The following is a 461373-nucleotide window of genomic DNA, read 5'->3' as shown; positions in this document are numbered from 1 at the left end:
CTGTTGCACGCCCGGGCTCTCGACGGCGCGCCGCCGACAGCCACGGCGTGGCTCGACCGTGCCGGACAGCCGCTGAGCGGGCGGGAGTTGGCCGAGCGGTCCGGCCGGCTCGCGAGGCGTCTGGTCGACGCGGGAGCCGGACCCGGCACTCGGGTCGCGCTGTTCCTGGAGCGCGGGGCCGACATGGCGGTCGCCGTACTCGGTGTCCTGCGCGCGGGTGCGGCGTTCGTACCGCTCGGCCTGCAGGAACCGGCTCCGCGGCTGGCGCGGATCCTCACGGACTGCGCACCGGCCGCGGTGCTGGTGCACGACGCGACCGCGGCCCGGTTCGGGCACAGCAGCCTCCGCACGCTCGGCGTGAACGACGACCAGGACCAGGACCGGCACCGGCACCGGCACGAGAACGGGGCACGGGAGGTCGGACCGACGACCGTCGCCGCCCCGGGCGACCCCGCCTACGTCCTCTACACCTCCGGGTCGTCCGGCGCTCCCAAAGGTGTGGTGGTCGAGCACCGCAACCTCGCCCCGCACCTGCGATGGCTCGCCGAGCAGTTGCCGCTCGGAGTCGGCGACCGGGTGCTGCAGGTGACGCCCTACACCTTCGACGCCTCGCTCACCGACTTCTTCTGGCCGCTCGCCGCGGGCGCCACGGTGGTCTCGCTCGGCGAGGGCGATCATCAGGACCCGCCGGCCATCGCCACCGCGCTCGTCGAGCACCGGATCACCGCGGTCCGGCTCCCCCCGGCGATGCTGTCGTTGCTGCTCGACGAACCGGAGTTCCGGAAGGCCACCGGCCTGCGGTACCTGATCAGCGGCGGGGACCGGCTGCCGACCCCGGTGGCCCGCCGGATCGTCGAACTGCTGCCCGGGGTGCGGCTGTTCAACCGCTACGGTCCTACCGAGGCGGCCGTGGCGGTCAGTTACCACGAGTTCGACGCCGAGGCCGACACCGGGCCGGACGTGCCGATCGGCCGGGGAGTCACCGGGGCGGAGCTGCACGTGTCGCCGGACGGGGAGCTGCTGATCGGCGGTGCCTGTGTGGCGCGCGGCTACCTCGGCGATGCCGCGCTCACGGAGCGGCGTTTCGTCCGGCTGCCGGGCCTCGGGCGGGTCTTCCGGTCCGGTGACCGGGTCCGGACGGTGCCCACGGGCGCGCTGGAGTTCCTCGGCCGGAACGACGACCAGGTCCAGGTCAACGGACACCGGGTCGAGATCGGGGAGGTGGTGTCCGCCCTGCGCGCGCATCCCGACGTCCGGGACTGCGCGGTCCTGCCCGAGGGTCACGCGCTCGCCGGGTTCGTGGTGGCCGCGCCGGACCGGCGCTCGGCGGACGGGATCCACGCGCACCTGCGGGGTCGGCTGCCGGGCCACATGGTCCCGAACGCGATCGTGTTCGTGGACCGGCTGCCGGTGACCGAGCGGGGGAAGGTCGATCTCGCGGCCCTGCGCGCCCTGCGCGCCGCGCACGTCACGAAGACGGTGGACGGCACGAACGGCACCGCACGCGGCACCGACGGCACCGCACGCGACACGGACAGCACCGCACGCGGCACGGACAGCCCGGCACCCTCCGGGGACGGCGACCCCGTGCGGGAGGTGGTCCGCCGCGTGTGGTCCCAACTCCTCGGCGGGATCGAACTGCGGGAGGAGGACGACTTCTTCGAACGCGGCGGGCATTCGCTGCTCGCGGTCCAGGCGGTCGGCCGGATCCGCAAGGAGCTCGGTCACCGCGTACCCCCGCGGATCATGTTCGAGCGGACCACCCTGGGTGAGTTCACCGCGGAGGTCACGCGGATCGTCGCCGCCGGGGGCCGGTGAGCAGGCGCGGTCGGAGGCCGCACCGTCAGACCTGGAGCACCGTAAGGTCGGCCGGCCCGCCGCCTTCCTCGGAACGACGAGCACCCCGTCCCGGCGCCCGCCCGGGAATGAGGCGGAGATGCTCCGGGCGCACCAGGTCGAACTTCAGCGCCAGCGTCACCACCGTGTCCCGCTTCCACGCCCGGGTCATCCCGCGCGGGGGCGCGCTCCCGAGCTTCTTCACCAGGTAGTCGATGTGGTAGTTGACCGCCGAGCGCCCGAGCGGCACGCCGGCGGCGGACAGCCGGGCCGAGACCTGCGCCGGTGTCGGCACCGCCGCCGCGCCGCAGTCCCGCAGCCGCGGTTCGCACAGGCAGACCAGTACCTGGAAGTACCGGCTCTGCTCGTCGAGCAGCAACGGAAGCGCGCCGCCGTCCGGCTGGACGGTGGCCCCGTGCTCCGGGGCGAAGACGGTGAAGCTGTTGCTCCCGGCCCCCACGGTCAGCGTCACCCGGCTCAGCTCGAAGGGGATCGGCACCCGGGCCCGGCCGGCCCGCACCTTCACGTACTCCCCCGCCCCCTCCAGGTTCTCCACGCAATAGGTGCCCGCCGCGCCGCAGTTCGACATCAGCCAGTAGTCGCCGAACGCGTCGATCCGGCCCGCGGTCAGCGCCCGGTCGGTGCCGACGGTGATCTCCCCGGCCCGCCACCCGAACCGCACGCTGTCCCCCTCGGGCAGTTCCAGCGCCGGTGACCGCCCGTCGAGGCTGATCAGCACCGAGCGGGCGGCGGGCTCAGCCCGCGACACGGCCGGTGTCCGTGAAGGACGCGCCGAGCGCGTCGGCGATCGCGGTCGCGTCGGCGCCGGGCACGATCAGGGGGTCGTGGTCGACGCGCAGGGACAGTCCGGTCCCTTCGTGGACGGCGGTGACGATCACCGGGTCCTCCGTCCGGCGGCCCGGCGGGTACCTGAACCGGCCGGGCGCGCCGTCCAGTACCGGTGCCGGGCGGCGGGTGAGGTCGATCAGGGTCAGCACGAGGTCGAGGTGGCCGGTCCACGGCGCGCGGCTCGCCCTGGCGGCGCGAACGACCTCGTCGAACGGGGTGTCGACGAATTCGAGGTCCTCCCACCAGCTCTCCCGGACGTCCTCGCCCTGCGGGTTGGCCAGCACCGTGTTGATGAAACAGCCGACCACTCCCGCCCCCTCGGGGCTCCCCCAGGTGTAGGCGACCGGCGCGGTGCCCGGTGTCCGGGCCAACGCGGTGTGGCAGGCGGCCAGCAGTGCGGGGAACGGCCGGTCGGTGGCCGGTCCCGGCAGTGCGAAGCGTCGCCAGGCCGTGGCCTGCCCGCCGCGTTCGCCCGGCCCCGTGCCCCACCGGCCGGGCCCGGCGTCGCTCAGCCGGGCGGTCCAGTGCGCCAGCGCCTCCGGCCCGCTGGCCTCGTGCTCGCGCTCCAACTGCCTTTCCACCGCCTCCCGGTAGCGGGAGAGCTCGGCGTCCACCGCGGACTCCGGCACCTCCTCCCCGCTCCGGTAGGCGGACATCAGCCCGTCCAGCACCAGGCCGGTGGACTCGCCGTCGCAGACCAGGTGGTCGAACCCGATCGCGAGCAGGTCCCTCCGCTCGTCCCTGGCCAGGACCACCCGGATCGGTCCGTGCCCGGCGGTCCGGTCGTCCAGCGCCGCCCACGCGGCGGTGTCGGCGTCCGGGGCCGCGGTCTCCCGCACGAGCGGCCCCTCGGGGACCGGACCGATCCGCAGCACCGGCACTCCGTCGAGCGTGTCCACCGCCCCGCGCAGGGCCGGATGCCGCCGCAGGACCGACCGGACGGCCCGCTCCAGTCGGGCGGCCTCCAGCAGGCCGGGCGGGAACTCCAGGAAGACCGGCAGGATCCTGACCCGCTCGTGCGGATCGGCGGACCTGGTGTGGTGGAACCTCCGCTGCGCGCCGGTCAGCGGCATCAGCCCGGCGGCTCGCCGGTGGACGTTCGCGTAGTGCTTGAGGTAGGTCCTGGTGATGCTCCGGTGCACAGCTCTGCCTCCATGGTGTCGTCGTCCCGCAGCCGAGTCCCTGTCGACCAGCCGCGCGGGGCCGTGCCGGCGGGCGGCAGCCCCCGCCGGCACGGCCCCGCCGCTCTCACCTGCTCGTACCGCGCTCGGCCCGGATCAGGTCGGCACGCACCGTGTCGCCGAGCAGCCGGCCGAGCCCGTCGAGGTCGTCCCGGGTGTGGAAGTGGCCTCCCGGCCGCTCGTGCGCGGCGAAGGCCCCGTCGGTGAGGTCCCGCCAGCCGGCCGTCCACTCCGCTCCCTCCGACTCCCCCGCACCGGCCAGGGCGGTGACGGGGCACCGCAGCCGGGGGCCGGGCACGTGCTCGTAGGTCTCCAGCACCTGGAGGTCCGCGCGGTAGCAGGCCAGCGCGGCGGCCAGCAGGTCCCGGTCGGCTCCAGTGCCGGCCGGCAGCGGTCCCCAGCGCCGTTCGATCTCGGCGTGCAGCCCGGGATCGTCCAGCCGGTGCAGCGGCGGGTCCGACACGGACAGCGGCGGCGGCGGACAGGAGGAGACGAACAGCCGGGTCGGCCCGGTGCCCAGGGCCCTGGCCACCTCGAACGCGACGAGCGCGCCGAGGCTGTGGCCGAACAGGGCGAACGGCGGGGTGAACCGCACCTTGGCGAGGACCTCCCGGACGAGCTCCGGCATCGCGGTGAACGCCAGTGCGCCGAGGTTGTGCGCCCGGCCCGGCGGCTGGACGGCCACCAGGCGCAGGCCGGGCGTGTACGCCGCCCAGCGCGCGTACTCCCCCGCCGCGCCGCCCGCGTGCGGGAAGCAGTACAGGGTGGCGACGGCGGTGGCCGGCGCGGGGCGTTCGATCACCCGGATCTCAGTCACCGCGCACCGCCGCGCCGCGCAGCTGCTCCTCGACCAGGGCGGTGAACTCCCGCACCGACGGCGCGTCGTACATCGCCCGCGCCTCCAGCCGTACCGGCAGCAGCAGTTCGAGCCTTCCCACCAGCTCGTTCGCCACCAGCGAGTCCCCGCCGAGGTCGAAGAAACTGTCCTCCGGGTCGACCTCCGGCAGGCCGAGCATCTCGGTGAACAGCATCGACACCGTCCGCTCGGTGTTCGGCCCGGCCTCGGGAACGGACGGGGACGGCTGACCGGTGGGCTCCGCCTCCAGCAGGTAGGGCTGCCGCTGGAACGGGTAGCCGGGCAGGGGCACCCGCCGCACCGGCCCCGTGCGGGCCGCGGCCCAGTCGACGGGCAGCCCGGCGAGCCACAGCTCACCGAGCGCCGCCAGCGGGTCGGTGACCGTGACGACGAGGTGGTCCGGCGTCCACCGCGGGTGCTCCCGCAGCCGTGCGGCCGCGCCCGGGACGCCGAGGTCCAGGAACACCCGGCCCGGGGTGTCCAGCGCGGACCCGATCGCGGCATCGTCCGTGTCCGGCCCCAGCGTGAGGTCCGGGTGGAGACCGAGGGCCTGCCAGTGCCGCACCGCCTCGGCATCGGCCTGCCGCGGCACCAGCAGCGCCACGGCCCGCCCGTCCCTGGCGTGTTCACCGCCGACCAGGCGTTCCGGGGCGCCCCCGAGGAGCACCCGCAGGGCGTCCTGCCGGTCGCGCACCACGGCGAACCGGCGGTACCCGTGCAGCCGTCTGCCGACCTGCAAGGTCCAGGCCACGTCCCGCAGTTCGAGGTCCGGGCGGTCGGCCAGCCGGCCGGCGAGCCGGGCCGTCAGCTCGTCCAGGGCGGCCGGGGTGTGCGCGGACAGCACCAGCACCTGGTGGTCCCCGGTCTTCGCGCGCGGCGGTGGTGCGGGCGGCTGCTCCAGCACGATGTGCGCGTTGTTGCCGCCGAGACCGCGGGCCGTGAGACCGGCCCGCCGCGGCTGCCCGGCGGGCGCCCACGGGGTGGGCTCGGTGGCCACGACGAACGGGCCCGCCGCGAAGTCGATGTCCGGATTGGGCACGGAGTAGTGCAGGCTGGGCGGGACCGTCCCGCGTTCCACGGCGAGCACCGTCTTGACGAACCCGGCGATACCGGCGGCGGCGTCGAGGTGCCCGATGTTGCCCTTCACCGAGCCGAGCAGGCACGGCTCCTCGCGGGGCTGCCCGTCGTCGAACGCCTGGTTCAGCCCGGCGACCTCGATCGGGTCCCCGACCCGGGTGCCGGTGCCGTGCGCCTCGACGTAGGTGACGGACGAGGGGGTGACGCCCGCGGCCCGCTGGGCCGCCCGGACCACCTCGACCTGACCCCGGACTCCCGGCGCGGTGAACCCCGCACGGTCCCTGCCGTCGTTGTTCACCGCGGAACCACGCAGCACGGCATGGATGTGGTCGCCGTCGGCGACGGCCTCGGCCAGCCGCTTCAGCACGGTGATGCCGCACCCCTGACCGCCGACCACCCCGTCCGCGGCGGTGTCGAACGGGCTGCAGACGCCGGACGGCGAGGTGATCCCGCCGACCCGGTAGTTGTCCAGCTCGGCCGGCAGCCGCACCGAACTGCCGCCCGCCAGCGCGAGATCGCACTCCCCGGCGAGCAGGGCACGCGCGGCGAAATGCACCGCGTACAGCGAAGTGGCGCACGCCGCCTGAACGTTGGCGGTCGGCCCGCGCAGCCCCAGCTTGTAGGCGATGCGACTGGCCAGGTAGTCGCCGGTGGTGCCCATCAGAATGTCCCAGGTGGTGATCGACCGGTCCTCCCGCTGTGCGGCCCGCAGGGTCTCCGTGTAGGAGGAGAGGCTGCACCCGGCGTAGACGCCGATCAGGCCCGGGAACCGGTCCGGGTCGTAGCCGGCGCCCTCGATCGCCTCGACCGCGCACTCCAGCAGGACCCGGTGCTGGGGATCGGTGAGCAGGGCCTCGCGCGGGGTGTAGCCGAAGTAGCCGGCGTCGAACCATTCCGGCTCCCGCAGCAGGCCACGTGCGGGCACGTACTCGCGCTTGCCTCCGCCGGGGCCGGGGATGCTCTTCGGGGGGAAGCGGCTGATGCTGTCCACGCCGGACACGAGGTTGTCCCAGAACCGGTCGACGTCGACCGCGTCCGGGAAGCGGCAGGCGAGCCCGATGACGGCGATGTCCGTGTCGCGGACCGCCTCCCGGGCCGTGTCGCGGTCCGAACTGCCATCGGTTGACGGGCCGTTGTCCCACCGATCGGTCGTACCGGCGGTGGCCGCACCGCCCTTCCCCGCACCGTCCTTCGCCGAGCTGCCCGCGGCCGATCCCTCCGCAGGCGATCCGTCGAGGAAGGCGGCGCACGACCGGATCGTGGAGTGGATGAACAGTTCGGGCAAGGTCGGCCGGACACCCGTGCGTTCCGCGATCTGCGCCCGCACCAGTTGCATGAGCATCGAGTACCCGCCGACCTCGAAGAAGTTGTCGAGCACACCGACCTCGTCGAGTTCGAGCACCTCGCACCAGATCTCGGCGAGTATCCGCTCGGTCCGGGTGACCGGCGGTTCGTGGATGCTCATCGCCCCACTCCCCGCCCGCGCCCGTTTTCATGATCAGTGAATATCGCCCAGCGCGAAGAAGTCATCACACCACCCGGTCCGATAAATCCCGTAAACCCTGGAAGCTTTCCCGACGCACTCCGTGGTGATCCACCATATCCGCAAGTCTAAGCACGCCGGCTCCGGCCGGAACAAGCTCCGTCACCGTTTGTCCGCCGTCCCATCACGCATTTGACAATGTCTCATGTGGCATCTCCGGAGCATGAACTCGACGGCGGACCGGAGCAACGGCGGGGCCCATTCGACCGGCCGCTCCGCATTCCCCGCCGGGCGGTGGGCGGCGGAGGACCGGGCACCACGTGAGACACGGTCCTCCGGACGCGTACCTCCCGAACGGAAGGAGCGGGCCGCGCGAAGGCCGGGTCGGACGGCACGGGGGGCGGTTCGTCGACACTCCACCGAGCGGCGGCCCGGGCCAACGCACCGACGAGAGCCGAGGTTTGCGGGGGGCCGGGTGTTGGGTAGCCCGAGTGCCGGTGGCGCCGGACCGGCAGTCCGTTCGGCGAACCCCCCGACCGGTGCCACGGACCGACAGCCGCCGTCGACCATCGGCCACCCGCACCGACGGATCGTGGTCGGTGGAGCCGTCCGTGGGTTACGCTGCCGAGCGGCACCGGGACTTGGTTATCAGGAAACTTCGTGCATGACGAAGAAGGATGAGGCCCCATGAGTGCACAATCGACGGTTCTCGCCTGCCTGCCTTTCGCGGGCAGTGGCGCCGGTTTCTTCCGGGAATGGGAAAAGCTCGAAATACCGGGTGTCAGGCTGCTTCCGGTCCAGCTGCCGGGGCGCGAGGAACGATTCCTGGACGACCCGTTCGCCAAGGTCGCCGACGCCGTCGCCGAGCTGACACCGAGGATCCTGGCCGACGCCGGCGAGGGGGCGGAGCTCGCGCTGTTCGGCCACAGCCTCGGCGCGGTGCTCGCCTACGAGATCGCCGGGGAACTCGAGCGGATCGGTCACCCCGGGCTGCGCCACCTGTTCGTCAGTGGATCGCCGGGGCCGCAGGACGGGCGGACCGAGCGGGCCACCGGCCTGGCCGACGAGGAGTTCATCGCCGGGGTGCAGCGCTTCGCCGGCTACCGGCACGCGGCCTTCGACGACCCCGAACTCGTCGAGGTCCTGCTCCCGATCCTCCGCGCCGACGTCGAGCTGCACGAGAACTACCGGCCCACCCGCACCGATCCGCTCTCCGTGCCGGTCACCGCCCTGCGCGGCGAGCAGGACGGGCTCGTCTCCCGGGCGCAGGCGGAACAGTGGGCCGGGACCACGACCGGTCCGTTCTCCTACCGTGAACTCCCGGGCGGTCACATGTACTTGGTGGACGATCCGGAACGGCTGCTGCGCCTGACGGCCGCGAGCACGAGGTGAGGCTGACCGGCAGGACGGTGATCGTCACCGGTGCGGCCCGCGGCCTCGGCCGCGCCTGCGCGGTCAGGTTCGCCGAGGAGGGGGCCGACCTGTTGCTGCTGGACATCACCCGGGATCTCCCCGACGTGCCCTATCCGCTGGGATCGACCGGCCAGTTGGAGCACACGGCCGCCCTGTGCGAGCGCGCGGGCGCCGCGACCGTGACGGCCGCCGTCGACGTACGGGACGCCCGGCAGTGCGCACTGGCGGTCGACCGGGCACTCGACCGGTTCGGCACCGTGGACGTACTGGTCAACAACGCCGGGATCGCCTCGCCGTCCGGGAAGATCGCCCACGACATCACCGAGCGCGAGTGGTCGCTCATGCTCGACGTCGACCTCTCCGGCGCCTGGCGGATGATGAAGGCGGTCGCACCGGTGATGGTCGACCGCCGGGCCGGCAGCATCATCAACATCTCCTCGACCGCCGGCACGGTCGGGTACCGGCACTTCGCGAGCTACGTCGCGGCCAAGCACGGGCTGATCGGGCTGACCAGGGCCGCGGCCCTCGACTACGCCCCGATGCGGGTCCGGGTGAACGCGCTCTGCCCCGGGTCGGTCCGGGACGACCCGGTGCTGGAGGGCCGGATGCTCGCCGAGATCGCCCGTTCCCTGGAGGTCCCGGTCGCCGAGCACGAGCAGATCTTCGTCCGGGACCAGCCGATGAACGCGCTGATCGAGCCGTCCGACATCGCGGGCGCAGCCCTGTGGCTCGCCGCGGACGATTCCCGCCAGGTCACCGGCAGCGTGCTGACCGTCGACGGCGGCTTCACGTCCCGATGACCGCTGCCTTCCCGACGACCACTGCTTCCCCGACGACCCCCGACTGCTCCCGACGACCCCCGACGACTCCCGGTGACCAGGAGGCCCCCGTGACGACATCGACGATCGACGAACCCGCCGCCGGGTGTCACAGCCTGGTGCTGCGGCTCCCCACCGGCGCGGACCCGCAGCACCTGCTGTCCGGAGCGGTGCCCGGTCCGTTCCGGATCTGGCAGACCCCGGTACCCAGCGACGCGGACGAGCCGACGGCGGAGCACCGCAGACGCGCCGAGTCCTCGCGGCCGATCCACCGGGAGGGCCCTCCACTGCGGGCGGTGGCCCTGCGGTACACCGACGGGACGGCCGACCTGGTCCTGGTGGCCGTCCGCGCGGTGGTCCCGCCGGCCGCGCTCCGGCGGATCGCCCGGCGGGTGCTGGGCCGGGCCGCCGAGGAGGGCGGCGTCCTTCCCGGTGTGCCGCCCGCCGCCCCGCCCCGGCCCGGCGGCGCGGAACGGCCGGACCCCGCACAACGCCGCGGGCTCGAATGGGGCTCGGGCGAACCGGAGTTGCGAGGATTCGTCGGCAGCGCACGGATCGATCTCGGCGGCCTCGGCGAACCGGCCGAACGGCTCCTGCTGCCCGCGATCGCCCTGGCCCTGAGCCGGTACGCCGGTGGGGACCGCACCGAGTTCGGTGTGTTGGACCTCGATGGCGGGCCCGGCACCGGCGTCGACACCCACGACGACGACAGCGGCAGCGGTGAAGTCGTCCGTGTGCACGCGCTGGAGGAGCACCCGGACTGCTCCGCCGCGGAGTTCCTCCGCCGGTTCGAGCAGGACCCGGCCGTCACGCCGACCGCACCGCAGGACCCGGCCGTCACGCCGACCGCACCGCAGGACCCGCCCGCGGTCGGGGTCGTTCTGGGCCCCGCCTTCGAGGAGGGCGACTACACCGCCGCCCTCGTCCCGCCCTTCCCCCTCACCGTCCAACTGGACCGGGGCGCCTCCCACGCGACCTGCCGGTTCGACCGGGGCAGCGTGGACGCCTCCGTCGCGCAGCAGTTCTGCGCACATGCGGCGCATCTGGCCCGCCAGTTGGCGCACGCGCCCGCAACGCTGCCGATCGCCGAACTGGAGCTGGTGCCGCCCACCGAACGCGACGCGATCCTGCGGGCGGGCGGAGCGGCCGACACGGTTCCCGTCCCGGGGCGGATCGACCGCGCCTTCGAACAGGTGGCCACCGCCCGGCCGGACGCCGTGGCCCTGGTGGCCGACGGCGACCGGCTGACCTACCGGCAGCTGAACGACCGGGCGGACGCGGTGGCGGCCGGCCTGTCCGCACTGGACGTCGCGCCGGGCAGCCCGATCGGCGTCTGCCTGGAACGGGACGCCGATCTGGTCGTCACCCTGCTCGGCGTGCTCAAGGCGGGCTGTGCGTACGTGCCGATGGATCCCCGCTACCCGGCGCAGCGACTGCGCTTCACCACGCAGAACGCGGAGGTGCCCGTCGTGGTCACCGCCGCCGCGGACTTCCCGTCGGTTCCCGGGGTGCGGCTGCTGTCCCCGGCGGCGCTGACGGAGCTCGGGGCGGACCGGGCGACGACCGGCGGAAACCCTGCCGACCCGAGCGGCGATCGGGGTGACGGTCCCGCCTACGTGATCTACACCTCCGGCTCCACCGGCACGCCCAAGGGTGTGGTGGTGCCGCACCGCAACGTGCTGGCGCTGCTGCGTGCGACCGCCGAGGACTTCGCGCTCGGCCCGGACGACACCTGGACGCTGTTCCACTCCAGTGCCTTCGACTTCTCCGTCTGGGAGATCTGGGGTTGCCTGCTCACCGGCGGACGCCTCGTCGTGGTGCCCTACTGGACCACCCGCGACACCGAGGAGTTCTACGAGCTGCTGGCCGAGCAGGGCGTCACGGTGCTGAACCAGACACCGTCGGCGTTCGCGCAGCTCGTCCGCACCGATCAACGCCTCCGGCGGGAACTGGCCCTGCGGCTGGTCGTCTTCGGCGGCGAACCGCTCGACGTGCGCATGCTGGCGCCCTGGTTCGCCCGGCACCCGGCCTCCGACTGCCGGGTGGTCAACATGTTCGGCATCACCGAGACCACCGTGCACGTGACCGCCCAGACGGTGACCCCGCAGGAGGTCGCGGCGGGATCGCGGTCGGTCGGCCGTCCGCTGCCGGGCTGGTCGGTGTCCGTCCGGGACGAGCGGGGACGGGTGCTGCCGCCCGGCGCCCCGGGTGAGATCTGGGTCGGCGGCGCGGGTGTGGCCGACCGGTACCTCGGCCTGCCGGAGCTGACCGGGCAGCGGTTCGCCCTCGACGGGGCGACCGGTGAACGCGTCTACCGCAGCGGCGACAAGGGACGGCTGCGCCCGGACGGCCGCCTCGACCACCTCGGCCGGCTGGACAACCAGGTCAAGCTGCGCGGGCACCGCATCGAACTGGACGAGATCCGGACCGTGCTGCTGGGCGCTCCCCGGGTGACGGCGGCGGCCGTCGTGGTCGACCGGGACGATCCGGACGACCCGGCGAGCAGCCGGATCGACGCCTACGTGGTCCTGGACGCGGCGCCGGACCGGACCACTGCCCCGGGCCGGACCGCTGGTCCCGACCGACCCGCTGACCCGGCGGAGGTCCTCGCGCACGCCAGGGCGAAACTTCCCGACTACATGATGCCCACCACGATCACGGTGGTCGCCGCGATCCCGCTCACGATCAACGGGAAGCCGGACGTCTCCGGCCTGCCCGATCCGCGCCAGGGCTCCGCCGACACCCCGGCCGGCGCCCGAAGGCGCCCCGACACCCAGGGAGGACCGCCCGCCTCCGACCGGATCACCGACGACGTCCTGAGCATCTGGAGCAAGTTCCTGAACACCCAGGTGGGCCCGCAGGACAACTTCTTCACCCTGGGCGGGAACTCACTGCTGGTCGTCCGGGTCCTCGCCGAGATGCGGGAACGGGACCTGCCGAGGGTGTCACCGAAGCAGCTCTACGAGCACTCGACGGCGGCGGGCTTCGTCGCGTACGTCCGACAACTCGTCGAGGCCGGGCGGTGACCCCACCGGCCGCCCCGACCTGACCCGCAGCGCGGGACCCGCACCGACATCGACCGACCCCGCCGGTACCGCCCCGGAACCGGCGGGGTCAGTCGATCCGCGCCACCCGGGCCGCCGCCACGGCCACCAGCATGCCCAGGCCGACACAGGCCGCGCAGACGAGGAACATCGTCCGGTACCCGGCTGCCCCGGCGACCAGTCCGAGGGAGCCGCTGCCGGCCGCGAGGCCCACCGTGAAGCAGGCGCCGAAGGTCGACAGTGCCGTGGCGCGCCGGCGTTCGCTGACCGAGCGCACCACGAACAGGCCCAGCATCGGGTAGATCTGCCACATGCCCACCCCGATGAGCACGCCGCCGACCACGCCCAGGCCGAGGCCGTCCGCCGTCCCGAGGAGCGCGACCCCCAGGGCCTCGACGAGGAACAGGCCCGCGAGCTCCACCGGCCGGGTGGCCTCCCAGCGGATCCAGCTGCCCGCCACCCGCAGCAGTACCACGGTCAGGGAGTAGGCGGTGACCACGACCGCGCCCCCGGCGACGCCGAGCGCGTCGAACTTCGCGACCGCGAAGCTGGAGACCGCCGCGAAGCCGAACGCGGTGAAGACCAGCGCGACGCTGGGCAGCACGACGCCGAGCAGCGCGGCCCGGCCCTGCTCGGCACCGGCCCGTTCGGAGGTCGAGGAGAGTCTCACCTCGGGCACGTACAGCGCGATGGGGACGACGAGCAGGGCGACCAGTCCCGCGATCACGAAGGTGGTCGCCGTGCCCACCAGGTGCTCGATCAGGGATCCCAGCGGCGCGCCCAGCCCGATGGCCACGTAGTTCACCGTGCCGCCCAGACCCAGCGCCCAGCCCTGCCGGTCCTCGGCGACGAGCTGCACCGGCCATACCCCGACCGCGGCCAGCATCACACCCATGCCGACGCCCAGCAGCATGCGCAGGCCGATGAGTTCGGTGATCGAGCCGGCGAGCGGGTAGCAGACCGTGGCGAGCGCGGTCAGCACCGTTCCGCCGATCGTCAGGGCCCGGGTGCCGAGGCGGTTCATCAGCACGCCCGACACCGGGCGGGCGAGCAGCGCGGTCAGCGCGTAGCCGCTGATGACCGCGCCGACCTCGGCCGGGCCGCCGTGCAGCCGGCCGGTGACGTGGCCGGGCAGGATCGGGATGGTCAGGGCGAAGGGCAGATAGCCGATCCCGTTCGCCAGCGCTATCAGCAGCGCGTGCCGGACGGCTCGCCTGTCGGTGGTCCCGGTCTCGGGTGCTAACTCGGTTCGCACGGATTCACTCCCTCGTGTCCGGGAATGAGCCTAGGCGGAAAAACGTGCACGGAGCTTGTGATCGCTCCAAGTGGCTCTCGGTCTCCACAACTTGGCCGGTCGTGGTCGAAGGACGGCCCCGGGCGGGGTGCGGGGCCGATGGCGCGGCGGCCCGGGCGGCGCTTCCGCGGGGCCGGGCCGAAGGGCCGAACTCCGCTGCGGCACCCGGGTGGTGGTGTCCGGCCGCGGGCCGGGACGGTCGTAGGCTGGACCGCAGTCGACCCCGAGGAGGACATCGGTGTTTCCGGAACAGCGGCCGCGACGGCTTCGGCGAACCCCCGCCCTGCGACGACTGGTCGCCGAGACCACTCTGGAGCCGCGCCACATGGTGCTGCCCCTGTTCGTCAATGAGGGCGCCACCGAACCGGTTCCGATCGGCTCGATGCCCGGTGTCGTCCAGCACACGCGCGATTCCCTGCGCAAGGCGGTGGTCGAGGCCGTGGAGGCCGGAGTCGGCGGAGTGATCCTCTTCGGGATCCCGCTGGAGTACGACGCGGACGGCTCGCGCGGCCTCGATCCGGACGGCGTGCTCAACACGGCGCTGCGCGACGTGCGGTCCGAGGTGGGCGACGGGACGGTGATCATCGGCGACGTCTGCATCGACGAGTTCACCGAGCACGGCCACTGCGGGGTGCTCGACGAGCACGGCGCGGTGGACAACGACCGCACGCTGCGGATCTACGCCGAGATGGCCGTGGCGCAGGTCGAGGCCGGGGCGCACGTCGTCGCGCCGAGCGGCATGATGGACGGCCAGGTGGCCGCGATCCGGGCCGCGCTGGACCGGGCGGGCCGCGCCGAGGCGGCGGTGCTCGCCTACGCGGTGAAGTACGCGTCCGCCTTCTACGGGCCGTTCCGGGAGGCGGTCGACTCGCAGCTCGTCGGCGACCGCAGGACCTACCAGCAGGATCCGGCCAATGCGCGGGAGGGCCTGCGGGAGGCCCGGCTGGACCTGGCCGAGGGCGCCGACATGATCATGGTGAAGCCGGCCACGGCGTACCTGGACGTCCTCCGGGCGGTGAAGGACCTCTCCGACGTGCCGGTGGCCGCCTACCAGGTGTCCGGCGAGTACGCGATGCTCGAGGCGGCGGCGGCGAACGGCTGGATCGACCGGGAGCGCGCGGTACTGGAGTCGCTCACCGGGATCCGCCGCGCGGGCGCCGACATCGTGCTCACCTACTGGGCGACGGAGGCGGCCGGCTGGCTGGACCGGCGCTGAGCCGGCCCAGGAGCGGCACCGGCCCGGGAGCGGCACCGGACCCGGGCCCGGGCCCGACCGGCACCGAACGGGGACGCCGACACGGCCAATACTCGTAACGTTCATGACAATAATGACGTGGGATCGGGGTGCTCCGCGGGCATCATGACTCCGTGGGCGCTGATCTGTCGCTGCGACTGGTCCCCGACGGCCTGTGGGACCAGGTCGCGCCGTTGTTGCCGTCGTTCGCGACGCGTCGCCAGGGCGGTGGCACCGCGCCGCTGGACGAGCGGGCCGTGTTCGCCGCCGTGGTCTACGTCCTGACCAGCGGATGCCCGTGGCGGCAGCTGCCACCGACCTTCGGGGTCTCACCGGCCACCGCGCACCGGCGCTTCTCCGCCTGGACCAGGGCCGGGCTGTGGTGCCGCCTGCACCGGGCCGCTCCGGACAGGCCGGGTGCCTGTGGTGAACCGGACTGGACGTCGGCGATCGTCGACGCCGCCTCGGTACGGGTGCGCCGGGCCGGCACCGACCGGCCCGGACCGGGCCCGGCATGCGGTCGACCGTAGCGCACTGCCGTGCGCGCACGGATCCACGCCGGGACCCACGGACCGCTCCGCGTGCCCCGGCGTGGCCGATGCCGTCTCAGGACGACAGCGTGGTGCTCGCCAGTACCCTTCCCTCGGCGTCGTACGCGGCCAGCCGGACACCTCCGAGCGGGTAGCCGCCCGGACCGCTGGAGTCCTTGAGCGCGGGCCCCCAGTAGATGCCGCTGGCGAAACCCGGGTCGCCGGGGAGCGAGGCGACGGTCGCCCAGTGCCCCTGACCCTCCAGCTCGACCGCCATCGAGGCCACCCGCCCGGGCCCCCGGTACACGAGGTTGTACAGGCCCTCCTGGTAGTCCGGGCCCGTCCCGAGGTACTGCATGGTGATCTCGGTCGCGCTTCCCGCCCAGGAGAACCCGCCGCACTCCTGGCTGTTCTTGTAGGCGACGGGGTCGTGAATGCAGATCTCCTTGTCCTTCAGCTGCATCCACCAGTCCTCACGGCCCAGCGGCACCTGCTGGCCCGGCTCCACGACCACGGCCTCGGGTGCCGGCCCGGACGGTGCCGGCAGGGGGTGCGCCGCCGGCGCCACCCCCCGGGCCCCGTCCCCCGCCGACAGGACCACACCTGTACCGCCCACCACCAGCGCGGCCGCCACGGCGGACACACCCAGCGCCAAACGGCGGCCCCGCCGCTGCCGGCGCACGTGGACCTGCACGGCCGCGGCCGACCAGGCCCCCACGGTGAGCCCGTCGGCCTCCCCCCGGAGCGCGCCCCGCACCATGTCCTCGGTGTCCATCACCTGTTGTCTCCGCTCGTGCCCTCGATCGTCGAACCGGTCCCCACCGCGTACGGGGCCAGCGCCGGATGCCCGCGCAGCTTCGCCAGGCCCCGGCTGGCCTGGCTCTTCACATTGCCCGCCGAGCAGCCGAGCACCTCGGCGACCTGCTGCTCGCTCATGTCCTCCCAGTAGCGCAGGACGACGACGGCCCGCTGGCGCGGCGGCAGTTCCGCCAGCGCCTGGAGCAGCACCGAGCGCTCCTCGACGTCCCGATGGCCGGCGCCCGCGCTGTGCGCCCGCTCGGGCAGGACGGGCACGAGCAGCTGCCTGACCCGGCGCCGCCGGTGGCGGGTCAGGTTGTTGTTCACCAGGGCCCGGTGCACATAGGCGTCCGGCTCGTCCAGCCGGCTGATCCGGGACCAGCTCCGGAACACCTTCGCCAGCGTGGCCTGCACCACGTCCTCGGCCTCGTGGTGGTCCCCCGTCAGCAGGTAGGCGGTACGCACCAGCCGCCGCCAGCGCGTGGCGGCGAACCCCTCGAAGCCGAGCTCCCGCACACCGGAGCCCTCCCCGGCAGCCGCCCGGGAAGGCGGTCCGGCGGTCGGTCCGGCGACCGACCGGGACCGGTCCTCCACCGGTACGGGTACTGCACTCGCGGTCATACCGCTCCTCTCCGCGATCCGCGCGGCGGCCCCACCGGACCGCCGCTCCGCCCTACTCACCCCCGTACGGCCGCAAAGGTTGCACGTCGGCGCCGATCCGACCGCGATGCCGCCGGACGCCCGGTCGACGGCGGGAACGGCGGCACGGCAGCACGGCAGCACGGCGGACGACGGCACAGCGAGCAGCGAGCGGGCAGGGACCGGGCAGGGAGCGGCAGCCGCCCCGGCTCCGGTCGGAGCGTGTCGGAGCCGGGCGGGCGCGTCGGCGTCACGGTGCGGGGACGGCGAGGGCCAGCTTTCCCGTGACCCGGCCGTCGAGGAGGCGGCGGACGGCGGCGGCGGTCTCGGCCAGGGGGTGGACGCCGGCGAGGACGGGGGTGACGGCACCCGTCCCGATCAGGGCGGTCAGGTCGCGCAGGCCGTCCGCGTGTTCCGAGGCGATGAAGGTGCCCAGGTGCTGGCCGACGAACGGGGACAGCAGCTGCGCGCGCAGCTGACGGTCGGTACCGCCGAGCCAGCGGCCGTTCGTCTCGCCGCCGGTGATGACGAGCCTGCCCCGGGGCGTGAGGGCCCGGCGCAGATCGCGCAGGGTCCGGTTGCCCGCGATGTCCACGACGGCGTCGTAGCGCCGCGGGCCGGCCAGGAAGTCGTCACGGGTGTAGTCGAGCACGTGCTCGGCGCCCAGGGCCCGTACCGCGTCGAGCTTGGCGGTGCTCGCGACAGCCGTGACCCGGGCGCCGAGGGAGCGGGCGATCTGGACGGCGAAGGTCCCGACGCCGCCGGCCGCCCCGGTGATCAGGACCTCCTGGCCCGGCCGGACCTCCGCCCGGTCACGGACCGCCTGGAGCGCGGTGAGCGCGCTCACGGGGACCGTCGCCGCCTGCTCGAAGCCCAGTCCGCCCGGCTTGGGCGCGATCCGGTCGGGGCGGGTGACGGCGTACTCGGCGAAGGCCGCGACGGCCGTGCCGTAGACCTCGTCGCCGGGCGCGAACCCGGCCGCCTCACGGCCGACCTCCTCGACCACACCGGCGAGGGCGCGGCCGGGGTTGGGCAGCTTCGGCCCGCGCAGCCCGCTCACGGGCCGGACGGCGTACGGCAGCCCGGCCATCATGTGCCAGGTCCCCCGGTCCACGCTGGAGGCCAGCACCCGCACCAGCACCTCGCCCGGTCCGACGGACGGCCGGGGGATCCGCGCCGTGCGGAACACGGCCTCGGGATCGGTGCCGTAGCCCTCCTGCACGACGGCCGTCATCGTCCCGGTCCCGTCGGTCGTCCTCATGGTCACCGCTCCTGCCTCCTCGCTTCGCCCACTTACGCTGTAAGCAGGCGACTTACGCCGTAAGTACAGCACTTACGGCGTAAGCTCGTCAACGCCGTCGACGGCACCAGGCGCATCACCAGAAAGTGACCACGGACAGTGACCCCGCACCCTCCCCCGTCCTCGCCGCAGCCACCGCGCCGGACGCTCACCCGTCATCGGGTGCTGCTGGCCGCCGTCGAACTCGCCGACACCCGCGGCCTGGAGACGCTCAGCATGCGCAGGCTCGGCGAGGCCCTCGGGGTCGAGGCGATGTCCCTGTACAACCACGTCGCCAACAAGGAGGCCCTGCTCGACGGCATGGTCGACCTGGTCTTCGCCGAGGTGGACCTGCCCGCCCCGGGTGACGACTGGCACCGGGCGATGCGGCAGCGGGCCCTCTCCATGCGCCTCGCGCTGTCCCGCCACCGCTGGGCGATCGGACTGATGGAGTCCCGCTCCACCCCGGGACCGGCCACGCTGCGCCACCACGACGCCGTCCTCGGCTGCCTGCGCCGGAGCGGTTTCTCCCTCCCGCTGACCGCCCACGCCGTCTCGGTCCTGGACAGCTACGTCTACGGATTCGCGCTGCAGGAGAAGACGCTGCCCTTCGACTCCCCCGAGGAGACCGCCGAACTCGCGCACAGCATCCTCGACGGCCTCGGCGACGACGAGTACCCGTACCTCACGGAGATAGCGACCGCCCATGTCATGCGGCCCGGTTACAGCTACGGCGACGAGTTCGAGTTCGGCCTCGACCTCGTCCTCGACGGCCTCCGCCGGGCGGCCGGCTGAGCCGGCGGGAACGGGGCCCCGCCACCACCGCGGCGCTTACCCGCGAGGGGACGCGGTGCACCGGAATAGGGGCAGCGGCCCCGTCGTTCCCAACAGTCGATCAGAGGCACGGCGGCCGCCCGCTGTCGGACCCGTGCCGCACACTGAGGCCGAACACCCGGCAGACCGAAGGACGATTCCCATGACCGACCGGCCCCTGACGCTGATGGCCGTGCACGCCCACCCCGACGACGAAGCCACCGGTACCGGCGGCGTGCTCGCCCGCTACGCGGCCGAGGGCATCCGGACGGTACTCGTCACCTGTACCGACGGCGCCTGCGGAGACGGCCCGGGAGGTGTCAAGCCCGGGGAGGCGGGCCACGACCCGGCCGCCGTCGCCGCGATGCGCCGTCAGGAGCTCGAGGCGAGCTGCGAGGTCCTCAAGGTCGACCACCTCGAAATGCTCGACTACGCGGACTCCGGGATGATGGGCTGGGCCGCCAACGACGCGCCCGGCTCGTTCTGGACGACGCCGGTGGACGAGGCCGCCGCCCGCCTCGCCGAGCTGATCCGGACGTACCGGCCCGACGTGGTCGTGACCTACGACGAGAACGGCTTCTACGGCCACCCCGACCACATCCAGGCCAACCGCATCACGTCGCGGGCGCTGGAGCTGGCCGGCGCGACGCCGAAGCTCTACTGGACGACGGCACCGCGCTCGATGATGGCGCGCTTCGGCGAGGTCATGCGCGAGCTCGGCGGCGACTGGGAGGAGCCCGGCGCCGAGGAGCCGGAAATGCCCGAGATCGGCCTCCCCGACGAGGAGATCACCACCTGGGTGGACACCACCGGGTTCGGCGGCCAGAAGTTCGACGCGCTCGCCGCGCACGCCAGCCAGGGCGAGAACATCTTCTTCCTGAAGATGGGCAAGGAGAAGTTCACCGAGCTGATGGGCGTGGAGACCTTCGTCCGGGTCCAGGACACCACCGGCGCCGCCCTTCCCGAGGACGACCTCTTCGCCGGCCTGCGCTGAGCGGTCGGCCTCCCCGCCACTCAGGCGGTACGGGCGCGGCCGAGAGGCAGCGCCATGACCGGCTGGGTGGTGGGGCGGTCGGATCCTCCGGCCGGCTCCTCGGTGACACCGACGGCGCGGGCCCCGTCGAGGGGTGCGGTGAGGAGGAGCGCGCCGTCGCCGTCCGCCAGCAGGCCGGCCGGCGCGAAGGTCCCCTGACGGTCGAGCCAGAGCTCGTAGACGCGCCCCGGCGCCGGGGCGGGAAGCCCGGCGGCGAGGAAACCGGCCTGGTTGCGGCCGGCCGACCACACGACGGTGCCGGTCCCGTGGCCGCCGGGCCCGGCGGTGGTGCTCACCCGGGCGTCGGGCGCGGTCAGCAGTTCACCGAAGGCCGCCTGCCGGACGCGCAGTTGCTCCGCGGTGGCGCGCTCCCGCTGCACCTGGTCGTGCTGCTCCACGGCGAGGGCGCCGAGCGTGGTGGCCGCGGTGAGGGAGGCGGCCAGGGCGAGGCGGGGCCACCGGCGCGAGGGGGTCCGACGGCGGGCCGGCCCCGGCGGGGCAGCCGCCCGCGGCGACGGCGGCACGGGAGGAGCGGGCGGCTCCTGGCGCTCGTACGGAAGGCGGGCCAGGACCCGGGCGCGCAGTTCGGGCGGGGGCGGGACGCTCCGGTCGGCACCGAGGAGGGCGAGCGCCTCACCGAAGCCCGCCGTCTCCTCCTCGCAGGCGGCACAGCCGGTCAGGTGGGCCTCGAAGGCCGCTCGTTCGTCCGCGTCGTCGACGGCTCCCAGTGCGTAGGCGCCGGTGAGGAGGTGGAGGTTGTCGTCGGCGGGGCTCGTCATGATCCGACTCCCAGACAGTCGCGCAGCCGGATCAGGGCGTCCCGCATGCGGGTCTTCACGGTGCCCAACGGGGTGTGCAGCCGTTCCGCGACCTCCCGGTAGCTGAGGCCCCGGTAGTAGGCCAACAGGACGGACTCGCGCTGCAGGTCGGTCAGACCGCGCAGGCAGCGCCGCACCTGCTGGTGGTCGAGGTGGGTCTCGGCGCGCTCGGCCACGTCGTCGAAGGGTGTCTCCTGTGCGCCGGCGACCGCGGCGCGGTCACGCTCGGCGGCCGCGCGGCAGTACCGGACCCGGTCCACGGCACGGCGGTGGGCGATGGTCATCACCCACGGCATCACGTCCCCGCGGGCGGGGTCGTAGTGGGCCGCGCCGCGCCACACCTGGAGCATCACGTCCTGCATCACTTCCTCCGACTGGGCCTCGTCGCGCAGGACCCGTCGCACCAGGCCGAAGACCGGCCCGGCGACCGCGTTGTACAGATCCGCGAACGCCTGGTGGTCGCCCTTCGAGACGCGCGCCATCACCGACCTGAGGTCGGGCGGCGGCTCCGGCCTGCCGTGCAGGAACACCACGGAACTCACTGCCGCCGCCTCCGGTGCCCGCAGCACCTGCGGACGGGCGGACGGACGTGCCGCGGGCACGCGCCGGCCGGACGGGCGGATGCGGCCCGCATGTCGGCCTCCCGGGTACTCGTGGGAACCGTGTCGGTTCCGGACTTCACCGGTGTCCCTCTTCCGGTGTCCTTCTTCGCTCGCACGTTATTCGCGTCCGGCGGCCCGGCGGATTGCCCTCAGCGGGATCCGGGCGACTCTGCCACTCGATCGGGTGAACCCGGACGGCTCACCCATCCGACCCGGCCGGTCCGCCGAATGCAGCACGTGACCAACGATGCGACCACTCCCCGTCACCGGCCCCGGACGCCGGACGCAGCGCTGCCCGTCAGGATGGCGTGCGGGATCGCCGCCGTCTGCGCGGGCCTCGCCGCGGGCGAGGTCGCCGCGGCGTTCGTCCACCCGCAGGCGGCCCCGGTGGTCGCGATCGGCTCGGCCGCGATCGACCTGGCGCCCACCGCGGTCAAGGAATGGGCGGTGCGCTCCTTCGGCACCTGGGACAAGACGGTCCTGATCGCCGGGATCCACACCACCATGGGCGTGACCGCCGCCGTCCTGGGCCCGGTGGCCGCCGCGCGCCGTGCCACCGGGGTCCTGTTCTGCGCCGCGTTCGGCGGCCTCGGAGTGTGGGCGGCGCTGGCCCGTCCGGACGCCGGGCCCTGGGACGCCCTGCCCCCGTTCGCGGCGGCCCTGGTCTGTGCCGCCGTGCTGCCCCTCCTCACGGCACGGCGGACGGCCCCGTCGGGCGCGCGGCCCGCAGGGCCCGGCCCCCGACAGCACGCACCCGCCGCCGACAACGCGGCGGCCACCGACGACCCGGCCGCGGCCGCCGACGGCCCGCCTCCCGTCCCCGCCGCTCGGCCCGGGCGTCGCGAGGCGCTGACCGCGGGCGCCGTCGTCGTCCTGTCCGCCGGCCTCGGCGCCGCCGGGCGCCGGCTGGCCGACCGGCGCAACGACGTCTCCGCCGTCCGCGCCTCGCTCACGCTCCCGCCGCCGGCCCGGCCGCTTCCGCCGCCACCACCCCGGGAAGGCCCGGCGATCCCCGGTCTCCCCCCGTTCCGGACCCCCGTCGACGACTTCTACCGGGTCGACACCGCGCTCACCCTGCCCCGCATCGACCCGCGCGACTGGACGCTGCGCGTCCACGGCATGGTCGACCACCCCGTGGAGCTGTCCTTCGCCGACCTGCTCGCCCAACCGCTGGAGGAACTGGACCACACCCTGTCCTGCGTCTCCGGCGAGGTCGGCGGGCCCTACGCGGGCACCACCCGCTGGCTGGGCGCACCACTGCCCGCGCTGCTGCGCCGCGCCGGGGTCCGCGCGGGCGCCGACCAGTTGCTCGGCCGCTCCGAGGACGGGATGACGATCGGCACACCGCTGGAATGCGTCCTCGACGGTCGTGCCGCGCTGCTCGCGGTGGCCATGGACGGTGCGCCGCTGCCCGTCGCACACGGCTTCCCCTGCCGCAGCGTGGTCCCCGGCCTCTACGGCTACACCTCCGCCACCAAGTGGCTGGTCGACCTGGAGGTGACCACCTTCGCCGCGCACGACCCCTACTGGGTGCGGCGCGGCTGGGACCGGACCGGCGAGGTGCGCACCGCCTCCCGGATCGACGTACCGGCCGCCTTCGCCCGCGTCCGGGCCGGGGAGGTCACCGTCGCGGGCACGGCCTGGGCCACCCACCGCGGCATCGCCGCCGTCGAGGTCCGCGTCGACGGCGGGCCCTGGCAGGAAGCCCGGCTCACGGCCGACACGGGCCCCGACGTGTGGCGCCAGTGGCACCACACCTGGACGGCGGCCGCTCCCGGCACCCACCGCTTGGAGGTCCGCGCCACCGACGGCACCGGGGCCGTGCAGGAGGAGACCCGCAGACCGCCTTTCCCCTCCGGGGCGACCGGCTGGCACAGCACCGTCGTCACGGTCCTCTGAACCACCCCGACAACCCGTTCCGAAGCGCGGCGGACCCTCCGCCGCGTGCGACCAGACACCACCGTCCGAGAAGAGAAGAATCCCATGACCGCCATCCAGCACCGCACGCCTCTCGCCGCCCTGCTCGTCGCGGGCGTGCTCGCCGCCTCCCTCACCGCCTGCGGCGGGGACGACGCGGGCAAGGCGTCGGACACCGCCGGCGGTGCGTCCGCCAAGGCCGCGGCCACCGCCCCGGCGAGCCCCGCGGCGGACCCCATGGCGGACCCCGCGGCCGACAAGGCGTCGGCCGGGCAGCCGTTCGGTGCCGCCTGTGCCGCCGTGCCCAAGGACGGCGCCGGTTCCTTCGCCGGCATGGCCGCCGACCCGGTCGCCACGGCGGCCTCCCACAACCCGCTGCTGTCCACCCTCGTCAGCGCCGTCACCAAGGCCGGACTCGTGGACACCCTCAACTCGGCGAAGGACATCACCGTCTTCGCCCCCACCGACGACGCCTTCGCCAAGCTGCCGAAGAAGGACCTCGACGCGGTCCTCGCCGACAAGGACAAGCTCACCCGGATCCTCACCTACCACGTCGTGCCCCAGCGCCTCTCCCCCAGCACGCTGACCGGCGCTCACAAGACCCTGGAGACGCACGAGGTCACCGCCACCGGCAGCGCTCCCGACTTCACGGTCAACGGCGCCGCCAAGGTCCTGTGCGGGAACGTGCAGACCGCCAACGCCACCGTCTACATCGTCGACACGGTGCTGATGCCCGCCTCCTGATCTCCCCCGTACCGCTGTCCCCGGTCCTCCCCGTGGCCGGGGACAGCACCATGTCCGCCCTCTCCCGCGCCTGCCCAGCGCCCCGACGGCCTTCCCGCGGCCGGGCCCGAGGCCCGGGCCCCGTCCGACGACCGGCACTGGGGCCGGCGCAGGCGCGCAGGCACAGGTACCGGATCCGGAACCGGGCAATCCGCCCCGGCCGCCGCGGCGAATCAGGGGCAGGAAGGTTTCCCGGCCCCGGAAGTCCCCGCAGGCCGGCCCCCGCACCTCGCAACCACGTCTCAGGAAGGAGGTGTACAACCATGCCCGCAACGCGAATCCGGCGCCCGCTGGCCGTCGCCATGGCCGGCGCCCTGCTGGCCGGCGGCGCCGCCCTGACCACCGCCACCTCGGCCTCCGCGGCCCCGGCGGTCGCCACGTCGACCGTCCAGACGCATCAGCACGGCCATGGCACGTGCACCTGGCACCCCGGCTGGTGGGAGAACAAGCTCGTCCCCGGGCACTGGTCGAAGGCCTGGCACTCCGGCTGGTGGCAGAACCAGTGGCAGCCCGGTTGGTGGGACGGCCACCACCAGTGGCACCACGGCTACTGGCACCAGGTCTGGCACGAGGCCGGCTGGAAGAACCTCTGGCAGCCCGCCCACTGGGAGAAGGTCTGGCACGACGGCTACTGGAACTGCCGGCACTGACACCCCGTCGCCGGCCGGGTCGGCAGTCCCGCCCCGGCCGGCCCGGCCCCACCGGCCCCCGATCGCGACGCCGCCTTCGGGGGCCGCGACCCGCACGACACCACCGCCGCCCGCCCCGACCGACGGACGGGACACGAAGGACCCGCCGACCATGAACACCGCGACCGAGACCCCGACGATCCGCCCGGACCGGACCCGCCGCCCCGCCCCGGACAGCGTCTGCCTGTCCTTCCCCAACGACGCCCGGTGCGCGGCACTGCTCCGCTCGACCACCCGCGCCTTCCTGCGCCGCACCCACCCGGGCGACCGCGCCCTGCTCGCCGACGCGCTGCTCGTCGTCACCGAGCTCGCCGCGAACGTCGTCCAGCACACCGACGGCCCCGGGCGCCTCACCCTGACCTCCCACCGGCACGGCATCGGCATCGACGTCAGCGACACCAGCCGGACCGCGCCGACGGTCCTTCCGCTGTCCTCGGAGAACGTGCACGGCCGAGGACTCCTCCTGGTCGCCGCCCTCACCGACAGCCTCACCCTGACGCTCGACGCAGGCAGCGGCAAGACCGTCCACACCCTCCTTCCCGACCGGTCCGCGGCGGCCGGACGGACAGCGGCCCCGCGCCCCTCGGCGCGGCCGTGCCGCACCTGGTGACGGCCCGCCCCGGCCGGGCCACCGGGAGGTCGCGGTACGAACGGACCTTCAGGACCGGGGGCGGTGGCGGGCGCCGTCGGAGCGCTCGTCATAATTGCTCCGCCCGCGATCCACGCCGGCCGTTCCGTCCCGACCGGGCCCGTGCCCGACGGGTCGGGCTCCCGTCTCCCTCACGGAGGACCGCACCGTGCGCCCCAATCGTGCCAAGGGCCTGCTCGCCGCAGGCATCGTCACCGTGCTCGGCGGCCTGCCCGCCGCCACGGCCTCCGCCGCCACCGCCGGTCCGGCCGGACCGACGGGCGAGGCGCCCGGCGTGCTGCGGGTCGACGGCTGGGACCCGGCGTGCTCGGACGCCGCGACGGGCACGGCCGCGAAGCCGTTCTGCTCCGTCACCGCGGCCGCCGCCGCGGCGCTTCCGGGGCAGACCGTCGAGGTCGCCCGGTCCTCGTTCGACTCCGGGACGGTGGTCACGAAGTCCGGCGAGCCCGGCCGGCCCATCACCATCAAGGGCGCGGCGGGCGGCACCGCCGCGACGGGCGGCGATGTGCGGCTGTCCGGCGTGCACGACGTCGTCGTCGAGTCGATGCACGCGCGGGAGATCCAGGTCACCGGTTCCGACCGGGTCACCGTGGTCCGCACCAATGCCTTTGGGATCAAGGTCACCGACTCCCCCGGGACGACCCTGACCAACAACACGGTCGCCGACGGCTGCACGGCCGGCATCGAGCTGGCCGGCGGCTCCTCCGGCTCCAACCTGTTCAACAACCTGGTGCGCAACCACTTCTCGCCCACCGCGCCGTACAACTGCCCGAACCCGGCGGGCGCGGAGATCGTGGTCTCCGCACTGTCGGCGAAGGACACCCGGGCCGGCTCCAACACCGTCGCGCCGTACTGGACGAGCTTCAGCAACGGCACCCCGTACCTCTGGGCCGGCACCGCGCACGCCACGCCCGAGTCCCTCGCCGCCGCGACGGACGGCCGGGCCGGTACCCGCGACCACGTACTGCCGCGCTGGCAGGACGGCAACGCCGCGAACAGCGAGGTCGTCGACTCCGCCGACGAGAACGCGCCGGGCTTCGTACCGGCCGCGCACCCGGCCGACGACCCGGACCGGCCGAACCTCGGCACCGGCCTGGGCTACCACGACCGCGGCGCGAGCGAGCGCCAGGAGCCGATCACCACCGCCCAGCTGACGACCGACCACCAGCGGGCGCCCTACGGCACCGAGATCACGCTGACCGCGACCACCGGCATGGAGGCCTACCACTGGCCGACCTCGGTGATGAGCTACCGCTACGACTTCGGCGACGGCACCCCCGCGGTCACCTCCGGCTCCCGTTCCGTCAAGCACACCTACACCAGGGCGGGCACCTTCGAGGCCAACGTCACCGTGGACACCGGCGGCGGGCAGCCGTTCACCGGCCGGTACGGGGTGCAGGTGCAGAGCACCGTCCCCGGGCCGCTGACCGCCCGCGCCACCGTCCAGCAGGTCGTGCCGGACCAGTTCGACACCTCCGACGCCCCGCCGCTGGGCGTGCGCGTCGACCCCTCGTCGACCTCCTCGCCGTGGCAGGTGGCCAAGGTCGTACTGGACTACGGCGACGGAACCCCCGCCGTCACCCGGAACACCCTGGACCCGGTCGTCCACGGCTACGCCTCCCCGGGCGACTACACCGTCACCGTGACGGTCACCGACACCGCCGGCCGCACCAGCACCGCCGCCCACCCCTTCCGGGCCGCCTACGCCCCGACCGGGTTCCTGCGCACCCAGCCGTACCGCCTCGCCGACACCCGGGAGGACGCGAACCTCGACCTCACGGGCGGCCGCGAGGTGCCCTTCACGCTGCCGACCGGTAGCGCGCCCGGGGCGAACGGCGTGCCGGGCAACGTCTCCACGGTCGTCCTGAACGTGACCGTCACCGAGGCCACCGAGGACACCCACCTCACCGTCTGGCCGACCGGCCAGACGCGCCCGACCACGTCGAACGTGAACGTCGCCGCCGGCCGCACCTCGTCCAACCTCGTCACCGTGCCGATCGGCGACGCCAAGCGGATCAGCACCGTGCTCAACGCCGGTCGCGCCGAGGTGATCGTCGACGTCGTCGGCTTCTACCGCCCCAACGGCGGCGACCTGTTCACCCCGCTGTCGCCGAACCGGCTGGTGGACACCCGCGACAGCGCCGCACTCGGCCCGGCCGAGACCCGCGCGGTGAAGGTCGCGGGCGTCGGCGGTGTCCCGGCCGACGCCACCTCCGTGGTGCTCAACCTCACCAGCACCGGGACCACCGTCGACACCCACCTCAAGGTGTACCCGGGCGGCGGGACCAAGCCCGTCAGCTCCAACCTGAACCCGGAGCCCGGCAAGGACAAGTCCAACCAGGTCGTCGTCCCGGTCGGTCCGGACGGCACCGTCGACGTGTACAACAACGCCGGTTCGACCCACGTCGTCCTCGACGTCTTCGGGTACTACGCCCCGAACGGCCGGGCCAGGTTCACGCCGACCGTGCCCGTGCGTCTGACCGACACCCGCGACACGCCGTTCGCCAAGCCCGGCCCGGACAGCACCACCGTCGTCGGCGGCATCCCGGCCGGCGCCCGGGCGGCCGTCCTGAACGTGACGTCCACCAACACCACCGAGGACAGCTACCTCACCGTGCACGCGCACGGCGCGCCGCGCCCCGGCACCAGCAACCTCAACCTGCTGGCCGGCCGGACCGTGCCCAACCACGTCACCACCCCGGTCGGCGCGGACGGCAAGGTCGACGTCTACAACCACGTCGGCAGCACGGACATCGTCGCCGACCTGTTCGGCTGGTTCACGGACGCCCGGCCCCAGGGCTGACGGCACACCTCCCGTTCGCGGCGGGGGCGGCCCTCCACCGGCCGCCCCCGCCCGCGCGGCCGGAGGCACGCACGGCTCAGGCTCCGCCCTCGCGACCGCTCGGCGGGGACTTCTCCCGGTCCGACGCGGCGACCTCGGCCTGCACACCCCGGCGGAGGCCGACGATCGCCACCAGCGCGGCCACCGCCATGATGGCCGACATCCAGTGGAAGACCGTCTGGGTGGCGTGGGCGAAGTCGTCCCGGAAGAACTGCGGGATGTCCGCCGCTCCACCGCTGCCACCGCTCTGCGTCTGGACCTGGGAGAGGTGGGCGGCCGTGGCTTCCGCCTGCTCCCGCGGCAACCCCTGGGCCACCAGGGAATCGGTCAGCCGGGTCCGCAGGTCGGTGACCAGGACGGTGCCCAGTACCGCCAGCCCCAGGGCGGCGGCGTAGTTGCGGACCGTCTGGGTGATCCCGGTCGCCTCGCCGTAGGACAGCCGCGAAGCCCGGTTGACCGCGTCCGTGCTGGCGGGCGAGAGCATGAAGCCCATGCCCGCGCCCGCCAGCACGACGTCCCACTGCTGCTCGCCGAAGCTCAGCGAGGTCACGTCGCCCGCCCACAGGTGGAACCCGATCGCGGCCAGGACGCACCCGATCACCACCGGGCGTTTGGCGCCGCCCCGGTCGAGCATCCGGCCGCCGATCTGCGAGGCGATCACGAAGCCGATGAAGAACCAGAGCAGGAAGACGCCGGCCTCCGAGGCGGAGTCGCCCAGCGCGATCTGCGCGTACTCGCTGGAGAAGAAGAACACCGGGACGAAGACCAGCATCGAGATGCCGAGCACCAGGTTCTGCACCGAGAACGCGCGGATGCGGAAGATGTCCACCTGGATCAGCGGCGACGCGGTGCGCTTCTCGACGAGCACGAAGACGACCAGCAGCGCGACCCCGGCCGCGATGCAGATCCCGATCGCGGGGTCGGACCAGCCCCAGACCTGGGACTGCTGGAACCCGAAGACGCTGAGCGCGACACCGCCGGCGATCAGGGCCAGGCCCCGGTAGTCCATCGGCGCCGGACGGCTCTCCGTCACCGGCTTGGAGATCGCGACCAGCACCAGGGCGACGGCCGCCACCGGCAGGTTCACCCAGAAGATGGCACGCCAGGTCCACTCGGTCAGATAGCCGCCGAGGACCGGTCCGATCGCGGTCAGACCGCCCGCGATCCCGAAGAACAGGGCCAGCGCGCGCCCCCGCTCGCGCAGTTCGAAGTTCTGCACCACGATCGCCAGCGCCGCCGGGAACATGATCGCCCCGCCGAAGCCCTGGACGGCCCGGAAGGCGATCAGCCAGGCCTCGGCCAGGCTCCCGGTGGGCGTGAGGCCGCAGCAGGCCGAGGCACCCGCGAAGACCAGCACACCGAGCACCACCATCCTGCGGTGGCCGACGGTGTCCGCGAGCCGGCCGCCGAAGGCGAAGAACGCCGCCAGGGTGAGCAGATAGGCGTTGACCGCCCACTGGACGCCCGTACTGGTCAGCTTCAGCTCGTACTGGATGTTCGGCACGGCGATCGACACGATGGTCTGGTCGATGAAGGTCATCGCGACGGCGAAGATCATCGCCGCCAGCACCAGGTAGCGCGAGGATCCGCCGGCGGGAGCAGCGGCCATCACTGTGCCTCCGGGGTGCGTCCGCCCGTCGGGTGCCGACGGACCACCTGTGGGGCGGGCCGTTCGCAGTCGGACGGGCCCGGATTCCTGCCGTTGGTTCGGCGAGTCCCATGCTAACCACCGGCCCGGGGCGACGCCTGCCGGGCACCGGCACCCGCTCTCGCGCTCGGGGTTCCGCCCCGGCGGCCCGGTGCGGTCAGCGCTCCGGAAGCGCGCCCGTGACGCTCAGCCGGCGGTGGTCGCGCGGCGTCAGCCCGTACGTCTCACGGAACGCCCGGCCGAACGCGGACGCGTTCGCGAAGCCCCACCGGGCGGCGAGGTCCCGCACCGACTGGTGGGCCAGCTCCGGCCGGGCGAGGTCGGCCCGGCAGCGTTCGAGGCGGCGACGGCGGATCAGTCTGCTGACGCTCTCCTCCTCGTCCTGGAAGAGCAGGTGCAGCGAGCGCAGGGACATGTGGTGGCGTTCGGCGATCGTGCCGGGCGCGAGAGCGGGGTCGTCGAGGTTGTGCTCGATGAACGCCTTGACCCGCTCGAGCATGGCCCGCGCCCGTGCCCCGGCCTCGACCTCCCGGGAGGCGTCGGCGTGCTCGGCCAGACACACGGCCGCGAGGTCCCGGGCGATCGCGCCCAGCCGCCCCAGTTCCTCCGGCCCGCACTCGGCGGCGTGCTCGCCCAGGGAGGTGAGGAAGCGGACCAGGATCGCCCCCGTCCCGCGCTGGGCGGGGATCCGCCGGGCGAGCAGACGGTCGGCCTTGTCGGGGTTGATCGGGAACTCCTTCCGGGGGATGTGCAGGACGAGGCAGCGGCTGGTCCCGTGCTCGTCGCGCGTCCCGGCCTCGAACGGCCGCGAGGTGTCCCAGAGCACCAGGTCGCCACCGGCCGGCCCGGAGTCGGTGCCGCGCTGGGAGATCCACATCGGGTTCTCACCGGAGACCAGGGCCAGCTGGTACTGCTCGGGATCGCTGCGCCGGGTCAGGGCCGCCGGCCGGCGCGAACGCAGCGCCGGGTGGGTGTGGATCGACACGTCGACCGGGCCGAGGCCCAGGAAGGCCGCCTCCGCCTCGAAGTCGCCGGCCTGCGGGCTGCTGACCGTCACCGGGACCACGCCGCGGGAGACCGTGTCGGTGAACCACTCGAACCGCTCCGCCGCCGGCATCCCCGCGTTGGACATCGTCGACCACACCGGCTGACCCCCCGTCACTCCCGGCCCCACGGCGGCCGCGCCCTCGGCCAGTGTAGTTTCCGCACGTCACCGGCCTGTTCGCGACCCGTCGTCCGGCTGCGGCGCCCGGGAGCGCCGGGTGCCGACGCCCCGTTGGGGATCGTCGCGCCCACCGCCGCGGCGATGCGCTCCTCGGCCGTCACCCGTGCCGGGACGGCAGCTTCTGCCGCGCTCACGACCCCTCCCCCGTCGAACCGTCGAACCGACGCTGATGCACTGATCAAATTGATGTGCGAATGTCACGCTACCTTCCGCACAATGATCCGGTGAAAGACATTTCCGCCGCGCCCGGACCCGTCGTCCTCGGTGTGGACGACCTGCGGCCGCTCCCCCAAGCGACCCGGATCGCCCGCACCAGCCGGGAGGGCGTCCGGCTCCTGGAGGAGCATCGTGACCGCTACGTGGACGAGCTCTGGCTCGACCACGATCTCGGCGGCGACGACACCGTCATGCCGGTGGTGACCCTGCTGGAGCAGGCCGCCTTCGACGGGCGGCCGTTCCGGATCGGCGAGGTGCTCGTCCACAGCGCCAACCCCGTCGGCGCCGCGGCCGTGGTCCGGTCGCTCACGCGCTGGGGCTACCGCGTCCGCCGGGCGTCGGCCGAGGGCCGATCCGGCGGGGCCTGACGGTCCGTACGCCGCGGTGTCAGCAGCTCGCGGCGGGCTCGCGGTCCTCCACGACCACGGGCCGCACCTTGGCCAGCATCAGCTCGAGGAAGCGGTCGGGGCGACGGAAGGAGGCGAAGTGCGCGGCGTCCTCGATCAGGGCGAACTCCTTGTGCGGAGCCCGCACGTCGTCGAAGAAGCGCTTGGCACGGTCGGCGGGGGTGAGCACGTCCCGGTCCCCTTGGAAGACGAAGAACGGGAGGTCGAAGGCGGTGCCGTCGGCCCAGTCGTCGAAGCCGGCGGTGGCGGGCAGGATCCGCGCGGAGAGCTTCATGCCCCTGCCCAGGTCGCCGAGGTCGCCGAGTGAGTGCAGCGGGGAGAGCCAGAGCGACTTCATGACCACGGACTTCATGGTGGCGAGGGTCAGCGGGTCGCTGCTCGCGGCGATCTTCGCGTAGGCCCCGTACTGCTCGGCGGTCCACGTCCGGGTGTCGGTGCCGAGCGCCTCGATCACGGCGAGTTCTTTGTGCTTGCCGGCGCCGCGCAGCCGGGCGAGCAGTGCGCGGTGGGTGGTGTCGTCGCGCCCGGCGTCGTGGATGTTCTGGTCGGTGCCGACGTAGGCGGAGTAGAGCTCGGGGTGCCGGCGGGCCAGGCGCAGCCCGAAGACACTGCCGAAGGAGTTGCCGAGCAGGACGACGCGGTCGACCCCGAGCTCGGCCCGGAGGTGACGGGTGACCTCGACGGCGTCCTGGAACATCCGGTCGAAGCCGATCTCGCCCTGGCCCGCGGCGCCGGAGCGGCCGAGGGTCTTGCCGGTGCCGCGCATGTCCCAGCGGACGACGGTGAAGTGCTTCTCCCAGGCGCGGGTGCGCGGGCCGTGGATCGCATTGGAGGCGCCCGGGCCGCCGTGGATCTCCAGCACGACCGGGTTGCCCCGGTCCTCGCCGCGGACCGAGATCCACTGCTCGATCCCGCCGATCCGGACGAAGCCCTGCTCGTCGATGCCGCGGGGGCTGTCGATCCGCATCAGGCGGGCGCCGGCGGCCTGCTTGAGCCGACGGTGACCGAGGGCGCCCGCGACGGGCGTGGCGAGGGCGGCGGCGGAGGCGAGGAGAACGGTGGCGAGCATGAGCGACCCCTTGAACTGTGTATCGAGTAAGCAATTGAGTTTATGTTATACACAGTTCTGAAAGAGCGTCAACGCCGACGTCGACGCAACGTCGAAGGCACCGGATCCGGCGAGGAGCAAGCACACATGGCGGCGAGCAGGGAGAAGAAGCGCGACCCCCGGGCGAGCCTGGCGCTACTCTGGGGGGAACAGGATCAGCCCCGGCGCGGCCCGAAGCCCTCACTGACCGCGGAGCGCATCGTCGTCGACGCGATCCGGATCGCCGACACCGAGGGCCTGGACACCGTCTCGATGCAGCGCGTCGCGGCCGAGCTGGGCGTCACCACCATGGCCCTGTACCGGTACTTCCCCGGCAAGGCCGAACTGGTCGACCTGATGGTCGACTCCGCCCTGGGCACGCCTCCCGCGAGCGTCCGCGACCCGGCCGGCTGGCGCGAGCAGCTGACCGAGTGGGCCCGCCAGTGCTGGGCGCTGTACCGCCGGCATCCGTGGATCCTCACCGCCACCGCCGTGCGGCGCCAGCTGATGGGCCCCAACCAGCTCGCCTGGCTCGACGCCGCCCTGGCCGCCCTCGCCCCGACCGGACTGACCCCGGCCCAGCAGCACGACACCTTCCTCCTGGTGATCGGCCACATCCGCAGTCTCGCCCAGCAGCTCGTGCACGCGGACGAGGAGGGCGAGGCGGAGTGGAACCGGCTCGCCGCCGAGGTGCTGGAGCGCCACGGACACCGGTTCCCGGCCCTCGCCGCGGCCATCGACGCCGGTGCGTTCCACCCCCAGGGCGACGACCCGCTCGACTTCGGACTGGAACGCATCCTGGACGGCGTCGCGCGCCTGATCGAACGGTCCTGATCGAACGGTCCTGAGCGTCCGCCGGGCCCGGGTGTCCGCCGGTCCCGAGCGTCCGCCGGGCCGCCGGACCCGCCGGGCTTCACCCCGCGCCCCGATCGGCCGATGCAGTACCCGGGGCAAACCGCCGAACGGGTGCGGTGCGGTCCCGGGGACGAGGAGGAACGCGTGGCGGAGCAGAGGTTCGTGGTCGGGACGGCCCCCGGAGCGGTGCCGGGAGCCGGCCACGCCTGGCAGATGATGCGCAGCCCGGTCCGGTTCATGACCTCGCTGGCCGCCCACGGCGACCTGGTGCGGATCAGGATCGGCCCGTCCACGGCGTACGTGCCGTGCCATCCGGAACTGCTGCGCCGGGTGCTGACCGGCGACCAGGTCTACGACAAGGGCGGGGTCTTCTACGACCGGGCCCGCGACGTCGCCGGCAACGGCCTGGTCACCTGCCCGTACCGGGACCACCGCCGGCAGCGGCGGCTGATGCAGAGCGCCTTCACCCGCCCGCAGCTGCAGCACTACGCCGGGGCGATGCACGCCGAGATCGAGGCCACCACGGCACGCTGGCAGGACGGCCAGGTGATCGAGGCGTTCCCCGAGCTGTACGGGCTGGCGCTGCGGGTGGTGGCCCGCACGCTCTGGTCGACCGCGCTCGACGAGGAACTGACCCGGGGCGTGGAGCGGGCCTTCGACACGGTGCTGAACGGGCTGTTCCGGCAGATGTTCCTGCCCAGGTCGCTGCGCCGTCTGCCGACGCCGGCCAACCGGCGCTACCGGGCGGCGCTGCGGCAGCTGCACGAGGTCACCCAGCGGCTGATCGCCGGGTACGAGGGAGCCCCCGGGTCGGCGGCCGGGGCGACCCCGGACCTGCTCGGCGCGTTGCTCGCGGCCCGGGACGAGGACGGCGGCCGGTTGAGCGACGCCGAGGTGCACGACCAGGTGATCACCGTGATGGCGGCGGGCACCGAGACCGTGGCCGCGACGCTGGTGTGGGCCTTCCACCGGCTGTCCCGGCACCCCGAGGTCGCCGAGGAGCTGTACCGGGAGATCGACACCGTCCTCGGCGGACGCCCGGTGGGCTGGGAGGACCTCCCCGCCCTCCCCCTGACCGGCCGGGTGGTCACCGAGACCCTCCGGCTCCACCCGCCCGGCTGGCTCTTCACGCGTCTGACCACCACCGGCACCGAGCTGGCCGGCGTCCCGCTGCCGGTCGGCTCCACCCTCGTCTTCAGTCCCGCCGCCGTCGCCCGCGATCCGGAGGCGTTCCCGCGGCCGGACGAGTTCCGCCCCGACCGCTGGCTGCCCGAGGAGGAGTCGCCGCTCGCCCGCCAGGCGTTCACCGCGTTCGGCGCCGGGGCCCGCAAGTGCCTGGGCGACCTGTACGCGCGGACCGAGGCGGCCCTCGTCCTCGCCACCGTGCTCTCCCGCTGGCGGCTGGACCCGGAGCCGGACGCCGATGTCCGCGCCGTCCCGCTCGCCACCGTCTACCGGCCGCGGCGGCTGCGCCTGCGGCTGTCGGAGCGGGAGCCGGTGCCGAGCCCGCGCGCGGACCGCACGGGTGTGCCGACCTGACGGGCAGGGGTGCGACGGCGCCCCCGGTCCGCGGCGCCCGGGCGGGCGGTCAGGCGGCGGACGGGTGGTTCGCCCGGTGGCGGCGGACGGCGTCGCGGTTGGCACAGCGCTGCGAGCAGTAGCGGCGCCGGCCGGTGCGGGTGGTGTCGGCGAAGATCGTGTCGCACTCCGCGACGGCGCACCGGCCGAGCCGGTGCATGCCGCGGCCCACCAGGTGCAGCGCGGTGCCGACGCCGATCAGTGAGAACAGCAGGGCACCGAGCGGCAGGTCGTCGTCCCGGTAGTGCAGGTGCCAGCCGTCGCCGGTGTGGTCGGTGAGCCGGGGGTGGGCCGTGCCGGCGGCGAGCATCAGGTTCAGTCCGGCGGCCCGCTCGCGCTCGTCGGTGGCGTCGACGACGGCCTCCCAGGCGTCCAGCACCGCGTGCACGTGTGTCAGGTCGTCGGCCGCGAACGGTCCCTCGACCACCAGTCCGGCCGCACGGCAGCGGTCCACCAGTTCGTCGACGCTCCTCGGCCGCTCGTTCGCCAACTCGGCGGCCAGGTTGACGGCGTCCTCGCCGTAAGGGTTGAGATGCATAAGACCATTACAGCAGTCTGATCGGCATGAGTCATCACGCCGACGTCCGGGGCGGGCCGTCCCCGCTGCCGTACCGCTGGACGGTCCTCGGGGTCGCCACCTTCACCCAGGCCGCCTGCTGCTTCTTCGTCCAGGGAATCGGGGCGATGGCGGTACCCCTGCAGAATGCGCTCGACCTCAGTACGACGCGGCTGGGGCTACTGCTCTCGGCCTCCCAACTGGTGCCACTGATAGGTCTGTTGGTGGCGGGCGAGCTGCTGGACCGGTACGGCGAACGGTGGGTGGTCGGCATCGGCGCCGGGGTCGTCGCCGTCGGCCTGCTGGCGGGGAGCCTGGCCCAGGGGTACGCGTCACTGCTCGTGGTGCTGCTGGTCGTCGGAGCGGGGTACAGCACGATCCAGCCCGGCGGCAGCAAGTCGGTGGCGGCCTGGTTCGAGCCCTCGCGGCTCGGGTTCGCGATGGGTGTGCGGCAGGCCGGGCTGCCGCTGGGCGGGGCGGTCGCGGTGGCCGTGCTGCCGCTGGTCGCCGCCGCGGCCGGGTGGCGGGTCGCCGTGCTGGTGGGCGGGCTGGTCGCACTGGCGGGGGCGGTGGCGTTCACCGTGCTCTACCGCCGCCCGCCCGGGACGGTCGCGGGGCGCCCGGCGAAGCCGGTGCCGGCCGCGCCGGCGACGGCACCGCTCGGCGACCGGCTGCGGCTGTTGCGCGAGCCCGCGACGGTGAAGGCGCTGCTGTCGGGTACGGCCATGGTCTCGGTGCACAGCGGCATCGGCGTGCTCGGCGCGCTGTACCTGCACGACGTGACCGACCTCGGGGCTGGTGCGGCGGGTGCCGTCCTGGTGGCGGCGCAGATGGCGGGCACGGTCGGGCGGATCGGGCTCGCGGCGTGGAGCGACCGCAGTCGCGCGGGCCGCTACCGGCCGGTCCTGGCGAGCATGCTCGCGGCGGCGGCCGCGCTGGTGGCCCTGGCGACCCCGCTCGGTGGGCATCCGCTCGCGGCCGCCGTGCTCTTCGCCTGGCTGGGCTTCTTCGGGATCGGCTGGTACGGCCCCTGGGTCGCGCACCTGGCCGAGGCCGCCCCGCCCGGCCGGACCGGCTTCGCGCTCGGGCTCGTGATGGCCGTCAACCAGGTGGCCGTGATCCTCGCCCCGCCCGCCCTCGGCCTGCTGCGGGACACCACCGGCGGCTACAGCGCCGCCTGGATCGCGCTGGCGGCGACGGCGACCGGGACGGCGGCGGCCACGGCCCGACGGGGACGCGGGCCCGGCGCCGCCGCATCCACTGCGCCACCCCGGGGCACCGAGGCCGCCCGCACCGATGCCGCTCCGGCGCCCGGTGCGAGCCTCGCGGGCGGGACAGCGTCCCGGCCGACGGCCTGAGGCAGCGGACCGCGCGGGCCGACCGGGCCGGCCCCCGACCTCTCCTCGGCCCGGCCCCGACCTCTCCCCGGCGCGGCGGCGGACGGACCGAGGAGGGGTCGGGAGCCGGGGGCGGGTCAGTACCGCAGGTCGGCGGCGATCCGGCCGGCGTCCGAGAGGGTGCCGTCGGGGACGAAGGAGACCTGGGCGCCGGTGTCCAGGGCGCGCTCGATCACCTCGTCGACGATGTCCTCACGCGCGCCCGGCTGCTCGGCCTCGGCGGGCACCAGGTGGTCGCCCTCGTCGCGGACGGTGAGCCGGAAGTTCTCCTCCACCACCAGCTGGGCGACCCGCCCCTCGGCGACGCTCTGCCAGACCTCGTCCAGCCCGGCCGCGAAGGCCTGGCGGCCGCGGGCCTTGTCGAGGCGGGCGAGGGCGTCGGAGACCCCGGCGTCCGCGTGCGCGCGGACGGCGGGCTCGACCACCTTGCGGACCGTCTCGGCGTCCGCCTGGGCGAGGCCGCCGTGCGGGATCTGCGCGGTCGCGCCGCGGACGATCGGCCCGGCGCCGTCCAGCAGGGCGAGGGCCGCCGCCTCGCCGACCACGTACAGCGGGCGCGGGTCGGCGGCCAGCACCTTGCCGAGCTCGGTCTCCGCCTGCCGCAGGAAGATCTTGGTCTCCTCGTCCTGGAAGGTGCTGGGCTTGTCGCCGATCCGCTCCTGCCGCTCCGGGTCGGGGTTCTCGTACTGGCGCACCAGCGGGAAGCCGTGCCGGGTGTCCTCCGCCACCCGCTCGCTGTTGCCGCCCCACAGCAGCACCCGGTCCGCGGCGAGCGCGAGCACCCAGTGCGGCCGCTCGGCCGCCTGGGCGGCCACCAGGTTGCGGGTCAGGAAGGTGTCGGACAGCACCACCCGGGCGGGCGCGGTCCGGCCCAGCGACCAGACGTGGTGCTCGCCCGGCGCGACCAGGATCGCCAGGCCCTCCTCGGCGTGCACCAGGTCGACCTCGGCGAGCGCCCGGTCGAGCTGCTCCAGGACATCGATCCGGACGGCGCGGGAAACCTCCGGATCCTCCTCGATCCGCTTCCTCGCCGCGGCCGCGAGGGTGCGCAGCCGGACCGGGTCCTGCGCGTTGTCGGGCTCCCGGCGGTGCGTGGGCATCAGGACCGACACGGCCGGGTACGGCCTCGGGCGGCGCAGCTCGGCGAGGACGGCGGGGGTGAGAGCGGGGTACATGGGGGCCCTTTCCGAAGGCGGTCAGGCCTTCTGCGGGTGGACGCACACATCATGGATTTTGTCCCAATCATCACCAATTTACCCATTGGCGGGATGCGTTGTGGGACCTCGCGCGTCCGTGCCGCCGCGGGCCGTCCTCCGCCAGGTGGCCGGCCCGGGAAAATCCGTGGACGGACCGACGGACGATCACGTACGGTGGCGCCACGCCGCGAGACGAACGGAAGGAGGCGAGTGCCGTGCAGTCCATACCTTTCCAGCGCTCCCTCTCCCGCTGTCCCGGCGTACTTCGTCAGTCCTGACCGGGAGCGCTCACGCAGCCTGCATCCCGGAGGAATTCATGACCGGTACGGTCATCCGCACGCTTTCCGCGAGCGACACCCACCTGTTCGACGCACACCCCGACCCCCTGGGCGCCCGCGAGGGCCACCGACGCACCACGTTCCGCCCCGACTGGAAGCGTGTCGCCCTGCGCGGCGGCGAGGTCGTCGCCCGCGGCGCCTGGTGGGGCGGCCCGGAGGACGCGGAGCCCGTCAACATCAACTGGTTCGACGTCGCCGAGGGTCACGAGGAGGCCGGGGCCGAACTCCTGCGCTCCGCCCCCTGGCAGGTCGAACTCGAGATCAACCTGCCCGGCGACTGGCGGGAGCGGGCCGAGCCGCGCTCCGCCGCCGAGGCACGCTTCAGCGCCGCCCGGGCCGCCGGGTACGAACTCCTGGTCGAGCGCTTCCTGTACCGCTGGACCCCGGAGTGCGGCCTGCCCGAGCGCCCGGGACGCCTGCGCTTCGAGGCCGAACCCGACGACGGTGTCTTCTTCGAGGCCCTGCGCCGCATCCACTCCGCCACCCTGGACGCGCACGCACTGAAGGCGATCGCGGAGGGCGGCCTCGACCGGGCCGCCCAGGAGGAGCTGGACTTCTTCCACTGGTGCCCCTCCCCGCGGGAGTGGTGGCAGACGGCGCGGACCCCCGACGGCGAACTCGCCGGCATCCACGTCCCCGCCCACAACCCCTCCGGCCCGACCATCGGCTTCATCGGCGTCCTCCCCGGGCACCGGGGCCGCGGCTACGCCTACGACCTGCTCGCCGAGTGCACCCGCACCCTGGTCGAGCACGGCGCCGAATCCATCACCGGAGCCACCGACCGAACCAACCACCCCATGGCCGCGAACTTCACCAGGGCCGGCTTCCCCGTCGTCAGCGAACGCGTCAACTTCCGTCCGCCGGGCCGAACGGCCTGACGCGCGGCAGCACGCGGCGTGCGGTCCGGGCACCGGGGTCCGGCCCGGACCGCACGCCTGGGCACCGGAGTGCCGAGGTACTGAGGTGCCGAGGCGCCGCCGGAACGGATCAGGCGGATCCGGATCGGGGGCCGCGCCCGGTGGCGGCGGTCACGGTTCGGTGACCGCCGGTCGGATCCGTTCCGGCGGTACGGCCGGGGCGGGATCCTGGGGTGCATGCGGGAGAGCCGGTGGGTGGCGCAGATCGTGGACGGTGACCTCGTCCGGGCGGCGTCGTACTGCGGCCTGACGCCGGTGCTCGATGTGTGGCTGCGCTCGCACACCGGGTTCGCCGGACGCGCTGCGGCCGTGCTCGGCGCGCCGGTGTCGGCCGGCGCGCTGGTCGGCCTCCTCCTGCATGCGGACCGCACCGTCCGGTACCCCGGCGGGGTCCACTCGCGCACCCGCGCCCCCGTCCGGGCCCGGACGGGGGCGCGGGAACACCACTCACAGCACGCCGGCCCGCAGAGAACAGGATCATGATGCCGCTGATCGAACCCGCTCCTCCCGGCAAGGGGGCCCCTGTGGGGCTCGCGGTCGCCGCGACGCTGCTCACGCTGATCGGCCTCTACGTGTGGCCGTGGTGGCCCTCCGGCTTCTCGGACCCGACCTTCCTGGAGTTCCGCCGGGAGTTCACGGACGGCCCCCCGGCCGTGACCTGGTGGGACACCGTGTACTTCAGCTGGTTCCAGTACGGGTACCTGGTGCAGACCGTGTCCGTGCTGGTACTGCCGTTCACCGTGGCGCGGGACGACCGCCTGCACTGGTTGTCACTGGCGGCCGTGCTCACCTGCGGCTGGCAGCTGGCCGGTGTGCTCGGCAGCACCGTCTTCCACACCACGCCCGCGCCCTTCCTGGGCCCGCTCGCCGGAATCCTCGCCCTGATCGGCTGGCTGCTCGGCCGCCGGAAGGCGCCCCGCGTCGGGTAGCCCGGCAGAGCACGGGCGGGGTTCAGCGGCCGGTGGTGCCGGCGGCGGCCCGGGCGGCCTCGGCGAGCAGGGAGATCTCGGCCGCGACGGCCGCCGGGTCGGCGGGGACGGTCGTCCCGGCGACGGTGTCCAGGCCGGGGTGGGATCCGACGCGCACGGCCCGTTCGGCGTTGCGCAGCAGGTCGAAGTCGTTGATGTCGTTGCCGAAGGCGGCGTAGTCGGTGATCCCCATCGACGTCAGGGCCTCCCACTTCGTCGTCGAGCCCGGCGCGAAGTCGATGATGGCCTCGTCGAGGTGGTGGTTGACGGTCAGTCCCAGACGGCGACCGGCGTCGGCGAGGGCCGCCAGGTCGGAGGCGCCGACCACGAGGAACTTCACCACCTCGGGGAGCTCGTCGAGGTCGACCCGCCGGGCCAGCCGGCCCTGGTCGACCCGACCGCGGATCGGGTGGTCCTCGGGCCCGGTGTAGGCGTAGTCCCACGGACCGTCCGCGAGGTAGCTCGCCCCGTAGTGCCCGACCGCCTCCATCAGCGCGCCGAACGCGCCGGCCTCGAAGGCGGCCCGCGCCCTGACCCGGCCGCCGACCGAGACCAGACTGCCGTTCCCGCCGATCAGGGTGGCGGCCGGGAAGGCGCCGTCGAGCACGGGAAGGACGTCACGGACGGGCCGTGCGGAGGCGAACACCAGCCGGTGACCGGCGCGTTCGCAGGCGTCGATCGCCGTGAGGATCCGCTGATCGATCGTCCGGCCGTCGAAGCAGAGCGTGCCGTCGATGTCGAAGACCACCGTACGGGCGTCAAGATTGATCATGGTCGGATCATATCCGGACGAACCGGATGGACCCGACGAACCGGGCGGCCCGGCACCGCCGGAGCTCAGGCGAAGCTCAGGCGAGGTCGAGGAGTTGCTCGTAGAAGCCGCCGAAACCGCGCCGCTCGTCGACGAGGTGGACCTCCAGGATCCAGTGGCAGCGCCAGCCGGCCCGGTCGGTGCGGCGCAGCGGGTGCTCGTTGTCCGGGGTGATGTAGGACTCGGCCTTGGCGCCGTCGACGCTCTCGTGCGGGAACTCCCCCACCAGGTGGCCCGCGTGCCAGCCGCCCAGGGCCCAGCCCCGTTCGGCCGCGAGCCGCTCGACGTGCGCGTACAGTTGACGGCCAGTCACGTCGGGATCGGCGTGGAAGGCCGCACGGCCGCCGTCGAACACCGCGGCCAGGTCGTCCCGCAGGCGGTGCTTGTGCGGGTCCTCGCCGAGGACGAAGGTGCGGCCGAAGTCCGCCTCGTACTCCTCGAAGATCGGGCCGAAGTCGGCGAACGCGATGTCGTCCTCGCCGATGAGCCGGTCCGGCGGGTTCTCCTGGTAGGGGAACAGCGTGTGCGGGCCGGAGCGGACGATGCGCTTGTGCCAGTGCTTGGTGGTGCCGAACATGTCGTTGGCGAGGTCGCGGACCAGGTCGCTGACCTCGCGTTCGCCGCGGCCGGGGGCCACCAGGCGGCGCGTCTCGACCTCGGCGAAGAGGCGTTCGGCCTTGGCCTGCGCCTGGACGAGCCCCAGGGCGCGCAGCTGCTCGTCCATCCGGTCGGGTTCTCCCACGGTGCCGTTCCTGTTCCTGAGATCGGGTGTCACGGGGTCGGGTTCGGGGTCCGGGTCGCGCTCACGGGGTCGCGCGCACGAGGACGAGCGACCCTTCGTAGGCGGCCCGGGTGCGCAGGTGGCCGAAGCGGCGTTCCCACTCGCCGGACTCGAGATCCCGGCGGAGCCCGCGGTCGAAGCGTTCGCGCACGCCGTCGTCGACGAAGCTCCAGGCCGAGCAGGCCTGCCGGGCGGCGGGGTCGAGCAGCATCTCCGGGCGGCCGTAGTACGCCTCGTTGAAGCCGTCGGTGCAGTCGAGCGGGATCGGGACCGGCCGGACGGTGACGCTGCCGCCCAGGGCGGCGGCCAGTGCCTCGATCGGGGGGTAGCGGCGGGCCTCGGTGTCCAGCACCTCGGGCGCGTACTCGTGGAGCCAGAAGTCGCGCACCAGCCGCGGGTCGCAGGTCAGCACGACGACCGGGCCCTTGGTGACGCGCCGCATCTCGCGCAGGCCCGCCGCGACGTCCTCCCACTGGTGGACGCTGAACAGCGTCATCGCGGCGTCGAACACCCCGTCCTCGAACGGCAGGTCCCCGGCGACGGCGTCGACGGCCGGGGCGAGGTGGGCGGGGCGGCCGGCCCGCATGGACGCCGACGGCTCGACCGGCGTCACGACCCGGGCGGCACTCTCGTAGGAACCGGTACCGGCGCCGACGTTGAGCACGGTCAGCGCGCCGCCGAGGGCCTCGGCGATGACCTGCGCCACCCGGCTGTCGGGCCGGCGGTAGGAGGAGTAGCCGGACCCGATGGCGCCGTAGTCGACGTCTCCGGCGCTGCCGTCCCGGGTGCGTGCGTTCATGACTCCAGGCCTCCTTCGGTCCCGACCGGGTGCCGCGAGGGCCCGGGGCCGTTCTCCCCGGCTCCGCCAGCCCCGTGGGAGAATCTTGCATCCGCGAGGGCCGATAAGTAAAACACCTGGCAGATGCTTGTCATTTCTTCCAAATGACCAGCAGATGCGATGCCGGTGAATCGTGTTCCCCTCCGAATCGACCGGGGCGGACCCCGCCGCCGGTGGCGGCGGGAGGAAGGCTCTAGGATCGAGGCCCCGCCTGCACGACCCGGAGGTCGCGAACCCATGTCCGGAACGGCAACCCAGCGTCTCTTCTCCTACGGCACGCTGCAGTTGGAGCAGGTGCAGCTCAGCAGTTTCGGCCGGCTGCTGGAGGGACGGGCCGACGCCCTGCCCGGTTTCCGGCTGACCACGATCGAGATCACCGACCCCGCGGTGATCGCCGCCAGCGGCACCGACCGGCACCCCCTGGTACTCCCGTCGACGGAGGCGGGGGACGCGGTCGGGGGCACGGTCTTCGCGATCACCGACGAGGAGCTCGCCGCCGCGGACGAGTACGAGGTCGACGACTACGCCCGCCACGAGGTGCTGCTCGCCTCCGGTACCACGGCCTGGGTGTACCTCTCCGCCGGGTACGCCCCCGCCACGTACGACCCCGCCGGGAGCTGACCCCGGCGGGCGCTCACCCCGGCGGGAACCGACGCGCCGCACCGCGCAGCGCGACCCCGGCTCAGGCCCGGTCCGGCACCGGCGCCCCGGCCGGCCCCCGTGGCGTGTCGGGGTACGGCTCCGCGCCGCCGAGCGGGAGAACGGTGTCGGCGTGCGCGGAGACCAGCGGAAGGTCGTGGCTGACCAGGACGATCGCCAGGCCCCGCTCGTCCCGCAGCCCGCGCAGCAGCGCCATGATCCCCTCGGCCGTACCGGCGTCGAGGGCCGAGGTGATCTCGTCGCAGAGCAGGACGTCCGGTTCGGCGGCCAGGGCGCGCGCGACGGAGACCCGCTGGCGCTGCCCGCCGGACAGTTCGTGCGGACGACGGTGCGCGTGGTCGGGGGTGAGGCCGACCGCGGTCAGCAGCTCCGCGACGCGCTCCTCGCACCGGTCCGCGGCCGTGGCGAAGTGGAGCTTCAGCGGCCGGGCGAGCGTGGCACCGACGGTGCGGGCGGGATTGAGGGCACCGAGGGGGTTCTGCGGCACCAGCTGCACGCGCCGTCGCTGCTCGCGGCTGCGACGCCGGTAGGTGGGGGCGAGCGCTTCGCCGCCGAGCAGCACCCCACCGGCCTCGGGGCGGTGCAGACCGGCGAGGCAGCGCAGCAGGGTGGTCTTGCCGCAGCCCGACGGGCCGGTGACCCCGGTCAGGGTGCCGGGGGCCAGCCCGAGGTCGAGGGCGGTGAGGACCTCCCGGGCGGCGCGGCCGGTCCCCACCCGGGCGGTGAGCGCGGCCACCTCCAGCACCGGCCCGGTGACGCGCTTCACCACGGGTCCGGCGGCCGCCGCCGGGGCCGCCCTCCGTGCGGCGGGCACCGGGAGGTGCGAGGGCCGCAGGGCGAGGACCTCGTCGGCGCAGCGCGCCACGAAGTCGGGGTCGTGGCTGGTGAGCACGACGGCGAGACGGTCGCGGTCGGCGAGGTCGCGAAGCAGGTCGGCGATGTCGTCGCGCAGGTCGGCGTCGAGGCCGGCGGTGGGTTCGTCGAGGAGCAGGATCGCGGGCCTTCGGGCCAGGGCCCGGGCGAGGGCGACCCGCCGCTGCTGGCCGCCGGAGAGCGAACCGGGGCGGCGGTTCTCGAGCCCTTCGCCGACCGGCAGGCGGACCGCCCGGAGCAGTTCCGGCACGGAGGCGGCGCGGCGGTCGGCGGCGGTCTCGGTGATGATCCGTCCGACCCGCATCCGGGGGTTGAGGCCGGAGCCGGGGTCCTGGCCGACCAGGGCGAGCCGGTGGCGGCGCAGTCGGCGCAGTTCCGCCGGGGGGAGGGCGAGGATGTCGTGGCCAAGGACGGTGAGGTCCCCCGCGGCGACCCGCGCGTCCAGGGGCAGGGCGCCGACGAGGGCGTGCAGCAGGGTGGTCTTGCCCGCGCCGGAGGGGCCGGTGACGGCGGTGACCCGGCCCGGGACGAGGGCGAGGGTGGCGTCGGTGAGCAGCGCGGTGCCGTGCAGCGTGACGGTCAGTCCGGTGGCGCGGGCGGCGGTGGTGGTGACGCTCACAGCGGGGTCTCCGGGGTGGGGCGGGCGGGGGCGAGGGCCTCGGCGGCGAGGTTGACGCTGACGGCGAGCAGGCCGATGGCGAGGCAGGGTGCGCCGACGGCCCAGACGTTGAGGGTGAGTCCGGCGGCGTTCTCGCGGATCATCAGTGCCCAGTCGGCTTCCGGCGGCTGGGGTCCGAGCTGGAGGAAGGCGGCGACGGAGACGATGTAGACGCCTTCGACGAAGCGCAGGCCGAACAGTGCCAGCACGGTGGAGCGCAGGTTGGGCAGGACCTCGCGGACGGTCAGGTGCCAGAGGTTCTCGCCGCCCGCCGCCGCGGCCTCGACGTAACCGGCGGTGGCGAGGGGCGCCGCGGCGGCGGCGACGATCCGGACGGCGTAGGGGATGCCGAGCACGGTCGCCGCGGTCGCGACGGCGAGGCGTCCGCCGCCGGGCCAGGCCAGCGCGACGAGCATGATGGCGAGGACGGAGGGCAGCAGGATCGTCAGGTCGGCGGCGCGTTCGATCCACCGGCCCAGGGCGGGGCGCAGCACCGCGGCGATGCCGAGGGCGGTGGCGACGGCCGTCACGACGAGCGCGACGGCCAGGGCGGTGGCGATCAGGGGTGCGCCGCCGGTGAGGAGGCGGCTGAGGACGTCCCGGCCCAGCTGGTCGCCGCCGAGCGGGGCGTCGCCCCCGGGCGGGGCGTAGGGGAAGGCGACGGGGGTGTCGATCGGGTGCGGGGCGAGGAGCGGCCCGGCGAGGGCGAGGGCGACGAGCAGGAGTGCGGGCACGGCGCGCAGGAGGACCCGGCGGCCGCGTGCTCGGGCGGGGGCGGGGGCGGGGGCGCCGGTCGGACCGGGGCGGACGGAGGTCATCGGTGCTGCTCCCCGAGGGCGGTGGTGCGGACGAGGTCGGCGAGCAGCAGGAGGAGGCTGATGGTGGCGCCGGCCGCGGCGACGACCCCGGCGACGAGCGGGGTGTCGCGGTCGGTGATCGCCCCGGCCAGGACGGCTCCGATGCCCGGGTAGTTGAAGAGGGTCTCGACGACGACGGTGCCGCCCAGCAGCATGCCGGTGGAGGTGGCGATGCCGACGGCGACGGCCGGCAGGGCTCCGGGGAGCATGTGGTGGACCAGGATCCGGCGGCGGGGCAGGCCGTCCAGGACCGCGGCCCGCACGTGCGGCAGCGCGGCCTGGTCGGCGAGCGCGCCGCGCACGATCCGGGTGTTCCAGCCGATCTGGGGCAGGGTCAGGGAGAGCAGCGGCAGCACGATCATCGTCCAGGACTCGGGCCTGCCGTCGGCTCCGGTGAGGGTGACGGCGGGCAGCCACCCGGTCCACTGGGACAGCAGGAGCAGCAGGCCGACGGAGACGACGAACTCCGGCAGGGCGAAGGCCGCGGTGGACAGGGTGTCGACGGCCCGGTCGGTGCGTCCGCCCGGGCGGAGCGCGGCCCAGCCGCCGAGGGCGAGGGCGCCCGCGGTGCTGAGGGCGAGGGCGAGCACGCCGAGCAGGAGGGTGTTGGGGAAGGGGCCGGCCAGGACGTCGGTGACGTGCTGGCCGCGGGCGGTGGTGCCGAGGTCCCCGGTGGGCAGGCCGGTCATCCAGTCCCGGAACCGCTCCGCCACCGGCCGGTCCAGGCCCATGGCGTTGCGGCGGGCGGTGAGGTCGGCGGCGGTGACGCCCCGGTCGGCGGTGGCACCGGCGGCGTCGCCCGGCAGGATCTCGACGGCGGCGAAGACGGTGGCGAGCAGGACGAGGAGCATCAGCAGCCGCCGGGCGGCCTGCCGGGCGACCCGGCCCGCGCCGGGGAGGACGCGGGCCGGGACGCTGCGCGGCGGGTGGACGCCGGCCGGGCGGAGCGCTGTCAACGCGCCAGCCAGGTCTTCTCGAGCTGGACGCGCCCGTACCCGGGGAGGCGGGGCAGGTCGCGAACGGCCGCGCCGGCGAGGTCGATGCCGTCGGCCATGCCCCACAGCAGGTAGCCGGAGCCGGCGAACTCGATCTCCTGGAGGCGGTGCAGCAGCTTGCCGCGCTCGGTGGCGTCGACGGTTCCCATCGCCCGGCGGTAGGTCTCGTCGAAGGAGGGCTCGTTCCAGCCGCTCTCGTTCTGGCCGGCGTCCGAGAGCATCGTCTTGGAGGCGAAGAACACGACGGAGTCGTTGGTGCCCCAGTACGTGGTGTAGAGCGGCGCCTTGAGCCAGGTGGCGTCCCAGAAGATCTTGGAGTCCTGCTTCACCACGTTGATCTTCACCCCGGCCTCGCGGGCCTGGGTGGCGAACAGGGTCGCCGACTCGGCGAGTCCGGCGATGTCCTCCGTGGTGATCAGGTCGTAGGTCTTCGCGGTGTCGAACCCGGCGTCGGCGAGCAGCTGCTTGGCCCTGGCGAGGTCACGGGTGCGCTGCGGCAGGTCCTTGGCGAGGGCCGGGTCGCCGGTGCCGAGGATGTCGTTGCCGACGGTGCCGTAGCCGGAGAGCACCTGCTTGACCATGGCGTCGCGGTCGACGGCGAGCTTGAGGGCCTCGCGCACGCGGGGGTCGGCGAACGGGCCGTCGGCGGTGCGCATCACGATCGGCATCGCCATGTCGTTGGGACGGCGGACGATCTGCACGTCCTTGCGGGCCTCGGCCGTGCGGGCGGCGACGGCGCCGACGTTGGAGGCGACGTCGATCTGTCCGGCGAGCAGGGCGTTGGCCATCGCCTGGGGGCTCTCGAAGAGCCGGACCTCGACGGCGTCCAGGAGGGCCTTGCCGCCGTACCAGTTGTCGTTGCGCACCAGGCGGGCGTTGCCGTCGCGGTACCAGTCGAGCTTGAACGGGCCGGTGCCGGGGGCGTCGGCGATCGCGTCGTCCTTGGTGTCCTTCTTCAGGACGAAGGTGGTCAGCCGGGTGAGCAGCGGCAGCTCGGCGTTGGGGTAGTCGGAGACCAGGACGACGGTCTTCGCGTCCTCGGCGGTGATGTTCTCCGGCTGGATGCCGGGCAGGCGGCTCTTGCCGGAGGGGGTGTTGCGCAGGCGCTTGAGCGACCAGACGACGTCCTCGGCGGTGACCGGGGTGCCGTCGTGGAAGGTCGCGCCGTCGGCGAGGGTGAAGCGCCAGGTCCGGAGGTCGTCGGAGGGCTTCCAGGACGCGGCCAGGCGCGGGGCGGTGTTGGTCGACACCCCGGGTGCGGCGAGGGTGTCGAAGACCAGGCTGAGAATGAGGTAGTCGCTCTCGTTGGCCTGGGTGCCGTGGGGGTCGCGGGTGACGGCGGAGGCCTTGCCGAGCGCGCCGATCTTCAGCGTGCCGCCCGGGCGGGGCTGCTGGGAGCCGGCGCCGGAGGGCGCGGCGTCCGTGGATCCGCTCTTTCCGCTGCTGCAGGCAGCGAGCGCACCGGCCGCCCCCGCACCGGCACCGGCCCACAGCAGCTGTCGTCTGGTGATGCCCACGTTCGTTCCTCGTTTCCGGTCGTGCTCAACTTGCTTAGGCTTACCTAACCTAAGTTCAGGACGGCGTGCAAGCCGCCCGACGGGGCGCACCACCCCCCGCACCGTGCCCCCTGGGCGCATCAACAGGCTTTCTGAGCAGGCCAGTTGGGCACGTGTGCCGGCCGCGCCGGGGCCGAAAACTGAGTCTACGTAAATGTAGACAAGAAGCCGGGTAAGGCTTGCCTTACCTCGAAGTCGTTGTTACGTTTCCTGTCGTCCGGCCGTTCCAGCCGCCCCCGGACCCACCCCCTCACGTCATGTGCAGCTCCCGCCGCCGCCCCACGCCGGCGCGGTGATGCCACATGCCCGCGCCACTTCTCTCTCCCGTCCCCGGAAGGTCCGCCGTGCCCACCTGCCCTGCCCCGGTACGCCGTCTCGACCCCGTCACCGCCGCGGAACTCACCTCCGCCGCCGCGAAGCTGCTGGCCCGCCACGGCTCCGCCACCAGCCCCGCCCTGCTCGCCGACCTGCCCGCCGAGTGCGCCCGGCTGAGCGCGCCGCTGCGCCACCTGCTGCGTCCGGTCGACACCGCCGACGGCCTGTTCGTCCTGCGCGGCCTGGACCTCGACGACACCGAACTCGGACCGACCCCGGGACACTGGTCCACCGTCGCCGACGCCGGCGCCCGCTGGGACGTCGCCCTGCTGCTCGTCTCCACCCTGATGGGCACCCCCATCGCCTGGGACGGCCAGCAGGAAGGGCGGTTCGTGCACAACATCGTGCCCTCGCCGGGACACGAGAGCGAGCAGACCGGCGCGTCCAGCTCCGTGCTGCTCACCCCGCACACCGAGGACGCCTTCCACCCCGGCCGCGCCCACCTGCTGCTGCTGTGCTGCATGCGCAACCACGACGGCATCGCCACCACCGCCGCGAGCGTGCGCCTGACCGGGCTCGACCCGGCCGACCTGGACCTGCTGAAGCGGCCCGTCGCGCCGATCCTGCCCGACGACGCCTACGAGCAGGCCCAGCGGTTCGGCGGCCGCCCCGCCCCGGTGCCCACCCTCTTCGACAGCCCCGAGGGCCTGACCATGCGCTACGACCCCGCCTACACCCCGCTGGAGGAGACCGACCCGGTGTGGCAGGAGGCCTACGAGCGCCTCGGCCGGGAGCTGGCCCGGGTCTCGGTCGCGGTCAGCCTGGAGCCCGGCGACATCCTGGTCGTCGACAACGACACCGTCGTCCACGGCCGGGTCCCCTTCCGGGCCCGCTACGACGGTACCGACCGCTGGCTCAAGCGTGCCTCGGTCCGGGTCGAGGACCGCCCCACCCGCCCGCTCGCCGAGCACGACGAACACGGCTACGGCCAGGCCGCCCTCACCGCCTGGGCCTCCTGAACCGCCGGCGCGACGCCTCCGCCCTTCCGCCTCCGCCTCCGCCCTCCGCCCTCCGCCCTCCGCCCTCCGCCCTCCGAAAGGCCACACCCATGGACCGCGACGACACCACCCTGCGCGTACTGTCCACCAGTGACCTCGCCGGCCTGGACATCACCCTCGCCGACGTCGTCGACACCGTCGAACAGGCCTACCGCACCCTCGCCGCCGGGCAGTCCGACAACCCCCGCAAACTGACCGTCAAACCCGCCGACGGCCACTCCGTCTCCTACGCCATGCTCGGACGCGACGGCGTCCGCAACGTCGTCGCGGTCAAGACCTCGTACAAGCACGGCCTGCACGAGAGCCGCGAGAACCAGCACTACTACACGACGCTGACCATCTACGACGACGTCACCGGCCTGCCGGTCGCCATGATGGACTGCTCGCGGATCGGCTCCCTGCGCACCCCGGCCGTCTCCGCCCTGCTGGCCCGCGAGTGCGCCGCGCCCGGCGCCTCCACCGCGCTGGTGATCGGCACCGGCACCCAGGGCCGGCTGGCACTGCCGTTCCTGCTCACCACCCTCCCCGGGCTGGAGCGCCTCCTGCTGTCCGGCACCCACCCCGACGGCATCGCCGCCGTCCGCGCCGAACTCGACCGGCACTTCCCCGGCCGCGAGATCGAGCTGGTCACCGACCTCGCGGCGGCCGCCCGCGACGCCGACCTCGTCGTCGCCACCGCCGGTGGCCACACCACCGCCGCCGTCGAGGCCGAGCAGCTCAAGCCCGGCGCGACGGCGATCCTGGTCGGCCACGGTCTCGCCCCCTCCACCCTGCACCGAGCGGACCGGGTGATCGCCACCAGCGAGGCCCAGATGCGCGTCACCGGCACCGACATGGCCGACGCAGACGGGAAGTTCCCGGCCGTCGACCTGGAACTCCCCGCCGCGATCTCCGGGGCCGCCACCGCCCGCACCGCGCCCGACCAGCGGATCTTCGCCTACAACAGCGGACTCGTCGTCACCGACATCGCGCTGGGCCACCGCTTCGCCCAGCTCGCGACCGCCCAGGGGCTCGGGACCGAGGTGGCCCTGTGGCGCTGACCCTGCCCGCCCGCCAAGACCCGCTCACCCTGCCCGCCCACCCCGACCCGCTGGCCGACGGCCTGCACGCGAGCGGCCTGCTCCACGAACTCGCCCACGGCCTCGACGGCCCGTTCCACTACCTGCTGCCCGAACGCTTCGACGCCAACCTCGCCGCGTTCCGCGCCGCCCTGGCCGACACCGGTGTGGACGGCCACGTGTACTACGCGAAGAAGGCCAACAAGGCCTCCGTGTTCGTCGAACGCTGCGCCGAGGCCGGCGCCGGCGTGGACGTCGCCTCCCTCGGCGAACTGCGCGACGCCCTCGGCCACGGCGTGCGCGGCGAGGACCTCGTCGTGACCGGCCCCGCCAAGTCCGGGCACCTGCTGCGCGTCGCCGTCCGGCAGGGATCGCTGATCGCCGTCGACGCCCCCGACGAACTCCGGCGGCTGCTCGACCTCGGCGCCGGCCGCCCGGCCCGGGTCCTGCTGCGCCGCCACCCGCCGAACCAGCCCCGCAGCCGCTTCGGCCTCGACGAGGCACAGCTCGACCGGGCGCTGCGGGACTGCGCCGACGCGGGCGACCTGGTCCGGATGGAGGGCTTCAGCTTCCACCTGTCCGGCTACGACACCCGGCCGCGCACCGACCTCGCCGGGGAGCTGGTCGAACTGTGCCTGAAGGCCCGGACCCTGGGCCTGCCGGCGGACCGGATCAGCATCGGCGGCGGCTTCGCCGTCGACTACGTCGACGCCGCCGCCTGGGAGAGCTTCCTCGCCGAGCAGCGCCCCGGGCACTACCACGCCGACAAGGCCTTCGGCACCGGCGACTTCTACCCCTACCACTCCCCCGTCGCCGGCGCCGACGCGCTGCGCGCCGTGCTCGCCGGGAGCCCCGGTGGCACCGGGCCCGCCCTCGCCGAACGGCTGCGGCAGGCCGGGGTGACGCTGCTGCTGGAACCCGGCCGCGCCCTGCTCGACCGGGCCGGCTCCTCGGTCTTCCGGGTCCAGGGCGTCAAGGACCGCGCCGGGTACGGCATCGTCACCGTCGACGGCACCAGCCTCAGCCTGTCCGAGCAGTGGTTCAACAGCGAGTACCTGCCCGAACCGCGGTTGCTGCCCGCCCCCGGCGCCGGGACGGCGGAGGGGCCGTACCCCGCCTGCGTCGGCGGGGCCAGCTGCCTCGACTCCGACCTGCTGACCTGGCGCAAGGTTCCGTTCCCGGCCCGGCCCCGGGTCGGCGACCTGCTCGTCTACCCCAACACCGCGGGCTACCAGATGGACTCCAACGAGTCCCCGTTCCACGAACTGCCGCTGCCGCCGAAGGTCGTCGTCGACCGCCCCGGAGACGGCTCCCGGTACCGCTGGCGCCTGGACCGCTGAGGCGGTCCCGGGCCACCCGCACCACCCGCCGCACCACCCGTACTGTCCGCACCGCCCCACGGAGCCACGCCATGACCGACGCCCTGCACCGCCCCCCGGTGGTCAGCCGGATCTCCGACCTCATCGGCCGCACCCCGCTGTTCGAGCTCGCCCGGGCCGACAACGGCGCCCGCCTGCTGCTCAAACTGGAGATGTTCAACCCCACCGGCAGCGCCAAGATCCGGATGGCCCGTCAGATGGTCCTCGACGCCGAGGAACGCGGCGAGCTGCGCGAGGGCGGCCACATCGTCGAGTCCACCTCCGGCAACACCGGTCTCGGGCTCGCCGTGGTCGCCGCCGAACGCGGCTACCGCTTCACCGCCGTCGTCGACAACCACGCCGCCGTCGACAAGCTGCGCGGCATGAAGGCCATGGGCACCGAGCTGGTGTACGTCGACGCCGACACCGACGGCGAGGAGCTCCACACCGCCGCACGCGAGGAGCTCGCCGAGGAGATGGCCCGCGGCAAGGACAACACCTTCTTCACCGAGCAGCACAACAACCCGAGCAACGCGGTCGGCTACTACGCCGTCGGCCGCGAGATCGCCCAGGCCCTCGACCACCGGGTCGACGTGCTGATCGGCGCGGTCGGCACCGGCGGCGGCCTCTGCGGCACCGCCAGGGAGCTGCGCCGGAGCGTCCCGGACGTCACCGTCGTCGGCGTCGAACCCAAGGGCTCCATCGCCTTCGGCCCGCCCGCCCACGACTACTACCAGTCCGGCACCGGCACCCCCGAGGGCGCCAGTATCGGACTGCTCGTCGACTACGACCTCATCGACGAGGGCGTCAAGGTCGGCGACATCGAGGCCTTCGCCACCGCCCGGGTCGTCGCCCGCCGCACCGGGCTGCTCATCGGCGGCTCCGCCGGCGGCGTCGTCCACGAAGCCCTGCACCGACTGGGCCGGCAGGCGCCCGACACCGTTATGGTCGCCTTCGTCAACGACGGCGGCGAGAAGTACATGGACACCGTCTTCAACGACGACTGGATGACCGCCCGCGACCTGCTCGACCCGGCCGCCGAAGCCGCGATCGACGAGACGCTGACCAAACTCCGCACGAACTGGGACCGACCGTGAAGCAGACAGCAGTCCTCGCCCGCGACAGCCGCGCACTCGCCGCGCTCGCCGTCCCGCTCGCCCTCACCCAGCTCGCCCAGGTGGCCCTGACCACCACCGACACCGTCATGATGGGCGTGCTCGGCACCGAGGCCCTGGCGGCCGGTGGCCTCGCCCTGGTCGTCTTCAACCAACTGCGGACCATGGGCGTCGGCCTGGTCACCTCCGTCGGCAACCAGGTCGCGGCCGCCGCCGCGCGGGCCGAACGCGGCGAACGCACCGGCCCCGCCGCCCCGACCGGCCCCGCCGCCGCCGGGGCGGACGACGGCCACGAGGTCCGCGCCCTGGTCCGGGCCGCGATGGCCGTGGCGACACTCGCCGGGATCGCCGGCGCCGTCCTCATGGTCCTCGTCGGCCAGGCCGCCACCTGGCTGGGCCAGGACGCGGCCGTCGCCGAACGCGCCCAGAGCATGCTCGCCGCACTGGCCCCGGGCCTGCTGCCCTGCCTCTGGTTCCAGGCCGTCCGCCAGTTCACCGTCGGCATGCGCCGCCCGCAGGCCCTGCTGCGCATCACCGTCGCCGCGGTCGCCGTCAACGCCGGACTCGACTGGGTGTTCATCCACGGGACCTGGGGCCTGCCCGAACTCGGCCTCACCGGGGTCGGCGTCGCCACCAGCAGCGTCCACCTGCTCTCCTTCCTCGCCCTCCGGTCCTCCGCGCGGCGCGACCCCGGACTCGCGCCGCTGCTCACCCTGGACTTCTGGCGCGCCGACGCCGCCACCGTGCGCCGCCTGCTCCGCCTCGGCACCCCGATCGCCGCCACCTACGGCTCGGAGGCCGGCTTCTTCTCCGTCACGGCGCTGCTCGCCGGCAGCTTCGGCGCCGCCGCGCTCGCCGCCCACACCGCCGTCAACCAGCTGATCTACATCGTCTTCCAGGTCGCCGTCGGCCTCTCCCACGCCGCGTCCATCAACGTCAGCCGGGAACTCGCGCTCGGCGACCGCGCCGCCGCCCGCCGGATCAAGAACACCGCGCTGGCCTGCGGAGCCGCCGTCAGCACCCTCGTCGGCATCGTCTACCTCACCGCCCCCCGGCTCGTCCTGCGGCCCTTCTTCGACCCCGGAACCGCCGCCGACCAGCAGGGCCTGCGGATCGCGACCGGACTCCTGGCCGTCGTCGCCGTGCTGCAGTTCTTCGACTGCGCCCAGAACATCGGCGTCGGACTGCTGCGCGGGCTCGACGACACCGGCAGCGGCTTCCGCATCACCCTGATCGGCTACTGGGCCGTCGGCCTGCCCGCCGCCTGGCTGCTCGCCTACCCGCTCGGGGGCGAGACCCGCGGACTCTGGCTCGGGCTGCTGGTCGGCCTCGCCACCACCGCCGTCCTGCTGCTGCGCCGCTACACCCGCGCCCTCGACGCCGGGGCCGCCGTCGCCACCGCAGCCACGCCCGCACCTGATCCTTCACCCGCACCCGCGGAGCCGGAGCGGACAACCCCGGTCCCGTAGCCGACGACGGCCCGGCCGCCCCCCGGTGCGGGGCGGCCGGGCCGTCGGAGCGCCGGACCTACTGCGGGGTGACGTAGGCGCCGGAGATGCCGCCGTCCACGAGGAAGGTGTTGGCGGTCATGAAGGAGGAGTCGTCGGAGGCCAGGAAGGCCACCGCGGCGGCGATCTCCTCGGGCTCGGCGAAGCGGCCGAGCGGGATGTGCACCAGACGGCGGGCGGCGCGCTCCGGGTCCTTGGCGAACAGCTCCTGCAGCAGCGGGGTGTTCACCGGGCCGGGGCACAGCGCGTTGACCCGGATCCCCTCGCGGGCGAACTGCACGCCCAGCTCGCGGGACATCGCCAGCACCCCGCCCTTGGAGGCGCTGTAGGAGATCTGCGAGGTGGCCGCGCCCATCACCGCGACGAAGGAGGCGGTGTTGATGATCGAGCCCTTGCCCTGCCGCTGCATGTGCGGGATCGCGTACTTGCAGCACAGGTAGACGCTGGTGAGGTTGACCTCCTGGACCCGCTTCCAGGCGTCCAGGCCGGTGGTCAGGATGGAGTCGTCGTCCGGCGGGGAGATGCCCGCGTTGTTGAAGGCGATGTCGAGCCGGCCGTACTCGTCCACGGCCCGCTGGAAGAGGTCGCGGACGGCGTCCTCGTCGGTGACGTCGACCTGGACGAACAGGCCGCCGACCTCGTTGGCCGCCTTGGCGCCGGTCTCCGGGTCGAGGTCCGCGCAGACCACCTTGGCCCCCTCGGCGGCGAGCCGGCGGGCGGTCGCGAGGCCGATGCCGCTGCCGGCGCCGGTGATGACGGCCACCCGGCCGTCGAGTCGCTGGGTCATGCTGATCACTCCTCCGTGGAGATGAAGACGTTCTTGGTCTGGGTGAAGGCGTCGAGGGCGTCCGGGCCGAGCTCGCGGCCGAGCCCGGACTGCTTGAAACCGCCGAACGGCGTGGTGTAGCGCACCGAGGAGTGCGAGTTGACGGAGAGGTTGCCGGCCTCGACGCCGCGGGCGACCCGCAGCGCGCGTCCGACGTCCCTGGTCCAGACGGAGCCGGACAGCCCGTACTCGGTGGCGTTGGCGATGCGCAGGGCGTCCTGCTCGTCGCGGAAGGGCACCACCGCGACCACCGGGCCGAAGATCTCCTCGGTGAAGGCGCGGTCGTCGTGCCGCACCGGGGCGAGAACGGTCGGCGGGTACCAGAAGCCGGGCCCGTCGGGGGCGGCGCCGCGGAACGCCACGGCCGCGTCGTCCGGCACGTAGGAGGCGACCCGCGCCCGGTGGGCGGCGGAGATCAGCGGGCCCATCTCGGTCTTCTCGTCGGCCGGGTCACCCACCCGCACACCGCGGACGGCCGGTTCCAGCAGCGCCATGAAGTCCTCGAACACCGAGGCCTCGACCAGGATCCTGGACCGGGCGCAGCAGTCCTGGCCGGCGTTGTCGAAGACGGCGTAGGGCGCGGTCGCGGCGGCCTTGGCGAGGTCTGCGTCGGCGAACACGATGTTGGCGCTCTTGCCGCCGAGTTCGAGGGTGACCGGCTTCACCTGGGCGGCGCAGCCCGCCATGATCTCCTTGCCGACCCGGGTCGAGCCGGTGAACACGACCTTGCGCACGTCCGGGTGGGTGACGAAGCGCTGTCCGACGACCGGGCCCCGGCCGGGCAGGACCTGCAGCACGCCGTCCGGGATCCCGGCCGCGAGGGCGAGTTCGCCGAGGCGCAGCGCGGTGAGCGGCGTGAGCTCGGCGGGTTTGAGGACGACGGTGTTGCCGGCGGCGAGGGCCGGGGCCAGGGCCCAGGCGGCGATCGGCATCGGGAAGTTCCACGGCACGATGACGCCGACCACGCCGATCGGTTCCTGGAAGGTGAGGTCGACGCCGCCGGCGACGGGGATCTGCCGGCCGAACAGCCGTTCCGGGGCGGCGGCGTAGTAGTCGATGACGTCGCGGGCGTTGCCGGCCTCCCAGCGCGCGTTGCCGATGGTGTGGCCGGCGTTGGCGACCTCCAGGGCGGCGAGGTGTTCGCGGTCGGCGTCGACGGCGGCGGCGAAGGCCCGCAGCAGCCGGGCCCGGTCGGCGGGGGCCACCCGGCGCCAGGTGTCGAAGGCGGCCCGGGCGCGGGCCACGGCGGCGTCGGTCTCGGCGAGGCCGGCCAGTTCGACGGTGGTGATCACCTCCTCGGTGGCGGGGTTGACGACCTCGAAGAGGTCCGGTTCGGTCATGGGCTCGTCTCCCGGTGGCTGGCGGTGGTGAGGGCCTGGGCGGTCAGGGCTCGGAACAGGCGCGGGTCGTCGGGGTCGGTCTCCGGGTGCCACTGGACGCCGAGCGCGAAGCGGTGGCCGTCGAGTTCGAGTGCCTCGACGGTGCCGTCGGCGCCGTGGGCGGTGGGCCGCAGGCCGGTTCCCAGCCGGTCGACGGCCTGGTGGTGGTAGCAGGAGACCTCGGCGTCCGGCCCCAGGACGGTGGCGAGCCGGCTGCCGTCGGCCACCTCGACCCGGTGCCGGACGAACTGCGCGGGGACCTTCTGGTGGCTCCCATCGGGCAGGTGCTGGCGCAGGGTGCCGCCGAGTTCGACGTTGAGCAGCTGCATGCCGCGGCAGACGCCGAGCAGCGGGAGGCCGCGGTCCAGCGCGGAGCGCAGCAGGGTGCTCTCCCAGTCGTCGCGGGCGTGGTGGGGCGGGCCGGTGCGCGGGTCGGCCACGGCTCCGTACCTGGCCGGGTCGAGGTCCGGTCCGCCGGCGAGGACGAGGCCGTCCAGGGCGTCGAGGAGGTGTCCGGCCCCGCCGGGCTGGGGCGGCAGCAGGACCGGGGTGCCGCCCGCGCGGACGACGGCGTCGACGTAGGTCTGGGGCACCAGGGCGGCGCGCTGGTGCCAGACGGACCAGGACGCGTCGTCCTGGTAGGTGGTGATGCCGATCAGTGGCCGGCGCGGGTCGGCGCCGGTCACAGCCGCTCGAATCCGCGGCGCCGCTCCCAGTCGGTCACCGCGCGTTCGTAGGCGGCGAGTTCGGTGCGTCCGGCGTGGGTGTAGTGCCGGACGACGTCCTTGCCGAAGGCTTCGGTGGCGACGGCGCTGCGCTCGAAGGCGTCGACCGCGTCCCGCAGGTTGGCGGGCACCCTGGGGGCGTCGGAGGCGTAGGCGTTGCCGGTGAACTCCGGTTCGAGTTCGAGCTGCCGGTCGATGCCGTGCAGTCCGGCCGCGATCAGCGCGGCGACCGCGAGGTAGGGGTTGACGTCGCCGCCGGGGACGCGGTTCTCGAACCGCAGCGACGGCCCGTGGCCCACCACCCGCAGGGCGCAGGTGCGGTTGTCGCGGCCCCAGGCGACGGCGGTGGGTGCGAAGCTGCCGGGCACGTAGCGCTTGTAGGAGTTGACGGTGGGGGCGAGCAGCAGGGCGAAGTCGGCGAGGCAGGCGAGCTGCCCGGCGAGGAAGTGCTCCATCGTCCGGGAGAAGCCGTGCGGCCGGTCACCGGCGAACACGGGTGCGCCCCGCTCGTCGCGCAGGCTGAGGTGGATGTGGCAGGAGTTGCCCTCGCGTTCGTCGTACTTCGCCATGAAGGTGAGGCTGCAGCCCTCCTGGGCGGCGATCTCCTTGGCTCCGGTCTTGTAGACGGCGTGGTTGTCGCAGGTGGTGAGGGCGTCGGCGTACTTGAAGGCGATCTCGTGCTGGCCGAGGTTGCACTCGCCCTTGGCGGACTCGACGGACAGGCCCGCGCCGGCCATCTCGTTGCGGATCCGGCGCAGCAGGGGTTCGATCCGGCCGGTGCCGAGCACGGAGTAGTCCACGTTGTACTGGTTGGCCGGGGTGAGCCGGGCGTAGTCCTTGTCCCAGGCCTGTTCGTAGCTGTCCCGGAAGACGATGAACTCCAGCTCGGTGGCGGCCTGGGCGTGCCAGCCGTGGCCGGCCAGGCGGTCCAGCTGGCGTTGCAGGATCTGCCGCGGGGAGACGGCGACCGGGGTGCCGTCGTGGTGGAGGACGTCGCACTGGACCATGACGGTGGCGGGGTGCCAGGGCACGGTCCGCAGGGTGGCGAGGTCGGGGCGCAGTGTCAGGTCGCCGTAGCCGTTCTCCCAGGAGGAGATCTCGTAGCCGTCGACGGTGTTCATGTCGATGTCGACGGCGAGCAGGTAGCCGCAGCCCTCGGCGGCGCCTGGCACCACGTCGGCGAGGAAGTGCTCGGCGGCCAGGCGCTTGCCCTGGAGCCGGCCCTGCATGTCGGTCATGGCGAGCACGACGGTGTCGACGGTCCCGTCGGCGACGCGGGTGCGCAGCTCGTCGAGGGTGAGCCGGGGGCTGGTCATCGGACCTCCAGTTCGGTGTCGTGCGCGTCGGGTCCGGTCGGCAGGGCGTGGACGTGGGGTCCGGTGAACCAGTGCCGGGCCGAGGCCAGCCACCACACCCCGGCGAAGCCGACCACGACGGCCACGGCGACGGGGGTGTAGTTGAAGCTCTCGGCGGTGATCGGGGAGGCGGTGGGGAGCATGAACAGCACGGTGATCACCGCCGTCCAGCCGACCGCGAGGATGCCGATCGGCCGGCTCCACCGTCCCAGGTTCCAGGGGCCGGGGGTGAAGTCCTCGCCCTGGCGCAGCCTCAGGTACACCGGAATGACGTAGGAGATGTACAGGCCGATGACGGAGATGGAGGTCACGGCGGTGTAGGCGGTGGTGTTCCAGAGCGCGGGCAGGCCGAGCAGCAGGGCGCCGCCGGTCGCCAGCCAGACCGCGTTGGTCGGGGTCTGGGTGCGCGGGTCGATGCGGTGCCACAGCCGGGAGCCGGGCAGCGCGCCGTCCCGGGAGAAGGCGTAGATCATGCGGGAGTTGGCGGTGACGGAGGCCATTCCGCAGAAGAACTGGGCGCCGATCACGACCAGCAGCAGGAACTGGGCGCCGCCGGAGCCGATCGCGTCGATGAAGATCTGGGCGGGCGGGACGCCGGTGTCGCTGTCGAGCGCGCCGTCGTAGTCGCGGATCGCGAAGGTGATGCCGAGCAGCAGGACCCAGCCCGCCGCCAGGGAGACGGTGATGGCGTTGACGATGCCGCGGGGGCCGGAGCGGGCGGCGTCGCGGGTCTCCTCGGTCATGTGCGCGGAGGCGTCGTACCCGGTGAGGGTGTACTGCGCCATCAGCAGGCCGATCATCGCCACGTAGAACTGGTTCCGGAAGCCGGTGCCGTTGACGAACTCGGTGAGGACGAAGGACGCCGGGGCGTGCTGGTCGGGGAGTACCGCGAGGGCGCCGACGATGACCGCGACGCCCACCAGGTGCCACCACACGGACACGCTGTTGAGGAGGGCGACGAGGCGCACGCCGCGGGTGTTGAGCAGGCCGTGCAGCAGCAGGATGACGGCGAAGATCTCGATGGTGTGCACGGGGCTGGCCTCGATGCCGAAGCGCAGTGTGAGGAAGGCGTTGGTGAAGAACGCGGCGCCGAAGTCGACGCCGGCGGTGACCGCGACCTGGCCGAGGAAGTTGAACCAGCCGGTGAACCAGCTCCAGGCGGCGCCCCGGCTGCGGCTCAGCTTGGCGGCCCAGTAGTAGAGCCCGCCGGCCGTGGGGTAGCTGGAGCAGATCTCGGCCATGGCGAGCCCGACGCAGAGGGTGAACAGGCCGACCACCGGCCAGCCCCAGACGATCAGGGCCGGGCCTCCGGTCCTCATGCCCGTGCCGTAGAGGGTCAGGCAGCCGGAGAGGACCGAGACGATGGAGAAGGAGACGGCGAAGTTGGAGAAGCCGGACATCGAGCGGGCCAGTTCCTGGGTGTAGCCCAGCTCGCGGAGGCGTTGTTCGTCGTCGGAAACGGGGGTGGTGCTTTCCGGAAACACGGTGGGGGAATGCTGGTCGGTCGAGTGGGTACCGGTCGGTCGTGCGTCGGGTGAGCGTGCGTCGGTCATGGGCACCCCAGGGGGTTGAGGGTGTGCCGGGGCGGGCAGGGCCACGACGGCGTGGCCCACCCGGCCGGGCGGGTTCGACGGTCGGACGGCTCTTCAATGGTCTGGAACCAGACCATTGGGTGGGTGAGCAGCATCGTTCCGGCTGAGCCGGGGCCGCGTCAAGGGCCGACACCGAGAACGGGACGCAACGAGGTCCGACGACCGCCCGTAGGTACGATTCCGGGCGTGGACCTGGACCAAGCACGTGAGCAGGCACGGCTCGACTGGCAGGCCGGTGCGATCTTCCGCCCGGTCCGCACCGGCAACGCCTTCGAGGAGACCGTCGAACGGCTGCTCCAGGCGATCAAGCTCGGTGTCTTCGGCCACGGCGACCGGCTGCCCGCCGAACGGGACCTCGCCGCACGACTGGGCGTCAGCAGGGAGACCCTGCGCGAGGCGCTGCGCACCCTCCAGCAGGCCGGCTGCGTCGAGCCCCGCCGCGGCCGCTACGGCGGCACCTTCGTCACCTACCGGATGCCCGCGCCCGACGTCGCCGACCTCCGCCGGGCCGCCCGCGACCTCGGCGGCGCGCTGGAGGACGCGCTGACCTACCGCCAGGTCCTGGAGACCGGCGCCGCCGAGGCCGCCGCCCGCCGCACCCTCACCACCGACCAGCGGGCCCGGCTGGAGAGCCGGCTCGACGAGCTGGAGCACGCCCCGCCGGACCAGTACCGCCAGCTCGACTCGCGCTTCCACCTCGCCATCGGCGAACTCACCGGCTCCCCCACCCTGGCCGCGGCCATCGCCGAGGCCAGAATGCGCCTCAACGACCTCCTCAACGCCATCCCCATGCTGGAGCGGAACATCGAGCACGCCGCCGAACAGCACCGCGCCATGGTCCGGGCCATCCTCACCGGAGACGGCGACGCCGCCCGCCGCGCCACCGAGGAACACCTCGCCGCGACGGCCGCGCTGCTGCGGGGCTTCCTGGCCTGAGGCTCCCGCCCCGGGCCGAACCCGGACCGAAACCGGGCCGGACCCGGACCGAAACCGGGCCGGACCCGGACCGAAACCGGGCCGGACCCGGACTGGACCCGCCCCGGGCCGGACCCGGGCCGGCCGCGACCCGGGGGTCCCGGCCGGCCCGGGCACTACGCCCCGGTCAGGACGCGCACTCCCGGCAGATCGGCCGGCCGTTCTTGTCCTCGCCCGCGAGCTGCGCGCGGTGGTGGACCAGGAAGCAGGTCATACAGGTGAACTCGTCCGCCTGGAGCGGCACGACCCGCACGGTGAGCTCCTCGCCCGACAGGTCGGCACCCGGCAGCTCGAGCCCCTCAACGGCCTCGGGCTCCACGTCCACCGAGGAGCTCTGCTTGTCGTCCCGCTTGTTCTTCAGAGCCTCGATACTGTCGTCGCGTCCCTCGTCGCCGGTGTCGCGCGGGGCGTCGTAGTCGGTTGCCATGGTGCTGTCTTCTCCTTGAGCGTCGCTTCCGGCATCGCATCGTGCCACCTGCCGGCCCACGGAGCATCCACCGCACACAAAAGCGCGGCCGATCCCACCCGTGGCGCCCCACCATCTCATCCGCCGCACCGCCGGACGCGCGAAGCCCCACCCATGATCCACCCATCGGCGGACCCGACGGCGTCCCGGGCGTCGGATCCGGGCCCGGCACGGGCGAGCTGACGCCCAGCCGGACGCCGGGCACTCCCGGACCGGTCCGCCCGGATCGGCCGGTAACAAAGGTTGTCGTTTGAGATTTCGGTAACTAGAGTTGTCGCATGACGTCGATCGAGATCACCCCCGAAGAGCGGGCCGAACTGGTCAAGGCCCTCACCGGCGCCCTCGACCCGCTCGCGACGGCCGTTCGCTCCCGCCGGTCGGGGCTGTCCACCGCCCGGATGTGGGACGCCGACCCGGTCGAGGTGACGCTGTCCGTCCTCGCCGCCTGGAAGGTGGTCGACGGGGAGGTCAGGCGGCTGACGGCGCTCGCGGCGGCGGCGGCCGGCTCCTACGGCGCGAACTACGAGCAGCTGGGCGCGGCCTGGGGCATGACCCGCCAGGGCGCGCGCAAGAAGTGGCCGGAGGCGGTCCCCCGCCCCACTGCGGCGCGGACCGGCCCTTCGCTCGAACTGTTCGGCGGACACGCCGAATTGACGCAGGATCAACGATCGGGCGGCTGGTCCTGGACGGCCGAGGGCGCGGACGGGACGCTCGGCGCCGCCGGGGACGGCACCCGGTACGCGACGAAGGAGGAGGCCGCCGCCCACGCCGGGGCCTTCCTCCGGGAGCATGTCGTCACGCTCCCGTAGGGCACCGGCGCCCCGGCCTGCCGGGCCGGGCCGGCAGGCCGGAGTGGGCGGGCACGGGTCGGCCGTCCCGGGCCGACGATCCGGGGTCGGCGCGGACGGAGGGTCAGCGGCCCGGGGTCAGCGGCCGGCGCTCCTGAGGACGGCGAACGGGGCCCCGAACGGATCGAGGAACATCGCCAGCCGGCCCACGCCCGGGGCGTCCATGGCGGGAATGATGACGGTGGCGCCCAGCTCCCGGGCCCGGGCCAGGGCGGCGTCGCAGTCCTCGACCTCGAAGTAGGGGTGCCACTCGGACGTCGATCCCGCGTCCAGGTGCATCTGCTGCAGCTGCAGGATGCCACCGTGCGCGGTCCCCCCGCCGCCGGTCCCCCCGCCGCCGGCCGGCCCGACGACGGTGTAGACGATGCCCCCGCCCATCGGCCGGTCCGTGCCCTCCCAGGCCAGGACGCTGCCGTAGAACCTCCTCGCCGCCGCACCGTCGGTGGTGTAGAGCTCGACCCAGCTCACGCTGCCGGGCTCGTCGACGAGGTCCAGGCCGTCCCTGTCGCCCGGTTCCCACACGGCGAACTCGGCGCCGGTCGGATCCGTGAAGCCGGCCGTCCGTCCGGCCGTGAACACCTGCGCCGGCGGGAAGCGGACGACGCCGCCCGCCGCCTCGACGGCCCTGGTGGTGGCATCGGCGTCCGTCGTGCGGAAGTACACCGTCCACGCGGACCCCGCGCCCTCCTCGGTCAGCGGCCCGACGGCGGCCACCGTCCGGCCGTCCTTCCGCAGGAAGCCGTACCCCCCGGCCTCCGGCCCGGCGGAGACGAACTCCCAGCCGAACAGGCCGCGGTAGAAGGCCGCGGCCGCGGCGACGTCGGGCGTCCCCAGGTCGAGCCAGTTCAGCCCGCCCGGGAGCCGGGTGGAAGTCAGCATCTGGTGCTCCTGTCGTCCGTGGTCTCCTCCCGGGCCCGCCGGGCCCGGGAGCCTGCGACGAGCCTGGCCGCGGCACCGCCGCACCCGGCGCACCGGCCCCCCGGGGTCAGCCGTTCGGCCGTGCCACCGCACGCGGGCGGCGGGCGACGGCGAGCAGGTGGAGGCTGAGGACCAGCAGTTCCGGCCGGGTGTCGGCGAACCGGGCGGCGGCGAGGGCGGATTCGAGTGCCCGCCCGCCGAGGTCCGTCGTCCCGGTACGGCGCTCCTCCGCCCGCAGCCCCTCGAACGCCGGTCCGTGCAGCCCGTGGAGCGACACGACCTCCAGGCCCGCCCGGTGGGCTTCGGCGGGGAGCTCGGACGGGTCGTGGTAGTAGGTGGTCGGGCCGTCCCGGCGGACACGGAGGCCGGTGGCCGCGATGTCCGGCGCCACCTCCGAGTGCGGGTCGAGGAGCTTGGCATAGCGGTTGAGCACGGCCGCGGCGACCGGGCCGCCGGGTCGGACGACGCGTGCGGCCTCCTGCCAGGCGCGGTCGCGGTCGGCGGCCTCCGGCAGGTGGTAGAGCGGGCCGAGCAGCAGTACCGCGTCGAACGAGCGGTCCGCCCGGTCGAGGGAGCGCGCGTCGCCCACCTCGGCCGCCAACCCCAGGGCGCGGGCCTGCCGGACGTGCCGCTCCACCGGGTCGATCACGAGCACCCGGTAACCGCGGTCGGCGAGCAGACGGGCATGGACACCGGGCCCTCCGCCGACGTCCAGGACGGAGGCGGGCGGGGGCGGCAGGTGGACGCGCAGGATCTCCTGGGTCCGCATCAGTTCGATCGTGCCCACGGTGCGCCCGGAGGTGAGGCGGCCGGCCTCGTCGCCGCCGTCGTAGTAGGCGGTGATGTCGGGCAGGAGTGCCACGTCGACCTCCGGTGGGGGGGAACGGGAGAGCCCGGGAGCGGGAGAGCAGGTGGCCGTGTCCGGCCATTCACCGTATAAGTTGCGGCCAGCTGCGATGTACACAGTTGACTGTTCTTTAGCAATGAATTGCTCGGCCATGAGTCAATTCGATCAACTCCTCTGTCATGTTCTAGCCAGCGTTCCAGATCCCGGAACGCGATGGCCCCTAGCCGGCCCCCACAGCCGGCCGGAGGAGGATCCCTTGCGCCCCCGTACCCTCGCGCTCGCCGCGGCGATAGCCGTGCTGCCGCTCACCGCCGTCTCGCTCGGCGTCTCCACCGCACAGGCCGCAGCCCCCCACGCCGCCCCGCGCGTCACCCTTCCGAACACCGTCAACCCGGCGGTGGCCCAGTCGGAGAAGAAGGGCGACGTCCCCGCGGAGCAGCAGATATCCGTGTCCGTCAGCCTCAAGCTGCGCGACGCCGACGCGCTCGAGCGCTTCCTGACCGCGGTCGGCACCCCCGGTGCGCCGGAGTTCGGCCGGTACCTGACGCCGGAGCAGTTCACCGACCGGTTCGGACCGGCCCCGGCCGCCGTCGACCAGGTCAGGGCCTACCTGACCGCACAGGGCCTGACGGTCACCGAGGTCAGTGCCAACCGCCAGGTGGTCAACGCCCGCGGCACCGCCGCCCAGGTCTCGCAGGCCTTCGGCACCCACGAGAGCGCTTACGTCGACCCGCGGACCCAGCGGTCCTTCTTCGCCAACGACGCGGCCGCCTCCGTCCCGTCCGACCTGGCCGCTGCCGTCCAGGGCGTCAGCGGTCTGGACAACCACCCGGTCCGCAGGACCCACCTGGTCCAGCCGGGCTCGCCCGCCTCCGACGCCGCCCCCGGGACCGCCCCCGGAGCCGCTCCCGGCGCCGTCGCCGCGAGCCCGGGCGGACTGTCCCCCGCCCAGTACACCGGTGCCTACAACCTCAACCGGACCGGCGCCGACGGCACCGGCGTCACCGTGGCCCTGTGGGAGTTCGACGGCTACAGCAAGTCCAACCTGAGCACCTACGACTCGCAGTACGGCCTCTCCGGTCCGGCCGTGTCCACCGTGTCGGTCGACGGCGCGAACTACGACTCGCGGCCGGGCGAGGGCCAGGGCGAGGTCGAGCTGGACAGCGAGATCGTCCGCGGCGCCGCGCCCAAGGCCACCCAGCTGATCTACGAGGCGCCCAACAGCGACCAGGGCGAGATCGACATGGCCAACAGGATCGTGGCCGACAACCGGGCCTCGGTCATCTCCATCTCGTGGGGCTCCTGCGAGCCGGACACCACCCCGGCCTCGATGACCGCCGTCGACAACGCCTTCAAGCAGGCCGCCGCCCAGGGCATCTCGGTCTTCTCCGCCTCCGGCGACGACGGCTCCCGCGACTGCACCCGCTCCACCAGCGGATCCACCGTCAAGGCGGTCGACTTCCCGGCCTCCAGCCCGCACCAGACCGGTGTCGGCGGCACCAACCTCAAGGTCTCCGGCGGCAACGCCTACTCCTCGGAGAGCGCCTGGAGCACCGCAGGCGGCGGCGTCTCCACCGTGTTCGCCAAGCCGGGCTGGCAGACCGGCACCGGGATCAACGGCACCATGCGCACCGTCCCGGACGTGTCCTCCAACGCCGACCCGCAGAGCGGCTTCGCCGTCTACACGGCCGGCGGCTGGCAGGTCTACGGCGGCACCAGCGCGGCCGCCCCGCTGTGGTCCGGCTACGCCGCCCAGTTCAACCAGAAGGCCAAGGCCGCCGGGCAGCCGGTCCTCGGCGAGGCGAGTCCGCGGCTGTACGCGCTCGCCAACAGCGCCGGCTACGCCTCCGCCTTCCACGACGTCACCACCGGTGCCAACCAGGACTTCTCCACCCGGACCGGCTACGACCAGGTCACCGGCTGGGGCAGCCCGGTCGCCGACGCCCTGACCACCGCCCTGCTCGGCGGCGGCACCACCACCCCGCCGACCGGCGGCTGCACCGCCGCCCAGCTGATCGGCAACGGCGGCTTCGAGACCGGCTCGGCCGCCCCGTGGACCGCCTCCAGCGGCGTGGTCGACAACAGCGCCTCCGAGGCGGCCCACTCGGGCAGCTGGAAGTCCTGGATGAACGGCTACGGCTCGGCGCACACCGACTCGATGTCGCAGACCGTCTCCGTCCCGGCCGGCTGCAAGTCCGTCTCGCTCACCTTCTGGCTGCACATCGACACCGCGGAGACCGGCTCCACCGCCTACGACAAGCTGACCGTCCAGGCCAACAGCACCACACTGAAGACGTACTCCAACGCGGACGCGGCGGCCGGCTACACCCAGCGGACGCTGGACCTCACCTCCTTCGCCGGGCAGACGGTGACGATCAAGTTCACCGGCACCGAGGACTCCTCGCTCCAGACCGGCTTCGTGGTCGACGACGTCGCGCTGAACGTCGGCTGAGCCCGAGCCGGTCGAAGCGGACCGGCCGGCCGCGCCGCCCCTCCATCCCCTCCGTCCCTTCCACCCCATCCCCCATCCCCCGCCGGGGCGGCGCCGTCAGGGCCCGCCCCGGCGGTGTCGTCTGCGGGGCGGGCCCGAGCAGGGGCGGGCACGAATCACATGCTCCCGTGAGGACTCCCGAGGACGCGCGGGGACGCGCGGGGACTCCCGAGGACGCCCGGGCGACGCCCCGGTGGTGCACCGGGAGCGTTCCCGCCGCGTGAACGGGTGTACACGGAGGGGCGTTCGGGCCGCGGACCGGCGCACGGGGCGAAACGGTGTCGATCATCGGGCCCGGAGGTGGATATCGTGTCGGGCGATGCCGTGTCGCCGACTTCCCGGCGCGCGGTCTTACGCCATTGTCAGGAGAGATCTGGGTGAAGTCCCGTATCACAGCGCTCCGCAGCGCCGCAGCCGTCGCGGTGGCCGTCCTCATGACGGCGCCCGGTGTCGGCTCGGCGGGAGCCGCGCCTGCCGGGGGGCCGGACACCAAGGCGGTGACGTACCAGGGCCACGTCTTCCAAGTGCCCTCGAGCTGGGCGGTGGTGGACCTCGCGGTCGACCCGCAGGCCTGTGTCCGTTTCGACCAGCACGCCGTCTACCTCGGCCACCCGGGCGACCAGCAGGTCTGCCCGCCACGACTGATCGGCCGCACCGAGGCGCTGCTGGTCGAGCCCGCCGCCGCCGCGGCGCCGGACCGGGAGGGTTCCAACCCGGTCGCCCACACGGTCCGGGCCAACGACGGCGTGGTCGCGGTGACCGGCACGTACGACACGGACCAGGCGCTGGTGCGGCGGATCATCACCGGCGCCGGCCTCGTCCCCGCGCCGCAGCACCAGCCCGCGCCGACGCCGGCGCCCGCCGGGCCGGGGTCGCGGACGCCGGTCGCGCCGCGCTCCTCGGCCGCCCAGGCCGCACCGGCCGACTCCGCGCGGGCCGCGGCTCCGGCCGCCGCACCCGCTGCAGCACCCGCTGCCGCCGCCGCGATACCCGCGTCGGCGACCAACTACACCGGCAAGGGCTTCGACGCCTGCACGGCACCCTCCGGTGCCGCGATGAACGCCTGGATGACGGCCTCCCCGTACCGGGCGGTCGGCATCTACATCGGCGGGTCCAAGCGGGCCTGCGCCCAGCCGAACCTCACGGCCTCCTGGGTCCAGCAGCAGGCGTCCGCCGGCTGGGCCTTCATGCCGCTGTACGTCGGCGTGCAGGCTTCGAAGATCGTCGCCCCCGCCGCCGAGGGCGCCAACGCCGCCGCCGACGCGGCGGCCCAGGCGCAGAGCCTCGGCTTCTCCCCCGGCGCGGTCCTCTACTACGACATGGAGGCCTACAACACGCCGCAGTACACCGCCCCGGTGCTGGCCTTCCTCACCGCCTGGACCAACGAGCTGCACGCCTGGGGTTACAACTCCGGCGTCTACAGCAGCAGCTCGTCCGGCATCAAGGACCTCGTCGCCAACGCCGGCAACAGCGCCTACACCATGCCCGACGCCGTCTTCAGCGCCAACTGGAACGGCCGGGAGGACACCGAGGACCCGTGGATCCCGGCGGGCTACTGGTCCAACCACCAGCGCGCCCACCAGTACGCCTCGCCGACGGCCGCGGAGACCTGGGGCGGCTTCTCGATCGGGATCGACCAGGACTACCTCGACATCCAGTTGAACGGCGCCCCGCCGTCGCAGTCCTCGGGGCTGTTCCTCGGCGTGCGCCAGAGCTCGGGCAACTGGCCCGGCTTCAATCCGCTGACCGGCGGGGCGGGCGTCTTCCGCGGCTCCGAGGTGGCGATCGCCGGGCTGCCCAACGGCTCCTCGCAGGAGCTCGGCATCGGTCTCGACGGCCTGCTCTACCACGGGACCCGCGCCGCGAACGGCAACTGGTCCGGCTTCGCCCAGCTCCCCGGTAACGGCACGCCCACCATGGCGGCGTACCGGGCCGCCGTCGCGGGCCTGCCGAACGGCTCGTCCCAGGTACTGGCCGTCGGCAACGACGGCAACGTCTACCACGAGACCCGCTTCGCCGACGGCAACTGGTCCGGCTGGGCCGCACTGCCCGGGATCGGCACCCCCACCATGTCGGCCGGGGCCGTCGCCATCGCCGGACTGCCCGACGGCTCGTCCCAGGTACTGGCCATCGGCAACGACGGCAACGTCTACCACGAGACCCGCTTCGCCGACGGCAACTGGTCCGGCTGGGCCGCACTGCCCGGCGTCGGCACCCCCACCATGTCGGCCGGGGCCGTCGCCATCGCCGGACTGCCCGACGGCTCGTCCCAGGTACTGGCCATCGGCAACGACGGCAACGTCTACCACGAGACCCGCTTCGCCGACGGCAACTGGTCCGGCTGGGCCGCACTGCCCGGCAACGGTACCCCCACCATGGCCGCGCGGACGGTCGGCATCGCCGGACTGCCCGACGGCTCCTCGCAGGTGGCGGTCGTCGGCGGTGACGGCAACGCCTACCACAAGACCCGCTTCGCCAACGGCAACTGGTCCGGCTTCGGCGCTGTCCAGGGGCCGTACGGCGGGAGCGTCTTCCCCGCCCAGCGCGCCGCGATCGCCGGCCTGCCGGACGGTTCCAGCCAGCTCGTGATCACCCGCGGCTGAACCCCGCGACACGCTCCACCCGGCGCCCCGTCCCCGGCCTGTCCGGGGGCGGGGCGCCGGGCTTCGGCGGCCCGGCGCCGGGCTTCGCCGGCCGGACTCCGTCCGGCCCCTGGGCAAAGCGCGACGGGTTCCCGACAATGGGCACGTTCCGTCGTTCCTCCCGTTCCGTCCCCACCCACCCGACGGGGGTACCGCGCCGTGTCCTTGACCATGCGTACGACGATCAGCCGCCGGTCCTTCGCCCGCGGGGCCGTGCTCGGGGCGCTCGCCGCCGGCGGCCTGGCGGTCGGCTCACCCGGCGCCCGGGCGGCCGACCTGCCGGGCGGCTCCGACTGGCTGGCGGCCGTCGACCCGCGAGTGCCGCTCGCCCGGCTCACCCTGCCCGGCACCCACGACACCTGCTCGTTGTACGGCGGGCCGCTGACCCAGACGCAGACCCTGGCGCTGCCCGCTCAGCTGGCGGCCGGGGTGCGGTTCCTCGACATCCGCTGCCGGGCGATCGACGGAGTGCTCGCGATCCACCACGGGCCGGTGTTCCAGCAGGTCTTCTTCGGCGACGTGCTCAACCAGTGCCAGGCCTTTCTCGCCGCCCACCCCGGCGAGGCCCTGGTGATGCGGGTCAAGCAGGAGTACTCCACCGTGTCCGACACCGAGTTCGGCGCCCTCTTCGCCGACTACCAGCGCCGCTGGCCGGGCCTGTTCCGGACCGAGGACCGGATTCCCGCGATCGGCGAGGTCCGCGGCCGGGTCGTCCTCCTCGCCGACAACGCCGGCCTGCCGGGCGTCCGCTGGGGCGGCGGGCGCACCGACATCGAGGACGACTACGACATCGGCACCATCTTCGACCTCTATTCGCGCAAGTGGCCCGAGGTCTCGGCCCACCTGACCGCCGCCCGCACCGCCACCGACCCGCAGCGGCTCTTCCTCACCTTCACGTCCAGCTCCGGCTGGGGGCTCTGGCCCCGCCAGGCCGCCGACGCGATCACCCCCAAGCTGCGGTCCTACCTCGGCGGCCTGGACCGCTCCACCCGCCCGGTGCTCGGCACCGTCCCGGCCGACTTCGTCACCGCCGACCTGGCGCGCTCGCTCTACGCGCTGAACTTCGGCGTCTGAGACAGCGGCGGCCCGCGACCCGGGCCGCCGTGTCAGCCCCCCGTGCGGGAGGCCAGACAGACGGCGATGTCCTCCAGACGGTCCTCCGCCCGGCCCGCGCCGAGCGCCGGGAGCACCTGCCGCGGGATCACCCGCTCGGCGAGAAGGTAGCAGCACGAGGGTGCCGTCCCCCCGGGCACGCTGCTGGCCACCACCGCTGCCGTGGGATGGGGCCAGGCACGGGGATCGTCCGCGCCCTGCGGAGTGACGATGATGATGGCCCACCAGGTGCCGGTTCCGTCGGGGACGTAGCGTTCGAGGCTTCCCAGCGGGAAGACGTCGTCGGGGGACAGTTGGGCGTCGGGCTCCCAGCCGGCAGCCAGCGCGGGGCGGGCACGGTAGAGCGCGTCGCGGTCCGGGAAGAGCGCCGGCGGGGCGCCGATGTGGCTGAGCGCCCCGTCGAGCCACGCGCGGTACAGCGGATCGGTCAGCGTCCTCCACCAGGTGAAGGCCTCCACGCCCGCCATCGACCGGAAGACCGTGCACGCCTGATCGGCTACGCGCAGGAACGCGGCCGCCGCCGCGCCCGTCTCCGTGGCCCGCTCCTCGCAGATCGCCCACTCGGCCCGCATGCTGCAGGTCGCGTGGACCCACGCCTCCCAGTCGATCCGGCTCTCCTGCGGCTGTGGCCGGTCGCTCGGCGCGGTCCGGGAAACGGCCTCCCGGACCGCGCCGGCGAGCACGGCGGCGGCGTGCTTGGCGCCCCGCCCGCACAGCTCGGCCTCCGCCCCGCCCGGCCCGGGCCCGCGGTGCTGCCGGCCGAGTCGTTCGGCCTCCCCGCAGAGCAGCTCGATCCGGTGCAGCCAGTAGAGCGCGTCGGGGAGTCCGGGCCCACCGTCCCCGGTGCCTCCCGTCCGGGTCCGAAGATCCAGCGGAAGCCGGCGGAGGACTTCGTCGTCCGGGCTCCGGCCCGGTCCCGGTTGCACACCGGCGTACATACCGCATTCCTCCTCTCAGTGTGCGCGCCGGGGTCCTCCGCCCACCGGCGTCGCCCGCCCGCCGCCGTACGGGGTGGCGCACGGCGGACGACCACGGGCGAACGGCTGACGGCTGACGGCTGACGGCTCAGCCGACGACTCTCAGGGCGAGCGCGGGGCAGCGCCGTACGGCCCGCACCGCGTTCGCCCGCTCCTTCTCCTTGAGCGGCATGTCCGCCGACGACGGGTAGCCGTCGGGTCCCAGCTGGACGACTCCCGGCAGCACGTCCGCGCAGAGCCCGTGCGCCCGGCACAGCGTCCAGTCGACCAGCAGTCGTTGCGTCACCTTGCCGACGTCCTTGCCGTCGACCGGGAGCACCCCCAGGACCGGCCGCCCGCAGCCGCCCTCGTAGACGTGTCGGCCGACGTCCTCCGGGAAGGCCTTGAGCGCCGAGGACACGAACCGGGAGGTACCGTCGGGGTGCGAGCACGCCCCGCGCCCGAGCACGCCCCGGACGTGGGAGAAGACGGCGTCGTAGGCCGCCTGTCCCCCGTAGGTCGTCAGCGCCTCCAGCTCGTCGGCCAGCCTGGCCAGGCCCCAGACGCACGGGCCGCACTGCTGTGCCGACTCCCCCGCCATGTAGCGGGCGACGCGGGCCGTCTCCCCCAACGGGCAGGTCTCCTCGGGCAGTGGCAGGACGGCGCCCGCGCCGAGCGTCGCACCCAGTGCCTTCAGGGCTTCCCGGGAGACCAGGGCGAGTTCGCCGGCCGCGGGGCTCAGCCACATCCCGTGGTATCCGCCCACCAGCAGCCCTTGGCCGACCGACATGCCGCACATCTGCAGCAGGTAGGTCAGGGGCGCTCCGGTGGGAGCCTCGACAACGGCCTCGCCGGCCACGGTGAGCATGGCCGTCCCCGGCTCGTCGGGAAGGCCGACCTCGGCGTAGCCCTGTGCGCCCAGCCTTGCCGCGACAGCCAGTTGGGCGAACGTCTCGGTGTTGGAGAGCAGTGTCGGCCGGCCGTTCAGTCCCCGCTCGCTGGTCCGTACCTTCCGGCCGGAGGGCAGGGCCGGGTTGTTGTTGAGCCCGTTGGTGAGGGCCGACCCCTCACCGGTGACGAACCGCTCCGGGAGTTGCTCGACGCGCATCCGCACCGAGAGCGATCGCCGTTCGTCCATGGCTTGTTGCACCGAGGCCAGCACGTCCGCCCGCGCGACGCCGACGGCGACCTCGTCGGCACGCAGGGCGACCGCGGCGATCTCCGCGCCGTCCAGCACCAGGTGCGGGGCGTTGAGCAACAGTGCGGTGTCCTTGAGACAACTGGGTTCACCCTCGGCACCGTTGACGACGACAGCCGGGTCCCCCTGGGTGTTCCGCAACGCGTCCACGACGGCCTGGAACTTGCGGGCGAAGGGGAAGCCCGCGCCGCCGCGGCCGCGCAGGTCGACGGTGCGTGTGAGAGTGACCACCTCCTCGGAACTGAGGACCGGCACCGGGCCGTGGACGGCGAGGTGCCGCGCGCGGTCGAGGCGTCCGGCGTCGGTTCCGGCCAGCAACCGGGCCGGGCCGAAGGAACTGACGGTGGGCCGGATCTCGTTCACGGGCCGTCGCCCGGACGGACGGTGGTCGCGGCGGGCGGCCTGGGCCCGCCATCGGGGCGGGGCGCTGTCGTCGCGGGCCGGCCCGGCAGGGTCGTCCCCGGCCCGGCGGTGGGGGGCCTGCCGTTGTTCGAGCGCAGCTTGAGGACGAGCACCAGGGCGACGGCCACCAAGCAGCACACGTAGGAGACCGTGACCCAGTCCTTCCCCTCCCGACCGGCTCTCAGGCCGTGCACCAGGGCGGCCCCCCAGGCGAGGTAGGAGGTCATGTGCAGGAGCCGCCAGACCAACGCGCCGCGTTGGGAGGCGAAGCGGCTGCGGGCGGCACCGGTCACCGCCACGCCGACGAACCCGTAGCCGGCGAGCGTGCCGAGACCGACGAGCACGGGTTGCGCGGCGTCACCGAACGGCAGGGCCGCGGCCACACCCGTCGTGTGCCGTTCGGCGACCTTGATCCAGATGTGCAGGGCGAGGAACGCGAGCCCGGCAACGGCGAGAACCCGGTGAACGCTCTGGGAAACCAGCCTGTGGTCGGAGTAGAGGAGGAAACGGTCGGTGGAGAGCAGGCCCCACAGGACGGCCGAGCTCAGGCACACCAGCGCGAGTACGCCCGCGCCGAAGTCGAGGAACTGCCGGACTCCGGTGGAGAGCCGGACCGCTCCCAGGTAGACCGCCACGAAGCCGACGGCACCTGTCACCGGGGCGAGCGTGCGGACCAGCCGCCGGCGCAGTTCCCGCGACGGCGCCGGGGCCGGCCCCGGCGCGGCGCCGGCAGGGCGGGCGGCGCGCTTGGTACGCGCCCTGATCCGCCGATTGGAGGAGGACATACATGTGCCTTTCGTTGTCGATTCTTCGCACGACCGCCTCGCTCAGCCGCCGTGCGCGTGCCGGTCGTCCGTCCCGTCGGCCGTGCCGTGCGGAGCTCCCGTCCTCAGGGCGCCGCCCAGCCGGTCCCGGAGCGGCGCCAGGCACTCGGTCGGCCAGGCGGCCAGCACCCAGTTGCGGCCGGTGAGGTAGGTACCGCCGTAGTCGGTCGCCAGGTCGAGCCACTGCCGACGGCCGTCGTCGGCCGCGAAGGTGACGATGCGGTACTGAACGCTCCCGACGGTGCACGCGGCCTCGGTCATCTCCACGCTCTCGGTGGAGGCTTCGGCCGTGCAACCGAGGCGACGGGCCAGGGCGTCGCGTTCGGCGCGCGGGCCGGACGCCGCCGGAGTCAACGTCTCCCAGGCCTGCGCGGCTGCGGTCACCGCGCAGAACACGGTGACCGCGGCGAACGCGCGACGGGCGACCGCCAGGCCGACCGGGGAAGCGGGGCGCGACCGGACCATCAGCTCGCCGCCACGGAGCGGACGGGTTCGCCCTTGGGAGAAATCGGCCACCAGCAACCGTCCCTGCCGTTGCCCTTGGCATCGGTGACCGCGCTGTCGGCCGAGAAGGTGAACACCCGGTGCCCGTTGACGGCGAGCTGCCGTGACCCGTCCTCCACCAGGATCTCCCTGACGAGGAGCCGGTCGATTCCCTGGGCGACCCGCTCGAGGTCGACGACCGGAGCCTGTACCCAGTCCCGCAGGCAGGATCCGACGCAGCGCCGGCCGGTTCCCACCGCCAGCCGGTCGCCGTTGACGTAGAGAACGCGCCCGCCGAGGGTCAGGACCTCGTGGCCGACGGCCGGGACGAAGACGACCGTCAGGCGCACGTCGGCCCGCTCCGACTCCCGGCGGTCGTCGCGCCGGCTCGTCTCCCGGTCGGCGGGCCGGTCGGGAGCGCGGGTGCCCCGGTCCCCCTCCGGCTCCTTCGTCCGCTGTGCGGTCTCCTTGCCCTGCGGACTCTCCTTGCCCTGCCCGGACCCCTTCCCCGCCTTCGTTCCGTCGGGTGCCGCCAGACTCCAGTTCGCCACGGACTTCCCGTTGGTGTCACCCGGCGTCGTGTCCTTGACGAACCGGTACACGGGGTGGCCGCCGACGGTCAGCTGTGAGCTCCTGTCCTCGCGTACGAGCGTGCCGACCTGTCCCGTGACGCCGGGCCACTGCACGGTGTTGTCCACCGGGGGGAACGGGATCCAGGTCGCGGTGCAGGCCGAGTCGCAGGCGGACTTGGGGGGGCTGGTGGAGTCCTTGTCGAACACGTAGAGCGCGTTGCCCAGGGCGTCCGTCAGGAAGGACCCGAGCGCCCCGTCCTGCTTGACCACCAGCCCGCCCGGTCCGGGGGTTCCGCCCGGGGTCTCCATACCCGGCATGCCGTCCTGCGGGAGCACCCCCGGCCCGTCGGCGCTGTTGGCCCTGGAAGTCCCGCCCTGGCTCCCGCACCCGGCGGAGACCATGACGGCAAGGACCGTCGTGCCCGTCAGCACGGACCGGGCGAATCGTACGTTCATCTGCGAGTTCCTCCTGTTTGCCGTCACTTGCTCTGTTCCTCGCCCTTCCACAGTCCGGTGCGCTCCAGGACGTCCATGTGGTCGCGGACGGTCCGGTCGGCCTCGTCGGCCAGCTTGCGGACCTGGGTGTTCTGCGTGGTGGCCCGGGTGAGCGCGAGAACCTGGAACACCTTTCCGTGGGCGGCCCGGGTGAGCCGGACGAAGGTCTCGTCGAAGTCCTTCGGGGACGCTCCGTTGATCTCGTCCAGCCAGCCACGCTGTTCGGGGCTGGGCTCGCGCGGCATGTCGGCGATCTTGAGCACCTGCGCCGCTGCCAGGTCGACCGCGTCCAGGGTGCGGTGCCCGGTCACCATGTGGTCCCCGGCGGTCCTGACCGCGGCGCTCGTCCCCGCCGTGCGGGCCCGGTCGCCGGCCGGACCCTCCCAGAGGCCGGCCAGCCGCACGCGCCGGACGAAGTCCCGGTCGACTGCGGTCAGCGGGCCGAACGGTGTGTCCTGGACTCCCAGACTGTCGTCGGAGAACCCCGGCGGCAGCGCACCCACCCGGTCGGTCGCCACGATCCGCCGGGCCTCGCCGAACAGCTCGACCGGGATCAGCAGGGCGGTGACGGTGGCCGCCAGTCCGAGGACGATGCCCCCGGTCACGACGCCCTTGGAGACCTGGAGGTTGCCGATCAGCCCCATCCCCCGGAACCGCGATCCGGACGGGGAACGGCCTGTTCCCTGTGTGTAGGCCATGAGTCCTTTCCTGCCTTTCGTCGGCGGCAGCCCGAGCGGCTGCCGCGGTGGGTCGGGAGGGGGCCGGCGCACCCGACCCGGCGGTCCGTGGGGTCCGGCCCGAGCCCTATCGGGTGGGAAGCGTTCCGCCGAGGAACTGGAACGCGCGCAGCGCCTCGGTACCCAGTGCCGGTCCGGCCAGCCACTGGGCCGGGGTGGGACCGATCGAGGTGTTGCTCACGAGGATCCGGCCGCGGCCCGGCAGATCGGTGACCCACCCGCCGCCGCTGGAGCCGCCGGTCATGGTGCAGCCGACGGCGAGCATGGTGGGGCGGGACACGTCGAACGACAGCCGGGTCGCGCGGAGCGGGGATCGGCAGACCTGCAGCCTGGTCCCGTCGAACGGCGCCCCCGCCGGATAGCCGAACACGCTCGGTGCGGGGATCCGGTCCCTCGGCACGTTGAAGCCCACGTCGAGCGCGGCTCCGACCGTCTCCTCCAGGGAGGATGCCCCGGCCGGCGGTACGACCCGAAGGACGCCGAAGTCGAACTGGCTGACAGGGCCGCCGCGTTGGGCGCCCTCCGCGACCCACTGGGGCGAGACGACGGACCGGGCCGCGGGCCACGTCCCGAGTGGGTGCATCGCCGTCTCGGTGGCCGCGTTTCCGTCGAAGGCCGGTACGAAGACCACGTCCCGCATCGGGCGACCGCCCTTCCCCTCGTGGAGGCAGTGTGCGGCGGTCCACACCAGGTTGCTCCGGCCCGGGCGGGCGGGGTCCTTGACGACCGTCCCGGAGCAGACCAGTGCGCCGGAGGAACTGCGCATGAAGATCTTTCCGAAGGCCGCGAGGTCCGGGTCGGGCGATCCGACGGTGGTGCGCGCCGCGACGGCCGCCGGTACGGGATCGCTCCGGGCGTTCCCGACGGTGCCGGGGGTACGGAAGGCGGCACCGGCCTGGCGCATGTCGCCCGTGGTCCAGCGCCCCGCGGGCATGTCGGTCGCCATGCCCTGTCGTTCGGACCAGCGTTTCCAGTCGGCGCCGGTCCAGTTGCCGGCGTCCCGCGGATCGGACGCCGTGTCCGGGTCGGCCACGGGGCCGCCCAGTACCGAACACGAGGCGGTGAGCAGTGCCGCGGTGACCGCCAGAACGGCACGAGAGTGTCGCCGTGGGCTGCGTGCCCCCGACGGGAGGGCGGTCCGGGGCAGTGGGAGGACCGTAGTGGATGGGGTGTCGGCCACGTGCGCTCCTGATCAGCAGTTCGTCCCGTTGTTGATGCAGTTCACTGCCTTCTGCATGAGGGACTTCGGCATGACATTGATGTAGTCCGCGTGGTCGGTGACCGGCTTGTGAAGCTGCTCCGGAAAGGAGTCCACGGCGTAGAGCGCTCCCTGCGGGACGCGGTACGAGACCGTCATGACCAGCTGGGGGATCCGTTCGAACCCCTTCGGACACTGACCGTCCGCGGCGAAGGCCGTGTGCGTCCGGTGGTTCGCGCTGTTGGCCTGTCCGTTCGAGCAGTTGGGGAAGGCGAAGGTCCGCACCACGTTCGACCCGGCGGGGCAGAGCGGGTACTTGTCGCGCAGCTGCACGGTGTCGAACCCGGTGCAGCTCCAGGACGCCTTGGCCTTGTCGGGCCCGTTGGTGAAGGCCTTGGCATCGCCGACCACGGCCACCATGCCGTCGGGAGCCGGGCCGACCTTTCCGGACGGGTTCCCCTTGAAGGTGATACCGAACTCCTCCGGTGTGAGGATGGTCCCCTGATTGCGGTCGAGTCCTCCGCCCCGCTGGTCGGCGTCGTCCGCCCGCTTTCCGTCGAGGAGCCGCACCACCGGCGCGTAGTACGTCGACAGGTCTCCGTTGTCGCAGGTCGTGCCTGCCTTCCGGAGGCTGTCGACGGTGGATCGGAAGTCCGTACTGCGGTTCCCCACATAGTCGTGCTGGTGGTGGGCGGCGGCGCGCTCGCCGGGCGAGATGACCACGTTGTCCGGGTTGATATGGCGTTCGGTCCCGTTGTTGCCGCACCTGGAGGTGAAGCTGCCGGTGGCGGCCTGCCGGCCGTTCGGCTGCTGTTTGCCGGCGTTGGGCGCGACCTGCGTGATGTCGACGTAGTCCCGTCGGGTCAGTCCGCTGCCCTGCCGCCGGTCGCCCTCCCGCCCCTTGAGGATTCCGATCTCCTCGCCCGCCCGCTCGTGCTTGACGGTGCACTCGGCCATGGCGAGCATCGTGGCCTTCTGCTGTGCGGACGCGGCGGTCCGGTCGGCGAGCTCCGTGATGGTCCGACGGCGTGCTTCGGCGACCTTGGCGAGTATCTCGGCCTCGCTTCCCGGTGTTCCTACGGAGGGGGCCGACAAGGCGTCGTAGGCGTCCGACACCTGCTGGTCGAGCAGGCCGAGCCCGGCCTGCGTCCGCGGATCGTCCGGGGAACCGCCGGAGAGACTGGTGGCGACGTCCGGGCAACTGATGGTCCGGATCTCCGCCTCTGCCTGTGGGGCCTCGGCATCGTCCGCCGTACAGGCCGTCGTTCCCAGACTTCCACCGGCGAGCAGGACGACGAGACCGACCGCGTGGCCGGCGCGACTCCCGCGTCCGTGGCGCCGTCCACGGCGTATCGCCTTCATGTGCCTTTCCTTTCTGTCCGTGGTGTCGTTCCTCGGTGTCCGCCGGTCGACGGCCGCGGTCCCCGTCCCCTCGGGTCGCGGCGGTCGGACACGGTCCAGCCGTGCCCGACCGCCGCGACCGGGGTTGCTCACGGCGACGGCCGGGACCGACCCGTCAACGGGTGACGCCGATGAGGGACCGCACCCAGGTGAAGGTCTCGTTCTCCCGGTACCGCCGGTACTCCATCGTCCGGTGCCGCTCGGCGTCCGGGTCCGGGTCGCTGAAGATCAGGTGGTCGTCCCAGTAGCCGTGGACGACGAGGGCGTGCGCGCCGCCGGCCGCCAGGTTCACCCTGGTCAGCACCGGTCGCCCGGCGTCGATCTCCTCCTTGACCAGGTCCAGGTCGAGGGGGCCTTCGACGATGAGACCGGGCTCGAGACCGAGCCCGCGAAGCCCGGCCTGCACGACCTCCATCGTCGCGCTCGTGTCGGGGCAGGTCGCCCAGTTGTACTCCGGTCCGGCGGCCAGCGCACAGTAGTCCGCCTGCGTCACGTCCGTTCCGGCGCCGAAGTACTGGGCGATACTCAGGCCCGCGGCCGCCCAGCACCAGTTCCGCCTCTCCTGCACCAGCTGAGCGAACGCGAGCTCCTTCGCGTCCTCGACCGCCTCCTCGGCCTCCGGCGCCTCCTCGCACTCGATCGCCATCGTGTCCTCGGACTCGTTCGGCATGGTTCCCCTTCCCTTCGCTCGCGGTTCCGTGGGGTTCTGCTGTGTGTTCCGATCGTCCGGGCGTCCGGAGTCCCGCCCCAGCAGATGTGGTGAAATGCCATATTTCTGACGTTGTCGTACGTCGACGGCGCACCGACGGGCGTGCGTCCGACGAGGGGTCTCAGGACACCGTCTGTGGGTTGTTGAGCCGGCGCTCGACGGCGACGATCGGCCCGGGCTGTCCGGCCTTGCGCAGGACGTCGACCAGGTCGGCGCCCAATTGCCTCCCCTGGGGCCAGCTCAGGTCGAGCTGGAACCAGCTGGCCTGGGCGTTTCGCAGGGCCAGCTGGAGCGGTTCGGCGGACGGCCGGCACCAGGTGGTGCGGTTCCGAGCGGTGCTGATCCACAGTTGGGCGGCACGGGCCACGTCGCCGCTCTCCATCGCGATCGAGGCCTGGGCCTCCAGGACGTCACCCATGGGCATGGAGTGCGAACCGTGGCTCCGGATGATCTGGTGTTCCCAGAGCGAGGCCAGCCTCGACGCCTCGGTCCGCCGACCGTCCCGCATGGCCTGCGCGAGAGCCGAGCGGTAGTCGTCCACCACGGTGGCGGGGCCGGAGGCCCGGGAGCCGGGAAGTCGCGGTGACACCGCCGCCGGGTCGGGCAGGAGACGGTCCAGCTGCCGGCCGGGCGTCGCGGGAACATCCGGCGCGGCGGCGGGCAGGGTGCCACCGAACACCACGGTGCCGGGGCCGGGACCGGACTCCGCCAGGGCCCGGGTGTGCAGTTGCCCCAGCGTTTCGGTTCCGGGCGCCGAGGCCAGTCTGGTCAGGGCCTTGGTGTAGGCGGGGACCGTCCAGGCGCTTCGGCGGTCGGGCCTGGCGACGGTCCCCCAGCGGTCGACATGGGCCGGGAGCTGCAGGTCGTTGGGGTGGAGGTTCCCGCAGGACGGATGACCGAGCAGGTCCACCACCACCCGGGTGGTGCCGGGCCTGCGGCCGGCGAGTTCCAGGTCGATCCACTGCCAGGGCAGCGCGGTGGTCCGCGTGTTGCCCTCCGTGGTCTTGGCCAGCCGCAGGTGGATCTGCCGATGCTTGCGCTCCCGGGCGATCTGGCCGCAGATGTAGATCAGGAGCGGTCCTTCGGTGATGGCTGCGGCGTGGACACGGGCCAGCACCGACTGGGGCTCCCCGGGGTTGACGACCTGGGTGACGTCGACGGGGCCGGGACAGTCGGGGAGCAGCCGTGCGATCGGGACCGAGGCCATCGCGGCGACTCCGAGCTCGGGGTCGAACCGTTGGTGGCGCTCGTTCGCAGCGGTCGCGAGGAGGAGGATGTGACCCCTGCTTTCGCGGTACGCGGCGGTCACCACGGACACCCGCCGGTCCCGCGTACGGCAGTCGACCGGGAACCGTGAGCCACCGGTCGCCGGGGCGACCGGGGGACGGGCCCCGAGGCGCGACTCGACCAACGAGTCGCGTGAGTAATGGACATGACGGTACGTCGTCCTTCCGTGAGGAATCGGGAAGAGCCCCGGCCGCCGCTCCGCGTCCGGTCGGAGCGACAGGCTCAGGTCGAGCCGGCCGGAACCGGCCGCGGAGCAGGGCCGGGGCTGGTGAGTTCGAACCAGACCCGCTTGCCCGACCCCCGGGGCTCCACGCCCCAGCCGTCGGCCAGCGCCTCGACCAGCATCAGCCCGCGCCCGGAGGAGGCCTGCTCCCCCGGTGTGCGGCGGGTCGGCCAGAGGTCCGACTCGTCCTCGACCTCGACCCGCAGCCGGGCCCGGCCGCCGTCCGCGGCCGGCTCCCGGTAGAGCCGGGCGGTGAACATCGCGTCCCGGTCGGTGTGCCGGATCGCATTGGTGACCAGCTCCGAGGAGAGCAGCTCCGCGGTGTCGATCAGCTCGGCGACACCCCACCGGCGCAGCGCGTCCCGCAGCTCCGCCCGGACCTCCGCGATCCGCGCCAGATCGCCTCGTCCGATCCGGCCGCGCAGTACGGCCCCGGCCGGTCCGGCCCCGGGCACGGCGACGGGTCCGTCCGCCGCGGAGCCGGGTCCGCGGGTGGACGGGCACCGGGACTTCCCACTGACGGCGGCGCTGCCCGCGGCCGCCGTTCCGAGCGGGTCGGACCGGTACTCGAGGCCCGTGCGGTGGTCGTTCGGGCGGCCGGCCGGCAGGCCCTCGAGCCGGTCGGTGTCCTGCATGAGCCTGGTGATGAGTACAAGATCGAGAGAACATCCGAGCACGATTTCCACGAACCCGGGCGTCAAGCCAGTCACGGTGTCTCCAGGTGGGGTACTTGGGAACCTCTACGACGTTGCAAGGCGTTGCGTCTTCGACCGGGTGGTGGTCCCCGAGGGGGACGACAGACCACTCCGGGTGCACGGTGGGCGCGTCGTACGGCCGCCCGGTCCCGCCGGCTCACTGCCGGGCGAGGCCGCTCCTCCGCAGGGCAGGGGCCAGCCGGTGGATGCGCAGGGCGATCTCCAGATCGAGCCTCGTCCGCGGGTCGTACAGCGCCGGACCGAACAGCTTCTCCAGTTTGCGGACCCGGTACCGGACGGTCTGCGGGTGGACACCGAGCGCCTTCGCGGTGGCGGAGGGCCCTCCTGCCGCGAGCCAGGCGGTGAGGGTCTCGCCCAGCTGGGTGCGCTGGTGGTAGGTCAGCCCCTCCAACGGTTTGAGGAGCCTTTCGCGGGCGTATCCGGCGAGGGCCTCGTCCTGGAGGAGCAGCAGGGTGGAGAGGTGGTCCTCGACGTACACGGCGCCGGCCCCGGACGGTTGGTGGGTCCGGCGGTAGCCGAAGAGCCGCCGGGCCCAGCGGAGCGAGGATCCCGCGTCGCCGAGGGCCACCACGGGGCTGACGACGGCCAGGCGGCCGTCGAGGACGTGCTGGAGGACCGAGGCCCCCCGGTGGGCGGGTTCGGGGACCAGGATGTTGAGCTCGCCGGGGGCGGCGGGGACCACCAGGGCCTCCGGAGGAACCACTCGAGGCAGACCTCGGCCCTCCGCCATGGCGACCAGCTGCACCTCCTTCGGGAGACCGGGCCAGCCGATCACGGTGGCGAGGGAGCGGACGGCATCCGTCGAAACGGCGATCCGACCGGTCAGGGCGTCGAACAGGAAGCGGCGGGCCTGTGGCTGGCCGACGGTGTTCTGGTCCAAGGGCGGAAGGAGCGGCGGGCGCGGATCCGCTCCGCCCGCGCCGGCTAACTCGTCCGCGGTCCCCGCCACTCCGCCTTCCGGCCAGCCGTTCTCCAAGGAGGTGACGAGTGCCTGCCGGACCGCCTCCCAGCGCTCCTCCGTCGCGGGGCGCAGTTCAGCCGGTTCCTCCCGGCTCTGGTGTTCCACGATCTCCATCAGGCTTCTGACAAAGGACTCGATGGCGCCCTGGAGAGACCGGTCGATTCCCCGGGGCGGACAGTGGAGTTGGGTAGTCAATTCGTTCATGGTGCGACCTCTTCATGATGGTGTTGCGTTGTCCGCGGGCCGTTCCGACCGGTCCACGGCGAAATCCGGTGCGGCTGCGATCTGGCGTTCGATCGCGCGGGCCAGTTCCCGCGGCAGCCGGGTCCCCTGTACACGGAGCCGGATCAGTTCGCGCCGTTGTGCAGCCGTAGTACCGCCGACGACCCCGTTCTGCTCGGAGATTCCGTGTGCGATCTGACGTTCCAGGCACACCTCACGGACCCTTGGACCGCATCGGGCGCAGAACGCCAGGGCACGGCGTTCTTCCGCTCCCGGCCGCAGGACATTGCGGCTCTCGTGGTGGGGGAAGAAGGTATGCAGGGGGATACCGGCGCACGGCTTTCCTTCCGAATTCGGCGCCACTCCGCTGGCCACAGGCATTCCTCGCCTTCAACTCGGGACCCGTCGGGCCGGCCGCACGGTTCCATGGAATTCGACCGGGCGTGGCGCCCGGATTATTCCGTACCGGCCGGGACGAAGGTCGCGGTCCTGCTCCGATGTCGATCAAAGCAATAGCTGAATTCGCATTCGTGGCCGACCTGTCCGAATCAGGGACCGGAGGGCGCGGAGGAGCCTCTACCGTTTCCGGCTCCGGGCACGATTTTTCGCACGCCACTGCGGAGGTGATTTCATTTCGGGTACTCGGCCCACCTAAGAGTAGGTCGGCGGCTTCGTCCCCGGTGAGCGTTCATCCGATTTGTACAAGGCGAAAACGGCGAGGCATTTCGTCATGACAACGGCTGAGGCGGACAGCCGGTGTCCCGGTCACGCCGCGCGGCGTGCGCCGCCCGCCGCAGCACCCGGGCGTCCGAGGCACGCCCGGTCCGCTCGTGCAGTCGCGCGAGGCCCGCCAGCCCGGCCCCGACGACCGACGGCACGCCCGCGGCCGCTGCGGCACGCACCGCCAGCAGGTACTGATCCTCCTCCGCGGCGGGCTGCCCCAGAGTTTCGTGAATCCGCGCGCCGAGCACTGCCACCCGCGAAACGAGCAGCAGGAGCCGGTCGGCGACCCGGCCACCGCCGTCGCGGCCGGCCAGGACGGCGGCGAGGAGACGGAGCTCCGCCGCCACGACGGGGCGCAGCGCATCGGCGCCCGTCCCGTCGAGCATGCCCTCGAGCACCTCGACCCTCCTCCCCAGGGCGGCCACCACGCCCGGCATCGGCGGATGCTCCCGGCCGGTCTCGACGGGCACCACGAGGGCGCCCAGGGCTCGGGCGACGAAGGAGACGAGCTCCGGGCCCGTCACCACGGGCGAGCGACTGTGCTCCGCCGGGAAGCGGGCCGACCGCGAGTCCCCCTCCAGGCTCCGGAGGAGTTCGACCATGCCCGGCCGGGTCCAGGGCAACGTGTACATCGCCGCACGCCGGGCGGCGGGGTGGAGCCAGTACGGCCACCCGACACGGTCCACCTCGCGCGGCGACACCCGATGGATCCGGGCAATGGCGAGCTGACTGGAACGATCGGGGTCGACCCGGCCGTTCTCCCAGCGGGAGACCTTCTCCGGCCGTGCCGCGAGGTGGCCGTATCCCAGGGCCGCGTGCGTCCGCGCCACCAGTTCGGCGTATTCGGTCTGTGTCAGACCGAGGCTCATGCGGAGGATCAGCAGCGGGTGGCGCGTTCCCGCGGGAGCGCGGGAACGTTCCCGCCGGGGTCCCGCCGGCCCGGTGCCGCCCTCGAACGCCGGCACCGGGCCGGCGCCGCGGCTCTCGTGCCCGTACGGCACGGACCCGCCCCCCGTCGTCCCGGGAGCTCTGTCGCGGGGGCTCACCGGGCCGGGACTGCCGCGCCGAGAGCGTGTTCCGCCGACGCTCGCCAGGGGGCACCCCTGGGGCGGCGGCGGGCCGGTGGTCGGTCGAGCACGACCTCCCCGGGTCTGTGTCGCGGCGGAACCGCGGAAGCACGGAACAGCGTCGGAAGGTGCCGCGTCATACAGGTGTCACCCTTCTTCAGGACAGCTCATCGTCCTTACCCCCCAAGGATGTTAGGGATTTCAGATCAGCCGTTGCATGACAATCCCTGGTCGAGGCACGCCGGAGGCAACCTTCTCCCGCCGGTTCGCGGACGGCTTCGGGTGCCGAGCCGTCCGAGCCGCCCCGGGGAGGTCCGCCAGATGCTCCAGCACCCGCCTGACAGCGGGCTCCCGCACATAGGGGGCGAGCCGCCGACGGTACTGGAGGGCGAGCCCGGGCGGCAGCACTCCCGTGACATCGACGGCACGCCGGACGGCACGGGCGGCGAGGTCGGTCTCGCCGAGCGCGAGGTACGCGGCGACGGCATCCAGCAACCAGACGGCGGTCCGGGGCGACGGGGCGGCAACCTGGGGCACCGTCAACGAATCCGCCAGGGTCTCGAAATACGGTCGTGCCCCGTGCGGCGCGCCGAGGAGCAGGGCGGCCCGGCCACGAGCAACCGTCACCGCCTGCTCGTGCACGACGATTCCGGGCCACGCGTCCGGAGTCGGCGTTGCGGCAAGACGCGCCGCGGCATGACTCGCGGCCGCCCGACCCAGGGCCTCCGTCGCGCCGACGGCGCTGCCCTGCCGGGCCAGGGCAAGTGCCTCGGCCATCGACAGGACGGTCTCGGTACCCGGAGCCGGCGCCCGGTCGGCAGTCCGCGCCGCGCGGATCAACGCCAACGCGTCGGCCGGGTCCCCGGCGACAAGATGACTGTGGGCGATCCTGGCGAAAGCAACCGCGACGACCACGGGCTCACCCGCCGCGGCAGCCGCCCTGACGGCCGCGAGGCCGTGCCGCTCGGCGCGGGTCTCCTCACCCAGGGCGCTGCTCAACCAGGAACAGAGCAGCGCGGTGCGGGCTGCGAGACCGAGAAGCCGGCGGAACTCCGGCGAGTCCGGTCCGCGGACGCCGAGCAACTGAACGACGAGGCGGTGTTCGGCGTGAGCCGCCTTGTAGAGCTCCGCCACCGGGAAGAGGGTGCCGCTCTCCTGTCGCTCGAGCGAAGCGACCCTGGCCTCGCACCAGTGCACCCGCTCGGCGGCGGGAGATCCGACATCGTCGAAGGGGGCGTGGTCGGGCGTCGCGAACTGCTGCAGGGCCGAGCGGACTTGGAGATCGAGAGCGGATCCGCGCAGCAGGAGCGCCGGGGCGCACGGCCCTGTCGGCAGGTGGAGCGAACCCCGCAGGGCGAGTTCCGCACCTGCTTCGCTGTAGAGCTGGCCCAGGAGCACGGCGTCGCCCACGGCCAGGTCCAGCCAGTGCGGCCAGCCGAGCCGGCGCACTTCGTCCGACGCGATCCCGTGGATGTGGGCCATCGCGAGCTGCGCGGTGCGCTCCGGGACGGTCCGCCCGGACTCCCAACGGGAGACCTTCTCCCTGCGGGCAGCCATCTGACCAAGGCCCAGCTCGGCGTGGGTCCGGGCGACGAGGCCGGCATAGGCGGGGTGGGAGAGCCCCTTCGCGGTGCGAAGCAGGGTGAGTGGGTGTGGCATGGATTCAGTCTCGGAATGTCTAGGGCTGGCGCGGGAAGCGTGAATTCGCATCGGGAGCGGATATTAGAAGGGTCCATGCATAAATCGCCATGCGACGAGGCACCCCCGGAGGCATGGGCCGCAGTGGGCACCAGCAGGGCGGCCGACTCCGCACCCTCCCGGAAGAGAACTCCACTGTCGGTGCGTACCTCAACGAAGCCTTCGGCAGAAGGTCGCGGGAGGTGCTTCCGGGGTGCCTCGGCCTGTAGCACCGCCTGGACCGGCCGCGTACGATTCGACCCCGTTCCCCCACGATCACCCACTTGTGTCACGTCTCGACCGGTAAGGTGCGATAGATTGCCCCACCCTCTTGCCCAGCTGCGGACCGCACTCGGACTGGCGCAGCACGAGTACGCCGACCTCGTCGCGCGAACCCACCACGACCTCGGCCTCGGCCGAACAGCCGCCCGCCGGGAGAAGGTCTCCCGTTGGGAGTCGGGCCGCATCGTCCCCGAGTTCACCGCACAACTGGCGATAGCCCACATCCACGGCGTCCCGGCCCGTGAGATCCACCTGCGGGACTGGCCGCACTGGCTCCGCCTGGCAGCCGGCACCGGCGCGGTGCTCGACCGGCGGACCGTTTACGGCGGCGGCCCGCCCGGACACCGGACCGACACACCGGAACCAGCCGTCCGCTTCCTCACCGGGCCGGCACTCCACGCCCGGCTGCGCGCCGCACTCACCGCCGCCTCCGAGTGCCGCTCCGAAACGGCCGTCGAGTACGACACCGACGACGAGGACGAACGGCTCGCCTGGATCGAAGCCAGAACCTCGGCGCTCGAGCAGCAACTCAACGGCACCCTGATCCCGGCCACGCACCTGTACGCCACCGCCCGCGCCGAACACAGGCTGGCACTCCACCTCCACCGCCGTGCCCCCTCTCCCAGCACCTCGATCCTGGTCGCCCGAACCGCGTTGATCTGTGGGCGGCTCGGTCACGCCCTCTGCGCCGAGGCCGCCGCCGAGCGGTACGCGCTGACGGCGATCCGCGCCGCCGCGGCGGCGCAGGACACCACGCTGCTCGCCGGCGCCCTGGAGCAGTTGGGAGCCCGCCACACCCATCTGGGAGACCCGGAGGAAGCCCTGCTGATCGTCAGTGCCGGCCACAACGCGGCTCGGGACTGTCCGCCGCCCACAGCCGCCTTTCTGCACTGCGTCGGGGCCATGGCCCTCGCCCGTCAGGGCCGGGCCGTCGAGGCCGTCCGCTCCTTGGACCTGGCGACCTCCGTCCTGGCGGACGCCTACCATCGGGTCAGCCCCGGGGACCGTCTCGATCCCGTCGTCGGGAGACGCGCACTCACCGCCGCCCACGGCAAGACCTGGCTCTACCTCGGCCGCCCTGCCCGGGCCGCACAGTACTTCGACGCACTGGCCCAGCCGACGGAAGCGGCACCGGAGAAGGGACCGTTGCCCACCATCGGCCGGTGGTTGCTGCCCGGTGTGACGGCCCAGCTCGCGCTCGGAGCACTCGACCAGGCCGCGCAGATGGTCCACTTCACCGTTGACGTCATGGGCGACATGGGACCGGACCTGAGCCTCCGCTACCGCCGGCTGCTCGCCCCGCACCGTCGCGAACCACTCATCGGAGCCGCCCTCGACCACCTGCGCGACACCGGTCCCACCTGATGGGGCGCGCGGCCGACGGCCTCGGCTTCAGGCGCCGAGATCCGCCCACAGGCCCCGGACGATCCGCTCCCGACGGTGCCCGGCGAACTGCGCCTTGACCTGACGGGTGAGCGGCTCGGGAAGCCACCCGAAGAGGTCCAGGGCCCTGCGGACCTGCCACACCGCCACATCCAGGTCGCCGACCTGGATGTGCGCCCGGACCAACGGCTGCAGGAGCCAGACCGGAACCCGGAACGGCGAGGCCGGGATGTCGCGCACCAGGACGTCGTCGAACTCCCGAACAGCGAGGCGCGGTTCCTCCAACTGGAGCCACGTCAGTGCCTTGTTGACGCCCAGCCAATTCCTGTCGACGTCACGGATGACGGCGAGGGTCGGCCGTCGGTCCGCGGACTGCTCCGCGAGCGCCGCGTCGGCCCGTTCCATGGAGCGGATCGCGGCCGAGCGTTCACCGAGCTGGGCCCACATCCGCGCTTCGCGCGATCCGGTCACGATCCGCAGCGGACCGGGCTCCGGCCAGACCGAACGCGAGGCCCGCAGGAGCAGCCGGGCATCCTGCGTGGCACCGGCTCGCAGGCGACCGCCGGCGAGATGGGACAACTGGATCGCCAGGAACTCGGCCGCCCCCAGTGGGGCCGTCGACCGCGTTGCTTCGAACAGGTACGCCTCGGCGCGGCCACGGTCGTCGACGGCCGCGGCGAGCCGCCCGCACAGGTCCGCCGTCCGCGCGTGGACCGCGGCGACTCCCGGCCGGTCGGCCGCCGATCGGTCGAGACGGGAAAGAAGCGTCCGGACCAGAGCGAGATCCCCCTCCACCGCGGACAGCAGCACCGTCGGTCCGACGTCGAGGCGCAGCGCCTCGGCGGCCACGACCCGGGCATGGATCTGCGCGGCGAGCCCCTCGGGAACCGCCGGCATCGGCGCGGGCGTCACCCTCGCCACGAGCCGGCGCAGGTAGGCGGCCAACGAGGCGCCGGAGAGCGTGGCGCTACCGCAGCGGGTGGACCGGTGGTTCGCGGCCCCGTCGGCAGTCCGGCCAGGTAACCAACGGGGCCAGCCCAGGCGCAGGACCTCCGCGAACGGGACGGCGTGGAGCTCCGCCATCGCCCGTTGCGTGGCGAGGTCGGGCACGACTCTTCCCGACTCCCAACGGGCGACCTTCTCCCGTCGGGCGGCCATCCGCCCGTTGCCCTGCACCGCCCTTCTGTCACTGACCAGTTGGGCATAGGTCGATTGGGAGAGGCCGAGGCCGGAGCGCAGCGCTGCAAGTGGATGCCGTGTCATGGGGGGTGGTCACCAGTCTCGTCCGGGGGCGGCAGGGCAGAGGTCCTGCCGGTGACAGAACGGAATCGTAGGGAGCACCCGCGAAGCACGGCCCCCGACGAACCACCGGAGGCACATCCGAGGCACTGCACCCCCTTCGCGGTGCCTCCACCGTGCCGCTCTCATCACCGTCGTACGTGAAGAGGCCCACGAGAACTCCGAGTTCACCCAAGTAGTGGATCCCGCACCCACCGTGGCCCAGGCTCCCGATCAGTGGACCCACCAGTGGACCCACCGCCCGTACCGCCGGGCGGAGCCTTCCCGAGTCGACGGAGTGAGAACATGCCGAATGTCGTGCCCCTGCGGGAGTTCGTCCTCGACCAGCCCCGAAGCGCGGCTGGGACCGGATGCGACTCCCGCGGCAGTCCTCGGCGACACCGTGAACCTCGTGCTGATCCGCCGACGGCGCCCGGTCGGGCGGGCGGTCAGGGTTTGACGGCCACCCCGGCGTAGGCGGACGCCTCGGCGTCGGTGGCCCCGGGTCCGGGGTCGGTGGGCTCCGGGCGCCAGCGCCGAGTGGCCACCAGGCCGGGCGGAAGGAACTCCCAGCCGTCGAAGAAGCGCGCGATCTCCTCCCGGGTGCGCATGCGGACCGGAGTGCCGTTGGCACCGTAGATCCGGGCCACCCGCTCCGCCTCCGCAGGCGCGAACTCGGGGGTTCCGTGGCTGATGACGAGCGCGCTGCCCGGGGCGAGGGCGGCCTTCAGCTGCTCGACGACGCTCCGCGCCTCCCGGTCGTCCGGCACGAAGTGCAACAGCGCCACCAGACTGAGCACGACGGGCCGGGCCAGGTCGAGAATGTCGTGGAGTTCGTCGGACTCCAGCACTGCCTTCGGGTCGAGCACATCACCCTCGAGGTAGGCGGTGCGCCCGGCGGGGTCGGAGTGCAGCAACGCCTGGGCGTGGGCGAGAACGATCGGGTCGTTGTCGGTGTACAGCACTCGGGCGCCGGGGTTCACACCCTGGGCGATCTCGTGGAGGTTGGGACTGGTGGGGATGCCGGTGCCGATGTCCAGGAACTGCCCGAATCCCCGGCCCGCGAGCAGCCGGATGGAACGATGCATGAACGCCCGGTTGATCCGCGCCGCCAGCGCCGCCCAGGGGAAGACCGCCAGCGCCTGGCCGGCCGCCTCGCGGTCGGGCGCGAAGTTCGTGGTGCCGCCCAGGTAGTAGTCGTACATCCGGGCCGAGTGTGCCCGGTGCAGTTGCAGATCGACCTGGACACCGTCGTCGCGTTCGCCGTCTGTTGCCATCCCGCCCCCTGGTCGGTCTGCCGGAACGCCGTGCCGACCACCCACGCCGACCACTCACGCCGTCCGCTGTGCGCCCGGGCGTGCCACAGGCACGCCGCCCCTCCGCCCACAGCCTGCCCTCGCCCGTGGCCGGGCAACCGGGGAACGCCCGAAAGCGCCTCCGGCGTTCGGGACCGCACCGGCCGCGTTCGACAGTGGAAACCGGTCACAGTCGTAGTCGTACTATTACTCTGGGTCAGTATTGTTGCCGGCTCCTTTGCACGCAGGGGCCCCGGCTGCGCTTGCATGTCCCACGGGGACTCGCAGTTCCCGTTCCCCACGCCCGGCGGCCCGGCCGCCGTGACCACGGGGAGGACGACATGACGATCGACCGGCCGACACCGCGCCTCGCGGGCGGATCCAGGGGAGAACAGGCCATGAACGACAGCAGCGCACCGGACGGTGCCCGTTTGCGACTCACCTACGAAGCGTTCTGCAGGACACACGAACGCGCCTGGCGGGGCTTCGCCCGCACCCAGGTAGGCGCGCACCAGGACGCGGCCGAGCTCGTCGTCGCCGACATGAAGCGCCACCTCCACCGCAACTGGGAGCTGGCGCTCCGCCAGGAGATCCCCGCGGCCTACGCCTGGCGCCTTCTCAAGGAGCACATCGGGTCCTGGCTGGACACCCAGGCCCAGCCCACCGCCGTCCAGACCGCCGCCCTCGACGCCGTGATATCCGGCTTCTGCCGACGGGCGCAGTGGAGCCTGGAGAATCTGCCCGAGCAACTCGGCCTGCTGAGCGCCATCCTCGCCCTCCCCGAACGCCAACGGGACATCGTGGTCCTCACCTACTGCCTCGACCTCGACGACGACGAGGCCGCGGCGTACCTCAGCACGCCCGCCACGACCCTGCGGTCCAACCGCCGTCACGCGCGCCGCAGGCTCGCCACCGCGATCGGCCGGCCCGACCTCGCCGAGAAGGAGGTGGAGGCGTGAAGCACCGCCCCGACGGTGGCGGCCTCGCCGCCTGGCTCGGCCATCCGCTTCCCGACACCGCGTCGGGCCGACGAACGGAACGGCCACTCGGTAACGGCACAGGCACCGGGCCGACCACCGGCCCCGCGGAGGTGTTCACCGGCACCGCGGCGGTGCCGCCCGCCCGGCCGCCCGAGATCACCGCCGCGCCGCGGCCGTTCCCCTCCGCCCACGAGCAGGCGGCCCACGAGCTCGGGCTGGCCACCGCACTGGTTCTCAACGACCCGCGGGCAGGTTCCTCACTGGAGCTGCTGGTCAACGACCCTCACGTCCACCCCGAGGGTGCGCTCGTCCTGGGCTGTCTGCTCTCCGTCACCGACCGGATCCAGGCCGCGCAGTTCTGGTGGCAGTTCGCGGCCGGATCGGGCAGCACGACCGCCGCGTACCTCCTGCACCTCTACCACCAGCGACTCGGGGAGACCCGCGACGCCGCCTACTGGCGGTCCCAGGCCGAGGACCTCGCGAACACTCGTGGCGGCGGGGCCCGCCCCGACCCCGCCATGACCCCGCTGCTGCCGGAGCGGGTCCGGCACGACCTCCTGGTCCGCTGTCACCACGGCCTCCGGCCGCGGCTGCCCCCGCGACTCGAAGCGGTGATCAACGGACTCGCCGTCGACAGCGACGACGAGGACTTCGGCGAGGTCCCCCAGCCCTCCCGGGCACTCGTCGGCAACCTCGCGGCCGGCCGGCGGACTTGACCCGCCTCCGCGGCGGAAACCGGCCGGCGGCCGGGCAGGTCAGTCGAGACAGAACTCGTTGCCCTCGACGTCCTGCATCACGAGGCAGGACTCGTTGAAGCCGTCGGCGCGCAGCAGGCGGAGGCGGGTACCGCCAAGGGCCTCCAGGCGGGCGCACTCGGCCTCGAGGGCGGCGACGCGCTCCTCGCCGACGAGGCCGGTGCCGACGCGGACGTCGAGGTGCAGCCGGTTCTTGACGACCTTGCCCTCGGGAACGCGCTGGAAGTAGAGGCGCGGGCCCACGCGCTCGGGGTCCTGCGCGACGAAGCCGGCGCCCTGGCGCTCGGTCGGCAGGGTGCGGTCGTGATCGGCCCAGGAGGCGAATCCCTCCGGCGGTGGCGGGACCACGTAGCCCAGCACCTCGCACCAGAACCGCGCGACCCGTTCGGGTTCCGCGCAGTCGAAGGTGATCTGGACCTGCTTGACCGATGCCATCCGTCCTCCGTCGCACTCGCCGTCCGCCGGGGACCGTCCCGGCGGGTTGTTCACGGCGCGTGAGCATGCCACAGGGGCGGGATCGACTCAAAGGGTTTTCGGACGGTCCGTCAGCGGACCAGGACCAGGGGGAGGAAGACCGTGTCCACGATCTCCTCGAGGGCCTCGTCGGGGACGGGGGCGTAGGTCGTCAGGATGTCGTGGCGCAGCAGGTCGAAGGGGAGCGACTTGAGGCGAGGGGTGAGGCGTTCGGGCCGGACCTCGCCGCGGGCGGCGGCGCGGGCGAAGAGTTCGTCGAGGGCTTCGGCGCGGCCGGTCACCAGGGGGTCGCGCAGGTCGGCCGGGTTGGTGCCGGTCTCGCGGTGGAAGTCGGCCAGGCGCAGGTTCATCACCGTGACGAGGCGGACCCGGGCCGGGGAGTTGAGTTCGCGCAGCAGGGCGAGCACGTCGCCGCGCAGGGTTCCGGTGTCGGCGTGGAGGAGCGGGACCACCTTGAGCGTGTGGGCGACGGCGGCGCGGACGAGCTCCTCGCGATTGGCCCAGCGGCGGTAGAGCACGGGCGGGCTGGTGCCCGCGCGCTTGACGACGGCGTCCATGGTGAAGCGCGCGTAGCCGTGGTCCGCGAGTTCTTCCCAGGCGGCGTCGAGGAGTGCCTTCTCCAGTGCCGGTCCGCGGCGTCGTTCGGCCATGCGCTGCTCCTTTGGAAAGACTTGCCTTTCTTATCCTAGCGGCCTAGCCTGACGACCGTAAGATAGAGCGATGTATCTTAAGGCGGTTGTCACTCATGCACACTCCCGACCGGGCCGAAGCCGCCCGCACGGACCCCGGCCGCACGGAGCCCGGCCGCGCGGGCCCCGGCACAGCGGACGTCAGTACAGCGGACCCCGGCACAGCACGCGCCGGCACGGCGGACCCCGCCCGGATGGACCCCGCCGTGTGGCGGACGGCGATCACCCTGATCGTGGGCGCACTCGCCGTCGTCCTGGACACCACGATCGTCAGCGTCGCCCTCGACGACCTCACCAAGGACCTCGCCGCCCCGCTCTCCACCGTCCAGTGGGTGGGCACCGGCTACCTGCTCGCCGTGTTCGTCACCGTCCCGGTGGCCGGCTGGGCCCAGGCGCGGTTCGGCGGGCGGCGGCTGTGGGTCGCGGCCCTCGGTGGATTCCTGCTCGGCTCGCTGCTGAGCGCGCTGGCCTGGGACGCGCCCAGCCTGATCGCCTTCCGCGTCCTCCAGGGCGCCGCCGCCGGCGTCATGATGCCGCTGATGGCCACACTGCTCGTACAGGCCGCCGGGGGCCGCAACATCGGCAAGGTCATGGCGATCATCACCGTCCCCACCGCCCTCGGCCCGATCCTCGGTCCGGTACTCGGCGGCCTGATCCTGCACCTCGCCGACTGGCGCTGGCTGTTCCTCGTCAACCTCCCCTTCTGCGCCGTCGGCGCCCGGCTCGCCCTGCGCAACCTGCCCGACGACCGGCCCGGCCCCGGCCGCCCCGGCGCGCCGCTGGACGCGGTCGGCCTGCTCCTGCTCTCCCCCGGCTGCGCCGTACTCGTGTACGGCCTGTCCCGGGTCGAGGGCAGCGCGGGCCTCACCGCCGCCGGGGTCCTCGCCCCGCTCGCCGTCGGGCTCGCGCTGGTCGGCGGCTTCGTCGCCCGGGCCCTGACCCGTACCGGCGGCGGCGCCGTCGTCGACGTGCGGCTGTTCCGCCACCGCGCGGTGGCCTCCTCCGCGACCCTGCTGTTCCTCGGCGGCATCTCGCTGTACGGCTCGATGATGCTGCTGCCGCTCTACCTCCAGCAGGTCCGGGGCGAGGACGCGCTCGGGGCCGGGCTGCTGCTGGTCCCGCAGGGCCTCGGTGCGCTGCTGGCCCGCGGCCTGGCGGGGCGGTACACCGACCGTCTCGGTGCGCGCCGGGTCGCCGTCGCCGCGTTCGCGCTCGTCGCCGCGACGACCGTGCCGTTCGCCTTCGTCACCGCCCGGACCGGCGAGGAACTGCTCCTGGTGGCGCTGTTCGTCCGCGGTCTCGCCCTGGGTGCCGCCATGATCGCGCCGATGGGCGCCGCCTACGTCGGGCTGGAGCGCGGCGAGATCCCCGACGCCAGCATGATCACCCGCCTCGCGCAGCAGCTCGGCGGCTCGGTGGGCATCGCCCTGATCGCCGTCGTCCTCCAGCACGCCACCGCCGGTGCCCACTCCCCCGACGCCCTGGCCGAGGGCTTCGGCACCGCCTTCCGGTGGGCGACGGCCCTCACCGCCGTGGCCGTGCCGCTCTGCCTGCTGCTGCCCGGCCGCCCCGGGCCGGCGGCCGGCAAGGCACCCTCCCCCGCGGACGGAACGGCTCCCGCCAACGGAACGGCCGGAACGGGGGCGGCCTCCGGGGTCTGAACCGCGCGTTTTCCGGAAACCCTCCCGGCGAGCAGCCGCCGCCCCCTCCCTACTCGAGGAGAAATGATGACAATCACCCTTCGCCCGGGCAGCACCGTGATGTTCACCGGGGACTCGATCACCGACGGCGCGCGCCTCGCGAGCGAGGACGGCCTCGGGTTCGGCTATCCGCCACGCATCGCGGGCGAATGGGGACTCCGGCACCCCGACCGGCCCGTCACCTGGCTGAACACCGGGATCGCGGGCTCCCGGGTGAGCGACCTGGAGGCCCGCTGGCAGGCCGACGTGCTCGACGCGCGGGCGGACGTGGTGTCGGTCCTCGTCGGCGTCAACGACACGGGGTGGCAGACGACGGCACCGGACGGCCGTCCGATCCCCGCCGCCGAGTTCGCGGCCGGCTACGACCGGCTGCTCGCCCCACTGGCTGCGGCGGGCACGGAGCTGATCCTCGTCGAACCGTTCCTCCTCCCGGTCGGCAGCACCGTCCGGTCCGGGCACGTCGTCATCGACGACGGGGTGCGGAAGCTGTGGCGGGCCGATCTGGACCCGAAGATCGAGGCCGTGCGCGAGCTCGCCCGTGCCTACGGTGCGCGGCTGCTGCCCGCCGACACGATGTTCGCCGAGCTCTCGGCGCGAACCGACCCCGAGCACTGGTCGGCCGACGGCGTGCACCCGACGGCGGCCGGCCATGCCGCCCTCGCCGCGGCCTGGCTGCGCCTGGTCGGGTGAACCGGTTCCGACGAGCCCCGGCTCCGTCGCGGTGGGTGTCGGAACGGTTACCGGTGGGCAGCATCCGGGGCGAACGGTCGAACACGGACGGAACGACCGGGTATCCACCGAAGGAGGACGGCATGCAGCAGAGCGACGGCCGGGCGAACGGCGAGCGGGCCGGATCAACAGCGGAGGCGGCGGCAGCCGGAGGAGGCGACGGGCAGGAGGAGGCACTCCGGACCTCCGCCGCCTTCCTCGTCGACGAGGCGCTCGGCTTCCTGTTCCCGGCCGCGCTCCGGGCCGCCGCCGAGGTCGGGGTCGCCGACCACCTCGCGGCCGGTCCCGCCCACCCGGCCGACCTCGCCGCCGCGACCGGGACGGACGCCCGCAATCTGCACCGGGTGCTGCGGCTGCTCGCCACCCGGGGCATCGTGGCCGAGGACGAACAGGGCCGCTTCGCCCTGACCGGGAGCGGGCAGGCCCTGCGGAGCGATGTGCCGCACTCCGCGCGGACGGCGATCCGGATGCTGACCGACGGCACCATGTGGGGGCCCGCCGGAGAGCTGACGCACTGTCTGACCGAGGGCGCCACCGCGTTCGAGAAGCTCTTCGGCATGCCGTTCTTCGACCACTTCGCCAAGGACGAGCGCACCGCCGCCGTCTTCCACGTGGGCATGGCGGCGATGTCCGATCCCGAGAACGCCCCGATCGCGGCCGCCTACGACTTCCCCGCGAGCGGGACCGTCGTGGACATCGGCGGCGGCCACGGCGGACTGCTGCTGGAGGTGCTGCGCCGCAACCCCGGCCTGGAGGGCGTGCTCTACGACCGCTCGCACGTCCTCGCGGGGAACCGGCTGGACGCGCACGGCGAGCTCGCGGGCCGCTGGACGCCGCAGGACGGCGACTTCTTCGCCTCCGTGCCGTCGGGCGACGTCCATCTGCTCAAGCGGATCACCCACGACTGGGACGACGACAGCTGCGTGACCCTGCTCGGCCACTGCCGGCGCGCCCTGCGGCCGGGCGGCCGGGTCCTCGTTCTGGACGCCGTGGTGCCGCCGGGCAACGGGCCCCACCAGTCGAAGACGCTGGACCTGATGATGATGGCCTCGCTCACCGGGCGCGAGCGGACCGAGGCCGACTTCGCGGAGCTCTTCGGGCGGGCGGGCCTGCGGCTGTCCCGGGTGATCCCGACCTCGACGGTGCTCTCGGTGGTCGAGGGCGTCGCGGCCTGACCCGACCCGGCGGGCGACCAGGCACACATACGGATGTCCGGACGTACGGACGCACGGACATCCGGACGGGAGCGGGCCGGTGCCGGTCCGCTCCCGTCCGGCGCGACGCCGGGACGGCTCAGCCGGCGGGCTGCCACAGCTCGATCCGGTTGCCCTCCGGGTCGGTGACCCAGCCGAACCGCCCGACGCCCGCCATCTCCTGCACGTCCTCCGCGACGTCGGCGCCCCCGGCCCGGAGCTGGGCGAGCATCGCGTCGAGGTCGCGGACGCGGAAGTTGAGCATGCTCTGCTGACTGCGGGTGCCGAAGTAGTCGGTGTCGGCCTCGAAGGTCGCGACGACCGTCGGCCCCCGGTCCTGCTGCCACAGGCCGTGCTCGTCGGTGTCCAGGCCCAGGCTCTCGCGGTACCAGGTCATCAGGGCGGCCGGGTCGGCGGCTCGCAGGAAGTATCCGCCGATGCCGAGGACGCGTTCCATGGTGCGGTTCCTGTTCTGTCGGGGTGGGGGCGGTGGCGGCCCATCCTCGCACCGGCGGAGCGGCCGGAGGCCGATGGCCGGCGCCGACGGCGCGTTCCCCCGGCGCCGGAACGGTGAATTCCGCTTCTGGGACCACCGGGAATTCCGCCGCCCGGGAGACCTGAGAATACGTCAGAAGTACTCCTGCAGCGGACCACTCGCGGCGAATGCGGACAGCGGGGAGCATTCGAACGAATCGCCCGCGATCCGGATTGACGGCGTCTCACAATTGGTCCAGACCATTTCTCAAACCCCAGCTCAGCGGCTCGCGGCCGGGTGAGACGTCTCAAAGCCCGCTTCCCCCCTCCATCCGGCCCGGTCGTTCCGGCACAGTCGTTCCTCGTCGGGCGGTGCACAGCCCGGAACCGATCCGGGAAATCCACCGGCGCCCCAATGGCGAAGGCGCGCGGGAATTCCCGAACCACCGATGGAGAGGCATGAACATGAAGAAGAAGATCGCTGCCGGCGTACTCGCCGCGGCCACCCTGGGCTCGGTGCTGCTCGGCGCGTCCGCGCCGGCCTTCGCCAGCAGCGGCGGCTGCGTCAGCGGTGACGCGTGCCTCTACTACAGCCCGAACCTCGCGGGCGCCAAGTTCGGCAAGGGCGAGTTCGGCAACTACGACGGCAACTTCGGTGGTGGCGGCGCCGGCAACGGCCAGCCGGTCCTGAACAACGCCGCCTCGGTGTGGAACATGGACCACTACCACAACCTCCGCGTCCACTACCGCGAGTTCAGCATCCGCGACAGCGGCCCGAGCCAGTTCGTCGCGCACGACCAGTGGGCGAACCTGGGCAATGTGTCCTGGAACGGCGGCTCGATCAACATGCGCAACAACAACCACTCGCAGAGCTGGGAAACCCTCTAGTCAGGGACCGACCCGGGTGCCGGGCTCCGAAGCACCGGAGCCCGGCACCCGGGTCGCACCCGAACCTCCGATCCACCGAACCGGACCGAACCACCCGCCGAACCGCTCGCCCAACCGCCCGCAGCACCGCGCGGGCGGGTGCCCGAGGAGCCTCGCATGACACCCCCGCGCCGCGGCCGCCCGCTGTCGGTCCTGCTGCTGACCGCCGCCCTGACCTCCGCCCTGGCCCTCACCGCCGGCTGCGCCTCCGGTCCCACCGGAACCACCGCCGCGACGCCGCCTCCCGCCACCCTCGCGCCGATGGAGCCGCCGCCGATCGGGGACGTCCCCCGGCTGAGCCGGGTGGACGACCGGACCCTGCCCGTCGAGGCCTACCTGCTGAGCGGGGAGCAGTTCCGGCAGCTCGACGCGGCCCAGGGCGTCCTGGTCACCCGGTGCGTACGGGGCTTCGGCCTGGACTACTCCGCACCGGCGCCGACCGCGTCCGGCACGACCCAGACCACCCACCGGTACGACCCGGTCGAGCTCGCCGACGTCTCCGCGAACGGCTACCACTCGCCGGACCCGGACCGCGGCAAGAAGCCCGGCACGGCACCGCCCCTCGGCCCCGACGTCACCACCGTGCTCGGTGCCGGCCTCGGTCCGGACGGCAGGCCCGCCCCCGGCACCGCCGTCGACTACCGCGGCAAGCAACTGCCGTCCGGCGGGTGCATCGCGGACGCGCAGCGGCAGCTGGCCGCGCGCGGCGGCACCGGGCGGGACGCCGACGTCGCGGTGGGGGTCAACTACGAGGGCTTCGAGCGCTCGCGGCAGGACCCGCGGGTCCTGGCCGTCTTCCGGGACTGGTCGCGCTGCATGGCCGAGCGCGGGTACTCCTACGGCACACCCGCGGACGCCCTGAAGGACCCGCGCTGGGGCGCCACCACGACCCCGTCGGCCGAGGAGGTCGCCACCGCCACGGCGGACGTCGAGTGCAAGGAGCGGGTCAACGTGGTGGGCGTCTGGTTCACGGTCGAGTCCGCGTACGAGCAGGAGCTGATCCGGCTGAGGCAGCCGGAGCTCACGGCGGCGAAGGCGGGCAACGACGCGATGCTGGAGCTCGCGAAGTCCGTGACGACCGCGGGCGTCTGAGCCGCAGGCGCACGAGCAACGGGAGCCCGACCGACGCGTGCGCGAACGTCGTGCGCACGAGCAACGGGAACCGCCGGCCCGGACGCGTCGGGCGACGACGCGTCCGGGCCGGCGGCACGTGCCGTCAGTTGACGTGGACCACCGGGGAGCCCGCCCGGCTGGAGTCGGCCAACGGGCCGTAGGTCGCCGAGAAGTAGCCCTCGCCGGGACAGAGGCCCGAGCCGCCGCTCTTGACGAAGTGCTCGTTGCGGAAGGCCAGAGTGTGGGTGGCGTTGTCGGAGGTGCCGGTGAAGGCGCCGCTGAGCTGGTAGGTGCAGGTGAGGGTGCCGAACCAGCTGTTCAGCACCGCCGTGGCCTGGATCGGGCCGGCCGCGCCGCCGGCCAGCACGACGGGCCCGCCGCCGAGCGAGAGGGTGTAGGCGAGGTTGCCGACCGTGAGGCTCTTCACCGAGGTGACGCCGGTGACATTGGCCGTGCAGGAGCCGAAGCTCATGCCGGTCAGGGAGGCGGTCGCCGTCCCGGGCGCGTCGGGGTTGGTCAGGGCCCGGGCGGTGAACGGCGAAACGCCGCAGGTCACGCCGGTGGCTCCGGTGGTGGCCGAGTAGAAGGTGGCCTTGGTCCCGGCCGCGAGCGACGCGACCAGGGTGTCGCCCGCGGTCACGGCCGCGCCGGCGGCGTCGCCGGTGGTCAGCACCGCGACGGCGGAGGGGGCGGCGGACGCCGGGACGGCGCCGACGGCCAGGGTCGTGGCGGCCGCGGCCAGGGCAAGGCAGGTGCGGATACGCATGGGGGCCTCGATCTCGGTGGGCTCGGTGGGCTCGGTGGGCCGGGTGGGCTCGGCGAGCTCGGTGGGGGACGACGAGCGGGCATGCTTCCGGGGCCCGGGCAGGGGGCCGAGGTGGGGGATTCCGGGAGCTGACTACGTTGTAGAGCGGTGTCCATGCACCGTCAAGGAGCCGGGCGGGACTTGTTGACGAATCGTCAGCAAGGCGCCGCCGAGGTCTTGCCAGGGCGGCCGGACCCTCCCTACCGTCGAGTAGCGCCCCGGTACCGGCGAACACCCGGGTACCGACCGAGCACCGCTTCTCCAAGGAGCCCTCGATGCCCCTCCCCCACCCCCGGCGCCCCCACCGCCTGCGGACCCTCCTCGGCATCGCGGCCGCGCTCGCCCTCGCCCTGCCGGCCGCCACCGCCACCGCCGGCGCGGCGGACCGGACCGCGGCGGACGCGTCCCCGGCCGACCGGACCGGGTCGCCCCCTCCCGCCACCGCCCTGCGCGAGGTGATGTTCGTGGGCAACAACTGGGACGGCACCGCCGACGTCATCACCTCGCGCGGCGACCTGGCCCGGATCGCCCGGATCGACGTCGTCCCCGACAAGGACCGCCGCCTCGCCGAGATCTACCTCGACCCGATCAAGCTGGGCTACTTCCTCGGGATCAGGCTGGGCCCCGGCGAGGGCCACGACCAGTTCGTCGACGACATGTACTCCACCCCGGACGGCACGACCGTCGTCGTCTCCCGGCCGAGCTTCGCCGACGTGGTGTCGATCGATCTCGCCAGCGGACGGATCAACTGGCGCTTCCCGGTCGCGGGTTACCGGTCCGACCACATGGCGCTCTCGCCCGACGGCACCCGGGTCGTGGTCTCCGCCTCCACCGCCAACACCGTGCACGTCCTCGACATCGCCACCGGCCGCCAACTCGGCTCGTTCCGGACCGGCGACAAGCCGCACGAGAACCTCTTCACGGACGGCGGCCGGTCCATCTGGAACATGTCGATCGGCGACGTCACCACCGCCCTCGACGCCCCTTGGCTGGACTGGACCAAGGGCGACCGCCGGATCACCGTGGCCGACGCGACGACCTTCCGCACCGTCCGGGTGATCGACATGCGGGAGCGGCTGGACGCCTTCGGCCGCCCCGACCTCTCCGACGCCGTCCGGCCCGCCGCGTTCAGCCCGGACGGCTCGACGCTGTACTTCCAGGTCTCCTTCTTCAACGGCCTGGTGGAGTACGACGTCGCCGCCGACCGGATCACCCGGATCAGCACCCTCCCCACCAACCCCGCGACCGACGAGGACCGCACCACCTGGGTCAACGACTCCCGCCACCACGGCCTGGCGATGAGCCCCGCCGGGGACCGGCTCTGCGTCGCGGGCACCGTGGACGACTACGCCACCGTCGTCGACCGGGCGACCCTCCGGGAAGGGCCGCTGGTGCCCGCCGTCAAGCCCTACTGGGCGACCGTCAACGGCGACGGGACGTCCTGCGTCGTCTCCGAGGCCGGGGCCGACCGGGTCAGCGCCATCGACTTCGCCACCGGGCTGCGCACCTCCTCGGTCGACGTCGGCGACCACCCGCAACGCGTCCGGCTCGGCCACGTACCCGTCGGCTGGAGCGGCCCGGCGGCGCACTGACCGCCGGGCCCGCCCGCGAGCCGTCAGGCGCCCGCGGCCACCGGCCGGCGCGCGAGCGCGAGCCGCGCGTACGCGCGCACGTCCGCGTCGGAGTCCGCGAGCCGCTCGCGCAGCGCCGCCGCCACCACCGGCTCGCCCGACCGGGAGGCGAGGGCGCGCACCGCGGCCTTCCGCACATCGGCCTCCCGGTCGTCCAGCAGGGCCAGCAGCGGCGGCAGTTCGCCCGCGACCGCGAGCGCGGCGGCCGCCGCCCGGCGGATCCGCCAGGACCCGGCCGCGGTCGCGCCGACGGCGACGGCGGCCAGCTCCGGCGGGCAGCCGATCCCAGCGGCCCCGGTGAGGGCGGCCGCCCGCACCAGCGGATCCGGGTCGGCGGCGAGCGCCACCAGGGCGGGGCCGCCCGAGGGGTCGCCGACGGTGCCGATCCCCTCCGCCACCGCCACCCGGACCTCCCGGGCCGGGTCCCCGGCGGCGCCCGCCAGCGCGGCGGCGTCGTCCAGCGCGACCAGGCCGCGCACGGCCTGGAGCCGCACCGGCACGGCGGCGTCGGCCAGGGCCCCGGCGAACCGCCGGGCGGTGCCGGTCCGCAGCACCCGGGCGAGTTCCAGCGCCCCGGCCCGGACCACCGGGTCGGGCGAGTCCGCGCCGAGGTCGAGGGCGGGGCCGAGCTCAGGCCCGTCCAGCACCTCGGCGAGTTCGCGCAGTCCGGCGACGGCGGCCGCCCGGACCGGACCGTCGGTGTCCGTCAGGGCCCGGGCGAGGGCGGGGCCGGTGCCGGGCGGGGCGTGCTCGGTCAGCACGGTGAGCGCGGTGCGGCGCACCTCGGCCGCCGGGTCGGCCAGGAAGCCGGCCAGCCGGTCGACGGTCGGCCGCCCCTCGGCGACCCGCAGCAGTTCGAGCAGCCGGGGCGAGGCCGGTGACGTGGCGACGGCGGGGGCGGCCCCGGCGGCCCGGACCGGGGCGGCGGTGCCGGGGGCGCGGCCGACCGGCTCCGGGTGGACCTCGCCCAGCAGGGTCACCGGGAGCGCCGGCGGTTCCAGGCCCTCCACGGGGACGAGGTAGGGGTGGACGGGGCGGGTGAGGAACTCCATCGCGCCGTCGGCGTTCCGGCGCAGGTTGAGGTGGCTGAACCAGCGTTCGTCGTCCCGTCCGGGGTGGTCGGTGCGCTGGTGGTACAGGCCCCAGCGGCTCTCGGTGCGGGCGAGCGAGGAGCGGGCGGCCATCTCGGCGCAGTCCCGGATGAAGTCGACCTCGACGGCGCGCATCAGCTCGTGCGGGGTCCGGGCGCCCATCGCCGCGATCTCCCCGCGCATCCGGTCGAGGTGGTCGAGCACCAGGGAGAGCCGCGCGCCGGTCTTCGGCGGGGCGATGTAGTCGTTGACGAAGCGCCGGAGCTTGTACTCGACCTGGGCCTGCGGCGGCCCGTCGGGGTTGCGCAGCGGCCGGTACACCAGGGCGTGGGCGGCCTCGATCTGGTCCTGCGGCAGGTCGACGTGCTCGGCCGGCAGGTGGGTCGCGGCGTGGGTGCCCGCGAGGTCCCCGAAGACGAACGCGCCGATCATGTAGTTGTGCGGGACGCAGGCGAGGTCCCCGGCGGCGTAGAGCCCGGGGACGGTGGTGGCGGCGTTCTCGTCGACCTGGACGCCGGAGGCGGAGTGTCCGCCGCACAGGCCGATCTCGGAGATGTGCATCTCGATGTCGTGGGTCCGGTAGTCGTGGCCGCGCCCGGCGTGGAAGGTGCCGCGGGTGGGGCGCTCGGTGGTGTGCAGGATGGATTCGAGCGCCTGCACGGTCTCCTCCGGCAGGTGGGTGGTGCGCAGGAACACCGGGCCCCGGTCGGAGGCGACCTCGGCGGCGAACTCCGCCATCATCCGGCCGGACCAGTAGTCGGAGTCGACGAACCGCTCCCCGTGCCGGTTCACCTGGTAGCCGCCGAAGGGGTTGGCCACGTAGGCGCACGCGGGGCCGTTGTAGTCCTTGATCAGCGGGTTGATCTGGAAGCACTCGATGCCGCTCAGCTCCGCGCCAGCGTGGTAGGCCATGGCGTAGCCGTCGCCGGCGTTGGTGGGGTTCTCGTAGGTGCCGTAGAGGTAGCCGCTGGCGGGCAGGCCGAGGCGGCCGCACGGCCCGGTGGCGAGGACGACGGCTCCGGCGGAGACGGTGACGAACCCGCCGGTCCGGGTGTCGAACCCGGCGGCGCCCACCGCCCGCCCGTCGGCGGTGAGCACCCGCACGGGCATCACCCGGTTCTCGATGGTGATCCGCTCGCGCAGCCGGCGTTCCCGCAGCACCCGGTAGAGCACCTTCTTGACGTCCTTGCCCTCCGGCATGGGCAGCACGTAGCTGCCGGAGCGGTGGACCTGGCGCACCAGGTACTCGCCGTGCTCGTCCTTCTCGAACTTCACCCCGTAGCCCTCCAGGCGCCGGACCATGGCGAAGCCCCGGGTGGCGGTCTGCCGGACGGTGCGCTGGTCGACGATGCCGTCGTTGGCGCGGGTGATCTCGGCAACGTAGTCGTCCGGGTCGGCGCGACCGGGGACGACGGCGTTGTTGACGCCGTCCATGCCCATGGCGAGGGCGCCGGAGTGGCGGACGTGGGCCTTCTCCAGCAGCAGGACGCGCGCCCCGGCCTCGGCCGCGCTGATCGCGGCCATCGAGCCGGCGGTGCCGCCGCCGACCACCAGGACGTCGCAGCTCAGCTGCCGGGTGTCGGCGAGGTCGGGGATCCTCATCGGGGGCCTTTCTCGGGCGGGGTCGGGGCGGGACCGGCGAGTTGTTCCGGCGCTTGCCCGGGCGGGGTCGGGGCGGGACCGGCGGGCTTTTCCGGCGCTTGCCCGGGCAGGGTCGCGGCGGCGCCCGCGAGTTGTTCCAGCAAGAGGCCGCGCAGCGCGCGGACGGCCGGGGCGGTGCGGGCCGCCGGGTCGGTGCGGGCGGCGGGCCCACGGGGGTGGGGGACGTCGTGGACGGCGGCGAGGGTTCCCCCGCCGAGGACGGCGACCCGGTCGCCGAGCAGCAGGGCCTCGTCGACGTCGTGGGTGACGAGGACGACGGTGCAGCCCTCGCGCTCGCGGACGGTCAGCAGCAGTCGCTGCATCCCGGCTCGGGTCCCGGCGTCGAGGGCGCCGAACGGTTCGTCCATCAGGACGGCGCGGGGCGCTCCGACCAGGGCGCGGGCGAGTTGGACGCGCTGGCGCTGGCCGCCGGACAGCTCGCGCGGCAAGCGGCGTTCGAGCCCGTCCAGGCCGACCAGCCGGATCCACTCGGCGACCGGGGCGCGCCGTCGGGCCCTCGGCGTGCGCCGGACGGCCAGCGGGAGTTCGACGTTGCGCCGCACCGTGCGCCAGGGCAGCAGGCCGTCCTCCTGGAAGACCAGCGTTCGTTCGGCGTCCGGTCCGCGCAGCGGCCGTCCGTCGGCGAGGAGTTCGCCGCCGGCCGGCGGCAGCAGGCCGGCCAGGGCGCGCAGCAGGGTGGACTTGCCACCGCCGGACGGGCCGAGCACGGTGAGGAGTTCGCCCGGGGCCACGTCGAGGTCGACGCCGTCGAGCACGGGGTGTCCGGGGTGGCCGAGCCGCAGGCCCCTGGCGGTCAGTCGCAGGCTCATGTCCGCACCTCCGTGGGGCCGGGTCCCGGGGCGACGGCCGCGGGGGCGGTGGGCCCGGTCGGGGGCAGCCAGGCGGTGAGCCGGCGGCCGAGGAGTTCGACGGCGCCGGAGGTGACCCGGCCCAGCAGCCCGATCGTCACCATGCCGACGAACACGCCCGGGTAGTCGAGCACGGTGTAGGCGGACCAGGTCCGGTAGCCGACGCCGAACTGGCCGGAGACCATCTCGGCGGAGATGACGCAGATCCAGGCGACGCCGAGCCCGACCGACAGGCCGCCGGCGACTCCGGGCAGGGCACCCGGCAGGACGACGCTCCACAGCACCCGGGCCCGGCCCGCGCCCATGGTGCGCACGGCCTCCTCCCACAGCGGGGGGACGGCCCGGACGGCGTGCCGGGTGGCGACCAGGACGGGGAAGAAGGCCGCGGTGCCGGTGATGAAGACGATGCCCTGCTCGTTCTCGGGGAAGAGCATGATCGCGACCGGGACCAGTGCGATGGCCGGGATCGGGCGGACCAGTTCGAGCACCGGGCCGAGCAGGTCGGCCGCCCAGCGGGAACGGGCGGTCAGCACCCCGGCGGCGACCCCGAGCAGGGCGGCCAGCAGGAATCCGCAGCCGATCCGCCGCAGGCTGTCGGCGAGGTCGTGCCAGTACTCGGCGGTGCCGATGCGGAGGACCAGCGCCCGGCCGACCTCGACGGCGGTCGGCAGTTGGTCGAAGCGCAGCCAGAACCGGACGTTCCGGACGGTCAGCAGTTGCCAGAGCGCGGCGAAGGCGAGCAGGGCGAGCCCCTGCCGGGTCCGCCGGGCGGCCCGGCCGGACCGGGCACCGCCCCCGGACGGGCGGGCGGTGGGAACGGCGGGGGGCCCGTCCGGAGTGCCGGCGGGCCCGGCGGACGGCGCGGCGGCCGCCCGGGGGCCTGCGGTGGCGCGGTCACGCGGCCTCCAGGGCTTCCCGGTAGGAGATCCGCCGCGCGTCCGGGTGCGCCGCCAGGTATCCGGCGGCGCCGTCCTCGGTGGTGAAGGGCAGCAGCGCGTCGCCGTCGCACACCCACTGGTCCTTGTCGGCGAACCAGCGGGTCCCGGTGGCGGCGTCGGGCACGTAGGCGGCGCGGGCCTTGCGGCCGGGCGCCTTCAGGGCGCGCAGCAGGCAGCGGGGGTCGGCGGCCGGGTGGGTGGTGTCCTCGCCCTCGTACCAGATCTCACCGGCCAGCCGGGGGTCCGTGACGGGGCGGGCGCAGACCTCGTCGGTCCCGGTGATCCGGGCCGGCGGGACGGCGGGGAGCGCGGCCCGCTCCTGGTAGGACGGATCGACGAAGCGCTCGACGTCGAGGGCCTTGAGCACGCCCACCGAGCGCAGGAAGGGCACGTCCGCGCGCAGGGCGTCCAGCAGTTCCCGGTCCAGCGGGGTGGCGAAGGTGGCGATGCCGTTGGGGCCGTTGTAGAGGTGCACGACCTCGGGCGGCAGGCCGGTGGCGTCGGCGACCTTGCGGCTCGCGTCCAGGGGGTGTTCGTTCAGGTACCGGGTCGCGTCGGCCTGGGCCTGGAGGAAGGCCCGGACGACGGCGGGGTGTTCGGTGCCGTAGGCCTGGCGGATCACCACGCCGTGCAGGGTGGGGCGGCCGAGCGCGGCGCCGTCGTAGAGCAGCCGGCCCTCGCCGGCGAAGACCACGGCGCCGGGCCACGCGACGAACTGGGCCAGTGCGTCGACGCTGCCGGCCTTGAGCGCGGAGGCGCCGACGGCGGGCTGCTGGTTCTGCTTCTGGATCTCGCCCTCCGCCACGCCCGCCCGGGCGAGCGCCTGGACCAGGGTGCCGTCGGCGGCGGAACCGACCGAGGTCGACACCTTGCGGCCCTTGAGGTCGGCCAGCGTGTGCGCGGGCGAACCGGTGGGCACCACGACGGAGTTGAGCGCGCCGAGCAGGTTGTAGCCGGTGACGGAGACCAGCCGGGTGCCGGGTCCGCCGGCGTCCTGGGCGCGGGAGCCGTTGATGAGCAGCGGGTAGTCGCCCATCGAGCCGATGTCGATCTTGCCGGCGAGCATCTGGGCGGTGATCGGCGCCCCGGAGTCGTAGTCCTGCCAGCTGACCCGGTACGTGCGGCCGTCGGCGCGGCCCTGTTCGGCGAGGCGCTGTTCGAGGTAGCCCTGGACCCGCAGCAGGGTGCCGGCGGTCACGGTGTTGATGGTCTTCGACTGGTAGCCGACGACCACCGCGACCGTCCCGGCGTCGGCGGAGGCGGCGGAGCAGGCGGTCGCGGCCGTCAGCGAGGCTGCGGCGAGCAGCGCCGCCGCGACCCGCCGCGGCCGGGCGGCGGTTCCGGCGGCGGTGCTGACCTCGGCTCTGGTGTTGGAAGGCATCCGGCAGCACCTCAGCGAATCAGATAGGGCATGTTGACGGTGACCGCGCCGGTGGGGCAGCGGGCGGCGCAGGGGCCGCAGTACCAGCACTCGTCCACGTGCATGTAGGCCTTGCCGCTCTCCGGGTCGATGGCCAGGGAGTCCAGCGGGCACATCTCCACGCAGAGGGTGCAGCCGTCGATGCACAGGGAGGCGTCGACGGTCACGGGCACGTCGGTACGGTGGTCGGCGAGTGCCATGGGCTTCCTCGGGGTCGGGGTCGGGGCGCGCCCGAGGGCGCGCCGACGGGGTGTCGCGCGGTGGAACGGGCGGTGGGCGGGCGACAGGGCGGTCGGTGGGGCGGGCGGTGGGACGGGCGGGGCAGCGCTCAGGGGAGGTCGCGCAGCAGGCTGCCCTGCATGGTGATGCGGTCGCCGCGGAAGCGGACGTACTCCAGGTCGACGGGGCGCCCGTCGGCCAGCGAGGTGAGGCGTTCCAGCATCAGCAGCGCCGATCCGCGCGGTACTTCGAGCACCGCGGCGGAGTGCGCGTCGGCGTTGATCGCCTCCAGGGTGATGTCCGCGCGGCCCAGCGACCGCCCGGTGACCTGCTCGATCAGGCCGAAGATGTCCTGGTCCACCAGGGCCTCGGCGGTCAGTTCGGCGCCGATGTCCGGGGCCAGATAGGTCAGGTCGAGCGAGAGCGGCAGCCCGTTCAGCCGCCGGAGCCGCTCGACGTAGACCACGTCGGCGCCCTCCGGCAGTCCGAGGCGGCGGGCCACCGGGCCGGGTGCGCGGACCGGGCCGAAGGAGCGGACCTCGTTCACCACCTCGCCGTGCTCGTGCAGGGTCTCGGCGAGGCCCTGGAGTCGGTTCAGCCCGTGCGGGACCTTCTCCGCCACGACGAGCGTGCCGGAGCCGGGCACCCGGCGCACCAGCCCCTCGCCGCGCAGCAGGTCCAGCGCCTCCCGGACGGTGTTGCGGGAGGCACCGAACTCCTCCGCGAGTTCGTCCTCGCGGGGCAGCGCGCCGTCCGCGAACGCCTCGCCGAGCACCTGCCGGCGCAGCACGTCGGCCACCTGCCGGGCACGGTCGGCGCGCAGCCGGCGGGAGCCGGTGCGGGTCGGGTTCTCGCTGGTCATCGGTGCTGCTCCGGGGCCGGGGACGGGTTCGGCGAGAACCATAGAGCGGCGGCGGCCGGTTTTTCGTTGCCGCCGCATTACGCCACCTGACGCACCGTGGAGGCCCCGCTCCACCTGCGCGAACGCCCGCCCGGGCGGGCGAACTGCCACCCGGGCGGGGGCCGGTCACCCGGGCGGGGGCCGGTCAGCCGTCGTACCGCCGGTAGCCGGCCGTGCCGTGCAGCACCGCTCCGGCGGCCCGGGCCGTCTCCAGGCTGCGGGTCAGCAGTTCGGCGCCGGCCGCCGGGTCCAGGTCCATCAGGCCGGGCGGCCAGGTGCCGGGCGGGACGACGAGCACCACGACGGCACGCCGTCCGGCGGCGGCGGTCAGCCAGCCGGGCGAGGCCAGGACCTCGGAAGCCGGTTCCCAGGCCTGCCGCCCGCCCACCATGACCAGCCGGACCAGGGCACTGCCCGCCAGCTCCACCACGGCGGTGGTGGCGGGCGGCTCCCCCGCGGCCAGCACGAACCCGCTGTCCACCGCGTTGTCGACGAAGGCCGCGAACAGGGCGGGGCCGATCTCCACGATCAGTTCGGCGAAGGGCGGTCCGAGCTCGACCGCCCGCACCGCCAGCGCCCACACCATCGGCACCGAGCCACCGTCGCCCGGGCCGTCCGTCTCGTCCGCGTCGTCCGCCATGCCCGGTCCAACGAGCCGGCCGCCGATCCGACGCGGCCCCGCCCGGGTGGTCGGACGGGGCCGGACGGGCGGGGCGGAACGGTCGGGCCTGGTGGAACAGCGCGGACCGGGCGGAACATCGCGGACGGACGGACGGGCGGGGCGGAACGGTCAGGGCGCGTCCCCCCGTGGTACGGCCGCGCGCAGCCGGCTCTCGAGGGCGACGACCTCCGCGAGCGAGGACGCGTAGAGGGCCGGGATCTCGGCCGCGAGGACGCGCATCAGCGCGACCGCCTCCGTCGCCGCGGCCAGGCCGCCGGCCAGGTCGAGGCCGGCCTCGACCCGCACCCGGGCGTGGAACGCCAGTGCTACGGCCAGGTCGCCCCGCCGCGCCACCGGGTTGAGCGCGGCCTGCTCGCGCATCATCGCGACCGCCCTGGTGGTGACCTCGGCGGCCTCCCGGAACCGCCCCAGGTCGGCGAGCGCCGCCGCGTGCAGGGACAGCGAGTCGGCGAACAGCCCGCCGTGGACCCCGGGTTCGGTCCGCTCCAGCTCCTCCAGGATGGCGACCGCCTCCGCCACGGCGGCCAGCGACTCGGCCCGGCCGTTGTGCATCCGGGCCGCGTTGCCCAGCGCCATCGCGAGGTCACGGCGGTGGACCGCCGGATTGGCCGCGGCCAGCCGGCGGTAGAGCGCCACCGCCTCCTGGATGCTCCTGAGCGCCCGGCGGTGCTGGTTGCGCGCCGACTGACGACGGGCCAGGTTGTTGACCGCCTGGGCGAGTCCGTGGGTGTGGTCGGCCTGGTCCGCCGCGACCAGTCGGCGGTAGAGGGACACCGACTCCTTGGTGACGTCCAGGGCCTCGGCGTGCCGGCCCAGCCGGGACAGCACCACGCCGAGCTGGCTGAGCGCGTTGGCGAGCTGCGGCCGGAAGGAGTGGTCCGCCCGGGCGAGCTGCCGGTGCAGGTCGACGGACTCCCGGGTCACGGCGACCGCCTCCTGCGGGCGGCCGAGGCCCCACAGCGCGGTGCCGAGGCCGAGCAGGGTGGCGCCGAGCGGCGCGGTGAACGGCGCCGTCACGGCCTGCCCGCGCCCCAGGTCGACCGCCTCGGAGGCGGTGCTCAGGCACTCGTCCCAGCGGCCCAGTTTGGACAGCGCCTCGCAGCGGAGCACCAGGACGTAGGCGAGTGCGGCCGCCGTCTCCCGGTCCGCGGGGCGGCTGCCGCCGGTGCGCCCCCGCAGGAGTACGGCCGTCTCCTCGGTCTCCGTCAGGGCTTCCTCGTAGCGGCCGGCGAGCACCAGCCGGGCGCACCGTTCGAAGGCGGCCGGTACGGTGCCGGACGGCGCGGCGTGATCGGACGGCACGGCGTGATCGGACGGCGCGGTGGCGTCGGACGGTACGTCCTGCGGTGCTGGCTGCTCGGTGCCCGGTATCTCCTCGGACATGGCCCTCCCTGGCTCCGGGAGCGGCCGCCGGGTGGCCGAACCGCCGCTCACTGAAGGGAACTGACGGTTCGTCGCGTCACCGCCGGGCAGGCCCGGCGGTCCCCTCAGTATGCCCGGCCGGGCCGCCCCCGTACCGCCGAACGGCCGACTCCGACGATCGGCGCGCACCGGTGCGGGGCGGCGCCGGAGAAGGTCACGCCGACGCCCCGGCAACGGCGCCGGGGCGGGTCACGCGGTCACCTTGGCGAGGAAGGCGGCGAGGTTGGCGACCGTGCGCCCGATCTTCTCCTCCAGCGTGAGCGACTCGTGCAGCTTGGTGCCGACCTCCTTCTTGCCGCGCACGTACAGCGAGCAGGCGAGGTCGGAGCACATGTACGCCCCGACCGAGTTGCCCTGCTTGCCGGCCTTCCCGGCGCGGGCCGCCACCAGCAGCGAGACGCCCCCGGTGTGCGTGGTGACGCACAGCGAGCAGAGGCTGCGGCGGGCCTGCCAGGAGGCGGCGCCGGAGGAGCGCAGCGCGACCGCCACCGTGCGGCCGTCGATCACGGCGGCGAGGTAGGCCCGGTCGGGGGCCTGCGGGTCGCGCCAGCCGAGGAAGTCCAGGTCCTCCCAGGGCTGCTCGGCCAGGTCGCGGGGGACGTTCAGACGCGAGGCCTCACCCTTGGTGCAGTTGACGAAGGCGGCGCGGATCTCGGGTTCGGTCAATGGCTTCATAGGAAGCAACGTAAATTACCTAGGCTTCCTAGGCAAATGTATTATGGCCCCAGGTGAGCGAGAGGACGGGCATGGCACGCGTGGGACTGAACACCGAGCGGCTGACGGTGGCGGGGGCGGAACTCGCCGACGAGGTCGGCTTCGACAAGGTGACCGTCTCCGCGCTCGCGCGGCGCTTCGGCGTCAAGGACGCGAGCCTCTACTCCCACGTCAAGAACTCCCAGGACCTCAAGACCAGGATCGCCCTGCTGGCCCTGGAGGAACTCGCCGACCGTGCCGCCGCCGCCCTGGCCGGCCGGGCCGGCAAGGACGCCCTGACGGCCTTCGCCGACGCCTACCGGGGCTACGCCCACGAGCACCCCGGCCGCTACGCCGCCGCGCAGCTGGACCTCGACCCGGAGACCGCCCGCGCCAGTGCGGCCGTCCGCCACTCGCAGATGACCCGGGCCATCCTGCGCGGCTACCACCTCGCCGAGCCCGACGAGACCGACGCCGTCCGCCTGCTCGGCAGCACCTTCCACGGCTATGTCGCCCTCGAACGCTCCGGCGGGTTCCAGTACACCCCCCGCACCGCCGAGGACAGCTGGACCCGGATCCTGGACGCCCTCGACGCCCTGCTGCGGGCCTGGCCCACCGGCTGATCCGTCCGGCGGCCGGCGGCCGGTCGCGCCGTCGTCGGACGCGCCGCCGCCGGTCAGACCGGTCAGACCGGTCAGACCGGTCAGGCCGGTCAGGCCGGCGCCGGCGGCACACGGCGGCGGCGGACGACCGCCACCGCGGACGCCACCGCGCCGACGGCCAGCAGGGCCGAGGCCGTCAGGGTCGCGCCGTCGGGACGGACGAGCGACTGGCCGCGCAGCGCCTGCCAGGTCAGTATCGCCAGCACGCCCGCGAAGGTCCCGCCCGCCACCAGGACCAGGCGCAGGCGCGTCCGCTCGTCGGCCAGCCACGGGAACCGGCGGGACAGGGCGGCCAGCAGCCAGGCGAAGAGCGGGACGGCCTGCAGCGCGTGCATGCCGACGAAGTGGGGGACCCGCAGGTCGCCGCCGGTACTGCTCCAGCCGGTGACGGCGATGCCGGGCGAGCCGTCGGCGACACCGACACCGTGCGCCCCCACCACGCCCACGGCGGCCCCGCCGCGCATCGCTTCGAGCTGGGCGGGCGTCGGACCGGTCATGAGGAAGCCGAGCGCCATGCCCACCACCGCGAGCAGCAGGCCGAGCCGGACGGACCAGGTCGCCGCACGGTCCCCGGTCCGCTCGCGGAACGACCTGGCCGCGATGCCCAGGTTCGCCAGCCACAGCGTGACGATCGAGGCGGCCATCACGAACCAGAGGCCGGCGTCCAGCGGCGTGGCGACGTTGAAGTGGCTCCGCCTGCCGCGGAGCACCTGGCCGACGATCACCAGCGTCTCGATCGCGTTCGCGGCGACGATCACCGTCCCGAGCCACCGGACCCAGCGGGGGGGTGGTGCGCGCCAGGGACAGCATCCACGCGAGGGTCGCCGAATAGACCGCGATGGAGAGCGAGAACTTGAAGGGCTTCAGCCAGATCGGTTCGCCGACCAGGATCCGGTCGTCGACCGCGAGCCCGACGGCGGACACCAGGGCGAGGGCCGCCGTCGCGGCGGCGAGCAGGACCAGCGGGCGGTGCCAGTGGCGGATCGTCATCAGTTCCTCGGCAGGCGGGCAGTGGGCGGGCAGTGGGCGGGCAGTGGGCGGACGGCACAGCGTCGCGCTGCGCCACGCTGTGCTCGGAGTCGATGCGGCGAACGCGGCGTCGGCCTTCTCCCGACCTCGCCGCAGGATCTGCACGGCCCGACGGCCCGACGGCCGGAGCCGGGCAGCCGGCGCTACCGGCCCAGCCGTGCGCGCCACCACTCGACGGTCGCGCCCAGCGCCTCGTCGACCGGGGTCGGCGCCTCGCCGAAGGTCGCGGTGTACGCCCGGGAGTCGACCACGAACGGCCGGTCGAACTGGTACCGCACCTCCCGCAGTTCCCCGAGCATCGGGTTGACCAGACCAGCCAGGTGGAGCGGCCACCAGGGGATCCGGCCGACCTCGGCCGGCGGCAGATCCGCCAGCCGGCACAGCCGCCCGACCGCCTCCCGGATCGGCAGCGGCGGCGCGGTGGGAACGTGCCAGGCGCGCCCCCAGGCCCGCTCGTCGGCACCGAGCCGTACGAGCGCGCGGGCGATGTCGGGCACATAGGTGAAGCTGTGCGGCGCGTCCGGGTCGCCCATCACCCTGACCGCGCGCCCGGCCAGGAGCGCGGGCATCATCCGCTGGGCGAGGTGGCCGTTACCGGTGACGCCGGGCCCGAAGAAGTCCGAGGCCCGCGCCTCCGCGACACGGATCCGGCCCGCCCGGTGCCGGGCCAGCGCGTCGCGCCACATGCCGACGCGGACCCGGGCCTTGGGGCCGGCGCCCGCGAGCGGCAGGTCCTCCGTCATGGGGACGTCGACGGGACCGTAGCCGTACAGGTTGCCCGTCGTCACCAGTACCGAGCCGGCGGACTCCGCCGCGTCGAGGAGCGCGTTCGCGATCGGCGGCCAGTCGGTGGGCCACCGGTGGTACAGCGGGCTCGCGCAGTTGTAGATCACCTCGGCGCCCCTGACGGCCCGCCCGAGCGCCGCCGTGTCGGTGACGTCGAGCGCCGTGCTCCCGTCGCCGCCGGAACGGCTCACGAGGACGACCTCGTGCCCCTGTTCCTCGAGCAGTCGTGCCGTGGTGGCGCCGACCGGGCCCTTGCCGATGACGATGTGCCGTGCCATGGAGGTCCTCCTGGAGAGTTGAGAGAGCAGTGCTCTCTCTTCGGTGAGGAGTGTTCTCGAAGCGGCCGGGAGAAGTCAAGATCAGTGCTCTCGATTGTGCGCACTGCTCTTGAATGAGAGACTGCACGGCATGACGGCATCGCAGACCGCGCGGCAACTGGCCCGCGCCGAGCTCACTCGCGCGATCAAGGAAGCCGCCACCCGCCAGCTCGCCGAGACCGGGGCGGCCGCGCTGTCGCTCCGCGCGGTGGCGCGTGACCTGGGCCTGGCCTCCTCCGCGCTGTACCGCTACTTCCCCAGCCGGGACGCGCTGCTCACCGCGCTGATCATCGACGCGTTCAACGCGATCGGCGAGGCCGCGGAGTCAGGGGCGGCCGCCGCCGCCGCTCCCGCCGGTCCGGGCGGCCGGTGGCTCGCCGCGTGCCGCGCGGTCCGCGAGTGGGCCCTGCTCCACCCGCACGAGTTCGCCCTGGTCTACGGCTCGCCCGTCCCCGGCTACCAGGCCCCCACCGACACGGTCGACCCCGCCACCCGGGTCACCCGTCTGATGGCCGCTCTTGTCGTCGAGGCGCACGCCTCGGGCCTCCTGCGACCCCCCGCGCGGCCGCTCCCCGGGCCGGGACTCGTCGCCCAGCAGGTGCTCGACAGCGCGGGCGGCGCACCGGCCGCGCCCTACGCGGACCTGGTGGAACGGTCGCTGACCCTGTGGGTCTCACTGATCGGCACGATCAGCTTCGAGCTGTTCGGCCATCTGAACAAGGTGATCACGGACTGCCCGGCGTACTTCGACGCCGCCATGACCGTCGCGGCCGAGGCGATCGGGCTCGATCTCCTGCCGCCTCCCCCCGACGGGCCCCCGTCCTGACCAGGGAGGCGGCCGGGCGGTACGGAGCCGGCGACGCGGACGAGGGCGGGCTCCACCCGGCGCAGGCCGGTGGAGCCCGCCCTCGTCCGCGGACCCTCGGGTTCCCGGCCGGGGCGCGGGCGTGGGGGAATCCCGCGCCCCGGCCGGGGGTCTGTCAGCCGGTGACCTCGACGACCGAGGTGCGACCGGCCGGGACGGTCACCGTGGCGTAGGTGTACACCGTTCCGTCGACCGTGACGGTGCGGGCGGTCTGCGCGGCGCCGTCGACGGTGATGCCGCTGTGGACGCCGGTGAACCGGGCGGTCCAGGTCAGACTGCCGGCGGCGGAGGTGTTGGTCAGCGTCGACCGGGTACCGCCGTCGTGGCGCAGGGTCACCGTGCCGGTGCCGACGGGGACGGAACTCAGCTGCAGCCACCCCATGCCGGCGGGCAGGCCGGAGGCGGTGGTGAGCGCCCGGCCGGCGGCGTCGGGCTGGACGCCCAGCAGACCCTGGACGGTCTGGCCGAGCAGGGTGAAGGCGATCTCCGGGTAGTCGCCGTTCAGGAAGCGCCCGGTGCTGTGCAGAGCGCCGGCCCGGTCGTAGACGTAACGCATCCACTTCCAGCCGTTGTCGGGCTGGTTGTGGGCGAAGAAGACGTCGGGCAGGTAGGTCGCGGCCTCCAGGTTCTCCGGCGCGCCGCTGCCGGAGGCCTGGGCGTCGATCCAGGCCAGGTAGTCGTTCTGCCGGGCACCCGGGTCCATGATCCCCTTGAGCGGGACGAACCAGGAGTTCTCCTTGCCCCAGTCGCTGTACGCGGTGCCGTTGACGTCGTAGGCGCGCACCACCCGGCCGGGGTTCGCCGGGTCCACGCTCCAGGTGGAGTTGAAGTAGGACTTCAGGGTGGCCGCCTTGGTGGTCAGCCCGGCGGCCGTGGCGGTGTCGCCCTTGGCGGTGGCCAGCGCGGCGGCGGACAGGTAGGCGCGGTACTGGGAGGCGATGGCGTCGCCGGACTCGGCGAGCGTGGCACCGTTCTCGTTGTAGCTGGCGACGCCCTGGAAGATGTCGCCGCTGGTGGCCTGGGCGACGGGGACGGAGCCGTTGTCGATCGGACCGGTGTGGCCGGTGATGTACGGACCCACGGTGCTCGCGACGAAGCCGGACATCGCCGGATCGTTCAGGTAGTCGGTGTCACCGGTCCAGCGGTACGCCTCGTCGATCTTCTGCGCCAGCTCGAACGCGGCGGGGAGCTCGCGGACGAACGAGGTCGGGCTGTGGTAGTCGATCGAGAGCGGGGTCTTCGCGTCGAAGTTGACCGCCCAGTACGGCATGTGGTCCGGGGCGCCGGCCGCCGAGGAGGCGAAGGAGCGGAGCATCGTCTTGGTGGCCCCGTCGAGGCCGAGCAGGTGGGCGCCGACCACCTGGTGGGCGAAGTCCCGCGAGTAGAAGGCGGAGCGGTACGGGTAGCCGGCCCAGTAGGAGGCGGCCTGGACGCCCTGCCCGCTGCCGCCGGTGTTGCCCTCGTCCGCGTTGAGCGGACCGGTGGCGCCTGGCTGCGAGCTGAACGCGTTCGCCTTGGCCCGGGCCCACTCGAACATCGCCGTGACGGTGGCGTCGGAGGAGGTGATCCGCGGCGCGTTGGGGGCGGCGGGGGCCACGGTGACGTCGTCGACGTTGACCCAGCCGCCGGGCGCCGAGTCGACGGCCACGGTGACGGTGTCGCCCGCCGCCACCCGCACGCCGGACACCGTGTACTGGGCGTAGACGCGCTGCGAGGGGATCGTCACCGTGCCCGCGGTGGCGCCGTTGACCTGCACGGTCAGGGTGCCGCCGGCCGCGCCGGAGGCGATCCAGGCGCCGATGTCGTAACCACCGGCCTGCGGCGCGGTGGTGCTCCGGCTGATCCGGTAGCCGGTGCCGGCGTCCAGGTAGGCCGCCCGCGAGCCGCGGTGCGCGTTGTTCCCGGCGGTGCCGGTGTGGGGGCCGAACGTCCAGCCGCTGCCGTTCTGTTCGAAGCCCGGGTCGCCGAACACCAGCGGGTCGGCCCGGGTCAGCAGCCACTGCTGATTGACGCCGCCGTGGCAGGTGTACTGCTGGATCCGCGCGTTCGGCGTGGGGGTGCCGTTCGGCAGGTCGAGGCAGAGCGCGCTGTTGGCGGGGTGGACCAGGAAGGCGCCGTTCGCCGCGCTCTCCAGGGTGAACTGCTCGTTGGCCGAGTCGTCGCAGGCGTACTCGATCAGCGCCGCGCCGGGGGCGGTGGAGGCGCCCTCGACGTTGAGGCAGGACTGCGGGGCGGAGCGGTCGGCTATCCGGTAGCCGCCGCGGCCGTTGGGGGTGAACTGCCAGCGCTGGCCGAGGAGGCCCTGGCAGGGCTGCTGCACGACCGGGGTGCGGCCGGTGCCGGCGGCCCACAGGCCGCCCAGGCACTGGCCGCCGGCAACGGACGCGACGGTGTAGGCGGCTCCGGCGGCCACCGGCTCACCGGCGGCACGGGCCGCGCCGGCGGGGAGCAGGGTCAGGGCACTCGCGGCGAGCGAGACCAGGCCCAGGTGGGCGTGGACGCGGGGCGCGCTGCGACGGGGAACGGGGTGGGGCAACGTATCCTCCGACATCGTTGTGGAAGGGGCGCCCCCGGCGGCCTCAGGCAGGCGGCCGTCGGGGGTGGTGGGGGGCGGTCGTGCCGCGCACGACCACCTCCGGCTGGAACATCAGTTCGCCGACCGGGACCTGGTGGCCCGACAGCAGGCCGACCAGGGCCCGGGCGACCTCGGCGGCCAGCCGGTCGACGGGCTGGCGCACCGTGGTCAGTGGGGGATCGGTGAACTCCATCAGGGGGCCGTCGTCGTAGCCGATCACGGAGACGTCCTCGGGGACGGACAGGCCCTGCCGGCGGATCGCCCGGATCGCGCCGAGCGCCATCTGGTCGCTGGCGGCGACGATCCCGGTGACGCCTCGGGCGAGCAGCTGCTCGGCGGCGAACTGGCCGCCCTCGACCGAGTAGGTCTGGTGCACCACGAGCTGCTCGTCCTCGCCGAGGCCGAGCGCCGTCATCGCGGCCCGGTAGCCGGCCACCCTCCGGTCGGTGGGGCGGTTGCCGACCGGTCCGGCCGCCATCGCGATCCGGCGGTGGCCGAGCCCGTGCAGGTGGCGCACCGACAGCTCGGCCGCGTAGGCGTCGTCGGTGGAGAAGGCGACGGAGGGGCTGTCCTCGAACCGGCCGTTGATGCAGACATAGGGGACGGGACGGTGTTCCAGCAGCTGGAGGACCTCGGGGTCGAAGTTCTCCAGGGTGTTGCTGGCGGAGCAGAACACTATTCCGCTGGCGCCGAGGTCCAGCAGGGACTTCAGGAAGTCCCGCTCCTGGACGCCGCCCGGAAGCGCCGGGCAGACCACGGCCCGCAGGCCGTGCGGGGCCAGCGCGAGGCCGATCCGCTCCGCCATCGCGCCGAAGATCGGGATCGACAGCCCCGGGGTGATCACCCCGACGATGCCGCCGGAGGCGGTGCCGCGCTCGTAGCCGACCTCCTCCATGGCGCGCTCGACCAGCTGACGGGTCTTCTGCGAGACGCCGGCCTTGCGGTTGAGCACCCGACTGACGGTGGCCACGCTGACACCGGCGTGCTGCGCGACTTCGGTGATCCCGATTTTCTCGTGCTCCACTTCCCTGCCCCCAATGCGTTGATCGTTTGGCCGGTCGGCCGTAACTATGTCATCCCGTGGCCTCGGTGACGTCGCACAGACCGCCGGCCGGGACGGCGACCGAGTGCAGGCCCGGCGCGAGGTCCAGCAGCAGTGCGGGACCGGGGCGGCCGGCCGCGTCGTGGGGCTGGATCCGGACCCGGCGGGCGGGCCCCCCGACCTCCAGCAGCAGCCGGCCGGCGGTCGAGGCGTTCACCAGGGTGAGGGCCCGCCAGGGGCCGGTGGGCAGGGTGACCGGTCGCTCGTCGTAGGCGGTGACCACCCACTGCTCCCCGTGCCGGGCGGTGACCTGCGGGTACAGCTCGTCCGGACGGCCGGGCTCGTAGTGGCCGCCGGTCAGGGCGGGTGCGAGCCGGCGCCAGGTGGCCAGCCAGAACGCCAGCGCCTCTCGGTGCGCGGCGGGGAGTCCGGTGAGCCGGGCGGAGATCTGCGGCACCGAGTGGAGCGCGCCGTGGACCTGCCGGGCGAGCACCTCGGGCGGGCCCTGCGGGTCCCACATCAGCATGTCGGAGTGGACGGCGCCGCCGGGGGCGAGCATGGCGATGTCCAGGGTGCGGACCCGGTTGGCGACCGCGTCGGCCGGGCAGTCGATCGCGCGCAGCAGATTGCCGTAGGCGGTCATGGCCGGGCCGGTGTAGCGCTGGCGCAGCTCGATCACGAACTCGTCGCCCCGCAGCTCCCGGAGCTCCTCGCGCAGCAGGCCGAGCAGCAGGGCCATCGCCTCGCCGACGTCGGCGACGAAGCCCGGGCCGGCGTCCTCGGGCACGGGGGCCGCGCCGTAGGCCACGGCCTCGTCCAGGAAGTCGATCTTCAGCCCGTCCAGGCCGTAGTCGGCGACGGCGTCGCGGCAGACCCGGACGACGTGCTCGCGGACCTCGGCGTGGCGCGGGTCGAGGATCCGGCAGTCCAGCCGGTGCACGTAGTGCGGGGCGTACCGGGCCCAGTCGCGGTGGGCCTCGGCCCGCGCCCCGAGCAGCAGCGGGGCGATCCAGGCGGTGTAGCGCAGGCCGGCCGCCCGGACGGTCTCGACGTGGGCGCGCAGGTCGGGGAACTTGACCGGGTCGGCGGTCCAGTCGCCGCAGCCCGCGTAGCCCCGGCCGTCGCCGTGCCGCTGCCAGCCGTCGTCCAGGAAGAGCTGCCCGCAGCCGAGTTCGGCCGCGAGCACGGCCTCCCGCTCGACGCCGGCGGCGGTCACGTCCTGGGCGAAGGCGTACCAGGTGGAGTACACCGGGGTGCGGCCGAAGTCGGGCGTGGGCATCGGGGCGCCGCCGGGCAGGGCGGCGAACCACTCCCGCAGGTCGCGCAGGGCGGCGGCCAGGGTCGCGCCGGGCGCGGCGAGCCGCAGCCGGAAGCTCTCCCCCGCGGCCAGCGGGAAGCGCAGCCAGACGCCGAAGCGCTTGTGCTCCTCGCTGACGCCGAACCGGACGGCGGTCTGGCGGACGGTGCGGTCGGCCGCGAAGGCGAGCAGGGTGCGCCCGGCGGTGTCGTACAGGCAGCCCACCGGGGCGGAGTCCACCAGGGAGACCGGGCGCCAGGGCGACCAGTCGGCGGGCAGGGTGCGCTCCCAGCCGGCGTTGGGGTGCCAGAAGCCGGCCGCGTCGCCGAGCGGGACGTCCAGGCGGACGGTCACCTCGGTGTCGGCGGTGGCGGTGATCCCGGCGCTGTTCCAGGCGGTGTCGTCGGCGCCGTGGGCCGTGGTGTCCGCGGCGTCGGCCCCGTGGGCCGTCTCGACGGTGCCGGGCGTGGCCTGGACGGTGATCCGGGCGCCCTGCAACAGCAGTTCGTGCGCACCGCCCTCCCACTGGTCCGGGGTGAAGGTGGGCAGCGCGGCGAGGTCGATGGAGCCGGTCTGCACGGCGGGCCTCTCTCGGGTCGGGGTCGGGGCGGGGACGGGAGTACCACCGGGGGTGCCGGTGCCGGGCGCTGCGGTGGTCGTCACTGCTTGACGGCCCCGGCGAGCATCCCGGAGACGAAGTGCTTCTGCAGGAACAGGAAGAGCACGGCCATCGGGACCGCCGCGACGGCGGTGCCGGTGAGCAGCTGGCCGTAGTCGACGTCGGAGCTGCCGGTGAGCGCCGCCAGGGCGACCGGGATGGTGTACGAGGCGGGGTCGCGCAGCGCGATCAGCGGCCACAGGAAGTCGTTCCACTGGAACAGGAACAGGAACATGGCGAGCGCCGCGAGCGCCGGACGCATGGTCGGCAGGGCGATCCGCAGGAAGAGCCGCAGCTCGCCGCAGCCGTCGATCCGGCCGGCCTGGAGCAGTTCGTCCGGCAGCGAGCCCATCGACTGGCGCATCAGGAAGATGCCGAACGGCAGCGCCAGGTTGGGCAGCAGCACGGCCTGGTAGGTGTTGAGCCAGTCCAGGTTCACCATCATCTTGAACAGCGGGACGATGGTGAGCTGGGTCGGCACCACCAGGGCGAGCAGCAGCACGGAGAACATCAGGCCCTGGCCGCGGAAGCGGAACTTGGCGAAGCCGTAGCCGGCCAGGGTGCAGACGATCCCGCCGAGCACGGTGTAGGTGACCGACAGCAGCAGGGAGTTGAGCACCACCCGGCCGAAGCCGACGGACTCCTCCAGGTGGCCGAGGTTGGTGCCCAGCTCGCCGCCCGGCAGCAGCTGCGGCGGTCGGCCGAAGATGTCGTGCGAGGTGTGGGTGGAGGCGATCGCGAGCCAGTACAGCGGGGCGACCGTGAACGCGAGCAGCGCGAGCATCCCGGCGGTGAGCAGCACCTGGCCGCGTCGGGACGCGCGGAACGCGGGGCTGGTGGTGGCCGGCATCAGTCCTCCTCCTTGGCGAGCTTGACCTGGACGAGGCCGAACAACGAGATGATCAGGACCAGCGCGTAGCCGATGGCGGACGCGTAGCCGAAGTCGAAGTACCGGAAGCCGGTCTGGTACAGGTACACGCCGATGGTGGTGGTGGCGTTGTCGGGGCCGCCGCCGGTCATGATGAACGGCTCGTCGAACAGCTGCAGGGTGCCGATGGTGGACAGCACCACGGTCAGCAGCAGGGCGGGGCGCAGGCCGGGCAGGGTCACGTGCCAGAACCGGCGCAGCGGGCCGGCGCCGTCGACGGCGGCGGCCTCGTGGTGCTCGGCCGGGATCGACTGGAGCCGGGCGAGGTAGATGACCGCGTTGTAGCCGGTGTAGTGCCAGGTCAGCGCGAGCATGATGGACACCCGGGCCCAGAACGGGTCGTTGAGCCAGTGCACCTCGGGCAGACCGACCAGCTGGAGCAGCCAGTTGACGGCGCCGGAGTCCTGGTTGAGCAGGGCGCCCATCATCAGGCCGTAGGTGACCAGGCCGGTCACCACCGGCAGGAAGAACCCCAGCCGGAACAGCGGCTTCCAGCGCAGCAGCGCCGAGTTGAGCGCCACGGCCAGGCCCAGTGCGAGCGCGAGCATGACCGGGACCTGGACCACCAGGATCAGCGCGGTGTTGCCGAGGGCCTTCCAGAACAGCGGGTCGTGCAGCAGCCGTTCGTAGTTGCCGAGGCCGGTCCAGGTCTGGGTGGTGCCCTCGGTCCGGTACAGGCTGAGGACGAAGGACCACACCACCGGGTAGAGCCGGAAGGCGGCGAAGAGCGCGAGGGCGGGGAGGACGAAGAGGTACGGCGCCAGGCGGGCGCCGCCGCCCCGGCCCGCCCGCCGGCGGGCCGGGGCGGCGGCGGGTCCGGGGTGGGGTCCGGCTCCCGCCCTCGCCGGTGCGGCGGTCGTCATGCCTGGGCCCTCAGGGTCTGCTGGACGAGCTGGTCGGCGGCGGCGCGCAGCACGGTCGCCGGGTCGGCGCCCTGGAGCAGGACCTTGGTCTGGGCGTCGCAGACGACCTTCAGCGCCCGGGCGTAGTCGGCGGTGTAGTTGGTCGGCACGGACGGCTTGGAGAGCTCCTCCAGGAGCACCTCGGCGTACTTCTGGCCACCGAAGAAGGCGCTCTCGGTGTGGAAGGCCGGGTCGTCGTAGGCCTTGAGCAGGGCCGGGAAGATGCCCTTGTTCTGGTAGATCGGGACCTGGGACTCGGGGCGGGTGAGGGCGAACTCGGCGAAGGCGAACGCCGCCCGCTGGTTCTTGCTGGATCCGGCGACGGCCAGGTGGGTTGAGTTGACGATCGCGGAGCGCGAGCCGCCGGGGGTGACGGCCGGCGGGAGCATCAGGCGCCAGTTGCCGCTCTGGTCGGCAGCGAGGGACTCCATGTAGCCGCCGTACCAGGCGGGGTTGGGGCAGACGGCGACCTTGCCGGCCTTGACCGCGGAGTCGTAGCCCGGCGCGCCGGGCGAGCCCTGGACGTCGAGCAGCAGCCCGGCGTCGTTCATCTCCTTGATCAGGGTGAGCGCCCGGACGGCCTCCGGCGAGTTGATGGTGATCTTGCCGTCGATGTTGAAGTAGAAGGTGCCCTGGAGCTGGAGCAGCAGCTGGAACAGGTTGGCCGAGTCGGCCTGCGAGGCCGAGCGGTCCACGGCCAGCAGCGCGGTGCCGGTGGCCTCCTTGACCTTCTTGCCCGCGGCGACGACGTCGTCCCAGGTGGCGAGCGAGGCGGCGTCGACGCCGGCCTTCTGGAAGAGGTCGGAGCGGTAGAAGAAGCCGCTCGCGTTGGCCTCCCACGGCAGGGCGTAGACCTTGGACTGGCGGGAGACGGTCTGCCACAGGCCCGGCGCGAAGGCGGTGGAGTACTTGTCGGCGCCCAGTGCGCCGAGGTCCGCGAGGCCGCCGGGGAACTTCTCGATGTAGCCGGGCAGGTAGTCGACGCCGATGTGCAGGACGTCGGCGAGGCCCTGGCCGCCTGCGGCCATGGCGATGGTGATCTTGTCCCAGATCGCCGGGTTGCCGATGTCCTGGACGGTCACCTTGACCTTGGGGTGGACGGCGTTGAAGGCCGGGACCAGGGCCTTGAGCTCGGCCGCCGGGTTCTTCCAGCTCCACACGGTGACCGAGCCGGACAGCTCGCCGGAACCGCCGGAGTCTCCCCCGCCGGAGTCCGAACCGCCGCACGCGGCCAGGACCGAACCCCCGCCGGCGGCCACCGCGGCCGCGCCGATCCCCTTGAGGAATCCGCGCCGGCTCGGCCCGCCCACGATTCTGCCACTCATGTCCGGAGCTCCTTCGCTCTGCTCGGGACCGCGCCGCACACGGCGGTCCCGACCGACTGCGACGCACCACCGATCGGTGCCGCCGCCGTTCCGCTGATCGCGGGAACGGGAGTGAATCTAGCCAGCCCATGGAGGGTTAACAACAGTTTTCGAAAGTTTTTCGTCGTGCAGAGCGAAAACGTTACAACGTGACGACGGAGCCCGGTCCGGACATGCCGAAGCCCGTGCCGCCGGTGGCCGGCGGCACGGGCTTCGCAGGTCAGCGCGGTGGGAGCCGGGTGGTGCCGAAGCGTCGGCGGTAGTCGGACGGGGTGGTGCCGAGGTGGTGGGCGAAGGCCCGGCGCAGGCTCTCGTCACTGCCCAGACCGCTGCGCCGGGCGGCCGCGGTGACACCGAGACCGTCCAGCAGCAGCTGCTGGGCGCGCTCCAGTCGCACCCGCTCGACCCAGCGGGCCGGGGTGGTACCCAGCTCGGCCCGGAACAGCCGGGTCAGGTGACGGGTGCTGACCGCCGCGGCGGCGGCCATCGCGGGCAGGCCGTGGTCGGCCGCCGGGTCGGCCAGGACGGCATCGGTGACGGCACGCAGCGGCTCGCCCCGGACCGGCGGGCCCGCCGCGGCGGTGGCGAACTGGGACTGGCCGCCGGGGCGCCGCATGAACATCACGAGTTCGCGGGCGACACCCCGGGCGGCGTCGGCGCCGTGGTCGTCCTCGACCAGGGCGAGGGCGAGGTCGATGCCCGCGGTGATGCCCGCGCTGGTGTGGAAGCGGCCGTCGCGCAGGTGCAGCGCGTCGGGCTCCACGCGCACCTCGGGGTGGCGCCGGGCCAGCGCGGCGGCGTGCCGCCAGTGGGTGGTGGCGCGGCGGCCGTCCAGCTGTCCCAGCGCGGCCGGGACGAAGGCGCCGCTGCAGACCGTGGCGACCCGGCGGGCCCGCGCGGTGAGCTCCCCGGCCGCGGCGAGGAGTTCCCGGCCGGGCCCCCGGGTGGCGAGGTGCTCGGCCCCGGCGATCACCAGGGTGTCCAGCGGGCCCGCGTCGGCCGGGGCGACGGTCCCGGCCAGGGCGACACCGTTGGCGGCGGTGACGGTGCCGCCCAGGGGCGAGACCAGGACGGTCGGGTAGGGGTGGCCGAGCGCACCGGCCTGGTGGAAGACCTCCAGCGGACCGCTGAGGTCGAGCAGGGTCAGCTCGTCGAACACGAGGAACGCGACCCGGCCGGCCGGGCCCCGCCCCGTCATGTCCGGATCCGTGGTGCAGAGGGCAGAAAGGACATGGCACCAGGCTACGCCGCCGCGCGACAGTGGAGGAGTCCACCGAGGGACCTTCGAAGCACCGAAGGTCCGGAAGTTCCCGAACTTCCGGACGTAGCAAGGGAATGGGGAAGTCGAGATGATCGAGACCATCGCCGGAGTCCGGGTCCCGGACAGCGCCCTGGCCCGGGAGGCGACCGAGCTGGTGCGGGACGCCGCCTCGCCGCTGCTGTTCGACCACTCCCGCCGGGTGTTCCTGTTCGGGGCGCTGCGCGGCGCCGAGCAGCGGCTGGACTTCGACCCCGAGCTGCTCTACGTCGGGGCGATGTTCCACGACCTCGGGCTGACCGCGCGGTTCGCCCGGACCGACCGGCGGTTCGAGATCGACGGCGCCGAGGAGGCGCGGCGGTTCCTGCACGCCCACGGCATCACCGGCGAGCCGGCCGACCGGGTGTGGACGGCGATCGCCCTGCACACCACCCCGGAGGTCCCGTTGCACATGGCACCCGAGATCGCACTGGTCACCCGGGGTGTGGAGCTGGACGTCCTCGGCATCGGCTACCACGCCGTGAGCGACGAGCAGCGCGCCGCCGTCACGGCCGCGCACCCCCGGCCGGACTTCAAGAACCGGATCCTCGCCGCGTTCACCGAGGGCATCAGGGACCGCCCGGCCACCACCTTCGGCAACGTCAAGACCGATGTCCTGGCGCACTTCGTCCCGGGCTTCGAACGGGGCGACTTCGTCGAGGTGATCCTCGGCTCGGACTGGCCCGAGTGAGGCCGGCGCCCGCGGGGTGAGCCGGGCGGAGCCCCGGGGCGCCCGCGCCGGTCCCCGCCTCACCCGCCCCGGGTGGTGCGCGCCCGGGCGGCGGGCGTCACCGTGGGCCACGGGGGGTCGGACCCCGGTGCCCGGTGGCCCGGTCGGCTCGCACTCCGGAGGCAGGCGATGGACGACTACCCACTGCTGAACATCTTCCTCACGACCATGTGGATCTTCCTGTGGATCCTCTGGTTCATGCTCCTGTTCCGGGTGTTCGGGGACCTCTTCCGGGACGACTCGGTCGGCGGCTGGGGCAAGGCCGGCTGGTGCGTACTGCTGATCCTGCTGCCGTTCCTGGGCGTGTTCGTCTACCTGATCGCCCGGGGCAAGGGCATGGGGATGCGGGAGGCGGCCCGGGTGAAGCAGGCGGACGCCGAGTTCCGGGACTACGTGCGGGACGCGGCCGGGTCCGAGGCCAAGAAGCCCAGCGCCGCCGGGGAACTGGCCCGGCTGGCCGAGCTGCGGCGGGACGGCTCCATCACGGAGGACGAGTACCAGCGGGCCAAGGCGCTCGTGCTGGAGTGACCGGGGACGGGCCCGGAGTCCGGCGCCCGGTCCGTCAGGGGCCCTGGGCCGTCACGGTCGGGGGACCCGGCGGTGCGGGCGGCACCGGCGGGGTCGGCGGCCCCGGGGGCGGCCCGGGGGCGGGCGGCGGCTCGGCCGGAGCGGCGGTCCGGTAGGCGGGGGCGAGGAACTCCCGGACCGCGAACGCCGCCAGCACGACCACGGCGAACCAGAACACCACCATCGCCGTCGGGTGGTCCCAGAACGCGAACAGCACGGCGGCGACGACCAGGATCGCCACACCCGTCCAGCGCTTGTAGCGGCGGACGAAGCGCTCCGCCGGACCGGCCCGGAAACCCGCCGAGTCGGCCGCCGAACGCAGCGCCGCCACCCCGTGCCCGGCCACCGAACGCACGGTGACGGCGGCCCGCGAGGGGCCGACGAGGAACGCTCCGAGCGCCACCACCAGGGCCAGGAAGCCGACCACCCGCACCGAGGTGCGCAGATAGGTCACCAGCGCGTCGTAGACGGCGCCGGCCGCGGCGGGCGAGGCGTCGGTGGGCAGGTGGTCCAGGAAGTAGGAGCGGAACACCGTCAGGGCGAGGCCGAGCAGCAGCATCGCCGCCGCGATGCCGAGAGCGGCGCCGGCCAGCGCGCGGCGGCGGTTGACGGCCGTGAACACCGCGCCCGCCGCGACCAGGACCGTGATCACCGGCATCCACCAGCCGAGGATCTCCAGCAGCCGGAAGCCGCCGCGGATCTTGGCGAGGTCGGGCGAGGAGAACACCACGAACTCGGTGTGCACCTCCGGGATCTTGGCGGCGGGCGCGAACCCGGCCTGGACCAGGGCGGTCTTCACCCGGTCCACCATCGGCCCGATGTCGATCACGACCTCGTCGTTCTTCAGCACCACCGCGCCGCCGCCCTCGCCCGTCAGGGCCTTGACCATGGTGGCGTGCCCGGCCCGGACCGCCCCCTCCCAGACGGTGGCGAAGGCGTCGCTGGTGACCACCCGCTCGGCGGCAGCGTGCACCAGGTTCGTCAGCGCCCCCTCCAGCGGGCCGGTCAGACCGCCCAGCAGCTGGGCCAGCCGGGGCGGCACACCCTGCTCGGCGGCGGCCTGGGACAGGTCGTTCACCAGGGACTTGACGTCGACCTGCTCGGTCGCGGCGTCGGTGATCCGGTTGGCCAGGGCGTTCTGCACGTCGGGGTTGTGGGCCAGCGGCGCCATGGTGGCGACGAACCGGTCGGTGTCGGTGATCTCGTCGTGGGCCCAGACCGCGACGACCGCGAGCAGCGACAGCACCGACGCGACCACCACCAGGACCACCGAGCCGGTGGTGCGCAGCCGGTGGTGCTCCGTCCTGGTCCGGGCGTCCGCCTCCAGCTCGGCGACCCGGCGGTGCAGCGCGTCCAGTTCGACGCTGTCCGGGCGGCCGGGCTGCACGGGGCCGGGCTGCACGGGGCCGGGCTCGGTCGGTGGCATGGGCGGGACTCCTCGTCCTGGGCGGCCCGGGGTCGGGGGGCGCCCCGGGCGGACCGGTGGCGCCGGGAGGCGCGAACACCGGTGCACCCAGCCAAGGGCCCGGCGCGGCGCTCGGCGAGCAGGGCTGACCCAGCGGGGTGACCCGGAGCGGTACCGGAGCCCCGCAACTCCGTCACTCCGGCACCCCGGCACCCCGCTTCTCCGTCACCCCGAACAGGTGAGCCGGTGGCCCGGGACGGCGGGTTAGCGTCGCTCCGGGTCGGTGTCCGGGCGGCGCCCGGACCGGCCCCCGACCGGCGCCCCCGACCGGCCGGACCGCACCCGCACGCCAGGAGGAGCCGACGTGAGCAACGCACCCGATGCGCCCGGTGGGGCGGACGAATCCGAACCGGTGGACCTCGGCCCCATCGACTACCTGGTGATCGCGTTCCCCGGCAGCCACCTCAGCGGCGAGGGCCTGCCGCTGCTCGTCGACCTGGTCGATCGCGACATCGTCCGGATCCTCGACCTGATCTTCGTCCGCAAGGACGAGGACGGCACGGTCACCGCCGTCGAACTGGCCGACGTGGACGGCGACGGGGTCCTCGACCTGACGGTCTTCGAGGGCGCCTCCTCCGGTCTGCTCGGGGACGCCGACGTCACCGAGGCCGGCCTGCTCCTGGAGCCCGGCGACTCCGCCGTGGTGCTCCTCTACGAGAACCGGTGGGCGGCCCCGCTGGCCGCCGCCCTGCGGCGGGCGGACGCGCGCATGGTCGCCAGTGGCCGCGTCCCGGTCCAGGACCTCCTGGAGGTGCTGGACGCGCTGGAGGAGCTCGACGCCACCGGCTGACCCCGCCCGGCCCCGGCCCCACCCCCGGCCCCACTCCACCCCCGATCTCCCTCACCCCAGGCAGGAAGCCATGCCCGGACTGCTACGTGGCGTCGCCCGCACCGCGGTCGTCGCCGGAACGGCCACCGCCGTCTCCAACCGAGTCTCCCGTCGCCAGGCCGGCCGCTGGGCGAGGCAGGAGTCCTACGCCGAACCCGCCCCCGCCGCCCAGGCCGCGCCCCCGCCGGTCGCCGCGGCGCCCGCCCCGGCGACCATGGAGGAGAAGCTGGACCAGCTCAAGGACCTCGCGACGCTCAAGGAGCAGGGGGTCCTCACCGAGGAGGAGTTCGCTGCGCAGAAGGCCCGGATCCTCGGCAGCTGACCATGGCGAACCGCTGGAAGCCCCTCGTCGTCCTCGGCACCGCCCAGTTCCTGATGGTGCTGGACGCCTCGGTGATGAACGTCTCGATCAGCCAGCTGGTCGAGGACTTCGACACCGAGGTGACCGCCATCCAGGCCGTCATCACCCTGTACACCCTGGTGATGGCGGCCTTCATGCTGACCGGCGGCAAGATCGGCGACATGTACGGGCGCCGCCGGGTCTTCGTGATCGGCCTGGCCGTGTACGCGGTCGGCTCGGGGCTGACCGCGGTGGCGCCCACGGTCGGAGTGCTCGCCCTCGGCTGGTCGGTCATCGAGGGCCTGGGGGCGGCCCTGGTGCTGCCCGCGCTCGCCGCCCTGGTGGCCGGCTCCTACTCCGGCCGCGACCGGGCCGTCGCCTACGGCGTGATCGGCGGCCTGGCGGGCGCGGGCATCGCGGTGGGCCCGCTTCTCGGCGGCTGGGTGACCACCTATCTGACCTGGCGGCTGGTGTTCGCCGGCGAAGTGGTGCTGGTCGTGACGATCCTGCTGCTGATGCGCTGGATACCGGCGCAGCCCCGGCCGACCGACCCGCCCCGGCTGGACCTGCTCGGCGTCGTGCTGTCCGCGACCGGCCTGGCCCTGATGGTGCTGGCCGTACTGCAGAGCGGCACCTGGGGCTGGGTCCAGCCGCGCAACCCGCCGTTCACCGTGCTCGGCTTCGCGCCGACCCTGTTCCTCGTCGCCCTCGGCGCCGCTCTCACCTATGCGTTCTGCGTCCACGAACGCCGGCGCGAGAGCCGGGGCCGCACGCCCCTGGTCTCGCTCGACCTGTTCGGCAACCGGACGCTGCGTTCGGGGCTGATCACCCTGTTCAACCAGAACACCGTCCTGCTGGGCCTGTTCTTCGTCATCCCGCTCTACCTCCAGGTCGTGCAGGGCCTGAACGCCTTCGAGACCGGCCTCCGGCTGCTGCCGGTGTCCGTGACGATGCTCGGCGCCTCGATGTCGGGCACCCTGCTGCTGCGCTTCGCCTCGCCCCGCACCATCGCCAGGGCGGGTCTGCTGGTCCTGCTCGCCGCCACGCTGTGGCTGATCACGGCCATCGGACCGGACCTGCACGGCGCCTCCTTCGCCGGGGCGATGGCCCTGCTCGGCGTCGGGATGGGGATGCTCGCCTCGCAGCTCGGAAACACGGTGCAGTCCAGCGTGTTGCCGGAGGAGCGCAGCGAGGCCGGCGGACTGCAGTACACCTCGCAGAACCTCGGTTCCTCGCTCGGCACGGCGCTGATCGGGGCGATCCTGATCGGCGCCCTCGCGACCTCCGTGACCAGCCAGATCGAGAGCGACCCCCGGGTCTCGGGGGCCGTCGCGCAGCAGACCGCCGTGCACGTGGAGGCCGGCCTGTCCTTCGTCCCGGCCGACCAGGTGGCCGCCGCGCTGGCGGCGCGTCCGGACGTGCCGCCGGCGGAGGCGGCGGCCGTGGTGGAGAGCTACCAGGACGCGCAGATCGACGGTCTCAAGGCCGCCGTGCTCGCCTGCTCCTGCATCACGGCCGGCGCGCTGCTGTTCACCGGCCGCCTGCCCGGCACCCGCCCGGGCCCGCGAACGGGCACGTGAGCGAGCGGCTGAACGGGCGCGGGAACGCAGGTGCGGACGAGCGCCCGGCCGTCCCGCCGAACGGGTGACGGGACCGCCCTGCCCCGGTGGCGCCGGTCAGTGGCCGACGACGACCTTGGCCGCGACGATGACCAGTCCCAGGACCAGGCTGACGGCGCCCTCGGCGACGACCTGGCGCGGTCGGGCGCCGGCCCGGTGGGCGCCCAGGGCGGCCCAGGCCACCTGCTGGGAGACCGCGACCGCCAGCGCGAGCCAGGCGTTCTCCCCCGCGCCCAGCCACGGGCTGACCAGGACCGCCAGCGCCGGCAGCGCCGCCGCCTCGACGATCGGCCACTCGTGCCGGCCCACCCGGCGCACCTGGCGGAACGTCACGTCCTTCCCCGCCTCCCGCTGGCCGGCGACGTGCGCGTAGACATGGGCGGCCCAGAAGACCAGCCCGGTGATGACCAGCAGCAGGACGAGCGACAGCCTCGGGTGCGACTCCTGCGCGCTGGACGCGGCGATCACCGAGGCCGCCAGCATCGAGCCGTAGACCGCGCCCGCGTAGTCGGTCCGCTTCTCCGGTGCGGCCGCGCCCGGTCCCGGCGGGCCGGGGGCGCGGCGACGGGGTGCCGGTCCGGGGTCGCTCACGGCGGCCTCCTGGGGGCTGTGCTCGGCCGGCTCACCGAGTCCTTGCCGCGATCCTCGCCGCTCCCCGCCCGCCCGGCCACCTCCGGCCGGCCGGCGGGCGGGGCACCGGTGCCGACCTGCCCGGCCCGGGTCGGCACGCGGCTCGGCCCGGGTCGGCACGCGGCTCGGATGGCACCCGGCCTCGGGGCCGTACTACGGTCGAAGGGACGTTCCCCCCGGCGGTCCGGCGGCGCCCGTCGCCGGGGGACCGCGTCCCGCATCACGCCCGGACGTGCCCTTCCGGGGGCGGAACCACCAGGCGGTGGCCCCATGCCGTACACCCGCGCAGCACCCGAACCGCTCTCCCGGACCGGGCACGCCTCCCCACCGGTACTCGCCCTCGCGCCCGCCGCCCCCGTCCCCTCGGCGGACCCCGTCCCCTCGGCGGACGCCCTCCCGGAGGTCGCGGCCCCGCCCGCCCCGGCCCGGCTGCCCAACGGCGACCCGATGCTCGCCACCCGGGTCCGGCCGCCCCACCCGCCCGCCGCCGCCTTCCTGCACCGCGACCGCCTGCTCGGCCGCCTCGACGCGGCCGCGCTCCGCCCGGTGACCCTGGTCAACGGCCCGGCCGGGGCCGGCAAAACGCTGCTGGTCGCCGACTGGCTGGCCCGCGGCCGCCTCCCCGGCCCGGTGGGCTGGCTCACCCTGGAGCCGAGCGACAACCAGCCCGGCACCTTCTGGGCCTATGTCCGCGAGGCCCTGCAGACCGGGGTCGGCGGACTGCCGGCGGAGGTGGGCGCCCCCGCCCGGGCCGAGCACGTCGAGCCGTCCCTGCTGCTGCGGCTCGCCGCCTGGATCAACGGCCTCCCCCGGCCGCTGGTGCTGGTCCTGGACGAGTGCGAGCACCTCGACAACCTGCGGCTCGCCGAACAGCTGCACGACCTGGTCCGGCACACCGCCGGCCGGCTGCGGCTCGTCCTGGTCGGCCGCAGCGAACCGCTGCTGCCCCTGCACCGCTACCGGGCCGCGGGCGAGCTGGCCGAGATCCGGGCCGGCGAGCTCGCGCTGGACCGCGGCGAGACGGCCGCCGTGCTGGAACGGCACGGGCTGCGCGTCGGCCCGGCCGTCGTCGGGGCCGTGCACCGCGCGCTGTCCGGCTGGACCGCCGGCGTCCGGCTGCTCGCCCTCGCCGCGCAGGACGCCGACGACCCCGAGGACTACCTCGGACGGATCGACGCCGGTCCCGCCGCGCTGGCGGACTTCCTGCTCGCCGAAGTGCTGCGGACCCAGCCCGCGCCGACCCAGGACCTGCTGCTGCGCTGCAGCATCCTGGGCCGGGTCCACCCCGACCTCGCCGACGCGCTCACCGGCCGCCGCGACGGGCGGCGGATCCTGGAGCGGCTGCACCACGACAACGCCTTCACCGACGCCCTGCCCGACGGCTGGTACCGGCTGCACCCGATGTTCGCCGGGATCCTGCGCCTGCACCTGCGCGCCGCCGCCCCGGAACGGGTCGACGAGCTCCGGGTGCAGGCCGCGCACTGGCTCGCCGGCCACGGGCAGTACCGGGCGGCGCTCGACCACGCGGCCGAGGCCGGGGACTGGGCGCTGGCCGCGCGGCTGCTGGTCGACGAGTACGCCGTCGGCGAGCTGCTGGCCGGGCGCGACGCGACCCGGCTGCGCGCGCTGTTCACCCGGATGCCGCCGACCGAGCACAGCCCGGCCGCCGAGCTGGTCCGGGCGGCCGTCCACCTCACCCGCGACGAGGCCGCCGGCGCGCTGCGGATCCTGGAGCACGTCGAACCGCTGCTGCCTGCCGAGCGGACCCCGCTCCAGCTGGCCGCCGTCCTGGTGCGCACCGGCGCCGCGCGGCTGCTCGGCTCGGCCGCGCTCGCCGACCGGGCCGCCCGCCGGGCCGAGGAGCTCGGCCACCTGGTGCCCGCCGAGCTGCTGGCGCGCCACCCCGAGCTGCTCACCCTGGTGGCCGCCGACCTCGGCTCCACATTGCTCTGGCACGGGCGCCTGGACGAGGCCCGCCAGGCACTCGAACGCGCCGCGCGGGCGCCGCTCTCGCCCACCACCGCCCGGCTGCGCCACGACGCGCTGTGCCGGCTGGCGCTCATCGAACACCTGCGCGGCAGCCCGGGGCGGGCGGAGCGCCGGGTGCGCGAGGCGGACGAGGAGGCAGACCGGGCCAGTCTGCCGCCGGACAGCCGCACCGAGGTCCGGGACCTCGTACTGGCCGCCGTCGCCCTGGAGCGCGACGAGCCCGCCGAGGCCCGGACGGCGCTGAACCGGGCGACCGGCGCTCGCACACCGGGCCGGGACCCGGTGGTCGCGCTCGGCAACGCCGTGGTCCGGGCCGGGCTCCAGCTGGCCCGGGGCCGGCCCGACAGCGCGCTGCGGCTGCTGGAGGAGACCCGGCGGCACGGGCTCGGGGAGCGCGCCTCCGACTGGAGCCGCGAACGCCTCGCCGTCACGGCCTGCGCAGCGCACCTGGCCGCCGGACGGCCGGAGGAGGCCGTCGCGGCCCTGGACGACGTGCCGGTCCGGACGCCCGGGTCCCTGGTGGTGGCCGCCCGGGCCCGGCTCGCGGCCGGCCTCGACGTGTCGGACACCCTGGCCGGGCTGCGGGCCCTGCGCGAGGACCCGGCCGTGGGCGGCGCGACCCGTGCCCGGGCCCTGCTGCTGCTGGCGCAGGCCGAGCCGGACGGTCCGGACAGCGCCCGGCTGCTGACCGAGGCCCTCGCCGCCGCCGAGCCCGAGCGGCTGTGCCGCCCGTTCCGCGAGTCGGCGCCCTGGGTGCGCCGACGGCTGCGCGGACTCCCCCGGGTGGCGGCCGCCCACGGCTGGCTGCCGGCCGATCTGCGGCCGCCCGCCCGCGACCCGGCTCCGGAGCGGAAGGCGGACGCCGGGCCGGCGCCGGTCGCGGGAGGGCCGGTCGCGGGAGCGCCGGTCGAGCCGCTGACCGGCCGGGAGCGGGAGATCCTGCTCTGCGCCGCGCGGCTGCTGTCGACCCAGGAGATCGCCGAGGAGCTGTACGTGTCGCCGAACACCGTCAAGACGCACCTCAAGAGCGTCAACCGCAAGCTCCGGACGGCCAGCCGCCGGGACGCGGTGCGCACCGCCACCCGGCTGCGGCTGCTGGACGCGCCCTGAGCCGGACCGGGACGCGCCCTGAACCGGACCGGGCCGGGGCGGCTCACTCGGGCAGCCGGCGCAGCTCCGTGACCGTCAGCCCGAGCGCCTGGAACCGGTTCAGCAGCCCGTACAGGTGGGCCTCGTCCACCACCTCGCCGACCAGCACCGTCTGGTCCGGGACGACCGCGCTCGCCAGCTCCGGGAAGCCCTCCCGGCGGGTCGTCTCCTGCAGTACGCCGGACACCCGGATCTCGTAGCGCATGGGGCCGGCTCCCTTCGCCTCGGCGGTGGCGTCCAGTCTCGCCGCCTCGCGGCACCCGCCGCATCACCCCGGTGAGGTGAGCGTGCGGGGCCGGGCCGGGTCCGCGTGCGGCGCCGAGCTCGGGTCCGCGTGCGGCGCCGAGCTCGGGTCCGCGTGCGGCGCCGGCTCCACGTCCCGGCCGGTATTGGCACGAGCGGGTTGTGCCACGGCTATTGACGAAAAATCCAACAGTGGCGATTCTCGACCCACCGAGTACGCAGGACATGACAGCCCGCCCGGGCGGCGCGCCGTGCCGCGGGCTGGCGTCGTCCGCGTCGTCCGCCCGCCACCCGGAACTGGGGTGCACATGACGCGACTCCCCCACCCACGTCGTCCCCACGCACAGCGCTTCCCTGTCCGCCGCCGGATCGCCACCCTGATCGCCACGCTGCTCGCCCTGGTCGCCGCGGCCCTCGCCGCGCCGGCGCACGGCGCCACCGGGCCGAACTGGTGGGACCCGGTCGCCCGGCCCGCCCCCGATGCCGCGATCGGCGTCACCGGCGCGCCCTTCACCGGTACCGACGCCCAGGGCAAGGTCCGCGGCTTCGTCGACGCCCACGACCACATCATGGCCGCCGAGGGCTTCGGCGGCCGCCTCATCTGCGGCAAGGCCTTCTCCGAGGCCGGGGTCGAGGACGCCCTCAAGGACTGTCCGGAGCACTACCCCGACGGCTCCCTCGCCATCTTCGACCTCATCACCAAGGGCGGTGACGGCAAGCACGACCCGGTCGGCTGGCCGACCTTCAAGGACTGGCCGGCCCACGACTCGCTGACCCACCAGCAGAACTACTACGCCTGGATCGAGCGCGCCTGGCGCGGCGGCGAGCGGGTGCTGGTCAACGACCTGGTGACCAACGGCGTGATCTGCTCGGTCTACTTCTTCAAGGACCGCAGCTGCGACGAGATGACCGCGATCCGGCTGGAGGCCCAGAAGTCCTGGGACCTCCAGGCGTACGTCGACAAGATGTACGGCGGGCCCGGCAAGGGCTGGTTCCGGATCGTCACCGACAGCGCGCAGGCCCGCGAGGTCGTCAAGCAGGGCAAACTCGCCGTGGTGCTCGGCGTCGAGACCTCCGAGCCGTTCGGCTGCAAGCAGGTCCTGGACATCGCCCAGTGCAGCCGCGCGGACATCGACCGCGGCCTCGACGAGCTGTACGGGCTCGGCGTGCGCAGCATGTTCCTGTGCCACAAGTTCGACAACGCGCTGTGCGGCGTCCGGTTCGACGAGGGCGCGCTCGGCACGGCGATCAACGCCGGGCAGTTCCTGTCGACCGGTACCTTCTGGCAGACCGAGACCTGCCCCGGTCCGCAGCACGACAACCCGATCGGGCTGGCACCCACCCCCGCCTCGATCCAGCAGCAGCTGCCCGCCGGGGTCACCGTCCCCTCGTACGCCGGGGACGCGCAGTGCAACACCAGGGGGCTGACCGAACTCGGCGAGTACGCCCTGCGCGGCATGATGCGGCGCGGCATGATGCTGGAACTCGACCACATGAGCGTCAAGGCCGCCGGCCGGGCCCTGGACATCCTGGAATCGCAGTCCTACCCGGGCGTCGTCTCCTCGCACAGCTGGATGGACCTCGGCTGGATGGAGCGCGTCTACAAGCTCGGCGGTTTCGTCGCCCAGTACATGAACGGCGCGGAGGCGTTCAGCGCCGAGGCGAAGCGCACCGACGCGCTGCGCGACAAGTACGGCGTCGGGTACGGCTACGGCACCGACATGAACGGCGTCGGCGGCTGGCCCGGCCCGCGCGGGGCCGACACCCCGAACCCGGTGCGCTACCCGTTCCGCACCGCCGACGGCGGCTCCCTGGTCGACCGCGCCACCGCGGGCAGCCGCACCTGGGACCTCAACACCGACGGGGCCGCGCACTACGGCCTGGTGCCGGACTGGATCGAGGACATCCGGCAGGTCGGCGGGCAGGGAGTGGTCGACGACCTGTTCCGGGGCGCGGAGTCCTACCTCACCACCCTCGGCGCCGCGGAGCACCACCAGGCGGCCGTCAACCTCGGCGTGGGGGCCACCGCCTCCGCCAGCTCCACCGAGTGGAACCCGTTCGTCAGCTACGCGGCGGACCGGGCGATCGACGGCAGCACGTCCAGCCGCTGGGCCAGCGACTGGAGCGACGACCAGTGGATCCAGCTCGACCTGTCCACCACCACCCTGGTCTCCCGGGTCACCCTGGACTGGGAGCGCGCCTACGCCAGGGCGTACCGGATCGAGGTCTCCACCAACGGCACCGACTGGCGGACCGTCTGGTCCACCACCTCGGGTGACGGCGGGCTGGACACCGCCCGGTTCCCCGGCGTCCCGGCGCGCTACGTCCGGGTGCACGGCGAGCAGCGGGCCACCTCGTGGGGGTACTCGCTGTACGACGTGGGCGTGTACCGGGCCTGACCTGCTCCGGGCCCGGACCGGACCTGCGTCGGGCCCGTCCGGGGAGGGTCGCGCCGACCCGCCCCGGACGGGCCCGCGAGGATTCCGGAAAAATCTTCGGCGACGGTGTCGAGAACCGCCGGCCTGCTCCGTCCCAGGGGTGAGCGCGGCCAGAATGGGCCGCACCACCCCCGAGGAGAGGGTCATCATGGCCAAGTACCTGCTGCTGAAGCACTACCGCGGCGCGCCGGAGCCCGTCAACAACGTGCCGATGGACCGGTGGACGCCGGAGGAGGTGTCGGCCCACATCCAGTACATGAACGACTTCGCCGCCGCACTGGAGAAGACCGGCGAGTTCGTCGACGGCCAGGCGCTCGCCCCCGAGGGCACCTGGGTGCGGTACGACGGCGAGGGCCGCCCGCCGGTCACCGACGGCCCGTTCGCGGAGACCAAGGACCTCATCGCGGGCTGGATGGTGATCGACGTCGACAGCTACGAGCGCGCCGTCGAGCTGGCCGGTGAGCTGTCCGCCGCCCCCGGCGCGGGCGGCCGGCCGATCCACGAGTGGCTGGAGCTGCGTCCCTTCTACGGCGTCGCGCCCACCGTCACCGAGTGACCGTTCCCATGGACGAGGCACTGCTCCGCGGTCTCACCCCGGGTGTGCTCGGCGTCCTCGTCCGCCGCGGAGCCGACTTCGCGGCGGCCGAGGACGCCGTCCAGGACGCGCTGGTCGAGGCGCTGCGGGTCTGGCCCGAGGACCCGCCGCGCGATCCGAAGGGCTGGCTGGTCACGGTCGCCTGGCGGAAGTTCCTGGACGCCTCCCGGGCGGACACGGCCCGGCGCCGGCGCGAGGACCGGGCCGAGGAGGAGCCCGCGCCGGGGCCGGTGGCCGAGGCCGACGACACGCTCCGGCTGTACTTCCTGTGCGCCCACCCCTCGCTGTCGCCCGCCTCGGCGGTCGCGCTCACCCTGCGCGCCGTCGGCGGGCTCACCACCCGGCAGATCGCCCGCGCCTACCTGGTGCCCGAGGCGACCATGGCGCAGCGGATCAGCCGGGCCAAGCGCACCGTGTCCGGGGTGCGGCTGGACCGCCCCGGCGACGTCGCGACCGTGCTGCGGGTGCTCTACCTGGTGTTCAACGAGGGCTACTCGGGGGACGTCGACCTCGCCGCCGAGGCGATCCGGCTCACCCGGCAGCTGGCGGCCGGGGTGGACCATCCGGAGGTGGCGGGGCTGCTGGCGCTGATGCTGCTGCACCATGCCCGGCGGGCGGCCCGGACGACGCCGGACGGCGCGCTGGTGCCGCTCGCCGAGCAGGACCGCTCCCGGTGGGACACCGCGGCGATCGCCGAGGGCGTCGCGGTGCTCCAGGGCGCGCTGGCCCGCTACCGGCTGGGCGAGTTCCAGGCGCAGGCGGCGGTCGCGGCGCTGCACGCGGACGCGCCGACGGCCGGGGAAACGGACTGGGTGCAGATCGTCGAGTGGTACGACGAGCTGCTGGGGCTGACCGGCAGTCCGGTGGTGGCGCTGAACCGCGCGGTCGCCGTCGGCGAGGCGGACGGGCCGCGCGCGGGGCTGGCGGCGCTCGCGGGCGTCGACGCGGCGGTGCCGCGCCGCGCGGCGGCGGCGGCCTACCTGCACGAGCGCGCGGGCGACCGGGCGACGGCGGCGGGCCTGTACGCGGAGGCGGCCCGGGCGGCGTCCAGCCTCGCCGAGCGGGACCATCTGACCCGCCAGGCCGCCCGGCTGAACACGGCGTCGGGCGGGGGCGACCGCCCCTGAAGTGATTGCACTCGCGGACTAACGGCCCTGGCCGGTATTTCCTCCGATGACTTATCCTGGAACGGTCACCCCCGGAAGGAGACCCGGACCATGACCGCGACGGACCCCGCGCTCACCGCCCTGGCCAGCGGCTGGGGCGCGCTCTCCCTCCTGCACAGCCGGATCGAGGGGCACATCGAACGCGCCCTGCAGAGCGGGCACGACCTCAGCGTGCGCGAGTACTCGCTGCTCGACGTGCTCAGCCGCCAGCACGACGGCGAGGGCGGCCACCTGCAGATGAAGCAGGTCGCCGACGCGGTCGTCCTGAGCCAGAGCGCCACCACGCGACTGGTCACCCGACTGGAGGACCGGGGCCTGCTGTCCCGCTACCTGTGCCCCACCGACCGGCGCGGCATCTACACCAATGTGAGCGAGGCCGGGCTGGAGCTGCTGGCACAGGCCCGGCCGACCAACGACGCCGCCCTGCGCGAGGCACTCACCGAGGCGGCCCGCAACCCCGAGCTGGCCTCCCTGGTCGAGGCCGTCGAAGCCATGGACGCCCCGGCCGCCGCCCGGTAGCCCCGCCTTTCGCACCGACTTCCGCCGAGCACCCCGAGGACCGGTTCCAGCACTGCGCTGGGACCGGTCCTGTGCGTTCCGGACCCCGCCCTACGGCTTGCACCAGCCGACATCCAGACCACAGCGACAGCCCGCGTTTGCAGTTAGCGCGCGTCTGCAATTATTGTGAAGACACGCAAGGAGCTCACTCAAGCAATCACAGGAGGGTCGGGCCCAATGCCACTCGCACTGCTCGCTCTGGCCGTCGGCGCCTTCGGCATCGGCACCACCGAATTCGTGATCATGGGCCTGCTGCCCGAGATCGCCGCCGACTACGGCGTCTCCATCCCGACCGCGGGCCTGCTGGTCACCGGCTACGCCCTCGGCGTGGTCCTCGGCGCGCCGCTGCTCACCGTGCTCGGCACCAAGGTCAGCCGCAAGCGGATGCTGATGCTGCTGATGGGCCTGTTCGTGGTCGGCAACGTGCTCTCCGCCGCCGCCCCCTCGTTCGGCACGATGCTCGCCGGCCGGGTGGTCGCCTCGCTCGCCCACGGCGCGTTCTTCGGCATCGGCTCCGTCGTCGCCGCCGAACTGGTGGCCCCGGACAAGAAGGCCGGCGCCATCGCCACCATGTTCACCGGGCTCACCGTCGCCAACATCGTCGGCGTGCCGCTCGGCACGTACATCGGCCAGGCCGTCGGCTGGCGGATCACCTTCGTGATCGTCGCCGCGCTCGGACTGGCCGGCATGGCCGGGATCGCCAGGCTCGTCCCGGAGCAGCCCCGCCCCGAGGGCGCCCGGCTGCGCCGCGAGCTGACGGCCTTCCGCAACCCGCAGGTGCTGCTGGCGATGGCGATGACCGTGCTCGGCTTCGGCGGCGTCTTCGCCGCGATCACCTACATCGCCCCGATGATGACCCAGGTGGCCGGCTACTCGGACGGCGCGGTGACCTGGCTGCTGGTGCTGTTCGGCGTCGGGATGTTCCTCGGCAACCTGCTCGGCGGCCGGTTCGCGGACCGGCGGCTGATGCCACTGCTGTACACCACCCTCGGCGGCCTCGCCCTCGTGCTCGCGCTCTTCACCCTCACCGCCCACAACAAGGCCCTCGCCGCGATCACCGTCGTGCTGGTCGGGGCGCTCGGCTTCGCCACCGTGCCGCCGCTGCAGAAGCGGGTGCTGGACCAGGCGCACGGCGCCCCCACGCTCGCCTCGGCCGTGAACATCGGCGCCTTCAACCTGGGCAACGCGCTCGCCGCCTGGCTGGGCGGCACGGTCATCACCGCCGGCTTCGGCTACACCGCGCCCAACTGGGTGGGCGCGCTGCTCGCCGCCGCGGCGCTGGTCCTCGCCGTCTGGTCCGCCGCGCTGGAGCGCCGCACCGCCAAGGCCCCGACGGCCGCCACCGCGCCGTCACCCACCCCCGTTCCCGTCCACCACTGACCGTCCCCCATGTCTCCAGGGAGCAGCACCACCATGAGCACCACCACCGTCACCCCGCTGACCACCGCCGACGCCGAGGCCCTCGTCACCGCCGCCCGCACCGCCGCCGAGGCGGCGGGGGTCTTGGTCAGCGTCACCGTCCTCGACGCCGGGGGCCACCTGCTCGCCTTCCGTCGCGACGACCGGGCCGTCCTCGTCTCCGGCGAGACCAGCACCCGCAAGGCCTACACCGCGCTCCAGCTGAACGCCCCGACCGCCGACCTGGTCGACCTGGTCAAGCCCGACGGGCCGTTCCACTCGCTGCCGACCGCGCTCGACCGGCCGTTGCTGTTCATCGCCGGCGGCGTCCCCGTCCACCGCGACGGCCGGCTGATCGGCGCCCTCGGCGTCGGCGGCGGCGCTCCCGAGCAGGACCACGGCTTCGCCACCGCCGCCCTCCGGCACCTCGCCGACTGACGCGCGGGCCCGGGCCGGGGCCGTCGGCAGCGCCCCCCGGTCCACCCACCGCTCCCGCCGCCCACGCCTCGCGCGCCTCGCGCTTTGCGAAGCAGAACACTTTGCAAAGTCACCGGCGACTTTGCAAAGTGTTCCGTGACCCGAACCGCACCACGGCCCCGGCCCGCCTCCTCGGCGGGCCGGGGCCGTCCGCGCACGTGCCCCGCCCTCGGGCCCACCTCGGGACACCTCGGGACACCTCGGCCTACCTCGGGGCGACCGGCGCTCCGGCAGCAGCCCGTCAGTAGTCCGGCAGGTCGAAGACCGTGGCCGCGCGGAAGACCTCGTCCATCTCCGGGCCGATCTCCTCGTAGCCGCCCTCGGCGCCCTCCGCCGTCAGCCGGTCGCCGGTGAGTTCGAGGATCGCCTGGTTGGCGGCCACGTGCTCGCGCAGCCGCCGCTCGTACGCGGGGTAGGCGGTGCCGTGGTCGCCGTCGGCCCGGTGCAGCTCCCCCGCCAGCACGTAGGACGCCGTCAGAGCGACGCTGGTGCCCTGGCCGGTCAGCGGCGAGCAGCAGTACCCGGCGTCGCCGAGCAGCACGACCCGGCCGTTCCACCAGCGGTCCATCTTGATCTGGGCGATCACGTCGTAGTGGAACACCTCGGTGTCGTCCAGGGCCGCCAGGAAGCGCGGCACCTCCCAGCGCAGGTCCGCGGCGATTCCCGCGACCAGGCGGCGCTGTTCGGCCGGGTCGCGCGGGAGCATCCGCGCGACCGGCTCGTCGGAGCCGAAGCCGACGAAGACACGCAGCTCGGCGTTGTCCCGGACGGTCATCGCCATGCACAGCCGCCCCGAGGAGTCGCCCGGCCGGTGGATGACCTGCCAGCGGTCCAGGCCCAGGTGGTTGGGCACGCTCCAGCCCGCCACGTAGGTACCGATCGGGTGCAGGTAGTCCTCCTCCGGTCCGAAGACGAGCCGACGGGTGTTGGAGTGCAGGCCGTCGGCGCCCACGACGAGGTCGAAGGATCGCTCCTCGCCGCCCCGGAACCGGACCTGGACCCCCTCCTCGTACTGCACCAGGGTGTCGATCGAGTCGTCGAACCGGTACTCGACGCCGCTGTCCGTCACCCCGGCGAGCAGTTCGGCCAGGTCGTCGCGCAGGATCTCCACGTCCGGCCCGTCGACGGGCCCGCCGCTTGCCGTCCGCTCGGTGGTGCGGCTCAGCTCCCGGCCGTCGCCGTCGACGACGGACATCCCCAGCAGACCGGTCCGCAGCGCCTTCACCTCCTTCAACAGGCCCATCCGGTCGACGACTTCGAGGGCGTTGCCGCGGATGTCCACCGGCTGGCCGCCTCCGCGCAGGGAGGGCGCGCGCTCGACCACGGTGACGCGGAAGCCGTAGCGGTCCAGCCAGTGGGCGAGGGCGGTGCCGGCGATCCCGGCACCGGAGATCAGGACGGTGGTCGGGCGCGAGTGCTGCGGTCGCGTGCTGTTGGGCATGGCGGGCCTCCCCTGGTTCGTGTGCTGCCACGGACCAGGTTCCCCGCGCCCGCTGTCGACGCACCGTCAGGACACCGGCAGGACACCGGTGCCGCTGTCGGCGCACCGACAGACCGCCGGCAGGCCCCCGACAGGCCCCGGAGGGACCGCCGGCAGCCGGCCGGACGGCGGCCGCGCTCGCGGTCAGCCGAGGTGGCGGGCGAGGAACCGCAGGGTGCTGTCGAGTTCGAAGGCCGGGAGCTCGCCGTGCCCGCCGGCATTGGCGTGCAGGGTCTTCTCGGCGGAGCCGAACGCCTCGAAGAGGGCGAGCCCCGCCTCGCGCGGCACCCGCTCGTCGTCCCACTGCAGCAGGAACTCGACCGGAACGGTGATCCGCGCGGCCTCGGCGGCCGAGGCGAGCGCCCCGCCCAGGCCCAGGACCGCCGCACGGACCCGGGGTTCGGCGGCGACGAACGGCACGCCGAGCCCGCAGCCCAGCGAGACGCCCCAGTAGCCCACCGGTCCGGCGCCGACGTGGTCGAGCCGCTGGACGGCGTCCAGGACGGCCCGCCATTCCGGCACCGTCCGCCGCGCCACCAGGGCGTGGAACTCGGCGAGCAGTCGCCCCGGCTCCGCGCCGGCCGCGATCCGCTCCTGATTGGCGGTCGCGAGCCGGTCGTACTCCTCCACGACCGGCCGGTCGCCGTGTCCGGGGACGTCCGGCGCGACCACGGCGAAGCCGCACTCGGTCACGAGCCGGTGGGCCCGGGCCAGGATGCCGGGCTGCTTCTTGTGTTCGCCGCCGCCGTGGCCCAGCAGGACCAGCGGGCGGGCGGCGGCGGATCCGGCCGGCGTCCACAGCGCGGCGGGGACGTCGTCGACGACGAGGAGCTGCTCGCGGATGCCGTCGGAGGAGGTTTCGGAGACGAGGTGCACAGCGTTCGGGCCTTTCGGGATGCCTGGTGCGGGCAGCCCTCAGGCCATGCGAGAGAGGGGTACCCGACGGGTTGCAGCGTTGATCGGTCCCACCTCCTCCGGTAACAGCGGCGCACGGCGGGAGCGAAGCTATCACGACGATCTTGGAGGAAGCACGCAGTTAGAGGGTCTCACGATCGCTCTTGACGCTCACGACCCGAAGGAGTTATAACTTATAACGAACGCAAGAGCATCTGACGAGCGAAGAAGGAGAGCAGGACCATGAGTGACGAGCGTCTGGTCGAGGTCGTACTGCCGGGTGTCGTGGCCCCCGAGGGACTGGAGCTCCGGTACGGGGTCGTGCCGGAGGCCGGGCGGGGCCGGATCGTGATCGGCGTCGAGGCCACCGGCGTCTCCTTCGCCGAGCAGCAGATGCGCCGCGGCCGGTACTACGACCAGCCGCCCTTCCCCTTCGTGCCCGGATACGACCTGGTGGGCCGGGTGCTGGCCACCGGTGAGGGCGTCGACCCGGGGCTGCTCGGGCAGCGGGTCGCCGCCCTGGTGAAGGTCGGCGGCTGGGCCAGCCACGTGGCCGTCGACGCCGCCGACGCCGTGCCGGTGCCGGACGGCCTCACCCCGGCCGAGGCGGAGACCGTGGTGGTCAACGGCATCACCGCCTGGCAGATGCTGCACCGCAGGGCGCGGGTGCGCGCCGGACAGACCGTCCTGGTGCACGGTGCGAGCGGCGGCGTGGGCTCCGTCCTGGTCCAGCTCGCCGGCGCGGCGGGCGTCCGGGTGATCGGCACCGCCTCCGCCCGCCACCACGAGGCCCTGCGCGAACTCGGGGTCGAGCCGGTCGACTACCGTGCCGGCGATGTCGCGGCCCGGGTCCGGGAGCTGGCGCCGGGCGGGGTGGACGCGGTGTTCGACCACGTCGGCGGGCGCAGCGTGATCGACTCCTGGAGCCTGCTCGCCCCCGGCGGCACGCTGATCGCCTACGGCAGCGCCTCGACCCGGGACGACAGCGGCTCCAAGCAGTGGCCCGTGCTCAAGATCCTGGCCCGCACCTGGCTCTGGAACACCCTGCCGAACGGCCGCCGGGCCCACTTCTACAACATCTGGGCGGGCCGGGGGCTGGGCAAGGACCGTTTCCGCGCCCGGCTGCGGGCCGACCTCGGCGAGGTCTTCGGCGCCGTGCGCCGCGGCGAGGTGACGGCCCGGGTCGCCGCCGAACTCCCGCTGTCGCGGGCCGCGGAGGCGCTGCGCCTCGCGGAGTCCGGCACGGTCGGCGGCAAGATCGTGCTGACGCCCTGAGCGGCCCGGGCCGCGCCCGCCCGTCCGGAGCCGCCGGGACCGCCGGAGCTGCCGATTGTCAGTGGTGGGGCCTATGGTGAGGGTGAACGACTTCGGGGCGGACGCTGCTGCCGCCCGGGTCGATGCCGAACGAATCTGGAGGGGATGCCGGATGTCCGTCGACGGTTTCGCGCTGCTGGCCGGGGCGCACGACTACCTGCTGACCGTGGTGCGGGGGGTGCCGGAGGGCGCCTGGGGCGCGCCGACGCCGTGCAGCGAGTGGACGGTGCGTCAGGTGCTGAACCACGCGCGGCTCGACCAGCAGGCGCTGGTCATGCAGATCACCGAGGAGGCCCCGGCGGGGGACCCGTTCGCCCCGGCGGACGCTCCGGCGGGCGGCGGCGACGCGGTCGCCGAGCTGGCGGCGGTGCTGGAGGCGGCGGCGAAGGCCTGGCAGTCGGTCCGGGACGCCGAGAGCGTGCCGACGCCGATGGGCCCGATGCCGGCGGGGGCCGGGGCGGCGGTCGCGGCGCTGGACGCCGCCGTGCACGCCTGGGACATCGCCCGCGCGACCGGTCAGGACCTCCCGCTCACCGACGCCCTGGCGGAGGGGCTGGAGAGCCCGGCCGCCCGGATCGTCGACTTCGTCCGGGACACCTTCGGCAAGTTCGGCCCCGTGGTCGAGGTCCCCGCGGACGCCGGCCGGGCCGCCGTGCTGCTCGGCTTCACCGGCCGCGACCCGCAGTGGGCGCCGCCGACCGCGTAGCGCGGCAGCGGCGGCGGTCAGCAGGTGGCGGCGTCGGCCGGGAGGGCCAGTCCGGCCGCCACCTGGCGCTCGCCGGTCACCTTCACCCGCTGGTGGTACGGCGCGCTGGGCGCAGGGCTCGGGGCGACCAGGTCGAGCCGCTGCGGCAGGTCGGCCTCCTTGACCGGCGCGCCCAGTTGGACCACGGAGAGCACCCCGGAGCAGTGCGAGGTCGCCGGGGGCGCGCTGCCCGGGGCGAGGCCGTTGGCCGGGCCGACCGTCACCTCGGTGGTGTCCAGCGGGCTGTAGGCGTACGAGGGGCGCGTGACGGTGCCCGAACCGGTGTGGGACAGCCGCACGGTGAACCGGGTGATCCGCACGGTCACCGGTCCGCAGGGCCGCTGGTCCCCCGTGGTGTCCAGGTGAAGGCCGTCCAGGTCCATGAAGATCCCCGGATCGATGATCCGCGCTGCGCCCGGGAGCCGGGAGAGGTAGCCGGCCACCGTGGTGTCGCCGACCATGCCGGTGTCGAAGCAGGTCGGGCTCGGCGCCGGTGCGGCGGGTGTCGGGGAGGCGGTCGACGGGGATGCGGTCGCCGCTCCCGTCGAGCCGCTCGACGGGGTGGCCGTCGGAGCGGGTGCCGTGGTGCTCACCGGGCCCGAGGACGACGGCGGTCCCGCCGCCCCGGTGGAGCCGGCGGACGTACAGCCCGCGACCCCCAGCACGGCGGCCACCGCCCCGGCGAGAACCGCCGCCCCCGCACGCCTCGTACCAGTCCTCTGCATCGCCCCGAGGCCCCTCTCCTGCCGCACCTCCCGGAACGGGATCGGTCCGGAACCAGGCCGATGCTTCCAGAACTCGGTTGCAGGGAGGACGCGTTCGCGGAAATCCGGCCCGTTCGGGGGATCCGGACCCCGACGGGCCCGGATCCCCACCGCGGTCAGGCGAGGTTCTTCTCCAACGCGGCGAGGTAGTTGCGCATGAAGTGGTCCCGCATGCCGTCACTGGCCGGCGCGAAGGCGTCGGCGGTCAGGCCCTTCGCCCGGTCCGCCAGCCCGCCGACCAGGCCGACCGAGTCGTGCAGCTTCCCGCCGGAGTCGATGTACCGCAGCGCGTCGACATGGGTGTAGGCGGGCTCGGGCGGCAGCTGGGGAACGATGTCGTTGTTGTTGACGAAACGGAACATCCGTTTCTGGAAGCCCTTGTTGTACGCCGCGGCCAGCAGGCGGTCACAGGTCCGGGGCTGGCCGAAGGTGACCACGCCGTCGGCCGCCAGTCGCGGTTCCTCCAGCAGCAGCCGGGCGCCGGCCAGCATGGCCAGCGCCCCGCCGAGGCTGTGGCCGGTGAGCCAGACGCTCTGGTCCTGGGTGCGGAGCTCGGTGACGGCCTTCCGCACGTCCGGGAACACCGACTCCAGGGCCTCGCCGAAGCCGTAGTGCACGTAACCGGTCCTGGCCGGCCCCGGCCAGGGCGGGGTGGTGGCGTCCGACAGCCAGTCGCGGATCTGCTGCGGCTCGGTGCCCCGGAAGGCGGTCACGACCATGTGCTCACCGGCCATGGTGAAGGCCTGGGTGTCCTGGAGCGGGAAGGGCGGCGCGAACCTGGTCTCGTGGTGCCGCACCTCGGTGAAGCCCCAGTCGCGGGCCTGTCGCTCGATCGTCTCCTCGTCCTTGTAGGCCAGATCGGCGGCCCGGGCCAGCCAGTAGGCGTGGGGCAGGCTGTAGCTCTTCACCCGCTGGTCGAACGTGGTGGGGACGGCCACGCCGGGGACTCCTCTCGTCGGGCCGGCGGCCCCACGGACCACCGGCGCGGTGCGGTCCTGCACTTCCTAACCCTCGATCGCCCACGCACGATCGGCGCCGCACCGCAGGGTCACCCGAACGACGGCCGGACCCGCCACCCTGCCCGGCACCACCGGGTCCGGCACTACTCACTGCCCCGGGAGCTCCGGACCCGCCACCCTGCCCGGCACCACCGGGTCCGGCACTACTCACTGCCCCGGGAGCTCCGGACCCGCCACCCTGCCCGGCACCACCGGGTCCGGCACTACTCACTGCCCCGGGAGCTCCGGACCGGGCGGCGTCCCGGTGTGGCGGGCCAGGGCCTCGCGCAGCCGGGTCAGCCGGGCGATCTCCGCGTCCAGCGCGGCGAGCCGCCGCTCGACCACCGGGGCGAAGGTGTCCGGCCCGAAGTCCCCGTCGGAGGCGCAGCTGCGCGGAGGGTCCTCGGCGAGCAGGTCGAGCCGGTGCGAGCGGCTGACGAGGTCTTCAACGGTCAGGCCGAGGGCCAGCAGGGCGCGGATGACCCGCACTCTGTCCACGGTGCCCGAGCCGTACTCGCGCTGGCCGGAGGCGCTGCGGGCGGGCGGCGGGAGCAGGCCGCGCTGTTCGTAGAAACGCAGCGCCCTGGGCGTGGTGCCGGCGGCTGCCGCCGCGTCGCCGATCCTCATCCGAGCGGCCATCCGTCCTCCGTGTGTCCGTCGGCCGACCGGCCGGGGAGCCGGCCGGTCCGTCAGTCCGTCAGTTCCACGATCAGCGCGCCGAAGAGGTCGCCCTCGATCAGCCTGGACAACGCCCCGGGAGCCTGTTCGATGCCCGTGAGGACGGTCCGGGGGACGGTCAGTTCGCCGGAGCGCAGCCAGTCCGCGAGCCGTTCGCGCCATTCCGGGTCCAGGTCCTGGTAGCGCCGGCCGGAGATGCCGTGGACGGTGGCGTCGAGGAGGAGCAGGCGGAAGCTGTCCACCACGGCGGGCGAGCTGGCACCGCGGCGGGCCGGGTCGAACTGGCCGGCGAGCGCGCCGATCAGCGCGAACCGCGCGCCCGGCCGGGCGGCGTCGACGGCGGCCGTCAGCTGCTCGCCGCCGACCATGTCGAGCAGGACGTCGATGCCTTCCGGGGCCGCCTCGGCGAGCTGGTCCGCGATCGGGCGCTCGCCGCGCACCAGGACGGCGTCGTAGCCGAGTTCCTCCGTCAGCCGCTTGGCCTTCGCGGCCGAGCCGGTGGTGCCGATCACCCGCGCGGCCCCGAGCAGCCGGGCCACCTGTCCGGCGACCGTGCCGACCGCGCCCGCCGCGCCGGTGACGAGGACGATGTCGCCCTCCCGCACCCCGGCCGCCCGGGTCAGCGCGCCGTAGGCGGCCAGGCCGGGCGACAGCAGGGCGAGCGGATCGGGGAAGCCGTCGGCCACCCGGGTGAACACGGCGGCCTCGGCGACGGCGTGCTCGCGCCAGCCCAGCAGGTGGGTCACCAGGTCCCCGGGGCGCAGCGGTCCTTCGGCGGGCGCAGCCAGGACCTCGCCGAGGGCGGGCCCGAAGATCGGGTCCCCCGGTCGGACCGTCGGCAGCGCGGCGGCGGGCAGCTCGCCACCGATCAGGCTGCGCAGCCCGGGGAAGACCACGAAGGCGCGGTTGCGGACGAGTACCCGGTCCGGCCCCGGTGCGGCGAGGGGGGTCTCGACGAGGGCGAAGTCGGCGGGGACGGGAAGCCCGTCCGGAGCGGCGACGAGGCGGACCTCACGGGTGCGGGCGGGGAACGGGGACATGGCGAACTCCAGGGTCCGGTGGTGGTGTTGGTGGCGTCGTGCGGCCGCCTCGGGGCGGCCCGACATCCGGACGCTAACCCCTGCCCCGCGCGTCAGGGGCAAGCCCGCGCCCGGCGCGTGTCCGGCCCGTGCCCGGCTCCCGGCCGACCACGACCGAGGCTTGCGATTGTGGCGCGCATGCAACTATTGTTCCCACAGAGATTGCATCTGCAATCACTCTTGGGCCGTTCTCCTGGAGATCCGACATGAGCACCAGCCTGTTCACCCCCTTCACCCTGCGGTCGCTGACCGTCCCCAACCGGGTGTGGATGCCGCCGATGTGCCAGTACAGCGCCGCGCCGGACGGCGAGGCGGCGGGCGTGCCGACGGACTGGCACTTCACCCACCTCGCGGCGCGCGCCGCCGGCGGGACCGGGCTGATCATCGTCGAGGCCACCGCGGTGAGCCCCGAGGGCCGGATCTCGCCCTACGACCTCGGGCTGTGGAACGACGCCCAGGTCGAGGGGTTCCGGCGGATCACCTCCTTCCTCAAGGAGCAGGGCACCGTGCCGGCGATCCAGATCGCTCACGCCGGGCGGAAGGCGTCGACCGAGCGGACCTGGGTCGACCGGGGCCGGGCCATCGCTCCGGACGAGACGCACGGCTGGCGGCCGGTGGCACCCAGCGCGCTGCCGTTCGCGCCGGACCGGGTCTCGCCCGAGGAGCTCACGGTGGAGCAGATCGGCGCGATCGTGCGGCAGTTCGCCGACGCCGCGCGCCGGGCCCTGGACGCCGGCTTCCAGGTCGCCGAGATCCACGGGGCGCACGGCTACCTCGTGCACGAGTTCCTCTCCCCGCACAGCAACCGGCGCACCGACGGCTACGGCGGCTCCTTCGAGGGCCGGATCCGGTTCGCGCTGGAGGTCGTCGACGCCGTGCGCGAGGTGTGGCCCGAGGAACTCCCGCTCTTCTTCCGGGTCTCGGCGACCGACTGGCTCACCGAGAACCCCGAGGATGGGCGCGAGGGCTGGACCTCGGAGGACACCGTCCGGCTGGCCAAGGAGCTCCAGGCCCACGGCGTCGACCTGCTGGACGTCTCCACCGGCGGCCTCGTCCCGGACGCCCGGATCGAGTCCGTCCCCGACTTCCAGGTCCCGTTCGCCGAGGCGGTGCGCACGGAGACGGACCTGCCGGTGGCGGCGGTCGGCCTGATCACCGACGTCGAGCAGGCCGAGCGGATCCTCGCCGAGGGCCGGGCCGACGCCGTCCTGGTCGGCCGCGAGCTGCTGCGCAACCCGTTCTGGGCCCGCCAGGCCGCCGGTGCGCTCGGCGTCGAGGTCACGGGCCCGATGCCCTACCACCGCGCGTGACAACGGCGACGCGTTCAGCCACCGCGTCCTCCCGGGCCGGCCAGTCGGCGGCGGCCCGCTCGCGCACCGCCCGGTCGGGGTGTGCCGTCAGCCCGGCGTAGGCGGCGAGCAGGTCCCCGTCGCGCTCGGCCTCCGGCACCGCGTCCCGGAAACGCTCCCAGGCCTCCGGGCGGAACCGCGCCACGCCCCGGTAGAGCCAGTCGATCTCCGAGCGTCGGGCGGTGGTCACGGCGGCGATCACCACCTCGGTCACCCGCTCCGGGTACCGCTGGGTGCAGGCCAACGCCAGCGCCGGTCCCCAGGAGGCGCCGTCGACCAGCCACCGCTCGATACCGAGGTGCTCGCGCAGACGCTCGATGTCCTCGATCAGGTGCCGGGTGGTGTTCACGCCCAGGTCCACGGCCGGGTCCGAGGCGTGCGGGGTGCTGCGCCCGCAGTTGCGCCGGTCGAAGCGGACCAGTCGGTGGCGGGACGGGTCCCGGGCCCGCGTGGGACCCCGCGGTCGTACGGTTCGGTCGGAGCGTAGAGGTCCACCATGGCGATCGATCGCACACGGACCCGACGGCGATGGCCGTACCATCTTCCGGGTGAGCCGATCGTCTTATCAGGCAACGGAACTGACGGGCCGACCGGCCGTGGCGTACACCCGTCCCGCGCCGGCCCTCGCGGCCCTGGTCGAGCGGTACTGGTGGTCCGAGGGCGGCGCGGGCGCGCTGCCCCGGCTGCTTCCCGGCACCGGGGCCGAGCTCTGGGTGCACTGGTCGGGCGGGGTGGACCTGCGGCCTGTGGACGGAGGACCGCCGACCCCGCTGCCGGCCGGGCACCTGGTCTGCCTCCGGCGCACGCCCTGGTCCCTGGAGCACCGGGCGGGCGCGGGACGGCCCGGGTTCGTGGCGGTGCGGTTCCGGGCCGGTGCGCTGCGCCACCTGGTGCCGGCCGGCCTCGACGAACTGGCCGACCGGGTGGTGGACACCGAGGAGCTGTGGGGCGCTCCGGGGCGGCGGTTGGTCGAACGGGTCCGGTCGGCCCGCGGTCCGGTCGCGCGAGTGGCGGTGCTGGACCGCTTCCTGACCGGTCTGCTCGAAGCGCACCGGCGGCCGGAGCCGTGGCTGGACGCCGCGGTGGGGCGGATCTACCGCGGGCCCGCCGGACTGCGGATCGACCGGCTGGCGGAGACGGTCGGGGTCGGCCCGCGGCGGTTGCAGCGGATGTTCCCGGCGGCGGTCGGCGCCGGGCCCAAGGAGTTCCAGCGGCTGGCCCGGTTCCAGCGGCTCGCCCGGCTGCTGCTGCGGGAGGAGCCGCCCCACAGCCTCCCGGCGGCGCTGGACGCCGGGTACTACGACCAGAGCCACTTCACCCGCGAGTTCCGCCGGCTCACCGGGGAGCGTCCGGCCGAGCTGCTCGGGCCCGGCCGGTCGCATTTCTACTATCCGTCACTGCCTCCCGACGGCCGGCCTGGAGCCCGGACGACACGGGAGGAGACCTCATGACCATGGTGCTGGCGATCCTGCGGGCCAGGCCGGAGCACGTGGACGAACTGGACGCCGCGCTGCGCGACGTGGCCGGGCGCACGGCCGGCGAACCGGGCGCGCTGGCGTACTCGGTGGCCCGCCAGGACGGCGGGCGGTTCCTGGTGGTGGAGCGGTACGCGGACGGCCCTGCCCGGGACGCGCATTTCGCGGCGCCGTACGTGGCCGGGCTGCTCGACCGGTTCCCGCTGCTGCTGGCGGAGGAACCGGTGGTCGAGTTCGCCGAGGTGGTCACCGGCTTCACCCGCTGACCACCGTGCCGGGGTACTCCCGGGCACCGGCGGGCACCGGGCCCGCCGCTGCCCCGACGACCGGCAGGACCGACACCCCGGGATGAACGCGCCTCCGGCGCCGTCCGCCGACTACGCTCGGCCCGCTGCCGCCGTCCGCCCCGGTCCCGGTGCGGACGCGGCCCCGGACGAGGACGGGGCCGCCGGGCGGAGCCGGGAACAGCGCCCGGAACAGGGCCGGAAACAGGACCGGGACGAACGGACGACGAACGGACAGGGAGCGACCGTGGCCGAGGAGTTCGCACTGCTGGGAGTCCCGTCCTGCGCGGGCACGCACGGCCCCGGCCAGGAGAAGGCCCCGGCGGCCCTGCGCTCCGCCGGCCTGGTGGAACGGCTGCGGACGGCCGGAGTGGCGGTGACCGACCGCGGGGACCTGCCGGTGGTGCCGTTCCGGACCGACCCCGACCACCGGGACCGGCAGAACCTGCCGCTGGTGGTCGAGGTGGTGCGCGCGGTGGCCAAGGCCGTCGGCGGCATCCTCGACGACGGCGCGGTGCCCCTGGTCGTGGGCGGGGACTGCACGATCACGCTGGGCGTGCTCGCCGCGTACGTGGCCCGCCGGCCCGGCACCGGCCTGCTGTACTTCGACGGGGACCTCGACCTGTCGGTGCCGGACACCAGCCGCTCCGGGATCCTGGACACCATGGTGCTGTCGCACCTGCTCGGCGAGGGCGCGCCGGAGCTGCGGGAGGCCGGTCCGCGCATCCCGCTGCTGGGCCCCGAGGGGATCGTGGCGTTCGGCTACGACCCGGTGGAACTCGGCGCGGCGGGGCGGGAGCGGCTGGGCCGCTACCGGCTGCGTGCCCTGCCGTGCACGGAGCTCACCGCCCCCCGGGTGGACCCGGTCGTCGAGGCGCGGGCCGCCTGGCGGGCGCTCGCCGCCGACCACGAGCGGTTCGTGCTGCACTTCGACGTGGACGTGATCGACTCGGTGGACCTCCCGCTGGCGAACTTCCCGCACTTCAACGAGGGGCTGCCGATCGGCGTGGCCTTCGACTGCCTGGCCGAGTTCTGCGCGGCGCCACCGATGGCGGGGCTGGTGGTGACCGAGGTCAACCCGGACCGCGACCCGGACGGGGCGATGGTCGACACGCTGGTCGGCGCCCTGGTCGCGGCGCTCGGTCGACGCGTCGACTGACGTCTGCAGGAGCATCCGGGCGGCGCCGGGCCGGTTGCCGTCCGACCGCCCGTCCAATGCGGCGGCGCGCCTCCGCCGACCCGGGCCGACGCCGGGTCTGGCCGAAGAACGCCCCCGCGCCGTCCGGCCCCGGGACGGTGCGGGTACGGGCCGCTACATTGGACGGAGGGCCGGGGAGGGGGGCGGGCACCGGGTTCGTTCCGGTTCCGCGGCCGTTGGGAGCACCCGTGACCACGACCCGAGTGACCTCACTGACCTCGCCCCGGGCCCCGCACCGGCCCCGGGGCCGCCGCGCCGCCCGCCTCGCCGTCGGCACCCTGCTGGCCGCCGCCACCGCCGTGGTCGCCCTGCCCGCCGCCCCCGCCCAGGCGGCACCGGCCAAGGTCGTCTACCTGACCTTCGACGACGGACCGAGCCCCCGGTACACCCCTCAGGTCCTGGCGCTGCTGGCCCAGTACGGGGCCCGGGCCACGTTCTTCGAGATCGGCCAGAACGTCGCCGCGTACCCCGAGGTCACCAGCCGGGTGCACAACCAGGGCCACAGCGTGCAGAACCACAGCTGGTCCCACCCCGACCTGCGCTCCCTCTCCAAGTCCGCCTTCGACTCCCAGGTGACGTCCACCGACGCACGCATCCGCGCCCGGACCGGGACCACGCCGAGCTGCCTGCGCCCCCCGTACGGCGCGGTCAACACCGCCGTGCGCTCCGGCGCGGCGCGGCTCGGCAAGACCGTCCAGCTGTGGAGCGTCGACCCGCAGGACTGGGCCCGGCCGGGGCGCGCCGCGATCGAGCGCCGGGTGCTGGACCGGGTCACTCCCGGCGCCGTCGTCCTGATGCACGACGGGGGCGGCGACCGCAGCCAGACCGTGGCCGCGCTGCCCGCCATCCTGCGCACCCTCAAGTCCCGGGGCTACACCTTCGCCCTCCTCCCCTGCCGCTGACCGCTCCCTCGGCACCGCCGCTCCCCGGGACCTCGTGCGCCCGGGGAGCGCGCACGACCGCGCCGGGAACGCAGCGGTGCGAGGACCGCGGTGAGGCCGCCCGCCGCCCGGTCGAGCCGGCCGGCGGGGCCGTCCGCCGCCTCGCCGAGGCCCGGGCCGGTCCTCGCTGAAACACGTTGCCGAAGCACGTTGCTGAAACACGTTCGAGCGGTTGCCGTGCGGTGCCTGAAGCACGGGTGAAGCCTGCCGGAAGCCCCCCGCGTCCAAGATCGTGGCCATGCGGAACAGCCGGATGCTGTTCCTCCGTACACACCCGCCCGGCCTCGTGGCCGGCGGCGGACGAACGGGAGTCACACATGCGCACATGGATGGGCCGGAGGACGGCCGCCGTCCTGACGACGGCGGCAGCGGCGATCACCAGCCTGGCCACCGCCTTACCGGCACAGGCCGTCGTCGGGGGTAGCGAGTCCACCGAACCGTACTCGTTCATGGTCTCGGTCCAGTACGACGCTCCCCGCGCGGACGGCCACCGGTGCGGGGGCGTGCTCGTCGCTCCCGATTGGGTGATGACCGCGGGGCACTGCGCCAGCACCCCGACCGGCTCGAAGGCGGGCGTTCCCCGTGACTGGAAGGTCCGCGTCGGGTCGCTGGACGTGACCACCGGCGGCGAGGTCGCCGAGGTCGACCGGTTCTACCGGCGCATCGCCAAGTACGACCCCCCGGGCGAGGACATCGCGTTGCTGCACCTGCGCACCCCGGTGCGGGCCGAGCCCGTACGGCTGGCCGGGACCACGCCCGCCGCGGGGACGCCCGCCCGCCTCCTCGGCTGGGGCCCGTCCTCGACGGGCTGCGACGACTTCGCCGACACCACGTGCTTCTCCAACAAACTGCGCGAGGTCGACACCGAGGTCACGCAGCTCCAGAAGTGCTTGGACGAGGTCGAGGGCATTCCGCCCTTGTGCATCGGCCGTGTCGATCCTGCCGCCGGGCCGGGGACGACGGACTCCGGAGGGCCCGCCCTGGTTCGCGAGGGCAACGAGTGGGTGCTGGCCGGAACGGTCGTCGGTGGCAGCAGCAAGGACTCCGACTTCCCCGGTGTGTACTCCGATGTCGCGAAGAACACCCCCTGGATCAACGGCATCGTGAACGGAACCGATGTGCCGCCGTTCGACCCGATCCCGAACGTCGAGGGCGCGGCCAAGGTGGGCAACTGCGTGGGGTCCGTGGTGCGGCCGCCCACCGCGCGCCCCAAGGACCCGGCACTGGTGCTGACCAACGGCCACTGCGTGCCGAGCGGTCGGCCCGCACCGGGCACGGCCCTGGTGGACCGGCCCGCCGATCTGAAGGACCCGGTCACCATCACCGACTCGGCCGGCTACACCCGGACCAGCGCCCGCGCGACCCGGCTGGTGTACGCGACGATGTCGGGCACCGACATCGCGCTGTACCGGCTGGACAAGACGTACGCACAGCTGGCGGCGGAGGGCGCGAAGGTCTTCCGGTTGTCCACCACCCCGATGCGCAAGGGTGACCGGCTGACCATGGCCTACAACTTCAACCGTCCGTCGTGCACGGTGGACGCCGTGGTGCCGCACCTGCGGGAGGACGGCTACCAGCAGGACCGCTCGGTGCGCTACGCCGGCTGCACCAGCGGGCCCGGCCACTCCGGCAGCGCGCTGCTGGCGTCCGACGGGGAGACCGTCGTGGGCATCAACAACACCCACAACCGCGACGGCGAGCAGTGCACCAACAACAACCCCTGTGAGGTCGGCCGGGACGGATCGGTGACCGCGGTGCAGGGCCGCAGCTACGGCCAGCAGGTCGACCGGATCGCCGGCTGCCTCACCACGGGCTCGCGACTGGACCTGACCCGCCCGGGCTGTGCGCTCACCGGTGCCACCGGAGGACCTCGCCACCCCTAGGCACGACCGGCCCCGCGTTTTCTTACACGTCCTTGCCGTCGCTCTGCCGGGCCCCTGACCGGGGCCCGGCAGTGTCGTCCTCACCACCGGGAAGCACCGGGAAGCACCGGGAAGCACCGGGAAGCACCGGAAGCACCCGGGGACGACAGGACGGAAGGGACACCACCATGACGAGGAACACGGGCATCCTGCGGCGGGCCGGGGCGGTCGCGGGGGCGGCGGCGGTGCTGATGACGGTGCTGCCCGCCGGGGCGGCCGTCGCGTCGCCGCAGGGGGCACGGCCGGGCAACGCCGCCCGGTGCCCCTCGGTGGAGGGCATCCGGGTGGACTGCGGCACCGTCGACCGGCCGGTGGTGAGCGGCAAGCCGTGGCTGGGCAGGGTCTCCGTCGCGTACGCGGTGCTCCGGCACCGGGACGCCGGCCCGGCCCTGGGGACGGTCGCGGTCAACCCCGGCGGACCCGGGGAGACCGCGATCGACCGGGCCGGGGCGTTCGCCGCCGGGCTCGACGGGGTGCTCGGCAGCCACGACGTGCTGCTGGTCGACCCGCGCGGCACCGGGCGCTCCGGGCGGATCCCGTGCGGGGTCACCGACGCCGAGTACCGCTTCGCGGACCGTGCCGGCCAGCGCGACGCCGTCGCCCGCTGCGCGGCCGCGCTGGGTGCCCGCGCCGAGGGCTACACCAGTGCCGCGACCGCCGACGACATCGACGCGGTGCGGGCCCGGATCGGCGCCGAGTCGCTGATCCCCTACGGGCTCTCCTACGGCACCTATCTGATGCCGGTGTACGCGAGCCGCCACCCCGGGCGGGTCGACGCGATGGTGCTGTCCGGGGCCTACCCGCTCGGTGTCGACCCGCTGGCCCGCCCCAGCGCCGACGCGGTGTCGCTGGCCCTGAAGCGGGTCTGCGAGCGCAGCGGCGCCTGCGACGGGGACACCGCCGTCGAGGACCTCCGCACCGTGGCCGGGAGGCTGCGCGAGCGGCCCCTCACGCTGCGGGTCGAGGCCGCCGGTGCGACCCGCACGCTGCGCTTCACCGAGGACAAGCTCGCCAATCTGCTGTACGAGGCGGCCAGCCGCGGCGCCGGGGAGAGCCCGGCCGAGCCCTCGCTGCTCGGCGGGCTGCCGGCCGCGCTGCACGATGCGGCCCGCGGCGACGACCGCGCGCTGCGGTCCCTGGTCGACGCCGACTACCGGCTCGCGACCCGGGAGGACCAGGCGTCCTTCCTGGCCGTGGTCTGCAACGACTACCCGCGGGCCTGGTCCGTGGACTCCTCGCTGCCGGAGCGCCGGCGCGAGTACCGGGCGGCGCTGTCGGCGGCCGACCCGGGCCGGTTCGGGGCGTTCAGCGTCAAGGGCTTCACCGAGGGGCAGACCGACGGCGCCGACGCCTGCATCCGATGGCCGCGCACCGGCACCGCCCGCCCCCAGCCGGTGGACGCCGCGCAGCCGGACGTGCCGGTGCTGCTGTTCGCCGGCGACCTCGACTCCAACACCCCGGAGAGCGCCACCCGTGAGTCGGCGGCCCAGTTCCGGCGCTCGACCGTCGTCACGGTGCCCAACGCCGGACACGTGGCGGAGCTGGAGTCCACGCACTGCACGCTGGGGATCGTCGACTCCTTCGTCCGCACCGGGCAGCCGGGCGACACCTCGTGCACGGCCGCCGTACCGCCGATCACCGTCTCCCCGGTGCGCCGCTGACACCGGACGGGGCGTCCGTCCGCACCCCCACCATCCGCCACGACCAGCGAGAATGACGCCATGACAGATGCCACCGCCACCCACGGCCGCACCGTGCTCGTCGTCGAGGACGACCCCGGTGTCCGCACCACCCTCGACCAGTTGCTGCGTTTCGAGGGCTACTCGGTCCTCACCGCCACCGACGGGCAGGACGCCCTGGAGCTGCTGGAGCGACACCGCCCCGACCTCGCCGTGGTGGACGTGGTGATGCCCCGGCTGGACGGGCTGGCCCTGTGCCGGATGCTGCGCCGCCGCGGCGACCGGCTGCCGGTCCTGGTGCTCACCGCCCGGCACCAGCTCGGCGACCGGGTCGCCGGGCTGGACGCCGGGGCGGACGACTACCTGGCCAAGCCCTTCGCCACCGAGGAACTGCTGGCCCGGATACGCGCCCTGCTCCGGCGCTCCGCCCCGGCCGCCGATCCGGGGGTGCTGGCCTGCCAGGACCTCGCGGTGGACACCGCCGCGCGCCGTGCCCACCGCGGCGGCCGGCTCCTCGACCTCACCAAGACCGAGTTCGACCTGCTGGAACTGCTGCTGCGCAACCAGGGCGCGGTGCTCACCCGCCCGCAGATCTACGAGCGGATCTGGGGCTACGACTTCGACACCGACTCGCGCTCGCTCGACGTCTACATCGGCTATCTGCGCCGCAAGAGCGAGGAGGGCGGCGAACCCCGGCTGATCCACACCGTCCGCAACGTCGGCTACCTCGTGCGGGCCGCGTAGTGCTGCGCACCAGGATCACCCTCGTGGTGGTGGCCGCCACCCTGCTGGCCGTGATCGTCTCCGTGGTCAGCTCCTACCGCGGGGTCACCGCGACGGTCGCCGACCAGTTCGACCGGGCGCTGGTCGACCGGGCGGAAGCCGTCGCCGCCGTCCTCGACGCCGGGCGGGTCCCCGCCGAGCGGCCCGACACCGCCGAGCAGCTGCTCCTCGCGGACGGCACGGTGCGGCCGCTCTCCCCCGGCCGCACCACCCTGCCGGTCCCCCCGGGCGCGCTCGCGGTGGCCCGCTCCGGCGAGGGCCGGCTGCTGGCCGAGAGCACGGTCGGCGACCGCACCTTCGGGGTGCTGGTCCTGGGACGCGGCGAGGGCCACGGCGCCCTGGTCGTCAGTCAGGACTACGCGGACGCCGAGCGGGTGGACCGGGAGTTCCTCGGGCGGATCGGCTGGACGACGGCGGGTTCGGCCGCCGCCTGCGCCGCGCTCAGCTGGCTGCTGATCGGCCGGATCCTCCGTCCGATGCGTCGGCTGGCCCGCGCCGCCGAGCGGATCAGTTCGACCCAGGACCTCGGCACCGCGCTCCCGGCCGCGGGGCGAGACGAGGTGGGTCGGCTGACCCTCGCCTTCGAGGTGATGCTCGACGCGCTGCGCCGCTCCCGGGAGGCGCAGCAGCGGCTGGTGCAGAACGCCAGCCACGAGCTGCGCACCCCGCTCACCTCGGTGCGCGGGAGCGCGGAGCTGTTGCAGCGGGCCCGGGGCCGGCTGGCGCCCGAGGACGAGGAGAAGATCCTCGCCACCCTGGTCGCGGAGAGCGTCGCGCTCGACGAGCTGGTGCGCGAGCTGGTCGAGCTGTCCGTCGACCGGCAGGCCGACGAGGACCCGGAGCCGCTGGACCTGGCGGCGGCGGCCGAGGACTGCGCGGACCGGTTCCGGCGGCGCACCGGGCGTGTCATCACCGTGGGCACGGCGGGCACCGGGCCGGACCGGGACCCGGCCGCGGTCGTGCTCGCCCGGCCGCGCGCGCTGCACCGCTGCATCGACAACCTGCTGGCCAACGCGGTCAAGTTCAGCCCCGGGGACACTCCGGTCACGGTGCTGGTCGGGACGGCACCGGCCGGTGCGGGCCGGAACGACGGCGGGGGCGGTACCGGCAGGGACGGCGCCGCTGGGGGCGGTGCCGGTGCGGGCGGTGCCGGCGGGGTGCCGTGCATGCGGCTGGTGGTGCGCGACCTCGGGCCGGGGATCGGGCCCGAGGAGCGGGACGCCGTCTTCGACCGCTTCTACCGGGGGTCGGGCACCCAGTCGACGCCGGGCTCCGGGCTGGGGCTGGCCATCGTCCACGACCTCGTCACCGCCGACGGCGGCACCGTGTTCGCCGGCACCGGACCGGAGGGCGGCGCGGAGGTCGGTTTCACCCTTCCCCGCGCGTTCCCCCGCGCGCTCCCCCGGGCCGTGCCCGGCGCGCGGGACGGCCGGTAGGGTCGTCAGCCTTCCGCGCCGATGGAGCAGTTGGCGTCGGGGGCGTGGCCGAGCGGCCAGGCGACGGTGTCCAGGACGGCGCCGCGGACGGCCGGGTCGAGGTGGACGATCGGGACGGCCTTGTTGTGCGGGTTGCCGTACTGGTCGAGGCAGATCCAGCCGCTGGCGCCGTCCACCCGGTTGCCGCCGTGCAGCCGGCGCCAGCTCTGGGTGACGTCGTCGAGGGAGGGCATGGACACGGATCCGCCGACGTCCTTGCGGATCCCCGCGACGGCGGTGGTCACCGCGTCGTAGGTGATGATGATCCGGCCGTCGCGGCGGTCGGCGGGCCCGATCCGGTCGGGCTGCTTGGTGGCGTCCGCCAGCAGCAGGGCGGCGAGCTCGGCGGTCGGGCCCTTCGATCCGCCGGGGCCCTCGGTGCTCGACCCGCCCCAGCTGTCGGGGTGGGCGAGCGCCGTGTACCGCACGGTGATGCCCGCGCTCTTGGTGAGCGAGTCCCACTTGCTCTCGAACTTCTGGTCGACCATCAGGGTGGAGGCGTGCGAGCCGGTGATGACCGTGTAGGGCTTGTTGCACTTGCGGTCGCCCAGCGCGACCAGGAACAGCCGCAGCTGCACCGGGCGTCCGGCGAAGAACAGGGTGGACGCGGCGGAGCTGCAGATGTCGGGCACCATCTGGTCGAAGACGTTGCCGAGGTTGCCCTCCTGGGTGAAGTCCTGCGGGGACTCGAAGGTCTCCGGGGCGTTGGGCGCGCCCTTGGTGAGCTCGGCGAAGGTGGCCCGCAGGGTGGAGAGGTAGTTGTCGCCCTCCCGGGTGTCCTCGATCACCAGGGTCTCGGCGGGCTTGATGCCCGCGCCGTAGGCGGCGAGGGCGTCCGCCTGGTCGCTGTTGCTGGGGGCGATCCGGGCCAGGCCCGGGTAGTGGCGCGGGTCGGCGGCGCTGTTGGCGATGTCGTCGGCGGTCATCGGGCCGGCGACGACGGGGATGTGCTTCTCCGCCGTGAGGTAGTGCACGGCGGCCTCGCTGTTGGCGATGCTGATGTTGATGCCCGTGACGGCCCGCAGGTTCACCTTGCCGTCGGTCGCGGACCGGGCCAGCTGGTCGGCGACGTGCCGCCACTGCCCGTACTCCCGGCCGGGGTTGGCGAGGACCAGCCGGACCGGCGGCTGCTTCCCGTCCTCGCGGTTGGCCCGGTACTGGGCCAGGTAGGCGCCCTGGACCTGTTCGACCATCTCGCGCCGCTCGGCCTGCTGGTCGGAGATCAGCGGGATCATCAGGGCGACGGTGACCGGGTTCTTCCCGGCCACGCCGTCGTTCTCCTCCTTGATCCGCGCGGTCACCGGCCCCAGGTCGTCGTTGAAGACGTACGACCCGTCGGTGACGCCGACGCACTCGTTCCCGATCTCGGTCACACCGGCGGCGCAGCTGCGGTCCGTCAGGAGGCCGTAGCCGAAGTAGCCGGCGGTGCCGAGGACGGCGACCGCCAGCAGGATCACCAGCGCGCGGTTCAGGGGCCCTTGGGGCAGGGACGGTTTCACGGTCGGGCGTCTCCTCAGGTCGGGGCAGGGCGGGCCGGGGCGAACGGCGGGGCGGGGCGACCGGGGTCGGACCGGCGGCGGACCGGCGGCGGACCGGCGGCGAATCGGCGTCGGCGGTCGGGGACCGGGTCAGACCGGCAGGTCGGGTGCCTGGTGCCAGCGGCGCAGCCGTCCGGGCCAGGTCTCGTGCGCCTGGAAGAACACCGCCTGGTCGGCCGCCCCGGTGTACTGGGCGAGGGTGAGCAGTTGGAGCCGGATGCTGTCGGTCAGCGCCGGGGCGGGCGCCGAGAGCGGGTGGGACTGCACCCACAGGTTGCGCACCAGGAGGTCGATCGCCCGGTGCACGGCGACGTCGCCGTGCCGGCAGGCCTGGCACTGCTCGTTGGTCGCGGCGGCGGCCGGCAGGGGCCCCGGCGGGTGCGGCGCGGAACAGATCAGGTTGACCGAGGCGAGCCAGTCGGCGGCGCTGCGTTCGGCCAGGCGCTGGTGCAGGGTGCGCACGACGACTCCGGTGTCGTGCACGGCGAGCGCGTGGTACAGGGCCTGGTCCGGCAGCCCGGCGCCGTTCGGCGCGTACCGCGCGCGCACGGTGCCGTGCAGGTGCCGCCAGGTCTGAATGCCGGGCTCCCCGGCCACCTGGACGGCCAGCCGGTGCCCGAGCAGGGCGCGCAGGGTGCGGTCCTGGACGAAGGGCGCGTCGACGGCCTGGTGCGCGGTGACGGCCCAGTGGTTGCGTTCCAGCAGCCTCCTGGCCTCCTGGACGTCCAGCGGGCTGCCGTCGCTCGGCGGGTAGTAGGCGCCGAGCAGGTCGGCGGCCCCGTCGTCGAGGGCCGGGCTGTAGTACGTCAGCCGCTCCAGGTCGCGCTCCCCGGGGACCAGGACCCGCAGCAGCTGCTCGTGGACCGTCCGCGCGGGCGCGTCGTGGGCCGGGAGGTCGAGCAGCCGGCGCGGCTCCGCGCTGTCCCCCTGGCGGATCGCCCTCCGGGCGGCCTCCACCAGGGCGTGGGCGATCCCGGCCCGGCCCGCGCTGAGCCGGTGGATCACCCGGGCGGTGCCGGACGGGGGGTGCTCGGTGCCGAACATCAGGGTCACCTCCTCCAGCCCCAGCCCGGCCAGCGGCAGCGGCACCGTCCAGCCGGCCGCCGTCCCGGGGCGGTCCTGGCGCCAGAACGGGCTCCCGGCGTGGCGCGTCGACGGGACGGTGTCGTCGGGCTCGGGGCCGGAGGGCTGCCCGGCCAGTACGGTGGTGACCACGGCGGGCCGCGTCCCGGGCGGTTCCTCGTGCCAGACCTGGAGCAGGGTGCGCATCACCGGCCGGCCGAGCCGGGTGTGGGCGTTGTCGAGGAGCAGCAGCGGGCGCGGCAGCCGGTTCATCCGGCGCGACCAGGTGTAGTGGCTGTCGATGTCCGCCAGGAAGGCGGCCATCAGGTGGCGTTCCGCGATCTCCCGGTCGTCCGGGTCGCCGCGGAAGCGCCGGGCCAGCTCGTTCAGCTGGACGCGGTCGGTGCCCGGTCCGGCGACCTGTCGGCCGGCCCACCAGCGCAGCCCGTGCCGGTGGGCGGAGGGGCCGAGCAGTTCCGGCGTGACGAGGTCGACCAGGCGGGTGACGAGGGTGTCCGGCCCGGCCCCGGGGGCCGCCGCGGCCGGGCCGGGGGCCGTCTGCCGCATCCACTGGGTGACCCGCGCGCGCCGGGCCGGGCCGGTGGGGACGCTCTCCCCGAGCAGGCTCTCCAGGCGCCCGGCGGCCGCCTCCGGCTCGCCGGCGCCGGCGGCCTGCCAGGAGGTGACCGCCAGCAGGCCCTGGACCAGCCGGGGGAAGGCGATGCTGCCGCCGAAGTCCCCGGGTCGCCGGCCCAGTTCGCGGCGCAGGTGGAACAGCAGGTCCGAGGTGTGCGAGGCGTTGCGCCGGGTCGGGTCCTCGTCGTCGGCGGCCAGTGCGAGGTCGGCCCGGCCCAGGTCTGGGCGGCCGAGGTCGGCCGAGGCCCGGCGCAGGTGTGCCGCGTACCGCGCGTCCAGGCCCGCCAGGAGGGCGGTGCGTCCGGCGAGCCGCCCGCCCGAGCACTCGACCACCGGCGGGGTGCCGTTCGGGACGGGCAGTCGCCGCGTCCTGACGCCCGGTGCCTCACCGGTCACCTCCAGGCCGACGAGCGAAGGCACGACCGTCTCGAACACCGCCGCACGTCCGTGCAGAACCACCGCGACCCCCCAGTCGTCCGGCGAGGCCGTACCTCGCCGTGCGCCTGGAGGATAGGCGACCGCATCCGTCCCGTGCAGGGATACCACCAACTACACGGTCGCGGATCGGCATCGGCCCGACGGGTCGTCAGCCTGCTTTCCGGGTACGTCCCTTGGCGGCCCGGGGCTCCTCCGCCACGGTGGGGGCACGGAGCAGGGCGGCGGGGGCGCAGAGCAGGGCGGTGCGGAGGTCGAGCCGGTCGTCGAGCCGCAGCAGGCTCCGGCCGGTCAGTTCCTCGATCCGCTTGACCCGGTAGTGCACGGTGTTCACGTGGACGTGCAGGGCCTCGGCGGTGCGGGACCAGGAGGCGTTGTGGCGCAGGAAGGCGTCGAGGGTGTCGACCAGGGAGACCGTGTTCTGCCGGTCGTGGTCGACCAGCGGGGCCAGGAGCCGCTGGTGGAAGGCGGCGGTGACCTCGGGCGGGATGCCGCGCAGCAGGTCGGCGAGGGAGGCCGTGCCCGCCCAGCGGCCGACCGCGCCGGGCGGGCGGGCGTCCAGCGCGTAGCGGGCCTGCACCAGGGCGGGGCGCAGGTCGGCGGCGGTGGGCGGGACGGTGGGGCCGACGCCGGCGGCGGGTCGTCCCGGTCCGGTCCGGGCACCGGCCGGCTGCGGCTCCGCGCCGAGCCGGGGCAGGGCGAGGTCCAGGGCGGCGGCGACGGCGTCCTCGGGGAGGGCGACCAGTGCCACGGCGCCGCCGCGGCCGTCCGGGGCGGCGACGAACGGGGCGGCCGTCGGGTGCAGGGCCTCGGCGAGCGCGGCGGCGGCCCAGGCCCCGGACGGGTCGGCGGGACCGGGCGCGGCTGCGGTGCCGGGGACGAAACCGGCGGGGGTTCCAGGGGCGGTACCGGCGGCGGGGCCGAAGCGGGCGGCGACGGGGGTGAGCGGCAGCCGCGGCGGCAGTCCGGCGAGGGACAGCGCGTGGTCGGCCTCCGGGTCGGCGCCGGCGGCGAGGAGTTCCAGCAGCCGGGTACCGGCCTGCCGTTGGGCGGTGGCGGTGGCGCGGGCGCGTTCGGCGAGCGGTGCGAGCAGCTCGGCCAGTCCGTGCAGCATCGTGGCGGCGGCGGGCCCCGGAGCGGTGTGCGGCTGCAGCAGCCAGCCGTCGAAGGGCGTCGTGCCGGGCGGGCCGACCGGGATCGGGGCGGGTGCAGGGGCCGGGACGGCGACCGGGGCACGCGACGGTGCCGGGCGGGCGACCGCGGCGTGCGGAGGGGCCGGGCGGACGTCCGCTGAGGAGGCCAGCAGCCGGCCGGCGCCGGTGACCAGGGAGCAGTCGGGCACGCCCAGGTCGGCGACGGCCCGGCGCAGCAGTCCGTCCAGCGGCGCGTCCGCGCCCAGCATCGAGGTCAGGGTGCGCCGGACGCCGGCCGGCAGCCCGGCCCGGCCTTCGGCGCCGGCCTGGAGGTCGCCCCACAGCCGCAGGTAGATGCGGTCGGTGACGGCCCGGAAGCTGGTGCCGCTGGGTACGGACAGCAGCGGTACGCCGTGGCGGCGGCAGGCCTCGGCCAGTTCCGGGGGGACGGTGCCGTGGGTGCCCTCGCCGGCCAGCAGCGCCGCCGCCTCGGCGCTGCGCAGGGCGTTGGCGAAGCGCAGGGCGGTGGCGAGCCGCGGGGCGGGGCGGGTGTCCTCGGGCCGCCACCAGACCAGGCCGGTGAGCACGACCTCGCCGGGCCGGAGGTAGCGGGCGGGGTCCTGGAGGTCGGTGGAGGTGACCCCGGTGACCTCGCGGCCGAGCAGGTCGGGGGTCGCCCAGGCCACCTCGATGTGCAGTTCGTCCAGCGCCAGGAGGTCCCCGACGATCATGTTGTGCTCCCTGTGCCGTCCGCACGGGCCGCCCTCGCCCATGCGATGTTTCTGTGCGTTCGGGCATGGTAAATGCAAGGGCCATGCGGCTTCTTCCCTCTTGTTCGATCACCCGACGGCGGGGCCCGCGGGTGGTACCGATGTCCAGTGGTCCGGACAGTGGCGCTCCGCTTGGATCGGTGTGCGGGGAACGCGCGGCCGCCCCGACCTCAAGCGGGTCGGCCGCGCGCTTCCGCCGCAGGCCCCGGCCGTGGCGCCCCGGCCCGGCGCGCCGGCTCCCCCGCCGCCGGCCTCCCCACCGGCGACCCGCCCGCCACCGGCTACCCCGCCGACGACCCGCCCGCCGGAGAGACTCCCCCGCCGGCGACTCCCCCGGCGCGGCGGTGCTCGTCGATCGCCTGCCACACCCGGTCGCGCAGGAACGGCGTGCCGGTGAACCGGATGCCGGTGGCGTCGCGCAGCGCGTTGGCGAAGGCCGGCGCCACCGGGTTGAACGGGCTCTCGCTCATCGACTTGGCACCCAGCGGGCCGATCGCGTCCGAGGTCTCGGAGAAGTGCACCTCGGTCCGCGGGACGTCCGCGAAGGCCGGCAGCCGGTAGCGGCGGAACGCGGCCGTCGTCACCTCGCCCCGCTCGTCGACCAGGACCCGTTCGAACAGGGTGGCGCCGAGGGCCTGCGCCACGCCGCCCTCGACCTGGCCCCGGCACTGCAGCGGGTTCATCACCCGGCCGGCGTCGGCCCCGTGGACGCTGCGCAGGATCCGGATCTCCCCGCTGTCGGGATCGACGGCGAGCCGGAACCACTGCGAGTTGAACGCCACCGAGCGCGGCGAACCGCCCCAGTGCCCCTCGCCGGTCAGCGTCACGCCCTGCGCCGCGGCCGCGGCGAACACCTCCTTGAGCGGCACCGGGCGCCCCTCGCACTCCACCGCCTCGGCGCCGAGCGCGATCCGGCTGCGCGGGGTGCGGGCGTACTCGGCGGTGAAGCTGAGGATGCGTTCGGCGAGCGCGTTGGCCGCCTTCATCACGGCCTTGCCCGCGACCACGGTACCGGCCGAGCCGAACGCCCCGGTGTCGTGGCGGACCACGTCGGTGTCGGACTGCCGGACCGTGATCCGGTCGACCGTCGTCCCGAGCGCCCCGGCGGTGATCTGCTTGTGCACGGTGGTGGTGCCGTTGCCGAACTCGGCCGTGCCGACCGCGATGTCGTAACCGCCGTCCTCCAGCAGCGTCACGGCGGCGTCCGCGAAGTGGCCGCCGGGCGGGCCGGTCGCGATCGCCGACATCGCGAAGCCCTGGCCCACCAGCCAGCCCTCGGGGGCGAGTTCGGCGCTGCGGTCGTCGGCGAGGGCGTCCCGCACCACCCGCAGGCACTGGTCCAGGCCGTAGGAGGCGATGTGGAGGTCCTCCTCCTCGCCCGCCGGGCCGACCATGTGCTCGCCCGGGCCGATGATGTTCCGCTCCCGGAACTCCAGCGGGTCCATGCCCAGCCGGCGGGCCAGTTCGTCCATCGCCGACTCCACCGCGAAGGTCACCTGGCCCAGGCCGTAGCCCCGGAACGCCCCGGCGGGCACGCCGTTGGTGTAGACCGAGTAGGCCTCGACCTTCTTGTGCGGCGCCCGGTAGACGCCCATCGACTCGCCGACGCTGTGGAACATCACCGCCGGCCCGTGGTTGCCGTACGCCCCGGTGTTGGCGACCACCCGGAACGCCAGGGCGGTCAGGGTGCCGTCCGCCCTCGCGCCCGCCTTCACCGTGACGGTGAACGGGTGGCGGGTGGTGGCGCCGAGGAACTGCTCGGCCCGGGTGAACTCCAGCTTCACCGGCCGGCGCAGCCGCAGCGCGGCCAGGACGGCGATGTCCTCGGTGAGCATCTCCTGCTTGCCGCCGAACCCGCCGCCGACCCGGCCCGCCACCACCCGGACCCGCTCCGGCGGCAGGTCGTACAGCGCGCACAGGGCGCGCCGGGTGAGGAAGGGCACCTGGGTGGAGGAGCGCACCACGATCCGCTCCTCGCCGGTCTCCTCGTGCTCCTCGAAGTACACCAGGCAGCCGTGCGTCTCCAGGCTGGCGTGCTGGACCCGCTGGGTGCGGAAGGTCTCCTCGTACACGACCGCCGCCTCGGCGAAGCCCTGCTCGACGCTGCCGAGCTCGCCGTGCACCTCGCCGCAGACGTTGTTCTCCGGGCGGGCGATCCGCGACTCGGGGCCCTTGGGGTGCAGCACCGGGGCGCCGGGCAGCATGGCGAGTTCGGGGTCCAGGACGTACGGCAGCACCTCGTACTCCACCGCGACCCGGCGGCAGCCCTCCTCGGCGGCGGCCTCGCTGTCGGCGACCACCGCCGCCACCCGCTGGCCGGCGAAGCGGACCACGTCGTCCAGCAGCCGGGTGTCGTCCGGGTCCTCGGTCGGGTGCTCGTGCCGGGCGGAGGAGTAGAGGCGCTCCGGCGCGTCGTGGTGGGTGAACACCGCCCGCACCCCCGGGACGCGCAGCGCCGCCGAGGTGTCGACGGACACGATCCGGGCGTGCGGGTGCGGGGAGCGGAGCAGCTTCATGTGCAGCAGGCCCTCGACCTCCAGGTCGAAGGTGTAGCGCGCCGTTCCGGTGACCACCTGCGGTCCGGCGGGGGCGCCCGGACTGCGGCCGACCGCCTCCCCGGGGGCCGGTTCCTCGGTGTGCTTCACCCCGCGGAGCGCGTCCTCGATCGCCCGGTAGCCGGTGCAGCGGCAGAGGTTCCCCTTCAGTGCCCTGGGCAGGTCGGTGAGTTGGTCCTGGTCGAGCTTGGCGGCGGTCATCAGGAAACCGGCCGTGCAGAAGCCGCACTGGAAGCCCTGGGCGTCGAGGAAGCGCTGCTGCACCGGGTGCAGGCCGTCCTCGGTGGCGAGGCCCTCGACGGTGGTCACCGCGCGGCCCTCGGCGCGCCGCGCCGGGTAGAGGCAGCTGTGAACCGGCTCCCCGTCGACGTGCACCGTGCAGGCGCCGCAGTCTCCGGCGTCGCAGCCCTTCTTGACGCCGAACCAGCCGCGTTCGCGCAGGTAGGTGCGCAGGCACTGGCCGGGGCGCGGCTCGGTGTCGGAGTCCTCGCCGTTGACTCGGACGGTGAAGCTCATCGGCCGGCCTCCTCGGTGGCGCCGGGGGCCCGGTCCGGCCCGGCCGGTTCTCGCGGCTCGACGGCTCCGACGGCTTCGACGGGTCCGACGGGTCCGACCCCCTCGACCAGCTCGACCAGCTCGCGCCGGACCTCCTCGGCGAACCGCAGGGTCATGTGCCGCCGCCAGGCCGGCAGGCCGTGGATGTCGTCGAAGTACTCGTCCGGCGCGACGGCGTGCTCCACCGCCTCGCGCACCGCCTCGGCGTTCGGCGGCACGGCGAAGCCCAGCCGGACCGGCCGGACCGTGGCCGCGGTGATGTGCAGCGCGAACTCCCCGTCCACCGGGTCCAGGGTGCCGATCACCAGGGCGCCGGAGCGGCCGAGCCCGTAGAGGGAGGCCTGCCGGAACGCCGTCCGGCGGGTCAGCGCCCGGCCGGGCAGGGTGATCGAGCGCAGCAGTTCGCCCGGCCGCAGGTCCTTGACCCCGGCGCCGAGCACGAAGTCCCCGACCGGCAGGACGCGCGTCGCGCCGCTACGGTCGAGGAGGCGGCAGACGCCGTCGAGGGCGGCGGTGAGGGAGATCATCGGCCCGGCGGGCAGGCCGTTGCAGAGGTTGCCCCCGACGGTGGCCACGTTCCAGATCTTCCAGGAGGCGAGGAAGGCCCGGCAGCACTGCTCGAACAGCGGTGCCGCCGTCCAGCCGGCCGGCTTCGGGTGGCGGGAGAGCTGCGCGATCGTACAGGTCGCGGCGATCTCCAGCCCGCCGTCCGGGGTGGGCCGCAGCGGCTCCCAGCCCATCCGGTTGAGGTCGAACAGGCGCCGGATGTGCGGCTGGGGCTCCGAGAACAGGTACGTCCCGCCGCCCAGCCAGGCGTCCCCCGGCCGCCACGTCCCGCGTTCGCGGGCATCCCGCAGTTCCACCACGGTGTTCAGGTCCATGTGCATCCACCGTCCTCGACAGATCGACATGGGTATTGCAGCAACGCGCCGGGCCCGGAACGAGTGGATCCGCGCACCAGCGCACCGCCCCGGAGCTGGACGATCACCCAGGGAGCGCCCGAGTCCGGCGCGGCCGTCCCGTCCCCGGTGGGGGTGCGGGGCGGCACCTCCACCGGGGACGGGGAGCGGCGTGCCCTCAGCGCCCCCGACGAACGTCCGGACCGGTCACCGGTGGGCGGTGACCAGGGCCTCGATCTCCGGGACGAGGGCCGCCGGGGTCGGCAGCGCCTCGTTCTCGGCCCGGAGCCGCGCGGCGCCCTCGCGCAGCGCCGGGTCGGTGACGAGCCGGGTGAGCAGGGCGGTGTCGACCGCGTCGGAGCCGGCGCTCAGCGCGGCCCCGGCGGCGGTCAGGGCATCGGCCACCGCGAAGTTGTCGGCACCCTGGGGCAGCAGCAGCTGGGGCACACCCGCCTGGAGCCCGGTGAGCGTGCTGCCGGACCCCCCGTGGTGCACCACCGCGTCGCAGACCCGCAGCAGCTCCGCGAGCGGCACCCAGGGCAGCGGGCGGACGTTGTCCGGCAGGGTCCCCAGCTTGCCGAGGTCGGCGTCGCCGACGGCGAGCAGGAACTCCGCGTCCACCGCCCCGGCGGACTCGACCAGCCGGGCGATCGCCGCCACGCCGTCGATCCCGGCGATCACGGTGCCCAGGGTGACCGCGACCCTCGGCCGGTGGCCCCGCTCGAGCAGCTCGACCGGGACCACGCCCCCACCGTTGTACGGGAGGTAGCGCATCCGCAGTCCGCCCGGGTCGCCGCCGAGCGAGGCCGGGACGACGTTCAGCGGTGTGGTCGGCGCGGGGGCGGCCACACCGTGCTTCTCGTAGACATCGGTGAAGTGGGCGGCCAGCCGGGCGGCCAGCTCGAGGCCGGAGATGACGCCGAAGTTCTGCAGCGCCGCCGGGATGCCGAGCCGGGCCGCGACCAGCTGGGCGGAGGCCAGGCAGGAGTCGTGCACGAGCAGATCGGCGCCCCAGCGCTCGGCGACCGCGAGCAGGTCCTCGACCGTGGAGCGCGAGGCGTGGGCGAAGGCGGCCGCCGCCATCTCCAGGATCTCGTCCTGGGTCATGCCCGGCTGGGCGTAGCTGACCTGCCCGCCCCAGGTCGCCTCGAAGGAGTCCCGCAGCGGCCGCCCGTCGCCGATCCCGACGATCGGGAAGCCGGCCTGCCGGAGCTGGTCGTACGGGCTCGGACTGGCGAACAGCACGTCGTGCCCGGCGGCCCGCAGGGCCTGGGCGGTCGGCACCATCGGGAAGAGGTGGCTCGGCGCCGCCGGGCCGGTGAAGAGTATGCGCACAGTGATCTCCTGATCGTTCTCGATTGGGTCGTGCCACGGATCGACCACGGACCGATCCGTCCCCCGTCAACGTCAACTGACGAACGGTCAGATCTCTTTCCACGAAGGATCGACAATCGGACGTTCGAGTGTCCGGAGCGGGGAGGGACGGCCGACCGCGTGGTACCGGGATGCCGCCGAGGGCGCGGACCGTGCCCGGGGAGGAGGGGCTAGCCGCCCGTACACGTCCGGGCCGGGGCCTGTCTCTCCTGGAGACGGGCGGCGGCGGGACCGGCTGCGACAGGACGGACCGCTGCGGAACAGACGCTGCCGGAAGGGGGGTCGACGGCGGGGCCGTCGGCGCCCGCGCGGCACGGCCGGCCTGCGGGCGCGGCCTCCGGCGGCCGGGCGGCGAACGTCCTCGGCATGCTGCTTCCCCCCATGGTGGTGCCGCGTCCCGCACGCGACCGCGCGCCGGGAGGAACGCACCGGACACCCTGGGAGGGAATGACTGACTGTCGGCCGGGGCCGGCGGCGCCCGGACTACCGACCGGGCTGTGCTTTCGCGCGTTCCGGCGACGATGCTACGGCGAACCGGCTTTCACCGCACGGAATTCCGACGATGGCCGGATCACGACCCCGGCGCGCGGAGCACCTCGGCGGCGGTCTCCAGGAAGTCGGCCACCGGTCCCGGCCCGTGGCCCTCCGGCGCCGCCAGACAGGTCGCGACCGGCGGGTGGTCGTCGACCGGGAGGTGGACCAGCCCGGGACGGGCGTACGCGCGCATGACGCTCAGCGGCACCAGGGCGACGCCCTGGCCGGAGGCGATCAGCTCGAACTTCTCCTCCAACGAGGCCGTCCGCCGGGTGATGACCGGCTCACCCTCGAGATCCGCCAGCACCAGCGCCTGCCGCCCGGCCAGCGGGTGGCCCGCCGGCAGGCAGGCGACCTTGGTCTCGTGGCCGACCGGGACGGTGTGCAGCCCCGAGTCGTCGAACGGGTGCCGCAGGAAACCGACGTGCGCCCGGCCGTCCCGGAGCGGCGCGTCCCGCTCGACCCAGGGCAGCGGGAGCACGTCGACCACGACGTCCGGGTGGCGCGCGGTGAAGGCCCGGATCGCCTCCGCGACGTGCAGGCCCGCCGAGAAGCCCACCACGAGCCGGCGCTCCGGACTGCCCGCCTCCCGCACCCGGCGCACGGTGCCCGCCACCGCGGCGGTGATCCCGGGCGCCTCCTCGTACAACCGCTGCCCGGCGGCGGTCAGTTCGACGCTGCGGGTGGTCCGGGTGAACAGCGGGCAGCCCACCTCCTGTTCGAACGCCCGGATCTGACGGCTGAGGACGGGCTGGGCGATGAACAGTGCGGCCGCCGCCCGGCCGAAGTGCCGGTGCTCGGCCACCGCGACGAAGTAGCGCAGCTTGCGCAGGTCCAGATCCATGCCCGCACGGTATCAATGCGGCCCAAAGGGTATTGGACGCCCGGCCGGCACTGCTCGGAGACTCGTACCGTGACCGCCCGGCGCCCCTCGGCGCGGGCGCCCCGGGACATCGTCCCGCTCTCCGCACCGGTGCCGTCAGGCCCTCGTCGAATCAGGACCCTCGTGAACAACAGCCCCATGAACGACGCCTTCGTGAACGACACGCACACGACCGGCACCCGCAGGACCGCCCTCGTCGTCGGTGCCTCCCGGACCCTCGGCCTCGGGATCGCCGCCGAGTACCTCCGCCGGGGCTGGGACGTCATCGGCACCGTACGCGGCGACCGGCCCACCGGCCTGCACGAGCTGTTGGACACCGCCGACGGCCGACTGACCGTCGAGTCGCTGGAGATGACCGATCCGGCCTCGATCGCGGCGCTCCGCGACCGGCTGGCCGGACGCACCCTCGACCTGCTCTTCGTCAACGCCGCCATCACCCGGGGCGACCTGCCGATCGGCGAGGTGCCGACGGAGATGTTCACCGAGGTCATGGTCACCAACGCGCTGAGCCCGCTGCGCGTCGTCGACGTCCTCCGCCCGCTGGTCGCGCCGAACGGCACCATCGGCGTCATGTCCTCCGACCAGGGCAGCATCACGCACAACACCCGGGGCGGGCAGGACCTCTACCGGGCCAGCAAGTCCGCACTCAACCAGCTGATGCGCTGCGACGCCGCCCGGCACGCCGACGACGGCCGGACCCTGCTGCTGGTCGACCCGGGCTGGGTTCGCACCGGACTCGGCGGCCCGCACGCCGAGTTGAGCGTTGAGGAGAGCGTGCCGGGAGTGGTGGAGACCGTCGAGGGCCACCGCGGTGCGGGCGGCCTCCACTTCGTCGACCACCTGGGCGAGGTCGTGCCCTGGTAGAGCCGCGGTGACGGTGTCGCGCGCGGGTGACGATGTCGCGGCCGTGTCACCGTTCCGCCCCGGGCCGGGCCCGGGACCGCCCACGGGCTGGGCACACCGGGCAGCAGCACGTGACACTCGTCACGGCGGACGTCCGGGGGGGCGTCCGCCACCACGGGCTCCCGGGGAATCCCGGGGGAAGGGGGCCGGGTTGACCAGCGGGGACGGGGAACGGTGGACGGCGGCGCAGCGGCGGAGCGCCGTGCTGGTACCGGTGATGGCGGCGGGGCTGGTCGCCGCGGCGGCGCCGGTCGTGTGGTGGGAGTCCCAGGACACGCCGGGCGGCCGGACCGGCTGGCTGCTGGCCGCCGGCGCCGCCCTGGTGGCACTCCTCGCCACTGCCCGGACGGTGATCAACGATCTGCCCGACCGCGACTTCGCGGCGGCCTGGGTCGGCCTGCTGGCGGTCCCCGCGTTCGCGCTGGGCACGGTGTTCGCGGCCGCGCAGACCGCCCACGCCGTCGACGCGGCGCGGCACGAACCGCGTAGGGTCGCCGCCACGACGACCGACTGCCGGGTCACCGGGCGCAGCGTCAACGACCAGAACATCGGGCGCGACCTCTACGGCTGCACCTACCGCTGGTTCGTCGACGACCGGGAGTTCCGCGAGGAGCGGCCGACCCGGGAGCTGTACCCGGACGGCCGCGAGACCTCGGTGTGGCTCGACGGGGACCGGATGATCACCGAGCCGCCGAGCGGGATCGCCGTCCCGTTCTGGGGTGCGACCGCGGCGGCCGCCCTCGTGTGCACGGTGACGCTCGCGGTGTTCCTCCGCCGGAAGGCCCGGGTGGCGGGTCTGGTCCGGTGACGGCCGAAACACGGTGACGGCCGAACGGCAGCGCCCGGTCCGCTCCCGCCCACGGCGCCCGGTCGTCTATCCTCTACGTCAGGTGTCGGGCAGGGGGCCCGGGTTGTCCTTGGGGGTACGAAGTGGTCACCGGTCGTGTGGTGCGTTACGACAGTGTGCGGGGTTACGGGTTCATCGCTCCGGACCACGGCGGGGAGGACGTCTTCCTGCACGTCAACGACATGTTGATGCCGGAGTCCGTGGTGCACTCCGGCCTGGTGGTCGAGTTCGAGATGGAGGAGGGCGACCGCGGGCTCAAGGCCTCGTCGGTGCGCCTTCCCAAGGGCGCGCTCGCGCGTCCGGCCGGCGCGGCCGGTACGGTCCCGCTCGTGCCGCGGTCGGCGGCCGACCACGACGACGCGGAGTGCGACGTCCTCACCTCCGCCGAGTTCGTGGCGGAGGTGACCGAACTGCTGCTGGCGCAGGTGCCGTCGCTGACCGGCGAGCAGGTGCTCAAGGTGCGCGAGGCGATGCTGCGGTGCGCCCAGGGCCACGGCTGGACCGAGGGCTGAGCGGCACACCCGCGCAGTCGGACACCCGCGCCCCGGGGCCGTCGGCCACGGGGTGCGGGTGCTGCTACCGATCGGTTCAGAAGAGCACGTCGGTGCAGGAGTAGAAGGCGTTCGACGTGTCCGCGACGTCCCAGACCGCGACGACCACGTGGTGACCGGTGCGGCCCGTGGGGAGGGTCCCGGTGTGGGTGGTCGTGGCGGCGGGCTGACGGCCGTTGTACGGGACCGTCAGGAACGGCGTGAGGTCCAGGTTCGCCCGGGTGATCTTCTGGGTCGGGTCGTAGCCGGGCTTGGTCAGGAAGTACCGGAAGTTGGTGGTCGAGTGCCGGGCCTCGATCTCCCAGGTGAAGGTCTGCTGGGCACCGGCCGTCACCTTGGTGGTCGGCCAGGCGCCGTTGCGCGGGTTGTCGAGCGGGGCCCAACGGGCGTCCGCCCCGGCGCAGATGGTGCCGTCGGCGGGACCGCGGGTCGGGAAGCCCTTCGGGCCCTCGACGCTCTGCGGCTCCCACTGGATGTCGCCGCAGTTCTTGACGACACCCGCGCCGCACAGGGCGGAGCGGCTCGGCGGCAGGTTGATGAATCCGTGCGAACTGGCCGGGACGGCCATCGCGAGCGGGACGGCGACGGCGGCCAGGGCCGCGCCGACGGCAAGGCGTTTGCGCATGATGCTCCTCCGTGGGGGTGGATGGAGAGTGCGCCCGGCCCAGGACACGCGCGTGGGGGTGCGCCGACCAAGGGGATCTTGGCATGACTGCGCCAGGCGAATGCCCATACCGTAGGCAGCGCGCGACCCCTCGTCAATGGTCTGGACCACTTGCCGAGCAACAATCAATCCTCTTGTACAACAGGTGCGTTGAAATTCACCAAGCGGTGCCGCCCGAGCCATCCGGCGATCGCGCGGCCGATCTCCTCCGGCCGGTCCTCGGGGGCATGGTGCCCGGCCGGACCGCAGTGCTCGACGGTGAGCGCGGCGATGTGCTCGCGCGCCCAGGCGATCACGACCTCCCCGACCAGCAGGGTCGGCGAGGAGTCGAAGGTCAGCAGCAGCTTAGACCGTGTCCTATGTGGTGATGGCTCGTTGGTTGTGGCATGGGGCGGGGTACGTGGAGTTGGATTGTTCCGGACGGGTTGTGGGAGTTGGCGAGTCCGCTGATTCCGCCGGAGCGGGTGCGTCCGCAGGGCGGCGGGACGGCGAACACGCCTGATGAGACGCTGTTCGCGGCCATCGTGTACGTGCTGGTCAGCGGCTGTTCCTGGCGCGCTTTGCCGCCGTGTTTCGGGGTCTCCAAGTCCACCGTTCATCGCCGCTTCCTGATCTGGACGCGGGCCGGGGTGTGGGGCCGGCTGCACGAGGTGGTCCTGCAGCGTCTTGACGACGCCGGCCTGCTGGATGTTTCCCGGACCGTGCTCGACTCGGCCCACGTGAGGGCCAAAAAAGGGGCCACCTCACAGGTCCGAGCCCCGTGGACCGGGGCAAGCCGGGTTCCAAGATGCACGTCCTGTCGGACGCGGGTGGACTGCCCCTGGTCGTCGCCGTCACCGCCGGCAACACCCACGACAGCAAAGCCCTGAAGCCGATGGTCGAGGCCCACCTGATGAGACAGCACACTTGGGGCGCCCGCTACCGCAAGCCCGGACGGCTCCACGCAGACAAGGCCTACGACGTGCCCCATCTGCGGAAATGGCTGCGCGGCAAACGGATCGGCGTCCGTATCGCCCGCAAGGGCATCGAGTCCAGCGAACGCCTCGGACGCCGCAGGTGGGTCATCGAACGCACCATGTCATGGCTGACCGGCTACCGCCGACTCAACCACCGCTACGAACGCGACCCCCGCAACTACCTGGCCTTCCTCGGCCTCGCCGCCACCCTCTGCTGCTACAAGCAACTGGCCCGCCACACCACATAGGACACGGTCTTAGGCACCTCCGGACTGTCGGCCAGCCAGCGGCCGTACGCCTCCATCCGCGCGACCACCTCGGCCGGCTCGCCGTCGATCGGCGTCATCCGGGACCAGGCCAGCATCGGACGGCGGCTCTCCGGCGTCGGGAACGGCTCGCGGTAGGGCCGGACCTCGTCCTCGCCCAGCGGGTTGAGCACCCCACCCTTGAAGGCCGTCTCGATGAAGACGTTCTGCTCCAGCACCAGTTGCTCGCCGACGCCGGGCGTACGGAACGCCTCCGCACGGGCGCGGGCCGGCGGCGGCAGCTCCTCGGCGGCCGGCGGCTTGAGGAAGGTCTCCAGCAGGACGACCCCGGCCACCCGGCCCGGATACCGGGCCGCCCGGTCGAGCGCCAGGGCACCGCCCCAGTCGTGGCCCACCAGGACGACCCGGTCGAGGCCGAGCGCCTCGAACCAGGCATCCAGGTAACGGGCCTGGTCGTCGAAGCCGTAGTCGACGGCGGGCTTGCCGGAGGCACCCATGCCGATCAGGTCGGGCGCGAGCACCCGGGAGCGGCCGGCCAGGTGCGGGACGACATTGCGCCACAGGTGGGAGGAGGTGGGGTTGCCGTGCAGCAGCACCACCGGCGGACGGCCGGCATCGACGGCAGGGCGGTCGGCGCCGGTGTCCAGATAGGCCAGATGGGAGTCGATCACAGGGACGGTGAGCATCGGGACGGTTCCTCTCGTAGCGCCGGGCGGGGCCGGGTGCACGACACCACCTCCGCCATATTCGTTAGTCGAACTAACGGCTGACATTCATGACGCTACATCGTTAGTGCGACTAACACAACGGCTAGACTGCGGGGCGTGAAGAACGACGAGACGTCCCGGCACACCCCGGGCGCCATGACCGGCCACACCGCCCCGCCCCGTGTCCGCGGCCTGCCCAGCCGACTGCTGGCCCTCAACGCCCTGCACGCCGACCGCCTGGTGAACGACGGCCTGGCGGCGGAGGGCGCCCGCAAATGGCACTTCGCCGCCCTCACCGCACTCACCGAGGGCGGCCCGGCCAGCCAGTCGGAGCTCAGCCGGCGCACCGGCATCTACCGCAGCGACATGGTCGCGGTCGTCAACGAACTCGCCGAACGGGGCCTGGTCGAGCGCACCCCCGACCCGGCCGACCGCCGGCGCAACGTCATCACAGTGACCACCGAGGGGCGCACCCACCTCCGGCGCCTCGACGCCGTCGTAGACGCCGCCCAGGACGCGCTGCTCGCCCCCCTCGATGCCGGGGAACGCGCCCGCCTGACGGACCTGCTGACCCGCCTCCTGGACCACCACGAGCACACCGCCGCGACGGCCGCCACCTCCGCCCCGGACGCCGCCGACGGGTGACGGCGCCGCCGGGTGACGGCGCGGGGCGGTTCGTGCGACAGAGGGAGATCGGGGACGGAGCGCTCGGGCCGGACCACCGGGCGGGTATGTCCTGGTGCGGCCGATGCGCGGTCGCGTTGATCGGAAGGATCCCTGTGATGCGTCGAGAGTCCCTGTTCGCAGCCGCGGCGGCGGCGGCCGTGTTCACCCTCACCGCCACGACCCCGGCCTCGGCCTCCGTCCCGCCCGCGGGCAGCACCGTGCGGGTGGAGCAGTACATGTCCGACCGTTGCCTGGTGAACGGTGGCGGCGTCTCCGTCTCCACCGCCCGTTGCAGCGTACGGGCGCAGGACCAGCAGTGGACGTGGACCCTGCTGGCACCGGTCGGCCCGGCGACCCTCGCCAACCGGGCGAGCGGGCTGTGTCTGGACAGCGACGCCGACGGCACCGTCCGCACCAGCCCCTGCGTCACCGGCACCCCGTCCCAGCAGTGGACCTACCAGCAGGCGCCCAACGGCGCCTTCCAGCTGCAGGACGTCGGCACCGGCATGTGCCTGATGGGCGATATCGACGGGGAGGCGTTCACCGTCCCCTGCCGGGGCATCGGCACCTGGGTGCTTCCGCGCGCCCACTGACCGGACCGCTCCGCCCCCGCGAACCCCGGCCTGTGCCGTCCGGCCGGGGGTGCGCACGGCCCGCAGGGCGGTCCGCGCGCGGGTGGTCCGTCCCCGGACCGGGGACGGACCACCCGTGGTGTGCGCGCTCAGCCTCGGTAGACCTGCAGCTCGCGGACGCTGTCGTTGAAGGAGCCCAGACTGAAGGCCGGCAGGTCCAGGTCCGGGTTCGACTCCTGGTTTCTCATGTTCCACAGGTGGACCTTGTTGCAGCCGTAGTAGCCGTCCATCGAGGACACGTTCTCCGCGATGTCGATGTAGTTGAAGAGGTGGTAGCCCTCCGCGTCGCAGCCGCCGGCGTCCCCGTACATCGAGTAGATGCTGTCGTAGCGGTCGACGTCCTTGTACTCCTCCAGGAGCAGCGTGCGGACCGGGGTGTTGCGCCGGCCGGCCGTGCGGTTGGGGGCGTCCGCGAGGGCGAGGGCGTCCTCGCGGGACACGGACGAGCATGCCTCGCCGAGGACACGGGAGTGCCCCGCGGGATCCAGGGTCTTGCTCACGACGGTCGCACAGTACTGGGCCGCCGTCCTGGACGGCGCGTCCGGGGCGGGCGGGGCGGCCGCGACGGTTCCGCCCAGGGCCAGGCACACCGCCACGGCGGGACCGACGAGCTTCGGGGACAAACGCATGGAGTACCACCAGATGTGGGAAGGGACAGCGGCCGGAAACACGGCCACCACCTCTCATTTCGGCAGATACCCGGGCACGCGGCCCGGCCGACACGCCGCACCGCCCGTAGGGCCACCCACCTGCGGCGACGGAGCCGAATCCCGCAGGTCCGCGGGCAAACGGTCAGCGGCGGCCCGGCCCGCCGGGCGAGTGCCCCAGCTCGGCGACGGCCATCGCCCGGGCCCGGAAGGCCGGGATCCGGTCGGGCGCGATCCGGTACCGCTCCGGGACCGTGGCGGCGCTCGCGGCGTCGAGCAGATCGGCCAGGCCCAGGTGGGCCCAGTCCCAGTGCAGGGAGTTGTAGGCCACCATGAGCGGGCCGACCTCGGCCCTGATCCCGGCCACCGCCGCCTCGTCGAGCCCGACGCGGGCCAGGGCCGCCGCGGTCGCGGCACGCCGCGCCGGTGTGAACTCCGTGTCGAGGAAGGGTTCGAGAAGGTCGCCCCACACATCGGGCCTGCACACCACCGGGATCCCGTGACGTCGGCAGAACTCCTCGAGCTCGGCCCGCTGCACGGCCGGGACGAAGAGCTTCTCCCCCGTGACGGTCCGGACCTCCGGCGGTGCGGCCGCCGGGTCGGCGTCCCGGACCACCGCCACCGGGACGGCCTCCGCCCGGGCCCGTTCTCCCGGACGGACCTCGGACGGCGGGCGAAGGAGCCGGCCATCCGTCAGAACGCTGATCTCCGTGTCCACCCCGCCAGCCTCACAGGCCGACTGCCCGCCGTCGGCCGCGGGTGGTCAGCGGCGGATCGTCGGGACGGACTCGCCGTAGACGCGCAGGCGTTGCAGGGCGTGGAGCCAGCGCAGCTCGGTGCCGCAGGCACGCAGGGCGGTGCCGAGGGCGTGGCGCATCGCGGCGTCGACCGCCGCGCGGGCGGCGGCGGCGCCGGGTGCCTCCGGGCGGTCGCTGTCGGCCAGGTCGGCGAGTCGGCGGGACGGGTTCCAGCCGATGTCCGCCGCGCCACCCGCGCCCGGCTCCTCGGCCGGCGGGCACGGCGCGAGGGTGATTCCCGTACCGCCGAGGTGCGCCGCGAGCGGCAGACCGGCGAGGGCCGCACTGCGCCGGAGCGTGGCCAGCAGAGCGGCGGGCAGCCCGAGTTCGGCCGGGGTCGGCCCGGTGGGCCGGGCGGCCAGGACCCCGGGCGGGACGCGGAGCCCCACGGCCGGGACGGCCAACGGGCCGACGCGGAGCTCCCCGCCGGAGCCGTCCCGGGTGGTCTCCAGCCCGAACGCGGGCAGGAACTCGGCGAGCGCGTTCAGCATGGCCGTCCCGACCACCTCGCGGGCCGGACCGGCCGACTGCCCCGGCTCGGCCATCGCGGCGGCGCCGGTCAGCCGGGGGGACGGCAGCCAGTCGAGCGCCGCCGCGCCCGCGCACCGGTCGCCGTCACCGGTGGGCCGGGCCGGGCGGATCCGCACACCGGGCCCCTCCTCCCCGAAGGCGACCGGGAGCCCGGAGAGCAGTACCGCGTCGGTCAGACGGTCGGCCAGGTCGGGGTCGACCCGCCCCGGCGGTGGAGGAGTCAACGGTCCTGGCCCTTCGGTCGGTTGATCAGGTGCATTGTCGAACTCCCGTTCCCCGCAGGGCCAGTGCCCAAACGCCCGGCCCCGGAGCACGGGAGGACGCCGGATCCGGCGTCCTCCGGACACGGCGGTGCCCAGGAAGGAAGGTACCGAGCGGAAAAGTGCGTCACCACGGCACGGCCGGCCTCCACCTCGGAACGTGGCCCGGTCTGCTGCGGCCTGATCCGTCGGGCGATGATCGGCGCCATGGCCCGTCGACACCCTGGGTCCGCGTCGAACGGCACCCACCAGGACGGCTTCTGCGAACCGGCTCCCAGTACGGAACGGCGGTGACGATCTTGTCTGTCTCTTCGTCGAACCGTACGGCGAGGACTTCTGGCTGCAACCGGGCGACGACTTCACCGTGATCCCGGGAGCCGGAGCGCGGGATCCCCGGTTCACGGTCGTCGCTGCCGACAAGCACCCGGTCGTGTGGATCTTCGAGCGTGGTGACCCCGAGGACGTCATTGTCGACCACGTGGTCACCGACCGTCATGGGACCGAGCTGGAGTGCGGTCACCAGCATCCTGGTGATCGGACCCCGGGCTGACGTGACTCCTGGCCGACCTGCACGGTCCCGGCGCCGCCGGCGCCTGTCGGGGCGCGGCAGGGGCCGCCCGGGCACGGGCGGTACGTACGACCCCGTACAGCAATAGGTAGTGGCCCCCATTGATCCCCGTACCGTTCCGGGAGTCCGCTGGGTACCGGCCCCGAGGCCGCCCGGGATCCGTCCCGGCCCCGCCCCTCCCCCACCTGCCGCCCGGTGCCGACCTCCCCCGCACGCACAGTGACCAGAGCCAGGTGAACGGCATGCACGACCTCCACCGAGCGGCACGTCCGACGATGCGGCGGGCCGCGGTGTACCTGCGGTGCCGGCCCTACGACGCGCGGGAGGCCGACTACATGCGCACGGCCATGGAGCAGCTGGCCGACCGGCTCGCGCTGCCGATGCCGGACGTGTACACCGACCACGGGCTCAGCACCCGGGAACCGCTGCCGGCGCTGGAGAACCTGTTGGTGGCGGCCGAGCGCCGCTGGGTGGACGTCGTGCTGGTCCCGGGCCCGTTCGTGTTCGCGCTCGACGACCGGGCGGCCGCGGAGACCGTCCGGCGGTTCGCCCGGGCGGGCTGCAAGGTGGTCGAGGCACCGGGGCGGGTGGTCCGGCCCGTCGGGGTGCCGCGGCTGTCGGCCGTCCCCGGTCTCGGCCCGGTCCGCCCGCGTCGTCCGGCTCCCGGCGGGGACCCGGCCGCGTACCAGGCCGTCTGAGACCGGGCCGTCCGAGACCGGGCCGTGGGACGCTGCCCCGTGCGGGCCACCGACCCACCCACCCGGTGCCACCCCGTCGGGCGCGGGCATCATGGGGGTATGCCCGCTCAGACTGGATCCGCCCCGCGCCGGGGTGCCGACGGCCGCGCCGGACGCGGCCGGGCGCGGCGCCGATGAACCGGCCGTCGTCGCCGGCCGCGCCGGAGGGGGGAGCCCCGGGGGCCGCCTTCGTGGGCCGGGCCGGTGAACTCGCCCGGCTGACGGACGCGCTCGCCCGGCCCCCGGCCGTCCTGCTCGTCGAGGGCGAGGCGGGCAGCGGCAAGTCGCGGCTGGTCGCCGAGGCGGTACGGGCGCTGGGCGGGACGTCCGGGGGCGACACCGCCCCCCGTCGGCCGGTGCTGCTCGGCCGGTGCCACCCGCTGCGCGAACCGGAGCCGTTCGGGCCCGTGGTCGACGCGCTGCGGGACGCCGCCGCCCTGCTGCCGCCGCCCGCCGAGCTGCCGCCCAGCACGGGGGCGCTGCGCCTGGTGCTGCCCGACCTCGCCGCCCAGCTGCCGGCCGTGCCGCCGGACGGCGGGACCCTGCTGTCCGCGCGCCGGCTGCTCGCCCAGGGGGTGCGGGCGCTGCTCACCGCGCTCGACGCCCCGGTGCTGGTGGTCGAGGACCTCCAGTGGGCCGACGACGCGACCCTCGACCTGCTGGTGCGGCTGGCCCGTGACCTGCCGCCGCGGCTCGCGCTGGTGCTCACCTACCGTCCCGAGGAGCTGCCGCCCGGTGCCCCGGCGCCCGGCGCGGTCTTCCGTCCGGCGCCGGACCCGACCGGCGGACAGGGGGACGTCCACGCGCCGGTCCGGCTGGAGCGGCTGGAGCCCCTGGACGAGACGGCGGTCGCGGCGCTGGCCCGGTCGGTACTCGGCCCGGCGGCGACGCCCGACCTCGCGCGGGTCCTGCACGAGCGCAGCGAGGGTCTGCCGCTGGCCGTCGAGGAGGACCTGCACACCCTCGCCGAGCACACCACGGCCGAGCGCACCGCGGCCGGCCGCGCGCCCACCGACGCCGCACTCGCCGAGCGCGCCCCGGCCGACCGCGCGGGTGCCTCCGCCGCGCGTACCGCCACCGGCGACCCGGCGGCCGTCCTGGCCGCCGCCGACATCCCGCGCGGACTGCGCGACGCGGTGACCCAGCGGCTCGCCCGCCTGGGCGGCGACGGCACCGCCGTCGTGGCGGCCGCCGCCGTCCTCGGGGCGCCGGCCGACGAGGCGCTGCTGACCGCCGTCGCCGGACTGGACGCCGAGGCCGGGGCCGACGGCCTGACCGAGGCGCTGCACGCGGCCGTCCTGCGGGAGACCGCACCGGACCGCTACGCCTTCCGCTCCCCGGCCGCCCGCCAGGTCGCGCAGGGGCGGATCGCCGGGCCGCGGCGCCGGGTCCTGCACCAGCGGGCCGCGGCCGCGCTGGGGACCAGGGAGCCCCGGCCGCTCGCCCGGATCGCCGAACACACCCTGGCCATGGGCGACCGCCCGGCCTGGCAGGACCTCGCCCAGGCCGCCGCCGACCAGGCCGCCGCCCTCGGCGACCCGGGCGGTGCCCGGCGGATGCTGCGCGGTCTGCTCGACGAGCCCGACCTCGACCCGCGCCGCCGCGGGCGGGCGGCCCTGGCGCTGGCCCGGCTGGCGGCCGACGACGTCGACCCGGCGGCCAGCGTGCAGGTGCTGAGCGGCATGGTCGCCGACCCCCGGCTGCCGGTCGCCGACCGGGGCGAGATCCGGCTCGCGCTCGGGTTCCTGATGGCGGTGCACAGCGGCAACCGCGCGGGCTTCGACCGGATCCGGGAGTCCCTGGAGGAGTTGGAGGAGCGCCCGGTGCGGGCGGCGCGGGCCATGGTGGCGATCGCCATGGACGAGCGCGACGGGGCCGGCCGCCGGGCCGGGGAGTGGCTCGCCCGGGCGGAGGGCCTGCTGGCGGCCAACCCGGACGAGGACGTGTCCGCCGCGGTGCGGGCCACCACGCTCACCTTCCAGGCCCGGGACGCCGATCCGGCGGTCTGGGACCGGCTGGACGAGCTGCCGCGCGACTCCGAGCGCCCCGAGGTGATGCGGCAGACCACCCGGGCGCTGTACAACGCGGGCGAGATCGCGATCGAGCTGGGCTACGACCGGCGGTCCGCGAACCTGCTGGAGGAGAGCCGCCGGCTGGCCCGGCTGACGGGCATTCCGTACCTGGAGTGCTACAGCCGGCTGGCGCTGATCCGGCTCGACATGCTGGCCGGGCGCTGGGACCTGGTGGAGCCCCGGTTCGCCCGGCTGGGAGCGGAGTTCGACGACCTGGCGATGGCCGGTGCCGAGCGCTCGCTGCTGTTCGGACGGCTCGCAGCGGGGCGGGGCCGGCTGGCGTTGGCCCGGGAGGAGCTCGAGATCGCCGCCCGCTTCGGCCAGCGGGAGTCGCAGGTGACGGTGGCGCTGCGGGCGGCCGCCGGGCTCGGCGGCCTCCAGTTGCTGGAGGGCGACACCGCCGGGGCCGCCGGCACGGTGGGGCCGGCGCTGGCCACGGCCCGGCAGGCCGACGCCTGGGCGCGCACCGCCGATCTGCTGCCGGTCGCCGTCGAGGCGCTGCTCGCGACGGGCGGGCGGGCCGAGGCCGCGGGGGTCGTCGAGGAGGCGACGGAGTCCCTCACCGACCGGGACGCGCCGGCCGTGACGGCGGCGCTGCACCTCGCCCGGGGGCTGCTGCTGGACGCGGACGGCGATCCGGGGGCGGCGGAGGCGTTCACCCGGGCCCGGGACCACTGGCAGGACATCGGGCGGCCGTACGAGGCGGCGCGGGCCGACGAGCGGATCGCCGCCGCGCTGGCCGCGCGCGACCGGGCGCGGGCGGCGGAGCGGATGACCGCCGCCGAGCGGGTCTACCTGGAGCTGGGAGCCACCACGGACACCGCCCGCTGCCGGAAGCTGCGCCGGGACCTCGATCTCGGCGGGATCGGCTCGCCGGGCCGCCGGGGTTACGGCAAGCGGCTGTCGCCGCGCGAACGTCAGGTGGCGGAGCTGCTCGCGCAGGGGACGGGAAACCAGGACATCGCCCAGGCCCTCTTCCTGTCACCGCGCACGGTGGAGCACCATGTGGCGAACGTGCTGGCCAAGCTGGGCACCGGACGGGCCGGGACGGCGCAGGCGCTGGCCCGGGCGGACGCCGAGGACCCGGCGGGCGGGGGCGGCGCGTGAGGACGGCGGACGCGGGCGCGTGAGGACGGCGGGCGCGGGCGGGTGAGACGGCCGCCGAGCGGTGCGCGGGGTGGGCCGGGGTCGCCCGCAGCCGGCCCGGCGACCGGTCGACCGGCCCGCGTGGGTGCCGCGCGGCGGGCGCCCCCAGCGTTCCCGCCCGCCGATAGGTAGTCACCCGCATTGATCCGGCCGGGCCGGGCCGGTTCCCTGGTGGTCATTGGCGAGCGAGCGGGGCAGCCGCTCCCCGACCAGGAGGGATCCCGAGTGATGACTGCACGCCACCACGCGTCGAGCGCGACCGCCGGACCGGCGACCGACGGCCCGGCCGAGGCCGGGTCCACGGTCCGACTCTCCCCCTCCCCCCGCAAGGCCGGGCACCACCCGGTCGCCCTGGTCCGGCTGGCCCGGCTGAGCCGGTCCGGCCCCGGAGCCCACTGGGCGCACTGAGCACCGACCGGGACCGTGTGGGCGGCTCCCGGTCGGGAAACGGGGGGAGCGAGCGCCGAACGGCCGGCAACGGCCCGGAACGGCTGACGCACCGAAGGAAGACGGGCCCTGCCTGGCCGACCAGGCAGGGCCCTTCGACGTGCGGACGTCTCTGCGGGGATCAGCAGGACGCCGCGACGGAGAGGGTGACGGCGGCCGGCGGCCACCCCCACTGGGTGGTTTCGAGGGTCGCCTCGGCGGTGGAGCCGCACGGCAGGGCGCCGGAGATCCGGCCCACCGGGGTGGCCGACCAGCTGACGTTGACGGTCTGCGTGACGGTGCCGATCTCCGCGCCGTCGACGATCCTCGCGGTGAGGCGGAACGGCACCGGGCGCGGGGTCCAGCTGACACTGGTCGGCGTGGTCCGGCCGTGGAAGGTCACCTGGTCGCCGCTGACGATGGCGCAGATCTCGTTGACCACCACGCCCCGGTAGCTGGTGGCGCAGGTCCCCGGGACGCTCGGGGAGGCGGCCGCGTCGGCGGCGAGCGCGGTACCGGGGAGCACACCGGCGAGGGTCAGGGCGGCGCTGGTGGCGAGGATGGCAAGGGGCCGATTCATCGGGCTTTTCCCGTTCGTGGGTAGGGACGGCAGAGTGAAGCCATGTGACATTTCATGCTTCACACCTCACATGCTGCCATCGATTCAAGCGGAGGATTACCGTCCAGCCTTATCTTCGAAGCCGCTTGCCGATTTCAGCCTTTCAATGACTGAAATGCATCGCTCCGGCCGGTCGGGCAGCCGCTCGGTCGAGCGGCCGCTCGACCGGCCTTCCGGTCAGCCGTCCGAGCGCGGCTCCATCCGGAGTCCGAAGGCCGCCGTACCGGGGTCCAGCGCGGTCACCCCGCCGTCGACCGTGAGCACCGCGCCGTTCACATAACCCGCGGCCGGGGAGAGCAGCCAGCCGATCGCGGCGGCCACCTCCTCCGGCTCCCCCGGCCGGCCCGCCGGGGTCAGCGCCGTCGCCTCGCGGTAGGCCTGGTCGACACCGCCGGCCAGCCCGGCCTCCTCGGCGAAGCGCGCCATCCTGCGGTCCGCCATCTCGGTGCGCACCCAGCTCGGACAGACGGTGTTGGCCCGCAGGCCGAGCCGGCCGTAGTCGACGGCGAGCGAGCGGCAGAGCTGGAGCAGCGCGGCCTTCGAGGTCGCGTACGCGGCACTGCCGGCGCCGTTGCGCAGCGCGGAGACGGAGGCGACCGCCACCACCGCGCCGCGCGCGACCAGCAGGTGCGGCAGCGCCTCGCGCAGCAGCAGGAAGGGGCCGGTGAGATTGGTCCGCATCACCAGCTCCCAGTCCTCCGGCGTCACGTCGCCCACCGAACCGCCCCGGCCCACACCGGCGTTGAGCACCAGTCCGTCGATCCGGCCGTAGGCGGCGACGGCGGCCGCGACCAGACCGCGGACGCCGTCCGGTTCGGTGGTGTCGGAGACGTGCGCGAGCGCCCCCGTCTCCCGGGCGACCCGCTCCAGCGGCTCGCGCCGACGGCCGGACACCACCACGTGATGGCCCTCGGCCCGCAGCAGCCGCGCGGTGGCCTCGCCGATGCCGCTCCCTCCGCCGGTGACGACGACTACGCGCTGGTCCGACATGGCTGTGACCTCCGGGATCGATGTTTCGTGAACCGTCGATCCTAGAGCGCTGGCCGGACGGCCCGTCAGATCGGGTCCGTGCACCCGCGGGTCCGGTCCCGGCGGTCGGGTCTCCCGGTCCTCCCGCCCCCCCGGGGGGCCGGACCCTGTCGGGGACGCCCGTTCCCCCGCGCCGGGCGTTGTCGGTGGCGGGCCGTAGATTCGGCGCGACCGAGCACCAGTCGAGCGATTCGCGGACAGGACACCGAGCCCGATGAACCCCGTGACCCCGATCCCCCCGGCCTCCGAGCACGGCATCGCGCTCGTCGAGCGCGTGATCACCTCCGTCGAGGCGGACCCGCACCGGCCGATCCTGGACTACAGCGCGTGGGCCGGGCCGTGGCTGACCGGCGAGCCCCGGCCGCTGCCGGCCGGCCCGGCGGCCGGCGCGGTATTCCCCAGCGGCCGACCGCTCCCGCCGAGCCTGCGGCGCTGGCTGGCCTTCGACACCGGGCTGCTGCGCCGGTTCGGCTGGCTCGACGAGGACGACCGCTTCACGCCCCGTCCCCTGGGCGAACTGGCGCGGGACGAACTCGGCGAGCTCTGGGGCTCCTGCTTCGACGGCGTCTCGGACCGCTTCGACGAGTGCTTCCTGCTGCCGGGCGGTTCCGACTCGCGCCGGGTCCTGGTGACCGGCGCGGGCGACGCGCACGGCGAGTACCCGGTGCTCGCGCTCGACGTGGACGACATCCCGTGCGTCGAGCTGATGTACCCGGGGCTGGACGTCTACCTCGCCGCCACCTGCGGGCTGCTGACCGTCGAGGGGGACGGCTACTCCGCGCTGACCCGGAACCCCGTGTACGCCCGCCGGATGCTCACCCACGCGCAGCAGCTGTTCGGCGGGGAGTTCGCCGAGGAGTGCTTCCCCGACCTCTGAGCGGACCGGCACGGGCGGCTGACCGGCACCGCACCGCCCGGCCCGCACGCCCCCTCGCGCGCTCCGCGCCGGTCCCCGCGTCGCGCCGCAGGTCCGTGACAGACTGACCGGCCATGGGTGAGAGCGAGGCCGGCGAGGCCGTTCCGGAGCTGCCGCTGCTCGTGGTGGACGGCGCCAACGTGGTGGGTTCGGTCCCCGACGGCTGGTGGCGGGACCGGCGTGGTGCGGCCGAGCGGCTGCGGGACGCGCTCGCGCCCGTCGCCGACCACGGGGTCCCGGGCGAGCGGGCCGACGTCCCGCCCTGGGCCCGGACCGGCCCGCTGGAGGTGCTGCTCGTCGTCGAGGGCGCGGCCCGGGGAGTGACGGCCGCCCAACCCGGGGTGCGCGTCGAGGCCGCTGCCGGCAGCGGTGACGACCTGATCGTCGAGATCGTCGCGGCAGCCCTCGCCGCCCGCCCCGGACGGCGCTGCCTGGTCGTCACCGCCGACCGGGGCCTGCGTGACCGGGTCACCGCCCTCGGCGCCGGGGTGACCGGCCCCCGCGCCGTCCGCCCCGTCTGACCCCTCGTTCCCTCGCGGCGCACTCGCGGTGCCCTCCAGGCCCCCGCCGTCGGCCCGGCCCGTCCCACCGCCTTCCCCGTCACCCGGACCGGGGCCTCGACGGCTCATCATTTCGGTGGACGCGGACCGGCCCCGGGCTGACGTCCCGGGCGCCGCCCACACCGCCCGGATCCGCGCCCTAGCACGAAGTGGCCCTTGCTCGGGGCAAGTTCACCCGGAGACCGCTCGCATTGGCGAACCGGGGGCGAGCGCCGGTTCGGGGCGCGCGGGGCGCGGTAAACCTGGTGCCATCACCGGCCCGGCAACGGGTCCGGAGGTCCGGCCGGACCGTTCCCTCCGGTGCGCGCGCCCGCCGTCCCCGGGCGCCGCACGGCGGAGACCCGCCCGGCCGCCGCACCACTCGCGCACCACCCGCGCGTGCCCGCCCACCGCTCCGAACCCCCGAGGCCCACCGGCCACCACTGTCCCGTTCCCCCACTCTTCCGATCGTTTGAGGATGCTGAATGCTTGGTGCTGGTTCGTCACCCGGACGCCGGCGCTCCGCCCCCGTGCTCGTCTGGCTCCTGCCCACCGTCGTGACGGCCGCCGTGGCCGCCGCCGCCGTGGCCACGGCCACCCCCGACTCGCGTCCGCGCATCGCCGTCTGCGCGGTGGTGGGCACCCTGGCCGTGGTCCTGGTCGCCGCCGAGGCCGCCCGCCGGGGCCGGGCGACGGAGGAACTGCGCGCGCGGGCCGTCCAGCGCGAGGGTGAACTGATCCGCCGGCTCACCCGGCAGGAGACCGAGTACATCCGGCTGGCCAAGTCGGTCCTGCCCGCCGCCATGGCCCGGCTCACCCACGGCGAGGGCCTGGAGGACGTGGTCAACGCGTACACCCTCCAGGACGTCACGGTCGGCGCGGAGTTCCGGACCGCGCAGCAGACCCTGCTGCGCGCCGTACTGGAGACCGTCGAGAACGAGGAGGCGCTGCGCGAGTCGTCACGGCGCTCCTTCGTCAACATCGCCCGCCGCGTGCAGGCGATCGTCCACCGGCAGGCCGCCGAACTGCGCGTCATGGAGCACCGGCACGGCAACGACCCCGCGGTCTTCGACGACCTGCTGCTGGTCGACCACGGCAACGCCCTGATCGGCCGCCTGGCCGACAGCATCGCCGTCCTCGGCGGCGCGCGGCCGGGCCGTCAGTGGAACCGGGCCGTGCCGCTCTACAGCGTCCTGCGAGGCGGCATGTCGCGGATCCTCGACTTCCAGCGGGTCGAGCTGCACCCGGTCTCCGAGGTGGCGGTGATCGGCCCGGCGGTCGAGCCGCTCATCCACGCCGTCGCCGAACTCCTCGACAACGCCACCCGCTACTCGCCGCCGCACACCGGCGTGCACCTGACCGCCGTCGAGGTGCAGACCGGCATCGCGATCGAGATCGAGGACGGCGGGCTCAGCCTCAGCGAGGAGGGCCGGGCCCGCGCCGAGCGGATGCTGCTGGAGGCGCAGGCCGGCATCGACCTCAACGAGCTGGGCGAGACCCCCCGGCTCGGCCTCGCCGTCGTCGGCCGGCTCTCCCGGGCGTACGGCTTCCAGGTCTCGCTGCGCCCCTCGGCCTACGGCGGGGTGCGGGCGGTGCTGGTCGTGCCGCAGGAGCTGATCACGACCGCGCCCGCCACCGGGCGGGCCCACGGCATCGGTGTGACCGGCTCGTCCGGTCCGGAGCCGGTGGACGACCGCCGCTCGCACACCTCGCCGCCGCCGCGGCGGCCGCTCTCCGGCTCGCTGCCGGGGCCGCTCAGCGGCGGGGAGGACGTGCCGGTGGTCACCGAGCGCACCGCCACCGGGCTGCCCCGCCGGCGTCGGCACGCCGCGCCGACCGCCCGGATCGGGGTCGCCCAGACGACCCGCACCACCACCTCCCGCTCCGGCGGCACGACCGGCCGGGCGGCGGCCAGGGGCGGCGCGGCGGGCGCGAACGGCACCCCGGGCGTGAACGGCGCCCCGGGCGTGAACGGCTCCTCGGTCCCGGGCGGCCCACCGGCCGTGCACGGCTCGGCGGGCCCGACCGGCCGGGGTGACGGGTCCGGCGGCCCACCGGACCGGCCCGGCGCCGATCCTTCGGCCCCGGCGGGGGCGGTGCAGCCCGGTCTCTGGCTGGCCGCCTTCACCGAGGGGGTCAACGGCACCGGGCCGGCGGCCGACCACGACAACGGGGACTCGACGCGGAGGGACGAGCGGTGATTCAGCCACGGACCAACATGGACTGGCTGCTCAAGCAGTTGGCGGACGAGGTTCCGCACGTCCGGAACGTCATCGTGCTCTCCGCGGACGGCCTGCGGATGGCCCAGCACGGCACCGAGACCGACACCGCCGACCGGCTCGCCGCCGCCTGCGCCGGTCTGCAGAGTCTGGCGGCGGCCGTGGGCCACGAGTTCCCGCACGGGGACGGCCGGATGCGGCTGGTGGTGATCGAGATGGGCGGCGGCTTCTTCTACATGATGGCGGCCGGCGCCCGGGCCTTCCTCGCGGTCCTGGCCGACGAGGGCGTGGACGCCGGGCTGATGGGCCAGCGGATGCGCGACCTGGTCGCGCGGATCGGCGAGCACCTCAGTACGCCTCCCCGAAGGGGCGAGCCCGTCGCATGAGCACAGCCGGCCGGGACTGGGGCGAGGACGCCCCGGAACGCTTCTACGTGATCACGCGCGGCCACTCCCAACCGGCCGGACGGGCCGCGTTGGACCTGGTCACCCTGATCGTCTCCCGTGCGGAGCCCACCCCCTCGATGCCGCCCGAGCACGCGGCGATCCTGCGCCTGTGCGGATCGCCGCTCTCGGTGGCCGAGATCTCCGCCTACCTGCGGCTGCCGGTCAGCGCGGTCACCGTGCTGCTGGCCGACCTCGTGGCCGAGGAGCGGGTCGAGGCGCGCGCCTCGGTCCCGGCCGCGCTTCTCCCCGACCGTGCCCTGTTGGAGGCGGTGATGCATGGACTTCAGCGCCTCTGACACGGTGCGCGGGCCGGCCGACGAGGACCTGCTGCCGGACTCGGCCACCGCGGCCGTCAAGGTGGTCGTCGTCGGCGGCTTCGGCGTCGGCAAGACCACCCTGGTCGGCGCGGTGAGCGAGATCCGCCCGCTGACCACCGAGGAGACGATGACCCAGGCCGGGGCCGACGTCGACGACCTGGCCGGGATCGAGCGGAAGTCCGAGACCACGGTCGCGATGGACTTCGGCCGGATCAGCATCAGCGACGAACTGGTGCTGTACCTCTTCGGCACCCCCGGGCAGGAGCGGTTCTGGTTCCTGTGGAACGGCCTGTTCGAGGGGGCCCTGGGCGCGGTGGTGCTGGTCGACACCCGTCGGCTGGAGGTCAGCTTCGACGTGATCGGGCGGCTGGAGGACCGCAGGGTGCCGTTCGTGGTCGCCGCCAACGCCTTCCCCGGCGCGCCCGCCCACCCGGACGAGGAACTGCGGCTCGCCCTGGACCTGCCGCCCGAGGTCCCGATCGTCGCCTGCGACGCCCGGGTCCGCGAGTCCGGCCGGGACGTGCTGCTCGCCCTCATGCACTACCTCTACGACCTGGCGGGGTCGCGGGCCGCGCGGTGAGCGCACCGCCGGCCCCGCCCCACCCCCACCCCCGTCGACGACGACCTCCGGAGACACCGTGACCACCCCGTTCCGCGACGACGCCCCCCTCGCCCCGCCGGCCGGCTGCCCCGCCCACGGGGCCGACGCCCCGGGGGCGGACGCCCCGGGGGCGGACGCCCGGGGGACCGGCATCCCGAGCCCCGCCCGATCGGCGAGCACCGGATCCGCGAGTGCCGGATCCGCGAGTGCCGGATCCGCGAGTGCCGAACCGGGAAGCACCGAGCCGGGGAGCGACCGGCCCGCCCTCGACGAGCTGCCCGTCGCCGAACTCCGCCGCCTCTACGGGCCCGAGGCCGAGGCCGACCCCTCCGGCCTGTACGAGAAGCTGCGCGCCGAGTACGGGGAGGTCGCGCCCGTCCTGCTGCACGGCGACCTGCCGGCCTGGCTGGTCCTCGGCCACTCCGCCAACCTCACCGTGATGCGCACGCCCTCCCGCTTCTCCCGGGACTCGCGCCGCTGGCGGGCGTTCCAGGAGGGGCGCGTCGGGGCCGACTCGCCGCTGATGCCGGTCATCGCCTGGCAGCCGCTCTGCGTCTTCGCCGACGGCGCCGAGCACCGGCGGCTGCGCGGCGCCGTCACCGACGGCCTGAACGGCACCGACCGGCGCGGCGTCCGGCGCTTCGTCACCCGGTACACCGCCGAACTGGTCGAGGAGTTCGGGTCGGCCGGGCGGGCCGAACTGGTGAGCCGCTTCGCCGAGCACCTGCCGATGCTGGTGATGACACAGCTGGTCGGCATGCCCGAGGAGTACGGCCCGCGCCTGGTCGACGCGGCCCGGGACCTCATGAAGGGCACCGAGACCGCCATCGCCAGCAACGACCACGTGGTCGCGGCCCTGCGCCGGCTGGTCGAGCGCAAGCGGACCGACCCCGGCGCCGACCTCTGCACCCGGCTGATGCAGCACGGGGCCGGCCTGACGGACGACGAGGTGCTGGAGCACCTGCGGGTCGTGCTGCTCGCCGCGAACGAGACGACCGTCAACCTGATCGCCGACACCCTGAAGATGATCCTCACCGACGAGCGGTTCCGGGCCCACCTGTCGGGCGGCCACATGACCGTGCCGGACGCGCTCGACCAGGTCCTCTGGGACGCCCCGCCGATGTCGCTGGTCGCCGGCCGCTGGGCCACCGGGGACACCCTGCTCGGCGGGCAGCGGATCCGGGCCGGGGACATGCTGCTGCTCGGCCTCGCCGCCGGGAACGTCGACCCGGTCGTCCGGCCCGACCTGGCGAAGCCGCTGCACGGCAACCGGTCCCACCTGTCCTTCGGCAGCGGACCGCACGAGTGTCCGGGCCAGGACATCGGGCGGGCGATCGCGGAGACCGGGATCGACTGCCTGCTCACCCTGCTGCCCGACCTCCGGCTCGCCGTACCGGAGGAGGAACTGACCTGGACCTCGGCCTGGATCTCGCGCCATCTGGTCGCGCTGCCGGTGGAGTTCACCCCGCGCGAGCGGCAGCCCGCCGAGGCCGCCGCTCCCCCGGCCGCCGCGCCCGCCGCGGCTCCGGGTGCCGCGGCTCCGGGTGCCGCGGCTCCGGGATCCTCCGGCCCGACTCGCTCCGGCCCGCCGTTCGCCGCGCCGACGCCGTTCGCCGGACCGACGCCGGTCGGGCCCTCGCCCGCACTCGTCCCCGGGCCCCGGCGCGGCTGGTGGGCCAGGCTCGCCGGGTGGTTCCGGCGCTGACGGGTCGGCGCTGACGGACAGGCACTGACGGACCGTGGCCGGCAAGGCCGACGCTGACCGGCCGGGGCGGTGCTGACCGGCCGGGGCGGTGCTGACCGGCCGGGGCGGTGCTGACCGGCCGGGCGGCGCGTCCCCGGCCGAACCGGACGGGCCCGCACTAAAGTCGGCGCGAGCCGGACGCGGCCCCTCCGCCGCGCCGAACCCCGCCCGTCGGAAGGTGCCCCGTGTCCCTGGTCCGCGTCCACAACTTCTCGGTCTCGCTCGACGGCTACGGCACGGGCGAGGGACAGAGCCTGGAGGCACCGTTCGGCCACGCCGGCGACCGGCTGCACAGCTGGTTCTTCCACACCCACACCTTCCGGGCCATGCAGGGCGGCGAGGGCGGGGAGACCGGCGTGGACGATGCCATGGCCCGGGCCTGGGGCGACGGGATCGGCGCGGAGATCATGGGGCGCAACAAGTTCGGTCCGCAGCGCGGCCCGTGGCAGGACCACGACTGGAACGGCTGGTGGGGCCCGCACCCGGTGTTCCGCACCCCGGTCTTCGTCCTCACCCACTACCCCAGGCCCACCGTGGAGATGGCGGGCGGCACCACCTTCCACTTCGTCGACGGCACCCCGCACGAGGTCCTCGCCCTCGCCCGGGAGGCCGCCGGCGGCCTGGACGTCCGGATCGGCGGCGGCCCGAGCACCGTCCGCGCCTTCCTCGCCGCCGACCTGGTCGACCATCTGCACGTGGTCGTGGTGCCTGTACTGCTCGGCCGGGGCGAGCGGCTGTGGGACGGGCTGGAAGGGCTGGAGAAGCGCTTCCGGATCGAGTCCGTCACCAGCCCGAGCCGGGTCACCCACCTCACCTTCACCCGGCCCTGACGGTCTTCCGCCCGGTCCCGCCCGCCTCGGCCCGCCCCCGCCCCCGCCCTCGCCCCCGTCCTCGCCCCCGTCCTCGCCCCCGTCCCCGCGTGCCGGTTGCCCGCCCGGTCCGCGCCACCGGAATGCTCCCGTGCGCCGGGTTTGCCGCCCCCGGTGCCGGTGCCATATCCGAGGTTCGGGGGTGCGGACCGGACGCGGTGGCGGGGGTGCCGGCCCGGCCCTCGAAGGGATTTCGAGGAAGTCGACGGAGGGGAAACCGGGATGACGGACATTCGGCGACCGGCGCTGCGGTACACCGCGGACATCACCGTGGAGGACATCGACGGGCTGGCCGGGTTCATCGAGCGGCGGGTCGTGCTGCTGCGGGACGCGGCCCCGGGGCCGCGGGGCGAGGAGGAGCTGGTCGGAGCGGCCCTGACCCAGACGGTCACCGCCCTGACCGGGAGCGCGCGGGAGGTGCTCGGCACGCTCGCCGGGCACGCGGCGGAGGCGGCCGGCCACGCCTCCGGGCCCGCCGGGGAGAGCGGTGGGGACCGGGACGTCGCGGCCTTCGACGAGGAGTTCGAGGAGCTCATGGCTCGGCTCAGCCGGCTCTGGCGGTACCTGCTGACGGCCGCCGAGGCCTGGAGCCACCTGCCCGACTACGACGTGGCACGCTGGCGACTGGACGGCCACCTGGACGCGGAGCACGAGGCCCGGGCCCGCTGGTCGCAGGCCGGGGACACCTGGTGAGCGGCCCGGACCGCTGACCGGGGCGGGCCGCTGACCGGCCGTCCGGGCCGGCCCCCGGCCCCGACGGCGTCCGCCGTACCACGCGGCCGGGCCGCGCGGGCGCGCCGGCGGCCGGTGTCGCCCGGGCGGGTGGTCGTGGCCGCGGGGCGGCACGGCGGGCGGCCGGGCCGGGGGTGGTGCGTGGTCGGATGGTCCGTCGGTGGTGCGGGCGGGCGTCGGCCGCGACGGAGAGGCGGGACGGTGCGGCGACTGAGGGTGGCGGCGGCGGTGGCGGCCGTCGCGGTGCTCGCTACGGCAGCCGTCGGGCCCGGGACACCACCGCGCCCGGGCGGCCCGGCGGCCGGTGACGAACCGGCAGCGGCCGGGGGCTCCGGCCTGCTCGGGGACTCCGGCCTGTTCGGCGGCTTCGACGCGTTCGGGGCCTCCGACGACTTCGGCGGCTACGGAGCCGTCGGCGGGCCGCCCGGCCAGGGCGGTCCCGGCGGGTTCCCCCGGCCCGGCGGGTTCGGTACGGGCCGCCTGCGGACACTGGCCGGGGTCCTGCGGCAGGACCGGCCCGGCAGCGGCTGGTACCTGGTCGGCGGGGCGCACCTGGCGTTGAACCTGGAGGTCGCGTACGCCGACCACCAGCAGATCGTGCTGCGTTTCCCGGCCGCGCGTCGGGTGGTGTCCGTGCTCTGCGGACCCGACGAGACCTACGCACCCCTCGGTTACTCGTGCGGCGCCTCGGTGTCGCTGGACGAGGTGCGGGTCCGGCTGGGCCGGAACGGCCGCCCCGCCGACCCGACCGCCACGGCCGCCGGGCAGTACGCCAACTTCTGGCTGCTGGGGCTGGTCGAGCAGCGCTGAGCCGATTCCGCGGACGGGGCCGGTCACCGGGGCACCGCCGGGCACCGCCGGGCACCGCCGGGGGCCGCCGGGACGGTCCCGCGCGCCGCCGCTCCCCCGGCGCGGCCGTCCTGACGAACGGTGGGCTCCTCCCGGCGGGGAGCGGGAGCGTCCTGCCCGACGGTGCGGCCGTCCTGACGCACCGTCGGACCGTCTTGACGAAATGGTCCACGGAAAGGTCTTCTGTACCACGCGCCCGAGCGCCCCCGGACCACCCGAGCCGCGCGGTGATAGCTCCGGACGGTACCCCCGGGTGACATCTCCCCCGCCGGCGGACGGGGCTCCTACGGTTTCCGGCAATCCCCCACACCGTGACCGCAGGAGACCCCCATGCTCCGACGACCCGCCAGGGCCGCGTGTGCCGTCCTGGCCACCGCCGCCCTGGGTCTGACCGCCCTCCAGGGCACCGCAGGTGCCGCCTCCCCCACGCCCGGACCCGCCGCGGCCGCCCGGGCCGCCGCCTCGGCCGCGCCGGACACCCTCGGTGTCGCCGCCGCCGCGCCCGAGCTGGTCGAGGCGCTGCGGCGCGACCTCGGCCTGACCTCCGCCCAGGCCCGGGCCAGGATCTCCGCCGAGGCCAGGGCGGGTGCCCTGGCCGGCGCGCTCGCCCAGTCGCTCGGCGCCGGCTGGGCCGGCTCCTGGCTGGAGGGCCCGGACGCCGCTCCGGCCGTCGCCACCACCCGCTCCGCCGACCTCGCCGTGATCCGCGCGGCGGGTGCCCGGCCGGTGCTCGTGGACCGCCCGCTCGCCGCCCTGGACGGAGCGCTGGCCGCGCTCGACCGTGCGGCCGGACGCGGCCCCGCCGGCCGGGCGGACGCGCTCGCCGCGCCCGTGCGCTACGTCGACGTGGCCGCCAACACCGTCGTGGTGCAGGCCACCGACCCGGCCGCCGCCGAACGCCTGGTCGCCGGGGCCGGGGTGGACCGGGCGGCGGTGCGGGTGGAAACGGTGGCCGAGGCCCCGCGTCCGCTCTACGACCTCCGCGGCGGCGACGCCTACTACATCGACAACAGCAGCCGCTGCTCGATCGGCTTCCCGATCACCAGGGGGACCACCCAGGGCTTCGTCAGCGCGGGCCACTGCGGCCGGGCCGGGTCCAGCACGACCGGCGCCAACCGGGCCGCCCAGGGCAGCTTCCAGGCCTCGGTCTTCCCGGGCAACGACATGTCCTGGGTGGCCACCAACAGCAGCTGGACCGCGACCCCGTACGTGAACAGCGCGTCCGGTGCGGTGACCGGCTCGGTGCTGCAGCAGGTCGGGGCCTCGGTGTGCCGGTCCGGTTCCACCACCGGCTGGCACTGCGGCACGATCCAGCAGCACAACACCAGCGTCACCTACGCCGAGGGCACCGTCTCGGGCGTCACCCGGACCAATGTGTGCGCGGAGCCGGGCGACTCGGGCGGCTCCTTCATCTCGGGCACGCAGGCACAGGGCGTGACCTCGGGCGGCACCGGGAACTGCTCCCAGGGCGGCACCACGTACTTCCAGCCGGTCAACCCGATCCTGCAGGGCTACGGGCTGACGCTGAAGACCGACGGCCAGGGCCCCGGTCCGGGTCCCGGTCCCGGCCCGGGTCCCGGCAACCCGGGCGGCACCTGGGCCGCGGGCACCGTCTACCAGGCCGGCGCCACCGTCACCTACGGCAGCGCCTCCTACCGCTGCCTCCAGGGCCACCAGGCCCAGGCCGGATGGGAGCCGCCGAACACCCCGGCGCTCTGGCAGGCGGTCTGACCCGTGACCGTCCACAGCCCCGGAGCCCGGGCCGAGCGGCCCGCCGCGCCCTCGATCGGAGCAACCGGCGGTGCCACGGCGGGCCCTCCGTGTGAGACCTTGGACGGGGGGCCAACCCACCAAGGAGGCCCGATGTCGTCGAAGCGTCGCCGCAAGAAGAAGGCCCGTCGCAAGGGTGCCAACCACGGCAAGCGGCCGCAGTGCTGAACCGGCACTGAGGACGGTGCCGGAACCGCCCCGAACCGCCGCCCGGCCCCGGACACCCGTCCGGGGCCGGGCGGCGGTCGTGCGCCGGGGCCGGCCGCCCCGGGAGCGGAGGCCGGATCCACGGCCGGTGGGTCACGCCCCTGCGGACTCCTCCGGCTCCGGGGCGTAGTAGAGGCTCGCCATGGGGGCGCGGAGCGTCCAGCCGAGGGCGCTGTAGAGCGCCTTCCCGTCGGGAGTGCCGACGAGGAGCCCGGTCTCGGCGCCGCTGCGGTGCCCGGCATCCTCCAGCGCCCGCATCACCACGGAGCCGAGGCCCCGGCGGCGGTGCGTGGGCGCGGTCTCGATCTGGTCGGCCACGGCGGCGGACCCGGCGAGCCCGAGCTGGCCGCGCGCGGCGAAGTGGCCGTCCTCGGTGCGGACCAGGACCCGGACCACGCCGCCGCGCTCCCAGGTGGTGAGGGTGTACCCGGCCGGGACGACCGGACGTCCGGCGGCGAGCGGCACGGTCATCAGATAGCCGGGGACGTCGAAGCGCCAGCCCGGCGCGATCCAGGGCCGGACGGTGTCGTCGTCGGCGAACACCTTCAGCCAGGTGCCGGGCGCGGTGGTGGCCGCCACCAGCTTGCGGACGTCGGGTTCCGTCGGCTCGGGAAGGACGTGGCGGGCCACCTGCGCCGACTGGCCGACGTCGATCGTCCAGCCCCAGGGCTCGTCCACCGGATCGGCCGCTCCCCGTGAGACCACCCAGCCCGCGATCCAGTCCCGCACCAGCCCGCTGACGACGGACTCAGCCATCCTCGACCCCCGTAATAGTCACTGATGAAGGTCATAGCTTACCCATAGGTGGCGACAAGCCAACCCCCCCAGCTCCCCGCCGGCGCCCGCCGTCGCGATCCGGGGCAGCGGGCGCCGGACGGCGGGTCGGGACGGCGGCTCGGGACGGCGCGACAGCAGGACGCCGACAGGTCACCGGCGCTCGCACGCCGACCCGAGGGCCTCCCGGTCGAGCGGTCCCCGGTCAGTGCTCCGGCAGGCGCCCCGGCCCCCGGCCCCGGCGCGGAGAGTCCTCCGGGGCCCCCGCCTCCTCGTCGGCCCGCCGCGCCGCGCGACCGACGACCGGCTCGCGCACGACCGGCTCGCGCGCCGCAGGCTCGTCGGAGATCCGGTCGTCGGTGATCCTGCGTTCCATGACCCGGTCCTCCGACCGGGCCCCGGGGCGCTCCCCGGTCCGCTCCTCCGGCCGGACCGCGGCGGGCGCGGCATGGCGGCCGTGTTTCACGGCCCGGGCCCGGCGGAGCGACCGGCCCGCTCCGGCCAGCAACAGGCCCAGGCAGAACAGCAGCGCGAGCGCCAGCCCGGCGAGGAAGACGCCCAGGCTGTTCAGGGTCACCAGATCGTGCCCCAGAACGGTCACCTGGTACTCCGGCCCGCCGTCCAGGTTGTCGGCGATCAGCAGGCCGGTGAAGGCTCCCGCCGCGGCGAACAGGAGGATTCCGAACAACAGCATGGCGGTGTCCTTTCGGTCCGTCCCCCGCGTGTGCCCCCCGGGGCCGAACCGCGCCTACCCGCCGCGGCCCGCCGTACACGGCCCGGCCGCTCCGGCAGGACGGGGAGCGGGTCGGAAAGCGGACGGGGAGCGGGTCGGAAGGCGGACCGGGCCGTGCGGCACCGGCCCAGTCCGGCGGACGCACCGACATCCGTGGCATCCTGCTGTCCACCGACGAGGAGGGAGCCCGTCGAGGACGCCACCGCGGAACGGCGGCAGCCCTCCCCGGCGGATCCCGACGCGCACCGCGACCGGCTGCGCACCGACCACGACGACCGGTCCCACCGGCAGGGCGGGACGGCTGGAGCCACCCTTGCGGGACAGCTTTTCCGACGGTTTCCTCGCCGGGCCGGCCCACGAGGCCCATCCGGTGGACCTGATGTGCCTCTATCTGCTGCACGGATCCGTCGACCGGATCCCCGGTCTTCCGGCCGACCGGGAGGCCCTGTCCTTCGATCACCTGAGCCGGCACGTCCGCCCCGAGCACCGCGCCCGCCACGACGACGCGGAGACCTTCTCACTGCACGTCCGGCGAACGGTCCGCGGGCGCCGGTACGGCCTGGAGTTCAGGCTGCACTTCGTGGCCGGGGAACCGTACGCCGACGCGGTGGTTCCGTTCGGCGCGCCGGTCGACCCGCGGCGCTTCCTGCGGCACCTGCGCGGCCGGTACGGCTCCGCGGGGGCCGCGGGGGACTGGGACTTCGAGGTGTACACCGACGTGTCCGACCTGCGCGAGAGCGTCGTGCGGTTCGGCAACGGGCGCGAGGTCTGGTTCCAGGTCAACCGCGGTCCAGTGGTGGCCGGCCGGTCCCGGCCGCTCCCCGGGGTCCGGGGCCGCCTGGTGACCGGCCGGCTGCACGGCAACCTGTTCGGAGCGGGTGCCCGGCCGCACGCGGGAGGGGTGATGTTCCCCGACCGCCTCGCCGCCGTCGGAACCGGTTCCGCCGGGGCGCGCGCGTACCGCCGGTACGCGGCCGGGCTGGGCGCGCCCCTCCCCCGCCCGGCGGGACGGCCGGGACGCCCCGACTTCGGCGCCGCCACCGCCTCCCGGCCGGGAGGCACCGGCCGCAGGTGACCGCCGGCCCGGCCGGGCCGCTCAGCCGCCGTGGGCACCCCAGGTCTCCTCGAAGACGACGCGCCGGCGGGGGCGGCGGCCCGGGTGGAACCGGGTGCCGGCGGGGTGGCCGACCGCGACCAGCAGGGCGATCGCGAGGTCCTCGCGGTGCTCGATCCCGATCACCTTCTTCACCTCCTCCTCGTCCCAGCCGTTCATCGGCGAGGTCGCCAGCCCCATCCCGGTGGCCGCGAGCATCACGAAGGAGGCGGCGATGACCGCGTCCTTCACCGCGTACTCGCGGAGCAGGCCGCGCTGCTCCAGGCCCTCCTGGAACTCCTGCGCGGCGGCGGAGAACATCTCGACGAACTCCTCGCTCCACGCGCCGTTCTGCCGCGCCTGCCGGTAGACGTCGCTGCGGTCCTCCCGCCATGCCTGCGGTTCGGCGACGAAGACCAGCACCACCGGAGCCTCGCTCGGCTGGGGCTGGCCCCCCGTGGCCCGGGCCAGCCCGGCCCGGCCCTCCTCGCCCGACACCACCACGATCGAACGGTCCTGGAGGTTCCAGCTGGTGGGAGCTTCCACGGCCAGGTCGAGCAGGGTGTCGAGCAGCTCCGGGGAGACCGGGTCGGGCCGGTAGTGGCGGACGGTGCGGCGGGTGCGGATCGCTTCGGGGACGGACATCGTGCCGTTCGCCGTGCGGTCCGTCGCGCGGCCGGTGGTGTCGCTGACGGTGTGGTCGGTCGTGCGGTTCCCGCTGCGGTCGGTCGTGCGGTTCGCGGTGCGGTCGGTCGTCCGGTTCAGGGTGCGGTTCGTCATGCCGACAACTCTCGGAGAGTCACTCTCTTTTAGGAAGAAGGCACCTGAAAGTGCGTTACTCTCCCCGGGTGAAGACCACCGTGGCATCCTCCGGCTTCCCGGCCGACGTCTACTCCGCGAAGTGCCCGACGCGCCAGGTCCTCGACCACATCGCCGGCAAGTGGACCGTCCTGATCGTCGACTGCCTGCTCGACGGCACCCTGCGCTACACCGAGCTGTTCCGGCGGATCGAGGGGGTGTCGCAGAAGATGCTCACCCAGACCCTGCGGCTGCTCGAGACCGACGGCTTCGTCACCCGCACCGTGCACCCGACCGTGCCGCCGCGCGTCGAGTACGGCCTGACCGACCTCGGGCGCAGCCTCGCCGGGCCGATCAGTGCCCTCCGCGAGTGGACGGAGGCCCACATCAACGACATCGAGCGGGCCCGGTCCGCCGGCCCGGCCGACCGGGGGGCCGCCCCCTGACGGCCGGGCGGGCGGCGGCGGTCAGGCCTGCGCCAGCCACTCCTCCAGGGTCGGACCGGCGAGCACGGTGGCGGGACCGGCGACGAACGCGCCGTTCTCCAGGAGTTCGCGGTCCGGGGTCGCCTCCTCGCTGACCTCGACGACGGTGACGTCCTCGCCCCGGGCGGCGTAGACGAGTCCGGCGGCCTTGGCGAGGTTCTCCTCGCGCGGGCCGGCGATCTCGGGGAACGGCGCCGCCGTGGTGCCCGGCTCGGGCGCGGGACCCTCGGCGAGGTCGACGAGCGCCTCGGCCACCGCCGCGGCCGCGACGAGCTGGGTGCGCATCAGCGGGACCCGAACGGTGTCGCCCTGACGGCCCCAGCTGACCAGCGGCTCGACGAACTCGTGGAACTGCGCGGCGCGCAGGATCCGGACCGGCAGCGGGCCGGCCGTCAGGGCCTTCTCGTGGGCGACCTTGGCACGGTAGTAACCGCCGGTCGACGCGTCGATGCCGAGGATGGACACCGAGACGATCAGCTCCACCCCGGTCCGGGCTCCCGCGGCGTGCAGGTTGGCGGCGGCGGCGGTGAAGAACTCCGTCGCCACCGTCTCGTCCGCGGAGGGGGTGCCGGAGGTGTCGACGACGACCTGGACCCCGGTCAGCGCCTTGTCGAGGCCCTCGCCCGTGACGATGTCGACGCCCGCCGAGCGCGAGATCGCCACGACCTCGTGGCCGCGTTCCGCCAGCACGCGGACTACGTGCTCGCCCAGACGGCCGGTCGCGCCGACCACCGCGACGGTCCTGCGGTTCGACATGGTTGTTCTCCTTCGTGGTGCGTGTGTCGTGGGACACCGCCGGGCCCCGCACCACCCCCGTGCGCGCGGCGGCCAGGACGGCTCCGGCCACCGACCCTAGGGCCGGTACGGCGTCGCGGGGTGTGCGAGGCGCGCACGGTCCTTCGTCAATGCGTGCAGGGCGGGGGGCATCGGCACCTGAGGAGCGGCGGCCGCCGGTGCGGCGGGCGTCCGTGACCGCCCGTCGTCCGTCCCGTCATCCGTCGGGCGGCGGTCCCGCGGCGGCCTCCGGCGGCTCGATGCGGACGGCGACCAGGCAGGTGTCGTCGTCGGTGTCGGCCGGGCTCAGCTCCAGCAGCAGGTCCAGGTACCGCTCCAGATCGGGGCCGGGCGGGCCGGCCGCCCGGATCAGCTGGTCCACCGACTCCTCGACCGGGCGGTCCCGGCGCTCGACCAGGCCGTCGGTGTAGAGGAGCAGCACGTCGCCCGGGACGAGCCGGGCGGTGTACTCCTCGTACTCGGCGTCCGCCAGCGCCCCGAGCAGCACGCCGTGCGGCAGCGGCAGCACCTCGGCGCCGCCGGGGGCGAGTCTGATCGGCGGGAGGTGCCCGGCCCGGGCCCAGCGCAGCGAGCCGTCGTCCGGTCCGAGCAGCACGCAGACGGCGGTGGCGGTCACCTGCGCCGGTTCGCGAAGGGCCACGGTGTTGGCCCACTCCAGCAGCCTGCCCGGTCCGGCACCGGTGACGGCCAGACCGCGCAGCGCGTGCCGGAGCGCGACCATGCCGGTGGCCGCGCCGACCCCGTGCCCGGCCACGTCGCCGACGGCCAGCAGCACCCGGCGGTCGGGCAGCACCAGGACGTCGTACCAGTCGCCGCCGACCCGTTCGCGTTTGGCGGCGGGCCGGTAGCGGACGGCGGCGCGCAGTCCGGAGGCTCCGAGGGGCGGGGGTGCCGCGGGCAGGATCGCCTGCTGGAGCCGGAGCGCGAGTTGCTCGCGCTCGGCCGTCTCCTGCTCGCTGTCCGCCAGCCGGGCCCGGGTGGCGCCGAGGGCGATCTCGGTCCAGTGCTGGGCCGACACGTCGTGGTAGGCACCGCGGATCGCGACGAGACGGCCCGCCTCGTCCAGGACCGGTTCGGCGATCACCCGGGTGTAGCGCTGGGAGCCGTCCGGGCGGACCAGCCTGAACACCGAGGAGGCGGTGCGCAGCCGGTGCCGGACGGTGTCCAGCAGCCGGCGGACGGCGGGCCCGTCGTCGGGGTGGACGTGCCGGGCGAGCCGGGCGAGGGGCACGGCGGACTCCGGCGGCAGGCCGAACAGTTCGCTCAGGCCCTCGCTCCAGAGGATCCGGCCGCTGTCCGGCTGTTCCTCGAACCCGGCCACCCGGGCCAGGCGTTGGGCCTGGCGCAGCAGGTCGGTCTGCTCGGGATCGCCGGACCGGTCGGTGTCGCGCTGCCAGCTGAGCAGGAGGCGGGGGCCGAGCGGGGCGACGGCGATCCGCAGGACGGCGGGTACGGCGATCCCGCCGCCCTGGAAGACCAGGCGCAGGCGGTCGTCGGTCCGGGGCTCGCCGGTCTCGTGCGCCCGGAGCAGCGGTTCCAGCAGACCGGTGGCGCAGGCCATCGGGTAGGTCTCCAGGAGGGAGGTGCCGTCCAGGCCGCTGCGGGGGCGGCCGAGCGGGTCACGGAACAGCCGGTTGGTGCGCAGGACGGTGAAGTCCACCACCCGGCCGTCCCGCAGGACGGGTTCGAGCAGGAGGGCCGGGTCGAGCACGCCGTCGAGCAGGTCCGCCTCCCGGTCGGGCGGCACGGGGGGCTCCGGGTGGCCGAGGAGGGTGGCGCAGAGGTCGGCGAGGGCGCGGAGCCGGCGGCGTTGCGGCGGGCCGAGCTCGGGTGCGGGGCCGGGCCAGAGCACTTCGAGGGCCCCGAGGCGGCGGCCGTCGGCGAGCAGCGGGAGGACGGCGCGGGGGGTGGTGGCTCCACCGGCGACGGGTCCGGTCGGCGCAGGCGCGTCGGGCCAGCGGTCCTCGCCGCCGGTGACGGCCTGTCGGGCGGGGGTGTCGACGCCGGGGGGCACCCGGTTCCAGGCCTCGGCCTCGTCCAGGGGCAGTCCGGCCTGGGCGGCGAGGGCGAGGCCGCCGCCGGGCAGCCGTTGCCAGACCAGCACGGCGTGGGCGCCGAGGGGGGCGGCGCCCTGCCGGAGGACGGCCTCGACGGCGCCCGCGAGGTCGGGGACGGCGGCGAGGGCCCGGGCGGGGGCCGGTGGGGCGGGTGCCCCGGCGGACCCCGGCGCACCGCGGCGGTCCGACGGTCCGGGCCCGCCGTCCCGGGCAGGCCCCTCGGCCGTGCGTCCGACGACGTCGGCGGCCAGGGTGGCGACCGGCACTCCGGCCTCCCGGGCGAGCGCGGCCAGCCGGGCGGCGGCCTCGGCGGTCGTCGAGGTCAGCCGCTCGGCGAGCATGCCGGTGGCGAGGTCGACCAGCGCCCGGGTGCCCTCCTCGGCCCGCATCCGCTCCACGGCGTGCTGGAGCCGCCGGACGGCCCCGGCGAGCTGCCGCGCCACGGCGTCCTGGGCCTCCCCCGGTCCCCCGGCGGGCCCGGTCGGTCCGGCGCCGTACGGGGGGACACCCGGCGGACCGCCGGGCCGGGGGCCGTCGGTCATGACACGTCCAGCCAGTGCCGCATCCGCTCCAGCAGCAGCGCGGTGTCCACCGGCTTGCTGATGTGGTCGTCGGCGCCGGCGGCGAGGCTCTTGGCCCGGTCACCGGCCATCGCCTTGGCGGTGACGACGACGACCGGGATCCGGCCGAACCGCTCGTCGGCACGGATGGCGGCGATGGCCGCGTAGCCGTCGAGGCCGGGCATCATCACGTCCATCAGGACCAGGTCCGTCTCCGGGTGGGCGCGCAGCAGGTCGAGGCCGGCACGGCCGTCGGCGGCGTGCAGGACGGTCAGGCCGTGCTGCTCGAGGGCGGCGGCGAGCGCGAAGACGTTGCGGACGTCGTCGTCGACGATCAGCGTGGTGCGTCCGGCGAGCGGTTCGTCGGTGGGGACGGCGTGTTCGCCGGGCCCGGCGTCGGCGGGGTTCCGGCCGCCCAGCAGGCCGATCAGGCGTTCGCACAACTCGTCCAGACCCGCCGGGAGTTCGAGGCCGCCGATCGCCGCCGCGGTGGCGCCGACGCCGCCTTCCCCGCCCTGGTGGCCGAGCACGGGCGTGCCCGCCGGAAGCCCGGTGATCAGCAGGGGGGCGAGTTCGCCGGTGCGGCCGAGGTCGAGCACGGCACACCGGTACGGGCCGGCGGCGAGGGCGGCACGGAGGTCCGCCTCGGTGCCGGCGCTGCGGATCTCCACCGGCGGGCCCTCGCCGTGCGCCTCGGCGGCGGTCCGGGCCAGCAGCGTGAGCAGGGCGGGCGGTTCGGCCTCGACGACCAGGACGCGGGGCCCGGCGTCCGGCAGGACACCCGGGACTTCGGCCGCCCGGTCCCGGCCGGCGAGCGGCAGGTGGAAGCTGAAGCGGCTGCCGCGACCGGCGGCGGAGCGGACGGTGAGGACACCGCCGAGCAGGCGGGCGAGTTCGCGGCTGATGGACAGGCCGAGCCCGGTACCGCCGAAGCGGCGGGCGGTGGTGCCGTCGGCCTGCTGGAAGGCGCCGAAGATGCTGTCGAGGTGGTCGGGGTCGATGCCGATGCCGGTGTCCTCGACGTGGAAGGCCACCGCGGCCCCGGCCCGGCCGAGTTCGGCCGGGAGCGCGTCGGCCTCCACCCGTTCGACGCGCAGCTCGACGTGGCCCGTGTCGGTGAACTTGATCGCGTTGGAGAGCAGGTTCCGCAGGATCTGCCGCAACCTGGCCTGGTCGGTGACGAGTTCGCCGGGCACGTGTGCGCCGACGCCGATCCGGAAGGCGAGGCCGCGCTGGTCGGCCAGGGGCTTGAACGCGCCCTCGACGTAGGCCAACAGCTCCTGGACGGCGAAGGGTTCGGGGCTGAACTCCATCTTCCCCGCCTCGACCTTGGAGAGGTCGAGGATGTCGTTGATGAGCTGGAGCAGGTCGGAGCCGGCCGAGTGGATCACACCCGCGTACTCGACCTGCTTGGGGGTGAGGTTGCCGGCGGCGTTCCGGGCGAGCAGCTGGGCGAGGATGAGCAGGCTGTTGAGCGGGGTGCGCAGTTCGTGGCTCATGTTGGCCAGGAACTCGGACTTGTACATCGAGGTGAGGCTCAACTGCCGCGCCCGTTCCTCGAGTTCCTGTCGGGCCTGCTCGATCTCCAGGTTCTTCGCCTCGATGTCGCGGTTGCGTTCGGCCAGCAGCGCGGCCTTCTCCCCGAGTTCGGCGTTGGAGCGCCGCAGTTCCTCCTGACCTTCCTGCAACTCCTCCGACCGGGACTGGAGCTCGGCGGCGAGCCGCTGGGACTCGCCGAGCAGCTCGTCGGTCCGGGCGTTGGCCAGCAGGGTGCCGATGTTGACTCCGCAGGCCTCGGCCAACTGCTCCAGGAGGTCGCGGTGGACGGCACTGAAGGGGTGCACGGAGGCGAACTCCATCACGCCGAGCAGCCATTCCTCCAGGGCGATCGGCAGGATCAGCACGGACCGGGCGTGGGTGGCGCCGGCGCCGGAGCCGATGGTCGCGTAGTCGGGCGGCAGGTCGTCCACGACGACGGTGCGCCGGGAGCGGGCCGCCTGCCCGACCAGGGACTCGCCGAGCCGGACCCGTGCCGGACCGCCTCGTGCACCGCCGCCCCCGGCGCCGTCTCCGTCTCCGGTCCCACTCCTGCTCCCGCGGCCCTCGCCGGTGGGTGTTTCCGCCGCCGTACCGCCCTGACCGCCGTAGGCGCTGATCCGGGCCAGGACGGTACCCTCCGGACCCTCCTCCGCGAGGTAGAACGCCCCGTACTGGGCGCCGACCAGCGGCGTCAGCCCGTCGGTGATCAGCCCGGCGACGGACCGGATGTCGCGCTGCCCCTGCATGGTGCCGGTGAAGCGGGCGAGGTTGGTCTTGAGCCAGTCCTGCTCCTGGTTGGCGCGGGTGGTCTCGCGCAGCGACTCGACCATGAAGTTGATGTTGTCCTTGAGGTCGGCGACCTCGCCGGAGGCGTCGACGGTGATCGAGCGGGTGAGGTCGCCGGCGGTGACGGCGTTGGTGACCTCGGCGATGGCGCGGACCTGGCGGGTGAGGTTGCCGGCGAGCTCGTTGACGTTCTCGGTCAGGCGCTTCCAGGTGCCGGACACGCCCTCCACCTCGGCCTGGCCGCCGAGCCGCCCCTCGCTGCCGACCTCGCGGGCCACCCGGGTCACCTCGGCGGCGAACGAGCTCAGCTGGTCGACCATGGTGTTGATCGTGGTCTTGAGCTCGAGGATCTCGCCGCGCGCGTCGACGTCGATCTTGCGGGTGAGGTCGCCGTTGGCGACGGCGGTGGTGACCTGGGCGATGTTGCGGACCTGGCTGGTCAGGTTGTGCGCCATGAAGTTGACGTTGTCGGTGAGGTCCTTCCACGTCCCGGCGACGTTCGGGACCCGGGCCTGCCCGCCGAGCGTCCCCTCGGTGCCCACCTCCCGCGCCACCCGGGTGACCTCGTCGGCGAACACCGACAGGGTGTCCACCATCGTGTTGATCGCGTCGGCCAGCGCCGCCATCTCGCCCTTGGCCTCGACGGTGATCTTCCGCGAGAGGTCGCCGCGGGCCACCGCGGTCGCCACGTCCGACATCGACCGGACCTGGCCGGTCAGGTTGGAGGCCATCACGTTGACGTTGTCGGTGAGGTCCTTCCAGGTGCCGGACACGCCCCGGACGGTGGCCTGGCCGCCGAGGTTGCCCTCGGTGCCGACGTCCCGCGCCACCCGGGTCACCTCGTCCGCGAACGCGGACAGCTGGTCGACCATCGTGTTGATGGTCTCCTTCAGCTCCAGGATCTCGCCGCGCGCGTCCACCCGGATCTTCTGCGTCAGATCGCCCTGGGCGACCGCGGTGGTCACCGAGGCGATGGACCGGACCTGCGCGGTCAGGTTGTCGGCCATCACGTTGACGGACTCGGTGAGGTCGCGCCAGGTGCCCGAGACGTCGCGCACGTCGGCCTGTCCGCCGAGCCGCCCCTCGGAACCGACCTCCCGCGCCACCCGGGTGACCTCACCCGCGAACGCCGACAACTGGCCGACCATCGTGTTCACGGTGTTCTTGAGCTCGAGGAGTTCGCCGCGCGCGTCGACCTCGATCTTCTGGGTGAGGTCGCCCCGCGCCACCGCCGTCGTCACCTGGGCGATGTTGCGCAGCTGCCGGGTGAGGTCGCCGGCCATCGCGTTGACCGCGTCCGTGAGGTCGAGCCACGTCCCGGCCGCGCCGGGGACATGCGCCTGACCGCCGAGCCGTCCCTCGGAACCGACCTCGCGGGCGACCCGGGTCACCTCCGAGGTCACCCGGGCGAGCTGTTCGACCATGCCGTTGAAGACGCCGGCGATCTCCCCCGGCACACCCGGCAGGTCCGACCCGAGTCGGATGCGGAAGTCACCGTCCCGGACCGCCGTCAGCCCGGCGAGCAGCTGCCGCAGGACCGGGTCCGCCCGGTCGGGTCCGGCCGGTCGGTCCGTTCGCCCGGCTGCGGGACCAGGCGCGCCCGGTGCTTGCTCCTCGTCCATCCGTCCACCGTCCGGATCGACCGCGCGGCCGGGCCGCTGCGCGGCGGCCCCGGCCGATGGGGGCGGCGGCGCCGTCCCGCTTTCCACTCTGCCACCGTCCCGCCACCCGGGACAGGCGGGGCGGACGGCGTCGGAGCGGCCCCCGGTGCCTGCGCCCGTTTTGCCCCGGCGCCGTCGGGTAGGCGCCACCCGCCGACGTACCGGCCGAGGGAAGGAGCGTCGCCATGCCCCGAGGATCGAGTCCGAAACGGGAACGCCAGTACGAGCACATCAAGGAGAGCGTGCTGGAGCGCGGCGAGAGCGAGGACCGCGCCGAGGAGATCGCCGCGCGGACCGTCAACAAGGAGCGTGCCCGGCACGGCGAGTCCAGGACCGCCAGCCGCAGCTCCACCCACGACATCTCGTCCGGCCGCCGGGGCGGGCAGCGCTCGCACCGGGGCGCCGGCGGGCCCACCTACGACCAGCTGTACAACGAGGCCAGGCAGCGCAACATCGAGGGCCGCTCGAAGATGAACAAGCGCGAGCTGGCCCGGGCACTCGGCCACTGACGCCAACTGTACCGTTCGGGTGAATTCCCGTGTCCGGCCCGGTCAGCGCCCACCGCGGCGCTCCGGTACCGGGCCGGGGAGCCCGAGACGGCCCCGACCCCGGGAAGGAGGCACGGCCGCCATGACCGTCCCGCCACCCGTCCATCCGGACACCGAACCGTTCCCGCACCCGGACCCCGCACCCCGGCCGGTGCCGGACCCGGCGCCACCGCCCGTACCGCCCTTCCCGCCGCCCGACCCCGATCCCGGCCCGCCCGCCGTGCCCGGGCCGGGGCCCGCGACGGAGCCCCGGCCGCTCGGCGACTGAGACCCGGACCCGTCGCCGCTGGACCATCGCACCTCAGGTGCGGTGGTCCAGCGGCGACGACACCTCCAGCCAGACCGACTTGCCCCCGTTCTCGGGCCGCGACCCCCAGGCCCGGGCGAGCCGGTCCACCACCCGCAGGCCGTGGCCGCCCGGCTGCCCCGGGTCGGCGGACGGACGCAGCTCGGGCGGGACCGGGCTCGCGTCGCTGACTTCGACCCGCAGCCGGACGGTGTCCCAGCGAAGCCGCAGCTCGCGCGGCCCGCCGGGGGCGTGCAGGCAGGCGTTGGTGACCAGTTCGGAGACCATCAGCAGGACGTCCTCGAAGACGGCCACCTGCTCCTCGTCGGGCCGGCTCCCCCCGTCCACGGCCAGCCAGTGCCAGTCGAGCAGTGCCTGGCGGCTGAAGTCCCGGCACTGCTGCACCGCACCGGCGCTGCTGCTCAGCGGCAGCCGCCGGGTCTGGTCCCGTTCCGGTGCGGCAGCGGCTCCCGGGTGGCCCATCACGGCCCTCCCTCGGGGGCGGCGGGCCCGGAACGGTCGGGACCGCTCGGGCGGCCGGGGGCCGACGGGCCGTCGTCGACCGCCAGCGCGAGAACGAGGTCGGGGTGGATCCGCAGGACGGTGTCCGCCCCGGTGACCGCGAACAGCCGGACCACGGCGGGGCGGGGCCCGGTGATCTCCAGCCGCACGCCGGCCGCTTCCGCGTCTTGCCGGGCCCGCAGCAGGATGTTCAGGCCGGTCGAGTCGCAGAAGCTCAGCTCGGCGAGGTCCACCAGGATCCGGGCCAGGCCGTCCTCCGGCAGTCCGCCGAGCGCCGAGCGCAAGCCGTCCACCGAGTCGTGGTCGAGTTCGCCCCGGAGCGAGACGATCCGCACCGTTCCGGTCCGCCGCGACTCGACGCGCAGCCCGCCCGACCGGAACGCACCCGCACCGGGCTCCCCCGTGCCCGGCCCTCCCCCCGCACCCCCGTCTTCCCCGTCGCCCCCGGCGGACAGATGCATGGCTGGCTCCCGGTCCGGTCGGAACTGCCTCGTCCCGTCAGCACCATGATGCCGCGCGGCGGGTCGGGCCGCGCGGACGGCGGGCACCCGACGGTCGGCCGCCCGGCAGGACGGCGCCGGCGGTGGCCGGGTCGTGACCTCCATGCCGGGCGTTTGCCCCGGCCCGGTGCGGCTACACGCGAGGCGGACCCACGAGGAGCACGAGCACGGCCGACGGCAACGGAGCGGACGGAGGTGGGCCGGATGCCACCGGGGACCACCGGGCGCAGCGGCGCCGCCTCCGCCCGCACGGGGCGGCGGGAGTCGGCGGACGAGCGCGCCGACCGCCGCTGGAACGACCTGCTCCAGGAGGTCCGGGTCGCCCAGACCGGCTCGCAGATCCTGTTCGGCTTCCTGCTGAGCGTGGTCTTCATGCCGCGTTTCGCCCAGCTGGGCGCCTTCGACCGCGGCCTCTACGTGCTCACCGTGGTCCTCGGCGCCCTGGCCACCGGCGCGCTCACCGCCCCCGTCTCCTACCACCGGCTCTTCGCCGGCCACCAGCTCAAGCCGCAGCTGGTCGAGGCGGCGGCCCGGCTGGTCGCGATCGGTCTGGTGCTGCTGGCGCTCACCATCGGCACCGCGCTGCTGCTCCTGCTCCGGGTCGCCACCGGGAGCGCGGCGGCGGCCTGGATCGCGGGGGCGGTGATGGCCTGGTTCGCGGCCTGCTGGCTGCTCCTGCCGGTGCTCCACCTGCGTCGGCACCACCACGACCCGACCCGCGACCGGGACCGGTCCCCCGGCTGAGGCCCGAGCGCCGCCGCACGACCCGGTGCAGCGGTAGGACCCGGTACCGGCGCACCACCCCGATACTGTGCGGTACGGGCGACACCGGTACCGCGGGCCGCCGCGGGTTTCGGCCTCACCGTCCCGGCAACACGCCCGCCATGACCACTGACCGCCGTACCGCGCCGCACGCCGTCGTCCTCACCGGGGCCGGGGCGGGGCTCGGCCGTGGGCCCGGTTCGCCGCCCGGACCGGACGGTGCCTGCGCCCGCCCGGCGCGGCAACCGGAGCGGGCCCGCCCGGGGATCCGGCCGGACCTCCGGGAGCCCGCCGTGCCCGTGAACGGAGTGCGCCGGACGGTGCCCACGGTAGGGGTGGAGGAGGAGTTCCTGCTCGTGGACCGACGGAGCAGGCTGCCGGTCCCCCGGGCCCCGCAGGTGCTCGCGGCGAGCGCCGCGGCGCTCGGCGGCCAGGTCCAGCCGGAGTTCCTGCAGGCCCAGGTGGAGACGTGCACCCGGCCGGCGCTGCGGCTGAAGGAACTGCGGGACGACCTCGCCCGGCTGCGCGCGGTGCTGGTCGCGGCGGCCGCCGACGCGGGCTGCCTGCTGGTCGCCTCCGGAACACCCGTCCTCACCGGGCCGGGGGCGGCGGTCCTCACCGAGAACCCGCGCTACCGCCGGATGGCCGCGCGCTACCCCGGGGCGGTCGACGGCTGGGGCGGGGCGCTGTGCGGGTGCCACATCCACCTGGGAACCGTCGACCGCGGGCTGGCCCTGGCCCTCGGCAACCGCCTGCGGCCCTGGCTGCCGGTGCTGCAGGCGCTCGCGGTGAACTCGCCGTTCGACGGCGGCCGCGACAGCGGTTTCGCCAGCTGGCGCACGGTACGCCTGGCACGCTGGCCCACCGTCGGGCCGGCCCCGGTGCTGGACGAGCCCGGCTACGAGGCGCTCGCGGACTCCCTCGTCGCTCGCGGCACCCTGCTCGACCGTCGGATGATCTACTGGTACACCCGGCCGTCGGAGCACCTGCCGACGCTGGAGGTCCGGATCACCGACGTCAACGCCGATCTGGACACCGTCCTGCTGCTGGCCGGGCTGCTGCGCGGGCTGGCGAGCGTCCTGCTGGAGGAGGCCCGGGCCGGGGTGCCCGCGCCGGGCGTGCCGCCGGAGCGCTTGACGGCCGCCCACCGGCGGGCGGCCAGGACCGGACCGGACGGCGGCGGCCTGGACCCGTTCACGGGCCGGCCGGTGCCGATGGCCGCGCTGGTCGACCGGTTGCTGGACCGGGCCGCACCGGGCCTGGCCGCCGCCGGGGACCTCCCCGCCGCCGAAGCCGGCCTCGACCGCCTGCGACGGCTGGGTACCGGCGCCGAACGCCAGCGGCGGCACTATCTGCTGCGGCACCGGCCCGCCGACGTCGTCGACGCCCTGGCCCGGCAGACCGCCGCCCTTCCCCCGGCGGACTGAGGCAGGACGAGTGACGCATGGAATGCCCCGACAGGGGCAGACGCGGCTCGGGCGGGCACCGGCCCGTCCATCGATGGGAGGCAGGACCATGGCCACCGACGACAAGATCCGCAACATGGCCGAGAAGGCCCGTGGCAAGGCCAAGGAGGTCGCCGGGCGGGCGACGGGCGACCGGACGATGGAAGCCAAGGGCCGCGGCACCCAGATGAAGAGCGACCTCAAGCAGGCCGCCGAGAAGATCAAGGACGCGGGAAAGGAGTGACCTCGCGGGCCGAGGACCGGAACGGACGACGAACCCCGACCGAGGTGACCGCCATGACCGAACCCGAGCAGCCCGCGCGCGAACCCAGGGACCCGCCCGTGCGGACCGAGACCCCCGGATCACGGATGACCGGCGAGGGCGGTCCACCGCCCGAGCACGACCAGGACGAGAACCCGGCCGACGGGGCCGACCACGCGTCGGGCGGCCGGGACGGCCCCGACGGCGAGGAGGACCGCGACGTGTCCCCGGAGGCTGACGCCCCGCCGGACTGACCCCGCCGGACTGACCCCGCCGGACTGACCCGACCGGACTGATCCGGCCGGCCACCCGACGTCGGCGAAATCGGCCCGCCCCTCGGAGGGGCGGGCCTTCGCCGTGCTGTCGCCGGGGTCCGCCGAACCGCCCGGCGCCCGGCGCAGGTCGCGCCGCCCGGCCCCTGTTCGGCCCCGCCCGCCGGTCGGCGGGCCGCGCACCACGGCCGGTCCGGCCCCAGACTCGAAGAAGGACAGGACGGCGAAGGGATCGGCGCGATGGCGGAGGAGGAAGCCGCGCTGGCCCGGTTCCTGGAGCGGTCGCACACCGCCTCCCCGCGCTTCCTGCCCCGGCTGGTCGACGAGACGGCCCGCCGGATGGGCCTGGCGTCGGCGACCGTCTACCTGACCGACGTGCAGGAGGAGCAGCTGGTACCGCTGCCGGGCCCGGGCGAGGACGAGGGCGAGACGCTGGCGATCGAGGGAACGGTCGCCGGACGGGCGTACCGGACCGTGTCGGTGCAGTTGTCCCACCACGGGCCGATGGCTCTCTGGCTGCCGCTGGTCGACGGCATCGCCCGGATCGGCGTGCTCCACGTCGCCGCCGACCGGATCACGCCCGAGCTGCTGGACGGCGCCACGCAGCTCGCCGCGCTGACCGCGCTGACCGTCGTGTCCAAGAGCGGGTTCAGCGACCTGTTCAGCCGCGTCTCCCGGCAGCGACCGATGACCACCGCGGCGGAGATGGTCTGGGCGTTCCTGCCCCCACGCACCCTGGGCACCGACCGGGTCACCTCCGCCGCCGCACTGGAACCGGCCTACGAGATCGGCGGGGACGCCTTCGACCACGGCCTGGACGACGGACACCTGCACCTGACCGTGGTCGACGCGATGGGCCACGACCTGTCCTCCGGGCTGGCCTCCGCCGTCGCCCTGGCCGGCTGCCGCTCCACCCGCCGCGCGGGCGGCACCCTGAGCGACATCGCCGACCGGATCGACGACGACCTGCACCGCTGGCAGCCCGGCGGGCTGCTCACCGGCGTCTTCGCCCGCCTGGACCTGGAGACCGGGCAGCTCACCTGGATCAACGCCGGCCACCCGCCGCCGCTCCTGATCCGGGCCCACCACGTCGTTCCCGGCGCCCTGGAGGCGCCGGGCGAGCTGCCGCTCGGCCTCGGCCCCGGCTACCCGCGCTCCCGCACCGTGCACAGGGTCCAGCTGGAGCCCGGCGACCGCGTCCTCGTCCACACCGACGGCGTCACCGAAGCCCGCTCGGCCACCGGCCGACAGTTCGGCGAGGACCAGCTCGTCGATTTCGTCACCCGCGCGCTCGCCGCGGGCGAGCCCGCACCGGAGGCCCTGCGCCGTCTCGTCCACGCCGTCCTCGACCGCCACGACGGCCGGCTCCAGGACGACGCCACCATCGTCCTCGCCGAATGGCACCCCCCTGACCCGTCCGGCCGCCATGAGGAGCCGGGCCCGGAAGCCGCCCGGACCGACCCGCTGCCGTCCCGGACCACTGCCCCCGGCGACCGCGCCGACCACGCCGACCACCGGACGGCGTAGTCGGGAGGTGTGCGCCAGGGCCGTGGCGCACACCTCCGACGACGCGAGGCGCCTCCCGGCGGTCGGGAGCCGGTACCGGGGGTCGCGGGCCGGGGCCGGTCAGCCGGCCGGGTCCTCCAGTACCGGCCAGGTGATCACCGAGAAGGCGCCCCCCTGCGGGTCGGCGAGCACGGCCAGCCGGTTGGCGCCCATGTCGAAGGCCGGGGTGAGGACGGCACCGCCGGCGCGGACGACGGCCGCCTGGATCGCGTCCACGTCGTCCACGTTGAAGTACGGCTGCCAGTGCGGCGGGACGCCCGGCGGGAAGGTCGACAGGTCCATCATCCCGCCGACCGCGCGGCCGTCGACCTTGAACTCGATGTACCCCTCGGCGCCGGGCTCCTGCGAGCGGCCGGTGGTGACCGGCAGCACGGCGGAGTAGAAGTCGGCGGCCGCCGCGCGGTCACGGGTGGCGAGCTCGTTCCAGATCAGCGCGCCGTGCTCGTTGACGATGCCCGCACCGTCGAAGGTCCCGGGCTGCCAGAGGCCGACCACGGCCCCGGTCGGGTCCGCGATCACGGCCATCCGCCCGAGGTCCATCACGTCCATCGGCCCCATCACCACCGAACCGCCGGCATCGGTGACGGTCTTGAGCGCGGGATCCAGGGAGTCGGTGGACAGGTACGTGGTCCACACCGTCGGCGGCATCGGGTCGGGAACGGTGCCGTCCGGGTTCGACGCCTTCATGATCCCGGCGACCGGCTTGCCCTTCAGGGTGCAGACCGAGTAGCCGCCCTGCTCGGCGGGCCCGATCTCGCCCTGCCAGCCGAACACCTCCCCGTAGAAGTCGAGCGCCGCCTGCTGGTCGGGCACCATCAGGTCGATCCAGCACGGGGTACCGGGCTTGTAGGGGCCGTTCATGTCGGGCACGGGATGCCTCCGGGAGCGCGTTCGGCGGGGACGGACGGGCGGTTCCGTACCCGCCCCACCGTCCCGGAATCGGACCGCACGGGTGAAAACCGTCGGAAGGGGGCGGTCCGGCCCGCGCGGACCGGTTGGGGCGGACCGATCGGGGCAGACGCCGGGGTTCCAGCAACCACACCCCGCCTGCACGGAGGCACCCATGAACGGGCCGGACGGACTCCTGGGCGAGCTGTGCGTCGAACACCGCGCGCTGGAAGCACTCCTGCGACGGCTGGACCTGGTCCACGCCCGGGGCGAGCACGCCGTGGCCGACGGGGGCCGACTGCTGACCGAGCTGGCCGCCCTCCTCGACGAACACACGGCCGTCGAGGAGGCGTACTTCTATCCGCTGGTCGTCCGCCACCTCCCGGCCGGCGGAGCCCTCGCGGACGCGGCGCGGCACGCCCACGCGGCGGTCCGGCGGCTGCTCGCCCGGGCCGCGGACGAACGGCTGCCCGCCTCCGACCGCACGCGCTGCACCGGCTCGCTATTGGTCCTCCTCCGGACCCATCTGCGCGGGGAGAACGAGCGGCTGTTCCCCCTGGTCCGGGCCGCCGTACCCGCGGCCGAGCTGCGGCGCCAGGGCGAGCGGCTCGCCGAGGCCCGGCCGTGCGGGAGCGGCGCCCCGGTCTGGGGCCTGCCGCCGGGCACCGGGGCGATCGCCGCCGTCCGGGACCGGCTCACCGGCCACAACGGCGCGGACCACCAGAACACCCCGTGACCGACCGCACCCCGTCGACGGCGGGCGACTGCGGTGAGCGGCACGGGCGGGCAGCACGGGCGGACGGCACGGGCGGGCGGGCGGCACGGGCGGGCGGACGGCACGGGCGGGCGGGCGTGGCCGCACGGTGCCGACCGCCGGAACGCGCGCGCTACGCCGCGGCGGCGCGGCGCAGCGCGCTGTCGATGCCCTGGGTGAACGGGCCGAGGTCGTCCGGGTTGCGCGAGGTGACCAGGTGCCAGCCGCCCGTGTCGTCCTCGACCAGCGGCGCGTCCGCCCACTCGGCGCCCGCGTTGGCGAGGTCGGTCCGCAGGGACGGGTACGACGTGAGGCGCTTGCCCCCGACGACGCCCGCCTCGACCAGGAGCCACGGACCGTGGCAGATCGCGGCGATCGGGCGGCCCGTGGCACTGAAGGCACGCACGAGCTCCACCGCCTCGCCCCGCAGGCGCAGGCTGTCGGCGTTGACCGTACCGCCGGGGATCAGCAGCAGGTCGTAGTCCGCGGGGTCGACCTCGCCCAGGGTGTGGGTCGGGGCGACCGTCTCGCCGGGCTTCCTGTCCCGCACCAGGGTGTGGACGACTTCCGCCTCCGCCGCCGCGATGTCGACGTGCACGCCGTCGTCGCGCAGGTGGCGCACGGGGACGAGGAGCTCGTCCTGCTCGACGCCGTAGTTGGTGACGATGGCCAGGGCCTTGGTCTGGTGGGTCATGGTTCTCCTCCGAATCGGCCGGCCCCGTACGGCGGGGCGCCGGGCAGGGCGCGGTGCGCCCCGGATCCCTGCGGGTACCCGGCGGTCCCCGCACCATGCCCCACCCACGCCGGGTTTCCGACGAACACCGGGAGCGCCCGGCACTACGGCCGAGCCGCCACCGACGGTGCACCTCGCCTGTGCGGGCGCCCCCCGTTCGGGTGGAGGCGACCGGCCGTGGCCCCGGCACCGTCGCATGTGGGCACGGGCCTGCCGAGCGGGCGGCGCGCGGGCGTGCGGCAGCGTCCCCGTCCGGGCAGGCACCCCGCTCCGGACGAACGTGCCGCCTTCTTCGCCGCGGATGCGGAGCACGGCCGCCGGGGCACCGGTCGGCGGTCGTGCTCCGCACACGATCGCCGGGCCGACACCAAGATGGAACCTGTCCGGGCCCGTGGGAGGGCCCGTCACCCCCACCGACGGCTCCGCACCCGCGAGCCGTCCCGCTCCGAGGAAACCTGACCGCCATGACCACCACCGCCCAGTCCGCCTCCGCGACCGCCCTCGCGGTGGGCATCCACCGCGACCACCGGCGGCGCCTGCTGCTGCGCCTGCACGACGGGCAGCGCGCCGTCAGTCTCCCGCTGAGCCACCACGACATCGCCCGGATCCCCGAGCCGGAGCCCACCGGTCCGCAGCCGTCCAGCATCGTCCGCTGGCTCTCGCCGCCGCTGGCCGTACGGATCCGGACCGTCCCCGGCGGCCGAGGCGTCCTCTTCACCGGCCTCGCCGCACCGGCCCCCGGCCGCTCGCACCGGCCCGCGGGTGACTCCTGACGCTCTTCCGGCACGACCGACCCGGTGGCCCGGCCCGCGCGTCCGGCCGTCCTTCCCGTGCCCTGCCCCGGTCGTCCGGGTCGGGGCGACGGCGGCGCTCCGGAGGGGGCGCGCCGCCGTGCGACGCGTGGGAGGGGCTCCGCCGGGCAGCGGTCTCAGCGCCGCGGGCCGCCGTTGGGCGGAGCGGCGTACGTACCCACCCCGAGCGACCGTTCCAGCTCGTCGATGCGTTCGCGGCAAACGGCATGGCGTTGCGCCGCCGCCGCTGCCTCCCGGCCCTGCTCCCGGGCGAACAGCACTCGGCGCCCCACCGTCCGGACCGCGAGCGCGGGCAAGGAGAGCGGCCAGATCAGGCCGGTGATGAGCGAGAGGCATTCGGCCTGCGGTCGTTCACTCAGTTCGAACACGGCTGCCGCAGCCTGCTCGCTCGGAGCGGAACCGGCACCTGGTCCAGGACCGGGCGCAGGAGCACGACCCGCCAGGAGGTAGCGATTGCGCAGAACGGTGAAAGCCACCTTCGTGGTGACGGCAGCTCCGGTGCAGTGGACCGCGACGGCAAGGACGATGAGCCACATCCGCGTGCACGCCTCCTCGGTGAGCCGGCCTCGGGCACCGCCCGTCTGCCCGGTCGTCCCCGGATCGAAACAGGCGTGCGACGCCGGCCGTAAGCACCGCCGCGGCGGGCCCGGGGCCGGGCGGCGCTCGCCGTTCGACGGCGGCCCGGTTCACGGGGCGCCCGGGTCCGCAGGACCGTCCAGTTCGTCCCCCACGCCGTCCAGGTCGCCGTAGCGGGCGCGCCACTCCTGGGCCCGGGCGTTGTGCCAGTCGACGCCCTGCTGGGCCTGGTCCTCCGACAGGCCGCTGAGGGCGGCGACCACGCCGAGCGGCACCGGCTCGTCGTAGTCGGCCAGCGTGCGGCAGACCTTGGCCGCGTACTGCTCCTCGGGGACGAACGGACGGCTGCGGTAGACCTCGACCAGCGCGGCCAGGTGCCCGGCCGAGCACGCCGTCACCACCCGCCTGCCGTCGAGCTCCGGATCGGAGACGTGGACGGCCGAGGAGTCGGGGACGATCGCGCCGAGCAGGTCCTCGGCGATGACCGCCAGGCCGCAGTGGTCGCAGATGTCGTACGCGGACGCGTCGGCCGCGCCTGCGCCGACGTCCGCCGGGGGTTCGTTGTGCTCCACGTCCGGCGCCTACCCGGGGAGCCCGCGGACAACCACCGGGCGCGGGTCGCAGAGCGGCGCGGCACCGGAGGCAGCGGCAACACGGACACGGGCAGGGCGAGGCACGACGGCACCCCAGTCCGTACGGGACCAGGGGCGGTGTCGCGGCGGCCGTACCGGGGCTCAGCCGGGGGTGATGCGGCCGCGCCGGCCTCCTTCCGCCCGTCCTCGTTCCTCGACGAAGTCCTTGAACCGCCGCAGGTCGCCCTTGACCCTCCGGTCGACCCTGCCCATGGCGGAACCGGCCTTCTCGGCCAGGCCCTCGGGCTGGAACTCCATGGCCAGGCTGACCCTGGTGTGCACGTCGTCGATGCTCCTGAAGGTGACCACGCCCTTCTGGTCGACGTCGCCGTCGACGGTCCGCCAGGCGATCCGCTCGTCCGGGAGCTGGTCGACGATCTCGGTGTCGAACTCGCGGCTGACGCCCCCGACGCTGGTCCGCCAGTGGTTGTAGGCGGCGTGCAACGGCACGTCGACGTCGACCGATTCCTTCACCGTGCTCATCCGGTGCCTCCCTGCTGGTTGTGGTGCCGGTGGTGCTGCGGATCGGGGCCGGACGCGTCCGGCCCCGGCCGCGCGCCTGCCCCGACGTCCCGCCGGTAACCCTCGGGACCCCGGCGGGTCCAGCGGTCTGCCCCGGCCACGGGCACGCCAAACCTCCGCAGTCGGGAAACGCCCCAGTGGGTGACACCCGGTGGCCGCCCGGCCCGGCCCGGGATTGCATGGGAGAGCCCCAACCCCTGCTCAGGGAGGCAGTCGTGTACGAGATGTGGGCCGAGACCGATGCGGCGGTGGAGCCGTCCGGTCTGATGTGGCACGTGGTGTCGAAGGACGACGCGTCGACGGCGCTCTGCGGGCAGTTGCTGGAGCTGTCCCGCCGGGTCGTGCCGAACGGTGTGGAGACGCCGATAGGGGCGCCGGACCGCTACTGCGATCCGTGCCTGGTGTCGGTGCGCGAGACCATGGCGGCCGCCGACCACTGAGCGTCGGCCACTGAGCGCCGGCCACGGAACACCGACGGCGGAGCACCGACGGCGGAACACCTACCGCTCGCCGTCGGCCGCTCGGCCTCGTGCGCCCGACATCGGGCGCGACGGCCCCGGCCGGGGGGGCCGTGCGGACAGGTCCGGCCCGCCCGCGCCTCCCGTCACGGGTTTGTCCGCGCGCCGGGCGGCCAGCCGCCCGGCATGGACACCCGGCCGCCGGCCGACGCGCTGAACGGCGTGCCGTTCGGCCCCTATGGGTCCGCCTCCTCGAGGTGGTAGAGGGAGCGGTGCACCAGGTACTCCCTGGCCTGCCGGCGCTCGCCCTCCGTGAGGAGGTAGACGGACGGGCCGCCGCCGCCCGTCGCGCTCAGCATGTCCTCGACCAGGTCCGCGAGCGGCGGGACCGGCCCGGCCTCGGCGCGGAGGGCGGCCAGGAAGGGGCGTTCCGGGGACTGCCGGAAGGCCAGCAGTCCTGGGTCCCACTCCCAGTCGGGATGCGCGCCGGGAAGGCGCCGGTCGTGCAGTTCGTAACAGAGGTGGAGGGCCAGTCCTCATCGCCGGTCCGCCCCGGCGGCGGAGGAGCCGGGAGCTCCCGGTCGGTCACCGCTCCCGGCCGACCGCCGCAGCAGCAGCCCGGCGCCGCCGAGGGCCAGCAGCCAGCCGCCGATCAGGGCCCACAGTACGGGCGCCGCGTCGGTGGCGAGGCCGGCGGCCAGCAGCACCAGCGGCAGAAGTCCCAGGGTCGGCAGCGCCCGTGGACGCGCTCCGCTGGTGGCCGCCCACAGCCGCCCGCGTACCGCGAGCGCCCGGGACCGCGTCCCGGCCACGATCCGTCCTTGCCGCCTCATCCCCGCCGACCTCCCTCTCCGCCTACGCGGTCCGGTCCCCCGCCCTGCGGCTTCCCCGAAAGGCGCCCGGCGAACGTCGGACCGCCGTTTCGCCGTGGCATCGCCACGACCTGCACACAAGCACGCACGGCACGACGGTCGCGGCGCTGGAGCGCAGTCGCAGGAGCTCGGCGGTGTCCGCGTGGACCTCGGGCCGCACGCGCGCCGAGCAGGTCCTGGGCACCGTGGCCACCGGTCTCGACGGCCACGCACGGGACACCGACCCGGCCCGGCGGCCGTGGCGTCCCCGCGGGTGTCGCCGACGAACACGGCGTGTCCGGGGGGCGCTGTCGGCACGGTCCGGAGCGGCCCGGACGAGGTCGGGCGCGGGCTCGGTGGCGGCCACGTCGTCGGCGGTGGTGACCGCGGCGATCACCTCGTCGGCACCCGGTACGGCTCGCAGCGCGGTGAGTTCGCGATCGCCGGCCAGGACTGGCCAGGACCACCCCAGCCCCGGCCGGCGCGGGCACGCAGCAGGTCCGCCGCCGCCGGCAGCGGACGCACCACCGGCCAGTACCGGGCGTGGAGGGCGTCGTGGACTGCGGTGACCGTCTCGTCGTCGGCACGGTCGCGGTCCTCACCGAGCAGATGGTCGAGCCGGCGGTCGGCGCCCGTGCCGGCGACGTGGTGCACCCGCGCGGGTGCACCGGCGAAGGGCTTCCCACCGGGCGAGGGTGCGCAGGTAAGTGGTGTCGAGCAGCGTTCCGTCGACGTCGAAGAGTGCCGCCGGGGTGGTGGCCATCCGCCCCCCTCAGCCGGTGGTCCGGTGCGGTTCCACCAGTAGGGCGCGGGCAGGCCGGGAACGGCACGTCCGGGTCGGGCACGACACGTGCAGGTCGGGCACCGGCGGGGCAGGTCCGACCGGTGCCCCCGAGCGGGACGTTCGACCGTCGCGGCGCGGTCAGGGCACGGTCACGGCGGCAGGCTCTCGCGGAGGGTGAACGCGTCGATGGCGCCGGTGAGTTCGAGGACGCGGCGGACGATCGGCCGAAGCCGGGCCAGCTCGATCCGGGTCTTCCGCTCCCGTGCCCCGACCGCGGCGTCGAGGAGCGCGGACAGGCCGGTGGAGTCGCAGAACGCGAGGTCGCCGCAGTCGACCAGGAGCACGGTGCCGGGGGTGGCCGGAGCGCGGTCGAGTGCCTCGCGCAGCACCGCCACCGTGTCGAGGTCGAGCTCTCCGTGCAGCGAGAGCACGGTGCCGAGGGCCGACAGCCGGGTGCGGACGGTGAGTCCGACCGACTGGTCCGGGGCGGCCGTGACGGCCCCGGGGGGCGGACGGGGCGGGCGGCGGGTCATGACGGATGCTCCTGTTCGTTCGCGGCGGCCGGTCGGGCGCGTTCGCAGCCGGGCCCGGCCCGTGCGGCGGGTCCGTGGATCGGTGCGGGGTCCAGGCGCTTCGGTACCGGGCGGCGCGCACCGTCGGCGGCCGTGGTCATCGAACCGCCGGTCGCGGCGAGCGCCGGGGAACGCCGGAGCGGACGCTGCGGACGCGGCGCACGGCGCGGCCGACGGCACACGTGGCGGGCGCCGACGGACAGTCTGCCGACAGGTGCCCGCCGGACGCGGTCGGAGCCGCTCCGGAACGCGTGGTCGGGGACCTTCGCCGACACCACGCCCTCCTCTCTCGACCGACGGCCCCCCGCAGCGCGGGTATCCGCTGCGGGGGGCCGGAAACACGAGGAGGCACCGGAATTCCCGGTCGGAGGGTCTGCACCGTTCCGTCCGTCGGATACCGGGTCGGCGCCCTCCCGGACTCCCGGAGTGCGGCCGCCCCGCCCGGAGTGCGGCCGCCCGGAACCAGCCTCGTGGAGTCAGCCTCGACCTTGCTCCGAAGAGGACTCGGGACCGTCCGGGTCGTCGCTCCAACCCGCCGCGTCCCGGTCGTCCAGCTGTTCGCGCAGGTGGGCGAGGGTGGCGGAGAGCAGCCTGGACACGTGCATCTGGGAGACCCCGATCCGCGCGGCGATCTCGGACTGGGTCCGGTCCTCCCAGAACCGCATTTCGAGCACCGTCTGCTCGCGCCGCGGCAGCTGCCGGAGGAGCGGCCGGACGGCGGTGCGGAAGTCGGCGAGCTCGATCCCCGGATCGCACGAGCCGAGCCGGTCCAGCAGCGCGCTGCCCGACTCGTCGGTGTCCTGCTCACGCGGGGCGTCGAGGGAGTTGGGCCGGTAGACCCGGCCCGCGATCAGACCCTCGACCACCTCGTCGACGTCGAGGTCGAGCGCCTCCGCGATCTCCTCCGGGTGCGGCAGCCGGCCGAGCTCCTGCTCCAGCCGGTCCGAGCCACGGGCCACGGCGAGGTAGCACTCCTGCATCCGGCGCGGCACCCGGACCGGCCAGGAGGTGTCCCGGAAGAAGCGCTTGATCTCGCCGGCAATGGTGGGGATGGCGTAGGTGACGAACTCGACGCCGCGCCCCGGGTCGTAACCGTCGACGGCCTTGATCAGGCCGACGGTGCCGACCTGGAGGATGTCGTCCATGTCCTCGGGGCGGTGACGGAAGCGGCCGGCGATGAACCGCACCAGCGGCATGTTCAGCTCGATGATGGTGCCGCGCACGTAGCTGTACGCGTGGGTCTCGCGGGCCAGGCCGGCGAGGCGGTCGAAGAGCGCGTCGCTCAGCTCGCGGGCCTCGGTCTTGCCCATGGCCCGCAGCTGCGCCTCGCTCGGGCGCGGGGGCAGGTCGGGCGGCGGGTCGGCCGGGTGCCAGGGCGACGGGATGTCGGTCGGCGGGACAGCGGTGGCGTCCTGGGGGACGCCGTCGGCGGCGGCGGGCAGGGCATCGGGGGTAACGGGCGGCGGGTCGGTCCGACGGCCGACGTCCGACATCGTTGTGGACACGGCGGTTCTCCTGGGCAGCGGGAACGCCTCGGACCGCGAGAGGGTAGGGCGTGATCGCCCGCGCACTGCGGCCCCTCTTCCCGAAGACCTCTGCCCGGCTTCTTCAAGCGACGGTCCAGGTGGCGCCCTGTGCGGGCGCGGGAACGGCGTGCGGTGCTGTGCGACCGCTCCGGTGGTTCTGGTACCCGACATGGAGCGGTTCATTCTGATTTGTCGGCTTGAATGTTCTCCGGTCCTCGATGTTTCCCGGCCCCGTTCCACCGGGGTCCGTTGCAGGCTCGGGTCCGCACACCGTGCGTCACCGGGCGTCGGGCGTCACCGGACGCCGCGCGTCACCGGACGTCGGGCGTACCCGCTCGTCCCGCCCCGGCCGGGCGGCGGTCCGCCCGCAGGTCGCCCTCGATCTCCGCCAGGATGCGGCGTTCCCGGCTCGACAGGCCCGGTCCGTCCATCACGGCCGCCTCCGCACCACGGTGCTTGCCCCCCGGACACCGGGCGGGTGCCCGGGCCGCGGCACGGCAATCCGGCCGGCGACCCCGAGTACCCGGGTCCCGCGCCGCACCGGCCCGGGAGCGGGTCAGGACCCGTCGAGCAGCAGGCGCGCGGCCACCTCCGCGCCGTCGGTGCGGACGGCGGCGGCCACGGCGGCGGCCCGCCCCCGGGTCCGCGGCGCCAGGACGGTCCGCAGCGCGGCGGCGACCGACTCCGCGGTCGGAACGGCCGTGTCGTGCACCGCCCCGATGCCCAGTTCGGCGACCCGGGCGGCCCAGTACGGCTGGTCGACAATCTGCGGCACCACCAGCTGCGGCGCACCCGCCAGGGCGGCCGCCGTGGTGGTGCCCGCGCCGCCGTGATGCACGACGGCCGCGACTCGGGCGAACAGCGCCCGGTGGTTCACCTCGCCGGTCACGAAACGGTCGTCCGGAGCGCCGTCGCCGCCCGCCGACAGTTCCGCCCAGCCCCGGCCGACGACCACCCGGCGGCCGGCGGCGACGGCCTGCTCGACGGCCAGCCGGGCGACGTCCTCCGCCCCGCGCATCGGCATGCTGCCGAAGCCCACGTACACCGGCGGCTCGCCCGCGTCCAGGAAGGCGGTCAGACCGGCGGGCAGCGGGCGCGGGTCCGGCAGCAGCCAGGCGCCGGTCTGCACCACGTCGAGGTCGGCCGGCAGCCACGGGCCCAGGGTCGGGTCGGTGGCCAGCCAGGGCCGCCCGGTCAGGACGTGGTCACGGACGTTCTCCACCACCGGCAGGCCGACCGCCGTCCGGTGCGCGTTGACCGCCCCGCCGAACAGCGCGTTCATGCTCTCGACGTCCAGCTCCCACAGCTCCGTGCTGTCCGCCCCGCGGGCGGCGCGGGCCGGCCCGGGTACTGGAACGGCGGGTGGTGCGGCGACGGCAGGACGGTGGGCTGCAGGCCCGCGTAGACGAACCGGGCGCCCGCCGTCTCCGCCGCCGCCCGGGCACCGGCCGCGCTCGGGAACAGCCCGGTCGCGACGACCGCGCCGCCCGCCGCCGCCTGCCCGAGCACCGCCTCGTAGGACGCCGCCGTCAACCGGGCCACCCGGGTGGGGAAGTCCACCGGTGCCGCCGGGGCCGCACCGGTCACCAGCGCCCGCACCGGGTCGCCCACCGGCACCACGGGGACGCCGAGCGCGGCCGACCGGGCCGCGAACTCCTCGTCCGAGGGCGCGCAGAGCCTTGCGTCCGCGCCCAGTTCGCGCAGTCGCACCGCGAGCCCCAGCATCGGCTCGACGTCCCCCCGCGACCCGTACGTCGACAGCACCACACGCATCCCGCGCCCCTCCCGCCACACCTGTTCCGGTTTCGACGGTGATTCTCCGACGTCCCCCGGGGCTTGCGGCAAGCCCCCGGGTGCGCGGTAGCTTGGCAGCGGCAGTGATCATCGATCAGCTCCCGCGCCCCTCGTCGCAACCGCACCGTGCCGTGCCGCACCGTGCCGCACCGTGCCGCACCGCGTCACGTCGCCCCGCGTCGCCGTGCGTCGCCGTGCGTCCGTGGGGATCCGGCCGGGGCGGAACGGGGGCCCGGTGGGACGGAACCGGATCCTGTTGCTGGACGCGGCGCCCGGGGACCTGCTCCGCGTGGAGCTGGAGCGGCTGCTCGGCCACGGCCTGGAGGTCACCCTGAACCTGCGGCGGGTCGCGGACCCGGCCCGCGCCCGCTCCGACTGGGACGGACGGGTGGCGTTCACCGACTTCGACCCCTTCGACGAGGCCGCCCTGATCGCCGCGACCCTGCGCGACGGCGGACACCGGGCCGTCAAGTCCCGGGCCGGGGTGCCGATGCGCGCCGGGTTCCTCGCCGCCACGGCCACCGGCACGACCGAGGCGCTGAGGGTGATCGGCCGGGCCGGAGCGGGCACCGACCACGTCGACCTCGGCGCGGCCGCCCGCCTCGGGGTCACCGTGACCCACACGCCCGGGTCCAACGCCGACGCGGTCGCCGAGTTCGCCCTGGCCCAGCTGCTCGCCCTGACCCGGGACCTCGTGCAGCACAACGCGGCTTCGCACCGGGGCGACTGGCGCAGTCCGGCGGCACCGTCGCGGGCCCTGTCCGAACTGACCCTCGGCATCCTCGGCCTCGGCCGGACCGGCCGCGCACTGGCCGGCCGGGCCCGCGCCCTGGGCCTGACCGTCCTCGGCCTCGGCCGCGGCCCGGCGGCCGAGGAGGACGGCGTCCGGCGGGCGGGCTCCCTCACCGAACTGCTGACGACCAGCGACGTGCTGTCCGTCCACCTGCCGCTCACGGCACGCACCCGGGGGCTGATCGGCCGCCGCGAACTGGCGTCGGTGCGGCCGGGCGCGGTCCTGCTGAACACCGCCCGGGGCGGGATCGTCGACGAAGCGGCCTTGGCCGACGCCCTTCGCGATCCCGGGCACCCGCTCGCGGCGGCGGCCGTCGACACCTTCGAGCACGAGCACGCCGCTTTCGTCTCACCGCTCTTCGGGCTCCCGAACGCCCTGCTGACGCCGCACGTCGCGGGGATGACCCGTGGTGCGATGGCCGAGGCCGCCGTCCGCTGCGCCGACCACGTGGCGGCGCTGCTGGCCGGTCGGCCGGAGGGCGTGCCGGTGGCGACGGGCTGACGAGCTGACCGGCTGACGGGCCGTCGGTTCCTGCCCTGCCGTTCGGCAGGGGTGGAGCCGCCGGGTGGGCTCGGTAGATGTGCCGATCGGTACATGTGCGGGTGGGGGTGCCGCGACCAGGATTGGGGGCATCGAGAGGGCGGCCGACGGGGCCGCCGGGGAGGGAGACCCACCATGTTCCGCATTCGTACCCGCAACCGTGCCGCCGTCCGGACCACACGAACCGTTCGGGCTGCTCGGACCGCACGGGTTTCCGCTGCCGCCGGGCTGGCCCTCGCCGCTCTCTCGGGCGTCGCGCCGGCCTCCGCCGACACCCTGTCCACGGACGGCGTGTCCACGGTTTCCCTGTCCGGCGAGTCCGGGCCCGCCGGCCGGGGCGACCGGCCCGTGCGGACGGCGGGCGTCAGCGGCAGCGCCCGGATCTCGTACGCCTTCTCCCCGGACGACGAGATCCGGTTCACCGTCGACGCCCGCGCGAAGCCCTACTCCCGCCCCCTCCCGGGGACGAACTCGCCGAACGGGCTGCCCACCGATGCCGTGGGCACGGTCCGCTACTCCCACCGCGTGGCCGCCACCGGCGAGGTCCACAGCGCCGAGGCCGAGGTGGACTGCCTGAGCACCGGCGGCCCGGTCGCCACCCTGACCGCCGTCATCGGCTCGGACACCGAGAACCGCAAGGAGCGGATCGGTCTCAGCGTCTACCAGGGCAGCGGCCGCGACGGCGCCCGCCTCGGCTTCTCCTGGGGCGTGGCCAATCTCGACCTGGACGCCGACCAGAAGCCCTACCAACCGGTGGTCGGCACCTGCATGGCCCCGGCGCCGTTCGCCCCGGTGCTGCAGGGCGGTTTCACCGTCCACCACGTGGAGTTGGAGGCCCCGAGGACGCCCGGCCGGTAGGGCGCGGTCCTGGCCGGACCGCGCCCTGGAGAGAGCAAGGCCGGGGTCAGGGCGCGGTGATGCCCGGCTGGGCACCGGCGCCGAAGGACCAGCCCTCGACCTCGCCCGGGGCCGGGTTGTAGGAGCCGGCGCCGAGGCTGCTGTAGGACCACGGGCCGCCGTGCGGGGCGTGCCAGTACGACCAGTAAGCGGTGCCGGTGGGGTTGGTGCAGGTCGTCGGCAGGGCGTTGATCTTGCAGACGAAACCCGGGAAGCGCGGGTGGAAGGAGTAGGAGAAGCCGGCGCCGGTGATCGCGGCGAGGCCGCTCGCCGGGTCGCCCGGGGCGCAGCCGGTCTCGATGCCACCACCGAGGGCGGTGAAGTCGACGACGACGGTGACGCCGGAGGTGCCGGAACAGGCGGCGGCCTGCGCCTGCGGGGCGGTCGCGGTGGAGACGCCGAGCAGGCCGGCGGTGAGGGCCGCAGCGGTGGCGAAGGCGCCGAGGGTACGGCGCGCCGGGTGGACGGAGGTGGTCATGGGCGTGCTCCTGGGGTGTGGCGGGCGGCAGTGCGGGTCACGGCCGGGCGGGCGACCCTCAGGGGCGCACGGCCGGGGCCGGGCAGGCCAGGGTCGGGGCGGACGGGCGGGCGCCGTGGGCACTGAGGCCGGCCAGGCCCTGGCCGGAGAGGCCGAGGACGGCCTGAGCGGTGGCCCGGGCGGCGTTGGCGGGGTTGAAGCCGCTGGCGTCGTAGGCGACGGCGCCGCGCACGGAGGGGTCGGCCGAGCAGCCCTGCTGGAGCTTCACCAGGCTGCTCCAGCCCTTGAGACCGCTGATGAACCGTCCGCCGGGGAGCAGGGCGGAGGTGGCCAGGCCGGTGCTGTTGGCGTTGGAGGTGGTGGCACCGGCCGCGGCGAAACCGCCGTCGGTGTTCTGGTGGGCCGTCAGCCAGTCCAGGCCCGCCTTGGCCTTGGCGCTGCGGCCGGTGGCGGCGAGCGCCTGGGCCGCGAGCGCGGTGGCGTCGGCGTCGGCGGTGCAGGTGGCCTGCCCGAAGGAGACCGGGAAGCCGCCGTCGGCGCACTGGGCGGCGGCCAGGAAGTCGACGGCCGGGGCCGGTACCCCACCGGGGGTGCGCTGGAGGGCGATCAGGGCGAGGGACTGGCCGAAGGCGTTGCTGTAGTCGCCCCACTGGGAGCGGTCGGAGAAGCGGCCGCTCGGCGTCAGCAGGGAGCGCAGCCGGGCGGGCAGGTCGACGCCGCCGAAGGCCGACGGGTCGGCGCCGCGCACCTCGGCGGCCAGCAGGAGCTTGGCGGTGGCACCGGCGTAGGCCTCGGTGGTGCCGTCGCCGAGGTAGCCGCTCAGGATGTCGGGGCGGGCGAGCCAGGCGGTGGCGCGGGCGGCGGCCTGGTCGGCGCTGCCCGCGGCGGCGAAGGCGAGCACGGCGTCGATGGTGAGGCCCTGATCGGGGTAGGCGGTGCCGTCAAAGACCGACTCGAAGTGGTCGCCGTTGACCAGCTGGCGCGCGAGCCAGCCGGCCGCGGCGGCGTCAGGGCGGTAGGTGGTGGCGTTGTCGCCGGAGGCCGGGGCCGCAACGGTGACGGCCGGCGCGGTGAGGGCCGGGACGGGCGCGGCAGCCTGGGCGGCGGTGGCGGCGGGGAGGGTGGCGGTCAGGGCCAGCGCGGATATCGCGAGCAGGCGGAGCGGGCGGCGGCGGAGCGCGGAGTCGGACATGCGAGGCCTTTCCGGGCCTGGGCGCACGGGCGGCCGCCGGCAACCGCGCGGGACGGACCGCCCGACGGCTCCGGGAGCCCCTGGCCGCAGACCACGACGGGAGGAGGGGACACGCCTCCGCCGACGGGTACTCGGGCTCGCCACCGACTGCCGTCGGCGGCCTACCGTTGCGGGTCAGCGCCGGAATTCGACCGGACTTCCCCCGACGGCGGAGTCAGAACATGACGGCTCATGATGTCGGCTCGGCCGAGAGAGGGTCAAGGCCGGTTCGAGGTCGGATCGCCGTCGCCGGGTCTCGGCTGACAGGACCTCAGCGGCCCGGGCCGCCGGGACCGGCGGGCGGTGGTCCGTCACCTGGACCGCACAGGCGGGTCGTCGGTACCAGCACTTCGGCGACGAGCCTGCTGCGGCGGGAGCGGCGGTCCGGTCACGGCAAGGACCCGCCCGGCTGCCGCAGGGATGCGGCGGCCGGGCGGGAGACCGGGGCGGACGGGGGCCGGGCTTCGGGGTCGAGAGCCCTTGGGTCCCCGGGGCAGCCGCCTTCGGTCAGCAGGTGCCGGCCGCGCGCTCGCGCACGACCAGGTCGGTACGGCCCGCCGTGGCGTCCAGCCAGACCACCCGGGTCCCCCGGTCGGCCACCGGGGAGTACTGGCCGCCCCGGTTGCAGGACATCCGCTCCGGGGTGCCGCCGGTGAGCGGGAGCTGCCAGAGCTTGGGCAGGTCCGTGTTCCTGGTGCCGCCCGTCACCGGGCGAGCGGCTTCGGCGAAGGTGACGGCCCGGTCGGAGGCGGTGAGGCCGGAGATCCGGCGCGGCTCGGTGCCGGTGCCGAGCCTCGGGCCCGCGGGCAGGAGGTCGCTCACTCCGGAGCCGTCCAGCGCGCCGGAGCGGATCGTGCTGCCCTTCGTCCGGTCGAAGGGGGTCTCGACCCACAGCAGCCGGCCACCGGCCAGTCGGGTGCTGCCGACCTCGGTCCCGGCGGCGGCGTTCGCGTCGTCCACCACGTACTGGGCGACGACCTTGCCGGCGGCGAGCGAGTAGACCGTCGGCGCGCTCACCGTCCGCTCACCGACCTGCCAGCTCTCGGTCCAGGCGAGCAGGCCGTCCCGGAAGGCGAGGGCGGAGGCCCGGTGGCCCTCCGGCAGCGCGATCGGCACCGCCGGGGCGCCGGCGCGGGAGAGCACCGGCCCGCCGCGGCCGGTGGCGTAGTCCGTCATCAGGAAGGCGACGTCCCCACCGGAGACCCGGACATCGCCGAAGTACTGGTTCGCGCCGCGCTGGACGCTGCGCGCCGGGCCACCGTCGAGCGGCCGGGCCAGCACCTCCATGCCCCAACCACCGTCGGCCCCCGGCCCCATCGCCACCCACGCGGCCGTCGTACCGTCGGTCGCGGGCCAGCCGTGCGAGCGGCCGTCCTCCGCGCTGAGCCGGGCGGGCTCGGCGGAGCCGGCGACGGCGCCCGTGTACACGGCCATGCTGCCCTTGGCGCCCTCGCCCGCGGTGGCCGCCACCCAGCGGCCGGCCGCGACGTCCGGTGCCACGCTCTCGGTGGAGAGTTCGCGCAGCAGCGGCCGGCTGTCCACGCCGATCCGGCGCTGCCAGCCGTCCTTGATCCCGTGGGCGTCGAAGGCGCTGGCCACGGTGCGGAGTTGGGCGCGGGAGAGACCGAGGGTGCGGCCCGCGGCGAGCACCGCGTTGCGGGCGTCGACGAAGTCGTCCAGCGGGGTGAGGTACTCGGCCAGCGCGCGGTAGACCAGACGGTCGGCGAGGAGCGGGTCGAGGGTGCGCCGGATGTCCCACAACGCGCCGGAGAAGATGGTGGAGTTGAGGTGCACGCCGCCGTTGTCGACCCCGGCGGGGGCTCCGACGTAGTCGGCGACGGTGGTGCGGCGGTCGTCCAGCCGGCGGCCGGCGCAGGCCTCGGGGGTGCCGGTGCGGCAGAGGTCCTCACCGAGCAGCGCGGCCCTGGGGTCGGTCATCGGCATGCCTCGGCCGGTCACCTCGATGGCGTTGCCGAAGTAGTCGGCGACGGCCTCGTCGAGGGCACCGGACTGGCCGAGTCCGACCAGCTCCGCGGTGTGCTTCACGACGCCGTGCGTCATCTCGTGGCCGGCCACGTCGCGCGCGGCGGAGAACGGGAGGTACTTGCCGCTGCCGCCTCCGTAGACCATCTTCCGGCCGTCCCAGTAGGCGTTGTCCAGGGGCTCGCCGAAGCTGGTGACGTTCACGACGGAGGTGATCGGTCCGCCCTTGCCGTCGATCCCGTCGCGGCCCAGTCGGTCGCGGTAGAAGTCGTACACGGCGGCGGCGTTGAGGTGGGCGTCGGTGGCGCCGCTGGTACCGGTGACGGCCGGGAAGTCGGTGGTCGGCGAGGCGGCGGGGTGGGCGTCGGCGGGCAGGGTGCTGAAGTCCAGCTCGTCGCGACCGGCCGCGTCGTAGGTGGTGACGGTGGCGGGGCGGGTGAGGTCGACGAGCTGGTAGGTGCCGTCCGGGAGTCGGCCGATGTTCACCCGGGCGGGGCGGCCGAGGGCGTCGGGCGCGGTGCCGGTGGCGGGTTCGAGGGCCGGTGCGGCGGCGGCCGCGTCGGGAGAGGTCGCGGCGGCGGATGCCGCGACGCCCGATGCGACGCCCGATGCCGCGGCGCCCGGGACGTCGAGCGGGTACGGGGCGCGTACCTGGTAGGAGAGCGCGACCTCCCCGGTCGAGGCGTCCACGAACACCTCCTGCGCCTTCGCCGCCCACACCGCCGGGTCGCTCCCGCGCACGGTGAAGTGGCGGGCGAGCCGGCCGGCACCGCCGGGCAGCACCACCGGGCCACGGTCCTCGGCCGTCGCGCCGGCGCGGGCCACCGGGTCCTGGACCGCGCCGATCGCGAGCCGTCGCAGCACCTCGTCCGGAACGCTCTGCACGGTCGGGGCGGTGAGTCCGGTGAAGTACTTGCCGCCGGCCGACTCGACCCGCTGTCCATTGCCTTCGCCGACCAGGTGAACCAGGTACCGGGCCCCGAAGACGGGTATGCCGCCGTGCCGCTGCTCGAACCTGACGGTGCGCCGGCCGTCGGCGGCACGCTCCACGCCGGCTTCGACGAGCTGTCCGGGGTCGATCCGGTAGCGGTCCTGATGGGCGGCCAGGTGGGCGCGGGCCGCCTCGGCCGGGTTGTCGCCGGGGGCCGCCTCGGCGAGGCCGGTGACCAGTTGCGGCGCCCCGGTGTCCGACCCGGCGACCAGCCCGGGCACCGGGTCGGCGTCGGCGGACGGTCCCCCGGCCGGTCCGGCGAAGGCGGGTGGCACGGCCACTGCGAGGCCGAGCACGACGGCGATCGCGACACCGAGCAGCTTGGGTCCGGGTGTACGGGAACGGTGATGCACTGCGGTCCTCCCACGGGAAGCGGCCGGCCTGACGGCGTGCCAGGCCATGCGCGGACGGCGGACGCCCGCCCCCACGGCTCGTCCGTTCTCCGGAGCCGGCGGTCCGTCCTGCGGATCAACATAGGCCATCTCTCTGCATATGTCGATCGACTGCATATGCAGACCGACCAATGCGTCCGACCCCGACCGGAGAGCACACCCGGCACCCACCGCCACCGACCGGCCCCATCGCCCCGCCCCACCACCCAGCCACACCACCCAGCCACACCCGAGCAGTTGCCCTTATCGCCACCCCCGCACCGCGCGAATGTCTACAGAAAAGTAGACGAATTAGGGCGACCTTAGTAAGGTGCACCTAAGCTCCCCGGCCGCCGTCCGCACAGCGGTCACGACGCCGCCGAGCACACCCCCGACCCTGACCGCTGGAGCCCGCATGTCCGCCCGTCGTTCCACCGCCGCCACGCTGCTCACCCTCGCCGTGGCGACCGCCGCCCTGGCCGGCTGCTCGCAGAAGAAGGACGACAAGGCCGCTGCCGACGCCGTCAAGGTCAACGCCACCGACACCGCCTGCGAGGTCTCGAGGACCACGTTCCCGGCCGGCCACGTCAGCATCGACATCGCCAACAAGGGATCCAAGGTCACCGAGGTCTACGTCTACGCCGCCGGTGACAAGATCGTCACCGAGCGCGAGAACATCGGCCCCGGCACCAAGGCCACCATCACCGCCGAGATCAAGGCCGGCTCCTACGAGGTCGCCTGCAAGCCCGGCATGGTCGGCGACGGCATCCGCCAGAAGATCACCGTCACCGGCGACGCCTCCGCCGCCCCCACCGACCCCCGCCTGACCGCCGCCGTGGACGCCTACCGCACGTACGCCCAGGAACAGGCCGACGCCACCGTCCCGGCCGTCGAGGCGTTCGCCGCCGCGATCAAGGCCGGCGAGCTGGACAAGGCCAAGTCCCTCTTCGCGCCCTCGCGCATCGGCTGGGAGCGCACCGAGCCGGTCGCCGAGAGCTTCGGCGACGTCGACCCCAAGACCGACACCCGCGAGGACGGCCTGGAGCCCGGCCAGGAGTGGACCGGCTGGCACAAGCTGGAGAAGTCCCTCTGGGAGGACGGGAAGATCGGCGACGACGAGAAGAAGCTCGCCGACCAGCTCGTGGCCGACCTCAAGGACTGGCAGAAGAAGATCCCCGAGGCCGAGATCACCGCCACCAGCATGGCCAACGGCGCCAAGGAACTGCTCGACGAGGTCGCCACCGGCAAGGTCACCGGCGAGGAGGACCGCTACAGCCACACCGACCTCGCCGACTTCGCCGCCAACGTCGAGGGCGCCAAGAAGGCCTACGAACTGCTCAAGCCCGTCGCCGCCGAGAAGGACGCCGACCTCGCCAAGACCCTGGACTCCGAGTTCGCCGCCATCCAGACCCTGCTCGCCAAGTACAAGCAGGCCGACGGCAGCTACACCTCCTACGACAAGGTCACCGACACCGAGCGCAAGACCTTCTCCGACGCCGTCAACTCCCTCGGCGAACCCCTCTCCAAGCTCGCCGCCGCCGTGGTCGTCAAGTAACCACCGGGTCTTCGGACAACAACCGCAGAGCGTCCCACCACAACCTCGATGGAGCCGGCGTGTTCGCCAACTATCTGATCGGCCTGCGCGAAGGACTCGAAGCCAGCCTGGTCGTCTGCATCCTCATCGCCTACCTGGTCAAGACCGGCCGCCGGGAGAAGCTCCCGCCGGTGTGGACCGGCGTCGGCGCCGCCGTGCTGCTCTCGATGGCCTTCGGCGCGGTGCTGCAGTTCGGCTCCTCGCAACTGTCCTTCGAGGCCCAGGAGGCCCTCGGCGGCTCACTGTCGATCATCTCCGTCGGCCTGGTCACCTGGATGGTCTTCTGGATGCGCCGCACCGCGCGCCACCTCAGGAGCGAACTCCAGGGCAAACTCGACGCCGCCCTCGCGATGGGCACCGGCGCACTCGTCGCCACCGCCTTCCTCGCCGTCGGCCGCGAGGGCCTGGAGACCGCCCTGTTCATCTGGACCGCCGTCCAGGCCACCGAGGACGGCTACAACCCGATCATCGGCGCCGCCCTCGGCCTGCTCACCGCCGCCTTCCTCGGCTGGCTGTTCTACCGCGGCGCCCTGAAGATCAACCTCGCCAAGTTCTTCACCTGGACCGGCGCCATGCTCGTCGTCGTCGCCGCCGGCGTCCTCGCCTACGGCGTCCACGACCTCCAGGAGGCCGGCTGGCTGCCCGGCCTCCACACCACCGCCTTCGACATCTCCACCACCGTCCCCAAGGACAGCTGGTACGGCACCCTCCTCAAGGGCGTCTTCAACTTCCAGCCCGACCCCACGGTCCTCCAGATCGTCGTCTGGCTCGCCTACCTCGCACCCACCCTCGCCTACTTCTTCGGTGTCCTCGGCGGCCCCGCCAAGCCCAGCACCCCCAAGCCCACCGGCAGCACCGGCAGCACCGGCACGACCGGCAGCACCGAGGCCCGCCCCACCACCTGACACCACCGCCTGACACCACCGGCCCGCGCCACCCGGCGCACCCACGCCACCCTCACCACGCCCCGCCCGGCAACCCGGGCGGGGCGTCGGCGATCCCGGGCCCGCCGGCCACCCTGCGACCGGGCCGGAGAGGCACGAACAGGCCCGGCCCGGAACGGAGTTCACCGGGACCGGCCCGGCCGGACTCCCCCGGACCCGACGGACAGCCCCCACAGCCCGGACGACCGCCCCACCCAGGGTCCGCCGACAGCACGAGACCCCTGGCCCCGGCCACCTCCGTGAGGTGGCCGGGGCCAGGGGTCGTCGATCCTTACGGACGGATCCGCCGAACGAATCCGTCGGCAGCGGGACGGCGGACCGCCGAGCGCGGCCGGTCCGTCAGACCGCCGCGGCGGGGAGCGGGCGGCGGGCGAGGAGGTCGGAGACCTTGGCCGTCGCGTACAGGGACACCGCGAGGGCGACCACCAGTGCGGCACCGGCGGCGAGGATGCTGCCGGAGAAGACCGCCTTGGGGCTGCCGGCCTCGGTGCGGGCCGAGCCGGCGATGAAGGGCAGCACCAGCAGAACGGCGTGGCCCAGCGCGACCTCGCCCCACACGACCTTGGGGAAGTGGCCGAGGGTCAGGTCGCGCAGCGTGGCCGTGTCGTCGGCGAGGCGGGCGCGGGTGATCCGGGGCATCAGCCAGAACTGGTTGAAGGCGCCCGCGGTCACCAACCCGGCCACCAGCAGGATCTTGACCAGCAGCGCGATGCCGTACCCGGTGGTCCACAACTGCGGGACACTGCCGACGTGCTTCCAGCTCAGCCACAGGCCGGAGACGGTGATCGCACCGACGCAGACCATCGCGACGAGGCCGAAGCGCTGCCACAGCTGGGCCCAGAGCAGCCCGGCGCCGTCGCCGAGGCGGCCGCGGGTACCGGCCAGGGCGACCAGCAGGGCCAGTCCGCCGAGCCAGACCGTGCCGGAGACGATGTGGACCTGATCGAGCACGAGGTCGAGCCAGCGGTCGAAGGCGGTCGGGGTGGTCGTGGGCACGGCGGCGACCAGCGTGACGGCGATCGCCGCGGGCAGCGCGGCGAGGACCACACGGTCGGCGTGCCGGCGGACCGCCGGGACGAACAGGGCGACCATCACGGCCGCGGTCGCGACGAGAACGATGTGCTGCACGAGATAGACCGTGCCCTGGGCGATCCAGGCGCCCTTGGCGGCCGGGGCGCGGAGGAAGTGCCAGATCCGGTCGGGGGCCAGGGCGTCTCCGAAGGGCATCCCCTTGCCGGAGCGGGCGACGCGGGCGGCGAGCTGGAAGTAACCGGCGACCAGCAGCACCACACCCGCCCAGGCGACGAAGGCCGCCGATCTGGATCTCAGCACCGCGGCGTCGGGCCCGGCTCCGTTGCGCTCGGCGTTCCTGAGCGCGGGACGCACCGCGGCGGCGTATCCGACGGTGGCGCCGATGGCACCGCTGAGGCCGATGAAGTAACCGGTCTTGGTGAGGATCCGCCAGGTCTGGGGCATGGTGTATCCGGCCGTGTCCGCGGCCAGCATCAGGCTGTTCATGAGGGAAGGCTAACCTCACAAAGGTTAGCCTTCCCTTACTTTTTACGGACTGATTGTTCTACTGGAATCAAGCCGTTATGCCCCGGGGAGACGTCCGGGAACAGTCGGACGCGAACCGTCCCCCACGGCCCTGACCTGGGCGTTCCGGCACCCGGACCGCTCAGGCGGGCCGGGGACCGGCCGTCGACGCCCGCCCCCCGCCCGAGGCCTCGCCCAGCCCGCCGGCCCCTCGGGCGGCGGCCGCGCACACGCGCCGGAGCAGCGAGTTGAGCTCGACGCGCTGACCCCTCGTCAGTGCGGCGAGCAGGCCGTCCTGCGCGGCGGCGGCGTCGGAGTGGAGCAGGTCCAGCGCGGCCCGGCCCGGGTCGGTGATCGCCAGCAGTTCCTGGCGACCCCCGATGTGGACCACCGTCGACTGCAGCAGGCCCCGGGAGAGCAGGTCGTCGAGCGCCCGGTGCGCGTCCGCTCCCGACATGGCGAGCCGTTCCACGAGATCGCGTCGGCCGTGCGGCCCCAGAGTGGCCAGGGTCGACAGCAGCGACTGGTGGGCCGGGGTCAGTCCGCGGTGCTCCAGCCGCTCCGCGAGCAGGCGGTCGACGGCACGGCCGGCCTCCGAGAGGAGGTAGACGGTCTGCTCGAACGGACTCGAGGATCCCTTCCGTCCGTCGTACAAACCGTTCCCCATCGTCGAGAGCGTGCGACGTCCCGCTGCCGGGACGGTGAGCCGAGGCTCACCATATCCGCGCTTCCGAGCATTGGTCTACATCGATGTCGTCACATCGGTCACCGGCCGACGAGCGCCTCCGCCGCGTATTCGACGTACTCGTGCAGGCCGTACGCCAGGCCCAGCGCCAGCCCGGTCGCGGTCACCACAGCGGTGACGAGCCCGGCGGCGGCGAGCCGCGGGCGCCGCCCCTCCGGTCCGGCCGGCGCCGGTTCCAGCAGGGCCCGGACCCGCAGGGGCACCGGCCCCGTGCTCACGGACAGCGGCCGGACGGCGGGCGCGCCGGGTCCGGCCGCGCCGACCAGGGCGGCGCGGGCGATCGCGGTCGCGGCGAGCCTCCGGTCGGACACCGAGCGGGCGGCCGCCTCGTCGGCCCACCGCTCGAGGTGGAACTCCAGGCCGGTGCGCAGCCGTGCGAGGGCCGGGTGGACGGCGGCGGCGAGGTCGGCGGCCACCGAGAACAGGTGGTGGCGCCCGCGGAGGTGGGCCCGCTCGTGCGCGAGCAGGACCGCGCGCTCCGGCGCCGCCAGAGATTCGAGCATGCCCTCCGTCACGACCACGCGACCGGCCCGCCCCCGGTGGCCCGGCAAGGCGAAGGCCTCCGCCTCCGCTCCCGGTACGACGAGCACATCGCCCTCCGCCGTCGCCCCGGCGGTCAGCCGCCACGCCCGCGACAGCACGGCGCGGTGGCGGCGCACGGCCCGTACCAGCCGGACGGCCTGTACGACGAGCACTGCCCCGGCGACGCCCGCGACGGGAAGCACCGCCGGCCAGTGCCTGGTCACCCCGGTGAGCGGCAGCTGTTCGAGGCCCGCCAGGAACGGCACGTGGAGGAGGGCGACCAGCACCGCGACGGTGCCGCCCGCCAGCAGGGCCGCCGCGCCGGCGAGGGCCAGGGCGGCTTCGCGCGGCGCGAGCAGCCGTGCGAGCCGGGACGCCGCGGGCACGGCGGCCCAGGGCAGCAGAACGGCCAGGGCGACGACCACCAGGACCGGCGTCATCCCTCGTCCGCCCGCTCCGCGTCCTCCGCCGCGGCGTCCTCCGCCGCAGCCGATTCCTCAGCCGCGTCCCCAGCCAAGTCCTCCGCCACCGGGTCCTGTTCGCCCTCGGCGGCGAGCAGCAGGCTTCGCAGCACGTCCTCGTCGTCCGCGGACAGGGAGGACACGAACCGCTTCAGGACGAGATCCCGCTGCGGTTCCTTCTCAAGCTCCCGGCGCATCCGCCCCGCGGCCAGACCGGCGGCGTCCGCCACCGGCGCGTAGGCGAAGGAACGCCCCGGGCGCGTCCGGTCGAGCGTGCCCTTCTCGTGCAGACGGGCGAGGATCGTCGCCACGGTCGTCCGGGCGAGGTCCTGCCGCAGCGCGCCCTTCACCTCCTGGGCGGTCATCGGCTCGGCCGACGCCCACAGCACCGCCAGGACGTCCGCGACCAGCTCCCCGTGCGGACGCCTCGCCTCCTGCCTGCCCCTCACCATCTCGCTCCCTGTTCCCGCCCTGTTCCGACGCGCTCGACCGGCACCCCAGCCCACCGGCAAGGCCGACGGCCCCGGCCGCCCGGACCGGCACGGCGAAGACAGCGCGCGTCCGGTGTGGGTGAGGTGTGCCCGGTCGACTCTACGCGGACCGTCGGCGCACGCCGCAAGCCAGTCGGCCCCGGCCGCGACCGGCCGCGGCGGCGACCGGCTCCGGCCGGACCAGGTGGTCCGGGTGGACCAGGTGGTCCGGGTGGGCGGCAACGCGGGGCGGGCGGTTCACACGCGGACCGCGCCGGGGCGGTGCTCCGCGCAGAACCACCCCCCGGGATAGAGCCGGGCGCCCCGTCCGCAGGCCGCTCCCCGGCCCGCCGAACAGGCCTCGCGCCGGACCGGGGCGAGCTCCGGGCGCAGGATCCGCGCGGGAGCGGCCGTCGGCTCGGGGAACCAGATCGCCTCGCCGCTGTCCCGCACCTTCAGGGTCGCGAACTGCCGCTGCCGCCGCACGGCCCGGTCGGCCCGGTCGGCCCGGTCGACGGCGCAGCGGGTGTCCCGACGGGAGTGGGAGCGCGGACCGAAGGCGGTGGAGCGGTGTGCCGCCGGTCCCCGGTCGACGGCATCGGCATCGGCATCGACATCGGCATCCGACTCGTCGGCCGGTGTGAGCGTGCCACCGCTGTCGAGAAAGGCCTCGCGGTCCTCGGCCGAGGACCAGAAACGGTGCACACCCCGGGCCGCCCGCACGGTGAGCGGCACGCAGCGCCCGGCGGCGATGTCGCGGACGAGGTCGTCGAACTGCCGCGGCCGCGGCCCCCACCGCGCGTGGCGGCGCCCGCAACTGCCCTGCCTGCGGACGGGACACGGTGTCGGCATGCGGTCGCAGAGTTCCAGGGTGAGGGCCCGCACGCCGCCGCGGACCAGCAGGTCGCGCTCCGCGCGCACGGCGGCCGCGGGCAGGTCGTCCGTCCTCGTCCAGTGGACCGCGTCGATCAGCGGGGACCGCGGGTCCACCGTGTGCCAGACCGCCGTGATGCCGTCGGCCCGGGCGGCGGCGTCACGGCTGCGGGCGCTCGCTGCGGAAAGGTACGACACCTGTGGTTCGAACCCGTACCGCTGTCCACCGGCGCCGGTGACCAGGACGTCGGTGCGCCGCCTGCCGGTCGGGTCGACCGCCCCCACCTCGGCGGTGTGGCCGGCGCTCTCGGCCGCGCGGACGTACCGCTCCCGGTAGGCCTCGCGCACATCGCTCCCGCCGGACGGGCGGCGGTGCGGATTGTGGTGCGCGGCGATCCGCAGGCCCTGCCGCTCGAAGACGTACATCCAGGCCCGGGCACCGCGGGCGGCCCGGCAGTCCGGGCAGTGGAGTCCGCGCTGGTCGACCGGCCTGCGGTCACCGATCAGCCGCTCCCACAGGCCGGGGTGCGCGGGGTGCCCGAGGTCGTCGCGGTCCAGGTCGAGGGGGGCATTGACGAGAGCACAGAAAACGGGGTTGCGTTTGGAGGTTTCGCTGTCGAAATCATCCATGGCATCTCTTTCTCTGCCTTCGGCTACCGGGGTAGGCTCGGGTGAAAGGGTCCGCTGCTGCCATTCCAACGCGCGAACACCCTCGGGACTCCCGGATTTCGATCTCCCGCCGACAATCGGCCTGATGTGCGCGGGGGTTCGCCGTGGATTCGTCGGGGATTCGGTTGCCCGATCCGCTCCGGTCCCGGGAATGCGGTAATTCCCCGTACTTGCCCGATATTCACCGCGCCGGAAATCGGCCACCCCGGCCACGCCTGCCACCCCTGCCACCACGGTGAACGGGCACGGCCGCAACCCGTCGTCGAGTAGTCCTCCCGACGGAGGGCGGATCCGACCGCGGGGTGACGGACGGCACCGGCCCCCGCCCGTATCGTCGGAGGCATGAGCCGAGCCCTGCATCTCTCCGGCTACCTGCTGGCCTTCGACACCCGGTCCCAGTCCCTCCAGGACCGCACCCGTGCCGGTTTCCTGGTCCGTGCCGCCACCCTGGCCGAACTCGCCCACCGGGGCGCCCTCGCCGAGGACGGATCGGGGCATGTCCGGGTCCTCTCCGCCGACCCCACGGGGGACGGCGTCCTGGACGCGCTGCTCGCCGAGGCGGGCGGCACGTCACGCAGTTGGAAGGCCTGGATCCGGCGCGACCGCGAGGACACCCTGGACGCCGTCGAGCAGCGACTCGCGATGCTCGGCGTGCTGACCGTCTCGGACCGCGCCCCCCACGGCCCGGTCGTACCGCGGCGGCCGGTGGCGATGGACGACCCGCGCGAGGCGCTGGACCTCCAGGCGCGGGTGGCGGAGCTGGTCCGCGGCGGCACCCCGGCCGCCGAGGCTCCGTTCGCGGACGCGGTACTCGCCGCCCTGGCCGCCCACGGGCACCTGCGACTGGTGCTCTCCCGCCACGACCGGAAGGCGCACGCCGACCGCGTCACCGCCCTCACCGACCGCCTCGCCAGCACCGCGCCCGGCCTGGCCCGCGCGGTGTCCGGGCTGAACCTGACGATGATCGCCGCCCAGGGCGGCATGGGCGGCGGCTGACCGACCGCGGCGGCACAGGGGTGGCAGTGCGGTCGCCACCGATGGCGCGGGTGACGCTGCCGTCGGTCCGGCCGAGGGCGCGCCGGTCGCACGTGATGCCGTAGGCCACGGGCGAACCGCTCCCGGTGCGGGCCGGCGTTCCTGGTCCGGCCGACGGTAGGTCGCGCGCCCCCGCCCGCTCGCCTCCTCGCCCACTCGTCCACTCACCCGCATGTAGGACGTGCCACTGGAAGGCAGGGGAAAACCGCTCGCGAGCGCCGGGACGACGGCGCCGCCCGCCCGTGGCCGGAGGACCGGTCCGTCCTGTGCTGGTGGCTGCCCACGTTCTGGGGTGCCCCCGAGGATCCGGAGCCGGACCCGGGCCGGTCGGTGCTGATCGACGTGGGTGGGGTCCGCGACGAGCGGGGCCTCCATGCGGTCCTGCAGCGGGAGCTCGGCTTCCCTTCGTTCTACGGCAGGAACTGGAACGCCTTCCGGGACGCGGTCACGGCCTGGTCGTCCTCCCCGCCGAGCTCCGGTTCACCGGCTGGACCGCCCTGGAGCGCCGTGTCCCGCGTTCGGCTGCCGCACTGCGGGAGCAGCTGGAGCGGTACCGGGATGCCTTCGGACGCTGCGTCGTCCACTACGACGGCGTGCCCGGCGGATCGCACGAAACCGGTGCGGGTCCGCCCGCCGGGTGCGGGGGCGCCGAGGACGACTGAGGCCCGGTCCGCAGGTCCGCGTCAATCTCCTCAGGGCGTTCCGGCGTCGGACAGCCTCCGCCCGTCGCCACAAAGCCACAGGTCAGGCGGGTGGTTCGGGCACCCGGCGGCCGGCCGCGGGCGGCGTGGCGTGCGTCTCATCACAGGCGCGGCCAAGTTCGTTTCCGTCTCAATGTGGTGGGATGTGCGCACACAAGGTGATGACCGTTGGACAGGGGGTGTTCCATGCGGAACGGACTGTTCGGGCTCGGGCCCGATGCGGGGGCTGCGGATCTGGTGGCCGTGGGGCTGGTCCGGCTGGCCGTGGAGGAGCGGCTGGGGCTCGCGGAGGGCGCGCCGCCGTGGCTGGGGCAGATGCGGGCCGCCTCGTTCGCGGACGCCTGGCTGGCGTTCGCCGACCCGGCCGCGCCGGGGCTGCGGGTGCCCGCCGAGACGGTGTTGCGGGCGGTGGTGCTGCGGGCGGGCGAGCTGGCGCTCCGGCGCGAGGACGGGGACGGTCCGGCGGCGCTGGAGCGGCTGGGGCGGGAGTCGGCCGGGGCCCGGGAGTGGGCGGACCTCACGGAGGTCTCGCACCCGGCCGAGCCGGACGCGCTCGTGCTGGTCTGGTACGGGGTGAAGACGGCGATGGCCGGTGCCGATCCGGTGGCGGCGGCCGAACGGGAGACCCTCGGCGCCTGCATCCTCGACCGTGCCCGGGCCTACGTCCGTGAGCACCGACGCCGCCAGGACATGCTCGCGCTCGTCCTGGCCTGCGCCCGTTCGGCGGCGACGACGCTCACGGATCTCAGCGACGGCGACCGGGACCGGGCGCTGGCGGTCCTCGACGAGCACGCCGCACGGCACATGGCGCCCGGCGCCCCGGTGCCGCTGTGGGTCCCGGGACGGCCGGGCCAGCTCGCGGGCTGAGCGGGGCGCGGCAGGTGAGCCCTGCCGGACGCCGGGCACAGGACGCCCGACGTCGGACGCCGGACGCAGGCCCCGGGGCTCAGGCGCCGAACGCAGGCCCCGGGACTCAGGCGCCGGCGCCGCGCGCGAAGGCGTACTGCTCCTCGGTGACCGGCTCCAGCCAGGTGGTCTCCGGGCTGCCGTCCTCGGTGCCCTCCCACGTGGCCAGGTGTTCCATGGAGCCGTCCGGCGCCGCGCCGTGCCAGTGCTCCTCCCCCGGCGGGCAGACCACCAGTTCGCCCGGCCGGGCCGCGAAGACCGCGCCGTCGCGGGTGCCGATCAGGGCGGTCCCGGAGACCACGTGCAGGCTCTGGCCCAGCGCATGGGAGTGCCAGTGGGTGCGTGCCCCGGGCGCGAAGCGGACCAGGTTGGCGCGCTTCCGGGACGGCACCCCACCGGGATGGACCACGTCCCACCACACCTCGCCGGTGAACCACGCGGCCGGGGCCCTGCCGGTGGCCGCGGGCCGGGCGAACTCCATGATCATGTTCTCCAGAGGGGCGTGCCGAAGGTAATCCGCCGTTCGCACCGCCGTCGTCCGCACCCGCCGCCGGTCGCGCCACGACGCTCGCACGCCGCAAGGCCGCCGAAAAGGGGACACCTCCGTCACCCGCCGTTTTCACCGGGGGAGAAAACTCTCCCTCCCACCGGACTTGCCGCAGGCACCGGCGCCCGGGCACGCTGCTCGCTGCTCCCTGTGCTCGCCGTGCTTGCTGTGCCGCTCTGCTAGCTGCCGATCCCGTCCCCGGCATGGGCGGCCGCTGCCAGACTGGGGGCGTGAGCACCCCAGGCAGCCGCCCGAAGGAACTCGGCGCTTTCCTCCGCACCCGCCGGGCCGAGCTGACCCCCCGACAGGTCGGGCTGCCGTCCGACGGCGCGCCGAGGCGGGTCGCGGGGCTGCGCCGCGCGGAGGTCGCGCGACTGGCGTCGATCAGCACCGACTACTACACCCGCATCGAGCAGGGCCGGATGCCCGCCTCCACCCCCGTTCTGGAGGCCCTCGCCCGGGCCCTGCGCCTCTCCCCCGACCAACGGGCCTATCTGCTCGGCCTGGCCGGACGGCCGCCGGCCGATCCCCCGGCCCGCGCCACGGCGGAGGTCACCGAGCACAATCGCCGGCTGCTCGCCCAGCTCGCCACCGGACCGGCCCTCGTCCTGACCCGCACCATGGACGTGCTCGCCTGGAACCCTCCGGCCGCCGCACTGCTCACCGACTTCGGCCGCCACCCGGCCCGGGACCGCAACTACGTGTGGCTGCTCTTCAACGACCCGGTGCTGCGCTCCCGCTACCGCGACTGGGCGGACGGCGCCCGCGGCTGCGTGGCCCATCTGCGGATGCACTCGGCCCGCCGCCCGGACGACCCGCGGCTGCACCGGCTGCTCGCGCGGATGGCCGACCACGTCGACTTCCAGCGCTGGTGGCAGGCCCGCGAGGTCGCCGTCCAGGCGTCCGGGAACAAGCGGTTCCGGCACCCGCTGGTCGGTGACCTCACCCTGGACTGGGACACCCTGACCAGCGCCACGGCGCCGGACCAGCACATCGTGGTCTGGACCGCCGAGCCCGGCAGCGCCTCCGAGGACCGGCTGCACGCCCTCGCCGCGCGCGGCGGGGTCACCGCATCCCAGAATCCGGCCGCTCCCCCGAACCCTGCCACTTCCCCGAATCCGGCCACTTCCCCGAATCCGGCCGCTCCCCCGCGTCCGGCCGCTTCCCCCGACCCCGGCCACTCCCTCGATCCCGCCCACTGACACGCGCCACGCCGCGCCCGGACCGGCCCGAGGCGCACCGCCGCCCCGGCCGGGGTGCCCGGCCGGGGCGGTGGCGGCTGCCCGGTCAGCCCTGGGGGCAGCGCTTCCACGCGAAGTGGTAGACGGTGTTGATGCTGCCGTCGGTGGAGTCCATCGTCATGAAGCTGGTGGTCCTGGTCGGGTCCGAGCTGCCGGCGGCCACCCGGAGCTCGGTGTTGATGTTGAAGTTGCGCAGTTCGCCGCACGGCGCCCAGACCAGGGCCTCGACCGCGACGGTGTCGGTCGCCTGCCAGCTGTCGTCGAGTGCGCCGCTGAAGCTGTGACTGGAGTAGGTGGTCTGCGGCGACCCCTGGAAGTAGTAGTTGGCACGCTGGACGGCGGTCGCGCCCTTCTCCAGGTGGGCGAAGCCCCGGTAGTCGGCGGCGGCGACGGCGTACGTGAAGCCCTGCGGGACGTGCACGTTCAGGTTGAGCTGACAGTTCTTGCGGAAGTCCGTCGGCTTGGAGCCGAGGCCGACCTGCGCCACGTAGTTGCTGTAGGTGACCGTGAACGCGGTGTTGTCCGGGGACACGGCGACCGCGGCCGTCCCGGCCGGGCAGCCGGAGCCGTTCACGGTGGCCACGGAGATGACGATCTTGTCCGGCGGCGGGGTGTCCCACCCGGTGGCGAAGGCGGTACCGGCGCTGCCGACCGTGCCGGCGAGGGCCGTGCCGAGCAGGGCCGCGGCGGCGGAGCCGGCGGCCAGGGTGCGAAGGGACATGGGCGATTCCTCCCTCTCGCCCGTCGGCTCCGGGCCGCACCCCCTCGTGCGGGACCACCGACGAGCTTGACGCGTCCATGTCAGCACGTGCTTCCGGCCCCGTACAGCGGCGCGGCAGAGCGCACACCGGGGCGCCCTGGCGGACGCCTCCCGCCCGGCGCGCGCGGTACGCCCCGGGGCGCGCGCCACCCGCACGCCCGTCGGACCAATCGCCCGTCGGACCAATCGCCCGTCGGGCCACTCGCCTCGCGGACCACTCGCCTTCGCGCCCGGGCACCGGTCGCCCCGGCCCTGCCGCCGCCCGGCCCGGCCGGGTCTGGCCTGGCCGGTCCGACGGCAGGAGCCGTCGTCACGCTCCGGTGTCGCCCCCGATCGACAGCACCTCGGCGGTGGTCCGACCGCCGGGAGCGTCGTACTCGACGGTCTCGCCGACCCTGCGGCCGAGCAGGACCTGACCGAGCGGGCTGTCGTCGGTCACCAGCTCCGGGTCCAGCTCCTCGGCCAGTTCGCCGATCCGCACGGTCAACTCGGCGGCGTCCGCGAAGCGGAGAGTCACCGTGCTGCCGACGCCGACCGTCTCGGTGCTCGGCGCACCGGCGACCGCCGCCTCACGCAGGCGGCCCTCGATCACGATGATCCGGTCGTCCAACCGGTCGAGAATGTCGGCCCGTTGCAGTTCGTCGGCCTGGTCGGCCCGGTCGCCGACCTCCTCGCCGCCCCGCAGCGTGGCGGCGACGGCCTCGCGCTCCGTGCGCAGGTCGGCCAGGTCCCGCTCCAGCGCGGCACGGCCGGCGTCGCTGATGGGTTCGGGTACACCGGTCATTCCGGCCTCCCTGGTCGAGCCGCCCGATCGGGCGGCACAGGCTGATTCCGGCAATCCGAACATAACAGGACTCCTCGGTGCCCGGCTCGGCGACAAGGTCGCCCCTGATCGGTAACGACTTGCCCGTCCGTCTTCCCGCACCCGTCGGATGATCGGTAGAACAGCCGTACCACCACCTCCGAGGCAGGGAACCAGCCAGGATGAGCACCAACGGCCCCACCGGGTACGGCCAGAACGAGAACCCGTACGACGGGTCCAACCCCTACGGACAGCAGAACCCCTACGGCGGTCAGCAGCCCCCGTCGGGCCAGCAGCCTCCCTGCGGCCAGCAGGCGCCGTACGACCAGCAGGCGTACATGCAGGAGGCCCCGTACGGGCAGCCGGGCTACGGCGTCCCCCCGCAGCAGCCCTACGGCCAGCAGCCGCAGGCCGGTCTGCCGCACTGGCTCGGCCAGCCCGTCGGGTACGGCGGCGCCCCGGTGCCCGGCTCCCGTCAGCTCGCGCCGATCGGCGAGCGGCTGGTCGCCCGGCTGATCGACGTCGCCGTGCTCATCGTCCCGACCCTGCTGGTCTTCGCGGCCCTCGGCGCCTCGATCCTCTACTACGTCGTGGCTGGCCTGCTCTCGTTCGGCTACGAGGCGGCGATGCTGCTCACCCAGGGCGGCCAGACGGTCGGCAAGAAGGTGATGAAGCTGCGGGTCGTGGACCTCGGGCACGGCGGGAAGCCGGCCGAGAACGCGCTGCTGACCCGCGCCGCCGTGTACACGCTGCCCAACGCGGTCTACTGCATCGGCTCCCTCTTCGCGCTCGTCAACGTCCTGTGGCCGCTGTGGGACAAGCCGCTCCAGCAGGCCCTGCACGACAAGGCGGCCAAGACCGTGGTGGTCAAGGAGTCCTGAGCCGCGGCGTCCCGCGGCATCCCGCGGACGCCCCCGGCCGGAGGTCGGGACGGGCACCGGACCGGTCCTCGTCCGGTGGCCCGCCCGACGTCCGGTCGCGGAACCACCTGCCGACGTCCGGCCCCGGAACCACCTGCCCGACGTCCGGTCCCGGTGCGATCCACCACCGGACCCGGGGCCCTCGGTAGGTGACGCCGCGTCGGACCGGCGGCCCGGACGGCGGTCCGTGGACACAGCTCGGCCCGGAACGTCAACATTTACATTCCTCCCGCGTCCTCGCATAGTGGCAGGCCGAACCCGAGAGGAGCGCTGCCTTGCCGCAGGTCGAGGACAACGTGGTACACCAAGTGGAGCTGGAGCGGGCGGAGGTGGCCGCCGTCGTGGCGCTGTTCGACGAGCGGCTCGCCGACACCCGGGCGCGGCTCGTCGGGACACTCGCCGAGCAGCCGGACGGCGCCACCGAGGCGTACGAGAGGGACCTGGCCGCCGAACAGCTCGCCCGGGAGGTGCGGCGCCTCGAAGGGGCCGAGGGCGGCCTGGTGTTCGGCCGGATCGACCTGGCCGACGGCACGGCGCTGCGGATCGGCCGGCTGAGCCTCCAGCGCGAGGAGGACGAACTGCCCGCCCTGGTCGACTGGCGCGCCGACGCCGCCCGCGCGTTCTACGAGGCGACGCCCGTGCATCCGATGGGGCTGCGCCGGCGCCGCCACCTGCGGCTGACGGAGCGCACGGTGGTCGGGGTGAGCGACGAGCTGCTCGACGGTTCCGAACCCACCGCGGAGGACGTGGTCGGCGACGGCCCGCTCGCGGCAGCGCTCCAGGCCCGCCGGACCGGCCGGATGGGCACCGCGGTGGCCACCCTCCAGACCGAGCAGGACGCGATCGTCCGCTCCCAGCACCGCGGCGTCACCGTGGTCCAGGGCGGCCCCGGCACCGGGAAGACGGTGGTCGCACTGCACCGCGCCGCCTACGTGCTCTACGCCTTCCCGAAGGCCGCCGAGCGGGGCGTGCTGGTACTGGGGCCCAACGCCCGTTTCCTGGACTACATTTCGCAGGTGCTGCCGTCGCTCGGCGAGAGCGAGGTCGTGCTCGCGACCTGCGCCGAACTGGCCGCTCCGGACCGGTACCACGCGACCGGACGGGCGGCGGACCGGAACGGCGCGACGGACCGCGCGACGGGACGGGCGGCCGACCGGGACCGTGCGACGGACCGGACGAGCGGGACCGCCGCGGCGGGGCCCGGCGCCGCCGTCGAGCGGCCGGAGGCGGCCAGACTCAAGGGCGACGTCGCGCTGGTCGGCGCCCTGGCCGCGACGGTGCGCGAACGGCAGGCCCCCGGTGGTGAGTTCGCCGTGCGGGTCGGACAGGACGACGTCCGTCTGGGCGAGGCGGAGGTCGCCCGGACCCGTGACGCCGCACTGCTGGGCGGGCTCCCGCACCACCGGGCGCGCGGGCTGTTCAAGGAGATGCTGGTCGACGCGGTGACCAGGAACCTGGCGCTCGAGGCCGCCGAGACACTGGAGCGGATCGACGCCGAGGTGGCCGAGCTGACCGGCCTCGACCTCGACCGGGCCACGGCGGCCGACCTGCGCAACCTGGGCATCGAGGCCGATCCGGGGGCCGGCGGGGCGGAGTTCGACGCGGACGCGATGCGGGCGGCCCTGCTCGACGACGACCTGGTCGAGCGCACGGTCGAGGGGCTGTGGCCGCACCTCGCACCCGCCGAGGTCGTGGACGCCCTGCTCGGGGACCTCGGCACGCTGGCCGCGCGGCTGCCGGGGTTCACCGCCCAGGAGCACCGCGTCCTGCTGCGGACCCCGGGCTCGCCCTGGACCGACGCGGACCTGCCGCTGCTGGACGAGGCGGCCGCGCTGCTGGACGGCCCGCCCGCACGGACCTTCGGCCACGTGGTGGTGGACGAGGCGCAGGAGTTCACCGCGCTCCAGTGGCGCACGGTCCTGCGCCGGTGCCCGGCCCGGTCGATGACCCTGGTCGGCGACTTCGCCCAGGCCGGCCCGGCCACGACGGCGCGCGGCTGGCACGAGGCGCTGGACCCGCACCTCGGCGGCCGGTTCGACCTGCGCACCCTGACCGTCAGCTACCGGACCACCGAGGAGATCCTCGCCACCACCCGCGAGCTGCTGGCCCGGATCGCGCCGGACCAGGCCCCGATCGGCTCGATCCGGCACGGCGAGGAGCCCCGCAGCCGCGACACCTCGGCCGCCGGACTGACGGACACGCTGCTCGCCGAACTGCGCGAGCAGTCGGCCGCCCACCCCGGCGAACTCATCGGCGTGGTCTGCCCGGACGGCTCGGTGGAGGCGCTGACGGCGGCGGGCGCGGACCGGTACGCCCGGCTCGTCCCGGCCTCCGAGGCCCGCGGCCTGGAGTTCGACACCGCCGTCGTGCTCGACCCCGGGGCGATCGCCTCGGCCCGGTCCGGCGGCGACCGCGACCTGTACGTCGCGCTCACCCGGGCCACCAAGCGGCTGTGCACGATCGTGGTGCGCGGGGACTGACCTGGCCTCCGGGCCCCGGGGGTGGCGGGCGGGTCACCCGCCACCCCCGGGTTCCCGGGACCCCGTCCCCGGTCAGGCGCGGTAGGCGAGCAGCCCCATCATCCCGGCCTCGCCGTGGTAGGCGTTGTGGCAGTGCGTCATCCACCGCCCCGGGTTGTCCGCCTCGAAGTCGCAGACCACTGTCCGCCCGGGCAGCACGATCACGGTGTCCTTGCGCGGGCCGTCGTCACCCACCTGGAAGGTGTGGCCGTGCAGGTGCATGGGGTGCCACATGTCGGTGCGGTTGACGAACTCCAGCCGCACCCGCTCGCCGGCGCCGACCAGGAACGGGCGCGCGGCCGGGTCGGCCATGTCGAAGCGACGGCCGTTCAGCGCCCAGTCGTACTTCGCCATCCCGCCGGTCAGTTCGATCCGGTGGGTGCGGTCGGGCGTCCGCCGCGGCAGTCCCGCCTCGTCCGCCGCCTTCAGGTCGGTTGCGGCGAGCAGCCGGCCGTTCAGCTCGGCGGGGCGGAACCCGGCGGCCGGCGCCTCGCCCGCACCCGTGCGGACCAGGGCCCGCCCGGCGGCGTCCTTCCCCTCGGCGAGCGCGGTCAGCGGGAAGACGCCGTCCTGGAGGGTGACCAGGACGTCGTAGCGTTCACCCATCCCGACCAGCAGGGCGTCCACCTCCTCGTGGCGGACCGGGTAGCCGTCGGTGTGGGTCACGGTCAGCCGGTGGCCGCCCAGGGCGAGGCGGTAGGCGGTGTCGGCGCCCGCGTTGACGATCCGCAGCCGCATCCGCCGGCCCGGTGCCGACCGGTACACCTCGGGGTCGGCGGCGATCCGGCCGTTCACCAGGTGGTGCGGGTGACGGACGTCCCCGGCGTCGCCGCCGAGCAGTGGGCTGGTGGCGCCCATCAGCATGAACGACCCGCTGCCGCCACTGCCGTTGGCGGACATGCTCTGACCCGCCATGCTGTGTCCACCCATGTCGTGGCCACCGGAGCCACCACCCCCGCCCATCCCCTTGCGGAGCTCGGCGAAGGCCTGGTCCGGCGTGCCGGTGACACCGTCCAGCCAGTCGTCCAGCACGACCACCCACTCCTCGTCGTACCCGAGCGGCTCGTTCGGGTCCTCGACGATCAGCGGCGCGTACAGGCCCCGGTCGAGCTGCACCCCGACGTGCGGGTGGAACCAGTAGGTGCCCGGCCGGTCGGTGACGAAGCGGTAGGCGAAGCTGCCGCCCGGCGCGACCGGCCGCATGGTGACCGGGGGCACGCCGTCCATGTCGTTGCGCAGCGCGAGGCCGTGCCAGTGGAGGGAGGTCGGGTCGGGCAGGTGGTTGTTGAGGGTGGCGACCAGGGTGTCCCCCGCCGTGGTGCGGACCGGGGTGCCCGGGAGGGCCCCGAAGGTCCAGGTCCGGGCGGTGGTTCCGCCGCCCAGGTCGACGGTGTCGGCCGTCGCGGTGACGGTCACGGGACGCTCCCGGCCGGTGCCGCCCCGGGCGGCCTCCGCCCGGGCGACGGGGCTGCCGGAGGGCTCGACGAGCGGCGGCGGCGCGAGACGGTCCGAACAGGCGGCGAGCAGGCCGGCGCCGGCGGCGCCGAGGCCGGCGAGCAGGAGGGAACGACGATTGACGGTGAACTCGGGCATGAGGTCTCTCGGTTGTGTGCGCGCGTGGCGGCACGGCTGTCGCCCGTGCCGGTGGACGGGACCGCTCGGCGGCGGGGCGGAAGCTTCCGGCTCCCGGCCGCCGAGGGGCGCCTATCTGCGCGCGACGGAGAGAACGTCGAGGTCGGGGGGCGGGGCGCCCGGCCAGGGCAGGCCGGGGTGGGCGAGGGCCGGACGCGGCGCCGGGTCGGGGTGGCCGGGTGCGGCGAGGGCGACGGCGGGCGGGGCGGCGGGGGCCGCGCCGCGCACGGGCACGGTCGAGGAGCAGACCCGGTGTTCGGCGCAGGCCCGGACGGGGTCACTGACGACGGCAGCGCCGTGTGCCACCTGGCCGTGCGCCGCGTTACCGGGCGCCGCGTGATCGTGTGCCACCGCGCCGTGTGCCACGACAGCGGGGGCGTGCGAGGTCGGCACCACTCCCGCCGGCAGGCTGTGGTGGCCGATCAGCCCGAGGGCCGTCAGCACGAGCACCACGACGGCCGCCCCCGTCCACCGCCGGCGGTTCCGGTCCGGACGCCCGGCCACCCCGCTACGGGCGGCGGGCCCGCGGAGGGAGACTTCGGCGTCCGGGCGGCGGCACATGGCCGTCACCATACCCCACCCCGGTATATGAGCGCCGTAAGTCCGACCCACGGATTCCCGCGACTCTCAGGCGCTCTCCGCCGACCAGGTCACCATCGGCGGACGGACCGCCGCACACAGCGGCAACCCCTTGACGTCCGTCAGCCCGAGCCGGCCCACCAGCCGCCCGGCAGCCACCGCCTCCTCGAGCACCCGCCCGTCCACCCCGTCGAACATCAGCTTCGCCCGCCGGAACATGGTGAACCCCTCGTCCGGGTCGACGTTCCCCCACACCAGGTAGACGAACCGCTGCCCCGGCCGCCCCTGGATGTAGGGGCCCTTGAGGTCGATCCCCTCACCCAGCGGGCTCGCCGTGCACTCCAGCGTCCAGGTGGCCGAGGCCGCGTCGCCGGGGTGGAGGCCGATCAACTCCCCGGGCCGCTCGCGCCGCTGCACGGCCACCTGCACGTCGAGGAGATCGGGAGCCCCCGGCCCGCCGGGGCAGGTACGGCCGGGAAGGTCGACTGCTTCGATTCGGATCTGCACGGAGACAGTCTCCCCGCCCCACCCTCCCCCGCGCATCTTCCATCGGAAGGGACTTCCGGAAGCCAGCCTCCCGACCGGAGGTGAGCGCTCGTACATGGTGATCATCGGCGGTGGCGCCGGAATGCACCACAGCCGTCCGATCCGATCCATCGGCTTCGACAAGGGTTCGAGGTCCCTCTGGGGCGTGGCCCTCGGTCGGAGCAGGCTCCGCTGCTCGTGCCACGGTCTGCGCCACCGGTGGGGGTGGGCAGAGGCGGTGACAAGCCGGCGGACGGAAGCGGTGGTGCGTATTCCTACAAGCTCCGTGCCCGTTCGGTACGGCAGGCTGATCCGGGCAGGGTGGCACCGGTCAGGCCGCCGCCCTCGACCGTCATTCCACCGCCCATGGGGAGCAACCATGAAGAGGTACCCGCGCGTCGTCGTCGGCGCCGTGGCCGCCGCCGCCTGTACCGCCGCCCTCTCCGGGACCGCCGTCGCGACGTCCCCCGCCGCCGGAGCAGCCGTGCCCGCCTGGGCCGCCAACGCCCCGGCTCCGTTGCCGGGCTTCCATCTGATCCTGCCCGACAGCCCCGAGGCCGCTGCCGCCCGGACGGCCCTGGAGACCTTCCGCTTCAGGAACCGTCATTCCAACCTCTGCCTGGAGATCCGAGGCGACTCCACCGCCAACGGGGCCGCCGCCAACCAGTGGGCGTGCAACGGCTCGGCCACCCAGGCGTGGATCAGTGGGAACAACCCGCAAGGCGGCTTCAAGTTCACCAACGCCAACTCGGGCAAGTGCCTGGAGATCCGTGGCGACTCGACCGCCAACGGGGCCGCCGCCAACCAGTGGGCGTGCAACGGCTCAAGGACGCAGGGCTGGTACTGGTACGGCAACAGCGACGGCTCCATGTACTTCCGGAACGTCAACTCGGGCAAGTGCCTGGAGATCCTCAGCTGGCGCACCGGCAACGGCGACCCGGCCGGACAGTGGGACTGCCACTACGGCAACAACCAGCTCTGGTTCGAGGCCTGACAATCCCGGAGCACCGGGCGGGCCGACCCGACCGGCCCCGGGGTGCGACCCCACCGACGAGATCCACGGACGACCGCCCGCCCGTCACGGAGGGCCGCCGGACCGTGCGCCCGGCGGCCCCTCCCGCCCCGTCGGCCACCTCCCCCGAAGGCGCCTGACTCCTGTCAGGCGCCCTCGGCGTTGACGGGCGGGCCGCCCCGGTCCTCCTGCACTCCGTGACCACGTCCTGGTCGGAGGCCCCCGGAGGGTCAGAGTTCCCAGAGCCCCTTGGCGAGGGTGACCAGGCCGCCGGCCAGGGCCAGGGTCAGCACCAGCAAGCGGGCGGGGCGTTCGGGTACGCGGTCCGAGAGGAAGCGGCCGACGGCGGCGCCGAGCACGATGCCGGCCCCGGTCGTCGACCAGGCGGGAGCGGCCAGGTGCGGGACTCCCTTGGCGGCGATGGAGAAGACGTTGACCACCACTCCGTAGATCTGCGCGTTGGGCACGAACTCGCGGGCGGTCCAGCCGGTGTTGACCGCGTAGAGCGAGACGGCCGGGCCGCCGACGCCGGCGGCGGAGTTCATGAACCCGCTCGCGGCGCCCGCCGCCACCGCGCCCCGGACGCCGCGCAGCGAGGAGGCCCGGATGCCGCGGATCACCAGCAGGGCCGCCGCCGTGACCAGCAGTCCGATGCCGATCAGCAGGGCCGGCGGGGGCACCCGGTCCGCGACCCAGGCCCCCATCGGGACGGCGCAGGCGGCGGCCGCCATCAACGGCAGCATCCGGCCGAGCCGGACCTGCCGCCAGCTGCCGGCCAGGCCGATGGCGCTGATGGCGCAGGACGCGCAGTTGGACAGGGTCACCCCGTCACCGGGACCCAGCAGCAGGACGAGCGCCGGGCCGCAGACGAGTGCGAAGCCCATGCCGGCCAGCCGCTGCACGGACGATCCCACCAGCACCAGCAGCCCCAGCAGTACCGCAGCACCCCAGCCGTCAGCCACGTTTCCCCCTTCTCCCCTGTGCAGCCAGCCAACCGCATGCCAGGGCGGCGCAGCTCACCGGGTTCCCCGTTGGACCCCCACGAACTACTACAGGTCTGTAGAGTTGCGATCGACGACCCGCACGCAGCCAGCAGCAGCCAGCAGGGGGAGACATGGCAGACCGTCCGGACCCGGACCTTCGCATCGACCCGGCCGACGGAGCCGGGTGGCAGCCGCCGGAGCACGAGGTCGAGCCGGCGTACCAACCGGTCCAGATCAACCGGGCCGACGGCAGCTGGACGGTGGGCCGGATCAACGGCTGGTGGCGGCCGTCGGCCGGTGGACGGGCCTGGTGCCGGGTCCGGGCGCTGGGCCGGGGCGAGGCTCCGACGTGGGTGCTGTTCGATCCCGAGCGCCTGCTGCTGCTCCCGGCCTGCGGCACCTGAACCGGCGGCCGCGCGGCAGCCCGGCACGGTCCGACCGGAACCACCTTCCAACACCGCCCCGATGATCTTGCTCTGCCCATAGCATGATCCGCACAACAGATCATCAATTGACAGGCGGGGAGAGGGACATGACCGTCAAGGTCGCAGTCATCCACTACAGCTCCACGGGCACCGTGCACGCGCTCGCGCAGGCGGTTGTCGAAGGAGCGGCCTCCACCGGGGCCGAGGTCCGGCTGCGGCGGGTCGCCGAACTGGCGCCCGACAAGGCGATAGACAGCAACCCGCGCTGGCGGCAGCACGCCGACGCCACCGCGTCCCTGGAAGAGGCCACCCTCGACGACCTGGCGTGGGCGGACGCGTACGCGTTCGGCACGCCCTCGCGCTTCGGCGCGCCGGCGGCGCAGCTCAAGCAGTTCATCGACCAGGCCAGCGGGCTCTGGCAGGAGGGGTTGCTGGCGGACAAGCCGGTGACGGTCTTCACCGCCGCGTACAACCGGCACGGCGGCAGCGAGGCCACGATCCTGTCGCTGTCCAACGTCTTCTACCACTGGGGCGCACTGATCGTCCCGCCCGGTTACACCGACCCGGTCGTGTTCGCGGCCGGCGGCAACCCGTACGGCACCTCCTCGACCGGCGACTCCGAGGACGGTCCCGACCCCTCCACCCTGGCCGCGGCCCGCTACCAGGGCGAACGCCTGGCCCGCACCACCCTCCGCCTCCGCGCGGGCACCCTGGCCCTCGCCACCCCCGACGCCCTCGACGGCGCGGACGGCGAACTCCGCGCCAACAGCGCTCCCTCGCACTGAGGCTCGCCCGGAGCGACCGGGGCCGCCGCCATCGGGCGGCGGCCCCTCGCGGGTAACGTCAGGCTTCCGGACGCCGCGCCGCGGTGGAACGGCGGGGGCGCGGCGGGCGGGGGGCGGCTCCGTGGAAGGCCGTGGTGAGGTGGTGGCGGCCGAGGGCGGCGACGCCGTCGGCGGCGACGGCGGCCCAGGTGGTGCGGCCGGCCGGGGCGAGGGCGTCCGGGGCGAGCCGCCAGCCCGGCGGGAGGGGGGCACCGGCCCGGACCGCCGCGAGCAGGGGTTCCGCCCGGGCGGCCGGGCGCCAGTAGGGGCCCATTGGGCCCAGCGGGTCGGGCGGTGTGCCGAAGCGGCCGAGGACGAAGGCCGCGAGTGACGGCAGCAGGGCGGCGAGCAGCAGGGCGAGGCCGCCGTTCGTGCCGACGGCCGCGGCGACCCGGATCGTCCCCACCGCGAGGAGGATCAGCAGCGGAACCACCAGCCACGTCGGCAGCAGCAGCGGACGGCCCCGGTCGGGGCCGGTGTCGCCGCCGACGATCAGGCCCCGGGCGCGCAGGTCCCGCTCCAGCCGACAGGCCGGCGCGCTGGTGCCGAAGGCGGACCGCGGTGCGCCGAGCCATCCGGTGCCGGACGGTCCCAGCGCGGCGAGCAGGACCGCCTCCACCTCGTCCCGCGGGCGGGGCCGGACCACCCGGACCATGCCGTGCCGGTCGATCTCCACCCGCGCGTCCAGGAGCATCCGGGCCAGCGCCGTCTCCGCGACCCGCCAGACCCCGCCGGCCAGCAGGGCGAGCTCGTGCAGCGTCAGTTCCTCGCCGTCCGGGGGCACTCGGCCCGCCGTCCGGCCCCGCGGTCCGCGCACGACCACCACCCCGCCCCGTCGACCGGCGCGCCCTCGGCGCCGACGCCCGCCAGAGTATCCGGGCCCGGTTCCGCATCGGCGGGCAGCCGCTGGGGTACACGGACCGTTCGGGGGTGGGTCCCCTCCGCCCTTCCGGTCCTCCCGGGCCGCCCGACGACGTACGGAGTCCGCGTGCAGGCAGCGCCCACCGATCCGAGCGTCCCCGACGCCTTCCTCACCCCCGTCGGCCAGGTCTTCCGGCGCAGCCACCTCGGGCCACCGCCCGAACTCGACGCCGACGTCTGGACACTGAGCGTCGAGGGCCTGGTGGACCGGCCGCTGCGGCTGGACCTCCCGGCCCTGGGCCGACTGCCGCGCACGGACCTCACGGCCTTCCACGAGTGCTTCGGCGACCCCGCCCGCCCGGAGGTGCCGACCCGCGCGGTCGCCAACCTGGCCTGGTCCGGGGTGCGGCTGTCCGCCGTGCTGGACCTGGCGGGTGTGCGCCCGCAGGCCCGTCACATCTGGCTGGAGGGTGCCGACCGGGGCGCGTTCGCGGGCGAGCAGGGCCTGACCTATCTCAAGGACCTGCCGCTGGACCTGGCCCGCGCGGAGGTGCTGCTCGCCGACACCGTGAACGGCGCGCCGCTGCCCAGGGAGCACGGGTTCCCGGTGCGGGCGGTGGTGCCCCGGTACTTCGGCACCAACTCGGTCAAGTGGCTGACCCGTGTCGTGCTCGCCGACCACCGGCCCGAACACCTCTTCACCACCCGGTTGTACACCCGGGTCCCGCCGGGCGGCGGCGCGGCCCGTCCGGTGCGGGAGGTCGAGGTCAACAGCAGGCTGGTCGGGGCGCGCGACGGGGACGCCGTCCCGGCCGGGCCGTTCCAGGTCACCGGCCGGGCCTGGGGCTTCGACCCGGTGGTCGCGGTGGAGGTCGCCGTCGACGACGGCGGCTGGCGCCCGGCCCGGCTGGAGTCGCGCGGCCCGCAACCGGTCTGGCAGCGGTTCACCCTGCCGTGCGCGCTGGCTCCGGGCCGGCACCTGATCCGCTGCCGGGCCACCGACGCCCGGGGTCGCGTACAGCCGCCCGGCGGCGCGCGGAACGCCGTGCACGGGATAGAGGTGGTGGCCCGTTGAGTCCCCGCCGACTCCCGGGAGGCACCCCGGGGGCACCCCGCTCAGAGGCGCCCCCGCTCAGAGGCGCATCAGCCCGGCGGCGGTCGGCCGGAATCCGCACTGCCCGTAGAAGGACTCCAGGTGCGGTTCGTAGTCGACGTGCAGCCACTGCGCGCCGGACGCCCTCGCCTCCTCGGCGGCCGCCCGGACCAGCCGTGTCCCGAGCCCGTGCCGGCGCTCGTCCGGGTGCACGGTGGTGTCCAGGACGAAGGCGTGCGCACCGCCGTCGCCGACGACGTTGACGAATCCGACCAGCCGGTTCCCCCGGCGGGCCGCGATCCAGGTCAGGCTGCGGGCCAGCATCGGCGCGAAGGAGACCGGGCTGTGGGCCGGCCAGGACGCGCCGAACAGCTCGTTGAGCTCGGTGTCCGTCAGCTCGGGACGCACCACCAACACCTCGTCGTCGGCCTGCGACGAATCACTGATCATCATGCGGGGCAGCCTGTCATGCGTCCGCGCCCGTGATCGCCCCGAGGCCCGCGCAACGGGCTCCCCTGGGCCGTCAGTCGAGCAGCCCCGCACCGAGGACGGTGCCCGGCGGGGCTCCGGGAAGCACGTACGCGACCGCCGAGGCCGTGTGGGTGAGGAAGGGGTTGAGGGCGTCGCGCTCGGCGAGGCGGCTCTGCACGCGGGTGAACTGGGCGGTGTCGCGCACGAAGGCGGCGAAGAGCAGGCCGCGGTCGTCCGGGGCGTCGTCGTAGCTGTAGCCGCGCCGGAGCATGCGGGCGCCGCCGTCGAGGCGGGGGCCGGTGAGCCGGACGTGGGCGGTGGCGGGGATGACGTAGGCGCCGTCCGGGTGCTTGGCGTAGAGGTCGGGCTCGTCGCGCTCGGCCGTGCCGGTCAGTGGGGCACCGTCGGCGGCACGACGGCCCATCGCGGCCTGCTGCCGCTCGGCGGGGAGGGCCGCGAAGGCGGCGGTGTCCATCCGGATCCGCCGGTACACCAGGACGGTGGCGTTCTCGTGCGGGCCGGGCGGGCCCCAGACCCACTGGCGGGCGGCCTCCTCGTCCGGGTTGGCGGTGCCGTCCTTGAAGCCGAACAGGTTGCGCGGAGTGGCACCCGGACGGGTCGTGGGCAGGAAGCCGGACTGCGACCAGCGGGGTACGAACCCGGCGGAGTGGGCGGCCGAGCCGGCGAGTTCGGTGAGGACGGCGAGGGTCCAGGGGTCGGTGGCGGAGAGCTGCAGCAGCAGGTCCCCGCCGCCGCGCGCCGGATCGAGACGGTCGCCGGGGAAGGGCGGAGGCTCGGCGAGTCCACCGGGCACGGCGAGGCCCAGCCGGGCGGCGAGGGCCGGGCCGAGGCCGACCAGTGAGGCGGTGCGGGGCGGCCCGTCGTCGCCCCGCAGTCGCGGGTCGTGGGGCGTACCGGCCGCCGTGGCGGAGAGCAGGCCGGTCCAGTCGGCGAGCAGCGCGCGCAGCGAAGACCGTTCGGCGGTCGGGGAGTTCGGCGGAAGGTCGAAGGCCAGCAGCCTGGTGGCGGCAAGTTGAGGCCCCGTCAGCCCGGACTGGCGGGCCCCGTGGAACGGGATCGCGCCGTCCTGCGGCGGCGCGGCCGGACCGGCGGCACCCCCCGGGGCCCGGCCGGATCCGGCCGCGCCGCCGAACAGGGTCCCCCCGGTGGCCAGTTCGCCGACGGCCGCGCCGACGCCGGCCGCGATCACCGCGCCGGCCGCCAGCAGGGCGCGGCGCCGTCCGGGGCCGCTCGCCGGTGGACCGTCGGGCGGGTCCGGCGGCGGCGTGTTCTCCGGTTCGGTGGGCATGCGCCCTATTGGAGACGATAGAACACGTCCTATGCAAATCACGTTTCGTGTTCGTCAGTTGACTCTCGGGGTGGTGCTGGCACTGGCAGCCGGGACGGTCGCCGGGTGTTCCTCCGGCGGTACCGGATCCGGTTCCGGCTCGCACGACGCCGCACACCCGGCCGGTACGGTGATCCGGGTGCCGGAGGACTTCCCCACCGTCCAGCGGGCCGTGGACGTCGCGCGCGACGGCGACACGGTGCTGATCGGCCCCGGCACCTACCGCGAGAGCGTGCGGGTCGCCAGGAGCAACCTGGTACTGCGCGGGACCGACCGCTCGGCCGTGCTCCTCGACGGCGGACTCAAGCTGGCCAACGGCATCACCGTCACCGGCCCCGGCTCGGTGGTGGAGAACCTCACCGTGCACCACTTCCTGGCCAACGGCGTGCTGTTCACCGGCGTCACCGACGAGAAGCTGCAGCAGCGCGGGGCGGGCGGCTCGGCGTACGACCCGCTGGACACCGCCCGCTTCCCGCCCGTGCAGGGCTTCCGGGCGACCGGGGTGACGGCGTACAACAACGGCCTGTACGGCATCTACGCGTTCGACGCGCGCGGCGGTGTGATCGAGGACTCCTACGCCTCCGGGCACGCCGACTCCGGGATCTACGTCGGCCAGTGCAAGCCCTGCGACACGGTGGTGCGCGGCAACACGGTGGAGCGCAACGCGGTCGGCGTGGAGCTGACCAACGCCTCGGACGGCCTGTCGATCCTGGGCAACCGGGTGGCCGGGAACCGGGTGGGGGTCACGGTGAACTCCAACGACCTGGAGGCGCTGGCGCCGCAGCACGGCGCGGTGATCGCGGGCAACGTCGTGGTCGACAACAACGCGGCCGACAGCCCGCAGCAGGCGGACGGCGGCTTCGGCATCGGGATCGGGATCGGCGGCGGGACGGCGAACCGGGTGGAGCGCAACCTCGTCCGGGGCAACCGCGCGGCCGGGGTGGTCGTCACCGATCCGGCGGGGCACCCGGCGAGCGGCAACCGGGTCGAGGGCAACCAGGTGGACGGCAACGGCGCGGACCTCGTGCTGGCATCCGTCGATCCCGGCAACTGCTTCGGCGGGAACCGGCCCGGCACCCAGAGCCCGGAGGGACTGGAGGCGGCGGCGCCCTGCGGCGGCGCGGGACGCGGACCGCTGGCGGCCGGGCGGCCGGCGCCGGTGCAGGCACCGCCGGGGGTGCCGTTCAGCCAGGTGGCGGCGCCGCCCGCACAGCCGTCCGCGGTCGATCCGGCGGCGCCGGCCCGCCCGGCGGTCGGGCTGCCCGGGCCGGTGGACCCGGCGGCGTACCCGCTGCCTACGGACGCCGGATCGCTGCCGCCGCGCCCGGCGGGCTGAGGGCTGTCGCGCGGTGGCCTTGTTCCCCCGGTCACCCCGGTCACCCGGCGGTCCGGTCACCCCGGTTGCCTCGTTCCCTCGGTCACCCGGTCACCCGGTCACCCCGGTGGTCCGGTCACCCCGGTCACCCCGGTCACCCCGGTCACTCCGGTCGTCTGCGGAGCCGGCGGACCGCTGGCGGCCGGGCGGCGGCGCCGGTGCGGGCGCCGTCCGGCGGCTGGGGGCGCTCCACGGCCGCCGGGCGGGCCGCCCTTCCGCAGTCCGCGAGTACACCGTCAGCTTTCTTCGTCTCGCTGGCGCGGCCACTCGCTGCTGCGGCCATTGGGTCGGGCGGGTCCGGGGCCGGGGCCGGGTCGGGGTGAGTCCGGGTCCGGGTCGACCGGTCAGTACCGGGAGAAGCGGCGGCGGGCCGCCGGGCGGCCGAACCCGCTCCCGAGGACCATCGCGACCGCGGTCAGACCGAGCCTGGCATCGAAGAGCAGTATCAGCTGGCCATGACTGCCACTGACGTAATCGTGGGGGTCGCCGTCACCAGGCCGGGCGCCGCCGAACTGCACCTGGGGCACCACTGCCGGGACCCGGCAGGACCCGGCCAGGCGGCGCGCTTCAGTATTGGGCACTTGACTAATAGCGCTATTGGTCACTCAATCAATACTGCAAGTTGGCCATCTGGCCAATAAGCTAATTGGCTACTCGGCCAATTGTTCAGCCGGTGAGCCAGGGAGCTTCAGGCAGGACGGCGACGCCGTCCCCGCCCGGCGAACTCCACCGCGGTCGGCATACCCAGGCCGGGCATCCGCATCGTCACCCGCCGCAGGCCGCCCTCGGTATTCTCGGGCTCGGCCCGTCCGGCGGTGCCGAAAGTAACGCGGGCGACGCCCCCGTCCTCTGCGCCCGGGCCGGGACTCCGGACAGGGCCGATCGGGGTGGCACGGACGGGCCCGCACCGGCTCCGACGGCAACAGCCCGGCCGGGCAGGGGGCCCGCTCCCCCGGCCAGTGTCCGACCGGTCGCTCCGGACACTCCCGTGGCGGACACTCACCGGAGCAGTCCCGTACGGGCGGCGGGCCGCGGACACCACCCGCCCGGGCGGCGAGCTGTGGACTCCGGCGACTCGCGCGAACGGCCGCCGCCCCGCTCCGGTCGGCGGGTTCGCCGTGGCACCGAATGAGCGACGGCCCCGGGTACGCGGCCCGCGCGAGGTCGGTCCGTGTCCACGGGCCGGGCCGGACGGCTCCGGTCAGTCGAACGAGCGCCAGCGCGCCGACAGGAAGGAGAAGATCCCGAAGAGCAGCAGGCCGAATGCCACGGCGGCGAGCAGCGAAGGGCCGGCAGCCGTGTCGGCGAGGCTGCGCAGTGTGTCGTCGAGTCCCTTGGCCCGCTGAGGATCGAAGCGGACGGCCGCGGTGACGAGGAAGACACCCGCCGCCGTGAAGACCGTGCCGCGCGCCGTGTTGCCGGCCATGCCCACGATGGTGACGGCCGTCCGCGTTCGGTGTCCCATCCGGCCGGTCGACAGTTTCCGCAGGAACCGGCGTCGCAGGGCCTGGACGGCGGTACCCACTCCGACTCCCGCCACGACCAGTCCGGCCACGGTGACCAGGACGCGTCCCGTCGGGAGGCCGAGAGCGTGCGCCGTCCAGGTCCGGGACTTCCCGTCGCCGTCCGACTCGCCGCCCGCTCCGGCGGCGAAGGCCGCGGTGCCCCAGCACACCGCGGCGTAGAACAGCGCCCGGCCGGCGTTCAGCAGCCGCTTGGCGGCTTTGTGGTCGCCGCCCCGGCCGAGGACCGCCGTCGAGGCGCGCCACAGTGCCATGCCCGCGAAGCCAGCCACCAACAGCCAGAGTGCGGCCTCGCCGAAGGGCTGCTCGGCGACCTGGCGCAGCGCACCCTGCCGGTCGGCCTCGTCGGACCCGTCGCCGGCCGCGATCCGGAGGGCGAGCAGTCCCACCAGGACGTAGACGACGCCGCGGGCCGTGAAGCCGGCACGTCCGGCCAGGCGCAGGCCCCGTCCGGCGGTGGGGGCGGTCGGCTGCCGCCGGGCGGGCCGTCCTTCCGCAGTCCGTGAGTACACCCTCAGCTCCCTCGTCTCGCTGCCGCGGCCACTGGTTCGGGCCGGGTGGGTCGGGTCCCCGCCGGACCCCGGCCGGGTCCGTGTCGGGTCCGCATCGGGTCCGTGTCGACCGGTCAGTACCGGGAGGAGCGGCGGCGGCGGGAGGCCGAACGACCGAGCCTGCTCGCGAGGCCCGCCGCGACCGCGGTCAGACCGAGCCCGGCGCCGAAGAGCAGTATCACCAGAGCCATGAGCGCCACTGTCGTCATCATGGTGCTGTCCTCTCCCGTACGGTTCGGCGACGCCCGGCCCGGTGCCGGGTGCCGCGTGCGGGCCTCGCCTTCCCCGTCGCGCCGCACCCATGCGGGCTCACCGTGAGGGTTGGCGTCCACCGCGTCGGGCTGCCCGGTGAGAGCCCCCGGGCGGGACCCGTGCCGTCGAGTCGTGGCGACGGGACGGGGACGGGGACGGGGACGTTCGAGGCCAGCACCACCGAGGACGTCCGACACCGGGTCCGTCCCGACGGCTTCCTCGTCGGCGGCCCTCGTCGAAGACGCCCAGGAGCCCATGGCCCCACGGGCCTTCGAACCCACGGGGCCGTAGGTCGCACGAGCGTGCGACGGTGGACGCGCAGTAGTGTTCCCGGAGTCGTGGAGTCAGATTCGTTCGTGCGGGGAGTCCGTCGATGGCCGTTCGCCGTGTCGTGCCCAACATCGTCTCCGCTGCTGCGCCGGAGAGCCGGGAGTTCTACGGGCTGCTGGGCTTCGAGGAGGTCATGAACCACGGTTGGATCATGACGCTCGCCTCCCCGTCCAGCCCGGCGGCGCAGATCAGCGTCATGACCGAGGACAGGACGGCACCCGTCGCCCCCGACCTGAGCATCGAGGTGGACGACGTGGACGCGGCGTACGCGGCGATGCGCGAGAGCGGCGCGGAGATCGTCCACCCGCTGCAGGACGAGGAATGGGGAGTGCGCCGCTTCTTCGTGCGCGATCCCAACGGACGGGTGGTCAACATCCTGGGGCACCGCTGATGGCCCCGGCAGGACCTGGCCAGGCCGCGCGACAGTATTGGGCAGTTGACCAATAGTAAAATTGGTCACTCGACCAATACTGTACATTGGCCATCCGCCCAATAAGCTAATTGGCTGCTCGGCCAATTGCTCAGCCGGTGAGCCAGGGCGCTTCGGGCAGGACGGCAGCGCCGTCCTGCCCGAAGAACTCCACCGCGGTCGGCGTGCCCAGGCCGGGCATCCGCATCGTCACCCGCCGCAGGCCGCCCTCGCCGTCCACCCAGTAGGTGAGCGGCGAGCGTTCGCCGTCGGGGGCCGCGCCCTGGGCACGCGGACCGGCGAACCGGTCGTAGTCCCGACCGTCGATCCGCTCCCCGCCGAGCCTGCGGGCCCCGGACTGGGCGAGCAGCAGCGGGTTGTCGGGCCGGTCCGCACCGAGCTGGACGACGAGCTGCAGCCCGGCGTCCAACGGGTCGGCCGTGTAGGTGCGGGGCGACCAGCCCTGCCGGGGGACGCGTTCGGCCTGCTTCCAGGCCGGGCCGTCGACCCCGGCGGGTTCGGGGGCGAGCCCGAGGCCGCCGGCGTCCCACACCACCAGGCCGTGGTCGAGCGGGCCGCTCGCTCCCGTGGTCCAGTAGCGGCCCACGCCGCGGCGGTTCCGGTAGTCGACCACGCCCTCGACCCGGACCGAGACGTCCCCGCCCTCGGCGGCGGTGAGGGCGACCTTCACCGGGCTGGCCTGGTAGAGGTCGAGGCGGGACAGGGCCAGCCTGGACGCCTCGTCCACGGTCACCGGGCGCTCGCCGGAACCGTCGTCGACGTTCCGGTAGGCGACCAGGCCGCCGAGGGCGGCAGCGGCAACCGCGAGGGCGGCCAGGATCGCCGTGCGCGGGCGGACTCGGCGGCGCGGTCCGGCGGGGCCGTCCGCCGCCTGTGCCGTCCGGGCCGACCGCTTCGGGGCCGCCGGGGTCGTCCGGGCCATGCGGGTCCCTTCTCTCGTTCGTTGTGCGGGATTCGTTGTACGGGGCCCGTTGCGCGGGATCCGTTGCGCGGGGCCCGTCGTTCGGGACCCGCCGATCGGGACCCGCCGATCGGGACCCGCCGATCGGGACCCGCCGATCGGGACCCGCCGATCGGGACCCGCCGATCGGGACCCGTCGCGGGACGAGCCGTGTAGGACCCGCCGATCGGTGGCCGGCCCTGTTCGCACCAGCGGGCGGGTCCAGGGCCCGGAGGCCGTGGACCCGCCCGCCCGGCGACGGCCCGTCAGGACCGTCGCCGGGATGCCGTGCCGGCCGGTACGCCTACTGGTGCCGCGCCCGGCGTCGGCGGGACAGCAGCAGGAGCGCCGCGCCGAGCAGCGTCAGCGTTCCCGCGCCGGCCAGCATCACCGGAATGCTGTCGCTCGCACCGGTGCTGGGCAGGTGCGATCCGGGGACGGGGGCCGGCGGAGCGGGCGGCGGAACCGCCGGACCCGGCTGCGCCGGGGGCCAGGTCGCGGGCGGCGTCACCACCGGCGGCGCCGTGGTCGGCGTGTCCGTCGGGGTGGGCGTCGCCGTCGGGCTCGGCGTGGGCGTGGGCGTCGGCGTCGGCGTCGGGGTGACCGTCGGCGTCGGGGTGGGTGTGGGCGTCGGGATCAGCTTGTTGACGGCCGTCACCGAGACCCCGGCGGTGAGATTGTCGGCGGTCAGCGTCAGCGGGCCGAACACCGTCACCTCCGGCGCGGAGTAGCCGTCCGGCGGGCTGGTCTCCTGCCAGAAGTACGTCCCGACCGTGCCGGTGCCCTGGCAGACGCCGTCGGCCCCGGTCGTGCACGGGTCGCCCACCGCAGTGTCGGGCTTGTCGCCGGTGCTCTGCAGCCCCTCGGTGCCGTTGGTGTCCTTCCACAGCCGGAACTTCGCGCCCGCCAGCGGCTTGCCGTCCTGGTCGTGCTTGACCAGGCGCAGCGCGCCCTCCTGCTGCCGGAACCCGAAGTCGTAGGTGTGGTCGTTCTCCCCCGGTCCGCCGGTGGTCAGGGCCCGTTCGACGTACTGCCCGCTCGCCGGGACGACGCCCTTGGAGTCGACGAAGCGGTTGTCGCCGACGTCCGCGGTGGTCGGCACCCACTGGTACAGGGGGCCGCCCTTGGCGTAGTCGGCCGGGTTGTCGAGCTTGACGGTGTACTTGGTGCGCGGCTTGAGACCGCCGGTGACGTTGGAGTCGTCGAAGTAGTACTCGCCGCGCGCGGTGGTCTTCGTGGTGCCGACGAGCTTCCCCGACTCGTCGTACAGGTTGACCGTCGCGGCCGGCACCGGGCGCTGGCCCGGCAGTTGGAGGCCGGAGCGCTCGGGGTCGTACCAGACCCGGTTGCCGATCTGGAGCGGGGCCTGGTCGCAGAGCACCTCGAGGTCGCCCATCGAGGCGCCCTTGCCGAACGGCGCCGCCGTGCCCGCCGGGTTGAGCCGCAGACCGAACTTCGGGTCCTGCTGGCCGTTGCGCTGGAGGAACGAGGTGCCGTAGCCGTAGGCGGTGTGGTTGGGGTCGAAGGCGGAGGTCGCGATGGTGTTCTCGACCTTGGAGAAGGCCATGCCGGCGAAGGCCGTGTTGCGGTGGCCGCCCCAGCTGGTGTCGAAGAACCGGGTGCCCCGGGGCGAGAGCCCGCAGCCGTTGTTGGTGTCCATCACGTAACTGCCGTTGACCGGGCATGCCTTGTTGAGGTCACCGCCCGACATGACGACGGCGACGGAGCCCGGCGTGGGTCCGGCCGGGGCACGGTCGCCGAAGCGGTCACGGAAGGACAGCAGCATCGAGCCGTCGGTCTCGAAGGCGATCTCGCCCAGCTCCGGTTCGGGGTTGGCGATGGTGCTGGCGCCGCAGGGGTTGCCGTTCTGCGAGGTCGGATAGGTGTTGGTCCACGGGAACCAGCCCGCCCCGTCGCAGGGGCCGCCGCCGACGGTGCTCTGGCGCGGGTAGTCCAGCGGCTGCTTCAGCACCGCCGCCGCGAAGGCGCCGGTGCCGAGGTCGAACGGCAGCACGACCGCGCGCAGGTCGGCGACCTTGCCCGTCGACTCGCCCGAGCAGACGCCGCCGAGGTAGCCGGTACCGTCCTGCAGGCCGAGGCCGAACGGCCGCCAGTCCACGGCCGCCGGGCAGCCGGGGTCGGGGATCGGGTAGGAGGCCTTCGGTGCGGCCGCGGTCGGCCCGGTGGCGTCGTAGCGGTAGAGCTTGCGGTCGTTGAGGTTGACGACGAAGAGGTCCTTGCCGTCGTCGGTGATCTTGATGCCGCCGAGGCTCTCCTTGCCCGGCACCGCGAGGAACGCGTCGTCGGTGCCGCCGCCGTGGGCGGTCGCGCCGGCGTTCGGGACGGTGGTGAAGAGCTTCGTGGACTTGGTGACCGGGTCGGTCACGTAGATCGCGCCCGCGCCGCCGGGGCCGTAGTCCGTCGTGCGCTTGGCGACGGCGGAGGAGAACAGCCGGCGGTCGGCCCGGTTCCAGGCGATGCCGAACAGGGTGCCGGTGTCGGCGTTGGTGGCGAGGTCGGTGGCGTCGACGTCCACGCCCTCCTGGCCGCGCGCGCTGTACGGGAAGGACAGCAGCGTGCGCTGCGCCCCGCCCTCGCGCGTGGTGGGCTGGCAGGCCGCCACCAGCGGGGCGTTCTTCTGGCAGTAGTCGCCGGGGCTCCACAGCCCGGTGGTGTAGGAGACGTTCTTGCCGCCGGAGAGGTCGACGAACTCCTCGTTGCTGCTCAACTGGGTGGGCGCGCCGGTCAGGCCCTGCCGGGAGGCGAACGCCGGGTACAGCTTGCCGGGCTTCGGATTCACCACCTGGACCCGGTACTTGCCGCCGGTGGGCTTGGCCGCGGCGGGCGCCAGCGTCACCGTGCCGTCCGCCGCCGTGGTGCCCTCGATGCTCGCGCCGGCGTCGTCGGTGAGGGTCACCCTGACTCCGGCCATCCCGGGTTCCAGCGCGGGTGTCCACACCCCGGTGGTGTCGACGGCCCGCACCACGCGGACCGTCACGGTGCCGTCGCCCGCCTGCGGGAAGGCCTCCGGAGCAGCCACCAGCGAGACCGCGCCGATGCCGACGGCCAGCACCACCGCTCCGCCGAGGGTCCGGCGGCCGGGCGCCCCCGGCCGCCGTCGTTCCGGGCCGCGCGGGGCGCCCGGTTCCTGTGCACGTGTCGTTGTCATCCCTGCTCTCATGGTGGAGTCGGGCTCACCGCCCCGACCTCGGACCGGGGTCGTGGATGGCGGAAAGCCGCCGTTGGTAAGGGGAGCTTAAAGGGGGCTTGCGGAAGTTCGCAGGGGAACGAGGAACTTTGACGTTCCATCAGATGTTCCGCCGCCCTCGAACTGAGTGTTCGTCAATTGTCGCTCCAGGAGCGCACGCAGGCGCGAGGCAGCAATCCGCGCGCGCCCCCGTCGAGCGCCCGGCGTAAGGTGCGCCCCGGACGAGAGGGGATCATCGATGCGGGACATCGTGCGGGAGTCGGCCACGGCGGGACGCCTGGTGGTGTGGGAGGAGTCGGCGCGCGACGGCGCGCAGGCCAAGACCTTGATGCCGGGGGACTTCCGGGTACGGCTCGCCCGGGAGCACGGCGCGGTGTTCGGCGCGGAGGGGCCGCGGCACGTGGTGTTCGCCGCCGGGTTCCCCGCCGTGTGCGCCGAGGAGTTCGAGGCGGTGCGGCGGGTCGCCGTCGAGACCGAGGGGCAGGTTTCGGCCGCGGCCGTCTGCCGGGGCACCGCGGCCGACGTCCGGCAGGCGGTCGCCTCGGTGCGCGGCGTCGCGCACGCCCGGGTGCTGGCGGTCGTCCCGGCCTCCGAGGCGATGGCCCGGGTGATGACGCACCGGGGCGCCCGGGAGGCGCTCGCGCACGGCACGGACCTGGTGAAGACGGTGCGCGACCTGGACGAGGGCGTCGCGATCGACCTGTGCCTGGCCGACGCCTCCCGTGCCGACCACGGCCTGATGGCCGAAGCGGCGGGCGCGTTCACCGCCGCCGGGGCCGGCACGGTGCTGCTCGCCGACACCGTCGGACGCCAACTCCCCCGCGAGACGGCCGAGATGTTCGACCGGGTGGCCGCCGCGGCCGGTCCCGGGGTGGTCCTGGGCTCGCACCTGCACAACGACCTCGGCCTCGGCCTCGCCAACACCGTCGAGGCCGTGCGCGGCGGCGCCCGGGTGGTGGCCAGTTCGTGGCTCGGCCTGGCCGAGCGCTCCGGGCTGGTCGCCACCGAGCAACTGCTGTTCCTGCTCGCCCACGACCCGGAACGCGCGGCGGCCCTGCTCGGCCCCGGCGGGCGCGCCGCCGACCTGTGGTGGCGGGCACCGGACCTCACCCGGCTGCCGCGCATCGCCGCCCTGGTCTCGGAACGGACCGGAGTGCCGCTGACGGTGACCACCCCGGTGGTCGGCACCGGTGTCGCCACCATCTCCACCGGCACGCCCTTCGTCGACCCGCAGCTGTTCCAGCCCTACGACCCGGCGGCCCTGCTCGGGGTCGAACCCCGGATCGTGCTCACCCAGTTGGCGAGCGCGCGGGTCGTCACGGCGGTCGCCGGGCGGCTCGGCCACCGGCTGGACGCCGACGGCGCCCGCGCGGCCACGGCCTGGGTGAAGCGACGGGCGTTCCGCACCGGCCGGGCCGTCGTCGACGAGGAGCACTTCGCCGCCTATCTGGACGGCCTCGCCCGCACCACCGGCACCGAGGACACCCCGTGACACCGACACCTCCCGCCCGCGAACCGTCCGACCTCGCGACCGTCCGCGCCGCCCTGGCCCTGGGACGGGCCGTGGTCCTGCCCAACCCCGCCCCGCTGACCTGCGTCGTCGCCGCCACCCGGCCCGACGCCGTCAACCTCGCCAAGCAGCGCCCCGCGGAGCAGGCCGTCGCGCTCTGGGCCCACCACCCGAGGACCCTGGACGCGCTGACGGAACGGCTCGACCTCGGCCCGGACGCGCTGCGGCTGGCCCGGCGGCTGCTCGCCGAGGAGCACCTCACCGTGCTCGCGCCCCTGCGCGACCCCGAGGAGGCGCCGCCCTGGCTGGCCCCGGCCACCAAGGACGGCTGGACGCTGCTGTTCGGCGCCCGCTGGCAGCCGCTGGCCGGCCTGCTGGACGACTTCCCGGTGCTGTACGTCAGCAGCGCCAACCGGACCGGCCACGACCCGGCGCCGGGGCCCGCCGAGGCGCTCGCGATGTTCCCGCCCGAGGTGCCCGTCCTCGGCTCCCCCGGGCCGGCCGGCCGCCCCGACGACCGGCGTCGGGCCGCCACCACCACCGTGCGACTGCACCCGGACGGCCGGCTCGGCCTCCACCGGCACGGCGCCCAGGACCGCGGCTTCGCCGACCCCGAGCAGTACCTGGCCCGGCTCCGGGACGGCCTCGGGCAGTGAGGTCCGCGCCGTGAGGCCCGTAGCCGTGAGGCCCGTACCGTGACGGCCGTGCGGTGACGCCCGCGCCGTAGGGCCCGTACGGTGACGCCCCTGCGGTGACGGCCACCGGGGTCCGGCGCGCCCCGGCGGCTGTCGGGGGCTGGTGCGCCCCGGCGGCCGTCGGGGAGACTTCCCACCGGGGGTGAGCGCGTTGGAGCGTCGCGCGGTGTCCGGACGGGGGCGGGCCGAGGTCGAGTTGGACCTCCCCGATCCCGCCCGACTGGTACTGGTCACGGTCGAGACGGAGGTCACCGCACGGATCGGGCTCCGAGCTGCCGGTCCTGGCCCGGCCGGCCGGCACGACGCCACCGAGGGCCGGGGGCACGCCGCGCTGCTGCTGTCGCCGGAACGCCAGCGGGCCGTCCGCCGGGTGACCGTCGATTCGACCGCCCGGTGGACCCTGCGCATCCACGCCCCCGACAGCGTCGACGAGTTCACCGCGCACACCCGCGGCAGCGGGCCGCGGATCCTGGAGCACCGGCGCGGAACCGCGCGGGCGGCGGCGAGCCAGATCGAGGACACCTCCGGAATCCTGCGGGTGGTGCGCTACCCCGACGGCCCGGACGGCCCGCCCACCGTGGTCGTGGACGAACTCCGCTCGGCTGTCGGCGGCACCCCGTGGGCCGGATTCGTGCTCGACCGCCCGCAGTTCGTGGTCGTCGAGTGCGGCAGCTTCTGGTTCCTCGACATCGCCCCGACCGATGGTTTGGCCTCGACGCCCCTGGTCCGGCACGGCTTCGACCGCACCACCGAGTACTTCGACCGGCCCCACCCGGGAGAGCCGGCGGTGCTGGAACTGGTGGCGGAGTTCGGCTCCTGTCACATGACGGTGATCGACGGGACCGGCCGGGAGCTCGGCAGGCACTGGGTGTCCGCCGACGCGGCCCCGGTGCTGGTCCCGCTCTGGGCCGGCCCGGAGGACGCCGCCCTCGACCGGCTCGGCGTCCGGGTGGAGTACGGCCGCGCGGCCTGGCGAACGGTCCTGCGACCGGACGAGCCGAGCCGGTCGCTGACCGGCCCCACCGAGGGCTCCGGCGACGAACTGCTCCGCTACGACGGCCCGCCCGCCGTACTGCACGTGCGCCTCCCTACCGGGCAACGCCGCCCGCTGACGGTGGAGACGGGGTACGGGGCCGTCCGGAGCCGGCACGGGCAGGAGCGGTGCGGGGCGCTGCTGGTCGGGGCGGCCGGGCACCCCGAGGTCGTGACGGTGCGGGCCGAGGGCGGGTGGCTGCTGGAACCCGCCCCGCTGGACGGGCTGCGCGCTTTCGACGAGCGGCTGACCGGCCGCGGCTCGGAGGTGGTGCGCTGGACCGGCACCCGGGAGCGGCTCGTCGTCCGCGGCCGGTCGGGGCTGCCCCGCCCCCCGTGGTACGCCGCCGTCTCCACCACCAGTTGGCCGGGGCTGCTCCCCGACGGGCCGACGGGCGGTGTCCTGCTGGTCGTCCGCGACCCGCGCCACCGCGGCTGGCGGCTCACCGCCCGGTGAGCCGGCGATCCGGTGCAGGCACACGGACGGGCGCTACCCCCGGTCCAGGGCCGACACCAGGCTCGCCACCGTCACCGTGTTGAAGACGAAGGCGATGACGGCGTTGGCCGCCACCGTGCGCCGCGTCTCCCCAGAGGTCGCATTGACGTCGGTGGTGCCGAAGGTCGTCATCACGGACACGGCGACGTAAATGTAGTCCGCCCGGACAGCGGACTCGGTCCCGCTGCCGCTGCCTGTTCCTGTGCCTGTGCCGCTGCCGCTGCCGCTGCCGCTGCCGCTGCCGCTGCCGCTGCCGGGGAACCTTAGCGCGCGTTCGCCCTCCACCAGGTTGTCGGCGGCGCGAAGCCCCTGGCACCGACGGCTCGACGCCCGCCGAACGCCGTTGCCACCGGGGCCGGAACCGGACGTCAGAATCCGGGCGTCGGAATCCGGGCGTCAGATCCGGGACAGCAGTCGGGCGAGCCAGGCGGTCCGGGTGCGGCGGGCCGTGACCGAGAGCTCCGCCCGGGGGTGGAGGGCGTCGAACCCGTGGCAGCCCCCGGCCCACACGTGGAGTTCGGCGTCTCCTCCGGCGGCCCAGAGGCGGCCGGCGTAGTCGGCGCACTCGTCGCGGAAGACCTCGGCCGAGCCGGTGTCGAGGTAGGCGGCGGGCAGACCGCCGAGGTCCTCGGCGCGGGCGGGCGACACGTACGGGGACACCTCGTCGGCGGGCGTCGCGCCGAGCACGGAGTGCCAGGCGAAGGCGTTCATCTCCCCGGTCCAGACACCCGGAACGCCGGAGTACTGACGGCTGGAGACCGTGGTGTTGCGGTGGTCCAGCATGGGACAGACCAGGATCTGACCGGCCACCGCCGGGGTGCCGAGGTCGCGGGCACGCAGGGCGACGCCCGCGGCGAGGCCCCCGCCCGCGCTGGCCCCCGCGACCACGATCCGGTCGGGGTCGATCCCCAACTCGGCCGCGTTCTCGGCGATCCAGCACAGCCCCCGGTAGCAGTCCCCGGCGACGACCGGGCCCGCGTGCTCCGGAGCGAGCCGGTAGTCGACGGTCGCCACGACGACGCCGAACTCGTCCAGCCACTCCAGGGGGATGTCGAGCTGGGAGAAACGGTCGCCCATGACCATCCCGCCGCCGTGCATCCAGTAGACGCACGGGGCGGCGGCATCCGTGCGTTCCGGGCCGGCCGGAGTGAGCACCGTCAGCGGGATCCGGGTGCCGTCCGCGGCGGGGACGGCGAACTCCCGCCGATCGACGCTCCGGTGGGCGAGCAGCGGTTCGACCGGGGCCACGGCAAGGCGGCGGAGCCCGGTCAGCGTGTCGGCGCCGGGCACGGTCGGCAGGGGCATCCGGGCGAGGAACTCGCGCAGTTCGGGGTCGAGCGCGGGTCGGGTGGTCGTCATGGTCGGTGCGGCCTTTCGAAGAGAGGATCGGGGGACGGGAACGGTCAGCGTGCGGCGGCCCTGCCACCGACCGGTACGAGGTCGGTGAACTCCGCCTCCCCGACCAGGAGTTCTGCGACGCGGGCGAGGAGCGCACGGGCCGGCCCACCCTCGAAGGCACGGTGGTGTTCGGCCTCGCTCGTCCAGCCTTCGACAACGTGGACGCGGTCCGGGTCGGCGGCCGAGCGCGAGACCAGGTAGACGAGGCAGTGCTCGTCGGCCCCGGGGTTGCCCTGGTCGAGCCCGGTCAGCAGCAGGTCGGCGAGGGGTCCGCCGAGGCCCGGCCGGGCGGTCATGGTGGCGTGGAACCCGTAGGTGACGGCCATCGGAGCGGTCCTTCCGGTGAGGGGATGCGGTGGTTCCAGTCAACCGGGATGCCCCGCACCGACGTTAGGGCGATGCTCGCCCGCCCTTGCCCGATCCTCGCGCCGACGGGAATCGGGGCGGGCGCGGTGCTGGAATGGGCGCATGTCCCTCGACGAAATGCGCACCCTGGTCGCCCGGCACGCCCGCCCGGACTCCACCACCGCCCTCGACGGCGTGCTGGTCTCCCGGATCGACCGACCGGGGCTCCCGGCACCCACCATGTCCGGAACCGTGTTCGCGGTCGTCGCCCAGGGTTCCAAACGCCTGGCGCTCGGCGACCGCCTCTACACCTACGGCGCCGGGCAGTACCTGGTCGCCTCCGTCGACCTCCCGGTCACCGGGCAGTTCACCGAGATCGGCCCCGGCCGGCCGGCGCTGGGCGTCGGCCTGCTGCTGGAACCGTCGGTGATCGCCGAACTGCTGCTCCGGGCCGGGCCCGGGGACGTCCCCCGCGACACGGGCGCACCGTCGGGCATCGCCGTCGGCGACGCCTCCGGGGCCCTGCTCGACGCGGTGGTCCGACTGCTGCGTCTGCTGGACGAACCCCGCGACCGGGCCGTGCTCGCCCCGCTGCTGAAGCGGGAGATCCTGTGGCGGCTGATCACCGGGGAACAGGGTGCGACGGTCCGTCAGCTCGGCCTTGCCGACTCCGGGCTGAGCCACGTCTCGCGCGCCGTGCGCTGGATCCGCGAACACTACGCCGAACCGTTCCGGGTCGAGGACGTGGCCAGGCTGTCCGGTCTGAGTGCCTCCGCGTTCTACCGCAACTTCCAGGCGGTGACGGCGATGAGCCCGATCCAGTTCCAGAAGCAGATCCGGCTCCAGGAGGCCCGGCTGCTGCTCGCCACCCACCCCGGGGACGTGACCGGCGTGGGGCGACGGGTGGGGTACGACAGCGCCTCGCAGTTCAGCCGCGAGTACCGGCGGCAGTTCGGCGAGGCGCCGAGCCGGGACGCGGCCCGACTGCGGGAGGACGGGGGCGCCCCGACCGCCGTGCTCCCGTGAGCGGCGGCGGGAGGATCGGGCAAAGGAAGGGCAGGATCGTGGCCCCGAGGCCGCAGGTCAGGGCGGTTCACTGGAACCAGTCGCTCTCCCCGTGCAGCGGAGTTCCGCGCACACGGGCCCTTCCGAGCAGAGGATTTCCGATGAACACCATCCTGATCACCGGCGCGTCGTCCGGGTACGGCCGGCGGACCGCCCTGCACTTCCACGCCCGGGGCTGGCAGGTCGTCGCGGCCGTGCGCACGCCGCGCCCGGACACGCTCCCGGTCTCCGAGCGCCTGCGCGTCGTCGAGCTCGACGTGACCCGGCCCGAGAGCATCGCCGCCGGCTTCGAGGCCGCGGGGCCCGTCGACGTCCTGGTCAACAACGCGGGCATCCCGGCGATCGGGGTGTTCGAGGGGACGCCGATGGCCCGGGTGCGGGAGGTGTTCGAGACCAACACCTTCGGTGTCATGGCCACCACGCAGGCGGTGCTGCCCGGGTTCCGTGAGCGCGGCAGCGGCGTCGTGGTCAATGTGACCTCCAGCGTGGTGCTCGGCCACATGCCGCTCTCCGCCCTGTACAAGGCCAGCAAATCCGCCGTCGAGGGGTTCACGGCGTCGCTCGCGCTCGAACTCGCGCCGTTCGGGGTGCGGGCGGCGACGGTCCAGCCGGGCGCCTGCCTCACGACGAACTTCGCGCGCCGGGCGACCGCCGACGGGGCGGCCGGCGACGGGGCGGCCGGCGCGGCGGTCCCGGCACCCTACGCCGAGTGGGCCGACCGGGCGATGGCCGGCTTCACCGCGCAGGAGCTCTTCACCACCGAGGAGGACGTGGCCGAGGCGGTGTGGCGAGCGGTGCACGACACCACCGGGCAGCTCCGCTTCCCGGCCGGGCCCGACGCGCACCGGCTCGCCGAGGCCAGGTGACCGGTCATCGGCCGACGGGGTGCGGCTCTCAGCCGCGGTCCAGGGCCGACACCAGACTCGCCACCGTCACCGTGTTGAAGACGAAGGCGATGACGGCGTTGGCCGCCACCGTGCGCCGCATCTCCCGGGAGGTCACATTGACGTCGGTGGTGCCGAAGGTCGTCATCACGGAGACGGCGAAGTACATGTAGTCGGCCCAGACGGCGGACTCGGCCCCGGTGCCGGTGCCGGTGCCGGTGCCGGTGCCGGGGAACTCCAGGGCCCGCTCGTCCTCCACCAGGTTGTCGGCGTGGAAGGCGACCGCGAAGGAGACGAGCACGCACACCCACGCCTCGACGACCAGCGCGAGCGCGATCGCCACCCGGACGCCGACCGGGAGCGCCGACCCCAGATGGCCGGGGCGCCAGACCAGGGACACCACCAGCGCGGCCGCCGCGACGAAGACCGACACCCCCGGCCCCGGGGCGCTGCCGAGCAGGTAGCGCTGCACGACGGTGCCGCGCTCGGAGCGCCGCGCCCAGTCCCGGATCCGCTCCGGGGAGGCGCCCGCGAAGGCCACCAGGGTGACGGTCAGGTAGGCCGACAGATAGGCGAACAGCACCAGCACGGCGACGTCCGCCCCGGACAGCGGAGCCGCCCCCTCGTGGAACGCGAGCAGCAGCACGAGCACGGCCGCCGCGACGACGGCGACCAGCAGGCTCGCGGCCGAGCGGCGGCGTTCGGAGAGCCAGGAGTGCACCGGCGGGCTCCTCGGGACGGGGGCTGGCGGGGCGGGCCGCCAGTGTAAGGGGCCGGGGACCGCCGGCCCCGGAAGGCCGGTCCGGCGGGGCGAGCCGGACCGGACCGGCCGTGCCCCGGTACGGCAGCGGGGCCCTGACCGCGCTGTGCGGTCGGGCCCCGCGCCGTGCCACCCTGCGGCGGCGCTTCAGCTCTTCCCGGTGTCCTCGCCCGTCTGCTCGGCGTCGCCCTCGGCGGCGCCCGCCTTCTCGCGCATCCTGCGCACCAGCTCCGCCTTCTGGTCGGCCGCGCCCCGGCGGTCGAGGTTGCGGTGCGGACCGTTGTTCTGCCGTTCGGTACGGGAGAGCCGCTTGCGCTGGCCGCCGCCCATGCCCACGGGGTTGTTGATGTTCTTGCTCACGGTCACGGTCTCCGGTCAATGATGTGAAGTACTGCTGGGGATTCGTCGGTGGGGGACGGGCGGCGACGTCGATGGACGCCCGCGGGCCCGTCACGCGCTCACCCGTGGATCGGCGTCTGGAGGAACACCACAAGAACGTTACCCGGTTCCACCGGTCCGGCGTACCAACGTACCGAACGGGGCGCAGCGGCACGGACGCCCCGTACGGCCGCCGTCAGCCCTGTTCGACGGCGGCCGCCTGCTCCTGGTCGTAGGAGTCGCGCGAGCGGGCGATGGCGTCGCGGTGGCGCTCCGCCCAGGCGGTGAGTCCCTTGAGCGAGGCGTAGAGCTCGTCGGCCATCTCGGTGCCGCGGTACTCCACCTTGGGCGGCACGGTCGCGTAGACGGTGCGCTCGATCAGTCCGTCCCGTTCGAGGTTCCGCAGCGTCAGGGTGAGCATACGGCGGCTGATTCCGGGTACGGACCGTTCGAGTTCGGTGAAGCGGACCGGACCGTGGCTGAGGTTGAGCAGGATCCCGATCGCCCACTTGCCACTGATCCGGTTGAGCGCCTCCAGGACGGTGCACGCCTCGCGGACGGGGGCCGGGTCGTCGATGTCGGCCCCCTCGATGTCCTCGATCACATCGTTGTTCCCCAGGAACATGAAAGTGCCTCCTTACGGTGGGACTTGATGGTCACACAGGATGGTCGCTGTAACAAGAAGTGCCCTCAGGGAGCGCGGGCGCCACCGGGCGCCCCTCCCCGGCCATTCCCCCGAAGGACTCCTCCGATGACCACGCAAGCCCCGCCGTCCCTCCAGCCTTCCAGGTCACGCTGGTTGGCACTGGGGGTCCTCTGCACCGGCAACCTGATGATCATCCTCGACGGTTCGATCGTGACCGTCGCCCTGCCGACCATCCAGACCGACCTCGGCTTCACCCAGTCCGGCCTGGCCTGGGTGGTCAACGCCTATCTCATCGCGTTCGCCGGACTGCTGCTGCTCTCCGGCCGACTGGGTGACCTGCTCGGCGGCCGCCGCGTCTTCAGCGCGGGCCTCGGCCTGTTCACGGTGGCCTCGCTGGCCTGCGGCCTGTCCTCCTCCTCGACGGCGCTGGTGGTGTTCCGGTTCGTCCAGGGGGTCGGCGGGGCGCTCGCCTCGGCCGTCGTCCTCGGCATGATCATCACCCTGTTCCCCGACGCCGGCGAGCGCGCCAAGGCACTGGCGGCGTACGCGTTCGTCTCCGCGGCCGGCGCCTCGCTGGGCCTGATCCTGGGCGGCGTGCTGACGCAGAGCTTCAGCTGGCCGTGGGTGTTCTACGTCAACGTGCCGATCGGCCTGGTGGCGCTCGTGCTGACGCAGAGCGTGGTGCCCGGCGGGAAGGGAGCGGGGCTGCGCGAGGGCGCCGACCTGGTCGGTTCGGTGCTCGCCACCGGCGGTCTGATGCTGCTGGTCTACACGATCATCAAGGCCGAGGAGTACACCTGGGCCGACGGCCGGACGCTGGGCCTGCTGGCCGGCTCGCTGGTGCTGCTGGCCGGGTTCGTGGTCCGCCAGGCGTACGCGGCCAAGCCCCTGCTGCCGCTGCACATCTTCCGCTCCCGGGCGGTCTCCGGAGCCAACGGCATCATGGTCCTGATGGTCGCCGGCCTCTTCGGCTACCAGTTCTGCACCGCGCTGTACTTCCAGAACGTCCTCGGCTACGACGCGCTGAAGACCGGGCTCGCCTTCCTGCCCGCGCCGGTCACCATCGCGATCGTCTCGCTGGGCTTCGCGGTCAAGCTGAACCAGCGGTTCGGGCCCCGCCGGGTGCTGGTCGCCGGCCTGCTGCTGGTGGCCGCCGCGCTCGCGCTGCTGGCCCGGGTGCCGAGCGACGGAAGCTTCCTCGTCGACATCGTGCCGGCGTTCGTCCTGCTCGGCCTCGGCTTCGGCGCGGCCATGCCGGCCCTGATCGGCCAGGCCATGTCGGTCACCTCGCCCAACGACGCCGGCATCGCGTCCGGCCTGGTGAACACCACCCAGCAGGTCGGCGCCTCGATCGGCACCGCAGTACTCGCCACGATGGCCGCCTCCCGCACCGCGACGCTGCTCGGCGAGGGCGACAGCAAGGTCGCGGCGCTCACCGGCGGCTTCCACCTCTCCTACGGGCTCAGCGCCGTGTTCGTGGCGGTCGGCGTCCTGGTGGCCGCCTTCGTCCTGCGCAGCCCCGCCGTCACTGCCGAGAGCGTCCCCGAGCCGGACCTCGAGTCTGCGGATTCCCCCGTGCCGCAGACCTGACGGTCCCCGTGCGGCCGTTCCGGAGGGCTCCCCCCGGAACGGCCGCACCACCCTGACGGCGCGTCGCGCCGCCGGGGCCGCACCTCGCACCGCACGTCGGCCCCGCACCCCGCACCCCACTCCGCACCACCCCGCACCCCGCACCGCACTCCGCACCACGTCGGAGCCCACCGGCCGAACACACCCGCGAGCACACCCGCGAGCGTCCCGCCGCCAAACCCGCGGGTCCCGGAAGAGGGCCCGCATAGGGGGACGGTCAGGGGGGTCGGATCCGGACGGAGCCAGCAGACTCGTCGCATCGTCCGTGGCCGGGGCCGTCAGCGCCTCCCCCTCGGGGTGGGCGGGCCCCTGCGCCGCCCACCGGTCCCCCCTCGCGCAGGATCGAGAAAGAACCCATGTACACCAGACGCCGTTTCCTCCGCTTCCCGGTCACCCTGACCGCCGCCGCTGTCATCGGCCCCGCCGTCCTCACGGCCTGCTCCGACTCCTCCACCCCGCCCTCCGCGAAGAGCGGCGGCGGCACCCTGCGCTACGGCGCCGCCGTCGAACCCGACAGCTGGGACCCGCACGCCGCGTCCACCGCCGTCACCGGGCGACTGCTGCGCCCGGTGCTGGAGTCGCTGGTCGCGGTCGCGCCGGACGGGACCGTCAAGCCGTGGCTGGCCGATTCGTGGACGGTCTCGCCCGACGGCCTCACCTACACCTTCACCCTGCGCGCCGGTGTGACCTTCAGCGACGGCACCCCGTTCGACGCGGCGGCCGTGAAGGCGAACTTCGACCACGTCACGGCGGCGAAGACGGCCTCCAAGCGGGCGGCCGGCCTGCTCGGCCCCTACAAGGAGACCGAGGTGGTCGACCCGCGCACGGTGGCCGTCCACCTGACGGCTCCTCACTCCTCCTTCCTCGGCGCGGCGGGGAGCACCTTCCTCGGCTTCCACTCCCCCGTCGCACTGCGCGACCACGCCGGCGACCTCTCCTCCGGCGGCGCGTTCGTCGTCGGCACCGGCCCGTTCACCTTCGAGTCGGTGACGCCCGGCCAGCAGGCGGTGTTCAAGCGCCGGTCCGACTACAACTGGGCCCCGCCGACCGCCGCCCACCAGGGGCAGGCGAAGCTCGAGAGCATCGTCGTGCTGCTGCTGAAGGAGGACGCCTCCCGGGTCGGCGCCCTGACCTCCGGCCAGGTCGACGCCGCCGAGCTGATACCCGCGAACCGGCTGGCCGGACTGCGCGGCCAGAACGGCGTCCAGGTGGTCCGCAAGGCGGTCCCCGGCGTCCCCTACACCTACTACCTCAACACCGCCCGGGCGCCCTTCGACGACCCGCGCGCCCGGCAGGCCGTCCGGCACGCCATCGACTTCGCCGGAATCGTCAAGGGCATCTTCCAGGGCGAGTACGAGCAGGCCTGGGGGCCGCTGGCGCCCTCCACCCCCGGCGCCGAGCCCTCGTTCGCCAAGCCGGCCTGGGAGTACAGCAAGGAGAAGGCGGAGAAGCTGCTGGACGAGGCCGGCTGGACCGGTCGGGACGCCGAGGGCTACCGCACCAAGGACGGCAAGCGCCTCACCGCGGAGCAGCCGTACGTGCAGACCTTCGTCTCGGCCCAGAACCACACCTTCGACGTGGGCGTGCAGGACGCGCTGAAGCAGGTCGGCATCGAACTGAAGCTGGTGCCGCTGGACTCCGCCGGCTCCATCGGGCGCACCGGCAAGGGCGACTACGACGTGTTCGCCTTCGCCTGGCAGGGCTCCGACCCGAGCCTGCTGGGCAACCTCTACCACTCAAAGTCCCAGTTCGGGGGCGGCGGGGCGAACGGCAGCCGGGTCAAGGACGCCGAGATCGACGGCTGGCTGGACCAGGCCGAGGCGACCGTGGACGCCGCGCAGCGCTTCGAGCTGTACCGCAAGGTCCAGCGGAAGGTCGTCGAGCAGGCGTACTCCTTCCCGGCCTACATCGCCACCATGGACGTCGCCCGGCACGGCAAGGTGAACGGGCTGGTCCTGGACGTCGACGCCAACACCGACTTCTACGGCATCGGGGTGGCCTGAGGTGTCCGGGCGCGCCCGGCTCGCGCCGCTGCGCCACGTGCCGCCCTGGGCCAGGTTCGTCGTCCGGAGGCTCGCGGCGGGGCTGGTGGTGGTGTGGGGGACGCTCACGGTGACGTTCGTCGCCCTCCACCTCGCCCCCGGCGACATCGTGGACGGACTGATCGGGCCGGGCGCCGCCGCGACCCCGGCCCTGCGTGGCCAGGTGATCGCCGAGAACGGCCTGGACGACCCGCTGCTCCTCCAGTACGGCCGCCAGCTCGCCCGGTTGGCGAGCGGCGGCCTCGGCTGGTCGTACCAGCTCAACGAGCCGATCGAGCGGCTGCTCGGCAGCCAGCTCGGTCCGACCGTCGAGCTGGCGGTGTCCGCGCTGGTCACCGCGCTGGTCCTGGCGGTGCTGGCGGCCACCGTGACGGTCGGCCGAGGCCGGGCGGTGCGCGGCGCCGCCGGTCTGGCCGAGCTGCTGATGGTGTCGATGCCCTCGTTCTGGCTGGGCATCATCCTGCTGACGGTGTTCTCCTACCGGCTGCACGCGCTGCCCTCGATCGGGGCGGACGGGCCGGCGCCACTGGTGCTGCCGACGCTGGCACTGGCGCTGCCGCTGGCCGGAGTGCTCGCCCAGGTGATCCGCCAGGAGCTGGAGACCACCGACGGCCGCCCGTTCGTGCTGACCGCGCGCTCGCGCGGCCTGGGCGCGACGGCGGTGCTGCTGCGGCACACCCTGCGGCACGCGCTGCTGCCGCTGACCACGCTGTCCGGTTTCGTGCTGGGCAGCCTGTTCGGCGGCGCGGTGCTGGTGGAGAACATCTTCACCCGGCCGGGCCTGGGCCGGGTGCTGGCCAACGCGGTCGGCTCGCGCGACCTGCCGGTGGTGAGCGCCCTGGTGGTCATCTCCAGCGCGGCGTTCGTGGTCATCAACACGCTGGTGGACGTGCTCCACCCGCTGATCGACCCCCGGCTGCGCGAGGGAGGCCCGGCATGAGCACCGTGACCGCCCTCCTCGACCGGCCGGCCGCGGCAGGCGCCCGCCGGGGCGCGCTGCTGCGCTCGCCGGCCCGCCTGGCACCCCTGGTCCTGCTGGCCGCGGTCGCGCTCGTGCTGGCCTTCCCCGGGGTGTTCGCCACCCACGCCCCCGAGGCGACGGACGTCGCGGCGGCACTGCGCCCGCCCGGTGCCGGGCACTGGCTCGGCACCGACCAGCTCGGCCGGGACGTCTGGTCACGGCTCGTGCACGGCACCCGGCTGTCGCTGCTGATCGCGGTCGGCGCGACGCTGATCGGGGTGGGCGGCGGCGCGCTGCTCGGCCTGGTCGCCGGCTGCGGCGGACGGCAGGTCGACTTCGCCCTGATGCGGGTGGTGGACGTACTGCTGGGCTTCCCCGAACTGCTGCTCGCGCTGGTGGTGGTGGCGCTGCTGGGCGGCGGCACGCTCAACGTGGCGATCGCCATCGGTGTCGCCGGGGTGCCCCACTACGCCCGACTGGTGCGCGGCCAGGCACGGCTGGTGCTGCGCTCGGAGTACGTGGAGGCGGCACGGGTGCTGGGGGTGCCGGCCTGGCGTTCGGTGCTGCGGCACGTGCTGCCGAACGTCGGCGGCCCGCTGGTGGTGCTGGCCTCCATCGGGGTGGGCTCGGCCATCATCTCGGGTTCCGGACTCAGCGTGCTCGGCCTGGGCCCGGTCCCGCCGGACGCGGACTGGGGCTCGATGGTCGCCGACGGCAAGGACTTCCTCCAGACGGCCTGGTGGATCTCGATCTCGCCCGGCCTGGCCGTCTCGGTCGTGGTGGTCTGCACCACACTGATCGGCCGTTCGCTTCAGTCGAGGGCGGTGCGATGACGATGACGACGACGACGGAAGCGTCCGCGGCGGAGGCGGCGGCCGGGGACACCGGTGCGTCGGTGCCGCTCGTGCGGGCCGAGGGGCTGCGGGTGTCGTTCCCCGGCGCGCCGCGGCCCGCCGTGGACGGCGTGTCGCTGGCCGTCGGCGCCGGGGAGTGCGTGGCGCTGGTCGGCGAGTCCGGCTCGGGCAAGTCCGTCACCGCCCGTTCCCTGATCGGACTGGCGGGCGCCGGGGCCCGGGTCTCCGCCCGGACCCTGGAGGTGGCCGGGGCGGACACCGCGGGCTTCGGCGAACGGCAGTGGCGCACGGTGCGCGGCCGACGGATCGCCGTGGTCCTCCAGGACGCGCTGACCGCGCTGGACCCGCTGCGCACCGTCGGCGCCGAGATCGCCGAGGCGGCCCGCCTCGGCGGCACCGCCGGCCCGGACAGCGCTGCCCGGGTGGTGGAACTGCTCACGGCGGTGGGCGTGCCGGAGCCGGAGGCCCGGCGCACCCAGTACCCGCACCAGCTCTCCGGCGGGCTGCGCCAGCGCGCGCTGATCGCCTCGGCGCTGGCCGCCGACGCCCCGCTGCTGATCGCCGACGAGCCGACCACCGCGCTGGACGCGATCGTCCAGGCGCAGATCCTGGCGCTGCTCGGCCGGCTCAAGGACGAGGGCCGGGGACTGCTGCTGGTCAGTCACGACCTGGCGGTGGTGGCGCAGTTGGCGGACCGGGTGCTGGTGCTGCGGCGGGGCGAGGTGGTGGAGAGCGGGCCGGCCGGCCGGGTGCTGTCCGCCCCGGAGCACCCGTACACCCGGATGCTGCTGGACGCGGTGCCCTCGGGCCGCCCGCGGGCCCGTCCCGTGCAGGCCCCGCCCGGGGCACCGGACGCCGGAGAGGCCGTCCCGGTACTGACCGGGCGCGGGCTGGTCAAGTCCTTCGCCCCGGGCGGGCCGAGGGCCCTCGACGAGGTCGGGTTCACCCTGCGGGCGGGCGAGGCGCTGGGCGTGGTCGGCGAGTCCGGCTCGGGCAAGACCACGCTGGCGCGGGTCGCGATGGGACTGTCCCGTCCGGACGCCGGGGAGGTGCTGCTGCACGGTCGGCCCTGGTCGGCGCTGCCGGAGCGGCGGCGCCGGGCCGGGCGCTCGGCGATCCAGTTCGTCCAGCAGGATCCGTACGCCTCGGCGGACCCCCGGTTCACCGTTGCGCGGATCATCGGCGAGGCGCTGCCGGGACTGCGGCGCGCCGAACGGGCCCGGCGGTGCGCGGAGCTCCTCGACCAGGTCGGCCTGCCGCCCGAACTGCTCTCCCGCCGGCCGCACCAGCTGTCCGGCGGCCAGCGCCAGCGGGTGGCCATCGCCCGGGCGTTGGCGGGCGGTCCGCAGGTGCTGGTCTGCGACGAGCCGGTGTCGGCCCTGGACGTCTCGGTCCAGGCACAGGTGCTGGAGCTGTTGGACCGGCTGCGGCGCGAGCGGGGCATCGCCCTGCTGTTCATCACCCACGACCTGGCCGTGGTGCGGCAGGTCGCCGACCGGGTGCTGATCATGCGCGGCGGGTCGGTCGTCGAGGAGGGCGGGACCGAGCGGATCTTCGAGGCCCCCGCCCACCCGTACACCCGGGCCCTGCTGGACGCCGTCCTGCGGCTGCCCGGCACGGACGGCGGGGGCGGTGAGGACGGCACGGACGGCGCGGACGGCGCGGACGGCGCGGACGGCGCGGACGGCGCGGGCGGTGAGGACGGTGAGGACGGCGCCGCCGGTACGGAGAGCGCGGACCGGGCACCTGGCGGGGACGCCACCGGCCGTGACGGCCCGGAGCAGGACATCGAACACGTCGCCGGGCAGGACGGCGAGCTCGTCACGAAGTGGGAGACATGACTGACACGACGACGGACACCGCCCCCGGGACCGCCGAGGTGTGGCTGCGGCGGGCCGAGGAGGTCGCGGCGCGGCTCGCGCCCGGCGCCGCGCGGCGCGACCGCGAGGGCGCCCCGCCGGTGCGGGAGATCCAGTTGCTGAAGGAGACCGGCCTGGTCACCCTGCTGGGGCCGGTCGAGCACGGCGGGGCCGGCCAGAACTGGTCCACCGCGTTCCGGGTGGTGCGCACCGTCGCGGCGGCCGACGCCTCGGTCGGCGAACTGCTGGCCCACCACTACGTGTGGGTGTCGATCGCCGAGTTCATCGGCACCGAGGAGAAGATCCAGCACATCGGCGAGGTGTCGGCCCGGGCCCGGTGGTTCTTCAGCGGGTCCTCGAAGCCCCGCTCGGCGCCCCTGGTGGTCCAGGACACCGGCCTCGAGATGCTGTTCCACGGGCGGCTGGAGCGTGCCCTGGGCCACCCGGTGTCGGACATCACCATCCTGGAGGGTTTCCTGGAGGACGGCGACACCCCGATCAGCGCGCTCGCGATGAGCGAGCACGTGGGGCTGTCCTTCGAACCGGGCGCCGAGGAGATCGGGCTGCGGTCGCTTGCTGCCGGGACCGTGGTCGCCGACGGCGCGAACATCCCGTGGACCGGGGCGCTCGGCCACGTCGACAGGACCTTCGTGCCCCGGGTCTACAACACCTTCCTCACCCCGGCCTTCCAGCTCGCCCAGGTCAACGCGCTGATCGGCGCGGCCCGGGGCGCGCTGGAGGCCGCCGCCCGGCACGCCCGCGAGCAGTGGTCGCGGGCGCCGCTGACCGAGGCCGCCGCCGCGGACGCGGCGGGGCACTACGGCGCCCTGGCCTCCGCACTGTGGGCGGTGGAGGCCTTCGCCGACGCCGTCGGCGCCGAGGCGGACGCCCTGCACGCCCGGCGCCGCACGGTGACCGAGGAGGAGCGCGGCCGGCACGCCGTCCGGGTCGCGGCGCTGGCCGCGCAGGCCGGCGCGGCCGCCGACGCGGTCACCGCGGGCGCGCCCGGCGCGGCCGGCCCCGGCGGCGCCGAGGCCGCGGCCGGGCTGGACCGCTACTGGCGGGACACCCGGGCGCGGCGGGTGCACGAGGACGATCCGGGGCGGGCCCGGGTGGTCGGGCGCCACCTCCTGCACGGCGAAGTCCCCCGCCCCACCTGGTACGCGTGACACCCCGAGTAAGGAGCACCCCCGCATGACCAGCAGTTCCCCGACCGTCCCGCTGTCCGTCCTCGACATCTCGTCCGTCGACTCCGCCGGCCGCCCCGCCGACACCCTGGTCGGCACCCGCCGACTGGTGGCGGCCGCCGACGAGCTGGGCTTCACCCGGTTCTGGGTGGCCGAGCACCACAACTCGCGCGGGATCGCCGGCTCCGTACCGGCCGTCCTGCTGGCCGCGCTCGGCGAGCGGACCAGCCGGATCCGGATCGGCGCGGGCGGGGTGATCCTGCCCAACCACCCGCCGTACGCCGTCGCGGAGTCCTTCCGGACGCTGGCCGCGCTGTTCCCCGGCCGGGTCGACCTGGGCATCGGCCGCTCGGGCGCGGACCCGGTGCTCTCCCACGCGCTGCGCCGGGCGCCCGACGAGGACTTCCCGGCGGCGCTGGAGGAACTGCTCGCCTTCGTCGACGGCGCCTTCCCGGACGGGCACGTGTACCAGCGGCTGGAGGCCCTGCCGGAGCCGCCGCGGCCGCCCCGGCCGTGGCTGCTGGGCGCCAGTGTGCGCAGCGCCGTGGACGCGGGCCGGCGCGGGCTGCCGTACGCGTTCGCCCACCACTTCTTCAACTCCCGCGGCACCGAGGAGGCGCTGCGGGCGTACCGGGAGAACTTCCGGCCCTCGGCCCGGGCCGAGCGGCCGCACACGATCGTCACCGCCTACACGGTGTGCGGGGAGACCTCGGAGCAGGCCCGCCGGTTGGCGGCGCCGGCGCTGTTCCCGGTGCTGCGGCTGAACGGCGCCTCGCCGGTCGCGCCGCTGCCCACCGTCGAGGAGGCGGCGGCGTACCTGTGGACGGAGGCCGAGCGGGCCGCCGCCGACGCGCTGCTCAGCACCCAGGCGGTCGGTGACGCCGAGGAGGTCCGCCGGGCGCTGGCGGACCTGCTGGAGCGCACCGGCGCGGACGAGCTGATGGTGACCAACAACGTCACCGACGTCGAGGAGAAGATCCGCTCGCTGGAACGCGTGCGGGAACTCGCTCCGGCGCTGCCCGTTCCCGCCGGGGTCAGCCGGTAACGGCCGGGCGGCGACGGTCGCGGGTGCCGAGGCTGTCGAGGATGCGGCGGTGGTGGGTGACCAGCCAGACCCGCTCGGGCTCCCCCGGCGGGCAGCGGTCCAGGGCGTGGTCGAGGCAGCTGACCGCGAGCACGTCGTCGCCCGCGGCGGCGGCCCGGGCGGACGCCCCGACCAGCGCCTCCCACGCACGCCGTTCCATCGCCTCCACCGGTGTGCCGTCGGCCTCGGCGAGCGCGATGGCGCGGTCGTAGTGGAAGGCCAGCAGCCCGGGGCGGGGCACGTCCAGCAGGGCCGCCCAGTCGGCCGCCCGCAGATGCCGTTCGACCAGGACGCGGCCGGGCAGCTGGGCGAGCGCGACATCGCGGCTGACGGCGTACCGGAAGACGTACTCGACGTCTCCGGGCACGCTGCTGCGGCGCACCCGGCGCAGCAGTTCGCGCGACTCCAGGAGTTCCAGGCCGCGGCCGACCTCCTCGGGGTCGCGCCGGCCGACCGCGGCGACCGCGCCGCGCCACAGCGTGCCGCCGACGACGGCGGCGTCGCGCAGCACCGAGCGGGCGGCGCGGTCGAGGCCGTCGAGCTGGGCGGTCACGACGGCGCGGACGGCCGGCGGGTGGGCGGCGGCCGGGTCGGCGCCGACGTCCGCCACCCGCGCGTAGGCCTGGGCGAACAGCGGGTTGCCGTCGGCGAGGGCCGCGCGGAGGTCGTCGCCGGGTGTCGGGTGGCGGCGGCCGGCGGCGGCGCCGATCACGGTGGCGGTGGCCGCGGCGGACAGCGGCGCCACGTGCAGGAGGACCGAGCGGCGCTTGCCGCACCCCCAGGAGGGTCTGGTGTGGAGCAGTTCGGAGCGGGCGCCGGCGATCAGCAGCAGGGCGACCGGGCCGAGCCGGACGGTGAGGTCCTCGACGAAGGAGCGGACGAAGTCGGCGGCGCGGTGGAGGTCGTCCAGGACGACCACCAGCGGGCGTTCGGCGGCCGCCTCCTCCAGGAACTGCCGCAGCGCGCCGAGGACTTCCTCCCGCGGGACGACGCCGCCGTCCGGCTCCTGGGCGGCGGCGGCCGGGGCGGGCAGGCCGAGGCAGGCCGCGAGCGCCGTGACGATCGGCCCGGTGGCGCCGTGCGGGAGGAGCCGGCGCACGACGCCGGTCAGTGCGGGAAGGACGACGGCCGCCGGCGCGCCGGCGCGGATGCCCGCGTAGGCGCGGACCACGCCGGCCAGCGGCTCGTAGGGGGTGTGGGTGTCGAAGGCGGGGGTGCCCGCGTGGAGCACCCGGGGCGTCGGCGGTCCGGCGCCGTCGCGCAGCGAGGCGGCGAACTCCCCGATCAGCCGGGTCTTGCCGATGCCGGGCTCGCCGAGCACCGAGACCAGGTGCGGCAACTGGTGGCGAACGGTGTCCCGGTAGGCGCCGTGCAGCAGGTTCAGCTCGTGGGTGCGCTCCAGGAACGGCGGTTCGGCGGGATGCCCGGACGGCGCGCGGCCATCCGGGCCCGAGCGCCCGGGGCGGTGGACGCCGGGGACGCCGGGGACCGGGGCGAAGCCGAGTCCGCCGCCGCCCGCTTCCACGGTGGCGTCGGCGGCCCACAGTTCCCCGCGGGGGACCTGCAGCAGCTGGTAGTGGCAGGCGTCCAGCACCTGGCCGGTGACCTCCACGGGCTCGGGCGCGCTGTCGTCGTAGGTGACCATCACCTCGCCGGTGCCGACCACGAGGTGGGTGACCGGCCGGGTGGCGCTCGCCTCGGCGGCCGGCCCCGGTCCGGGCACCGCGAAGTGGCGACGCAGGGCGAGGGCGGCGCGCAGGGCCCGCTCGGCGTCGTCCTCGTGGGCCCGGGGGACGCCGAAGACGACCAGCCACACCGAGCCGAAGGCGCGGCGCACGTGTCCGCCGAAGGGCGCCGTCTCGCGTCGGATGTCGGCGGTCAGCTCCTTGATGGCGTGGTCGACGCGCTCGGGGGCGAGGGCGCCGCCGCCGGCCGTCCACCGGGCGCGGACCATGACGACGCTGGCCGGGCGCCGCTCGACCCGTTCCCAGGGCGCACGGGGAGCCTGCGCGGCGGCCGGGACGCCGGGGGTCCCTGCGCGGTCGTCGGCGCGCGCGGGCACGGCGGGTGCCGGCCGGGGGCGCGGCGACCGCGGGGCGGCGGGCCCGGGTCCGGCCGGGGACGGGAAGTCCGCCGCGCCGCCCGGGGCCGCGGTGAGCCGCAGCGCCAGGGCCGGGTCGTGGCTGAGGATCGCGCGCTGGAGGCGGCGCAGGTCGCGGCCCGGCTCGAGGCCGAAGCGGTCGGCGAGGAGGTCCCGGGTGCGCCGGTAGCGGTCCAGCGCCTCGGACTGGCGCCCGCAGTTGTAGAGGACGACCATCAGCTGGGCGACCAGGCGTTCCCGGGTCGGCTCGGCCTCCAGCAGGGACTCCAGTTCGCCGATCAGCTCACGGTCCCGCCCCATCGCCAGCTCGGCCTGGATGCAGTCCTCGTGGACGGCGAGCCGGATGCCCTGGAGGGCGGCCAGCTCGGGCCAGGTGAGCCCGGCGTCGCTCACGTCGGCGAGCACCGGTCCGCGCCACAGGCCGAGGGCGCGGCGCAGCAGTTCCGAGGCCTGCGTCCAGTCGCCGGCCGCCAGTCGGGACCGGCCCAATGTGACAAGCTCATGAAATTCCGTGAGATCGAGCTGTTCCGGCTCGATTCTGAGCATGTATCCGGGCACAGTGGTATTCAGCGTGGCCTTCCCGTCCGCCGGCTCCCCGACCGCCTCGAATGCGCGGCGCAGCCCGGCCACCGAGTTCTGCACCATTTTCCGTGCCGTGGTCGGACGGTCGTCGCCCCAGAGCGCGGCGACTATCTCGTTGATACTCACCACGCTATTCGCGCGGAGCAGGAGAACGCCGAGAAGGGCCCTCTGCTGCAGGCCGCGAATGGGCACGTCGATGCCGTCCGAGAGCACTTCGAGCGGCCCCAGAACGTTGAATCGCACCCCTACCCCCTCGATTACCTGCGAATCCAGAAGATGCCATTCCGATTGTGCCCGATGGTACATCAGGTCCCCCCGGCCCTTCCATTGACTGTCCATCAATTCTGACCCGCGATACCAGCGGCAATCCCCCGGCGGTTATCCCCGCGGCATTGCGCCGCCACTGCCCGGCGGCAGGGGCGGCAGTGGCCCGCGCATGGGCGGTCAGTTCCCGGGCGATGGGCGGGGTTTCCCCATGATGGGTCCCACCGGGAGCGGGCGGCCGTCGCCACCGCCCCGGGGAGCCGCCGGGGACCGGCGGCCGAACGCCTACAAGAGACGAGGTCGGGGGTACCCGGTGCCTTCCCTGCTGGAACGTGACGCGCACATCGACAGACTCGACCACCTGCTCGCCGAGTGTCTCGGCCGCGCGGGCCGGGTGGCACTGGTCGACGGACCCCTCGGCAGCGGCAAGAGCGAGCTGCTGCGGGTGTTCGCCGCCCGGGCCGCCGAACGCGGAGTCCTGGTCGTGGGCGCGAGCTGTTCCGCGCAGGAGCGGGACCTGCCCTTCGGCATCGCCGACCGGATCGCCCACTCCCCCGGCTGGCCCGCCCGGCACGCCGAGCGGCTGGCCGCCCTGGCCGACCCGGCCGTCCTCGCCCACCCGTCCGGCAGCGCCGCCGGCACCGCCCTCGACGGCACCGGCGCGACCGCCGACCCGACCGGCCCCCCGTCGCCCCCGCTGCTGCGCGCCTGCCGGGACCTGACCACCGCCCTGCTCGCGGCCGCGGCCGACACCCCGGTGCTGCTCTGCGTCGAGGACATCGGCCACGCCGACGAGGCGTCCCTGCACTTCCTGCGCCACCTCGTCCGCCACCTGCCGCAGAGCCGGGTGCTGCTGGTCCTCACCGACGGCAGCACCCCGTGGCCCGCGCGGCGCCGGTTGCACGCGGAACTGCTGCGCCACCCGCACGCGCACCGCCTCACGCTGGCCCCGCTGTCCCGGGCCGGCGCGCTGCGCCTGGTCGCCGAGGGCCTGGGCGAGGAGGACGCCCGGCACCGCGGCCCCGGCCTGGTGGACGTCGCCGGCGGCAACCCGCTGCTGCTGCACGCCCTCGTCGACGAGCACCTCGACCGCGCCGACGAGCCCGAACCGCGTTACGGCCCGGCCCTGCTGAGCTGCCTCCACCGGGCCGGCCCCGGCGTGCTGCGGGTCGTCCAGGCCCGGGCCGTGCTCGGCGAGGAGGCCCCGGACGAGGACGTGGCCAGGCTGCTCGGAGAGCGGGAGAGCGCCGAAGCGGTCGCCCGGGTCCGCGCCGCGCTCACCGCCGCCGGACTGCTGGACGGCGAGGGACGGCTGCGCACCGCGGCCGCCGGCGCCGACGTCCTGGAGGATCTGGCCCCGCACGAGCGCACCGACCTGCGCCTGCGGGCCGCCCAGCTGGCCCACGAGAGCGGCAGCCCCGCCGCCGAGGTGGCCCGGCACCTGGTCGAGGCCGGGCGGGCACCCGCACCGTGGGCGGTCGCGGCGCTGGCCGGGGCGGCCGAGCACGCCCTGCTCGACCACCGTCACGGCACCGCCGTCGCCTGCCTGCGACTGGCCCATCAGGAGGCCGCCGAGGAGAACGAGCGGGCGGTGCTCCGGCACCGGCTGGCGCAGGCCGAGTGGCAGCTCAACCCCTCGGCGGCGGCCCGGCACCTGGTGCCGCTCACCGCCGCGGTCCGGGCCGGGCACCTCGGGCTCGCCGAGGCGCTCGTCCTCGTCCGGTACCTGCTGTGGCACGGCCGGGGCGAGGAGGCGCTGGGTGTGCTGGACCTGCTGCGCGCCCGGACCGGAACCGCCTCCCCCGCCGGGACCGGCGCGCTGCGCGACGTCGAGACCTGGCTCGCCTACACCCACCCAGGCCTCGCCCGGGGCCGCCGCGTCCCGGCTCTGCCCGCCGATCTGCGGCACGCGGTCGCCCCGGACGTCGACCCGCACCTGCGGGCCGCCGCGGCGCTCGCCGGGGCGCTCACCCGGGGACGGGCCGCGGACGCCGTCGACCGCGCCCAGCAGGTGTTGAACGACGCCCACCTGCACGGCCGCACCCCGTGGGCCGAGGAGGCCGCGCTGCTGGCGCTGCGGGTGCTGCTCGAGGCCGGGCGTGCCGACACCGCGGCGGTCTGGAGCCAACGGCTGCTCGGCACCGCCGCGCGCCGCGGGATCCCGACCGCGACGGCCCTGTACTCGGCGGCGCACGCCGAGGCGGCCCTGCGGCTCGGCGAGCCGACCACGGCGGCCGAGCACAGCCGGGCCGCGCTGACCCACCTCAGCCCCACCGCCTGGGGCATCGCGGTGGGCCTGCCGCTGGGCACGCTGATCGTCGCCGAGAGCCGCACGGGCGAGCACCGCTCGGCGGCCAAGCACCTCACCCACGCCGTCGGCGAGGCGATGTTCCAGAGCCTGTACGGGCTGCACTACCTGTTCGCCCGCGGCGAGCACTACCTGGCGACCCGGCACGGCCACGCGGCCCTCGCCGACTTCCTGTCCTGCGGCGAACTGCTGCGCACCTGGGGCCTGGACGGCGCGGGAGTGGTGCCCTGGCGCACCCAGGCCGCCGACGCCTGGCTGCGGCTGGACAACCGGGACCGCGCCTGGCGGCTGATCCACGAGCAGCTCAGCCGGGCCGACGCCGACCTGCCGCACAACCGCGGCCCGGCGCTGCGGCTGCTGGCCGCGGCCGGGCCGGCCGGCCGACGCGGCCCCCTGCTCACCGAGGCCGTCGACCTCACCGAGGCCTCCGGCGACCGCTACGAGCAGGTGCGGGTGCTCACCGACCTGAGCCGACTGCACCAGGGCGCCGGAAACAAGCGCAGGGCCCGGCTGCTGCTGCGCCAGGCCCTGCACATGGCGAACATGTGCGCCCTGGGACCGCTCGCGCAGGAGCTGCTGTCGGTCTCGGCGGACCTCGGTGAGAGCGGCCCGGCCGCCGACGAGGCACCGGAGCCGGGCGGGGTCGGCGCGCTCACCGAGTCCGAGCGACGGGTCGCCTCGCTCGCCGTACTCGGCTACACCAACCGCGAGATCGCCGGACGCCTGTACGTCACGGCGAGCACCGTGGAACAGCACCTCACCCGGGTCTACCGCAAGCTCGGGGTACGCCGACGCAAGGATCTGCCGGCCGATCTGCGGGCCGGCCTGAGGAAGACGGGATGACCACTCCGATGACCACGCCGACCGCCACGACCCCGACGGTGCACGACGGCACCGAGCCCGAACTCGTGCGGGCCCTGGCGGGCCTGACCGCCGGCCAGCAGCCGCAGTGGCCCGATCAGGACCGGGTGCGCGAGGTGCGCGCCGCACTCGGTGCCCTGCCGCCCCTGGTGGAGCCCGCCGCCGTGGACCGGCTCCGGGAGCGCCTGGCCGAGGCCGCGCTCGGCCGGGCCCTGGTCGTCCAGGGCGGGGACTGCGCCGAGACCTTCGCCGGCAACACCCCCGAGCACGTGCGCGCCAACCTGCACGCCCTGCTGCACTGCGCCACCCTGTTCGAGGTCGCCTCCGGCCTTCCGGTGGTTCCGGTCGGGCGCGTCGCCGGGCAGTACGCCAAGCCGCGCTCCAGCCCGACGGGCCCGGACGGGCTGCCCTCCTACCGGGGCGACATCGTCAACGGCCTCACGGCGACGGCCGAGGCCCGCACGCCGGACCCGCGGCGGATGCTCACCGCGTACGACGGCGCCGGTGCCGCGCTCGACGTGCTGGACTCGGTGGCCGCGGCGACCCGCAGCGAACTGTTCGCCGGTCACGAGGCCCTGCTTCTCGACTACGAGGTGCCGCTGGTGCGCGACGGGTACGCGCTGTCCGGCCACTTCCTGTGGATCGGCGAGCGGACCCGCGAGCTCGACGGCGCGCACGTCGCGCTGGCCCGCCGGATCGCCAACCCGCTGGGCCTCAAGCTGGGCCCGTCCACCACCCCGGAGCAGGCCGTCGCCTACGCCGGCGCGCTGGACCCGGACCGCGTCCCCGGCCGGCTGACGCTGATCAGCAGGATGGGCGCGGACCGGGTGTCCGACGTGCTGCCGCCCCTGGTGGAGGCGGTGGCGGACGCGGGGCACCCGGTGGTCTGGCTCTGCGACCCGATGCACGGCAACACCGAGACGGCGGCCGGCGGGCTGAAGACCCGCCGCTTCGACCGGATCGCCGCCGAGGTGAGCGGCTACTTCGCCGTGCACCGGGCGCTCGGCAGCCACCCCGGCGGCCTGCACCTGGAACTGACCGGCGACGACGTGACCGAGTGCCTCGGCGGTCGCGAGGACCTGCGTGAGGAGCAGCTGCCCGAGCGCTACCTGACCGGCTGCGACCCGCGGCTGAACGGCCGTCAGACCCTCGACCTGGCACGCGTCGTGGCGGAGATCCTGCTGGAGCACTCCGCCCGGCGGACGCCCGCGGCGGTCTGAGGACCGCCCCCCCGGACCGACGGCCCGCTCCCTCTTCGCGGAGGGGAGCGGGCCGTCAGCACGTGCGCGGGAGGGGACGGGGGGCGGGGCGTCGGTCGGGCCGTCAGGCGGCCAGGTCGGTGCGGAGCGCTCCGAGGAGCGCGGCCAGCCCCGTCCGGTCCTTCGCCGCGCCGTAGACGTAGAAGTCCGGCCGGACCAGCACCGCGACCGCCCCGCTCTCGGCCAGGTACGGCAGGTACACCCCGTCGGTGTCACCGACCGAGCCCGCCGGGGGCTCCTCGTCGGTGGCCGCGAGCACCCTCACCGCGTGGCCGCCGAGGGCGTCCAGCCAGGCGCGGTCCGCGGCGGTGAGCAGACTCTCCGGCGGCTCGGTGGTGAGCAGCACGAAGCCGCGCCCCACCACGTCGTCGAAGAGCCCGGCGGGCCGGCCTGCCGCCGTCACGCGCCCCTGGACGACCAGGTCGCCGGCCGGCCCGCCACCGTGCCGCAGGCCCGCCGTGAGCGGCTGGACCGGCGTGCGCGGCCGGGCCGCGCCGACCTCCGCGCCGCGCCGGGCGCGCTCCTGGGCGGCCAGCATGACGGTGTCCCGGTCGCGGGCCGCGGCCGGGTCGGCCTGGCAGATGACCCGGCCCAGGTCCATCGACATGGTGAGCGCGTGGCGCACGTGCTCGCGCCGCTCGGCGGTGTAGCTGTCGAGCAGCCCCTCGGCGGCCCGGCCGGTGAGCACCAGGTCCAGCTTCCAGGCGAGGTTGGCGGCGTCGCGGAAGCCGGAGCACATGCCCTGCCCGGCGAACGGCGGCATCAGGTGGGCGGCGTCCCCGGCGATCAGCACCCGGCCGCGCCGCCACCGGTCCGCGTAGCGCGCCTGGAAGGTGTAGACGGCGTGCCGCAGCAGGGTGGCGTTGCCGGGGTCGATGTCGAACAGCGAGAGCAGCTTCCAGACGTTGGCCTCACCGCCGAACTCCTCGGGCGACTCGTGGTCGAGCCGCATGAACTCCCAGCGCCGGTGGCCCGGCCCGGCGGAGACCGCGGTGCGCGGCCGCGCCGGGTCGCAGACCTGGAGGTTGTTGGGGACGAACTCCCGGCCGTCGTGCGGGACGACGTCGCAGGTCAGCCAGTCGTTGAAGAACGCGAAGTCGGTGGCGGTCAGCCCGGCCTCCTCGCGCACCACGCTGTTGGCGCCGTCGCAGCCGATCACCCAGCGGGCGGTGAGCGGGCCGCCCGACGGGCCGGTCTCCGGTCCCTCGACCGTGAGCGTGACGGCGTCGCCCCGGTCGGCGAGCGCCGTCACCCGGTGACCGCGCAGGACGCGCAGCGTGGGGTACCGCTCGCCGTGGGCGGACAGCGCGGCCTCCAGGCCCGGCTGGTAGACGGCGCTGGAGTCGGGCCAGCCGGAGCGGCCGGCGTCCTCGACGTCGACCCGGAAGAGGGTCCGGCCGTCGGCGTTGTGCCAGACGTAGTCCCGGGAGGACTCGACGTGCTCGTCCAGGGCCGCGCCCACGCCGGTGGCGGCGAGGATGCGGGCGGACTCGCCGTCGAAGGAGACCGCTCGCGGCATCGGGTAGGGCCGGGGGAAGCGCTCCAGGACGGTGACCCGGTGGCCGCGGGAGGCCAGCAGCAGGGCGGCGGTCTGGCCGACCGGCCCGTAGCCGACGATCGCGATGTCGGTGTCGGTGTCGGTGTCGGTGTCGGTGTCGGTCGCGTTCTCGGTCGCGTTCTCGGTCGCGTTCTCGGAGTCGGTGCTCATGCGGTGGCCCCGTCCTTCCGCAGGATCTCGGCGAGCACCCGGGCGTGCTCCTCCGGGTCGGCCAGGCCGCGCAGCCGCTCGGTACCGTCCTCGACGACGACCAGACGGGTGCCGATCAGGATCCGCTGGCCGCCCTCGAAGGCCCGGCCGCGCACCACGATGCCGGAACCGGCCAGGGCCCGGGCGAACCGGTCCAGCTCCGGCGAGGGGACCAGCCAGTCCGCGAAGGCGCGCGGCCGCGAGTGGAACCGGTAGACGGCGCGCCAGTCGCCGACCCGGCCCCGGCGCTCCACCACGTGGTGGCCGGTGTCCGCGCGCACGACCCGGAAGTCGGTGCCGAACTGCGGCTGCACCTCGTCGGCCACCACCCGCAGCGGCTCCAGGTAGGACGGGCCGACGAAGCCGACGTCGACCAGCCAGAGGTCACCGTCCAGCCGGACGAAGCCGAGGACGTGCTCCAGGTCCGGCCCGAAGCTGTCGTCGACCTGGCGGATCCCGGCCGAGAACAGCCCGGTCTCGTAACCGAGTTCGCGCAGCAGCGCGAGGAAGAGCCCGTTCAGTTCGTAGCAGACACCGCCCCGGCCGCCGAGCACGACGGCGTCGAACACGGCGTCGACGTCGATGTCGACGCCCGCCCACAGGGACTCGCCGCGGGCGGTGTTGAGCGACGAGTCGTAGGGGACGGCGATCAGGTGGCGCCGGTGCAGCTCGCGCAGGGTGTCGGCGTTGGGGTCGAGCGGGCCGTCGTAGCCGAGGGCCTCGAGGTAGGCGGTGGTGTCGAACACTGCGGTCACTTCCCTTCGGTCCGCTGCTCGGCGGCTCCGGTCGGCGCGGGCACGGTCTCGGCGGTTCCGGTGTCACCGTCCCCCGCAACGTGGTCCCCGGTCTCGTCGAGCAGGGAGAGGAGGTAACCGGCGAGCCGCTCCGGGGTGGGCTGGTCGAAGGCGAGCAGGGCGGGCAGTTCGAGCCCGGTGACGGTCTGGAGGCGGTTGCGCAGTTCGACGGCGGTCAGCGACACGAAGCCGATGTCGAAGAAGACGGCGTCCGCCCCGATCTCTCCGGTGTCCTCGTGCCCGAGAACGGCCGCGACCTCCGTGCGGATGACGTCGACCAGCACGGCCGGGCGCTCCCCCGGCTCGGCGTCCGCCAGTCGGCGGGCGAGGACGGCGCCGGGCGCCTCCTCGACGATGGTGTCGGGCTCGGTCTCGATGGCCATCGGGAAATCTCCTGCGGGGGTGGTCGTCACGGGCACCGACTCCAGCCAGTAGTGCCGGTGCTGGAAGGGGTAGGTGGGCAGGTCGGAGGCAGGGAGGGGGCCGGCGCCCGCGTAGGAGGCCGACCAGTCGACCTCCACGCCACGGACGTGAAGTGCGGCGGCCGAGAGCAGGACGCGGTCCCAGCCGCCCTCGTCGCGCCGCAGGGTGCCGGTGACGACCGCGTCGCGCACGGAGGCCGCCTCCAGGGCCTCGACGATGCCGTGCGCGAGCACGGGGTGCGCGCTGACCTCGACGAACGCCCGGTACTCGGCGGCGGCGAGGGTGTCGACGGCGTCGGCGAAACGCACGGTCCGCCGCAGGTTGCGGTACCAGTACCCCGCGTCCAGCTCCGGACCTTCCAACCAACGGTTCTCGACCGTCGACAGGAACGGGACGACAGCCGGCTGCGGCCTCACCGAACCCAGCAGCTCGGCGAGTTCGGCCTCGATCGACTCCACGTGCGCGGTGTGCGAGGCGTAGTCCACCGGGATCCGCCGCAACCGCACACCCTGCTCCTCGAAGGCGGCCACCAGAGTGTCCAGGCCCGCCGGGTCACCGGCCACCACCACCGAGGACGGACCGTTCACGGCCGCGACCTCCACCCCGGCCGGAAGCCGGTCGGCCACCCGGGCGAGCGACAGCCCCACCGACACCATCCCGCCCCGACCCGCCAGACCCCGCGCGATGGCCTGCGACCGCAACGCCACCACCGCCGCGGCGTCCTCCAGGGAAAGGATCCCCGCGACATGAGCCGCAGCGATCTCCCCCTGCGAATGACCGACCACCGCGTCCGGCACCACACCCAGCGACTCCCACAACCGCGCCAGCGCCACGTTCACCGCGAACGACACCGGCTGCACCACATCCACCCGCTCCAACGAAGCGGACCCCGGCACCTGATTCACCACATCCGACAACGACCAGTCGGTATAGGGCTCCAACGCCTTGCCGACCTCACCGAGCGCCCCCGCGAACACCACCGACTCCGCCAGCAGCCGCCGACCCATCCCCACCCACTGCGAACCCTGACCCGGGAAGACCAGCACGGTCTGGCCGGTGACGTCCGCCGTGCCCGTGACCAGGGCGGGCGAGGCGGCGTCGCCCGCGAGCGCGGCCAGGCCGGTGCGGTGACCGTCGAGCGTGTCCGCCACAACGACGGCGCGGTGCGCCAGCAGGGTCCGGGCCTCGGCCAGCGCGCGGGCCGCGTCGGCGGGTGCCGGGCCGCGCGCCTCGGTGTAGTCGAGCAGCCGCTCCGCCTGGGCGCGCAGGGCGCCGACGGAAGCGGCGGACACCAGCCAGGGAACGGCACCGGCCTCGGGGGCACCGGGCTCGGCACCGGGCTCGGCCGCAGGTGTCTGCGGCTCCGCGGCGGGCGCCTCCTCGAGGATGACGTGGGCGTTGGTGCCGCTCACCCCGAAGGCCGACACCGCCGCCCGACGCGGTCGGTCGGCCGCCGGCCACGGCCGGGCCTCCGTCAGCAGCCGTACCTCCCCCGCCGACCAGTCGACCTGAGTCGTCGGCGCGTCCACGTGGAGGGTCTTCGGCAGCACGCCGTGCCGCAGCGCCTCCACCATCTTGATCACACCGGCAACACCGGCGGCGGCCTGGGTGTGACCGATGTTGGACTTCAACGACCCCAGCCACAACGGCTGTTCGGCGGACCTCCCCCGTCCGTAGGTGGCCAGCACCGCCTGCGCCTCGATCGGGTCGCCGAGCGGGGTGCCGGTGCCGTGCGCCTCGACTGCGTCGACGTCGGCGGCCGTCAGCCGGGCGTTGGCGAGCGCGGCCCGGATCACCCGCTGCTGGGCGGGCCCGTTGGGCGCGGTGAGGCCGTTGGAGGCGCCGTCCTGGTTGACGGCCGAACCCCGGACCACCGCCAGCACCTCGTGCCCCAGCCGCCGCGCGTCCGACAGCCGCTCAAGGACGAGGACGGCCACGCCCTCCGCCCAGCCGGTGCCGTCGGCCGCGTCCGCGAAGGCCTTGCATCGCCCGTCGGTCGCCAGACCGCGCTGCCGGGAGAACTCCACGAACGGCGAGGGCTGGGACATCACCGCGACCCCGCCGGCCAGCGCCAGCGTCGACTCGCCGCTGCGCAGCGACTGGGCTGCCAGGTGGACGGCGACCAGCGAGGAGGAGCAGGCGGTGTCGACGGTGATCGCGGGCCCCTCCAGGCCGAGCGTGTAGGCGACCCGGCCCGAGGCGACGGAGCCGGAGGTGCCGGTGGCGAGGAAGCCCTCGAGCCCGGCGGGCACACTGCGCAGACCGGTGGCGTAGTCGTGGTACATGACGCCGGAGAACACGCCGACTGCTGTGCCGCGCAGGCCCGCCGGGTCCAGGCCGGCCCGTTCCAGGGCTTCCCAGGAGGTCTCCAGCAGCAGCCGCTGCTGCGGGTCCATGGCGAGCGCCTCGCGCGGCGAGATCCCGAAGAAGGCGGCGTCGAAGTCGGCGGCGCCGTGCAGGAATCCGCCCTCGCGGACGTAGGAGCGGCCGGCCCGGTCCGGGTCGGGGTCGAAGAGTCCGTCGAGGTCCCAGCCGCGGTCCTCGGGGAACTCGCCCACGCCGTCGAGTCCGTCGGCGACCAGCCGCCACAGGTCGGCCGGGGAGGCGACGTCACCCGGCAGCCGGCAGGCCGTCCCGACGATGGCGATCGGCTCGCCGACTGCCGCCTCCAACGCGGCTTTCTCAGCTGCGAGTTGTTCATTGTCCTGGAGCGCGGCCCGCAGTGCCGCGACCAGTCTCGCCGTCTGGTCGGCGGCGGCCGCGCCGTCGTTGGTGGTGGTCATTTCAGCCTTTCCAAGGGTGCGCCGGCGCGGGTCGGTGAGCGCGGTGCGTCGGCTCGGTGGGTCAGTGCGGTTGGAGGGGCGGTTCAGCCGCGGCCACGAAGGGCGCGGGCGACGAGGCCGTCGATGTCCAGGTCCGCGATGGCAGGTCCGTCCACGGGCCCGGGTCCCGCGTCCGGTCCGGCGGCACGCGGCGCGGGGCTCACGACCGCCGGGCCCGCCGCCGGTTCCGGCAGCAGCTCGGACCGCAGGTGGCGGGCGAGGGCGAGCGGAGTCGGGTGGTCGAAGACCAGGGTCGCCGGGAGCCGGACGCCCGTCGCCCGGGCCAGCCGGTTGCGCAGCTGCACCGCGCCGAGCGAGTCGAACCCGGTCTCCTTGAAGGCCTGGGCGGCGGCGACGGCGTTCTTGGACGGGTGCCCGAGGACGGCGGCGGCGGCGGAGCGCACCAGGTCGAGGACCTCGCGGTGCTGCTCGCGCTCCGGCAGCGCGGCCAGCCGGGCGACGAAGTCCGCCGCGTGGTCGGCGGGCGCGCCGGTGGCGGCGGTGCGGCGGGGGGTGCGGACCAGGCCGCGCAGCAGCGGGTTCAGTTCGCCGCCCGCCGCCTGCTTGCGCAGGGCTTCGCGGTCCAGCCGGGTCGGCACCAGCAGCGCCTCCGGAGAACGCAGCGCGGCGTCGAACAGCGCGAGCGCCTCCTCCGTGGGCATGGCCGCCAGGCCGCCCCGGGCCAGCCGGGCCCGGTCGGCCTCACCCAGGTGACCGGTCAGACCGCTGGCCTGCGCCCACAGGCCCCAGGCCAGCGAGACCGCCGGCAGGCCGTGTGCGCTGCGCCACCCCGCCAACCCGTCCAGGAAACCGTTCGCCGACCCGTACAGGCTCTGCCCGGCACTGCCGAACACGCTCGCACCGGAGGAGAACAGGACGAAGGCGGTGAGGCCGAGGTCCTTCGTCGCCTCGTGCAGGTGCCAGGCCGCGTCCGCCTTCGGCGCGAACACCTGGTCCAGCCGCTCCGCGGACTGCCCCTCGAACACACCGTCGGCCAGCGCACCGGCGGTGTGCACCACCGCCGTCAACGGACGCTCCACCGGAACCCGCCGCACCAGCGCCTCCACCACCGAGCGGTCCGACACATCGGCCGCCACCACCTCCACCGACGCACCCAGCGCCGACAACTGCTCGACGAGCTCCGCCGCACCGGGCGACCCGGCGCCGCGACGGCTCACCAGAAGCAGGTGACGCACCCCGTGCGACTCCACCAGACGCCGGGCCACCAGACCGCCCAACGTCCCCGTGCCACCGGTCACCAGCACCGTCCCCGCCGGATCCAGCACCGGACCGGCCCCGGACGGGACCTCGGCGGACACTTCGGCACGCAGCAGACGCGGCACCACCACGGTCCCGTCGCGCCAGAGCGCCTGGGTCTCGCCGGACGCCAGCAGACCGCCCACCACCGACGGGTCGACCGCCGCAGTGGGGAAGCCCGCCCCTTCGCCACCGAGCAGCACGACCCGGCCGGGCTGCTCGTGCTGGACCGAACGGACCAGCCCCCACACCGCGTTGACCGCCGGGTCCGCGTCCGGGGGCCCGGTCACGACGGCCAGCGCCTCCCCGTTCCGAGCGGGATCGGTGAGTCCCCGGTGCAGGAACTCCGAGACCCGCCCGACCAGCGCCCGGGCGCCCTCGGGACCCTCGGGGCTCTCGGCCGTGCCCGCGGTCAGGTCGAGCACCGCCGGAGCGACGACACCGGCGGCGTCGGCGCGCAGGGCGAGAGGCGTCCAGCCCACCTGGTAGAGGTGGTCGGCCCCGGCCCCGCCGAGGCCGGCCAGCCGGTCGACCGGTACCTGCCGCAGCGACAGTGATCCGACCGAGGCCACCGGTCCGCCGGTCGGGTCGGTGAGGACGAGCGAGAACGCGTGCGGGCCGGTCTGCCGCGCGTGCACCCGCAGGGCGGTGGGACGCGTGGCGAAGAGCGCCACGTCGTTCCAGGCGAACGGCAGCAGGACGTGACCCGGCTCCGGCTCGGCGATGCCCAGGAAGTTGGTGGCCTGCAGAGCGGCGTCCAACAGCACCGGGTGGATGCCGAAGTCCTCGGCGGCCCGTCCGGCGGGCAGGGACACCTCGGCGTACACCTCGCCGTCGAGCCGCCGGACGGCCCGCAGCCCCTGGAACGCCGGACCGTAGCCGAAGCCGCGGTCGGCCAGCCGCTCGTAGAAGCCGTCCAGGTCGACCGGCTCCGCGCCGGCCGGCGGCCACGCCCCGGGGGCGACGGTGTGCGGCACCTGCTCGCCGCCGAGGAAGCCGGTGGCGTGCCTGGTCCAGGCACCGCCCTCGCCGTCCTCGGGGCGCGAGTACAGGGCGAACGGCCGCCGGCCGTCGGGGGCTTCGTCCTCCGGCGCGTCCACCCGCAGGTGCAGTTGCAGGGCGCCGCGCCCGGGAACGAGCAGCGGGGCCTCGATCACCAGCTCCTCGACGGTGGGCGTGCCCGCCTCGTCGCCGGCCTGCGCGGCCAGCTCCAGCAGCGCCGCCCCCGGGGCGAGGACGGTGCCGCCGACGGCGTGGTCCGCGAGCCACGGGTGGTCCTTCGGGTCGAGCCGTCCGGTGAGGAGCGCCCCGCCCTCGGGCAGTTGCACCACCGCGCCCAGCAGCGGGTGCCCGGCGGGCGCCAGTCCGGCGGCGCCCACGTCGGTGGCGGGGCGGGTCTCCAGCCAGTAGCGCCGGTGCTGGAAGGGGTAGGTGGGCAGGTCGGAGGCGGGGAGGAGGACGGCGTCCGCGAAGGCCGGGGACCAGTCGACGGGGATGCCGTGGACGTGGAGTTCGGCGGCGGCGAGCAGGACGCGGTCCCAGCCGCCGTCCTCGCGCCGCAGGGTCCCGGTGACGACCGTCGGCGCCTCGATCGCCTCCTCCAGGGCCTCGACGACGGCGTGCGCGAGCACCGGGTGCGCACTCACCTCCACGAACGCCCGGAAGCCCTCGCCCGCCAGCGTCCCGACGGCCTCGGCGAAACGCACGCTCTGCCGCAGGTTGCGGTACCAGTACCCCGCGTCCAGCTCCGGACCCTCCAACCAGCGGTTCTCGACCGTGGAGAGGAAAGGAACAGCGGCGGTCCGGGGCTCCACCGACTGCAGCAGCTCGGCGAGTTCCGCCTCGATCGACTCCACGTGCGCGGTGTGCGAGGCGTAGTCCACCGGGACCCGGCGCACCCGCACGCCGCGCTCCTCGAAGCCGGCCACCACGGTGTCCAGACCGGCCGGATCACCGGCGACGACGACCGAGGACGGACCGTTCACGGCCGCGACCTCCACGCCGTCCGGCAGCGTGCCGGTCACCTCGGCGAGCGGCAGCCCGATCGACACCATGCCGCCCCGTCCGGCCAGACCGCGGGCGATGGCCTGCGAGCGCAACGCCACCACCGCCGCCGCGTCCTCCAACGAAAGGATCCCGGCCACGTGCGCCGCCGCGATCTCCCCCTGCGAATGGCCGACCACCGCGTCCGGCACCACACCCAGCGACGCCCAGAGGCGGGCCAGCGCCACGTTCACCGCGAACGACACCGGCTGCACCACATCCACCCGCTCCAGCGAAGCGGCACCCGGCACCTGATTCACCACATCCGACAACGACCAGTCGGTATAGGGCTCCAGCGCCTCCGCGGCCTCCTCCAGGGCCCGCGCGAACACCGCCGACTCGGCCAGCAACCGCCGACCCATCCCCACCCACTGCGAACCCTGACCCGGGAACACGAACACCGACCGACCACCCACCTCCGCCCGACCGGAGACGACACCCGCCGCCTCCTCCCCCCGGGCCACCGCGTCCAGCGCCGCCGCCGAGTCCGCGCGGTCGGCGGCCACCACCACGGCGCGCTGCTCCAGTGCGGCCCTCGCGGTGACGAGGGTGCGGGCGGCACGGGACAGGGCGGTGTCCGGCTGCTCGGCCAGGAGCCGGCCCCAGGCACCGGCCTGGGCGCGCAGGGCGTCCTCGGAGGCGGCCGAGAGCACCAACGGCGTTGCGGTGGAAGCGGGTTCGGCGCCCGGCTGCGGTGCGTCGTCCCAGACCGGGGCCTGCTCCAGGATGACGTGGGCGTTGGTGCCGCTGACGCCGAAGGAGGAGACGGCCGCTCGACGCGGCCGGTCGACCTCGGGCCAGTCGCGGCGTTCCGTGAGCAGCGCGACCGCGCCCGAGTCCCAGTCGACCTTCGAGGTGGGCGTGTCGATGTGCAGGCTCTTCGGCAGTACGCCGTGCCGGAGCGCCTCGACCATCTTGATCACACCGGCCGCACCGGCGGCGGCCTGGGTGTGACCGATGTTGGACTTCAACGACCCCAGCCACAAAGGCTGTTCGGCCGGACGATCCTGCCCGTAGGTGGCCAGCACCGCCTGCGCCTCGATCGGGTCGCCCAACGACGTCCCCGTCCCGTGACCCTCCACCACGTCGACGTCCGCCGCCGTCAGCCGGGCACTGGCGAGAGCCGCCCGGATCACCCGCTCCTGCGAGGGACCGTTCGGAGCCGTCAGACCGTTGGAAGCACCGTCCTGGTTCACCGCCGAACCCCGCACCACCGCCAGCACCTCGTGCCCCAGCCGCCGCGCGTCCGACAGCCGCTCCAGCAGGAGGACGGCCACGCCCTCCGCCAGGCCCGTACCGTCGGCGGCGTCCGCGTACGCCTTGCAGCGGCTGTCGCGCGCCAGGCCGCGCTGGGTGGCGAAGTCGACGAAGACCTCCGGTGTGGCCATCACGGCGACCCCGCCGGCCAGGGCGAGCGTGCACTCGCCGTCGCGCAGCGCCTGCGCGGCCAGGTGCAGGGCCACCAGGGAGGAGGAGCAGGCGGTGTCCACCGTCACCGACGGACCTTCGAGACCGAGGGTGTAGGAGACCCGGCCCGAGGCGACCGAACCCGAGTTGCCGATCCCGAAGTATCCCTCCAGGCCCTCCGGGAGGTTGAGCACGTGGTGCGCGTAGTCGTGGTACATCAGCCCCGCGTAGACGCCGACCGGCTGCCCCTTGAGCGAGGTCGGGTCGATGCCGGCCCGCTCCAGGGCCTCCCAGGAGGTCTCCAGCAGCAGCCGCTGCTGCGGGTCCGTCGCCAGCGCCTCGCGCGGCGAGATCCCGAACAGCGCGGCGTCGAAGCCGCCCGGGTCGGCGAGGAAACCGCCCTCCTCGGCGTAGGTCCTACCGGCGGCGTCCGGGTCGGGGTCGTACAGGCCGTCCACGTCCCACCCCCGGTCGCGGGGGAACGGGGCCATGGCGTCGGCGCCGTCGTGGACCAGCCGCCACAGGTCGGCCGGGGAGGCGACGCCGCCGGGCAGCCGGCAGGCCATGCCGACGATGGCGATCGGCTCGCTGCGCCGGGCCTCGGCGTCGCGCAGGCGGCGCTTGGTCTGCTGGAGGTCGGCCGTGACGCGCTTGAGGTAGTCGCGCAGCTTGTCGTCGTTCGACATGGGGTTCTTCCTCGTGTCCGTCATCAGGAAAGGCCGAGTTCGTTGTCGATCAGGTCGAAGAGCTCGTCGTCCGAGGCCGCGCCCAGGTCGACGCCCTCCGCCTCGGGCTGCTCGCCCGACTCCGCCCAGCGGGCGGTGAGGGCCTCCAGGCGGGCGGCCACCTGGGCGCGCAGTCCGTCGGGTGCCCCGGGCGCGCCGGCCGTCCCGGCCGTGGCCGCCAACGCCTGCTCCAGTCGGTCGAGTTCGAGCAGGACCGGCGGCACGGCCACCGAGCCCGCCAGGCCCAGCCGGTCGCGCAGGTACTCGGCGACAGCGGCCGGAGTCGGGTGGTCGAAGACCAGGGTGGCCGGAAGCCGGACCCCGGTGGCCTCGGTGAGGCTGTTGCGGATCCGCAGCGAGGTCAGCGAGTCGAAACCGACGTCCTTGAACGCCTGCGCGGGCTTCACCGTCTCGTCGATGCTCTGGCCGAGCACCTTGGCCGCGCCGGCCCGGACCAGGTCCAGGAGCAGCCGCAGCTGTTCGGCCTCGCCCACCGCGGAGAGCCGGCGGAGCAGGACCTCGCGGCCGTCCCCGGCGGGCGCGCCGGTGGCGGCGGTGCGGCGGGGAGTGCGGACCAGACCGCGCAGCAGCGGGTCCAGCTCACCGCCCGCCGCCTGCTTGCGCAGGGTCTCCCGGTCCAGCCGGGTCGGCACCAGCAGCGCCTCCGGGGAACGCAGGGCCGCGTCGAACAGCGCCAGCGCCTCCTCCGTGGGCATGGCCGCCAGTCCGCCGCGGGCCAGCCGGGCCCGGTCGGCCTCGCCCAGGTGGCCGGTCAGGCCGCTGGCCTGCGCCCACAGGCCCCAGGCCAGCGAGACCGCCGGCAGGCCCCGCTCACGACGCCACCCGGCCAACCCGTCCAGGAAGCCGTTCGCCGACCCGTACAGGCTCTGCCCGGCGCTGCCGAACACGCCGGCGCCGGAGGAGAAGAGTACGAAGGCGGTGAGGCCGAGGTCCTTCGTCGCCTCGTGCAGGTGCCAGGCCGCGTCCGCCTTCGGCGCGAACACCTCGTCCAACCGCTCGGCAGACTGCGCCTCGAACACACCATCGGCCAGCGCCCCGGCGGTGTGCACCACGGCCGTCAGCGGACGGTCCGTCGGCACACCGGCCACCAGCGCGTCCACCACGGCGCGGTCCGACACGTCGGCCGCCAGCACCTCCACCGACGCACCCAGTGCCTCAAGCTCCTCGACCAAATCCGCCGCACCCGGCGCCTGCGCGCCGCGACGGCTCACCAGGAGCAAGTGGCGCACCCCGTGCGACTCCACCAGGCGCCGGGCCACCAGACCGCCAAGCGTCCCCGTGCCACCGGTCACCAGCACCGTCCCCGCCGGATCCAGCACCGGACCGGCCCCGGACGGCAGCTCGACGCGTACCAGGCGCGGCACCACCGCTCCCCCGTCGCGCCAGGCCACCTGGGTCTCGCCGGACGCGAGGGCGTCGGCCACCAGCGAGGCGGTCGGCACCGATCCGTCGGTGTCCACCAGGACGATCCGGCCCGGGTGTTCGAGCTGCGCAGTGCGGACCAGACCCCGGACGGCGGAGGCCGCCGGGTCCGCGGCCGCGTTCGCGGTCAGGACGGCGAGCGGGCGGGCGGAGTCACCGGCCAGGTGCTCCTGGATCCCGCCGAGCGCGGCACCGGCCAGCGTGCGGGCCGCCTGCGGTGCCGACAGCCCCTCGGGCGCGCGGGTCAGGTCGAGCACGTCCACCTCGGCGACCGGGCCCGCCGCCCTGGGGAGGTCGGCCGGCGCCCAGTCGAGGCGGTACAGGTGCTCGGCGGCGGCGGCGCGGGCGGTGGACAGCCGCTCGGGCGCCACCGGCCGCAGGACCAGCGCCCCGACGGCGCCGACGGGCCGGCCGACCGGGTCGGTCAGCGCGAAGGAGAGACTGTCCGGGCCCTCCCGGCGGGAGTGCACCCGCAACGCGGTGGCCCCGGACGCGTACAGGGCCACGTCGTTCCAGGCGAACGGCAGCAGCACCTCCCCCGGTCCGGCCACCGGCGCCGCGCCCAGGTTGGCGGACTGCAGGGCGGCGTCCAGCAGGGCCGGGTGCAGTCCGAACCGCCCGGCGGAGTCGGCCAGTTCCTCCGGCAGCGCGACCTCGGCGAAGACCTCCTCGCCGGAGCGCCAGGCGGCCCGCAGACCGCGGAAAGCGTCGCCGTACTCGTAGCCGGCCTCCGCCAGCCGCTCGTAGAAGCCGTCCACCGCGACCGGCTCCGCGCCGGCCGGCGGCCATTGCTCGTAGCCGAACCCCGGTGCGGCCTCGGCCGCCAGGAAGCCGGTGGCGTGCCTGGTCCAGGCGCCGCCCTCGGCATCCTCGGGACGCGAGTGCACGTGCACGGCCCGGCGGTCGTCGTCGGCAGCGGCCGGATCGACCGTGACGCGGACCTGGACGGCGCCGCGCTCGGGCAGGATCCCGGGGGCTTCGACGACCAGTTCCTCCAGGCGGCCGAGGCCGGTCTGCTCCCCTGCGCGCAGGGCGAGTTCGAGGAACGCCGCCCCGGGCAGCAGGACCGTCCCGGAGACGGCGTGGCCGGCCAGCCACGGGTGCGAGCGGATCGACAGCCGTCCGGTGAACACCGCTCCCCCGTCGGGCAGTTCGACCAGGGTTCCGAGCAGCGGGTGCTCGGCGGCGGCGACCCCGAAGGCGGTCACGTCACCGGTGGAGGCGACGGGCTCCAGCCAGAAGCGCTGATGCTGGAAGGCGTAGGTGGGCAGCTCGGAGGGGTGGAGGGCGCCGGCCTCGGCGTAGGCGGAGGACCAGTCGACGGGGATGCCGCGGACGTGGAGTTCGGCGGCGGCGAGCAGGACCCGGTCCCAGCCGCCGTCCTCGCGCCGCAGGGTCCCGGTGACGACCGTCGGCGCCTCGACGGCCTCCTCCAGCGCCTCGATGACGGCGTTCGCGAGCACGGGGTGCGCGCTGATCTCCACGAAGGCCCGGAAGCCCTCGCCCGCCAGCGTCCCGACGGCCTCGGCGAAGCGCACGGTCTGCCGCAGGTTGCGGTACCAGTAGCCCGCGTCCAGCTCCGGACCCTCCAGCCAACGGTTCTCGACCGTGGAGAGGAAGGGCACTGTAGCGGGCTGCGGCTTCACCGGCCTCAGCAGATGGGCGAGTTCGGCCTCGATCGACTCGACATGAGAGGTGTGCGAGGCGTAGTCGACGGCGATGCGCCGTACCCTCACGCCCTGCTCCTCGTACGCAGTCACCAGGGTGTCCAGGCCGGCCGGGTCACCGGCGACGACGACCGAGGACGGACCGTTCACGGCCGCGACCTCCACGCCCTCGGGCAGTGCACGGCTCACCTCTGCGAACGGCCGAGCCACCGACACCATGCCGCCGCGTCCGGCCAGACCCCGCGCGATGGCCTGCGAACGCAACGCCACCACCGCCGCCGCGTCCTCCAGCGACAGGATCCCGGCCACGTGCGCCGCCGCGATCTCCCCCTGCGAATGGCCCACCACCGCATCCGGCACCACACCCAACGACGCCCACAACCGCGCCAGCGCCACGTTCACCGCGAACGACACCGGTTGCACCACATCCACCCGCTCCAACGAAGCGGACCCCGGCACCTGGTTCACCACATCCAGCAACAACCAGTCGACATAAGGCTCCAAGGCCTTGCCGACCTCACCGAGAGCCTCGGCGAACACCACCGACTCGGCCAGCAACCGCCGACCCATCCCCACCCACTGCGAACCCTGACCCGGGAACACGAACACCGAACGACCACCCACCTCCGCCCGACCGGACACCAGCCCGGCCGCGCCCTCGCCCTCGGCCAGGGCTCTCAGGGTGTCGACGAGCGCGGCCCGGTCGGCTCCGACGGCGACGGCCCGCTCGGGGAACCGGGTGCGCGCGGTGACGAGGGCGCGGGCGGTGGCCGCGAGGTCCGGCTCCGGCTGCCCCTGCGCGTACGTCGCGAGCCGCGCGGCCTGCTCCCGCAGAGCCGCCTCCGAGGTGCCGGAGACCACCCAGGCCACCGGACCGTCCCCGTCGGCGACGAGGGTCGCGGCCGGCGGATCCACCGGCTCCGCCTGCTCGAGGATCACGTGGGCGTTCGTCCCGCTCACGCCGAACGCCGAGACACCGGCCCGGCGCGGGCGGCCGACCTCCGGCCAGGACCGCTGCTCGGTGAGCAGGGCGATGCCGCCCGAGGACCAGTCGATGTGCGAGCTGGGCGCGTCCACGTGCAGGGTCTGCGGAAGCACGCCGTGGCGCAGCGCCTCGACCATCTTGATCACGCCCGCCGCGCCGGCGGCGGCCTGGGTGTGGCCGATGTTGGACTTCACCGACCCGAGCCAGAGCGGCTGTTCGGCCGGGCGGTCCTTGCCGTAGGTGGCGAGCAGGGCGTGTGCCTCGATCGGGTCGCCGAGCGGGGTGCCGGTGCCGTGCGCCTCGACGGCGTCGACGTCGGCGGCCGTCAGTCGGGCATTGGCGAGCGCGGCGAGGATCACCCGCTCCTGCGAGGGACCGTTCGGGGCGGTGAGGCCGTTGGAAGCACCGTCCTGGTTGACGGCCGAACCCCGGACCACCGCCAGCACCTCGTGCCCCAGCCGCCGCGCGTCCGAGAGACGCTCCAGCAGCAGCAGGCCCACGCCCTCGGACATCCCGAACCCGTCGGCGGCGTCGGCGAAGGCCTTGCTCCGGCCGTCGGTGGCGAGACCGCGCTGCCGGGAGAAGCCGACCAGGCCTTCGAGCGTGGACATCACCGAGGCGCCGCCGGCCAGGGCGAGCGTGCACTCCCCCGCGCGCAGCGCCTGCGCCGCGAGGTGCAGGGCGACCAGGGAGGAGGAGCAGGCGGTGTCGACGGTGATCGCGGGCCCCTCCAGGCCGAGGGCGTAGGAGAGGCGGCCGGAGAGCACGCTGCCAGCGTTGCCGGTGACCAGGTAGCCCTCGTCGGCGGCGCCGCCGGTGCCCTGGGTGCCGTAGTCCTGGCCGTGGGTGCCGATGAAGACGCCGGTCGGGGTGGCGCGCAGGGCGGTGGGGTCGAGTCCGGCACGCTCCAGGGTCTCCCAGGCGACTTCGAGCAGCAGCCGCTGCTGCGGGTCCATCGCCAGGGCCTCGCGCGGGTTGATGCCGAAGAAGGCGGCGTCGAAGTCGGCGATGCCGGGCAGGAATCCGCCGCCGCGCACATAGGTGCGGCCGGGGGCGTCGGGGTCGGGGTCGTAGCTGCCGTCGAGGTCCCAGCCCCGGTCGGTGGGCAGGCCGGTGACGGCGTCGCCGCCACCGGCGACGAAGCGCCAGAGGTCCTCGCCGGAGTCGAGGCCGCCGGGGAAGCGGCAGCCGACGGCGACGATCGCGATCGGCTCGTCCTCGGTCCCGGCGGCCTGTGCCGCAGGGGCGGCGGGGGCCGCGGGGGCCGGTTCCTCGTCGACGAGTTCGGTCGCGAGGTGGGCGGCGAGGGCCTTGGGTGTCGGGTAGTTGAACACCAGGGTGGCGGGCAGGCGCAGGCCGGTGACGGCGCCGAGGGCGTTGCGGAGTTCGACGGCGGTGAGCGAGTCGATGCCGAGTTCCTTGAACGCCTTGTCGACGTCCAGCGCCGCGGCGGAGCCGTGGCCGAGGACGGCGGCGGCGGTGTCGCGGACCAGGGCGGTCAGCAGCTCGTCGCGGTCGGCGGCGGAGAGTCCGGCGAGCCGCCGGGCGAGGGTCCCGGCGCCGTCCGCGGCGGTGCGGGCGGCGGCCCGCCGCAGGGCGCGGGGTGCGCGGGCGGCGGGTGCCAGGTCGCGCAGCAGCGGCGGGAGGTCCTCGGTCCGGACGCCGGTGACGTCGAGCCTGATCGGCACCACGGCCGCGGGCCCGCCGGTGAGTGCGGCGTCCAGCAGGGCGAGGCCCTGCGCGGCGGCGAGGGGGCGGGTGCCGACCCGGGCCATCCGGGCGAGGTCGGTGTCGCTCAGCCGGCCGCCCATGCCGGCGGCCTCGGCCCACAGGCCCCAGGCGAGCGACACGGCGGGCAGTCCGAGCGAGCGCCGGTGGGCGGCCAGGCCGTCGAGGAAGGCGTTTCCGGCCGCGTAGTTGCCCTGGCCGGAGCCGCCGAGCACGCCGGAGGCGGAGGAGTAGAGCGCGAAGGCGGCCAGGTCGAGGCCGGCGGTGAGTTCGTGCAGGTGCCAGGCGGCGTCGACCTTCGGGCGCAGCACACTGTGCCACTTGGCGGCGTCCAGGGCCTCGACCACGCCGTCGTCGACGATCCCGGCGACGTGGACGACACCGGTCAGCCGGTCGGCGAGGGTGTCGACGACGGCGGCCAGCGCGGTGCGGTCGGCGGCGTCGACGGCCTCGGCGCGGACCAGGGTGCCGTTCGCGGCGAGTTCTTCGAGCAGGTCGGCGGGCACGGCGGAGCGGGAGAGGAGCACGAGCTCTGCGACGTGGTGGACCGCCGCCAGGTGGTGGGCCACCAGGCGGCCGAGGCCGCCGTTGGCGCCGGTGACCAGGACGGTGCCGCCGGCCAGGGGGGACGGCGTGCCGTCCGCGGGGGCGGGCCGGGCGGCCGGGCGGCGCAGGCGGGCGACCAGCCGTCGCCCGTCGCGCAGCGCCAGCTGCGGTTCGTCGCCCGGTACGGCGGCCACCGCCCGGGCGGCCCCGGCGGGGTCGGCGGCCGGGTCGTCGGCCTCGACGAGCACGAAGCGGCCGGGGTTCTCCGACTGGGCGGTACGCACCAGGCCCCGGACGGGTTCCTGGACGAGTTCGCCGCGCCGGATGACGACGACGAGCCGGGAGTCGGCCGTCCGGTCGTCGGCCAGCCAGGTCTGGAGCGCCCGCAGGACGTCGTGGCCGACGGCGTGGGCGCGCTCGGGCACGGTGTCGGAGGGGGCGCCGACGCCGACGGGCAGGACCACGAGCGGCGGCAGGGCGCCGTCCTCGGGCAGCTCGCCGTGGAGGGCCCAGTCGGCGGGCGACAGGGCGGCCCCGGGTGCGGCCTCGGGTGCCGGGACCCAGTCGACCTCGAACAGGGCCGCGTCGTCCGCCGGACCGGCGGTCAGGGCGCGCGGGTCCACCGGCCGCACGGTGAGGGCCTCGACGTCCACCACGGGGGCGCCGGTGTCGTCGGCGGCCCGGACGGTGAGGGTGTCGGGGCCCGCGGGGGTGACGACCACGCGCAGCGCCTCGGCGCCGACGGCGTGCAGGCGGACGCCGGCCCAGGAGAAGGCGAGCCTGGGCACGGCGGCGCCCGGGAAGAACCCGGCCTCGCCGAGCGGGTGGAGGGCGGCGTCCAGCAGGGCGGGGTGCAGGCCGTAGTCGGCGGTGTCCGAGGTGGTGTCCGGCAGGCGGAGCTGGGCGTAGAGCCGGCCGTCGGCGAGCCAGGCGGCCTCGACGGCGCGGAACGCGGGGCCGTAGGCGACGGTGAGCCGGCCGTAGAGGCCGTCGAGGTCGAGCGGACGGGCTCCGGCGGGCGGCCAGACCGTCAGTTCGTCGGCGGTGGCGGGCTCCGGGCCCTCCGGGGCGAGCGTTCCGGTGGCGTTGACCTGCCAGGGCAGGCCGGTGCCGGTGCGGGTGAGCAGCCGGACGGTGCGGCGGCCGTCCTCGGCGTCGCCGACGTGGACCTGGAGGTCGAGGCCGCCGCCGTCCGGGACGACGAGCGGGGCGGAGACGGTCAGTTCCTCGACGGTGGGCGCGCCGAGCCGGCGGCCGACGTGGGCGAGGGCGTCGAGCAGCGCGGTGCCGGGCAGCAGCAGCGCGCCGCCGACCCGGTGGTCGGCCAGCCAGGGCAGGGTGCGTTCGGTGATCCGGCCGGTGAAGACGGCGCCCTCCTCGGCGCCGAGCAGCAGTTCGGCCTCCAGCAGCGGGTGGCCGGCCTTGTCCAGTCCGACGGCGGAGAGGTCACCGGCGGCGCGGCCGGGCCGGAGCCAGTAGCGCTGGTGCTGGAAGGGGTAGGTGGGCAGTTCGGAGGGGCGGACGGCGCCGGCCCCGGTGTGGGCCGTGGACCAGTCGACGGGGATGCCGCGGACGTGGAGTTCGGCGGCGGCGAGCAGGACCCGGTCCCAGCCGCCGTCCTCGCGCCGCAGGGTCCCGGTGACGACCGTCGGCGCCTCGACGGCCTCCTCCAGGACCTCCACCACGGCGTGCGCCAGCACGGGATGCGCACTCACCTCCACGAACGCCCGGAAGCCCTCGCCCGCCAGCGTCCCGACGGCCTCGGCGAAACGCACGCTCTGCCGCAGGTTGCGGTACCAGTACCCCGCGTCCAGCTCCGGACCCTCCAACCAGCGGTTCTCCAGGGTGGAGAGGAAGGGGATCGTGGCGGTCCGGGGCTCCACCGAGCCCAGCAGCTGGGCGAGTTCCGCCTCGATGGACTCCACGTGCGCGGTGTGCGAGGCGTAGTCGACGGGGATCCGGCGCACCCGGGCGCCGCGCTCCTCGAAGGCGGCCACCACGGTGTCCAGACCGGCCGGGTCACCGGCGACAACCACGGAGGACGGCCCGTTGACGGCCGCGACCTCCACACCGTCGGGCAGTGCGCCGCTCACCTCTGCGAGCGGCAGCCCGATCGACACCATGCCACCGCGTCCCGCCAGACCCCGCGCGATGGCCTGCGAACGCAACGCCACCACCGCCGCCGCGTCCTCCAGCGACAGGATCCCGGCCACGTGCGCCGCCGCGATCTCCCCCTGCGAATGGCCGACCACCGCGTCCGGCACCACACCCAGCGACGCCCAGAGGCGGGCCAGCGCCACGTTCACCGCGAACGACACCGGCTGCACCACATCCACCCGCTCCAGCGAAGCGGCACCCGGCACCTGATTCACCACATCCGACAACGACCAGTCGGTATAGGGCTCCAGCGCCTCCGCGGCCTCCTCCAGGGCCCGCGCGAACACCGCCGACTCGGCCAGCAACCGCCGACCCATCCCCACCCACTGCGAACCCTGACCCGGGAACACGAACACCGAACGACCACTCACCTCCGCCCGACCCGACACCAGCCCGGCCGCGGCCTCGCCGTCGGCCAGCGCCCGCAGCCCGCTCAGCGCCCGCGTCCGGTCGGCGGCGACCACGACGGCCCGCCGTTCCAGCGCGGCCCGGGAGCCGGCGAGCGCACGCGCGACGGCCGGTGCCTCGGCGACGGGCCTGGCCCCGGCGAACTGGGCGAGCTGGTCGGCCTGTTCGCGCAGGGCCTCGGGGGAACGGGCGGAGAGCAGCCAGGGCACCGGGGTGCCGGAACCGGCGTCGAGTTCGCCGTCGAGTCCGACGGGCACCGGCCGGTTCGCCGGCTCCTGGGCGGGGGCCTGCTCCAGGATGACGTGGGCGTTGGTGCCGCTGACACCGAAGGAGGAGACGGCGGCGCGGCGCGGCCGGTCGACCTCCGGCCAGGCCCGCTGCTCGGTGAGCAGGGCGACCGCGCCGGACTCCCAGTCCACCTTGGTGCTGGGCACGTCGATGTGCAGGCTCTTGGGCAGCACACCGTGCCGCAGCGCCTCGACCATCTTGATCACACCGGCGACACCGGCGGCGGCCTGGGTGTGGCCGATGTTGGACTTCAACGACCCCAGCCAGAGCGGCTGTTCGGCCGAACGGCCCTGACCGTAGGTGGCCAGCACCGCCTGCGCCTCGATCGGGTCGCCCAGCGAGGTCCCCGTCCCGTGGCCCTCGACGGCATCGACATCCGTGGGAGTCAGCCCCGCGTTGGCGAGCGCGGCGAGGATCACCCGCTCCTGCGAGGGACCGTTCGGAGCCGTCAGACCGTTGGACGCACCGTCCTGGTTCACCGCCGAACCCCGCACCACCGCCAGCACCTCGTGCCCCAGCCGCCGGGCGTCCGACAACCGCTCCAGCAGCACCAGACCCACGCCCTCGGCCCAGGCGGTGCCGTCGGCACCGTCCGCGTAGGCCCGGGCCCGGCCGTCGGCGGAGAGCGCGCGCTGGCGGGAGAACTCGACGAAGGACGTCGGCCGGGCCATGATCGCGGCGCCGCCGGCCAGGGCGAGCGTGCACTCGCCGTCGCGCAGCGCCTGCGCGGCCAGGTGCAGGGCGACCAGGGAGGAGGAGCAGGCGGTGTCCACCGTCACCGACGGACCTTCGAGACCGAGGGTGTAGGAGATGCGGCCTGAGGCGACCGAACCGGCGTTGCCGGTGCCGAGGTAGCCCTCCAGGCCGTCCGGGACCTCGGCGAGGTCGGTGGCGTAGTCGTGGTACATCAGCCCCGCGTAGACACCGACCGGCTGCCCCTTGAGCGAGGTCGGGTCGATGCCCGCGCGCTCCAGCAGTTCCCAGGAGGTCTCCAGCAGCAGCCGCTGCTGCGGATCCGTCGCCAGCGCCTCACGCGGCGAGATCCCGAAGAACGCGGCGTCGAACCCGCCCGCGTCGTGCAGGAATCCGCCGTGACGGGCGTAGGAGGTCCCGGGGACGGCCGGGTCCGGGTCGTACAAGGCGTCGAGGTCCCAGCCGCGGTCGGCCGGGAAGGGGGTGATCGCGTCGGTGCCCTCGGCGACCAGCCGCCACAGGTCGGCCGGGGAGGCGACGCCGCCGGGCAGCCGGCAGGCGGCGCCGACGATCACGACGGGGTCGTCGGCGGGCGACACGGTGCGCGGCACGGGCACGGGCCGGGCCGCGGTGGCCGGACGGCCGGTCAGCGCGTTCAGCAGGAAGGCCGCGACGGCCGTCGGGTTGGGGTGGTCGAAGGCGAGGGTGGCGGGCAACCGCAGGCCGGTGGCGGCGGTGAGGCGGCCGCGCAGCTCGACGGCGGTGGCCGAGGTGAAGCCGAGGTCCTTGAACGGGCCGTCGGGGCGGATCGGGTCGGGACCGTCACCGGCCAGCCCGGCGGTCTCCGCGAGGACGAGGTCGAGCAGCTCGCGCTGCCGGTCGGCGGCCGGGCGACCGGCCAGGCGGCGGCGCAGTGCGGCGGCGGTCGCGGTGTCCGGGGCGCTCGGGCCGGCCGGGGTGTCGATGAGGTCGCGCAGCAGGGCCGGGACGTCCTGCGGGGCGAGGGCGTCCAGCCCTTCGGGGTCGAGCCGGAGCAGCAGCAGGGAGGTGTGGTCGGCCAGGTGGGCGGCGTCGAACGCGGCGGCGCTCTCCTGCGCGGTGAGCCGGCCGAGACCGGGCGGCACGGGGCGTCCGTCCCCGTCGGCGGGGCCGGTGATGAGGGCGAGGCCGGGCAGGCCGTGGCGGCTGCGGTGATGGGCGAGGGCGTCGAGGAACGCCGCGGCGGCGGCTTCCCCGGGGGCGCCCGGGGTGCCGAGCGGTCCGACCGTGGGGGTGTGCACGACGAAGGCGGACAGCTCGGTGCCGGCGGTCAGTTCGTGCAGGTTGACGGCGGCGGCGAGCGCGGCGCCGAGGCCGGGGAAGGCCGCGCCGGGGGTGTGGACGACGGCGTTGAAGCGCGCGCCCGGCCCGGCCAGCCAGTCCGCGAGGGCGTCGCGGTCGGCGAGGTCGAGGGCGCTGAGGGTGGTCTCGGCGCCGGCGGCGGTGAGCCGTGCGGCGAGTTCCGCGGCCGCCCGGTCGGCGGGGCCGTGGGGGCTGGTGAGCAGGATCCGGCGCACGCCCCGGCCGGCCACCAGGTGGTGGGCGACGGCGGCGGCCGCCGGCCCGTCGGCGCCGGTGACCAGGACGGCGCGGCGCGGGTCGAAGCGGGCGCCGGGCTCGCCGTGGGCGAGCGCGGCGGACACCCGGGCGGCGCGCGGGCGCAGCGCCACGCCGGAGCGGACGACGAGTTCGGGTTCGCCGGAGGCGACGGCGGTGGTGAGGGCGTCGGCGGCGTTCTCCTCCGCGTCGAGGTCGACCAGCAGGAACCGGCCGGGGTTGGCCACCCGGGCGGCCCGGACCACACCGCGCAGCGCGGCCTGGACGAGGTCGGTGGCACCGCCCGGTCCGGCGGCGCCCCGGGTGACGACGGCCAGCACGGTGTCCGTGAGCCGTTCCTCGGCGAGCCAGGCGGTGAGCTGTCCGTCCAGGGCGCGCACGGCGTCCTCGACGTCGGCGGCGAGCGGTCCGGGGGTACGCAGGCCGGTGCCGGCGCCGACGCCGAGCACGGCGGCATCGGGCAGCGGGCCGGACGCGGCCAGCGCGGCCGGGTCGGGGTGGCCGGCGGCGCCGAGGGCGTCGGCGAGGCCGAAGCCGTCCGCGCCGAGCACCGCCCAGGTGCCGGCGGCGGGGCGGGCGCCGGGGACGGAGGAGAGCGGTAGCCAGTCGACCCGGAACAGGTGCTCGTAGTGGCTGCCGCCGGCCGCCCGCAGCCGGGCGGGCGCGTCGAGCAGCACATGCCGGGTGATCTTGCCGGAGGCGGTGCGCGGGATGCGCTCCGTCTCGTACAGCTCCTCGGGGACCTTGAAGTAGGAGAGCCGCTCCCGGCAGGCGGCCAGCAGGGCCTCCGGGTCGAGGCCGCCGGGGCCGGGCACCAGGAAGGCCACCGGCACCTCGCCGAGCACCTCGTGGGGCTTGCCGACGACGGCGACGTCCGCGACCCCGGGCACGCCGCGCAGCACCTCCTCGACCTCGGCCGGGTGGATGTTCTCGCCGCCGCGGATGATGAGTTCCTTGATCCGGCCGGTGATGGTGAAGTAGCCGGAGCCGTCGCGCCGGGCGAGGTCGCCGGTGTGGTACCAGCCGCCGCGCAGCGCCTGCTCGGTGGCCTCGGGCTGGTTGTGGTAGCCGAGCATCACGCTCGGGCCGCGCACCCAGACCTCGCCCTCCTCCCCGTCCGCGACGTCCAGGCCGGTCCCGGCGTCGACCAGGCGCACGCCCAGGCCCGGGACGGGCAGGCCGCAGGAGCCCTCGACGCGGGCGCCGGTGGGCCAGTTGACGGTGATCGAGCCGCAGGTCTCGGTGGAGCCGTAGGCGTCGATGAGCGGCGCGCCGAACGCCTCCTCGAAGGAGCGCCGCAGCGTCGCGGTGGTCATCGCGCCGCCGACCAGGCACATCCGCAGCGCCGGCGCGGTGAAGCCGTCCTCCCGGGCGGCGCGCACCAGTTGCTGGTACATGGTGGGCACACCGGCCAGGAAGGTCGCGGACTCCTCGCGGACGGCGTCCAGGACGTCCCGCGCGGCGAAGCCGTCGAGGATGCGGGCGGTGGCGCCGACGGCGGTGACGCTCAGCACGCAGGCGATGTGGGAGAGGCTGTGGAACAGCGGCAGCGGCCAGACCACCCGGTCCCCGGCGCTCAGGCCGGGCACCGGCACGTAGCAGGCGGCCACCGACCAGAGGCAGTTGCGCTGGGTGGACAGCACGCCCTTGGGCCGGCCGGTGGTGCCGGAGGTGTAGAGCATCCAGGCGGGGTCGTCGAGGCCGAGGTCGTCGCGCGCGGGGGTGGCGGGGTCGGTGGTGGCCAGGGTCTCGAAGGAAAGGGTGCCGGCCGGGACGGGGCCCTCCCCGGTGACGATCACCCTCAGGTCGGCCCGGGCGCGGGCGAGGGCGTCCAGGCCGGCTGCCCGGGCGGCGTCGGTGATGACGACGCGGGCGCCGCTGTCGTCGAGCAGATGGGTGAGTTCGGCCTCGGTGGCGTGCGGATTGAGCGGGACGCCGATGGCGCCGGCGCGCAGGATGCCGAAGTACGACTCCACCACCTCGACGCTGTTGCCGAGCAGGATCGCGGCCCGGTCGCCGGGCTGGAGCCGCAGGTCGGCGAGGTGGCCGGCGAGCCGGCCGGTGCGGGTGTGGAGCTCGGCGTAGGTCACGCCGCGGACGGCGTCGCGGAACGCGGTCCGGTCCGAGCTGTCGCGGGCGTGCTCGGCCAGCAGTTCGGGCAGCGGCCGGATCAGCTCGGTGCGCAACATGCCGTCACTTCCTTGGGTCGGTTCGGGTCGGGGTCGGGTCGGCGTCGGGGCAGCTCGGACTCGGGGCGGCTCGGGCTCGGGGCGGCTCGGGCTCGGGGCGGATCGGGCCTGGAGCGGGGCATTCGGTTTCCGCCCGGCACCCGGGGTCGGCGGCGGCGGTCGGGGAATTCCGCTTCCGGTCCGCTTTCCCCCGTACGGGGCCGCCGCATTTCCGGGCCGCGTTTTCCGGGAAGCCTTTTCGGGGCGGCCTTTCCGGGGCCGCCGTACGCGAATTCCCGCCGGTCACAGTCTCGTACGGCGGGGGCTCCCGGCCGCCCCTATCCGACCCCCTATACGGGCCCTATTCACGGGAGCGGGGAGCGGGGGCGGCGGCCGCACCGCGGCCGGGAACCGCGCCGCCCCGCCGGGCGTGGGCACGGCGGGGCGGAGCGGGGCGGAGCGGGGCGGAGCGGGGCGGAGCGGGGCGGAGCGGGGCGGAGCGGGGCGGAGCGGGCGGACCGGCCGGTGGGGCGGCCGGACGGTCCGGACCCGCAGCCGGTCAGGCCGGTCAGTGGGCCGGGGCGGGTTCGGGCAGCAGGGTGAGCAGGTCGGCGGGCCGACGCAGCACCGCGTCGGGCCGTTCGGCGAGCAGCGCCGCCTCGTCGGTCTCGCCCCACAGCGCCGCGATCGCGCCGACCCCGGCGCCCCGGGCGCTCGCCAGGTCGGTGACGGCGTCACCGACCATGACGGTCCGTTCGGCCGGCACGTCCAGCAGTTCCAGGGCGCGCAGCACGATGTCGGGCGCGGGCTTGGCCCGGGCGACCTCGTCGGAGCCGAGCACGTGGTCGAAGTGGTGCAGCAGGCCGAGCTGGTCGAGCAGCGAGCGGGCCCGGGGGCCGCTCTTGCCGGTGGCCACGGCCAGCCGGATGCCGCGCCGGTCGAGCTCGACGAGCAGTTCCCGCGCCCCCGCGTGCACGGTGACCTCCGGGGCGAGCCGGTAGCTCTCCCGGACGAAGGGCTCCTCCAGGGCGAGCGGCAGCCCCATGATCCGCATGATGTCCGGGAAGTAGCGGCCCAGGTGGCGGCTGTACTCCTCGAACGGCGGGTTGCCGTCGCCGACCACCTCCTCGTAGGCGGCGAGGAACGCCCGGCGCATCACGTCGAAGCTGTCGACGATGACGCCGTCGAGGTCGAAGACCACGGCGCGCAGCGGGAGGCGGTAGGCGAGTGCGTGCCCGTCGGGCCCGGTGGTCGGGGCGGTGACGGTGGGCTGGTCGATCGGCATGGGATCTCCATGGGACGAGGGGCTGCCCGGACGGGTGGCCGGGCCTGGCGCCCCGGGGCCGACGGGATCGGCACGGCCTCCGGGGCCGGGGCACGGGGCTGCTCGGTTCGAGCCGCGGCTCGACAAGGAGTGGCCGGGACGGCGGGGACGGCGGGGACGGCGGTCGGGCACCGACGGCAGTCGAACGGCTACGACGGTCAGAGGGCGAGGGCCGCGGCCTCGTCGGCGAGCCGCGGCCGCGGGGCGCGGGCCGCCTCGTAGAGCCGCTCGATGACCGAGATGGTGTGGTGGGCGCGGTTCACGGCCGCGCCGCGCGAGGCCGGGTCGGCGAGCAGGGCGGGCAGCTCGTCGAGCTGGCGCACGTACTCGGTGCCGACGTCCTCCCCGGGCAGCGGGACCTCGGTGGTGACGCCGTCGCGGGTCCGGGTGAGGCGCGGGACCCGGCGGTTCGGGCTGAAGCCGAAGGTGCACTCCAGGGTCGCGGAACCGGTGGCGCCCTCCACCGTGATCCGGGTGGTGTCGACGGGCTCGTGGGAGGCCCAGCTCGCCCGCACCGCCACCGAGACGCCGGTGTCGGTGAGCAGGAAGCCGCGGGCGGTGTCCTCGACGTCGCCGGCACCGTCCGGCCCGTCGGTGCCGCGCCAGCCGGCGCCGCGCCTGCCGTCGTTGACGAAGTCGGCGGAGAGCGAACCGAGCACCGACGGGAACCGGACGTCGCCGCCGAGCACGGCCTGGGCCGTGTCGAGCAGGTGCCAGCCCAGATCGACCAGGGCGCCGCCGCCGGAGAGCCGCCGGCTGGTGAACCACCCGCCGGCGTCGGGGACACCGCTGGCACGGACCCAGGCGAGGTCGACGTGGCGGATCGGGCCGAGGTCCGCCGCCAGGTCGGTCAGAGTGGCGACGTCCTGCCGGTAGCGGGCGGCACTGCCCGCCAGCAGAACGGTCCCGCCGGCACGTTCGGCTGCGGCCAGCCGGTCCGCCTCGGCGGCGCTGAGGCAGACCGGCTTCTCCAGGAACACCGGGATGCCGCGGGCGAGCAGACGCTCGGCCACCGGGGTGTGCAGGTGGTTGGGCACCGCGACGACCGCGAGGTCGACGTCGGGGCCGAGCAGGTCGGCGTCGGCGAGGAGGGCGGCGCCGGACGGCACGTGCTCCGCGCCGCCGGGGCCGGGCTCGACGACGGCGGTGACCCGGTAGGCAGGATGGGCCGTCAGGCGGGGCAGCCAGATGGTGCGGCCCGCCCAGCCGAGGCCGACGACCGCCACCCGCACCGGGGCGGCCGGCCCCGGTCCGGCGGTGCTCACCCGCGCGTTCACACCGCGGCCAGGGCGTCGGCGATGATCTGCGCGGTGTCCTCGATCGCCTGCCCGCTCGCGAGGAGGGTGCGGTGGTGCAGCCAGATGCCGTCGGCGGTGAGCGCCTCGCTGTTGGGGCAGGCCTCGGCCAGGGCGTCGACGGTGGTGTCGGGCGCGGCCGACTCCCAGAAGCCGTCCGAGCGGTAGATGGCGCGGAACACCACGAACGCGGGCAGGCCGCGCGCGATCAGGTCGTCGACCAGGGCGTTGCGCCGCTCCTCGCCGAGGCCGGGCACCCGGAACATCGCCATGTAGTGCGGGACACGGTCGGCCCGCTCGTCGTGGCCCTGCGGCACCACGCCGGGGATCTCCGTCAGCAGGCTCTTGAGCTGCTTGGCACGCTCCTCGCGGACGTCGATCTGGCTGTCCAGGCGGGCGAGCTGGGCGCGCAGGACGCTCGCGGAGAACTCGTTGAGCCGGAAGTTGGAACCGGAGGTCTGGTGGTAGTACTTCCGGTCCGTCGGCGGGCGGCCGCAGCTGTGCCGCAGGAACGCCTCGTCGTACTGCGCGCTCTCCGGGAAGGTGACGGCGCCGCCCTCGCCGGCGGTCATCAGCTTGCCGTTCTGGAAGCTGAACGCGGCGATCGAGCCCAGCTCGCCGACCCGGCGGCCGCGCCAGCGGGCGCCGTGGGCGTGCGCGGCGTCCTGCACGATCGACACGCCCGAGTCGGCGGCGAGCTTGTCGAGGGCGTCCAGGTCGGCGATCTGGCCGGCGATGTGGACGGGCATGATCGCGCGGGTCCGCGGGGTGATCGCGGCGGCGGCCGCCTCGGGGCTCAGGTTGTAGGTGTCGAGGTCGACGTCGACCGGCACCGCGGTGGCGCCGAGCCGCTGGGCGGCCTGGGAGGAGGAGATGAAGGTGAACGCGGGCACGATGACCTCGGTGCCCGGGCCGACCCCGAGCAGCTGGAGGGCGATCTCCAGCGCGTGGGTGCCGTTGGTGACGGCGAGCGCCTTCGCGGCGCCGTGGTAGTCGGCGAACTCCTGCTCGAAGGTGTCGACCTCCTTGCCGCCCATCCGCCACCACTGGCCCTGCTCCAGTGCCCGGAGCAGTCCTTCGCGCTCGGCATCGTCGTACTGCGGCCAGACCGGGAACTCCGGGGCCGGACGTCCTTGGGCAGTCATGATTCCGCGCAGCCTTTCCTGTAGGGGGACCGTGGAACTGGAACGGCACGCTAACCCAGGAAATGCGGCCCGTCACCTCCCCTACCCACCCCCCTAGAAAGCCCTTGTCCTGCAGTTCGGCGGCCGTCCGAGGGGTTCGCCGGGGAAACTCGCTGCTATAACCGGAATATGAGCGAACTGCTATTGCTGAACGGCCCCAATCTCGGAATTCTCGGCCGTCGCGAACCGGAGGTCTACGGCACCGACACCCTGGCCGACATCGAGGCCGCGGTCGCCGCCGAGGTGGCCGGCCGGGGCTGGAAGGTGGTCTCCGTCCAGCGCGAGTCGGAGGGTCAGCTGATCGAGGCCGTGCAGGACGCCTGGGACGGCTCCGTCGGGGCGATCGTGAACCCGGGCGCGCTGATGATCGCCGGCTGGGGACTGCGCGACGCGCTCGCCGCCTATCCGCGGCCCTTCGTCGAGGTGCACCTGTCCAACGTCTGGGCGCGGGAGTCCTTCCGGCACGAGTCGGTCCTGGCCCCGCTCGCCTCGGGCGTGATCGTCGGGCTCGGCGCGCTCGGCTACCGCTTGGCCGCGCAGGCGCTGCTGGCGAAGGTCCCGGCGTCCTGATGGGCCTCGCGACGGGCACCGCCCCGGGAGACACCACGGCGACGCCGCAGGCCGCGACGGCGCAGGGCCCGACGGTCCAGGGCTTGACAGCCCAGGCCCCGACGGCCGAGGCCCCCACGGCCCAGTCGCCGGCAGCCTCCCGGGGTGTGCTCGGCATCGACATCGGCGGCACCAAGGTGGCGCTGCGCGCCGAGGACGGCCCGCCCGGCGGGCCGGTCCGCACCGAGGAGGCCGTGCTGCGCTGGCCCGGCGCCCGGGTGGCCGGCGCCTACGCCGACTGGACGGCGCTGGCCGGCACCGTCGCCGGCCTGCGCGAGCGCTGGGAGGGCGACTTCGCGGCCGTCGGGGTGGCCGTGCCCGCGACCGTCGGCCCGGACGGCCGGGTGCTCGCCTGGCCGGGCCGCCCCGGCTGGCGCGGCTTCGACCTCCTCCCGGCGCTGCGGCGGCTCTTCCCCGACGCCGCACTGGCCTGGGCGGACGACGGTGATCTCGCCGCGCTCGCCGAGGCGGAGCACGCCGGGTCCCGGCACGTGGTCTACCTGGGTGTCGGGACGGGAGTCGGCGGCGGTGTCGTGCACGATGGCGCGCCGCTGCCGGGCCCGGGGCGCGGCTCCTGCGAAGCGGGGCACCTGATCGTCGACCGCCGGGGCCCGGTCTGCGACTGCGGGCGGTGCGGCTGCCTGCAGGCCACCGCCTCCGGTCCGGCGACCCTGCGGCGCGCGGAACTGCTGCGCGGCACGCCGGTCGAGTACGCGGAGCTGCGGACCGGGCTGGCCGAGGGCGCACCGTGGGCGGTGGAGGCCGTCGAGGAGACCTGTGCCGCGCTGGCGGCGGCGGCCGTCTCGCTCGGCGAGCTCTTCCACCCCGAACTGACCGTGCTGGGCGGCGGGTTCGCCGAGGGACTGCCCGGCTTCGCGGCGCGGGTGCAGGCGCACGCCGCCGCGCTGGCCCGCCCCGGCGGCCCGGCCCCCGCGATCCGGCCGGCCGTGCTCGGCGGGCTGTCCTCGCTGCACGGCGCCCTCGCGCTGGCGCGGCTGCAGCCCGCGTCCTGACACCGCTCCACCGAGCGCCACCACACCGACCATCCCTGGGAGCCGAGTTGACCACCACAGAACCCGCCGTCCGCACGGCGACCCCCGTCCGCACGGACGGCGGGCTGCGACGCATCGACGTGGAACTCGGCGACCGCGGCTACCCGGTGCTGATCGGCCCCGGCGCCCGCCACCGGCTGGCCGGCGTACTCGCGGGGATCGGCGCCCGCCGGGTCGCGGTGGTCAGCGCCCGGCCCGCCGAGTGGCTGCCCGACACCGGCCTCGACACCCTGGTGGTGGAGGCGAAGGACGGCGAGGAGGGCAAGTCCCTCGCCTGGGTGGCCGAACTGTGCAGGCGCTTCACCGCGTTCGGCCTGGGCCGGGCGGACGCGGTGGTCTCCTGCGGCGGCGGCACCACCACCGACGCGGTCGGGCTCGCCGCCGCCCTGTACCACCGGGGTGTGCCCGTGGTGCACCTGCCCACCTCGCTGCTGGCCCAGGTCGACGCGAGCGTCGGCGGCAAGACGGCGGTGAACCTCCCGGAGGGCAAGAACCTGGTGGGCGCGTACTGGCAGCCGTCCGCCGTGCTCTGCGACACCGACTACCTCAGCACCCTCCCGCCGCGCGAACGCGTCAACGGCTACGGGGAGATCGCCCGCTGCCACTTCATCGGCGCCGGGGACCTCCGTCACCTGCCGCTGCCCGAGCAGATCGCCGCGAGCGTCGCCCGCAAGGCCTCCGTGGTGGCCGCCGACGAGCGCGACACCGGACTGCGGCACATCCTCAACTACGGCCACACCCTGGGCCACGCGCTGGAACGCGCCACCGACTTCCGGCTGCGCCACGGCGAGGCGGTCGGCATCGGCACGGTCTTCGCCGGCCGACTGGCGGGCGCCCTCGGCCGGATCGGCCCCGGGCGGGTCGCCGAGCACCACGAGGTGGTGGCCCACTACGGGCTGCCGACCGCGCTGCCGCCGGAGGTCGGCACCGGGGCGCTGATCGCCCTCATGCGGCTGGACAAGAAGGCCGTCGACGGGCTCTCCTTCGTCCTGGACGGCCCGCGCGGCGCCGAACTCGTCAGCGACGTCCCCGAGTCACTGGTCGCCCGCGCCCTGGACGCCATGCCGCGCGCCACTCGGGAGGCCTGAGGTGCCCCTTCCTCCCTCCGTGCCGATCTCCGTGCCGATCTCCGGGCACACCCGGCTGTACGCGGTGCTCGGCGACCCGATCGCCCAGGCCAAAGCACCCGCGCTGCTCAACCGACTCTTCGCAGCTAACGGCGTGGACGCCGTCCTCGTCCCCGTCCACGCCCCGGCGGACCGGCTGGACGAGGTCGTGCGGGGGCTGAAGGCCGTCGCCAACCTGGACGGCCTACTGGTCACCGTCCCGCACAAGCTGGCGATGTGCGGGCACGCCGACGAACTCAGCGACGCCGCCGCCCTGCTGGGCAGCACCAACGCGCTGCGCCGCGAGCCGGACGGCCGCTGGTACGGCGACAACTTCGACGGCGCGGGGTTCGTCCGGGGCCTGGCCGCCGCGGGGCACCCCCCGGCCGGGCTGCGGGTGGCGCTGGCCGGCGCCGGAGGTGCGGGGCTCGCCATCGCCGCCGCCCTGCTCACCGAAGGAGCCGCCGCACTCACCGTCACCGATCCCGACCGGGGCCGGGTCAACGCCCTGCTGGAGCGGCTCGGCACCCGCTGGCCCGACCGCGTGACCGCCGCCCCGCACCCGCCCTCCGACATCGACCTCGCGATCAACGCCACCCCACTGGGCCTGCACCCGGCCGACCCGCTCCCCTTCGACCCGGCAGCACTCGCGCCCGGCACACTGGTCGCCGACATCATCATGACGCCCGCCGAGACCCCCTTGCTCCGCGGCGCCGCCGCCCTCGGCCTCACCACCCACCCCGGCATCCACATGCTCACCGAGCAACTGCCGCTCTACCGCTCCTTCTTCCGCCTTCCGGGATAGCCGCCGCTCTTCCGGTACCGCCGGCGATCCCCGAACGGGCAGGCGCCTCCCACGACTTCACCCCGGACGTGTTCCCCACTGCCCTGTCGTCCGCATCCCTGGCAGCATCCTTCGTGGGGCGTCGGGGAGGCGTCCGTCCACGGCGATCCCGGGAGGCGGCCATGAACGCTCGAACCAGGAGGACAAGGGGTCCGGACCGCTCACTGGTGCAGGCTCTGCTCGTCCTGGCGGGACTGGCCGCCACCGTTGCAGGCTTCGTCTGGTTCGCCCGGGCCGACATCCGCGTGTACGCCTACCGCAACGCCCCGGCGTGCAGTGCGGCGGAGCAGCGCCCCGGTGCGAGCTGCGTACGGCACGAGACGGGCAGGGTGACGGCAAAGAACGTCCACCCCGGCGCCGGCCCCGGCGCGGCGAACCCGTCGGCCGGCCACACGGTGACCGTGGCACGCGCGGCGGCCCCCGAACGGGGCTACGAGGTTCCCGAGGCATTCTACGACCGGGTAAGGGTCGGCGCGGAGGTCGACCTCACCGTCTACCGGGGGCGGGTGGCCGCGCTCACCCACCAGGGTCACCGCACCGACAACCAGGACGTGTCCTACCTCGTCTCGTTCGGAGTCCCCCTCCTGATCGGCCTGGGCTCGGCGGTCACCACCCACGGCCTGGCCTGGTCACGCCCGGGCCCGCGCGCCGCCCGGTTCGGCACCGTCGCCGTCATCACCCTCGTCCTCGCGTTCATCGGCTCCCTCTGCTTCGTGTCCCTGCCGATGCCTTCCGCCGTCCTCGTGACCGTCCCCGTCCTCCTCTGGCTGATCACGACCGCCGCCTGCACCGCGCTGGCCCGGAACTTCTGACACTCCGTGCCCGAGGCCCGGCAGAACCAGGCCACCGATCCGCACCGTCGACGCGGCTCCGAGCACGCCGGGCTCGTCTCCGAGCACCACCTGACAGTGCACCACTGACTTGACCGGGATCCTGCCGCGAACGCGCCTGCGGCGTGTGCGAATCGCGTTCCGGGACAGTTTGCGGAGGGCGTACCGTGCCGATCCCGAGAGTCCCCGGAGGGGCACACAGTGCAGGGTGGACCGCCCGGCCCGCCACGGGGTTTCCCTCGATGACGAGGGCAGGCCTCAGGGCAGTCGACGTGCCTCGATCACGCACATCGGACCCTCCGTGGCCCGTACCCGTTCCAGCCGGAACCCGGATCCTGCCAGCAGACGGCGCCAGTCCCCGGTCGTGCGTTCCCGGCCGGCAACCAGGCCGAGCATCGTCAGGTCGAGCAGCTGCGCCACCTGTGGAGCGGGGCCGACGTCGAGCACCGTCTCGACCAGGACCAGGCGCGCGTCCGCGACGGCCGCGGCCTCACGGATCCGGGCGAGGATCCGCGCGGCCTGCTCGTCCGACCAGTCGTGCAGCACGAAGCAGGCCAGGTAGCAGTCACCGGACGGCACCTCGACGAAGAAGTCCCCGCCGACCACCGAGATCCGGTCCCCGACCCCCCGTGCCCGCACGACCGCCTCGGCGCCACGCACCACATGCGGCAGGTCGAAGACGACCCCGCGCACGGCCGGGTACCGCTCGGCCAGACCGGCCAGCACCGTACCGTCGGCACCGCCGACGTCCACCACCGTGCCCACCCCGTCCAACTCGACCCTGGAGAAGGCATGCTGCCGGACCGCCAGGGTGAAGTCCGCCATCGCGGCGGTGAACGTGGCGGTACGCGCGGAGTCCTGGCCGAGCCAGTCGAAGAAGGGCCGACCGAAGGCCAGTTCCGCAGCCGGTACTCCCGTCGTCGCCGTTCCCCAGAGTTCCGCGAACGGCGCGTAGTGGGTCTCCATCCAGGCGAGGGCGATGCTGCGCACCGAGTCCGCCCCGCCGGTGACGAGGGTGTGACCGAGCGGGCCGAGTGCGACCACGTCCTGCTGCTGGTCGAAGGCGAAGACGTCCTCCGAGCCGAGCACCCGCAGGATCCGGCGGAGCGGATCCGGGCGGAGCCCGACGGAGTCCGCCAGGACTCCCAACTCGACCGGCCCGTCGAGAAGTCGGTCGGCGACACCGGCGCGGGCGGCGACGTAGAGAGCCTGCGAAACCTGGAACCCGCCGAGCAGGCGGAGGGTGGCGACGGCAGGAGCCTGGGTGGTCATGGACGCCATGCTAGGGAAGCCGGGGCCCCGGCCGCCCCGATCCGACGTCCCGAACCCCCGGACGGAGCAGCGGCTCGCCGTGACAGCAGGCCACCGGCGAGGTCGAGGTCCTGGCCGACGGGATCCTGCACGAGCTTCGCCGTGACCGTGCACCTGGTCGACGCCATCGCCCGCCGCACTCGCGGGACTGTCGGTGCCGCGGGCGGCCCTTGACCTCAAACAGGACGCCTCATCTCCGCTTCTCTTCACTGGCATGATTTGTGCTCATGTGATGCCTTTTCCCGGATGAATGATGCGGCTCCGAGTGCGGTCAGTCGGCACAGTGGGGTGACGGACCGGACTCGAGGGGTGACGCGTTGTTCGCCTCAGGTCTTCCTGGCCCTCTACAGACCGCCGTACTTCTTCAAGTAGTGTCGCCAGCCGGGCCCCCCGGGGGCTCGTGACTTCCTTGCTGCTCACGATCCGTATCTACGGCTGGAGTTCACGGCGATGACGGCGGCGACCGGGATTGACGCGCGCTTTGCGTACCGTGTCTACCTCTCACTTCTTCGCACCAGGGAAAGCGGCATATGCCCGGAGGATCTCGCCCGGGACCTCGGTGCCGGGACCGGCGAGGTCCGGGAGGCGGTCGGCTGGCTGGCCGGCCACGGGCTGCTCGACCGGGGCCGGGGGGCGCCGCCGGCCACGCCGCAGAGTGTGCTGAGACGCTTGGTCGCCGATCAGCAGGAGCGGTTGGCCGAAGTCGCCCGCGCCCAGGACCTGATCTCCGACCTCACCGACGGCTTCCTCGCCACTCCGGCCCCCGCGGGGGAGGGTCCGGCGGTCGAGGTGGTCGAGTCACGGGACCAACTGGATCGTCGATTAGGAGAGTTGCACGCGTCCAGCCGGTCCGAGGTGGCGGTGATGCTGCCCACCACGGCCGAGCGGGAAGCGCTGCGCCCGTGCATCCGCGAGGACGTCGAGCTGCTGCGCAGGGGTGTCCACTACCGGCTGGTGGCTCCGGCCTCCGCGCTGGGGAACCCGGCCGTCGTCGAGTACGTGAACGCGCTCCAGGAGGCCGGCGCGGAGATCCGGACGGCGGAGTCGCTGCCGCTGCGGCTGGTCATCGTGGACCGGGAGAAGGTGGTCACCCGGTCGCAGGTCGAGGGGCCGCGCCGCAGTGTGGTGATCGACGGCGGACTGCTCGCCCAGCTGTTCACCCGGGTCTTCGAGCACAGCTGGTCCACCGCCGCGCCGTACACCCGGCGGCGGCGCGACGGCGGTTCGGCGCCGGTGCTGTCGGGTACCCATCGGCTGGTGCTGCGGATGATGGCCGCCGGGGCCACCGACAAGTCGATAGCCCGTCATCTCGGCTACTCGGACCGGACGGTGCGGCGGTTCGTCGCCGAGATCCTGCGGGTGCTGGAGACCGACAACCGGCTCACCGCAATGGTGCGGGCCACCCGGCTCGGGCTGCTGGAACACGAAAGCCGCGAGGGTCGGGAGAGCAGGGAGAGTAGGGAGAGCAGGGAGGGCCCGGAGGCGAAGGGCTGAGCCCGGCGCCGGCCCGGACGCCCGCCGGGGGCGGCAAGTCCCTTCACAGCAGCCCCCGTTCGGCGGCGATCCGGGCGGCGTCGAAGCGGTTGCGCCCGTCGAGCTTGCGCATCGCGCCCGAGGTGAGGTTGCGGACCGTCCCGGCGGCCAGGTAGAGCTCGCGGGCCACCTCCTTCACCGAGGCGCCGGTCGCGGTGAGCCGGAGGATCTCGCGTTCCCGCGCGCTCAGTACCTGCTCCGCGCCGGCGGTCCGGGCGGCCGGACCGTCGGGCACCGGTTCGGCGTCGCCCGGGGCCGGGCGGCCGCCCGCGGCGGCGTCCCGGATCGCGTCGACCAGGCGGGGGATCTTGGTCTGCTTGGTGACGACGCCGAGCGCCCCCGCCGACACCGCCCGGTCCACCAGGGTCCGGGTGGGCCGGGCCGCCATCAGGACGACCCGGCAGTCGGGTAAGCGTTTCCCGAGCTCCCGCACCAGGCGGAAGCCGCCCTGCGCGGTGCCCATGCCCAGTACGGCCACGTCCGGCCGGCGGCGGACCGCGACCGGGACGACCATCGAACTGCGGTTCACCGCCCCCACGACCTCGAAGTCCTTCACGGACGCGAGCACCTCGGCGATCGCGTCCAGGGGCAGCAGCTGCTCGTCGGCTACCAACACACGAATGGTCATCACTAGGTCTCCCCCGAGGATCCCGTGAACGGAACTCATGGTGATCATTGCGGCCGCGCCCCAGTGTGTGGCGGACGGCCCGCTCCCGTCGACGGCACCCGGGCGTCCGGGTGCGGACATGTCCTCAGCAGGACCGGTGGGTCTACGCGTGTCATTCGGTGACCCCTCAACTTATCCCGGCTCCGGCGGCCGACCCGACGCCCGCGGGCAGGGACGTGACAAGTGTCAGTAGAAGCAGGTCAAAGCCTTGTCGGCGGTGACCGGCCGGGACCACGATGCGCACTGGTGATCGACTGCCGCGCGGGGCCCGTCCGCCCCGCGCGGCCCCCGTCACCCACGCCTCACCCACGCCCCCCGTCACCCGCTGCCCGCCGTCACCCGCTGCCCCCGACCCCTCCGCCGCCCCGACGCCCCGACGCCCGACCGGGCCCGCGCGACACCCTCCCGCGCGGCCGTCCCGGCCCCCGGTTCCGCCGGCCGTGCCCGGCCGTCCCGACCCGACACCGCCGCGCGACACCCTCCCGCGCGGCACCCGTCCGCCCCGACCCCGGCCCGTGCCCGGCCGGCCACCCGCCCCGACGCGCCCCCGCGCGCCCCGGGCCGGGCGCCGGCCCCTGCCCGGACCGGCTCACCACGGATGCCCGAGGAAGAGGACATGCACACAGACCCTGTGGTCCAGGACCCGACCCAGGCCCTGGCCGTCGTCGGCATGGCGGGACGGTTCCCCGACGCCCCGGACGTCGAGAGCTTCTGGCGGCTGATGATGGAGCGTCACGACGCCATCGGCCCGGTCCCCGCCACCCGCTGGGACGCGACCGCGCAGCTCGACCCGCAGCGCGAGATCCAGGCCGTCGGCGGATTCCTCACCGACGTCGACCGGTTCGACGCCACCTTCTTCGGCATCTCCCCGCGCGAGGCGGAGATGCTCGACCCGCAGCAGCGGCTGATGCTGGAGGCCGCCTGGCGGGCGCTGGAGGACGCCGGAACACCGGCCCGCGCGCTCGCGGGCAGCCGGACCGGCGTCTTCGTCGGTGCCGGCTGGCACGACTACGAGCACGTCGGCCGCAAGAGCGCCGCCGGGGTCACCCAGCACACCGCGCCCGGCTACGCGCTCGACATGATCGCCGCCCGGGTCTCCTACTTCCTCGGGCTCACCGGGCCCAGCCTGGTCGTCGAGACCGGCTGCTCCTCCGCCCTGGTCGCGGCACACCTCGCCGCCCAGGCCCTGCGGGCGGGCGAGGTGGACGCGGCGATCGTCGGCGGTGTCGCGCTGATGCTCGACCCGACCGCCTCGATCGGCCTGACCTACTTCGGCGGCCTCTCCCCCGACGGCCGGTGCAAGGCCTTCGGTGCCGGGGCGAACGGCTTCGTGCGCGGCGAGGGCGTGGGCGCCCTGTTCGTGAAGACCCTCGCCCGGGCGCAGGCGGACGGCGACCGGATCCACGGCGTCATCGCCGGCACCGCGGTGAACAACGACGGCGGCGGGCAGAGCGTCGTCGCGCCCAGTCCGCTCGGCCAGGAGCGGCTGCTGCGCGACTCCTACCGGCACTGGGGCATACCGGCTGACCGGGTCGCCTACGTCGAGGCGCACGGCACCGGCACCTCGGTCGGCGACCCGATCGAGGCCGGCGCCGTCGGCCGGGTGCTGGGGCAGACCCGCAGCGCGGACGCCGGCCCGCTGCCGATCGGCTCGGTGAAGACCAACATCGGTCATCTGGAGGCCGCCGCCGGCATTCCGGGGCTCTTCAAGGCGCTGCTGGCGCTGCGCCACGGCGTGGTGCCGCCGAGCCTGCACTCGGCGGAGCTCAATCCGGAGATCGCCTTCGACGAGCTGAACGTGACGGTGGTCCGCGAGCCGTTGCCGCTGCCGGCGGACGAGCAGGTCTTCCTCGGTGTGAGCAGCTTCGGCTGGGGCGGCACCAACGCGCACGTGGTACTGACCGGGGCGCCGCGCACGGCAGCACCGGCCGCCCGCGACAGTCGCTCCGACGACCGCACCACCGACGGAGACCGCAGCACCGACGCCGACCGCACCACCGACGGACACCGCAGCACCGACGGACACCCCGCCCCCGTGCTGCTGCCGGTGTCCGCGCACTCCGAGCAGGCGCTCGCCGAGCGCGCCCGCGAGCTGCGCGGACTGCTCACCGGCGCGACCGCCCCGGCCCTGCCCGCGCTGGCCGGCACCCTCGCCTGGCAGCGCGACCAGTTCCCGGTCCGGGCCGCCCTGCTGGCCGCCGACGCCGCCGGAGCGGCCGCGCAGCTGGAGCGGCTGGCCGCCGACCCGGCCGGTGCCGAGCCGGTGCCCGGCGTGTTCACCGGACGGGCCGCGACCGTCGGCCGGACCGCCTTCGTGTTCCCCGGCCAGGGCTCGCAGTGGCACGCCATGGGCCGCGAACTCCTGGCCGCCGAGCCGGTGTTCGCCGCCGTGATCCACCGCTGCGCGGCCGCGCTGGAGCCGTGGACGGACTGGGACCTGGTCCGGGTCGTCTCCGGCGAGGCCGGGGAGGAGTGGCTGTCACGGATCGACATGCTGCAACCGACCCTGTGGGCCGTCTCGCTGGGCCTGTGCGAACTGTGGCGGGCGGCCGGCGTCGAGCCGGACGTGGTGGTCGGCCACAGCCAGGGCGAGGTCACCGCGGCCACGGCGGCGGGCATCCTCTCCTACGAGGACGGCGCGATGGTCGTCGCCCGGCGCAGCGCGATCGCCCGCCGGACCTCGGGCCGGGGCCGGATGCTGGCGGTGGACCTCTCGCTGGACGCCGCGAAGGCGGCGCTGTCCGGCTTCGAGGAGGGCGTGTCGCTGGCCGTGAACAACGGCCCGAACAGTTGCGTGCTCTCCGGTGACACCGAACTGGTGCTGGCGCTCAAGGAGTTGCTGGAGGCCGAGGGCACCTTCTGCCGGCTGGTGAACGTGGACTACGCCTCGCACAGCCCGCAGATGGACGAGCTGGAGGACGACCTGCTGGCGGCACTGCGGTCGGTGCGGCCGGGCCGGGGCGACGTCGAGCTGATGTCGACGGTGCGGGTGGCCCCGCTGGAGGGGCCGGAGCTGGACGCCCGGTACTGGGTGGACAACCTGCGCCGGCCGGTCATGTTCGCCGACGCGATGGAGCGGCTGTTCGACACCGGGGTGACCCATGTGGTCGAGATCAGCCCGCACCCGGTGCTCACCCCGGCGCTGGAGCAGTTGGCGGCGCAGCGGCCGGTGCCGCCGCAGGTGCTGTCCACGATGCGGCGCGATCTGGGCTCGCCGGACACGGTCCGTGAGTCGGTGGCGCGCGGGTACGTCAGCGGTCTGGAGCCGTTCGGCGCGCTGCCCCGGACCGCCTGGGCCCCGGTGCCGCCGTATCCGTGGCAGCGGGCCGTGCACTGGGTGGAGCAGGGCCGCCGGCGGGCCGGGGGCGGGGCCGGCGAGGAGCTGCGGCTGGTGCCGTCGGTGACCGAGCAGGGCGCCTGGACCGGCCTGCTGGACCTGGCCCCGGCGGACATCCCCTGGGTGCGCGACCACCGGGTGTACGACGCGGTGGTGCTGCCCGGCACCGGGATGCTGGAGCTGGCGCTGCGCACGGCGCTGGCCAGGACCGGCGGCGCGCACCGCACCCTGGCGGAGGTCGGCCTGCACAGCCATCTGACGCTCACCGAGGAGCCGGTGACGGTGGCGCTGGGCTGGCGGGACGATGTCTCGGGCGGCGGCAGCTTCACGCTGTCCTCGCTGGAGCCGGGCGGCCACGGCTGGGTGCGGCACGCCTCGGCACGGGTGCTGGCGGAGGACACCGCGCCGGACGCGCCGTCGTTCCCGGAGCGGCTGCTCGCTCTCGACGCCGCGCCGGCCGCCGCGTTCTACGCCGACTGCGCGGCGCGGGGCCTGAACTACGGTCCGGCGTTCCAGGGTGTGGTGGGGCTGCGGGCCGGGGCGGCGGAGTGCCTGGCCGAGGTGCGGCTGACGGAGGGGTGCCTGGCCGGCGGCCATCCGCACCGGCTGCACCCGGCGCTGTGGGACGCGGCGCTGCAGGCCTCGATCCCGCTGTTCCCGGGCGAGGAGGCGGCGGTGCCGGTCGGCATCGGGCGGGTGCACCTGCACCAGGACCTCGCGGAGCCGGTGACGGCGCTGTGGTCGCACGCGGTGCGGCGGGACGGCGGCGAGGAGGTGGACCTGTTCCTGTTCGACGCCGGGCGGCGGCCGGTGCTGAGTCTGCTCGGTCTGCGGATGCGGGCGCTGGCGGCCTCGGCCGATCCCGGTGCCGTGGACGCGGAGCGGATCCACCGGCTGGAGTTCCGGCCGGAGGAGCGCGTCGACGAGGCCCCGACGGACGCGACCGGCGCACCGCGGCACACCGGCCACTGGGCGGTGTGCGCGGCCGACCAGGTCGGCGGCACCGCGGCCTGGGCGCGGGCCGGGGAGCTGGCCGAGGCGCTGGGCGCGCTCGGCGGCACGGCGCTGGCCCAGGTGGCCGACGGCGCGGACGCCGCGCGGACCGAGGTCTGGCAGGAGCGGCTGGCCCCGGTGGACGGGCTGGACGGTGTGGTGTTCCTGGCACCGGGCGCGGACGCCGGGCCGGACGCCCAGCGGGCGGGTCTCGCCGCGCTGGCCGCGCTGGTGCGCGCCTGCTCCGCCCGGCCGCTGGTGCCGCGGCTGGTCGTGGTGACCGCCGACGCCCAGCTGCCGCCGTCGGTGGCCGGGGCGGTCGATCCGGGCGCGGCCCTGTACTGGGGCTTCGGGCGGGTGCTGCGCCGTGAGCACCCCGAGCTGCGGCCGGTGCTGGTGGACGTGGCCGGTGACGAGGCCGGCTGGGCGGCGCGCTGCGCCGTCGAGCTGTCGGCCGGGGACGGCGCGGACCAGGTGGTGCTGCGGGGCGGGGAGCGGCTGGTCGGCCGGCTGGTGCGCGGCGCGGCGGGCCCGGTGGACGACCCGGCGGAGCCGGCCCGGCCGCGCTGGCGGTCGGCGGCCCCGCAGCCGTTCCGGCTCGCCCCGGACGGCCGGGGCACCTGGGACGGGCTGGCGTTCCGGCCGCTGGAGCGGCGGGCGCCCGGTGCCGGGGAGATCGAGCTCGCGGTGGGGTCGGCGGCGCTGAACTTCATCGACGTGATGAAGGTGATGGGCACCTACCCGGACCCGACGGCCGACGCCCGGCTGCTCGGCCTGGACGGCGCGGGCGTGGTGACCAGGACCGGCGAGGGGGTCACCCGCTTCGTCCCGGGCGACCGGGTGGTGGCCTGCACCAGCGGCGGCGCGCTCGCCACCCACTGGACGGTGGCGGCCGACCACGCCCAGCACGTGCCGGAGGGGATGGCGGACGCCGACGCGGCGGCGTTCCCGGCGGTGACCATCACCGCCTGGTACGGGCTGCGGCACCTGGCCTCGCTGCTGCCGGGCGAGACCGTGCTGATCCATTCGGCGGCGGGCGGGCTGGGGCTGGCGGCGATCGCGGTGGCGCGGCTCCTGGGCGCGGAGGTGCTCGCCACGGCGGGCAGCGCGCACAAGCGGGCCCGGCTGCGCGAGCTGGGGGTGCGGCACGTCTTCGACTCCCGGGACCTCTCCTGGGCCGACGAGGTGCGGGCGGCGACCGGCGGACGCGGGGTGGACGTCGTCCTCAACTCGCTGACCGGCGCGGCGATCCCGCTGGGTCTGGAGGTGCTGGCCGAGGGCGGGCGGTTCGTCGAGGTCGGCAAGGCCGACATCTACGGCGGGCGCACGCTGGCCCTGGACGCGTTCCGCAAGGGCATCGCGCTGGCCTCGCTGGACCTCGCCGGGGTGATCGCCCGCCGGCCGGCACTGTTCACCCGGCTGTTCGCCGAGGTGTGGGAGCGGGTGGAGGCGGGCGAGCTGGCGCCGCTGCCGGTGCTGTCCTACCCGTTCGCGCGGGCCGCCGAGGCGCTGCGGGAGATGTCCCACGGCCACCACATCGGGAAGTTCGTGCTGTCGGACCCCTCGACGGTCACCGAGGTGGCGCCGGAGCCGCTGCGGGACGGCCGGTTCCGGGGCGACGGCACCTATCTGATCACCGGTGGGCTCGGGGCGCTGGGCCTGTCGCTGGCGGAGTTCATGGCCGGGCGCGGCGCGGGCCGGCTGGCGCTGGTGGGCCGTTCGGCGCCGGGGCCGGAGGCGGTGGCCCGGATCGGGGCGCTGCGGGCCCGCGGCGTGCTGGTGGAGACCTTCGCGGCCGATGTCGCCGACGCGGCGGCGGTGCGCCGGGTGCGCGAGCAGCTGCCGCCGCTGCGCGGGGTGGTGCACGCCGCCGGTCTGCTGGACGACGCGACCGTCCTCAATCTGACGGCGGAGCAGCTGGACCGGGTACTGGCGCCCAAGGTCGACGGCGCGGTCCACCTGGACGCGGTGACCGAGGGCGATCCGCTGGACTTCTTCCTGCTGTTCTCGTCCGCGGCGGCGCTGTTCGGCAACGCCGGGCAGGCGGCGTACGCGGCGGGCAACGCCTTCATGGACGCGCTGGCGGTGGACCGGCGGCGGCGCGGGCTGCCCGCGCTGAGCGTGCAGTGGGGCCCGTTCAGCGATGTCGGACTGGCCGCCGCGGAGGACAACCGCGGGGCCCGGCTGGCCGAGCGCGGCATGGCGGGCTTCTCCACCGCCGAGGGCTGGCGGGCGCTGGAGGGGTTCCTCGGCGCCGACGAGCAGGTGGTCGCGTACGTGCCGATCGACCTGCGGCAGTACCAGGAGGCGTACCCGGACACCGCGACGCTGGACAGCTGGAGCGCGCTGCGCGAGCTGGCCCGGAGCGGCGGGAGCGGCAGCAGCGCGGGCGCGGCCTTCCTGGCCGAGCTGCGCGGGGCGCCGCAGGAGCGCTGGCCGGAGCTGCTGGAGGCCAAGGTGCAGGAGCTGGCCGGGCGGGTGCTGCGGCTGGAGGCCGGGGCGATCGACCGGGACACGCCGTTCAAGTCTCTGGGTCTCGACTCGCTGATGGGTCTGGAGCTGCGCAACCGGCTGGAGGCGGCGTTCGGCCTGCGGCTGTCGCCGACGCTGCTGTGGACGTACGGCTCGGCCCGGGCGCTGTCGGCGGTGCTGGCCGAACGGCTGCTGGGCGATCCGGCGGCGGGCGAGGACGGCAAGGACGGCTCCTCGGGCGAAGCGGCTACGGAAGGCGAGGGCTGAGCGCATGACGGAGCAGCAGCAGAGCGGCCCCGCCGCGCCCGCGCCCACCCCGCTCACCCGGGCACTCGACACCGTCCGCAAGCTGCGGGCGCAGCTGGACGCCGCCAGTGGCACCGGTCCGCTGGCCGTGGTCGGCATCGGCCTGCGGCTGCCGGGCGGCATCGCCGACCTGGACGGCTACTGGGCCGCGCTGGCCGAGGGCCGCGAGCTGGTGGGTCCGCTGCCCGCCGGGCGGCGCGGGCCGTTCGCCGCCGAGTGGGAGCAACTGCCGCACAGCGGCGGGTTCCTGGACGAGGTGATGGACTTCGACGCGGAGTTCTTCGGCATGGGCGCGGCCGAGGCCCGGGGCGTCGACCCGCAGCAGCGGCTGCTGCTGGAGGTCGCCTGGGAGGCGCTGGAGAACGCGGCGCTGCCGCCGGACCGGCTGGACGCGGCCCGCACCGGGCTGTTCGTCGGCATCACCGGCCAGGAGTACTGGGACTGGCACAGCGGCGAGTTGGACACCCACTGGGCCGGCGGCAACGGCCACTGCTTCACGGTGGGCCGGGTGGCGTACGCGCTGGGGCTGGCCGGTCCCGCCATCACGGTGGACACCGCCTGCTCCTCCTCGCTGGTGTCGGTGCACCTCGCCCGCCAGGCGCTGGCCCGCCGGGAGTGCGACGTGGCGCTGGCGGGCGGGGTGAACCTGGTGCTCTCGCCGCGTGCGACCCGGCTGCACCAGCTGGCGGGCACCCTGTCGCCGGACGGGCGGTGCCGGCCCTTCGACGCCCGGGCGAACGGCTTCGCCCGGGGCGAGGGCTGCGGCGTCCTGGTGCTGAAGCGGCTGGAGGACGCGCGGCGCGACGGCGACCGGGTGCACGCGGTGGTGCACGGCTCGGCGGTCAACCAGACCGGCCGCTCGACCGGCTTCACCGCGCCCAATGTGCTGTCGGAGGTCGCGCTGACCGAGGCGGCGCTCGCGGACGCCGGGCTCGCCGCCGCCGACATCGGGCTGGTGGAGGCGCACGGCACCGGCACCTCGCTCGGGGACACCATCGAGATGGAGGCGATCGCCGCCGCGCTGGGCCGTCGCAACGGCGGGGCCGAGCTGAGCGTCGGCTCGGTCAAGGCCAATCTGGGCCACCCGGAGTCGGCGGCCGGGGTGATCGCCCTGGTGAAGGCGGTGCTGTGCCTGCGGCGGCGCGAGGTGCCGCCGCTGGTGAACTTCACCGCCCTCAATCCGCTGATCGACCTGGACGGCACCGCCATCACCCTGCCGACGACGCTGCGGCCCTGGCCGGAGCGCGGCGGGCGGCACGCGGCGGTGAGCGCCTTCGGCATGGGCGGCACCAACGCCCAGGTGATCCTCGGTGCGGCCGAGGAGGCCGCGGACCGCGCCGGGACCGTTCCGGTGGCGGGCTTCGAGCTGTCCGCCCGGACGCCGGAGGCGGTGCGGGCGCTGGCCGAAGCCCTGCACGGGCGGCTCGCCGGGCTGCCGGACGGGTCCTACCCGGCGTTCGCCTACACGGCCGGTGCCGGGCGGGCCCGGCACCGCTGGCGGGCGCGGATCGCCGCCGCCGACCGGGCCGCCGCGCTGCGGGCGCTGCGCGGGCTGGCCGAGGGCGGCGCGCCGTCCGGAGTGGTGCTCGCCGAGCGTGCGCAGCACGACCGGGACCAGGCCGACGGCGGGTTCGCCGGCCTGCCCAGGGCCGTGCTGGATCTGCCGAACTACCCGTGGCAGCGGCGCCGGTACGCGCCGGAGGCGCCCGATGCGGCGGCAGCCCCGGTGCCTGCGGCCGCCGACGCGCCCGCGGCCGCGGCTGCGGTGGAACGGCAGCAGCCCGCCGAGGAGGGGACCGGGCGCGCCCTGTTCGCCCTGGAGTGGGCCGAGGCCGGGCACGGCACGGGCGCGCCGGCCGGCGCACCGGGCCGCTGGCTGCTCTTCGCCGACCGCGCGGGCACGGCCGGCGCCCTGGGCGCCGAACTCGTCGCCCGGCGCGGCAGCTGGGTGACCGTCACCCCGGGCGGCCGTTCCCGGCGGATCGACCCGCTGCGGTACGAGCTCGACCCGGCCCGCCCGGAGGACCTCGCCGCGCTGCTCAAGGAGCTGCGCGCGGCCGGCGACGAGCCGTGGGCCGGGGTCCTGTACGCCTGGGCCCTGGACGCGGCCGCCGGACCGGCGCCGCGGGGCCCGGTGCCGTTCCCGCTCCCGGCGGCGCGCGAGGACACCCTCCGCCCGGCCCCGCCGCTGGTCCGGGAACTGGCCGCCGAGGGGCTGCCCGGAGCCCCTCGCCTGGTGCTGCTGACCCGGGGCGGGCAGCGGGTGACCGAGCGGGACGGGGCGCCCGACCCGGTGCAGGCGCTGCTGTGGGGTGCGGCCGAGGTGGCCCCGGCGGGGACGGACGCGCCCCGCCCGCTGCTGGTGGACCTCGACCCGGACCCGGCGCGGGACGACGCCGCCCGGCTGCTGGACGTGCTGCTGCGCCCGGCCGGGGAGTTCTCCGCCGCGCTGCGCGGACCGCTCGCGTACACACCGGTCCGGGTGCCGCAGGACTCCGCCGACGGCACCGAACCCGCTTGGCAGCGGCGGCCGTTCGATCCCGAGCTGGACACCAACCAACGGTTGCTGGCGGTCCGGCCCGGTCTGCTGGAGAGCCTGACGCCGACCCGCTGGGAGCGGACCGCGCCCGGCCCCGGCCAGGTGGAGATCGAGGTCGCGGCGGCGGGGCTGAACTTCAGCGACGTGCTCAAGGCGATGGGCGCCTACCCGGGCGCGGCCGGCACCGTCCCGCTGGGGGTCGAGTGCGCGGGCCGGGTGAGCGCGGTCGGCCCGGGGGTCGAGCGCTTCCGGGTCGGCGACCGGGTGATGGCGGTCGCGCCGTCCGCGCTCGCGGCCTGGACCACCACCGAGGAGCACCTGGTGGCGCCGAGGCCGTCGGCACTGGACGACGAGCAGGCGGCGGCGGTGCCGGTGGCCTACCTCACCGCCGTGTACGGGCTGCGGCACTTGGCCCGGCTGCGGGCGGGCGAGACGGTGCTGGTCCACTCGGCGAGCGGCGGTGTGGGCCTGGCCGCGCTGGCGGTGGCCCGGCGGTGCGGGGCGCGGGTGTTCGCCACCGCGGGCACGGCCGCCAAGCGCCGCTTCCTGAACGAACTCGACGGCGTGGAGCTGGTGGCGGACTCCCGCTCGACGGACTTCGCGGCGGAGGTCGCGGCGGCCACCGACGGGCGCGGGGTCGATGTGGTGCTCAACTCGCTGACCGGGGAGGCGTTGCGGCGCGGTCTGGCGCTGCTGGCGCCGGGCGGGCGGTTCGTCGAACTGGGCAAGCGCGACATCCACGACGACAGTCCGATCGGCCTCGGCGGGCTGAAGGCGAACCGGGCGCTGTTCGCGGTCGACCTGGACCACACCTTCCACGCGCAACCGGAACTGCTGGCCGAGCTGTTCGAGGAGGTGGTGCGGGGGTTCGAGGACGGCGGCTTCGGGCCGCTGCCGGTCACCGTCCACCCGTTCGCCGGGGCCCGGGAGGCGTTCGCGGCGATGGCGCAGGCCCGGCACACCGGCAAGCTGGTGCTGCGTCCGGAGCCGGAGCCCGAACTCGCGGTGCCGCCGACCCGCTCGGTGGTCCGGGCCCGGGCCGGCTACCTGGTCACCGGAGGCACCACCCCGGTGGCCCTGGCCGCGGCCCGCCGGCTGGCGGACCTGGGGGCACGGCGGATCGCCCTGCTCGGCTCCCCCGGCTCGGCCGCGGACGCCGCCGCGGAGCCGGTGGTGGCCGAACTGCGCGCCCGGGGCGTGGAGACGGTGCTGCCGGTCGCCGATCCGTCCAGTGCCGAGGAGGTGGCCGCCGCGGTGGCCGCGTTCGACACCCCGGCGGCGCCGCTGGCCGGGGTGGTGCACCTCGCGGGCGCCGAGGCGGCGCACCTCGCGACGGCGGATGCGGCGGACGGCGACGGACCGGCGGAGGACGAGGAAGACCCGCTGACCGCGGCCGGCCCGGCCGCCGACGCCTGGCGGCTCCATCTCGCCACCGCCGAAAGGCCGTTGGACTTCCTGGTGCTGGCCGACCCGGCCTCCGCACCCGGCCGGGCCACGGCGCTCGGTGCCTGCCTGGACGCGCTCGCCGGGTACCGCAGGGCCGTCGGACTGCCCGCGCTGAGCGTGGACGGCGCCGGACTGTCCTCCCTCGCCCGGCTGTTGGGCAGCCCGGCCGCGATCGTCCGCTCGGCGGGCGGCGCGGGCACCGCACAGGGCGGCTCTCCCGGGACCGGCGCAGCGGCGGCGGACTCCGACGGCGGGGAGGCGCTCCGGCGGCAGCTGCTGGCGGTCGAGCCGGGCCGGCGCCGCCGGGCCCTGCTGGTCCGGCACTGCCGGGAGCTGGCCGCCCGGGTGCTGGACGGCCCGGGGGCGCCGGACCCGGCGGCGATCGACAGCTCGGCGCCGCTGGCCGGCCTCGGCTTCGACTCGATGCGGACCCTGGAGCTGCGTTCGCGGCTGGAGCTGTCCCTCGGCGTCCCGCTGCCCGCCACGCTGGGCTGGCAGTACCCGACGCTGGACGCCCTGGTGCCGTTCCTCGCCGAACGGATGGGGATCCCGCTGGAGGCCGCCGCCGGGGCCGCCGCCGGGGCCGAGGACGCCGAAGCCCCGCACCACCCGCACCGCCCCGACCGACCGCACCGCCCGGACGCCGGCCTCCACCGGTTCCACGGCGCCGAGGTCGACCTCCACGGGCCCGCGGACCCCTACGGCCCCGTCGGCCCCGAGGACCTCGACGGGCTGTCGGAACGCGAACTGGAGGCCCTCCTCCTCGCCAAGACCGAGCAGTTCGACACCAGTGCCGATCCGACCGACCGGGGGCAGGGACGATGACCACGCGCGAGCACACCACCCGGGGCGACACGCCCGAGGACCGCTCCGGCTCGACGACGGCGATGAAGCGCGCCTATCTGACCATGGAGCGGATGCAGCGCCGGATCGACGAGCACGAGCGGGCCAGGACCGAGCCGATCGCCATCGTCGGCGTCGGCTGCCGCTTCCCCGGCGGGGTCACCGACCCGGACTCGTACTGGGAGCTGCTGACCGCCGGCACCGACACGATCGGCGCGATCCCGGCCGACCGCTGGGACGTCGAGGCGTTCTACGACGAGCGGCCGCGCACCCCCGGGAAGCACAGCACCCGCTGGGGCGGCTTCCTGGACCACATCGACCGGTTCGACCACGAGTTCTTCGGCATCTCCCGCCGGGAGGCGGTGTCGATGGACCCGCAGCAGCGGCTGGTGCTGGAGGTCGCCTGGGAGGCCCTGGAGGACGCCGGGCAGGCGCCGGACGCGCTGGCGGGCAGCCGGACCGGGGTGTTCCTCGGCATCTGCAGCAACGACTACGCCGGGCTGCTGTTCCGCGAGCCGCAGGACATCACCGCCCACGCGTCCACCGGCGTCGCGCACAGCATCGCCAGCGGCCGTCTCTCCTACCTGCTGGACCTGCGCGGGCCGAGCGTCTCGGTGGACACCGCCTGCTCCTCCTCGCTGGTCGCCGTGCACCAGGCCTGCCAGAACCTCCGCCTCGGCGAGTGCGACCTCGCGATGGCGGGCGGCGTCAACGCGGTGGTCGCGCCGGACGCGGCGATCTCGTTCTCGCAGTTCCCGGAGATGCTGGCCGACGACGGCCGCTGCAAGACCTTCGACGCGGCGGCGAACGGCTTCGTGCGCAGCGAGGGCTGCGGCGTGGTGGTGCTCAAGCGGCTCTCGGACGCGCGCCGCGACGGCGACCGGGTGCTCGCGGTGATCCGCGGCTCGGCCGTCAACCAGGACGGGCGCAGCTCGGGACTGACCGCGCCCAACGGCGCCGCGCAGCGCGAGGTCTTCCGCCGGGCGCTGGCCGCCGCCGGGGTGGGTCCGGACCGGGTCGGCTACATCGAGACCCACGGCGCCGGGACCAAGCTGGGCGACCCGATCGAGGTGTCCGCGCTGGCCGAGGTCTACGGCCGCGCCGAGGGCGCGCCGCTGCACCTCGGCGCCGTGAAGACCAACCTCGGCCATCTGGAGGCGGCGGCCGGGATCGCCGGGCTGATCAAGGCCGCGCTCTGCGTGGACCGGGGGCAGATCCCGCCCAATCTGCACTTCGCCGAGCTCAATCCGCACATCTCCTTCGAGGGCACGACCTTCGCCGTGCCGACCGCGCTCACCCCGTGGCCGGCCGAGGCCGGGTCCGGGTCAGGCGGGGCGCGGCGGCTGGCGGGGGTGAGCAGCTTCGGCTTCAGCGGCACCAACGCGCACCTGATCGTCGAGCAGGCACCGGACGCCCCGGCCGTCCCGCCGGGCGGCGGGACGGACGCCGGGGCGGGCGCGGGGACGGCCGACGGACCGGGCGAGGACCGCCCGCTGTCGGTGCTCGCCCTGTCGGCGCGCAGCGGCGGCGCCCTGCTGAAGCTCGCGCGCCGCTACCAGGACCGGCTGGCGAAGGCCGGTCCCGCGGACGCGGCCGACCTGTGCTTCTCCGCGAACACCGGCCGCTCGCACTTCCCGCACCGCCTCGCCGCCGTGGGCGCGACTCCCGGCGAACTCGCCGAGCGGCTGGCGGACTTCGTCCGCGACGATCCGGGCGAGGGACTGCTGCTGGGCCGGTCCGGGGGCACCCCGGCGGGATCCGGACCGGCGGCCGAACCGGTCTTCCTCTTCACCGGACAGGGGCCGCAACGCGCGGGCATGGCACGGCGGTTGTACGAGACGCAGCCGTTCTTCCGGCGCACCCTGGACCGCTGCGACGAGATCCTGCGGGACGTGCTGCCGGCGCCGCTGCTCGCCGCCGTGTACCCGGACTCGGCGGCGGACGGCGAGCTGATCAACACCATGGAGTTCGCCCAACCCGGGCTGTTCGCGGTGGAGTACGCGCTGGCCGGACTGTGGCGCTCCTGGGGGGTGGAACCGGCCGCCGTGATCGGCCACAGCCTCGGCGAGTACGCCGCCGCCTGCTTCGCCGGCGCGCTGTCGCTCGAGGACGGCCTGCGGCTGGTCGCCGAGCGCGGCCGGCTGCTCCAGCGGCTCGCCGAGTCCGGCGCGATGGCGGCGATCGCCGCCCCGGCGGCCGAGGTGACCGCCGAACTCGCCCGCCACGACGAGGCGCTGGTCGCCGTCGCCGCGGTCAACGGCCCGGCGAACACCACCGTCTCCGGGGTCCGGGAGGTCGTCGACGAGGTCTGCGCGGCCTTCGCCGCGCGCGGCGCCGAGGTGCGGCGGCTGCGCATCTCCACCTCCTCGCACTCCCCGCTGGTCGAACCGGTGCTGGAGCCGCTGCGGGCGGCGCTGGAGAAGGTCCCGTTCGGCGCACCGGCCGTGCCGCTGCTGTCCAACCTGACCGGCGGGCTGTGGCCGTGGGACAAGCCGCTGGACACCGACTACTGGCTGCGGCACGCCCGGCAGCCGGTGCTGTTCGCCGACGGGGTGCGGGCGCTGTACGAGCTCGGCCACCGCACCTTCCTGGAGGTCGGTCCGGCGCCGACCCTGCTGGGCCTGGTCGGCGAGGTGCTGACCGGTGACGACGTGCTGATGCTGCCCAGCCTGCGGCCGAAGTACGACGACTGGGAGGTCCTGCTCGGCAGCCTCGGGCAGCTGTACGCCGAGGGGGCCGAGGTCGACTGGGCGGGGTTCGACCGGGAGTACCGGCGGGCCCGGACGTCGCTGCCGCACTACCCGTTCGCCGCCACCCGCTGCTGGCACGAGCCGAGCGGCGACGGCTCCGCCGCGGCGCCCGTGCGGCGCCCCGCCGAGCGGGCCGAGCGGGCCGAACGCGTCCCGAGGACTGAACGCCCGGCGCGCACCGAACGAGCCGCACGCGCCGAGCGGACCGAGCGGCCCTCCTCCGCCCGGACGGCCCCGGCCCGCCGGCTGACCGGTGCCCCCGGCCGGGCCGCGGCGAGCGCGCTGCCGACCAGCGCCGAACTGCTGGCCGCCCCCGCCGAGCAGCGGGTCGAGACCCTGGTCGCCGGACTGACCGCCAGTGTGCGCGCCGCCCTGGGCTCGCGCGCGGCCGCCGTCGACGCGGACGCGCCGCTGTCCACCCTCGGCCTGGACTCGCTGATGGCCGTGGAGCTGCGCAACGAGATCCAGGGCCGGCTGGGCGTCAAGGTGACCGTCGCCGAGTTCCTCAAGGGCGCCACGGTCCGCAGTCTGGCCGGGCAGGTGGTCGAGGGACTGGCGGCCGCCGGGCCCGCCGCCACCGCCACCGGGGAGGCGGCGCCGATCCGCCGGGCGGCCCGCTCCACCGACCACGCCCCCGCCCCCGGCGCCGTCACCGCCCCCGACCCCACCGCCGAGCTGCTCGCCCTCCTGGAGCAGGTCACCGGGGAGTCGGAGCGGATCGATGACTGAGCTCGACGAGCGCCTCGCCGCGCTCACCCCGGAGCAGCGGGCGCACCTGGAGCGCCTGCTCGCCGAGCGGCGGGCGTCCGACGGCACGGCCCCTCCGGCCCCGGCGGCCCCGGCGGCCCCCGCCGAGGACGTCTTCCCGCTCTCGCTGTTCCAGCAGGGCATGTGGTTCCTGGAGCAGGTCCGGCCCGCGAACCCGGCCTACGTGGTGCCGGGCGCGGTGCGGGTGCGCGGCCCGGTGGACGCCCGGGTGCTGCACGCGGCACTGCGCGAGGTGGTCCGCCGGCACGAGGCGCTGCGCACCACTTTCGCGCTGCGCGAGGGCCGCCCCGTCCAGGTGGTGCGGCCGTCCGTCGAGCCCGAACTGCCCGTGACCGACCTGCGGCAGGCCGGCCTCACCCCGGCCGGGCTGGACGAGCGGATCGCGGCGGCCGCGGTCGGCGAGCCGTTCGACCTGGAGACCGGGCCGCCGCTGCGGCTGCACCTGCTGCGCACCGGCGAGAACGAGTCGGTGCTCGTACTGGCCCTGCACCACCTGGTCTCGGACCGCTGGTCGTTCTGGGTGCTGCTGGCCGAACTCGTCGCGCTGTACGAGGCGTTCGCGGCCGGCCTGCCCTCGCCGCTGCCCGAGCTTCCGGTCCAGTACGCCGACTTCGCGCTCTGGCAGCGCGAGCAGCACGAACAGGGCCGCTGGTCGGAGCAGTCGGCGTACTGGAAGGAGCGGCTGGCCGGGGCGCCGGCCGCCCTGGAGCTGCCGACCGACCGACCGCGTCCGGCCGTCCAGGGCTTCAACGGCGGCACACTGCCGTTCGAGCTGCCCGAGCCGCTGCTGCGCGGGCTGTCGGAGCTGGCCCACCGCCGGGGCGCGACCACCTACATGGCGCTGCTGGCCGTGTTCACCGTGCTGCTGTCCCGGTACGCCCGCTCCCAGGACGTGGTGGTGGGGGTGCCCGTCGCCGTCCGCGACCGGCCCGAACTGGAGCCGCTGATCGGCTACTTCGTCAACGCCCTGCCGATCCGCACCGAGCTGGGCGGCGGGCCGTCGTTCACCGGGGTGCTGGACCGGGTGCGGGCGTCCTGCCTCGACGCCTACGAGCACCAGGAGGTGCCGTTCGAGCTGGTGGTCGGCGAGCTGGGCACGGCCCGCGACCTCAGCCGGCCGCCGGTGTTCCAGGTGAGCTTCGCCTACGGCCGGGAGGCGGTGCCGGACCTCACCCTGGGCGGCGCCCGGCTGGAGCCGGTGCCGGTACGCGGCGGCGGCGCCCGGTTCGACCTGGAGCTCCAGGCCTTCGACCGGGACGGCGGACTGAGCGGCTGGTTCGAGTACGACCGCGACCTGTTCGACGAGTCCACCGTCGCCCGGCTGGCGGAACGTTTCGGCCGGCTCGCCGAGCAGGCCGTGGCGGATCCGGAGTGCCCGGTGGAGCGGCTGGAGCTACTGACGGAGGCCGAACGCCACCGGGTGCTGGTGGAGTTCAACGACACCGCCCGGGAGTGGCCGGCCGGCGAGGGCTGGATCCACCAGGCCTTCGAGGAACGCGCCCGGCTGTCCCCGGAGGCGGTGGCGCTGCGCTTCGAGGGCCGCTCGGTCGGCTACCGGGAGCTGGACCGGCGGGCGAACCGGCTCGCGCACCGGCTGCGCCGGCTCGGCGTCGGCCGGGACACCGTGGTCGGCGTCGGCATGGAACGCGCGCCGGAGCTGGTGGTGGCGCTGCTGGCGGTGCTCAAGGCCGGCGGCGCCTATCTGCCGCTGGACCCGGAGCTGCCGGCGGCCCGGCTGGAGCACATGGCGCGGGACGCCCGGGTGCCGGTGCTGCTCACCCAGCGCCGGGTGCTCGGGCGGCTGCCGGCGGTCGATGCCGAGGTGCTGTGCGTGGAGGAGTTCGAGGCCGGGCCGGGCGACGAGCCCGACACCGCCCCGGAGGTCACCGTCGGCGGCGAGGACCTCGCCTACGTCATCTACACCTCCGGCTCCACCGGCACCCCCAAGGGCGTCATGAACGTGCACGCCGCGATCCGCAACCGGCTGCTGTGGATGCAGGACGCCTACCGGCTGGACGCCACGGACCGGGTGCTGCAGAAGACGCCGTTCTCCTTCGACGTGTCGGTGTGGGAGTTCTTCTGGCCGCTGGCGGCCGGCGCGACCCTGGTGCTGGCCCGGCCGGAGGGACACCGGGACACCGGCTACCTGGCCCGCACGATCCGGCAGGAGGGCGTGACGACGGTGCACTTCGTGCCGTCGGTGCTGCAGGCCTTCCTGCGCGAGCCGGTGGAGGAGTGCGTCAGCCTGCGCCGGGTGGTGTGCAGCGGCGAGGCGCTGCCGCGCGACCTCCAGGACCGCTTCCTGGCCCGCTCGGCCGCCGCCCTGTACAACCTGTACGGCCCGACCGAGGCAGCCGTCGACGTCACCCACTGGACCTGCGGGCCGGACGAGGACCCCCGACGGCCGGTGCCGATCGGCCGGCCGATCGCCAACACCCGGATCCTGGTCCTGGACGAGGCGATGCGGCCGGTGCCGGTCGGGGTGCCCGGCGAGCTGCACATCGGCGGCCGGGGCCTGGCCCGGGGCTATCTGAACCGGCCCGACCTGACCGCCGAGCGCTTCGTCCGGGACCCGTTCGACCCGGACCCGGCGGCGCGGCTGTACCGCACCGGGGACCTCGCGCGGTTCCGCGAGGACGGTGCGGTGGAGTACCTCGGCCGGCTGGACCACCAGGTGAAGCTGCGCGGCCTGCGGATCGAGCTCGGCGAGATCGAGGCCGTGCTGACCGAGCACCCGGGGGTGCGCGAGGCCGTGGTGACGGCCCGTCCGCACCGGACCGGGGACGTCCGGCTGGTCGCCCATCTGACCGCCGCCGACGCCGCCGGGGCGCCGCCCGGGCCGTCCGAGCTGGCCGCCCATCTGCGCGGCCGGCTGCCCGGGTACATGGTGCCCGCGGCCTTCGCCGTGCTGGACGCGCTGCCGCTCACCCCGAGCGGCAAGGTGGACCGCAACGCGCTGCCCGAGCCGGGCGAGCACGCCCCGGCGGCGGGCGCACCGTTCACCGCGCCCGGGGCCGGGCTGGAACGGTCGCTGGCCGGGCTGTGGCGCACGGTGCTGGGGGTGGAGCGGGTCGGTGCCCACGACAACTTCTTCGACCTCGGCGGGCACTCGCTGCTGATGGCCGAACTGCGGTCGCTGCTCGCGGCGGACCTCGGCCACCGGGTGTCGATGGTCGACCTGTTCCAGCACCCCACGGTGGCCTCGCTGGCCGCCCATCTGAGCCGGTCCGGGGCGGATCCGTCCGCTGCCCCCGGCGCGGCCGCGCGCGAGCGCGCGGAGAACCGACGCCGGGCCGGTGCCCGGCGGCAACAGGCGGCCGTGCGCCGTGCCCGTTCCTGAGAGCGCGATGTGAGAGAGCGACAGGTGACCCCGATGCCGGAGATGTCCGAAGAACTCGACCAGATCGCCGTCGTGGGGATGGCCGGCCGCTTCCCCGGTGCCCCCGACGTCGACACCTTCTGGAGGAACCTGGAGGAGGGCCGGGAGTCGATCGAGGTGCTCTCCGAAGCCGGGCTGCGGGCCGCCGGGGTGGACCCGGAGGTGTCCGGCCGGGACGGCTACGTCCGGGCCAAGGGGGTGCTCGCCGGGGCCGACCGCTTCGACGCGGCCTTCTTCGGCTACAACCCGCGCGAGGCCGAGATCATGGACCCGCAGCACCGGGTGTTCCTGGAGTGCGCCTGGGAGGCCCTGGAGTCGGCGGGCTGCGTGCCGGAGGACTTCGAGGGCCGGATCGGCGTGTTCGCCGGCGCCGGGATGAACACCTATCTGCTGCACAACGTCACCGCCAACCGCCGGGTCTTCGAGTCGGCGGGGCCGTACCAGACGCTGCTGGCCTCCGACAAGGACTTCCTGGCCACCAGGGCCGCCTACAAGCTGGGCCTGACCGGCCCGGCGATGAGCGTGCAGACCGCGTGCTCGACCTCGCTCACCGCCGTCCACCTGGCCTGCCAGAGCCTGCTGAACGGCGAGTGCGACCTCGCCCTGGCCGGTGGGGTGTCGATCGGCTCCCCGCTGGAGCAGGGCTACCAGTACGAGCCGGGCGGCATCCTCTCCCCCGACGGGCACTGCCGGCCGTTCGACGCCTCGGCGGGCGGCACCGTGCCCGGCAACGGCGTCGGCGTGGTGGTGCTGCGCCGCCTGACCGACGCACGGCGCGACGGCGACCCGGTGGACGCCGTGGTGCTGGGCTCGGCGGTCAACAACGACGGTTCGCTGAAGGCCGGTTACACCGCGCCGAGCGTCGACGGGCAGGCTGCGGTGGTCTCCGAGGCGCTGGCGATGGCCGGGGTCGACGCGGGCTCGGTCGGCTACGTGGAGACGCACGGCACCGGCACCGCGCTCGGCGACCCGATCGAGATCGCCGCGCTGACCCGGGCCTTCCGCGAGGACACCGAGGAGACCGGCTACTGCGCGATCGGCTCGGTGAAGAGCAACATCGGCCACCTGGACGCCGCCGCCGGGGTCGCCGCGCTGATCAAGACGGTGCTGGCGCTGCGGCACGAGGCCATCCCGGCGTCCCTGCACTTCACCAAGCCCAATCCCGAACTCGACCTGGAGTCCGGCCCGTTCTTCGTCAACGACCGGCTGCGGCCGTGGCCCCGGGGGGAGCGTCCGCGCCGGGCCGGGGTCAGTTCCTTCGGCATCGGCGGCACCAATGTGCACCTGGTGCTGGAGGAGGCCCCCACGCCGGCGCCGGCGGAGGAGGGCGGCGACGAGGAGACCGCGCCGGTCCTGCTCCCGCTCTCCGGCCGCACCGCCGAGGCCGTCGCCGAGGGCGCCCGACGGCTCGCCGACCACCTGGAGGCCCACCCCGGACTGCGGCTCGACGACCTCGCCCACACCCTCACCCACCGGCGGCGCGCCTTCGGCCGGCGCGCCGCCCCGGTGGCCCCGGACCGGGCCGGGGCGGTGGCCGCGCTGCGCGCCGTGACCGCCGCCGCCACGACGGAGGCCGCCGAGGGCGCCCGGGTGGCGTTCCTGTTCCCCGGCCAGGGCACCCAGTACGTCGACATGGCCCGCGGCCTGTACCGCCGGGAGCCGGTGTTCACCGCCGAACTCGACCACTGCGCCGAGCTGTTCGCCGCCGAGCTGGGCGAGGACCCGCGCGCCCTGCTGTTTCCCGCCCCCGGGGCGGCCGCGGCGGCGGAGGAACGGCTGACCCGCACCGAGTACGCCCAGCCCGCGCTGTTCCTGGTGGAGTACGCGCTGGCGCGGCAGTGGACGGCCTGGGGCGTGCGGCCGGACGCGATGGTCGGCCACAGCGTCGGCGAGTACGTCGCCGCCTGCCTGGCCGGCGTGTTCGGACTCGAGGACGCGGTGGGGCTGGTGGCGGCCCGGGGCCGGCTGGTCGCGGCGATGCCCGCCGGGTCGATGCTCACCGTCTTCCTGTCCGAGCGGGACCTCGCGCCCTGGCTGGCCGAGGGCGCCGGCCTCGCCGTGGCCGCCCTCAACTCCACCGGGCTGAGCGTCGTCTCCGGCCCCGCCGACGCGGTGGACGGGCTGGAGCGGCGGCTCAAGGAGGCCGACATCCCCTGCCGCCGGCTGCACACCTCGCACGGCTTCCACTCCCCCGCCATGGACGGCGCCGTCGGCCCGCTGGTCGAGGCGGTCCGCTCGGTGCGGCTCGACCCGCCGAGGATCCCGTTCTGCTCCAACGTCACCGGCACCTGGATCACCGAGCGGGAGGCGACCGACCCCGAGTACTGGGGCCGTCACCTGCGGCAGCCGGTCCGCTTCGCCGACGCCGCGGCCCTGCTGCTCGCCGACCCGTCCTGGGTGCTGCTGGAGGTCGGCCCCGGCCGCACCCTCGGCGACTTCGTCCGCCGCCACGGCGCCTGGCAGGAGGGCCGGACGGTGATCGGCTCGCTGCGCCACCCGCAGGAGCGGGAGGACGACGCGCTCGTGCTGCTCCGGGGCCTGGGCGCGCTGTGGAGCGCGGGCGTCCCGATCGACCGGGACGTGCTGCGGCCGGGCGCCGACGGGCGGGTGCTGCGGCTGCCCGGCTACGCCTTCCAGCGCGAACGCTACTGGGTGGAGCCGGACGGCGCCGCCGCGAGCGGCCCGGCGGCCGGCACCGGCGCGTCCCCGGCCGGACCGGTCCCGGTCGAGGACTGGTTCCGCACCCCCGGCTGGCGGCGGCTGGCCCCGCGGACCGGTCCCGCCGTCCGGACCGGCAGGAGCCGTCCCGGCAGCGGGCCGCTGTGGGTGGTGCTGGGCGACAACACCGGCCTCGGCGCCGCACTGGCCGGGCGGCTGGCCGAGGGCGGCGCCGCCGTGGTCCGGGTCGGCACCACCGACGGCTCCGAGCGCACCGACGGGCTGCGCGTCCCCGGCCCGCACGCCCGCGGCACCGACGCCTGGTCGCTGGACCCGGACGACCGTGCCCAGGCCGCCGGACTGCTCGGCACGCTGGACCTCCGCGGCGCGGACTCGCTGCGCCTGGTGCACCTGTTCAGCCTCGGTGACGACCTGTCCGACAGCGACGTGCTGGACGGCGAGGCACTGGACGAGGCCCGGCTGAACGCCGCCCGCAGGCTCGGCCCCGACAGCCTGGCCGCCCTCGCCCAGGCCCTCACCGACGCCCGCCCCGCCGTCCCGGTCACCGTCGACGTGCTCTGCCGGGGCGTCCACGGCGTCACCGGCGACGAGCCGCTGCGGCCCGAGCAGGCCATGCTGGCCGGCCCCTGCACGGTGATCCCCCAGGAGCTGCCGGACGTCGGCTGCCGCCTGCTGGACGTCACCGGCGCCGACCCGGCCGCCCCGGCGGAGGAGGCGGTGCGCGCGGTGCTCGAGCTGCTGCTGCGCGACCCGGAGGAGCGCGAGCTGGCCCTGCGCGGCCGGCACTGGTGGGTGCGGGAGTTCGACCCGCTCCCGCTCCCGGCCGGGGACGCGAGCGACGGACCGGCCTGGGAGGCGACCGAGGCACCGGCCCGGGACGCGACCGGGGTACCGGCCCGGGACGCGACGGAGGCACCGGCCGACCTTCCGGCGCACACCCGCGACGGCGGCGTCTACCTGGTCACCGGAGGCCTCGGCGGCGTCGGCCTGGCCCTCGCCGAACAGCTGGCCGAGGGCGTGCGGGCACCGGTGCTCGGCCTGCTCGGCCGCTCCGACTTCCCCGCCGAGGAGGACTGGCCGGCCTGGCTGGAGGAGCACGGCGAGCAGGACCCGACCGGCGCCCGGATCCGCCGGCTCACCCGACTCCGGGAGCGCGGCGCACGGATCGCGCTGCTGCGGGCCGACGTCACCGACGAGCGCGAACTCGGCGCCGCGCTGGCCGCCCTGCGCGCCCGGTTCGGCCCGCTGAACGGCGTGGTGCACGCGGCCGGGGCACCGTCCACCGGCATGCTCGCCCGCCGGACCCGGGCGGACGCCGACGCGGTCCTGGCGGCGAAGACCGTCGGCACCCTGCTGCTGGACCGGCTGTGCGCGGACGACCCGCTGGACTTCCTGCTGCTCTGCTCCTCGGTCAGCGCCGTCCTGGGCGGCCCCGGCCAGAGCGACTACGGCGCGGCCAACGCCTTCCTGGACGCCTTCGCCCAGTGGCGGCGCCGGCAGGGCCGTCCGGTCACGGCGCTCGGCTGGGGCACCTGGGAGGGCGTCGGCATGGCCGCCGGTCTCACCGCCCGGGCATCGGCCACTGGACCGGACACCGGCCACCCGCTGCTGCGCCCGGTCCGCGCCGAGGGCACCACCGTCGTGTACGAGACGGTGCTCTCCACCGCGGACAGCTGGATCGTCGACGACCACCGGCTGATGGGCCACGGCCTGGTGCCGGGCACCGCCTACCTCGAACTGGTGCGGGCCGCCCTGGCCGGGCAGGCCGGGGGGCGTGAGACCGAGCTGCACGACGTGCTGTTCATGACGCCCGTGATCGTCCCCGACGGGCAGACCCGGACGGTGTTCACCACGGTCGAGGAGCGCGACGGCCGACCGCACTTCACCGTCCGCAGCCGCCCGGCGGCGGACGCCCCGTGGCGCGAGCACGCGACCGGCTCGGCCTCGTTCCACGAGCGCGGCCCCGACGTCGTCCGCGACCTGGCCGAGGTGGCGGAGCGCTGCGAGGTGACGGAGGTCCTGGAGACCGAGGAGGAGATCCGGCGCCGGCTCGGGGTGGAGCGCTTCGAGGAGGGCGGCGGGCCGCTGCGGTTCTGGTTCGGACCGCGCTGGCAGGTGCTGAAGACCATCCGCACCGGCGGACGGCGGATGCTGGCCACGCTCCGGCTGGACGAGGCCTTCCTCGCCGACCTGGCGGACTACCCGCTGCACCCGGCCCTGCTCGACATGGCCGGCGGCGTCTTCCGGCTGCACGCCGAGGACCCGTACTACCTCCCGCTGACCTATCGCAGCCTGCGGATCCTGCACCCGCTGACCGGCACGGTGGAGGTCGCGGTGGAGATCAGGCACCCGGCCGGGTCGACCGGGGAGACCCTCACCTGCGACCTCGAACTCCTGGACCCGGACGGCCGGTTGCTGGTCGCGGTGACCGACTTCACGGTGAAGCGGATCAATGACGTCGAGGCGCTGCTGACCCAGATCGGACAGACCGTAGCGGAGGCGGAAGCGGCCGGCGCGGACACCGGCGACGGGACCACCGGGGCCGCCGGGCGCACCGCGACGGCCGGGACCACCGGGACGGGAGCCGCCGGGGCGCTGGCCGCGCTCGCCGAGGGCTTCGGCGAGGCGGAGGGCCGGGCCGCGTTCGCCCGGGTCCTGGCACAGCCGGACCTCCCGGCCCACCTGGTCGTCACCCCGCAGGACTTCACGGCACTGCGGCGGCTGGCCCGCTCGATCACCCCGGCGCTGCTGGCCCGTGAGCTGGAGCAGCTGGCCCCGCTCGGCGGCAGCCACCCCCGGCCCGAGCTGGCGACCCCGTTCGTGGCACCCGCGACCGAGCGGGAGGAGGCCGTCGCGGCGCTCTGGCGCGAGGTGCTGGGCGTCGAGGAGGTCGGCGTGCACGACGACTTCTTCGCCCTGGGCGGCCACTCGCTGGCCGCCGTGCAGATCAACACCCGGATCCGGAGCCGCTTCGGCACCGAGCTCGACCTGCGGGACTTCTTCCACTCCCCCACCGTCGCCCACACCGTCGACCTGCTGGCCGGGGGCGGCGGCGACGGAGGCGGCGACGGGGACACCATCGAGGCCCTGAGTCGCGCCGGGGCCGGGCGGACGAGCGCCGGACACGACGGCCCCGACAGCCTCGACGGTACGGACGACCTGGACGACCTGGACGAACTCGACGACCTCGCCGGCCTGTCCGACGACGAGGTGGAGGCCCGCCTCCAGGCCCTGCTGGCCGAGGAGGACACCGAGGACACCGCCGGCCCGGGAGACCAGGCATGAGCGCCCCCGCCCGCGACACCGCCGGAACACCCGAGGACGGACGTGCCATGACCACCCCCGACCCCACGACGCTCTCCGCCGCCGAGAAGCGCGCACTTCTCGCCGAACGCCTGCGCCGCAAGAAGGCCGCCGCCGCCCGGCCCCGGGAGCACCGGTTCCCGGCCTCCTTCCCGCAGCAGCGGATGTGGTTCCTGGACCAGCTGACACCGGGCGACACCGCCTACAACGTCTGCGGCGCCACCCGGATCCGCGGTCCGCTCGACCTGGACGTCTGGCGGCGCGCCGTCTCCGCGATCGCCCGCCGCCACGAGGCGCTGCGCACCACCTTCCGGGAGGTGGACGGCGAGCCCGTCCAGGTGGTCACCGAGGGCGCCGAGCCCGGCTTCGCCGTCGTGCCGTGCGAGCACCTGGCCGGGCCGGACGGCGAGGAGGGCGTGCAGTCCCTGGCCCGGGAGGAGTTCGCCCGCCCGTTCGACCTGGCCACCGGCCCGCTGGTGCGGATGCGCTTCCTGCGGCTCACCGCCGACGAGCACGTGCTGCTGCTGACCATCCACCACATCGCCGGCGACCTCTGGTCCACCTCGGTGTTCCTGGACGAGCTGGTCACGCTCTACGGCGCCTGTGCGGGCGGCACCGAGCCCGCCCTGCCCGAACTGCCCGTCCAGTACGCCGACTACGCGGTGTGGCAGCGCAAGCGGCTGGAGGGCGACGGCGCGCGGGCCGACCTGGAGTACTGGCGGCGGACGCTGGACGGGGCCCCGGCCGCCCTGGAACTGCCCACCGACCGTCCCCGCCCACCCGTGCAGAGCACCCGCGGCGGCTCCCGCCCGTTCGCCCTCTCCGCCGAACTGATGGACCGGGTCAGGGAGTTCAGCCGGACCGAGGGCGTCACTCCGTTCATGACGCTGCTCGCCGCCTTCCAGGTGCTGCTGCACCGCTACACCCGGGAGGAGGACGTGGTCGTCGGCGTGCCGGTCGCCAACCGGGGCCGCCCCGAGGTCGAGCGGCTGATCGGCTACTTCGCCAACATGCTGGCCCTGCGCACCGACCTGTCGGGCGCCCCGTCCTTCCGTGAACTCCTGGGCCGGGTACGGCCGGTGTGCCTGGGCGCGTTCGCCCACCAGGAGCTGCCGTTCGAGCGGCTGGTGGAGGAGCTGCACCCGCGCCGGGACCTCTCCCGCACCCCGGTGTTCCAGGTCTCCTTCGTGTTCCAGAACATCGCGATGCCCTCCTTCGACGTGGCGGGCCTGCACCTGGAGCCGATCGAGGTCGCCGGCAGCACCGCCCGCTTCGACCTGGAACTCCAGGTCTTCGACCGGCCGGAGGGCCTGAGCGGCCGGTTCGAGTACAACAGCGACCTGTTCGACGCCGCCACCGTCGACCAACTGGCCGCCCACCTGAGGCTGTTGGTGGAGCAGTTGATCGACGGTCCGGACCGCCCGGTGGGCACGGTGCCGATGCTCACGGCCGAGGAGGAACGGCGGCTGCGCGAGCAGGGCAACGACACCCACCGGGAGTGGCCCGACCGGTCCCCGGTCCACCGGCTGTTCGCCGAGCAGGCCGCCCGCACCCCGGACGCCGAGGCGGTGCGCTGCGGCGCCGAGGCGCTGGACTACGCGGAACTGGACCGGCGCTCCGGCCTGCTGGCCCGCCGCCTGCGCCGGCACGGCGTGGGCCGGGACGTCCTGGTGGGCGTGTGCACCGAGCGCTCGGTCGACCTGCTGGTGGCGCTGCTGGCGGTGCTGAGGTCGGGCGGCGCGTTCGTCCCGATCGACCCGGAGTTCCCGCCGGAGCGGATCGCCCACATGCTGGCCGACTCGGGCCTGCCGGTGCTGCTCACCCAGCGGCCGGTGGCGGAGCGGCTGCCCGCGACCGGCGCCGAGGTGCTCTGCCTGGACGGGGCGGACGAGCCCGACGGGCGGGGCGAGCGGGCCACCGCGGAACCGGCCGAGGACCCGGCCGAGGACCCGGTGGTGGCCGAGGAGGACCTCGCCTACGTCATCTACACCTCGGGCTCCACCGGGCGACCGAAGGGCGTGCAGGTCCCGCACCGGGCGCTGGCCAACTTCCTGCGCTCGATGCGGGAGCGGCCGGGCCTGACGGCCGAGGACACCCTGCTCGCCGTCACCACCCACTCCTTCGACATCTCGCTGCTGGAACTGCTGCTGCCGCTGGTCACCGGCGCCCGGGTGGTGGTCGCCGAGCGCGGCGCGGCCGCCGACGGCGAGCAGCTGTCGCGACTGCTGGCGGCCTCCGGGGCGAGCGTCGTCCAGGCCACCCCGTCCACCTGGCGGATGCTGCTGGACGCGGGCTGGCCGGGTGCGCCCGGGCTGAAGGCGCTGGCGGGCGGCGAGGCGCTGCCCGCCGGACTGGCCCGGCGGCTGCGGGACGGCGGGGTGGAGCTGTGGAACATGTACGGGCCCACCGAGACCACCGTCTGGTCGGCGGTGGCCGAGGTCGGGGACGGCCCGATCTCGATCGGCGCGCCGATCGCCAACACCGAACTGCACGTGCTGGACGAGCAGGGCCGGCTGACGCCGCCCGGGGTGCCCGGCGAGCTGTACATCGGCGGCGCCGGCCTGGCCCGGGGCTACCTGGGCCGGCCGGAGCTGACCGCCGAGCGGTTCGTGCCGCACCCGTTCGGGGCGGGGCCGCAGGACCGGCTGTACCGCACCGGGGACCTGGTGCGCCGCCGGCGGGACGGCGGCATCGAGTTCCTCGGGCGGCTGGACCACCAGGTGAAGGTGCGGGGCTTCCGGATCGAGCTCGGCGAGATCGAGAGCGAGCTGGCCCGACGGCCCGAGGTCGGCCACGCGGTGGTGACGGTCCGCGAGGACGTCCCCGGTGACCAGCGGCTGGTGGCGTACGTGGTGCCGGCCGCCGACGGGGGCCCCGGCCCGGCGGAGGAGTGGCCGGACCAGGTCGAGGAGTGGCGCCGGATCTGGGACACCGCCTACGACGACCCGGACACCGCCCCGGCCCCCGCTCCCGCCGTCCCTGCCCCGGCCCCCGCCTTCGCCACCCCCGCCGACCCCGCCGACCCCGCCGACCCCGGCACCCCCGCCGACCCCGGCACCCCCGCCGACCCCGGCATTCCGGCCGAGGACCTGCGCGGCTGGAACAGCAGCTACACCGGGGAGCCGATCCCGGCCGGGGAGATGCGCGAATGGGCCGACCGCACCGCCGAGCGGGTGCTCGGCCTGCGCCCCGGCTCGGTGCTGGAGATCGGCTGCGGCACCGGCCTGATCCTCCAGCGGGTCGCCCCGCAGGTCGAGCGGTACTGGGGCACCGACATCTCCGAGGTCGCCCTCACCGGTCTGCAGGAGGTCGTCGACCGCGCCGGTGACAGCCTCGGCGAGGTCGCGCTGCACCTCTGCGCGGCCGACCGGCTCGACCGGCTGCCCGAGCGGCTCTTCGACGTGATCGTGCTCAACTCGGTGGTCCAGTACTTCCCGGACGAGCGCTACCTGCTGCGGGTGATCGAGGGCGCGCTGCCCCGCCTCGCCCCGGGCGGCTCGCTGTTCCTCGGCGACATCCGCAGCCTGCCGCTGCTGGAGTCCTTCCACCTGTCGGTCCAGCTCGCCCACGCCGAACCGGGCCTGCCGGACGCCGAGTTGCTCGCCCGGACCCGCCGCCGACTGGCCGAGGACGAGGAACTCGTCTTCGACCCGGCGCTGTTCACCGCCCTGCCGAGCCGCTTCCCGGCCCTCCGCGAGGTCCGGGTGCTGCCCAAGCGGGCCGCCACCGCCAACGAGCTGACCCGGTTCCGCTACGACGTCGTCCTCACCACCGGACCGGCCGCCGTGCCGGGAGAAGCACCGGAGACACGGGGGGCACCGGACGCCGAGCCGCTGGACTGGGCCGCCGAGGGCCTGACCGTGGCAGCGCTGGGCGAGCGTCTGAGGACCCGGCGGCCCGCACTGCTCGCCGTCCGCGGCGTGCCCAACGCCCGGCTCCGCGAGCTCGCCGACACCCTCGACCGGCTCGTCGACGGCCCCGGACCGCGCGCGGACCGGCCCGGGGCCGTCGACCCCGAGGAGCTGTGGGCCCTCGGCGAGGCGCTCGGCTACCGGATCGACCTCGACTGGTCCGAACACGGCCCGGACGGCGCGTTCACCCTGCTCGCCCGCCGGCTCGAGGCCGACGGCCGGCCCGGAACCGCCCTCCCGGGCACCGTGCGGCCACCGGCGACGGAACCCGACTGGGGTCGCCTGGTCAGCGGCACCCGGCGCCGGCTCGCCCGCCGCCTCGTCCCGGTACTGCGCTCCGCCCTGGCCGAACGCCTGCCCGGCTACATGGTCCCGTCCGCGTTCGTCCTGCTGGACGCGCTGCCGCTGACCCCCAACGGCAAGACCGACCGCAAGGCCCTGCCCGCGCCCGACGGCGACCGCCGCAACCTCGACGCGGTGTACGTCGCACCGCGCGACGAGCGCGAGGAGGCGCTCTGCGCGCTGTTCGCCAAGGTGCTCGGGGTACCCGCGGTCGGCGTCCACGACAGCTTCTTCGACCTGGGCGGCCACTCGCTGCTCGCCACCCGGCTGGTCTCCCGGATCCGGGCCACCCTGGGTGCCGAGGTCCAGGTCCGGTCGCTGTTCGAGACCCCGACGGTGGCCGGACTGGCCGGCCGTCTCGCCGCCGAGGACCCGGACCGGGCCCCCGGGGCGGCCCGCCCGGCGCTGGCCCCCGAGCCCCGGCCGGCCGAGCTGCCGCTCTCCTTCGCCCAGCGCCGGCTGTGGTTCCTCGACCGGCTGGAAGGCCCCTCCGCCACCTACAACATCCCGATGGCGGTGCGGCTCACCGGTCCCCTGGACACCGGCGCCCTGCGGGCCGCGCTGGCCGACGTGGTCGAGCGGCACGAGGCGCTGCGCACCGTCTTCCCCGACACCGGCGGCGTACCGCGCCAGCACGTGCTGGACCCGGCCGACGCCCGCCCGGCGCTGACCGTGACCGAGGTTCCGGAGGCCGGGACCGAACCGCCCGGGACCGGGACCGCCGCCGCCGTACGCGCCGCCGCGCGGCACCGCTTCGACCTCGCCCGCCGGATCCCGCTGCACGCCGAACTGCTGGTGCACGGCCCGGAGCGGCACACCCTGGTCCTGGTGGTGCACCACATCGCCGCCGACGGCTGGTCCGTCGCCCTGCTCGGGCGCGACCTCGCCACCGCCTACACCGCGCGCCTCGGCGGCCGCCCGCCGCAGTGGGCGCCGCTGCCGGTCCAGTACGCCGACTACACCCTGTGGCAGCACCGGCTGCTCGGCGGCCAGGACGACCGGGACAGCCTGCGCAACAGCCAACTCGCCTACTGGCGCGAGGCCCTGGCCGGACTGCCGGACCGGATCGCACTGCCCGTCGACCGCCCGCACCCGGCCTCGGCCACCCACCGGGGCGGCACCGTCGCCCTGCACTGGGACGCCGAACTGCACACCGCCGTCACCACGCTCGCGCGCCGCCACGACGCCAGCGAGTTCATGGTCGTGCACGCGGCCCTGGCCGCCCTGCTGCACCGGCTCGGCGCCGGTGACGACATCCCGGTCGGTGCGACCGTCGCGGGCCGCACCGACGCCGCCACCGAGGACCTGGTCGGCTTCTTCGTCAACACCCTGGTGCTGCGCGCCGACCTGTCGGGGGCACCGACCTTCCGGGAGCTGCTGGCCCGGGTCCGCGAACGCGGCCTGGACGGGTACGCCCACCAGGACGTCCCGTTCGAGTTCCTGGTCGACGCGCTGCGCCCGGCCCGCTCCACCGCGCACCACCCGCTGTTCCAGGTGCTGCTCGCCTGGCAGAACGTCCCGGACGCGGTGCTCGGCCTGCCCGGTCTGGCCGAGGAGGCCGTGCCGGTGGACAGCGGCGGGGCCCGGACGGACCTGGTGTTCTCGCTGACCGGCCGCCGTGCCCCCGGCGACGGCGCGCCCGCCGGGATCGACGGCGTGGTGGAGTACAACGCCGACGTCTTCGACCCGGCGACCGTGGAGCTGCTGGCCGAACGCCTGCGGCGGATGCTGCTTGCGGTGTGCGCCGCGCCGGACCGCCCGGTCGCCGAGGCCGAACTGCTCTCGCCCGACGAGCGGCACCGGCTGCTGGCCGACTGGGCCGGCACCGCGTTCCCCGCTCCCCGGCCGCCCGCCACCCTGCCCGCGCTGTTCGAGGCCCAGGTGGCCCGCACCCCGGAGCGGACCGCCGTCGTCGACCCCGAACGGGAGCTGACCTACGCCCAGCTGGACGCGGAGGCCAATCGGCTGGCCCGTCTGCTGATCGCCCGCGGCGCGGGCCCGGAACGACCGGTCGCGGTGGCACTGGGCCGCTCGGCCCGGTCCGTAATGGCCATGCTGGCCGTGGCCAAGGCCGGCTCGGCCTATCTGCCGGTCGACCCGGACTACCCGGCGGCGCGGATCGCCTTCCTGCTCGACGACGCCCGCCCGGTGCTGGTGCTGACCGACGACGGATCGGCCGCCGCACTGCCGGAGAGCGAGGTCCCGGTGCTGCGGCTGGACCGGCCCGAGGTGCTCGCGGACCTGGCCGCCCGGCCCGCCGCCGCGCCGACCGACGCCGACCGTTCCGGGCCGCTGACCCCGGGACACGCGGCGTACATCATCTACACCTCGGGATCCACCGGCACCCCCAAGGGCGTGGTGGTCACCCACACCGGCATCCCCGGCCTGGTCGCGGCGCAGGCCGAGGGCTTCGGGCTGGACGGGCACAGCCGGGTGCTGCAGTTCGCCTCGCCCAGCTTCGACGCCTCGGTGGCGGAGCGCTGCGACGCGCTGCTGACCGGCGCCGCGCTGGTGGTCGTCCCCAAGGAGGACCTCCTCCCCGGCGAGCCGCTGACCCGGACCTGCGAGCGCTACGGCGTGACCAACGCGACCCTGCCGCCCAGTGTGCTGGCCGCCGTGCCGCAGGGCGGCCTGCCCGCCGGGCTGTCCCTGGTGGTCGCGGGCGAGTCCTGCCCGGCCGAGCTGGTCGACCGGTGGTCCGCGGACCGGCGGATGGTCAACGCCTACGGGCCGACCGAGACCACCGTGTGCGCCACCCTGACCGGCCCGCTGGCGCCGGGCACCGGTGCCCCGCCGGTCGGCCGCCCGATCGCGGGCGCCCGGGTGTACGTCCTGGACGAGGGGCTGCGTCCGGTGCCCGCCGGGGTGCCCGGCGAGCTGTTCGTGGCCGGCGCCGGCCTGGCCCGCGGCTACCTGGGCCGGCCCGGGCTGACCGCGCGCCGCTTCCTGCCCGACCCGTTCGGCGCCCCCGGCACCCGGATGTACCGGACCGGGGACCTCGTCCGGTGGCGGGCGGACGGCCGGCTGGACTTCCTCGGCCGCACCGACCACCAGGTGAAGGTCCGGGGCTTCCGGATCGAACTGGGCGAGATCGAGTCCGCGCTCTCCGCCCACCCGGACACCGCCCGGGCCGTGGTGACGGTCCGGGAGGACCGGCCGGGGCAGCGCACCCTGGTCGGCTACCTGGTCCCCCGGCCGGGGGCGGCGCCCGACCCGGCGGCGGTCCGGGCCGCGCTCGCCGACCGGCTGCCGCCGTACCTGGTCCCGGCCGCGGTGGTGGTGCTCGCCGAACTGCCGCTCACCGCCAACGGCAAGGTGGACCGCGAGCGGCTGCCCGCCCCCGGCCACGCCCCGGGCGCCGGGTCCGGCCGGCCGCGCACCGCGGTCGAGGAGACCCTGTGCGCGATCTTCGCCGAGGTGCTCGGGCTGCCCGAGGTGGGCACCGGGGACGGCTTCTTCGACCTCGGCGGCGACAGCATCCAGGCGATCCAGGTGGTCTCCCAGGCCCGGAGCGCCGGGCTGGTGATCAGCGCCCGGGACGTCCTCGCCCATCAGTCGGTGGGCGCTCTGGCGGCCGTGGCCGTCGCCGCGGACGGGGCGGCCGGACCCGAGGACGACGGCGTCGGCGCGGTCGGGCCCACCCCGATCGTCGAGTGGCTGCGCGAGGTGGACGCCCCGATCGGCGGGTTCAGCCAGGAGGCGGTGGTCGCCGTCCCCCCGGCCGGGGTGCTGGACCTGCCGCGGCTGACCGCCGCGCTCCAGGCGCTGGTGGACCACCACGCGGTGCTGCGCTCCCGGCTCACCACGGGGCCGGACGGCCGCTGGGGCCTGGAGACCGGCCCGGTCGGCTCGGTGCGGGTCGCCGACCACCTGGTCCGGACGGACGCCGCCGGAGCGGACGCCGAACACCTGCGGGCGCTGACGGCCGCCGGGGCCGCCGACGCCCGCCGCCGCCTGGACCCGGCCGCCGGGGTGATGCTCCGGGCGGTCTGGCTGGACGCCGGGGAGCACGCCCCCGGCCGGCTGCTGCTGGTCCTGCACCACCTGGTGGTGGACGGCGTCTCCTGGCGGATCCTGCTGCCGGACCTCCGGGCCGCCGGCGAGGCCGTCCTCGCGGGCCGGCCGGTGCTGCTGGCGCCGGTCGGCACCTCGGTGCGCCGCTGGTCCGAGCTGCTGGCCGCCGAGGCCGCGGCACCGCACCGGCTGGCCGAACTCCCCGAGTGGCAGCGCCTGCTGACCGGCGCCCCGGCCCTGCTGCCCGCCGAGACGGTCGCCGGATCCGTCACCGGCACCGGACGGCTGGTCCTCACCCTGCCGCCCGAGGACACCGCCGCACTGCTCGGCACCGCGCCCGGCGCCTTCCACACCGGTGTGCAGGAAGTCCTGCTGGCCGCCTTCGGCATCGCCCTGGAGGAGTGGCGCCGCCGCCGCGCACCGCTGGACCCGCCGGCCGAGGGCGTCCTGGTCTCCGTGGAGAACCACGGCCGCCAGGAGGACCTCGCCGACGGCGTCGACCTGTCCCGCACCGTGGGCTGGTTCACCAGCGTCCAGCCGGTCCGGCTCGCCCCCGGTCCGCTGGACTGGCCCCGGGTCACCGGGGCCGGGGCGGAGCTGGCCGCCGCCGTCGTCCGGATCCGGGAACAGCTGGCCGCACTGCCCGGCGACGGCCTCGGCCACGGGCTGCTACGCCGGCTCAACCCCGCGACCGCCCCGGCACTGGCCGAACTGCCCTCCCCCCAGATCGCGTTCAACTACCTCGGACGCTTCGCCGACGCCGGTCCGGACACCCCCTGGGCGCCGGTCACCGCCGACGCGGCACTCGCCCTGGGCGCGCCGAACACCCCGAACACCCCGAACGCGCCGGACGCACCGGACGCCTCGGACGCACCGGTCGGCCTGCTCACCCACGCCGTGGAGCTCAACGCCGTCACCTACGACAGCCCCGACGGCCCCAGGCTGGCGGCCGGCTGGACCTGGGCACAGGGCCCGCTGACCGAGCCCGAGGTGCGCGAACTGGCCGAGCTCTGGTTCGCCGCCCTCAGGGCCGTGACCGGCTGCGCCGCCCTGCCCGGTGCCGGCGGGCCGCCGCCCGCCGGGCCCACCACCCGCCGACGCCACCGGCCCGCGCGGGCGGCTCGGGCGGGCGGCCCGGTGCCGCCGGCCGACCGCACCCACGGTGTGCCGCTGTCCTTCGCCCAGTCGGACATCGTCCACCAGCCCGTCGACCCGGGATCCTCGCACCACAACGTGATCACCGCGACCGTCCTCACCGGCACCCTCGACCCGGCGGCGCTGCGGGCGAGCCTCGACACCGTCGTGGCGCGCCACGAGGCGCTGCGGACCAGGATCGTCGAGGACGGGCCCGGCGACTGGCGCCAGCTGACCGACCCCGTCGGCGGCTGGCCGCTCGCCACCGTCGACCTGCGCGGGGAGCCCGCCGCCGACCGCCGGGAGGCGGTGCGCCGGCTGGTCGCGGCCGAGGTGGACCGCCCGTTCCGGCTGGCCGAGGGCCCCTTGGTGCGCGGCACCCTGATCGCCACCGCCCCCGGCGAGTGGGTGCTGGTGCTGGTGCTGCACCACATCGTGGTCGACCTGTGGTCCTACGCGCTGCTCGGCCGCGAGCTCGGCGAGCTGTACGCGGCCCGGGTGCTGGGCCGCGAACCGGACCTGCCCACGCCGTCCGTCCAGTACCCGGACTGGGCGGCCTGGCAGCGGCGGCGGCTCGCGGACGGCGAGCTGGACGAGCACCTCGCCCACTGGGATGGGCTGTTGGCGGACCTGCCGGCGCTCCCCCGGTTCGAGGCGCCGGAGCACCAGCGGACCGACGCCGTCAGCGGGTACACCAGCGGCTTCGTCCTGGAGCCCGGACTCACCGCGGCCCTCAAGGAGGCGGCGCAGCGCGAGGGCGTGACCCTGTTCATGCTGCTGCTCACCGGCTTCCACCTGCTGCTGCAGAGCTACGCGCAGGGCGGGGAGGCGGCGGACGGGGCACCGGGCGGAACGGCCGACGGGGTGTCGGACGGAGTGTCGGACGGGACGGCGGTCAGCGACCTCGCGGTCGGCTTCCCGCTGGCCGGCCGGGAGCACCCGCAGACCGAGCAGATGATCGGCTTCTTCATCAACCCGGTCGTGGTGCGTCCCCGCCCGGCCGCCGACGCCACCGTCCGCGAGCTCCTGGCGGCCGTCCGGTCCGGTGTGCTGGACGCCCATCTGCACCAGGAGGTCCCGCTGCGGCAGCTCCGCAAGGACGCCGGGGAGGACCACAACCCGCTGCGGCTGCTGTTCAACCTGCTGAACGTGGCCGGCGACCCGCTGGACCTGCACGGTCTGACGGCGTCGCCGCTGAGCCTCGACGTCGGCGACGCCGAGGTGATCCCGGAGCTGGTCACCGAGATGCGCCCGCACAACGCCGACCTCTACCTGATGATGCACGAGTCCGAGGCCGGGCTGCGCGGCCTGTGGCTGTACTCGCCGGAGCGGATCGACCCGCGCTCGACGGCGGCCATGATGCGCCAGTGGCCCTTCGTACTGGAGCTGTTGACGCACCGGCCGGACCTGCCGCTGGCCGAGCTGCGGCGCCGCGTCCGCGACCGCCCGACGGCCTGACCGCCCGTCCTCTCCCCCACCCGCCTTCTCCCCTGCCCGCCCGACCCGAAAGGCCTCTCGATGAACCGGACCGCCGACCCCGTCGCGCTGATCACCGGCGGCACCCGCGGCATCGGCCGCGCCACCGCCCTGCGGCTGGCCGAGGACGGGTACGACATCGCGCTCTGCTACAGCGCCGACACCGACGCCGCCCGCTCGCTCGAGAAGGAGCTGCTGGACCTCGGCCGCGCCGCCTACGTCCGGCGCACCGACGTCGCCGACCCGGACGCCGTCCGCGAGCTGGTGGACGGCGCCGAGGACGCGCTCGGACCGATCACCGCCCTGGTCACCTCGGCAGCGATCCTGCGCGACACCCCGCTGCTGCTGATGGAGGACCAGGACTGGCACGACGTGCTCCAGGTCAACCTCAGCGGCGTCTACCACGCCTGCCGCGCGGTGATCGACGGCATGGCGCTGCGCCGCCACGGCGCGATCGTCAACCTGTCCTCGGTCGCCGGCATCGCCGGCAGCCCCGGCCAGACCAACTACGCGGCGACCAAGGCCGGCATCATCGGCTTCACCCGCTCGCTCGCCCAGGAGGTCGGCCGCTTCGGCATCCGCGCCAATGTGGTCGCCCCCGGCTACATCGACACCGACCTGGTCGCGCAACTGCCGGAGGAGGCCGTCGACCAGGCGCTCGACCAGGTCGCGCTGCGCCGCCTCGGCCGTCCGGAGGAGGTGGCCGACCTGGTCGCCTTCCTGCTCTCCGACCGGGCCGGCTACCTCACCGGCGAGGTGCTGCGGATCGACGGCGGCTTCCGCTGACCGGAACCCGCCCGGCCCTCCCGTCCCCACCTCCCGTCCACCGACCCCCGGAGCCCGCCGTGCAGTGGACCGTCCTGGTCAACGAGCAGCAGCAGTACGCCCTCTACCCCGCCGACCGCCCCGCCCCCGCCGGCTGGCACCCCACCGGCTTCACCGGCACCGAGGACGCCTGCGAGGCCCACGTGGACGCGATCCGGCCCGACCCCCGCCCGCTCGGCTGACCAGGGCCCGGCTCCTGGACCCTGGCCGGGGCCACCCCGGCGGTCGGGGCGACCGCCGGGGTGGCCCCGTTGCGGAACTCCGCCACCGCGCCGGGATCGGCCGGCGCTCCGCCCGGCCGATCCCGGCGCGGTGGCGCGCGCGGTGCTGCGTGGCGTGGAGGCGGGGCGCGCGGTGATCGTCCCGGGCGCGGCGAACCGGATCGTCGCACGGACCGGCCGGCTCGCCCCGGGGACGGCCGATGGCCGGGCGGACCGGGTGGTTTCCGGTGCCCGGCGGTCCGGTGGCGCGGCCGGCCGAGCCCCCCACCCCCGTACGGCGGCCCCGGGACGAATCCCGGCAGCGGTCGGTCCACCGACCAATCATTCGGAAACTTTCCTAACCAAAGCCATTGACCCCGGCGCCCCGTGCCCCGATTCTGTGAGACACCCGCGGCGGCGCGTCACCGGCCGCCCCGGGCCGCCCTCCCGCCCCTCCCACCCCTGATTTGCCGTCAACCCGTGCGGTGGATCGACGAAAGCGAGTTGGCATGCGCAAGACCATCGGAGTCCGCCTCACCGCCCCGCTGCTGGTCGCCGCCCTCGGTCCGGCCGCCCTCCTGCTGGCCCCGGTGGCCTCCGCCGCGGCCGCCCCCGGCGTCGCGGCCGTGCCGGGCATGGCCGCCGCACCCTACGAGTACCTCGGCTGGGGCAGCCCGCAGAAGCCGACCGACGTGATGAAGGCGACCGGCGTCAAGTGGTTCACGCTGGCCTTCATCCTCTCCGACGGCGGGTGCAACCCCAAGTGGGACGGCAGCCGACCGCTCACCGGAGGGTCCGACGAGGCCGCGATCAAGTCGATCCGGGCGGCCGGCGGCGACGTGGTCGTGTCGGTCGGCGGGTGGAGCGGGAACAAGCTGGGCGAGAAGTGCTCCAGCGCGAGCGCGCTGGCCGGGGCCTACCAGAAGGTGATCGACGCCTACAAGCTCAAGGCCTTCGACGTGGACATCGAGAACACCGAGTTCGGGAACGCGACGGTCCGTCAGCGGGTGGTCGAAGCGCTGAAGATCGTCAAGTCCAAGAACCCCGGGATCGTCACCTACATCACCCTCGGCACCACGCCGACCGGCCCGGACGCCACCGGCAAGGACCTCATCAAGCGCGGCGCCGCCGCCGGCCTCGCCAACGACGGCTGGGTGGTCATGCCGTTCGACTTCGGCGGCCACACCGGCACCATGGGGCAGGCGTCCGTCGGCGCCCTGGAAGGCCTGAAGGCCGCGGTCAAGAGCGCCTACGGCTACAGCGACGACGCCGCCTACCGGCACATCGGGGTGTCCTCGATGAACGGGAAGACCGACGAGGCCGGCGAGACGGTGTCCACCGCGGACTTCCGCACCATCCTCGGCTACGCCCAGCAGCACCACCTCGCACGGTTCTCGTTCTGGTCGGTCAACCGCGACCGCTCCTGCGGGTCGGGCACCGACGCCGACGCGTGCAGCGGCGTCGCGCAGTCGCCGTACGAGTTCACGAAGATCGTCGTCCAGTACCAGGGCTGAGGTGCCCCTGGGCCGTGGGCCGGCGGCGCCCTGCCCGACGCCGCCGGCCCCGTCGGCCGCCCGGGGCGATGCCCCGGGACCGCCGGGGTCCCGGTCCCCGCGCCTCCTCGCCGCTCCACCTGCCGGACTCCGCGCCCCGTCCCCGGGGCGGTCGGGGCCGTCGCGGGGCCACTGACGGTCGATCCCGTCCACCTGGTCCGGCCGACCCTGCGGCGCCCGCTCGCCCGGCACCGACCCGTCCCCGGCGACGGCCCGGCACCAGGGCCTGCGGGCCACACCCACGACGGGCCGCCCCCACGAAGGGCCGCCCCCACGAAGGCTGCCCCACGACGGGCCTCGCCCCGGGAGGGCAGGCGCCTCCGATGCCGGGTCAGAGCTGCGCACGACCGTTCACCCGACGGGGCACCCCCAGCGGGTTGTCGTCCCGGAGCTCCGGGGGGAGCAGGGCCTGCGGGGTGTTCTGGTAGACGACCGGGCGCAGCCAGCGTTCGGCGGCGGCCGTGCCGACCGAGGTGGCGGCGGTGGTCGCGGCCGGGTAGGGGCCGCCGTGGTGCATGGCCGCGGTGACGGCGACGCCGGTCGGCCAGCCGTCCACCACCACCCGGCCCGCGAGCGCGGTCAGCCGTTCGATCAACTCGGCCGCCCCGCTGCCGCGTTCGTCCTCCGCGAGGTGGACGGTGGCGGTGAGGCTGCCGGGGATCCGGGCGAGCACGGCGGCGGCCTCGGCGGGGGTCCGGTAGCGGGCCAGCACCACGAGCGGCCCGAAGCACTCCTCCAGCAGGGCCCGGTGGCTGTCGCCGGTAGCGAGGCGGGCCGCCGGTACGGCGAGCAGCCGGGGGCGGACGGCGTCGGGTGCGGCCAGGTCCACCACGTCCGCCGACACCGTTTCCACCTCGGGGAGTTCGGACATCGCACGGACCGCGGACCGGAAGGAGGAGTCGATCCGCCCGTCCAGCAGACGACCCGCCGGCACGCCGTCGGCCGCGACCGCGGCGGCGGCCACCACGGTGTCGCCCGCCGGACCCTCGGGGACCAGGACCAGACCGGGCTTGGTGCAGAGCTGCCCGAGGCCCAGGGTGAAGGAGGCGGCGAGACCCGCGCCCAGTTCGGGGCCGCGGGCGGCCGCGGCCGCCTCGGTGACGAGCACCGGGTTGAGACTGCCGAGTTCGCCGTGGAAGGGGATCGGCCGGGGGCGCGCGGCCGCGAGGTCGTGCAGGGCCCGGCCACCGCGCAGCGAACCGGTGAAGCCGACGGCGGTGGTCAGCGGGTGCTCGACCAGGGTCCGGCCCGCGTCGAGGCCGTGGACGACTCCGACCACGTCCTCGGGCAGGCCCGTCCTCGCGGCGGCGAGGCGCAGCAGCCGGGCGCAGAGGTCGCCGGTCGCCGGGTGACCGGGGTGCGCCTTGAGCACCACGGGGCAGCCGGCCGCCAGCGCGCTGGCGGTGTCACCGCCCGGAACGCCGAAGGCCAGTGGGAAGTTGCCCGCCGTGAACACCGCCACCACGCCCAGCGGCACCCTGATCCGGCGCAGGTCGGGCCGGGGGGCCGGCCGGGCGGCGGGGTCGGCGTGGTCGATGGTGGCGTCCAGCAGGGCGCCGCTCTCCGCGTGCTCGGCGAATGCGAGCAACTGGTCGTGTGTGCGGGTGAGTTCGCCGCCGAGCCGGGGAGCGCCGAGGCCGGTCTCGGCGTCGGCGGTGGCGATGATCTCGTCCTGGGCCGCCGCGAGCAGCGCGGCCGCGGTGCGCAGCAGCGCGGCCCGGCGGGGGCGGTCGGCGAGCGCCGGACGGGCGGCGTCGGCGGCGCGGACCGCACGGTCCACCTCGGCCGGGGTGGATGCGGTGGCCGGGGCGGATACGGCGAACGGGGTGGCAGGGGTGGATGCGGTACGGCCGGGATCGGCGCTCGACATGGTCGGTCCTCCGATGGTGTCCACGGATGTGAATGACCGTCAAGTTCTCGGACGGCTGCACCCCGACGGTACGGAGGGTCCGAGCGGACGGTCAAGGGCCGCACGCGGATCACCGGGACCTCATCCACATATGTGGACTCAAATCACGATTTTGGATAGCCATTGACCTGGTGGACGGGTGTCATCACCATGATGACCGGCACCTCACCCCCACCTTTTTCTGGAGGTCCCTTGTCCACGCGATCGTTCGTCGCACTGACCAGTGCGACGGCTCTGCTGCTGGCGTCCGGCGTCATCGCCGTCGCCGCCGGCGCGGCCCCGCCGACCGGCGCTCCCGGCGGGGCCCAGGCCGGGCCGCAGGCCCCGGCCGACGCGGCGCTCACCGCGCTCGACCTGTCCAGGGCCAATCGGCGGGCCCCCGTCACCGGGCTCTACGACTGGTCGAAAGCCGGTTACCGCGGCGGCGCCGACCTGCCCGGCGCCTCCGAGACCACCACCGACGCCGCCTGCCGGATCACCCCCGCCCAGCTCGCCTCGAAGTACAACGTCAAGCCCGACGACGGCGCGGACGACTCGGCCGGGCTGCAGTCCGCGATCGACTACGTCCGCGGCAGCTGCTCCCCGGGCGCGGGCTACGGCAAGCTCTCGCTGATCACCCTCCCGGCCGGCACCCTCGACCTGTCCCGGCAGATCGGCGTCGACGCCGACTACCTGATCCTGCGCGGCGCGGGCAGCGGCGCCGGCGGCACCCGGATCGTGTTCCGCCCGGACGCCGACACCCGCTACGACACCCTCACCCCGGACGGCTCCGACTGGGACGAGGACGCGATGACCTCGGGCGCCGGCAAGGGCGGCTGGATCTGGCCCGGCCGCGGCGTCTTCCGGGTCCAGTCCCGCGCGGTGAACCCCGCCTACGCCGCGGACTACGCGGCAGCACCGGCGAACCGCAAGGCCATCTTCGAGGGCACGGTGAACGTGCACTGGAAGGCCGGGGTCAAGCTGCGCGAGAAGGCGGGAGACCCGGGCTTCGCCGCCCGGACCGGCGACACCGTCGTCCCGCTCGCCCCGTCCGGCGCGCTGACCGACCTCAAGGTCGGCGGCCTGGTCAACGTCCGGGCCGCCAACTCGCTGAAGTTCTACGCCCAGCAGGACATCCGGCCGGCCGACGGCCCGCTGCTCAACATGCACATGCGCCAGCAGATCTTCACCGTCAAGGCGGTGGACACCGCCGGTCGGACCATCACCCTGGACAAGCCGCTGGAGTACGACGTCCCGGTGACCTCGGTGTCGGACGGATCCGCCCCGATCGACGGCGCCGTGTACGACTCCAAGGCCGCGCCGCTGGTCGACCCGGTGGTCGGCGTGGGCTTCGAGGGCTTCTCGCTGACCCAGGACATGCCCGGTCTCGACCGGGCGGCGGCCGTGCACAACTACGGCAACATGTCACCGGCCGACGAGATCCACGGCATCGTCTTCAAGTGGGCGGCGGACTCCTGGGTGAAGGGCATCCGCACCGAGATGACGGGCTCCCACCCGATCGTCACGGAGGAGGCGTACCACCTGCAGATCGTCGGCAACCAGCTGGACGGTTCCTGGAACAAGGGCAAGGGCGGCAACGGCTACTTCCGCGGCTCCCGGGTCTGGGACTCGCTCTACGCGGGCAACACCTCGCGCAACCTGCGCCACTTCACCTTCCAGTGGTCCTCCTCCGGCAACGTCGCGATCGGCAACGACTTCGACTCCGACGTCAATCTGCACGGCGGCTGGGAGCGCAACAACCTGATCGAACTCAACACCGTGACGGTGCCGTACGAGCACCGCTCCGGCAACTGCGCCTCCAACTGCGGCGAGGAGGGCGGCGGCGGGCCCGACGCCTCCACCTGGTTCCCGATCTGGTGGGGTGCCGGCAAGAAGGCCGTCAAGTGGTCCGGCTCGACCGGCCCGCGGAACGTCTTCTTCAACAACGCCATGTCCAAGCAGACGACGGCGGGCGCCGGGTACACGGCCTACTACCCCGACCGGCACCGGATCTACCAGTTCGGCTGGAGCGGCAGCGCCTTCAAGGCCCTCGACCAGGGCGGCACGGCGATCCCCGACTGGGCCGGACGGGAGCAGCTGGACTACACCGGCGGCCACGGGGTGGACGCCACCCGGACGGACGCGGCGGCCTCGCTGTTCCTCAAGTCCACCGGCGGTACCGACCCGTCGCCGACGGCCTCCCCCACTGCTTCCCCCACGGCCACGCCCACCGTGTCACCCACCGCCACTCCGACCACGTCGCCCACCTCCTCCCCCACCGCGTCGCCGACCGGCACGCCGGGCGGCTGCCTCACGGCACGGACGGCGCAGACCTCCGTCTGGGCCGGCGGGTACGGCATGAACGTCTACGTCAAGAACAACTGCGCGACCACCACGCACGGTTGGTCCGTAGCGTTCGACCTGCCGGCCGGAACGACGGTCACCAGCAGCTGGTCCTCCACCCGGACCCAGGCCGGGCAGCGTCACACCTTCACCAACGTCTCCTACAACGGGGACATCGCCCCCGGTCAGGAGGAGAGCTTCGGCTTCAACGCCGGCGGGCTCGGCCTGCCGTCCGGCTGCACGGTCAACAGAGCTCCCTGCAACGGCGGTTCGGGGCCCGTGACACCGACGCCGACGCCCACCGCGACCCCGACATCCACTCCGACACCCACTCCCACCGCCACACCGACCGCCACCCCCACGGCCACGCCCACCGGTCCGTCCGGCCCGGTCGTGAACGTCGCGACCGCCGCCCAGCTGACCGCCGCCCTCGCGGCGGCCTCGCCGGGGCAGACGATCCGCCTGGCACCGGGTGAGTACCACGGCGCCTTCCTGGCCCGGCGGGCCGGGACGGCGTCCGCGCCCATCACCCTGACCGGCCCCCGCACCGCCGTCCTGGTCAACGACGGTCCCGTCGGGGACGCACCGGCCTGCCCGGAGCCGACCGCCGGCTGGGACTCCGGTTACGGCCTCTGGCTCTCCGCCGCGCCCTACTGGAACCTCACCGGCTTCACCGTGAAGGACTCCAAGAAGGGCGTCGTCCTGGACAACTCCCCGCACGTGGTGCTGGACGGCCTGTACGTCCACCACACCGACGAGGAGGGTGTGCACTTCCGCCGCTCCTCGGCGGACGGGGTGATCCGCAACTCGGTGATCGAGTACACCGGTCTGGTCCAGCCCGGCTACGGCGAGGGCGTCTACCTGGGCTCCGCCTCATCGAACTGGGCCTGCCACGGCAACACCGGCGGGGTCGACCGCTCCGACCGGGTGCTGGTGGAGAACAACCGGATCGGCCCGTACGTCGCGGCCGAGGCGATCGACATCAAGGAGGGCACCTCGGACGGGACCGTCCGCGGCAACACCTTCGACGGACGGGGCGTCTCGGGCGAGAACTCGGCGGACTCCTGGGTCGACGTCAAGGGCACCGGCTATCTGATCGAGAACAACCGGGGCTCCTTCGCCGCGCCGGGGACCTTCGCCAACGGGTACGAGACCCACAACCCGTCCACCTCGCCGTCGTTCCCCAACGGCTGCGGCAACGTCTGGCGGGGCAACACCTCCGACCTGGGCGGGGTCGGGGCCTACGCGATCAGGATCACCTCACCCTCGGCCTGCACCGGCCGGCCGAACACGGTGTACGCCTCCAACACCGTGACCGGGGCCGTCTCCGGGCTGACGAACGTGGCCGTCACACCCTGATCCGGGTGTCCCGGCCGCGGCCGGGACACCCCCTCCGCCCGCGGCCGGCGATCGTCGGACCTCCCGCCGGATCATCTGATCCCGTGCCGTCGGAGGGTGGTGGCGAGGGCGGTGGTGTGCGCCACCACCGCCCTCGCCACCCGGTCCACCTCCAAGGACGAGGCGAGTTCGGCCGGCATCGAGCAGCTGATCGCATCGGTGGCGGGGATCCGGTACGGGACGGGGGCGGAGATGCAGGCGATGCCCACGGTGCCCTGTTCCGACTCCAGGGCCCAGCCCCGGTCCCGGACCTCGGCGAGCTCGGCGTGCAGCTCCACCCGGTCGGTGATGGTCTCCTCGGTGAAGGTCTCCAGGGTGCGGGGCAGCACGGCGTCCACCTCCTCGGTGGTCAACTCGGCCAGCAGGGCCTGCCCGAGAGCCGTGATGTGCGCCGGCAGCCGACGGCCCACCCGGGAGATCACCCGGATGCTGTCGCGCGACTCCCGGCTCGCCAGGTAGAGCACGTACGCCTCGTCACGCCGGGCGAAGTGCACCGTGTAGCCGATCTCGGCCCGCAGGTCCTCCAGGGCGTCGAGCGCGTACGGCAGGGCCGGGTCGCGGTCGAGGTAGGCGGTGCCCGCCAGCAGCGCGTGCGGTCCGACCCCGAACGCGGAGCCGCCCTCGTCGGCCTCCACCCACTTGACCTCGCGCAGGGTGCGGACCAGGGCGTGCAGGCTGCTCCGCGGATAACCGAGCCGTTCCTGCAGCTCCGCGAGGGTCAGCCGGGTCGGGGAGGCCGCCAGTGCCTCCAGGATCCGTACCGTGCGCTCGGCCGACTTCACCGTCGCGACGTCCGACTGGGCTGGGGTCATGTCCACCGTCCGGTTGGGTGGTTCAGCAGTGTTGACGGTCATGGTACCGGACGTTAACTTCTCCTTGAAGCGCTGCCATATCCAGAGATTCTGTCCATATATGTAGACGGGAATCCGATGCTCAGCAGACTCGCACGCCTCCGGACGGCCCTCACGGCCTCCGCTCTCGTCCTGGCCACCGTCGCCGGCTGCGGTTCCGGAGGCTCCGGCAGCTCCGGAACCACCGGAGCTTCCGACGACAAGTCCCCGTTGGAGATCTGGGTCCGCAAGCCCCCCGGCTCCAACACCGAGAAGACCCACCAGAGCCTCGCCGCGGCGTTCACCGCCGCCACCGGCGTCCCCACCCGCGTCACGGCGCTCTTCGACGACTTCGAGACCAAGCTCCAGCAGGCCGCCGCCCAGAAGAAGTTGCCGGACCTGATCGTGAACGACACCGCGCAGCTCGGCACCCTGGTGAAGCAGGGACTGGTGCGGACCGTCGACCGCGCCGCGCTGGCCGGCGGCGACCGTCTGGTCCCCGCCGCCTGGGACGCCGCCAAGGGGGCCGACGGCAAGTACTACGGCGTCCCGTTCTCGGCCCAGACCTTCGCGCTGTTCGTCCGCCGCGACTGGCGCGAGAAGCTGGGCCTGCCCGTCCCCACCACCTGGGACCAGCTCGACGCCCTCGCGACGGCGTTCACCACCCGCGACCCGGACGGCAACGGCAAGGCCGACACCTACGGCTACGTCGTCCCCGGGAGCACCAAGCGCGGCTACCTGGACTGGTACTTCTCCAGCTTCCTCTGGGCCGACGGCGGCGACTACTTCACCGGATCCCCCGGGAGCCTGAAGCCCGCCGTCGACAGCCCGGGCTCGCTCGCGGCGGCCCAGTGGCTGCAGAAGCAGTTCTGCACGGACAAGAACGTCGCCCCGGGCGCCGTCACCACAGAGACCACCCAGGCGCACCCGCTGTTCGAGACCGGCAAGGGCGGCATATACTTCACCGGCCCCTACAACCTGGCCCGCTTCGACAAGAGCCTCGGCCAGGACAAGTACGAGATCGTCGCGCTCCCGGCCGGCCCGGCCCCGGGCGGCCGGTCCGCCGTGCTCGCCGAGGGCGAGAACATCTATCTGATGGCCGGTTCGCACAACACCGCCGGCCAGCGGAAGTACGCCGAGTACCTGATCGGCACCGAGGGCCAGAAGACCGGCATGGCCGGCGACACCGACGGCAACGTGGTCCGGCTGCCGGTCAACCAGGACGTCGACCTGGCGTCGGTGCGCACCGACCGGCGCTGGCAGGTCTTCGACAAGGCGTACCGCGAGGCCGGCCGCTACGTGCCCGCCGTGCCGGAGTGGACGCCGTTCCGGCAGGCGTCCGCCGAGGCCCTGAACTCGCTCGCCGCCGACTGCGCGGCCGACCCGAAGGCCACGCTGGGCAAGCTCGCCGGCACCTTCGCCACCGAGCTCGAGAAGCAGGGAGCCGGCTCCTGATGGCGGCCGCCGATGTCACCGCCGGACCGGCCGGACCGACGGCGGCGCCCGGCGACGGCGCCGCACCGGCCGCCGCACCAGCGGCCGGGCGCGGGCCGGCGGGCCGGTCCCCGGCGCCCGCCGGACGGGCCCGCCCGCGGCCGTGGCGGCACCGGCTGACCGGCGGCCTCACCCCCTGGCTGTTCCTCGCCCCCGCACTGCTGCTGTTCGGCCTGTTCAAGTTCCTGCCGATGGCCCGGGCCCTGGAGATGAGCTTCCACGAGGTCCGCCCGTACCTGGGCGACCGGTGGGTGGGCGGCGCCAACTACCACCAGGTCGTCACCGACGACGCCTTCCTCCAGGCGATCTGGCACACCGTCCTGCTGGCCGCCGGCCAGACCGGCGGCTCGCTGGCCCTGGGGCTGGGGCTGGCCCTGGTGCTGGAGGGCACCGCCCGCCACCTGTGGATCGTCCGGACGGCGGTCTTCCTGCCGGTGGTCACCGCGATGGCGGTGGTCGCCGAGGTCTGGCGGATCCTGTACCACCCGGCGGCGGGCGGCGCGGTGAACACCCTGCTCGGCTGGCTCGGCCTCGGCCCCTCCCAGTTCCTCAACGGCCCCGACTCCGCGCTCTGGTCGGTGATGGGCGTCGGGGTGTGGCGGGGCGCGCCCTACGACATGATGATCTTCCTGGCGGCCCTGGCCGGCGTCGACCGCACCCTGTACGAAGCCTCCGCCGTCGACGGGGCCGGCACCCTGCGCCGCCTGTGGCACGTCACCCTGCCCGCCCTTCGGCCGGCCTTCGCCGTCCTGCTCACCCTGGCCGCCATCCGGGGGCTGCGGGTCTTCACCGAGATCTTCCTGCTCACCAACGGCGGCCCGAACGGATCCACCGAGGTCCTGATGACACTCGTGTACAAACTCGGCCTGGAACGCAACGAGTTGGGGGTGGCCGCGGCCGGCTCCATGGTGCTGCTCGGTGCCACCGTCGTACTCACCCTGGCCCTGCGGGCACGACGCGGCGATCCGCGCGGCGAGCGGCACAGCGCCGGGAGGGCGGGCCGATGAAGAAACCGACCACCACCACGTCCGCCGTCTCCACCACCGACACCGCCCTCGGCCTCACCGCCCGTCGCGGAGCGCTCGCCGTCCTCGCCCGCACCGCGCTGTACGCGCTGCTCGTGCTGGTCTTCGCCGGGCCGCTGCTCGCCCTGCTGGCCAGCTCCTTCTCCGAGGTCACCGACCCGACCGCGCTCACCCTGCTGCCCACCCACCCGACGCTGGAGAACTTCCGGGCCGCGTTCGACCGCGACGTACTGCGCTACCTCGCCAACTCGCTGGTCGTGGTCGGTGGCGGGCTGCTGCTCCAGATCGCGGTCAGCGTCAGCGCCGCCTACGCGATCGCCCGCCGTCGCTTCCCGGGCGCGCGGCTGGTCCTGCTGCTGATCCTCGGGACGATGATGCTGCCCGAGGAGATCCTCGCCCTCCCGCTCTCCATGGTGCTCTCGGACCTCGACCTCATCGGCACCCTCGCCGGGATGATCCTCCCGGTCGGGGCGTGGGCGTTCTCCATCCTGGTCACGGCCGAGTTCATGAAGGAGATCCCGGTCGAGCTGGAGGAGGCCGCCCGCCTCGACGGCGCCGGCGACCTGCGGATCTTCTGGTCCGTCGTCCTGCCGCTGTGCCGCCCCGCGCTGGGGGTGATCGGCATCTTCGGCTTCACCATGATCTGGGACCAGTACCTGCTGCCGATGCTGGTCGCCACCGACGCCAGGCAGTTCACCCTGCCGCTGGCGCTGCGCACCCTGCGCTCCGACGAGGAGGTCGGCATCGGGGTACTGCTGGCCTCCGCCCTGCTCGCCCTGCTGCCCAGCGTGCTCGCCTTCCTCGCCATGCAGCGGCAGTTCATGCGCGGCCTCACCTCCGGCGCGGTCAAGGGCTGAGCGCGCCCCGACGCCCCTCACCGTCCCACTCCTCCCTCACCCCTCCGCCTCTCCACTTGATCCGGTCATCGGACCGTCAGACAGGAATCCCCATGCGCCTGCACGGCCTGCTCTCCTTCCCGCTCACCCCGTTCACCCCGGACGACAAGATCGACCTCGCCGCCTACGCCGAACACCTGGAACGGCAGCTCGCCGCCGCCCCGGCCGCCCTGTTCGTCGCCTGCGGCACGGGCGAGTTCACCGCCCTCGGCCCCGAGGAGTACCGGGACGTGGTCGCCACGGCCGTCCGGGTCGTCGACGGCCGCGTCCCCGTCGTGGCGGGCTGCGGCGGCGGCCCCCGGCTGGCCCGCGAGTTCGCCCTCGCCGCGGCCGCCTCCGGGGCCGACGGTCTGCTGCTGCTCCCGCCGTACCTGGTCGCCGGGACCCCCGGCGGCCTCGTCCGGCACGTCCGCTACGTCGCCGAGGCCACCGCCCTGCCCCTGGTCGTCTACCAGCGGGCCAACGCCGTGCTCGACCCGGCCGCCGCCGTCGCCCTGCTCGACATCCCCACCGTCACCGGCGTCAAGGACGGCCTCGGCGACGTCGACGCGATGCTCCGCCTGGTCACCGCCGTCCGCACCAGCGGCCACCCGAGGGCCGCCGCCTTCGGCTTCCTCAACGGGCTGCCCACCGCCGAACTCACCGTCCAGGCCTACCGGGCGATCGGCGTCGACAGCTACTCCTCCGCCGTCCTGTGCTTCGCACCCGACCTCGCCCTCGCCTTCCACCGTGCCGTCGAGCGCGGCGACGAGCACGCCGTCCGCACCCTGCTCGCGGAGTTCTACCTGCCCTTCGTCGCGCTGCGCGACCTGGTCCCGGGCTACGCCGTGGCCCTGGTGAAGGCCGGTGCCCGGCTCGGCGGCCTCGACCTGGGGCCGGTCCGGCCCCCCTTGGTCGATGCCGCCCCCGAACACGTGGAGCAGCTGGCCGGGATCCTCGCCCGCGGCCGGGCCGCGCTCGCCACCCTGAACGAGGCGGCTGCCGTGAACGGGGCCGCCGCCGTGGACGGGGCCGCCGCCCTCAGCGGGGCCCCCGCCGCGGACGGGGCCGCCCGATGAGGATCGGCGAGGTGGTCGTCACCCCCGTCGCGTTCCCGGATCCCCCGCTGCTCAACTCGGCCGGCGTCCACCAGCCGTGGGCGCTGCGCGCGATCGTCGAACTCCGCGGCGAGGACGGCCTCGTGGGCCTGGGCGAGACCTACGGCGACGCACCGCACCTGGCCCTGCTGCGCCGTGCCGCGCCGGCCGTCACCGGTCTCGACCCCTTCGACACCAACGGCCTGCTCCGCCGGATCGCCGGGGTGCTCGGCGCCGCCGACGCGCCCGACCGGCACGGTCTGACCGGCGGTTCCAGCCCGACACGGACCACCCTGAAGGTGCTCGGCCCGTTCGAGACCGCCTGCCTGGACCTCCAGGGGCAGCTGACCGGCCGGCCCGTCGCCGATCTGCTCGGCGGCCGGGTCCGGGACGAAGTCCCCTACGCGGGTTACCTCTTCTACCGCTGGGCCGCGCACCCGGCGCAGCCCGGGCCGCTCCCGGACCGGGACGGCGACCCGTTCCCGGAGGCGCTGGACGCGGGCGGGATCGTCGAGCAGGCCGGTCAGCTGGTCGAGCAGTACGGGTTCCGCTCGCTCAAGCTCAAGGGCGGGGTGCTGCCGCCGGAGGAGGAGGTCGAGGCGATCCGCGAACTGCGCGCCGCCTTCCCCGACCACCCGCTGCGGCTGGACCCCAACGCCGCCTGGACGGTGGAGACCTCCGTCCGGGTGGGCGAGCGGACCGAGGGCCTGCTGGAGTACCTGGAGGATCCGACACCCGGCATCGCCGGCATGGCCAAGGTGGCGCGCCGGGTCCCCATGCCGCTCGCCACCAACATGTGCGTGGTCGCCCCGGAGGACCTCCCGCCCGGGTTCGGCGCCCGGGCCGTCGGGGTCGTCCTGGCCGACCACCACTACTGGGGCGGGCTGCGCCGCTCGGCCGAACTCGCCGCCGTCTGCCGCACCTGGGGTGTCGGGGTCTCGATGCACTCCAACAGCCATCTCGGGATCAGTCTCGCCGCGATGACCCAGCTCGGCGCCGCCCTGCCGGAGCTCACCTACGCCGCCGACACCCACACCCCCTGGCAGGGCGGGGTGGACGTGGTCGCCGAGCCGCTGCGGATCGCCGGCGGGGCGGTGCGGGTGCCCGACCGGCCCGGCCTCGGGGTCCGGCTGGATCCGGACGCGCTCGCCCGGCTGCACGAGAACTACCTGCGGTGCGGCGTCCGGGAGCGCGACGACACCGCGTACCGGGCCCGGTTCGAACCCGGCTACCGGAAGAGGCGTCCCCGATGGTGAACCCGCACGTCTCCGTCCACGCCTACCCCTGGGACGTCCTCGGCGACCCCGGCTTCGCCGACCGGGCCCGGGCCACCGGCGCCGACGCCGTCACCCTGGCGCTCAGCTACCACTCGACCCGTGCCGCCACCCCGCACCACCCCCGGCGGCGGTTCGTCGACGCCCACCACGGCGCGCTCCACCGGCCGGTGCGTTCCCCGGCCTGGGCGGGCCACCGGCTGGTGCCCCGGGGCGCCGACTGGCTGCCCGGGGAGGATCCGGGCCGCGCGGCCGTGACCGCGCTCGCCGGGGCCGGACTGCCCGTCACCGCCTGGATCGTGCTCGCCCACAACAGTCGGCTCGGCCGGCTCCATCCCGACCTCGCCGTGGTGAACTGCTTCGGCGAGCCCTACCCGTACGCGCTCTGCCCCTCCCGTGCCGAGGTCCGCGACCACTGCGCGACCCTGGCCGCCGAGGCCCTGCACGACCTGCCCGCCGGTGCCGTGCGCGGTGTGTCGCTGGAGTCCGCCGGCCAGCTCGGCGCGGTGCACGCGGGGTGCCACGAGAAGACCGACGGCGCCTACGGACCGACGGCCCTGCGGGCCCTGTCGGTGTGCTGCTGCGAGGGCTGCCGTGCGGGGTGGCGGTCGGCCGGGACGGACCCGGACCTCGTCGTCGGGCAGCTCCGCCGGTCGGCGGGGACCGGCGCCGCTCCGCCCGCCGAGGTCGACGAGGTGGTGCTCGCCGTACGGCACGCGGCCACCGACGCGCTGCGCGGCCGGGCCGTCGCCGCCGTACGCGACGCCGTGCCCGGGGTGCCGGTCACCCTGCACGCCCACCCCGACCCGTGGGCCACCGGCCCGTCGCCCGGACTCACCGCCGCGGCGGCCGGGGAGGTGGACGCCGTGCTGGTGCCCTGCTGGCCGACCGGTCCGGAGAGTGCCGAACTGGTACGCCGTACCGCGCTGCGCCATCCGGTGGTGGACGCGTACGTCACGCTGCTGGCGCCGACGGATCCGGGCCTGCTGCCCGGCCATGTCCGCCGGCTGCGGGCGGCCGGGGCGAGCCGGCTCAGCCTCTACCACCTGGGCCTGCTGCCCGCCGACCGGCTGCCGCTGGCGGCCGTCCTGGCGGCCGAGTTCCGCGCGGTCGGACCCGCCGCGCCCGCGGCCGGACCCTCCACGCCTGCCGCACCCACCACCGCACCCGTCGCCGCACCCGTCGCCGCACCCACCACCGCACCCGTCCCCGCACCCGTCGCCGAGATCGGAGCACCATGACCGGGACCGTTCTGCTCACCGGCGCCGCGGGCGGTGTCGGCACCTTCCTGCGCGAGCGCCTGCCCGCCCTGGGCCACCGGCTGGTCTGCGCCGACCGGCTGCCGGTTCCCGGCGACCCCGACGCGCTCCGCTTCGACCTGGGCGACGCGGAGGCCGTCCGGGCCGCCGTGCGCGGTGCCGACGCCGTGGTGCACCTCGGCGGGATCTCCGTCGAGGACGGCTTCGAGGCGATCCTCGACGCCAACATCCGCGGCACCTACCACCTGTACGAGGCCGTGCGCCGGGAGGGGGTGCGCCGGGTGGTGCTGGCGAGCAGCAACCACGCCGTCGGCTTCCATCCGCTGACCGGCGCCGTCCCGATCGGTTCCGACGTCCCGCCCCGCCCCGACACCTACTACGGCCTGTCCAAGGCCTTCGGGGAGAACCTGGCCGCCCTGTACGCCGACAAGTACGGCGTCCGGACGGTCTCGCTGCGGATCGGCTCGTGCTTCGCCCGCCCCCGGTCCGTGCGGATGCTCGCCACCTGGCTCAGCCCCGACGACTGCGCGCGCCTGGTGCACGCGGCGCTCACCGCCCCGGGCACCGGCCACACCGTGGTCAACGGCATCAGCGCCAACACCCGGGCCTGGTGGGACCTCTCGTCCGCACGCGCCCTCGGCTACCGCCCGCGGGACGACGCCGAGCGGTTCGCCGAGGCGGTGCTGGCCGAACACGGCGAGCTGGACCCCGGCCATGTCGACGCCCGGCTGATCGGCGGTCACTTCACCACCGCGGAGCCCCCGCACAGCGCCGGGTGAGGTGCCGAGGCGGAGGCTGCTGCCCGGGCGGCGCCTCCGCCCCGGCCCGGACGGCGGCCCTCCCTCAGCCCAGGTAGCGGCCGTCCCGGGCGACCACCCGCCCGGCCCGGACCACCAGCTCGCGCGGCGGAAGGTCCACGACGACCTGCGGGAGGCACTCGCCGGACACCAGCATGAAGTCCGCCGGCGACCCCGGCTCCAGGGTCGCCCTCGGCAGGTCGAGCAGCTCGGCACCGCCGTCGGCGGCCAGCGCGAAGCACCCGGCCAGCTCCTCGTCCGTGCGGGCGTCGGTCGTCCAGCCGAGCAGGTGGGCCCGGTGCAGCATGTCCGCGTTGCCGTACGGGCTCCAGGAGTCCCGCACCCCGTCCGAACCGAGGCCCACCCGCACACCGTGCGCCCGGAGTTCACGGAACGGCAGCACCTGGTGCGCCGAGGGCGCGACGGTGGTGAGGCCGACGCCGGACCCGGCGAGCAGCTCGGCGAGCTCGTCGAGCTGCTCGCCGCCCAGCTCCGGCACGCAGAAGGCGTGGCTGACCACGACCCGGCCGGCCAGACCGGCGGCCCTGGTCCGCGCGGCGATGTCGCGCAGCGGGGCAAGCCCCCGGTCGCCCCGGTCGTGCAGATGGACGTCCAGCCGCAGCCCGTACCGCTCGGCCAGGCCGAAGACCAGGTCGAGCTGGGCCGGGCCCTCGCCGTCCGGACCGCCGTCGAAGCCGGCCGGGTCGATGCCGCCGACCGCGTCGATCAGCCCGCCCGCCGCCGCCTCGGCCAGCAGCGCCCCCGCCCCGGGGGTGCGGCGGACGCCGTGCTGCGGGAAGGCGACCAGCGTGAGGTCCAGCGCACCGGCCAACCGCTCCCGCACCTCGGCCAGACCGGTCACCCCGGCCAGGCCGAAGGCCGGCGCGACGTCCACGTGCGCCCGGACGGCACGGGTGCCGCAGGCCACGGCGTGGGCGAGCAGCCGGTGGGCGCGCTCGGCGAGCGGGGTGGACTGACGGCGGTACAGGTCGACGTCGCCGTCCACGAACTCGGGCAGCGACCCGGCCGGGCGGCGGCTGTACCAGGGCTCGCCCCAGGCGGTCTTGTCCGGGTGGATGTGGGCGTCCACCAGGGTGGGCAGCGCGATCCGGCCCGCGCCGTCGACCACCTCCGGCTCGGCGCCCTCCGGCAGCCGGTCGACCAGCATTCCGTCGACGGCGACCAGGTCGACGGCCCGTCCGGCGCCGTACGGGCGGACGTCGCGGAACACGGTGACGGCGGGGGCGGCCATGGGGTCTGCCTCTCGGTACGGGGGCGTTGAGCACGGGAAACCCCCAGTGTCCCGCCGATTCCCGCGCGGGGGATCGACCGATCGGACGACACCGCGGTCCACCGGCCGTCGCCCCCGGACGGGCCGGGCAGCCGATTCCCCGCGGGGGCCCGAGGACGGAGGCTGGGGGGCGGCCCAGTCCGAGGAGGATCCGTGACCACCCGCGCCGCACGCACCCGCACCGCTGCCCTGACCGCGCTGACCGCGCTGACCGCCGTCCTGCTCTCCGCCTGCGGCTCCCCGGAGCCGACGGCCACGCCGCCGTCCGCCCCCACCGCGGCCCCCGCAGCACCCACACCCACACCCACGCCCGCCCCGGCCGCCGACTCCGTCGCCCCCTCCCCCACCCTGCTCGTCACCGACTTCGGCGCCGACACCGTCACCTTCGTCGACCCCTCCCGCCCGGGCCGCGCCGCCGACCTCGGCTCCGTCCGGGTCGGCACCGCCCCGTACGGCCTCGCCGTCGCGCCCGACGGCACCGCCTGGGTCGCCACCGCCGAGGGCGTCGCCGTCGTCGACACCCGCGCCCGCACCCGGACCGCCCTGGTCCCCCACACCACCCGCACCGGGCCGGTCACCACCGGCGAGTACCGGGGCGGCGGCATGGGCATCGCCCTCTCCCCGGACGGCTCCCGCGCCTACGTCGGCGTCAACGTGCCGGGCGGCAACGGCACCCTGGAGGTCGTCGACACCGCGACCCGGACGGTCGTCCAGGTGGTCGCGGTCGGCCGCCGACCCTTCGACGTGGACGTCTCCGCGGACGGCCGCCGGGTCTACGTCACCGACCACGACTCCTTCGACGTCACCACCGTCGACACGGCCACCTGGGCCACCCGCCGGATCGAGGTCGCGCCCTACGGCACCGAGGGCGGGCTCGGCTCCTGGCTCAAGCCGCACTACGCCGCCGTCCGCCCGTCCGACGGCGCGCTGCTGCTCCCCTTCGAGGGCGAGCGGCTCGCCGTCGTCGACCCGTCCACCGGTCGGGTCGACGTCGAGCCGATGACCGCGAACACCCATCAGCACGGCGTCACCGCCGCCCCCGACGGCACCCTCTACGTCGTCGGCACCGGCCCGATCGACCCCGCCACCGACGCCGGACCGTCCCTCACCGTCCGGACCCCCGACGGCCGCGAGCGCCTCGTCCCCCTCGACGGCCCGCACGAGACCGTCACCCTGTCGCCCGACGCCCGCACCGCCTACGTGTCCGGCGGCTTCACCCGCGAGGGTGGCTGGGACGGGCTCACCGTGGTCGACACCGCCACCGGCCGCACCTCCCGCCTCCCCGTCGGCCACCTGCCCCTCGCCGTCGCCGTCCTCCCGGACCGCCCCTGAGCGCCGTTCCCGAAGGACCGGCCGAGGCCGGGTTCACGCCCGGCGCCGGCGGATCGCACGGCGCTCCGTCTCCGTCGTCCCGCCCCAGACTCCCTCCACGGCGACGTTCAGCGCCCACTCCAGGCACTCCCGCGCCACCGGACAGCGGCCGCACACGGCCTTCGCCTCGTCGCTCTGCGCGAGTGTCGCGAAGCTGGTGCCGCTCCCGATGGGGAAGAAGAGTTCGGGGTCCGAACCCCGGCACCCGGCCGACGCCCGCCAGTTCGTCTCCCGCACGGTGCACTCCGTTCTCCCGGTCTCCCCTCTATGACTGCGCAGCGGCGGTGATTGTGACATCGGCCGCCGGGCGGCGCCGGGAGGGCGTTCCCCCGGGGCCCGCGCGGGGCGGGGGACAGCCGAGGACGTCAGGGCGGCGCGACGGTCCGGCCGCCGAGGGGCGTCCGACCGTGCCCGGATCGGGTCATTACGTTGTGTTATCAGTCAGTTGACGTATCTTCCACTCCCCTTCCCCCTCGATCGTTGACGACCGGACACCGTGGGGGCTTGGCTTTGCCGGGAAGCCCGCCACCGGGAGGGAGCCCGGCCGGGCGATCCGAGGGGAAACTCGATGACACGTACCACCCGGACGACCCGCAACCGGTGGCTCGCGGGCGGCGGTGCGCTGGCCGCGGCCGCCGTGATCGCCGCCACCGCCGCTCCGGCCCAGGCCACGGCCCGGCCGGTGGCGCACGGCACCGTCCAGATCAGCACCGGGGTTAACGGCACCGCGCCCGACGGGCAGTCGTTCGGCCAGGGCGTCAGCGCCGACGGCCGCTTCGCCCTGTTCACCTCCTGGGGCACGAACCTGGTGGGGCAGCCCAGCAAGGGCGGGCGCGACGCCTATGTGACGGACCTGCGCAACGGGCGCACGGAGCGGGTCAACCTCTCCGACTCCGACGAGCCGCTGACCGGCTTCACCGACTACGTGGCGATCAACGCCAACGGCCGTTACGTCGCCTTCGAGAGCGACTCCGAGGGCGTGACGGCCGACCCGAGGGTGACCGGGCGCACCGAGGTGTACCTGCGCGACCGCTGGACCGGACGCACGGAACTGATCAGCGGCAGCGCGGCCAGGACCGACACCGACCAGTACCACTCCTCGTACGCGCCCTCGATCAGCGCGGACGGCCGGTTCGTGGCGTTCGTGTCCTCCCGGACCGACCTGGACCCGACGGTGGTGGACACCGAGCCGCCGACGGCCGGAGCCGGGCCCTCCTTGGCCCGGCCGTACACCTGGAAGTACAACGTCTACCTCACCGACCGGCGCACCCACACCACCCGGCTGATCTCCCGGGACCTCAACGGCAAGCCGGGCGAGAGCCTGTCGGTGCACCCGACGATCAGTGCCGACGGCCGCACCATCGGCTTCTCCTCGCTCTCCGAGCTGCTGCCGCAGGACCAGCCGCCCGCCCCCGAGGACGTGGAGACGACCCCGGGCGCCGCCGAGGCCGCGCGCCGGATCGTTCCGCAGGGGGCCGCGGCCTCGCTCGCCGCCCACCCGACCGCCGCCACCTACTACGTCTACGACGTGCCCGGCCGGCGTCTCACCGCCGCCAGCACGGGCACCGACGGCACGGTGGGCGCCTCCAGCTTCGAGGCGACGATCAGCCCCGACGGGCGGCGCGCGATCTACACCCTGCCCGAGCCCGGCGGCTCGACCAACGGTCACCGCTACCACACGGTGCTCCACGTCCGGGACCTGCGGACGGGCACCGTGACCAAGATCAGCGGCGGCCTGCCGGGCACCAGCTCGGTCGGCTCCTCGGACCACGGCTCGATCACCGCCGACAACCGCTGGCTCTACTTCGAGTCCGCCGCCGACAACCTGGTGGCCGGCCCGCAGCACGCGGAGTGGGACATCTACCGCCAGGACCTGCGCACGGGCCGGACCGAGCGGGTCTCCACGGCCGCCGACGGCTCGCTCGGCAACGGTGCGTCGAACGCCCCGTTCGTGGACGCCGCGGGCCGCACGGTGGTGTTCGGCTCGACCAGCCGCAACCTCGTGACCGGCCCCGGTGCTCCGGCGGCCGAGGACTCCCAGGCCTTCGCGGCCTCCGTCGGGCACCACCGGGGCGGCGGCGACAACCAGGGCGAGGACGACAACGGCTGACCGAGGGAACGGGACCTCGCGGGTCCGTCCGGCCGCACCGGCCGGGCGGGCCCGCTCGCCGTCGGGGACAGCGCGAGGGACGCCCCGGTCCCCGGCCGCACGGCCCGACCGGGACGGACGACCCTGCTTTGCGATTAATAATGCCCAGTATTAATCTTGGTCCCATGGCAAGGACGTCGGCGGGCCACGAGACCCGCGAGAGGCTGATCCGGGCGGCGGAGGAACTCTTCGCCACCCGGGGCGTAGAGGCCTCCCTCACCAAGGACATCGTCCGGCTGGCCGGACAGAGCAACCCGTCCGCCGTGCAGTACCACTTCGGCTCCCGCGAAGGGCTGCTGGACGCGATCATGGCCGCCCGGCAGGAGCGCACCGAGCGGGCGCTCGCGCCGAGGCTCCCCGCCCTGGCGGAACAGGACCTCCCCGGGCTGCTCGACGCCCTGGTGACCGCCGAGGCCACCGAGCTGCGCACCGAGCAGGGCCGGCACTGCCTGCGGATCTCGGCCCAGATCAGCCACAGCAGCGGCGTCCGCACCCGGACCCCGCACCCCACCCTCGCGGGCGGCGGCTACTGGCGGCTGATCGGTCTGGCCGAGCAGCGGATCTCCGGCCTGCCGGAGCCGATCCGGCTGGAGCGGCTCGACCTCGCCCTCACCTTGATCGGCGCGGCGCTGGCCGACCGGGCGCAGCAGTACCTCACCGGATCCACCCCGCTGACGGACGAGGAGACCTTCCTCGCCGACCTGGTGACGGTGTCCGCCGCCATGCTCTCCGCCCCCACCCCCTCCAGGAGCACGTCATGAACGACCTGACCGGCAAGACCGTCATCATCACCGGCGGCGCCCGCGGCCTCGGCGCCGAGGCGGCCCGGCTCGCCGTCGCCGCCGGGGCCAATGTGGTGATCACCGACGTCCTGGAGGAGGACGGCCTGGCCACCGCCGCCGAGCTCGGCGAGCGGGCCCGTTTCGTACGGCACGACGTGACCTCCGAGGAGGACTGGCAGCGGGTGGTGGACCACGCGGTGGCGGAGTTCGGCGCGGTGCACGGCCTGGTCAACAACGCGGGGATCTCCACCGGCACCCTGCTCGCGGACGAGAGCGTCGCGTACTTCCGCAAGGTGCTGGACGTCAATCTGACCGGGGTGTTCATCGGGATGAAGACCGTCGTCCCGGCGATGCGCGCGGCCGGCGGCGGCTCGATCGTCAACATCTCCTCGGCGGCCGGTCTGATGGGCCTCGCCCTGACTGCCGGCTACGGCGCCTCCAAGTGGGGCGTGCGCGGCCTGAGCAAGATCGGCGCGGTCGAGCTGGGCACCGAGCGGATCCGGGTCAACTCGGTGCACCCGGGCATGACCTACACCCCGATGACGGCGGCGGTCGGCATCCAGCAGGGTGAGGGCAACTACCCCAACACCCCGATGGCCCGCGTCGGCGAGGCTCCCGAGATCGCCACCGCCGTGGTGTACCTGCTGTCGGACGACGCCTCCTACGTGACCGGCGCCGAGCTCGCGGTGGACGGCGGCTGGACCACCGGGCCGACCGTCAAGTACGTCATGGGGCAGTGAGCCGGACGCGCCGTCGGCCGCGCCGTCGGGCCCACTGACCCGGCCTCCCGCGCGTCGCGTCCCCGTCCTTGCTGGAACGGGGACGCGACGCGCGGCCGCCCGCCGGTCTACCGCACCCCGCCGAGCAGGACCGGGAGTTCGCGGTGCCCGTTGGAGATCAGCGATTCGACCGGCCGCAGGTCGGCATCGGGGGCGAGGGCGAGGTCCGGGAACCGCTCGAAGAGCATCCGCAGGGCGGTCGCCCCCTCCAGCCGGGCCAGCGGGGCGCCGAGGCAGAAGTGCGGGCCGTGGCCGAAGGCCAGGTGCTCCTTGACCGGCCGGGTCACGTCGAAGACGGCGCCGTCCTCGCCGTAGCGGACGGGATGGCGGCCGGCGGCGGCGTAGGAGGCCAGGATCGGGTCGCCCTTGCGGAGGACCACCCCGCCGGGCAGCTCGATGTCCTCGACGGCGAAGCGCAGCGGCAGGTGCGCCACGGGCGCGTCGCGGCGCAGCGCCTCCTCGACCACGTCGCCCCAGCCGACCTTGCCGGCCCGGACCAGGGCGAGCTGCTCCGGGTGGGTGAGCAGTGCGGCGATGGCGTTGTCGATCAGGTTGACGGTGGTCTCGTAGCCGGCCGAGACGACCAGCAGCAGGGTGTCCCGCAGCTCCTCCTCGGTCAGCGCCGAGGCGCCGGCGGTCACCGCCGCCCCGCCCTCCCCCTGCGGCCCGTCCTCGCCGTCGCCGGTGTCGCGGGCGGCGATCAGCAGCGAGGTCATGTCGTCTGCGGGCTCGCGGCGCTTGGTGGCGATCAGCTCGTCCAGCATCGCGTAGAAGGTCGTCATGTTGGCGACGGCCTCCTCGGTGGTGCGGGTGGTGTCGAAGACCCGGTCGACGGTGGTGCGGAAGCTGTCCGTGAGGGCGTCGGGGAGTCCCAGCAGCCGGGCGACGACCTGGATCGGCAGCCGGTAGGCGAGGTGCTCGCGCAGGTCGACGGGGGTGCCGGGAGGCATCGCGGCCAGGTCGTCCAGCAGGGCGCCGGTCAGCTGCTCGACCTGCCCGGTCATGGCGGTGATCCGGCGGACCGAGAACGCGGTGCCGACCAGCCGGCGCAGCCGCCGGTGCTCCGCACCGTGGGCGGTGAACATGTTGCGGGCGGCCACCCAGATCGCCAGCGGCCAGGTGGGGACGACCTCGGCGAAGTCAGGCCAGTGCTGGAGGCCGTCCTTGGACACCCGGGGGTCCTTGAGCAGTTCCTCCAGCAGCCCCGGGTCGGCCACCGCCCAGGCCCGCACTCCCAGGAGGTCGACGGGCGTCGCCGGCCCGCGCTCGAACAGCTCGGCGGTCTCGGCATCGCGGTTTCGACCGGTCGGGTCCAGCACGAGTCGTTCCACGGGGGGCTCCTTCGGTCGGGTGACGGAGGCGCGCGGGCCGCGCACGGGGACGAGCATGCCGTCGCGTGCCCGGTCACGTCGAGAGGGCCTGTGCGGCACGGACGGTGACGGTTCATCAGATCCTTCGGGTCGCCGCCGGCGGAAATCGGGTGGCGACCGGCATCCCCGGCTGTTAGCCTGCCGGGAACGTTGATCTTTTCGGTGGCCCTTCCCCGGGCCACGTCCTCAAGGAGACCGGACATGGTGGTGGACGACGACATCTCCGGGTGATCACCCGGAGCCGACAGGCCGCTCGCCGGTGCATCGAAGCACCGCTGCCGCGGCCCGGCTGTCGTCCCCTTCTCCCCTTTGTCCGACACCCGGGCGGGTGTGTCCTCCCCCGCCCTGTCACTCCACGAGGTCACCTCCATGTCCGGCGCTTCCGTCGTCTGCACCAACCTGTCCTTCTCCTGGCCCGACGACACCCCCGTCTTCCAGGACCTCTCCTTCGCCGTCGGCCCCGGCCGCACCGGCCTGGTCGCCCCGAACGGCAGCGGGAAGAGCACCCTGCTCCGGCTCCTCGCCGGTGAACTGCGCCCCTCCGCCGGGTCGGTGACCGTCGACGGCGTCCTCGCCCACCTTCCGCAGACCCTCCCCCTCACGTCCGGGCTCACCGTCGCCGAGGTCCTGGGCATCGCCGACGTGGTCCGGGCCATCGACGCGGTGGAGTCCGGCGACGTCGACGAACGCCACTTCACCACCATCGGCGACGACTGGGACATCGAGGAGCGCACCCGCGACCGGCTCGACCGCCTCGGCCTGGGCCACCTCGCCCTCGACCGCGACCTGGGCACCCTCAGCGGCGGCCAGATCGTCTCGCTGGGCCTGGCCGGCCGGCTGCTGCGGCGCCCCGACGTGCTGCTGCTCGACGAACCCACCAACAACCTCGACCGCGACGCCCGGCACCGGCTCTACGACGCGCTGGACGACTTCCACGGCTGCCTGCTGCTGGTCAGCCACGACCGCGAACTGCTCGACCGGACGGACCGGATCGCCGAGCTCGACCGGGGCGGGCTGCACTTCTTCGGCGGCAACTTCACCGCGTACGAGGAGGCCGTCCGGGCCGGACAGGAGGCCGCGGAGCGCACGGTCCGCAGCGCCGAGCAGGAGCTGAAGCGGGAGAAGCGGGAGCTGCAGCAGGCCCGCGAGCGGGCCGAGCGCCGGCAGAGCAACGCCGCCCGCAACCTGAAGAACGCCGGGCTGCCCAAGATCTTCGCCGGCACCATGAAGCGCGGCGCCCAGGAGTCCGCCGGTCGTTCCGGCCAGGTGCACGCCGGCCGGGTCGGCGAGGCCAGGGCGCGCCTCGACGAGGCCGAGCGGGCGCTGCGCGACGAGCAGCGGATCGTGGTGGAGCTGCCGGACACCCAGGTGCCCGCCGGACGCACCCTGTTCCTCGGCGAGCGGCTGCGGGTCCGGCTCGGCGACCGGGAGCTGTTCGCCGGGCCCGGCGTCGACCTGACCGTCCGCGGCCCGGAGCGGATCGCGCTGACCGGCTCCAACGGCTCGGGCAAGAGCACCCTGCTGCGGCTGCTCGACGGGAGCCTGGCCCCGGACGGCGGCACGACCAGGCGGGCCGAGGGCCGGATCGCCCGGCTGTCGCAGCGGCTGGACCTGCTCGATCCGGACCGCACCGTCGCCGAGAACTTCGCCGCGTTCGCCCCGGAGCGCCCGGAGGCCGAGCGGATGAACCTCCTGGCCCGGTTCCTCTTCCGGGGCCCCGGCGCCCAGCTGCCGGTCGGGCTGCTGTCCGGCGGCGAGCGGCTGCGCGCCACGCTGGCGTGCGTCCTGTGCGCGGACCCCGCGCCGCACCTGCTCCTCCTGGACGAGCCGACGAACAACCTCGACCTGGTGAGCGTCGGCCGGCTGGAGAGCGCCCTGACCGCCTACCGGGGCGCGTTCGTGGTGGTCAGCCACGACGAGCGGTTCCTGGAACGGATCGGGGTGACCCGCCGGCTGCACCTGTCCGAGGGCGGGCTGCGGGAGGCGGCGGTGCCCACCGCGTCCTGACCCGGCCGCCGGGGTCGCCGTGCGCGGCCCCGGCACCGCCGGCGGGGGCAGCACCGTCGACGGGCGCGGGGGGGACCGACCGGCGTGGGCGGGGCTGCACCGCCGACGGGCGGGGACACCGACCGACGTCGGCGGGCGACACCGCCGGCGGGGCGACTACCGGCGAGTACGGCGTGCTCGGCGCGGCGGCCCGGGGACGCTGCTCCGGATCGATGCGCAACCGCGCCGAAGACCGGGAGCCGTTCATGCCGCCGTCCGACCCGCCGTCCGATCCCACGCCCGACCCGCGGTCCGCACCGAATTCCGTTCCGAACTCCGGCCCGCGGCCCGACCCGCGGTCCGCGCCGCCGTCCGGCCGCCGCGGCCCCTCCGCCGCCGCGCCACCGACCAGGCGCTCGGGGCTCCGGCGGCTCGGCGAGTGGTGCGCCCGCCACTCGGTGCTGGTCATCGTGCTGTGGATCGTGGCGCTGGCCGCCGTCCAGACGGCGAACAAGACGGTCGGCGGCGACTACTCGGACGACTTCTCGCTGCCCGGCTCCCAGGCGCAGCAGGGCCAGCAGGTCCTCCAGGCGCACGTCCCGGCCGCCGCCGGCACCAGCTCCCAGGTGGTGCTGCACGACGCCCAGTCCCTGACCGGCTTCGCCCCGCAGGTGTCCCAGGTGGTCGCCTCGCTGTCGCAGCTGCCGCACGTGCTGGGCGCGCAGAGCCCGCTGCCGCCGGCCGGGCAGCCCGCCCCGCCCGGCGGGCCGCTGGCCGCGGACGGTCTGACCGGCTACATCACGGTCCGTTTCGACACCAATCCGACCCTCCTGGACCCGGACTACCTGAACGGCGTGGACGCGGCGGTGGCCCCGCTGCGCGAGGCCGGCGTCCAGGTCGAGTACGGCGGCCCGCTGGGCGAGCTGGCGCAGCCCGAACCCGACGACCGCCTCAGCGAGGTGATCGGCTTCGCGGTGGCGATCATCGTGCTGCTGATCGGCTTCCGCAGCGCGATCGCGGCCGGACTGCCGCTGGTGACGGCACTGTTCGCGGCCGTGGTCGGCCTCGGCGCGCTGGGACTGATCGCGGCGCTGTCGACCTTCGCGACCGTCGCGCCCACCCTGGCCACCATGATCGGCATCGGGGTCGGCATCGACTACGCGCTCTTCCTGCTCACCCGGCACCGACAGAACCTGATGGACGGGGTGGATCCGGTGTCCTCGGCCGGACAGGCCGTGGCCACCAGCGGCCGGGCGGTGCTGGTCTCGGGCTGCACCGTGATCATCGCGCTGTCCGGACTGTCGGTGTCCGGCATCTCCTTCATGGCCAAACTCGGGATCGCCGCCGCCGTCACCGTGGTGTCGGCGGTCCTCGGCGCGCTGACCCTGCTGCCGGCGCTGATGGGGCTGATCGGCCGCCGGATGGACCGGATCACCGTCGGCCGCCCGATCGCCGAGAGCAACGGGGAGGACGGCGCCGAGACCGGCGTCTGGCACCGCTACGCCCGCCGGGTCGAGGGGCGCCCCTGGTGGTACCTGATCGCCGGCGTGGTCGCGCTCGGGATCCTGGCGATCCCGCTGTTCTCCATCCAGCTCGGCCACATCGGGGACGGCGCCGACTCCACCGACTTCACCGACCGGCGCGCCTACGACCTGATGTCCGAGGCCTTCGGTCCCGGCTCGAACGGGCCGCTGACCCTCGTGGTCGACCAGAGCGCCGTGCCCGCCGAGAACCGGCCGGGCGTCCAGAGCGCCGTGCAGCAGGCCCTCACCGGCCTGCCCGGCGCGGCGAGCGTCGGTCCGCTGCAGCTCAGCCCGGACGGCGTGGTCCTGTTCAACACCGTCGTCCCCACCACCTCGCCGCAGGAGCAGGCCACCACCGACCTGGTCAACCGCCTGTCGGACACCGTGCTGCCGGACTCGGTCGCCGGCACCGGCGCGAAGACCTACGTCACCGGCAACACCGCCGCCCAGGTGGACTTCCTGGACATCGTGTCGAGCCGGCTGGTCCTGATCATCGCGGTGGTGGTCGGACTCGCCTTCCTGATCATCCTCGCCGTCTTCCGCGGCCTGCTGGTCGCCGTCAAGGCCGCCGTGCTCAACCTGCTGTCGATCGCCGCCTCGTACGGGGTCCTGGTGGCGGTCTTCCAGTGGGGCTGGGGCGGCCCGGCGCTCGGGGTGAACGGCACGGTCCCGATCGAGAGCTACGTGCCGATGATGATGTTCGCGATCGTCTTCGGGCTGAGCATGGACTACGAGATCTTCCTGCTCTCCCGGGTGCACGAGGCCTGGCTGCGCACCGGCCGCAGCCAGGACGCCGTCGCGCACGCCCTGGAGATCACCGCCCGGGTGATCTCCTGCGCCGCACTGATCATGGTCAGCGTCTTCGCCGCCTTCATCGTCAGCGACAACATCGTGATCAAGATGATGGGCCTCGGCCTGGCGGTCAGCGTGCTGGTGGACGCCACCATCGTCCGGCTGCTGCTCGTCCCGGCGGTGATGACCCTGCTCGGCGCCTCCGCCTGGTGGACGCCCCGCTTCCTGGACCGGATCCTGCCCCACATCGACGCCGAGGGCGAGAACGAGCCGGTCTAGGGCGTCGCTCCCGGACCCCGGTCCTCCCGCCGGTCGCCCTCCCGCCGAGGCCCCTCCCTCCGAGGCCCCTCCGCCGGCCCGGTCCCCCACCGCGGGGGGACCGGGCCGGGTGCCGCGTCGGTCACGGCGACCCGGGGCAGGGCGTGCGGATGGTTCTCGACCAGGTAGCCGATCAGGTGCTCGCGCAGCTGGCAGCGGAGCTCGAAGGCGTTCTCGCCGTTCGCGGCGGTGGCGAGCGCCCGGACCACGATGGTGGTGGGCGTGGTGTCGACCACCTGGAGGGCGCTGCCCTCGCCGTCCCACAGCGGGTGCCCGGACAGGAACGCGTCGAACTCCTCCCGCAGCTTCCCGACCGGCGCGCGGTGGTCGAGGTGGAGCAGCGCCGTGCCGGTGATCCGGCTGGTCCGGCGGGACCAGTTCTCGAACGGTCGGCCCACGAAGTACGACATCGGCATGACGATCCGCCGCTGGTCCCAGGTCGCGATCACCACCGCCGTCAGCGTGATCTCCTCCACCGTCCCCCACTCGCCCGCCACCACGACCACGTCACCGATCCGGGCCAGGTCCCCGAACGCCATCTGGACCCCGGCGAAGACGTTGCCGAGCGTGCTCTGCGCCGCCACGCCCGCCACCAGGCCGACCAGACCCGCGGAGGCGAGCAGACTCGTCCCGACCCCGCGCACCGCCGGGAAGGTCATCAGGATCGCGCCCAGCGTCGCCAGCGCCACCACCGCCTGACAGATCCGGCCCAGCAGATCGGCCTGGGTCCGCGCCCGGCCGGCCCACGCCGGGTCGCGGCGGTGCACGGCGAGCCGCACGGTCCCGTCCACCAGCAGCGCCACCACCCGGGCCCCGAGCCAGCCGCCGGCGGCGATCGCCACGATCACCACCAGGTGCCGCAGCGCGTCCCGCAGGGCGGGCGGCGCGTCGATCCACGGCAGCGCTCCGAGCAGGAGCAGGCACGCCGTCAGCGCCAGCAGCGGCCGCCGGCACCGGGCCAGCACCCGCGGCACCCCCGTCGCCCCGCCGTCGGCCGACACCCGCCGCACCACTGCCCGCTCGGCCCGGTCCAGGCCGTACGCGAGCAGCACCGCCGCCAGCACCGCCACCAGCAGTCGTACCGGACTCCACCCCATGTCCCGCTCTCCGTCCGCTCCACCGCCGGGCCACCGCGCCCGGTCCGCCGCCTCGCCTTTCCCGCCCGGGGCCGGCCACACCTCCCGGCGACCGGGTGGCATGGATCCCCCGGACCGGGGCACCCGAGCGGTGCGCGTCCGCCGCGGCGGACGCGCACCGGCCCGAACGACGGAAGGGAGAAGGACACATGAGCGAGGGCGTCAACCTCTGGCAGTTCCGCGACACCGCCGGCCACACCGCCGGCACCGACCTCATCGGATTCCACGTGGAGGCCGTGGACGGCTCCGTCGGCAAGGTGGACCGCCTCTCCGAGGCGATGGGTTCGCAGTACCTGGTCGTCGACACCGGCCCGTGGATCTTCGGCCGCCTGGTGCTGCTCCCCGCCGGCACGGTCATCCGGATCGAGATCGGCGAACAGAAGGTCTACATCGACCGCACCAAGGACGACATCAAGCACAGCCCCACCCTCGGCGTCGACGACACCGACCGCGGCCCGGACTTCCAGGACCGCTACGCCCTCTACTACAGCCCGTTCTACGGCGGCCGCCGCTTCTGACCGGGCTCGAGGGTGAACGCCCGAGAGCCATAGGGGCAGTGCAACGGCCCCGGACCTGCACAAAGGCCCGGGGCCGTTATCACGGCGCTGACGTTTCTGCTCAGCTCAGGGCCCGGCTCGCCGAGGTCTACCACGCACGCAAGCACTCTCCGATGAGTGCGCACAAGGCGGAGCGCATCCGGAAGTACGGCACCATGCAGTTCTCGGCCTGTACCGCCGACTGGCTCAAGGGCCAGCGGCACCAGAGCCCGACCTCGCTGCGGAACATCGAATCCATCCTCAGGACCCACATCCTGCCGGCCTTCGGCAGCCGTCGTACGGGCGCCTTCGACCACAAGGTTGTGGAGGCGTTCATCACGGAGATGGAGCGGAACGGCGTTGGTCTGGCTGCTCAGACCAACGCATTCGTCAGGCTGAAGACAATCCTGCTGGACGCACACAGGCTCGGCCTGTACGAGGAGAGCCCTCTGGAGGGGGTGCAGCCACCTCAGTACACTCCGAGCCGCGCGGTGGTCCCTTCCCTCCTCCAGCTGCACGGGATACGGACCGCCGGCGACGATGCCTTCCGTCTGGTGGCGGAACTCATGAGCGGTTGCGGCCTGCGCAACGGCGAGGCAGCCGCCGTCAACGTCAACAACATCGTCGCCGACGACGTCTACCGCGTCTGCGAGCAGGTCAACCAGGCCACCAATGCCTACACGCCCCTGAAACACCGCAAGACGGGCGAGTACCGCGACGCGCCCCTCCCCGCGCGGACCAAACAGGCCATCGAGCGCTATGCGGAGACCCACGGGACCGTGGACGGCTACCTGCTCCGCAACCCCAAGGACATCACTCTGGCCATGCCGCACCACATCATCAGCGGGCAGTGGAGGAGGATCAAAGCCTCCGGCCAGGTCGACATCCCCGAGGGCATGGTCCTCTACGGCCTGCGCCACTTCTTCGCGTCGAACTGCCTCAGCAACGGCATACCGATCACCGACGTCGCCGAGTGGATGGGCCATCGCGACGTCAAGGTCACGTTCAAGCACTACCGCCACCTCATGCCCGGCTCCATCAGCCGCGCCGCCCAGGTCCTCGACCTCGGCCTGACCGCCTGAGCAGGCGGGGGCTGGGCCGGGGCTGGCCCGGCCCAGCCCCCGCAGCATTGGCGCCTACGCCGCCCGCATCCTCTGCTGCCTGACCCATGCCTGGACCTCCGACACCTTGAACTGCAACTTCGCGTTGCTCCCGCGCCCGAACTTGTAGGGCACAAGCCCAAGGCGAGGCGCATCGCGGTAGACCCAGGCAACGGACATGTTCAGATACGCGGCGGTCTGCTTGACAGTCATGAACTGCTCGGACATGAGAGGTTCTCCCAGCACAGCGGTCGACACCCACCGAACGGCGGGAGCGCCGAGTGTCACCGAGCCTGGCGGCTTGGCCGAGCCGCCGCCCAGTGGTACCGGACCGAACACGCCGACGGCCACGGTTCATTGACCTGCGCGGTTCGACAGCGCCCCGCTCACCGGAGGAGTGTGGTCCGGAGATGGGACTCTGGCGGCTGCGGGGCGAGCGCTGCAGAGCACAACGGCGATCGGGAGCGGCAGTGGGCGAGCGCAGCGGAATCGAGTGGACGGAGGCGACGTGGAACCCCACAACGGGGTGCGACCGGGTGTCGGCCGGGTGCAACAACTGCTACGCGCTCACGCTGGCGAAGCGGTTGAAGGCCATGGGCGCCGCGAAGTACCAGAACGACGGTGATCCGAGGACGTCCGGACCCGGCTTCGACCTCACACTCCACCCGGCTGTCCTGCGAGCCCCGTACCGCTGGCGTGCTCCGCGAACGGTGTTCGTCGACTCGATGTCCGACCTCTTCCATGCCCGCGTACCGCTCGACTTCGTACGCCGGGTCTTCACGGTGATGGCGGAAACGCCGCAGCACACCTACCAGGTACTCACCAAGCGGGCCCGCCGGCTGCGGCGCGTGGCGGAGCGGCTTGAATGGCCGCCCAATGTCTGGATGGGCGTGTCCGTCGAGAGCGCGGAGGAGCTGGCCAGGGTCGACGACCTTCGTGCCGTCCCCGCTGCCGTCCGGTTCCTGTCGTGCGAGCCCTTGCTCGGCCCGCTCGACGGGCTGGGGCTCGACGGCATCCACTGGGTCATCGCCGGCGGTGAATCCGGGCCCGGGTTCCGTCCCATGGAGGCAACGTGGGTCCGGGATGTCCGCGACGCCTGTGTCCGGGACGAGGTGGCGTTCTTCTTCAAACAGTGGGGCGGACACACGCCCAAGGCCGGCGGGCGCCTGCTCGACGGTCGTACCTGGGACGAGCTGCCCCTGCCGGTCAGTGTCTGAGCAGCGGACGCACCTCCAAGTTCTTGATCCTCGACACCTTCCCGTCGTTCGCGATGAGCCCATCCGCATACAGCTGCCGGATCGCCCTTCCGACCACAGTCTCCGGCACTTGGCCGTAGAAGTCACCGAACACCTGGACCGTGTGGTCGACCAGCTTGAACGGCCGCCCCTGCCACAGGAGCGTCCGGATGTTCTCCGCGATGGCCGGCACGGCCTCCTGCTGCACTTTCGCCGGGTCCGGCCGCCGCATCGCCGCCAGCGTGAAGAGGGCGTTGTCGCCGGCCTCCTCCTGTAGCTCGACCCCTTTCCACCAGGTGTCTCGGGCGCGGGCGTGAGCGTCGCCGAACACCCAGAGACCGTGGTTGCTTCGAGTCCCGAAAACCAGGTTGTAGACCGCCTTCTGTCCCGGCCCTTTGGTGACCGGCACCGACACCATGCGCATCCCGGTTGCCTTCCCCAAGCGCAGGCTGTACTCGGCGGCGACCTTCTCGTCAGCGTCGTGCGTGTACCCGTCGGCGAAGAACCGCCGCCACCAAGTCCCGCCGCAGACCGCGTCGAGCCGCTCGTTGGTCCGCTCGTTCCCCTTCGGGGAGTGCGAGTTACCGCCTATCCGCCGTACCGCCATCATGCTGAAGTTGAGCAGCAGTTCCGTGGGCGGCCAGCCCGTAGTGGTGCGCCGACGGTCCAGGACATCGACCAAACGGTCGAACGGCAGAGCGAGCCCACACGGGTCCAGGAAGAGGAACAATGGCCGGCCCGCCGCGGTTGCGAGCACCTCGTCGAACAGACCCAGCACGTCACCGTGGAAGGCCCGTGCGTCGACACCGCGGGACCGGTACGCCCCCACCAGTGCTTCGAGCTGTGTGAAGGACTCGGCGGAGCGCTCCGCGAAGAAGCACGTCCACCGGACAAGGCCCTTCGACTGATGATGGGCCGCCACCGTGAGCACCCGGTCGGCCGACCCCGGCTCACCATTCAGATAACGCCCCTCCCCGGCGTACCCGTCCAGGTAGACAACCTCACCGCTCGGCGAGCCGGTCATCCCGCCGAACTTCGGTATGTACCGGCTCAGCAGGTCATGCTTGAAGACGCTCGGCAACCCCGGCTCGGCCCAGTATTCCCCCGCCGTACCTTTCGACATCCGTCCCCTCCGGCCCCACGCCCGCACCAGAAACCGACCGTTACAGAGTCGGCGAGATGGGAGTGCCACGTAAAGGGGGCGTACAGGTCACGAAGGCCCGGGACCGCAAGACCTACCGACCAGAACCGGCCCGGAGAACTCATCCGGGTCGAGTGCTGCCCCATGTCTGACTATCTCTCATTCAAGCCCCTTCCAGGGCTCGTCATCATCAGCGGCCAGGTCATCGCCCCAGGCCTGCCTCTGCCCGCAGCGGCAGGCTCCGCCTGCCCGCGCACCGAATGACCACCGCCGTCGCAGGCGGCGCCTACCCGTTCCTGGCCGAGGCCGGGCTCGGCGCCGAGGGGGTCTTCGTCGGTCGTGAACTCCACGCCGAGGGGAGCTTCTGCTTCGACCCCTCCACCTTCTACAACTCCGGTTGAATAGAAGGCTTCACCAATCCGAACGCGGTCCTGTGCGGAGTGATCCGCATGGGCAAGTCGGCGCTGGCCAAGTCCATCGCCACCCGGTCCATCGCCCACGGGCACAAGATCTACATTCCGTCCGATCCGAAGGGCGAGAGGAGCGGGCTCGCCGAGGCACTCGGCGGCCAGACCATCGCGCTCGGCCTTGACGGGGTGCTGACCTTGGCCAGCGAGCTGGAAATGGTGCCACTCAAGCACTACATCGCCTACAAGCGGCTGCGAAACGTCGCAACAGTGATCTTTTGGGCCGTCAGCATCGCACCGGGCGATCCTGATGTACCTCCAGTTGGACCCCGACACGGTGAAGCTCGAGGAGGGCTTCACCCGGAACGTGAGCATCACGGGCCACCTGGGCACGGGTGACCTGGAAGTACGGATGGCTTCGTCCGCCGACGTCGAGAGGGCGGTGCCGCTGATCCGGCGGGCGATCGAGGAGTCCTGACCGACGCGAAGGGGGCGACTGGAGCCTGGTACTCCAGCCGCCCCCTCATGTCTGTGGCCGGTCCGCCGGGTGCTGTCGGTCATGTCACACCTCCGGTCCTGCGAGGGCGAAATCGTCCTGGGTCAATTCCGCTCGTAGTCGCTGCTCGGCAATCTCGGCATAGTGCGGGGAAAGTTCGACGCCGATGAACCGCCGGCCTTCTCGCAGGGCGGCGACGCCGGTCGAGCCACTGCCGGCAAAGGGGTCGAGAACGACACCGTCCTCGGGGCAGATCCGGACGAGCTGCTGCATGATCTCCACCGGCTGGCACGATCCCCTGGATCAAGCCCACCTGCCGACCGAGGAAGGGCGGCTTCAAGCAGTCCGCGGAGTTCATCACCTGGGGCGTCAAGGGCACCCTGGACAACACCCGCGCGCTCTACCTTCCCGGCCACTTCATCGCCAGCCAGCCCCGCAAGGGCCGCGTTCACATCACCCAGATGTTCATCCCAGGGAACGAGGTCCTGGGCATCGCCGAGGACGGACGCCGCTACGTCGCCCTCGGCCGCGGCGGCGGCTACGCCGAGACAACCGTCGTCCACCGCAGACTCGCCTTCGAGATCCCGGACAGCGTCAACGACCACGACGCACTCGCGCTCACGCTCCAGGGCAACACCGCGTGGCACCTGCTCTTCACCGACCTGCGCGTGACGGCCGAGGACACGGTCCTGGTCCCGGCCGCCGCCGGCGGTGTCGGCTCGCTCGCCGTCCAGCTCGCCAAGCACGCCGGCGCGAAGGTCGTCGCGATGGCCTCCAGCGAGGCAAAGCGCCGTACCGCCGTCGAGCTCGGCGCCGACGCCACCGTCGACTCCTCCACCACCGACGCCCTCACCGAGCGGATCCTCGAAGCCTCCGGCGGCCCCGTCAGCGCCGCCCTGGAAATGACCGGCGGCGACGTCTTCCACGCCACCCTCGCCGCCCTCAGCCCGCGCGGACGGATGTCCGTCTTCGGCGCCGTCACCGGCGTCGACGGCCTCGTACCCATCACCAGCCTGCTCGCCGGCTCGAAAGCCGTCAGCGGCTTCTGGCTCCCCAACCTCTACCCCACGCGAACCCATCTCAAGGACTCGATGACCGCGCTGTTCGCCGCGGTCGCCGAGGGCTGGCTCAAGCCGCTCAACGGCCCGGTCTACAAGCTCGGCCAAGCCCGCCTGGCCCACCACGACCTCGCGGCCCGCCTCACCGCCGGCAAGGTCGTCCTCGACGTCGCGCGCTGAAACACCACCCACCCTCACGTCTCGCACACCCACCTCCGGCGGGTGACCGCGAGACACCCCGCGCCGCGATGCGGCGCAACAACCCTCCGGAACCTCCCATGAAAACCACCACCTCCGCGACCGGTACCACGCCCGACCGACGCCCCAACGACGCACCGGGCAAGCCACCGTCGTCGCTCGCCACCCGCGCGTTCGCCGTCCAACAGGCATTCACCCGCCTCCCCGGCGACGTGCACCCGCTCCGCGCCATCGCCGGCGCCGCCGGCCTCAACGACGCCACCACCCACCGCATCCTGCAGACCGGCGTCGGCAACGGCGTCTTCGAACAGGTCGGCCGAGGCCGCTACCGCCTCGGCACCGGCACCGCCCGCGCCGGCGTCCAGGCCATGGCCCACTCCCCCGGCGCAGCCTCCACCCACGGCATCCTCGAACGCCTCCACCACGCCACCGGCGGCCTCGCCCTGCTCTACGTCCTCGCCCCCTTCGGCGGCGCCAAGCGCCTGTGCACCGACTACGCCATCGGCGACCTCGACCCCACCGAGGTCGGCATGTCCGCCGAGGACGTCGTCTCAGTCTCCCGCTCCCTGCGCACCGGCGCCTCCGGACGGGTCATCCTCGCCCACCTGCCCCAGCCCATCCAGGACCTCGTCCTCGCCGAAGAGATCCACCCACGGCCGGCCCCGGCGTCATCCGCGACAACGACGCCCTCGCCGCCACCCTCGACGAGATCCGCCGACTCGGCTTCGGAGTAGGCCGCCAGGAATGCATGCCCGGCTGGGACTCCGTCGCCGCCCCGGTCCACTGGCACGACGCCATCATGGGAGCCGTCCTCATGCTCAAGCGATCCACCGAGATGCCGACTGACCTGCGCCCACTGATCTTCCACACCCGCAAGGCCGCCGAGAGCATCAGCGCCCTGACGGCCACCCCGCTCCCAACTGCCCTTTGATCCGAAGCGGTCGAGAAGGCTCGGCGCTGCCTCTGTGACAGACACAGGGCAGCAGCGCCGAGCCGTGATCGAGGCGCATCAGCGCGCTCCGGCGCCGGACCGAGCACATACGCCCCAGTGCGGGCCCGCCCTACGTGTCAGCGGTCATGTCATTCCCACGGGGACGGCGGTCCTGCAGGGAGCGCCGTGGCGTCCCGGCGGATCGAAGCCTGTCGGAACCGACCCACTGGGCCGACGTCAGCTGTAGTCAGCGGTGTTCCGCACCTCGCCGAAGCGCGGGAAGGTCCGCTCGACCGTGAACTCGTGCTCGTCCGCGGCCAGTCCGGACATCGCGTCGGCCACGAACTCCAGTCGGTAGCCGTGGTCCGCCGCGGCCCGCGCGGTGGACTCGACGCCCATCGTGGTGACCAGGCCCGCGATCACCAAGGTGTCCGCACCCAGTTTGCGCAACTGCTCGTTCAGATCGGTCCCGTAGAACGCGCCGACAGTGCGCTTGACCACCACGACGTCGCCATCGTGTACCAGGCCGTCGGCGAAGTCGCTGCCCGGCGGCTGCTCGGCGACGTTCGGACGCTCCACCCGTACCAGCACCACCGGCCGCCCGCTCGCCCGAAACGCCTCGGCCAACGCGCGGCAGCGCACGAGCACTTCGTCACCGGTGTGCGGGGCGAGAGGGAGGGCGACGATGCGCGGCATCAGGTCGATGAGGATCAGGGCGGAGGTCATAGCGACGATCGTAGGACCGCTCGTCGGCGCGACAGCCGTCTCGGCGATCGTCGGCCCCTCGCGGTGGGAGTTGTCCGTACCCGAGTCCCAGCGACCCCACGCGGCTGTGCTCCGTGGGCCTGCCGGCGCGGCGGCACCCGAACGGATCCGTTGCCCCGCGCTGGTGATCCACGGAACCACCGACACCATCACGTCCGCCAAGGCGGCCATGCACTTCGCCAAGGAGCTGACCATACTGGGAGACGGCCACGACAGCCCGAACCGCCGTAGGAAGGTCTGCCACTCCCGGTCTGTGTCCTCCGTGGCTGCTGGCCGTGACCACCACAGCCACAGCGGCCTGGGATAATCGCCGCTGGGCAGGTGATCGACCTGGAGGCGGATCACGGTGCCCTCGATGAGGGAGCTGGCCAGGGTGGCCCCGCCAGGCGGCGCGCTGCTGCAGCTCTGGGTGGGGGGCGGTCCCAGCTCTGGGCGTGGGCGGTGCCGTAGCGGGTGGTCTGGGACTTGGTCTCTGTGTCCGGGTCGACCCAGGTCCTGATGTCCTTGAAGATGAACTCGCCGCCGTGCTTGGGTGGCCGCCCGCCGGCTGGACTGGCCTGGGCGAACTGCGCGCGGCTCGGCGCTGGGCGTCGCATCACCCGGCCCGAGCGCAGGAGTCCCAGGATCTCGACGGGCAGGTCGCGCAGAAGGTGGGCCAGCCGCATCACGTCGTAGCCTGAGTCGGCCACGATCCGCGCCAGCAGGTCACCCAGGTGCCACCGACCCATCGTGATCAGGCGCTCAACCAGGTACCGGAGCTGTGCGGCGCTGACTACGGCAAGGTCATCGCCCGGCCGCAGTCGGACGGCGTCCGGCGGAGCGACCAGCGAGGTCCGGCCTGATTCGAGGGCAACGACGCACGAGTAGGGCCGGCCCGGGATCATCAGATGCTTGCTCCCGTCGCATCCGTAGGTGTGGCAGAACGAGCGGGCGTTGCTCGTGCCAGCATCGGGACGCAGCCATGGCGACACGTCCGTTGCCAGCACCAGGCGGCCCTTGTTCAGCGCGCCGTACAGGGCTCCGTGTCCGCGCCGGTGCTCGGGGCGAGCGCCAGGTCCACCAGCGTCTTCACCAGCCCGTCGGTGCACAGCACCGCGTCGGTGAGCTCGAACAGCGCGTCGCGGCCCCGGTCAGGCAGTCGTAGATGCCCCCCAGAAGCGTGACAGTTCCACAAGCGGCCCGCCCTGTTCCACCGGACTCACGAAAAGGACTGATCTTGGAGTGCCCTGGCCCCGCTGCAGAGCCCAGAAATCGCAGCGCCCCGCAGCACGAGGGCTCAGGTCAGGACTACTTGCGATCCACCGTACGGGTGCGAGCGCCTGGAGGTCCGGCCGTTTGATCTGCGTCCGCCCGCCAGTGCGGCGAAGCCGACAAGTCGCTCGTCCGGGCCAAGGGCTTGGCGGTCACGACCGATCAGATCACCGGCGCATACGGGCCAGCCTTGGGACCCGCCCGCAAGGGGGTGCGACGGGTCGCAAGGCTGGCCCATGCACCGTTCCCCCCGGAGCCATCGGAAATCGGGAACGGGCGGCCGGCACGGGTAAGGCGTCCCGGCCAGCGGAACCGGCGGACCACCGCCCGATCGCGTCCGCCGGTTCCGCAGCCCTCGCCGTCCAGCGGTCTGCCGTCCCGGCGAGGTACGACAATCGTCTCCCGCCGCCGCCCCCGACCGCAGTGCTCATGCGCGAGAAGTCGCGCAACTCAGCCCACGATCCGCTGTCGCTGAAACGGATCCCACTCCGGGCCACCGATTTGCCGGGATCTCGACCCAGCGGCCCCGGACGGTGGTCAGCCTTGGCGTTCGGCAATCCGAGTCGATAACGACCGCCGGTTCGGCCCGCAGTTGTCCGGGCAGGCCGGAGAAGGCCCAGGCTCCCTGCAAAGACGGGGCCTGGCCGGTGCTCTGCGTCGTTGTGAGCTTTTCGAGGCGAGGGAAAGCAGCTGAGGGCGCTGTAGAAGCGAGTATCCGTCATCGAGCACATTGCGGGGAGTTCCTGACGGCGGTCGGCGTCGAACGCGACCGGAACCTGCAGGACACGGCGTCGCTATGTGCTCCGGCCCCGGCCAGGACGACGGCGGTTGCGGCTGCGACGACTCGACAGAGTCGACCCATCGGGCCGGTGTTCGTCGTCGGGGGGCGCCAGTGGGTGCTCACTGGCCCTTCGAGGCCGTCGAAATGCGCTCAGGGAATGAGCCTCTGGTTGTTCTGGCCTCACCCGGAAGAGTTCAAGCCCATGACACATGGCCAGGACCGGGCAGTTCTCGTAGGTTTGCCGAAAGAGTTTTACTGCAGCTTTCCAGCAAGCCGCTCAAGGGTGGAAACATGCGAATCAAGGTCTTCTCGATCGACCTTGCGGCAACCATGACAAGTACTGCGAAGCCCTCGCCAACAAGTCGATGTCCGAAATACCCAAGAATTGCCTGGCCGGGGCCGGGGTGCCCGCCTGCCTGATCTCTCTTTCTGATCGAAGACGGAGGCACCCTGTGCGACCGAAAGGTTGAACCTGTCTCGCCGGGTCACATCGACAGCCTCGGCGCTTCTGCAGTCTTGACTGTAACTGTTCTTCACCTTTTGAGTCGCCGAGACGCTCAGACGCAGCATTGCTTGCCGGCCCCTTTGGACATGGACTTCAAGCCCGTACCCGGCCCACGAACCCGTCCTGGAAGTGGGCTCCCGGCAGGCAGGGCACCCATGTCCACCCCGACTCCTCCCCAGAGACGAAGGTAGAGCAACATGAACGAGACGCCCCGGATCAAGTTCACACGGATCACCGGCGACGCCCGCACTACCCTGGCCGCACAGTTCAGGACCGCCTACGAAAGCGGGGGCTCGGTGCGGGCGATCGCCAGGGAGGCGGGACGCTCCTACGGGTTCGTATACCGAGTACTGTCGGAATCCGGTGTCACCTTCCGCACCCGGGCCGGCCGGCGGCGCCCCACTCGGGGTGGTCGGGGCGGAGCCGGGCCGGCCGGCGGCGCCCCACTCGGGGTGGTCGGGGCGGAGCCGGGCGGTAAGGATGCCTCGGCCGTCGGGCTGATACGGCGCGCTGGTCCTGAAGCATCAAAGGAACTACGCACCCGCCCGCTGGCGCAGGCGAGCGGACAGCCGCCCGCCTCCAGTTAACGACCCGGGCTCGCCCGGTTGAGGACTGTCGTTTCCCACCGACCGTCCTCAAGCCGGCCGCTACACCGTCATGACCGCCGATCACGGCCGGGGTCAGAGCCTTACACCCCTGTCGAAGGCCCTGCAGTGCGTCCGACACTCTCCTCGAGGACCTGCTGCAAGAGGTTCCAGCGGCTGCGGTCGAGGACGTCGCCGGAATGGTGAAGGCGCTGGCGGGTGACTGCGCGAAGTACAGGCTGACGGGCCGGAGCGCTGAGTACCACCGTGGGCTCTGTTGTCGCGGTTCCTGCTTGCTTCAGCACCGGCTGGTCGTCCGACGGTGGGCAACCAGCCGGTGCTGAACGGGATCGTGAGGAAGCTGCGGACCGGCACGTCCTGGCGGGACGTGCCGGTCCGCTGCGACTCATGGCAGACCCTCTACGCGACTTGGTGCAGTCCGGCTGCGTCGGGGATTTCGGTTCCGGCCGTCAGCATGTCGGTGGCTTCTTCAACCACCGGCTTCGTTGGACGCGCGCCGCACCTGCCGTTCTTCGATCATCCATGATGAGACCGTGTGTGACGATCAGCCACGCTGTCAACGGGCCGACGAGTAGGACTGCCCGTTGGCGAACGGCTTCCGGGAGAACAGATCGGAGACCGTCACGAGGGTGTACCCCTTGGCGCGGAGACCTTCGATGATGGCGGGCACCGCGTCCACGGTGGTGCCGTACAGGTCGTGCATGAGGATGATCGAGCCCGGCCGTGTATTGGTCAGCGCGATGTCCTTGACCGAGGTGGTGTCTTTGGACTTCCAGTCAAGGGTGTCGACGTCCCAGAGAATGAGGGGAGCGTTGGCCGCAGCTCGTACGGTGTCGTTGGTGGCTCCGTACGGGGGCCGCAACATAGTCGGTCTGATGCCAGTCGCCCGCTCGATCGCGGCGGCGGACTTGTTGACCTGCTCACGAACCCCGGCTGGGGTAAGGCGTGTCAGGTCCTTGTGGTCCTGGGTGTGGTTGGCTGTCTCGTGCCCTTGTCCGGCCGCCCGGGCAGCCGTCGAGGCGTATTTCGAGACGTTGGTACCCGTCATGAAGAAGGTGGCTTTGACGTCGTACTTGTTCAAGGTGTCGAGCAGTCTGGGTGTGACGGAGGACGGGCCGTCATCGAAGGTCAGGGCCACGCACTTGGCGTTGGCGCAGTTCACCGGGGAGGGCCTGGGCGGCGCGGACGGGGGGCCGGGGACAGTCGGTACGGGAAGTGGAGCAGGCGACATTCCGAACCCGAGGTCGCTGGCCGGGGCCATGACCTGTGCACGCGCGCGTTGTCCCGTGTCGTTGAGCAGCGAGACGACCTCGGCGGAAGCGATCTTGACCTGTAGCATGCCATACGCATGGCTAGTGATCGCGCCATCGTCGAACTGGGCGATCAGATCGCCCGTCTTGGTGAAGGCGAGAGCAGCAAGTCCGGGTTGCTTCCCCGCCAGAATGCCGTCGAGGCGTTCGGCGGCCAGATGAGGAACGGCTGAGAGCTGGCGTGCGGCGGCGTCGGCGAGTGTCCTGCGGGCGGCGGGGCCATTCAGTATCTCCGCGGCTCTGAGCGCTTTGCCGGTACTCGCGTCGTACCAGAACGTCCGTCCGGAAGTACCGTAGTCGGCTCCTGAGAACTCCTGGATGTCGAGCCGTACACCGATGATACCGCCGGAGTAGGCAAGCAACGTGTGCTGGATGTTCAACTCCGTAGCGGAAGTAGGAGCGTCCTTGTGGTCCCTGGTGAAGGCATCCACCGTGCTGCGGACGGCAGAACTGAGGGCAGAGTTGAGAGCCGGGGCACCGTCCACGTTCGGGTAGTTGTAGTAGACCTGACGGCTCCGTGACGTGCCGGTCCCATCGGTCACAAGACTGAGCCCGGGGAGCGAACCAGTGTCCACCGTGGATATGGGGTAGGCCGCTGAGCCGCCCTCGGATGACGCTGTGGACTCGCTGACCGGCGAGGGAGCGAAGTGGGTGCACGCGGTGGCCAACAGCAGCACGCCCGAGATCATCGCACTGTGCGCGGTCTTCCTCATCTTTTTTCCTGGCTGCTTTCTCAGTGAACGGTCCCGGGACTTCCCGGTGGAAGGAACTACGTCTGTGGGGCGATCGAAGGGGCGGTTGTCCTGGCTATGACGGAGAGAGGGCGATGCCCGTGCCGATGGCGTTCTTTCAGCTGGAAACGGCAGTCCTCCTCCCCGCGAGCCCGGGCCGCCACCTGAAGAGGGCGGCCGCACGGGCGCCCCGGCCCGCGGAACCGGCCGAACATCCCCGAGAGCCGGCCGGTTCCACAGCTCTCGCCGTCGAGCGGACCGCTGTCCCGGCGAAGTGTGACCATCTTCTCCGGCCGCCGCCTCCGACCACGGCGCTCGTGCGCGCGAAATCGCACGACTCAGCCCACGATCCGCTGTCGCTGGACGGAGGTACTGCAGGATGACAGCGGCCAGACTCTCGGAGGCGTCCAGGAGCGGCCTTCTTCGGGGCGGCCGAGGAGGGTTCGGGCACTGTGGAGCGCGGACTCAAAGGCGGCGGCCAGGGCGCGGAGGCGGCGCAGCCCGGCGATGGCGTCGGCGGTCTGCTGTGCGGGGCGAGGGACGTCGGGACGGTGGCTGGGCCTGTCCAGAGCGGCTGCTGTCAGTCGTGGAGGCTTTGTGGGGCGAGGGCGCGGGCGGTGCCGAGGTCGAGTCGCGCTGAGTGGACGAGGGGTTGCCCACTGGGCGTTCAGCGAGTCCGGGTTGTGACCTGGCCGCGGCCGGCTGGTTCTGACGGTCCGGGTGACAGGCACAGCCGGACACTCGCGGACAGACCGGGATCATCGACGGCACCGAGATCCGAGTCCGCAGACCGGCCGTCGGCCACAAGGTCCGGGAGAGGTTCGTCCCGGGCGAGAACAAGCAGAACGCCGTCAAAGACCTGAGCGACACCGTCCAAGCCGTCGCCGGCCTGCTCCCGCACCAGCAGACCGCTTCTCCCGGCACCCTCCAGGGACGGTGACCATCGGGCCGACCGGCACCCTTCGACGCCTCACCACACCAACCATGCACAGACTCGTTGGAGATCGTCTTCGAAGGCCGCGCCGTTGCTCGAGTCGACTGAAGCGGCGTTCGACGACGTTGCGCAGGCGGTAGGTCTGGTCTGCTGGTCGAAGCCGGGTGCACGGGCGCCCCGGCCCGAGTACGGGAACCCGGATCGTCTCCAGCACGGCTTCGAGGCGGGTGCAGTCGTTGGCGTTGCCGCCCGTGGTAGGCGACACGGACCCCAACAATCGAGCGGGCCTTGGGCTTCGGACACTCTCCCTCAGAAAGGCAGTCCGGGCTGCTCGGTCCGGCATTCTGGGGTGAAAGCCATCTTCCCTCCGCCCCTTCTCTCACAGAGACACGGCCACCTACCACTGTTGTCCGTACGCGGAGGCGATCTCATCGGAGTCCTCCCATGACTGAAAGCACTGGCCCGCTCCGGGTCCACCAGCTGTCCCTCGAAGCCGATCCCGAGAACCGGGCACGGCTCGCTTCCGAAGCTCGGAGGGAGGTGCGGAGTACGGCGGCTCGGTGGGGAGTCGCAGGCGAAGCGCTGAACGACATGACCTCGATCGCGGGGGAGTTGCTCGCCAACGTCGCCGACCATGCCGGGTCAGGGCAACCTCATGCAACGCTCAGCCTGGAGCCTGCTGAACGCCGTCTGCACATCGAGATTGCCGACGAGTGCCCCAGGGGTCCAGCTGTCACCGCCCGCATCGGGGACGACCGGGCCGAGGAAGGCCGAGGCTTGCTGATGGTTGATGCCCTCGCGGACGAGTGGGGAGTCGACCGTTCCGCTACGGGAAAGGTCGTCTGGGCCGACCTCCTGGACGTTCCGGTCGCTGAGGACGCCGGGCCTGAGAGCGCCGGGCCAGAGGAACCTGCGGCACGGTCCCGGGATGTATCCGCCTGAAGCAATGCGTCGTGCCTCTGGCCACGCCGTGGCGGTCGGCCGAGCTCTCCGCGAGTGCGGGGGCTCGGCCGACGGTGATAGCGGGCTGTTCAGTTTGCAGATCGGTGATGGTGGGCCCAGAAGGGTTCAGCGTGGTGTCCGGGGCGAGGGCCAACGGCGCCGGTAGGAGCCAGTTGCTCGCGTGACGGCGTCCTCGAATTGAAACACCAACGGGTTGCTGCTCGAAGCGCGCCGGATCGTGTAGATCCTTCGTGCGCACGAGGGCTCGTGCAGGAGACGGGCGGAAGGACGCAGTTCGTCGGTGACCGCGAGTTCGGGAACCAGTGCCACACCGAGTCCTGCCCGCACCATCGCACCGATGACGTTGTAGTCGTTGCTTCGGAAGGCCACCTGCGGGCCGAACCCCGCCGAGGAGCACAGGTTCGCCGTTGAGCGCGCACCTGCGGTGTCCTCGTGGCAGGTGATCCAGCGGCGGCCGCGTAGATCTGCCATACGGACCTGCTCCACCTGCGCAGCAGGGTCTCCCGGAGGCAGCAGCACGAACAACGACTCCCGCAGCAGTTCCGTTACCACCACCCCGGGCGGCCACTGCTGGTGCACCCTGTCGTAGGCGTAGACCAGTGCCGTGTCCAAACCGCCAGAGGCCACCAGCCGCACCAGCTCAGGCAACTCTTCTTCATCCAGGGTGACATCGGCGGTGGGACATCCCTGTGCCAACCGGGCCAGGGCCGACGGCACGAGGGTCGCCTGGGCTGTGGGGAAGCTCCCCAGTCTCAGCAGTCCACGAGATCCTGAGGCCAGTGCGCGTGCCTCGTCCTCCAGTGCGGCCAGTTCGGCGAGTACCCGGGTGCTCTGCTGTCCGAGCGCGATGGCCGCGCTGGTCGGCCGGACACTGCGGGCACCTCGCTCGAACAGTACGAGTCCGCTCGCGCGTTCCAGTACACCGATCTGTTGGGAAACCGCGGACGCGGTGTATCCGAGCAGGTCAGCCGCCTTGGCGAAGGAGCCCGTGGCCAGTACAGCGCTCAATGTGCGGACGTGAATCGGGTTGATCATTCTGAGGTCACCATGAATTCAGACGCTGCTTTCGGCCTTCGCGCCGAGCTGGTCACTGCAGCTCGGAGCATTCCCAGGACCATCCGAGGCCGTTGATCGCCGGCACAAAGGCTACGGTTGACCATGGACGGACTTAAACAATCCTTACACGCGTCGGCATACGGCGAGAAGTGACCTTTGCCCTATGTTGAACATGCAGATACCGAGTATTGAGATCTCGGCCCCCGGCCGCCCTGCCAGCAACAGCGGCTCGTCGGCCGAGGCCCACGAGTTCTGGCGCATGTGTCGCGACAGGCGGCATCGATCGGGGAAGGTGGTCACACATAGCCGGATGACACTCACATCCAAAGGCGGGACAAACGGGTCCGGTGGGACGCAGTGGAGGGTCCGCTCGGTTCCGCCTCCGGACAATCCCCCCTGCGATCCGGTGCGCACGCCGTCGTTCCCGTCATCCGGGAACGACGGCACACACCTGTACCTGCCTCGGCCGTATCCCGTGCAGGACGACCTCGTGGCTGCACCTAGCGCGTCGAAGTCGGCACATCCACAGTTGATCAGACTGCACGGGGCCGAAGGTCTACCCACCAGCCGGGCCGGCTCCCGCCTTCGCCCAGGAGAGGAGCTTCTCGGCGTCGCGGTACCGGTTCCGGTCGTCGAGCAGCACGCCGATCACGGTCCGGCCGCCCCAGCTCGCCGCGAAGACGAGGCACGGCCCCGACTCCTTGCCCGTCCCGGTCTTCACCCCGACTACGCCCTCATACATACCGACCAGCCTGTTTGTGTTCTCCCACGAGTAGTAGCGGATACGACCGTTGTTGGCCCGCGCCTCCTGCTCGGTCTTCACCGTTCCCACAATTGTACGAAACGTTGCATTCTTCATCGCATTGCGGGCGAGTTCGGCGAGGTTCCGTGGCGTGGTGATGTTGTGGCCCATTTCGGCGACGCCGTCGAAGGAGCTGAATTCAGTCTCCAAGAGGCCGAGGTTCCGGGCCTTCTCATTCATCGCCCGGACGAACGAGCGGGTACGGTCCGTCGCGGTGATACCGGCGCCGAAGGCGTCCGCGAGCGCGAACGCCGCGTCACACCCCGAGGGGAGAAGCATTGCGTAGAGCAGCTGACGCACTGTAAGTCGATCGCCGGGCTGCAGGTCGGCGCTGCTCGCATGTTCACGATTGACGTAGTCGGCATATGCCTGTTCCACGGTGACCTCCCGTTCGAGGTCGGCAACGGGCCGATCAAGCACGACAAGGGCAGTCATGATCTTGGTGGCGCTTGCCGGCTGTCGTCCGGTCCCGGGGTCCTGAGCCCACATCGTTCGACCATCGGCTGCGTCGATCAGGACAGCGCCCTTGGCTTTCAGTCCGATGAGGCCGACCAACGACCGCGGCAGCGCCCCTGCGGCTGTGGCAGCCGGTACTGCCATGAGGAGTGCGGCGGTTGCGGCAATGGACCTTGTGAAGCTGGGACGGAGAGGCACCGGTTTCCTCGGGTTGGTTTCAAGCATCGGGTCAGGAGTTCCGGGACCGGCCCGTCGTCGGGCGCCGACTGCCGGGCCCCGGAGGTTCAGTTCAGTGACGTGCGCAGTTCCTGGATCCTGCTGAGTGCCTCGTCGAACGACCGACGGTCCAACCGTCCGGTTTCCAGGGCCAGCGCGAGCGCTGCACCGGCCTGCTCGGCCTGCCGCGGGTCCTGTCCCGAACACAGCAGCACGTCCATGCCTGCGTCGGCGGCAGCCACGGCCCGGGCGCCAGTGCCTCCGATCTGCGCGAGGGCACGGGCTTCGAGCGCATCGGTGATGGTGACCCCTCGGAAGCCGAGGCGGCCCCGAAGTTCCCCGCCGACCACGGTGCGCGACAGACCCGCCGGCCGGACGGGATCGAGGGCCGGATAGACGGCCCAGGAGAGCATCACGAGGCGAACTCCGGCTGCGATGGCGGCACGATACGGTTCCTCGCCGTACTGGCGGAGCCGTTCCAGCGGAACGGAGAGTGTGACCGGGCGTTCATCAGTGTTGTCCTCGGGCCCTGCGCTACCCAGACCGGGAAAGTGCTTCGCCGTGGCGGCCACGCCCCGCGCCTGCTGGGCAACGACGAAGGCGCGACCCAACTCGGCCACCTTCACAGGGTCCTGGGCGAAGGAGCGCTCGAAGCGGTCGATGAAGTTGCCGGGGCTGTCGAAGACATCCAGGACGGGTGCAAGGTTGACGTTCAGCCCCACGATGCCGAGGGCGGCCGCGGCGGCGATGCCCTGGCCGGCGCCGGACTCGGCGCGGCGGGCGGACGTCTCGGGTCCGCCCGGCAAGCGACGCACCGGCCCGCCCTCCTGGTCGGTCATCAGCAGCAGGGGGCGGGCGTCCGGCGCCTCGGCTGCGGCTCTCTTCAACCGAATCACAGAATCGGCGAGTTGCTCGACACTGCTGACGTTCTCCCGGAAGATGATCACGCCTGCAGCATGGCCGTGCCGAATCATCTCCAACGCCGCCTCCGGCGGCCGCAGTCCCCGGTAGGAGAGCACGATCCGGCCTCCGGCGAGCCTGCGGGACTCCGGGCTCGTCGTGGCAATCTCCCCGGAGCCGGACGGACCCGCATTCGGCACGAGAGGCACGGGGCCGATCACGACCACTCCAGCGAGAAACACTGAGGCGAAGCGGACACATCCTCGGGGCATTGCAAAACGGACCAACACGGCTCCTCAGGGAAAAGGGAAGGGCTCACCGCGTTCCGACAGCACCGCGGCATTCAGAGCTCCCGACTCGGATGCTGCAGACCCACCCTGATCCACGGAACGTCAGGGCGTACAGGGACGAAGCACAAGGAACCGACTACCTGAGCACAAGTCAACAGCACTGGCCCGAAGCGCTCTCGGCGGGTTCGTCCTCCAAAGGCACTCGGCAGCTCAAGGCGGTCTGATGGTCACGGCAGTGAGTCCTGGGCCATGAGGGGGTGCGCGAGCCGTCTCGGCGCTGGACGATCGACGGAACACACACCGCCTATGTGAAGGAGGGGCCCTGTGCGCTGGAGGTTAATTCCGGCCAGGAGGAGCAGACCGGACGCAGCTGGACCCGAGGGCGGGTCATCTGCCGGCTCCATTGACGCGATCAGATACAGACGTGGCCACATTGGGGCGGCACTCGTCGCAACCCTTGCGCTGGCGACCGTCCTGATAGTGCAGTACCTGAGCGGTTCTGGGCGCCACATGCATGCCCCACGCCTGCCCGCCGACCTCGTACCGCTGGTCCTCTACGCCGCGAAGACCTGCCCCGATGTCACCCCCTCACTTCTGGCGAGCCAGCTCTTCACCGAGTCGGGTTTCAACGCGCGTGCGGTCTCCCCGGCGGGAGCCAAGGGCATCGCGCAGTTCACCCAGGACACGTGGAACGAGTTCGCTTCGAAGGACGGCCGCCCCGATCCCGAGAAGGACGTGTTCAACCCGGCGCACGCCATCCCGGCGCAGGCCCGGTACAACTGCCACCTGGCTCACCAGACCAGGAATGTCCCGGGTGACCGCATCAAGAACATGCTTGCCGCCTACAACGCGGGACCGACTGCCGTGAAACAGGCCAACGGTGTGCCGCCCATCCGGGAAACCGTCGCGTACGTCGCCAAGGTCCAGCGGTACATGGCCGACTTCCGCTACCTCGACGAGGCGGCCGAACGACCTCTTCCCGTGTCCGCCGGCTCATACCCCAGCGGGATCTCGAAGGGCTGTCTTCCCGTATCGGCCACCGTTTCAGCCGCACGGAGCCAAGCCACCGGCTGCGTGACTGCGTCCGCGGCCTGCTCGGCCCCGTCGGCTGCAAGAACGGCTGAGTGCTGTCCGATCGATCACGTGCGGAGCCATACCAAGAGGGCTTCTGCGGTCAATGTGCCGAGGTGGACGTAACCGCACTTGTCGTAGTCCGGTGGCCGACGCTCGGACGTGATCGGGCTTGTTGACGGCTCGTTCTGCCGTGTTGCGCTTCCTGTAGTGCTCCTCGTCGAAGCGGGTGGTGGTTCGCCTCGCGATCCCTTGCGCAGGCGGACGGCCCAGGCTGTCGGTCCTCTCCGGGATCGTGTGCCGGATACCGGTTTTGCGCAGGTGGGCGTGGCAGGGCCCGCTGCTGCGTGCCTTGTCGCAGGCCACGCTGTCGGGCTTCTCGTGGGGCTTGTCCGGACCGGTCCGTGCAACGCTGGTCCTGGGGTCGCGCGGCCTCGGCGGGTTCACCGGTCTGCTGGTCGGTTCGGTCGGGCTGCGGAGGGCGGCGCGCTCCCTGTGCCCCGTCATCCTGGTCCAGGCCTACGCGGACCACCCTGTCGGGACGTCAGGCGAGATCGTGGTGGGGGTTGAGGGCGACCGACCGTGCGACGAAGTCCTAGCGTTCGCGTACCAGCAGGCCGCGGACCGGGGCTGCGGGCTGCGAGCCGTCCAGAGCCGTGTCCCCTCGCACGGAGTCGAAATCGTGCTCCTGGGCTGACGCGCAGTCAGACGTCCACTGACGGGGCCCACCCGGTCCGGCGGTCCAGTCGGCCCTCCACCACGCGCACGCCGCGGTGACCGTGGTACCGCACAGCTGATCCCCACACAGGACATCGGACAACTCCTCTCGCGGTAGGGGCCTTCGGACGGCGAGAAGGTCCCATTGGCCGAATCCCCCGCGGCGCCCGCACGAGAAACCCTGGAACCGAAGGCGCAAGCGACACCGTCGGCGCCCGTAGTCGAACGATGACCGGAAAGGCAGTCCAGCATGACCTCCCGCCCTGAGCACGAGGCGAGCACGTCACCCGAGGGCGTGCTTCCCGCTCCCGCCCCAGCCGTCGACCGCCTGGTCACCGCAGCCCTCAAGGCACTTGAGGAGTACGGCTCCTTCACCCAGGAGCAGATCGACCACATCGTCAAGAAGGCTTCCCTCGCCGCCCTGGCCGAGCACACCGGGCTCGCCCTGCTCGCAGTGGAGGAGACCGGCCGGGGACTGTTCGAGGACAAGGCCGTCAAGAACGTCTTCGCCTGCGAGAACGTCACCCATGTGATGGCCCGGACCCGGACCGTCGGCGTCGTCCGCCGGGACGAGATCGACGGCATCGTGGAGATCGCCGAGCCGGTCGGCGTCGTGGCGGGCGTCACTCCGGTCACCAACCCGACCTCCACCACGATCTTCAAGGCACTGCTGGCGCTGAAGACCCGCAATCCGATCGTCTTCGCCTTCCACCCCGCCGCGCGGCACTGCTCGGCGCAGGCGGCCAGGGTCGTCCGGGACGCGGCGGTGGCGGCCGGCGCTCCGGTCCACTGCATCCAGTGGATCGAGGAGCCCTCGATGGCGGCCACGGAGGCCCTGATGCGCCACCTGGGTGTGGCCACGATCCTGGCCACCGGCGGCAACGGGATGGTGCGGGCCGCCTACAGCTGCGGCAAGCCCGCGCTCGGCGTGGGGGCGGGTAACGTGCCGGCGTACGTCGAACGGACCGCGGACCTGCGGCGGGCCGTGAACGACATCGTGTTGTCGAAGACCTTCGACAACGGGATGATCTGCGCCTCCGAGCAGGCGGTGGTCCTGGACGCGGACATCCGCGACGCGGCGCTCGCGGAGTTCCGGAAGCTGAAGGCGCACCACGCCGACGCCGAACAGAAGGCGCTGCTGGAGCGCTACCTGTTCGGAGCGGACGGCGGGACCTCCTGCGCGGGCGCGAAGCTGAACGCCGCGGCGGTGGGCCGCACCGCCGCCGAGATCGCGACCGCCGCCGGGTTCGAGGTCCCGGCCGACACCTCGGTGATCCTGGCCGACTGCGAACGGGTCGGGCCTGCCGAACCGCTCACCCGGGAGAAGCTCTGCCCGGTCCTCGCCGTCCTGACCGCCGGATCCCGACAGGAGGGCGTCGAACTCGCCTCTGCCATGGTCGAGTTCGACGGGCTCGGTCACTCGGCCGCCGTGCACACCGAGGACGCGGCGTTCACCGAGGAGTTCGGCCACGCGGTAAAGGCCTGCCGGATCATCTGGAACGCGCCGAGTTCGCAGGGCGGCATCGGCGACATCTACAACGCCTTCACCCCGTCGCTGACTCTTGGCTGCGGCAGCTACGGGCACAACTCGGTCGCCGGGAACGTCTCGGCCCTGAACCTCGTCAACATCAAGAAGATCGGGCGGCGCAACACCAACATGCAGTGGTTCAAGGTCCCGCCGAAGATCTACTTCGAACGCGGCTCCGTCAAGTACCTCGCCGACATGCCCAACGCCCGCCGGATCGTCGTCGTCACCGACCACACCATGGTGGCGATCGGACACCTGGAGCGGGTACGGGCCGTACTGGAACGGCGACGCGAGCCCGTCGAGGTGCGGGTCGTCGACTACGTGGAACCCAACCCGAGCATCGACACGGTGCGCAAGGGCGCCGCGCTGATGCGGGAGTTCCAGCCGGACACCATCATTGCGCTCGGCGGCGGCTCGCCGATGGACGCGGCCAAGGTCATGTGGCTGATGTACGAACACCCGGAGGTCGACTTCGCCGACCTGAAGGAGAAGTTCTTCGACATCCGCAAGCGCGCCTTCACCTTCCCCGACCTCGGCGAGAGGGCGAAACTGGTGTGCGTCCCCACCACGTCGGGCACCGGGAGCGAGGTCACGCCGTTCGCCGTGATCACCGACACCGCCACCGGCCAGAAGTACCCGCTTGCCGACTACGCGCTCACACCGAGCGTGGCCATCGTCGATCCTGCCCTCACCACCGGCCTCCCAGCGAACGTTACCGCCGACACCGGGTTCGACGCCCTCACCCACTGCATCGAGACCTACGTCTCGGTCTACGCCAACGACTTCACCGACGGCCTCGCCCTCCAGGGCATCCGGCTGATCTTCGACCACCTGGAACGGGCCGTGACCGCCGCACCGGACGACCCGGAGGCCCGGGAGAAGATGCACAACGCCGGGACCATCGCCGGCATGGCCTTCGGCTCCGCCTTCCTCGGCGCCGTCCACGCCATGGCACACACCCTGGGCGCCACCTTCCGCATCACCCACGGACGGACGAACGCCCTGCTGCTGCCCCACGTCATCCGCTGGAACGGCTCCGCCCCGACCAAGGTCACCGGCTGGCCCAAGTACCGGAACTACGTGGCCCCCGAGCGCTACCAGACGATCGCCCGCATGCTGGGGCTGCCCGCCGCGACCCCGGACCAGGGCGTCGAGTCCCTCGCGGCGGCCGTCGAGGACCTGCGCGACCGCGTCGGCATCCCGAACTCGTTCAAGTCGGCCGGAGTGGACGAGAAAGCCTTCCTGACCGCCCTGCCGCAGCTGGCGATGAACGCCTACGAGGACCAGTGCGCTCCCGCCAACCCCCGGATGCCGATGCTCGCCGACATGCGGCGGCTGATGCGCCGGGCCTACTACGGCAACCAGGACTGAGAGGAACCCGGAGATGACCACCTCACAGCAGGAACGCACCGTCCACGCCTGGGACACCTTCAAGAGCGGCCGCCGGCGGGACACCGTCGACATCCGCGACTTCATCCCCACAACCGCACCCCCTACGTGGGTGACGCTTTCTTCCTCGGCGGCCCCACCGAACGCACCCTCGCCGTGTGGCGGCGGGTCACGGTCCGCTTCCCCGAGGAGCGGACCCGCGGCGTGCACGACGTGGCGTACGACGTCCCCTCCACCATCACCGCCCACGCTCCCGGGTACATCGACCGCGAACGCGAACTGATCGTCGGCCTCCAGACCGACGCCCCACTGAAGCGGGCGATCATGCCCAACGGCGGCCGGCGGATGGTGGCGGGCGCGCTGAGGACGTACGGCTACCCGGTCGACCCGGTCCTGGAGAAGGTCTTCACCCAGTACCGCAAAACCCACAACGACGGCGTCTTCGACGCCTACACCCCCGAGATCCGTGCCGCCAGGAAGGCCGGCGCCATCACCGGACTGCCCGACGCCTACGGGCGCGGTCGCATCACCGGCGACCACCGCCGGGTCGCCCTCTACGGCGTGGACCGGCTGGTGGTCGCGAAGCTCCCCGAGAAGACCGAACTGGACGCCGTGCCCGCCGATCCGGGCCGGCTCAAGGAGACCGTCCGCGAGCGGGGAGAACTCGCCGAGCAGATCCGGGCACTCGCCGAGCTCAAGGAGATGGCCTCGGCCCATGGCCACGACCTCTCCGGCCCGGCCCGCACCGGCCGGGAGGCGGTCCAGTGGCTGTACCTCGCCTACCTGGCGGCCGTGAAGGAGCAGAACGGCGCGGCCATGTCGCTGGGCCGCACCTCCACCTTCCTCGACATCTACCCCCAGCGCCACCTCGACGCAGGATGCCTGACGGAGGGACAGGCCCATGAACTGATCGACGACTTCGTCATCAAGCTGCGGATCGTCCGCTTCCTCCGCACCCCGGAGTACGACGAGCTGTTCTCCGGCGACCCGACCTGGGTCACCGAATCGATCGGCGGCATGGGTACGGACGAACGCACCCACGTCACCAGGACCTCCTTCCACTACCTCCAAACCCTGTACAACCTCGGCCCCGCCCCCGAGCCGAACACGACCGTCCTCTGGTCACCGCGACTCCCGCGGGGCTTCAAGAAGTTCTGCGCCCGGGTGTCGATCGACACCTCGTCGGTGCAGTACGAGTCGGACGAGCTGCTGCGCCCCCGCTTCGGCGACGACACCGCCATCGCCTGCTGCGTCTCCGCGATGGCGGTCGGCAAGCAGATGCAGTTCTTCGGTGCCCGGGTCAACCTCGCCAAGACCCTGCTCTACGCGATCAACGGCGGCCGCGACGAGCGGACCGGCGCGCAGGTCGGCCCGGCCACCGGGGCGATCACCTCGGAGGTGCTCGACCACGACGAGGTGCTGGCACGACTCGACGAACAGTTGGAGTGGCTCGCCGGAACGTACGTCCACGCGCTCGACGTCATCCACTACATGCACGACAAGTACGCGTACGAGCGGCTGGAGATGGGCCTGCACGACCGGGACGTGCTACGCATCATGGCCTGCGGCATCGCCGGTCTCGCGGTGGCCGCGGACTCGCTTTCCACTATCAAGTACGCCAAGGTCTCACCGGTCCGCGACGCCACCGGCCTCGTCATCGACTACCGGGTCGAGGGCGACTACCCGGCCTACGGCAACAACGACGACCGTGCCGACGCCATCGCCGTGCGCCTGGTCGAGGAGTTCATGCGCAAGAAACGCAAACACCCCACCTATCGGGGTGCCGAACACACCCAGTCTGTACTCACCATCGCGTCCAACGTGGTCTACGGCCGCAAACCGGCAACACTCCGGACGGCCGCCGGGCCGGCGAACCGGTCTCCCCCGGTGCCAATCCCATGACCGGCCGAGACCGGCACGGCTTCGTCGCCGGCGCCTTGTCCGTCGCGAAGCTCCCCTCCCCGGAAGCGGAGGACATCATCTCGCTCACCAGTACCGTCGCCCCGGACGCCCTGGGCCGCACCTCCCAGGAGCGTGTCGACCACCTCGTCGGCGTGCTGGACGGATACACGGCCGTCGGCGGGTTCCACATGAACGTCAACGTCCTGAACCGGGAGACCGTGCTCGACGCGATGGCCCACCCGGAGAGCCACCCGCAGCTGACCATCCGGGTCAGCGGCTACGCGGTCAACTTCGTCCGCCTCACCCCCGAGCAGCAGCTCGACGCGATCAACCGAACCTTCGACGAAGCGCTGTAGCCCTCCCACGCCCGCCCGCCACCGGTCCCCTGAGCGAGGGGCACCGGCGGCGCTCCCCGGAGAAGGAGCACCACCATGGCCGACGACCCCACCACCCCCGCTCCGGCGGCCGGCATGCTGCACTCCTGGGACGTCTCTACCTGCGTCGACGGCCCGGGAACACGCTTCGTAGCCTTCCTGGCCGGCTGCCCGCTGCGCTGCCTGTACTGTCACAACCCCGACACCCGCTACCTGCGCGACGGCCACCCGGTCATCGTGGACGAGATCGTCCGGGAAGCCGCCGGATCCAGAGGATTCCTCCACGCCTCCGGCGGCCGCGCGACCGTCAGCGGCGGCGAGCCCCTCCTCCAGCCCGCTCTCACCGGCGAGCTCCTGCACCGGCTCAAGCACGAACTCGGCCTGCACGCGACCCTGGACACCTCCGGGTACCTCGGCGCCCGCGCCACCGACGCGCTGCTCTCCGACACGGACCTCGTCCTGCTGGACATCAAGTCCTGGGACCGCGCGCTCCAGCGCCGGGTCACCGGGCGCGAGCCGGCCCCGACCCTGGAATTCGCCTACCGGCTCGCCGCCGTCGGCACCGAGGTCCGAGTGCGCTTCGTACACGTCCCAGGCCTCACCGATCCGGCGGAGAACATCGAAGGGGTCGCCGCCCTCTCGGCCTCCCTCGGCAACGTCACCTGGGTCGACGTGCTGCCGTTCCGCAGGCTCGGCGCGGCCAAGTGGCGCGCCCGAGGCCTGGACTTCCCGCTCGCCGACACCCCCGTGCCGACCTCCGGGCAGCTCACTGCGGCCCGCGCGGTCTTCTCCGCGCACGGCCTGTATGCCGTCTGAACCGCCCCTGCACCGCTGACACCCGATGCCCGCTCCGGGGACGGGACCGGTGTCCCGGACGGCGACGGCCGGCACACCGGTCTGCCGGAGTCGGCTGCGGCCGGGCAGCCCTTCGCCCTCGATGTGCGGCCCTGCTCACACTGGGACGACCGCCACCGGGCACCTGGCGTACTGGACGACGGCCTGGCTGTTGGACCCAAGCCGGCCGATCGGGCCGCCCGGTTCACCCCGGTGACCCACCACGACCGGCTGGTGCCGGTCGTCACCCAACTACTGCCCCTGCTGGACGTGATCCCGCACACAGCTCGGTCGTGGCGTGGGCAGATGTGGTGGGCGAGGTCGGGCGGGTACCAGAGCCGGCCCGGCTCGGCTCACCGCCAGGGGTCGACGGCCGCGCCGACGGTCTCGAGGCCGCAGACCGTCGCCCCCGCGGTTCGCCGGGCAGATCCGGATCGGGGTCGGTCGCGTGGACGACCAGGAGCACCAGGTCCCCGAGGAAGCCGGGAGCGAGGAAACCGGGCTCGCTCCCGTACCGCCACTTCGCATCTGAAGAAGGGCCGGCCGTCCCCGGCCCGCCAGGGGGGATCGAGTCACGCAACGGTGGTGGGCGCCGCCCCGCAGCAGGGCGGCGCCCACCGGGTCCCTACGGCTGTCCCCGACCGTCCCGCCGGGGGCAGCGGCGCGGCTACTGCCCGGGCCTGTCCACTGTGGGGGCGACGGATTCGCCGTCCCCACCGACGGCAGCGACGATGCGCTCGTGCTACTCGGCGGCGGCGCAGCCGTCGGGCAGGGACAGAGGGGCGTTGATTAGGGTGAACCACTCGTCGATGCCGGTGTACTGGATGCCGACCCACACCCGGTTGTCCGGGCAGGCGCTGGTGACGACAGTGAGGCCGCCGGCCACCGAGACGGCGAGGATGGGACCAGAGTGAGGAACGGTCGCAAACAACCGGGCCTCCTGCTGCCGCCGTGGGGGTGGGTTCCCGTGGGCGGTTGCCCGGTGAAGATCCGGCTGGACCGTGGGGCGGCAATCGTGGCCGGTACTCGGCAGCGACGGGGCCGTCGTTGCGGGCGGCCCCCTCCCGCAACCGGGTCTAGGAGGAGGCTTGGGTGAGCTCTGCCACGATCCGCCGCGCGGTGACGACGCCAACCCCGGTGGTCCTCCGCAGGAGAAGCAGCGCGTCGCGTCGCCGTCCTGCTCCCAGCAGACTGCGGAGTGCGTACTGGAGCGCGGGTGCTTCGTTGGCGAGCACCGCAGCGGCGCCCTTGGGGGTCATAGGAAGAGCGCGCCTCGCCAGAACTGCCAGCGCAGCGGGAGCGTGAGCGATGGGCAGGTCGGACTCCGCGCGCAACGCCTCCAGCGCGTCCGTTCTTTGGCCGGCCGCCAGGTACCGGCGCGCGGCCTGCTGCTGGCGTTTCGGCACCGGGGTGATGACGGCGGCGATCATGGGACGCTGCCCCGGATCGGGTCGGAGTCGAGGACCCGCCGACCTCGTGAGTGGAGACGAGGACGCGGATGTCCGAACCAGGGCCATCAGGTCGGATCCGGCAGCCACTCGCCGGACACCAGCACTATTGGAGGCCCGGACGACCGGTGCAGCTGACTGAGGGGACGAACGCGCGACGGCCGGAACGAGGGCGGTCGCGGGGAGGAATTGTGAGCGTCGCATGGTCGGTTCCTGTTCGTTCGGTCGGATATTCGAGTGAAGCAGCCGGGTGCATCACGCCGCAGCGAGGTTCTGGATGCCTGTGGTCCTGTTCGGGCATGGCCACGTCGCCGTCCCGGCGGCGGAGAAGCTGGACGAGTGCGCGGTGGCCCCGCCGGCGGCGGATGGCCAGCAAACCGACGGAGGAGCAGGCCGAAAGGGACCAATGAGCCTGACAATATGAGTCGAACATCCTGTTGGCCACGATCAGGAATACCCAGAATACAATTACCCGTTTTTGCACGGGTGTCTTCGTGGTTGATCAGACAAGAAAGCTCAGTACTCCTGCACCGCCGACCCCTGCATCGATCAGGAAATCCTTGACGATCTCAGACATCAGCATGTTGGCGAGATCCTCCCGGCGCTTCTGCTTTTCGCCGTTCTAGTCACCACAGCGACAGTTGATGGAGTTGTACTCCCGAATGGCATCGACCACATGGGCGAACGACGTTGAATCGCCCAATACCATGACTGCCGGAAGTCCAACCGAAAGAGTCTCGACTCTATTCTTCCGCCTTCTGGCGAGCTTGTTCGGAGTGGGTTGAAACTCGCTTGGAAAGCCTATTAGGAGATTTCAGGCCTGGCTACGTGTCACTGATTCCAACCCCGCTGGCTGAGGCCAAAGGGAACTGGCGCTCAGTCATCCGACGCCTTCCTCGTCAGGACGACCCGCCTACCGGCGGCGGCGCCAACCCCAACGGCTCGACCGCCGCCCTGCGCTCCGACATCCTCGGCGCACTCGGCGTCCTGAAGTCCTCCACCGCCAGACAGCCCAAGGGCCTGCTGCGCTCCGGGCGGTGTCGAACAAGGCGGTTCGGCAGGCGCTCGGCGACCTCACGCTGCACGGCCCGGTCGCCTCCGTCGGCAACACCCGGGACCGGCGCAAGACGTGGCGCCTGAAGGGCACAGCAGGGTTGGAGGCGGCCGCGGTGCTCGGGACAGTCCGTTCGGAGAGGAGCCCAACCGCCCGGGGCGCCAGCCACTCCGGCGCCCCGCACGCGATGGCCGTCAACGAGACGAACGCCGCGTTCGCCCTCGGCGGCACCGCGCCCGGCCAGCGTGTGGCAGGCGCCAGAGATCAGGTTCCGATGCTGATGGTCGAGCTCGACCGCTCCACCACCGCCCCGGCCGTCATCGCCACGAGGATCCCCCGCCACCACAAGCTGCTCCGCACAGTAGGCCGTCTACGCCATCGCCGCGCTGCGCCAATTCCGCGCCCTGACCGCCGCTCTTGAGTCCGCGCTCCAACGTCGCCCGGCCCCCTCCTCGACCGCCCCGCAGAAGGCCGCTCCTGGAGGCCGCCGAGCGCGTGGCGGCCGCCATCCCGAAGTACCTCTGTCCAACGACAGCGGATCGTGGGCTGAGCCGCGCTATTTCTCGCGCATGAGCACCCCGGTCGGGGCGGCGGCCGGAGAAGATGGTCACACCTCGCCAGGACGGCAGACCGCTCGGCGGCGAGGGCCGCCGTTCCCGATGCCAGATTGTCTCCGGGTGGGGGAACGGTGCACGGACCGGCCCTGGGACCCGCCGCATCCCCGGCCGTGCGGGGCCCCAGGGCCGGTCCGTGTGCGCCGGAGGTCACTACTGATCGGCCGTGCCCGCCAAGTCCCCGACCCAGACGCGCCAATTGTCGGCTTCGCCGAAGTGGCGGCGCGAATCCCAAGCTGGTCGCGCACGGCCTGCCGTCAGCTTTTCGCGGTGTCGTTGCGACCCGCGCGGCCAGTCGACTCCAGGCACCCATCCATCTCGGTTCGCCGCTGGGCGCCCGGCGGATCACCAACATGAAGACCGTGCTGCCTCCGCACGCCGGCGGCGCACTGCTTGCCACCCGTCCGCCCGCGCCTCATCACCTGGTACAGCGGCAAGCAGGCTCCATGCCATCGAGCTGACCTCTTAGAAGAGTGCCAGCACCCCGAACCCGGAATGCAGTGCGTTCACCCGAGAGCGGCTTGAGCCACGAGCTGTGATTCTGACTCGGCCTTCCATGATGCCGTCGCTCTCTGTGATGCCGGTGGGGCGCTTGCACGAATAGTCCAGGCTCTCTCATCGTGTGCGGCGTAGACGGTACGGCAAGTCCGACGACAGCCTTCGACGGCTTCGTGAGGTCATATCAGTCGGGCCGATCAGGGACTTTGGGCCTAAGGGAAGGGTCCTACCTCAGGAGGAGCGGAGCGTGCCCCGGCCGTCGCAAAAGTGAGGGCAGACCATTCCCGAGAGGTATGTCCCGGGGAAAAACGGATTACGACAATGAACTGAAAGTTGATCGTCTGTTTGCGTGTCCTCATCCCTCACGCCCTGCCTACAGGAGTTCATGTGACGTTTCACGAAACCGCCGTCCGTAACGACCCGGCGGCTGCCCGCGCCACCGGCCTGAACAAGGTCTACGGGGAGGGCGAGACCCGCGTGGTCGCCCTCGACAACGTCAGCGTCACCTTCCCCCAGGGCGAGTTCACCGCGATCATGGGCCCCTCCGGCTCCGGCAAGTCCACCCTCATGCACTGCATGGCCGGCCTCGACACCGTCAGCTCCGGCTCCTCCACCATCGGCGACACCGAACTCGTCGGCCTCAAGGACAAGCAGCTCACCCAGCTGCGCCGCGACCACATCGGCTTCGTCTTCCAGGCCTTCAACCTCCTCCCCACCCTCACCGCCCTCGAGAACATCACCCTCCCCATGGACATCGCCGGCCGCAAGGCCGACAAGCAGTGGCTCGACCGCGTCGTCGAGACCGTCGGACTCTCCGGCCGCCTCTCCCACCGCCCCAGCCAGCTCTCCGGCGGCCAGCAGCAACGCGTCGCCTGCGCCCGCGCCCTCGCCGGCAAGCCCCACATCGTCTTCGCCGACGAACCCACCGGCAACCTCGACTCCCGCTCCGGCGCCGAGATCCTCTCCTTCCTGCGCAACTCCGTCCGCGAACTCGGCCAGACCGTCGTCATGGTCACCCACGACCCCGTCGCCGCCGCCTATTCCAACCGCGTCGTCTTCCTCGCCGACGGCCGCATCGTCGACGAACTCACCAACCCCACCCCCGACACCGTCCTGGACCGCATGCGCCGCTTCGACGCCAAGGGCCGCACCAGCTGACGCACCACGCGCCGCCGCCCGTCCCTCCGCAGACCCCAGGACCCAGGAAACCCCATGTATCGCACCGCACTGCGCAACGTGCTGGCCCACAAGGCCCGACTGCTGATGACGACGCTCGCCGTCCTCCTCGGCACCGCCTTCGTGGCCGGCACCCTCGTCTTCACCGACACCCTGGCCGCGGCATGGCGTTCCCAGAGCGCCAAGAGCTACACCGACATCGCCGTCACCCTCAGTGACAACGGAGCCTCGGCCAACCGCTACGACCCTGGCGGAAGCAAGGTCCGCGCTGGCTCAACTCTTACCGAGGACACCCGCAAAGCCGTCGCGGCGCTGCCCGGCACCGCCGCGGCGCGCGGCGTGGTCAGCGGCTTCGCCGGCATCGCCGACCACAAGGGCGCGCTGATCGGCGACGGCTTCTCCACCACCGGCACCAACTACGTCCCCGGCCCGGACGGCAACGACCCGCGCTACCCGCTGGTCGACGGCCGGGGCCCGCGCGCCGCCGGTGAGATCGCGCTGGACGCCAGGACCGCCGAGAAGGGCGGCTTCAAGGTCGGCGACACCGTCCGCGTCGCCGTCAACGGCCCGGTCATGGAACTGAAGCTCACCGGCACCCTCAACACCAACGACCCCCGGATCCGCGCCGGCGGCTCGCTCGCCGCCTTCGACACCGCCACCGCCCAGCAGCTCTACCTCTCCCCCGGCCAGTACTCCGAGATCGACGTCAAGGGCAGGCCCGGCACCGAGGACACCGCCCTGCTCGCCGCCGTCAAACAGGTGCTCAACCCGGCCGACAACCTCGAGGCACGCACCGGCCGCGACCTGGCCGCCGAGCAGGAGCAGAAGATCGACAAGGCCAGCAGCAGCATGTCCAACGTACTGTTGATCTTCGCCGGGATCTCGCTCTTCGTCGGCATCTTCATCATCGCCAACACCTTCACCATGCTGATCGCCCAGCGCACCAAGGAGCTCGCCCTGCTCCGCGCCGTCGGCGCCAGCCGCAAGCAGATCACCCTGTCCGTCCTGGCCGAGGCCCTGCTGGTCGGCCTCAGCGCCTCGGCCGGCGGCCTGATCGCCGGCATCGGCATCGCCTCCGGACTGCAGGCCCTGCTCAACGGCCCCTGGGAGGCCAACCTGCCGGACGGCCCGCTGGTGGTCGCCCCGGGCACGGTGATCGGCTCGCTCGCCGTCGGCGCCGTGGTGACCGTGCTGGCCGCCCTGCTGCCCTCGCTGCGCGCCGCCCGGATCGCCCCGGTCGCCGCGATGAGCTCCGGCGAGCAGCCCGCCACCCAGAAGTCGCTGCTGGTGCGCAACATCATCGGCCTGCTGTTCGCCGCCGCCGGCGCGGCCGGCCTGGTCGCCGGCGCGGCCGCCAGGTCGGTCAACCTGGTGGGCCTGGCCTCCGCCGCGCTGATGATCGGCGTCTTCGTGCTCACCCCGCTGCTCTCCCGCCCGGTGATCGCGCTGTTCGCCCCGCTGCTGCACCGGCTGTACGGCACGCCCGGCAAGCTGGCCCGCGAGAACGCCGTGCGCAACCCGCGCCGCACCGCCGCCACCGCCTCCGCGCTCACCATCGGCGTCACCCTGATCACCACCCTGACGGTGGTCGGCGCCTCGGTGAACAAGGCGTCCGACGAAGCCTTCGCGGCCGACCTCAAGGCCGACTACGCCGTCGCGATGTCCAACTACTCGATGCTCTCCCCCGAGGTCGCCGCCGAGATCGCCAAGATCCCCGGGGTCACCGCGACGAGCGCCGAGCGCACGGTGAAGGTACGGTCCGGTGCCGACCCCGACGACCGCTCGCTGCTCACCGCCGTGGACGGCGCGACCTACGACCGGCTGGTGGAGCTCAAGGTCACCGCCGGCTCGGCCGACGCGCTGAAGCAGGGCAAGCTGATCGCCACCACCGGTTACGCCGACCGCAACCACCTGGAGCTCGGCTCCACGCTGGACGTCACCTACCCCGACCGCAGCCGCGGCAGCCTGACCGTCGGCGCCCTGGTCGAGGGCACCAGCGGGGTCGACGGGCTGATCGCCCCGGAGCACGTGGTCGGCCCGCACGCCGCCCCCTGGTCCGGTCTGCAGAAGGTGCTGGTCAAGGGCGCCGACGGCGCCACCCCCGCGCTCAAGCAGGCCCTGCGCGACGCCAGCGGGGGCAACCCGCTGATCACCGTCAAGGGCGAGAAGGACATCAAGGCGGAGAACAGCCGGAACGTCACCGCCGTCCTGAACGTCATGTACGGGCTGCTCGGCATGTCCGTGATCGTCGCGATCCTCGGCGTGGTCAACACCATGGCGATGTCGGTGTTCGAGCGCCGCCGGGAGATCGGCATGCTGCGGGCGATCGGCCTGGACCGGCGCGGCATCGGCCGGATGGTCCGGCTGGAGTCGCTGATGATCGCGCTGTTCGGCGGTGTGGTCGGCGTGCTGCTCGGCATCGTCACGGCCTGGGCCGCCGTCCGGACCATCTCGGGCGCGCTCAAGAACATCACCCTGGTGGTGCCACCGGTGCAGACCGGACTCCTCCTGGTCGCCGCCGCGGAGATCGGCCTGCTGGCCGCCCTCTGGCCGGCCCGCCGAGCCGCCCGGACGGACATCCTGGGCACGATCAAGAGCGAGTAGCCGCCCGGGCGCCCGCCGACGGTCCGGCCTCGGAAACCATGTGGACGAGGACTGCGGCGGCGAGTTCAGAGCCGGTGCTGCACAGGCCGAATAGCCGGTCCTGGTCAATGTCGCAGCAGGTCACGGGAGCCCCGACCGCTACACCGTGCGGCACGGGGAGCGGCTGGGGCAGTGCGCAACACCGGGCGGGAGTGCGGGGCAGGACCGCAGTTGCTCCGCCTCTCCCGCCCCGACACAATCCCGCACTGGCAAGAGCAGCTCGATCAGCAACCACTGAGCATCCGTCAACGACGAGGAATAGAGCGACTCACACAGCAGCTCCACTGCCACCATCCCAGGCGGCCACTGCGGGTGCACCCTGTCGTAGACGCGGACCAGCACCGCCGAATGCTCTCCGGCGGCAGGACTACCACACTTGAAAAAATATTCTTCACCTGAGCTCCAGGAAGTCTTGGTCATCAAATCTGCAACCAGCAGCGGCAGGCAGACAGAATGGTCACGCACTGCGCAATTCTCCCCTCTTGCGGCGATAACTCTAGAGCCACTCGGCCAAATATCATCTGAAATCAAGAACTTCCATCAGGTCGCCCGCCTGCACGGCACGAGGATTCCATTAGGAGGCCAGGGTGAGCTACAAAATTTCGATCCACAGCCCCTCAAGCACCCCCCGAAGACACGCCGAGACAGAGGCCGCCAGTCATTTTGAGCCCAGGCCTGCCAATCTTCTGCGGCATCACAAGTCCGGACAGGAAGCGAACAGGAAAACCCGGAGAAAGAACCAGGAGAACATCCCATGCCCATACGGGTCCTAGCCTCAGCCGAATCGCCCCTCACGAGAGAATGCCTTCGAGCAGCCATCAATTCCGCCCCAGATCTCGACTGCTTCAGCGTCATCCCCAGAGCCGAGCTCGCCACACACACGGCAAACCAACGCCCCCAGGTGACCATCTGCTACGTGTCCGAAAGTGAAAAATGCGCTGATTATTTTTCTTTCATCGAGAAATTCAACTTTCCCGATAATCCGATCCCCGTAGCGTTCATCACGGGCTGCACAATTGTAGAGCATCACCACAGAGCATTGCAGGCCGGCGCCACCGGAATTCTTTCCCGAGCGATCACGACCAGGAATCTGATCAACTCCGTCCGCACACTTTCCGCCGGCGGAATGGTCTTCTGGCCCGCCACCACATGGAACGCACTGGAGGATCATCTCAGCCGCCCATTCCTACCTCGACGCACCGTTCCAAACTTCGACACCCTAACTCCAAGGGAAATCGATGTCCTGGTCCTGATCGGAGAAGGCCTCGGCAATGAGAGAATAGCAAATCTGCTCAGCCTGGAAGTTGGCACCGTCAAGGAGTACGTGAGCGCGGTATTGACCAAGCTGGGCGCCGCAAACCGTACTCAGGCCGCGATTATTGCCATCAGGTCGAGACGTTTTCCAGCCTGCGTCCAGCAGCCCTACAGGGGTATTCCCAGACAGTACCGGCCGATGAACCCCCATTAAAATGCGAAGGTCGGAGGAGGCAGAGCTCAGGCCCCTGCCTCCTCCGAGCGATGGTGCCGGTACACCGCCGGCCGAATCACTGTGGATACTCGCTGGAACCGCACTGCGGACGCGGCCGAGCGGGCTGCGATCCAGCGGATCGCGGCCGGGTGCGACGACCCGGTCATCGCCCTCGCCCGCTGACCCCAGATCACCGGCACGACACTCGAACGTTCACCCTTGGCACGCCGACCCGGCCAGCCTCGCTCGCAGCCGGGTGCACGGAAAGCCGCTCTTTCGATCCTCTTTTCTGGCACTCGCTCCGGAGTCCATGGGCAAGCCGCAGCCGGGTGGTCGGGGCAATGGCCAGGACCTCCAATTCCTCACACGGCACCCACCGGACCTCGAAGGACTCGGAGCTAGCGCTCAGCTCACCTGCGACCGGCCACGCTCGGAAGCACAGGGAGAACTCCTGCCGAACCTCTCCGTCGGAGAACTCGATCACGTGGCCCGGGTCGCTGCAGGTACCGACGAGACAGGTGACCTCGACCCGGATCCCCGTCTCCTCCCGCACCTCGCACGCAACTGCGCCGGACAGGTTCTCCCCGATCTCGAGAACACCCCCGGCATGCCCCAACGGCCGTTGTCGGAGCGCCGCTCAAGCAGGAGTTCGCCGCGGTCGTTCACCACGAAGGCGGTGACAGCGGGAACCACCCGCTGGGCCTTCGGGGCGCCAGGGTCGTCGAAGTAGTCGGTACGGCTCACGGTCCCTGCCTCAGGCGGGGAACATCGCTCTTCGGCGACCTCTTTTCGCCTTGCCGCAACGAGTCTGCTGGTCGACATCTTGCCAGTTGTCCGTGAGCATCTCCGTCGGCCCGGCAGATTGGGCGTTCTCTCCACGCGGGCCCATCTCACGGAAGACCGGGGTGATGTCGAGCGGTCAGGTGCAGCGACGAAGTGGTTGGTGTCTGCGGGCCCGTGTGGGTCTCCGCCGAGATGATCGGGTGTGCTCCCGCCGTTCGCCCCCTCACAACGACACTGCGCCCTTCGGTGCGAGCCTGGAATCGTCGAGCGCTCCAGAGAGCAGCGCCACGGTCATGGCGTGAGTGCGGCTGTTCTGCGGGGAGAGCTTCTTCACGGCGCGCAGGTGGGCATTGCGGGCTTCGCGGTAGGTGAGGCCGATTTCGCGAGCTCCAGCAGCGTCCAGGGCTCGGGTGGCGACCAGTTGGAGGACTGCGCGTTCGGCGTCGTCCAGCAGTCCGATCTCGTTCGGCACGGTCTCGTGGAGCCCCGCGGTGTCGACAAGGCCGGATCGGATGGCGTGGGCGACGACCTGGACGCGGTCGCGGACGCCGAACTTCCTGCGCATGGAAGCGAGGTCGTTGGACACCACGAACTGGCTGACCTTGAGCTCGGCTCCGATCTGCTCGTCTGTGCGACCGAGGGCGCACTGCTCCGCGATCTGCCGTTCCCGCCAGGTCAACGGCGGCTCGGCCGCCCGCACGAGCGCGGACTTCTCGGTGGTGACCAGCAGCTTCTGGGGCCCGGCCTCCAGCGCGTGGCGGGCTTCTCCGGCTGTACAGACGACCACGCACGTGTCGGGTTGGAGGCCCAGGTCGAGTGCGACCTTCGCGTAGGCGGTGGTGCCGTCTTCCGCTGTCTGGTGGCACGCCGCGGACCAGGCTGAGCCGAGTCCGGCGGCCTCGGCCGTCCTGGCCGGGTCGGTGGCGGTCGGGGGGATGACCAGGGCGCAGGGGATTCCGCGCGCGAGCGCCTGGTGGACCAGACGGCCGACGACGTGCGGGGCTCGTTGGACGGCAAGCGTACCGTTGAGGATCTCGGCCAGCGACGTCGGCGGCGGCATGTCGGCCATCGTGTCGAGGTGGACGATCAGACCGTTGGTGGTTCGCAGTTGGTTCGCGAGGTGGCCGGTGGGCGCGGCGGAGGGGATGCTCGCGCGCGCCGGTCGGGCGCCCGGGCCTGCGGGCCGGTCACCTGTGGACTCTGCCTCCGACGGAGACTGCGGTATCTCTGCTGCGAGGCTGGCGAGGGTATCGGTTCCGGAGATCAGCCGGTGTTCCAGGCCGGTGTGCACGGCCACCACCGCCTTGGGCGCGGAGGTCGCCCGAAGCACCTGGGTCTCAAGGGCCTTCGCAGCGTCCGTAGTGATGTGCAGGAGACGTTCGACGTCCTTACGGGTGCCGCCGGCCGACCAGATCCGCACCACGAGAACCTCGCGGTCGGTGAGGTCGGGGGCCTTGCCCGACGGGGCGGTGCGCAGCGACGGTTCGGTGTTCCACGCGAGGGCGAAGGCGTGGATACGGTTGACGGCGCCGAGGTTGAAGCGCAAGCGTTTCACGCGTTCGGCGACGCCGGGCATCGTCAGGTCCAGGGCTCTGGCGATCTGCTCGGTGGTCTCGCCTCGGCCTGCCATACGAAGGACGTCCAGTTGGCGGCGCGTCAGGCGAACGGGTCGCTTGCGCGGGGCCGGGTCGGCGGTCGCCTCGGGCGTGTTCGTGCTCTTGTGGGTGTTCATCGGCTCGCTGCGGTTCGTCGTAGGGCACAGTGGTCGGCCGCCAGTGTTCGGGGCGGCATGGTGGGAGTGCTATCGCGGGTCAGGGGGCAGCGTTCTACCGGCCGAGGACGTGGTCGCGGGCCGCTCGGGCGAGGGCTGCCTGGACGGGGGCGGGAATACCGAGGCGGTTCCAGTGAAAAACCACCAGGTGGGCGAGGAGGGCGCGCAGGCCGCGGGTCAGTTCGCCTCGGTGCGCGGCGGTGGCGAGGGTCTGGCCAGCGATGTGGAAGGCGGAGGCCCAGGTGCCTGTGTGTTCCAGGCGGCCGCCAGGGGCGGTGAGGGCCGCTGTGTCGGCCGCCAGAAGGTGTCCGATCTGCCCGACCAGCCGGTCACCGGCCGCCGGTCGGTCTGGCGGGCCGGGGCGCATCCGGGCTACGCGGTGCCAGACGTCTCCCTGCTCGCTCCATTCCTGGCCGGCGGCGCGGAGCAGGTGGCTGGACAGCAGCACGGAGAGCTCCGGGCGGCCGAGCACCGACCAACCCCTGTGGGCGGCGATCAGGACGGCGCGGCTGTCGGCGTGGAACAGGGCGTGAGCGGTGGCGATGCCGGCCGGGCCGCCGAGGGCGGCGGTCTCGGGTTCGTAGATGCCGGGCCACCAGGCGGTGATGACGCCCGCGCGCCGGAGGGCGTCGAGTCGGCGGCCGACCTCCTCCCGCAGGGCCTCGGTGGTGGTGGCCAGGCCGGGGTGGAGGCGGATGCGCCAGCAGGGGTGCTTACGGACGTACCACCAGGCTTTGACGGCGCTGCTGTTCTCGGCCTGGTACAGGTACGGGCCGAGGTGGGTGGCGAGGACCTGTTCGGCGTGCGGCCAGGAGGCCGGGTGGACGTACACCTGGACCCAGGTGCCGTACTCGGCGGTGTAGTCGGTGAGAGCGGCGAGTCCGGCCGTCCGGTACAGGTCCAAGGCGTGCACCATCGCGTCGAGGGGCAGGACAGCCAAGGCGGCCGCGGTGGGCAGCGGTGTTCCGGCGAGGGCGGCCAGAACGGCTTTCTCCAGCACGTCCGGCGTAGGTGTGTCGGTCATCGGTGGTGGTCCAGTTCAGGAGAGCAGGAGGCAGGCGTCCCAGCCGGTGGCGGGTACCCCTCCCCGGTCGGTGGCGTGCAGGGCGAGGGCGGTTCCGGCGGTGCCGTTGAGGAATCCGGGCTGCTGGGCCGGTGCCTGCGCGTGGAGGAGGCTCCGCAGAGCGGGGAGGTGTTCGGCGAACCGCTCGGGCTTCTCGGAGTCCTGGGCGACGCGGTGGACGGTGTGGAGCAGGCCGGCTGCACCGTGGCACAGGCCCGGGTCGGTGATCCGGGCGAGTTGGGTGGGGTCGGCGATGCAGCGGCGGAGCGCGGCTTCGGCGGCCCGTTGGCGGCGCCGGTCGCCGAGGGCGATGGCGGCGAGCTGCTGCGCGCGGACGAGGCCGGGGGTGCCGTAGCACCAGCTCGGTCTGCCGGGGCCGCCGTGGAGGACGGAGCCGAGACGGTGTTCGTCTGCGTCGACCCATTGCGGCCACCACGGTCCGGCGTCGGAGGTCTGCCGCAGGCCGTCCAGCCAGTCGAGGATCCGCAGCATGGCGCCGGTCTGGCCGTCGACCAGGGCCCCTGTCTGCTTGGCGAGGGCGAGGAGGGCGAGGGGACCGGTGATGCCGTGGGCGAGGCCGAGGTTGCCGTGCCCGCCGGGGAAGAGGCCGGAGGTGCGGCCTGAGGGGTCGTGGCGCACCCACCAGCCGGGCAGGTCGGTGCCGGGCAGGGGCTGGGTGAGGCGGACGAGGTAGGCGAGGACGTCGTGGACGATCTCGCTCTGCGGGTCGCGCCGCAGGAGGTGGCCGCCGAGGCCGGTCAGCCCGTACAGGAGGTCGTACTCGGCGCTGGTGGTGTGCTCGCCGCGGTCGATGCGGGCGTGGGCGGCGTCGAGGCGGCGTGCCGTCAGGTCGGTGACGACCCGGTCGAGCGCGTGCAGGGTCTGCTGGTGGTGGCCGCTGTCGCCGGCGGCGGTGTGGAGGACGAAGGCGAGGGCGGGTGCGCCGAGGAACAGGGATGCCTGGTCGGTGGCGATGAGCGGCTGGGCCGCGATGCCCGTCATCCACTCCTGGACGGATGCCGTGCGGTGGAGGCCGAGGGCGGTGCGTTCGATGTGCAGCAGGGTGATGCCGACGGCGCCGGTGGCCAGGGCCTGCGCGTACTGGGCGTTGTCGGCTCGGCCGGGCAGCGTCGGGCGAGCTGTTCCGGAGAGGGTGGGGTGTTGGTGGCCGGTGGTGGTCATCGGGTGGCTCCGGCGGGGGTTCGGGTGGTGGTCCAGGTGAGGGCGGCGGCGCGGGCCAGGCGGCGGCAGGTGCGTTCGGCGTCGGGGTCGATGCCAGCGGCGCGGATGTGGTGCATGTGCAGCAGGGAGGTCAGGACCGCGTCGGGGCGCGGGCCGTCGAGGGCGATCAGTCTGCGGCGGTAGGCGTCGAGGGCGGCGCGGCGCCGGGCCCATGCCTCGGTGAGTGCCGTTCCGGTGGTGTCGCGCAGGGCCGCCCAGGTGTCGGTCGGGTCGGCGAGGGCGACGGCCCGGCGGAGCAGATCCCGGTCCAGGGCGGCATCGGCGCGGCGGTCGACGTTCTCCAGGAGCCAGCGCATCCCGGCGTCGGTGCTGCCAAGGAGGCCGGCGGCGATGTCGGTCATGCCGGCGGCGGTGAGCGCGGGCGCCGGGGCTCGACCGGGTCCGGTGTGCTGGAGCTGCGCGAGGACGGCGGCGGAGTCCGCGACGAACACCCCCTCGGCGAGGCGCATCAGCTGCCCGCTGCCGTAGCGGCCGGTCTCCGGCCAATAGGTGTCCCACTGCACCCGGCCGCCGGCGAGCCCGGCTTCAGCCAGGCCCGCGGCCCAGGTGTCGACGTGACGGGCGAGGTCGCCGAACGCACCGGAGGACTGCCAGATACGCAGCCGCAGGTGCGGGTCCGGGTCGCGGTAGCGGACGAACCACAGCGGCAGCGGGCCCAGGACGGCGGTCAGCTCCGGCAGACGGGCCAGGAGTTCTTCGTGCCGGTCCGGGTGAGCGTGGATCTTCGCGTACGCCCACCCGCCACCGGCCGCCCCCGGCGCCCACCGCTCGACTCGCGCCGCTGGCGGTGCGAAGACCGGCCGGCGCACCGGTTGCTGGGTAGCGACGAGCGGGAGGACAAGTTCGTGCGCACGGCCGTCGATCCAGCCGAGCGCGCCGGAGGTCGGCGCTTGCCTCAGGACGACCCGGTAGTGGCGGTCGAGATGGGCGCGCAGGAGCTGGCGGTGGTGGCGCTGGGCGAGGTCGAGCCGCAGGCGCCGGTCGCCGTCGCCGAGATCGACGGCGGCGGGAATGCGGCGGCGTTCGCGCAGCGCGGCCAGGGCGCTGTCCCAGCTACGCCACGGATCGGCAGCCGGCGGCAGGTCGGCGGCGTCCAGACGCCAGCGCGCGGGGGCGAGGATGCTGCGCCCGTAGCGGACGGCGGGCAGGAACGGGAGCTTGGAGGCGGCCGGTCCCCAGGAGAACGGCGCGAGGACCGCCGCCCGGGCCCGGGGCAGTTCGGCCAGGAAGCGGGCCAGCGGGTGGGTGAAGTCGGTCAGCTGGACCGCGTTGAGGATCGCGGGCTCGACCGGACGGCCGGCGGCCCGGGAGAACAGCCACATGTGCCGGGCGTCGGCGGTGACCGTCAGGTCGGCCAGCCGGATGGTGCCGTGGCCGTGTTCGGCGACGGTGATGCTCTGCGGCAGCACGACAGGAGTGCGGGCCACGTTCTCGGTACGCACGCGCAGCGGCGGGCTGGAGAGCTGGGCGCGCACGGCTCCGGCGGTGAGCGAGGGAGCGCGGCGCAGTGCGCCGGCCGCGCGCTGCTGGTCGGTGTCATCGAGCAGGTGCAGGAAGCGACCGGTCAGGGTGCCGGCGCCGTTGGCAACGCCGGTGACGACGAGAGTGAACTGCCCGTCGTCCAGCAGGGCCGGGGATTCGCTGCGGAGTTGGAAGCACAGCTCCGCGTGGGCGGGCGTCTGCTCGACCGGCCCCGGCGCGAGCTGGTCGAGGACGTCGTCGACGTCCACGGTGGTCAGCCCGTCGAGCGCGGCGAGCTGCGCCAACTCCAGGAGGAGGGCGTCACGGTCGTGCACGGCCGGCGGCGCGACGATCAGCGTGGAGCTTCGGTACCCGGCCGGGTAGCCGAGGCCGGTGTCGGGGTTGGCCAGCTCCAGAAGCGGCACATGGGCGCCGGGACCGTACCGCTCCAGGAACCGGGCGTGGTAGTCGCGCCAGGCGGGTGGCCCCTGCGGGTACGGACCGGAACGGGCCAGCGCGGCGGCCGCACACTCTGCCTCCCGCACCACCTCCACGGGCAGGACGAGGTCGCAGTCCAGGCGCAGGTCCACCGCCAACGAAGGCAGGCCCGCAGCGGGAATGGCGGCCATCAGCTCCAGCGCTTCCGCTCGCACTGCCTGGCTGTGCGCCGGTGATTCGGCGTTGTGCCGCTCCAATCGGTCGTGCACGGCCAGCAGCCGGGCAGCGGCGGAGTCCTCCGCAGTACCGGGCACCTCGGCGGCCTGGAGCTGGGCCAGGAGGTGGCCGAGCGGGTCCGGCGCAGCCATCGGCGCGCGCAGTGAGGTACTCACGACGCGTTGGCGGACGAGTTGGTTGACCAGCTGGCGGACGGCTCCCGGCGGCGCGTCCGGAAACTCGGCGGCGACCTTGTGGACGAGGTCTTCGACCCGGACGGCCTCCTGGGCGGTGGTCAGGACGGCGTCGACGGGCGGGGTGCGGCGGATCGCGACCTCCAGCGGCTTGGCGTCCTCGCCGGAGGGCTGACTGCACGGAAGAACCAGTCGATCCCCGCGCACCACGCACGTCGCATCGACGGTGACCATCACCTGCCCGAGCAGTGCTTCGTCCTCCTCCAGGCGTTCGACCACGGCGGCCAACCACGCCGCGTCGGGCCGCGCGATCGCGCGGTGCTCCCCGCCCCAGAACAGGGCAAGGGTCTCGCCCAGCCGGACGGCGGCGACACCGGCGAACAGTCCGAACGGCGTCGCCCGGTGCTGCATCCGCAGGAGGTAGCGGACCAGGGACTCCCCGACCCGGCGCAGCCGCCGCTCCTGTACGACCCCGTCGGCGGCCACGGCTTCGACGGCGGCCGCCAGCGGCGGGCTTGCCACGGTCACCGCGTCGGCAACGCCGGGCAAGGCCCAGGCGTCGGTGATCCAGCGGCTCCACGCGGCGCCGTCCGCCGCGCTGTCGCTGCTCAGGTCCGGCCACGGCGTGGTGGCCGGTGTACCGACGGCGGCGCGCAGCAGCGCGCCGTCCACGGCCCGGAACATCCCTACCCCCCAGTGTGTCGTGCGTTCAACGGCCCCCGGATGGGCCGGGGCCTGCTGGCCCCGGCCCACGGCGAGATCAGGCGATGCAGGTGCTGTTCGAGCAGGCGCTCGCGCAGGTCTCGCCACAGCCGTCGTCGGTGCTGCTCATCAGCTCGGCGACGACCGGGCCGTGCTCGACGACGGTGATGTCCAGCTCGAAGTCCGTGGTGCTGGTGCTGTTCGGCATCTGCTTCCTCCTGGTGGTTGTGGTGCGCGGGTGGGGTTCGCCTGGCTCCGGGACCGCCGGTCAGGGCCGGTCGCCGGGCCAGGAGATCGCGATGCGGGTGTGGGTCTTGTCGACCACGCGACCCGCGGGGAGCCGGCTGTCGGGGGTGGCGGCGGGGTGGATCTCGATCCGCGCACCGGACCCGCCCCGGTGCGCGCGGTCCCAGCTGCGAATCTCGTCCACGAGCTTGCTCGCGGCGGCGGAGGCGGCCGGGCCGTGGCCGTAGGCGCCGAGCTCGAAACGGGTCCGGGTCTCGTCGACCGCGCGCACGGTGCGGTAGGCGAAGGTGCCGCCGACGACGAGGGTGGCGACGCCGAGGGGCGAGGCGGAGGCGACGAGGCCGGCGTCCCGGGCCGCGACGGTGGCAGTCAGCCGCGCGTGGCCGTCCAGGGCGGTGGCGAGCCACAGGTCGAGGTCGTGGGTGGGCTCCTCCCCGCCGACGGTGATCCCCGACCACACCTCCTGCCGGGGGGGAGGCGAGCGCGGCGCGCAGCGCGTCGACATCGACCTGGTCGCCGTCGTCCAGCCGCAGCCCGACCTCCTCCTTCGGCGCCTCGTGCAGCAGGACCAGGCGCTCGCGCTGTTCGCCTGCGCCCTGCATGGGAACGAAGCCGCACAGCTCGTAGCCGCGGCTGACGAGGTGGTCGCCCTCGCGGACGAGGAGGAAGGAGCGCATCAGGCCGCGGATACGCAGGGGCACGACGATGCGTCCGGCCGGAGCGAGTTGGTCGATCCAGGCCGGGGGGATGTCCGGGGCGCCGACGGTGACCTCGATGAGGTCGTAGGGGGCGCGGTCGGGCGCGCCGCCCTCGCCGTCGGCAGTGACGACGTGGACGCCGTCGTAGCCGGCGTCGGCGAGCAGGCGGCGGGCGCGGTCGGTGACCTCGGGGTCGATGTCCAGGGTGGTGACGGTGCCGCCGGGGGCGACGAGTTCGGCGAGGTAGGCGGCGTTCATGCCGCCGGAGCCGATCTCCAGCACGTTCTCGCCCGGGCGCGGGTCGCCCTGCTCCAGCATGACCGCCTGAATGTTCGCGGCGGAGACCGAGCTGATCGCCAGGCCGTCACGGTCCCGTTTGGTGACGACGGCGCGGCCCGGGTCGTAGGCATCCGCCTCCGAGACTCCGGGGGTGAAGGCCTCGCGGGGCACCGCCGCGACGACGTCGGCGATCCGGTCGGTGCGGATCGCGTTCTGGTCCCGCAGCCGTTTCACCAGGCTCTCGCGACGTTCCTGTGGCGATGGGGTGTGGCTCAAGAGAGTTCTCCTTCGTTTCGGTACGCGCCGATCCTCGCGCCCTGGTCGGACGGGCGGGACGGGGACGAGCAGGGTTCATGCCGTCGGCGGGACCGGGCCCATCGCGACGGCGGGGTGGTCGAGTTCGAGCGGCGTCTGTTCCGGGCGCCGGGCCGGCGTGGTCGTCACGCGGCGGCTCCCGGCGTGCGGGTGGGCTCGTCGGCCGGCCGGCGGTTCTCCTTGAGGACGGTGCGGACGTGCTCGGCGGCGGCCGTGCCGCGTCGCAGGCGCTCCGGCCGGTAGAAGCACGCCTGGACGATCGCGGCGACGAGCGCGTCAATGTCGCCGTCGTCCGCGAGCCACCCGTTGGCCTCGTGGCCCCCGGTGACTATGTCCTTCTCCAGGGTTCCGCCGGTGGTGCCGATGACCGGCAGGGCGGTGGCCATGGCCTCGTGGACCGCCGTGGTCGCGTCGGGGGTTGCGGTGAGGAACAGGTCGGCGGCGGCGAACAGCAGGGGCCGGTCGACCGCCTCGGGGTCCGGGACGAACAGGACGTCGCCCGATCGCGGCGCCGGGGCGGCCACCGCTCCGCACAGCACGAGGACGGGAGCCAGGTGCTCGGGCAGGCCCCGCTGAACCTGGCCGACGGTGTCGAGCAGGGCGGGCACGGCGTGCCGCTCGGCGTCGGTGACCGCGCTGAGCAGAATCGGCCGTAGGCCAGCCTCCTTGGTCCACAGCACGGCCCTGAGCCGTTCGAGCGCCTGCTCGTCCAGTCGGGCATGGGGATCGAGCGCCTGGGCGAGCACGCGGGACCGCTCGTCGGCGCGCAGCGCCCGGGGGCGGAAGGCCATGGTGTCCACGGTGGTCATGGCGTGTCCTTCGGATGGTCGCGATGGTGGATGCCGAGTGGTCCGGCCGGCGGGCGGACACGGCGCGGGGTGGCTCGGGCCCTTCGGAGCGCGCTGGCGAGGTCGTGCGGGTGGGTGAGGTGCGGCCGGCCGGTCGGCGGCACGACCCAGTCCCTGCCGTCGACGCCCGGCAGCCCGGGGCCGGGCATGGGGACGATCGCCGCCGGGCCACCGGTGGCGGGCCGGCCGATGAGCACGGTGTCGCGGATCTGCCACGGTTCGTCGCGGCGGACGGTGATCAGGAACTCGACGGTGAGGCATCGGTCGTCGCGCAGAACGGGTCCGGTCACGACATCGGCGTTCCGCATGTCGTGCAGGGCTGCGAGACCGAGCTGCTGGTCCAGGACGCGCACGACGGCGAACCGCTCGCCCACCTCGATCGCCGCGAGCCGCCCGCGGCGCCATGCCTGAAAGGCGTCGTCGGCCCACCGGTTGGCGGAGGCGAGCCAGTGCGCGCCCAGAAGGTATGTGGCGATCGGGGTACGCGGTGGGGAAGCCGTGGTCGGCATCGTGTGATTCCTCATCCCGGGCCGGTCAGGCGGGACACGGGACGCCGCGGCCGGGAAGCCGCTGCTCCGTGCCGTCGCTACGGGCCACGACGAGGACGTAGATCACGTCGGCGTGCGTGAAGGCGACGGCGTGACTGCGGCCGGCGGCCACGTCGGTGCAGGCCCGACCGAGACTCAGATCGGTGTCGAGCAAGGCCATCGGCTCCTCCTCGGTCCCCAGTCGAAGGTGCGAGGTGAGCCGGGCGACCTGGCGCTGCAACTGCCGCGCGGCCAGCCGCACGTCGGGCGCTCCGGCGCTCCACAGGACGAGCGGGTGGCCCGAGCTGTAGTAGGCCGTCGTGATGCACCAGAACGGCTCCCGGGCGGTCCAGGGTCGCTCCCGCGCGAACGCACTCGCCCCCGTTGCTTTCGGCGGCAACGGCTCGGCGGCCGTCCGGTGCGCCGTCCCCGTGGGACGCTGCCGGGCGAAGGCCCTGAGGTGGTGCCTGATCGCAGTCTTCACTGAGCTTTCCTCGTCCGGTCGGAGGCGGGAGCGACCCGCGCCCACACCGTCTTGGTCGTCCTGGTCGTCGTCATTCCCATGCGTTCCGCAAGCTCGCCCACGATGACGAGGCCACGCCCGCTCTCGTCCCGCGGGACGGGCACCGTCGGCAGTTTCAGGTCCGGACGGCGATCCACTACCTCGACCCGGACGCTCCCGTGGCTCTGCCAGAGCATCAGATCCACCTCGTCGTCCGGGCTGCTGCCGTGCCGGATGGCGTTGGCCAACAACTCGGAGCAGATCGAGACGATGTCGTCCACCGCGCCGTCCTCCCACCCCCATCTCCTGAGCGCGAGGCGTACCTGGCGGCGGGCATCCGGGACCTCCGCCGGCATGGCGGCCAAGGTGATCTGCCAGTGGTGGAGAGACCAGCCCGACCGTTCAACGATGCCCATGTGCTTCGCTCCCGTCCTCAGGAGCATTGGGACGCCCCTACTTCGTTCGCTTGCGGAGACCAAGCTTGGATCCGACGCGCGGACAGAACCATCACCCGCAGAAAGACACTTGGCCCCCATTCAGGGGAGCGCAGAGACCGACCTCGGACAGTTCGGCGACATTTTTCCCGAACCTCTGCAACCGCTCCGGCGTCAGTGGTAGGCAAGGACCGAAAGGTAGTTCGCAGCTGGGGCTGCGGCTCCGAAGGGACCGCGATGAGCAACCTGTTCGACGCCTTGGTCGCACGCGACAAGATGGACTTCCGAAAGTTCCTCGCCGAGTACCGGCGGGCCGCACTCGCTCTGTACCACTCAACCGGCGACACCACTTACCGCAACGCCACGCTGACGGACAAGAGCTTCCAGCGCTGGCGCAACGGCGATGTGGGACGGCCGCACCACCCCACTCCGGAAATCCTCAAGAGCATGTTCGGCAGACCTGCTGACGAACTGCTTGCCCCCTGCACCGACGAGCAGGTCCGAACGCTACTGGCGGTGGCGGATCCTGTGCTCGATGAGAGAGAACTGGCCATGACCGCACGCGATGCCCGTGCCCACGCCGCCGAAGCAGCCGCTCAGCTGCTCCCCGACCTGTCCCTGGACCAGCTCGAGGACGACCTCGTTCACCTCGTCCGGTCCACCGACATCAAGCCGCCGCACCTGGTCTTCATGACGGCGAAGGAGCTGCTCGGCGTTGCCATGGTGCAACTCGACCGCACCCAGGTGCTGTCGCAACGGCGGCGCCTCTACCTCGTGGCCGGCCAGGCCTCGGCACTCCTCGCCGCCTGCGCCTTCGACCTCGGCGCCATGTCCCATGCCTTCGAACTCACCCGGGCCGCCGCCCTGTACGGCCAGGTCGCCGAGCACGGCCCCCTCCAGGCCTACGCCCACGCCTACCTCGCTGTCCTGTACTACTGGAGCGGAAGCCCGGCCCAGGCGGTGCGCAAGATCGTCGAGGCACGCTCCTTCCCCGGAGTCGGCGCCACCGGAGATGCCCGACTGGCAGCGATCGCGGCCCGGGCCTACGCCCACCGCGGCCAGGCCGAGGAGGCCCAGCGAGCTGTCGTCGAGAGCACGGCCGACCGCGGGGCCGCAAAAGACGATCTTCACGACGGTCTGGCCGGCGAGTTCGACTTCAGCCCGGAGCGGGTCGCGATGAGCAACAGCGCCACGTTGCTGCTCCTCAGGGACGGCCCCGGCGCCGAGGCCTCGGCACGCCGTTCATTGCAGCTGGGCACCTCTCGCTCCGCAGGTACCAGGCAGCTGGTCCTCGCTCCTCAGGCCCGGGCCGACCTGGCATCCGCCCTGCTGATGCGCAACGAGCTGGACGGCGCCGTCGAAGAACTGGGCCCGGTGCTCGATCTTCCCCGGGAGTGGCGTGGGGCCGGCCTCACCGTCAGGGTCAACGCGGTCCGGTCCGAACTGGCATCACCCACCTTCCGCGGCACGCCGCTCGCACGGGATCTGGCGGAGCGGATCGAGGACTTCACGGTGGTCGCCTCGCCGAGGATCCTCGGGGCCGGGACGACGCGGCTCGCAGTCGGAGGAAACGGCGGTTAGAGCACGCTCGCCAGGACCATCTGCTCCTTGGCGGGATCGATCCCGTGTTTGTCCCAACGCCTGTGCGGCACAGGAATGTTGCCCTGGGAAAGCCAGGACCAGGTGTCGGCGACGGTCTCCGCGAGCGGCCGGCTGACGAAGCCGGCCGCGACCGCGGACGACGAATCGATCACGGACACCCCGGGGTGGCTCCACCACAACGGGAGTTCGGTCCATTCACGCAGGCCGTGACCGAGCAGGACCTCGTCCGCCACCCACACCAACTCCCCCGCACCGCCGGTCACCTCCACACACGCCCGGAGCAGTCCCCCCATCGACTCCCGACCGATCGGCGCCGCCAGATTGTGGACCTGGTGCCCGACCCGTTCCACCTGGTCGAGCGTGAAGGCGGCCACGTCGCGAATGTCGACCGCCTGCAGACCACGGTCCGGATCGCCGGGCGCCAGGATCCGCCCACCCTGCGCAGCCCGACGCAGCCACCACGGCAGCCGGCCCACGTACTCCCCCGGCCCCAGCAATACCCCTGGGCGCAGCAGGCTCGTCCTCGCGAGCCCGAATGTCTCCGTCACCGCCCGCTCGGTCCCGGCCTTGCGCCGTCCGTAGTCGGGATTGACCCCCGATCCGCCGTGCGACAGCCTCTCGGGATCCAGTGCCGCGTCAGCCATTGCCTCCCAGACCGGGGAATCGACGCTCAACGGTTCCGAGGGCCAGCCCTCGTACACCGCCACGGTGGACAGGTACACGTAGCGGCCGACGGCCGGCTCCAGGACCCGGGCACCTGCCAGCACATCACGTGCGCCGAGCGAGGAGGCGGAGGTGTCGATCACCGCGTCCCACGGCCCGTGTGCGGCCAACCGCGCCAGGTCCTCGGGCCGCTCCCGGTCTCCGTACACTGAGCTCGCCCCCGGGACAGGCGTGCCGCTCCGCCCACGGGTGAACGTGGTCACCTCCCAGCCCCGCCCCAGGGCACCGGCCACGATGGCCGGGCCGAGGAACCAACCGCCGCCCAGGACCAGAATCCTCATGGAGCCGATCCTGCCAGTCATCGCGATCGGCTGCAGCCCCCATAGACCCCAGGCGCCGCAGCGGTCGGCGCGCCCGTACACGATTGATCTCACCTGACTACCCGTCAGTCGTGGTCAGCAAAAGTCAGCATCAGTACGAGAACACCCCGACAAACCTGCCTACACCTGGGAACACCGACCCTGGCCCGTCGAACCCGCTCCAACCCCGGCGAGGGTGCCCGGCTAGCCAACCGCGATCGGGCAAGTCGTCACTTTAAGCTCTTTACTCGCACCCTTTCATCCCGATATTGTCTGCCTACTGGATGGTCGCCATCGCTCTGCGTGTGCGACCAGGAGGTCAGGGTCACCGACTGGGCGTGGTGGAAAACGTTGCTGTCGTCCCAGGGCCTCTTGGCCCGCTGCAGCCGGGTGTAGTTCAGCCCGTTCTACGGCGGCCGCCGGTTCTGACCGGGCTCGAGGTTGAACGCCCGAGAGCCACAGGGGCAGTGCAACGGCCCCGGACCTGCACCACGTCCCGGCCGTCGAGTACAAGGACGACGGAACGGTGCTGCGCACCGCCCGGCTGATCGCCGCCGACGGCTGGGACGTCGACCTGCCGCTGTGGGCCGACGCCGCCAACTGCAGCCCCTGCCACCCCGGCAACGACTCCCACTGACCTTCAAGTCACGGGTGACTCCGGCCCGCCCGGGGTCACCCCGCCCGGGAGAGTGAAGTTCACCCAAAGCCCTGCGCCGGCGCACACCGAGCGCAAGGATGGCCCGGGTGACAACCACCTCGTCCACCCGGGCCGCGTGCTCACCGGACCTCTGGCACCACTACGGCCGCAATCGCGCCGACACCGACCGGTCCGTCCCCGACTCCTTTCACTCGGTCTGGGCCCAGGACGGAGGGCCCGGCGTCGAAGTGCTCGGCGACATCACCGGTCTTGTCGTCGCCGACCTCGGTGCGGGCGCCGCCCGCCACGCCGCCCACCTCGCGGCCCGCCACGCCCCGGCCCGGGTCGATGCGGTCGACGCCTCACCCGCCCAGCACGCGATGGCGCGCGACCTCTACGGCCACCTGACGCCTCGCCGTCGCACGGTTCACGCCGATGCGGTCGAGCTCCTGGACGCCCACCCCGGCTCCTACGACGTGCTCTACTCGGTGTTCGGGAGCCTGGACTTCACCGACCCGCGCCGGCTTCTCCCGGCTGCTGCACGCGCCCTGCGCCCCGGCGGACTGCTCGCCGCGTCCACGCTGGGGCACTACCTCGACGGGGCCCCGGCCGAGCCGGACGTCCAGCATGCTGACCTCCCGGCCCGCACTCCGGACGGCGCCACCGCGACCATGCGCCGGTGGGTCCTCCAGGAGACCGTCTGGACCGAACAACTGGACGGGGCGGGCTTCACTGCGGTCAGCATCGACCGCCTTCCGTCCGCCGCACCCGGTGCGCGGACGGCCGAGACCCTGCTCATCCGCGCCTACCGGCGGTCCTGAACCCGCCGGCCGAAGGGCCATCACCGATCCGGCCGGAGCCCGAAGGCGCGGGTGCAACGGGGGTGAGAGATCGGCCACTCCGCGGCGTCTTCAACGGTGCGCAGCGTCCGGGCGGCTCTATCGGGGTCGGGGTCGCTGGTCCAGCCCGAACTTGCACCGATCCGGGCGATCCGGCCCCACCGCGACGTGAAGCGTCTAACGTCGAATCGCACTGATCGACTGCCGAGGACCCGGGAGCGTGATGGCATTGGCCGTGGGACGGCCGGAGCCCTCGGACGAACTGCGCTACGCGGTAGTTTCCTTGGGGATTGCGTTGACGCGGACCGAGGACGGGGATTCGCCACGGTTCGGTCTGGACGTCCTGGAGGAGGCTCCCCTCCATGCCGACAGAGTCGCGGACATTCTGGAGAATTTCCGGTACACCCGTCGCCCGACGGCGACAGCGTCGTCGCAGGCTCAGGAGCAAGCCGACTACGCGCGGCTGGTAGAGGCCGCTGTCGAAGCCGAGGACGCCGATGTACTGATCGTGCACATCGTCGGACACGGCGAGCTCGCCGACGGCAGCAGCGAGAAGCTGTACATCCTGGACAACGACGGGAACCGGCTCAGCCGCCCGGTCGGCAGCTGGATCGACCTGATCGAGGACCACCCCCAACGGCACCGACCGATGACCCTGTTCGTCCTGGACGTCTGCTACAGCGGACAGGCCGCGGTGACCGCCTGGCACTCGCGAATGGACGTCGACAAACGCAAGTCCTGGGTGCTCGCCGCGAGCAGGCCGGACCGGCAGGCGTTCGGATACCGACTGAGCCAGGCCCTGGTCCAGGTCCTGACGAAGTACCACCAAGCCCTGGAAATCCGCTTCGACTCCTCCCTCCGGTACATTCCGGCCGCCGCCGTCTGGCGGGACGTCGAACGCGCGGTCAACGAGCTGGCCGAAGAGTCCGGCGGGCTGCCGCAGTCGATCCTGACCAGCCTCGTCCCCGGCCACGCCGACCTCTCCCACCTGCCGTTCTTCCCCAACCCCTCCTACGCCTCCCACCGCACCGGCCCCGCACCGGACCTGCCTCCGGAGATTGCCCGCCTGGCCGACTGGGCCGCGGACCCCCTGCATTTCATGCGCCGCGCCGGCGGCGGCGAACCCGTGGCCCGCGACTGGAGCGAGGGATACTTCAGCGGCCGCACCGAACAACTCGACACTCTCGCCACCTGGCTCGACGACGACACCGCCGCCCCGGGACTACGGGTGATCACCGGCAGACCCGGCGCCGGCAAGTCCGCACTCCTCGGCCTCCTCCTGTGCGCCGCCCACCCCGCACTGCGCCGCCACACCCGCCCCCTGTGGGCCACGCTCCATGACCACGTCCCGGGCGAGAACAACCGGATCGCCGCCGTCCACGCCCGACGCCTCGGCCTCGACCACATCACCGCCTCCCTGGCCCGCCAGCTGCGCCACATCACCGACCCCGACGCCCCGGCCCCAGCGAACGAGGAAGCGCCCGGCCCGGCCATGAACCCGGCACAGCGACTGCTGGACCTCCTCCCCCCTGGCCAGCGCCCGGTCACCGTCGTCATCGACGCCCTCGACGAAGCAATCAGACCCCAGGACATCACCACGGCCCTGCTGCTTCCCCTCGCCCGGCACGCGCAGACAGCCGGCGCTCGACTGCGGCTACTGGTCGCCACCCGCGCCGACACCCGGTTCGACCAACTCCTCGACCTGGCCCAGGACAGCGGAGCATGCACGGACCTGAGCACCCTCGCACCGTACGAGGTCCGCCGGGACGTGAGCGCCTACGCCAAACGGCTCCTCACCGCCGACGGCCCCTACATCCGCGGCAACCTGCGCCCCGTCCGGGACGCCCTCGCCGACGCGATCGCCGACACCCTCACCGCACACCCACCGACAGGCCAGTCAGGCCACGACAGCGAAGACCTGCAGTGGGGCGAGTTCCTCACCACCGGCCTCTACGTCCACCACCTCCTTGCCACCCCGCCCGCCACCACTCCCGAGGAGGCCACGCGGCTGGGCCGGGCCGTGCCCCGCAGCCTGCCCGACCTCCTCGAGCTCGACCTCCAACGCCATACCGACCAGCCTCACCTGCGCCCAGTACTCACAGCCCTCGCCTTCGCCCAGGGCCGCGGCATGCCCGAAAGCGTCCTTGTCCACGCGGCCGCCGCCTTCACCGCCCCCGACACCCCTCCCTCGTCGCTGCCGGAGCTGTACACCCTCCTCGACGGGGAAGCACGCTTCTACCTGCGCCGCGACATCGACACCGACGGAACCACCCTCTACCGGCTCTTCCACCAAGGTCTCGCCGACTGGCTGCGCGGACCGGCCGGCGAACCGTCTCACAAGGACTCGGCGACGACGACGGACCCGCTGCCCGGTCGGGCGGAGCGGCTGTTCGAGCAGCTCCTGCAAGGCGTCCCCCGCGACCGGAACGGCGGGCTGCATTGGCAGCACGCTCATGGCTATCTGATCAGACATGCCGCCCAGCACGCGATCGACGCCGGACGCCTGGACGAACTCCTCTTCGACGCCGGCTACCTCCAGCACGCCGACCCCCACACCCTCGCCGATGCCCTGTCCTATACGCAATCCGAGCAGGGCAGACTCAACGCCTCCGTCTACCTTGCCTCCTGGGGCGTCCATCATGCGTTGCCGCCTGTGGCACGCCGCCAGATCCTCGCGCTGGACGCCGCACGCTTCCGCAACACGCCACTCCAATCCGAGCTGCCCGGCGACGCCGACTGGACTGTGCGATGGGCAACGGCCAACCAGGTCTCCCCGTCCCTGGTCCGTATCCTGCCCGGCCACACCCACGGGGTGAACGCGGTCGCGGTGACGCACGTCAACGGCCGCCCACACGCCATCACCGGCAGCAACGACAACTCCGTCCGGCTGTGGGACCTCACCACCGGCACCCAGACCCACCACCTCACCGGCCACACCAGCGGGGTGAACGCAGTCGCGGTGACCCGCATCAACGGCCACCCACACGCCATCACCGGCAGCAACGACAACTCCGTCCGGCTGTGGGACCTGACCACAGGCACCCAGACCCACCACCTCACCGGCCACACCAGCGGGGTGAACGCGGTCGCGGTGACCCGCATCAACGGCCACCCACACGCCATCACCGGCAGCAACGACAACTCCGTCCGGCTGTGGGACCTCACCACCGGCACCCAGACCCACCACCTCACCGGCCACACCGACTGGGTCAGGTCGGTGGCGGTGATGCGTATCAACGGCCACCCGCACGCCATCACCGGCAGCGACGACAACTCCGTGCGGCTCTGGGACCTGACCACAGGCACCCAGACCCACCACCTCACCGGCCACACCAGCGGGGTGAACGCGGTCGCGGTGACCCGCATCAACGGCCACCCACACGCCATCACCGGCAGCAACGACAACTCCGTCCGGCTGTGGGACCTCACCACCGGCACCGAGATCCGCACTCTCACCGGCCACAGCCTGTGGGTGAACGCGGTGGCGGTAACCCGCATCAACGGCCACCCGCACGCCATCACCGGCAGCAACGACAACTCCGTCCGGGTGTGGGACCTCACCACCGGAACTCAGACCCACCACCTCACCGGCCACACTTTCGGTGTGAACGCGGTGGCGGTGACGCGTATCAACGGCCACCCGCACGCCATCACCGGCAGCTACGACCCTTCAATGCGGGTGTGGGACCTGGCTACTGGCACCGAGATCCGCACTCCCACCGGCCACAGCCTGTGGGTGAACGCGGTGGCGGTAGCCCGCATCAACGGCCACCCGCACGCCATCACCGGCAGCGACGACAACTCCGTCCGGGTGTGGGACCTGACCACCGGAACTCAGACCCACCACCTCACCGGCCACACCAGCGGGGTGAACGCGGTGGCGGTAACCCGCATCAACGGCCGCCCGCACGCCATCACCGGCAGCGACGACAACTCCGTCCGGGTGTGGGACCTCACCACCGGAACTCAGACCCACCACCTCACCGGCCACACCAGCGGGGTGAACGCGGTGGTGGTAACCCGCATCAACGGCCGCCCGCACGCCATCACCGGCAGCGACGACAACTCCGTCCGGGCGTGGGACCTGACCACCGGCACCCAGACCCACCACCTCACCGGCCACACCGTCTGGGTCAGGTCGGTCGCGGTAACGCACATCAACGGCCGCCCGCACGCCATCACCGGCGACGACAACAACTCCGTCCGGCTGTGGGACCTCACCACCGGCACCGAGATCCGCACGCTCACCGGCCACACCAGTGGCGGCGACGTGGTGGCGGCGACGCGCATTAACGGCCGCCCGCACGCCATCACCGGCAGCTACGACAGGTCAGTGCGGCTCTGGGACCTGACCACAGGCACCCACATTCGCGAACTCACCGGCCACACCGGCCAGGTGAGGTCGGTCGCGGTAGCGCACATCAACGGCCACCCACACGCCATCACCGGCAGCGACGACAACTCCGTCCGGCTGTGGGACCTCACCACCGGCACCTGCCTCACTTCGTTTCATCTTCCGGATGTTGCGTGGGCCCTGGCTTTCTCCGGGGACGGCACGGTGGTGGTGGGCTTCGGCCACGAAGTAGCTGTTCTCTGTCTAAACCCCCTCATCAGGAGGCTCCGTTGACCAGTGAGACCGCTTCACCGCTCCGGATCGTCGCCGTGCACGGCATCTACAACAGCTTCGGTACCGGGATCCCCGACGCACGCAAGGAGCAGCTCCGCGCGCTCAAGGCTGCCGCCTGGGCACGGGACCTGGCCGCCGGCCTCGGTGTCCCGAGCGAACGGATCGACGCCGACTTCGCCTACTACGCGGACAAGCTCCGGCCGGGGCCGGCCGCCCAGGGCGAGCACGGCGGCGACTTCCTCGACGACCCGCTGGCGCAAGAGATCCTCGACGCCTGGGCACGGGAACTGGGGCTGCCGGACGAAGTCGCCCAGGGACATGCCACGGTGCCGCTGCGCGGGTTCGCCTCCTGGCTGGCACGCAGGTTCGACCTGGCCGAGGGACCGCTCGGGGTGTTTGTCCGGCTGCTGTGCGCCGAGGTGGCTGCCTACCTGCGCGCACCGGACGCCCCTGAGCGCATCGCCGCACGCGAGGAGGTGGCAGCGCGCATAGCCCGGCACCGGCCGCGTGTCGTCGTCGCACACTCGCTGGGCTCGGTCGTCGCCTACGAGGCCCTGCACGCCCACCCCGAGCTGCGACCCGAGCTGTTCCTCACTCTGGGCTCGCCGCTCGCTCTGCCCCGGGTGGTCTTCGACCGCCTCGTCCCCGCCCCCCGGTCCGCCGACGACACGCAGCCGCGAGGCGCCGGCCTGCCTGGCGGGACGCGCTGGGTGAACATCGCCGATCCCGGTGACCCCGTCGCCGTCCCACCCGGACTGGCCAGGTTCTTCGACGGGATCACCCTGGACCACACCAGCAGCATCAGCGCCCACTACCGCTTCCACCACGCCGACAACTACCTGCGGTGCGCGACCACAGCGGCCACCCTCGCGCCCTACCTCGGCATCTGACTCGGGGCCTGACCACTGCGTTGCTCTCAGTGGTCAGCGGCCGCCTCTCCGTCGGGATGTGTCGCGTCGGGGCGCAGGCCGAACGCGCGGGTGCAGCGGGAGTGGGAGATGGGCCATTAGGCGGCGTCGTCGACGGTGCGTAGCGTCCGGGTGGCTTTGTCGGGTCGGGGTGGCTGGTCCAGGCGCAGTCAAAGCCGTCTATCAGTTGGACGCCGCGTTCGCGGGCGACGGTGGGGGTGCCGACGTTGTAGGCGACGGCGAGGGTGCCGACGTTGTAGGCGACGGCGGTCCGAGCGAGGGTCGCGGCTTCGGCCCAGGCCCGGACGGGGCATGCGGGCCCCACCGCGGTAGACGACCCGGTCAAGGGGGTGAGCGGCCGCGAGTTGGGCAGCGAGAGCCTTGGCGGCTTGGAGTGCGGTGCGCGCGCTGAGGGCGGTGGGGATGTGCTGGCGGGCTGCGGCGCGGGCGGCCCGGTGGAAGGCTCCGGCGCGACGGACGGTCTGCTGGGAGTGCCGCAGCATGTCCGTGCAGGTGTCGGCGGTGAGGGCGCGCAGGGCGTGCCGGTGGCTGCTGGTCCAGGTGAAGCGGCGGCCGAGGGGTGGTGGCGGCGGTGGAAGCTCCCTGCGCGTACACGGCGGGAATCTGCTGGTCTGTGAGGTCGCGGACGGCGGCGTCCACCGCCCGTTGGAAGATCCGAATGGTGCCGACGAAGCGGGCGATGGCGCGGGCGAGGTCGGGTCGGCGGCGGTCGGCGATGGCGGCGAGGACTGCGGTTTGCGCGGCGGTGAGCTGCTGCCAGGCTTCGGTAAGTCGGTCGGCGGCTGTGGCGGCTGCGGTCCGGATACCCGGGTGGTGCTGGGCTCCGGGGTCGCTCATCGGATCCGCCGGGCGGGCCGGATGGGGACCGCTTCGATCTGGTGGGTGGTGTCGGTGCTAAGGGGGTGTCGTCCGGGCCAGTGGCGTCCTGGAGATCGGTGATCTGCCGTTCGAGGCCGCTGAAGCTGCCGGTGCGGTCCATGGTGACCACGCCGTCGACGACGAGGCGCAGCGGTTCGGCCAACACGGCCGCGACGCATTCGGCGAGGACTTCGAAGGCGACGTTGCGAGCGGTGAGGTCGTCGGTGTTGGTGGCGGGGCCGAGCTGGGCGAGGAGCCAGGCCAGGGCTGCGGGGTCCACGGAGCGGGTTCCGTTCATCAGGTGCGCCGCCGGACCGGACTCTGGGGGTTGGGTCCGGTCCGGCGGCAGGGGGCCACTCGGTGTCGGCGCGGGCCTTGCGGGCGCGTGCCGGCTTGGTGGCCGCGTCGTCGTCCTCGTCGTCTTCGCCCACCCGTCGTCGTTGGGTTCCGGCGCCGGCTCGGGCTGGAAGCTTCGCGTTGGGTGATCAGTGCGGCGAGCGCGGGCGGGTCCGGGGCCCCGGACCTGCACCGAGGTCCGGGGCCCCGGCCACCTCTTCGAGGCGTACGACCGCGCGCGGCCCCGTGGTGCTCAGGCCCTCGTGCCGCACCTGCTGCCGGGTTGCCCACGACGGGGCGGGTCACGGGCGACGGGCGGGACGCGGGCGACGGATGTCCGCACGGCGCGGACATCCGTCCGAGGAGGGGTGACCATGACCATCGGAATCACGACACCGATCCGGAACTCGTCGCCCACTCCGGCGAGTTCGGCTCCGATGCGCCGTTGTCCGCCGGTTCCACCGACCGCCCTGCCCCGGAGTGCCGGTCTTGGTACGGTCGTGGAACGACCGGGGACCACCGGTGCGGGCGAGGGAGCGGGCCATGCTGGAAGAGGCGCTGACCACGGTGGCGGCCGCGGGGGGCACGGCAGTGGTGCAGGCTGCCGGTACCGACGCCTGGGGTGCGCTGCGGCTGCGGGTGGCCCGGCTGTTCGGGCGTGCTGACGGCGGGCGGGAGCACGCGGAGCTGGAACAGCTGGACCGGACGGCCGAACTGCTGGCGACGGCCGGGCCCAGGGAGGCGGAGCTCGTACGGGAGAGCCAGGAGACCTCCTGGCGACACCGCTTCGAAGTCCTGCTGGAGAGCCTGGACGCCCGTGAACGCGAGGAGGTGGCGGCCGAGTTGCGACGGCTGAGTGCCGGGATGCCCGGCCGCGGCCCCGCGGAGGGCAGCACGGTGTCCGGCAACACATTCCGCGGCCCGACGGCCTTCCAGATCGGCGACGGGAACCAGCAGGACAACCACTTCGGTTCCGGGGCGTGACAGGACTGTCCACGCCGGAGCGGGTGACCGTGGCGGGCCGGTGCGCGCCACCGGTCCGCGGCCGCCCCGGCTTCCTGTGAGCGGCACGGGGCCGGAGCGCGACCGCCCCCGTCACCACGACGACCGGCCGCTCGTGTTCGAGGGACCGCTGGCCGTTCAGATCGGCGACCACGGGGTCCAGAACAACTACTTCACCGTCGCCTTCCCCGACCCGGTGGAGCTGGGCGCGCAGCGCCTGGGCCACGTGGTCCTGGCGCAGTGGCGCCAGGAGGCCTCCCTGCGGGAGCTCGCGGGGCCGGACCCGATTCCGGTGCGCTGGCGTGCGGCGACCGGCGCGGACCTCGCCGACCACGTCGGGCGGACCGGGCGGACCGACGGGGCGAGCGCGGCGGACCTCACCTCCTTCGCCCGCACATTCCTGCGTCCGGAGCGGCGCAGGCTGGTGGTCCTGGGAGAGCCGGGCAGCGGCAAGAGCAGCTTCGCCGTTCTGCTGGTGATCGAACTCCTGCAGCGGATGCGGGCGGGCGATCCGGTCCCGGTGCTGCTGCCGCTGGGCTCCTGGCGGCCGGCGGAGGAGCACCTGAGCGGCTGGCTGGAGCACCAGCTCCTGCGCGAGTATCCGTACCTGGACCGCGGAACGGTTCGTGAGCTGCTCACCCGCAACCGGATCCTTCCCGTGCTCGACGGGCTGGACGAGTTGCCCGCCGCCGAGCAGCCGAAGGCCCTGCGGGCACTCGACACCGCTCTGGCGGCAGGTACCCCGCTGATCCTGACGTGCCGAACGGCGGACTACCGGACAGCGGTGCGCCACGCGTCCGTGCTGCGGCAGGCCGCCGTGGTGGAGGCGGACCCGCTGACCGCCGAGGAAGCCGCGGAGTACCTGCTCGGGTCGGCCGCACCGCAGCAGCAGGAGCGGTGGCGACCGCTCGCGGACGCGCTGCGCGACGATCCGTCCTGTCCCGCGGCGGACGTACTGAGGGTCCCGCTCATGCTGTGGCTCTGCCGCACCGCCTACAGCCGTCCCGACCCGGACGGGCTCCCGGGGGACCTCGCCGACCGGGCCCGCTACCCCGACGCCGCAGCGGTGGAGAGCCATCTGCTGAACTCGCTGGTCCCGTCCGTGTACCCCGTAGGTCCCGAGCCGCCTCCCCAGCCCGGCCGCAGGGCGTCGCGGAAGGCGCCCTGGGAGGGCCGGGGGACCGACCCGCAGCGGGTGTCGCACTGGCTGGGCTTCCTCGCACGGCACCTGCAACAACGCGGCACGCCCGATCTCGCCTGGTGGGAACTGGGCACCGCGGTGCGCCTCGGGGCACGCACGGTCGTCACCGGGCTCGTCTGTGCCTTGGGCGTCGGCCTCGTCGTCGGCCCCGTGGACGGCACCTGGGCCGGCCTCGGCTACGGAGGTCCCGAACCCGGGCTGCGGCCCCGGCTGGTGGAGGGAATCGTCATCGGGGCCGCCGACGCCGTGATCAACGCCGCTCCCGCGGCCGTGGCCTTCGCGCTCGCGCACTGGATCGGCTTCGCGTTCAAGGGTGGAGCCTTCGAACCCTCCCGCTTCCGCCTCCGCCTCGGCCGTGGCGCGCGGCGTCCGGGCGCTAGGTCCGGTCGTGAGATCCTCGCCCGGGCCGGGCTCGGGATCGCCGGAGGACTGGCCGGCGGGCTCGGGATCGGCCTGGTCCAGGGAGTGGTCCGCAAGCTCCTCTCGGACGACCCGTACGCCCTCAGGGTCGGGTCGGTGGACGCGGTCGTCTACGGCGTCATGTTCGCGGCCGCGGGCGGGCTCGTCGGCGCCGTCATGGCCTG

Annotated in this window: 354 protein-coding genes, 12 pseudogenes and 1 riboswitch (2 of these 367 running past the window's edge); of the genes and pseudogenes, 181 read left to right on the top strand and 185 right to left on the bottom strand. The window is 74.1% G+C overall.

From position 1 onward, the window contains the following. Nucleotides 1-1818 carry the 3' portion of a non-ribosomal peptide synthetase gene (locus BLU95_RS38760; protein ID WP_093864145.1) on the top strand. Its footprint begins 15 nt before the window's first position, so the window shows 1818 of its 1833 coding nt (coding positions 16-1833); its start codon lies off the left edge, out of view; it ends in the stop codon at nucleotides 1816-1818. Between the two features lie 25 nt (nucleotides 1819-1843). Here the strand turns inward: BLU95_RS38760 and BLU95_RS38755 are convergent, their stop codons facing one another. From BLU95_RS38755 to BLU95_RS38740, 4 genes are all read right to left on the bottom strand, one after another. After that, a complete protein-coding gene (locus BLU95_RS38755) occupies nucleotides 1844-2605 on the bottom strand; it encodes a hypothetical protein (RefSeq protein WP_093864144.1) in 762 nt (253 codons plus the stop codon). Continuing rightward, nucleotides 2592-3827, bottom strand: a complete 1236-nt coding sequence (locus BLU95_RS38750; protein ID WP_093864143.1) for a condensation domain-containing protein — start codon at nucleotides 3825-3827, stop codon at nucleotides 2592-2594. Before BLU95_RS38750 ends, BLU95_RS38755 begins: the two co-directional genes overlap by 14 nt. A gap of 106 nt (nucleotides 3828-3933) precedes the next feature. Continuing rightward, nucleotides 3934-4683 carry a thioesterase II family protein gene (locus BLU95_RS38745; RefSeq protein ID WP_093864142.1) on the bottom strand — a complete coding sequence of 250 codons (750 nt, stop codon included), beginning with the start codon at nucleotides 4681-4683 and terminating at the stop codon, nucleotides 3934-3936. Continuing rightward, nucleotides 4676-7264, bottom strand: a complete 2589-nt coding sequence (locus tag BLU95_RS38740; RefSeq protein WP_093864141.1) for a type I polyketide synthase — start codon at nucleotides 7262-7264, stop codon at nucleotides 4676-4678. The genes BLU95_RS38745 and BLU95_RS38740 overlap by 8 nt, the downstream gene beginning before the upstream one ends. Nucleotides 7265-7969: 705 nt before the next feature. On the opposite strand from BLU95_RS38740, the gene BLU95_RS38735 reads away from it, so the two are divergent. The 3 genes from BLU95_RS38735 to BLU95_RS38725 all read left to right on the top strand — a co-directional run bounded on the left by BLU95_RS38735 (nucleotide 7970) and on the right by BLU95_RS38725 (nucleotide 12539). Next, nucleotides 7970-8674: a thioesterase II family protein gene (locus BLU95_RS38735; RefSeq protein ID WP_093864140.1), complete on the top strand. Its 705-nt coding sequence runs from the start codon at nucleotides 7970-7972 to the stop codon at nucleotides 8672-8674. Next, entirely contained in the window at nucleotides 8671-9495 is an 825-nt protein-coding gene (locus BLU95_RS38730) for an SDR family oxidoreductase (RefSeq protein ID WP_093864139.1), read from the top strand. The genes BLU95_RS38735 and BLU95_RS38730 overlap by 4 nt, the downstream gene beginning before the upstream one ends. A gap of 89 nt (nucleotides 9496-9584) precedes the next feature. Continuing rightward, nucleotides 9585-12539, top strand: coding sequence for a non-ribosomal peptide synthetase (locus BLU95_RS38725; RefSeq protein ID WP_093864138.1), 2955 nt, complete (start codon nucleotides 9585-9587; stop codon nucleotides 12537-12539). Nucleotides 12540-12627: 88 nt separating this feature from the next. Here BLU95_RS38725 and BLU95_RS38720 read toward each other — a convergent pair whose 3' ends face one another. Then, nucleotides 12628-13812, bottom strand: coding sequence for an MFS transporter (locus tag BLU95_RS38720; RefSeq protein ID WP_093864137.1), 1185 nt, complete (start codon nucleotides 13810-13812; stop codon nucleotides 12628-12630). A gap of 277 nt (nucleotides 13813-14089) precedes the next feature. Between BLU95_RS38720 and hemB the strand changes: the two genes are divergently transcribed. Together hemB and BLU95_RS38710 are read left to right on the top strand one after the other, a co-directional pair. After that, nucleotides 14090-15067, top strand: coding sequence for a porphobilinogen synthase (gene hemB, locus BLU95_RS38715; protein ID WP_093864136.1), 978 nt, complete (start codon nucleotides 14090-14092; stop codon nucleotides 15065-15067). Between the two features lie 152 nt (nucleotides 15068-15219). Beyond that, on the top strand, nucleotides 15220-15615 hold the full coding sequence (locus BLU95_RS38710; RefSeq protein WP_159425203.1) for a transposase: 396 nt from the start codon (nucleotides 15220-15222) through the stop codon (nucleotides 15613-15615). A 76-nt stretch (nucleotides 15616-15691) separates the two neighbouring features. Here BLU95_RS38710 and BLU95_RS38705 read toward each other — a convergent pair whose 3' ends face one another. The 3 genes from BLU95_RS38705 to BLU95_RS38695 form a co-directional block, all read right to left on the bottom strand. Beyond that, complete coding sequence (locus tag BLU95_RS38705) at nucleotides 15692-16390, bottom strand: hypothetical protein (RefSeq protein WP_093864134.1); 699 nt, start codon at nucleotides 16388-16390, stop codon at nucleotides 15692-15694. After that, complete coding sequence (locus BLU95_RS38700) at nucleotides 16390-17034, bottom strand: SigE family RNA polymerase sigma factor (RefSeq protein WP_093864133.1); 645 nt, start codon at nucleotides 17032-17034, stop codon at nucleotides 16390-16392. The genes BLU95_RS38705 and BLU95_RS38700 overlap by 1 nt, the downstream gene beginning before the upstream one ends. 268 nt (nucleotides 17035-17302) lie before the next feature. Continuing rightward, a complete protein-coding gene (locus BLU95_RS38695; RefSeq protein ID WP_231978114.1) occupies nucleotides 17303-18313 on the bottom strand; it encodes an NAD(P)-dependent alcohol dehydrogenase in 1011 nt (336 codons plus the stop codon). Between the two features lie 138 nt (nucleotides 18314-18451). Here BLU95_RS38695 and BLU95_RS38690 point away from each other — a divergent pair, with 138 nt between their 5' ends. Together BLU95_RS38690 and BLU95_RS38685 are read left to right on the top strand one after the other, a co-directional pair. Next, on the top strand, nucleotides 18452-19126 hold the full coding sequence (locus BLU95_RS38690) for a TetR/AcrR family transcriptional regulator (RefSeq protein ID WP_093864132.1): 675 nt from the start codon (nucleotides 18452-18454) through the stop codon (nucleotides 19124-19126). Nucleotides 19127-19307: 181 nt separating this feature from the next. Next, nucleotides 19308-20138, top strand: coding sequence for a PIG-L family deacetylase (locus tag BLU95_RS38685; RefSeq protein ID WP_093864131.1), 831 nt, complete (start codon nucleotides 19308-19310; stop codon nucleotides 20136-20138). A gap of 20 nt (nucleotides 20139-20158) precedes the next feature. On the opposite strand, the gene BLU95_RS38680 is transcribed toward BLU95_RS38685, so the two are convergent. Then, nucleotides 20159-20956 carry an anti-sigma factor gene (locus BLU95_RS38680; protein ID WP_093864130.1) on the bottom strand — a complete coding sequence of 266 codons (798 nt, stop codon included), beginning with the start codon at nucleotides 20954-20956 and terminating at the stop codon, nucleotides 20159-20161. Then, nucleotides 20953-21537: an ECF RNA polymerase sigma factor SigK gene (gene sigK / locus BLU95_RS38675; RefSeq protein WP_197698674.1), complete on the bottom strand. Its 585-nt coding sequence runs from the start codon at nucleotides 21535-21537 to the stop codon at nucleotides 20953-20955. Before sigK ends, BLU95_RS38680 begins: the two co-directional genes overlap by 4 nt. Before the next feature lie 288 nt (nucleotides 21538-21825). Here sigK and BLU95_RS38670 point away from each other — a divergent pair, with 288 nt between their 5' ends. The 5 genes from BLU95_RS38670 to BLU95_RS38655 all read left to right on the top strand — a co-directional run bounded on the left by BLU95_RS38670 (nucleotide 21826) and on the right by BLU95_RS38655 (nucleotide 28438). Then, nucleotides 21826-23496 carry a molybdopterin-dependent oxidoreductase gene (locus tag BLU95_RS38670; RefSeq protein ID WP_353653525.1) on the top strand — a complete coding sequence of 557 codons (1671 nt, stop codon included), beginning with the start codon at nucleotides 21826-21828 and terminating at the stop codon, nucleotides 23494-23496. 84 nt (nucleotides 23497-23580) lie between these two features. After that, nucleotides 23581-24258 carry a fasciclin domain-containing protein gene (locus BLU95_RS38665; protein ID WP_093864128.1) on the top strand — a complete coding sequence of 226 codons (678 nt, stop codon included), beginning with the start codon at nucleotides 23581-23583 and terminating at the stop codon, nucleotides 24256-24258. A 302-nt stretch (nucleotides 24259-24560) separates the two neighbouring features. Beyond that, nucleotides 24561-24947, top strand: a complete 387-nt coding sequence (locus tag BLU95_RS42750; RefSeq protein WP_159425202.1) for a hypothetical protein — start codon at nucleotides 24561-24563, stop codon at nucleotides 24945-24947. Between the two features lie 151 nt (nucleotides 24948-25098). After that, complete coding sequence (locus tag BLU95_RS42745) at nucleotides 25099-25596, top strand: ATP-binding protein (RefSeq protein WP_159425201.1); 498 nt, start codon at nucleotides 25099-25101, stop codon at nucleotides 25594-25596. 187 nt (nucleotides 25597-25783) lie between these two features. Continuing rightward, nucleotides 25784-28438 carry a PKD domain-containing protein gene (locus BLU95_RS38655; RefSeq protein WP_093864126.1) on the top strand — a complete coding sequence of 885 codons (2655 nt, stop codon included), beginning with the start codon at nucleotides 25784-25786 and terminating at the stop codon, nucleotides 28436-28438. Between the two features lie 76 nt (nucleotides 28439-28514). Here the strand turns inward: BLU95_RS38655 and BLU95_RS38650 are convergent, their stop codons facing one another. Then, nucleotides 28515-30086: an MFS transporter gene (locus BLU95_RS38650; protein ID WP_093864125.1), complete on the bottom strand. Its 1572-nt coding sequence runs from the start codon at nucleotides 30084-30086 to the stop codon at nucleotides 28515-28517. 196 nt (nucleotides 30087-30282) lie between these two features. Further along, entirely contained in the window at nucleotides 30283-31257 is a 975-nt protein-coding gene (locus BLU95_RS38645; protein WP_093864124.1) for an AraC-like ligand-binding domain-containing protein, read from the bottom strand. A 317-nt stretch (nucleotides 31258-31574) separates the two neighbouring features. Here BLU95_RS38645 and BLU95_RS38640 point away from each other — a divergent pair, with 317 nt between their 5' ends. Next, nucleotides 31575-31934 (top strand): cyclic-phosphate processing receiver domain-containing protein, encoded by a 360-nt coding sequence (locus BLU95_RS38640; RefSeq protein WP_231978113.1) that lies wholly within the window; start codon nucleotides 31575-31577, stop codon nucleotides 31932-31934. A gap of 19 nt (nucleotides 31935-31953) precedes the next feature. Here the strand turns inward: BLU95_RS38640 and BLU95_RS38635 are convergent, their stop codons facing one another. Beyond that, nucleotides 31954-33042, bottom strand: coding sequence for an alpha/beta fold hydrolase (locus tag BLU95_RS38635; RefSeq protein ID WP_093864122.1), 1089 nt, complete (start codon nucleotides 33040-33042; stop codon nucleotides 31954-31956). Nucleotides 33043-33168: 126 nt separating this feature from the next. On the opposite strand from BLU95_RS38635, the gene BLU95_RS38630 reads away from it, so the two are divergent. Together BLU95_RS38630 and ptlI are read left to right on the top strand one after the other, a co-directional pair. Further along, nucleotides 33169-33894 (top strand): TetR/AcrR family transcriptional regulator, encoded by a 726-nt coding sequence (locus BLU95_RS38630; RefSeq protein WP_093864121.1) that lies wholly within the window; start codon nucleotides 33169-33171, stop codon nucleotides 33892-33894. Between the two features lie 165 nt (nucleotides 33895-34059). Further along, on the top strand, nucleotides 34060-35454 hold the full coding sequence (gene ptlI / locus BLU95_RS38625; protein WP_231978112.1) for a pentalenene oxygenase: 1395 nt from the start codon (nucleotides 34060-34062) through the stop codon (nucleotides 35452-35454). A gap of 49 nt (nucleotides 35455-35503) precedes the next feature. Here ptlI and BLU95_RS38620 read toward each other — a convergent pair whose 3' ends face one another. After that, nucleotides 35504-36031: a CGNR zinc finger domain-containing protein gene (locus tag BLU95_RS38620; RefSeq protein WP_093864119.1), complete on the bottom strand. Its 528-nt coding sequence runs from the start codon at nucleotides 36029-36031 to the stop codon at nucleotides 35504-35506. 26 nt (nucleotides 36032-36057) lie between these two features. On the opposite strand from BLU95_RS38620, the gene BLU95_RS38615 reads away from it, so the two are divergent. Continuing rightward, entirely contained in the window at nucleotides 36058-37407 is a 1350-nt protein-coding gene (locus BLU95_RS38615) for an MFS transporter (protein WP_093864118.1), read from the top strand. A 116-nt stretch (nucleotides 37408-37523) separates the two neighbouring features. Here the strand turns inward: BLU95_RS38615 and BLU95_RS38610 are convergent, their stop codons facing one another. Beyond that, complete coding sequence (locus BLU95_RS38610) at nucleotides 37524-38621, bottom strand: baeRF3 domain-containing protein (RefSeq protein WP_093864117.1); 1098 nt, start codon at nucleotides 38619-38621, stop codon at nucleotides 37524-37526. 337 nt (nucleotides 38622-38958) lie between these two features. On the opposite strand from BLU95_RS38610, the gene BLU95_RS38605 reads away from it, so the two are divergent. The 3 genes from BLU95_RS38605 (at nucleotide 38959) to BLU95_RS38595 (ending at nucleotide 40826) form a co-directional block, all read left to right on the top strand. Then, on the top strand, nucleotides 38959-39858 hold the full coding sequence (locus tag BLU95_RS38605; protein ID WP_093864116.1) for a GNAT family N-acetyltransferase: 900 nt from the start codon (nucleotides 38959-38961) through the stop codon (nucleotides 39856-39858). A gap of 216 nt (nucleotides 39859-40074) precedes the next feature. Beyond that, on the top strand, nucleotides 40075-40380 hold the full coding sequence (locus BLU95_RS38600) for a hypothetical protein (RefSeq protein WP_093864115.1): 306 nt from the start codon (nucleotides 40075-40077) through the stop codon (nucleotides 40378-40380). Further along, nucleotides 40377-40826: a hypothetical protein gene (locus BLU95_RS38595; RefSeq protein WP_159425200.1), complete on the top strand. Its 450-nt coding sequence runs from the start codon at nucleotides 40377-40379 to the stop codon at nucleotides 40824-40826. Before BLU95_RS38600 ends, BLU95_RS38595 begins: the two co-directional genes overlap by 4 nt. A 22-nt stretch (nucleotides 40827-40848) precedes the next feature. Here BLU95_RS38595 and BLU95_RS38590 read toward each other — a convergent pair whose 3' ends face one another. The 3 genes from BLU95_RS38590 to BLU95_RS38580 form a co-directional block, all read right to left on the bottom strand. After that, a complete protein-coding gene (locus BLU95_RS38590) occupies nucleotides 40849-41637 on the bottom strand; it encodes an HAD hydrolase family protein (protein ID WP_093864113.1) in 789 nt (262 codons plus the stop codon). A gap of 76 nt (nucleotides 41638-41713) precedes the next feature. Beyond that, the gene (locus BLU95_RS38585; protein ID WP_093864112.1) at nucleotides 41714-42400 is read right to left on the bottom strand and encodes a M24 family metallopeptidase; all 687 of its coding nucleotides are present in this window, start codon (nucleotides 42398-42400) and stop codon (nucleotides 41714-41716) included. 79 nt (nucleotides 42401-42479) lie between these two features. Next, entirely contained in the window at nucleotides 42480-43256 is a 777-nt protein-coding gene (locus tag BLU95_RS38580; protein WP_093864111.1) for a class I SAM-dependent methyltransferase, read from the bottom strand. Between the two features lie 276 nt (nucleotides 43257-43532). On the opposite strand from BLU95_RS38580, the gene BLU95_RS38575 reads away from it, so the two are divergent. Then, nucleotides 43533-43916 (top strand): gamma-glutamylcyclotransferase family protein, encoded by a 384-nt coding sequence (locus tag BLU95_RS38575; protein ID WP_093864110.1) that lies wholly within the window; start codon nucleotides 43533-43535, stop codon nucleotides 43914-43916. A 61-nt stretch (nucleotides 43917-43977) separates the two neighbouring features. Here the strand turns inward: BLU95_RS38575 and BLU95_RS38570 are convergent, their stop codons facing one another. Genes BLU95_RS38570 through BLU95_RS38555 form a run of 4 tightly spaced genes read right to left on the bottom strand, consistent with a single transcriptional unit; the run spans nucleotide 43978 to nucleotide 48855 of the window. Next, nucleotides 43978-45447 carry an ABC transporter ATP-binding protein gene (locus tag BLU95_RS38570; RefSeq protein ID WP_093864109.1) on the bottom strand — a complete coding sequence of 490 codons (1470 nt, stop codon included), beginning with the start codon at nucleotides 45445-45447 and terminating at the stop codon, nucleotides 43978-43980. Continuing rightward, nucleotides 45444-46304 (bottom strand): ABC transporter permease, encoded by an 861-nt coding sequence (locus BLU95_RS38565; protein WP_093864108.1) that lies wholly within the window; start codon nucleotides 46302-46304, stop codon nucleotides 45444-45446. The genes BLU95_RS38570 and BLU95_RS38565 overlap by 4 nt, the downstream gene beginning before the upstream one ends. Then, nucleotides 46301-47299 carry an ABC transporter permease gene (locus tag BLU95_RS38560; protein WP_286158607.1) on the bottom strand — a complete coding sequence of 333 codons (999 nt, stop codon included), beginning with the start codon at nucleotides 47297-47299 and terminating at the stop codon, nucleotides 46301-46303. The genes BLU95_RS38565 and BLU95_RS38560 overlap by 4 nt, the downstream gene beginning before the upstream one ends. Then, complete coding sequence (locus BLU95_RS38555) at nucleotides 47296-48855, bottom strand: ABC transporter substrate-binding protein (RefSeq protein WP_093864107.1); 1560 nt, start codon at nucleotides 48853-48855, stop codon at nucleotides 47296-47298. Before BLU95_RS38555 ends, BLU95_RS38560 begins: the two co-directional genes overlap by 4 nt. A 383-nt stretch (nucleotides 48856-49238) precedes the next feature. Between BLU95_RS38555 and BLU95_RS38550 the strand changes: the two genes are divergently transcribed. From BLU95_RS38550 to BLU95_RS38530, 5 genes are all read left to right on the top strand, one after another. Beyond that, complete coding sequence (locus BLU95_RS38550; protein WP_093864106.1) at nucleotides 49239-50228, top strand: TauD/TfdA family dioxygenase; 990 nt, start codon at nucleotides 49239-49241, stop codon at nucleotides 50226-50228. Between the two features lie 89 nt (nucleotides 50229-50317). Next, entirely contained in the window at nucleotides 50318-51307 is a 990-nt protein-coding gene (locus tag BLU95_RS38545; protein WP_093864105.1) for an ornithine cyclodeaminase, read from the top strand. Further along, the gene (locus BLU95_RS38540) at nucleotides 51298-52665 is read left to right on the top strand and encodes a Y4yA family PLP-dependent enzyme (RefSeq protein WP_093864104.1); all 1368 of its coding nucleotides are present in this window, start codon (nucleotides 51298-51300) and stop codon (nucleotides 52663-52665) included. Before BLU95_RS38545 ends, BLU95_RS38540 begins: the two co-directional genes overlap by 10 nt. Nucleotides 52666-52736: 71 nt before the next feature. Continuing rightward, a complete protein-coding gene (locus tag BLU95_RS38535; RefSeq protein ID WP_093864103.1) occupies nucleotides 52737-53780 on the top strand; it encodes a cysteine synthase family protein in 1044 nt (347 codons plus the stop codon). Continuing rightward, nucleotides 53777-55267 carry an MATE family efflux transporter gene (locus BLU95_RS38530; protein WP_173862204.1) on the top strand — a complete coding sequence of 497 codons (1491 nt, stop codon included), beginning with the start codon at nucleotides 53777-53779 and terminating at the stop codon, nucleotides 55265-55267. Before BLU95_RS38535 ends, BLU95_RS38530 begins: the two co-directional genes overlap by 4 nt. 58 nt (nucleotides 55268-55325) lie before the next feature. Here BLU95_RS38530 and BLU95_RS38525 read toward each other — a convergent pair whose 3' ends face one another. The 5 genes from BLU95_RS38525 to BLU95_RS38505 are packed head-to-tail and all read right to left on the bottom strand — an operon-like array spanning nucleotide 55326 to nucleotide 61144. Further along, a complete protein-coding gene (locus BLU95_RS38525) occupies nucleotides 55326-56093 on the bottom strand; it encodes a 3-oxoacyl-ACP reductase (protein ID WP_093864101.1) in 768 nt (255 codons plus the stop codon). 5 nt (nucleotides 56094-56098) lie between these two features. Continuing rightward, nucleotides 56099-57472, bottom strand: a complete 1374-nt coding sequence (locus BLU95_RS38520; RefSeq protein ID WP_093864100.1) for an aldehyde dehydrogenase family protein — start codon at nucleotides 57470-57472, stop codon at nucleotides 56099-56101. Further along, nucleotides 57469-58197 carry a gamma-glutamyl-gamma-aminobutyrate hydrolase family protein gene (locus BLU95_RS38515; protein ID WP_093864099.1) on the bottom strand — a complete coding sequence of 243 codons (729 nt, stop codon included), beginning with the start codon at nucleotides 58195-58197 and terminating at the stop codon, nucleotides 57469-57471. The genes BLU95_RS38520 and BLU95_RS38515 overlap by 4 nt, the downstream gene beginning before the upstream one ends. Further along, nucleotides 58194-59552, bottom strand: a complete 1359-nt coding sequence (locus BLU95_RS38510; protein WP_093864098.1) for a glutamine synthetase family protein — start codon at nucleotides 59550-59552, stop codon at nucleotides 58194-58196. Before BLU95_RS38510 ends, BLU95_RS38515 begins: the two co-directional genes overlap by 4 nt. Further along, on the bottom strand, nucleotides 59549-61144 hold the full coding sequence (locus BLU95_RS38505; protein WP_400753873.1) for an amino acid permease: 1596 nt from the start codon (nucleotides 61142-61144) through the stop codon (nucleotides 59549-59551). The genes BLU95_RS38510 and BLU95_RS38505 overlap by 4 nt, the downstream gene beginning before the upstream one ends. Before the next feature lie 225 nt (nucleotides 61145-61369). Between BLU95_RS38505 and BLU95_RS38500 the strand changes: the two genes are divergently transcribed. Beyond that, the gene (locus BLU95_RS38500) at nucleotides 61370-62119 is read left to right on the top strand and encodes a FadR/GntR family transcriptional regulator (RefSeq protein WP_231978110.1); all 750 of its coding nucleotides are present in this window, start codon (nucleotides 61370-61372) and stop codon (nucleotides 62117-62119) included. Between the two features lie 166 nt (nucleotides 62120-62285). Here the strand turns inward: BLU95_RS38500 and BLU95_RS38495 are convergent, their stop codons facing one another. Next, on the bottom strand, nucleotides 62286-62585 hold the full coding sequence (locus BLU95_RS38495) for a DUF4193 domain-containing protein (protein ID WP_030395238.1): 300 nt from the start codon (nucleotides 62583-62585) through the stop codon (nucleotides 62286-62288). Nucleotides 62586-62902: 317 nt separating this feature from the next. Between BLU95_RS38495 and BLU95_RS38490 the strand changes: the two genes are divergently transcribed. Then, complete coding sequence (locus tag BLU95_RS38490; protein ID WP_093864096.1) at nucleotides 62903-63433, top strand: hypothetical protein; 531 nt, start codon at nucleotides 62903-62905, stop codon at nucleotides 63431-63433. Between the two features lie 117 nt (nucleotides 63434-63550). Here the strand turns inward: BLU95_RS38490 and BLU95_RS38485 are convergent, their stop codons facing one another. Both BLU95_RS38485 and BLU95_RS38480 read right to left on the bottom strand, forming a co-directional pair. Continuing rightward, nucleotides 63551-64351, bottom strand: coding sequence for a VOC family protein (locus tag BLU95_RS38485; RefSeq protein WP_093864095.1), 801 nt, complete (start codon nucleotides 64349-64351; stop codon nucleotides 63551-63553). Nucleotides 64352-64457: 106 nt separating this feature from the next. Continuing rightward, a complete protein-coding gene (locus BLU95_RS38480; protein WP_231978109.1) occupies nucleotides 64458-65252 on the bottom strand; it encodes a class I SAM-dependent methyltransferase in 795 nt (264 codons plus the stop codon). Nucleotides 65253-65493: 241 nt separating this feature from the next. On the opposite strand from BLU95_RS38480, the gene BLU95_RS38475 reads away from it, so the two are divergent. The 3 genes from BLU95_RS38475 (at nucleotide 65494) to BLU95_RS45380 (ending at nucleotide 71444) form a co-directional block, all read left to right on the top strand. After that, a complete protein-coding gene (locus BLU95_RS38475; protein ID WP_159425199.1) occupies nucleotides 65494-67689 on the top strand; it encodes a protease pro-enzyme activation domain-containing protein in 2196 nt (731 codons plus the stop codon). 416 nt (nucleotides 67690-68105) lie between these two features. After that, nucleotides 68106-70331 (top strand): glycoside hydrolase domain-containing protein, encoded by a 2226-nt coding sequence (locus BLU95_RS38470; RefSeq protein WP_093864093.1) that lies wholly within the window; start codon nucleotides 68106-68108, stop codon nucleotides 70329-70331. A gap of 210 nt (nucleotides 70332-70541) precedes the next feature. Beyond that, complete coding sequence (locus BLU95_RS45380; protein ID WP_093864092.1) at nucleotides 70542-71444, top strand: phosphatidylinositol-specific phospholipase C; 903 nt, start codon at nucleotides 70542-70544, stop codon at nucleotides 71442-71444. 32 nt (nucleotides 71445-71476) lie between these two features. Here BLU95_RS45380 and BLU95_RS38460 read toward each other — a convergent pair whose 3' ends face one another. The 15 genes from BLU95_RS38460 to BLU95_RS38390 all read right to left on the bottom strand — a co-directional run bounded on the left by BLU95_RS38460 (nucleotide 71477) and on the right by BLU95_RS38390 (nucleotide 87316). Beyond that, the gene (locus BLU95_RS38460; RefSeq protein WP_093864091.1) at nucleotides 71477-72421 is read right to left on the bottom strand and encodes a hypothetical protein; all 945 of its coding nucleotides are present in this window, start codon (nucleotides 72419-72421) and stop codon (nucleotides 71477-71479) included. A gap of 127 nt (nucleotides 72422-72548) precedes the next feature. Next, nucleotides 72549-74000 (bottom strand): NADH-quinone oxidoreductase subunit NuoF family protein, encoded by a 1452-nt coding sequence (locus BLU95_RS38455; RefSeq protein ID WP_093864090.1) that lies wholly within the window; start codon nucleotides 73998-74000, stop codon nucleotides 72549-72551. Further along, nucleotides 73997-74824 (bottom strand): hypothetical protein, encoded by an 828-nt coding sequence (locus BLU95_RS38450; protein ID WP_197698672.1) that lies wholly within the window; start codon nucleotides 74822-74824, stop codon nucleotides 73997-73999. The genes BLU95_RS38455 and BLU95_RS38450 overlap by 4 nt, the downstream gene beginning before the upstream one ends. 42 nt (nucleotides 74825-74866) lie before the next feature. Further along, on the bottom strand, nucleotides 74867-75328 hold the full coding sequence (locus BLU95_RS38445; protein WP_093864089.1) for a hypothetical protein: 462 nt from the start codon (nucleotides 75326-75328) through the stop codon (nucleotides 74867-74869). Then, nucleotides 75328-76374: a hypothetical protein gene (locus BLU95_RS38440; RefSeq protein WP_093864088.1), complete on the bottom strand. Its 1047-nt coding sequence runs from the start codon at nucleotides 76372-76374 to the stop codon at nucleotides 75328-75330. The genes BLU95_RS38445 and BLU95_RS38440 overlap by 1 nt, the downstream gene beginning before the upstream one ends. A 23-nt stretch (nucleotides 76375-76397) precedes the next feature. Further along, nucleotides 76398-77111, bottom strand: coding sequence for a DUF4142 domain-containing protein (locus BLU95_RS38435; RefSeq protein ID WP_231978108.1), 714 nt, complete (start codon nucleotides 77109-77111; stop codon nucleotides 76398-76400). Between the two features lie 106 nt (nucleotides 77112-77217). Then, entirely contained in the window at nucleotides 77218-78183 is a 966-nt protein-coding gene (locus tag BLU95_RS38430) for a trypsin-like serine peptidase (RefSeq protein WP_093864086.1), read from the bottom strand. Nucleotides 78184-78342: 159 nt separating this feature from the next. Beyond that, on the bottom strand, nucleotides 78343-79710 hold the full coding sequence (locus BLU95_RS38425) for a DUF1996 domain-containing protein (RefSeq protein ID WP_093864085.1): 1368 nt from the start codon (nucleotides 79708-79710) through the stop codon (nucleotides 78343-78345). Between the two features lie 154 nt (nucleotides 79711-79864). Continuing rightward, entirely contained in the window at nucleotides 79865-80419 is a 555-nt protein-coding gene (locus BLU95_RS38420; protein WP_093864084.1) for a papain-like cysteine protease family protein, read from the bottom strand. 160 nt (nucleotides 80420-80579) lie between these two features. Continuing rightward, nucleotides 80580-81776 (bottom strand): hypothetical protein, encoded by a 1197-nt coding sequence (locus tag BLU95_RS38415; RefSeq protein ID WP_159425198.1) that lies wholly within the window; start codon nucleotides 81774-81776, stop codon nucleotides 80580-80582. Between the two features lie 191 nt (nucleotides 81777-81967). After that, nucleotides 81968-82603 (bottom strand): ATP-binding protein, encoded by a 636-nt coding sequence (locus BLU95_RS38410; RefSeq protein WP_093864082.1) that lies wholly within the window; start codon nucleotides 82601-82603, stop codon nucleotides 81968-81970. Nucleotides 82604-82820: 217 nt separating this feature from the next. After that, on the bottom strand, nucleotides 82821-83759 hold the full coding sequence (locus BLU95_RS38405) for a PucR family transcriptional regulator (protein WP_093864081.1): 939 nt from the start codon (nucleotides 83757-83759) through the stop codon (nucleotides 82821-82823). Between the two features lie 102 nt (nucleotides 83760-83861). Beyond that, a complete protein-coding gene (locus BLU95_RS38400) occupies nucleotides 83862-84242 on the bottom strand; it encodes a WhiB family transcriptional regulator (protein ID WP_159425197.1) in 381 nt (126 codons plus the stop codon). Nucleotides 84243-84595: 353 nt separating this feature from the next. Beyond that, nucleotides 84596-85459: a hypothetical protein gene (locus tag BLU95_RS38395; RefSeq protein WP_159425196.1), complete on the bottom strand. Its 864-nt coding sequence runs from the start codon at nucleotides 85457-85459 to the stop codon at nucleotides 84596-84598. Between the two features lie 399 nt (nucleotides 85460-85858). Next, entirely contained in the window at nucleotides 85859-87316 is a 1458-nt protein-coding gene (locus tag BLU95_RS38390; protein WP_093864078.1) for an NsdA family TPR-like regulatory protein, read from the bottom strand. A gap of 336 nt (nucleotides 87317-87652) precedes the next feature. Here BLU95_RS38390 and BLU95_RS38385 point away from each other — a divergent pair, with 336 nt between their 5' ends. Beyond that, nucleotides 87653-88981, top strand: coding sequence for a helix-turn-helix transcriptional regulator (locus BLU95_RS38385; protein WP_093864077.1), 1329 nt, complete (start codon nucleotides 87653-87655; stop codon nucleotides 88979-88981). Nucleotides 88982-89008: 27 nt separating this feature from the next. Here the strand turns inward: BLU95_RS38385 and BLU95_RS38380 are convergent, their stop codons facing one another. Then, nucleotides 89009-90262: an NsdA family TPR-like regulatory protein gene (locus BLU95_RS38380; protein ID WP_159425195.1), complete on the bottom strand. Its 1254-nt coding sequence runs from the start codon at nucleotides 90260-90262 to the stop codon at nucleotides 89009-89011. A gap of 464 nt (nucleotides 90263-90726) precedes the next feature. Continuing rightward, nucleotides 90727-91554 (bottom strand): SAM-dependent methyltransferase, encoded by an 828-nt coding sequence (locus BLU95_RS38375; protein ID WP_093864075.1) that lies wholly within the window; start codon nucleotides 91552-91554, stop codon nucleotides 90727-90729. 416 nt (nucleotides 91555-91970) lie between these two features. On the opposite strand from BLU95_RS38375, the gene BLU95_RS38370 reads away from it, so the two are divergent. Beyond that, nucleotides 91971-92531, top strand: coding sequence for a sigma factor-like helix-turn-helix DNA-binding protein (locus BLU95_RS38370; RefSeq protein WP_159425194.1), 561 nt, complete (start codon nucleotides 91971-91973; stop codon nucleotides 92529-92531). Beyond that, nucleotides 92528-93268 (top strand): hypothetical protein, encoded by a 741-nt coding sequence (locus BLU95_RS38365; RefSeq protein WP_231978107.1) that lies wholly within the window; start codon nucleotides 92528-92530, stop codon nucleotides 93266-93268. The genes BLU95_RS38370 and BLU95_RS38365 overlap by 4 nt, the downstream gene beginning before the upstream one ends. Before the next feature lie 39 nt (nucleotides 93269-93307). On the opposite strand, the gene BLU95_RS38360 is transcribed toward BLU95_RS38365, so the two are convergent. Further along, complete coding sequence (locus BLU95_RS38360) at nucleotides 93308-93742, bottom strand: VOC family protein (RefSeq protein ID WP_093864073.1); 435 nt, start codon at nucleotides 93740-93742, stop codon at nucleotides 93308-93310. A 110-nt stretch (nucleotides 93743-93852) separates the two neighbouring features. Continuing rightward, entirely contained in the window at nucleotides 93853-94431 is a 579-nt protein-coding gene (locus BLU95_RS38355) for a TetR/AcrR family transcriptional regulator (RefSeq protein ID WP_093864072.1), read from the bottom strand. 233 nt (nucleotides 94432-94664) lie between these two features. Here BLU95_RS38355 and BLU95_RS38350 point away from each other — a divergent pair, with 233 nt between their 5' ends. From BLU95_RS38350 to BLU95_RS38340, 3 genes are all read left to right on the top strand, one after another. Then, nucleotides 94665-96131 carry a DHA2 family efflux MFS transporter permease subunit gene (locus tag BLU95_RS38350; RefSeq protein ID WP_231978106.1) on the top strand — a complete coding sequence of 489 codons (1467 nt, stop codon included), beginning with the start codon at nucleotides 94665-94667 and terminating at the stop codon, nucleotides 96129-96131. Between the two features lie 66 nt (nucleotides 96132-96197). After that, the gene (locus BLU95_RS38345; RefSeq protein WP_093864070.1) at nucleotides 96198-96860 is read left to right on the top strand and encodes an SGNH/GDSL hydrolase family protein; all 663 of its coding nucleotides are present in this window, start codon (nucleotides 96198-96200) and stop codon (nucleotides 96858-96860) included. Nucleotides 96861-96982: 122 nt separating this feature from the next. Then, nucleotides 96983-98074, top strand: coding sequence for a methyltransferase (locus BLU95_RS38340; RefSeq protein WP_093864069.1), 1092 nt, complete (start codon nucleotides 96983-96985; stop codon nucleotides 98072-98074). Between the two features lie 118 nt (nucleotides 98075-98192). On the opposite strand, the gene BLU95_RS38335 is transcribed toward BLU95_RS38340, so the two are convergent. Next, on the bottom strand, nucleotides 98193-98549 hold the full coding sequence (locus tag BLU95_RS38335) for a VOC family protein (RefSeq protein WP_093864068.1): 357 nt from the start codon (nucleotides 98547-98549) through the stop codon (nucleotides 98193-98195). 482 nt (nucleotides 98550-99031) lie between these two features. On the opposite strand from BLU95_RS38335, the gene BLU95_RS38330 reads away from it, so the two are divergent. Together BLU95_RS38330 and BLU95_RS38325 are read left to right on the top strand one after the other, a co-directional pair. Next, nucleotides 99032-99454: a hypothetical protein gene (locus tag BLU95_RS38330; RefSeq protein ID WP_159425193.1), complete on the top strand. Its 423-nt coding sequence runs from the start codon at nucleotides 99032-99034 to the stop codon at nucleotides 99452-99454. Between the two features lie 156 nt (nucleotides 99455-99610). After that, complete coding sequence (locus tag BLU95_RS38325; RefSeq protein ID WP_093864066.1) at nucleotides 99611-100585, top strand: hypothetical protein; 975 nt, start codon at nucleotides 99611-99613, stop codon at nucleotides 100583-100585. Between the two features lie 124 nt (nucleotides 100586-100709). On the opposite strand, the gene BLU95_RS38320 is transcribed toward BLU95_RS38325, so the two are convergent. Continuing rightward, a complete protein-coding gene (locus BLU95_RS38320) occupies nucleotides 100710-101372 on the bottom strand; it encodes a hypothetical protein (RefSeq protein ID WP_093864065.1) in 663 nt (220 codons plus the stop codon). A gap of 314 nt (nucleotides 101373-101686) precedes the next feature. On the opposite strand from BLU95_RS38320, the gene BLU95_RS38315 reads away from it, so the two are divergent. Further along, on the top strand, nucleotides 101687-103003 hold the full coding sequence (locus BLU95_RS38315) for a YncE family protein (protein ID WP_093864064.1): 1317 nt from the start codon (nucleotides 101687-101689) through the stop codon (nucleotides 103001-103003). A 23-nt stretch (nucleotides 103004-103026) separates the two neighbouring features. On the opposite strand, the gene BLU95_RS38310 is transcribed toward BLU95_RS38315, so the two are convergent. From BLU95_RS38310 to BLU95_RS38270, 9 genes are all read right to left on the bottom strand, one after another. Next, the gene (locus BLU95_RS38310) at nucleotides 103027-105735 is read right to left on the bottom strand and encodes a fumarate reductase/succinate dehydrogenase flavoprotein subunit (RefSeq protein WP_093864063.1); all 2709 of its coding nucleotides are present in this window, start codon (nucleotides 105733-105735) and stop codon (nucleotides 103027-103029) included. After that, nucleotides 105732-106604, bottom strand: a complete 873-nt coding sequence (locus BLU95_RS38305; RefSeq protein ID WP_093864062.1) for an ABC transporter ATP-binding protein — start codon at nucleotides 106602-106604, stop codon at nucleotides 105732-105734. Before BLU95_RS38305 ends, BLU95_RS38310 begins: the two co-directional genes overlap by 4 nt. Continuing rightward, complete coding sequence (locus BLU95_RS38300) at nucleotides 106601-107386, bottom strand: ABC transporter permease (RefSeq protein WP_093864061.1); 786 nt, start codon at nucleotides 107384-107386, stop codon at nucleotides 106601-106603. Before BLU95_RS38300 ends, BLU95_RS38305 begins: the two co-directional genes overlap by 4 nt. Nucleotides 107387-107537: 151 nt before the next feature. After that, complete coding sequence (locus BLU95_RS38295) at nucleotides 107538-108962, bottom strand: ABC transporter substrate-binding protein (RefSeq protein WP_093864060.1); 1425 nt, start codon at nucleotides 108960-108962, stop codon at nucleotides 107538-107540. 11 nt (nucleotides 108963-108973) lie between these two features. After that, complete coding sequence (locus BLU95_RS38290) at nucleotides 108974-109201, bottom strand: 4Fe-4S dicluster domain-containing protein (protein ID WP_093864059.1); 228 nt, start codon at nucleotides 109199-109201, stop codon at nucleotides 108974-108976. Between the two features lie 128 nt (nucleotides 109202-109329). Then, nucleotides 109330-110082: a GntR family transcriptional regulator gene (locus BLU95_RS38285; protein ID WP_093864058.1), complete on the bottom strand. Its 753-nt coding sequence runs from the start codon at nucleotides 110080-110082 to the stop codon at nucleotides 109330-109332. A gap of 184 nt (nucleotides 110083-110266) precedes the next feature. After that, nucleotides 110267-110761: a hypothetical protein gene (locus BLU95_RS38280; protein ID WP_093864057.1), complete on the bottom strand. Its 495-nt coding sequence runs from the start codon at nucleotides 110759-110761 to the stop codon at nucleotides 110267-110269. Between the two features lie 150 nt (nucleotides 110762-110911). Then, entirely contained in the window at nucleotides 110912-112186 is a 1275-nt protein-coding gene (locus BLU95_RS45375; RefSeq protein WP_093864056.1) for a tetratricopeptide repeat protein, read from the bottom strand. A 228-nt stretch (nucleotides 112187-112414) separates the two neighbouring features. Next, nucleotides 112415-112900 carry an FBP domain-containing protein gene (locus BLU95_RS38270; protein WP_093864055.1) on the bottom strand — a complete coding sequence of 162 codons (486 nt, stop codon included), beginning with the start codon at nucleotides 112898-112900 and terminating at the stop codon, nucleotides 112415-112417. 71 nt (nucleotides 112901-112971) lie between these two features. Between BLU95_RS38270 and BLU95_RS38265 the strand changes: the two genes are divergently transcribed. After that, entirely contained in the window at nucleotides 112972-113541 is a 570-nt protein-coding gene (locus BLU95_RS38265; RefSeq protein ID WP_093864054.1) for a TetR/AcrR family transcriptional regulator, read from the top strand. Between the two features lie 89 nt (nucleotides 113542-113630). On the opposite strand, the gene BLU95_RS38260 is transcribed toward BLU95_RS38265, so the two are convergent. Together BLU95_RS38260 and BLU95_RS38255 are read right to left on the bottom strand one after the other, a co-directional pair. Further along, a complete protein-coding gene (locus tag BLU95_RS38260; protein ID WP_231978105.1) occupies nucleotides 113631-114338 on the bottom strand; it encodes a hypothetical protein in 708 nt (235 codons plus the stop codon). A gap of 414 nt (nucleotides 114339-114752) precedes the next feature. Continuing rightward, the gene (locus BLU95_RS38255; protein ID WP_093864053.1) at nucleotides 114753-115673 is read right to left on the bottom strand and encodes an NAD-dependent epimerase/dehydratase family protein; all 921 of its coding nucleotides are present in this window, start codon (nucleotides 115671-115673) and stop codon (nucleotides 114753-114755) included. A 130-nt stretch (nucleotides 115674-115803) separates the two neighbouring features. Here BLU95_RS38255 and BLU95_RS38250 point away from each other — a divergent pair, with 130 nt between their 5' ends. Continuing rightward, nucleotides 115804-116538, top strand: coding sequence for a TetR/AcrR family transcriptional regulator (locus tag BLU95_RS38250; protein ID WP_093864052.1), 735 nt, complete (start codon nucleotides 115804-115806; stop codon nucleotides 116536-116538). A 154-nt stretch (nucleotides 116539-116692) separates the two neighbouring features. On the opposite strand, the gene BLU95_RS38245 is transcribed toward BLU95_RS38250, so the two are convergent. The 7 genes from BLU95_RS38245 to BLU95_RS38215 all read right to left on the bottom strand — a co-directional run bounded on the left by BLU95_RS38245 (nucleotide 116693) and on the right by BLU95_RS38215 (nucleotide 126541). Further along, the gene (locus BLU95_RS38245) at nucleotides 116693-119113 is read right to left on the bottom strand and encodes an RICIN domain-containing protein (protein WP_159425192.1); all 2421 of its coding nucleotides are present in this window, start codon (nucleotides 119111-119113) and stop codon (nucleotides 116693-116695) included. Nucleotides 119114-119156: 43 nt separating this feature from the next. Beyond that, nucleotides 119157-120176 carry a LacI family DNA-binding transcriptional regulator gene (locus tag BLU95_RS38240; RefSeq protein ID WP_093864050.1) on the bottom strand — a complete coding sequence of 340 codons (1020 nt, stop codon included), beginning with the start codon at nucleotides 120174-120176 and terminating at the stop codon, nucleotides 119157-119159. Nucleotides 120177-120225: 49 nt separating this feature from the next. Then, the gene (locus BLU95_RS38235; protein WP_093864049.1) at nucleotides 120226-122070 is read right to left on the bottom strand and encodes a glycoside hydrolase family 36 protein; all 1845 of its coding nucleotides are present in this window, start codon (nucleotides 122068-122070) and stop codon (nucleotides 120226-120228) included. Nucleotides 122071-122150: 80 nt separating this feature from the next. Beyond that, nucleotides 122151-122999: a carbohydrate ABC transporter permease gene (locus tag BLU95_RS38230; protein ID WP_093864048.1), complete on the bottom strand. Its 849-nt coding sequence runs from the start codon at nucleotides 122997-122999 to the stop codon at nucleotides 122151-122153. Continuing rightward, a complete protein-coding gene (locus BLU95_RS38225; protein ID WP_093864047.1) occupies nucleotides 122999-123940 on the bottom strand; it encodes a carbohydrate ABC transporter permease in 942 nt (313 codons plus the stop codon). Before BLU95_RS38225 ends, BLU95_RS38230 begins: the two co-directional genes overlap by 1 nt. Beyond that, a complete protein-coding gene (locus BLU95_RS38220; RefSeq protein ID WP_093864046.1) occupies nucleotides 123937-125304 on the bottom strand; it encodes an ABC transporter substrate-binding protein in 1368 nt (455 codons plus the stop codon). The genes BLU95_RS38225 and BLU95_RS38220 overlap by 4 nt, the downstream gene beginning before the upstream one ends. A gap of 259 nt (nucleotides 125305-125563) precedes the next feature. Beyond that, nucleotides 125564-126541, bottom strand: coding sequence for a GlxA family transcriptional regulator (locus tag BLU95_RS38215; RefSeq protein WP_093864045.1), 978 nt, complete (start codon nucleotides 126539-126541; stop codon nucleotides 125564-125566). Nucleotides 126542-126692: 151 nt separating this feature from the next. Here BLU95_RS38215 and BLU95_RS38210 point away from each other — a divergent pair, with 151 nt between their 5' ends. Next, a complete protein-coding gene (locus BLU95_RS38210; protein WP_093864044.1) occupies nucleotides 126693-127331 on the top strand; it encodes an HD domain-containing protein in 639 nt (212 codons plus the stop codon). 168 nt (nucleotides 127332-127499) lie between these two features. Beyond that, nucleotides 127500-127898: an SHOCT domain-containing protein gene (locus BLU95_RS38205; RefSeq protein ID WP_093864043.1), complete on the top strand. Its 399-nt coding sequence runs from the start codon at nucleotides 127500-127502 to the stop codon at nucleotides 127896-127898. Between the two features lie 34 nt (nucleotides 127899-127932). Here BLU95_RS38205 and BLU95_RS38200 read toward each other — a convergent pair whose 3' ends face one another. Then, nucleotides 127933-129363, bottom strand: a complete 1431-nt coding sequence (locus BLU95_RS38200) for a hypothetical protein (protein WP_197698671.1) — start codon at nucleotides 129361-129363, stop codon at nucleotides 127933-127935. A gap of 343 nt (nucleotides 129364-129706) precedes the next feature. On the opposite strand from BLU95_RS38200, the gene BLU95_RS38195 reads away from it, so the two are divergent. The 3 genes from BLU95_RS38195 to BLU95_RS38185 all read left to right on the top strand — a co-directional run bounded on the left by BLU95_RS38195 (nucleotide 129707) and on the right by BLU95_RS38185 (nucleotide 132151). Beyond that, nucleotides 129707-130192 (top strand): DUF6325 family protein, encoded by a 486-nt coding sequence (locus BLU95_RS38195; RefSeq protein WP_231978104.1) that lies wholly within the window; start codon nucleotides 129707-129709, stop codon nucleotides 130190-130192. 70 nt (nucleotides 130193-130262) lie between these two features. Next, a complete protein-coding gene (locus BLU95_RS38190) occupies nucleotides 130263-130553 on the top strand; it encodes an SHOCT domain-containing protein (RefSeq protein ID WP_093864042.1) in 291 nt (96 codons plus the stop codon). A gap of 2 nt (nucleotides 130554-130555) precedes the next feature. Then, nucleotides 130556-132151 (top strand): MFS transporter, encoded by a 1596-nt coding sequence (locus BLU95_RS38185; RefSeq protein WP_093864041.1) that lies wholly within the window; start codon nucleotides 130556-130558, stop codon nucleotides 132149-132151. A 96-nt stretch (nucleotides 132152-132247) separates the two neighbouring features. Here BLU95_RS38185 and BLU95_RS38180 read toward each other — a convergent pair whose 3' ends face one another. After that, nucleotides 132248-132781, bottom strand: a complete 534-nt coding sequence (locus BLU95_RS38180) for a hypothetical protein (RefSeq protein WP_093864040.1) — start codon at nucleotides 132779-132781, stop codon at nucleotides 132248-132250. A gap of 309 nt (nucleotides 132782-133090) precedes the next feature. On the opposite strand from BLU95_RS38180, the gene BLU95_RS43150 reads away from it, so the two are divergent. Then, nucleotides 133091-135919 (top strand): winged helix-turn-helix domain-containing protein, encoded by a 2829-nt coding sequence (locus BLU95_RS43150; RefSeq protein ID WP_093864039.1) that lies wholly within the window; start codon nucleotides 133091-133093, stop codon nucleotides 135917-135919. A gap of 43 nt (nucleotides 135920-135962) precedes the next feature. Here the strand turns inward: BLU95_RS43150 and BLU95_RS38170 are convergent, their stop codons facing one another. Beyond that, complete coding sequence (locus tag BLU95_RS38170; RefSeq protein ID WP_093864038.1) at nucleotides 135963-136163, bottom strand: DUF8691 family protein; 201 nt, start codon at nucleotides 136161-136163, stop codon at nucleotides 135963-135965. A 346-nt stretch (nucleotides 136164-136509) separates the two neighbouring features. Between BLU95_RS38170 and BLU95_RS38165 the strand changes: the two genes are divergently transcribed. The 6 genes from BLU95_RS38165 (at nucleotide 136510) to BLU95_RS38140 (ending at nucleotide 142794) form a co-directional block, all read left to right on the top strand. Continuing rightward, on the top strand, nucleotides 136510-138600 hold the full coding sequence (locus tag BLU95_RS38165; RefSeq protein ID WP_093864037.1) for a galactose-binding domain-containing protein: 2091 nt from the start codon (nucleotides 136510-136512) through the stop codon (nucleotides 138598-138600). Nucleotides 138601-138787: 187 nt separating this feature from the next. Beyond that, on the top strand, nucleotides 138788-139195 hold the full coding sequence (locus BLU95_RS38160) for a YciI family protein (RefSeq protein ID WP_093865433.1): 408 nt from the start codon (nucleotides 138788-138790) through the stop codon (nucleotides 139193-139195). A gap of 8 nt (nucleotides 139196-139203) precedes the next feature. Beyond that, on the top strand, nucleotides 139204-140361 hold the full coding sequence (locus BLU95_RS38155; protein ID WP_093864036.1) for an RNA polymerase sigma factor: 1158 nt from the start codon (nucleotides 139204-139206) through the stop codon (nucleotides 140359-140361). A 90-nt stretch (nucleotides 140362-140451) separates the two neighbouring features. Next, nucleotides 140452-140919 carry a MarR family winged helix-turn-helix transcriptional regulator gene (locus tag BLU95_RS38150; protein ID WP_093864035.1) on the top strand — a complete coding sequence of 156 codons (468 nt, stop codon included), beginning with the start codon at nucleotides 140452-140454 and terminating at the stop codon, nucleotides 140917-140919. 216 nt (nucleotides 140920-141135) lie between these two features. Further along, the gene (locus BLU95_RS38145; protein WP_093864034.1) at nucleotides 141136-142338 is read left to right on the top strand and encodes an MFS transporter; all 1203 of its coding nucleotides are present in this window, start codon (nucleotides 141136-141138) and stop codon (nucleotides 142336-142338) included. A gap of 33 nt (nucleotides 142339-142371) precedes the next feature. Then, nucleotides 142372-142794 carry a GlcG/HbpS family heme-binding protein gene (locus BLU95_RS38140; protein WP_093864033.1) on the top strand — a complete coding sequence of 141 codons (423 nt, stop codon included), beginning with the start codon at nucleotides 142372-142374 and terminating at the stop codon, nucleotides 142792-142794. Between the two features lie 280 nt (nucleotides 142795-143074). On the opposite strand, the gene BLU95_RS38135 is transcribed toward BLU95_RS38140, so the two are convergent. After that, nucleotides 143075-144274: an FAD-dependent monooxygenase gene (locus BLU95_RS38135; RefSeq protein ID WP_093864032.1), complete on the bottom strand. Its 1200-nt coding sequence runs from the start codon at nucleotides 144272-144274 to the stop codon at nucleotides 143075-143077. Between the two features lie 183 nt (nucleotides 144275-144457). Further along, the gene (locus BLU95_RS38130; RefSeq protein ID WP_093864031.1) at nucleotides 144458-145189 is read right to left on the bottom strand and encodes a dienelactone hydrolase family protein; all 732 of its coding nucleotides are present in this window, start codon (nucleotides 145187-145189) and stop codon (nucleotides 144458-144460) included. A gap of 261 nt (nucleotides 145190-145450) precedes the next feature. Between BLU95_RS38130 and BLU95_RS38125 the strand changes: the two genes are divergently transcribed. Beyond that, nucleotides 145451-146482, top strand: a complete 1032-nt coding sequence (locus BLU95_RS38125; protein WP_093864030.1) for a medium chain dehydrogenase/reductase family protein — start codon at nucleotides 145451-145453, stop codon at nucleotides 146480-146482. A gap of 151 nt (nucleotides 146483-146633) precedes the next feature. Then, complete coding sequence (locus tag BLU95_RS38120; RefSeq protein WP_093864029.1) at nucleotides 146634-147227, top strand: TIGR03086 family metal-binding protein; 594 nt, start codon at nucleotides 146634-146636, stop codon at nucleotides 147225-147227. Nucleotides 147228-147244: 17 nt separating this feature from the next. Here BLU95_RS38120 and BLU95_RS38115 read toward each other — a convergent pair whose 3' ends face one another. The 4 genes from BLU95_RS38115 to BLU95_RS38100 form a co-directional block, all read right to left on the bottom strand. Continuing rightward, nucleotides 147245-147859, bottom strand: coding sequence for a hypothetical protein (locus BLU95_RS38115; RefSeq protein WP_159425191.1), 615 nt, complete (start codon nucleotides 147857-147859; stop codon nucleotides 147245-147247). Between the two features lie 287 nt (nucleotides 147860-148146). Then, nucleotides 148147-148968 carry a lipase family protein gene (locus tag BLU95_RS38110; protein WP_093864027.1) on the bottom strand — a complete coding sequence of 274 codons (822 nt, stop codon included), beginning with the start codon at nucleotides 148966-148968 and terminating at the stop codon, nucleotides 148147-148149. A 288-nt stretch (nucleotides 148969-149256) separates the two neighbouring features. Then, entirely contained in the window at nucleotides 149257-149655 is a 399-nt protein-coding gene (locus BLU95_RS38105) for a MerR family transcriptional regulator (RefSeq protein WP_093865432.1), read from the bottom strand. 62 nt (nucleotides 149656-149717) lie between these two features. Further along, the gene (locus BLU95_RS38100) at nucleotides 149718-150746 is read right to left on the bottom strand and encodes an MDR family NADP-dependent oxidoreductase (RefSeq protein ID WP_093864026.1); all 1029 of its coding nucleotides are present in this window, start codon (nucleotides 150744-150746) and stop codon (nucleotides 149718-149720) included. A 245-nt stretch (nucleotides 150747-150991) separates the two neighbouring features. Between BLU95_RS38100 and BLU95_RS38095 the strand changes: the two genes are divergently transcribed. Continuing rightward, the gene (locus tag BLU95_RS38095; protein WP_093864025.1) at nucleotides 150992-152095 is read left to right on the top strand and encodes an NADH:flavin oxidoreductase/NADH oxidase; all 1104 of its coding nucleotides are present in this window, start codon (nucleotides 150992-150994) and stop codon (nucleotides 152093-152095) included. On the opposite strand, the gene BLU95_RS38090 is transcribed toward BLU95_RS38095, so the two are convergent. Next, nucleotides 152064-152675, bottom strand: a complete 612-nt coding sequence (locus BLU95_RS38090; protein ID WP_093864024.1) for an alpha/beta fold hydrolase — start codon at nucleotides 152673-152675, stop codon at nucleotides 152064-152066. The genes BLU95_RS38095 and BLU95_RS38090 overlap by 32 nt on opposite strands. A 7-nt stretch (nucleotides 152676-152682) precedes the next feature. Here BLU95_RS38090 and BLU95_RS38085 point away from each other — a divergent pair, with 7 nt between their 5' ends. From BLU95_RS38085 to BLU95_RS38050, 8 genes are all read left to right on the top strand, one after another. Then, nucleotides 152683-153585, top strand: coding sequence for a helix-turn-helix domain-containing protein (locus BLU95_RS38085; RefSeq protein ID WP_159425190.1), 903 nt, complete (start codon nucleotides 152683-152685; stop codon nucleotides 153583-153585). Next, complete coding sequence (locus BLU95_RS38080) at nucleotides 153582-153875, top strand: putative quinol monooxygenase (protein ID WP_093864022.1); 294 nt, start codon at nucleotides 153582-153584, stop codon at nucleotides 153873-153875. Before BLU95_RS38085 ends, BLU95_RS38080 begins: the two co-directional genes overlap by 4 nt. A gap of 265 nt (nucleotides 153876-154140) precedes the next feature. Further along, complete coding sequence (locus BLU95_RS38075; RefSeq protein ID WP_159425189.1) at nucleotides 154141-155052, top strand: arginase family protein; 912 nt, start codon at nucleotides 154141-154143, stop codon at nucleotides 155050-155052. A gap of 227 nt (nucleotides 155053-155279) precedes the next feature. Then, a complete protein-coding gene (locus BLU95_RS38070) occupies nucleotides 155280-155993 on the top strand; it encodes a polysaccharide deacetylase family protein (RefSeq protein ID WP_197698670.1) in 714 nt (237 codons plus the stop codon). Nucleotides 155994-156349: 356 nt separating this feature from the next. Continuing rightward, nucleotides 156350-157915 carry a trypsin-like serine protease gene (locus BLU95_RS38065; RefSeq protein ID WP_231978103.1) on the top strand — a complete coding sequence of 522 codons (1566 nt, stop codon included), beginning with the start codon at nucleotides 156350-156352 and terminating at the stop codon, nucleotides 157913-157915. Nucleotides 157916-158082: 167 nt separating this feature from the next. Continuing rightward, nucleotides 158083-159615: an alpha/beta fold hydrolase gene (locus BLU95_RS38060; RefSeq protein ID WP_093864018.1), complete on the top strand. Its 1533-nt coding sequence runs from the start codon at nucleotides 158083-158085 to the stop codon at nucleotides 159613-159615. 60 nt (nucleotides 159616-159675) lie between these two features. Next, nucleotides 159676-160377: a response regulator transcription factor gene (locus tag BLU95_RS38055; protein WP_093864017.1), complete on the top strand. Its 702-nt coding sequence runs from the start codon at nucleotides 159676-159678 to the stop codon at nucleotides 160375-160377. Further along, nucleotides 160377-161852 carry a HAMP domain-containing sensor histidine kinase gene (locus BLU95_RS38050; protein WP_093864016.1) on the top strand — a complete coding sequence of 492 codons (1476 nt, stop codon included), beginning with the start codon at nucleotides 160377-160379 and terminating at the stop codon, nucleotides 161850-161852. The genes BLU95_RS38055 and BLU95_RS38050 overlap by 1 nt, the downstream gene beginning before the upstream one ends. A gap of 5 nt (nucleotides 161853-161857) precedes the next feature. Here BLU95_RS38050 and BLU95_RS38045 read toward each other — a convergent pair whose 3' ends face one another. From BLU95_RS38045 to BLU95_RS38015, 7 genes are all read right to left on the bottom strand, one after another. Continuing rightward, nucleotides 161858-163390: a type 1 periplasmic-binding domain-containing protein gene (locus BLU95_RS38045; protein ID WP_093864015.1), complete on the bottom strand. Its 1533-nt coding sequence runs from the start codon at nucleotides 163388-163390 to the stop codon at nucleotides 161858-161860. Nucleotides 163391-163519: 129 nt separating this feature from the next. Continuing rightward, nucleotides 163520-165562 (bottom strand): hypothetical protein, encoded by a 2043-nt coding sequence (locus BLU95_RS38040; RefSeq protein WP_093864014.1) that lies wholly within the window; start codon nucleotides 165560-165562, stop codon nucleotides 163520-163522. Between the two features lie 151 nt (nucleotides 165563-165713). Further along, entirely contained in the window at nucleotides 165714-167426 is a 1713-nt protein-coding gene (locus BLU95_RS38035) for a helix-turn-helix domain-containing protein (RefSeq protein ID WP_159425188.1), read from the bottom strand. Nucleotides 167427-167746: 320 nt separating this feature from the next. After that, the gene (locus tag BLU95_RS38030) at nucleotides 167747-170536 is read right to left on the bottom strand and encodes a molybdopterin-dependent oxidoreductase (protein ID WP_093864012.1); all 2790 of its coding nucleotides are present in this window, start codon (nucleotides 170534-170536) and stop codon (nucleotides 167747-167749) included. After that, on the bottom strand, nucleotides 170533-171456 hold the full coding sequence (locus BLU95_RS38025) for an FAD binding domain-containing protein (RefSeq protein ID WP_093864011.1): 924 nt from the start codon (nucleotides 171454-171456) through the stop codon (nucleotides 170533-170535). The genes BLU95_RS38030 and BLU95_RS38025 overlap by 4 nt, the downstream gene beginning before the upstream one ends. Nucleotides 171457-171681: 225 nt before the next feature. After that, nucleotides 171682-172809, bottom strand: a complete 1128-nt coding sequence (locus BLU95_RS38020; protein WP_093864010.1) for a nucleotide disphospho-sugar-binding domain-containing protein — start codon at nucleotides 172807-172809, stop codon at nucleotides 171682-171684. Between the two features lie 610 nt (nucleotides 172810-173419). Continuing rightward, entirely contained in the window at nucleotides 173420-174226 is an 807-nt protein-coding gene (locus BLU95_RS38015) for a LysR family transcriptional regulator (protein ID WP_093864009.1), read from the bottom strand. Between the two features lie 177 nt (nucleotides 174227-174403). Here BLU95_RS38015 and BLU95_RS38010 point away from each other — a divergent pair, with 177 nt between their 5' ends. The 3 genes from BLU95_RS38010 (at nucleotide 174404) to BLU95_RS38000 (ending at nucleotide 176527) form a co-directional block, all read left to right on the top strand. Beyond that, nucleotides 174404-175129 (top strand): SDR family oxidoreductase, encoded by a 726-nt coding sequence (locus BLU95_RS38010; RefSeq protein WP_093864008.1) that lies wholly within the window; start codon nucleotides 174404-174406, stop codon nucleotides 175127-175129. A 190-nt stretch (nucleotides 175130-175319) separates the two neighbouring features. Next, complete coding sequence (locus BLU95_RS38005) at nucleotides 175320-175976, top strand: hypothetical protein (RefSeq protein ID WP_159425187.1); 657 nt, start codon at nucleotides 175320-175322, stop codon at nucleotides 175974-175976. A 137-nt stretch (nucleotides 175977-176113) separates the two neighbouring features. Further along, entirely contained in the window at nucleotides 176114-176527 is a 414-nt protein-coding gene (locus BLU95_RS38000; protein WP_231978936.1) for a cold shock domain-containing protein, read from the top strand. A 76-nt stretch (nucleotides 176528-176603) separates the two neighbouring features. Here the strand turns inward: BLU95_RS38000 and BLU95_RS37995 are convergent, their stop codons facing one another. Continuing rightward, nucleotides 176604-177191, bottom strand: coding sequence for a lytic polysaccharide monooxygenase (locus tag BLU95_RS37995; protein WP_093864005.1), 588 nt, complete (start codon nucleotides 177189-177191; stop codon nucleotides 176604-176606). A gap of 164 nt (nucleotides 177192-177355) precedes the next feature. After that, complete coding sequence (locus BLU95_RS42735; RefSeq protein WP_159425186.1) at nucleotides 177356-177526, bottom strand: hypothetical protein; 171 nt, start codon at nucleotides 177524-177526, stop codon at nucleotides 177356-177358. 90 nt (nucleotides 177527-177616) lie between these two features. On the opposite strand from BLU95_RS42735, the gene BLU95_RS37990 reads away from it, so the two are divergent. Beyond that, nucleotides 177617-178434 (top strand): IS5 family transposase gene (locus BLU95_RS37990; RefSeq protein ID WP_093864004.1). Its coding sequence is split into 2 segments (ribosomal slippage): nucleotides 177617-177974 and nucleotides 177974-178434, totalling 819 coding nucleotides; the frame shifts between segments, so codons are not numbered across the junction. On the opposite strand, the gene BLU95_RS37985 is transcribed toward BLU95_RS37990, so the two are convergent. Further along, nucleotides 178404-179138, bottom strand: coding sequence for a haloalkane dehalogenase (locus BLU95_RS37985; RefSeq protein WP_093864003.1), 735 nt, complete (start codon nucleotides 179136-179138; stop codon nucleotides 178404-178406). The two genes, BLU95_RS37990 and BLU95_RS37985, sit on opposite strands and share 31 nt — an antisense overlap. A 177-nt stretch (nucleotides 179139-179315) precedes the next feature. Here BLU95_RS37985 and BLU95_RS37980 point away from each other — a divergent pair, with 177 nt between their 5' ends. Both BLU95_RS37980 and BLU95_RS37975 read left to right on the top strand, forming a co-directional pair. Beyond that, nucleotides 179316-179804, top strand: a complete 489-nt coding sequence (locus BLU95_RS37980) for a MarR family winged helix-turn-helix transcriptional regulator (protein WP_093864002.1) — start codon at nucleotides 179316-179318, stop codon at nucleotides 179802-179804. Nucleotides 179805-179941: 137 nt separating this feature from the next. Further along, on the top strand, nucleotides 179942-180418 hold the full coding sequence (locus BLU95_RS37975; protein WP_159425185.1) for an RICIN domain-containing protein: 477 nt from the start codon (nucleotides 179942-179944) through the stop codon (nucleotides 180416-180418). Nucleotides 180419-180546: 128 nt separating this feature from the next. On the opposite strand, the gene BLU95_RS37970 is transcribed toward BLU95_RS37975, so the two are convergent. The 3 genes from BLU95_RS37970 to BLU95_RS37960 all read right to left on the bottom strand — a co-directional run bounded on the left by BLU95_RS37970 (nucleotide 180547) and on the right by BLU95_RS37960 (nucleotide 182656). Beyond that, nucleotides 180547-181086 (bottom strand): hypothetical protein, encoded by a 540-nt coding sequence (locus BLU95_RS37970; RefSeq protein ID WP_159425184.1) that lies wholly within the window; start codon nucleotides 181084-181086, stop codon nucleotides 180547-180549. A gap of 163 nt (nucleotides 181087-181249) precedes the next feature. After that, nucleotides 181250-181822: a hypothetical protein gene (locus BLU95_RS37965; protein ID WP_159425183.1), complete on the bottom strand. Its 573-nt coding sequence runs from the start codon at nucleotides 181820-181822 to the stop codon at nucleotides 181250-181252. Between the two features lie 45 nt (nucleotides 181823-181867). Continuing rightward, on the bottom strand, nucleotides 181868-182656 hold the full coding sequence (locus BLU95_RS37960) for a hypothetical protein (protein ID WP_093863998.1): 789 nt from the start codon (nucleotides 182654-182656) through the stop codon (nucleotides 181868-181870). 846 nt (nucleotides 182657-183502) lie between these two features. On the opposite strand from BLU95_RS37960, the gene BLU95_RS37950 reads away from it, so the two are divergent. The 3 genes from BLU95_RS37950 to BLU95_RS37940 all read left to right on the top strand — a co-directional run bounded on the left by BLU95_RS37950 (nucleotide 183503) and on the right by BLU95_RS37940 (nucleotide 187623). Then, the gene (locus BLU95_RS37950; protein ID WP_159425182.1) at nucleotides 183503-183958 is read left to right on the top strand and encodes a serine integrase family protein; all 456 of its coding nucleotides are present in this window, start codon (nucleotides 183503-183505) and stop codon (nucleotides 183956-183958) included. Between the two features lie 173 nt (nucleotides 183959-184131). Further along, nucleotides 184132-187176: a helix-turn-helix transcriptional regulator gene (locus BLU95_RS45370; protein ID WP_093863995.1), complete on the top strand. Its 3045-nt coding sequence runs from the start codon at nucleotides 184132-184134 to the stop codon at nucleotides 187174-187176. 267 nt (nucleotides 187177-187443) lie between these two features. Continuing rightward, nucleotides 187444-187623: a hypothetical protein gene (locus tag BLU95_RS37940; RefSeq protein ID WP_093863994.1), complete on the top strand. Its 180-nt coding sequence runs from the start codon at nucleotides 187444-187446 to the stop codon at nucleotides 187621-187623. A 160-nt stretch (nucleotides 187624-187783) separates the two neighbouring features. On the opposite strand, the gene BLU95_RS37935 is transcribed toward BLU95_RS37940, so the two are convergent. Next, entirely contained in the window at nucleotides 187784-188221 is a 438-nt protein-coding gene (locus tag BLU95_RS37935; protein WP_093863993.1) for a hypothetical protein, read from the bottom strand. A 216-nt stretch (nucleotides 188222-188437) separates the two neighbouring features. Further along, nucleotides 188438-189250, bottom strand: a complete 813-nt coding sequence (locus BLU95_RS37930) for an SDR family NAD(P)-dependent oxidoreductase (RefSeq protein WP_093863992.1) — start codon at nucleotides 189248-189250, stop codon at nucleotides 188438-188440. A gap of 262 nt (nucleotides 189251-189512) precedes the next feature. Here BLU95_RS37930 and BLU95_RS37925 point away from each other — a divergent pair, with 262 nt between their 5' ends. The 12 genes from BLU95_RS37925 to BLU95_RS45905 all read left to right on the top strand — a co-directional run bounded on the left by BLU95_RS37925 (nucleotide 189513) and on the right by BLU95_RS45905 (nucleotide 200459). Further along, nucleotides 189513-190166: a hypothetical protein gene (locus BLU95_RS37925; RefSeq protein WP_231978102.1), complete on the top strand. Its 654-nt coding sequence runs from the start codon at nucleotides 189513-189515 to the stop codon at nucleotides 190164-190166. A 113-nt stretch (nucleotides 190167-190279) separates the two neighbouring features. Next, nucleotides 190280-190726 (top strand): NTP pyrophosphohydrolase, encoded by a 447-nt coding sequence (locus BLU95_RS37920; RefSeq protein ID WP_093863990.1) that lies wholly within the window; start codon nucleotides 190280-190282, stop codon nucleotides 190724-190726. 548 nt (nucleotides 190727-191274) lie between these two features. Beyond that, nucleotides 191275-192945, top strand: a complete 1671-nt coding sequence (locus BLU95_RS37915; protein ID WP_197698669.1) for a sensor histidine kinase — start codon at nucleotides 191275-191277, stop codon at nucleotides 192943-192945. Next, on the top strand, nucleotides 192942-193349 hold the full coding sequence (locus BLU95_RS37910) for a roadblock/LC7 domain-containing protein (RefSeq protein ID WP_093863989.1): 408 nt from the start codon (nucleotides 192942-192944) through the stop codon (nucleotides 193347-193349). The genes BLU95_RS37915 and BLU95_RS37910 overlap by 4 nt, the downstream gene beginning before the upstream one ends. Further along, nucleotides 193346-193705 carry a DUF742 domain-containing protein gene (locus BLU95_RS37905; protein ID WP_093863988.1) on the top strand — a complete coding sequence of 120 codons (360 nt, stop codon included), beginning with the start codon at nucleotides 193346-193348 and terminating at the stop codon, nucleotides 193703-193705. Before BLU95_RS37910 ends, BLU95_RS37905 begins: the two co-directional genes overlap by 4 nt. Continuing rightward, nucleotides 193686-194306, top strand: a complete 621-nt coding sequence (locus tag BLU95_RS37900) for a GTP-binding protein (protein WP_093863987.1) — start codon at nucleotides 193686-193688, stop codon at nucleotides 194304-194306. The genes BLU95_RS37905 and BLU95_RS37900 overlap by 20 nt, the downstream gene beginning before the upstream one ends. Nucleotides 194307-194601: 295 nt before the next feature. Next, nucleotides 194602-196032, top strand: a complete 1431-nt coding sequence (locus tag BLU95_RS37895; protein WP_093865431.1) for a cytochrome P450 — start codon at nucleotides 194602-194604, stop codon at nucleotides 196030-196032. A gap of 224 nt (nucleotides 196033-196256) precedes the next feature. Further along, nucleotides 196257-196901 (top strand): dihydrofolate reductase family protein, encoded by a 645-nt coding sequence (locus BLU95_RS37890; RefSeq protein WP_030395138.1) that lies wholly within the window; start codon nucleotides 196257-196259, stop codon nucleotides 196899-196901. 261 nt (nucleotides 196902-197162) lie between these two features. Further along, entirely contained in the window at nucleotides 197163-197633 is a 471-nt protein-coding gene (locus BLU95_RS37880) for a hypothetical protein (protein WP_093863985.1), read from the top strand. Nucleotides 197634-197873: 240 nt separating this feature from the next. Beyond that, on the top strand, nucleotides 197874-198482 hold the full coding sequence (locus BLU95_RS42925; protein WP_162497186.1) for a hypothetical protein: 609 nt from the start codon (nucleotides 197874-197876) through the stop codon (nucleotides 198480-198482). 369 nt (nucleotides 198483-198851) lie between these two features. Then, complete coding sequence (locus BLU95_RS37870) at nucleotides 198852-200252, top strand: carbohydrate-binding protein (RefSeq protein WP_093863983.1); 1401 nt, start codon at nucleotides 198852-198854, stop codon at nucleotides 200250-200252. A 132-nt stretch (nucleotides 200253-200384) separates the two neighbouring features. Further along, the gene (locus BLU95_RS45905) at nucleotides 200385-200459 is read left to right on the top strand and encodes a hypothetical protein (protein ID WP_464332458.1); all 75 of its coding nucleotides are present in this window, start codon (nucleotides 200385-200387) and stop codon (nucleotides 200457-200459) included. A 132-nt stretch (nucleotides 200460-200591) separates the two neighbouring features. Here the strand turns inward: BLU95_RS45905 and BLU95_RS37865 are convergent, their stop codons facing one another. Continuing rightward, complete coding sequence (locus tag BLU95_RS37865; protein WP_093863982.1) at nucleotides 200592-201254, bottom strand: GNAT family N-acetyltransferase; 663 nt, start codon at nucleotides 201252-201254, stop codon at nucleotides 200592-200594. A 223-nt stretch (nucleotides 201255-201477) separates the two neighbouring features. Next, on the bottom strand, nucleotides 201478-201966 hold the full coding sequence (locus BLU95_RS44755) for a hypothetical protein (protein ID WP_231978100.1): 489 nt from the start codon (nucleotides 201964-201966) through the stop codon (nucleotides 201478-201480). Between the two features lie 352 nt (nucleotides 201967-202318). Here BLU95_RS44755 and BLU95_RS37850 point away from each other — a divergent pair, with 352 nt between their 5' ends. After that, on the top strand, nucleotides 202319-203080 hold the full coding sequence (locus BLU95_RS37850; RefSeq protein ID WP_231978099.1) for a hypothetical protein: 762 nt from the start codon (nucleotides 202319-202321) through the stop codon (nucleotides 203078-203080). A gap of 21 nt (nucleotides 203081-203101) precedes the next feature. On the opposite strand, the gene BLU95_RS37845 is transcribed toward BLU95_RS37850, so the two are convergent. Further along, nucleotides 203102-203878: a nitroreductase family protein gene (locus BLU95_RS37845; RefSeq protein WP_231978098.1), complete on the bottom strand. Its 777-nt coding sequence runs from the start codon at nucleotides 203876-203878 to the stop codon at nucleotides 203102-203104. Between the two features lie 68 nt (nucleotides 203879-203946). On the opposite strand from BLU95_RS37845, the gene BLU95_RS37840 reads away from it, so the two are divergent. Next, entirely contained in the window at nucleotides 203947-204342 is a 396-nt protein-coding gene (locus BLU95_RS37840) for a winged helix-turn-helix transcriptional regulator (RefSeq protein ID WP_093863980.1), read from the top strand. A gap of 21 nt (nucleotides 204343-204363) precedes the next feature. On the opposite strand, the gene BLU95_RS37835 is transcribed toward BLU95_RS37840, so the two are convergent. The 3 genes from BLU95_RS37835 to BLU95_RS37825 form a co-directional block, all read right to left on the bottom strand. Beyond that, the gene (locus BLU95_RS37835; protein WP_093863979.1) at nucleotides 204364-205137 is read right to left on the bottom strand and encodes an SDR family oxidoreductase; all 774 of its coding nucleotides are present in this window, start codon (nucleotides 205135-205137) and stop codon (nucleotides 204364-204366) included. A 235-nt stretch (nucleotides 205138-205372) separates the two neighbouring features. Further along, nucleotides 205373-207775: a PP2C family protein-serine/threonine phosphatase gene (locus BLU95_RS37830; RefSeq protein ID WP_093863978.1), complete on the bottom strand. Its 2403-nt coding sequence runs from the start codon at nucleotides 207773-207775 to the stop codon at nucleotides 205373-205375. After that, entirely contained in the window at nucleotides 207772-211740 is a 3969-nt protein-coding gene (locus tag BLU95_RS37825) for a HAMP domain-containing protein (protein WP_093863977.1), read from the bottom strand. The genes BLU95_RS37830 and BLU95_RS37825 overlap by 4 nt, the downstream gene beginning before the upstream one ends. 224 nt (nucleotides 211741-211964) lie before the next feature. Between BLU95_RS37825 and BLU95_RS37820 the strand changes: the two genes are divergently transcribed. Then, nucleotides 211965-212288: a plasmid stabilization protein gene (locus BLU95_RS37820; RefSeq protein WP_093863976.1), complete on the top strand. Its 324-nt coding sequence runs from the start codon at nucleotides 211965-211967 to the stop codon at nucleotides 212286-212288. Between the two features lie 340 nt (nucleotides 212289-212628). Here BLU95_RS37820 and BLU95_RS37810 read toward each other — a convergent pair whose 3' ends face one another. Both BLU95_RS37810 and BLU95_RS37805 read right to left on the bottom strand, forming a co-directional pair. Then, the gene (locus BLU95_RS37810) at nucleotides 212629-213096 is read right to left on the bottom strand and encodes an ATP-binding protein (RefSeq protein ID WP_107452646.1); all 468 of its coding nucleotides are present in this window, start codon (nucleotides 213094-213096) and stop codon (nucleotides 212629-212631) included. Next, on the bottom strand, nucleotides 213096-213500 hold the full coding sequence (locus tag BLU95_RS37805; protein ID WP_286158667.1) for an STAS domain-containing protein: 405 nt from the start codon (nucleotides 213498-213500) through the stop codon (nucleotides 213096-213098). Before BLU95_RS37805 ends, BLU95_RS37810 begins: the two co-directional genes overlap by 1 nt. A gap of 339 nt (nucleotides 213501-213839) precedes the next feature. On the opposite strand from BLU95_RS37805, the gene BLU95_RS37800 reads away from it, so the two are divergent. From BLU95_RS37800 to BLU95_RS37780, 5 genes are all read left to right on the top strand, one after another. Further along, entirely contained in the window at nucleotides 213840-214379 is a 540-nt protein-coding gene (locus tag BLU95_RS37800; protein ID WP_093865427.1) for a DUF6328 family protein, read from the top strand. Nucleotides 214380-214519: 140 nt separating this feature from the next. Beyond that, nucleotides 214520-215824 carry a carboxylate-amine ligase gene (locus BLU95_RS37795; protein WP_093863973.1) on the top strand — a complete coding sequence of 435 codons (1305 nt, stop codon included), beginning with the start codon at nucleotides 214520-214522 and terminating at the stop codon, nucleotides 215822-215824. Between the two features lie 73 nt (nucleotides 215825-215897). After that, on the top strand, nucleotides 215898-216086 hold the full coding sequence (locus BLU95_RS37790; protein WP_231978096.1) for a CsbD family protein: 189 nt from the start codon (nucleotides 215898-215900) through the stop codon (nucleotides 216084-216086). Between the two features lie 53 nt (nucleotides 216087-216139). Continuing rightward, entirely contained in the window at nucleotides 216140-216358 is a 219-nt protein-coding gene (locus BLU95_RS37785; RefSeq protein ID WP_159425181.1) for a hypothetical protein, read from the top strand. Nucleotides 216359-216616: 258 nt separating this feature from the next. Then, nucleotides 216617-217903 carry a PP2C family protein-serine/threonine phosphatase gene (locus tag BLU95_RS37780; RefSeq protein WP_093863970.1) on the top strand — a complete coding sequence of 429 codons (1287 nt, stop codon included), beginning with the start codon at nucleotides 216617-216619 and terminating at the stop codon, nucleotides 217901-217903. A 99-nt stretch (nucleotides 217904-218002) separates the two neighbouring features. Here the strand turns inward: BLU95_RS37780 and BLU95_RS37775 are convergent, their stop codons facing one another. Then, on the bottom strand, nucleotides 218003-218803 hold the full coding sequence (locus tag BLU95_RS37775) for a VOC family protein (protein WP_093863969.1): 801 nt from the start codon (nucleotides 218801-218803) through the stop codon (nucleotides 218003-218005). A gap of 202 nt (nucleotides 218804-219005) precedes the next feature. Here BLU95_RS37775 and BLU95_RS37770 point away from each other — a divergent pair, with 202 nt between their 5' ends. After that, nucleotides 219006-219566, top strand: a complete 561-nt coding sequence (locus tag BLU95_RS37770; protein WP_159425180.1) for a hemerythrin domain-containing protein — start codon at nucleotides 219006-219008, stop codon at nucleotides 219564-219566. A 151-nt stretch (nucleotides 219567-219717) separates the two neighbouring features. Here BLU95_RS37770 and BLU95_RS37765 read toward each other — a convergent pair whose 3' ends face one another. Then, nucleotides 219718-220278: a type 1 glutamine amidotransferase domain-containing protein gene (locus BLU95_RS37765; RefSeq protein WP_093863967.1), complete on the bottom strand. Its 561-nt coding sequence runs from the start codon at nucleotides 220276-220278 to the stop codon at nucleotides 219718-219720. A 503-nt stretch (nucleotides 220279-220781) separates the two neighbouring features. Here BLU95_RS37765 and BLU95_RS37760 point away from each other — a divergent pair. After that, nucleotides 220782-221090, top strand: a complete 309-nt coding sequence (locus tag BLU95_RS37760) for a hypothetical protein (RefSeq protein WP_093863966.1) — start codon at nucleotides 220782-220784, stop codon at nucleotides 221088-221090. 155 nt (nucleotides 221091-221245) lie between these two features. On the opposite strand, the gene BLU95_RS42730 is transcribed toward BLU95_RS37760, so the two are convergent. The 3 genes from BLU95_RS42730 to BLU95_RS37745 form a co-directional block, all read right to left on the bottom strand. Continuing rightward, entirely contained in the window at nucleotides 221246-221665 is a 420-nt protein-coding gene (locus BLU95_RS42730; RefSeq protein ID WP_159425179.1) for a hypothetical protein, read from the bottom strand. Nucleotides 221666-221815: 150 nt separating this feature from the next. Beyond that, on the bottom strand, nucleotides 221816-222277 hold the full coding sequence (locus BLU95_RS37750) for a hypothetical protein (RefSeq protein WP_093863964.1): 462 nt from the start codon (nucleotides 222275-222277) through the stop codon (nucleotides 221816-221818). Nucleotides 222278-222439: 162 nt separating this feature from the next. Further along, nucleotides 222440-222820 (bottom strand): SRPBCC family protein, encoded by a 381-nt coding sequence (locus tag BLU95_RS37745; RefSeq protein WP_093863963.1) that lies wholly within the window; start codon nucleotides 222818-222820, stop codon nucleotides 222440-222442. Nucleotides 222821-223074: 254 nt separating this feature from the next. Here BLU95_RS37745 and BLU95_RS37740 point away from each other — a divergent pair, with 254 nt between their 5' ends. Then, complete coding sequence (locus tag BLU95_RS37740) at nucleotides 223075-223299, top strand: hypothetical protein (RefSeq protein WP_159425178.1); 225 nt, start codon at nucleotides 223075-223077, stop codon at nucleotides 223297-223299. Between the two features lie 254 nt (nucleotides 223300-223553). Here the strand turns inward: BLU95_RS37740 and BLU95_RS45365 are convergent, their stop codons facing one another. From BLU95_RS45365 to BLU95_RS37710, 7 genes and pseudogenes are all read right to left on the bottom strand, one after another. Then, nucleotides 223554-223676 (bottom strand): hypothetical protein, encoded by a 123-nt coding sequence (locus BLU95_RS45365; RefSeq protein WP_286158606.1) that lies wholly within the window; start codon nucleotides 223674-223676, stop codon nucleotides 223554-223556. Nucleotides 223677-223853: 177 nt separating this feature from the next. Continuing rightward, entirely contained in the window at nucleotides 223854-224129 is a 276-nt protein-coding gene (locus tag BLU95_RS37735; protein ID WP_093863961.1) for a hypothetical protein, read from the bottom strand. A gap of 432 nt (nucleotides 224130-224561) precedes the next feature. Then, nucleotides 224562-224822 carry a hypothetical protein gene (locus tag BLU95_RS37730; RefSeq protein ID WP_093863960.1) on the bottom strand — a complete coding sequence of 87 codons (261 nt, stop codon included), beginning with the start codon at nucleotides 224820-224822 and terminating at the stop codon, nucleotides 224562-224564. A gap of 279 nt (nucleotides 224823-225101) precedes the next feature. Beyond that, a complete protein-coding gene (locus BLU95_RS37725; RefSeq protein ID WP_093863959.1) occupies nucleotides 225102-225485 on the bottom strand; it encodes an STAS domain-containing protein in 384 nt (127 codons plus the stop codon). A gap of 515 nt (nucleotides 225486-226000) precedes the next feature. Continuing rightward, complete coding sequence (locus tag BLU95_RS37715) at nucleotides 226001-227029, bottom strand: RNA polymerase sigma factor SigF (protein WP_231978095.1); 1029 nt, start codon at nucleotides 227027-227029, stop codon at nucleotides 226001-226003. 332 nt (nucleotides 227030-227361) lie between these two features. Further along, on the bottom strand, nucleotides 227362-227484 hold the full coding sequence (locus BLU95_RS45360) for a hypothetical protein (protein WP_286158605.1): 123 nt from the start codon (nucleotides 227482-227484) through the stop codon (nucleotides 227362-227364). 122 nt (nucleotides 227485-227606) lie between these two features. Beyond that, nucleotides 227607-228823, bottom strand: a pseudogene (locus tag BLU95_RS37710) (glycosyltransferase). Between the two features lie 256 nt (nucleotides 228824-229079). Here BLU95_RS37710 and BLU95_RS37705 point away from each other — a divergent pair. Beyond that, on the top strand, nucleotides 229080-230138 hold the full coding sequence (locus tag BLU95_RS37705; protein WP_093863957.1) for an NAD(P)-dependent oxidoreductase: 1059 nt from the start codon (nucleotides 229080-229082) through the stop codon (nucleotides 230136-230138). 330 nt (nucleotides 230139-230468) lie between these two features. Beyond that, nucleotides 230469-231035 (top strand): hypothetical protein, encoded by a 567-nt coding sequence (locus tag BLU95_RS37700; RefSeq protein WP_159425177.1) that lies wholly within the window; start codon nucleotides 230469-230471, stop codon nucleotides 231033-231035. 46 nt (nucleotides 231036-231081) lie between these two features. Here the strand turns inward: BLU95_RS37700 and BLU95_RS45355 are convergent, their stop codons facing one another. From BLU95_RS45355 to BLU95_RS45350, 3 genes are all read right to left on the bottom strand, one after another. Then, complete coding sequence (locus tag BLU95_RS45355; RefSeq protein ID WP_093863955.1) at nucleotides 231082-231552, bottom strand: hypothetical protein; 471 nt, start codon at nucleotides 231550-231552, stop codon at nucleotides 231082-231084. 58 nt (nucleotides 231553-231610) lie between these two features. Then, the gene (locus BLU95_RS37690; RefSeq protein WP_197698668.1) at nucleotides 231611-232744 is read right to left on the bottom strand and encodes a peptidase; all 1134 of its coding nucleotides are present in this window, start codon (nucleotides 232742-232744) and stop codon (nucleotides 231611-231613) included. Nucleotides 232745-232849: 105 nt separating this feature from the next. Continuing rightward, nucleotides 232850-232969: riboswitch (cobalamin riboswitch) on the bottom strand. 321 nt (nucleotides 232970-233290) lie between these two features. Further along, nucleotides 233291-236110 (bottom strand): M4 family metallopeptidase, encoded by a 2820-nt coding sequence (locus tag BLU95_RS45350; RefSeq protein ID WP_159425176.1) that lies wholly within the window; start codon nucleotides 236108-236110, stop codon nucleotides 233291-233293. A 433-nt stretch (nucleotides 236111-236543) separates the two neighbouring features. Between BLU95_RS45350 and efeO the strand changes: the two genes are divergently transcribed. Continuing rightward, nucleotides 236544-237683 (top strand): iron uptake system protein EfeO, encoded by a 1140-nt coding sequence (efeO, locus tag BLU95_RS37680; RefSeq protein ID WP_093863953.1) that lies wholly within the window; start codon nucleotides 236544-236546, stop codon nucleotides 237681-237683. Between the two features lie 59 nt (nucleotides 237684-237742). Beyond that, nucleotides 237743-238627 carry an iron uptake transporter permease EfeU gene (efeU, locus tag BLU95_RS37675; RefSeq protein WP_093863952.1) on the top strand — a complete coding sequence of 295 codons (885 nt, stop codon included), beginning with the start codon at nucleotides 237743-237745 and terminating at the stop codon, nucleotides 238625-238627. A 378-nt stretch (nucleotides 238628-239005) separates the two neighbouring features. On the opposite strand, the gene BLU95_RS37670 is transcribed toward efeU, so the two are convergent. The 5 genes from BLU95_RS37670 to BLU95_RS37650 all read right to left on the bottom strand — a co-directional run bounded on the left by BLU95_RS37670 (nucleotide 239006) and on the right by BLU95_RS37650 (nucleotide 243903). After that, entirely contained in the window at nucleotides 239006-240184 is a 1179-nt protein-coding gene (locus BLU95_RS37670; protein ID WP_093863951.1) for a CopD family protein, read from the bottom strand. 160 nt (nucleotides 240185-240344) lie between these two features. Further along, entirely contained in the window at nucleotides 240345-240869 is a 525-nt protein-coding gene (locus BLU95_RS37665) for a MarR family winged helix-turn-helix transcriptional regulator (protein WP_159425175.1), read from the bottom strand. 98 nt (nucleotides 240870-240967) lie between these two features. Beyond that, the gene (locus BLU95_RS37660) at nucleotides 240968-241909 is read right to left on the bottom strand and encodes a M56 family metallopeptidase (RefSeq protein ID WP_093863949.1); all 942 of its coding nucleotides are present in this window, start codon (nucleotides 241907-241909) and stop codon (nucleotides 240968-240970) included. Continuing rightward, nucleotides 241906-242382 (bottom strand): BlaI/MecI/CopY family transcriptional regulator, encoded by a 477-nt coding sequence (locus BLU95_RS37655; protein ID WP_093863948.1) that lies wholly within the window; start codon nucleotides 242380-242382, stop codon nucleotides 241906-241908. The genes BLU95_RS37660 and BLU95_RS37655 overlap by 4 nt, the downstream gene beginning before the upstream one ends. Before the next feature lie 276 nt (nucleotides 242383-242658). Continuing rightward, entirely contained in the window at nucleotides 242659-243903 is a 1245-nt protein-coding gene (locus BLU95_RS37650; RefSeq protein WP_093863947.1) for a hypothetical protein, read from the bottom strand. Between the two features lie 381 nt (nucleotides 243904-244284). Here BLU95_RS37650 and BLU95_RS37645 point away from each other — a divergent pair, with 381 nt between their 5' ends. The 3 genes and pseudogenes from BLU95_RS37645 to BLU95_RS37635 all read left to right on the top strand — a co-directional run bounded on the left by BLU95_RS37645 (nucleotide 244285) and on the right by BLU95_RS37635 (nucleotide 246545). Beyond that, nucleotides 244285-244938, top strand: coding sequence for a GOLPH3/VPS74 family protein (locus tag BLU95_RS37645; protein ID WP_093863946.1), 654 nt, complete (start codon nucleotides 244285-244287; stop codon nucleotides 244936-244938). 369 nt (nucleotides 244939-245307) lie between these two features. After that, nucleotides 245308-245382 (top strand): annotated as a pseudogene (locus BLU95_RS45700) (barstar family protein); the annotation flags it as partial. A gap of 482 nt (nucleotides 245383-245864) precedes the next feature. Further along, entirely contained in the window at nucleotides 245865-246545 is a 681-nt protein-coding gene (locus tag BLU95_RS37635) for a hypothetical protein (RefSeq protein ID WP_093863945.1), read from the top strand. 106 nt (nucleotides 246546-246651) lie between these two features. Here BLU95_RS37635 and BLU95_RS37630 read toward each other — a convergent pair whose 3' ends face one another. Further along, nucleotides 246652-247065 carry a (R)-mandelonitrile lyase gene (locus BLU95_RS37630; RefSeq protein ID WP_093865425.1) on the bottom strand — a complete coding sequence of 138 codons (414 nt, stop codon included), beginning with the start codon at nucleotides 247063-247065 and terminating at the stop codon, nucleotides 246652-246654. 296 nt (nucleotides 247066-247361) lie between these two features. Here BLU95_RS37630 and BLU95_RS37625 point away from each other — a divergent pair, with 296 nt between their 5' ends. Beyond that, a complete protein-coding gene (locus BLU95_RS37625; RefSeq protein ID WP_231978094.1) occupies nucleotides 247362-248333 on the top strand; it encodes a helix-turn-helix domain-containing protein in 972 nt (323 codons plus the stop codon). Nucleotides 248334-248418: 85 nt separating this feature from the next. On the opposite strand, the gene BLU95_RS37620 is transcribed toward BLU95_RS37625, so the two are convergent. Continuing rightward, nucleotides 248419-249093 carry a DUF4360 domain-containing protein gene (locus BLU95_RS37620; protein WP_093863943.1) on the bottom strand — a complete coding sequence of 225 codons (675 nt, stop codon included), beginning with the start codon at nucleotides 249091-249093 and terminating at the stop codon, nucleotides 248419-248421. A gap of 349 nt (nucleotides 249094-249442) precedes the next feature. Continuing rightward, nucleotides 249443-249916, bottom strand: a complete 474-nt coding sequence (locus tag BLU95_RS37615) for a GreA/GreB family elongation factor (protein ID WP_093863942.1) — start codon at nucleotides 249914-249916, stop codon at nucleotides 249443-249445. 200 nt (nucleotides 249917-250116) lie between these two features. On the opposite strand from BLU95_RS37615, the gene BLU95_RS37610 reads away from it, so the two are divergent. Beyond that, complete coding sequence (locus BLU95_RS37610; RefSeq protein WP_093863941.1) at nucleotides 250117-250815, top strand: RDD family protein; 699 nt, start codon at nucleotides 250117-250119, stop codon at nucleotides 250813-250815. 314 nt (nucleotides 250816-251129) lie between these two features. Next, complete coding sequence (locus tag BLU95_RS37605; protein WP_231978093.1) at nucleotides 251130-253334, top strand: HelD family protein; 2205 nt, start codon at nucleotides 251130-251132, stop codon at nucleotides 253332-253334. A 72-nt stretch (nucleotides 253335-253406) separates the two neighbouring features. Here BLU95_RS37605 and BLU95_RS37600 read toward each other — a convergent pair whose 3' ends face one another. From BLU95_RS37600 to BLU95_RS37590, 3 genes are all read right to left on the bottom strand, one after another. Continuing rightward, complete coding sequence (locus BLU95_RS37600; protein WP_093863940.1) at nucleotides 253407-254966, bottom strand: multicopper oxidase family protein; 1560 nt, start codon at nucleotides 254964-254966, stop codon at nucleotides 253407-253409. A gap of 111 nt (nucleotides 254967-255077) precedes the next feature. Further along, entirely contained in the window at nucleotides 255078-255566 is a 489-nt protein-coding gene (locus BLU95_RS37595) for a hypothetical protein (RefSeq protein ID WP_093863939.1), read from the bottom strand. Nucleotides 255567-255632: 66 nt separating this feature from the next. Next, nucleotides 255633-256091 (bottom strand): DUF5990 family protein, encoded by a 459-nt coding sequence (locus BLU95_RS37590; protein WP_093865423.1) that lies wholly within the window; start codon nucleotides 256089-256091, stop codon nucleotides 255633-255635. Nucleotides 256092-256488: 397 nt separating this feature from the next. Between BLU95_RS37590 and BLU95_RS37585 the strand changes: the two genes are divergently transcribed. Next, nucleotides 256489-257103 (top strand): RICIN domain-containing protein, encoded by a 615-nt coding sequence (locus tag BLU95_RS37585; protein ID WP_197698667.1) that lies wholly within the window; start codon nucleotides 256489-256491, stop codon nucleotides 257101-257103. Nucleotides 257104-257351: 248 nt separating this feature from the next. Here the strand turns inward: BLU95_RS37585 and BLU95_RS37580 are convergent, their stop codons facing one another. Further along, nucleotides 257352-258083, bottom strand: a complete 732-nt coding sequence (locus BLU95_RS37580) for a sulfite exporter TauE/SafE family protein (RefSeq protein ID WP_173862203.1) — start codon at nucleotides 258081-258083, stop codon at nucleotides 257352-257354. A gap of 152 nt (nucleotides 258084-258235) precedes the next feature. On the opposite strand from BLU95_RS37580, the gene BLU95_RS37575 reads away from it, so the two are divergent. Then, on the top strand, nucleotides 258236-258508 hold the full coding sequence (locus tag BLU95_RS37575) for a hypothetical protein (RefSeq protein WP_093863938.1): 273 nt from the start codon (nucleotides 258236-258238) through the stop codon (nucleotides 258506-258508). Between the two features lie 128 nt (nucleotides 258509-258636). Continuing rightward, nucleotides 258637-259314, top strand: a complete 678-nt coding sequence (wrbA, locus tag BLU95_RS37570) for an NAD(P)H:quinone oxidoreductase (protein ID WP_093863937.1) — start codon at nucleotides 258637-258639, stop codon at nucleotides 259312-259314. A gap of 58 nt (nucleotides 259315-259372) precedes the next feature. Here the strand turns inward: wrbA and BLU95_RS37565 are convergent, their stop codons facing one another. After that, nucleotides 259373-260170: a TIGR04222 domain-containing membrane protein gene (locus BLU95_RS37565; protein WP_159425174.1), complete on the bottom strand. Its 798-nt coding sequence runs from the start codon at nucleotides 260168-260170 to the stop codon at nucleotides 259373-259375. Nucleotides 260171-260341: 171 nt separating this feature from the next. Here BLU95_RS37565 and BLU95_RS37560 point away from each other — a divergent pair, with 171 nt between their 5' ends. Next, nucleotides 260342-261289: a molybdopterin-dependent oxidoreductase gene (locus BLU95_RS37560; RefSeq protein WP_159425173.1), complete on the top strand. Its 948-nt coding sequence runs from the start codon at nucleotides 260342-260344 to the stop codon at nucleotides 261287-261289. Nucleotides 261290-261346: 57 nt separating this feature from the next. Here BLU95_RS37560 and BLU95_RS37555 read toward each other — a convergent pair whose 3' ends face one another. Beyond that, nucleotides 261347-261760, bottom strand: coding sequence for a GNAT family N-acetyltransferase (locus BLU95_RS37555; RefSeq protein WP_093863935.1), 414 nt, complete (start codon nucleotides 261758-261760; stop codon nucleotides 261347-261349). 70 nt (nucleotides 261761-261830) lie between these two features. Further along, a complete protein-coding gene (locus tag BLU95_RS37550) occupies nucleotides 261831-263087 on the bottom strand; it encodes a Dyp-type peroxidase (RefSeq protein ID WP_093863934.1) in 1257 nt (418 codons plus the stop codon). A 31-nt stretch (nucleotides 263088-263118) separates the two neighbouring features. Here BLU95_RS37550 and BLU95_RS37545 point away from each other — a divergent pair, with 31 nt between their 5' ends. Next, nucleotides 263119-264462 (top strand): right-handed parallel beta-helix repeat-containing protein, encoded by a 1344-nt coding sequence (locus tag BLU95_RS37545; RefSeq protein WP_093863933.1) that lies wholly within the window; start codon nucleotides 263119-263121, stop codon nucleotides 264460-264462. Between the two features lie 383 nt (nucleotides 264463-264845). Here BLU95_RS37545 and BLU95_RS37540 read toward each other — a convergent pair whose 3' ends face one another. After that, on the bottom strand, nucleotides 264846-265082 hold the full coding sequence (locus BLU95_RS37540) for a hypothetical protein (RefSeq protein WP_159425172.1): 237 nt from the start codon (nucleotides 265080-265082) through the stop codon (nucleotides 264846-264848). Between the two features lie 620 nt (nucleotides 265083-265702). Next, nucleotides 265703-266536, bottom strand: a complete 834-nt coding sequence (locus BLU95_RS37535; protein ID WP_231978092.1) for a DUF1206 domain-containing protein — start codon at nucleotides 266534-266536, stop codon at nucleotides 265703-265705. 664 nt (nucleotides 266537-267200) lie between these two features. Between BLU95_RS37535 and BLU95_RS37530 the strand changes: the two genes are divergently transcribed. Continuing rightward, nucleotides 267201-267548, top strand: a complete 348-nt coding sequence (locus BLU95_RS37530) for a VOC family protein (RefSeq protein ID WP_093863930.1) — start codon at nucleotides 267201-267203, stop codon at nucleotides 267546-267548. 130 nt (nucleotides 267549-267678) lie between these two features. On the opposite strand, the gene BLU95_RS37525 is transcribed toward BLU95_RS37530, so the two are convergent. Both BLU95_RS37525 and BLU95_RS37520 read right to left on the bottom strand, forming a co-directional pair. Beyond that, on the bottom strand, nucleotides 267679-268509 hold the full coding sequence (locus BLU95_RS37525) for a hypothetical protein (protein ID WP_231978091.1): 831 nt from the start codon (nucleotides 268507-268509) through the stop codon (nucleotides 267679-267681). A 322-nt stretch (nucleotides 268510-268831) separates the two neighbouring features. Continuing rightward, a complete protein-coding gene (locus BLU95_RS37520) occupies nucleotides 268832-271696 on the bottom strand; it encodes an SdrD B-like domain-containing protein (RefSeq protein ID WP_197698666.1) in 2865 nt (954 codons plus the stop codon). Nucleotides 271697-271973: 277 nt separating this feature from the next. On the opposite strand from BLU95_RS37520, the gene BLU95_RS37515 reads away from it, so the two are divergent. The 3 genes from BLU95_RS37515 to BLU95_RS37505 all read left to right on the top strand — a co-directional run bounded on the left by BLU95_RS37515 (nucleotide 271974) and on the right by BLU95_RS37505 (nucleotide 275429). Beyond that, nucleotides 271974-273227, top strand: a complete 1254-nt coding sequence (locus BLU95_RS37515; protein WP_093863929.1) for a hydroxymethylglutaryl-CoA lyase-like TIM-barrel protein — start codon at nucleotides 271974-271976, stop codon at nucleotides 273225-273227. Then, nucleotides 273224-273901, top strand: a complete 678-nt coding sequence (locus BLU95_RS37510) for a hypothetical protein (RefSeq protein WP_093863928.1) — start codon at nucleotides 273224-273226, stop codon at nucleotides 273899-273901. The genes BLU95_RS37515 and BLU95_RS37510 overlap by 4 nt, the downstream gene beginning before the upstream one ends. Nucleotides 273902-274106: 205 nt before the next feature. Continuing rightward, complete coding sequence (locus BLU95_RS37505) at nucleotides 274107-275429, top strand: hypothetical protein (protein WP_093863927.1); 1323 nt, start codon at nucleotides 274107-274109, stop codon at nucleotides 275427-275429. Between the two features lie 33 nt (nucleotides 275430-275462). On the opposite strand, the pseudogene BLU95_RS37500 reads toward BLU95_RS37505, so the two are convergent. The 3 genes and pseudogenes from BLU95_RS37500 to BLU95_RS37490 all read right to left on the bottom strand — a co-directional run. After that, nucleotides 275463-275765 (bottom strand): annotated as a pseudogene (locus tag BLU95_RS37500) (DUF1345 domain-containing protein); the annotation flags it as partial. Nucleotides 275766-275864: 99 nt separating this feature from the next. Continuing rightward, nucleotides 275865-276827 (bottom strand): alpha/beta hydrolase, encoded by a 963-nt coding sequence (locus BLU95_RS37495; RefSeq protein WP_093863926.1) that lies wholly within the window; start codon nucleotides 276825-276827, stop codon nucleotides 275865-275867. A gap of 44 nt (nucleotides 276828-276871) precedes the next feature. Beyond that, nucleotides 276872-277192, bottom strand: coding sequence for a putative quinol monooxygenase (locus BLU95_RS37490; RefSeq protein ID WP_093863925.1), 321 nt, complete (start codon nucleotides 277190-277192; stop codon nucleotides 276872-276874). A 142-nt stretch (nucleotides 277193-277334) separates the two neighbouring features. Between BLU95_RS37490 and BLU95_RS37485 the strand changes: the two genes are divergently transcribed. Next, complete coding sequence (locus tag BLU95_RS37485) at nucleotides 277335-278237, top strand: AraC family transcriptional regulator (protein ID WP_093863924.1); 903 nt, start codon at nucleotides 277335-277337, stop codon at nucleotides 278235-278237. Nucleotides 278238-278377: 140 nt separating this feature from the next. Then, nucleotides 278378-279142: an SDR family oxidoreductase gene (locus BLU95_RS37480; protein ID WP_093863923.1), complete on the top strand. Its 765-nt coding sequence runs from the start codon at nucleotides 278378-278380 to the stop codon at nucleotides 279140-279142. 28 nt (nucleotides 279143-279170) lie between these two features. On the opposite strand, the gene BLU95_RS37475 is transcribed toward BLU95_RS37480, so the two are convergent. From BLU95_RS37475 to BLU95_RS37465, 3 genes are all read right to left on the bottom strand, one after another. Further along, nucleotides 279171-279881 (bottom strand): DUF1345 domain-containing protein, encoded by a 711-nt coding sequence (locus BLU95_RS37475; RefSeq protein WP_093863922.1) that lies wholly within the window; start codon nucleotides 279879-279881, stop codon nucleotides 279171-279173. Between the two features lie 186 nt (nucleotides 279882-280067). Next, complete coding sequence (locus BLU95_RS37470; RefSeq protein ID WP_173862202.1) at nucleotides 280068-280286, bottom strand: DUF6243 family protein; 219 nt, start codon at nucleotides 280284-280286, stop codon at nucleotides 280068-280070. A gap of 208 nt (nucleotides 280287-280494) precedes the next feature. Continuing rightward, nucleotides 280495-280923 carry a winged helix-turn-helix transcriptional regulator gene (locus BLU95_RS37465; protein WP_093863921.1) on the bottom strand — a complete coding sequence of 143 codons (429 nt, stop codon included), beginning with the start codon at nucleotides 280921-280923 and terminating at the stop codon, nucleotides 280495-280497. 126 nt (nucleotides 280924-281049) lie between these two features. Here BLU95_RS37465 and BLU95_RS37460 point away from each other — a divergent pair, with 126 nt between their 5' ends. From BLU95_RS37460 to BLU95_RS37430, 7 genes are all read left to right on the top strand, one after another. After that, on the top strand, nucleotides 281050-282534 hold the full coding sequence (locus BLU95_RS37460) for an MFS transporter (protein WP_093863920.1): 1485 nt from the start codon (nucleotides 281050-281052) through the stop codon (nucleotides 282532-282534). Nucleotides 282535-282929: 395 nt separating this feature from the next. Further along, on the top strand, nucleotides 282930-284576 hold the full coding sequence (locus BLU95_RS37455) for an ABC transporter substrate-binding protein (RefSeq protein WP_093863919.1): 1647 nt from the start codon (nucleotides 282930-282932) through the stop codon (nucleotides 284574-284576). Nucleotide 284577: 1 nt separating this feature from the next. After that, nucleotides 284578-285555, top strand: coding sequence for an ABC transporter permease (locus BLU95_RS37450; RefSeq protein WP_231978090.1), 978 nt, complete (start codon nucleotides 284578-284580; stop codon nucleotides 285553-285555). Then, the gene (locus tag BLU95_RS37445) at nucleotides 285552-286409 is read left to right on the top strand and encodes an ABC transporter permease (RefSeq protein ID WP_093863918.1); all 858 of its coding nucleotides are present in this window, start codon (nucleotides 285552-285554) and stop codon (nucleotides 286407-286409) included. Before BLU95_RS37450 ends, BLU95_RS37445 begins: the two co-directional genes overlap by 4 nt. A 2-nt stretch (nucleotides 286410-286411) precedes the next feature. Beyond that, nucleotides 286412-288271, top strand: a complete 1860-nt coding sequence (locus BLU95_RS37440) for a dipeptide ABC transporter ATP-binding protein (RefSeq protein WP_159425171.1) — start codon at nucleotides 286412-286414, stop codon at nucleotides 288269-288271. After that, nucleotides 288268-289458: an acyl-CoA dehydrogenase family protein gene (locus BLU95_RS37435; protein ID WP_093863917.1), complete on the top strand. Its 1191-nt coding sequence runs from the start codon at nucleotides 288268-288270 to the stop codon at nucleotides 289456-289458. Before BLU95_RS37440 ends, BLU95_RS37435 begins: the two co-directional genes overlap by 4 nt. A 25-nt stretch (nucleotides 289459-289483) precedes the next feature. Then, nucleotides 289484-290521 (top strand): LLM class flavin-dependent oxidoreductase, encoded by a 1038-nt coding sequence (locus tag BLU95_RS37430; protein WP_093863916.1) that lies wholly within the window; start codon nucleotides 289484-289486, stop codon nucleotides 290519-290521. On the opposite strand, the gene BLU95_RS37425 is transcribed toward BLU95_RS37430, so the two are convergent. Continuing rightward, nucleotides 290511-293486, bottom strand: a complete 2976-nt coding sequence (locus tag BLU95_RS37425; protein ID WP_159425170.1) for an ATP-binding protein — start codon at nucleotides 293484-293486, stop codon at nucleotides 290511-290513. The two genes, BLU95_RS37430 and BLU95_RS37425, sit on opposite strands and share 11 nt — an antisense overlap. A 334-nt stretch (nucleotides 293487-293820) precedes the next feature. Between BLU95_RS37425 and BLU95_RS37420 the strand changes: the two genes are divergently transcribed. Both BLU95_RS37420 and BLU95_RS37415 read left to right on the top strand, forming a co-directional pair. After that, nucleotides 293821-296658 (top strand): helix-turn-helix transcriptional regulator, encoded by a 2838-nt coding sequence (locus BLU95_RS37420; protein WP_197698664.1) that lies wholly within the window; start codon nucleotides 293821-293823, stop codon nucleotides 296656-296658. Beyond that, nucleotides 296655-297896, top strand: coding sequence for a 3-deoxy-7-phosphoheptulonate synthase (locus BLU95_RS37415; protein ID WP_093863913.1), 1242 nt, complete (start codon nucleotides 296655-296657; stop codon nucleotides 297894-297896). The genes BLU95_RS37420 and BLU95_RS37415 overlap by 4 nt, the downstream gene beginning before the upstream one ends. A gap of 103 nt (nucleotides 297897-297999) precedes the next feature. On the opposite strand, the gene mhpA is transcribed toward BLU95_RS37415, so the two are convergent. The 8 genes and pseudogenes from mhpA to BLU95_RS37375 form a co-directional block, all read right to left on the bottom strand. Beyond that, complete coding sequence (mhpA, locus tag BLU95_RS37410) at nucleotides 298000-299643, bottom strand: bifunctional 3-(3-hydroxy-phenyl)propionate/3-hydroxycinnamic acid hydroxylase MhpA (RefSeq protein ID WP_093863912.1); 1644 nt, start codon at nucleotides 299641-299643, stop codon at nucleotides 298000-298002. Beyond that, nucleotides 299640-300437, bottom strand: a complete 798-nt coding sequence (locus BLU95_RS37405) for an arylamine N-acetyltransferase family protein (RefSeq protein WP_231978089.1) — start codon at nucleotides 300435-300437, stop codon at nucleotides 299640-299642. The genes mhpA and BLU95_RS37405 overlap by 4 nt, the downstream gene beginning before the upstream one ends. Beyond that, nucleotides 300434-303622 (bottom strand): annotated as a pseudogene (locus BLU95_RS37400) (type I polyketide synthase); the annotation flags it as partial. The gene BLU95_RS37405 and the pseudogene BLU95_RS37400, both read right to left, overlap by 4 nt. Nucleotides 303623-303765: 143 nt before the next feature. Next, entirely contained in the window at nucleotides 303766-309114 is a 5349-nt protein-coding gene (locus BLU95_RS37395; protein ID WP_093863909.1) for a type I polyketide synthase, read from the bottom strand. Nucleotides 309115-309137: 23 nt separating this feature from the next. Further along, entirely contained in the window at nucleotides 309138-322853 is a 13716-nt protein-coding gene (locus tag BLU95_RS45345; RefSeq protein ID WP_093863908.1) for a type I polyketide synthase, read from the bottom strand. 547 nt (nucleotides 322854-323400) lie between these two features. Continuing rightward, nucleotides 323401-324117 (bottom strand): HAD-IA family hydrolase, encoded by a 717-nt coding sequence (locus BLU95_RS37385; protein ID WP_093863907.1) that lies wholly within the window; start codon nucleotides 324115-324117, stop codon nucleotides 323401-323403. A 197-nt stretch (nucleotides 324118-324314) separates the two neighbouring features. Next, complete coding sequence (locus tag BLU95_RS37380) at nucleotides 324315-325421, bottom strand: Gfo/Idh/MocA family protein (protein WP_231978088.1); 1107 nt, start codon at nucleotides 325419-325421, stop codon at nucleotides 324315-324317. Nucleotides 325422-325429: 8 nt separating this feature from the next. Then, nucleotides 325430-326596: a DegT/DnrJ/EryC1/StrS family aminotransferase gene (locus tag BLU95_RS37375; RefSeq protein WP_093863906.1), complete on the bottom strand. Its 1167-nt coding sequence runs from the start codon at nucleotides 326594-326596 to the stop codon at nucleotides 325430-325432. Between the two features lie 168 nt (nucleotides 326597-326764). Between BLU95_RS37375 and BLU95_RS37370 the strand changes: the two genes are divergently transcribed. The 5 genes from BLU95_RS37370 to BLU95_RS37350 all read left to right on the top strand — a co-directional run bounded on the left by BLU95_RS37370 (nucleotide 326765) and on the right by BLU95_RS37350 (nucleotide 331058). Further along, the gene (locus BLU95_RS37370; RefSeq protein WP_030397945.1) at nucleotides 326765-327205 is read left to right on the top strand and encodes a type II 3-dehydroquinate dehydratase; all 441 of its coding nucleotides are present in this window, start codon (nucleotides 326765-326767) and stop codon (nucleotides 327203-327205) included. 83 nt (nucleotides 327206-327288) lie between these two features. Continuing rightward, complete coding sequence (locus tag BLU95_RS37365; RefSeq protein WP_231978087.1) at nucleotides 327289-328257, top strand: ROK family protein; 969 nt, start codon at nucleotides 327289-327291, stop codon at nucleotides 328255-328257. A gap of 104 nt (nucleotides 328258-328361) precedes the next feature. Next, the gene (locus BLU95_RS37360) at nucleotides 328362-329384 is read left to right on the top strand and encodes a 3-dehydroquinate synthase family protein (RefSeq protein WP_093865414.1); all 1023 of its coding nucleotides are present in this window, start codon (nucleotides 328362-328364) and stop codon (nucleotides 329382-329384) included. 19 nt (nucleotides 329385-329403) lie between these two features. After that, nucleotides 329404-330207, top strand: coding sequence for a shikimate dehydrogenase family protein (locus BLU95_RS37355; protein ID WP_197698663.1), 804 nt, complete (start codon nucleotides 329404-329406; stop codon nucleotides 330205-330207). A gap of 161 nt (nucleotides 330208-330368) precedes the next feature. Then, on the top strand, nucleotides 330369-331058 hold the full coding sequence (locus BLU95_RS37350; protein ID WP_159425169.1) for a hypothetical protein: 690 nt from the start codon (nucleotides 330369-330371) through the stop codon (nucleotides 331056-331058). A 276-nt stretch (nucleotides 331059-331334) separates the two neighbouring features. Here the strand turns inward: BLU95_RS37350 and BLU95_RS37345 are convergent, their stop codons facing one another. Beyond that, the gene (locus BLU95_RS37345; protein WP_159425168.1) at nucleotides 331335-332348 is read right to left on the bottom strand and encodes a methyltransferase; all 1014 of its coding nucleotides are present in this window, start codon (nucleotides 332346-332348) and stop codon (nucleotides 331335-331337) included. Between the two features lie 708 nt (nucleotides 332349-333056). Here BLU95_RS37345 and BLU95_RS37340 point away from each other — a divergent pair. Next, complete coding sequence (locus BLU95_RS37340) at nucleotides 333057-333881, top strand: LuxR C-terminal-related transcriptional regulator (RefSeq protein WP_159425167.1); 825 nt, start codon at nucleotides 333057-333059, stop codon at nucleotides 333879-333881. Between the two features lie 43 nt (nucleotides 333882-333924). Here BLU95_RS37340 and BLU95_RS37335 read toward each other — a convergent pair whose 3' ends face one another. Then, nucleotides 333925-334548, bottom strand: coding sequence for a LuxR C-terminal-related transcriptional regulator (locus tag BLU95_RS37335; RefSeq protein WP_093863901.1), 624 nt, complete (start codon nucleotides 334546-334548; stop codon nucleotides 333925-333927). A gap of 655 nt (nucleotides 334549-335203) precedes the next feature. Here BLU95_RS37335 and BLU95_RS45340 point away from each other — a divergent pair. From BLU95_RS45340 to BLU95_RS37290, 9 genes are all read left to right on the top strand, one after another. Then, on the top strand, nucleotides 335204-341656 hold the full coding sequence (locus BLU95_RS45340) for a type I polyketide synthase (protein ID WP_093863900.1): 6453 nt from the start codon (nucleotides 335204-335206) through the stop codon (nucleotides 341654-341656). Nucleotides 341657-341660: 4 nt separating this feature from the next. Then, complete coding sequence (locus BLU95_RS45335; protein WP_093863899.1) at nucleotides 341661-346505, top strand: beta-ketoacyl synthase N-terminal-like domain-containing protein; 4845 nt, start codon at nucleotides 341661-341663, stop codon at nucleotides 346503-346505. Beyond that, the gene (locus tag BLU95_RS37320; protein ID WP_173862201.1) at nucleotides 346502-350002 is read left to right on the top strand and encodes a type I polyketide synthase; all 3501 of its coding nucleotides are present in this window, start codon (nucleotides 346502-346504) and stop codon (nucleotides 350000-350002) included. Before BLU95_RS45335 ends, BLU95_RS37320 begins: the two co-directional genes overlap by 4 nt. Further along, nucleotides 349995-353381, top strand: coding sequence for a non-ribosomal peptide synthetase (locus BLU95_RS37315; protein WP_093863898.1), 3387 nt, complete (start codon nucleotides 349995-349997; stop codon nucleotides 353379-353381). The genes BLU95_RS37320 and BLU95_RS37315 overlap by 8 nt, the downstream gene beginning before the upstream one ends. A gap of 33 nt (nucleotides 353382-353414) precedes the next feature. Further along, complete coding sequence (locus BLU95_RS37310; protein ID WP_093863897.1) at nucleotides 353415-359384, top strand: type I polyketide synthase; 5970 nt, start codon at nucleotides 353415-353417, stop codon at nucleotides 359382-359384. Next, on the top strand, nucleotides 359381-370261 hold the full coding sequence (locus BLU95_RS37305) for a non-ribosomal peptide synthetase (protein ID WP_093863896.1): 10881 nt from the start codon (nucleotides 359381-359383) through the stop codon (nucleotides 370259-370261). The genes BLU95_RS37310 and BLU95_RS37305 overlap by 4 nt, the downstream gene beginning before the upstream one ends. 60 nt (nucleotides 370262-370321) lie before the next feature. Next, nucleotides 370322-371065, top strand: coding sequence for a 3-oxoacyl-ACP reductase FabG (gene fabG / locus BLU95_RS37300; protein WP_093863895.1), 744 nt, complete (start codon nucleotides 370322-370324; stop codon nucleotides 371063-371065). Nucleotides 371066-371124: 59 nt separating this feature from the next. Further along, nucleotides 371125-371286 (top strand): MbtH family NRPS accessory protein, encoded by a 162-nt coding sequence (locus BLU95_RS37295; RefSeq protein WP_159425166.1) that lies wholly within the window; start codon nucleotides 371125-371127, stop codon nucleotides 371284-371286. A gap of 527 nt (nucleotides 371287-371813) precedes the next feature. After that, the gene (locus BLU95_RS37290) at nucleotides 371814-372818 is read left to right on the top strand and encodes a chitinase (RefSeq protein WP_093863894.1); all 1005 of its coding nucleotides are present in this window, start codon (nucleotides 371814-371816) and stop codon (nucleotides 372816-372818) included. Between the two features lie 370 nt (nucleotides 372819-373188). Here the strand turns inward: BLU95_RS37290 and BLU95_RS37285 are convergent, their stop codons facing one another. After that, nucleotides 373189-374727 carry an aldehyde dehydrogenase family protein gene (locus BLU95_RS37285; RefSeq protein WP_093863893.1) on the bottom strand — a complete coding sequence of 513 codons (1539 nt, stop codon included), beginning with the start codon at nucleotides 374725-374727 and terminating at the stop codon, nucleotides 373189-373191. Nucleotides 374728-374958: 231 nt separating this feature from the next. Here BLU95_RS37285 and BLU95_RS44690 point away from each other — a divergent pair, with 231 nt between their 5' ends. Further along, entirely contained in the window at nucleotides 374959-378447 is a 3489-nt protein-coding gene (locus tag BLU95_RS44690) for a cellulose binding domain-containing protein (protein WP_231978086.1), read from the top strand. A gap of 71 nt (nucleotides 378448-378518) precedes the next feature. On the opposite strand, the gene BLU95_RS37275 is transcribed toward BLU95_RS44690, so the two are convergent. Continuing rightward, the gene (locus BLU95_RS37275) at nucleotides 378519-379298 is read right to left on the bottom strand and encodes an IclR family transcriptional regulator (RefSeq protein WP_173862200.1); all 780 of its coding nucleotides are present in this window, start codon (nucleotides 379296-379298) and stop codon (nucleotides 378519-378521) included. A gap of 117 nt (nucleotides 379299-379415) precedes the next feature. Here BLU95_RS37275 and BLU95_RS37270 point away from each other — a divergent pair, with 117 nt between their 5' ends. The 7 genes from BLU95_RS37270 (at nucleotide 379416) to BLU95_RS37240 (ending at nucleotide 387119) form a co-directional block, all read left to right on the top strand. Continuing rightward, entirely contained in the window at nucleotides 379416-380771 is a 1356-nt protein-coding gene (locus tag BLU95_RS37270; RefSeq protein ID WP_093863891.1) for a sugar ABC transporter substrate-binding protein, read from the top strand. Further along, nucleotides 380771-381817 carry a carbohydrate ABC transporter permease gene (locus tag BLU95_RS37265; RefSeq protein ID WP_093863890.1) on the top strand — a complete coding sequence of 349 codons (1047 nt, stop codon included), beginning with the start codon at nucleotides 380771-380773 and terminating at the stop codon, nucleotides 381815-381817. Before BLU95_RS37270 ends, BLU95_RS37265 begins: the two co-directional genes overlap by 1 nt. Continuing rightward, nucleotides 381814-382692, top strand: a complete 879-nt coding sequence (locus BLU95_RS37260) for a carbohydrate ABC transporter permease (RefSeq protein WP_093863889.1) — start codon at nucleotides 381814-381816, stop codon at nucleotides 382690-382692. The genes BLU95_RS37265 and BLU95_RS37260 overlap by 4 nt, the downstream gene beginning before the upstream one ends. A 92-nt stretch (nucleotides 382693-382784) precedes the next feature. Beyond that, on the top strand, nucleotides 382785-383789 hold the full coding sequence (locus tag BLU95_RS37255) for a 5-dehydro-4-deoxyglucarate dehydratase (RefSeq protein ID WP_093863888.1): 1005 nt from the start codon (nucleotides 382785-382787) through the stop codon (nucleotides 383787-383789). Continuing rightward, nucleotides 383786-385063 (top strand): glucarate dehydratase family protein, encoded by a 1278-nt coding sequence (locus BLU95_RS37250; protein WP_093863887.1) that lies wholly within the window; start codon nucleotides 383786-383788, stop codon nucleotides 385061-385063. Before BLU95_RS37255 ends, BLU95_RS37250 begins: the two co-directional genes overlap by 4 nt. After that, the gene (locus BLU95_RS37245) at nucleotides 385057-386322 is read left to right on the top strand and encodes a hypothetical protein (RefSeq protein ID WP_197698662.1); all 1266 of its coding nucleotides are present in this window, start codon (nucleotides 385057-385059) and stop codon (nucleotides 386320-386322) included. The genes BLU95_RS37250 and BLU95_RS37245 overlap by 7 nt, the downstream gene beginning before the upstream one ends. After that, a complete protein-coding gene (locus BLU95_RS37240) occupies nucleotides 386319-387119 on the top strand; it encodes an NAD-dependent epimerase/dehydratase family protein (protein ID WP_093863886.1) in 801 nt (266 codons plus the stop codon). Before BLU95_RS37245 ends, BLU95_RS37240 begins: the two co-directional genes overlap by 4 nt. 64 nt (nucleotides 387120-387183) lie before the next feature. Here the strand turns inward: BLU95_RS37240 and BLU95_RS37235 are convergent, their stop codons facing one another. Further along, entirely contained in the window at nucleotides 387184-388389 is a 1206-nt protein-coding gene (locus BLU95_RS37235) for an amidohydrolase (RefSeq protein WP_093863885.1), read from the bottom strand. Nucleotides 388390-388581: 192 nt separating this feature from the next. Between BLU95_RS37235 and BLU95_RS37230 the strand changes: the two genes are divergently transcribed. Continuing rightward, complete coding sequence (locus BLU95_RS37230; protein WP_231978085.1) at nucleotides 388582-389760, top strand: YncE family protein; 1179 nt, start codon at nucleotides 388582-388584, stop codon at nucleotides 389758-389760. Nucleotides 389761-389793: 33 nt separating this feature from the next. Here the strand turns inward: BLU95_RS37230 and BLU95_RS37225 are convergent, their stop codons facing one another. Continuing rightward, nucleotides 389794-390036 carry a WhiB family transcriptional regulator gene (locus tag BLU95_RS37225; RefSeq protein WP_231978084.1) on the bottom strand — a complete coding sequence of 81 codons (243 nt, stop codon included), beginning with the start codon at nucleotides 390034-390036 and terminating at the stop codon, nucleotides 389794-389796. 331 nt (nucleotides 390037-390367) lie between these two features. Between BLU95_RS37225 and BLU95_RS37220 the strand changes: the two genes are divergently transcribed. From BLU95_RS37220 to BLU95_RS37210, 3 genes are all read left to right on the top strand, one after another. Next, entirely contained in the window at nucleotides 390368-391909 is a 1542-nt protein-coding gene (locus tag BLU95_RS37220; RefSeq protein ID WP_093863883.1) for a TolB family protein, read from the top strand. Between the two features lie 164 nt (nucleotides 391910-392073). Further along, nucleotides 392074-392709 carry a TetR/AcrR family transcriptional regulator gene (locus tag BLU95_RS37215; RefSeq protein ID WP_093863882.1) on the top strand — a complete coding sequence of 212 codons (636 nt, stop codon included), beginning with the start codon at nucleotides 392074-392076 and terminating at the stop codon, nucleotides 392707-392709. Next, entirely contained in the window at nucleotides 392706-393470 is a 765-nt protein-coding gene (locus BLU95_RS37210; RefSeq protein ID WP_093863881.1) for a glucose 1-dehydrogenase, read from the top strand. Before BLU95_RS37215 ends, BLU95_RS37210 begins: the two co-directional genes overlap by 4 nt. A 107-nt stretch (nucleotides 393471-393577) precedes the next feature. Here BLU95_RS37210 and BLU95_RS37205 read toward each other — a convergent pair whose 3' ends face one another. Next, nucleotides 393578-394897: a cytochrome P450 family protein gene (locus BLU95_RS37205; RefSeq protein ID WP_093863880.1), complete on the bottom strand. Its 1320-nt coding sequence runs from the start codon at nucleotides 394895-394897 to the stop codon at nucleotides 393578-393580. A gap of 351 nt (nucleotides 394898-395248) precedes the next feature. Between BLU95_RS37205 and BLU95_RS37200 the strand changes: the two genes are divergently transcribed. After that, a complete protein-coding gene (locus BLU95_RS37200; RefSeq protein WP_093863879.1) occupies nucleotides 395249-396886 on the top strand; it encodes an ABC-F family ATP-binding cassette domain-containing protein in 1638 nt (545 codons plus the stop codon). Between the two features lie 245 nt (nucleotides 396887-397131). Continuing rightward, complete coding sequence (locus BLU95_RS37195; protein ID WP_093865409.1) at nucleotides 397132-399459, top strand: MMPL family transporter; 2328 nt, start codon at nucleotides 397132-397134, stop codon at nucleotides 399457-399459. Here the strand turns inward: BLU95_RS37195 and BLU95_RS37190 are convergent. Beyond that, on the bottom strand, nucleotides 399456-400595 hold the full coding sequence (locus BLU95_RS37190; protein ID WP_093863878.1) for a mechanosensitive ion channel family protein: 1140 nt from the start codon (nucleotides 400593-400595) through the stop codon (nucleotides 399456-399458). The two genes, BLU95_RS37195 and BLU95_RS37190, sit on opposite strands and share 4 nt — an antisense overlap. Before the next feature lie 188 nt (nucleotides 400596-400783). On the opposite strand from BLU95_RS37190, the gene BLU95_RS37185 reads away from it, so the two are divergent. Continuing rightward, on the top strand, nucleotides 400784-401152 hold the full coding sequence (locus BLU95_RS37185; RefSeq protein ID WP_093863877.1) for a PRC-barrel domain-containing protein: 369 nt from the start codon (nucleotides 400784-400786) through the stop codon (nucleotides 401150-401152). Nucleotides 401153-401304: 152 nt separating this feature from the next. Next, nucleotides 401305-402252 carry a tyrosine-type recombinase/integrase gene (locus tag BLU95_RS37180; protein WP_093863876.1) on the top strand — a complete coding sequence of 316 codons (948 nt, stop codon included), beginning with the start codon at nucleotides 401305-401307 and terminating at the stop codon, nucleotides 402250-402252. Between the two features lie 54 nt (nucleotides 402253-402306). Here the strand turns inward: BLU95_RS37180 and BLU95_RS37175 are convergent, their stop codons facing one another. Further along, nucleotides 402307-402498 carry a helix-turn-helix transcriptional regulator gene (locus tag BLU95_RS37175; protein WP_093863875.1) on the bottom strand — a complete coding sequence of 64 codons (192 nt, stop codon included), beginning with the start codon at nucleotides 402496-402498 and terminating at the stop codon, nucleotides 402307-402309. Between the two features lie 242 nt (nucleotides 402499-402740). Between BLU95_RS37175 and BLU95_RS37170 the strand changes: the two genes are divergently transcribed. Beyond that, a complete protein-coding gene (locus tag BLU95_RS37170) occupies nucleotides 402741-403487 on the top strand; it encodes a DUF5131 family protein (protein ID WP_093863874.1) in 747 nt (248 codons plus the stop codon). On the opposite strand, the gene tcmP is transcribed toward BLU95_RS37170, so the two are convergent. After that, nucleotides 403477-404628 carry a three-Cys-motif partner protein TcmP gene (gene tcmP, locus BLU95_RS37165; RefSeq protein WP_093863873.1) on the bottom strand — a complete coding sequence of 384 codons (1152 nt, stop codon included), beginning with the start codon at nucleotides 404626-404628 and terminating at the stop codon, nucleotides 403477-403479. The genes BLU95_RS37170 and tcmP overlap by 11 nt on opposite strands. Before the next feature lie 224 nt (nucleotides 404629-404852). Between tcmP and BLU95_RS37160 the strand changes: the two are divergent. Further along, nucleotides 404853-405233 (top strand): annotated as a pseudogene (locus BLU95_RS37160) (ATP-binding protein); the annotation flags it as partial. A gap of 382 nt (nucleotides 405234-405615) precedes the next feature. Here BLU95_RS37160 and BLU95_RS37155 read toward each other — a convergent pair. After that, a pseudogene (locus BLU95_RS37155) lies at nucleotides 405616-405837 on the bottom strand (DNA methyltransferase); the annotation flags it as partial. Between BLU95_RS37155 and BLU95_RS45900 the strand changes: the two are divergent. The 4 genes and pseudogenes from BLU95_RS45900 to BLU95_RS43130 form a co-directional block, all read left to right on the top strand. After that, a pseudogene (locus BLU95_RS45900) lies at nucleotides 405834-406010 on the top strand (site-specific DNA-methyltransferase); the annotation flags it as partial. The pseudogenes BLU95_RS37155 and BLU95_RS45900 sit on opposite strands and share 4 nt — an antisense overlap. Further along, a complete protein-coding gene (locus BLU95_RS37150) occupies nucleotides 406011-406787 on the top strand; it encodes a quinone oxidoreductase family protein (protein ID WP_093863872.1) in 777 nt (258 codons plus the stop codon). 98 nt (nucleotides 406788-406885) lie between these two features. After that, entirely contained in the window at nucleotides 406886-407539 is a 654-nt protein-coding gene (locus tag BLU95_RS37145; RefSeq protein WP_093863871.1) for a helix-turn-helix domain-containing protein, read from the top strand. A 14-nt stretch (nucleotides 407540-407553) separates the two neighbouring features. Then, nucleotides 407554-407736, top strand: a complete 183-nt coding sequence (locus BLU95_RS43130) for a hypothetical protein (protein WP_093863870.1) — start codon at nucleotides 407554-407556, stop codon at nucleotides 407734-407736. Nucleotides 407737-407973: 237 nt separating this feature from the next. Here the strand turns inward: BLU95_RS43130 and BLU95_RS37135 are convergent, their stop codons facing one another. Then, nucleotides 407974-408462, bottom strand: coding sequence for an isochorismatase family protein (locus BLU95_RS37135; RefSeq protein ID WP_093863869.1), 489 nt, complete (start codon nucleotides 408460-408462; stop codon nucleotides 407974-407976). A gap of 252 nt (nucleotides 408463-408714) precedes the next feature. Continuing rightward, nucleotides 408715-409675: pseudogene (locus tag BLU95_RS43495) on the bottom strand (transposase); the annotation flags it as partial. A gap of 1560 nt (nucleotides 409676-411235) precedes the next feature. Here BLU95_RS43495 and BLU95_RS45895 point away from each other — a divergent pair. After that, entirely contained in the window at nucleotides 411236-411625 is a 390-nt protein-coding gene (locus tag BLU95_RS45895) for a helix-turn-helix domain-containing protein (RefSeq protein WP_502689765.1), read from the top strand. A 274-nt stretch (nucleotides 411626-411899) separates the two neighbouring features. Further along, the gene (locus BLU95_RS45695) at nucleotides 411900-412169 is read left to right on the top strand and encodes a transposase (RefSeq protein WP_159425165.1); all 270 of its coding nucleotides are present in this window, start codon (nucleotides 411900-411902) and stop codon (nucleotides 412167-412169) included. A 30-nt stretch (nucleotides 412170-412199) separates the two neighbouring features. On the opposite strand, the gene BLU95_RS37110 is transcribed toward BLU95_RS45695, so the two are convergent. Further along, nucleotides 412200-413666, bottom strand: a complete 1467-nt coding sequence (locus BLU95_RS37110; RefSeq protein WP_093863866.1) for a polysaccharide deacetylase family protein — start codon at nucleotides 413664-413666, stop codon at nucleotides 412200-412202. 1396 nt (nucleotides 413667-415062) lie between these two features. Between BLU95_RS37110 and BLU95_RS37100 the strand changes: the two genes are divergently transcribed. Then, a complete protein-coding gene (locus BLU95_RS37100; protein ID WP_093863865.1) occupies nucleotides 415063-415560 on the top strand; it encodes an ATP-binding protein in 498 nt (165 codons plus the stop codon). Between the two features lie 126 nt (nucleotides 415561-415686). Here the strand turns inward: BLU95_RS37100 and BLU95_RS37095 are convergent, their stop codons facing one another. From BLU95_RS37095 to BLU95_RS37085, 3 genes are all read right to left on the bottom strand, one after another. After that, a complete protein-coding gene (locus BLU95_RS37095) occupies nucleotides 415687-416616 on the bottom strand; it encodes a LysR family transcriptional regulator (RefSeq protein ID WP_093863864.1) in 930 nt (309 codons plus the stop codon). Between the two features lie 577 nt (nucleotides 416617-417193). Then, nucleotides 417194-418120 (bottom strand): D-alanyl-D-alanine carboxypeptidase family protein, encoded by a 927-nt coding sequence (locus BLU95_RS37090; RefSeq protein ID WP_093863863.1) that lies wholly within the window; start codon nucleotides 418118-418120, stop codon nucleotides 417194-417196. A gap of 59 nt (nucleotides 418121-418179) precedes the next feature. Beyond that, nucleotides 418180-419232: a glycoside hydrolase family 3 N-terminal domain-containing protein gene (locus BLU95_RS37085; RefSeq protein ID WP_159425164.1), complete on the bottom strand. Its 1053-nt coding sequence runs from the start codon at nucleotides 419230-419232 to the stop codon at nucleotides 418180-418182. Nucleotides 419233-419811: 579 nt separating this feature from the next. Between BLU95_RS37085 and BLU95_RS45890 the strand changes: the two are divergent. The 4 genes and pseudogenes from BLU95_RS45890 to pflA form a co-directional block, all read left to right on the top strand. Further along, nucleotides 419812-420171 (top strand): annotated as a pseudogene (locus tag BLU95_RS45890) (lytic transglycosylase domain-containing protein); the annotation flags it as partial. Between the two features lie 1168 nt (nucleotides 420172-421339). Then, nucleotides 421340-423988 (top strand): bifunctional acetaldehyde-CoA/alcohol dehydrogenase, encoded by a 2649-nt coding sequence (gene adhE / locus BLU95_RS37070; protein ID WP_093863859.1) that lies wholly within the window; start codon nucleotides 421340-421342, stop codon nucleotides 423986-423988. A 13-nt stretch (nucleotides 423989-424001) separates the two neighbouring features. Beyond that, nucleotides 424002-426264, top strand: a pseudogene (gene pflB, locus BLU95_RS37065) (formate C-acetyltransferase). A 75-nt stretch (nucleotides 426265-426339) separates the two neighbouring features. Beyond that, the gene (gene pflA, locus BLU95_RS37060; protein ID WP_093863858.1) at nucleotides 426340-427098 is read left to right on the top strand and encodes a pyruvate formate-lyase-activating protein; all 759 of its coding nucleotides are present in this window, start codon (nucleotides 426340-426342) and stop codon (nucleotides 427096-427098) included. A gap of 135 nt (nucleotides 427099-427233) precedes the next feature. Here the strand turns inward: pflA and BLU95_RS37055 are convergent, their stop codons facing one another. The 3 genes from BLU95_RS37055 to BLU95_RS37045 all read right to left on the bottom strand — a co-directional run bounded on the left by BLU95_RS37055 (nucleotide 427234) and on the right by BLU95_RS37045 (nucleotide 428546). Next, complete coding sequence (locus BLU95_RS37055; protein WP_231978929.1) at nucleotides 427234-427338, bottom strand: universal stress protein; 105 nt, start codon at nucleotides 427336-427338, stop codon at nucleotides 427234-427236. Nucleotides 427339-427858: 520 nt separating this feature from the next. Then, nucleotides 427859-428047, bottom strand: a complete 189-nt coding sequence (locus BLU95_RS37050; protein WP_093863856.1) for a hypothetical protein — start codon at nucleotides 428045-428047, stop codon at nucleotides 427859-427861. 145 nt (nucleotides 428048-428192) lie between these two features. Continuing rightward, on the bottom strand, nucleotides 428193-428546 hold the full coding sequence (locus tag BLU95_RS37045) for a hypothetical protein (protein WP_093863855.1): 354 nt from the start codon (nucleotides 428544-428546) through the stop codon (nucleotides 428193-428195). Between the two features lie 1055 nt (nucleotides 428547-429601). On the opposite strand from BLU95_RS37045, the gene BLU95_RS37040 reads away from it, so the two are divergent. The 4 genes from BLU95_RS37040 (at nucleotide 429602) to BLU95_RS37020 (ending at nucleotide 436017) form a co-directional block, all read left to right on the top strand. Then, a complete protein-coding gene (locus BLU95_RS37040; protein WP_093863854.1) occupies nucleotides 429602-430039 on the top strand; it encodes a hypothetical protein in 438 nt (145 codons plus the stop codon). A gap of 1078 nt (nucleotides 430040-431117) precedes the next feature. Then, nucleotides 431118-431888, top strand: coding sequence for an ABC transporter ATP-binding protein (locus BLU95_RS37035; protein WP_093863853.1), 771 nt, complete (start codon nucleotides 431118-431120; stop codon nucleotides 431886-431888). A gap of 54 nt (nucleotides 431889-431942) precedes the next feature. Continuing rightward, on the top strand, nucleotides 431943-434510 hold the full coding sequence (locus tag BLU95_RS37030; protein WP_093863852.1) for an ABC transporter permease: 2568 nt from the start codon (nucleotides 431943-431945) through the stop codon (nucleotides 434508-434510). Between the two features lie 955 nt (nucleotides 434511-435465). Then, the gene (locus tag BLU95_RS37020; RefSeq protein WP_159425163.1) at nucleotides 435466-436017 is read left to right on the top strand and encodes a helix-turn-helix transcriptional regulator; all 552 of its coding nucleotides are present in this window, start codon (nucleotides 435466-435468) and stop codon (nucleotides 436015-436017) included. A gap of 304 nt (nucleotides 436018-436321) precedes the next feature. On the opposite strand, the pseudogene BLU95_RS37015 reads toward BLU95_RS37020, so the two are convergent. The 12 genes and pseudogenes from BLU95_RS37015 to BLU95_RS36970 all read right to left on the bottom strand — a co-directional run. After that, nucleotides 436322-436761: pseudogene (locus tag BLU95_RS37015) on the bottom strand (NUDIX domain-containing protein); the annotation flags it as partial. 262 nt (nucleotides 436762-437023) lie between these two features. Beyond that, nucleotides 437024-438532 carry a helix-turn-helix domain-containing protein gene (locus BLU95_RS37010; protein ID WP_093863849.1) on the bottom strand — a complete coding sequence of 503 codons (1509 nt, stop codon included), beginning with the start codon at nucleotides 438530-438532 and terminating at the stop codon, nucleotides 437024-437026. A 94-nt stretch (nucleotides 438533-438626) separates the two neighbouring features. Next, a complete protein-coding gene (locus tag BLU95_RS37005; protein WP_093863848.1) occupies nucleotides 438627-439595 on the bottom strand; it encodes a thiopeptide-type bacteriocin biosynthesis protein in 969 nt (322 codons plus the stop codon). 15 nt (nucleotides 439596-439610) lie between these two features. Continuing rightward, a complete protein-coding gene (locus BLU95_RS37000; RefSeq protein ID WP_093863847.1) occupies nucleotides 439611-440816 on the bottom strand; it encodes a lanthionine synthetase C family protein in 1206 nt (401 codons plus the stop codon). Further along, a complete protein-coding gene (locus BLU95_RS36995) occupies nucleotides 440813-443869 on the bottom strand; it encodes a lantibiotic dehydratase (RefSeq protein ID WP_093863846.1) in 3057 nt (1018 codons plus the stop codon). The genes BLU95_RS37000 and BLU95_RS36995 overlap by 4 nt, the downstream gene beginning before the upstream one ends. A 76-nt stretch (nucleotides 443870-443945) precedes the next feature. Continuing rightward, nucleotides 443946-444095 carry an FxLD family lanthipeptide gene (locus BLU95_RS36990; protein WP_093863845.1) on the bottom strand — a complete coding sequence of 50 codons (150 nt, stop codon included), beginning with the start codon at nucleotides 444093-444095 and terminating at the stop codon, nucleotides 443946-443948. 60 nt (nucleotides 444096-444155) lie between these two features. Then, nucleotides 444156-444593, bottom strand: coding sequence for a class I SAM-dependent methyltransferase (locus BLU95_RS44675; protein WP_231978080.1), 438 nt, complete (start codon nucleotides 444591-444593; stop codon nucleotides 444156-444158). A 67-nt stretch (nucleotides 444594-444660) separates the two neighbouring features. Beyond that, nucleotides 444661-445344 (bottom strand): annotated as a pseudogene (fxlM, locus tag BLU95_RS44670) (methyltransferase, FxLD system); the annotation flags it as partial. A 206-nt stretch (nucleotides 445345-445550) separates the two neighbouring features. Next, the gene (locus tag BLU95_RS42725; RefSeq protein WP_159425162.1) at nucleotides 445551-446234 is read right to left on the bottom strand and encodes a glycosyltransferase; all 684 of its coding nucleotides are present in this window, start codon (nucleotides 446232-446234) and stop codon (nucleotides 445551-445553) included. After that, a complete protein-coding gene (locus BLU95_RS42720; protein ID WP_159425161.1) occupies nucleotides 446231-446782 on the bottom strand; it encodes a hypothetical protein in 552 nt (183 codons plus the stop codon). The genes BLU95_RS42725 and BLU95_RS42720 overlap by 4 nt, the downstream gene beginning before the upstream one ends. 25 nt (nucleotides 446783-446807) lie before the next feature. Beyond that, nucleotides 446808-447284 carry a hypothetical protein gene (locus BLU95_RS36975; protein ID WP_093863843.1) on the bottom strand — a complete coding sequence of 159 codons (477 nt, stop codon included), beginning with the start codon at nucleotides 447282-447284 and terminating at the stop codon, nucleotides 446808-446810. Beyond that, nucleotides 447281-447718 carry an ATP-binding protein gene (locus BLU95_RS36970; protein WP_159425160.1) on the bottom strand — a complete coding sequence of 146 codons (438 nt, stop codon included), beginning with the start codon at nucleotides 447716-447718 and terminating at the stop codon, nucleotides 447281-447283. The genes BLU95_RS36975 and BLU95_RS36970 overlap by 4 nt, the downstream gene beginning before the upstream one ends. Nucleotides 447719-447973: 255 nt before the next feature. On the opposite strand from BLU95_RS36970, the gene BLU95_RS36965 reads away from it, so the two are divergent. Continuing rightward, nucleotides 447974-449317 carry an NsdA family TPR-like regulatory protein gene (locus BLU95_RS36965; RefSeq protein ID WP_093863841.1) on the top strand — a complete coding sequence of 448 codons (1344 nt, stop codon included), beginning with the start codon at nucleotides 447974-447976 and terminating at the stop codon, nucleotides 449315-449317. Here the strand turns inward: BLU95_RS36965 and BLU95_RS36960 are convergent. After that, nucleotides 449314-450342 (bottom strand): NAD-dependent epimerase/dehydratase family protein, encoded by a 1029-nt coding sequence (locus tag BLU95_RS36960; protein WP_093865408.1) that lies wholly within the window; start codon nucleotides 450340-450342, stop codon nucleotides 449314-449316. The two genes, BLU95_RS36965 and BLU95_RS36960, sit on opposite strands and share 4 nt — an antisense overlap. A gap of 248 nt (nucleotides 450343-450590) precedes the next feature. Further along, the gene (locus BLU95_RS45690) at nucleotides 450591-450761 is read right to left on the bottom strand and encodes a BBE domain-containing protein (RefSeq protein ID WP_093863840.1); all 171 of its coding nucleotides are present in this window, start codon (nucleotides 450759-450761) and stop codon (nucleotides 450591-450593) included. Between the two features lie 334 nt (nucleotides 450762-451095). On the opposite strand from BLU95_RS45690, the gene BLU95_RS36950 reads away from it, so the two are divergent. The 5 genes from BLU95_RS36950 to BLU95_RS36935 form a co-directional block, all read left to right on the top strand. Next, complete coding sequence (locus tag BLU95_RS36950) at nucleotides 451096-451818, top strand: class I SAM-dependent methyltransferase (RefSeq protein WP_093863839.1); 723 nt, start codon at nucleotides 451096-451098, stop codon at nucleotides 451816-451818. A gap of 526 nt (nucleotides 451819-452344) precedes the next feature. Then, nucleotides 452345-456463, top strand: a complete 4119-nt coding sequence (locus BLU95_RS36945; protein ID WP_093863838.1) for a WD40 repeat domain-containing protein — start codon at nucleotides 452345-452347, stop codon at nucleotides 456461-456463. Then, nucleotides 456460-457353, top strand: coding sequence for an alpha/beta hydrolase family protein (locus tag BLU95_RS36940; RefSeq protein WP_093863837.1), 894 nt, complete (start codon nucleotides 456460-456462; stop codon nucleotides 457351-457353). The genes BLU95_RS36945 and BLU95_RS36940 overlap by 4 nt, the downstream gene beginning before the upstream one ends. Before the next feature lie 1776 nt (nucleotides 457354-459129). Then, the gene (locus BLU95_RS41815) at nucleotides 459130-459570 is read left to right on the top strand and encodes a hypothetical protein (RefSeq protein ID WP_107452640.1); all 441 of its coding nucleotides are present in this window, start codon (nucleotides 459130-459132) and stop codon (nucleotides 459568-459570) included. Nucleotides 459571-459703: 133 nt separating this feature from the next. After that, a protein-coding gene (locus BLU95_RS36935; RefSeq protein WP_159425159.1) for an NACHT domain-containing protein crosses the window boundary here: on the top strand, nucleotides 459704-461373 show its 5' portion. The gene runs 472 nt beyond the window's last position; 1670 of the gene's 2142 nt are visible here — the first part of the coding sequence; the start codon lies at nucleotides 459704-459706; its stop codon lies beyond the right edge, outside the window.

The sequence above is a fragment of the Streptomyces sp. TLI_053 genome (genome assembly GCF_900105395.1).
GTDB lineage: Bacteria > Actinomycetota > Actinomycetes > Streptomycetales > Streptomycetaceae > Kitasatospora.
This window is presented reverse-complemented; position numbering and strand designations above follow the sequence as displayed.

What these genes read in the sequence shown, in the direction of transcription:
- BLU95_RS38740 (WP_093864141.1), bottom strand. Translation starts at nt 7,264, where the DNA reads ATGAGCATCCACGAACCGCCGGTCACCCGGACCGAGCGGATACTCGCC.
- BLU95_RS38735 (WP_093864140.1), top strand. Translation starts at nt 7,970, where the DNA reads ATGAGTGCACAATCGACGGTTCTCGCCTGCCTGCCTTTCGCGGGCAGT.
- BLU95_RS38705 (WP_093864134.1), bottom strand. Translation starts at nt 16,390, where the DNA reads ATGGACACCGAGGACATGGTGCGGGGCGCGCTCCGGGGGGAGGCCGAC.
- BLU95_RS38700 (WP_093864133.1), bottom strand. Translation starts at nt 17,034, where the DNA reads ATGACCGCGAGTGCAGTACCCGTACCGGTGGAGGACCGGTCCCGGTCG.
- BLU95_RS38695 (WP_231978114.1), bottom strand. Translation starts at nt 18,313, where the DNA reads ATGAGGACGACCGACGGGACCGGGACGATGACGGCCGTCGTGCAGGAG.
- BLU95_RS38685 (WP_093864131.1), top strand. Translation starts at nt 19,308, where the DNA reads ATGACCGACCGGCCCCTGACGCTGATGGCCGTGCACGCCCACCCCGAC.
- BLU95_RS38680 (WP_093864130.1), bottom strand. Translation starts at nt 20,956, where the DNA reads ATGACGAGCCCCGCCGACGACAACCTCCACCTCCTCACCGGCGCCTAC.
- BLU95_RS38670 (WP_353653525.1), top strand. Translation starts at nt 21,826, where the DNA reads ATGCAGCACGTGACCAACGATGCGACCACTCCCCGTCACCGGCCCCGG.
- BLU95_RS38665 (WP_093864128.1), top strand. Translation starts at nt 23,581, where the DNA reads ATGACCGCCATCCAGCACCGCACGCCTCTCGCCGCCCTGCTCGTCGCG.
- BLU95_RS42750 (WP_159425202.1), top strand. Translation starts at nt 24,561, where the DNA reads ATGCCCGCAACGCGAATCCGGCGCCCGCTGGCCGTCGCCATGGCCGGC.
- BLU95_RS42745 (WP_159425201.1), top strand. Translation starts at nt 25,099, where the DNA reads ATGAACACCGCGACCGAGACCCCGACGATCCGCCCGGACCGGACCCGC.
- BLU95_RS38650 (WP_093864125.1), bottom strand. Translation starts at nt 30,086, where the DNA reads ATGGCCGCTGCTCCCGCCGGCGGATCCTCGCGCTACCTGGTGCTGGCG.
- BLU95_RS38645 (WP_093864124.1), bottom strand. Translation starts at nt 31,257, where the DNA reads ATGTCCAACGCGGGGATGCCGGCGGCGGAGCGGTTCGAGTGGTTCACC.
- BLU95_RS38635 (WP_093864122.1), bottom strand. Translation starts at nt 33,042, where the DNA reads ATGCTCGCCACCGTTCTCCTCGCCTCCGCCGCCGCCCTCGCCACGCCC.
- BLU95_RS38630 (WP_093864121.1), top strand. Translation starts at nt 33,169, where the DNA reads ATGGCGGCGAGCAGGGAGAAGAAGCGCGACCCCCGGGCGAGCCTGGCG.
- BLU95_RS38620 (WP_093864119.1), bottom strand. Translation starts at nt 36,031, where the DNA reads ATGCATCTCAACCCTTACGGCGAGGACGCCGTCAACCTGGCCGCCGAG.
- BLU95_RS38615 (WP_093864118.1), top strand. Translation starts at nt 36,058, where the DNA reads ATGAGTCATCACGCCGACGTCCGGGGCGGGCCGTCCCCGCTGCCGTAC.
- BLU95_RS38610 (WP_093864117.1), bottom strand. Translation starts at nt 38,621, where the DNA reads ATGTACCCCGCTCTCACCCCCGCCGTCCTCGCCGAGCTGCGCCGCCCG.
- BLU95_RS38605 (WP_093864116.1), top strand. Translation starts at nt 38,959, where the DNA reads ATGACCGGTACGGTCATCCGCACGCTTTCCGCGAGCGACACCCACCTG.
- BLU95_RS38600 (WP_093864115.1), top strand. Translation starts at nt 40,075, where the DNA reads ATGCGGGAGAGCCGGTGGGTGGCGCAGATCGTGGACGGTGACCTCGTC.
- BLU95_RS38595 (WP_159425200.1), top strand. Translation starts at nt 40,377, where the DNA reads ATGATGCCGCTGATCGAACCCGCTCCTCCCGGCAAGGGGGCCCCTGTG.
- BLU95_RS38590 (WP_093864113.1), bottom strand. Translation starts at nt 41,637, where the DNA reads ATGATCAATCTTGACGCCCGTACGGTGGTCTTCGACATCGACGGCACG.
- BLU95_RS38585 (WP_093864112.1), bottom strand. Translation starts at nt 42,400, where the DNA reads ATGGACGAGCAGCTGCGCGCCCTGGGGCTCGTCCAGGCGCAGGCCAAG.
- BLU95_RS38580 (WP_093864111.1), bottom strand. Translation starts at nt 43,256, where the DNA reads ATGAACGCACGCACCCGGGACGGCAGCGCCGGAGACGTCGACTACGGC.
- BLU95_RS38575 (WP_093864110.1), top strand. Translation starts at nt 43,533, where the DNA reads ATGTCCGGAACGGCAACCCAGCGTCTCTTCTCCTACGGCACGCTGCAG.
- BLU95_RS38565 (WP_093864108.1), bottom strand. Translation starts at nt 46,304, where the DNA reads ATGACCTCCGTCCGCCCCGGTCCGACCGGCGCCCCCGCCCCCGCCCCC.
- BLU95_RS38545 (WP_093864105.1), top strand. Translation starts at nt 50,318, where the DNA reads ATGGACCGCGACGACACCACCCTGCGCGTACTGTCCACCAGTGACCTC.
- BLU95_RS38535 (WP_093864103.1), top strand. Translation starts at nt 52,737, where the DNA reads ATGACCGACGCCCTGCACCGCCCCCCGGTGGTCAGCCGGATCTCCGAC.
- BLU95_RS38525 (WP_093864101.1), bottom strand. Translation starts at nt 56,093, where the DNA reads ATGACCCAGCGACTCGACGGCCGGGTGGCCGTCATCACCGGCGCCGGC.
- BLU95_RS38520 (WP_093864100.1), bottom strand. Translation starts at nt 57,472, where the DNA reads ATGACCGAACCGGACCTCTTCGAGGTCGTCAACCCCGCCACCGAGGAG.
- BLU95_RS38510 (WP_093864098.1), bottom strand. Translation starts at nt 59,552, where the DNA reads ATGACCAGCCCCCGGCTCACCCTCGACGAGCTGCGCACCCGCGTCGCC.
- BLU95_RS38505 (WP_400753873.1), bottom strand. Translation starts at nt 61,144, where the DNA reads ATGACCGACGCACGCTCACCCGACGCACGACCGACCGGTACCCACTCG.
- BLU95_RS38495 (WP_030395238.1), bottom strand. Translation starts at nt 62,585, where the DNA reads ATGGCAACCGACTACGACGCCCCGCGCGACACCGGCGACGAGGGACGC.
- BLU95_RS38490 (WP_093864096.1), top strand. Translation starts at nt 62,903, where the DNA reads ATGACGTCGATCGAGATCACCCCCGAAGAGCGGGCCGAACTGGTCAAG.
- BLU95_RS38485 (WP_093864095.1), bottom strand. Translation starts at nt 64,351, where the DNA reads ATGCTGACTTCCACCCGGCTCCCGGGCGGGCTGAACTGGCTCGACCTG.
- BLU95_RS45380 (WP_093864092.1), top strand. Translation starts at nt 70,542, where the DNA reads ATGCGTACGACGATCAGCCGCCGGTCCTTCGCCCGCGGGGCCGTGCTC.
- BLU95_RS38460 (WP_093864091.1), bottom strand. Translation starts at nt 72,421, where the DNA reads ATGTACGCCGGTGTGCAACCGGGACCGGGCCGGAGCCCGGACGACGAA.
- BLU95_RS38450 (WP_197698672.1), bottom strand. Translation starts at nt 74,824, where the DNA reads ATGTCCTCCTCCAATCGGCGGATCAGGGCGCGTACCAAGCGCGCCGCC.
- BLU95_RS38445 (WP_093864089.1), bottom strand. Translation starts at nt 75,328, where the DNA reads ATGGTCCGGTCGCGCCCCGCTTCCCCGGTCGGCCTGGCGGTCGCCCGT.
- BLU95_RS38440 (WP_093864088.1), bottom strand. Translation starts at nt 76,374, where the DNA reads ATGAACGTACGATTCGCCCGGTCCGTGCTGACGGGCACGACGGTCCTT.
- BLU95_RS38435 (WP_231978108.1), bottom strand. Translation starts at nt 77,111, where the DNA reads ATGGCCTACACACAGGGAACAGGCCGTTCCCCGTCCGGATCGCGGTTC.
- BLU95_RS38425 (WP_093864085.1), bottom strand. Translation starts at nt 79,710, where the DNA reads ATGAAGGCGATACGCCGTGGACGGCGCCACGGACGCGGGAGTCGCGCC.
- BLU95_RS38420 (WP_093864084.1), bottom strand. Translation starts at nt 80,419, where the DNA reads ATGCCGAACGAGTCCGAGGACACGATGGCGATCGAGTGCGAGGAGGCG.
- BLU95_RS38410 (WP_093864082.1), bottom strand. Translation starts at nt 82,603, where the DNA reads ATGCAGGACACCGACCGGCTCGAGGGCCTGCCGGCCGGCCGCCCGAAC.
- BLU95_RS38405 (WP_093864081.1), bottom strand. Translation starts at nt 83,759, where the DNA reads ATGGAGATCGTGGAACACCAGAGCCGGGAGGAACCGGCTGAACTGCGC.
- BLU95_RS38395 (WP_159425196.1), bottom strand. Translation starts at nt 85,459, where the DNA reads ATGAGCCTCGGTCTGACACAGACCGAATACGCCGAACTGGTGGCGCGG.
- BLU95_RS38390 (WP_093864078.1), bottom strand. Translation starts at nt 87,316, where the DNA reads ATGCCACACCCACTCACCCTGCTTCGCACCGCGAAGGGGCTCTCCCAC.
- BLU95_RS38380 (WP_159425195.1), bottom strand. Translation starts at nt 90,262, where the DNA reads ATGACACGGCATCCACTTGCAGCGCTGCGCTCCGGCCTCGGCCTCTCC.
- BLU95_RS38375 (WP_093864075.1), bottom strand. Translation starts at nt 91,554, where the DNA reads ATGGCAACAGACGGCGAACGCGACGACGGTGTCCAGGTCGATCTGCAA.
- BLU95_RS38370 (WP_159425194.1), top strand. Translation starts at nt 91,971, where the DNA reads ATGAACGACAGCAGCGCACCGGACGGTGCCCGTTTGCGACTCACCTAC.
- BLU95_RS38360 (WP_093864073.1), bottom strand. Translation starts at nt 93,742, where the DNA reads ATGGCATCGGTCAAGCAGGTCCAGATCACCTTCGACTGCGCGGAACCC.
- BLU95_RS38355 (WP_093864072.1), bottom strand. Translation starts at nt 94,431, where the DNA reads ATGGCCGAACGACGCCGCGGACCGGCACTGGAGAAGGCACTCCTCGAC.
- BLU95_RS38350 (WP_231978106.1), top strand. Translation starts at nt 94,665, where the DNA reads ATGGACCCCGCCGTGTGGCGGACGGCGATCACCCTGATCGTGGGCGCA.
- BLU95_RS38345 (WP_093864070.1), top strand. Translation starts at nt 96,198, where the DNA reads ATGACAATCACCCTTCGCCCGGGCAGCACCGTGATGTTCACCGGGGAC.
- BLU95_RS38340 (WP_093864069.1), top strand. Translation starts at nt 96,983, where the DNA reads ATGCAGCAGAGCGACGGCCGGGCGAACGGCGAGCGGGCCGGATCAACA.
- BLU95_RS38335 (WP_093864068.1), bottom strand. Translation starts at nt 98,549, where the DNA reads ATGGAACGCGTCCTCGGCATCGGCGGATACTTCCTGCGAGCCGCCGAC.
- BLU95_RS38330 (WP_159425193.1), top strand. Translation starts at nt 99,032, where the DNA reads ATGAAGAAGAAGATCGCTGCCGGCGTACTCGCCGCGGCCACCCTGGGC.
- BLU95_RS38325 (WP_093864066.1), top strand. Translation starts at nt 99,611, where the DNA reads ATGACACCCCCGCGCCGCGGCCGCCCGCTGTCGGTCCTGCTGCTGACC.
- BLU95_RS38320 (WP_093864065.1), bottom strand. Translation starts at nt 101,372, where the DNA reads ATGCGTATCCGCACCTGCCTTGCCCTGGCCGCGGCCGCCACGACCCTG.
- BLU95_RS38315 (WP_093864064.1), top strand. Translation starts at nt 101,687, where the DNA reads ATGCCCCTCCCCCACCCCCGGCGCCCCCACCGCCTGCGGACCCTCCTC.
- BLU95_RS38310 (WP_093864063.1), bottom strand. Translation starts at nt 105,735, where the DNA reads ATGAGGATCCCCGACCTCGCCGACACCCGGCAGCTGAGCTGCGACGTC.
- BLU95_RS38305 (WP_093864062.1), bottom strand. Translation starts at nt 106,604, where the DNA reads ATGAGCCTGCGACTGACCGCCAGGGGCCTGCGGCTCGGCCACCCCGGA.
- BLU95_RS38295 (WP_093864060.1), bottom strand. Translation starts at nt 108,962, where the DNA reads ATGCCTTCCAACACCAGAGCCGAGGTCAGCACCGCCGCCGGAACCGCC.
- BLU95_RS38290 (WP_093864059.1), bottom strand. Translation starts at nt 109,201, where the DNA reads ATGGCACTCGCCGACCACCGTACCGACGTGCCCGTGACCGTCGACGCC.
- BLU95_RS38285 (WP_093864058.1), bottom strand. Translation starts at nt 110,082, where the DNA reads ATGACCAGCGAGAACCCGACCCGCACCGGCTCCCGCCGGCTGCGCGCC.
- BLU95_RS38280 (WP_093864057.1), bottom strand. Translation starts at nt 110,761, where the DNA reads ATGGCGGACGACGCGGACGAGACGGACGGCCCGGGCGACGGTGGCTCG.
- BLU95_RS45375 (WP_093864056.1), bottom strand. Translation starts at nt 112,186, where the DNA reads ATGTCCGAGGAGATACCGGGCACCGAGCAGCCAGCACCGCAGGACGTA.
- BLU95_RS38270 (WP_093864055.1), bottom strand. Translation starts at nt 112,900, where the DNA reads ATGAAGCCATTGACCGAACCCGAGATCCGCGCCGCCTTCGTCAACTGC.
- BLU95_RS38265 (WP_093864054.1), top strand. Translation starts at nt 112,972, where the DNA reads ATGGCACGCGTGGGACTGAACACCGAGCGGCTGACGGTGGCGGGGGCG.
- BLU95_RS38255 (WP_093864053.1), bottom strand. Translation starts at nt 115,673, where the DNA reads ATGGCACGGCACATCGTCATCGGCAAGGGCCCGGTCGGCGCCACCACG.
- BLU95_RS38250 (WP_093864052.1), top strand. Translation starts at nt 115,804, where the DNA reads ATGACGGCATCGCAGACCGCGCGGCAACTGGCCCGCGCCGAGCTCACT.
- BLU95_RS38230 (WP_093864048.1), bottom strand. Translation starts at nt 122,999, where the DNA reads ATGCCGGCCACCACCAGCCCCGCGTTCCGCGCGTCCCGACGCGGCCAG.
- BLU95_RS38225 (WP_093864047.1), bottom strand. Translation starts at nt 123,940, where the DNA reads ATGACGACCGCCGCACCGGCGAGGGCGGGAGCCGGACCCCACCCCGGA.
- BLU95_RS38220 (WP_093864046.1), bottom strand. Translation starts at nt 125,304, where the DNA reads ATGAGTGGCAGAATCGTGGGCGGGCCGAGCCGGCGCGGATTCCTCAAG.
- BLU95_RS38215 (WP_093864045.1), bottom strand. Translation starts at nt 126,541, where the DNA reads ATGACGGGGCGGGGCCCGGCCGGCCGGGTCGCGTTCCTCGTGTTCGAC.
- BLU95_RS38210 (WP_093864044.1), top strand. Translation starts at nt 126,693, where the DNA reads ATGATCGAGACCATCGCCGGAGTCCGGGTCCCGGACAGCGCCCTGGCC.
- BLU95_RS38205 (WP_093864043.1), top strand. Translation starts at nt 127,500, where the DNA reads ATGGACGACTACCCACTGCTGAACATCTTCCTCACGACCATGTGGATC.
- BLU95_RS38200 (WP_197698671.1), bottom strand. Translation starts at nt 129,363, where the DNA reads ATGCCACCGACCGAGCCCGGCCCCGTGCAGCCCGGCCCCGTGCAGCCC.
- BLU95_RS38190 (WP_093864042.1), top strand. Translation starts at nt 130,263, where the DNA reads ATGCCCGGACTGCTACGTGGCGTCGCCCGCACCGCGGTCGTCGCCGGA.
- BLU95_RS38185 (WP_093864041.1), top strand. Translation starts at nt 130,556, where the DNA reads ATGGCGAACCGCTGGAAGCCCCTCGTCGTCCTCGGCACCGCCCAGTTC.
- BLU95_RS43150 (WP_093864039.1), top strand. Translation starts at nt 133,091, where the DNA reads ATGCCGTACACCCGCGCAGCACCCGAACCGCTCTCCCGGACCGGGCAC.
- BLU95_RS38170 (WP_093864038.1), bottom strand. Translation starts at nt 136,163, where the DNA reads ATGCGCTACGAGATCCGGGTGTCCGGCGTACTGCAGGAGACGACCCGC.
- BLU95_RS38165 (WP_093864037.1), top strand. Translation starts at nt 136,510, where the DNA reads ATGACGCGACTCCCCCACCCACGTCGTCCCCACGCACAGCGCTTCCCT.
- BLU95_RS38160 (WP_093865433.1), top strand. Translation starts at nt 138,788, where the DNA reads ATGGCCAAGTACCTGCTGCTGAAGCACTACCGCGGCGCGCCGGAGCCC.
- BLU95_RS38155 (WP_093864036.1), top strand. Translation starts at nt 139,204, where the DNA reads ATGGACGAGGCACTGCTCCGCGGTCTCACCCCGGGTGTGCTCGGCGTC.
- BLU95_RS38150 (WP_093864035.1), top strand. Translation starts at nt 140,452, where the DNA reads ATGACCGCGACGGACCCCGCGCTCACCGCCCTGGCCAGCGGCTGGGGC.
- BLU95_RS38145 (WP_093864034.1), top strand. Translation starts at nt 141,136, where the DNA reads ATGCCACTCGCACTGCTCGCTCTGGCCGTCGGCGCCTTCGGCATCGGC.
- BLU95_RS38140 (WP_093864033.1), top strand. Translation starts at nt 142,372, where the DNA reads ATGAGCACCACCACCGTCACCCCGCTGACCACCGCCGACGCCGAGGCC.
- BLU95_RS38135 (WP_093864032.1), bottom strand. Translation starts at nt 144,274, where the DNA reads ATGCCCAACAGCACGCGACCGCAGCACTCGCGCCCGACCACCGTCCTG.
- BLU95_RS38125 (WP_093864030.1), top strand. Translation starts at nt 145,451, where the DNA reads ATGAGTGACGAGCGTCTGGTCGAGGTCGTACTGCCGGGTGTCGTGGCC.
- BLU95_RS38120 (WP_093864029.1), top strand. Translation starts at nt 146,634, where the DNA reads ATGTCCGTCGACGGTTTCGCGCTGCTGGCCGGGGCGCACGACTACCTG.
- BLU95_RS38105 (WP_093865432.1), bottom strand. Translation starts at nt 149,655, where the DNA reads ATGAGGATCGGCGACGCGGCGGCAGCCGCCGGCACCACGCCCAGGGCG.
- BLU95_RS38100 (WP_093864026.1), bottom strand. Translation starts at nt 150,746, where the DNA reads ATGTCCCCGTTCCCCGCCCGCACCCGTGAGGTCCGCCTCGTCGCCGCT.
- BLU95_RS38095 (WP_093864025.1), top strand. Translation starts at nt 150,992, where the DNA reads ATGAGCACCAGCCTGTTCACCCCCTTCACCCTGCGGTCGCTGACCGTC.
- BLU95_RS38090 (WP_093864024.1), bottom strand. Translation starts at nt 152,675, where the DNA reads ATGGTACGGCCATCGCCGTCGGGTCCGTGTGCGATCGATCGCCATGGT.
- BLU95_RS38080 (WP_093864022.1), top strand. Translation starts at nt 153,582, where the DNA reads ATGACCATGGTGCTGGCGATCCTGCGGGCCAGGCCGGAGCACGTGGAC.
- BLU95_RS38065 (WP_231978103.1), top strand. Translation starts at nt 156,350, where the DNA reads ATGCGCACATGGATGGGCCGGAGGACGGCCGCCGTCCTGACGACGGCG.
- BLU95_RS38060 (WP_093864018.1), top strand. Translation starts at nt 158,083, where the DNA reads ATGACGAGGAACACGGGCATCCTGCGGCGGGCCGGGGCGGTCGCGGGG.
- BLU95_RS38055 (WP_093864017.1), top strand. Translation starts at nt 159,676, where the DNA reads ATGACAGATGCCACCGCCACCCACGGCCGCACCGTGCTCGTCGTCGAG.
- BLU95_RS38035 (WP_159425188.1), bottom strand. Translation starts at nt 167,426, where the DNA reads ATGATCGTCGGGGACCTCCTGGCGCTGGACGAACTGCACATCGAGGTG.
- BLU95_RS38030 (WP_093864012.1), bottom strand. Translation starts at nt 170,536, where the DNA reads ATGAGCTTCACCGTCCGAGTCAACGGCGAGGACTCCGACACCGAGCCG.
- BLU95_RS38025 (WP_093864011.1), bottom strand. Translation starts at nt 171,456, where the DNA reads ATGGACCTGAACACCGTGGTGGAACTGCGGGATGCCCGCGAACGCGGG.
- BLU95_RS38015 (WP_093864009.1), bottom strand. Translation starts at nt 174,226, where the DNA reads ATGGATCTGGACCTGCGCAAGCTGCGCTACTTCGTCGCGGTGGCCGAG.
- BLU95_RS38010 (WP_093864008.1), top strand. Translation starts at nt 174,404, where the DNA reads ATGAACGACGCCTTCGTGAACGACACGCACACGACCGGCACCCGCAGG.
- BLU95_RS37995 (WP_093864005.1), bottom strand. Translation starts at nt 177,191, where the DNA reads ATGCGCAAACGCCTTGCCGTCGGCGCGGCCCTGGCCGCCGTCGCCGTC.
- BLU95_RS37985 (WP_093864003.1), bottom strand. Translation starts at nt 179,138, where the DNA reads ATGCTCACCGTCCCTGTGATCGACTCCCATCTGGCCTATCTGGACACC.
- BLU95_RS37980 (WP_093864002.1), top strand. Translation starts at nt 179,316, where the DNA reads ATGACCGGCCACACCGCCCCGCCCCGTGTCCGCGGCCTGCCCAGCCGA.
- BLU95_RS37975 (WP_159425185.1), top strand. Translation starts at nt 179,942, where the DNA reads ATGCGTCGAGAGTCCCTGTTCGCAGCCGCGGCGGCGGCGGCCGTGTTC.
- BLU95_RS37970 (WP_159425184.1), bottom strand. Translation starts at nt 181,086, where the DNA reads ATGCGTTTGTCCCCGAAGCTCGTCGGTCCCGCCGTGGCGGTGTGCCTG.
- BLU95_RS37950 (WP_159425182.1), top strand. Translation starts at nt 183,503, where the DNA reads ATGCACGACCTCCACCGAGCGGCACGTCCGACGATGCGGCGGGCCGCG.
- BLU95_RS45370 (WP_093863995.1), top strand. Translation starts at nt 184,132, where the DNA reads ATGAACCGGCCGTCGTCGCCGGCCGCGCCGGAGGGGGGAGCCCCGGGG.
- BLU95_RS37940 (WP_093863994.1), top strand. Translation starts at nt 187,444, where the DNA reads ATGACTGCACGCCACCACGCGTCGAGCGCGACCGCCGGACCGGCGACC.
- BLU95_RS37935 (WP_093863993.1), bottom strand. Translation starts at nt 188,221, where the DNA reads ATGAATCGGCCCCTTGCCATCCTCGCCACCAGCGCCGCCCTGACCCTC.
- BLU95_RS37930 (WP_093863992.1), bottom strand. Translation starts at nt 189,250, where the DNA reads ATGTCGGACCAGCGCGTAGTCGTCGTCACCGGCGGAGGGAGCGGCATC.
- BLU95_RS37920 (WP_093863990.1), top strand. Translation starts at nt 190,280, where the DNA reads ATGGGTGAGAGCGAGGCCGGCGAGGCCGTTCCGGAGCTGCCGCTGCTC.
- BLU95_RS37905 (WP_093863988.1), top strand. Translation starts at nt 193,346, where the DNA reads ATGAGCACAGCCGGCCGGGACTGGGGCGAGGACGCCCCGGAACGCTTC.
- BLU95_RS37900 (WP_093863987.1), top strand. Translation starts at nt 193,686, where the DNA reads ATGGACTTCAGCGCCTCTGACACGGTGCGCGGGCCGGCCGACGAGGAC.
- BLU95_RS37880 (WP_093863985.1), top strand. Translation starts at nt 197,163, where the DNA reads ATGACGGACATTCGGCGACCGGCGCTGCGGTACACCGCGGACATCACC.
- BLU95_RS37870 (WP_093863983.1), top strand. Translation starts at nt 198,852, where the DNA reads ATGCTCCGACGACCCGCCAGGGCCGCGTGTGCCGTCCTGGCCACCGCC.
- BLU95_RS37865 (WP_093863982.1), bottom strand. Translation starts at nt 201,254, where the DNA reads ATGGCTGAGTCCGTCGTCAGCGGGCTGGTGCGGGACTGGATCGCGGGC.
- BLU95_RS44755 (WP_231978100.1), bottom strand. Translation starts at nt 201,966, where the DNA reads ATGCTGTTGTTCGGAATCCTCCTGTTCGCCGCGGCGGGAGCCTTCACC.
- BLU95_RS37845 (WP_231978098.1), bottom strand. Translation starts at nt 203,878, where the DNA reads ATGACGAACCGCACCCTGAACCGGACGACCGACCGCACCGCGAACCGC.
- BLU95_RS37835 (WP_093863979.1), bottom strand. Translation starts at nt 205,137, where the DNA reads ATGTCGAACCGCAGGACCGTCGCGGTGGTCGGCGCGACCGGCCGTCTG.
- BLU95_RS37830 (WP_093863978.1), bottom strand. Translation starts at nt 207,775, where the DNA reads ATGACCGACGGCCCCCGGCCCGGCGGTCCGCCGGGTGTCCCCCCGTAC.
- BLU95_RS37825 (WP_093863977.1), bottom strand. Translation starts at nt 211,740, where the DNA reads ATGGACGAGGAGCAAGCACCGGGCGCGCCTGGTCCCGCAGCCGGGCGA.
- BLU95_RS37820 (WP_093863976.1), top strand. Translation starts at nt 211,965, where the DNA reads ATGCCCCGAGGATCGAGTCCGAAACGGGAACGCCAGTACGAGCACATC.
- BLU95_RS37810 (WP_107452646.1), bottom strand. Translation starts at nt 213,096, where the DNA reads ATGGGCCACCCGGGAGCCGCTGCCGCACCGGAACGGGACCAGACCCGG.
- BLU95_RS37800 (WP_093865427.1), top strand. Translation starts at nt 213,840, where the DNA reads ATGCCACCGGGGACCACCGGGCGCAGCGGCGCCGCCTCCGCCCGCACG.
- BLU95_RS37795 (WP_093863973.1), top strand. Translation starts at nt 214,520, where the DNA reads ATGACCACTGACCGCCGTACCGCGCCGCACGCCGTCGTCCTCACCGGG.
- BLU95_RS37790 (WP_231978096.1), top strand. Translation starts at nt 215,898, where the DNA reads ATGGGAGGCAGGACCATGGCCACCGACGACAAGATCCGCAACATGGCC.
- BLU95_RS37785 (WP_159425181.1), top strand. Translation starts at nt 216,140, where the DNA reads ATGACCGAACCCGAGCAGCCCGCGCGCGAACCCAGGGACCCGCCCGTG.
- BLU95_RS37780 (WP_093863970.1), top strand. Translation starts at nt 216,617, where the DNA reads ATGGCGGAGGAGGAAGCCGCGCTGGCCCGGTTCCTGGAGCGGTCGCAC.
- BLU95_RS37775 (WP_093863969.1), bottom strand. Translation starts at nt 218,803, where the DNA reads ATGAACGGCCCCTACAAGCCCGGTACCCCGTGCTGGATCGACCTGATG.
- BLU95_RS37770 (WP_159425180.1), top strand. Translation starts at nt 219,006, where the DNA reads ATGAACGGGCCGGACGGACTCCTGGGCGAGCTGTGCGTCGAACACCGC.
- BLU95_RS37765 (WP_093863967.1), bottom strand. Translation starts at nt 220,278, where the DNA reads ATGACCCACCAGACCAAGGCCCTGGCCATCGTCACCAACTACGGCGTC.
- BLU95_RS37760 (WP_093863966.1), top strand. Translation starts at nt 220,782, where the DNA reads ATGACCACCACCGCCCAGTCCGCCTCCGCGACCGCCCTCGCGGTGGGC.
- BLU95_RS42730 (WP_159425179.1), bottom strand. Translation starts at nt 221,665, where the DNA reads ATGTGGCTCATCGTCCTTGCCGTCGCGGTCCACTGCACCGGAGCTGCC.
- BLU95_RS37745 (WP_093863963.1), bottom strand. Translation starts at nt 222,820, where the DNA reads ATGAGCACGGTGAAGGAATCGGTCGACGTCGACGTGCCGTTGCACGCC.
- BLU95_RS45365 (WP_286158606.1), bottom strand. Translation starts at nt 223,676, where the DNA reads ATGCTGAGCGCGACGGGCGGCGGCGGCCCGTCCGTCTACCTCCTCACG.
- BLU95_RS37725 (WP_093863959.1), bottom strand. Translation starts at nt 225,485, where the DNA reads ATGACCCGCCGCCCGCCCCGTCCGCCCCCCGGGGCCGTCACGGCCGCC.
- BLU95_RS45355 (WP_093863955.1), bottom strand. Translation starts at nt 231,552, where the DNA reads ATGACCACCTCCGTCCACCCGGCGCGCCGTACCCTCGGCGCCTTCGCC.
- BLU95_RS37690 (WP_197698668.1), bottom strand. Translation starts at nt 232,744, where the DNA reads ATGTCCGACTCCGCGCTCCGCCGCCGCCCGCTCCGCCTGCTCGCGATA.
- efeO (WP_093863953.1), top strand. Translation starts at nt 236,544, where the DNA reads ATGTCCGCCCGTCGTTCCACCGCCGCCACGCTGCTCACCCTCGCCGTG.
- BLU95_RS37670 (WP_093863951.1), bottom strand. Translation starts at nt 240,184, where the DNA reads ATGAACAGCCTGATGCTGGCCGCGGACACGGCCGGATACACCATGCCC.
- BLU95_RS37665 (WP_159425175.1), bottom strand. Translation starts at nt 240,869, where the DNA reads ATGGGGAACGGTTTGTACGACGGACGGAAGGGATCCTCGAGTCCGTTC.
- BLU95_RS37660 (WP_093863949.1), bottom strand. Translation starts at nt 241,909, where the DNA reads ATGACGCCGGTCCTGGTGGTCGTCGCCCTGGCCGTTCTGCTGCCCTGG.
- BLU95_RS37655 (WP_093863948.1), bottom strand. Translation starts at nt 242,382, where the DNA reads ATGGTGAGGGGCAGGCAGGAGGCGAGGCGTCCGCACGGGGAGCTGGTC.
- BLU95_RS37650 (WP_093863947.1), bottom strand. Translation starts at nt 243,903, where the DNA reads ATGGATGATTTCGACAGCGAAACCTCCAAACGCAACCCCGTTTTCTGT.
- BLU95_RS37645 (WP_093863946.1), top strand. Translation starts at nt 244,285, where the DNA reads ATGAGCCGAGCCCTGCATCTCTCCGGCTACCTGCTGGCCTTCGACACC.
- BLU95_RS37635 (WP_093863945.1), top strand. Translation starts at nt 245,865, where the DNA reads ATGCGGAACGGACTGTTCGGGCTCGGGCCCGATGCGGGGGCTGCGGAT.
- BLU95_RS37630 (WP_093865425.1), bottom strand. Translation starts at nt 247,065, where the DNA reads ATGGAGTTCGCCCGGCCCGCGGCCACCGGCAGGGCCCCGGCCGCGTGG.
- BLU95_RS37620 (WP_093863943.1), bottom strand. Translation starts at nt 249,093, where the DNA reads ATGTCCCTTCGCACCCTGGCCGCCGGCTCCGCCGCCGCGGCCCTGCTC.
- BLU95_RS37615 (WP_093863942.1), bottom strand. Translation starts at nt 249,916, where the DNA reads ATGACCGGTGTACCCGAACCCATCAGCGACGCCGGCCGTGCCGCGCTG.
- BLU95_RS37610 (WP_093863941.1), top strand. Translation starts at nt 250,117, where the DNA reads ATGAGCACCAACGGCCCCACCGGGTACGGCCAGAACGAGAACCCGTAC.
- BLU95_RS37600 (WP_093863940.1), bottom strand. Translation starts at nt 254,966, where the DNA reads ATGCCCGAGTTCACCGTCAATCGTCGTTCCCTCCTGCTCGCCGGCCTC.
- BLU95_RS37595 (WP_093863939.1), bottom strand. Translation starts at nt 255,566, where the DNA reads ATGTGCCGCCGCCCGGACGCCGAAGTCTCCCTCCGCGGGCCCGCCGCC.
- BLU95_RS37585 (WP_197698667.1), top strand. Translation starts at nt 256,489, where the DNA reads ATGAAGAGGTACCCGCGCGTCGTCGTCGGCGCCGTGGCCGCCGCCGCC.
- BLU95_RS37575 (WP_093863938.1), top strand. Translation starts at nt 258,236, where the DNA reads ATGGCAGACCGTCCGGACCCGGACCTTCGCATCGACCCGGCCGACGGA.
- wrbA (WP_093863937.1), top strand. Translation starts at nt 258,637, where the DNA reads ATGACCGTCAAGGTCGCAGTCATCCACTACAGCTCCACGGGCACCGTG.
- BLU95_RS37555 (WP_093863935.1), bottom strand. Translation starts at nt 261,760, where the DNA reads ATGATGATCAGTGATTCGTCGCAGGCCGACGACGAGGTGTTGGTGGTG.
- BLU95_RS37550 (WP_093863934.1), bottom strand. Translation starts at nt 263,087, where the DNA reads ATGCCCACCGAACCGGAGAACACGCCGCCGCCGGACCCGCCCGACGGT.
- BLU95_RS37545 (WP_093863933.1), top strand. Translation starts at nt 263,119, where the DNA reads ATGCAAATCACGTTTCGTGTTCGTCAGTTGACTCTCGGGGTGGTGCTG.
- BLU95_RS37530 (WP_093863930.1), top strand. Translation starts at nt 267,201, where the DNA reads ATGGCCGTTCGCCGTGTCGTGCCCAACATCGTCTCCGCTGCTGCGCCG.
- BLU95_RS37525 (WP_231978091.1), bottom strand. Translation starts at nt 268,509, where the DNA reads ATGGCCCGGACGACCCCGGCGGCCCCGAAGCGGTCGGCCCGGACGGCA.
- BLU95_RS37520 (WP_197698666.1), bottom strand. Translation starts at nt 271,696, where the DNA reads ATGACAACGACACGTGCACAGGAACCGGGCGCCCCGCGCGGCCCGGAA.
- BLU95_RS37515 (WP_093863929.1), top strand. Translation starts at nt 271,974, where the DNA reads ATGCGGGACATCGTGCGGGAGTCGGCCACGGCGGGACGCCTGGTGGTG.
- BLU95_RS37495 (WP_093863926.1), bottom strand. Translation starts at nt 276,827, where the DNA reads ATGACGACCACCCGACCCGCGCTCGACCCCGAACTGCGCGAGTTCCTC.
- BLU95_RS37490 (WP_093863925.1), bottom strand. Translation starts at nt 277,192, where the DNA reads ATGGCCGTCACCTACGGGTTCCACGCCACCATGACCGCCCGGCCGGGC.
- BLU95_RS37485 (WP_093863924.1), top strand. Translation starts at nt 277,335, where the DNA reads ATGTCCCTCGACGAAATGCGCACCCTGGTCGCCCGGCACGCCCGCCCG.
- BLU95_RS37480 (WP_093863923.1), top strand. Translation starts at nt 278,378, where the DNA reads ATGAACACCATCCTGATCACCGGCGCGTCGTCCGGGTACGGCCGGCGG.
- BLU95_RS37465 (WP_093863921.1), bottom strand. Translation starts at nt 280,923, where the DNA reads ATGTTCCTGGGGAACAACGATGTGATCGAGGACATCGAGGGGGCCGAC.
- BLU95_RS37460 (WP_093863920.1), top strand. Translation starts at nt 281,050, where the DNA reads ATGACCACGCAAGCCCCGCCGTCCCTCCAGCCTTCCAGGTCACGCTGG.
- BLU95_RS37455 (WP_093863919.1), top strand. Translation starts at nt 282,930, where the DNA reads ATGTACACCAGACGCCGTTTCCTCCGCTTCCCGGTCACCCTGACCGCC.
- BLU95_RS37445 (WP_093863918.1), top strand. Translation starts at nt 285,552, where the DNA reads ATGAGCACCGTGACCGCCCTCCTCGACCGGCCGGCCGCGGCAGGCGCC.
- BLU95_RS37440 (WP_159425171.1), top strand. Translation starts at nt 286,412, where the DNA reads ATGACGACGACGACGGAAGCGTCCGCGGCGGAGGCGGCGGCCGGGGAC.
- BLU95_RS37435 (WP_093863917.1), top strand. Translation starts at nt 288,268, where the DNA reads ATGACTGACACGACGACGGACACCGCCCCCGGGACCGCCGAGGTGTGG.
- BLU95_RS37430 (WP_093863916.1), top strand. Translation starts at nt 289,484, where the DNA reads ATGACCAGCAGTTCCCCGACCGTCCCGCTGTCCGTCCTCGACATCTCG.
- BLU95_RS37415 (WP_093863913.1), top strand. Translation starts at nt 296,655, where the DNA reads ATGACCACTCCGATGACCACGCCGACCGCCACGACCCCGACGGTGCAC.
- mhpA (WP_093863912.1), bottom strand. Translation starts at nt 299,643, where the DNA reads ATGAGCACCGACTCCGAGAACGCGACCGAGAACGCGACCGAGAACGCG.
- BLU95_RS37395 (WP_093863909.1), bottom strand. Translation starts at nt 309,114, where the DNA reads ATGTCGAACGACGACAAGCTGCGCGACTACCTCAAGCGCGTCACGGCC.
- BLU95_RS45345 (WP_093863908.1), bottom strand. Translation starts at nt 322,853, where the DNA reads ATGTTGCGCACCGAGCTGATCCGGCCGCTGCCCGAACTGCTGGCCGAG.
- BLU95_RS37385 (WP_093863907.1), bottom strand. Translation starts at nt 324,117, where the DNA reads ATGCCGATCGACCAGCCCACCGTCACCGCCCCGACCACCGGGCCCGAC.
- BLU95_RS37375 (WP_093863906.1), bottom strand. Translation starts at nt 326,596, where the DNA reads ATGACTGCCCAAGGACGTCCGGCCCCGGAGTTCCCGGTCTGGCCGCAG.
- BLU95_RS37370 (WP_030397945.1), top strand. Translation starts at nt 326,765, where the DNA reads ATGAGCGAACTGCTATTGCTGAACGGCCCCAATCTCGGAATTCTCGGC.
- BLU95_RS37350 (WP_159425169.1), top strand. Translation starts at nt 330,369, where the DNA reads ATGAACGCTCGAACCAGGAGGACAAGGGGTCCGGACCGCTCACTGGTG.
- BLU95_RS37345 (WP_159425168.1), bottom strand. Translation starts at nt 332,348, where the DNA reads ATGACCACCCAGGCTCCTGCCGTCGCCACCCTCCGCCTGCTCGGCGGG.
- BLU95_RS37335 (WP_093863901.1), bottom strand. Translation starts at nt 334,548, where the DNA reads ATGACCATTCGTGTGTTGGTAGCCGACGAGCAGCTGCTGCCCCTGGAC.
- BLU95_RS45340 (WP_093863900.1), top strand. Translation starts at nt 335,204, where the DNA reads ATGCACACAGACCCTGTGGTCCAGGACCCGACCCAGGCCCTGGCCGTC.
- BLU95_RS45335 (WP_093863899.1), top strand. Translation starts at nt 341,661, where the DNA reads ATGACGGAGCAGCAGCAGAGCGGCCCCGCCGCGCCCGCGCCCACCCCG.
- BLU95_RS37320 (WP_173862201.1), top strand. Translation starts at nt 346,502, where the DNA reads ATGACCACGCGCGAGCACACCACCCGGGGCGACACGCCCGAGGACCGC.
- BLU95_RS37315 (WP_093863898.1), top strand. Translation starts at nt 349,995, where the DNA reads ATGACTGAGCTCGACGAGCGCCTCGCCGCGCTCACCCCGGAGCAGCGG.
- BLU95_RS37310 (WP_093863897.1), top strand. Translation starts at nt 353,415, where the DNA reads ATGCCGGAGATGTCCGAAGAACTCGACCAGATCGCCGTCGTGGGGATG.
- BLU95_RS37305 (WP_093863896.1), top strand. Translation starts at nt 359,381, where the DNA reads ATGAGCGCCCCCGCCCGCGACACCGCCGGAACACCCGAGGACGGACGT.
- fabG (WP_093863895.1), top strand. Translation starts at nt 370,322, where the DNA reads ATGAACCGGACCGCCGACCCCGTCGCGCTGATCACCGGCGGCACCCGC.
- BLU95_RS37290 (WP_093863894.1), top strand. Translation starts at nt 371,814, where the DNA reads ATGCGCAAGACCATCGGAGTCCGCCTCACCGCCCCGCTGCTGGTCGCC.
- BLU95_RS37285 (WP_093863893.1), bottom strand. Translation starts at nt 374,727, where the DNA reads ATGTCGAGCGCCGATCCCGGCCGTACCGCATCCACCCCTGCCACCCCG.
- BLU95_RS37275 (WP_173862200.1), bottom strand. Translation starts at nt 379,298, where the DNA reads ATGACCCCAGCCCAGTCGGACGTCGCGACGGTGAAGTCGGCCGAGCGC.
- BLU95_RS37270 (WP_093863891.1), top strand. Translation starts at nt 379,416, where the DNA reads ATGCTCAGCAGACTCGCACGCCTCCGGACGGCCCTCACGGCCTCCGCT.
- BLU95_RS37265 (WP_093863890.1), top strand. Translation starts at nt 380,771, where the DNA reads ATGGCGGCCGCCGATGTCACCGCCGGACCGGCCGGACCGACGGCGGCG.
- BLU95_RS37260 (WP_093863889.1), top strand. Translation starts at nt 381,814, where the DNA reads ATGAAGAAACCGACCACCACCACGTCCGCCGTCTCCACCACCGACACC.
- BLU95_RS37255 (WP_093863888.1), top strand. Translation starts at nt 382,785, where the DNA reads ATGCGCCTGCACGGCCTGCTCTCCTTCCCGCTCACCCCGTTCACCCCG.
- BLU95_RS37250 (WP_093863887.1), top strand. Translation starts at nt 383,786, where the DNA reads ATGAGGATCGGCGAGGTGGTCGTCACCCCCGTCGCGTTCCCGGATCCC.
- BLU95_RS37245 (WP_197698662.1), top strand. Translation starts at nt 385,057, where the DNA reads ATGGTGAACCCGCACGTCTCCGTCCACGCCTACCCCTGGGACGTCCTC.
- BLU95_RS37240 (WP_093863886.1), top strand. Translation starts at nt 386,319, where the DNA reads ATGACCGGGACCGTTCTGCTCACCGGCGCCGCGGGCGGTGTCGGCACC.
- BLU95_RS37235 (WP_093863885.1), bottom strand. Translation starts at nt 388,389, where the DNA reads ATGGCCGCCCCCGCCGTCACCGTGTTCCGCGACGTCCGCCCGTACGGC.
- BLU95_RS37220 (WP_093863883.1), top strand. Translation starts at nt 390,368, where the DNA reads ATGACACGTACCACCCGGACGACCCGCAACCGGTGGCTCGCGGGCGGC.
- BLU95_RS37215 (WP_093863882.1), top strand. Translation starts at nt 392,074, where the DNA reads ATGGCAAGGACGTCGGCGGGCCACGAGACCCGCGAGAGGCTGATCCGG.
- BLU95_RS37210 (WP_093863881.1), top strand. Translation starts at nt 392,706, where the DNA reads ATGAACGACCTGACCGGCAAGACCGTCATCATCACCGGCGGCGCCCGC.
- BLU95_RS37205 (WP_093863880.1), bottom strand. Translation starts at nt 394,897, where the DNA reads ATGCTCGTCCCCGTGCGCGGCCCGCGCGCCTCCGTCACCCGACCGAAG.
- BLU95_RS37200 (WP_093863879.1), top strand. Translation starts at nt 395,249, where the DNA reads ATGTCCGGCGCTTCCGTCGTCTGCACCAACCTGTCCTTCTCCTGGCCC.
- BLU95_RS37195 (WP_093865409.1), top strand. Translation starts at nt 397,132, where the DNA reads ATGCCGCCGTCCGACCCGCCGTCCGATCCCACGCCCGACCCGCGGTCC.
- BLU95_RS37190 (WP_093863878.1), bottom strand. Translation starts at nt 400,595, where the DNA reads ATGGGGTGGAGTCCGGTACGACTGCTGGTGGCGGTGCTGGCGGCGGTG.
- BLU95_RS37185 (WP_093863877.1), top strand. Translation starts at nt 400,784, where the DNA reads ATGAGCGAGGGCGTCAACCTCTGGCAGTTCCGCGACACCGCCGGCCAC.
- BLU95_RS37180 (WP_093863876.1), top strand. Translation starts at nt 401,305, where the DNA reads ATGAGTGCGCACAAGGCGGAGCGCATCCGGAAGTACGGCACCATGCAG.
- BLU95_RS37175 (WP_093863875.1), bottom strand. Translation starts at nt 402,498, where the DNA reads ATGTCCGAGCAGTTCATGACTGTCAAGCAGACCGCCGCGTATCTGAAC.
- tcmP (WP_093863873.1), bottom strand. Translation starts at nt 404,628, where the DNA reads ATGTCGAAAGGTACGGCGGGGGAATACTGGGCCGAGCCGGGGTTGCCG.
- BLU95_RS37150 (WP_093863872.1), top strand. Translation starts at nt 406,011, where the DNA reads ATGTTCATCCCAGGGAACGAGGTCCTGGGCATCGCCGAGGACGGACGC.
- BLU95_RS37145 (WP_093863871.1), top strand. Translation starts at nt 406,886, where the DNA reads ATGAAAACCACCACCTCCGCGACCGGTACCACGCCCGACCGACGCCCC.
- BLU95_RS43130 (WP_093863870.1), top strand. Translation starts at nt 407,554, where the DNA reads ATGCCCGGCTGGGACTCCGTCGCCGCCCCGGTCCACTGGCACGACGCC.
- BLU95_RS37135 (WP_093863869.1), bottom strand. Translation starts at nt 408,462, where the DNA reads ATGACCTCCGCCCTGATCCTCATCGACCTGATGCCGCGCATCGTCGCC.
- BLU95_RS45895 (WP_502689765.1), top strand. Translation starts at nt 411,236, where the DNA reads ATGAACGAGACGCCCCGGATCAAGTTCACACGGATCACCGGCGACGCC.
- BLU95_RS37110 (WP_093863866.1), bottom strand. Translation starts at nt 413,666, where the DNA reads ATGAGGAAGACCGCGCACAGTGCGATGATCTCGGGCGTGCTGCTGTTG.
- BLU95_RS37100 (WP_093863865.1), top strand. Translation starts at nt 415,063, where the DNA reads ATGACTGAAAGCACTGGCCCGCTCCGGGTCCACCAGCTGTCCCTCGAA.
- BLU95_RS37095 (WP_093863864.1), bottom strand. Translation starts at nt 416,616, where the DNA reads ATGATCAACCCGATTCACGTCCGCACATTGAGCGCTGTACTGGCCACG.
- BLU95_RS37090 (WP_093863863.1), bottom strand. Translation starts at nt 418,120, where the DNA reads ATGCTTGAAACCAACCCGAGGAAACCGGTGCCTCTCCGTCCCAGCTTC.
- adhE (WP_093863859.1), top strand. Translation starts at nt 421,340, where the DNA reads ATGACCTCCCGCCCTGAGCACGAGGCGAGCACGTCACCCGAGGGCGTG.
- pflA (WP_093863858.1), top strand. Translation starts at nt 426,340, where the DNA reads ATGGCCGACGACCCCACCACCCCCGCTCCGGCGGCCGGCATGCTGCAC.
- BLU95_RS37045 (WP_093863855.1), bottom strand. Translation starts at nt 428,546, where the DNA reads ATGATCGCCGCCGTCATCACCCCGGTGCCGAAACGCCAGCAGCAGGCC.
- BLU95_RS37030 (WP_093863852.1), top strand. Translation starts at nt 431,943, where the DNA reads ATGTATCGCACCGCACTGCGCAACGTGCTGGCCCACAAGGCCCGACTG.
- BLU95_RS37010 (WP_093863849.1), bottom strand. Translation starts at nt 438,532, where the DNA reads ATGAACACCCACAAGAGCACGAACACGCCCGAGGCGACCGCCGACCCG.
- BLU95_RS37005 (WP_093863848.1), bottom strand. Translation starts at nt 439,595, where the DNA reads ATGACCGACACACCTACGCCGGACGTGCTGGAGAAAGCCGTTCTGGCC.
- BLU95_RS37000 (WP_093863847.1), bottom strand. Translation starts at nt 440,816, where the DNA reads ATGACCACCACCGGCCACCAACACCCCACCCTCTCCGGAACAGCTCGC.
- BLU95_RS36995 (WP_093863846.1), bottom strand. Translation starts at nt 443,869, where the DNA reads ATGTTCCGGGCCGTGGACGGCGCGCTGCTGCGCGCCGCCGTCGGTACA.
- BLU95_RS36990 (WP_093863845.1), bottom strand. Translation starts at nt 444,095, where the DNA reads ATGCCGAACAGCACCAGCACCACGGACTTCGAGCTGGACATCACCGTC.
- BLU95_RS42725 (WP_159425162.1), bottom strand. Translation starts at nt 446,234, where the DNA reads ATGACCACCGTGGACACCATGGCCTTCCGCCCCCGGGCGCTGCGCGCC.
- BLU95_RS42720 (WP_159425161.1), bottom strand. Translation starts at nt 446,782, where the DNA reads ATGCCGACCACGGCTTCCCCACCGCGTACCCCGATCGCCACATACCTT.
- BLU95_RS36970 (WP_159425160.1), bottom strand. Translation starts at nt 447,718, where the DNA reads ATGGGCATCGTTGAACGGTCGGGCTGGTCTCTCCACCACTGGCAGATC.
- BLU95_RS36965 (WP_093863841.1), top strand. Translation starts at nt 447,974, where the DNA reads ATGAGCAACCTGTTCGACGCCTTGGTCGCACGCGACAAGATGGACTTC.
- BLU95_RS36960 (WP_093865408.1), bottom strand. Translation starts at nt 450,342, where the DNA reads ATGAGGATTCTGGTCCTGGGCGGCGGTTGGTTCCTCGGCCCGGCCATC.
- BLU95_RS36950 (WP_093863839.1), top strand. Translation starts at nt 451,096, where the DNA reads ATGGCCCGGGTGACAACCACCTCGTCCACCCGGGCCGCGTGCTCACCG.
- BLU95_RS41815 (WP_107452640.1), top strand. Translation starts at nt 459,130, where the DNA reads ATGCTGGAAGAGGCGCTGACCACGGTGGCGGCCGCGGGGGGCACGGCA.